Here is a 461373-nt window from a genome sequence, read left to right as displayed (position 1 = left end):
GCGGGCCGTCGGACAGGACCGAGATCGCGTTGACCTGCCCGACGCGCCGGCCGGTCACGTCGATGCGGATCGTCCCGTCCGAGAGCAGCTCGTGCACGTGATCGCGGAAATGGCTCCCGCGGCGCCGCGCCGCCTCGAGCGCCTCGTTGACCTCGGGGCCGTCGACCACCTTGCGGCCGCGGCGCTGGGCCCGGTAGCCGGCCTCGGTCGCGACCTCGGCGATGAGCCCGACCTGGGCGCTCACCTTGGTCTGGCTCTCCGCGAGGCGGCCGCCGTGGAAGAGGAGCGCGGTCACGCCGTCGGCCGTGATCGGCGGGAGGCCGCGATCGTGCGCGAAGCCGGCGAGGAACGCGGGGTACGTGAGGAGCGCCTGATCGAGCGAGATCGTCGTCTCGAAGCGCGCCTGCACCTTGAAGAGCTGCGAGAACTCCGGATCGGCGTCGTGCAGGTCCTGGTAGAGCTGCGGGTTCGTGACGAGGACGACCTTCACGTCGATCGAGATCGGCGGGAAGAGCAGCTCCTCCGCGGTGCCGCGGAAGTACGACGGGTTGTGCTCGGGCACGATGAACTTGCCCGCGAGGAGGCAGGCCTTGAGCTGCTCGTAGAGCGCCTCGTTCTTGAGGAGCGCGCCGGCGGGCAGGATCAGGAAGCCGCCGGCCGCCTCGTGGAGGGCGCCCGCGACCGCGAAGCCGGGCTCCGGCGGGAAGCCGGAGTCGGGCGGCGCGTGGGTGCGGCCGAACAGGGCGGTCAGCGTGGGGTAGGGGACCTCGACGACCGGGGCGCCGGAGTCGGGCGTGTGCTCCGTGAGGAGCGTCGGGACGACCACGCCGCGCGGGAGCGTCGCGCCGCCCTCCTCGCCGCGCGCCTCGTCGACGAGCAGGCGGAACTCCTTCGACACGACCGTCTCGACGTCCGCGAGGAAGGCGCTGATGTCGTCGCGCCCCTCGAAGCGCGCGCGCACCGGCTGGAAGCAACCCTTCACCCCGTCGCTGAGCAGCTGCTTCACGACGCCGCGCAGCTCGACGTCGGCCTCGTCCTGCACGGTGGCGAGCCGCATCTCGAACTCCTCGATGGAGCCGGCGATGGCGAGCAGGGCCTCGCCGTCCGGCGCGTTGGCGGCGTCCTCGATCGAGGTGATCTGCACCTCGTCCTCGCCGCGCACGAGGTCGAGGCCGAGCTCGCGCGCCGCGGACTTGAGCTGCTCCTCGAGCCGCCGCTCCTCCGCGTTCACGCGGCGCTGGATCTTGCCGCGCGCCTGCTTGAAGCGCTCGCCTTCGGTCGCGCCGCGCAGGGCGTCGACGAGCTTCTCGTGGAGCTCCTCCATCGCCTCGACGAAGGGGCGCCCCTCGCCGGGCGGCAGCGACAGGACCGTCGGCTCGCTCGGGCGGTGCGGGTTCGGCAGGAGGAGGATATCGTCGGGCGTGGGACGGCTCGCCGCGATGCGCTTCGCGACAGCGCGAGCGCAGAACGTGCGGCCCGTGCCGGGCGCGCCGACGACGACGACGTGGAAGCGGGGCTGGCGGATGTCGAGGCCGAAGGCGAGCGCGGCGAGGGCGCGCTCCTGCGACCCGATGCCCGCCGACAGCGGCGCGACCTCGTCCGTCGTGGAGAAGCGGAAGCTCTGAGGCTCTACGATCTTGCGGCACTCGCTGGGGGGCAGCTTCCGGGAGACCATGGCGGCGCACCATAGCGCCTTTCGCTGTCCGTTGGCGTGGAGCCCGCCCGGCGGCGCGCCCGCGCGCCGATCGAAGGCCGCGAGGGGGCGCCTCGCCCCCGCTGGGGCGCGTCACGCGGGGCGCGCGCTAGCGCCGCAGGACCAGCACGGGGCACGGCGCCCGGGCGAGCACGTCGCGGATGACGCCGCCATGGTGATCGGCGAGCTGCCCGTGCCAGACCAGCACTACGAGGTCGCTCGCCAGCTGCCAGGCGAGGCGCGCGATCTCCGCCGCCGGCTCGCCCTTGCCGAGGAAGAACCGCGTGGAGACGCCGTGCGGGCAGTGCCCGATAGCGCTCAGGAACCGGGCCAGGAACTCCTCGGTGAACGCGGGCCACTCGTGCTGCGGCTGGTCGACGTAGAGGGGCGCCACCATCGCGCCCGGCTCGGAGGGCAGGGGCGTCGACACGGGCGGCCCGTCGTCCGCGGCCTCCCGCGGCGAGGCGCAGCCGACCATCACGATGTCGAGCTCGGCGCCGAGCTTGCGGGCGACCTCCCCGACGGGCGTGATCGCGCTGGCCGTGCTGGGGGTGCCGTCGAGCGGCAGCAGGATGCGCTGTAGCCGCGGCGGGGAGGGCTCCTCACGGAGGATGACGACGCCGAGCGCGGTGGACTCCAGCGCGCGCGCCGCGAGCCGGCCGACGCCGAAGCGCTCGTCCGTGGGATCGTCCGCGTGCGAGGCCACGATGACGAGCGCGGTCCCGTAGCTCGCCACCGCCGACGCGAGCGCGCCGGCCGGATCGTCGCTCGCCTCGACGTCCAGCACCATGCCCTGCAGCGCCTCCGGGGCGATCCCGAAGTGGGCCGGCACCTCGCTCGCGTCGATCGGCTCCTTGCAGAGGCACAGCCCGCGCAGCGGGGCCTCGAGCCCGTGGGCGATGAGCCGCCCGAGCGCGACGGCGCCGAGGTGGGCGCGGCGGCCGTGGAGCGCGACGACCACGCTTCTGCGCTGCAAGCCGCTCTGCGGCGGGCGCTCGTCGGCCTCCTCGAACGCACCAGGGGGCGGCTCGGCCGCGGGCGCCGGCCCGGGCGGCGCCCCGAGCCCGACCGGGGACCCGCGTACGGCGCTCAGCATGGCGTGACCTCCTCCCATGGCGTGATGCGGCCGCCCAGCCGCCGCGCCGCATAGCGGCGGCCCGGCTCGGCCAGCACGGCGCAGGCGGGCGCGCCCGCGTCGAGCAGGCAGATCGGCAGCGGCGCGCTCCCCTCCAGCGCGACCTCGACCGCCCCGTCCTCCACGTGGATCTCGAGGGCGCGGCCTCGCCAGGCGATCGGGATCTTGAGGTGCCGCCAGCCCGGCAGGAGGTGCGGCTCGATCCCGATCGCCTCGTCCTCGTCGGGGCACGGCGGCGCGTGGGGGAGCGCCTCCGAGAGCGCGCTCCGCGGCACGCGCGTGACGCCGGCGACGCCGAACGCGACGGCTTGCCAGAGGCCGCCCATGGCGGCGATGTGCACGCCGCCCGCGGCGTTGCCCATCGTGTTGCCGAGGTCGATGTCGGCGGTCTGCTCGAAGTAGCGCTCGGCGTGGGCGTGGAGATCGAGCCGGGCGGCGACGAGCGCGTGGGCGCTGGGGCTCAGCGAGCTGCCGTGGGCGGTGCGCGGCTCGTAGTAGAGGAAGTTGTCGCGCCGGGCGCTCGCGGGCACCGCGCTCCAGAGCAGCGCGATGAGCTGCACGACGTCCGCTTGCTTCACGACCTGGCAGGCCTGCGTCCGCTCGCGCCCGAGCAGGACGTCGACCGGCGCGCTGCGCACGGCGTAGTCGGCGATGGAGAACGGCGCGAGGCCGAAGTAGCCCGCGAACTGCTCGATCAGGCCGGTCTGCGGGTCGATCCCGAGGAGCAGGCGGTCCGCGACGTCGCGCCAGTGATCGGGCTCGTCGGGCCGGAGATCGAGCCGCGCGAGCACGTCCGCGCGCGCGACGTCGCGCCGGACGAGCGCGGCGGCGACGCGGAGGTTGTGCCGCGCCATCCAGTTCGTGAACGCGTTGTCGTCCACGGTCTCGTGGTACTCGTCCGGCCCGATCACCCGCCGGATGTGGGCGTGGCCATCCGGCCCGAGCTCGGCGCGGCTCGCCCAGAAGCGCGCCGTCTCGATCAGGATCTCGGCCCCCTCGCCGCGCTGGAAGTCGAGATCACCGGTCGCGCGGACGTACGCGTGCACCGCGTACGCGATGTCGGCGCTGATGTGGTGCTCCTGCTCGCCGGAGAGCACCCGGATCACCTCGCCGAACGGCGTGACGACGAGCGCCGGCGTGGTCTCGTCGCCCGTGTCCGCCGACTCCCACGCGTAGAGCGCGCCCTCGTAGCCGAGCGCCTTCGCCTTGCGGCGCGCGCCGGCGAGGGTGCGGTGCCTGTAGAGGAGCAGCGCGCGGGCGGCCTCGGGGTAGCAGTGCGTGTAGAACGGGACGAGGAAGGTCTCGGTGTCCCAGAAGACGTGGCCGCGGTACGCCTCCCCGCTGAGCCCGCGCGCGCCGATGGAGCAGCGCGCGTCGTCCGGGTTCGCCGCGCCGATGAGGTGGTACAGCGCGAACCGGAGGGCCCGCTCGATCCTGGGGGCGCCGTCGATCTCGACGTCGGCGCGGCGCCAGCGCTCCGCCCACGCCCGCGTGTGCTCGCCGAGCACGTCGGCCATGGCGCGGCTCGACAGCTCGTCCTGGAGCGCCTCGCCCGCCTCGTGCGGCGCGGGCGTGTCGCGCGACGTGTGCAGCGTCGTCGTCCGGAAGAGGCGGCGCCGCTCGGCGACGCGGACGCCGACGTCGCAGCGCTCGGCGATGGATCGCGCGCCTGTGGTGCGCTCGCAGCGCGCGCCCTCGAGGGCCTCGAGCGGGGGCGAGCTCTCCGGGGCCTGCTCCGGGAGCTCCCGCAGGTGCGAGGTCATCGCGGTGACGAGACCGCCGTGCGTGTGCCCGACGAGCAGCAGGCTCTTCGCGCCCGCGTCCGCCGAGAAGCCGGCCCAGTGCGCCGCGCCGCTCGCGCTCTTCACGTCGCCGCTCAGGATCGCGTCGACGCGGATCGTCCCGGTGAAGTTGAGGGGGGCGATGCTGAGCGCTTCCATGAGGACGTGGCGGTTCGCGAGCGACGCCGCGTGGAGCGTGTGCAGGTGCGTGAGGTGGCCTCCCTCGCCGCGCCGCAGGCACTCGCGCAGCAGCACGCCCCGCCTCATGTCGAGGGCGCGGCGGTGGTGCAGCACGCCGCTCGCCTCCGCGGAGAACGAGTCGCCCTCGACGGCGACGCTCAGCCGGCCCCAGTCGGGGGCGATGACGAGCTCCGGCACGCGGCTCACGTCGGCCGAGGGCTCGAACGCGCCCGCGATGAACGTCGCGGGCCGCGACACGCTCGACCCCTCCGGCAGCGACGCGCGCGAGCCGAGGTAGCCGTTGGCGATCGCGAGCAGCGACTCGATCTCGTGCTCGCGCGCGACGTCGAACCCTGGCTCCTCGATGATCCACGCGGCGTCCCGGGGCGCCGCGAGGGAGCCGAGCTCGCCCTCGAGATCCCGCTGGAGCGCGAGGATCTCGTGGAGCCGCTGCGCGCCGGCCGTCGCATGGACGGCGCCCGCGAGCTCCGGCGCGCCGCGGAGGCCGCGCGCCCCTCCGGCCGTCGCGCCGTCGCGTGAGTCGTGTGGTTCGCGTGAGTCTTGTGATTCCGGCGAGATCGCGAGCCGATCGTGCGGCTCGATGCGGAGCGGCGCGATCACGTGAGCGAGCAGCGCGGCGACGGCGGAGCGCCCGTCCGGCTCCGCGCGGGCGGCGAGCGCGACCGCGGCGCCGCGGCGATCGAAGCCGTGGAGCTCCGCGCCCTCGAGCGCGCCGAGGAAGAGCCGCCTGCGGTTCTCGGCGCGCACGCCGCGAGCGAGCCGCCGAGCGAGGTGGGGCATGGCCTCGTCGGTGAAGAGCGCCACGCGCACCCCCATCGCGAGCAGCGCGTCGAGCAGCGCCGCGGCGCCGTCGACCGCCTCCCCGAGGAGGCCTGCGTCGATCGCGATGAAGCGGAAGCGGTGGTGCAGCTCGGCCGGCAGCTTGATCGCGGCTGCCGGCGCGTTCGCGATGGCGGGGTTGCCCGATCCGCCTCGCGCGAGGACGGCTTGCCCGGTGGCGCTGTCTTCTACGAGCAGCGACGACATCCTCGGCTTCTCCTGGGGGCCAGGGGACGCGAGGAGCGTGCCGCCGCGCCTGTGCGAGCCGGGATCGGAGGGCCGTGGCGTCGGTGCGCTAGCGTTGCACGGCGCCGGTCAGGCGATCGAGCACGAGCAGGAGCCGGTCGACGTCGAAGGGCTTCGCCAGCACACCGGCCACGGCGCCGCGGATGCTGGGCTCGTTCACGCCGGAGAGCAGGAGGACGGGCACCTCGACGCCCGCGGCGGCGAGCGCGGCGAGGAACTCGTCGCCGGTCATCTCGGGCATGATGTAGTCGAGCAGGACCGCCCGCGGCCGCGCGCCGCGGGCGAGGCGATCGAGCGCCTCCAGCGGCCGCGTGAAGCCCTGAACGCGGTAGCCCTCGTCGGAGAGCAGGTCGAGAAGCGACTCGACGAGCGCGGGGTCGTCATCGACGACGAAGATCTCCGCGGCCGCGCGCGGCGAGGAGGTGGCGGCCGGGCCGGGAGCGGGGACCGGCGAGCTCATCGTATTTCCCTGGATCGCTGGCCATTCCGGCGCATGAGGCGCGCGAAGGATACCAGAGGGTTGCCGCGACCGCATGCGCAGGCCGCTCTGGACGCATCGTTGCACCTCCCGTCACGTCCTCCGTTGCGCATTCCACGTCGCGCGGATCTCCGTCGAGCTCCGAAACTCGCTCAGGACGGAGTTTTCCTCACCAATTGGGCTTGCCGCCGCGCCGCTCCTTGCAGATCGTTGAGCACCTGATACCCCTGTAAGGTTCCTCCCAGGACGACCCGAGCAGCTTGACTTGAACTGCTCACGGGTATCGAATTGTGGTCCGAAGGACACTCCAATCCCCCTGTGGTCATCATGGCGGAAACCCCTGCTAGCAAGCTGCACATCTATCTGATCGACGATCACCCCGTCGTTCGCGAAGGCTTCGCTCGAGCGCTCTCGGACGAGCCCGACATGGTCGTCGTGGGCCAGGCCGGGACGGCGGCCGATGCCCTGCGCGAGACGGCGAGCTGCAAGCCGGACGTCGTGCTCGTCGATCTCAACATCCCCGACCGGGACGGCATCGAGCTCCTCGGGGCGCTGAGAGCGCAGCTGCCTCAGGCGAAGCTCCTCGTGTTGAGCGGGTATGACGACGAGTTCCGCGTCGCCGAGGCGCTCCGCGCGGGAGCGCAGGGGTATCTCGTGAAGACCTCGAAGCTCGAGGAGGTCATCGAGGGCATCCGCCGGATCGCGACCGGTGGAGCGCCGCTTTCCTCGAGCATCGCGGGGGCTGTGGTGCGCGCGATGCGCAAGCCGGCGAGCGAGGGCTCCGGCGGCCTCGACGCGCTGACGCCGCGCGAGCGCCAGGTCCTGCGGCTGCTCGCGGCCGGCGTGTCAACGCGCGAGACGGCCGCGCGGCTGACGATCAGCCCGAAGACGGTGGAGACCCACCGCGTGCGCATCTACGCGAAGCTCGGGTGCAAGAGCGCGGTCGAGCTGACCCGCATCGCAGTCCGCACCGGGCTCATCGAGGCGTAACCGCCCGCGGTCGCGCGGGGCGCTGCCCGCTCGCTCCGCGGGTGGTACGCTACGGTTTTCGCTCCCTTTTCGGCTTCTTCGGCGGCGCTTCCTTCTCGGTGGCCTTCGGGGCCTGGCTCGCGCGTGATCGATCCTTCGCCTCCTCGAGCAGGCGATCGATCCGCACGCCGTCGATGGTGAGCCCGTCGATCGCGCAGCCGACGATCTCGACCTCGCGGAGGTCCGACCCCTCGAAGCGAGCGCGGCGCAGGCTCGCGTCGGACCAGCGGGTCTCGGCGGCGTCGGCGTCGTCGATGCGCGCGCGGGCGAGCGAGATGTCGTCGAGCGAGGCGCCGGCGAGGGTCGCGTTGTGCAGGCGCGCGTCGCGAAGGTCGACGTCGTCGAGCTCGGCCTCCGCGAGCGAGACGTTGTGCAGGCGCGCGTTGCGAAGGTCGACGTCGTCGAGCTCGGCCTCCGCGAGCGAGACGTTGTGCAGGCGCGCGTTGCGAAGGTCGACGTCGTCGAAGCTGGCCCCGGCGAGCGCCGAGCCGTGAAACTGCTCGGGCTTCTTCGCCGGCTGGATGCCCTCGTCTTCGGTGGCGCCCGCGCTCGGCGGCGCGATGGGGGGCTTCTTGGCCATGGGTCCATGCTAGCGCTAGGCGCAGGCCGCGCGCTCGCGCGGTCCGGAGAGCCATGAACGCACACGCCGGCTTCGTGCCCCACCACGCCCTCGTCTCCGCCCCCTCCGCGGCGCCTGCCCGCTGGATGCTCGTGCTGCACGGCATCTTCGGCTCGGGCGCCAACTGGCGCACCTTCATCCGACGCCTCGCCGAGGCGCAAGCCGCCGAGGGCGCGCCTCCTGCCGCCGCCCGGCCGTGGGGCTTCATCCTTGTCGACCTGCGGGCCCACGGCATGTCGCAGAGCCCGCCTGCGCCGCACACCATCGCGGCGGCCGCGGAGGATCTTCTCCGGCTGGGCGACCGCCTCGGCCTCGATATCCGCGGCGTGATGGGCCATTCGTTCGGCGGGAAGGTGGCGCTCGCCTATCTCGAGCGCCGGCCGATGGGGATCGAGCGCGGCTTCATCCTCGACGCCGATCCGAGCGCGAGGCCCGCCGGCGAGAGCGGATCGGAGAGCCCCGGCGTGCTCGCGATGCTCCGCGCGATCCCGCAGCCGATCCCGTCGCGCGAGGCGTTCCTCGAGGCGGTGCACGCCGCCGGGTTCAGCCGCGGCATCGCGGACTGGCTGGCGATGAACGTCCGCCGCGAGGGCGACGGCTTCCGCATCCGGCTCGACCTCGACATCCTGGACGAGCTGCTCACCGACTATTTCGCCCGCGATCTGTGGCACGTCCTGGAGGACCCGCCGGCGCCGGCCGGCCCGGGCGTGGAGGAGCGGCGCATCCACGTCGTCCTCGGCGGCAGATCCGCGTCGATCTCGCCGGCCTCGCGCGACCGCTTCGAGGCGCTCGCGGCGCGCGCGCCCTGGCTCTCGGTCCACGTGCTCCCGCGCGCCGGCCACTGGCTCCACGTCGACGATCCGGAGGGACTCTTCGACGTGATGCGGGCGGGCTTATGACCATGACCGGGAGCCGTGAACCCCACGCGTGCCCCTGGACCAGGCTTTCCGCCCGCCTCTTCATCCGCTATCGCCCGGAGGACCTATGCGCATCGCGTCCTGGAACGTGAACTCCATCCGCACGCGGCTCGAGCAGCTCACGAGCTGGCTGGTCCGCGCCGCGCCCGACGTCGTTTGCATGCAGGAGACGAAGGTCGAGGACGGCAGCTTCCCCGAGGCCGCGCTCTCCGAGGTGGGCTATCGCTCGGTCGTCTTCGGCCAGAAGTCCTACAACGGGGTCGCGATCGCCACGCGCTTCGGCCTCTCGGTCGACGACGTGAAGAAGGGCCTCGACGGCGACGAGCAGGACGTCGCCCGGCGGATGCTGGCGGCGACGATCGAGGGGATCCGGGTCATCAACGTCTACGTGCCCAACGGCCAGGCGGTGGGCACGCCGGCCTTCGCCTACAAGCTCGCGTGGCTGGAGCGGCTGCGGAGCGAGCTCGAGGCGCGCTACCGTCCGGATCAGGAGATCGTGATCTGCGGCGATTTCAACGTCGCGCCCGAGGCGATCGACGTCGCCGAGCCGAAGAAGTGGGAGGGGCAGGTGCTCTTCCATCCGGACGAGCGGGCCGCGCTGGGGCGCCTGATGGAGTGGGGGCTCGTGGACGCGTTCCGCGCCTGCCACCCCGCCAAGGAGGCGTACAGCTGGTGGGACTACCGGATGGGCGCGTTCAGGCGCAACAAGGGCCTCCGCATCGATCTGGCGCTGGTGACGCGCCCGCTCGCCGCGCGCTGCACCGATGTGTCGATCGACACGCGCCCGCGGGAGCTCCAGCGCCCCTCCGATCACGCGCCGGTCGTGGTGGAGCTCGCGGACGGCGCCGCGCCGCCTGGGGCCACGCCGGCGGCCTGAGCGCGGGCGGACGTCAGCGGGGCGCGGCGATCGGGCGAGCGCCTGGGGCCGCGGCGGGCGGCGCGATCGCGGCCGCCGGTGTCGCGCGCGCTCCGTCGGCACCCGCCGGTGTCGCTGCAGCGCGCGCCCCGTCGGCCACCGCCGGCGCCGCCGTGGAAGGCTCGCCGTAGATGTCCGTGTCCGTCGCCGCGGGCGCCCCGGAGGCGAGCGCCTGCTTCGCTTCATCGGCGCACGCGGGGCGGGCCAGCGACTCCTCGATGCAGGCGCCGCGCATCGACGGAGGGCACATCACGCGGATGTGGAAGTGGTCGTTGTGCAGGTCGGCGTCCCTGGGGCTCATCATCGCGGCCGCGGCCCGGGCCCGGAGGTCTGCCGGGACGCGCTTCTTCGCAGCGTGCGCGAGCAGCCGCGCCCGCAGCGCGTCGGTCACGAACAGGTACTTGACGCCTGCCTGCCGGTCCTCGAGCAGCGCCTGGACGAGCGCCCAGTTGCGCGCGTCGTCGAACCGCGCGCCGGGGAGGCCGATGGCGTTGCCCTCGTCGTCGAACGCCACGAACCGATCCATGCGGAGGGTCTTGCCCTTCGAGTTGACGACGTAGAACCCGACGTCGGCGTCGCGCCCCGTCTGGTGGGAGTTGTGCCCGTCGAGCGCGCCGCCCGTCCTGGCGGAGAGATCGCCGACGAGCAGCGCCGAGTCGCCGTGCTTCTTGGCCACCTGGAAGGCGGCGCGCCGCAGCGTCTTCACGAGCACGGGCAGCCCCCACGTCCTGGCGCCCTCGCGTGCCTTGAGGTGCCTCGACGATCGGAGCCGCACGGCGCCGGTCAGCCGCCCGCGGTTCGGAGCGCCCTTCGACAGCGGCTTCCGCTCGTCGGCGTCGGCGGCGGTGCCATCGCGCTCCGCGCGGGACGCGTCGTCCCGCTTCGCCGCGCGCTTCTTGCTGGCCCGCTCCTGGGCCTTCTCCTTGGATCGGGTGCTGCGCGCCGCCCGCGCCTCGCCTTCGCCGTCGGCCGAGCTCCGCCGCGCGGCGCGGCGCTTGTTCTGCGGGCTCTTGCCCGGCTGCTGCTCGGCCGCGGCCGGCTGCGCGCCCGTGAAGGTCGAGGGAGCGCCCTGGGCCGGCGCAGCGAGCGAGAGGGCGAGCAGGAGGGCGGCGACGGGGCCTCGGGACGCAAGGCAGCGCCGAGAGGGCGGGCGGAGCAGCGGCATGACGGGCAGGACCCTACCCTGCGGCGCCGCGGACAGAGAAATTCTTTCGCAGCCGCGCCGGGCCAGGCGCAGCCGCGTCGGGCCAAACGCCGCCGTGCCGGGCCAGGCGCGCCCACCGAGGGCGCTGTGCTGGCCGCGATCGGCGCCGGCGGACGGGGTGCTGCCGACGGAGGGAGCGACGGGATGCGCCCGTCGAGCGCATCCGTCCGGGCTCGGCGGTGGTGGCGGCCTAAGAATTGCGCATCATGTTGCTACAACGTCTTGACATATCGCCGCCGGTGCGGTTAGAAGCGTTCCGCGAGCCCCGCCGAGGGGCGAGCAGGAGCGCCCGTAGCTCAGCTGGATAGAGCGTCGGACTTCGAATCCGAAAGTCGCCTGTTCGAATCAGGCCGGGCGTGCCGGGCTCAACGGGCGACTCAAGCGTTCCGGCGAGATCCCGGGAGCTGTTTCAGGTTCAGTCGGTTTGACAATTCACTCGGGCCATTAGCTCAATTGGTAGAGCAGTGGACTCTTAATCCATTGGCTGAAGGTTCAAGTCCTTCATGGCCCACCCGAGATGATTGAGGAAGCCAGCCCGAGGGGCTGGCAGGGACAGCCGGGACAACGGCTGGCATAGGTGCTTGAGAGCCCGGGACCCGTGGGTCGCCGGGCTTTCGGCGTTCTGGGGCGCTCCTTCGGCCTGCCCGCCCGCTCCGGCACACGAGCGGCGCAGTGGTGGGGGCGCTGCTCGCTGAGCTGCGAAGGCAGCTCACGAGCCGCTCACAGTCACGAGAGCGTGCTGGAGGGCTCGATCGCGGCGAGAGAGCGGTCGGCGGTGATGGGCATCGGCTGAACATCCGGCGCGGAAGCTGGACGCCTCCGGGGTTCGTACCCCGAGCGTAGACCGCCGTCGGTCTCCCCGCTGAGCCGTGCCCAAGCCTCCTCGCGTTCGGACCATCGTGAACAACACGAGGCGCATCAAGATCCTCGAGGAGACGGCCCGGTCGTTGTAGCGCGAGTGGTTCTTGAATTTAGGTTTCCCGGGCACGAGAAGATGAAAACGGTAGGTTTACGGCTCGGAGCAATTCCGCATGACTGGCGAGTCGCGCCGCTAATCGAGGTCCTTGATATTCGATATGGTAGGACGCTACCGAAGACCGAGACGCAGGATGCGGGGCTATTCCCTGTGTATGGGGCTAGCGGCGTCATCGAGCGGTACAGCGATGCTAACATCGCGAGTGCAACGGCATTGATAACATCGCGCAGGGCGGGCAGCGGAACGGTTTGGCGAGCGCGTGAGCCCGGATTTGTGACGAACAATTCGTCTATCGACCGTCCGGTCGATATGGCGGTATTTGAAGACGCTGCATCTATCCAGTTATTGGTAGATCACGCAAACATCGCTGCCGTCGTCCGCGGCGCGGCGCAGCCACGATTGACGCTCGATCGGTCATCTGAGGTACTGACCGCGATACCTCTCGAGAACCGCGTATCAAGTTGGACGCGCTCGCTGGATCGAACGCTGGCATGGCGGACGCGCAGCATCGCGAACGATGCTCTTCGCGCGACGCGCGACCTCCTGCTCCCCCGCTTATTGTCCGTGAGATCGACGCGGGTCGCCTCCATGCTCCCGGCGCGCGATCGGCTGCTACCATCGGCGCCACGTTCGAACTGCGCACCCGCCGCAGCCGTGTGGCAGAATAACTCTATGGCGCCAAAGGGAGACATTTACGACGGCGGTGCCCCGGAGGAGCTTCCGGCGTACCCGGTCCCGCGTGCCGCGCGGATCGTCCGCCTGTCGCCGTCCACCCTGCGCCTCTGGGCTTCGGGCGACGGTCCGCGCAAGGCGCTCTTCAAGCCGGCCGAGCGCGCGCCCCTCGCCCTCTCGTTCTCGAACCTCATCGAAGCCTTCGTGCTCGCCTCGATGCGGCGGGTGCACGGCATCTCCATGCAGCGCGTCCGCAAGGCGCTGCGATTCGTCGGCGACGAGCTCGGCTATGCCCGACCACTCGTCCACGCGAGCTTCCGGACGGACGGGGCCAACCTTTTCGTCCAGCACGCCGACCGGCTGCTGAACGTCTCCGCCGAGGGCCAAGCCGTGCTCCGGGAGGTCCTCGACGCGAGCCTCGCGCGCATCGACTGGGAAGGGGGCCTCGCAGCGCGGCTCTACCCCTGGGTCCGGAGCACGGCGGTCGGCAGCCAGCCTAAGACGATCGTGGTCGACCCGCGGTGCGGCTTCGGCCAGCCCGTGATCGCCGGCACCGGGATCGAGGCCCGCATCGTCACCGAGCGCTACCGGGCCGGCGAGTCCGTGCGGCTTCTCGCGAAGGACTACGGCGTCGAGATCGAGAAGATCGAGGACGCGATCCGGTGCGAGACGCGTGAAGCTGCGTGAGCCGTTCACCTACTTCGTCGACCGGTCGCTCGGCCGCGGGCTCGTCGTCGAAGCGCTGCGAGCGGCGAAGCTCGCCCACGACGATCACTTCGCGCAGAACACGCCCGATGCCGAGTGGCTCGTCGAGATCGGCCGCCGCGGCTGGGTCGTCCTGACCAAGGACAAGACATCCGTGTGAACGCGCTCGAACGCCTCGCGTTGGTCCGCGCGAACGTCGCGTGCATCATGCTCGGCCGCGGCGACCTGGAGAGCGACACCTGAAGTTCGGCACGAAGGAGCGCGAGATCGTGAAGAGGCTCGCGCCTCAGCTCCCGACGAAGGTCGCGCCGAAGCTCGTGATCGACTGGCGCAAGAGCCAGCGGGCGCATCTGCAGCTCAGATCCGTTGCGCCGGCGTGGGATGTGGCGTCTGCGGCTGCCCAGCACGCCCGCGCGATCGTCGTAGGACATCACGACGCCCGCCGACGCCTCGGCAGGCCGGAGTGAGCGCTGCGCGGTCGTGGATGTCCTCGCTTCGCCGCCACCCGCCGACGCACATCCCACCTCGGCATGATGCTTGCTCAAATTGCGACGATGCAGCCGAGAGGCTGTGGTACCGGCCAGCCCGGACGCGACGCCCGAGGGGGACAGCGGATCTGCCGTGAAGCAGAGAGGCGATCGAGGTGGCGATATGAAACACACGGACATGGGACGACGAACCGGCCGCCGGATAGGGCTCACGCTCGGTCTTCTCGCGAGCATGGCGCTCGCGGGCTGCGGCGGTCCGAGCGAGCAAACCGTTCATGGCACGCGGCTCGCGCCCGGCGCCGATGCGCACATCACCGCCGACATCGACTCCGACGCCGCGACCACACGGCTCGTGGTGGACGTCGTTCACCTCTCGCCGCCCGAGCGGATCGAGGCCGGCAGCGAGCATTTCGTCGTCTGGCAGCGCCCGAGCTCCGAGTCCCCGTGGAAACGGGTCGGAGTGCTCGACTACAATGCTGACAGCCGAAGAGGCAAGCTGGCCCAGATGAGCGTGCCGCATGCCAGCTTCGATCTGCTCATCACCGTCGAGAAGCAGAGCAGTCCTCGATCCCCATCGTCTGCTGCCGTCATCGGGCCGACATCGGTCGGGTAGCCAGGAGCCCGCAGCGCCCTGCCTCGAAGGCCTTTCCCATCCACCCTGCGCGCTCTCCTTTAGCGACGATCGCGTCCGTGCGGCCGCCGTGCGAGCAGGGCTCTCCCCTCACGACTTCACGACTTCACGACAGGAGCGCGCCTGGCGCGGCCTGTACATCGCTGGGAGGATCGGCGGCGCATGAGGGAAGGGTCGAGGATCGCCATCTATGGCGCCGTCGGCGCCAATGTGGCGATCGCGGCGGTCAAGTTCATCGCCGCCGCCGTGACCGGCAGCTCGGCGATGCTCTCCGAGGGTGTGCACTCTCTCGTCGACACCGCCGACGGGCTCCTCCTCCTGCTCGGCAAGCACCGGAGCGCCCGCCCGGCCGACGCCGATCATCCGTTCGGCCACGGCAAGGAGCTCTACTTCTGGACGCTGATCGTCGCCCTCATGATCTTCGCCGCGGGCGGCGGCGTCTCGATCTACGAAGGGATCTTGCACCTCCTGCGCCCGCGCCCGATCGAGGATCCGACGTGGAACTACGTCGTCCTCGGCGCAGCGGCCCTCTTCGAGGGAACGTCGCTCGCCATCTCGGTCCACGAGTTCAAGAAGAAGGACGGACAGGGCTACCTCGCGGCGATGCGATCCAGCAAGGACCCGACGACGTTCACCATCGTCCTGGAGGACTCCGCGGCGCTCGCCGGGCTCGCCATCGCCTTCCTCGGCGTCTGGCTCGGGCACCGCCTGGGAAACCCCTACCTCGACGGCGCGGCGTCGATCGGCATCGGCCTCGTGCTCGCGGCGGTCGCGATCTTCCTCGCGCAGCAAAGCCGCGGGCTCCTCGTGGGGGAGAGCGCGGACAGGGATCTCCTTGCCGCGATCCGCGCGCTCGCCAAGGCGGATCCTGGCGTGTCGGAGGTGGGGCGACCGATGACGATGCACTTCGGTCCGCACGACGTCCTTGTCGTGCTGTGCATCGAGTTCGACCCCGCGCTCACGGCCTCCGAGGTGGCGGAGGCGATCGAGCGGATCGAGGCGCGGATACGGAGCCAGCGACCCGATGTGAAGCACATCTATGTCGAGGCCAGGTCATTCCCAGGGCGCGCAAGGCCATGACGCGCCCGTGGAGAGGCCGCTCGCAGCCTCCTCTGCGAGGCGCGGCGTCACCACCACACGCGCCGGCGTTTGCGGCGTGAGCTCACCGCCACCGCCGCGACACCACCCAGGGCGAGCACGGCCGCCGCAACGACGGCGACGCGCCAGGCCGTGTGCTCTGCCTCGCTCCTGGCGCCGCGGAACCTCGCCCTTGCCGCGACGAGGTCGCCCGCGAGCCGCTGCTTGCTGTGCTCGATCTGCTCGGCTGGGCCCGCGGGCGCCGCGAAGCCTGCGCCGGCGCTTACGTGACCTCGCTCGCTGAGGGGACGGGAGACCCTCTCCTCATCGAATCGGATTGCAGTGGACGGTTCCATGTCTCCCGCGCTGCAACCGCCGTTCCTCGCCAGCGCATCGCACAGCAGCGCTAGGCCGCCCCTGCCTGCTGCGCCTGCTTCCGATGCCGGAGTGCGATCCAGAGCCCGGCGGCGTTGTTGACCACCAGCGCGGCGTTCAGGGCGGTGAACACCCAGTTTCTCACGAGCAGGCTGTAGAGGAGGTTTCCGGCCGTCCCGGCGATCGCGGCGATGAAGAAGACAAGGGTGTACTTCTCCGATTTATCCTTCTCGCCCTTCCACTCCCTGTAGGTCTGTGACCCGAAGGTCACGAGGAGCAGCAGGGAGCTGATCCAGCCCACGACATGCTTCATCGGCGGTTCCCATGATCGGTTGCCAGGTGAGCCGTGATCGGCGACGCCCGCGAGCTCGGAGCGTGAGCTCGACCTAGGCGGCGTGCGACATCCGTGCCGCCTCGCCGCGCTGCGTGCCTCCGGTGCGCGTTCGGGCGGGCCCGGCGCGCGCGGGCGCAGACGATGCATCCCGGGGCGCGCCCGGCGCGTGCTCACGCCGGCAGGGAGAGCCCGCATGCAACATCAGCCGTCCATCGGTCCATCACAAACCGATCGCAGCGCGCAGGACCTCGCCGCCGACGCGGTCCACGAGGCGAAGAAGCTCCTCGGCGCGGAGCTCGCGCTCGCCAGGCGCGATCTCCGCCGGTCGGCCGCTGCCCTCTCGCGCTCGGCGATCGCGTTCGGCGTCGCGGGGGTCGCGGGGCTCGCCGGCGTCGACGCGCTGATGGTGTCGCTGGCCGTGGGGCAGCGCCGCAATCATCCGGCGCGCTCGACCGCCGTGGGGCTCGGGCTGCTCGCGCTCGCGGCCGCCGCGGCGCTCGTGGGGCGGTCGGCGCTGCCCCGCAGCCCGCTGCCGATCGCCGCGCGCATCGCATCGGACATCGAGGACGTCGCCCAGCGCGTGGTGGGGTGAGCCGTCTCGTGAGGGGAGCGTCGCCCCGGCTTAGCGCCGAAGCGCCGCGGCCGCGCGCCCGGAGACGGCCGATCCGCTCGTGACGATCGCCGACCCCAGCGCGAGCAGGGCGACGAGCGTGAGCACCATGGGATAGATGCCGACCAGCGCGAGGATGCCGAGCACGACCGTTCCGGCGCCGACGAGCGACTGCAAGCCGGCGGCGGCCATCGCCGCCTGACGAGCGATGTGGGCGAGGTGCAGGTGCGCGCCGCGCGCGTCGAGCGCGCCGAGGTCCGCCGTCGCGCCGCCGCTGAGCAGCAGCGTGCCGCCAAAGACGATCACCGCGACCGACGTCAGCGTCCCGGGGGCGAGCCCGAGGAGCGCGAGGATGCCGAGCACGATGCCCGCCGCGCCGCCGACGAGCTCCGCGCCCATGCCGCCGCCGAGCTCGGCGCGCGTGTCCCACTCGACGGGCGCCGTGGTCCGCGTCAAGGCGCCGAAGCGCGACGCGATCGCGCCGCCGTGCGCGATCAGCGCGGCGCCGAAGACGATCGTGGCGATCGAGGTGAGCTCTCCCGGCATGACCCCCGTCAGCCCAAGGATGGCGAGGACGATCGCCCCCGCGCCGCACACCACCTCGGCGAGCGAGCCGCCGAGCACGATCCGCGGCGCCTCCCTCTCCTCCTCCGGCCTGCGCCGCGCGCCAGATATCGGCGCGATCGGGCTCTCCTGCTGTGTAAACCGTTCACGCTCCTCGGGTCCTAGCGTCTGCATGATTCCCCCATCCTGTGGTGTGGCCTCGCCGCGGCTACGCGCCTCTGGCTTGCATGTTCTGCGCCCCGCTGCGGGTCGCCGATGCGATTTGGGTCCACGGGCTCATCGGTCTGCGGCCGCGTGTCGAGCGGGCCGAAGCGCTGCTCGCTCGCCGCGGCCGCTGACGGCGAGGCCTCGCGTCACCATGTTCTCCCCCGGAACTCGGGCAGCGCAAACCTCGTGCACTGTCGAAAGGAGCAGCGGTGAACGGCAGGCGAGCGAACAGGCGAGGGGCGCTGGCCGGCGGCCCGAACCAGCCGCGGGAGCGCCCGTGAGCGAACGCTCGCCCGAGGGACATGCCATCGTCAGTCAGGAGGAGATATGAGCAAGCTTCATCTCGAGCTCAGCGAGCGCGAAGCGGATGACACGAGGACAGCCCTTTCGACCCGGCTCGTGGGGATGCGAGACGAGCTGGTCCACACCGACGATCGAGCCTACCGGGCGGATCTGAAGGCGACGATCGAGCGGCTCGAAGTGGTGCTCGGCCGCCTCGAAGCGATCGTGGCGGCACCGACAGCGGCGCCGTAGCTGGTCACACCGGCGGTCGTCGGTCGAGCTGACGAGTCCCGGCGGCACGGTTCGTGGTTCACGGGGGGGCATGGCAGAGCCCGCGGCGCAGCAGGGGCATGGACGCGGCGAGGAGCCCCTATCGACGGTACGGATCGCCCTGATCGCGTCCGTCGCCGCGCTGGGTGGCTTCCTGTTCGGGTTCGACACCGCCGTGATCAACGGCGCTGTCGGCGCGCTGGAGAGGGTATTCACTGCGCACCCGGGAACCGTGGGCCTGTCCGTGTCCTCCGCCTTGCTCGGCGCGGCTGCCGGCGCGGTGCTCGCGGGCAGGCTGGCGGACCGTTACGGCCGGACGCGGACGATGATCGCGACCTCCCTGCTGTTCGTCGTCAGCGCGGCGGGCTCGGGGGCGGCGATCTCGCCCTGGGACTTCAGCGCGTGGAGGGTGCTCGGCGGCATGGCCATCGGCGCGGCCAGCGTCGTCGCTCCGGCCTACATCGCGGAGATCGCGCCGGCCCACCTGCGCGGCCGCCTCGGATCGCTCCAGCAGCTCGCGATCGTGCTCGGCATCTTCGTCGCCCTGCTCGGCGATTACGGCATCGCGACGTCCGCGGGCTCGGCGGCGAGCCCGTTCTGGCTCGGGGCACAGGCCTGGCGATGGATGTTCTGGAGCGCCATCCCACCGGCGCTCCTCTACGGGCTCGGCGCGCTGCTCATCCCGGAGTCTCCGCGCCACCTCGTGGCGAGGGGGCGTGTGGACGAGGCGCTCGCCGTGCTCCGTGACCTCCTCGGCGCGTCCGCCCAGGCGAAGCTCGTCGAGATCCAGAGGACGCTCTCGTCCGAGCGCCGGCCCAGGCTCGCGGATCTGCGGGGGCGCGCTGGACTGCTCCGCATCGTCTGGATCGGCATCGGCCTCTCTGCGTTTCAGCAGCTCGTGGGCATCAACGTCATCTTCTATTACTCGAGCGTCCTCTGGCAGGCGGTCGGCTTCTCCGAGCGAAGCTCGCTTGCCATCACGGTCATCACCGGCGTCACGAACATCGTGACCACCCTCGTCGCCATCGCGACCGTCGACCGCGTCGGGCGCAGGCCGCTGCTCCTCGCGGGATCCATCGGCATGACGCTGACGCTCGGCGCCATGGCGGCCGTGTTCGGCGCCGCGGGCGAGGACGCCGCGGGCAACCCCGTCCTGACGGGCGCTGCCGGCCCTGCCGCGCTGCTCGCCGCCAACCTGTATGTCTTCTGCTTCGGGGCGTCCTGGGGCCCGGTGACCTGGGTGCTGCTCGGCGAGATGTTCGAGAACCGCATCCGCGCCCTCGCCCTCTCGATCGCGGCCGCCGCGCAGTGGCTGGCGAACTTCCTCGTGAGCGCGACCTTCCCCGCGCTCAAGGCGGCCGGCCTGGGCATCGCCTACGGGCTCTACACCGCCGCCGCGGCGGCCTCGCTCGTGTTCGTCGTCGCCTTCATCCCCGAGACGAAAGGCAAGGAGCTCGAGGAGATGTGACGTGCGCTGGCCTGGCGAGAGGCGATATGTGTCGGCGCGGCCATCTCGAGGACATCAGCGGGCGGCGAACTCCCGCTCGTGGATGGATCTCACCTTCTCCAGCACCCTCGGGCCGTGCTCCCGGAACGGGAGATCCTTGGCGCGGTCCTTCTTCAAGTAGACGCCCGAGAGCTCCCGGTTCGCGCCGAACGCCGCCTCGTAGAGCCGCGAAGCCCCCTGGCTCGGGGGCGGGAACAGGAACCTCATCAGCGGCGCCACGTAAAACGGCAGCCCCGACCGCTTTCCCTTCCTCAGCGTGTTGTTGGGCCCGGGATCCACGCTCCGGATCTTGATCCCGTCCCCCGCGAGCAGCGGCGCCACCTCACGCGTCCAGAGGGAGAGCGCGAGCTTGGAGGTCGCGTAGGGGCCGAAGAGCTGCTTGAACGACGCCGGGCGCTCCAGGGCTTCGGGGTCGAAGCGCCTCGTCATCTCGAACGCATTGGAGGAGGTGTTCACGACCGTCTTCAAGTCCCCCTTCCGCAGCAGCCCTCTGAGCTCCATCGCGATGACATACGGCACCACCGTCTGGAGCTCGAAGTGCAGCTCGCGGCCTTGCCTGGAGAAGGTCAGCTCCGGGGCGCTGCCGCCGGCGTTGTTGAACAGCACGTCGATCTTCTCTTCACTCTCCTTGATCGCGCCGAGCGCCCGCCTGAGGCCCTCGAAATCGGACAGATCCGCGTTGTGGACACGGAGCCTCCGGCGCTCGAGGCCCTCCCGGATCAACGGATCCTCCTCGGGGAAGCCCGAGCGGTTCAGCGCGATGACCTGGAAGCCCTCCGACAGCAGACGACGCGTGAGCTCGAGCCCAATACCGTGGTTTGCGCCCGTGATGAGCGCGACCTTGTCGTGTTCCATGGTGTTCCTCGGGAAGCCGCGATGGCGGAAAGAATGTGCCCCTGAGTGGCACTTGTCAAGGAGGGGCACCTGGACGACGCTCGACGACGCGCTCGGCGCGGTCGAGGTCTCGCGGCGGACGTTCGATGGCCACGGGCCCTGGCTCCCAGCAGGCGCCGGCGATCTCCGCCTGGCGCTCCGCCGGGCGCGGCGCCGCCTCACGGCATCCCGAGCAGCCCGCTCCCCTGGTAGACGACGAGCGCCGCGACGTACGCCGCCGCGTAGGTGTAGGCGAGGACGAACGCTGGCCAGCGCCACGACTTCGTCTCGCGCCGGATCGCCGCCACGGTGCTCATGCACTGGCAGGCCAGGACGAAGAACGCGAGCAGCGCGAGCCCGGTGCGCGACGAGTACGCGAGCGCCCCGTCCGGGCGCTTCGCCTCGCGGATCTGCTCGGCGAGCGGCGCGGGCTCGTCGTCGGCGTCCTCGACGCCGAAGATGACGCCCATCGTCCCGACCATGACCTCGCGCGCGCCGAACGAGCCGATGAGGCCGACGTTGATGCGCCAGTCGAACCCGAGCGGCGCGGTCACCGGCTCGAGCGCGCGCCCCACGCTGCCGGCGATGCTCGACTCGAGCGACGTCGCCGCCGCGCTCTCGGCCGCGGCGGCCGGAGGCTCGTGCGGCGCGGCGCCCGGCATGGGGACCTTCAAGAGCACCCACAGCACGGCCGAGACGGCCAGGATCACGGTCCCGACGTCGCGCGTGAACCGCCACGCCGCCTGGCCCGCCTTGCGGACCACGAGCCGCGGCTCGGGGCTGCGGTACGCCGGCATCTCGAGCACCATCGGGAGCGAGCGCCCGCGGGTCGCCGTGCGCCGGAGCAAGAGCGAGGCGACGAGCCCGGAGAAGATGCCGGCGACGTAGAGCGCGACGAAGAGCAGCGCCTGCACCCAGGGGCCGTGGGCCGCGAAGAATGTCGTCAGGAGGAGCGCGTAGGTCGGGATCCGCGCCGAGCAGGCCATGAGCGGCAGGACGAGGATCGCCGTGAGCCGCTCGCGCGGGTCGCGCAGGATGCGCGTGGCGTGCACGGCGGGCACCGCGCACGCGTGCCCCATCAGCAGCGGGAGGAACGCTCGGCCGCTCAGCCCCATCAGCTGGAGCAGGCGGTCGACGAGGAAGGCGCCGCGCGCGAGGTACCCGCTCGCCTCGAGCAGCTCCATGGCGATCGTGAGGATCACGATCTGCGGCATGAACGCGAGCACCGTCCCCGCGCCGCCGAGCAGGCCGTCGACGACGAACGAGGCGGCGAGCCCCCCGCCGAGGGCGCGGGACACCAGGCTGCCGAGCTGACCGATCGCCGCGTCGAGCGCCTCGGTGACCGGGGTGGCCACGAGGAACACGGCGGCGAAGAGGAGCGCCATGAGCCCGAGGAACAGCACCGGGCCGGCCGCCGGGTGGAGCAGCACGGCGTCCGCGCGCGCGGTGAACGTCCTCCGTCGCTCCGCGCCGGCGTCGCGGCGCGGCGGCTCGACGTACGCGGCGCGCGCGACCTCATCCGGATCCCACGCCGCGGCGCCGGGGGGCTTCACGGCGCCCGACGCGATCGCGTCGAGCCGCGCGGCCGCCGCGTCGAGCACCACGCCGCGCGCGGCCGGGTCCCTCGCGCTCACGAGCAGCACCGGCAGGCCGATGGCGCGCTCGAGGGCGCCGATGTCGAGCCCGCGCCCCTCGCCCTCGAGCACGTCGCGCTGCGTGGCGACGACGAGCGGGGCGAGCCCGCGCCGCACGAGCTCACGCGTGAGCCGCAACCCGAGCGCGAGCTGCGTGGCGTCCACCACCTGGACGACGAGGCGCGGCCGCTCTTCCGCGCCGGTGCGATCGAGGAAGCGGCGCGCGACGCCCTCGTCCGTCGCCGGATCGACGACGGCCTCGATCGAGTAGAGCCCGGGGAGATCCGCGATCGTCGCGACGGCCCCGCCCGCGAGGCGGACGTCGGCCGTGAGGATCTCGACCGTGATGCCCGGGAAGTTGCCGACGTGCGCGCTGCCCCCGGTCAGCCGGTTGAACAGCGACGATTTGCCCGAGTTCGGCCGCCCGAGCAGCGCGATGAGCGGCCGCTCGGCCGACGCCGGGAGGCGCTCCGCGCGTGCGCCTGAAAAGTCGAGCGAGGCGGTCATCCGACCCGCCGCTGCGAGGGCAGGGGTGCCACGAGGATCGAGCGCGCGAGCGTCGCGTTGATCGCGAGCTCCCCGCCCGACCCGGTGCGCACGTGGAGCGGGCCGCCGAACGCCGCGCGCCGCATCGACGTGAGCGTCTGGCCGGGACCGAGCCCCATCGCGCCGAGCCACGCGGCGAGCTCGGCGTCGAGGCCGACCTCGACCACGATCACGCGCTCACCGGCGCGCACCTCCGAGAGCGGACCCGCAGGAGCCGCGGCGCTGGCGTCGCGCGCCCGCGCCTCCGTGCCGGCCACGCTGCCGGCCGAGTCCACATCGGCGAAGCTCACGTCAAACTGGGGAGGAACGCTGGAAACCATGGGCCCCGTCAGATTTTGAAAATCAATTTCAAATCTAATGGCATTGTGAACGGTCTCGGCCGGGATGTCGAGCGCCTCTCGACCAGCTGCCGTGGCGGCTGACCGCTCCGGGTGGCGGCGACGCCTTTTCTTCCTGTTCCTGCCCAGGCGGCCAACCATTCCTGGTCCTGGAGATAGCCGCGTCGCTCCGTGCTCTCGGGCCCGGCGCACCCCCGATCGGCTCTCCGGCGAGCGGCCGCCGCGCGTCTGCCGAGACCGCGGAGCGGAGCGCGCGAAGCATTCGGGTCGGGCGAGCCATCCGATTCACCGGGCCGCGGCGGAGCCTCGGCCAGAGCGACGGCGGTCCGCGGATTGTCCTCCAGGGGCCCATTCTACCATGGGTGCGCGACGCGAGCGCCTCACGGCGTCCACCGCAGACCCGCCGCTCCTTGGCGACGCGCGACGCGGGCGACGCGCGCCACGCGCGAAGGGACGCTGCGGCTCCTGCGCGGTGTAATGAGCCCCGATGGCTGCGTCTCCCGGGATGAGCGGCCCGTGGGTCGCCGAAAGGAAGAGCCATGAAAGAGACCATGCTCCAGGTGGACGGGATGAGCTGCCCGTCCTGCGTCCGCCACATCGACAGCGCGCTTCGCGAGCTCGGCGGCGGCGTGACCAGGGTCGACGTGCGCCTGCGCGAGGGCATCGTCGTCGTGCAGCACGATCCGGCGAGCGCGCCCGTGGACGCCCTCGTCGAGGCCGTGCGCGGGGCCGGCTACGGCGTGCGCCCGCGCGCCGCCTGAATGCACGCAGCGCCCGCGGCGCGTGGCCTCGTATCAGCGCACCGCGCCGCGAGATCTCCCTCGCCGCGCTCGACGCTGCAGGGAGAACTTTACCGATTAACCCAAGCGGGAGCCAGCTCACAGATGTGACCGTCTCCACGAGCTCCGGGGCGCGCTCGTCCCGGCAGGCGCCGAGGCCCCGCGCAGCCCTTCGTGGCGCTGGACAATGAACCGATTAAGTGGTTTCCTCTCCGCGCTTCCCGCGTGCCACGGGCCATGTCGTAGGAGTCGTTTGTGAGCCCCGGCCCGCGGTTTCTTGGTTTCTTCATTCTCGTGGGCCCGCGGACTGAATAGGTCCTCTCCTCGCCGTGGGTTCCTCCCAGGTCTGGCCATGCAGTACGTCATTTGCGCCATTCGCGCGCTGCCCGCGGTGCTGCGCGGCGTGCAGGGCCTTGTCGACCTGCAGAACGCGAAGGATTCACCGTGCGGTCACGCAGGTCGAAGCCGGACGTCGCCAGGTGCACTCAGGGGAGAGGCAGAAGGAGATCACGATGCGCGTTCTTCATGGGTCGGTGGCTGGTTGGACCGGAGCAGTCCTCATGGCGCTGGGCCTCTCCGCGGGATGCGGAGGCGACTCGGATGACCAGCAGGGCTCGGGGCAGGAGGCGACCGGAGCGGGCGGCGGCGCATCGGGCGCGGGCGGGGGGGCCACGGGCGCCACGTCCGGCGCCGATGGCACGACGTCGAGCAGCGGCGCCACGTCCGGCGCCGGCGGCGCTACATCGAGCAGCGGGGCCACGTCGGGCGCCGGCGGCGCCACCTCGAGCAGCGGGGCCACGTCGGGCGCCGGCGGCGCCACCTCGAGCGCGGGCGCCGGGGGCGGGGGTGATCAGGAGTCGCCGGGGTTCTCGGTGCGCGGCCGCTTCCTCTACGACCGTTGCGGCGAGAAGGTGCTGCTCCGGGGCATCAACGAGATGGTCGTGTGGCTGTCGTCGGGGCCCGACGGCCTGCCGGAGTTCGCGGAGATCGCGAAGACCGGCGCCAACGCGGTGCGGATCGTCTGGCTCGCCACGGAGTCCTCGGCGGGCCTCGATCAGGCCATCACGAACGCGCTCGCGCAGAAGCTCATTCCGATCGTCGAGCTCCACGACGCCACGGGGAAATGGGATCTCCTGCCGAGCCTCGTCGACTACTGGACGAGGGCGGATGTCGTCGCCGTGATCAAGAAGCACGAGCAGAGCTTGCTCGTCAACATCGGCAACGAGGTCGGGGACCAGGTGGACAACGCGGCGTGGGAGGCGGGCTACAAGCAGGCCATCACCCGGATGCGCGGCGCCGGCATCACGGTCCCGCTCGTGATCGACGCCTCGAAGTGGGGGCAGAACATCGACCAGCTCCAGGCCGTCGGCCCCGCGCTCGTCAAGCACGACCCGAACATCCTGCTCAGCGTCCACATGTGGTGGACGGACGGGAGCGGCGCCACGATCACGAAGGAGCTGCAGGAGTCCGTGGCGCTGAACCTGCCTTTGATGGTCGGCGAGTTCGCGCAGCACGCCGTGTACGAGTGCGGCAAGCACCCGTTCGATTACAAGACGCTCCTGGCCAAGAGCGTCGAGCTCGAGGTGGGGTGGCTCGCCTGGTCGTGGGGCGCTGTCAAGAACAGCGACTGTCAGAGCGACGGGCCGTTCGACATGACGACCAACGGGACCTTCGCGGGGCTCACCGGCTGGGGGCGCGAGGTCGCGATGACCGACCCGAACAGCATCCAGAACACGTCGGTGCGCCCGCGCTCGATCGAGACCGGATCGTGCAGGTAGCGGCGTGACGGCGCCCCCTGGCGCCCCTGGCTCCGCTCGGTGTCAGGCACGGCCTCGTCAGCGGACGGGGTGCAGGAACGACCGCACTACCTCGCGCGCTTCGCCGATGGCGTCGGTGCGCGAGAAGGTGACCCACGGCGCCGTTGCGACGTACTTCTTCCACTTGTGACGGCTGCTGCGGCCGGACCCCCAATCCTCGGCCGTGAAGAAAGCGTCGAGCGCGCTGAGGCTCATCTCGCGGCTGGCGAAGGCGCTCTCGACGCAACGCCTGGTGGCCACGGGATCGAGCGTGCAGTGCCGAGCCAAGAGCACCAGATCGATGAGCGTCTTCGGGTGCCAGCGACCACGCGGACCGAGCTCCACCAGCGAGTGAACCTTCCAGGCGAACATCACCTCGGGTGCGACGGCCGGCAGCGTGAAACCTTCCAGCTCGAAAGGGCGCGGAGCGACGCCGAGCACCTCGCCCCAACCGAAGTCGACCTGTAGCTTTCGTTCGGCGCGTGAAAGCTCGAGCCGCAGGCCAGGCCAGGGCGTCTCGAGCCAGATGCCCCACGCTTTGACGCCGAGGTCGGCGACGACGCCTTCAGCCGGCAGCTCGCTCGACCCCAGGAGCTGATTCACGACGCGCGTGGCGCGGTCGAGGCTCCAGTCGCCCATGAGAACGAAGTCGAGATCCGCCGCGACGCGCCCGGGGACCCAGCTCGCCGTGAGCTGGCTGCCTCGCAGCACGGCGTCGGCACCGAATTCGGTGCGCGGCATGAGCTCGAGCCACGAACGGATCAGGCTCAAGCCATCCACCCCATGTCCACGTCGAGCGCCGAATCATAGACGGTGTACTCACGCGTACGATTGCGCAGAGGCAGACCGAGCCGCGCCGCGAGCGCCAGCACCTGATCGAAGCGCGCGTCGGCTGAAGCCTGCCCCAGGCCCCACGAGCGCAGCGTGACGAAGCGGAGTTCGACGCCGTCCGCGCGCGGCGCGCCGCGCGACAGGTAGGCCCCCAGCTCGGCAAATGCGCGCGAAACCTCGGCCTCGCTATCCGGCGACGGCAGCACGACCTTGGCGTGGTGCTCGAAATAATTGGTACGCGGCGCCCGGGCGGCCACCTCGTCCGTGAGCGGCAGATCGCGATGCGGGCCGACGGCCTCCACCTTGGTGCGGATGACCTCGAAGCCAGCTTGCGCGAGATCGCGAGCCAGCTGATGTACGACCAGCAGGACCTCCTGCAGCGAGCCGCGGTGGTGTGCGCCCGTCATCGGCTGACGCGGCGTTCGGCCGCGCGGCAGGGAGATGAACAGCGCCCTCACGCCGAGCGCGTCGCAGGTCTTGGCGAACGCGGCTTCGTCGCAGGCGACGACGGTCACGTGAGACTCGAACACACCTTCGAAGCCCGTGCCACGCAGCTCGGCGGCGAGCTCGAGAAAAGGCAAAAGCCGCATGTTGACGACATATTTCGAGCTCCGGAGCTCGGCCAACGTGCGCTCGAAGCCGTCCGGGATCCACACAGGGTCCCAACCGTAGCCGTGCTCGCCGCGCGGCCCCTTCGCGACGCTGCCGGAGTTTTCACCTGCGAAGAGCTTCACGCTGCGGCCGTCCGCCGTGTACGCCACCACCACGCGGGTCACGCCGCGCAGCCCGCCGAAGCGAGCGCTGAAAGCGGCGGGCCCGAGCTCTTGCAGCAGCTGCTTCACCTGCGCCCCCGCGAAGGCCTCGCTCGACTCCAGGTACATGCCCGTGTTTTCGATGAAGCAAGGTGTTTCGAGCTGCCTGAAGGCGTCGAGCACGCGCGCCTTGGCGATCTCTTCGAGCTTTTCGGAGTCGCCTTTGGCGAGCGTGATGCGCGCGCGTTCGACGTGCAGCCCCGACAGCAGGCGCCTGGCCTCGTCGTGCCGCCAGCCGTTCCCGGTGACGAAGGTGACCGTCTTCATGGCTTCCAGTTCCAGACCGCTTCATGCCCTGAATTCTCGGGAAGGAGCGCGCCGTCGATCTTGTCGCTGCGCACGTATTTCGCCATGCCGACGACGCGCCCGGCGCGCTCGACCCGCCAAACAGCGCCTTCCGGGGGCTCGATGGCGCCGTGGCCGCCTCTGCCCAACCGTTCGAGCATGGCCGAGATGCCGAGCGCGCCACCTCGATGCAGGAGCGCCGGACGAGGAAATGCGCCTTGCAGCCGAGCGTCGAGCTCGTCGAACGTCCATTGTCGGCCCTCATGAAAGGCGTCGAAGACCACGAATGGCTCGTGGCGGAGCTCGTAACGGGTCGAATGCGCGAGCGCGAGCCATTCGCCGACGAGCCACCCACCGGGGTGGAGCAGCTCGCGGAACGCGGTCGCACGCTGCTCGACCCAGGCCGCGAACATCTGGCGCCCGGGGTTCTCGGAGCGCGCGGCGAGCGTGCCCTCACGGCCCAGCGCCAGCACGGCGTCGCCGAGGCGCGCGACCGCGACGCAGGAGCCGTCGAGCTTCTCTTGCACGAGGACCTCTTCTCCGGGGCGCGACGCGACAAGACAGCGCTCGGCGAGCTCGCGCGGAGCGGTGCGGTCGGACGCGCCAGTGCGAGAGCCGGGCAGGTGCGGGATCTTGAAGTAAGCCTTCCGACCGAGCGGGCGTTCAAGCTCGACCACGGCTCACTCCACGCGTCGTCCCTCCCGCGATGATGTGCGCGAGGCGCAGCGGCTCCGGGATGGCGCCGTGCAACGTGGTCCGTTCGATGAGCTCGCGCCCCTCCTCGAGCGACAAGCCGGCGCGGTGCACCCACAGGCCCGCGCAAGGCTCGATCGGTCCGGCTCGCTCGAGCACGCCCCGCTTCTCACGCGCGCTCTTCACCTGTTCGAGCGCTTCGAGGAATTTCTGCATCTTTGGCCGCCTGCGCATCACGACCATCACCGGCACCCCGAGCTCCTCCGCCAGGGCGTTGATGTCGACGACGTTGAACCCCGCCACCGTGATGCCCTGCATCAGCACGCCGCGCACGTGAACCAACTCGTTCTCTTTCACGAGCTCTGCCATCACCCCGGTGGCGTCGCTGCCATCTTGCTCGACGTGCCCACGCACCACGATGTCGAGCCGCGTCCCCGAGCAAACCGTCCCCACGAGCGCTACCTTCCCACCCTCCCCCCGCTCGAACGGCGCATCGTCGAACCCAATCACATTCGAAATTCGTCGGATGCGCATGACTCGGCGTGGAGCGCTTACTTTAGCCAAAGGGCGTCACGGTCAACAGCCTGCGGAGGATGGCCCGCGCAAAATCGTTCCGACATATCAATAATGTTCCGCCAGCGACCGACAGCTGACACAACGTACAGAAGGAGCGATGACCTGTGGCAGGTGATCGCAACCGGAACCCAGGTTTCGCTCGGCACGCCCCAGGTCAAGGACAACGGCAACGGCACGAACGACGTCTTGGTGGACGTAACCTGGCAGCTCGATCCAAAGCCGGTTCTTGCGGTGCCGAACAAGTACTTTTGGGACTATCGACACGAGCCGCTGAAGGCCGGTGACGTGGACTTCACCAGTCACATGGGAGACAAGACGCGAGGCATCGTGGTAAAAGCGGCGTCGTGAATGGGTCCCGCGTTCTCGTCGGACGGACGGCGCCCGGCGCTCGGCGCTTCGCCACAAGGCCAGGCGCCGACCCCGAGCGGTGATGCCGGCTCGCGGAGCTACTCCTCCGGTACCGGCGCGAAGTAGACCTGCTTGGGACCGATGGCGTGCCCGGCGGGAATGGGGGTCCCGAGCTCGTCGAGGCGGAAGACGTCCGGTGGGAGTCGGAGCGACTCCCGCAGCCGATCCATCGTGGCCGGGACGAAGGGGTAGAGCATGATCATCAGGTTCTTGAGCACGTAGAACGAGGAGAAGAGGGCGTCGCGCCGGCCCTGCTCCGGGTGCCGGTCGTCGTGCGGCTTGAACTGCGCGAAGAGGCTGTTGATGATGCGCGCGTAGTTCTCGATCTCGAAGAGCAGCGTCGGGTAGTCGGCGCGATCCATCGCGCGCACGTAGCGCTGGACGATGCGGACGGTGTCCGAGGCGACCTTGTCGAGCAGCGCCCCCTCGGGAACGCGCCCACCGAATTTCGAGTGCGCCGCCGAGATCGGCCGCTCGAACGCCGCGTTGAGCGGCCCGGCGAGGAACCGGTTGCGCTCGTCGAGCTTGGCGAATTCGAAGTTCGACGGCTTCTCCGCGAGGCCGAGCAGCGCCAGGTAATAACGGATCTGGTCCGCTGAATACCCCTTCTCGTCGAGGAGCTGATCGGCGGTGAAGAAGTTTCCGCGCGACTTGCTCATCTTGTCGCCCCCGACGAGCAGGTGGAAGCACCCGAGGACGTCGGTGAGCTGCAGCTCGCCGGGCGCCGGCAGCCGGCGCGGATCGGCCTGCGCGCCGAGCCACATCGCGCCCTGCATGAGCACGTAGAAGAAGACGTTATCCTGGCCGAGGAACTGGTAGATCCTGGCCTCCGGATCACACCAGAAGTCCACGTACCGGGCCGGATCGACGCCCCTCCGGGCGAGCGCGACCTGCGAGAACGCGATGGGCGCGATCAGCGAGTCGGGCCATACATAGAGCGTCTTGCCGGCCAGCTCGGGATCGAGATCCACCGGCAAGGAGAGCCCCCAGGCGACGTCGCGGGTGATGGCGCGGTGAGCCCAGTCCTCGACGGGCTCGCTGGGGACGCCGTGGCGCGCCAGGGCGGCGCGCGCCTCCTCCATCTCCGGCTTGCTGCCGAGCTGCAGCAGGACCTTGCGATCCTGCGTGAACTTCGCCTTGTGCTTCGGCAGCGACGCCTTGATCTCCTTGTACGTCGGGGCGAGGTCGGCCTCGAAGCGGAGCGAAGGCATCACGGTGTTCAGCACGTCCGCGAGCACCGCCGGGCGCCACGCGCCCTGCTTGCCCTGGATCCAGCCCCGGAGCGTCTCGGACACGGCCCACATGTCGAGCCACCAGTGCGCGGTGTCGCGCATCACCGGCGTGGCGTTGCTGAGCGCGCTCCGCGGACTGCCGAGCTCCGAGGGCGAGTGCTGGTGACCGCAGCGATCGCACTCGTCGCTGTACGCGTCTCCATTGTCGCACTTCGGGTTGGGGCAGCGCCCGCGCACGAAGCGGTCGGGGAGGAAGCACTGGAGCTCCGGATCGAACCACTGGCTGCTCGTGCGCTTCTCCAGCAGGCCGTTCTCGTGCAGGCGCCTCAGGAAGCGGTGCGCGAGCTCCTGCTGAATCGGGAAGCACTCCGGCCGCGAGGTCCCCGAGTAGACGTCGAGATCGATGTCATACCGCCGGAGGCTCGCGCGCTGCTTCTCGTGGATGCCGTCGATGAACTCGCGTATCGGCACCCCGGCCTGCCGCGCCGCGATCTGGCTGGCGGAGCCGTGATCATCGGTGCCGCAGACGAAGAGGACGTTCTCGCGGCCGATGACCAGGCCCAGCCACCGCGCGTGGATGTCCGCAGGGACGTGCGCCCCCGCGAGGTGCCCAAGGTGCAACATCCCGTTGGCGTAGGGCATGCCTGCGGTGACGACCGCCCGCCTGGGCCTGCGAACCTGGCGAAGGACCGAGGCGACGTCGGTCGGGGCGCCGTGATAAGATGCCATCGAAGCTCGCTATACCCCAGCGAGCCCATCGGCACAACGCTCGCGCCTCAAGCTTCCTTCGTCGTCTCATGAGCCGCGAAGCCGCGCCCGCGGAGGACTCGGGCCCTGCCTGAGCTCCGAGGTGGCCTGCTCCTGAAGCCTCTCCACGAATGGTCCGGGAGAATTCACAGGGAGGCGGAGAGGCGGGGAGAAGGGAAATAAATCCCCATGAATCTCCCCGCTTCCCTGTTCAATATTCCTCTAAAAATGCCGACGAAATGAGGGATCTGGCAGGTCCTGCTCGATACCCGTCCTCCGTGTCGCGATTCCCCTCCTTGCCGGCTCGAACGGACGTCGTGGGGTCAGGTGTCCACCGGTGTCGGCGATCCAGGGTGTCCCCAGGAGGACAGGAGGGAGGCCATTGAAGACTTCCGCTTTCACGGCGATCAGGCACGCTCGGATCACGCGCACATCGCGGCCCGTGTCGTGGGGCCACGGGGCTCCGGCGGTCGCTCGCTGGTCTAGGACCACCCGCCCATCGGCGCAGCCAGCGAAGGCGACAGCTCCCCACGGGTGGGCATCGACGCGACGAGGCCGGGCCAGGAGGGCCGTCTCGCCATGCCCGGGTGACACCGGAACGCGCCGCCGATGCCGCCAGGGCGCCGCGCGGCCGCCGGCGGGCCGCTCCGGCGTCGCCCTGCGTCAGCCCCGGCGGGGCCGATCCGTCGCGCCCGGAACCCGCTTCTCGTCTAGACTCGCCGTCGATGGCCGACCTAGCCAGGCAAGCCGCCCCGGACCAGGCACGGCAGCAAGTACCCCCGGAGAGGCCCACCCGACGCTGTCCCGTGTGCGGCGTCCGGTACCCGCTCGACTTCCTCGTCTGCCCCATCGACGCGACGGCCCTGGAGCTCCAGGGCGTGACCGCGACCGACCCGATGGTTGGCGAGCTGCTCGCGGGGAGCTTCTGCATCACCGGCGTGATCGGCGCGGGCGGCATGGGACGCGTCTACGTCGCCGAGCACATCCGCCTGCCGAAGCGCTTCGCCGTCAAGGTGCCGCACGAGCACTTCGCCAGCCACCGGGAGGCGATGGCGCGCTTCGAGCGCGAGGCGCAGACGATCGCGCGCGTCGGCAACGAGCACGTGATCGACGTCGTCGATATCGTCCGCCTCAAGGACGGGCGCCCGTGCATGGTGACCGAGCTGCTCAAGGGCGAGGACCTCGGCGCCTTCCTCGACCAGGTCGGCAAGCTGCCGCTCCCCACCGCCATCACGATCTCGCGCCAGGTCTGCCGCGGCCTGGCCGCGGCCCACGCGACCGGCGTCGTCCACCGCGACCTCAAGCCGTCGAACCTGTTCCTCGTCCGGCGCGAAGGGGGCAGCGTCCACGTGAAGATCCTCGATTTCGGGGTCGCCAAGGTGCTCGACGGCGCCGACCTCACGCGCACCGGCTCGGTGGTCGGCACGCCCCAGTACATGGCGCCGGAGCAGGCGCGCGGCTCGGCCGACGTCGACTCGCGCGCGGACATCTACGCGGTCGGCGCCGTGCTGTACCGCATGCTGACCGGCGAGCGGCCCTTCCCCGAGGAGGAGCCGACGCGGACCATGCTCCGCCTGCTCACCGAGGATCCTCGGCGCCCGCGCGACATCGACAAGACGATCCCCGAGGGGCTCGAGGCGCTGATCCAGCGCGCCATGGCCCGGGCGCGCGAGGACCGTCCGCCGTCCGCCCAGGAGCTCGATCGCCTGCTCGCGGACTTCGATCTGCAGGATCCGCTCGCGCCCTCGCGCGCGCTCGGCGTGGGCGTCGCGGTGACCGAGGGCGCCCCGAACGACGAGCGGGCCACGGTCGTCATCCCGAACGCCCAGGGCCAGAGCGCGGACGACGTGACGCGCAAGGCGCGGCGCGCTCGCCCCCTCGCGTCGCTGCTGTCCATCGCCGTGAGCGTCGCCGCGGGCGCGGCCGTCTTCACCAGCGCGGCGATGGTCCTCCGCAGGGTCTACGGCATCACCGAGCGGCGGGCGCTCAGCCAGAGCGAGATCCTCCTCGCCGCGGGCGCCGCGGGCGCGCTGGCCTTCATCGCCTTCGTCGCCACGCTCCGCGTCCTCGTCGGCCGCTGGCGGAGCGCGCCGGCCATGGAGCGCCTCGGCAACGGCCTCCTCGGCGCGCTCGTGTGGCTGTTCGTCTCGTGCGGCGCCCTCGCGCTCGGCGCCGCCGCCTACAACGCGTTCGCGCTGCCGATCCCCGCCCTGGGCCTCGATCCGGCCGACTGGCTCGGCTGGATCGACGTCGGCGTGATCGCCCTGCCGACCCTGATCGCGCTCGTCGTGCTCACCGTGGCGCTGCGGCGCGTGACCCGCGTGTCGTAGAGCGGCGGTCACCCGCTTCGGAGACGGGCCCACCTCGACGTTTTCGGTGCTCAGCGCACAGGAGTGCGCTTCCGCGCCGAAAATGCCGATCTGGGCCCGTCTCCTGTGCGGGAGACCGCCGCTCTGCGTCGCGTGTGTCAGAGCGGCAAATTCTGCTCATCCCGCGAGCCCGTCAACATTTTCGCATGCATTCGATAGCTTGTAAATAGGTGGCCATGTCGGGCAGATCCGCGTGCTCGCGAAGCACCCCACGAGGAGGCGAGATCATGTCCGCACGATTCAGGCCCGAGGTGTATGCCGTCGATTTCGGTACCTCCAACTCGCTGCTCTCGGCGGCCAGCGCGGAGGCGACCTGCCCGCCCATCCCGCTCGACGCCGCGGCGGCCGATCCGACCGTCCTCCGGAGCCTCTTGTTCTTCGGGCAGGAGCGGTTCTCCTGCGGCGCGGCGGCGATCAGCGACTTCGTCGCGAACGGCATGCAGGGCCGCTTCATCCGCTCGATCAAGAAATACCTCCCCGATCGCAGCTTCTCCGGCACGCAGATCGGGCACCGGGTCGTGACCATCGAGGACCTGATCGGGCGCTTCCTCCGGGAGATGCGCGAGCAGGCGAACCGCCACTTCGACGCCGACGTCGCGCGGGTCGTGCTGGGCAGGCCGGCGAAGTTCTCGGCCGATCCGGCGGACGATCGCCTCGCCGAGGAGCGCCTCGAGCGGGCGGCGCGCGTCGCCGGCTTCCGCGAGGTCTCCTTCTGCCCCGAGCCGGTCGCCGCCGCGCACGACTTCCACCTGGAGCTCGAGCGCGGGGCCGTCGTCCTCGTCGCCGATTTCGGCGGCGGGACGTCCGATTACACGATCGTCCGGATGCGGCCGGAGGGGTTCTCGCCGTCCGACGTGCTGTCGCTCGGCGGCGTCTCGGTCGCGGGGGACGCGCTCGACGGCAGCCTCATGCGCCACAAGATCGCCCGTCACTTCGGCGCGGAGGTCACCTACCGCGTCCCGCTCGGCTCGAACCAGCTGACCATGCCGCGATCGATCGCCGAGAAGCTCTGCTCACCGGCCGACATGACGGTGCTCCAGCACCGCGATGTCCTCGCCTTCCTCCGCGACGTGAAGGCGTGGTCCCTCGGGCCCGAGGATCGGCAGCGCATGGACAACCTGCTCTGCCTCGTGGAGGACTCGCTGGCATTCCGGCTCTTCGAGGAGATCGAGCGCAGCAAGTGCGCGCTGTCCGGAGAGGCGGCCACGGAGTTCCGCTTCGATTACCCGTCGATGCACATCCGCGAGCGCGTCGCCCGGGAGGAGTTCGAGGCCGGGAGCGAGCGGCCGATCGACGCGATCCTCGGCGCGCTCGACAGGACGGTGGCGGACGCGGGCCTGTCGTTCGACGACATCGACGTCGTGTGCTGCACGGGCGGGACCGCCAGGGTGCCGGCGCTCCGGCGCGGCATCGAGCGGCGCTTCGGCGAGGGCAAGGTGAGGCAGCTGCGGAGCTTCCACTCCGTCGTCCAGGGGCTGGCCGAGCGCGCGCGCAGCATCGCCGCCGCGTCCTGCTGAGCGTGCGCCGGCCTTGCCGGTCGGCGCGGCCCCGTCCGTGGTCGGCGCAACCTTGCCGGTCGGCGCGGCCTCGTCCGTGGTCGGCGCGGCCTTGCCGGTCGACGCGGCCCCGTCCGCGGGCGACGCGGCCCCGCCGTCGAGCCAGCGGGGATCACCCTCGACGACCCACGGGTACGCCTCGTGGAGCGCGCGTTCCATCAGGCCGCCGTAGCTGTGGCCGGCCCCCACGGCGTGCACGACGCGCGCCGTGACGCCGCCGCGCTCGAGCACCTCCCGCGTCTTGCGCGCCCGCGCCGCGCAGTCGGCTCGTCCGCACGCGAGGAGCACCCGCGCCCCGCCGCCGCCGTGAAAGCGGCGGGCGGCGCCGGGCGTCCACTCGTCGAAGCTGCCGTAGCCACCCTCGATCAGCGCCGCCCGCGCGAAGCGGGCGGGATGCCCGGGCAAGAGCAGCGCGCCCATGATCGCCCCCTGCGAGTACCCCGCATAGATCGGGGCGCGGAGATCCACCCGATCCCCGAAGCGCGCCGACAGCGCCGAGACCGCCGCGGCGACCTCGCGGCTCAGCGCGTGATGGTCCGGGTAGTAGAAGATCCGCCCGGCGTCCGGCGCCCGGACGTCGATCGGCTTGCCGCGCGGGCAGAGCACGAACCCGGCCCCTCTCACGATCCCGCGCCAGATGTCGCAGTGCCATTCGGGCCGATCGCCCGCGCCGTGCGCGACCACGAGCAGGGGCCGCGGCCCCACGCCTCGCGGCGTCACGACCACCGCGGGGCCGAAGTCCGGGACCTCGAGCTCGATGAGCTCGGGCTCGTCCGCGAGCGGCGGAGGATCCGGCGCAGGCGGAGCCGCGCCCTGCGGAGCGCGCTCCTGCGGGGCGGCGGGCAGATCGCTGCGGCCGACACGGCCGAGAGGAGCGGCGAGCGGCGCTCGCGCGCACCCCTCGGCGCCGATCGCGAGCGCGATCCCGAGGAGGAGCGCCCGCCGGGGGCCCGAGGCCGTCGGCGCGCGCTGACGTGCCGCGCGCATCGCGCGTGGTGCACGCCTCTCAGGCATCGCGCGTGTCGTACGGATCGCACGTGTTGCGCTCATCGCACATCGGAGGGTGAACACCCTCAGCACGGGAATCAAGGATCCGAGAACATGCCTGTCCCGGAGACCATCGGAGTGCCCGGGAGCTCGCGGGGGCCTTCTGCAGATCGACGCCGAGCTCGGCCGTCTGCTCGCCGGCGCCATGCGAGCTCGACGGGGACGGCGTCGGGCGCGACGTCAGGCGGCGACGAGGACGATACGGCTCACCTCGGGCGGCGCTCCGACGCGGGCGGGCGGTCCGGCGGTGCCAAAGCCGCGGTTGATGTAGAGATGCGAACTGCCACGCTGGTAGAGCCCGGCGACGTAGCCGTGGGGGAGCAGCAGCTCGGCGGGCCGCACGAGGAGGTTGATCTGGCCTCCGTGGGTGTGGCCGCTGAGCTGCAGGGCCACCTCGCCGGCCGCCTCCGGGAAGAACACGGGGTTGTGGCAGAGCAGCACGCGCGGCAGATCGCGGGGCACGTCCGCGAGCGCCCTGCCGAGGTCCGGACCGCCGCCGGGGACCCGCCCTCGCGCCCACACATCGTCGACGCCGAGCAGCGCGAAGGCGCCGCCGGGCCCACCCACGACGCACCCGCGGTTGCTGAGCACGCGCGCGCCGCCGCGCTCCAGCGCGCCCAGCGCCGCGTCGATGCCGGCGAAGTGGTCGTGGTTGCCCGGGATCGCCGCGACTCCATGCCGGGCGAGCGGGCCGAGCCTCCGCGTGAGGCGCCCGAGGTGCTCCGCGTACCTCGGATCGAAATCGACGAGATCACCCGTCATCACGACGAGATCGCCGCGGGCCTCGCGCACGAGATCCTCGGCGGCGCGCATCTCCGGCTCGCCGACGAACAGCCCGAGGTGGATGTCGGACAGCTGCACGATGGTGAACCCGTCCAGGCTCCGCGGCAGGCCCGGTATCGGGATGGCGACCTCTTCGATGGTGTAGTCGTGTCGCCCGAGAAGCGCGCCATACACCGCGCTGCCGCCGCCGATGAGGAAGGCGGAGCCAGCGGCCCCGGTCGCGAGGAAGTCGCGGCGGGCGAGCGCCGGCAGCTCCACCGGCGGCGGGAGCGGCAGGGCCGCGGGGCCGCTGTCCTCTCGCGCTGCTCCCTCCTCGAGGCGAGGCGGCGCGCCGGCAGGGCGGCTGGTCCCGCCTTCCGCGGGTGCGGCCGCCGTCGCGCGCCGGAGCGCGGCGCCCCCGAGCCGGGCGATCAGCCGGCCGAGGTCCACGACGGCGAGCAGGACCGCGGAGATCAGGACGCCGAGCGAGAGCGTGCTGCCGGCGAGCCCCATCCCGCGGAGCACCCCGTCGGGCAGCGCGCCGCGCCCGAGCCGCGCGAAGATCATGGCGATGATGCCGGCGGCCAGCAGGCACGCGAGCGCGCGCCGGGCGCGCACACCCAGGCCGAGCAGCCCGGAGGCGCGCCGATGCACATACAGGCCCAGGACGCCGAGGACGAGGGCGAGGATCAGCGAGACGACAGCGATGCGCATGGGGGGGGCTCTGCACGAAGGGGGGACGGAAGCCTAACCGATCGGCGACGACCGGCCAGAAAGCGCTCCGTGACGGCCGGGTGACGCCGACGCGCTGCGACCGATCCAGCGACACGAGCGAGGCGCGGACGTGGCGTGCGATCCCGCTCGCCGTCACGTCATGAGCGCCCGGCTGGGAAGCGGTCCACGCGCAGGCCGCGGGGGCGAGCGGCGCACTCCGCCCCTCGACCTCGGACGCGCCATGGCGCCATGCGTCGCCATCTCGCATGACGCCTGGCGCAGAGCGCCGAGCAGCCCTGGTGTGCATTATCACTCGGAGAGGCAGAGTTCGTCGTCGTTGGCAAGCTTGGAAATAGAACTGAAACCCTTCTATCGGTCTGCCGTGTCACACTGCCGTGTCACATCCGCGCGCAGCCGTGCTCGCAACTGTGGAGTCGCGGTGGTTGCGCGTTGCGTTGAGTGGATGAGTGGAGGGCGCTCGCCCCCGCCGCCGGTGCGTTCTCCCCTTGCAGAACCGCTGCAGCTGCTCGCGGCTAGCCGCGCGGAGGAGGCACGTGTGACGCGCGCCGAGAGGGGTCGGTCGTTTCAGCGTCCGTGGAAAAATACCTACATGGCGCACTGTTAACGCAGCCGCGCTGGCGTGGGATAGCCGTCGTTTGTCCTTGCCCGAGAGATGCCTTTGGTCTAAATTCGGCCCGCTATTTGACGCGTTGAATTGGCCTGGTTTCTTCGTTGAAGTAATGAAAGGCTTAATATGCTGAGAAGGAATGCGCATCAGCTGGGGTTGGCAACGTCGGTTGCGGTGATCCTTGCGCTCACCGCGTGCGGCGGGGACGGCGGGAGCGGCGACACGAACGGGACGGGCGGGGGCGGCAACACCAGCGGCGTGGGCGCGGGCACCCCGACGAGCAGCGGCGTGGGCGCGGGCACCCCGACGAGCACCGGCAACGTCGACCCGACGACGACGAGCACCGGCAACGTCGACCCGACGACGACGAGCACCGGCAACGTCGACCCGACGACGACGAGCACCGGCAACGTCGACCCGACGACCAGCGCGGCTTCGGGCGGCGGCAACTGCTCTCCCGCGGTCGACATCACGGCGCCGAGTGGCAACCCGTTCGCGGACGCGACGCTGTTCGTGGACCCCGGTTACGTGACCAAGGTCGACTCGTCGATCGCGATGGTCACGGATACGGCCCTGAAGGCGAAGATGGAGAAGGTCAAGGAGATCCAGACCGCGTTCTGGCTCGACACGATCTCGGCGGTCAGCAAGCTCCCGGCCTACCTCGACGCGGCGCTCAAGCTCCAGAACGAGCTCTGCAAGCCGGTCACGGCGCTCATCGTCGTCTACGACCTTCCGAACCGCGACTGCCACGCCAAGGCGTCGAACGGCGAGCTCCACCTCAATGAAAACGGCGCCCAGCGGTACAAGGAAGAGTACATCGCCCCGATCAAGCAGATCCTCGCCGCTCACTCGGGTCAGCGCATCGCCGCGGTCATCGAGCCCGACTCGCTCCCCAACATCGCGACGAACCTCGGCACGGAGAACTGCGACGAGGCGACGGCGCAGGGCTACCGGGACAACGTCGCGCACGCGCTCAAGGAGCTCAATATGCCGCACGTGTACCAGTACATCGATGCGGCGCACTCGGGCTGGCTCGGGTGGCCTGACAACCAGAAGAAGGGCGCCAAGATCTTCGCCGAGGTCATCAAGGCCGCCGGCAGCCCGGCCAACGTCCGCGGCTTCGCGACGAACGTCGCGAACTACACGCAGCTCAGCTACAGCACGGAGAAGTACGATCAGCAGAGCAATCCCTGCTACGGCGAGCTCGACTACGTCGATGCCATGGCCTCGGCGCTCTCGGCCGAGGGCCTCGGCGACAAGCACTTCATCATCGACACGAGCCGCAACGGCGTCGGCAACATCCGGGACGACTGGGGCTACTGGTGCAACAACAAGGGCGCCGGCATGGGCCAGCGGCCCAAGGCCAACCCGGGTGGCGCGACGAACCTCGACGCCTACGTGTGGGTCAAGCCGCCGGGTGACTCCGACGGTGTGGGCCAGTCGGGCCAGCCGCGCTACGACTCGTTCTGCGGCATGCCGAACGCGGACACGCGCGCGCCGCAGGCGGGGCAGTGGTTCCACGATTACTTCGTGGAGTGCGTGAAGAACGCCAATCCGCCGCTTTGACGGGCGGGTCGGCCTGCTTCAAGCTGTGACGAGCGCGCTCGGCTGAGCGCGCGGCCGGCGGCCGGGGCAGGCGAGGAGCGTGAGAAAAAGGGGTCTACCTTCCCGCGGACGACGCGGGCCCGCTGGAGGGTAGACCCCTTGGAAAAACGCTCCTCGCCTGTCCTGGCCGCCGCGCCGCTTTCAGGGACATCACCAGCGCAGAGGGCCCGCGGCCTCCGGCGGGCGCACGCACGTTCGCTCGCTCGCTTCCTACGACCGCACCGCGCCGCACCGCGATGGGTCGTGGCATGGTGATGCGCGGTGCACGACTCCATCACGCTCGAACAGCTGCGCACGTTCATCGCGGTCGCCGATGAGGGCAGCTTCTCGGCCGCGGCCAGGAAGCTCCGGCGCGTCCAGTCGGCCGTGAGCCACGCGATGGCCAACCTGGAGAGCCAGCTCGGGGTCGCCCTCTGGGATCGGTCGACGAGGATCCCGGCGCTGACGGAGCACGGCCGCGTCCTGCTCGCGGCCGCGCGGCGGGTGTCCGCCGACGCGGACGCGCTCAGCAGCACGGCGCAGCGGCTCGCCGGCGGCCTCGATCCGCTCGTGTCGCTGTGCGTGGACGCCGTCTTTCCGCTGTCCGCGCTCGTCGATCTCTGCGTCGAGTTCGCGCGCGTCTACCCCACCGTGGAGCTCGTCGTCCACACCGAGACCATGGCCGCCGTCGCCGATCGCGTCCTCGACGGCACATGCCAGCTCGGGGTCGTGGGGCCGGCTGCGACCGCCCAGGGGCTCGATCGCCAGCACCTCACGTCGGTGCGCATGGTCCCTGTCGTCGGCAAGACACACCCGCTCGCCGCCGCAGGGCCGCGGGGCGCGCGCGTCGCGACCGAGCAGCTGCGCGAGCACGTGCAGATCGTGCTGAGCGAGCGCGGCGGAGCGCGCTCGCCGGAGCAGGCCGTCCTGTCCCCCCGCACCTGGCGCGTCGTGGATCTCCAGACCAAGCGAGAGCTCCTGTGCGCGGGGCTCGGCTGGGGGAACCTGCCAGAGCACATGATCCGCGACGACCTCAACGCCGGGCGCCTGGTCCGCCTCTGGCCGGCGGCGTGGGGAGACGACGAGCACGTCCTGCCGCTCGCCGTGGTCCACAGGCCGGGCCTCGTGCAGGGGCCCGCGGGGCAATGGGTGCTGAAGCGCCTCGTCGAGCTCTGCCGCCAGCACGTGGGGGGCCCGGAGGCGCCGCGGTGACCTGAAGTCGAGCGGGGGTCGAGCAGGGAGAGCGGCGAGGGCGTCCATCGACGCTCGCGCTCGCACGGGGCTCCCGGAGCCGGCGCGGGCTTCAGAGCGAGAGCCGCGACAGCAGCTCGTTCACGCGGAGCGCGGCCGCGACGCTCCCGATGTCGTGCGCGTAGTCCATGGCCGCGAACAGGTGGGTCTGCTCCAGGTCGAGCCGCTCCGGAGAGCGCTCGAGGAGCGCCACGTAGTGATCGAAGAAGCGGCGCTGATCCATCTGCGTGCGCTTCAACACGGCGTGGCGCACCGTCGCGTGCAGCGCGAAGCGGCCCGCGAACGGCTCCTGCACCAGCCGGAAGCGGCGCAGCGAGGCCAGCGCGTCGCCGGCGCGCCGTCCGGCCCGCGCGAGCTCGGCGAGGGAGCCTTCGTCGATGTGGTCGCCGTTCGAGTGCGCCAGCACCGCGAGCATCCGCCGCGCCGCCGGCGAGAGCCCGCGGAAAGTCCACGCGACGAGCAGGCCGACCTCGGGGAGGTCGTCCTCGTGATCGATGACCTGCACGCGGTCGACGCCGCCCGCCACGAGCCACCGGTGGAGCTCGGCGACGTCGGCCGCGCCGCTCTCGACGATCGCGTCGGCGAGCTCCAGGGAGACCGGGTTCCAGCGGAGCAGGCGGGTCAGCGAGGCGACCGCAGGGAACGGGCTCCGCCCGGAGGTCACGAGCGGCGCGATGACCGGAAAGATGGAGACGCCGGCCACGAGGCAGCGCCGCGCCGTGATGACCCAGGTCACCGCCTCGTCGCGGAGGCCGTCGAGCAGCTCGGCGACGGCGCGGTCGTGCTCGTGGTTGTCGAGCACGATGAGCATCTCCCCGAGCGCCCGCAGGCGGCTCCGCAGCGCAGGCAGCGATGGCGACGGCCCTGCCCCGAAGCGGAGCGCCAGCATGCCGCGCAGCGTGCGCGCGTCCCATGCGCCGACCCGGAACCAGTGGATCCCGCCGGGGAGCTCGCGCGCGAGCTTGTGCCCGAGCGCGCACGCGAGCGTCGACTTGCCGCTGCCGCCGGTGCCGACGAGCGCGACGCGGGTCGGGCGCGACGCGCGGACCGTCGCCACGAGCGTCGCGAGCTCGCGGCGACGGCCGCGCAGCGAGGAGGGGCGGGGAGGGAACACGAGCGGCGATGCGGTCATCCCCGCGCGAGCGTACCAAAAAGCGCGCGAGGCGCCGGTGCCCGTCGCGGCGGTCGCGGCGGTTTACCCGCGCCATCGCGGCGGTCGCGGCGGTTCACCCGGGCGGTTGCGGCTCGAGCATGATCTCCTCTATCGCGCGGGAGATCGGCTCCGGCGACATCGAGGTGAGGCGGAGCCGGCGGGGCTCCTGCCCCTCCCGGATCAGGAACAGCGCCGGCACGCCCCGGACCTGGAGCGCCACCGCCTCGGCCCGCGCGGCCTCGAGCTGCTTCACGACCTCCGGGCTGTCGCGCTGCGCCATCGCTCGATCGGCGTCCACGCCCGGCACCTCGGAGGCGACGCGCAACAGGAGCTCGTCCGTGATCGCCGGGCGCTCGCGCTCCTGGAGCCGGAAGAAGCGGTCGACGAAATCGAAGAGCCGATCCTGCATCCCGACCGCCGCAGCCATGCGCGCAGCCTGCACGGAGCTCGGACCGAGGAACGCGAGATTCCGGAATACGAGCTTCACCTGCTTCGTCCTCACATGGCGTTCGAGGACCACCGGCAAGATCTCGAGCCCGTAATCCCGGCAATGCGAGCAGCGCAGATCCGAGAACTCCACCAGCGTGATCGGCGCGTCCGGGTCCCCGAGGACGATGCCGTCCTGGGGAATGCCGGAATAGAGGTCAATCCCGCCGGCGACCGCGCCGGTGGGCTCCTGCGCAGGGTCCTCGCTCGCGCCGTGGCACGCCGAGATCCCGAGCAGGAGCGCGGCGAGCAGGGCGCCGCGCCGCGCCACGGAGCCAGCGCGTGAATTGCGTGAATGAGCGAGTGCGTATCGTTCGAACAGCTCAGGATTCATTCTTGAGCATGCGGCACGAACCATACCTCCATGGGCCGCGTGCCAGAGATGCTTTCACGAGGATCTCGGTAAACCGTGCTGGGTGAGGACCTCCGGGCGAGGAAGGACTCCTCTCCAGCGCGCCGCGCGGCTCGAGGAGCGGCACGGGCAAGCGCCGAGATCGCCGGAAGGGGTCGGGACATGGAGGTCTCCTCTCGGCGTTCCTCCCGCCGTGGCGGTCCGCGCGGCGCCGCGGCCGGCCGCGGGCCGCGCGGACCGCCACGGCGGGGCGCGGCGCCGCGCCGGGGCGCTTGCCTGCACCCGGTCTCATCCGCAATGCTGTTGCGGAACCTGCGTGTCCTCGGAATGCCCTCAGCTCAGCGCCGCCCTGGGCCGCGACCGTGAACGGGGCGGCGCCTTCGCCCCGCGCGGCGCCGCGAGGGGAACGGGCGCGTCCCTCGACGGATCCGGGCCGTCCGCCGACGGCGTGGCGCGGCAGCTCCGGGACCAGGCGCAGGGCGCGCTCGGCGAGGTCCTCCGCGGCTTTCAGGCGGCGGATCCGCAGGGCGGCGACGTCGCGTGCGCCGGCTCCGCTGAAGGGCGGCGGCGCCTCCGCGCCGGCCTCGTGTCCGCGTTGATGCGGCTCATCTTCCTCCTCTACGCCGAGGCGCGCGGCCTGCTCGCCGGCGCGGAAGGCGGCGGCGCGCCGCTCGCTCGGCTCTTCGAGGATCTCCAGGAAGAACGGCGACGGCAGGGAGACGACCTCGAGCGCCGCCACGGCGCGTGGGCGAGGATCGCGGCGCTCTTCCGCGCGCTCCGCGATCGCGTTCCCGGGGGCGCGCGCGGCGGCCTCTGCGATCCGGACGCCCATCCCTTCCTGGAGGGGAGACCGTGGCTCAGCGACGGCGCGCTCCACCGGGTGCTCTCGGCGCTCCTCGTGCACGACGGCGTGCCGCTGCGCTACGGCGAGCTCGAGGTCGAGCACCTCGGCACGCTTTACGAGGGCCTGATCGCCTTTGACCTCGAGATCGCCGAGGGCGAGTCGATGGCGCTCTTGCCGTCGCACATCGTCGTCGATCTGGAGGCGCTCCTCGCCCTCCCCGGCCGTGACCGGCTCGCGCGGCTCGAGGAGGCGGCGGACCTGAAGCTCGGCGCGCGGCCGGCAGCGCGCGTCGCCGCGGCCGGAAGCGTGGCCGAGCTGTCGCAGGCGCTCGCGCGACGCGCGTCCCCGCGGCACCCGGATCGGATCGCGCGGGGCGCGCTCTACCTGCAGCCGGGGCAGCTCCGGCGGCGCGCGGGCTCGTACTACACGCCGCGGGAGATCACGTCGCACGTCGTCGAGCGCACGCTGTCGCCGCTGCTCGACAGGGATAGCCGGCCGGCGGCGCCCGCGGATGTCCTCGCGCTCGCCGTGTGCGATCCCGCGATGGGGTCCGGCGCGTTCCTGGTGGAGGCATGCCGCCAGCTCGCCGCGCGCCTCGTCGAGGCGTGGCAGAGCGCCGGCGCGGCGCCGCCGCTCGCGCGCGCCGAGCCGCCGCAGCCGCCGCTCGCTCGCGCGATGGCGCTCGTGGCGGAGCGCTGCCTGCACGGCGTCGACCTCGACCCGCTCGCGGTCGACCTCGCCAGGCTATCGCTGTGGCTCGTCGTGCAGGACGCGCGCCTCCCGCTGAGCTTCCTCGACGGCAAGCTCCGCTGCGGCGATAGCCTCATCGGCGCCGAGCGCGCGGAGGTCGGCGGCTTCCCGGCCGCCGCGAGGCTGCCCGGGCGCAGCGGGGAGCGGCAGACACGGCGGGCCCTGCTGCGGCAGGCCCCGCTGCCCCCGCGGCCGGAGGGCGCGCCGCCGGAGGACGCCGAGGTGGCGCCCCGCGATGGGCCGGAGGGCGCCGAGGTGGCGCCCCGCGGTGGGCCAGAGGGCGCCGAGGTGGCGCCCCGCGGTGGGCCAGAGGGCGCCGAGCGAGCGCTCGGCGATGGGCCCGAGGGGGCGGACCAGGCGGCGCTCGACGCCTGGATGGCCCTGTGGTTCTGGCCGCCGGCGGGCGAGCTCGCGGCCCTGGCGCCGGCGCCTGCCACGTTCGCGCGCTACATGGCCGCCGCGCGCGAGCCGGCCGATCCGCGGGCGGCGCTGTCGCGGCGCATCGCCGAGGAGCGCCGGTTCCTGCACTGGGAGCTCGCGTTCCCCGGCGCCTTCGATCGCCCCGAGCCGGGCTTCGACGCCGTGATCGGCAATCCGCCGTGGGTCGCGTACGTCGGCCGCGCGGCGCAGCCGATCGCGCCCGAGGTCTTCCACCTCCACCTCCGGAGGAACCCGGCGTTCCACGGTTACCGCTCGCTGCACGGCCTGTTCGTGCACCGGGCCGCATCGCTGCTGCGGCCGGGCGGGCGGCTCGGCCTCGTCATCCCCACGTCGGTGTCGGATCTCGATGGATACGGCCCGACGCGGCGCGCGCACGACGCGCTCTGCGCCGTGGACTCCGACCTTCCGAGCTTCGGCAGCGACGCCTTCGACGGCGTGTTCCAGCCGTGCATGGGCCTCCTCTCGACCCGCCTCGCCCCCGCCGCCCCGCGGACGGCCGCGATCGCCTCGTGGCCGCTCGCGCGTTCGGATCTCGACGTCGTGTCCCGCCGGCTCCTCGAGCGGCTCGGCGCGCTGCCCCCGCTGCCGGCGGCCCTGTTCGGCGAGCGCGGGTTCCAGACGACGGCCGAGGACGCCGAGCGCATCCGGCGCGCGGACACCCCGGAGCCGCCTTACTCCTGCCCCATCCGGGAGGGCGCCGACGTGGGCGAGCTCATCGCGCGCGCGCCGCGCCACCACGTCGATCGCGCCGGCGTGAAGGGCCGCTTCCGGAAGGACGAGGACTGGAAGGCGGTGCGGCTGCTCATCCGCCAGACCGCTCGCTATCCGATCGCCGCGCTGAGCGACGGCCTCCCGTTCCGCAACTCGATCCTGGCCGGCTTCTCCGACGCCACCTGGAGCGAGTTCGCGCTGCTCTGTTATCTCAACTCCTCTCCTGTCCGCTGGTGGCATTACACCCGTCACCGGGACGCGCGCGAGGGCATGCCGCAGGTGAAGATCGCGCACCTGCGTGCGATCCCTGCGCCCCCGCCGGCGGGAGCCGCCCTGATCGCGGCGCTCGACGCGCTCGGACGGGAGCTCGGCCCGGCGAACGCGGGCCTGCCAGCCGACGCCCGGCGCCACCTGGACGGCACGGTGGCGAGCATGCTCGAGATGACCGAGGAGGAGCGGGGCTGTGTCGCACGCTGGGCGGCGGCGACCCCGCTCCCGCGGCCGGACGGCTGAGCGGCGGCCCCGGCGCGCGCAGGCGCGCCCCCTCGTCAGTCCTCGTCAGTCCACGTCAGTCCACGTCAGTAACCGCCGTCGAAGCCGGGCGCGTCCTTCAGGTTGAACAGGACGCTGCGGAGGTCGTCCAGATCGAACGGCTTCTCGAAGACGGCCGAGGCGCCCAGGCTGCGTGCGGCCGCGTGGAGGTGCGGGTGGCCGAACGCGGTGATCAGGATGACCGGCGGCCGCCGCCTCACCTCGGCGAGGCCCTCCAGGATCTCCATCCCTGAGAAGCAGGGCATCTGGATATCGCTGACGATCGCGTCGATCGGCTTCGGGGGCTCGTTCCCACCGAGGCAGGGCGCCACCTTGTCGAGCAGCTCGAGGCCGTTTCGCGCCTCGGACACCTCGAACCCGTCGCTGCGGAGCGCCATGGCGATCGTGGACCGGAAGTCATCGTCGTCTTCGGCCAGGACGATATGCTGACCTTTGCCGAACAAGCCGCAAGGCGGGACCAGGGGCTTATCGCCAATCCAGCTTTCCGTCAGGTTCATGGCAACTTCTCCTTCTTCTGGCCCGCCAATGCTGCGTCGTTGGACCGTTTACCGCGGTCCTCGGAGCTCAGCCCCGCAGGATTTGCAGCGCCCGTGCCATGCTGTCCTGCCTTGCGGTGGAGCGGCCTCGACGGGTTCGACCCCGCTCCTTGGCGGGGCGCTGTTCGAGGCGTAGGCGGCGCCGACGGGGGCTCCCTTCGGGGCGGCAGGGGCAATTTGCCGCGGAAGGGGCAGATCACGCCCATAAGGGGGCATAGGGTGTCCACGCGCGTCGAGGAACGTTCCGTCCTGAGTACGAGGTGGCCATCCCCGCCAGGCGCGGCGAGGAGGCGGAGGGCAGAGGAAGGCGGGAAGGGGGGAGGGAGGCGGGGAGGGGGAGGAGGCTGGGCCAGCGTCGGCGGCTCTCCAGGCTGGTCGCTTGGAGCGCGCGCTGGCCCCGGGGCGCTCGCGACGATGTCTCAGCGGCCGCAGCCGCGGTCATGGTCGCGATCGTTGCGGTTGTCCTCGCAGTCAAGGTCGTCGCGGTGGGGGGCGCAGAGAAAGCCGTTGTTGTACTTGTCGAGTCTCTCGGCCAGGGGCTCGCCGGTCGCCCAGGGCGCGTTCCTGCTGCAGTTGTCCTTCACGTTGCTGCCGAGCGGGTACTTCTTGAGCCAGGCGTCGGCCTTGGCGATGGTGTCCTCGATGCAGCTCGACTGGTTGCCGATACCGACGTTGAGCTTGGCGACGATGAGGTGCTTCGCGATGATGTAGGTGACGTCGCCCCGCGTCGGACGGCTGATGATATCGAGCAGCTGGGACTTCGTGTACGTCTTGCCGCCGATGGTCAGCTTCGTGATCTTCCAGGCGTTCGGGTGGTTCTTCCAGTAACCGGGGGAGCCGGTGCCGGGGGAAGAGCACTTGCAGACGCCGCAGTCGGCGGCGCAGCTCGAGCAGTTCTCGACGCCCGCCTTGCAGACTCCATCGCCGCAGACCGGCGGGCAGGCGCCGCAGTCGCCGGCGCAGTTCGAGCAGGTCTCACCGACCGCGCAGATCTTGTCGCCGCAGACCGGCGGGCAGATGCCGCAGTCGCTCGGGCACTCGAGGCAGTTCTCGCCGGCCTCGCACCTGTCGTTGCCGCAGACCGCGGGGCAAGCGCCGCAGTCGCCGGTGCAGTTCGAGCAGTCCTCACCGTTCTCGCAGACGTTGTTGCCGCAGACCGCGGGGCAGGCGCCGCAGTCGTCCGAGCAGCTGCCGCAGTCCTCGCCGGCCTCGCAGGTGCCGTTGCCGCAGACCGGCGGGCAGGTGCCGCAGTCGGCCGCGCAGGTGCTGCAGCTCTCGCTGCCGTTGCAGGTGCCGTCGCCGCAGACCGGCGGGCAGACGTCGCAGTCGGCGCTGCAGCTGCCGCAGTCCTCGCCGATCTCGCAGGTGCCGTTGCCGCACTGGGGCGGGCAGACGCCGCAGTCGACAGCGCAGCTGGAACAGCTCTCGTCGCCGCCGCAGACGCCGTTGCCGCAGGAGAGCCGGTAGCCGAAGTCCGCGTCGAGGAGGTCTTGTGCCCAGCCGAGCGAGACCACGCCCACGTTGTCGAGCCCGCCATCGGGATCGGCCGTCGGCTCCTGCCCGGCGAGCGGACCGCTCGTCATGAAGTTGTCGGGCGTGATGACCACCGAGTAGGTGCCCGCCGGGAGCGTGTCGAAGAGGTAGAAGCCGGGCTGGCCGGTGTAGGGGCTCGTGCCGGTGATGGTGAAGTCGATCAGCTGGGCCCCCTGGAACAGCTCGACACGGACGCCGTTGACGCCGAGCTCGCCGGTCTCCGGCTCGTAGAGCCCGTCGGCGTCGCTGTCGAGCCAGACCGTGTCGCCGATCGACGAGTAGGTCACGTAGCCGAAGTCGGCGTTGGCCACGTTCTCACCCGCGTCGAGGGACACGCCGATCGGCTCGTCGTCGCTTGTCAGGAGGTGGCCGAGCGGGAGCGTCGCGTCGTCGACGTCGACGACGTAACAGCCCGCCTCGAGCTCGGTGAAGCGGTAGACGCCGTTCGCGCCGGTCACGGCCGTCTGGAGCAGGGCGCCGTCGCCGACGCCGTCGCAGTTGGCGTCGCCGAAGAGGTCGACGACGACGCCGGAGATGCCGAGCTCGGAGGCGTCCTCGACGCCGTCCGCGTTCGCGTCGAACCACACCTTGTCGCCGATCGAGCCCTTCGGCGCCGTGTAACAGACCTCGAGGAGAGGGCGGTAGCCCATGTCGGTGTGGGCGCTGCCCTTGTACGATGTCTTTCCGCTGGCGCCCTCCTCGAGGAGGATCCCGTAGCTCGGCGACGTCCCGTTCACCCAGTCCTGCACGATGCCGGTGAGATCGACCGTGCTCCACCCGGTGACGTTGGGCACGAACGAGGTGAACGCGGCGGGGTCCATGCCGCCGAAGTTGTTCCACGTGACGAGCTCCTCGCTCCAGGGGGCTAGTACCTGGTGGACGTACACGGTCTTCGCGGTGCTCGTGTACGTCAGCGCGTAGAAATTGGCCGACGTGACGAGAGAGCCGGCGGGGATGGAGCTCAGATCGAAGCGGAACAGGGCGCGCTTCTCTCCGACCGAGCTGGAGTACCCGGTGTTGACCTCGAACGGGGTCGGGACGTGGTAGCTCGGGGCGAGGCTCCAGATCTCGGCGTTGTAGACGTCGCCCAGGACACCCCGCTTGATCACGGTGCACGTGGGAGACGGAGCGGTGGTGTTGGCGAGGCTGGTGGCGGTGATGAACAGCGTGGCGAGCGCGGCAGAAGATGCGATTGCAAACTGCTTCATGGGTAGCTCCTTGAGGTCCTCACGGGTGAACCATTGCTGGAGCGTCATCCGAATAGCAGGCACCATGACTCACGGGTCAGGCGAGGTCGGTTTCGCGGGCTCCGGTCGGAATGAGCCCCGCGGGCTGATCAGGATCGGATCGAGTACGCGGGTGCTTTTGCTTCGATCGGAGAGCGGATGCGCAAGGTGACAGTGTTCAAGTTAGCAACTCAGAGATGAAAGTGTCCAGATCTTTTTGGCGATAGACGCGAGAAAGTTGTCGAGTTGTACGGTGACAATTTTGGGTCGTGCGGTGACGCTTTTGGTCTTCTCGCGGCTGCTCGCGGTCTGTTCGCCGTCTGTTCACGGTTCGTGGCGACGAGCGCAGTCTGGCCCATCGAGTTCGATCGCCAGAACACTCGCCAGCTCGACGGTCGGTGCGCAGCTCGCGGCTCGCGGAGGGGCGCCGGGCGTTCGGCGGCGTGCGGCGACGCTGAGCAGCCCTCTCCGACCCTTCGCAGGGGTCGAGGGACGAACAGGATCGGATCAGGTACGCGGGAGTGCCTGACGAGATTTGATGCAGAACGCACACAGGACCATTTTTAAAGATAACGAGTCTTTACTTTGCCTGTCTAGATCCTTTTTCGGGGCGTGAGCATTTTGTGTGGCTCTTGGTTTCGGGTACGGGTGGGCCCGGGCGTTGCTTGTCACGCGGCGCTCGTTAGGCGGAGCGAGCAGGCTGCGTCGCGGTTCGCTGCGATCATCTGGCGTCAGTTGCATCCCGCGCATCCCGCGCATCCCGCGCATCCCGCGCCGCGCGGGCGGCGCTCCAAGCCTGCCGGCTGCCGCCCGCGCGCGGGCGCTGCTACGGTTCGGCTGTGCGACGCCCGCTGCTCGCCTCGTCCGCCCTGTTCCACGCGCTTCGCCTCGCGTCGCTCGCGTCCATCGTCCTCGCCGTCGTCATCCCCCGCGCGGGCGCCGCGCAGGACCTGCCGACGCTGAGCGGGTCCTGGACCGCGAGCGCCCTCACGGAACAGTGGTCGGTCGCCGCCTGGGGGCAGGCGTGCGGGCCCAGGCCGCGCCCGCAGGGCGCCCCCGGCGGCGCCGTGCAGATCCAGCAGCACGGCTCGGAGCTCTCGATCTCGGGCGCCGGACGGTCGTGGAGCACCGCCGAGTGCTGGGAGCAGATGCCCGGGCTCGCGCGGAGCAAGCACTCGGCCTCTGGCAACGCGCGCTCCTGGCAGACCCGCTGCACGACGCCGGCCAGCGACCCCCGCCGGGCCGTGGTCACCACCACGACGCAGGCGACCGACGCCAGCATCAACATGGTGGAGACGGGGCAGTACCAGTTCATCATCCAGGACACGACCTGCAGCGCGTCCGTGACGAGGACGCGGGCCTACACGCTCGTCCGGCGCGAGGGCGAGGCGCCCCCCGCGGCGAGCGCCCCGCCGCCGGTGGCGAGCGCTGCGCCGCCGGTGGCATCCGCGGCGCCCACCGCAGCCGAGAAGAAGCCCGCGGCCTCGCGCACCTGCGACGCCCCCGGCGAGCCAGCGCGCCTCGAGGTCACGCCGTCGCGCAAGCTCATGCGGCCGGGCGAACGCTTTCAGTTCCGCGCGCTGGTCATGGATGCGGAGGGGTGCGCGCTCCCGACGAGGCCCACGTGGTCGATCGCGCCGGGGCCGCTCGCGTCCGCCGCGACGGTCGACGCGACAGGCGCCCTCTCGCTCGGCGCCGGCGCGGGCGAGGGGGCGCTCGGCCTCGTCGCGTCCGTCGCCGGAAAGGGGGTGACCGTCGCGATCGAGGTGACGAGCCCCGATCGTTACGACGCGCTCCTCGCGACGAGCGGACTCAACGAGGCGGGCGAGAGCGAGCAGGCCGCCGTCGTGGTGATCGCGGCCGGCACCATCGGCGGGCGCACGACCTCGGGCGAGGACCTGGGACGCCAGCGCAAGAACCTGTTCGTCGCCATCGTGGGTGGGGTCGCGGCCTGCCTCGGATTTGCCGGGTTGATCCTGCTCCGCCGAGGCCGGCGGCGGACAGGAGGCGAGGTGGAAGGCCCGGCCTCCACGGCCGGTGCCGCCGGCGAGCACGACAGCGCAGGCGCCGAGGGAACCCCGGCGCCCTCGGAGGCCTCGCTCGCGGGCGTCGCAGGGCCAGCCGCGGCGCCGGTCCGGCCGACGCTGCGGGCTCGTGGAAAGATCTGCCCAACCTGCGGCGACCGCTATCCGAGCGAGGCGATGTTCTGCGGGAAAGACGGCACGCAGCTGCTCCTGCTCAATTGATCGCGCCACACTGCGCGCTGCGGCTGCGCGGGACGTGGACGCGCGCTGCGTCATCGGGCGGCGCTGCGCCGGCGCGATCATAAAAGAAGTCGCCGCCTTGATCGGCCTCGCGCCGTCCCGCTATTCTGCGTCGACCGACCGGGCCGCGTGAACGTGCGCGTGTGTGGTCGTTGAACCCATGCCCGCATGCCGGAACGGGAAGGGCGACAGTCGCATGAAGATTACGTGTGAGTCGTGCCAGGCCAAGTACACGATTGCCGACGAGAAAGTCGCCGGCAAGACGGTCAAGATCAAATGCAAAAAGTGCAACCACTCCATGGTGGTCCACGGCGCGAATGAGGCTACCCCGGCCGCGCCGCAGGACGCGACCGCGGAGCAGCAGGGCGACCTGTCGGATGACGCCGACGCGAAGCTCGTGGCCGACGCGGGCGGCGCGCCCCCGGCGGCGGCGCCCGACACGTGGACCGTCAACGTCGCCGAGGGCGACGAGCGGACCATGACGACCGCCGAGCTCGTGGCCGAGTACGCGCGCGGAGGCCTGAGCAACGACACGTACGTGTGGAAGGACGGGATGGGCGACTGGCTGCCGATCGCCAGCGTCCCGGAGCTCAAGGAGCGCTTCTCCTCGCGGGAAGACGCGGCTCCCGCGGCCGCAGCAGCCGTCGCCGCGGCGGCGCCAGCTGCCGCGGCGCCCGCGATCGCGACGCCTGTGTCAGCTGCAGCTGCGCCTGCCGCGGCGGCCGTCCCTGCTGGAGCTGCGCCGGCCGCAGCGGCGCCTCCGCCCGCAGCGGTCTCTGCGCCTGCCGCCGCTCCAGCGCCTGCGGCTGCGCCGGTCCCCACGGCTCCGGCGCCTGCTGGGCTCAGGTTCGGGCCCGAGGGGACCGTGGTCATGAAGGACTCGCGGCGCGCCCTGAACCAAGCGGGGGCCGCGACCCCGGCGCCTGCAGCCGTCGCATCGGCGAAGGCCCCGGAAGCTGCGGCGCCGGCGAATCCAGCGGCCGCGGCGCCGGCGAACCCAGCGGCCGCGGCGCCGGCGAATCCGGCGGCCGCGGTGCCGGCGCCAGGCGGCGCACCGGTGCCAGCGGCTGCGCGTCGCGCGGCCCGGGGGGCCGCGGTCGACGTCTTCAGCGCCGCGGAGCGCGCCGAGGACCCCGGCGCGTCCGCCCCGCCGCCGGGCCTCGATCGCCAGGTGGGCGAGCGCAACGAGAACTCGGTCCTCTTCTCGCTCTCGGCGCTCACCGCGACCGAGAACGCTGCGGCCAAGCAGAAGGAAGAAGACGAGCTCCCGTCGGGCCGGCGTCCCTCGAATCGCCCCTCGAAGAACAACGGTCGAGCCGGCTATGACGACCTGCTGAACCTCGGCGGCGGCCCCATCGCCTCCGCGCCGATGCTCGCGCCGCCGCCGCTGCTCGCGCCGGTGACGGACTCGCGGCCACCTCCCTCAATGCCGTTTCCGTCCAAGGCGTCGGTGCCGCCCGCGTCGCTCTCGTCGCTCTCTCCGCTCGCGGCGCCGGAGGCCTCGCCCAAGAAGGGCCGCACCGGTCTCATCGCGGCCGCGGTCGCCGTGGTCGTGCTGATCGGCGGCGTCGCCTTCTTCTTCATGCAATCGCCGAAGCCGGAGACGTCGACGGCCACGCCGGAGCAGGCGAACACCGCCCCCGCCGAGGTGCCGAGCCCTGCGCCGACGCCGACGCCCGCCGAGACCGCTGCGGCCGCAACGCCGTCCACGGCGGAGACGGCGGCGCCGTCCGCGGAGCCCACCGCCAGCGCCGAGGCGCCGAGCGCCGCGACGCCTGCTGCCGCTGCGGCGGAGAAGCCGGCGTCCGCGCCCGCCGCCGCGGCGGAGAAGCCGGCGTCCGCGCCCGCTGCCGCGGCAGAGAAGCCGGCGGCACCGAAGCCGGAGCCGGCGGCGTCCGGAGGCGCCGAGTTCAACCGTGGCGCCGCGAGCTCGGCGCTCGGCGCCGCCGCTGGCTCTGCCAAGAGCTGCAAGAAGGCCGGCGGACCGACCGGGACCGGGAGGGTCAAGGTCACCTTCGCGCCGAGCGGCAGCGTCACGTCGGCTGAAGTCCAGGGGGCGCCGTTCGCCGGGACCAGCGTCGGCGGATGCGTCGCCAGGCTGTTCCGCGGCGCGCGGGTGCCTGCCTTCGGCGGGGGCCCGGTCTCCGTCAGCAAGTCCTTCACCATCAACTGATCGCGGTTCCAGCGCGGGCGCTCCCGCGCTTCGATTGGGTTGCCGCCTCCTCGATGGGTCCGCCGGAGTATCGAGCGAGGTTGGCTGCCATGAAGGAGGGGTCGATAGGACCCTGAGCACTCGCGCGGCTCCGGGCTGCTCGATCCGACGGTTGCATCGCGTCTCCTCTCCGACATCGCGCCGACGCTCCTTGCCGTGAAGATCGTCAAACCCGAGACGGAGCACGGGCTCGCTCAGCTCGGGATGAGCAGCATGGACGTCGCCCTCCGCGAGATCGAGGCCCTCGTGCGGGTGAGGAACCTGCGTCCACCGAGCGAGTTCGTCATCGGCCTTTAAGGCAGCGGCAGCGCGCTCGTTCAGCTCGAGAACGATTCGGCGCTCTCCTTGCCCTGGATCGCACTCGAGCACGTCGAGGGATCGAACGCTGGGACGACGCTGGCCGAGCGGATCGAGCTCGCCGGGGAGGGTGGCGTCGACCCGGTGCGGGTTCACCGGCTGGCGCGCGGGATGATCGAGGGTGTACGCGTGCTGCACCGACTCGGCGTCATCCACCGCGACCTGAAGCCCAACAACGTCTTCGTAGCTGGCCCCGTGGACGTCGAGACCCCGAAGATCGCCGACTGCGGCATCGCGCGGGTCGAGGGGCTGCGGCTCGCCACGGTGCAGGCGATGACGCCAGGTTACGGCGCGCCCGAGCAGAGCCTCTCGAGGAGGGCCATGAGCTTGGAGAGGCGGGAGATGTGGAGGGTCTGCACCGGGGAGGAGGATACGGCAGGTGAGGCGGGCGTGACCAGGGCTGAGCGGAGCGGGCGATCTGGGCCCGAGGCGAACCGCTCCGAGGCGACCCGAACCAGGTTGGGTTGGCAGCACTGGCGTGCGCGAAAGACGATTGAGAGATGAGATGGTTTGCCTCGCCGTAATTGCGCGACACCGTTCGATGTCATCTCATGAATCGCATCCAAAAATAGATTACTTTTTTCATGGTCAATCCATCTGTGGCTTGCTAGCGAATCGGCCGCGGAGACGGCGCGCCGCCGAGCCCGTGTTCGGCGGCGCAAGGCCGACGTTTGTCCTTCCGCGCCGCGGAGGCGCTTGCCCCATCACGACGGCCGGCTGCACACGTCGGCCAGGAGGATCGACCCATGGGCGTGCACGTGATTCTCGACATCGATCCGCGAGGCATCGACGAGGCCGAGTGGGCAGCCACTTACGAGGAGACGCTCGCGCTCGTTTCGGCGTGGCAGCCGCGCCTCCTGGGTTGGGGCTGGCGCGCGATCGAGGGTGTGCGTGTTCGCGTGCCGATGTACATGCGCTCGCTCGGCCGTGATGTCGACGACCCCAAGCGGGCGCGCTGGCATGTGGTCGGCGATCGCGACAGCCTGCAGACGGCCGAGGGCCAGGTGTTCTACCGCGATCTCGGCCGGTATGCGGCGCAACTGGGTGAATGCCCCGACGGCGATATCGTGGTCACCGCCGCCATGCCGGACAGGGGCGACACCAGCGGCCCCGTGCGCGTCTTCAGCGGCAGGACGCGGGGGTACCCGTACCATTTCGCCGTGCTCGCGGCGGCGATGCTCATTGAAGAGCGCTTTCCCCAGCACGCGATGGTGTGGGGCGAGATCGATCGCGGGCAGGTCGAGCAAGCCAGGCGGCTTTCGGCGCCCCTCCTCGGCCGCGAGCTGCCGCTGCCCGTGCGCGTCGATGCGCCGCGGCTGATCGAGCGCTTGCGTGCTCGCTACGCTGCCGGCGCGTTGTTCGGTGCGTTCAAGCGGGTGTTCCTCGGCGAGGCGGGCGAGCGGTACGAGGCCGTGCTGCGCGTGTTCCCGGGCGAGGACGCCGCGAAGGAATGGCAGCGTGCGCTGCGTGCGTTCGCCGAGTCCAGGTCGCAGGCCTCGTCCGATGCCGTCCGTCTGGTGATCGCCTGGCTCAACGCAGGGCGCGGCCTGCGTGAGGCGTGCCGGCTCGCGTGCCTCGCGCCGGAGGGCCCGCGCATCTCACCGGAGGAGTTCATCGGGATCCTCGCGTCGACGTGGGTCGCGGTGCCGCCTCCTGCGCACGGGCCGCTCAGCGCGTTGTGCAAGCCGCTGGAGACGCCGCACCCTACGGCATCGTGGTGCGGCGCCCTTTTCCTTGACGCGACGATGACGGGACGGCGCCTTCGGATCCATATCGAGCCGGCCGCGCTCAGCGCCGACCTCTCGGCGGTCTTCGGCGATCGAGGTCCTGCGCTCGCCGAGCAGCTGCGCGAGGAGAGCGCGAAGCTCGAGGCGCAGCTCCGCGAACTGGCGGACGACACGAACACGATCCTCGCGGAGATCGGCGGCGCTGCCAGCGACACGACGGAAGCGCTTGCGGCGCTCTGCTCCGCGGAGGCGATGGGCCCGCAGCAGCGAACCTGGGTGCGGGCGATGGCGTGGCGCGCGGCGAAGGCGCTCGCGCGCCTCCGTGATGGGGACCCCAAGATGGCGGGGATCCTCGACGACGCGGCGCAGGGGAAGCGCTTGCTCGCAGAGCTGCTGATCGAGCGGCAGTTCCTGCTCACCGAGGACGCGTGGGACGGGGTCCTCGCGGAGCGTGAGCCGGAGGTCGTCGCGTGGTGGATCGCGCTCGTCGGCCTGAGGGCCAGCGAGCTGGACGCGTCGGAGGTCTGCCGTGCGTTCCTCGAGAACGCGGAGCTCCGGGCTTACGCGATGGCCATCGGCCGTGACGAGGCGGCGATGCGCGAGATCGGCGAGCTCGCCGGCACGGAGAGCGCGGGCGGGGAGTGAGTCTCGATGACGCCGACCCCTCACGACGCCCTGTTCAAGTCCACGTTCAGCCAGCCGGAGCACGCGGCCGGGGCGCTGCGCGAGGCGCTGCCGGCGGCGCTTGCGGCCCAGATCGACTTCGGGTCGCTGACGCTGCAACCTGGCAGCTTCATCGACGAAGCGCTCGTGGCGAGCCACAGCGACCTGCTCTTCACCGCGAGGCTGGAGCAAGGGTCGCGGTTCATCTACGTGCTCTTCGAGCACCAGAGCACGATGCACCCGCTGATGGCGTCCCGGCTGCTCGCGTACATGGTGCGGATCTGGCAGGGCTACCTGGAGCGTCACCCCAAGGCGACGCTCCTCCCGGGGATCCTGCCGGTGGTGCTGTATCACGGCGCGATTGCCTGGAACGCGCCGGTTTCGTTCCAGGATCTGCTGGATGTGCCGCCGGAAACGCTGGCGCAGATGGCCGAGCATGTGCCGCAGTTCTGTTTCGTGCTGGACGACATCAGCCACGAGACGGACGAGGCGCTGCGAGCGCGGGCGATGACGGCGCTGGGGCGGGTGGTGCTGTGGTGCTTCCGGCATTCGAGCGACTTCGACGAGCTGGTGAAGCTCCTGCCGGCGTGGCGCGACGTACTCGAGGAGGTGCGTCGGGCGCCCAGCGGAGGGGCTGCGCTCGCGCGCTTGTGGCATTATATGTTCAGCATCGCCGACCTGCGCGACCCCGAGAAAGTGCTGAAGGCGCTGCTCGCGGCAGCGGGACCGGAGGCCAAGGAGGAGATCGTGACCATCGCAGATTACCTTCGCGAAGAGGGGCGCCGGGAGGGCCGGCTGGCGGGCGAGCGAGAGGGCCGGCTCGAAGGGCAGCGGAGCACGTTGCTGAAGCAGCTCCGGCTGCGCTTCGGCGAGCTGCCGGAGCCGATCGAGGCGCGCATCGGCGCCGCGGATGCCGCGCAGATCGAAGGCTGGACCGAGCGCGTGATCACCGCGCCTACGCTCGACGACGCGCTGACCGAGCGCTGATGCGGTGCCCCCGCTCGACGACACGTTGGCCGAGCGCTGACGCGGCTCCCTCGTGCATGTTGGCTCCAGTGTCGCGTGTCGCCGGGACACCGCGGGGACGTTGGCGCTCGAATCGATGCGCGCGCCGTTGGTGGGCCGATGCTGATTGCACCAAGAGACGGCGTCTCCTGCATTGCCGGACGATCGATCAGAGCTACCGACGCTGGGCGGAGACTCGGGCGCCGCAGGTCCTCACGGCGCCCGAGGTGAGTCAGCTGCCGGGAGCTCTCCGGGACCGGCGCTGGTCGGTCGGACGTCGGGCGGGCTCGGGGTCGTCCCTCAGGGATCCGTGAACCCCGAGCTCAGGGCGATTCCCCGTCATCGCCCGCCTCGTCGTCACCCGACTCGCCCTCCTCCGACTCGCCGTCTTCCGGCTCGGCCTCCTCCGACTCGCCGCCATCCTCCCCCTCCTCTTCTCCTCCGCCGTAGGCGCCGCGGGAGGCTGGGAACGGCGCATAGTCCTTCATCTTGTCGGTGCCCGCATACCAGTACTCCGCGGCGGCGCGCAGCCTCCGCTCGGCGTTCACGACGAGGGTATACACGGCGTCGCGGAGCTTGCGCGAGCGCACCGCCTCGAGAGAGAGCGTCTTGTCGGCGAGCATGCGCGCGAGCAGCGGCGAGAGCTCGCGGAGGCGGTCCGCCGCGGCGGCCTCGCCGCGAGGCGCCTTTTGAACGGCCTCCGCGTGCTCGGAGCAGAGCAAGAGGAGATCGGATGTGTCCTGGACCAGATCGGGGTCACCGCTGCCCGCCCGGATCGCCATGAGCCGCTTTTGCCCTTCGGGGCTCTTCTTGAAGCGGAGATCGAAGAAGCGGAGGAGCGATTGCTTGATCTGGACGGCCTCGGCGGCCGGCTTCGCGAAGGCCGCGGCGGCCCGCTCCTGGCGCTGCTGCGCCGCTTGCCAGCGCGATTGCACGACGCGCAGGAGCTCGATCTTCTCACGAAGCCCGCTGATTTCCTCGTTCGTGAGCGGGGGCTCGCCCTCGGCGAACGGGGTGCGTACGAGATCCGCCGCGTCGCGCTCGGCGGCGAGCTGAATGCGGCTCGACCAGATGATGCGTCGAGCCAGCTTGCCTGGGAAGGGCGAGGCGTTATCGCCGAGCGACTCGGCCTCTCGGAGCAGCTCGGCCTCGCGCTCGGCGCTCAGCGTGAACTCGGGCGCGCCGCCCGACGAGCGGTGCGCGCCTCCGGCGGCGCTCGAAGCGCGGGTGTTCTTGGCGTTTTTGGTCCTGGAGGAAGCAGCGGTGGGTGCGTTCGGTGCCATGGCGACGCGATGTCTCCTTGTCGAGGTCAGCGCCCCTCGAGCGGAGGGGCGGTCGCTCAATGGGGAAATCGGCGCCCCGGAGGATTCGGGTCACAGGAGAGCACGATACCGACGCTTTCGTCGCAAGGTCGCAAGGAGACAGAGGCGCCGCGCAAGCGGACGCCGAGGCTGCGCAGCAGCGGCGGCGACGGCCATGCGCGGGCGTCGAGTCATAGTAACGCAGGCCACCAACTGGGCGCGCAGGAGGATGCCGGGGCTGCATAGGAGCCACATGATCGTGAGATAGGACACAAAAATGGGCGCGCAGGAGGGCCTCAGGGGCCGCGCAGGAGGCGTGCGATCGTACGGTAGGACACAAAAATGAGTGCGCAGGAGGGTCGCGGGGGCCGCGCAGGAGTGCGCCGAGGCCGCGCAGGAGGGCTGCCGGGACCGCGCAGCAGGACCGCCGGGGTTGTGCAGGAGGGCGCCGAGGCCGCGTAGGAGGGTCGCGGGGGCTGCGCAGGAGGGTCGCGGGGGCCGCGCAGGAGGGTCGCGGGGGCCGCGCGCTCCGCGGGACGTGGCCCGGCACGGCAGGTAGAACCGCCGGCTGGCCGCCGCCGTGCAATTCGCCGGAGCGAAGCGGCGCAGTGAGGCTGACACCGCAGTGGTAGCCTCGCGCGATGCGGCGTCCGCTGGGTGCGACCATCTGGTTCTTTTTCTTTTGCAGCCTGCTGGTGCTGCTCCTCGCCTGCTCCGGATCTGCACCGCCGCAGCCGGTAGAGCCGTCCGCGGCCGGAACGGCGCAGCGTCCGCCACCACCGATGCCGCCAGATCCATGCCAGTCAGCCGGGGAGCTGCGCAAGCTCGTGCCCACGCTGCTCGGCAAGGGCCGGCTGGATCGGACGGTACGTGTCATCGGAAAGGCGAACCGGCTGTGCCCTGCGGCGGCCGCGGCGACGTGGGCAGCGGAGGTCGAGACGCTGGCGGAGCTGGGACGTTACGCCGAGGCGCGGCGGGTGGCGCAGGAGATCGAGGCGGCGAGGTCGGCGCCGGAGGACGCCAGGAAGGCGGCGACGGCGGCGATGGAGAAGAGCGCGCGGCTGGACAGGAGCTTTGCGGATACGGACGAGGCCAACGCGGCGATGCGCCGGCTGTATGGGGAGGCCGACCGGCTGTACGCGAAGGGCGATGAGGCGTCGCTGCGAGGCGCGATGGAGAAGTTCGTCGCCGCGTGGGAGGCGTGGCGACCCAACGGGCAGGCGCTGGTTGCCGCGGGGGAGTGCGCGAAGAGGGTAGGGGATTGGCCCATGGCGCAGCGGCTGTTCGATCGGGCGATGGTGGACCTGGAGAAGGCGACGGGGGAGGCGCTTTCGCTGGAAGTGCCCGATGGATTCTCGGGACCTGTCGCCTCGGTTGCCTGGTCGCCCGATGGGACGCGTCTGGCCGTTGCTCACGGAGGTGAGATTTCGATCGTCGATACCACGACTCGGAGGGAGCGAGCTCGCCTGCGGGCGCACTCCATGCTGGTGAATGCGGTGGCGTTTTCTCCGGACGGCAAGCAGCTCGCCTCGGGGGCCAGGAGCGGGGTCGTGCAGCTGTGGGAAGGGAGCACGGGAGCGCTGCTCAAGACCCTGGAGGGGCACACCGGCGGGGTGACAGCGGTGGCGTTCTCGCCGGACGGCAAGCGGCTCGCCTCGGCGTCTGACGATGGGACCGTGCGGCTGTGGGAAGGGAGCACGGGAGCGCTGCTCAAGACCCTGCAGGGGCGTGGGGTGACAGCGGTGGCGTTCTCGCCGGACGGCAAGCGGCTCGCGTCGGGGTCCAGCAGCGGGGTCGTGCAGCTGTGGGAAGGGAGCAGTGGAGCGCTGCTCAAGACGCTGGAGGGGCACACCGGTGGGGTGATAGCGGTGGCGTTCTCGCCGGACGGCAAGCGGCTCGCCTCCGGGGCTACGGACAATACCGTGCGGCTGCGGGAAGCGAGCACGGGCGCGCTGCTCGCCACGTTGAGCGGGCACCCCCGCCGGCTGCTCACGGTGGCGTTTTCGCCGGACGGCAAGCGGCTCGCCTCGGGGGCCACGGACAATACCGTGCGGCTGTGGGAAGCGAGCACGGGCGCGCTGCTCAAGACGCTGGAGGGGCACACCGATGGGGTGACAGCGGTGGCGTTCTCGCCGGACGGCAAGCGGCTCGCCTCGGGGTCCGGGGACAAGAGCGTGCGGCTGTGGGAAGGGAGCACGGGAGTTCTGCTCACCACCCTGAGGGGACACACAAGCCCTGTGACGGCGATGATGCTTTCGCCGGATGGCAAGCGGCTCGTCTCGGGATCTCATGATGGGACGGTGCGGCTGTGGGAAGGGAGCACGGGCGCGCTGCTCAAGATGCTGAAGGGGCACACAGATGGAGTGACGGCGGTGACGTTGTCGCCGGATGGCAAGCGGCTCACATCGGGAGCCTTGGACAATACCGTGCGGCTGTGGGACGTGAGCACGGGCGCTCTTCTCAAGGACCTGAAGGGGCACACCAGCCTGGTGAGCACGGTGGCGCTGTCGCCGGATGGCGCGCGGCTCGCCGCGGGGTCCTGGGATGCGACCGTGCAGCTGCGGGAAGCGAGCACGGGCGCGCTGCTCAAGACGCTGGAGGGGCACGCCGGCGGGGTGACAGCGGTGGCGTTCTCGCCGGACGGCAAGCGGCTCGCCGCGGGGTCCTGGGATGCGACCGTGCAGCTGCGGGAAGCGAGCACGGGCGCGCTGCTCAAGACGCTGGAGGGGCACGCCGACGGGGTGACAGCGGTGGCGTTTTCGCCGGACGGCAAGCGGCTCGCCTCGGGAGATCTGGACGCTACCGTGCGGCTGTGGGAAGCGAGCACGGGCGCGCTGCTCAAGACGCTGGAGGGGCACGACCGCGGGGTGACAGCGGTGGCGTTCTCTCCCGACGGCAAGCGGCTCGCCTCGGGAGATCTGGACGCTACCGTGCGGCTGTGGGAAGCGAGCACGGGCGCGCTGCTCGAGATTCTGGAGGGGCACACAAGCCGGGTGACGGCACTGGCGTTCACGCCGGATGGCAACGTGCTCGTGTCCGCTGCAGAAGACGGATCGGCGATGCTCCATCGCGTCGCGGGCGGGAGTCGACTCGCCACGCTCCGCGCCATCGAGGACAAGGACGCCGGCTACGTCTTCACCCGCGAGCACATCGACTTCACGGGGGCCGATCTGTGCGCCGCCCGCGTCTACCCGATCTGCCGCTTCGGTCCGCTGGCCTTCCCCATCGACGTGTGCGAGGAGCGCGTCTACGTCAAGGACCTGCTCGCGAAGGTCCAGGCCGGAGACACCTCCTCTGCCGAGCCGGAGTACGTCGCCGACCCGAGCCCGTGCGCGGCCGCTTCCGTCGCGTCGGAGTGACACACACGGCCGTGCGCCACGCGACGACCCCCTCGCCGCGCGCTACGCCCGCGACGACCCCCTCGCCGCGCGGCTATGCCCTCCGCCGCCGGCAGAGCAGACCCGCCAGCGCGAGCCCGGCGAGCCAGCCGGCGCTCCCATCCCGGCCTCGCGGGCTCGCCGCGCAGGGACCGAGCATGCCGCTGCCGGCCGCATAGAAAGCCTCCGGCACCACGGCCACCTCGGTCGGCGGCGCGCCCGGGGCATCGCCGTTGCCGTCCGTCGGATCGTCGCTGACCGGCGCGCCGAACGCGCCCGCCGCGGAGATCTTCGCCTGGTTCTTGATGAGGTCCGGCGCGTCCGCGTCGACCGTCACCTCGAAGCGCACGGTGACGCTGCCGTCGACAGGGATGCTCCCGCCTCGCGCGCTGTCCGCCCCATCCCCGAGCCAGAACGTGATGGTCCGCGTCGCGGGATCGTACTGCCCGAGGTCGTCGCCAGGCGCGTCCGTCTGGGGACCGGCGTTCGGCCCGTCGACGATCGACAGCGAGCCAGGGACGAACGTCACGCCAGCAGGCAGCGCGTCCGTCAGCACCGCGCCCACCGCCTCGTCATTGCCCGTGTTCGTCGCCGTGATGCGGTACTCGATGGCGTCTCCCCGGTAGGTCGGCAGCCCGCCGAGATCCGTGGCCACCTTGCTCGATTTGCTGAAATCAGGCCCGTAGTTGGAGATCGACGTCACCCACCCCGCGAGGAAATAGAGCTCGTCTTTGCTCGTGGCGACGAGCGTGGCCCGATCGTCCCCCGGCTTGAGCTTCGCGCTGACATCGACGATGTCGATGTCGACCCCCGACATGCTCTGAGGCGTGCCCGGGATCCTCGGGAGATCGCCCTCCATCGACACCGCCTTTCCGAGCGCCGAACGGGTGCTGTTGAAGAAGTTGTCCGCGGGGTTCAGCTCGTCGCTCAGCGCCTCGGCCAGATCGGGCTTCCCCGGGTTCTTGGGGTTGAAGAACACGCTGTCGCCGGTGTTCGAGTTGTCGCCCTCGAACGCGACGATGCCCAGCTTCGCCACGAAGCCGGCGTCGGGCACCTTGAAGCCCGAGAGCTCGACCTGCTGCCATCCCACGTCGGAGACCCGGTCGAGCCCGTCGAACAGCGCGAGGTTGCGCATCGGCGATCTCGGCGCCTCGTAAAACACCACCATCCACCACGCGACGAAGACCACGTCGTCGTCGCTGTCCCTCACGTCGACGACGTCCACGCCGCCTACCCGGTAGGCCCCGGCGCCGCTCTCCTTCACGATCGAGGTGATGTCGGCGACGGACTGGTAGTTGTGCGACTCGTTGGGCTTCCCCTGGTTGATCACCGTCTCGACCGAGTCGATGGCGGTCACCGCGCCGTCGTAGCCGCCCTCGTGGTGGAGCTCCACGTCCGGATCGGCGCCGGCGGTGTTGCGCGCGGCCCAGTACAGGAACGCGTGGGTCACCGTCGCCCCCTCGGGCAGCGTCAGCACAGCGGTCGTGCGCGCCATCTCCGGGGTGATATCGAGGCTCGCCTCCGCCCTGCCGTCAGCAGGCGAGTCGGACCGCCAGAAGAGATCGGGCCCCGACTCGACGGTCGACTGGCCGCATGCGCCCACCGTGCCCTCCGTGGGCCTCGGCGTCGCGGAGCGGCACTCCTGCCCGAGCGAGCTCCCGATGAGGGCGAAGTCGCCCTGCTGATCGACCTGTACGCGCAGCTTGGGCTCGGCCGTCGCGCTGGCGGTCGTGAGCCCGATCAGCGTGAGGGACGCGAGCCCCGTGATGCTCAACTGCCTTCTCATCGATCCTCTCCGGTCTCGGCCTGCGGCTTGTACGCGGCCTGCTTGATGATGTTGAACTGGACTCGTCGGTTCCGCTGCCTCCCGGCCTCCGTCGCGTTGTCGTCGATGGGCTGGTCCCGGCCGTAGCCCTGGGCCGTCAGTCTCGTCGAGTCGATGCCGCGGCGGACCAGCGCCGCCATGACGGAGTTGGCGCGGTTCTGCGACAGGACCCTGTTGTGCTCCACGGTGCCCCGGTTGTCGGTGTGACCCTGGATCTCGATGAGCTCGATCTCCGGGTGCTCCTTCAGCACCTCGGCGACCTCGTCGAGCAGCGGATCGCTCACCGGCTTGATGGTGGCCTTGTTCGTGTCGAACTGCACTTGCTGGAGGATCACGACGTGCTTCTCGGTCACCCGCACCGCCTTCGGGCAGCCGTTCTTCTCGGGGTCCGGATCCGCGAAGCCCTTCTCCCTCGGGCAGGCGTCCTTGTCGTCGCGGAACGTGTCGCCGTCGGTGTCGCGCGGGCAGCCGTTCTTCTCCGGGTTCTTCGAGCGGAACCCCTTGATGTCGGGGCACGCGTCCTCGGCGTCGGCCACGCCGTCGTCGTCCTGGTCCGGCGGGCAGCCGTTCTTCTTCGGGTCGTCGCTGCGCACGCCGGCGACGGCGGGGCAGGCGTCCTCGGCGTCGACGATGCCGTCGGCGTCGCGGTCCGGCGGCGGCGGGCAGCCGTTCTTCTTCGGATCGTCGCTGCGCACGCCGGCGACGGCGGGGCAGGCGTCCTCGGCGTCGACGATGCCGTCGGCGTCGCGGTCCGGCGGCGGCGGGCAGCCGTTCTTCTTCGGGTCGCCGCTGCGCACGCCCGGCACGCTCGGGCACGCGTCTTCGGGGTCGCCGATGCCGTCCCTGTCCTGGTCCGTCGGCTGCTCCGGCGTGAAGGCGGCCATCGCGACGGCGCGCACGTCCGGCGTCCCGATCCCCGAGGTGATCCCCGGACCGACGCCGATGCCCGCCTCCATGAAGGGCAGGAATCGATACCTCGCGTCGAGGAGGAGCTCCGCGTTGGTCGAGCGGCTGCTGAGGTCCTCCAGCACCATCGCGGCGCTGAGCTCCGGCCCCACCTGGAGCCGGCCGTCCGCGGCGAGGAACCCGACGCCGCCGCCCAGCGTGAGCATCGTCCCCTGCGCCACGCCGCCGAACGACTGGGAGCGCCGGACCTCCGTGCCCAGCGCGGTCGACCAGACGAGCCGCTCCATGCGGCCGCCTACAGCGACATACGGCATCGCCCGGACGCTCCCGTCGCTCACGAACGAGTCGTCCGCGCCGGTCGGCAACCAGAGGTACGCGCCGACGGCGAGCTGGAACGGGTCATGGTACGTACCATGGAGCTGCACGCGCGCGCCGAGCCGCACGTCGCCGAGCGCCGCGCCGCTCGGCGACGGGAACTGCTGGCCGCCGCCGCTCGGGCTCTCCCCCGACTGCACCGCGGTGAGCGGCGCATCGAGGTCGAAGCTCACCTTGTTCCAGAGCGGGAGCGACGCGCCCAGGCGGAACGTGAGCTGATCGCTGACGACCGCGCCGATCTCCGCGCCGTCGCGCTCGCGCCGCAGGACCAGCGGGTTGCTCGCGTAATCGGCGAGCAGCATCACATGCGGCGTGAGGTGCCCTGCCGCGAACGGCGACGGCACGCTGAACATGCGGTCCCCGGCCGGCGCCGGCACGAAGCGGCTCAGGGCCATGCCTCCGGGGTTGACCGGCGCGTCCTGCGCGCGCGCGGGCGCAGGGAGGAGGAGGAGGGCGACGACGAGAGCGGCCAGCGCGGCGGCAAGCGAACGGAGAGCCCAAAGTCTCATGAGGTGGCACCCTGCATCGGCGGGTTTCGCATGACGATATAAGACGCTGTCGCGGACGAGTATACAGGTCGGCAAGTGCGGAGTCTTGAGCAACGAGCGACGTCGCCGGCATGTTCGTAGGACTTGCGCGCACCTCACCGGACCATTCCCCGACCATTCCGCGCCACCCCCGGCGCATTCCCCGATCCGCTGAACGAACGAGAGGCTATCGCGCGCGGGCGGCGCGCGCGCCATCGCAGCGACGCCGCGGCGAGCGGGCGGTGCCGCTGCAGCGCGGCCGCGATCGCCGCGGGCCTCTGCCCGCGTGGCACAACAAGACAGGAAATCAGGCCAGTCGACCTCGGCGAAGAGCGGTTATCCCGCGCTGCCCGCCGGACGACTGGAGGAAGAGAGGGACCGTCGAGTCGACGAGAGGGCCGGGAGAGCCCCTCTCGTCGCGGCGGCCCCGGCGCGAGGCGGGCGCCTGGACCGGCAGCCCGGGGTCGTCCGCGGCGCGGCGGCGCGTCGCACACCTCGCCCGGCGCATCCCTCGTGGCGCCTGCCCGCCGCACGCCGAGCGCGCTCGGCGCACGCCGCACACCGAGCTCCTGGTGCGCTGGGCGCGCGAACCGCCGCGGCCTTCGAGGGCGCGCTTCGAACGGCGCAGGGTCGGATCGGGACGGAGGACCTGCCGGACGGGACAGGGGGCGCTCGGGCGCCTGCGCTCCGGACGCCGAGCGGCTATGGTTGGCGGGACATCGCGATGGGCACCCTCCTCAAGCGTGCGCTCGACCAGGCGGCGGTCTGGCATCGAGCCCAGAAGCGCAAGTATCCGAACGCCGACGTCCCCTACATCAGCCACCTCGCCGGCGTGGCGGTCCTGCTCGCGCGCCACGGCTTCGACGACGAGGTCGTCGCGGCCGGCGCGCTGCACGACGCCATGGAGGACCAGGGCGTCACGTTCGACGAGCTGAGCCAGCGCTTCGGCGATCGCGTCGCCACGCTCGTCCGCCACGTGACCGAGCAGGACAGGGCGCTGCCCTGGGAAGACCGCAAGCGCCTCTATCTCGAGGCGTTCCCGAGGAAGCCCTGGGAGGCGCAGGCGATCACGCTGGCCGACAAGATAGACAACTTCCAGTCGATCATCGTCTGCGCGCGCGAGCACGGCGATCCGTGGTCGATGTTCAAGCGCGGTCGCGACATGCAGATCGCGAGGTTCGAAGAGCTGCGCGCGATGTGCCGCGGCCTGCCGCCGCACCCGCTGCTCGACGAGTACGGGGCCGTGCTCGACGAGCTCCTGTCGACGGGCTGAGCGCCGGATCTGCGGGGGCTCGACGACGCGCTCCGGAGCCTCGGCGTCGGCGGCGAGCGGAGCTCCGCCCGCGGGAGATCCCGAGGACCGAGGCCTCGGAGACACGGTGTGTCTCGAACGTGAACGAGGCGAGGGCGGAGCGCGCTGGATTCCGGAGTGGCCCTCTCGGGGATGCGCGATCGGCGAGAGCCAGCGTGAAGGGACCAGAGCTCCCGTGAGCCACGCTGCCCCGCTCCGTGCCGGATCGGGCTCACTCGGGCCCTCCGCTCCCTTCCTGTGAGCACGACGAGCACCCCTCCTGCCCGTCCGGGGCGCGCGACAACCACGCTGATCCCGGGCGGCGCTGCGTTCCGGAGCGGCCGGGGCGCGCGCATCGACAGGCGCTCACCGGCACATGCGATGCACCGGCGCGAGGGGAGCTCCTCCAAGGAGGCACCGATGAAGCTCCTTTCTCCTCGCCACCATGGATACGTCGATTACGCGGTCGTCGTCGTGCTCGCGCTCGCGCCGCTCGCGCTCCGCCTCGATCCGGTGCCCACGGCGGTCTGCTACGTCGCCGCCGTGGCGCACCTCGTCGTGACGCTGCTGTCCGATCAGCCGCTCGGCGCCGCCAGGAAGATCCCGTTTTCGGTGCACGGCGCGCTGGAGACATCCCTCGCCGCCGCTCTCCTCGCGTCGCCCTGGCTGTTCGGGTTCTCCGCCGAGCTCCCGGCGCGGACCTTCTTCGTGGTCACCGGGCTCGCGCTGGTGCTCGTCGCCCTCGGCACGAGGTACGCGACAGGCGCCGCCTCCCGGCAGCAGCCCTACGACCGCTACGATCGCTGAGCCGCGCGGGCGGCGCTCAGCAGGCGGAGACGGCCGCCTGCGCCTCCCGCATCACCTCGGGCCAGGTCGGATCCGCGCGCGACACCTCCACGGCGATCGCCAGCGGATCCTCGCCGGCCGCGATGGCGAGGCGCGCGGCAGCGGAGCCGGTGAGCAGATCGAAGGCCGGGATCGTGTCGACGTACTCGTACCGCTCGGTGCGGAAGCGGAACTGCTCGGGCTGCTGCCTGAAGGCGAACGCGATGAGCGCGACGTACGTCGCGACCGGGCGGAAGGCGCGCGGATCGGTGACGTGGATCTGGACGCCGCCGCAGATCTTGCCCGCGTGCTTCTGGAAGGTGGGCCGGAAGGTGAGCGGCCGCGCGACGAAGCCCGGCAGCGCGGTGGACGCGAGGCGCGCGGCGAGATCGCGGCCGTCGAGCCAGGGGGCGCCCACGATCTCGAACGGGCGCGTCGTGCCGCGGCCCTCCGACAGGTTCGTCCCCTCCAGCAGGCAGCCGCCCGGGTAGACGAGCGCGGTGTCCGCCGTCGGCATGTTGGGCGACGGGAGGACGAACGGGCGATCCCACCCGGACGCGAGCGCCTCCCGGCGATGACCCTCGACCGCCACGACCTGGAGCCCGCAGGCGACGTCGCCGAGCGGGATGCCCTCGCGCCGCGCGAAGAGCGCGACCAGCTCGCCCACCGTGAGCGAGTGGCGGACGGGCACCGGCTCCAGGCCCACGAACGACAGGAACCCCGGCGCCTGCGTCGCGCCCTCGACGCTCTCCGCCGCGCCCCCGAGGGGGTTCGGGCGATCGAGCAGCACGACGTGCACGCCCGCCGCGTGAGCCGCCCGCAGCGCGAGGAGCGCCGTCCAGACGAACGTGTAGTACCGCGCGCCGACGTCGGCGAGATCGATGAGCAGCACGTCGATCTTCGCGAGATCCGCCGCGGAAGGCGAGAGATCCTCGAAGCTTTCGCCGTACAGGCTGACGATGCCCGCGCCGGAGCGCGCGTCGACGCTGCTCATCACCGTCGCCATGTCCTGCGCCTCGCCGCCGTAGCCGTGCTCGGGGCCGAAGAAGAGGCGCGGGCGCAGGCCGAGGCGCTCGAGGACGAAGGCGATATGGGTCAGCTCGCGATCGACGCTCGCCGGGTGCGCAAGGACCCCCAGGCGAGTCGAGCGGAGGCGCTGGAGCTGCGGAAGATCCGGGAGGCGGTCCAGTCCGACGTGCACATCGCTGTGCTACCAAGGCGAGCGCGGGCCGTCCATGCGTCCGCGTTGGATTCTGTGTGACGCGCGTGCGGCGACGGGCGGCGTCACTCCTCGGGGGCGCCCTCCGCGGGCGCGCCGAGGTCCGTCGGCGCGGCGTCGTCCGTCGAGCACCCGTCCGAAGGCCCCGTCGGCCAGGCATCCTGCCCGTCGTCACGCAGGTGGATGCGCTCGAGGTAGAGCCCGTCCGGCGGCGCCGTGATCCCTGCGTCGCGCCGATCCAGCGACGAGAGAGCGCGCGCGATCGCGCCGGGGGCGAGGTGGCCGCGCGCCACGTCCATCAGGGTGCCGACCAGGATGCGCACCATGTTGTGCAGGAACGCGTTGCCCTCGACGTCGATCCGTACGACGCGTGGGTCCGCGGGATCGAGCGACAGCTCGACGCCGTACAGCGTCCGCACCGTGGTCGTCCGCTCGTCCGCGCTCGTCCGGAACGCGGCGAAGTCGTGGGTGCCCTTCGCGGCGAGCGTCTCGGCGCGCGCCCGCTCGATCGCCTCGTCCGTGATGCCCTCGACCCGCCAGGCGCGACGGCTGAGGAACGGGTCGCGGACCAGATCCCGGAGGACCAGGTAGCGGTAGCGCTTGCGGAGGCTCTCGAAGCGCGGCGAGAACCCGAGGCGCACCACGGCCGCGCGCCGGATCACGATCTCTTCCGGGAGGTGGCGCGCGGTCGCGAGGACCCAGCCGCGCGGCGGCAGCGGCGCCGTCGTGTCGAAGGCGACGCGCTGGTCGCGCGCGTGGACGCCCGCGTCGGTGCGGCTCGCGCCGCGGATCTCGCGGATGCCGGGATCGATGGCGCGCAGCGCGCCGAGCAGCTCTCCCGAGACCGTGCGCTGGTCGCGCTGGCGGGCGAAGCCCGCGAACGGGCGCCCGTCGTAGGCGACCGAGAGCAGGATCCCCCGGCTCGAAGCGGTGCTCCTCGCCACGGCGCGATCGAGGCGCGCGGCCTAGCCGCCGCTCCCCCCGCCGCCCGAGCCGCCCGCGCCGCCGGCACCGCCCGCGCCGCCGACACCGCCCGCGCCGCCCGAGCCGCCGCTTCCCCCGTCGCCGCCCGAGCCGCCGTCGCCGCCCGAGCTGGCCGACGAGGTCCGCGACGCATATCCCTTGACGCACTCCGGGTTGACGAGGCCCTCCGCGTTCTTGCAGCACTCCTCAGGGGCCGACAGCTGGCCATTCACCACGCAGGACGGGAGCTGATAGCAACCGGCCGGGTCGTTCTCGATTCCCTGCTCGCCGTCGAGGTTGTTGTTGCAGAGCGCCGTGGTCCCTTCATCGACGTGGCACGCGGCGCTCTGCAGGACGAGCGGCGCGAGCGCGAGGAGGAGCAAGCTGGCCATCCGGGGGGGGAGCGTTCGCATCGGCTGCTTCCTATTGCTTGATGGTGAAGTTGATCGGAACGTTCACCACGACGCATCCGCTCTGCGGCGGAGGCAGTGATTTGCCGCGGAAACGTCCCAAGACGCAAGACGCAATCTCGCCCGAGCCCACCGTGTCGTTGAGGATCGAGGCGCTGCACACCGCGCCGTTGGAGGCGACCTGCACGCTCACCGTCAGCTTGCCGGAGACCTCCGAGGTGCGCAGCGCGCGGTTATAACAACCCTGCGCCGAGCGAGCGAGCCCCAGGACGGCGGAGTCGAGCGCGGGCGAGGTCGCGCCGTCGCCGCACCTGCCGGAGCAAGGCGACTTGCCGGTGGTGGCCGGGCCCTGCCCCGACGCGACCTTGCCGGCGTCCACGCCGGCGTCCTCGACCTCGTCGACGGGCGGCGGCGGCGGGGGCGCGAAGAGCGGCGGAGGCTCCGCGGGCTTCGTCTCGGCGGGGACAGCGGCGGTCGGCGCCACGGGCGGCGCGGCCGGCTCCGGGCGCAGCTTCCAGTAGAGCAGGCCCGCCATGAGCGCAGCAAGGACGACCATTCCTGCGATGTAGGGCCCAGGGCCGCCGGATTTTCCCGGGATCTGCTGGGACGACGGAGGCATCGATGCGGACACGTTGAGAAGTCCTCCCGGAGAGACGCGCGAGGTCCGGCCGCTTCTGCGGGACCCTCGTGCGCCGGAGCCGAGACGCGGGCGCGTCCGGCGGGGGCGAGTCTACAAGGGCGGGCAGGGAAGCGCGCCAGGAAACTGGATGCGCCCCGGATGAACACGACAGCGCCGCGCGGAGGGCTGCTCGGCGCAGCGGCGGGCGGCTCAGCGCGCGCGGCTGCGGGCGGCTCAGCGCGCGCGGCTGCGGGCGGCTCAGCGCGCGCGGCTGGCGCGTGCAGGCGGCTCAGCGCGCGTGGCTGGCGCGTGCAGGCGGCTCAGCGCGTGTAGAACGACACCGCGGTGTCACCGTAGGCGCGGCTCGCAGCGCAGGTGAGCCCGGCGATCTCCGGGGAGGGATCGCGGCGCGCGTGCTCGAGGACGAGGCGCCCTTCCGGGGCGAGCAAGCCGAGCGGCCCGGCGAGGCGCGCGGCCGCGGCGGCGGCCTTGGCCAGGACGGCGTAGGGCGGATCGAGCAGGGCGAGGTCGAAGGGGCCCTCGTCGCGGAGCAGATCGAGCGCGCGCTCGACGGGGAGCGGGACGACCCGCGCCGCCTCGTCGAGGCCGAGCGCGGCGAGGTTCTCGCGGAGCACGGCGAGCGCGGGGCGGCCGCTCTCGACGAAGACGGCGCGCCGCGCGCCGCGCGAGAGCGCCTCGATGCCGAGCGCGCCGGTGCCGGCGTACAGGTCGCAGACGAGCGCGCCGGTGACGTCGCCGAGCGAGGAGAAGAGCGCCTCGCGCACGCGGTCCGCGGTCGGCCGCGTGCCCTCCCCGCGCGGCGCGGCGAGCCTTCGCCCGCCGAGCCGGCCGGCGATCACCCGCACGGTCGTCCCCCCATCGCCGCGGGCAGAGAGGCAGAGCTCACCAGCGGTACGTCACGTCGACGCCGCCTGCGCCGAGGCCGACGCTGGGCTGCACGCTCCAGCCGGTGCGCTCCGCGGTCTGGCTGTTGTTCGTGACGAGCAGGTACGCGCCGACCCCCGCGGACACCACCGCCAGCGGGTAGAAGACGTACTGGAGCGCCATGAACGTGTCGGCCTTCTCGCAGAGCTGGATGCCTTTACGGGCCGTCTTCGCGTCGGCGGTGAAGTCGTCCTGGATGGCCTTGCGGTTCTCGATCGCGCAGACGTCATCGACGTTCTCCGTGAACAGCCCTCGATAGGCCGTGTACCGCGCGTCGCTCTGGATGCTCGCGACCTGGACGGAGCTGATGACGGCGACGGACCCGAACACCGCGCCCGCGCCGAGGCCGATGAACCCGCCCATGCGCTTCCAGTTGGTCTGCGTCGATTCGGCCGGCATCTGGCTGAGCGCGACGTCGGTCGTGGCGACGGGCAGGGCCACGACCGACGCCTGGGAGTCGAGGAAGCCGGCCGACTTGACGCGCACGTCGTGCGGCCCGGCCGTGACCGTGAAGGTCGCCTCGCCGTTGTGCACGTTGCCGACAGGCTTTCCGTCGATGAAGACGCTCGCCTGCGCGGCGCCCGTCCTCACGCGGAGAGCCCCGCTCGGCGGCCCGCCGGTCAGCCTCGCGATCGCCTCCGCGGCGATCTTGCGGAGCGGCTCGTCGTTGGCCTCGGTGAGGTTCGCGCTGTACTTCACCGGCACGCTCGACTCCGGCTTCCCGCGGGTCCAGAGGTGCAGCTCCCCCTCGACCTCGGTGTCGCTCTTGCGGAGCATGCCCCAGATGTAGCGGTCGCTCTTGATCTGGTCGGCGATGCGGGCCTGGCAGGCCGCGTCGGGCCGATCGTCGCACTGGAGGGAGAGCGTCAGGACCTCGAGCGAGAAATCCTCCTCGCTGACCGACCACCCCGGCGCCTCCTTGATGGCGGAGCGGAGCGCCTGGGTCAGCGCGCCGGCCTGGTCATAGGCGTCGTCTGTCCGGAGGACGACGACGGTGATCGGCAAGGCGGTGGGCGACGGCTCCGCCGCCTGGGCGGCGTTGCTGCAGGCGAGGAGGGCCACCACGGCAGCGAGACCGGTCCTCTGTGCGCGCGTCATCATGTGGTCCTGGGCTCCACGCGCCCAAGGTACCTGTCCGGCGGCCAGGAACGCAATCCGTGAGCCGGCGAGGCGGCGCGGCGGCGAGGCGGCGGCGATCGCGATGACGAGCCGGCGAGCCCACGCTGCGCGCGGCGTTTTTCGTTTCGCCCACGATTGCGCCGTGTCAGAGCGTCCTGGGCCCCGGCCCGCCCCTGCAGCGCGGGCGACGCGCGCTCCTCTGCCCGGTCCATGAAGGTCCCCCGACACATCTTCCGCGAGTACGACATCCGCGGCGCCGCAGAGCGCGACCTCACGAGCGGGCTTGCGCGCGAGCTCGGCGCCGCGTTCTCCCTGCTCCTCGGCCGCGAGCTCGCCGCGGGGGCGCCCCCTCGCCGGGCTCGGCCGAAGGTGGCGGTCTGCCGGGACGGCCGCCTCTCGAGCGACCGGCTGTTCTCCGCCCTCACGGACGGCCTGCTCGCGGGCGGCGCCGACGTGATCTCGGCGGGGGTCGGGCCGACGCCGCTGCTCTACTTCGCGGCGCACCACCTCCACGCCGACGGCGCGATCATGATCACGGCGAGCCATAACCCGGCGCCGGACAACGGGTTCAAGCTCATGCGCGGCAAGGCCTCGTTCTTCGGCAAGGACATCCAGGCGCTCGCCGACCTCATCGAGGAGGGCGGCGCGGACGGCCACAGCGCCGCGGCGGCGCGGGGCGATCTCACCGAGGTCGACCTCTCGGGCGACTACATCGCGGCGGTGCGCGCCGCGGCCCGCCTGTCCAACGCCGACGTCCGCTTCGTGATCGACGCCGGCAACGGCGCTGCCGGCCCGCTCGGCGTCCGCACGCTCGCGGCGCTCGGCTTCGCGCCGGACGCGCTCTTCTGCGACATCGACGGCCTCTTCCCGAACCACCACCCGGACCCGACCGTCCCCGAGAACCTCGAGGCGCTCCGCGCCCGCGTGCTCGCGACCGGCGCCGCGCTCGGCGTCGCGTGGGACGGCGACGGCGATCGGATCGGCGTTGTCGACGAGCGCGGCGAGGTGCTCTGGGGGGACAAGCTGCTGCTCCTGTTCGCGCGGTCGCTCCTCGCGGAGCGCCCCGGCTCGGCCGTGCTCGGGGAGGTGAAGTGCTCCGAGACGCTCTACGCCGACATCGCCGCGCGCGGCGGGCGCCCCATCCTCTGGAAGACGGGCCACTCGCTCATCAAGACCAAGATGAAAGAGGAAGGCGCCCTGCTCGCCGGCGAGATGAGCGGGCACATGTTCTTCGCCGATCGGTGGTTCGGGTTCGACGACGCGATCTACGCGACGGTCCGCCTGCTCGAGATCGTCGCCCGGGCGCGGCGGCCCCTCGGCGAGTTGCTCGCCGACGTGCCGGAGACCTTCGCCACCCCCGAGATCCGCGTCGACTGCCCGGACGCCGTGAAGTTCGAGGTCGTCCGCCGCGTGACCGAGCACTTCCGCCGCGTCCGTCCGGTCGTGGACATCGACGGCGCGCGCATCGACTTCGGCGGCGGGGCGTGGGGCCTCTGCCGCGCCTCCAACACCGGCCCGATCCTGGTGCTGCGGTTCGAGGGGCGGTCCGTCGCGGACCGCGACGCGGCCCGCGCCGAGGTCGAGGCCGTCGTCACCGCCGCCGTCCGCGACGCCGTCGCCGCCGCCCCGCTCCCGTGACCATGTCCGAAGGCGAGCAGCAGAGCGAGGCCTGGACGATCCGGCGCGTGATCACCTGGGCCACGGGCGACCTGAAGAAGCGCGGCGCATCCTCGGCGCGCCTCGACGCCGAGCTCCTGCTCGGCAAGGTGCTGCGCCTCGATCGCGTCGGGCTGCTCATCGACGCCGAGCGGCCGCTCGATCGGGCCGAGCTCGCCGCCTACCGCGAGCTGCACCAGCGCCGCCGCGCTGGCGAGCCGGTCGCCTATCTCCTCGGTGTGCGGGAGTTCTACGGCCGCCCGTTCCGCGTCGATCCGCGCGTGCTCATCCCCCGCCCCGACACCGAGATCCTCGTCGAGGTCGGCCTCGCCCGGACGAGGCACCTGGCGCTCTCCGCGCGCGTCCTCGACCTGTGCACCGGGTCCGGCTGCGTCGCCGTCAGCCTCGCGTGCGAGCGGCCGACCAGCCGCGTCCTCGGCGTCGACATCTCGGACGGCGCGCTCGCCGTCGCCCGCGAGAACGCGCTCCGCCTCGGCGCGGTCAACGCGGGGTTCGTGCGCTCGGACCTCTTCGCCGGCGTGCCGTCCGGCCTTCGCTTCGACCTGATCACCGCGAACCCACCGTACATTCCGGACGAGGACGTCGCCGCGCTGCAGATCGACATCCGCGGCTACGAGCCCCACCTCGCGCTCGCGGGGGGCCCGGACGGCCTCGTCTTCACGCGCCGGATCGTCGCGGGCGCGCCGGCCTTGCTCTCCGCCGGCGGCGTGCTGGCGGTGGAGGTCGAGGCTGGCAAGGCGGGCGCGGTGGCCGAGCTCTTCGCCGCGGCGGGGTTCGGCGGCGTCTCGAGGCACCTCGACTACGGCGGGCACGAGCGCGTCGTCTCCGGCGCCCTGCCCTGATCGCCCGCCGCCCGGGAGGGCGGGGGCCGCCGCGGCTGCGCAGCGCGCGCGCCTCCGCGACCGCGAGGATGGGGCTGGCGCGCTGTATGCACAGCGACGCACGGCGAGGGGGGCGTGGCGCAGTCGGTGGCGGGGGCTCGGGGCGACCCGCGCGCCGCCGGCTGCCTGCGCCGCCCCCGAGCGCGTTCACGCCGCGAGGCGGAGAGGTGTCCCATGAGGCAGCTGGATCCCAGGCCGGAGAGCTCGACAGCAGATCTCGTGAAGGAGGCGATCGCCGAGGCCAGGGAGCTGATGCAGGTCGAGGTCGCGCTGGCGCGCGACGAGATGAACCAGGAGATCTCGCGGGCGAAGGCGTCGTGCGTCGCGCTCGGCGCGGCGGCGGCCGCGGCGCTGCTCGGGGTCGCGCTGGTGCTCGTCGCGATCGCGCTGGCCATCGCGCCGGAGCCGCTGCCGGCGCTGCTGATAGGGCTCGCGTTCATCGCGCTGGCGATCGTGGTGGGCGTGGTCGGCTACAAGAGCGCGCCGAGGAGGCCGCTCGAGAGGACCCGGGGCCGCCTCGGGGCGGACGTCCGGCTGGTCCGGGAGCTCGTATGAAGGGGCTGAACGGTCAACGCGCGGACTTCGAGCGGAGGGCGGACGAGCTGCGCGACCGGCTGATGCACACGATCGAGGCGCTCGATCGGCGCCGCCACGTGCTCGTCGACGTGCGGTCGCGGGTGCGCCGGTACGGCCCCGAGGTGCTCGCCGGAGGGCTGCTGCTCGCGATCGCGGGCGGCGCGGCGGCGATCGCGCTGATCAAGGAAGTGCGCGCGCGCAACGAGCGGCCGGGCGGCGAGCGCCTCCGCGCGCTCGTGCGCTTCTGGCGGCACCCGGAGCGGGTGGCGCCGCGCGGCAAGCCGAGCGTGTCCCGCGAGATCGGCCGGAGGATCCTGGTGGGCATGGCGTCCTTCGTGGCGATGCAGCTCATCCGGCGCGGCGTCCGGCTCACGCTGGCGCTGCCGGATCGGGACGCGCAGGCGCGGCGGGGCCCGCTCGAGCTCAGCGCCGCGGCGCCGGGGACCAGGAGGCCGTCCGGTCAGGGCCCGGTGTAGAGGGCGGTGCGCCACCCCAGGTAGAACCCTGGCTGGCGGACGGACGTGCTCCAGGTGTAGTCGGCGTAGAGCCACGGGCCCATCGCCACCTTCCAGAGCCGGATCCCCTCGTAGAACACGCCGCCTCCGATGCGGGCCGGCAGGGCGCCGTCGATGACCTCCGCGCCGTCGGCGTCGGCGGTCGTGTACGCGACGCCCGTGCCGGCGTCGAAGGCGACGCCGACGTCCCTCCACCGATCCGCGAGCGAGAAGAGCGGGAAGACCTCGGTGTGGAGCATGAACCCCCCGGCGAGGGAGGCGTGGTCCGCGGCGCTCAGGCCGTGTCCGCCGACGCCAGCGCCGAACGTGAGCCAGTCCGCGAGCGCGCCGCCGATCCAGACGTAGCCTCCGGCGCCGATCCCCACGCCGGTCTCGGTGTAATGGCGCTGGAATCCGATCTTCTGGACGTCGTTCGGGAAGCCGGCGGCGCTCCCGAGCGCCAGGCCTCCGGCGATGCCCGCGGCGAGCCCGCTGCGCCGCGCGGCCGATCTGGGCGCGAACAGCGGGTCTTCGACCGGCGTCTCTCCGGCCGCCGCCGGCTGCGCCGCGGCGGCCGCGGGGAGCAGGCTGAGGCCAAGGAGCGCCGGCAGCGCGGCCGCGCGCGCGCGTCGGAGGTGGGGACACGTCGCCATGGGCTCCCTTTCCTATACGATGACGCGGGGCTCGGCATCGCAATCCTGCCGCTCGGCGCGGACCGGCGCGGGCCTGACGGCGCGCCGTCGCACGGGAGGGATCGTCCGTGTTCGCGCTATGCTCCCGCCGTGACGCACGAAGCTTCCCTGGAGCGGGCGCCGGCGGGCAGGATCGTCCTCCGGTGGCTCGTCGGACTGCGCTGGGCGGTGTTCGCGCTGCTCGCGGCGACCCTGGCCGTCGACGAGGCGCTGTTCGGCTATCACGTCCGGTACGCCATCGCCGTGCCCATCCTGGCGCTGGCCGCCGGGCTCAACCTCGCCCTCGACCGGCGGGTGCGGTCGGATCGGGGCGCGGAGAGCGCCGTCGTCGCCGGCGTCGTGGCGCTCGATCTCGTCGCGATCGCCGGGGTCCTCGCCGCGTCGGGCGGCGCGGGCAACCCGTTCAGCGCCCTCTTCTTCGTGCACGTCGCCCTCGCCGCGGCGCTCCTGCCGCCGCGGACGACCTTCGCGCTCGCCGCGCTCGCGGCCTGCCTCTTCGCGGCGCTCTTCGCGCTCCCCGCCGGCGCGTGCTGCCCGAGCCACCCGGAGCACGGCGCGTTCTCCACCCACCTCTACGGGATGCTCCTCGCCTTCGTGCTGAGCGCGGCGCTCGTCGCCCACGTCCTCCTGAAGATCCGCCGCGCGCTCGACGAGAGCGCGGCCGAGAACGCGGCGCTGCGCCGGCGCGCGGAGGAGGCGTCCCGCTTCCAGGCGCTCGGCGCGCTCGCGGCCGGCACCGCCCACGAACTCGGCACCCCGCTCGGCACGATCGCGGTGCTCGCCGGGGAGAGCCTCGGCGATCCCGGATCGAGCGACGCCGCGCAGCGCCGCGCCCGGACGATCGCGGAGCAGGTCGAGCGCTGCCGCGTGGTGATCGCGCGCATGCGGGCGGACGTCCGGGCGAGCGACCTGCGCGCCGGGGTCGAGGTCGGCGAGGCGGCACGGCGCGGCGTGCAGGCCTGGCAGGCGGCGCACCCCGGCGTCGCGGTCGAGGTGCGGGGCGATCTCGCGCCGCGCCGCACGGTGCCGCTCGACGCGGCCGACGTCGAGGCGGCGCTGTTCGCGCTGCTCGACAACGCGCTCGAGGCGCTCGGGCCGAGCCCCGCGGTCGCGGAGCCGATCGTGGTCACCGTCGGCGACGAGGGCGGCGCGCCCGTGATCAGCGTCGAGGACGGCGGCGCGGGCGTCGCGCCGGGCCTGGAAGGGCGGCTCGGCGAGCCGTTCGTGACCACCAAGGCGCCCGGCGAGGGCATGGGCCTCGGGCTCTACCTCGTGCGGACGCTCATCGAGCAGGTCGGCGGCTGCCTCACGGTGTCGCCGAGGCAGGGGTCTGGCGAGCGCGGCACGCGCGTCGCCCTGCGCCTCGCGCCGGTGGACTCATGAGCTCCGAGGCCGCCGGCGATCCGACGCTGCTCATCGTCGATGACGACGCGACCTTCCGGACCGCGCTCGGGCAGGCGCTCGGCAAGAGCGGGTTCGCGGTGTCCCTCGCCGAAAGCGCCGAGGAGGCCGCGGCGATGGCGCGAGGGCACGTGTTCGAGTACGCGCTCGTGGACGTCCGGATGCCAGGGCAGAGCGGGATCGATCTCGTGGGGACGCTGCGGAGCATGGATGACGGCATCCGTATCGTGGTGTTCACCGGATACGGCACGATCGCGAACGCGGTGGCGGCGATCCGGGCCGGGGCGGTCGATTACCTGACCAAGCCGGTGGACGCGGCCCGGTGCGCGCGGTCGCTGCTCGGCGTCGACCCTGCCGCGCGGGGCGACGAGGACCTGCCGTCGCTCGAGCGGGTGGAGTGGGAGTACCTCCAGCGCGTGCTCGCGGACTGCGAGGGGAACATCTCGGAGGCAGCGCGCAAGCTCAGGATGCACCGCCGCTCGCTCCAGCGGAAGCTCTCGCGCCTGCCGCCGAGATCGTGAGGGGCGTGAGGGGGTAGAGCGGAGGGTCCACGAGAGGCGGGTTCCGCTCCGCCGAGCGAGCCCTATGGAGAGGCCATGCCCTACAAGCCCATCGAGTCCTACGGCGTCATCGGCGACATGCACTCCGTCGCGCTGGTCGGGATGGATGGATCCATCGACTGGTGTTGCCTCCCGAATTTCGACTCGCCGAGCGTGTTCGCGGCCATCCTGGACGACGAGCGCGGCGGCCGCTTCGCGCTCTCCGCGGCGAACGGCACGTCGCGCAACAAGCAGATGTACATGCCCGACACCAACGTCCTGCTCACGCGGTTCCTCGACGTGGAAGGCGTCAGCGAGGTCTGCGATTTCATGCCGATCCACCGGGACACGTACGGCGCTTACCGCCGCGGGATGCACCAGATCGTCCGCGTCGCGCGGGCCGTCCGCGGCGCGGTGCGCTTCCGGCTCGCCTGCCGCCCCGCGATCGACTTCGCCCGCCGCCCCCACCGCCTGATCCTCGACGACCCGCGCGGCGCCGTCTTCGACTCCGATGGCATCGACCTGGCGCTCATCAGCTCGGTCCCCCTGTCGAGCGACGGCGCCGGCGGCGTCACCGCCGACTTCGTGCTCCAGCCCGGCGAGTCGGCCACGTTCTCGCTGCGCCAGGTCGAGGACTGGACGGCCAGCGCCGATCTGCTCGCCACGCCGATCGACGGCGACGACGCCCTCCGGCGCACGGTCGCCTTCTGGCGGTCGTGGCTCGCCCGCTCGCGCTACAAGGGGCGCTGGCGCGAGATGGTCGATCGCTCGGCGCTCGTCCTCAAGCTGCTCACGTTCGAGCCGACCGGCGCGATCGTCGCCGCGGCGACGACCAGCCTGCCCGAGGCGATCGGCGGGGTCCGCAACTGGGACTATCGCTACGTCTGGGTGCGCGACGCCGCGTTCACGCTCTACGGCTTCCTCCGGCTCGGCTACACGGAGGAGGCCGCGCGCTTCATGGAATGGCTGAGTGCCCGCGTCTCCGAGGAGGACGGCCCCACCGGGCCGCTGCAGCTGATGTACGGTATCGACGGACGCCACGAGCTCCCCGAGGTCGCGCTCACCCACCTCGACGGCTACCGCGGGTCCCGGCCGGTCCGCGTCGGCAACGGGGCGACGACGCAGCTCCAGCTCGACATCTATGGCGAGCTCATCGACTCGGTGTATCTCTTCGACAAATACGGATCTCCCATCTCCTATGATTTCTGGCGTGAGCTCCGGCGCATGGCCTACTGGGTGTGTCAGAGCTGGGAGCAGGAAGACGAGAGCATCTGGGAGGTGCGCGGCGGCAGGCAGCAGTTCGTCTACTCGAAGCTCCAGTGCTGGGTCGCGCTCGACCGGACGCTGCGGCTCAGCAGCAAGCGCTCTCTGCCGCTCGACCGGCAGCGCGTCGCGTGCGCGCGCGACGACATCTACGAGGCGATCATGGCGCGCGGCTGGGACGCGCAGCGGAGGACGTTCGTGCAGGCCTTCGGCGGGGCCGCGCTCGACGCGAGCAACCTGCTCATGCCGCTCATGCGCTTCATCTCCCCCACCGACCCGCGCATCCTCGGCACGCTCGACCGCACCCTCGAGGAGCTCGCGAGCGACACGCTCGTCCACCGCTACGAGCTCGGCAAGGGCGCGGGCGACGGCCTGACCGGCAAGGAGGGCACGTTCAGCATCTGCACCTTCTGGCTCGTCGAGGCCCTCGCGCGCGCTGGCCGCCTCGACGACGCGCGCTTCATCTTCGAGAAGATGCTGACGTACGCCAACCACCTCGGGCTCTACTCCGAGCAGATCGGGCCGAGCGGAGAGCTGCTCGGCAACTTCCCCCAGGCGTTCACCCACCTCGGCCTGGTCAGCGCGGCGTTCTACCTGGATCGCGCGCTCGGTCAGGGCGGCTGAAGGTCGGATCCGGGTCCTCGCGCGCTCCCCGCCGGCGAGCGGCGGGGCGTGGCTCGTGCGCGAGCGGTGGAAGGGAGAGGCGGCTGCCGGCAGCCCGGGATATCCAACCCCAGGCGGCCGGCGCTCACGAGTTCTGTAGGTGTGTCGTGCAGGTGTGTAGGAAGGAGGGGCTGGCGCGGCGCCGAGGGATCCTGCGACGCGGAGTCCCAGGCGCCGGCCAGCACGATGGGGTCAGATCACCACCCGAAGCCGCCGCAGAGGCCGCCGAAGCCGCCCCAGCCGCCGAAGCCGCCGATCGGGACGATGGACGTCGTGCAGTTCGTGAACGAGGAGACGATGGCGCCGCCGCCGAAGCCGCAGGCGCCGCCGAAGCCGAGGCCGCCCCAGCCGAAGCCGCCCCAGCCGAAGCCGCCCCAGCCGCCGCCGAAGCCGCCGATGCAGCGCTCGCCCTCACGCTGCCCGGTCTCCTGCCCGACCACGCCCGTCTGCCCGAGGCCGGCTTGGCCGATCTGCGCCGGGCCCGCCTGCCCGATCTGCGCCGGGCCCGCCTGTCCGATCTGCGCCTGGCCGAGCTGAGCCTGCGAGAGCTCCGACGCCTGGCCGAGCTGCGCCTGGCCGAGCTGCGCCTGGCCGAGCTGCGCCGGGCCTTGCTGCGCGTATCCGCCCTTGGTCGGGTAGCCGCCCTTGCTCGGGAGGCCCTTGGTCGGAAACTCACCCTTGCTGGGAAGGAGCCCGCCCTTGCTGGGCAGCTCGCCCTTGCTGGGCAGCATCGGAACGCCCTTCGAGGGCAGACCCTTGCTGGGGGGCAGACCGAGCTTGCTGGGCCCCATCTGGCCAACCTGAGCCTGAGCCTGCGACTGGGTCGCGTACCCGCCGCGCTCGTCCGCCTCCAGCGCGCTGTTCGCGGAGTCGACGCTCTCGTCATCCGTGTTGAAGTCGTCGTCCGCGCCGACCGCGCACCCCGCACCGAGCGCCAGCATCATCGCAAAGCCCATCGTCTTGTGAATCGAGATCATTGGTCCTCCCCGGTGTCCCTGATGAGCCTTGCGGCCCCCGAACACCTTGGTGCACCACAGAGCAGGCTGTGTGCCTCGCTCTTCTGTGCAGAGGCTGCCGCTTCGAGCAGCATGGATTCGCGGGATGGCGACCGCGAATCAGGCGCTCCTCGCATCTGCGCTCCCCTGGGATTTCTCCGCGATTCAATCGTGGTGGATCCGGGCGAGCGCGGCGCGCGCTGGAGCGGCGTCGCGATTACGATGGATAGGATAGAAGGTGTCCCGCCGCGCGCCGCGGGGCCGCGCGGGAACAAGGAAGACGCGAAGGCGGTTCCCCGCGGCGTGGATCGCGCGGTGGTCGTGGCGAGCGGAGGTGTCCTCGAACAGGTAAAACCTCCCTGCGGATCCAGAAAAGAGCGGGCTCACGAAGCCATCGACATCACGGGACGCAATTGGACGTGATCGAACCCAAACGGACGTGATCGGACGTGATCGGACGCAGATGGATGTGATTGGACACAAAGGGGCGTGATCCGGTGACTTCGATGGCGCCGTCCAGGCGAGACACGCGCCCTGCGCCCTGCCTGCTCAGCGCCTCGCGTTCCGACACGTTTGTGCATCCCTTCGCCCGTGAGAGCGGAATTGTCGCTTCTGGTCGGAATCGGCCGCCGGCGCGCGACGCGATGCGGCGCGCGCCGGCGGCGATGCCGCCCGCGTCGCAACAGGCCCCTCCCGCTGCGCCGCTTTCCTGCTCCGGCGGCGGACGGAGTCGAATCGGCTGTTATTCCCACTTGCGCAGGACGTTCTGGTAATGGTCCAGTGGAGGATGTCGGTGACGGGGAGGGAGCATCCGGTTGTGTAGTTTGCCCCACGGCTCTCGACGACTCGGTGGCGGGTTGTCTCATGTCGTCCGGGACGCTGGCTCTCCAGCGTGCTCGGCGCTGGCCGAACGGCGGTGGTGGAGCGCCGGATCGAGCTGCCCTGGCCAAGGTTCGCAGGAGCGGCGCGCGTCGGTCGCGGCGCCGTAACAGAGCAGAAACATGTTCCAGCGTCGCATCGCGGCTGTCGCCGCCTATCTGCCGGAGCGCGTCGTCACGAACCAGGAGCTCGTCACCAGCTACGGTCTCCCTCACTCGGTGGACTGGCTGCACGAGACGACGGGCGTCGCGGAGCGGCGCTTCGCCGGCGCCGCGGAGACCACGCTTTCCATGGCCGCGGCGGTGCTGCGGGAGCTCATCGAGGTGGGGCGGCTCCGCGATCCCTTCGTCGATGTCCTCATCATGACGACCGACGACGGCGCGGGAGGGGACGCCGGCGAGGCGGCCTTCGCCGCGTGCATGGCCGGCCTCGTGCCCCAGCTGACGATCGATCTCACGCCCGCTCAGGGCGGTTTTTCCGCGGCCGTCGAGCTGGCGAATCGGCACCTCGACAGGGGTTGTCGGCGCGTGCTCATCGTGGCGAGCGACGTGCGGTCGCGGCGCCTGCGCGCGGGGCAGCCGTGGGGCAACCACCAGATCTCGGAGATCCTGGGAGACGGCGCCACGGGCGTGCTGCTCGAGCGGGTCGACGGCCTCGGGGCCGAGGTCCCCCCGCGCTGCGCCGAGGCGCCCCCGCCTCGCAGCTCGCGGCCTTCCCACGCCGCGGCTCACGCGAACCGCGGATAGACCTCTTCCTCGAACAGCGCCTTCACCTGGTCCCCGGGGGCCTCCGCCACGAACTCCTCGTAATCCTCCCGCACCGGCACCCTGTATCCGGCCCTCCACGGCGCGACCGCGTTGAGCCACGCCGTGTGGAGGGTCAGCCCTGGCCGGAACGCCGGGTGCCCCAGCTTGCAGAGCGGACCTCGCGCCAGGTTCGTCGCGTCGAAGATCCAGACCTCCGCGCGGCGCGGCGCCGCGACGATGGCGACGACGTACCCGTCCGTGTCGGCCCCGCTGCCGCCGCGCCGCGGGACGAACTGCAGCGAGCTGAGCCAGCACCCCACGTCGCGCCGCGGGAACTCGTAGCGATCCTCGATCCGCATCGCGCGGTGGTTGAACCGGAACAGGCTGTCGGGGTGGCCGCCCTCCGCGCGCATCCGGCGGAGCGCCGGGAGGGGGAGCGACCTGTGCGGGTGCGCCGCGTAGAGCCGGTCGATGAACTCGGTCGACAGCTCATCCCATATCCCGCCGCCGCGCCAGTAGACGTTCTCGAGGCGATCGGGCGGCATCCACGACGCGCCCGTCTCCCGGTACGCATAGAGGCCGACGCCGAGCGCCCGCGCGGCATCGGCGAACACCGCCTGATCCACGACGCGCTCGGCCGCCGCATCGAGGGTATACCGGCCGATCCGGTTCACGTCCGCCTGCCCGAGCGGGAACAGGCCGCGCAGGCGCGGCGGCGCCGGCGTCTTGTCGGCGGCGTGCCGATCGCAGGGCCGGAGCCACTCCCCGTGATCGGTCGCGCAGTTGTGCGCCGCGTGCACGGTGATGCGGTCCCCCGCGTCCTCGTAGTCGACGAGGAAATGGAGAGTCTCCAGCGGGACGACGACCCGCTTCACCACGACCGGCCCGCCGCCCGGCCGCAGCGCGTCCCGCCGGACCAGGTAGAACGTCGTGCTCGGCTCGTGGGGCATCGTCAGGAGCGACCGCACGAGGCGCTCGACCCCGGGGCTCTCCTTGGAGCCCCGGAACGCCACGCTCTCCAGGCCGATCCTGAAGGCCGTGTCCGCGAGCACGACCCAGCGCCGCGAGAGCCCGATCTGGTGCACGCTCTGCTCGATGCGCACCGGCGCGCCGCTCGGCAGGACCAGCGCGTGCCGCTCGGGCTCGTTGTGGCCGTCCCATCGCAGGAGGTGCACGAAGTCGCCCGCCGGCTCGTCGAGCGCGACGCCGCCGAAACGCGCCGCTTGCCGCGCGAGCAGGTCGCCCGGCCCCGGCGGCGCGCTCGAGCGGAGGCGCGCGGGCAAGAGCTCGAGCGCCCGCTTGGCGAACGCCTCGATCCGATCCGCCCTCGGGCGGACGAGCTGCTGCTCGATCATCGACGCGGCCGCCGCGGCGAGCCGATCCCAGGAGCGCGGGAGCTCGTCGAGCCGCGGCAGCGACGCGACGAACAGGGGGAGGAGCGAGCGGCCGTAGTTGACGGTGAGGAGCTCGCCCCGCTCCGCGTCGAAGCATGGATGCGCGCTCGAGAGCGTCATCGGAAAGGGGTGATCGACGGGCGCGGCCGGGTACCACGTGCTGTTGCGTCCGACCGGCGTGACGAGCTCCAGCGTGGCCGGGTCGATCTCGTAGGGCCTGCCCGTGTCGCTCGTGACGAGCAGGCGCGCCGGGGCGCGCGGCGCGTGCAGGGTCACGAACGCGGTGTTGAGGTGGTTCCGCAGGCCGAGGTGCGGCGAGAAGCGGAGCAGCCCTGCGTCACGGAAGCCCAGCGCCTCGAAGCGCGTGCCGGGGCGCGAGGCGGCGTCCGCGTGATAGCAGGGTGTGCGCGCGATCTTCGAGGTCAGCCGGACCGCCCCGCCGCGGCCGAAGTCGAGCCGGTAGATCATCCCATTGCCATTGAGGATCGGCGCGCCGTCCGATCTGGGCAGGTCGCCGTCCACCGAGCCGACGGGCCCGATCGCGAACACGTGGCCCGTGAGGTCCCTGGGCACGCCGCCCGAGTGCGATGAATCCAGGACCGCGAGCTCGACCTTCGTCAGCTCTTCCGTGCTCGCTGCCATCAATGCATCGGGGACGCGCTGGCGCATGACGACCTCGGTCACACCAAGCTACGCCAATCCGCGAGCGGCGTGGGCGCCGCGCTGCGCCGCGCGTCACCGAACGCGCCCCTCGCCGTGATTCCCGCCTGGGACGGACGCGCGCTGGCGCCCTCGGAGCGCCGCGCGCCTCTCTGCATTGTGTGGCGGCGCTGCGCGGCGCCCTGGTCTTCCGCGCATTGGCGCCGTCTCGGCGGCTTGCGAAGGTGCTTGTCGGCCCCATCTGTACCCGTGGATCAGGAGGCACATGTTCGACCAGGGGCTGACAGTCCTGCGGATCCGTGGAATCCCGATACGGCTGCACATCACATTGCTGATTTTCCTGCCGTACGTGGCGTGGGCGGCGTCGTCGCAGTTCTCGTTGATCGCGTCGTCGCTCGGGATTCCACGCGAGGAGATGCGCCTGCCGCCGCTCGCCTGGGGGGCGATCCTGGCTGTCGGGCTGTTCGTGGCGGTGCTCGTGCACGAGCTGGCCCACTCGTTCGTCGCGCTCAAGAACGGGATCCGGGTGCGCGCGATCACGCTGATGATGCTGGGCGGCGTCTCGCAGATGGAGCGCGACGATCCCGAGCACGAGGCGTGGATGGCGTTCGCCGGGCCGCTCGTGAGCTTCGGTATCGCGCTCGCCAGCTACGCCGCGTATCGGCTGCTCCCGGCCCCGGCGGAGATCGGCGCCGCGCTCGTGGCCTTCGCGATCACGAACGCGCTCCTCGGCGCGTTCAACCTGCTGCCGGCCTTCCCGATGGACGGCGGCCGGGTGCTGCGCGGGCTGCTCCTGCGCCGCCTCGGGCGGGCCCGCGCGACGCGCATCGCGACCGCGACCGGCAAGGCGATGGCGGTGGCCTTCGGGCTCTTCGGCTTGCTGTCGTGGAACATGATCCTGGTGCTCATCGCGATGTTCGTTTACATGGGGGCGTCGGCCGAGCAGGCGCGCTCCAGCACGAACGAGCTCCTCCGCGGCATCCCGGTCGCGCGGTTCATGACCGATCGGCTCGGCGAGGCGTATGCGGACGAGAGCCCTCGCGCGGTGGCCGAGCGGCTCCTGCGCCACAACCTGGTCGGCGCGCGGGTGATCGACGATCCCCGGGGTGGCGAGGGGCGCCGCGAGATCGGCGTCATCACGGTCTGGGATCTCGCGCGCCTGCTGCAGGGCGGCGTCGCGCCGGCGACGGTCGGCGCGCTGATGCCCCTGGATGTGCCGAGAGCGCACGCAGACGACGACGCGTCCCGCTCGTTCGACGCGCTGGCGAGCGGCGAGGCCAGCGTGGTCGCGGTGCTCGACGAGGGCGAGCGCGTGATCGGCCTGGTGACGTCGGCGGAGATCCAGCGCGCGCTCGCGCTCGCCGGCGCGCTCCGCGCGGCGCGCTGAGGGCTGAGCGCCGCGCCGGCGGAGATCCGGAGATCTCGAGTCGCGCCGCGCTGGCACTCGCGTTGCTGAGTTGTGCTCCGAGGAGCAATGACGTGAAGCAGAGCAACAACGTGACTCCGCCCGTGCGAGGGCGGTCCAGATCTCTCTGTGTGACGAGGGCCTCGCTCGCCGCGGCTGCGCTCGCGGTCGGCGCCTCGCTGCTCATGGGGTGTATGGGCACGGTCGGGACCGAGGGTGGGTTCGTCGTGTCCGGCGTTCCGGCGGTGCGCGCCGAGATCGTCCCGGTGGAGATCGCCGCCTATCCGCGCGTCTATTTCCGCGGGACGTATGCGTACCTGGTCGACGGCCGCTGGTATTACCCCACGAACCGGGGCTGGGTCATCTTCGAGGAGGAGCCCACGGAGCTCCAGCACTACAGGCAGACGTACCGGACGTCGCCGCGGTACGTGCCGGAGCGTGAGCTGAGCTATCCGCGCGAGCGGGGGCGCCGTTACTACACACCGCGCTGACGGCGAGATAGCAGCGAAAGGACGGGTACGAGGATGAATCAGGAGAAGAGCGTCTTTCCCCTCTGCGGCCTCGCGCTATCGAGCTTCCTGGCCCTGGGGTGCATCCTGGACGTGGAGCCGAGCGCCCAGCGCCGGCCGCCGCCCACGCAGGCCGTCGGGAGCCTGACGATGGAGTGGACCGTGGCCAACCGGGTGGATTCGCGGGCCTGCTCCCAGCACAGCCGCGGAGGGGCGGATTTCGAGCTGATCATCTACCGGGGCAGCCGCGAGGTGGCGAGAGACTACGCGCGCTGCGACGACTTCAGCATCACCGTGGATCTCCCGCCCGATGACTACACGGCCACGGCGACGCTCGTGGAGCGCGGCGACGACCGCCCCGTCACCACGACGCTGCAGGTGGAGGACATCCATATCGTGCGCGGCGCCACGCTCAACCTCGACGTCGATTTCCCGCCGAGCTCGTTCCTGCGATAGCAGGCGAGATTTCAACGCAAAGACGCAAAGACGCAAAGACGCAAAGACGCAAAGACGCAAAGACGCAAACGAAGGACAGATATCATGCCTTCTTGCGACTTTGCGCTCTTGGCGCCTTTGCGTTGAATCTCTCTCCGCTCGCGAGGCAGAGCCGTGGCAGGATTTCTGCCACGAGGCGCTACCCCGATCGCGGGATCGTGAGCCGCACCCGGGTATCCCCCCGCGGCCCATCCTCGATGGCGATACCGTAGTTCGTATGGGCGGCGATCGCGTGCGCCGCGATGAGCGGCAGCGCCGGCGGGCGGCCCTGCGCGACCGCCTCGAAGTCGCGGCTCAGAACGACGCTCCGCGCCGCGGCCGGGAGCGGCGGCCCGGCGTCGTCGAAGGTGATCTCGACCCCGCTCGGGCCCTCGGTGAGCGAGACGAGCACCTCGCTGCCCGGCGGCGACGCGCTGATGGCGTGATCGAGCAGCGCGTGCAGCAGCACCGTCAGCGCGCCCTGCGGCACCACCTCCTGCGTGGTCTCCGGCGCTTCGACCACCACGCGCACGTCGTGGCGGGCCGCGCGCGCGAGATCGTCCTTCACGACGTCGCGGAGCACGTCGGCGACGTCGCAGTGGCGCGGGAACTCGTGGAGCGGACACGCGCCCAACCTCGCGAGATCACTGACGATTTCTGACGCCGCGGTCACGTGGCGCCCCACCGACGAGGCCGTCTCGCCCGCGTCGCCGCCGTGGGTCCGGAGCGGCGCGATGTCGCGGCCGATCGCCGAGAGGATGCCGCGCAGCTGCGTCCCGAGCACGCGCACCGCGGCGACGAGCACCGCGAGGCTGTCGCCGCTCGGCGGCAGGTGCGACACCGGCTCGCTGCCGCCGAGCCGCGAGATGACGCTGGACAGCGACCCGCGCTCGCGCTCGCCCTCGGCCCGAGAGAAGACCGCGGCGAGCTCGCGCGCGTAGGCCTCGCCCTGCGCCTGCGCCGCGGCGAGCTCCTTCCTGAGGCTCTCGACCTCGAGGCGCTGGAGATCGACCTCGGCGGGCAGCGTCAGCGTCTGCATCTGGCCGTCGAGCTCGAGCCGGCCGCCGTAGCGCAGCGCCATGCGCGACAGCCACACCCGCTCGGTCTCGAAGTTCACGGGCGTCTCCGGGCCGAGGTTGACCCGGACGCTCACCTCGTCGCCGACGCGGTGGATGCTCACCTCGGGCGCCCCGGTCAGGCTCGTGGGGTCGCCGCCCTGCGCGATGAGCACCTGGAGCATCCGCCGGAGCTCGGTCTCGTCGCCGAACACGGTGGTCCCTTCGCCCATCTCGATCTGCACCCGCGCCTCGGGCGCGACCTCCCAGAGGAGCGCGGTCAGGTCGACGCGGCCGCGCCGCCCGCGCGGCATGGGGCGGCCGTGGAGCGAGGCGAGCATGCTCACCGCCTCGTCGAGCCGGTTGAGCGTGCTCTCGACGCCGCCCGAGCCGTCGTCCGGCGACGGCGTCGGCGGCGGCGCGCTCTCGGTCGCGATCATCCCCACGCCCTGGCGGAGCTTCTGGGCGGCGCTCCGCGCCTCCTGCGCCAGCAGCCACGTCAGCTCGGGTCGGGTCAATCTGTCGCTGGTCACCCTGTTTTTCCCTCTATCCGCGACGCTCGGCGGAATCGCGCGCCATGATGCCAGACGTGGCGGTGCCCTGCTACGCTCATTGCCGCTCACCTCGTTCGATGCGGACTCGCACTTCCTCCTTCTTGACGCCTTCCTCCTTGACGCGTCTCGCTCTCCTCTGGGGAGCGATCGCTGCGGCGGCGCTCGCCGGCGCCGCCTGCGCCTCGAGCGCCCCGAGCCCCTTCCCGTCGGCCGCCGGTGGAGCGGGCGGCGAGGGAGGTGAAGGCGGCGCCGGCGGCGAGCAGGCTCCAGCGGACCCGACGCTGGGCGGCCCGTGCGTCGACGACGATCAGTGCGAGGACGGATTTCCCTGCACCTTCGATGCGTGCGACACCGCCCTCGGGCGGTGCCGTTTCACGCCGGACGACAGCGCCTGCCAGAACGACGTCTACTGCGACGGCGTCGAGCGCTGCAACCCGCGGCTCGGCTGCGTGCCCGGCGCGCCGATCGCGTGCGACGATCAGAGCACCTGCACGATCGACGCCTGCGACGAGGCGACCAAGGCGTGCAAGAGCGCGCCGCGCGACGCCGATCTCGACGGCGATCCCGACGAGCACTGCGGCGGGGGCGACTGCGACGACGCCGATCCCACGGTGTCGTCGGCGCAGCCCGAGGTCTGCGGCAACGATCGGGACGACGACTGCGACGGGCGCGCCGACGAGGCCGGCTGCGTGTCTCCGGAGCACGACACGTGCCTGGACGCGCTGGAGATCTCCGCGCCGGGCTCGTACGCGATGACGACGGCGGGCGCGGGCTTCCACTACGCGAGCTCGTGCGGCCTGCCCCGCCCTGCGAGCACGCACGACGTCGTGGCCGCGGTGATCTTGCCGCCGGGGCCGCCGGTCGACGTCGAGGTGACCGCGCGGACGGAGGCCCCCGACGAGGAGACGGAGGCCACGGACGTCGCCGTGACGCTCGCCGGGCAGTGCGGCGACGCCGCGACCGAGATCGCGTGCGGGGGGCCCCACGAGACGGCGGACGGCGGCAAGCTCGCGAAGCTCCGGGCCCGCGGCCTCGGCGATCCCGAGCGGGCCACGGTGCTGCCGCTCTACGTGACGACGAAGGTGGGCGCGCCGGTCGTCGTCGACGTGGCGTTCCTGCCGCCGACGCCGGCGCCGGAGAACGAGACGTGCGGCACGGCGGCGCCCCTCTCGCCGGGCGCGCCGGCGCTGGCGACGATCCTCGACGCCGCCCGGGATCTCGGGAGCGCGTGCGAGACCGGGCTCGGGGAGCTCGTGTACACCTTCGAGCTCGCCGAGCCCCAGGACGTCGACCTCTACGCGATCTCGACCGACGGCGACGGCGATCCATCGCTCTCGCTGCGGAGCGCCGCGTGCGCGCTGCCGGAGGACGAGCTCGCCTGCCAGACGGCGGCGGCGCCGCACCTCTTCCGGCGCGCGCTGCCTGCGGGGGTGTACGCCGTCGCGGTCTCCGCGACGGCGCCGACCTCGGCGCTCGTCACGCTGGAGCTCTCGCCGCCGACCGAGCCGCCGCCGGACGAGCGGTGCGAAGGGGCGGCCGCGCTCGCGCCGAACCGGACGGTCTCCGTGTCGCTGCTCGGCCACCAGGACGACGTGGATCTCGGCTGCGGCCCTGCGGCCGTCGACGCTGTGTACGCGCTCGAGCTGCCGGTCGCGTCCGACGTGCTGCTCGTCGAGAAGCTGTCGGCCGGCGACTCCGGCGCGATCGCCCTGTCCGCGCCGGCGTGCGGCGGCGAGGGCGATCGGCTCGCGTGCGGCGTGGGCGAGGTCACGCCGCTCCGGAGCGCGCGGCGCAACGTCGCGCCGGGGTCGTACCGCGTCGTGGCCGAGGCGCAGCTCGGCCAGCCCGTGAGCGTGACGGCGTTCGTCCGGCCGGCGGTGCCGCCGACGCTCGTGCCGTTCTCCGACGCGTGCGCGGGGGCGCTGGAGATCCCGGAGAGCGGCGGCTTCTTCCAGGGCAACACGGCCAACGCCGCCGCGGACTTCAATGCCGGCTGCGACCGCGCCGGCACGGAGGAGGGCGGCGCCCGGGACCAGCTCCTCCGGCTCACGCTCACCGGGCGAAGGCGGGTCGTGCTCGACATGGCCGGATCGAGCTACGAGACGCTGCTCTCGGTCCGCCGCGGCCCGGGCTGTCCCGGGGTCGAAATGCCGCTTTCCTGCACGATCGGTACGGATCCCCAGCGGAGCTTCCTCGATCTCGTGCTCGATCCCGGCGTCTATTACCTCCAGATCGACGGCCACGCGCTCGCGCAAGGCCTGTGGTTCCTGGACGTGCGGGTCGTCGACCCCGGGGACGACGCCGGCCCCTGACCCGCGGCTCCTGACCCGCGGCCCTTTCAAGCTCCCCCCGTCCCTTGCTAACGTCGCCCCGATGTTCGGCCGCATCTCTGCGATCGCCCTCAACACCTACCGGGAATCGCTTCGGGCGCGCATCCTCATCGGCCTCGCGGGCGTCGCCTTCGCGGTCGCGTTCTACTCGATCATCGTCGGCGCCTACACGCTCCGCAACGGGGCGCGGGTCGTCAGCGACCTCGGCGTCGCGTCGATCTCGGTCTTCAGCATCGCGGTCGCGGTCATCATCGGCGCGACGTCGCTGTACCGAGAGCTCGAGCAGAAGACGATCTTCCCGATCCTGGCCCGCCCGGTGCGCCGCGGCGAGCACCTCGTCGGCAAGTACCTCGGCACGTTGCTCACGCTCGCGGTGTTCATCCTGGCCGACGCCGGGCTCGTGCTGCAGATCAGCGCCGTGCTGGCCGGCCGCTCGCTGGCCCTCGTGGCGGGCGCCGGGGCCGCCTCGCTCGCGGCGCTCGGGGTCGTGGCGTGGCGCTCGCCGCTGGCGCGCACGTACGGGTTCATCCCCTGGGCGGCGGTCTTCCTCGTGCTCGGCGTGCTCTTCTCGGGCGGCGCGCCGACGGAGCGGCGCGTCGTGCTCGCGGGCAGCGCGCTCGCGTTCCTCGAGGTCGGCATCGTCGCCGCTGTGGCGACGCTGTTCTCGTCGTTCTCGACGCCGTTCCTGTCGTCGCTGCTCACGCTGGGCGTCTTCCTCATCGGGCGCAACGCCGACTCGCTCGCCCGGCTGCCGGTGAAGTACTTCGGCCCCCAGATCAGCGCCGCGGCGCACGCCTTCTCCAAGGTCGTCCCGAACCTTCAGATCTACGTGCCGCCGCGCCCGTTGCTCGCGGGTGAGGTCGCGGACGCGAACCTCCTCGTGTACCTGGGCTGGGCGGCGATCACGTGCGCCGGGTGGGCGCTCATTCTCCTTCTGGTGGCGGCGTTCGTCTTCAAGAGACGCGACTTTCTGTGAGGCTCTCTGTCGTGCTCGGCGCGCTGCGCGGCCTCGCGATCGCCGGCTTCCTCGTCGGCGCGGCGTCGCTGCGGGTGGTGGCCGCGGGCGAGCGGGAGATCGCGGAGAGCACGGACGCCCTGCGCGCCGGCGACGCGCACGCGGCGGCGCTCCACGCGCGGCGCGCGGCGGGCTGGTACGCCCCCGGGGCGCCGCACGTCCGCGTCGCGTACGAGCGGCTGATCGCGCTCGCGACGGCCGCGGAGGGCCTCGGTCAGGCCGACACGGCGCTCTTCGCGTGGCGCGCGGTGCGCACGGCCGCCCTGGAGACGCGGTGGCTCACGACGCCGCACGCGGAGGACCTCGATCTGGCCAACGCGGCCATCGCCCGCCTGTCGGCGGCCGCGCCGCGCCCGCCGGGCACCCGGACCGAGCCCGCTGCGGCGGTCGAGCGGCAGCACCTCGCGGCGCTCGCGCGCGACGAGGCGCCGCGGGTCGGCTGGGTCGTCGCGCTCGTCGTGGCGTTCGCGGCGTGGGTCGCGGGCGCCGTCTGGGTGGTGCGGCGCGCGGTCACGGTGACGGGGCAGTGGGTGTGGCCGCGGGCGGTGCCGGGGCTCGCTGTGTGCGCGGCGGGGGTCGCGGTGTGGCTCCTGGCGATCTGGCAGGCCTGATCGCTGGCCTACCCAGCTCGTGGCCACCATCCGTTGGGACAGTCCTCGTCGGCGTCAGCGGCCTTCAATCGAAGGACACACCCGCACGTCGAGCGCCCTTGCTCCCTGTGGACCTCGAGCAGCTTGCCGCACGTGTAGACGTCGTCCCCGCGCAGGACCGCGAGGCCGCCGGGGCACGCGCGGCACACCGCCAGCCGCGCCTCGACCGCTCGGCGCGGCAAGAGGCCCACGCCCAGCGACGTCCTCAACGCCGACAGGGCTCCATGCGCCGCGGCCCGACCGCGCTCGATCGCCCGCGCGAACCGGCTCGCCTCGACGTCCGTGTCCCACGGAATGCCGTGCGGGCACTCGAAGTCGGCGGTGCCCCCCGGCACCTCGAAGTCTTGCAGGACGAGCAGGCGGAATTTGCGCCCCATCTCCGGATCGCGGCAGATGCGGCAGTGCCCTCCAGACTGGCATGCTTCCGTATCGGCGTATCTCATGGAACGTCCTCCGCGCTGGCTTCGAACGGGGGCGGAGGGCGAGGGACCGGGGCGCTGTCGCGCTCTCCGGTCCTCGCCCTCCTCACTCGTGCCGCCCGGTCCCCCGGGCGGAGCGTCAGACGTTGTCCTTGAGGCCGATCGTGATCGAGTCCTGTTTGCCGGGCAAGAAGATCAGATCGACCTTCACCGCCCCGTTCTTGTGGTCACCGCCCTGCTGGAAATGGTCGTGTGGGATCACGATCGTCGTCGTGGACAGCGTGTACCGCGGATCCGGCACGTCGCCTCGCATGACGGTGAAGCTCAGCTCGAAGTACCCCGTGTCGGTGGCGCACAGGTCGCCTCCGGTCGACGTGTTCTTGTCCTCGATGTACCCGCCGTGGCTCTCGCCGTGCGGGAGCCGGACGTTGAAGGCGTCGATGCCCGGCGCGCCGTAGCCGTTGGGGCTCTGCGGGTAGATGCAGTGCTTCCGCACCACCGCCACCTGGATGTCGTAGGGAGAGAAGTTGTTGACCGTCATGTTGGCGCCCTGTCCCATGGTGATCTCCTCGTGGTTGATGATTGAACTGATTTGCCGGCTCACGTTCGTCTCACGTCGATTTGCCGTGAGGGGCGGCGAGTCACGGTGAGTGTCGATTGCGTTGCTCGCCTCGATTGGGTCGACTGCAGCAGCCGTGCCAGCGCCCTCACTGGGGTGGAGCGCTGGTTCTCGGCTGCTCTTCGCGGCCGCCGCGAGCGCCGCTGTCGCGTGCGCCTCGACGATCCCGCCGTGCGCCACAGCCGTCCGCACAGCGTGCGCCACGGCGGCCGCACAGCGTGCGCCACAGCTGTGCGCACGGTCGATCCTCGCGCGCCGGCCCATGAGGTCGGGCGCCCAGAAGAGAACAAGGCGACAGCACGAGGAGCAACGGGCGGCATGGGGATTGCCGTGCGACGGACGATGCACGATGGCGGATGACGATCGCGAAAGCCGGCGCTTCGCTGCACGATGGTCGCGCTGACCCGGGGCGCGGGAGCGCTCCTCGCCCGCGGGCCACGCAACGCATCCAACCCCCATGGAGAACCCCATGATCGAGAACGACACCGCAGTTCACCCCGGCCTTCCGGACGCCGTGAAGCCCGCGCTCGCCGCCGCCAGGGAGGTTGTGTCGAGGCTCCGCGGCGGCGCCCTGCTGGTCGGCGTCGAGGACTACAAGGCGCACGACGCGACGGGCCGCAAGGACCTGCTGGCGGGCCGCAACGACGTGCTCGCCTACTGGAAGGTGTGCCGCCGGCTAGGCTTCACGAACATCCGGGTGCTCACGAGCCCGGTGCTCACGGAGGACGAGCTCGTCCGGGCCGAGCTGGAGCTGGTCCCAGAGCTCTCGCCCGGTGAGACCGAGGATCAGGTCAAAGCCCGTGTCAGGCGGTGGCTGGCGAACGAGGAGGCGACAGCGCGCGCCGAGATCCGGGGCGAAACAGCGGGAGAGGTAGCGGCCGCCGTCGCGCGATGGCTGGCGAGCGTGCGGCAAGAGCCGGACGCGCTCACCGTGGTCCTGCGGGAGGCCACCTCGTCGGAGCTGAAGGAGGGCGCCCGGTGGCTGGCCAGGGGGCTCATGATCCGGTTGAAGCTGTCGTGGGGCGACTTTCAGGTCGACGAGGCGTGGATGACGTTGCCGGGGATCATGACGTATTCCGGGCACGGCGCGCAGGTGGAGGGTGACCTCGCCCTCTGCCCGACCGACACCGGCCCCGGCCTCGAGAGCGCCGTACCTTTCACGGAGCTGCGCGGGATCTTCGAGGAAAACGACGACTCCGCTGTCGGCAAGCGCTCGACCGATAACCTCACCGTGATCCTCGACTGCTGCTTCGCGGCCGCGAGCGACCCGACCGGCAAGGCCGAACGGGCGGCCACCCTCACGCCGGCGGGGTCGGCCTCGCCGAAGGCGCCTCGGGCGAACAAGGAGATCGGGAGCCGGGTGTTCTGCGCGTCGGGCCGCGACGAGCCGTCGTACCAGGCCATGCTGGGCGGGCACTGGCACGGCGCGTTCACGTGGGCGATCACCGTGGCGCTGGAGCAGTGGAAGATCAAAGAAGACGGCCAGTTCAAGCGAAGCACGATGTCGCACACCGAGCTCCTCTTCCGGTCGAGGATGCTGCTCCAGGCGCTGTCGTTCCGGCAGCACCCGATCCTCGTGGACGAGCTGGGGAGCCTGCCGGTGTTTCACCATGGGCCGCCTGACGGCGCAGCGACGAGCGCGCGACCCGACGCGGCGCGGACGGGCGGACAGCTCGACCCTTCGGTCAAGCTCGCCAACAGCTACGTCGAATATGTGATGAAGGACAAGATAACGAAGGCCGTGCTGGCGAAGGTCCTCGTCACGAATACCTCTGTCCAGGACAACTGGACTCCAAACGCCGAGCACTGGAACATCACGGGTGCCAGGTTCGATTCAACGGCGTACACCGGTGGAATCGAGGTGACCAGGACGGAGAAGCTCTGGGCCAATGGGCCTTCCTTCCCGATGACGGCCGTGAGCTTCAAATGCGCCGTGTATATGGAATGGCCGCTGCCGTCTGCTCGAACTGCCGATTATCACGTCTGCTACGACCGAGAGATCTGGGTGTGCGGCTTCAGGATCGATGTGACAAGGCTAAATGGCGCCTGGTCCGGGAGGATCTCGTGGGCCAAGCGGCCGACTCTCACCGACCGTGTGTTCAAGCTGGTCGGTGACACGCGGCTCATGCAATTTCAGAATGAGTCGTTGTCGGTCTGGTCCACGTCTGTATCTGGACCTTGAGGAGCTGCTCTCCGTCTCGTCACGCGCCAGGCGCGCGCCGCACGACCCGCAGCCCCACCACGGGCCGGCGGACATGGGGACGGCCGCCGAAGCGGGCAGCGGCGCGGCTGTACATCATCGTGCTGGCCCACGCGCCGCCCTTGATGACCATGAAATCCGGCTCGTCCGGCGCAGCAGCGTCCGGCCGGAGCCGGTCTCCTTCGACGGCGGGCCCCTCGTGCTTCCAGACGTTGTTGCACCAGTCCCGCGTGTTCCCGGCGAGGCCTCGCACCCCGTACGGGCTCTCGTCGAACGGGTGCCCCTTCACGCCTTCACGCGCCGGTTCTCCCGCGGTCGCGTCGACGACGCACGCGAACGTCGGATCGACGTGATCGCCCCACGGCAAGAAGCGACCATCGACGCCGCGCGCGGCCTTCTCACGCTCGAGCTCGTTGGGCAGCCGCCACGGCAGGCCGGTCCGCTCGCACAGCCAGCGCGCGTAGGCCGCCGACGCATTCCAGTCCACGAGGACCACCGGCCAGTCCAGCCGCCAGGACAACCCCTCGCGATCCGGAGGCAGCCCGAAGAGACCGCGCTCGTCCCGGAGCAATGCCGGCTCATCACCTCCTTCCGCGAGGCCGAGCTGCGCCCTCGGGCAGGCGGCGAGCGCCTCCGCCTCGCGTCCGGTCGCGACCAGGTCGTTCAGAAAGGCGATGTATTCGCCCGTGGTCACCGGGAACCGGCGCATCACGAGCGCGTCGACCCAGATCCGGCGGCGCGGCAAGCTGTCGGGGGTGACCGCATCCCCGCCGATCCAGCACCACCCCGCCGGCACGTACACGTCGTCCGCCCCGAGCTCCCCCTCCCGCGGCATGATGATCGGATACGGCCTCTCCTCCCCCGGAGCCCTGCCGTCCCAGTGCTCGTCCCGCCCGATCAGCACCGGATATCGGACCTCCGCCCGCCCCGCCGCACGGATCCGCAGCAGGTAACTCCCCCGCTTCAACGGCACCTCGAGAAGCGGAGTCGGCCCGAGCACCCCTTCGCGCACCGGCACGAGCCGCCGGTCCTCCAGCACGAACCGCTCGACGATCACCTCCGCGCCCGGCGGATCCGTCACCACCGTCACCGCCCCGTCTCCCCGCAAGAACGCGGCGTTCCGGCCCCGATCGTGGGCGCGCAACATCTCCTCGGCGCGCGCTGCGTCCTCGTCTCGATGCGAGAGCTCCGCCTCGATCAGGCGCGCTCGGTGGTGATCCGCGAGCATCGCGTGTGCCTCGGAGAGGTCGGGATCCTGGCTCAACGCGCCTTGCACGGCCTCCAGCCACCGCGTCTCGAGCAGCGCCGCGGCTCTGCCCGAGCGCCCCGCTTCGTCCTCCAGCTCCCACGCGGGGCGCTTCTTCTCGATGGGATCGAACGGCCTGAGCTCGCTCTGGACCGCCCGCGCCCGCGCCTCCGTCGCCGCTGCCTGCGCGCGCAGCGCCGCGATCTCCGGCTCGAACGCCCGCGCGTGCTCCAGCGCCGCGAGCGCCTGCTCCCGCCGCCGCACGCCGTCCAACCACGCCACGACATCGCGGGCCATCGCCTCCGCGCTCTCGTAGCGTCGCTCGATCTCGGGGCGCATCGCGCGCTCCACGATCGCGGCGAGCTCCGCCGGCACGGCAGGCCCGCCGGCGGCGGCATCGCTCACGGGCACGGGCGGGCCCGCGAGGAGCGCTGCCAGCACCTCCCTGGCGTGGTCGCCCCGATAAGGGGGCCGCCCGGCGAGCAGGCAATAAAGGACAGCGCCGAGCGAATAGACGTCGCTGGCGGGGCCGTGCAATCGAGTGTCCCCGCGGGCCTGCTCCGGCGGCATGTACGCGGGCGTGCCGACGATATCTCCATGACGCGTCAGCCCGGCCGAGCCCGCGTCGTCCGGAGGGCCGCTGATCCCGCCTTCGGCTGCGTCCGCGGCGCCCACCCGCCGCGCCAGGCCCCAGTCCATCACCAGCACCTCGCCGAACTCGCCGGCCATGAGGTTATCCGGCTTGAGGTCGCGGTGCACGACGCCGCGGCTGTGCGCGTAGGCCATCGCCTGAGCGATGCGCGCGAACGCGTCGACAACGCGCCGGAACGTCCAGCCCGAGGGCGCGGCGCGAAAGCCCGCGGGGCTCGCGCTCGCGTGGAGCTCGGTGATGATGTCTTGCAGCGTGCGGCCGCGCACCTCTTTCATCGTGAACCACAGCCGCCCGTCCGGGAGCTCGCCGCGATCGTAGAGAGCGACGATCCCGGGGTGCTGGAGCTGCGCTGTGATCTGCGCCTCGACGAGGAAGCGGCGGCGCAGGTGAGGCTCACCCGCGTGCTCGGCGCGCAAGAGCTTCATCGCGACGACGCGATCCAGCACGGTGTCGCGCGCGCGCCGCACCTCGCCGAACGAGCCGCCCGCGATCGGGCCGAGGTCCTCGTAGCGACCGGGGAGGCCCGCCTGGATCGAGGCCTCCGTCCGCCCGGGCGAGCCGGTCCGGACGACGCCGCTGCCGTCCGCGGCGAGCGTGTCCTCCCGAGGACCGCGCGCGTCCTGGATCGCCTCGTCGTTGCCGGCCTTCATGAGCGGTCCCTGCGGCCCCGGGAGCCTAGCAGCTGCGCCCGACGCCGGACATACGGGCGAGTTCAGGGGGATGTACTTTCCCTCCCGTCGCGTTACCTTGGCGGGCGGACCGGCGCACGGAGCCACGTTGCATGGCCGCTTCAGCCTCCACCCTCGACCTCGGCAGCTCGCAGACGGTCGCGCCCGAGCGATCCCAGGGTGAAACAACAGCGCTGATGATCGCCTGGGCCGCCTCCGAGCCGCACCGGATAGGCGAGCTGGCGTTCTTCGAGGCTGAAGGCGGAGCGCAGATCCTCGGCCGCGGCGGGCCTCGGGACGGCTCCGGAGTCGAACGAACGGTCTTTTATCGCCAGCGGCCCGGCTGCGTCGAGCGCACTGCCGATCTCGCCGGCCCCGGCCTGTCGAGGGAGCAGCTCCGCGTTCGCCCGGAGGGGAGCCGGCTGCGGATCGAGCGCATCGGAAGATGCGCGATGGAGGTCCGCGGCGAACGCGTGGATCGGTGTGTCCTGGAGCCCGGCGACACGCTGCTGCTCAAGGGCCAGCTCCTGCTCTTTTGCACGCGCCGCCCCCGGAAGCTCGCCCCGCTCACCAGCGCGAAGCTCGCCGATGCGCCCGTGTTCGGCGCGCCGGACGGCCACGGGATCGTGGGCGAGTGCCCCGCTGTCTGGCACCTTCGCGATCGCATCGCGTGGATGGCGACGGCCGACGAGCACACGCTGCTGCTCGGCGGGAGCGGCTCGGGCAAGGAGCTCGCCGCGCGCGCGGTGCACGCGCTGTCGGCCAGGGCGAGGGGGCCTTTCATCGCCCGCAACGCGGCGACGATCCCGGCGAGCCTCATCGACGCGGAGCTCTTCGGGAACGTGAAGGGGTACCCGAACCCCGGGATGCCGGAGCGGCCCGGCCTCATCGGCGCGGCGAACGGAGGCACGCTGTTCCTAGACGAGATAGGCGAGCTCCCCGAGGGCCTTCAGGCGAACCTGCTCCGCGTCCTCGACGAGGGCGGCGAATATCACTGTCTCGGCGCGGCGGTCGCGAAGCGCTCCCACTTCCGCCTGATCGGCGCGACCAACCGCGACCCGGCGGCGTTGAAGCACGACGTCGGCGCCCGCCTCGTGCTGCGCCTCGAGGTCCCAGGGCTCGACGAGCGGCGCGACGATATCCCCTTCCTGGCGCGGCACCTGCTCCGCCGCGCGGCCGCGAAGAGCCCCGACGCGGTACGGCGCTTCCTGGCGGCGAGGAGCGACGGGGATCCGGAGCCCGCGGTCGGCGCGACCCTGATCGATCACCTGATGCGGCGCCGGTACACGACGAACCTCCGGGAGCTCGATGCCCTCCTGTGGCGCGCGATGTCGACGAGCCAGGGCAGCGAGATCGAGTGGTCGGAGAGCTCACCTTCCGTCGCTGCCCCCCCGCCGGCGGCGATCGAGGCGTCGGAATCGCCGGCAGGCGCGTCGGAGCCGCCCCCCGAGATCCCGGATCCGTCCGCCGATCGTGTGCGGGCGAGCCTGGAGGAGCATGGGGGGAACATCACGCGCGCCGCGCAGGCGCTCGGGCTGTCGAGCCGCTACGTGCTCTATCGCCTGATGCGAAAATACGGACTCAGCGCGGAATAAGCAGCGATCTGGCGAGCTGAGGCGCGCCCCGAGAGCATCCGCCGGCAGGGGCGAAATGGGTCGCTGGGGCGAAATGGGGCGGGCCAGCCGGGGCCGCGAATCCACACGAGGGAATCCAGCGGACGCGCCGCCTGCTGATCAGAGGGCGCACGGTATTGCAATGCGACGCGCGCGACACATCGATCTCCAGGGAGCGGCTTTTGCAGCGCTCCGCTTCGAGGAGGATACGAAGTTCATGAAGAACCAGATCAAGACGATCCTGTTGCTCGGCGTCATGTCGGCAATCCTGGTGTCGATCGGCGGGGCGCTGGGGCCCGGGTACCTCGTCTTGTTCGGCGTGCTCGCGCTCGCGATGAACCTGGGTGCGTATTTCATGTCCGACCGCATCGTGCTCGCGGTGCACCGGGCCGCCGAGGTCTCGCCCTTGGAGGCCCCGGGGCTGCACCGGATGGTGGAGGAGCTCTCGAGCCGGGCGGAGATCCCGAAGCCCCGCGTCTATGTCATCCCGGACGCGCAGCCGAACGCCTTCGCCACGGGGCGCAACCCGGAGCACGGCGTCGTGGCGGTGACCGAGGGCATCATGCAGCTCCTGAGCGAGCGTGAGCTGCGCGGCGTGCTGGCGCACGAGATCGCGCACATCAAGAACCGCGACATCCTGGTGTCGACGATCGCGGCGGCGTTCGCCTCGGGCATCACGTGGGTGGCCCATGCCGTGAGCTTCGCCGGGATATTCGGCGGATCGTCGGACGACGAGGACGGCGCGAGCCCGCTCGGCGGGCTGGCCCTCGCGATCGTGGCGCCGATCGCGGCGACCCTCGTGCAGCTCGGCATCTCGCGGTCACGCGAGTACATGGCGGACGAGCTCGGCGCGAAGCTGTCCGGCGACCCGGAGGCGCTCGCCAGCGCGCTGTCCAAGCTGGAGCACGGCGTGGCGCTCGTGCCCCCCGAGGCGGCGCGCCCAGCGACGGCCAGCCTCTTCATCGTCAACCCGCTCGCCGGGGCTGGCTCGGTGCTGAAGTGGTTCTCGACGCACCCGACGACCGAGGAGCGCGTGAGCCGGCTGCTCTCGATGGCGTCGAGCGGCCGGGCGGCGCGGGGCTTTTCGAGCGCGATGGCCTGACGGCGGGCGCCGCCCTCGTGGCGCCCATGCGCGGCAGCGCGACTACCTGATCGCTGCGATGCAGGTGTACGTCACGCCATCATCGGATGTGTCGCAGTAAGAGCCGGTCTGGCAACAGTCGTTCACCGGATCGCAGAGTTCATCAACGTCGAGGATCTTCGAGCATACGGGCTCCGTCGGGCTTCCCCCCGCGCCCCCTGCATCCGCGCCGCCTGTGCCGCCGCTCCCGCCCGCGCCGCCGCTGTCCTCGTTGATGTCGAGGGTCCAGTAGGCGCGGTGGTTGTTCTCGTCGAGACCCTGGAACGGCACGCGGAACGCCGGGTAGCTCGGGTCCTGGCCCGCAGCAGCCTTCTGGACGTCGATGGCGGCCACCCAGATCTGCTGGGTCCCCTCGGGGCGCACGACGCCGTACTCCCGCTTCGTGTTGAACGCGATCCAGTTGAGATCGCCTGGCGGCGCCCAGGTAGGCTGGCTGTTCTGATACTGCCCGTCGGTCCTCTGGTTCGATGTGACGCGGTTCGCGTTGAGGAGCTCCACCGGCTGGCCGCCGCTCGCGCTGAGGACCATGAGCTGGGCCGTGTCGTCGCCGTGGCCGCCCTTCCCCCGCGAGAACGCGATCCATGCCGCGTCCGGAGAGAAGCTCGGGAAGAGGTCGCTCTTCTTGGCGGGCGGCGCGAGCAGGACCGATGCTTGCCCCCAGACGCCGTTGCTGTACGGAATACGCGCGAGCGATGAGCCGCCGGGAGCATCGCCGTCGCCCGTGGCGAAGACGACCTCGTCGGGGGCTTGCCCACGATGTAGTCCTCCGGAGTCTGGCGAGAGATCTTCCCCCGCCGCACTCCGGCAGAGGTCGTCGACCAATAGAAGATCGCGCCTTTCACGTCCTGCCTGGAGAAGCCTATCTCGATGGTGGCCGAGCGGCGCACGGTGGCTGGCGTCGTCGAGGTATCGAGCGCGTCGACCGTCCAGGTCGCGGTCCCGCCGGCATTGGAGCCAGCGATGTAGTTCCATGTCGTCTCGTCCACCTCCCAGCACCCGGCGGCGGGGTTGGCCTTCTCGCAGAGGCCGTGCGCGCCGTCCGTGAAGATGGTGACCGTGGAGCTCGCGCCCGTGAATACGAGCCGGAACTCCGTGAACCCCTGGCTCCGCCACTGGAACAGCGTGCGGTAGACGTTCCGCGGAAAGCGCGTTTGATCGCTCGGGTAAACGATGCTTGGCGCAGGAGCGCCCGTGACCGGGGTCCCCGCCCAGGCGCCTTGATCGCTCGGCGTGCCGAGGACCGTGCTCAGGTGGAGCACGACGGTCGTCTCTCCCGTCACGCATCCATCGCTCGCAGTGACTCGCACCGTGCCGCCCGCTGAGGCGAAAGGCTCCAGAACACCGCCCGCGATCGTCCCCGGAGGCGTGTCGTCGCCGCGCGTCGCTGACCAGAGGAGCGCCCCCGGCTCGAGCGCCCTCGTGGTGCCGTCGGAGAGCGCCCCGGTGGCCGTGAACGTGATCGGTGCAGCGGAGTGGCCATCGATCTCCACCGTGGAGTCGTCAGGCGACAGAGCGATGGACTGCAGCCCTGGGACGCACGTTACGTGTCCGCCACCTGCGCTGCCTGTGCTACCTGCGCCACCTCCGCCATCTGCACCGCCTGTGCTGCCTGGAACGACACCTGTGCTGCCCGTGGGCATCCCCTCCGCCTCGGTGTCGCTCCCGCACGAGCAGCCCCCTATACAGAACGTGAGCAAGACCGGAAACAGCGAGAACCGCATCGGCGCCCTCCCACGGGGATCAGCGAGACCCCCATTCCGACAGGCTACATCGGGCATTGCACGCGAGTAAAGCGAGTGCCGAGCGTCAACTCACTGGCTGTGAATCGCATTACTGGTTTGCTCGTTAGCCCGTATTCGCCAATCACCGAGCCGTCCGCGCTGGCCATCACCACCACTCGCTGTGGGTGGCTCGGCGCTGAAGTGGTTCTCCACGCACCGTCATGCTTGCTGCCCGTGACGGAGGAGATTGGATGCGATTCCCCCTCCTGGAAGAGCGACGCTAGCTCGACCGCTCACCCACGCATCGAGGGGACCACCTTCACTCGCCAGACTGCGGGTCTTCGTCGTCGCTATCGCCGTCCTCATCGTCGCTGTCGCCGTCCTCGTCGTCCTCGTCCTGCTCGGGGGGCTTCGGCGCGAGCGCCACGCGCGGGTAGCGCTCGCCAGAGGTGTCACGGCGCCCGGCCTCCCAGGCGTCCTCGAGGTTGACGAGCTCATACCAGCCAAGGCGATTCACGGCCTCGAAGAAGAACTTGCCGTCAGCGCTCGGCTCGAAGCTGAGGGGCTCCGGCTCGAGCTCGGCGAGCGTACGGATGCCGTCGTCGTAGACGCCCCAGACCCGGATGGGCTTGCCTTCGGAGACCTCCAGCACGGCCACACGGCCGCCCGCGGCGCTCTCCACGACGCGTAGATCCAGGTCGCCGCGCGCCTCCAGCCTGGACGCGCCGCCGCTGACCGAGAAGATCCAGGTCTCCGACGAGGTGCCCACGATCACCCGCCCGGAGGCGAGCGCCTCGAGCGTGTAGACCTCGTCCTCGCTGTCCTCCTTGCTGAAGTCGTGCACGAGGACCGGCTTTCCGTGCGGGAGGTCGACCCACCAGAGCTTGGCGTCGCCGTCGGTCGCCACGAGCGCGGCGCTCCGATCCGCGTTCACAAGGCCCGTCGACGAGGGGGAGCTCGCCTTCACCGCGGTCTCGATGAGCTCCCCGTCCTTCAGCACGGCGAAGACGAAGGAGCGCCGGGCTTCCTTCTTCCACCCGATGTACACGTCGGCGGGGCGGTAGCGCTCGATCTCCCGCGCGCCCGCTCCGAAACGCGCGCGCACGTCCTTCGGGATGTCCTCCTCGTCCTCCGGCAGCGGGCGCTGCTTGCCCAGGTAACGCAGGCCGACGCGGCCCGGGGCGGGCTCGATGGCGTACTCCTCGGGCGGCCTCTTCGGGCCCGACTCGGGCGCCTCGTCGTCGTCATCGTCCTCCTCGGACGACGTGTACACGGCGACCTCGGGGAACGCGTCGGGGTTCGTGGCGTGCCGCTCGATCAGCGTGTCGAGGCCGAGCAGCTCGTAGGTGTCGCCGATGTGATCCATGAAGGCCCGGCCCTCGGCGATCCGGACCTCACCCACGGAGGCCTTCACGCGGCCCACGCGGCGCAGCTTGCTCCCGTCGAAGCCGACGATGGTCAGCCCGTCCTCCGAGTCCTCGCCCTCGTAGCTCTTGACGAGGAGCAGCCGGCCGCCGAGGGCGGGGGTCAGGCCGTAACCGCCCACGCCCCAGCGCTGCTCGAGGACGGCGCCCTCTCCCTCGCGGCGGTAGACGTCGAGCGACTCGCCCGTGGAGAGGAGGATGCGGTCCTCCGGGCCGTAGGCGATGTCGGAGATCGACGCCTCGTGCTCGAAGAGGCGGCGCAGCTTGCCGTCCGCGAAGGAGAGCTCGGCGACGAGCTTGTAGTCGAACCCGTACAGCACGGCGCCGCCGTCCTCCCGCGCCGCGATGTAACCATGGGGGCTGGGCAGCGCCTCGCCCTCGGCGCGCTTCAGCTCACCGCCCTCGATCCAGGCGGCCGTCACCGGCTTGCGCCGGAGCTTCGCGATGCCGTAAACGCGGCCGCCGGGCGCGACCGAGACACAGGAGGTCGACCCGAACAGCTCGCGCTGCGCGCGCTCGATCTCGGGCTCCGGGGGCACCTCGCGCGACTTCCGCTGCTCCACGCGGAGCGCGCCCTCCAGCACCTCTGGCCGGGCGCCCTCTTCCTCGTCGCCCTCGCCGGACGAGCTCTCGCCCTCGTCGTCGCCCTCGCCGGACGCGCTCTCGTCTTCGTCCTCGTTGCCGGGTTCGTGCTTCTTCAGCTCGGGGAAGGACTCCGGCTGCGCGGCGAAGCGCGCGGCGAGCTCCTCCAGGCCGAGCAGCACGTAGCCGTCGTCGCCGTCGATCACGACGACGCGGGCGCCGTCGATCACGATCTCGCCGACCGCGATGCGCACGCGCGCCAGCCGGCGCACCGTGGAGCCATCGTAGCCGAGGATGGTGACGCCGTCCGCGCTCTCGTCCTCGTCGTCGAAGCATTTCAAGAGGAGCAGGCGTCCACCGAAGACCGAGCGCATCCCGTAGCTGTCGAGGTCCCAGCGCCCCTCGAGCGCGACGCCCGAGCCCTCCCGGCGGTAGACCTCGATCGTGTCGCTCGCGACCAGCACCCGGTCGTCCGGGCCGTAGGCGACGTCGGAGAAGGGCTCGCCGTGCTCCAGGAGGCGCCGCACGGAGCCCGCCGCAAATACGACCTCCCATACGGCCTCCGAGTCCTCCCCGATCAGCGCCGCGCCGCCGTCGTCGCGCGCGGCGAGGGATATGCCGTGCGTGGTGGTGAGCGGATCGCCCTGAGCGGTGCGGAGCTCGCCGTTCTCGATCCACGCGGCGACGGGCGGCTTTCGCTTCGGCTTGGAGACACCGAAGACGAGGCCGTTCGCGGCGATCAGCCACTCGCTGCTCTGCCCGAAGAGCTTCAGTTGCTCGTCGGAGGGCTCGGGCGCCGTGTAGCTAGGCACGCGCTCCAGCCGGAGCCCGCCGGAGATGACCCTGGGCTTGTCGTCGTCGTCGTCGCTGGTCTCCGCCTCGTCCGCCTCGTCCGTGTCGTGGTCGTCGCCCGCCGCGCGCTCCGACGAGCGCCCCTCCTCGGGGGCCGCGGCGCGCGCCGCCTCGCGCGCGGCTTCGACCTCCGGATCCACCGCGCACGCGGCCTCGAAGCGCTGGCTTCCGCCGAAGCGGGGCAGCTCTACGGGCCACCTCGGGCCCGCCGGGGGCTCGGGTCGTTGCTCGGCGGACCAGGCGTCCCAGTCGCTGTCGGCCTCGATCGCCTCGGCCAGGGAGGCCACCTCGATCGGGTGCGCGCCGTGCACCGCGGTGAGGGCCTGCTGGACCGCGCGCGCCATGTCGGCGATGCAGGCCTTGCTCCACCCGGCCGGCCGCACCCGCACGAGCGCCCAGCGATCGGCCCACTGGAAGGGCTCGCAGTGCTCCACCGCGCGCGCGTCGAGCGCCCGCTCCCACGCCTCGCCGGCGGCGCGCCGCGCGGTCGCGTCCGGGGGCGCCACGAAGCAGAGCTCATAGGAGAACAGGTCCCCTTCGAGATCGAACCAGTCGCTCGGCGCTGCCCCGAAGAACGCGAACGGATAGGGCTGAGATCCCGGCATGGGGGCGAACGGTACAGCAGCTTCTGGCGAGCGTGCAGGTCCAGACGCCCGACGGCCCGGCGAGGCGCCGGAGGCGCTGCGCATCGTCCCCGGTGGGCTTATCGGCCCCGCGAAGCGAAGTGCATGGACGTGGTTTCACGACTCTTTGAGAGTCGCCGTTTCGTGATCCATCGAGGTGGCCCGGATGGAATCCTCTTCAACTCGATAGCAGCGCTGACGAGGCGAAGATGGACGCGAGGCGCGCCCAGCCTGCTCACGTCGAAGCCTTGGGTACCCCTGGCTCGAACCGCGCGCCGAGCTGCAAGAGCCGGCCGAGATCGTCGGCGTTACGCCATGTCTCGACGATCTTGCCATCGACGATGTGGTGAATGAACATCGCGGTGAACGTCTGTTGCCGTCCGTGGCTCGGGATGCCGAGGAAGCTCGCTTGTGCGCACGTGTTCTTCGCGCGCACGACCACCTTGTCCCCTTCGGCGATGACGTCCTCGATCGACCATGTTTGCTCGACCGCGCCGAATGTCCCGAAGAGCGTGCGGATCCCTTCCGGCCCTTCGGGGAGCGCGGGCGGCCCGCCGTGCATCCTCCACGACGGAGAGATCATCTCGCAGAGCTCCTCGATCTTGTGTTCGCTCACGAGATCGAGAAACCGTCGCGCGATCGCTTTGTTCGCCTCGATTGAAGACATCGCTGCTCACCCTCCTCTTGTCATGCTGAGAGCGCATCGCCGCTCGGCTGAGCTGAGATCGGCTCCCGACGCCTGGTCGCCTGGTCGATTGCGCCGCCGGGGGTTGTCGCGGGCGGCGTGGCGCCTGGTGCCGTGCTGGTGCAGGTGCGGTGCCAGGCGCCGCAGCCGGGCGCTCCAGCCGACGAGCTGGCCGCTCCACGTGGCGTCGCGCTCGACGCGCCCCGATCGAGCCACCGTCGATGAGGGCGCCAGCCACCAGCAGACTGAGGGGCGGCGCCTCCATGGCGAGGCCGAGGCGCCGCTCCCGCCCCGCTACGACGCCGCGCGCGGCGCCTCGCCGAGGAGCTCCAGCCTGGCCAGGCTCCCGCAGGTCTCCGACAGGGCGCGCATCAGCCGCAGCCGGTTGTCCCGCACGGCCGCGTCGTCGGTCATCACGAACACGCCGATGAAGTACTGGTGCAAGAGGGGCGCGAAATCCGCCACCGCCCTGAACGCGGCGTCGTACGAGCCGCTCCGGACGTCCGACGCGATCTGCTCGCGCAGCTTGAGGTACCCCGCGAAGAGCGCCGTCTCGCTCGGGTGCACGTCCTGTCCGAACGGCGCCACCGGCTCGCCGGCAGGCGCCTTGTCGGCGATGTTCGTGGCCCGCTTGAAGACCTCGCCCACCCGCGCGCGCACCTCCGGGCTCAGCGCGTCGATCGCGCGCACGCGGGCCCTGAGATCGAGCGGGCGATCCGCGGCGACGCGCAGGCACGCGAGGACCGCGTCCTGCGGGAGCCGGTCGGAGAGCAGGCCCCGCAGCCGCTCGGAGAAGAACTCGCCGAGGCGGGTCGCGAGCTCCTCGCGCGAGACGTTGAGCTCCACCCCGGCGTAGCCGTCGTAGGCGGCGCCGAACGCGGCGCCGAGGCGCAGATCGAGATCGCGATCCAGGAGCGTGCGCAGCACGCCGAGGCACGCGCGGCGCAGCCCGTACGGGTCGGCGGTGCTCGTGGGGACGAGCCCGATCGCGAAGCAGCCGACCAGGGTGTCGAGCCGATCGGCGATCGCGACCAGCGCGCCGGCGTGCGTCGGCGCCGTCGCGTCCGCGGCGCCCTTGGGCAGGTAGTGATCGCGGACGACGTCGGCCACCTCCGGGCTGACCCCCTGGGCGAGCGCGTACGCCCGCCCCATCTCGCCCTGGAGCTCGGGGAACTCGCCCACCATCAGCGCGACGAGATCGCACTTCGCGAGGTGCGCCCCGGAGGCCGCCGCCACCAGCGTCTGCTCGGGCAGCATCAGGAGCAGGCCGAGCTCGCGGGCGAGCCGCTCGACGCGCTCGGCCTTCGCCAGCACGCTGCCGAGCCGCTTCTGGAACACGATCCCGCCGAGCTTCTCGCGGCGGTTCGCGAGCGGGATCTTGACGTCCTCCCGGTAGAAGAACTGCGCGTCCGACAGGCGCGAGCGCATCGTGTTGTCGTTGCCGCGCTTGATCTTCTCGGGCGCCTCCGCGGTGTTCACGACCGCCAGGTACCTCGGGAGCAGCGCCCCCGTCCTGGCGTCGCGGACGCCGAAGTAGCGCTGGTGGCCGCGCGCGACCTCGAGGATCACCCGCTCCGGCAGCTCGAGGAACCGCTCCTCGAAGCTGCCGACGATGACGTGCGGCTCCTCCACGAGGGAGAGGTTCTCGCCGATCAGGAAGTCGTCCTCGATCAGCGCCCCGCCCGCGTCCCGCGCCGCGGCGAGCAGGCGCTCGCGCATGAGCTTCGCGCGCGCCTCGGGGTCGACGAGCACGTGCGCCGCGCGCATCGCCTCCACGTAGTCCTTCGCGGCGCCGATCGCGATCTCGCCCGGCGCGAGGAAGCGGTGGCCGCGGCTCGTGCGCCCGCTGCGGATGCCGGCGATCTCGACGGGGATGACCTCGCCGCCGGAGAGCGCGACCAGCCACTGGATGGGGCGGCCGAACGCGAAATCTCCCTGCCCCCAGCGCATCGACTTGCGGAAGGGGATGGCCGCGACGAGCGACGTCAGGACGTCGGGGAGGAGCTCGGCCGCGGGCTTGCCGGCCTCGCGGCGGGTCCCCGCGAGGTACTCGCCCTTCGGCCCCTCGACGCGGCGCAGCTCCGCGACGGTACAGCCGAGCTTCTGCGCGAACGCCTCGGCCGCCTTCGTGGGCGCGCCGTCCTTGAAGGCCGCCTTGACCGGCGGGCCGGTGACCTCCTCCTCGAGGTCCGGCTGGCGCGCCGCGACCCCGGAGACGAGCAGCGCGAGCCGACGCGGGGTGCCGAGCGCGCGCACGGCGCCGTGGCGGAGCCTGAGCTCCGCGAGGCGCTTCGTTGCGAGATCCGGGAGCGCGCGGAGCGCGGCCTCGACAAACGACGAGGGGAGCTCCTCGACGCCGATTTCGAGCAGGAGATCGCTCGCTTCGTTGGACATGGGACCGCGGACGCTACCCCAGAACCGCTCGTTCGGCGAGGTGGTCGCGCGATCGAGCCGCGCTGTTCAGCCGGCCGCGCCGTCCGCCACGTCACGCCGTGGCGCGGCGCGCACCACCGGCGTGCGCCACGGGCGACGTGACGTTCGCGCGGCTCAGCGCGCCTGTGCCGCGCTCCGGAGCGCGCGCGAGAGCACCTTCTTGAAGGCGCTCGCCTCGCCTCCGTTCGGCTTGTCCTTGCGCCCGTAACGGGTCGCCGCGCCGACCCGGGCGACGCACTGGGCTGCGCGCATGTACCGCCGGGCCGCCTTCGCGACCGTCCGATCGCCCGGAGCAGACGCCGACGCGACGGCCGCGCCGAGCTCGTTCAGCGCCTCGTCGAGCGGGGCGCAGCCCTCGGGCGTGGGGGGCAGCTCGAGGGGGGGCGGGGCGTGGCAGCAGCGGGCGCGCAGGGTGGCCAGGGTCGCCATGTCGTGCCAGCCGAGAACGGCCCATTCCTTCGTGGCGTCCGAGACGCCCTTGGGCCCAGCTGCCTGGGCGAGGTGGCTCTTGAGCGCCGCGACGCCCTTCATCGGGTCGATCTCGGCGCACACGGACAACAGCTGGCCCGCGGTGGCGGCGTCGACGCTCTTGCCGGGAAAGAAGGGCATCGCGCACGCGGCGAAGTCCGCCGTGGCCGCAGGATCCGGCGCTGTGCTCGCGGTGCCTGCGTCCGCTGGCGCCGCCGTACCTGCTTCTTCTGCGCCCGCGTCACCGGGCGCCGGGGCGCTCGGCTCTGCGGGGGCGGCGCATGCGGCGGGCGCAGCCTCCGAGCCGGACGGCGGCGCCGGGAGGGACGGCGGCGCGGCGTCGCGGTGGCGAAGCCAGAACCAGGCTGTCCCCGCGGCGCCCGCGATGGCCACGACCCCCAGGGCCAGCGTCACCCACCGGCGCGCCCCGGACGGCGTCTCGCGGCTCGCCCCGGGCGCCGACGCCGGCGCGCGAAGCGGCGGCGTCGCTCCGCGCGGCGGCGCGCCGAGCCCGGACGCGCCGCCGCGCGCGGCGACGCCGCCGGGCGCCATCGGGAAGGGGTGCGACGGCTCATGCGTGTCGTCTTCGCCGAGCCAGAGCAGATCGACGGCCGGGACGTGGGGCGTCGGTGCGCCGAGCTCGGGCGCGCCGACGCGCGTTGCGGCGCCGCCGGGCGCCATCGGGAAGGGATGCGACGGCTCGTGCCTGTCGTCTTCGCCGAGCCAGGGGAGATCGTCGATCGTTCGCGGGCTCGCCGGGGCATCCGCGTCGAAGAGGGGCACCGCGGTGGGCGAGAAGGGCGGTTGCGCAGTCACAGCGGGGGCGACGGGCGGTTGCGCCGTCACAGCGGGGGCGACGGGCGGTTGCGCCGTCACAGCGGGCGCAAAGGGCAGCTGCGCCGTCACAGCGGGGGCGACGGGCGGTTGCGCCGTCACAGCGGGCGCAAAGGGCAGCTGCGCCGTCGCCCCGGGCGCAAAGGGCAGCTGCGCCGTCCCTGTGGGGGCGACGGGCGGTTGCGCCGTCGCCGCAGGCACGACAGGCGGCTGCACCTGCGCGGTCGGGGCAGCCACTGCGCCCGCACGCGCGCCGTCCTCCGTCCTTGCGCCGGCGAGCCGCGGCGATGCGGCAGGCAGCGCGGTCTGCGCCTTCGAGGGACGGTCTGGCGCTTCCGGAGGCGGGGTGGTGGGCGCGCCGGTCGACGACCGGAGGCCCAGGCTCGCGAGCCCGTGGAGGGGCAACGGCGTCCGGCGGGCCGAGGCGCTCGCGATGGGCGGCGGCTGCGAGCTCGAGTGGCCATGCGGCGGCGCGCTCTTGCGGGGCGGCTGCGAGCCTGTGCCCTCGCGCGGCGGCGCGCTCTTGCGGGGCGGCTGCGAGCCTGTGCCCTCGCGCGGCGGCGCGCTCTTGCGGGGCGGCTGCGAGCTCGACGTCCCCCGCACCCCGCTGCTCGACGGGCGCGGCGCTGGAATGGTCCTCGCCGGCGCCGCGAGCGCGTGCTCATCGAGCGGCGGCAGCTCCTCCAGGCCGTCGTCCGGCCGCGCCGCCTCCAGCGCGCGACGGAGCGCCGCGACCTCGGTGATCCGCTGCTCAGCGCCGCGCGCGAGCGCCTGGTCCAGCACGCGCCACAGCGCGTCGCCCGCAGCGCCTGGCGGCGTGATCCGCGGCGCGGCGCCGGCGCCTTGCTTGCGGCGGAGCTCCTGGTCGCTCTCGGCAGGGAACGGGAGCGCTCCCGAGAGCGCCGTGTACAGGGTGACCGCGAGCGCCCACGTGTCGTCCCGGCGCGACGGCCCCTCGCCCGCGGCCCGCTCCGGCGAGCGATAACCCACGAAGGCGGGCGTGGCGAGCGGGTCCGAGAGCCACCCCGTCGACGTGCACGGCTCGCCCTCCATGACCACGCACGCGGCCGACAGGCGGCCGTGCACCGTCCCGCGCGCGTGCAGGCTCTCGACGCGCTTCGCCAGGCGGACGACCCAGCCGACCGCGTCCCTGTCCGGCAGCGGACCGGCGCGTGCGATCCTCGCAGCGAGCGTCTCCATACGAGCGCCGCAGCGTAGTGCGGCGAACCGCCGCTGACCACATTGTGGCTCTCCCGCGGCGCGCCGGATCGCGGATCGCCCGCGTCCGGCCCTGGAGCGCCGCCGTCAGCCGCCGATCACGTCGGCCATCGTGTATCGGCCGGGCGGCTTCCCGTGCAGGTGCCACGCCGCGCGCAGCGCCCCGCGCGCGAAGAGATCACGGCTGGTCGCGCGGTGCGTGAGCTCGATGCGCTCGCCGGGGCCGAGCAGGTGGACCGTGTGGTCGCCGATGACGTCGCCGCCGCGTACGGCGAAGATCCCGAGCTCGTTCGCCTTTCGCGGGCCGACGTTGCCCTCGCGGCCGTGCACGTCGGCGAGCGTCGCGGTCGGCTCGCGGGCCGCGCGCACGGCGTCGGCGAGCCGCACGGCCGTGCCGCTCGGCGCGTCCACCTTGGCGCGGTGGTGCACCTCCACGATCTCGACGTCGTAGCCGGGCCCGAGCCGCCGCGCCGCGCTCGCCGCGATCTCCGCGAGCACGTGGATGCCGATGCTCGTGTTCGGCGACCAGAGGACCGGGACGTGCTGCGCCGTCTCGTCGAGCAGCCGCTCGCACGTGCCGTCGAGGCGCGTCGTGCCGCTGACCACGGCGACCTTGGCCCGCATCGCGAGGTGCAGGAGACGGGGGAGCGCCTCGGGCCGCGAGAAGTCGATGACCACGTCCGCGCCGAGCAGCCCGGCGCTGGTGTCGTCGCTCATCGCGACGCCGATGTTGCCTGTCCCCGCGAGCTCGCCGACGTCACGGCCGATGCGGGAGGAGCCGCGCGACACGATCGCGCCCACGACCTGGGCTCGCTCGTTCGCCGCGAGCCGGACGATGGCTTGCCCCATCTTGCCGCTCGCGCCGTGGATCGCGACCTTCAGCAGCCGGGCGTCGTCTCCCTGGGCGGCCCCCAGGAGCGCGCTCATCGGAACACCTCGATGATCTCCGTTCGATTTCACGACGCCTCGCGCCTCGCCTCGAGCCGCCTCATCGCCTCGGCGATCTGCTGCCGGGTCGCCTCGCCGGCCGGCACGAGGGGCAGCCGGACGGCGGCGCTCATGCGGCCCAGGGCGGCGAGCGCGGCCTTCGCGGGGGCGGGGTTCGGCTCGACGAACAGGAGCCCGTGCAGCTCGAGGAGCGCGAGGTGGGCTGCGCGCGCGCCCGCCAGGTCGCCGGCCAGGAACCGCCGGGTCACCGCGCTGGTCTCGCGCGGCAGCACGTTCGACGTGACGCTGATGACACCCTGCGCGCCGAGCGCCATCATCGCGAGCGTCAGCGCGTCGTCGCCGCTCAGGATCGTGAGCCGGTCGCCGAGGCGCCGCACGAGCTCCTGGCAGCGGAACACGTTGCCCGAGGCGTCCTTGATGGCGACGACGTTCGGCGCGGCGGTGCAGATGCGCTCGGTCGTCTCGGCGGAGAGGTCGACCACCGTCCGCCCCGGGATGTTGTAGAGCACGATCGGCGCCGGGACGGCCCTGGCCACGGCCAGCGTGTGCTCGCGGAGCCCGTCCTGCGAGGGCTTGCTGTAGTACGGCATCACGATCATCACGCCCGCCGCGCCGGCGGCGAGCGCGGCGCGCGAGGCCTCGATCGTCTTCTTCGTCGAGAACGAGCCCGTCCCCGCGATCACCGGCACGCGGCCGCGCGCGGCCTCGACGACGCGCCGGATGACCGCGGTCGTCTCGGATTCGCTGAGGGTCGGCGACTCCCCCGTGGTCCCGCACGGCACGAGACCGCTGACGCCGCCCGCGATCTGCGCCTCGACGAGCGCGTCCAGCGCGTCGAAGTCGACGGCTTCACCATCGGGCGTGAATGGCGTGACGAGGGCGGTGAATGTTCCCGACAAGGGGAGCTGCGACATCAGACGACCATGATCGCCACCCCGGGTGCGCGTCAACAGGAGAGGACAGGTTCGCCGCGGACTCCCCGCTCTCCGCTGGTTCCTGCGCGGGGCGACGCCGAACGGACGCGGCCTTGGGGGCGAGCTGCCGGGAGCCCGCTGGGCCTGTACGGCGCGGGCTGGCGGGAGCCCCCGGGGCTTGCGGGGAGCGGGCCGGACGCTCCAGGGCAGGTCCGCGTCTGCTATCGTCCGCGGTGTAGCGCCTCGCTCCTTCGGGGGATTTGCCCGAGCGCGTCAGGTCCCTGAGAGGCACCGGCCATGGATCTCGCCCAGTACATCAAGAGCATCTCCAGCGCGGCCAATACCATCCTGGAGGGGATGGCGGTCACGTTCTCCCATCTGTTCCGGGAGCCCATCACCGTCCAGTACCCCGACAAGACGGACCGCCCCGTCAGCGAGATGCTCCCCCCGCGGTACCGCGGCTTCCTCGAGGTGCAGATGGACATCTGCACCGGCTGCAAGCGCTGCGAGCGCGCGTGCCCCATCGAGTGCATCGCCATCGATCTGGAGAAGGACCCGGCGACGAAGAAGCAGGCGATGAGCCGCTTCGACATCGACATGGGCAAGTGCATGTACTGCGGCCTCTGCGTCGAGGCGTGCAAGACGGAGTCGACCGGCGCCATCCGCCACACCCGCGAGTTCGAGGGGGCGGCGCCGACGCTCGACCACCTCACGTTCCGCTTCATCCCGGAGGGCCTCGTGCCGCTGTACAAGGCGCCGAAGGACCTCGGCGAGGTGCCCGTCGGCGAGTACGGGCCGCACGCCCGGGAGGCCCGCGAGCGCGCCATGCGCGACAACCCGGCCGCGCTGGAGGAGCTGCGCGCCATCTGGCGCAAAGAGCGCGGCAAGCAGCAGGGCGCCGAGGGCGCGGAGCCCGCGGGCGGGGGGGCCGAAGGGGGGGTTGGAGCGGGGGCTGGAGCAGGGGCCGGAGCGGGCGCCTGAGAGCCAGGGCGCGGCGCGCAGAAGGGCACAGAAGCGCGCCGCGAGCGACGCCCAGGGGTCGCCCTTGATGGGCGGTGGGCAGCGGTCTAACGTCGCGGCCCTCACCCCATGCCCCCCCTGAGCGCACTCGTCTTCCTCGGGCTTGCCGCGCTGACGCTCGGCTCGGCCGGGCTCGTGGCGTTCTCCAGGAACATCATCCACTCCGCGCTGGCCCTGCTCGGCACGTTCCTGGGCATCGCCGGGCTGTACGTCACGCTCTCGGCCGACTTCATCGCGGCGACGCAGGTGCTCGTCTACGTCGGCGGCACGCTCGTGCTCATCCTCTTCGCCGTGATGCTCACGAGCCGCATCGCGGAGATGAAGATCTCGAACCCGCGCGGCGGGCCGGCCGTGGCGTTCGGCCTGGTCACGGCCGTGCTGCTCCTGCTCGGCAGGGTGGCGGCCCAGACCCCTTGGCCCGCCGAGGCCAAGCCGCCGATGCCGTCCACCGCCAAGCTCGGGCACGCGTTCCTCGGAGAGTACCTGCTCCCGTTCGAGCTCGGCTCGGTCGTGCTGCTCGCCGCGATGATCGGCGCGGTCGTGCTCGCGCGTCGAGCCGTCAGGCGCGCCTGGGAGAGGGAGTAGGCGATGGAGGTCGGTCTCATCCATTACCTCAGCGTCGCCGCGGTGCTCTTCGGACTCGGGCTGTTCACCGTCATGACGCGGAAAAACGCGGTGGGAATCCTCCTCGGCGTCGAGCTCATCCTCAACGCCGCCGCGCTCAACTTCATCGCGTTCGACCACTTCGTCGCCGGCGGCGTGGCTGGCCAGGTGTTCACGGTCTTCATCATCGTCCTCGCGGCGAGCGAGGCGGCGATCGCGCTGGCCATCGTGCTTCAGGTCTACCGCAACCACCGAAGCATCATGGCCGACCAGCTGACATCCCTGAAGAACTGACGGGAGAGCGGTCATCCGTGCGGAAGCGCGCGGTCGACGTGACGCGCGCGATGGGCGCGACGTTCGGACCGGCGGCCGCCGCGTCGTGCGCCCGCGCGCGTCACGCGCGTCACGTCGACCGCGCGCCGATGCGGATCGCCTACGCCGATCGCCGACCAGGCGATGCGCTCGACACGCCCGCGCCCTGCTTCTTCACGTGGAGCTCAATCCCAGCGACAAGCAGGAAAAACCTGACCTTGCTAAGGCCCAGCTGGCGACCCACGTTCGAAGGCATGCAGAACCTATCCAAGTCGGAGCTGGTGGGGTTCGTGGAGCTCGAGGTCGGTTCGCTTGCTGTGCAGGTGCCGATCCGCGCCGCCGCAGCGGCGACAGAGCTACCGCTCGCATCGTTCGAGGCTGAAGGGGACAATTGCGCCATCCTCGTGCGAGGCGACACGTCCTCGAAGGCGGTCGAGGTCGCGCTGCGAAACGCGGCGCAGGAGGCGGTCAAGCACCTCTCGAAGAAGTTGCTCAACTAGAGCGGAGCGATGGTCCCGCTGGCCCGCCGCAGGGCTGCGGGCCATCGTCTCCGGGATGTTCCGCGATGCACGGTGCCCCAGGGCACCGGCGGAGCGGTGTGGACAGGTTTCTGCTGGCCGCCCGGCGCTCAGCGCGAGCGGGGCGGCGTTCCGGCCCGCGCGGGAGCTCGCTGCGCTCCGACGTGAATTTCTCGACGCACGTCGTGCTACGCTGCGCCGCGAAATCGCCCGTGAAGCTCATCATCCAAATCCCTTGCTTGAACGAGCGCGACACGCTCGCGCAGACATTCGCGGACCTGCCGCGGTCGATCGACGGCGTGGACGAGATCGAGGTCCTCGTCATTGACGACGGCAGCACGGACGGGACGAGCTCGCTCGCCGAGCAGCTCGGGATCCACCACATCGTCCGCTTCGCGAGGAATCGAGGCCTCGCCGCCGGGTTCATGGCCGGCATCGACGCGTGCCTGCGGCTCGGCGCCGATATCATCGTGAACACCGACGCAGACAACCAGTATCGCGGCGCGGAGATCCCGAAGCTCATCGCTCCCATCCTCGACGGGCGGGCCGACCTGGTGATCGGCGACCGGCAGACAGACAGGATCGAGGAGTTCTCGCCGCTCAAGAAGGTCTTGCAGCGGTGGGGCTCGCGGCTCATCCGGCGCCTGTCCGCCACGGAGGTGGCCGACTCGCCGAGCGGCTTCCGCGCGGTGAGCCGGAAGGCCGCGCTGCAGCTCTTCGTGCACAACCGCTTTACCTACACGCTGGAGACCGTGATCCAGGCAGGCCGCCGCGGCCTCGCCGTGGAGAACGTGAAGATCACGACCAACCCGAAGACGCGCGAGTCGCGGCTCTTTCGTTCGATCCCCGACTACCTGCGCCGCGCCGGTCCTGTCATGTTCCGGGCTTATGCGATGTACCGCCCCGTGCAGCTCGTGGGCTGGGTCGCGACGGTCCTGCTCGTGTTCGGCGTCGCGCTCGGCGTCCGGTTCCTCTACTTCTACCTGCGGAATCCGGACCACAGCGGCTATATTCAGTCGCTCATCGTCGGCACGGGCGCCGTCGTGATGGCGTGCATCCTGGTGGCCGTGGCGCTGCTCGCGGAGCTCATCGCGACGAACCGCCGCCTCGTCGAGGAGGTGCTGATGCGCGTGCGCCGGATCGAGACCGAGCTCGCGGGGCGGGAGTCGGCCCTCGGGCTGGAGGGCATCCGGACCACGGGCGCGAAGCCTTGGCGCAACCAGCAGGTGCGGCAGGCGCGAGCGATCGCGAGGTGAGGGCCATGCCGGAGAACATCGGATCTCCTGCTCCGGCTCCGGGAAGCATCGATTGGCCAGCTGCCGTGGTCGCGGTCTCGTGGCGCTCGTCGGGGGCGAGCTCGCTGTCCGCGAGGTGAAGAGCCCGGTCCCCTGGACCGGGCTGCTGGCCGAGCGGCGCGGGTAGCCTTCGGCCTGGCGCTCAGCCGTCCGGATCCTCCTGGTCGTCGTCCTCCTGCGAGGGATCCGCCGGGCCGGTTGGCTCCGGTCCGGATGACGTGTCCGCCGCCGGGGGCTCGGGCGGCGGCTCCGGCCGGGCGGCGTCGCGCTGCTGCCGCAGGTAGACCGTGTAGTTCTTGAAGCGCTCCGCTGCGAAGAACGCGCCGTCCAGCTTGACGTTCCGGCCGCTCCGCGCGGCGTTCTTGCCGACCACCACCGCCTGCGCGGCGTCCAGGAGCGCGGCCTGGGCGCTCGTATCGCTGGGCCACGCCGGCGCGGGCTTCGGCTCCTGGCCTCTGGGCGGCCGGAGCTTGGGGATGATGTGGAGCGCCTCGACCGGGTAGAGCCCGTCCGTGTAGCCCGGCGCGCCGAGCGCGAGCACCTGATACGGCAGCTCGTCGGGCGGCGGCGGCGCCTTCGGCATGGTCACGAGCTGGAGATCGCCGAAGCGGCGCTTCTCCGTCGCGTACCGGTGCACGAGCTCGTTGAACAGCACCGCCGCCTGCAGCGTGTCCGGCGGGCGCTGGCCCGGCGGGTACAGGATGTGGGTGATGCCGACGCTCCGGTAATGCTCGTAGAGCTCGCGCGGTCCTCGCAAGGGCTCGTAGAAGATGAGCGATTGCCAGGCCTGGATATCGAAGATGATCTCGCGCTCGATGCCGAGCGTCGTGCGGTAGTTGCGCGCGAGGATGCGCGCGTCCGGCGGGGTCGCCCGGGTGATCGCGCGGTGATTTTCGCGGAACTTGAACCGCTGCGCGTCGCTCCACCGCTTGTCGAAGGTGGAGCGGATCATCGAGAGCGCGCTCTCCAGCCTGCGGGGGCCGGAGTAGAAGGGCACATCGCCGCTCCACACGATCTGGAATGCCACGAGCGGGACGAGGCCGAGCCGCGCGACGGACCCGAGCTGCCATGTGCGGACGAGCAGCGCCGCGGTGACGGCGATCGGCACCGCGAGCAGGCCCTGGAGGTACCGGTCCGCGGTGTACGTGTTGCTCCACATCCAGATGCCAGCGAACGTCGCCCAGGCCGCGAGCGCCGGCCTGCGCCGACCGCGGATGATCAGCAGCATCGGCAGGAGGAGCGTGAAGAGCGAGCCCATCGAGGGGACGTAGCGAGTGAACGAGTAGTGCGGAGCGAACGAGAATGTGAAGAAGTTCCCGACCGCGATGAGCTGCCGCTCCAGCCCCTTCCCCTTGGGCAGGTAAGGCTCGTTGGGATACGCCTTTTCCATGAACTCCGCGGAGCGCGCGTGCTGCGGGTACGACCGCGTGAACACCCGCTGAGCCATCGGGAAAACGGGGTTGTTATGATAAATGGCGTTCTTGATGAAGTGCGGCGCGGCCGTGCCGAGCGCCACGCCCGACACGATGAGCCCCGCCACGAGGACGCGGCGCGCCGAGAGCAGCGGCCGCCGGCGCTTCTTCACGGCGCGGTAGGCGTCGCGCGCGAGCAGGAGCGCGGCGCGCGGCACGACGACCGCCGCCGCCATCGCCAGGTGATAGACCGCCTGGTACTTCACCAGCATCGCGCCCCCGAGCGACGCGCCGAGCAGGACGGCATACCGCCTGTCGAAGCGCTCGGCGAAGCGCATCGACGCGAGCAGGACCGGCGCCGCGAAGAAGCCCAGGAAATGGTCCGCCGAGCCGCCGGGGTTCTGGTCCTGGACGAAGAGCGATGGGAACAGGAAGAAAGCCACCCAGAGGCCAGGGACGCGTTCGCCATGCAGCAGGTACCGCGCCAGGGCTGCGACGCCGACCACCTTCCCCAGGACGAAGACGAGCTCCAGGTGGAGCGCCATCATCCACCGCTGCTCCACGAGCATCCCGGGGACGCTGAAACCCCACGCGTAGAGCATGCTCGCGAGGTGAGGGAACGAGTGGTTCACGTCGCCGTAGAACGGCACGATGCGGCCGGCGCGCGCATAGTCCTGCCCGATCGGCAGGTGATACCAGGTCGCGTCGAAGCTGATGGAATCCGGGGTCAGCGACAGCAGGTAGAGGAGCACGAGGCACACGGCGCCGACGCCCGTGGCCGTGAGCCACAGCCAGCGCATCGTCCCTTTCGGCGTCGTCGAGGCGTCGAGATCGTGCTTCAGACGCGATAGCCAGCGTGGCAGCTCGAGGAGGCCGCCCGCGAAGAGGGCCGCCGGCATCGCGAGCCCGTACCAGGGGCGGATCCAGCCGACCACGCCCGCGAGGTACATGCCGAACACGAAGGCGATGGTGCCGAGCGTCATGCCGAACAGGCCCTCTTCGACCGGCGGCAAGTGCGCGACGCGGAGCCCCCGGCGCAACAGCACGAGGCCGACGCCGAGGCTGGAGAGCAGGAACAGCAGCGAATAGCCCCAGAGCGGCGCGAGCCGCCACAGGAGCCAGTGCTGGATTGGAATGTGCGCGTGGACCACGAGCGCGTAGCCGGCGAGGCCCGTGAGGCATGCGATGGCCGCGAAGACGTTGCGCAGCAGCCTTGGCCGGGGCGAACTCGAGGTCAGGGCGGCACAAAAGCGGGCCAGGGGGGAGTCGGAGTTCAGGGCAACACGCAGGTGAGCCAGCATGAGAGGGGGCGCATCCTAGCGAGGCGGGGGGCGTCGGCAAAGCAGGCGCGCGAGGAGCAAGCCGCCCACGTCCACGGCGAGCGAGGTGGCGCGCGAGATGACCGCAGCGCCCAGCGCTGCGGCGGGTCCAACGGCGGGGGCGAGGCCCACGGAGAGCAGCGCCTCGCGCACGCCGATGCCGCCCGGCGTGGCCATCGCCAGGAAACCGGCCACGGGCGCCAGCACGAAGAGGCCCGAGCCGCCGAGCGCCGCGCCCGGCGTCGCGCCGACAGCGAGCGCGGCGCACGCGCCATGCGCGGCCCAGGTCAGCCAGTACGCCGCGTGTACGAGCGGCAGTCGCACCGGCATGAGCGGCCCGCGCCCCTCGGCCGCGAGGAGCTTGCGCACGCGCTCGGGCGCGCGGGCACGATCCACGGTCATGAGCGCGACGAGCACCGCGCCCAGGGCGACGAGCAGAGGCAGCTTCCATCGACCGATGAGCGCGCTCGCGCCCGCAAACTGCTCGCCGCCCGCCGCGAGCAGGCCGAACCCCACCATGGCGCCGACCGCGACGAAGCTGGCAAACTCGACCGCGAAGGAGGACGCCACCACCGCGCTGGTCGTCCCGATCCGCGGGGCGCCGAGCATGCGGACCAGCGGCACGCCGAGCTTGCCTGGGATGTACCGCGCCGCCTGCGACTCGATGTGCAGCGCGATCGCCGGCCAGCGAGGGATGGGCCGGCCGGTCAGCTCCTCCAGGACAAAGGCCCAGGCGAGCCCCAGCACGACGACGCCGAGAGCGAGGGGCAGCACCGCGAGCGCCACGAACGCGGGACGGACGTCGACGGGCTCGCCGCTCTCCCACTTGCGAGCGAGATCCCGCGCAGCGAGCCCGATGAACAAGGCTACGGCGACGACCATGACCGGGCGCAGCGCCTTGCGCACCCTCGCGAGCGGGCCTCCGATCCCCTGCGGCGGGCCGGGCGGGTCGCGCGCGGGCTCGGGTGGATCCGCCGCGATCATCGGGGGCGCTGGCGGGGCGCTGGCGGGCGGGGTGCTAGTGGGGTCGACGAGCGACGCAGATCGGTCCTTCACGCGGGCCAGCGCTTCGCCACGCAGAAGACCGACGGACCGAAGCCCGGCCGGTCCCCGCGCGCGATGAGGTCGACCTCGGCGCCGAGGCCGAACCCGCGCACCCGATGGACCAGCGACCGGGCCCTCCCCTTCTTCAACCAGTCGCTGGATTCCTCGAAGTCGCGCTGAACTACCGTCGTTCCCATCCGCTCTTCACTCTGCATGCGGGGCCGGATCGCCCTGGGAGGGCGATCCGGCCGGGGGCGGCGACTCCGCTGGTTCCGCCTCGGCCGGCTCCGGGGGGGTCGGGATCTCGATCGTCAGATCGTCCACCTTGCCCGGCTCTTTCCGCGACTTCTTCGGCGGCGGCGGCGGCGGGCGCCGCTTCCGCGGCGGCGTCGTCGCGGCGGCCTTGGCCGACGGCTGCGTGGACGTGGCCGTTTCCACAGGCGGCGCCGTGACGGCCGGCTCGGGCGCTGGCTCTTGCGGCGGCGTGGGCTCTGCCGTGACGGCGGGCGGCGGCGGGGCCTCGCTCTCGGCCGCCGGCGTGCTCTGCGGCAGGCGCTGCGAGCGGACCACCTGCCACGCGACGACGCCGGCCAAGGCCACCAGCGCGAAGGCTACCAGGCGAGCGCGCCGGCGCCGACGTGAGCCGGGGTCGAACTCCGGAGGCTCGCTCTCGCGCGCCTCGTGCGCCACCCCGCTCACGCTGGACCCCTTCATCCACTGGTCCGGCGACTGGCCGGAGGGCAACGCGCGAGCCCGAGGGACGAGCGGTGGATCGAGCGGGTGCGGCGCGCGCACCGACGCGGGGGGCGCGGCGGCTGCGGCCGTCCCGGCGACCGCTCGCCTGACGTTGTCGCGGAGCTGCTCCGACGGCGGGTCCTGGCTCGGCGGCGCCTCGCGCTCCGCGGCGATCGCGTGCGGATCGGCCGCTTGTTGCGAGAGCGCGCGCGGCGTCTGCGAGGAGAGCGGCGGCTCGGCCGTGGCGCCCGGCGCGATGGGCACGCCGCTCTGGGGCGCGGTCATCGGGGGCTCGGCCGGCAGATCGGCCATGGGTTCGGCCGGCGCATGGGCCGCGGGCTCGGCCGATGCGTGGGCCGCGGGCTCGGTCGGCGCATGGGCCGCAGGCTCGGCCGGCACGCCGGCCATGGGCTCGACCGGCGCATGGGCCGCGGGCTCGGTCGGCGCATGGGCTGCGGCTGCGGGCTCGGCCGGCGTCGCGTCTGCGCGCGGAGCGAGCGCTGCAGATGCGGCCGGCGCCGCTCCGGGCTCGTCCACGTCGGTGTCGATCGCGTCCTCTTCGAACTCGTCGATGTCGACGTCGACGAGCGAGGACGCGCTGTCCGCCGCCTTCCGGAACGTGTCGCCGGGCGCCAGCGCCGGTGCGGGCGCGCCTGGCGGGGCGTCGACGCTGTCTGCCGTCGCGGGCGACACGCTGCTCGGCTGCGCGGAGACCGGCGTTCCAGTGGCGATCGGCGTTCCGGCAGCGACCGGCGTTCCGGCAGCGACCGACGTTTCGGCGGCGACCGGCGCTCCGGCAACGACCGGCGTTCCGGCAGCGACCGGCGTTTCGGCAGCGACCGGCGTTTCGGCAGCGACCGGCGGCTTCTGCGACGCGCTGTCGCTGTGCTGCGGCGGCGCCGGAGGTCGATCGCCGGGCCGAGCCGAGGGCGGCGGCCGCTGGCTCAGCGGCGGCCGTTCGCCGAGCTCGGACGAGCCCGGCGGTTGCTCGCTGATCTGAGCCAGCGACGGCGTCTGAGGCCGCGCCGTAGGCCGAGGCGGCGCCGGAGGTCGCTCGGTGGCCCGCGGCGGTGCGAGAGGCCGCTCGCCGAACCGGGACGACAGCGGCGGGCGCTCGCTGAGCGGAGGCCGCTCGGTGAGCCGCGGCGGCGTCTGCGGCCGCTCGCTCGGCACCGCCGGGATCCTCGCGCTCGGCCTGGCCGACGACGGCGCGGCCGCCACGTCCGCCGGCGGCTCGCCCGATCCTCGCTCGGGCGATCGCGTCGCGGCGGCGCCCGTGGGGTCGGCCACCCGGGGGAGCGGCGGCGCCTTGGGGATCACCGAGCCCGTCGCCGGCCGCGGCGGGGCCGCCGGCGGGCGCGTGGGCGCGGCCCGGGGCGGCAGCGGCGGCGGCTGCGGCGACGGCGGCGATCTCATGCTGCTCGGGGCATCGGCCGACAGGTCGGCGGTGCGGGCGAGCGACTCCGCGAGATCGCGCGCGCTGCTGAAGCGCCGCGACGGGTCGCGGTCGCAGGCGCGCGCGAACCACGCGTCGAAGCTCGGCGGCAGCTCCGGGTTCACCCTCGACGGGACCGGGATCTCGCCGAGCGAGATCTTGATCAGCAGGTCGCCGACCCCCTCGCTGTCGAACGGGAGCTCGCCCGTCACGCACTGGTAAGCGATCACGCCGAGCGCCCAGAGATCCGCGCGATAGTCGACCTCCCGGAGCCCCTTCACCTGCTCCGGGCTCATGTAGTGCGGCGTGCCCATGAGCGTGCCGACGCTGGTGCGCTGGGCGACCCGCTTCCCCTGCCCCTTCACCTTCGCGATGCCGAAGTCGAGGATCTTGACGATCTCGTCGTCCTCGTTCGCGCAGAGGAAAAAATTCTCCGGCTTGAGGTCGCGGTGCACGATGCCGGCCCCGTGCGCGCGGGTGAGCGCGCGCGCGACCTGCGTCACGATCTTCGACGTCTCCTGGAGCGAGAGGCGGCGCCGGCGCGCGAGCCGATCGAAGAGGTCCTCGCCCTCGAGCAGCTCCATCACGATGAACGGCTGCTCCCCGTCGATGCCGTGATCGATGATCTGCACGACGTGCGCGCTGCGCAGCTGCGCGGCGGCCGTCGCCTCGCGGCGGAACCGCTCGCGCGCGTCGTCCTGCTTCCCGAGCTCCGGATCGATGAGCTTGACCGCGACATGCGTGCCGAGCGCCAGGTGCTCGGCGACCCACACCGCCGCTTGCGCGCCCTGCCCCACGGGTCGGATGAGGCGGTAGCGCTCGCTCAGCACCTGACCAGCTGCAATAGACACGGCGGCAAAAGCCTACGTCGAGGACAACATCCGTGTCGAGTTCCTGCGTACCACCTCAGATGCCCTGCGGAACGGTTTCCTTCATCAGCTCGCGCCATTCGTCGTGGGTGAGCTCTGGATAAATGTAGTCGCCCTCGAAATTTGTATGGTGCAGGAGCAACCGGGCGACATCGACGATGGCCCGCGCGACGTCGCCGCCCTGCGCAACGCCCGCCAGGGCGTCGGTCGCTTCACGCACAGCGGCGTGCTGCTTCAGCGCCACCTGGACCTCCTCGGCGAGCCCGCGCGCCTGGAAATGCGGGAATATGGCGGTCTCTTCGTAGCGCATGTGTCGCTCCATCGGCCCACGCAGGAACGCGAGCAGGCTCGCGCGCTCGGCGCTCGCCTCGTCCGCGGAGCGCTGCGCCAGCTCGATCAGCTTCTTCGCCGTGTCGCGAGCGAGCTCTTCCTCCTGGAAGAGCTCGCTCACCATCCGGTCCAGTTCCATGAGGTGCGGGCCGTCGTAGTCCAGATCCCGTGGAGGGTCGAGCGGGGCGCTGCGCGATCCAGCGGCGGAGCAGGTCGGCTCCGTCGCGCGCGTCAGTCATGCGCGCGGGCGCGGACGATCGCGGCGAGCCGGCCGACGACGCCGCTCGCGACCATGGCGAGCACCTGCTTCTCCAGCGCCTGTCGCTCGCTCGGCCTGCCGCCGAACGAGATGTGCGAGCGGGCGGTGGGGCCGCCGACGACGCGGCCGACGACGGTGCAGCTCACGCGGTGGACGTCGCCCCGCGTGGTCGAGGTGAACTCGACGACACGCGCGCTCAGCACGACCGATTTCGCCTTGCCGAAGTCCGCCTTCTTCGCGGCGCTGGAGAGCATGCCGCGCAGCGCCCGCGCCCGCTGGGCCTGGCCCTCGCCCGCGGGGACGTCGACGCTCTTCCATTCGACCTTGGTGTCGCGGGCGAAGGTCGATGCTGGCGAGGCCGTGAGCGTGGTCAGGGCCATCACCGCCGAGAGCAGCCATCGTGACGCGCGGCGCATGCGCGGAGGGTAGGGGGCCGCGGGCTCGCCGGCCAAGTTCGCGCACGGCGCGCGGCGCGGCGCGCGCGATCGCCGCGCTCGCGCCGCGATCGGGCCCGCGCTATGCCGTGGCCTGGAAGCGAGGTTCGATGGAGCGCAGCTCGCCGGGGGGAGATCGACGGGATCGACGAGGACGAGATCGACGCGCGCGCGCCCGCGCGCTCCGCGGGGGCGGGTGGCTCGCCGCGCTGCTCGCGATCGCCGCCGCGCCTGCAGCGGGCAACGCCCAGTCGCCGCGTCCGGGAGGCGCGAAGGCGGGCGCGAGCGCGCCTGCAGCCGGCAGCGCGCCGGCGCCGCGAGCGGGGGGCGCGAAGGCAGGCGCTGGCGCGCCCGCAGCCGGCGGCGCGCCGGCGCCGCGCGCGGGGGGCGCGAAGGCAGGCGCTGGCGCGCCTGCAGCCGGCGGCGCGCCGGTGTCCGAGAAGCGCGCGCCCATCGTGCTGGCGCTGCGGTGGACCGCCGCGACGCCCGACGAGATGCTCGGCGCGGCGCTGGCCCGCGCGCGGCGGGGCGGCGACGACGCGTTCGCCGGGCTCGTGATCGCGGCGGCGCTCGCGGACCGCGCCGCGCAGGGCCGCGCACGGGAAGGCCTCGCGCAGATCGGGGCGTCCTCCTCGCCGCTCGCCGACGAGGCGCGCTGGCTCGCCGCCTCGCTCGCCCCGGAGCCGCCGGCGGCGACGTGGCCCGGCGCGCGCGCCGTCTCGTACGACGCGCCCCCGGATCCGTCCGGGCTCGTCAAGGCGTTCGCGGTCCTCGGCCCCTTCCAGGACAACTCGGGCGGCGGGCTCGCGCGCCGCGAGGGGCCCGAGGCGGAAGGCCAGCGCTTCTCGGACATGAGCGCCCGCTACGCCTGGGGGGTGTACGACGTCGCGTGGCGCAGGGTGCTGCCCGCCGCGTCGACCGCGCGCGGCGTGCCGCTCGATCTTTACATCCATCCGCGCACCGAGACCTGCACGTACCTCGCCTCGCGCGTGACCGTCCCGGCCGCGCTCGATCGCAAGCCGATCCTCGCCCACGTCGCCGCGACCGGCGCCGTGCGGCTCGCGTGGGACGGCGCCGACGTCGCCGCGAGCGAGGCGGCGCACGAGCGCCTCGTGCTCGACCGCATCGCCGCGCGCGTCGAGGCGCCCGCCGGCGATCACCTGCTCGCCCTCAAGGTGTGCACCGGGGCCATCGCCGACGAGGGGCGCGTCCGCGTGCGCTTCACCGACGAGGACCGCCGGCCGGTGGCGCTCGCGACCTCGTCGGACCTCACGCCGCTCAAGCTGCCGCCGGCCCCGCCCCCTGGCGCGCGCGCCGCGACCGCCGTCGCGACGGCGCTCGACAGGGCGCTCGACGCGGGCGCGTCGCAGTCGCTCGAGCAGACCCTCACGGCCGTCGTGGCGCGCACGCTCGGGGGCGCCGACGACCAGCGGTCGCCCCGCGCGCCCGGGCTGCTCGACCGTGTCACGCGGTCGCCCGGGATCTCCGCCGACGCGCTCGCCCTGGCGGGGTGGGTGTCCCCGTTCGGCGCGAACCGCAGCGGCTGGCTCGAGGCCGCGCGCGCCCGGGGCCTCGCGGAGAAGGACCGGGCCACCGCGGCGTTCGCGCAGCGCCGGCTGGTCGCTGCCCACCTCGCCTCGGAGCGGGTCGACTGGGCCGCGGCCGCGCTGCGCGACGAGCCGCTGCGCTCGGCGCGCGATCCCGAGGCGCGCGTCCTCAGGGCGCTCGTCAAGAAGAAGCTCGCGACGGCGGGGCTCACGCGGGCCGGGCTCGAGGAGCTGCTCGCGGTCGAGCGCGAGCAGAAGGACCGGACGCCGGTCGTCGTCTGGCAGGAGATCGCGGCCGCGGCCCGGCTCGACCCGGCGCTCGAGCTGCGGGCCGCGCGCAGGCTCGCCGAGATCGCGCCCGAGTCGCGGGGCGCGTCCTACGTGCTCGCGTTCGAGCCCGACGGCGGCGCCGCGCTGGAGGTGGCGGCCGCGGGGGCGCTCGCGCAGCAGACGTCGGCCGACGACGTCATTCGCATCGGCCGCGCGCTCCACGACGCGGGCCGCGTCGCGTGGGCGCGCGAGGTCCTGTCGTACGCGACGCACGTCGCGCCGAACCAGCCCGCCGCGTTCCAGGCGCTCGCCGCGGTGCGAGAGGATGGCGCGGGCGGCGCGGGCGCGCGGCCGACGGCCACGGCCGCCGCGTCGCGCGTGGCCACGGCGGCGCTCGCGCGGGCGCGCGACCTCACGCCTGGTGATCCGTACCTCAAGGCCGAGCTCGCGCTCCGCCTCGGCGAGGGCTCGGCCGGCGCGCCGGGCCGGCAGCGCATGCGCGACGAGCAGCACATCGTCGCGCCCGACGTCTTCCTCGCACGCGCGCGGCAGACCCCGGCGAAGAAGGGGGAGGTGGCCGACCGGCAGCTCCACTGGGTGCGCGTCGTGACGTACCACCCGGACAAGCGCGTCTCGCAGCTCATGCACTACGCGCGCGAGATCGTCATCGAGCCGCGCACCGATCAGGATCTCTACGAGCGCGACATCCCCGCCGAGGGGGAGGACACCGAGCTCCTGTTCGCGCGGGTCCACCGCAAGGACGGCACGGTGGCGCAGCCGGACGAGCAGGGCGCGGGAGGGCAGAAGCCGTTCGTGCGCTGGCCCGAGCTCAAGGCGGGGGACGTGGTGGAGGTCGCGGTGCGCTCGTGGACCCGGGGCCCCGTCGGCCGCCGGGGCGACGCGCCGTTCTACTTCATCGACTACGTCGGCTCGACCGACACGCGGCCGATCCTCTACAACGAGGTCGTCGTCGACTCGCCGGCGAGCGATCCCCTGGCGATCGACGTATTGAACGGCAAGGCCGAGCGGGTGCTCAGGTCCGAGAAGGACGGCCGCCAGGTGACGCGGTACATCTGGGACGACCCGCCCGAGGTGCCCGAGGAGCCGCTCGCCCCGCACCTCGCGGAGGTGCTGCCGGTCGTCGTGGGCTCGACGTTCCACGGTTGGCACGACTTCCGGGAGTGGTACCGGGGCGCGGTCGCCGGCTTCATGGAGCCCGACGATCAGGTCCGCCGGCTCGCCGCGGAGCTCACCAAGGGCAAGGCCACGCGCGAGGACAAGCTGCGGGCGCTCTTCGACTTCGTGTCGGACGACATCCGGTACGTGAACTTCGTGTCGGGCGAGTGGTGGCTGCCGAACCGCCCGCAGGAGCTCCTGGCGCGGCGCCAGGGCGACTGCGACGACAAGGCGATGCTGCTCATCACGCTGCTCAAGTCGATCGGCATCGAGGCGACGGAGGTGCTGGTGCAGACGCGCTACACGGGCCAGCCCTCGCTGCTCCGGAGCGAGGTGGCGGCGATCCCGGTGTTCGATCACGGCATCGCGTACCTCCCGGGCGCGGGCGGCGCGCCGGGCCTGTGGCTCGACGCGACGAGCCCGCAGAGCCGCCTGGGGCCGCTGCCGGCGATGGACGCGCGCACGCTGGCGCTGTTCGTCGACGAGGGGCCGCCGAAGATCGTGGAGACGCCGGCGAGCTCGCCGGCCGATCACGGCGTCGACGCCGAGTGGACGATCGCCCTGCTCCCCTCCGGCGCGGGCGAGCTCGCGGCGAAGGAGCGGCACATCGGCGACGCGGCGTTCGAGCTCCGGTCGAACCTGGCGGAGGCCGACGCGCGCGCGCAGTGGGTCGAGCAGTACCTCGCGTACGGCTGGTTCCCGACGGTCGACGTGAAGCCCAAGGTGGCGTTCCAGGCCGATCTCCCGCACGGGGCGGCGACGCTCGAGTACGAGGCGCGCTCCGAGGGGCTCGCCCGCCGCGAGGGCGCCGAGCTCTCCGTGCCGCTCTCGGGCGCGTCCACGATGACGTCGCAGCTCGCGCCGCTCGTGAAGCGCACGCTGCCGGTGGTCCTGCCGCCGAGCTTCGCGCCGCGGCACCACAACCGGACGATCACGATCACCGCCCCGCCCGGGTACGTGTTCGCCGAGCTCCCGCCGGGCGGCGACGAGAACGGCGGCGCGTTCGGGCGGGCGACGATCTCCTTCGCGAAGGCGCCCGGCAAGAACGCGGTGGTGGTGAAGGAGCGCGTGATCCTCGATCAGTCGACCATCCCGGTGGCGCAGTACGCCGCCTGGCGCGGCTGGCTGCAGCGGGTCGACGGGCTCTTGCACCGGATGGTGCGGCTCTCGCCTGTCGCGCCCGCGACCAAGCAGGCGCGCAGCGCGCTGGACACCGGGGCGGGCGGCGGCGCCGGTGCGGCGCCGCCGCAGGCGCGCGGCGCGATCCACTGACGAGCGGCTTCGCCCTCGCGCCGGCGGCGCGCCGAGGCTCTTGCTCGGCCGCTCGCGGCGGCGATCCCGGGCGCCGCGTCCACCCGCCGGCCACGCGCGCCATCGCGGTTGGTACCGTTCTGGCTAGCCCCGCCCTGGCGTACGCACGCACAACCCCGAACGCGCTGCCCAGGGGAGGGACTCGCCATGTCGCTCGAAGAGTACCGACGCCCGCGAATGATCGTTCTTAGCCCGCGCTCGACCGCTTACGACGCCGTGAGGGCGATGATGGACAACCACGTCGGCGCGGTCCTGGTCCACGACGGCCAGCGCCTCGCCGGCATCGTGACCGACCGCGATATCGCGCTGGAGATCGTGGCAGGCGACCTCGACGCGCGCAGCACGATGCTGCGCGACATCATGTCGGACGAGATCGCGACGCTCGAGCTCGACGCGTCGATCGACGACGCCGTGCGCACCATGCGCGATCATGCGTGTCGGCGCGTGCCGGTGACCGAGCAAGGGCGGCCCGTCGGCCTGGTGACCCTCGACGATCTGCTCGCCGATGGGGTCATCGACGCGGAGGCCGCCGGCTCCGTCGTGAAGGCGCAGCTCGAGGTGGCCGCCCGGTTCAAGCCGGAAGGCGCGATGCACCCCGAGGCGACCGCGCGCCCGGAGCGCTCGCACGGCCGCGTGCGCGCCCTCACCCGGCGCAAGGCGCGCGCCGACAGCGCGTATGGCCGGCTGATCCACGCCGTCGAGCGCCACAGCGGCCTCCAGCAGCGCGACCGCGCGGAGCTCGCGCTGCAGATCGTCCTCGGCTGCCTCTGCCGCAGGGTGACGCCCCAGGAGGCGCGGCACCTCGTCGCGCAGCTGCCCTCGAAGCTCCACCCGTCGCTCGAGCCGTTCCTCGACGGGCCCGACAAGCGCATCACGACCGCGACCATCGAGGCCGACGTCGCGCGCGAGCTGCGCATGGACCGCGAGGCCGCCGGCTTCGTGCTGCAGGCGATCTGCGAGGCCGTCGCCGACAGCGTGTCCGCGGGGGAGATCGAGGGGTTCCGCGGTCAGCTCCCGCTCGACATGAAGGACCTGTTCCCGCCGACCCCGCTGCGCCGGGCCGTCTAGCTACGCTTGCGGCCAGACCACGCCGCGGGCGCGCAGATCGGCGACGGTGTCCGCGAGGGTCTCGAGCGGGTCGCGCGGCGTCCAGCCGAGCTCTCGCCGGGCCTTCGTCGCGTCGAGGTACCAGAAGTGCTGGCCCATCTCGGCCGACACCGGATCGACCGGCAGATCGAACGGCAGCCGCTTCCGCGCCTGCTCGATGAGGTGCGCGCCCGCCTTCGCGAGCGCGATGCTCCGCGGCAGCCGCAGGGCGGGGGCCGGGACGCCGGAGATGCGCGCGAGGCGGCGGAAGAAGACCTCCAGGCTCATGTTGGCGGCGCCGAGCAGGTAGCGCTCGCCCGCGCGGCCCTTGTCCATCGCCAGCGCCATGCCCTGGGCCGCGTCGCGGGCGTCGACGAAGGAGAGGCCGCCCGCGGGGGTGAAGGGGAGCCGGCGCTCGAGGAAGCTCACGATGTCCCCGGTCGAGGCGCCGTGGACGTCGCCCGGGCCGAGCAGGATGCTCGGGTTGACGGCGACGACCTCGAAGCCGGGCCCGCTGCGATCGAACGCCGCGCGCTCGGCGTACAGCTTCGAGCGGTAGTAGGGCCAGCCGGCGATGAGGTCGATCGGCGTCGCCGCCGTCTCGTCGCGGACGTCGCTCGGGTCCTTGCTGACCGCGACGACGCCGCTCGTGCTCGCGATCACCGCGCGCTTCACCCCCGCGTCGCGGCAGGCGTCGAGGGTGATCTTGGTCCCCTCGACGTGCGTCCGGTAGAGCGCCTCGGCGTCCTCGCGGCGCCGCGAGACGCGCCCGGCGCAGTGGAAGACCCCGTCGCAGCCCTCGGCGGCGCCGCGCACCGACCCCGCGTCGAAGATGTCTCCGCGGCGAAGCTCCACGCCCTGCTCGGCGAGCGCGGGCGCCTCCGCCCGGCAGAGCGCCACCACGTCATGGCCACCCCCACGGAGCGCCGTGACGAGGTGCGATCCCAGGAAACCGGTCGCCCCGGTGACGAGATAGCGGCTCATGCGAGATCGAAAACCTTCTGGAAGGTCTGGAGGAGGGAGATGTCGTTCGATTTCACGAGGCCCGTCATGAACTCCATCGGGCTCGGTGTGTAGGCCTCGCGGACGATCTTGGTGAATATCTCGGGCGTCGTCTTGAGGACGCAGTCCGCTTGCTGGCTTGGCTTACCGATCCGCGCCTCGCAGCTGGCCGGGTCGATCCGCAGCGTCCACTTCGCCTCGTCCTCCGTGCCGAGCGTCACGTAGTAGGTGATCGGCTGGGTGACCCGCCCGGCGACGTATTTCGACTCGAGCTCGCGGAACAGGACCGTGAGCGGGTGCTCCTTGGTGGTGGTAGCGGCCTGATCGATGCTCTCGACCCGGCTCAGATCGAGGGCGCCGCCCTCCTTGAGCTTGATGACGGCGAGCTGCGTGAGCTCCGCGACCTTGCGGCAGGCCACCGCGTACTTCATCCCGGCGGTGAGCCGCCGGAGGTCGCCGATCGTGAGCGGCGGCCCGATGCGCGCGACGAGGTCGCGGCGGATCGGGACGGTGCGCCCCTTGGGGAGCGCCTCGAACGTGCCGCCCAGGTAGAGGGGCAGGATGTCGACGTTGTGCGTGAGCGCGAGGTGCCCGATCGCCGGCTTGAACTCGAGGATGCCGCCGTCGGGGCTGCGCGTGCCCTCCGGGAAGAGGAGCACCGTCCGCCCGCGGTCCAGGATCTCGCCGGTCTGGCGCAGCGCCGTGCGGAGGCCGCCCTTGCGGTCGAAGGGCGCCAGGTTCGTGAGGTTCTCGAAGTAGGCGCGCCGCCAGCGGTTGCCCTCGAAGAAGTAGTCCTGGGCGGCCAGCGAGACGAGGCCGTCCCCGTAGCTGCCCAGCGCGAACTTCACGAGGCCCATGTCGAGGTGGCTCGCGTGGTTCGAGACGACGATCGTGTTGCGGTTGTGCGGGATGAACGCGCGCCCGTAGACCTTCGGGCGCATGACGTTCCCGTAGAAGCCGGACTGGACCTTGTTCATCCAGTGCTTGGCGAAGTCGGCCACCGGGCGAGGGATGTGGATCGGCTCCTCGCCCGGGCCCTGCGCCTTCGGCTCTGCGATCGCCGCGCCGGCGTCCTGCGCGACGGCCGCCGCGCCCGCGCCGGCCTCGGCGGCGAGGCGCGTGACGATCGCCTTCACCTCGGAGCGCTTCACCTGACCGGACGCGGTGCGGGGCAGGTCGGCGTCGTGGAGGTGGAGGGCCATGGGGTGGCACGGCTTGGGCAGCGCCTGGATCGCCGTCCGGAGCGCGTCGAGCGCGCGCTCGTGCTGCGCGGCCCGCGCGAGCGCCTCGTCGCCGTCGCCGTCCTTCGCGCCGGGCGCCGTGGGGACGGCGAGGCAGGCGACCTGCTCGCCGCCTCGGCCGTTGTCGATCCCGACGATGGCGAGCTCCTTGACGTGCTCGACCTTGCCGAGCATTCGCTCGATGTCGGCCGGGTACAGGTTCTCGCCCTTCGCCGCGCTGATCACCTCGCTCTGCCGGCCGACGAGGACGAGCCGCCCTTGCTTGTCGAGCTTGCCGAGATCGCCGGTGCGGAGCCACCCGTCCGCGTCGAGGGCCGCCTGGGTCGCGCCCGGGTCGTCGGCGTAGCCCTTCATGACGTTGGCGCCGCGCGCGAGCACCTCGCCGACGCCGTTCGCGTCCGGGTTCGCGATCTTGATCTGCACCCCGGGGATCGGCTTGCCGACGTTCCCCGGGTTCGCCGCCGGCGAGGGCCTGGCGACGGTCAGGAGCGGCGCCGCCTCGGTCAGGCCGTAGCCCTCGGCGAGCGGCAGGCCGAGCCCCTTGAACACGGCGGCCGTGTCCCTGGGGAGCGCCGCGCCGCCCGAGATGAGGAAGCGGACGTTGCCGCCGAGCGCGTCGTGGACGCTGCCGAAGAAGAGGCGCCCCGCGTTCAGGCCCAAGCGCTTGCCGAGCATGCGGTTCAGCTCCATGGCCCAGCTGAACGCGGTGGCCGCGGCGGGCCCCTGCTCCTTCACCCTGGCGACGATCTGGCGCTCCAGCATCTGCCAGAGCGCCGGCACGCCGACCATCGCCGTGACGCGCGCCCTCTTCAGCCCGTCGCTCACCCGATCGGCCGAGACATCGTCGAGGTAGATGATCCGCGCGCCCTGCGACAGCGGCAGGAGCAGGCCGCAGGTCACCTCGAAGGTCTGGTGCAGCGGCAGCACGCTGAGCACGCGGTCGCTCGCCTTGAGCGGGAACAGCGGCGCCAGCGAGGCCAGCAGGGCCGTGAAGTTGCCGTGCGTGAGCAGCACGCCCTTCGGCTCCCCGGTCGTGCCGCTCGTGTAGACGACGCTCGCGACGTCCTGGCTGCCCACGCGCACGTCCGGGGGCGCGAGCCCGTCGCCGGACGCCGGCCCCAGGTCGGGCACCTGGCCCTCGGCGAACCCGCCCATGTCGAAGGCGACCAGGTTCGGCAGCGCCGCGCGCACGTCGGCGCCGAGCTTCTCCGCCACGCCGCTGTCCCAGAGGACGACCTTCGCCGTCGACGAGCGGAGGACGTCCGCGAACGCCTTCGCGTCGAGCGCGGGATCGATCGGGACGGCGACGGCGCCTGCGCGGAGGATGCCGAAGTAGGCGACGGGCCACGCCGGCTGGTTCGCGCCGGAGAGCGCCACGCGATCGCCGCGGCGGACGCCGAGCGCGGCGAGGCGCGCGGCGGTCATGCAGGCGGCGTCCCGGAGCTCGCGGTAGCTCGTGCGCGAGAGCCCGTCCTGCTCGAACCGCTGCACCGACAGCGCGTGATCGAAGCGCTCGGCGACCTCGTCGAGCAGGTCGACCAGGCTGTCGTAGGGCCGGAGCGGCTTGATCTCCCGGCGGAGCATCTCCTCCATGAGCGGGAAGGCCCACTTCTCCAGGCCGGGGAGGTGCACGTTCCAGATGTAGTCGCGCCAGTCGATCTTCTCGGGCGCCCAGACGAAGCGCGCCCGCTCCTCGGGGGGCATGCGGGCCATCGCCGCGCGCGTGTTGGCGCAGGAGTAGACCCAGTCGCCCTCCGCGACGAACGGCATGAAGACCTCGAGGAGCGTGGCCGTCTTCTGCTCGGTCCTGGCGGCGCTCTCGAGCGCGGCCGCCGCCGGCTTGAGGAGGGCCGCGGCGGGGCCGACGCTCGCCGTCTTGAGCAGGCCGCCCAGGCCGCGGAGGGCGCCCTCGATGGCGCGCGCGCCGTGCGCGCCGTACTGCTGCCGGGTCAGCCCGCGCGGCTCGAAGCGGGACGACACGACGTCGAAGAGCGAGGTCTTCTTCCCCTCGAACACCTGCCGCCGCTTGTAGAGCCCGGCGAGCTCCAGGTAGCGCGTCACGCGGCAGCCGTTCGTGTCGGTCGATCCGTACTGGTACACCGCGGGCGCGCGGCCCTCGATGAGCTCGCAGAGCGAGGCGATCATGCCGCTCGCGGTCATGTCGACCGGGATCAGGTCGAGCCGCACGTCGTGGTCGCCCGGGAACTGCACCTGCCCCTTCGAGGCGAGGTAGAGGTACGGCGCCGAGGTGTTGATCCCCTCGTTCCAGCCGCAGAACGGGAACTCGACCGCGGTCTCGACGACGGCGGGGCGGACGATGGTGAAGGGCAGCCCGGAGCTCGCGAGGACCTGCTCGCCGATGCTCTTCGTGTAGGTGTAGATGTTGGTCCACCCCCAGAAGAGCGCGCGCTCCTTGCCGGCCTCGATGAGCCGGTCCTTGATGAACTTGCGCTTCACCCTGGCGAGCTCGTTCTCGAGCGCGCTGCCCCGGCACGGCTCGCTGCGCGCGGCCAGGTTGGCCTTGGCCTCGTCGAGGAAGGCGCTCTGCCGGAAGGCGTCCTCGCACCGCTGGCGCGCCTGCTGCACGAGGTCGAGGCACTCGCTGATCTCGCGCTGCGGATCCCAGTGCGACCGATCGAGGGTCCGCTTCGGGCAGGCGGCGCCGAACCACGTCTCGCCCGCGGCGCGGGGGAAGGGGATCTCGGCCGGGTGGTTCTCCTCGATGAGCCCCGAGCGGTAGCCCGCGACGAAGCAGGTGCTCGTGTGCATCACCTTGGCCCCGAGGGTCCGCGCGAGCTCGACGAGGTTGCTGATGCCGAACGCGTTGACCTCGAGCGCCTCGTCGAGCGGCGGGTTGAAATCGACGACGCCGGCCACGTTCACGACCGCGGCGATCGTGCCCGTGAGCTCCCCCACGCGGTCGCCCAGCCCGAGCAGCGGCAGGCCGACGTTGCCGTTCATGGGGGTGATCTTCTGCCGCAGGTACTCCTCGAAGGCGGGCCCGGGGTACTGCTCGCGGATCGGGTCGAAGACCGGCGAGGTCACGATCTGCGACCAGAAGCGCTCCTCCGGCGACTGGCTCTCCTTGGCCCGGACGAGCAGGTAGATGTGGGCGATCTCCGGGAACCTCGCGAGCAGCATGGCCAGCCAGACCTTGCCGAGGAAGCCGGTCCCTCCGACCACCACGAGCCGCTTGCCCGAGAGCACGTGCGACGGCATCAGCGGCGGGGCCGCCGCGGTTTCCTCGCCCTTGGCCCCACCCGGCGACCCCGGCACTGCCTCTCCGGCGCCGGCCCCGTTCGTAACACCCATATGGCTCATCGAGACTCCAGGAAGGCCGCTCAATTCGCGCCTGGGCAGGAACGCGTCAAGGGTGAGGTGCCGCGAACCGGGGTTCGCGCCCTCCCGGCATGCGGTTTGCTCGATTTGCTCGCGGAATCGGGGTCATCGCAGGGGACGGACGAGGTGGCCCGGGCGTTGCGCTCCTCCGTGGGGACGCGCGGGCGCGCGCGGATGCGGGGGCCGTGGCAGATCCGGTCGGCTCGGGGCAATGCCTTGCCGGCGGCGGGGAAGCGCCCCAAGCAGTGCGGCCCATGATCTTCGGCGCGCACGAGTCCGTGGCCGGCGGCCTTCACCGCGCGATCGCGCTGGCGGGGGAGGACCGCTGCGAGGCGGTGCAGATCTTCACCAAGGTCTCGGGCCAGTGGCGGGAGCCGGCGCTGAGCGCGGAGCAGATCGCCGCGTTTCGCGCCGCGCGCGCGGCCTGGGCCGGCGCGGGCCGGACGCTCGCCCACGCGAGCTACCTCATCAACCTGTGCGCCGACGACGCCGCGATCCTCGAGCGCTCGCGGGAGGCGCTGTTCCAGGAGCTCGCGCGGTGCGACGCGCTCGGGATCGACTTCGTGGTGTTCCATCCGGGCGCGCCGCGCAGCCTCGGCGAGGAGGTCGGCCTCGATCGCATCGGCGAGAGCCTGTCGATCGTGCTCTCTCGCGCGAAGGGCCTCCGCGCGCAGCTGTGCATCGAGAACACGGCCGGGCAGGGGTCGACCCTCGGCGATCGCGTCGATCAGATCTCCGCGATGATCAATCGCGCCGGGCCGGAGGGGTCGCGGCTCGGGGTCTGCGTCGACACGCAGCACGCCTTCGCGGCGGGGCACGACCTCCGGAGCGAGGCCGGCTACGAGCGGTTCTGGAGCGACTTCGGCCGGCTGCTCGGGCTGGAGCGGCTGAGGTGCATGCACATGAACGACTCCAAGGCGGGGCTCGGCCAGCGGCTCGATCGGCACGAGCGCATCGGCGACGGGGAGATGGGGCTCGCGCCGTTCTGGCGCCTCGCGAACGACGCGCGGCTCGCGCGCGTGCCGGCGGTGATCGAGCTGCCGCCGCTCTCGAAGGAGCGGCGCGGCTACATGGAGGAGATCGCGCGGCTGCGCGCCCTCGAGGGCGCGGCGGAGCCGGTCACCCTGCCCGGTGCGGCACCCGGACCCCCTTCTCGTCCGCCACGCGGATCGCCGTCTCGTAGCCCGCGTCGGCGTGCCGGATGATCCCCATCCCCGGATCGATGGTGAGCACCCGCTCGAGCCTCTGCCGCGCGGCCTCGGTGCCGTCGGCGACGATCACCATCCCGGCGTGCAGCGAGTTGCCGATCCCGACGCCGCCGCCGTGGTGGAAGCTCACCCACGACGCGCCGCCCGCCGTGTTCGCGAGCGCGTTGAGGATCGCCCAGTCGGCGATCGCGTCCGAGCCGTCCTTCATCGCCTCCGTCTCCCGGAACGGCGACGCGACCGATCCGCAGTCGAGGTGGTCGCGCCCGATCACGATCGGCGCCTTCACCCGGCCGGCGCGGACGAGCTCGTTGAAGGCGAGCCCGACCTTCGCGCGATCGCCGTAGCCGAGCCAGCAGATCCGCGACGGGAGCCCCTGGAACGCGATCTTCTGCTGTGCGAGCTCGATCCAGCGGCGGAGATCGGCGTCGCCCGGGACCGCCTCGAGCACCGCGCGGTCGGTGGCGAGGATGTCCTCGGGATCGCCCGAGAGCGCGACCCACCGGAACGGGCCCTTGCCCTGGCAGAACAGCTCGCGCACGTACGCCGGAACGAAGCCGGGGATCGCGAACGCGTCCTCCTCGCCCGCCTCCATCGCGCAGGTGCGGATGTTGTTGCCGTAGTCGAAGACCTCGGCCCCGCGCCGCTGCATCGCGAGCATCGCCTCGACCTCCCTCCGCATCCCCGCCTTCGCGCGCGCGACGTACTCCCCGGGATCGCGGGCGCGGAGCTCCGCCGCCTGCTCGAGCGTGAGCCCCGGCGGGACGTAGCCGACGAGCGGATCGTGCGCCGCGGTCTGCTCGGTGACGAGGTCGGGCGTGACGCCGCGGCGCACGAGCTCCGGGTAGACGTCGGCGGCGTTGCCGCAGAGGGCGATCGAGCGCGGCGCCCCGCGCTGGACGCTCTCGAGGACGGCGTCGAGGGCGCGGTCGAGATCGTCGATGCGCTCGTCGACGTAGCGGGTGCGGAGCCGCTTCTCGATGCGCGCCGGGTCGATCTCGACGCCGAGGCAGGCCATGCCCGCCATCGTCGCGGCGAGCGGCTGCGCGCCGCCCATGCCGCCGAGCCCCGCGGTGAGCACCCAGCGCCCGCCGCCCGGGGCGCGCGCCGCGTGCGCCTTCCGCGCGGCGACGAACGTCTCGTAGGTGCCCTGCACGATGCCCTGCGAGCCGATGTAGATCCACGAGCCCGCGGTCATCTGCCCGTACATGGTCAGGCCGAGCGCCTCGAGCCGGCGGAACTCGTCCCACGTCGCCCACCGGCCCACGAGGTTCGAGTTCGCGAGGAGCACGCGGGGCGCGTCCGGGTGCGTGCGGAAGCGGCCCACCGCCTTGCCCGACTGCACGAGGAGCGTCTCGTCATCCGCGAGCTCCCGGAGCTCGCGCACGATCACGTCGAACGCCTCCCACGATCGCGCCGCCTTCCCGGTGCCGCCGTACACCACGAGATCGTCGGGGCGCTCTGCGACCTCCGGATCGAGGTTGTTGTGGAGCATCCGGAGCGCGGCCTCCTGGATCCACCCCTTGCAGCTCCGCTCGCTCCCGCGCGGCGCGCGCACCACCCGGGCCCCCTGCTCTCCGGTCGTCATGCTGTCGTGTACTCCACCCGGTCTGGATCGACCAGAAGGCGCGGCGTCCGCCGCCACGCGTGGCGAGGGGCACGCCGGCGCGCGACGCGAGCCTGCTCGGTCCTCTCCGGAGCAGCCGGCTTCGTCCGAACCGGAGTATGCTCGCTCGGGGCGCGCGCAGCGCCCGTGTGTCCGGGAGAATCCATGATCTCGACGATCCGTTCGGCCCTCGCGCGTTGCCCGGTCCGGGCCCTCCAGCTCGCAGCCCTGGCGCTCACCCTCGCGACGACGGGGTGCGACAAGGTCGGGTGCTTCGAGTGGACCGAGATCGAAGGGGAATGCCCCTCCCAGGACGAGGCGCTCGCCTATTTCGGAAGCGACTCGTGCAGCGGCGAGGTCGAGTCGGTCGACAGCGAGCCCGAGTACGACGGCGATTACTGCTGTTACGACATCACCAAGCGCGACGATTACGGGGGCTTCTGCACCTCGCCCGGCGGGCGCATCTCGCCGCCGCAGCCGGCGCCGCCGCCCGCCCCGTCTCCGCCGAACTGAGCCGGCGCGCCGGACACCCCCAACGCCCGCGCATCGCGGGCCTCGCGTCTGGCGCCGCCTCCGCCCTGGTTCATCGATCTAGAGCTCGTCCAGCGCGTTCCTGTCGAGCTCCTGGAGCGCCGCGAGATCCCGCGCTGCGAGCTCCTCCACGTCGCCGGGAGCCTCGCGCGGGTAGGCCAGCGTGAGCTCGCCGTCGTGGACGTAAAGGTGCTGGCTGTCGATGCACCCGTGCGCGCCTCCGGCCGCGTGGAGCGCCGCGATACCCTCGCCGAGGCGCGCGCGCTGAGCCCTTGTCAGCGCGCGCGCCTCGTCGGCGAGCGCGCGGCCCTGGGGCAGCGCCACCCAGACCTCGCCGTTGGCGAGATCGACCCGGAGGACGGACGCCAAGGCCGCGTGGCCGGCGCGCGCGAAGGCCCGGGCCCGGGCGAGGGTCGCGTCGTCGAGCTGCAGCACGAGGACGTCGCGATCGAGCCAGGCGTCGTGCCAGCGCCCCTCCGTGTCCCGGCCGTCGCCGACCTCCAGGGTCGCCGCGAGCCGCGCCGCCGTGGCGGGCGGCGCGTCGCTCGATCGGGGCCGGCCGCTCGCGCGCGACCGCCGCGGCCGCGGGCGCTCTGACCAGGCGATCGCGGTGATCGCGCGCCGCGCCTCGAACGCGTCGGCCGGCCGCGCGGCGGGATCCTCCGCGAGCAGCGCGGCCACGGCCGCGTCGTGGGCCGCCGTGAGGTCCGGATGGACCTCGCTCGGCGCGGGATCGAGCTGCCCGCGCACGGCGGGGGCGGGCGGCTCTCCGGTGAGCAGCTCGGCGAGCACCGCGCCGACGCCGTACAGATCGCTCGCCAGCGTCGCCGGTCGGCCCATGCGCTGCTCCGGGGACATGTACGCGAACGTCCCGATCGCGCCCGCCGTGGCGGTGGACGAGAGATCCCCGAGGTGCGCCGCGCCGAAATCCGCGAGGTGAGCCGTCCCGATCTCGTCGAAGAGCACGTTGCTCGGCTTCACGTCGCGGTGGAGGATGCCGAGGCGGTGCGCTTCGCCGAGCGCGGACAGGAGCGCGCCCGCGATCTCGACGGCGCGCGCCGGGGTGACCGGCTCCCCCCGCAGCCGCTCGATCAGGGACCCGCCCGTCATCCAGGCGAGCACCATCGCCGGCCCTTCGGGGTGGTACGCGCGGAGCGCGACGACGTTCGGGTGCCGGAGCTGGGCGAGGGCGCGCGCCTCGCGCTCGAACCGGAGGAGCGCGTCGCGGCCCGCTCCGAACGCCGCGCCCGCGAAGATCTTCACGGCGACGCGCTCCGCCGTGATCCGGTCGCGCGCCTCCACCACGCGCGCGTGGGGCGTCGACGTGACCTCGCGCAGCGTCTCGTAGCGCCCGAAGAGGAGCGGCCCGACGGGCGCGGGTCCTGCCGGGGGAGGGCCTGCGACGGGGCTGCCGGGAGCGGCGCCTCGCGAGGAGAGCGCGTCCTGGCCGGGCGGATCGAGCCGGGCGAGCTCGTCGCGGACGGTCCGCGCGGCGTCCTCGAGCCCGAGCTCGCTCAGGCAGCGGCCGAGCAGCGGCAGCGCGCGGGCCCGCTCGGCGGCGGCGGGCGGCAGCTGCTGGAGCGCCCGCACGGCGGCCTCGGTGCGGCCGTGGCGCGCGAGCAGCTCGCCCAGCGCGAGCCACGCCGCCGCGTCGCCCGGGCGGCGGCGGAGCGCGGCCTCGAGCACCCGCGCGCCGTCGGCCGGGCGGCCGGCGAGCTCGAAGCTCTCGGCGGCGCGGCACGCGTCGTGGGCCGCGGTGAACGCCTCCGCGGCCGCCGCGTGAGCGCCGAGCGCCGCGAACAGCGCGCCCGCGTGGCGCGAGAAGCCGCGCGCCGCGAGGTCGGCGGCGGCGCGCAGCGCAGCGTCCCGGGGCGACGTGGCGGCGATCCGATCGAGCGCCTCGCGCGCGAGCGCCTCGTCGCCGCCGAGCGCGGCCATCAGCGCCGCGCGGGCCGGGTCCCCGGCTGCCAGCGCCTCCCGGGCCGCGCCGGCGAAATCGCAGACGCGCTCGAGCAGCTCCGATGCGCCCGCGTGATCTCCGGCAGCCACGAGGAGCGCGGTGCCGCGGTCGCGCTGCCCGATGGCGGCGAGCTCGGCCGCGCGACGTCGCAGATCCTCGTGCGCCACGCCGATGTCGGTCGGAGCGCCGTCAGCGCGCGGCGATGCGCGCTCGGCCGTTCACGGAGAGGTCGAAGCGCACCTCGCCGAGGTCGATCCCCGAGGCGTTGAACGGCACCTGCCGCGTCCGGTGCAGGGCGAGCGTCGCGTTCGCCGGCAGGGGCCCGAGCGTCGAGGGATCCAGCAAGGAACCCGGGATCACGCCCCTCCCGGTGTCCTTGAACGCGCACCGCACGGTCGCGCCGTGCGCCGAGGTCACGTCGACGTAGATGACGTCCCGCGCCCGGCCGCCCTCGTCCGCGCGCCACTGCACGACCGCGCCGACCCCGGCGTCGAGATCGACGCCGTCGGCCAGCTCGGCGTCGCCGATGCGCACCTCCTCGGGACCCGCGGGGGCATCGGCCTCGAACGCGAACCGGTCGAGCTGCCCCGAGCCGGAGCTCTCGAACACGTACCGCGCCGGCGCAGGCAGATCGCTGGTGGCGTCGCGCGACGTGTAGAACACGCCGAAGACCAGGGCGCCCACGTCCGGGAACGCGCGGGCTGCGAGCGGCATCTCGGTGCTCTCGGTCTTCATCGTCACGTCGCCCGCGTCGAGGAGCTCGATGGGGCTGAGCGAGCTGATGCTGCTCGCCGCCTCGTCGTCGGCGGCGGGCGAGAGGACCATGCAGCTGCCGGCGGAGGGGAGGACGAACGGCTTCCCGACGGCGCCCTCGGCGAGCTCGGGATCCATCGCGGACGAGAGGCGCATGAACTTCGCCAGCACGTTCGTGACCGCCCCCGCCCCCTCGACGCCCGCGCTCGGCGGCGCGGCGTCGTCGAGCTCACCGGGGGTGGCGGTCGAGGCGGCGTCCCGGCTCAGGTTGATCGCGCGCTCGACGCGCACGACCCCCTGGGTGACCACCCCGTTGACCTCCGTCGCGTCGCCCGCGACAGGCGCCGAACAGCCGACGAGAGCCGCACCGGCGAGCAGGCATGAGGTGGCGAGGGCGCCGTGGGGACGCATAGATCCGAGTCTAAGACGGGTCCTCCGGCCGGGCAAGCGCCTGCGCTCGTCACCGATCGTCACCGATCGTTACCGATCGTTACCGAAAATGGCAGGGAATCCGTTTCATTACGTTTGGTTGCGCTTTGCTGCGCCTTGTTCCGCCTTGTTCCGCCTTGTTCCATTTGGTTACGTCCGGAAACGCCCCGACGTCGTGCGACGTCGCGCTGCCGACGTTGCAACGTCGTTGCGTTTGTTACGGCCGCGTCAGAAGGTGACCGTGAGGCCGCCGCCCGGGGCGACGGTGCCCTGATCGATCGCGACCGGACTGCCGGCGATCTCGCCCTCGGCGTGGTGGTAGGTCGCGGTGGCCTCGAGCGCGACGTGCACGTGGCGGAATCCCGCGCGGATGCCCAGCACGAACCCGAGCTGGAGATGCTGGCCCGACGCGTCGACGAGCGGTCCTCGGAGCGCCGCTCCGGCGGCGGGCAGCCGCACCTGGCCGCCGAGGAGCTCGAAGCCGAGCCGGGGACCGAACCAGACCGCGTAGAGATCCGCGTCCGACCGGAAGCCGAGCAGCAGAGGGATGTCGAGCCCCGCGCCGTGGACGTCGATCCCTTCTGCGCTGGGGCCCGGCCCGCCCGCGAGGAGCGCCGAGGCGCCGAGGCCGATCGACAGGGCCGCGTCGCCGAGCGGGAACGCGTGGCGCCCGTCGAGCCGGATGGCTCGCCCCGTGTACGTCAGCCCCGCTTCGTTCTCGCCCTCGATCCCGACGCGGGCGCTGGCCCACGGCGCGACACCCGGCGAGACGGTGATCTCGGAGAGCTTTCGTCGCGCGGCGCCCTCCGCCGTTGCGGGATCGGCGGCGCTCGCGCCTGCGTCCGCCGCTCCGGCGATGACCATGTCACCCGACAGGCCGCCGCCGAGGCGCACGGCGCCGGGACGGAGGACGTGGGCCGGGTGGAGCAGCGGACCGCTGCCGTGGCAGCCCGCGCAGGCGCCCGCGAGGACCACTGCGGCCCAGCGCCGGATCACGGTGTGACCCGGGCGCCGCATTGAACCGACGGTGCCGGCGGAGGCATGGGAAGCGCGGCCGGAGAGGCGACGCGATGGTGCGCGAAGATGCGCCTACTTGCGGAAGCGCGAGGGGTAATCGTTGGCAGCGGCCCGCTTCTTCAGCTCCCCATCGTCGGGGTGAAGCCTGACGGCGCGCGCGATGAGGACCTCCTCGGTCTCCACGATCTGCGGGTTGGGCAGGCAGCACTCGACCGGGCATACGGCCTGGCACGCTTCGTGATCATAGAAGCCGACGCACTCGGTGCAGAGCTCCGGATCGATCACATAGATCTCGTCGCCCTCGCTGATGGCTTCGTTCGGGCATTCGGGCTCGCAGGCGCCGCAGTTGATGCAGTCTTCGGTGATGTAAGTCGCCATGGCCTTCGCTTCGTTCTCCGGGGTCACCCCGGTCCGCTCGTTTGTAGAGGCCTGACCGCAGGGTGTCAATTCGGGCGGAAGCGAGCGCCGGTTCCGGCACGGTGTCATGGGCGTCGTGGGCCTGCGCTTGCGCGCGGGCGCCCCTGCCGGTACTAAGCGGCCTCCTCGATGCTCCGCCTCACCGAGCCCGCCCTCCTGCTCGTCGTCCTTGGCGCCTCCTCGCTGCTCGCCGGATGCGGTCCCCAGATCGGCGATCCGTGCACCTCGTCGCTCGATTGCGTGCAGGCAGAGCAGCAGCTCCTCTGCGATGGCACGCAGCCTGGCGGCTACTGCACGGTCTTCAACTGCGAGCCGGACGGCTGCTCCGGGAGCAGCGTCTGTGTCGCGTTCAACCCGGTGATCGATCCGGCGTGCAGCGAGCTCGAGAACGTCCGCTGGCCGCGCTTCGAGCGCACGTTCTGCATGGCCACCTGCGATGAGGACGACGACTGCCGCCGCGGCTACTCGTGCGTCGCGCTGGGCAAGATCCAGGAGGCCGCAGGGATCGCGCCGGGCGAACGCAACGCCGCGATCGTCGACGCCAGGCCGGAAGGCTCGAAGGCCTGCCTGCCGAACCCGCCGTCCGCGTCGAGCGCCGCCAGCGAGCCGCCGGGCGGCGTCGAGAGCGAGCCTGGGGTGTGCAGGGCCGCTCCTGAACAGGACGAGTGGCCCCCCTACACGCCGGATGCCTCGGGCGCTGGAGGCGCCGGCGGCGCTGGAGGGTCGGGTGGCGCGGGAGGCGCCGGCGGCTCGGAGGGCGAAGGCGGCGGCTCGGGTGGCGAAGGGGGCGCTGGTGGCTCGGGCGGCGCTGACGGTTCGGGCGGCGCTGGCGGCTCGGGCGGCGGCTGAGCGTCGCTCGGTGCGGTCCGGCTTTGCGCGTCGACCGTGCTAGCGTTGGCCGCGTGTTCGGATCGGCCCCTGCGAAAAGGACGCTCGAGGCTGCGCTGCGCGACGTCGCTTCGCAGAAGCCGGCCATGCGCGCGGAGGCCGTGAGCGACCTCGTCCCGTATGCCGCAACGGCACGGGAGCAGGTCGTGCGCGCGATCGAAGGCGCGCTGCGCGTCGATGAGCACGCGGCGGTCCGCGCGGCAGCGGCCATCGCCCTCGCCGACACGAAGGCCGTCGAGGCGCTCCCCGCCCTGCTCCTCGCCGTCGAGGACGTGGATCCCTACGTCCGGCAGATGGCGATCACGGCGCTCGGTGAGATCGGGGACATGCGGGCCACGGGCCGGCTCCGGCGCGCCCTCTCGGACGAGCGGCCCGAGGTGCGGTTCCAGGCGGTGATCGCGTTCCCGCGCGTCTGCGCCCAGCAGGCCGACGCGATCGAGGCCGTCATGCAGGCCACCCACGACGACGACCCGCTCGTCTGCCACATCGCGCTGCGGATGTTCGAGGAGCTGGGGGAGTCCGGCGGCGAGCTGCCTCCGCTAGGCATGGAGCGGGCGCGTGCGCTGCTCGGCCACGCGTCCCCGCTCGTGCGGGCAGCGGCGGCGGTCGTCACCGCGCGCTTCGGCGATCCGGTGGGCCACCCCGTGCTCGCGGAGATCGTGCGAGGAAAGCTCCAAGGGGTCGATCACGAAGACGAGGCCGCGGCCATCGAGCTCTGCGGCGAGCTCGGCCTCGCCGCTTCCCGGAGCGCCCTGGAGCGTCGCGCGTTCGGGCTCAAGCTCGGCTTCGGTCGCGATCCGCTGCGCTGGCACGCGCGCGTCGCGCTCGCGCGGATGGGCCACGAGCGGGCCATCCGCGAGATCCTCAGCGAGCTCGGCGCGTGGGACCGCCACAAGCGCACGCTCGCCGTCGCGGCCGCCGGTCGCGCCCGCCTCTCGGCCGCCCGCGCCGCGATCGCGGCGATGCGGGGAGACGAGCGGAAGGCCGATCAGGGGGCCGTCGAGGAGGCGCTCGCCGTCCTCGCTTCCGAGGTGGATGCATGAACGATGAAGCCCAGTTCAGCGAGGCGGACCTCGCCCCGAGTCCCGAAGAGCGCGCCGCGTCGCGCCGCTCCCTCATCGATCGCGTGGCCGCGAGCGTGGCCGCGCTCGCGGCGGGGGCCTGGGTCGGCGGCATCGTGGCGCTGGGCGCCTGCGCTGCCCCGTTCGTCTTCCGGCTCGCCCCGGCCCCCTTCTCCGGTGACGCCATGAGCGCGGCGTTCGCCCGCTTCGATCAATTCGCGCTCGGCGCCGCGGTGATCCTCCTCGGCGCCGAGGTGGCCCGCACCTGGGCCGCGTACCGCCACGGCGCGGGCCGCGCGGCGCGCGTGCGCCGGGTCGTCGCCATGGTGCTGGCCGGGTGCGCCGCGTACGTCGGCCTGGCGCTCACCCCCCGCATCGCGGCGCTCCACCGCGAGGGCGTCCAGCGCGGCGAGGGGGAGCTCGGCATGGAGCTCGAGCGCGTCCATCGCCGCGCCGAGCTCGTGAGCAAGTCGGAGGTGTTCCTCGGCGCGAGCCTGGTCCTGCTGCACGTCTTCACGCTCGGCGCGCGCCGCCCCGAGCAGGACGACGACGAGGAAGCGGCCGCCCCGCTGCCGCCCGGCCCGCGGTGACGACGCCGGGGGCGCCCCACCTGCGCCGTCGCCTCGGGCGTGGGCGCACGCGCGAGCGCGACGATCGAGGCTCCGCGGGGCGCGATGGTCGCGCGTGCGCTGCCGCGCATCGCGCCCACGATACGGAGCGATCGGATGCCGCGTGACAACAAGCTCTATAGCGGCTTCGTCAACCACGATTACATCATCACCTTCTCGATCGCCGACGAGGCGAACCGGGCGCGCCTCGTCGCGCTCTGCGCCGGACCGTGGCAGGGCGACGAGGTCACGCCCGACACCTGGGAAGTGTCGAACACGCTGAGCCCCGATCAGATGGAGCGCGCCATCCTCGATCTGATGGGCGACGCGGACCGCGCCGCCTACTACTACCTCTCGGACAGCAAGCGGATGTTCCGCGTCCTGCTCGGCTGAGCTCGCGCGCGAGGGATGTGAGCCGCTTCGCTCGGGCATGCCGCAGGGCGCGGGCGGGGCGTCGCCGCGGGCCGAAGGGGCCACGAGCGCCGTCATTTCGCGGTATGGTCCGGTCATGAGCGAGCTGGAAGCCACGCCGCCCGGCGCCTCCGCGAGGTCCGCCGCCGACGCCCCTCCACCTCACGCGCCCACGTCGCGACCAGGGGAGGGGGGCGACGAGGGCTTGCTCAGCGTCCTCCGGGACGACGGAACCCTGGATCCCGCGACCGACCCCTGCCTGAGCGAAGCGCTGCTGCTGCGCGCGTACCGCGAGATCAAGCGCCTGAGGCTGCTCGACGCGCGCATGCTCCTGCTCCAGCGGCAGGGGCGGGTCGGCTTCTACGGCGCGTGCACCGGCCAGGAGGCGACGCCGATCGCCACCGCGCTCGCGGTCGAGCCCACGGACTGGATCTTCCCCGCGCTGCGCGAGAGCGTGATGATGCTGGTGCGCGGCTTCCCGCTCCGCACCTATGTGGCCCAGGTGTTCGGCAACGCGGGCGACCTCCTCCAGGGGCGCCAGATGCCGTCGCACATGAGCGGGCGGCAGGTGAACCAGGTGTCCTGGTCGAGCTGCATCGGCCCGCAGCTCCCGCAGGCGGTCGGCGCCGCGTGGGCCGCGAAGCTGCGGCGCGACAGCACCGTGGTGGTGGGGTTCATGGGCGACGGCGCGACGAGCGAGCCCGATTTCCACAGCGCGATGAACTTCGCGGCGGTCTTCAAGGCGCCGTGCGTCATGATCTGCCAGAACAACCACTGGGCCATCAGCGTGCCGACGGACCGGCAGACGGCCTCGAGGACGATCGCCCTCAAGGGGCGCGCCTACGGCGTCCCGTCGGTGCGGGTCGACGGCAACGACGTCATCGCCGTCTACCGCGCCGTCTCCGAGGCGGTCGCGCGGGCTCGTGGCGGCGGCGGCCCCAGCTTCATCGAGGCGCTCACCTACCGCGTCGGCGCGCACTCCTCGAGCGACGACCCGAGCCGCTACCGGTCGCAGGAGGAGGTCGATCGCTGGACGGAGCGCGACCCGCTGCTGCGCCTCGGGCGCCACCTCGCCGGCCGCGGGCTCCTCGACGACGCCGCGGAGTCCTCCCTCGAGGCGGAGCTCAACGCCGAGATCGCCGCCGCCGTCGCCGAGGTCGAGGCGATGGGACCGCCTGCCCGGGAGACGCTGTTCGACGACGTCTACGCGGAGCTGCCCTGGCACCTGCGGGACCAGCGCGCAGAGCTCCTGCGCTCCCCGAAAGCGCCGGCGCACGGCGGCGGGCGCTGACCTCGGGGAGGGATTTCCCCTCGCTGCGAGGTCGTGTAAGCCCCCGGGCACCCAGGGACGGCTCGCGGGTGCGGGCGCGGCCTCAGGGCTGTCGGCGAGGGGCTTGCCTGACGAACCCCGGCGCCCCTAGTTCCAGTCTTCGAAGCGCACAAAAGGACAAGGATGAAGACCTACGACGCAATCGTGATCGGAGCCGGCCCCGGCGGTTACCCCTGCGCCATCCGGCTCGCTCAGCTCAAGCAGAAGGTGCTCTGCATCGAGAAGGAGACCGTCGGCGGCGTCTGCCTCAACTGGGGGTGTATCCCCTCCAAGGCGCTGATCTCCGCCGCGCATCTCTACGAGAAGTCGCAGGCCGGCGCCGCGATGGGCATCAAGGTCAGCGGCGTCGAGCTCGACGCCAACAAGATGCAGGACTGGAAAGAAGGCATCGTCAAGAAGCTCACCGGCGGCGTCGGGTCGCTGCTCAAGGGCAACGGCGCCGACGTGGTGAACGGCACCGCCACGGTCGTGGGGCCGAAGCGCGTGGACGTGACCCGGGCGGACGGCTCGGTGGAGCAGTTCGAGGCGACCAAGGCGATCGTGATCGCGACCGGCTCGACGACCATCGAGATCCCGACGTTCAAGTTCGACGGCGACACGATCATCGGCGCGAAGGAGGCGGTCAGCCTGCGCCGCGTCCCGAAGCGGCTCATGGTGATCGGCGGCGGCGTCATCGGCCTCGAGCTCGGCATGGTCTACCAGGCGTTCGGCGCCGAGCTCATCGTCGTCGAGGCGCTGCCGGAGCTGCTCACGGGTGTCGACCCCGACTGCACAAAGATCGTCGAGCGCAAGATCCTGAAGCGCGGCGGCACGATCCACAAGAACGCCAAGGCGCTCGGGTACGAGAAGCAGAAGGACGGCTCGGTCGGGGTGAAGATCCAGGCCGACGGCAAGGAGCAGACGATCGTCGTCGACACCGTGCTCGTCGCCGTCGGCATGCGGCCGAGCAGCAAGGGGCTCGGCCTCGAGAAGGTCGGCGTCACGGTCGATCAGCGCGGGTTCGTCCCGACGGACAAGTTCTGCCGCACCAACGTGCCCTCGATCTACGCCATCGGCGACGTCAGCGGGCCGCCCCTGCTCGCGCACAAGGCGACGAAGGAGGGCGAGATCGCCGCCGAGGTCATCGCGGGGCACAAGGCCGAGAAGGACTGGGTCGCGATCCCGGGCGCGATCTTCACCGATCCGGAGATCGCCACGGTGGGGCTCACCGAGGCGGAGGCGAAGGCGAAGGGCCTCGAGGTCAGCATCGGCAAGTTCCCGTTCTCGGTGCTCGGCAAGGCCATGGCCATGAACGAGACCGAGGGCTTCGTGAAGATCGTCGCCGACAAGAAGACGAAGCAGGTGCTCGGCGTCCACATCGTCGGGCCGGAGGCCAGCACCATGATCAGCGAGGCGTCCCTCTCGCTCGAGATGGCGGCCTTCCTCGAGGATCTCTCGCTCACGATCCACCCCCACCCGACCCTCGGCGAGTCGCTGATGGAAGCCGCCGCCCACGCCATGGGCGCCGCCATCCACATCGCAAACCGCTAGAGCGACGGTCACCCGCTTCGGATACGGGCCCACCTCGACGTTTTCGGTGCTCAGCGCACCGGAGTGCGCTTGCGCGCCGAAAACGCCGATCTGGGCCCGTCTCCTGTGCGGGAGACCGCCGCTCTGCTCTGCACTTAAGCAGAGGTGGGCGGAAACCGGTTTCGAGCACCGGAGCGCTCGAAACCAGCAGAGAGTTCCGGGAGCCGTGGAGTTCTCAGCCTTCCCGCCGCCCTTCGATTTTCGCGGCTTCTTGACCTGATGGCGGTCTACGTCAGTCGCGCATGAAATGGCACGTATACCCGGCCGGGTACTTCTCCAGGTACTTCTGGTGGTACTCCTCGGCGCGCGTGAACGGGCCGGCCTCCACGATCTCGGTGACGAGCGGAGCGCGCCACTTGCCGCTCTTGTCGACGCGCGCCTTCACCTCCTCGGCGATGCGGCGCTGCTCGGGCGTCGTGACGAAGATCGCTGAGCGGTACTGCGTCCCGACGTCGTTGCCCTGGCGGTTCCGCGTCGTCGGATCGTGCATGCGGAAGAACCACTTCTCGAGCAGCTCGGCATAGGACAGCTTCGCGGGATCGAAGACGATGCGCACCGACTCGGCGTGGCCCGTCGATCCGGTCTTCACGTCTTCATAGGTCGGCGCCTTCGTCCGGCCGCCGGCATAACCGACCTCCGTCTCGAGGACACCGGGGATCTGCCGGAGGAGCTCTTCCATCCCCCAGAAGCAGCCGCCCGCCAGGACGGCCGTCTCCAGCGTCGTCTGGCACCCAGGCGCCTCGCCCGGCGCCGGGACGGCGCAGGCGTTCGCGCTCGCTTGCTCCCTGGGCGCGCCGCCGCGGCCCTCGAACAGCGCCCGATAGGCGCCGTAACCCTCCGCCTCGAGGCGAGCCAGCGGGATGAAACGGAGGGACGCGGAGTTGATGCAGTAGCGCAGCCCTTCGGGCGCGGGCCCGTCCTCGAAGACGTGCCCGAGGTGCGAGTTGCCGGCCTTGGAGCGAACCTCCGTTCGGACCATCCCGTGGCCCCTGTCCGAGCGCTCCACGACCCGCTCCGGCTCGACGGGGCGCGTGAAGCTCGGCCAGCCGGTGCCCGAGTCGAACTTGTCGAGCGACGTGAAGAGCGGCTCGCCGCTCGCGACATCCACGTAGAGGCCCGCCTCGTGGTTGTCCCAGAAGGCGTTGCGGAACGGCGGTTCGGTCGCGTCCCGCTGGGTGACCTCGTATGCGAGCGGCGTGAGCTGCTTGCGCAGCTCCTCATCCGACGGTTTGCGATAGCTTCTGTCCGACATCGTCACAGCCTCCTTGGACCCCGGAATCACCTTGCTCGCCCTCCCTGCATCGCCGGCGCGAAAGCACGCGAACACGGCGGCGCACGCGATGAGGACGAGCGCGAAGAGAAGACCAGCAGCGCGGAGCCGTTTCATCATCCACCTGGCCTGTCGAGGGTAGCGCACCTAACCCTCCTACGCCCCGCGGCGCCGCTGGTTTCGCCCAGCGAGCGCGGCCCGCGCAGCCTCGCGCGGCGCCGGCCTCGGCGCTACGGGCCGCCGCTCTCGAGCGAGGCGTCGCTCTCGCCGGCGCCCCGCTCGAAGCACTCGGCAGGGATCTCGCGCGCGCGGCGGACGAGGCGGGTCGCCCCGATGAAGGCCGACGTGACCGGATCGTAGTAGCCGCTCGCCCCGTGCAGGCCCGGGACCGCGCGCTGGTAGTGGCGCGCGACCCGCTCCATGAGCGCCTCGCGGACGTACTTGCCCACCATCGACGCCATCGCGACGCAAAGATCCGAGGCGTCGCTATCGCGGACGAACGCGATCTCGCCGAGGCCGGGGAAGCGGTAGGCGCTTCGGGCGCGGCTCTCCTCGAGCACGGCGTGCATCCTCCCCGCGAGCGGGCCGAACGCGGAGCCGTACTTGCCGAAGCCGCCGACCTTGCCGCACACCGCGAACACCTCCGCGCCGGCGAGGCCGCGGAGCTCCAGGACGAGGCGCTCCATCGCGTGGAGATCGAGCACGAACCTGTTCTTCCCGGCGCGCGCCCCGTCGTTCATCCGCTTCGCGCAGAGCAGCACCGAGCGCACGGCGACGACCTCGACCCCCTTCCCCGAGAGCTTGTCGAGGTCCTTGCCGACCGCGCCGAGCAGCTCGTCGGGCGCGGTGAACGCCTCGCCCTCCGCCGACCAGCACTGCTCCTCGACGTGGCCAGGGCAGAGCGCGCGGAGCGCGGGGCGATCGTCGAGCGCGACGGCGTGGAGCAGCTCATCCACAGACGACGCGCCGCTGGCCATCTCCGCGCGGCCGCAGCCGCGCGCGACCAGCGCGCGAGCCCAGGCCTCGCCGAGCGAGACATCCCCGTGCGCAACGAGCTGCTTCGAGTCGCCGAGCCGCTGGGCGAGCGCACCGCGAGGGGCGCGGCCGGCGACCTGCCAGCCCGCCTCCGTGACGCGCGTGAGGACCGCCGTCACCACCATCGGACCGAGCCGCGGGCCCAGCCCGTTCTCATCGACGCCGATACGGTAGCGGACGGAGGGCTCGGCGGACGTCATGCACGGCCCCTCTGCCACACCACGGCGCCCGCGTCACCGCGCGGATCTCCGTCAGGCCACCCGCCGTCCCGCTCGGGACCACTTGCCGGTTCGGTCCCAAAATTCTCAAACTTTCTCGAGCTCATGCGCGATCCACCGCGCCGCGCGCACCTTTTCCCCGGCTCCCGCCGGGGGCGCCGCTATAGTCGACGCCTCATGCGCATCCTCCCCGTGCCCTGCCTCAGCGACAACTACGCGTACCTCGTGGCCGCGGACGGGCGGCGCGAGGCGATCGTCATCGATCCCTCGGAGGCCCAGCCGATCATCTCGGCGCTCGAGCGCGAGAAGCTCAGTCTGGTCGCCATCGTCAACACGCACCACCACCACGATCACGTCGGCGGCAACGAGGCGCTCCGCGAGCGCTACGGCGACCTCCCGGTCTATGCGCACTCGAGCGACGTCGGGCGCGTCCCCGCGCAGACGGAGCGGGTCGAGGAGGGCACGCCGGTCCAGGTCGCCGGCCTCACGCTCCAGCCGTTGCACGTCCCCGGCCACACGCTCGGCGCCGTCTCGTATTGCGTCGAGGACGTTGTGTTCACCGGAGACACCCTCTTCATCGCCGGATGTGGCCGCATGTTCGAGGGGACGCCGGAGGTCATGCACGCCTCGCTCTCCAAGCTCGCCGCGCTCCCGGCGCACACGCGCGTCTTCTGCGGTCATGAGTACACAGTGAACAACCTCCGTTTCGCCGAGACGGTCGAGCCCGAGAACGAGGCTGTCCGCAAGAAGCTCGCGGCTGCCCGTGCGGCGCGGGAGCGCGGCGAGCCCACGGTCGGGAGCACGATGGCCGACGAGCTCGCGACGAACCCGTTCCTGCGCTGCGGCGAGCCGCGTTTGCAGGCGCGCTTCCCGGGGGCCACGCCGTCCGACGTGTTCGCCGCCGTGCGTCGCGCGAAGGACGATTACCGCTGACTTTCGACGTCGCGCGCGGCCGTATTCCGCTCGCGCCCGCCGTCCGATTTCTATACGACTAGGCCCATGGACTCCCGCGCTCCCATCTTCGGGTTCAACGACGCGCGCGACGAGATCGTGCGCACCGTGGTCGACCGGGTCGTCGGCTCCACGAGGGATCCGCTGCTCGCCATGAACGAGGCGGCGTATCAGGAGGCGAAGCGGCTCGAGGGGTCCCGGAAGCCGCAGGACATCCGCGAGCTCGCCGAGTGGCAGCGGCTCGCCCGCTCGCTCGGCCGCATGCACGACGGCGAGCGCCGCCGCCGCCTGCGGGAGCTCTCGGAGGAGTACGCGTGGGACATCGCCGGGAACTTCGACCGGCGCGTCTACCAGCTCTCGTCGCGGCTCCTGCCGCCCGTCGTCAGCGCCCTGCTCGCGCCCCGCAAGCTCATGACGGTGGTCCGCGACCCGCTCAAGCTCGTCAGCCTCGAGCTCCTGGCCGACCGGGTGCTCGTGGAGGGCCCGCTCGCGAAGCTCCGCTCGCTCGTGCAGCGCGGCACGGCCGTCTACGTCCCGACCCACCTGTCGAACATGGACTCGATCGTGTTCGGCTACGCCCTCGAGCGCGCCGGCCTGCCGCCCGCCACGTACGGCGCCGGCAAGAACCTGTTCACGAACCCGGTCCTCTCGTTCTTCATGCACAACCTCGGCGCCTACCGCGTCGACCGGCGCATCCGGCACAACCTCTACAAGGACGTGCTGAAGACGTACTCGGGCGTGCTCCTGGAGCGCGGCTACCACTCGCTGTTCTTCCCGGGGGGCACGCGGTCTCGCTCGGGCGGCGTGGAGCGGAAGCTCAAGCTGGGCCTTGTCGGCAGCGCGTTCGAGGCCTACACGCGGACGCTGCAGAGCGGCCGCGAGCGCCGCGTCTTCTTCGTCCCGGCCACGATCAACTACCTCATCACGCTCGAGGCCGAGACGCTGATCGCCGATTTCCTCTCCGAGGCCGGCAAGGGCCGCTTCATCATCGAGGATGACGAGTCGAGTCGCATCGGCCGGATCGCCTCGTTCCTGCGCAAGCTCCTCGCGATGAACGCGGCGGTGGTCATCCGCTTCTCCGAGCCGCTCGATCCGTTCGGCAACCGGGTCGACGAGCTCGGCCGCTCGTTCGACGCCCGTGGTCGCGAGGTCGATCCGGCGAGCTACGTGAAGGATCTGGCCGGCAAGGCGGTCATCGACGCGGCGCGCGACGCCCAGTACGCGCGCGAGCTCGGCGAGGAGATCTGCCGGGCGTACGCGCGCGACACGGTCGTGATGGCGACGCACGTCGTCGCGGCGGCGAGCTTCGCCCGGCTCCGCAGCCAGGCGCCCGCCGCGGATCTCTTCACGGTGCTCCGGCAGCGCGACGTGATCACGGTGCCGCGCGACGACCTCGCGGCCGACGTGGTGGCCCTCTGCGATCGGCTGCGCGCGCTCGAGCAGCGGGGGTGCATCGTGCTGGGGGAGGACGTCCGGCTCGGCTCGGGCGGGGACATCGTCGAGCGCGCGATGCGCGCCTTCGCGGGCTACCACTCGTCGCCGGTGCTCGACTCGCGGCCCGACGGCATCGCGCTCTGCGACACCAACCTGCTCTTCTACTACCAGAACCGCCTCGCCGCCCACGGCGTGGCGTGGGACGTCATCGCGCCGCCCGGCGTCCCTTCCGGCCTGCAGGTCCAGCCGCCGCTCCCGCCGCTCGAGCCCGCCTCGTCGCCGCCGCCCCTGGAGGAGCCGCGGGGCTCGGCCTCGTCGGCCTCGTCTCGCGCGGGCGAGGCGGACGCGCACGTGGGCTCGATGAACGGTGCCGGGGGTGGCCAGTGAGCGCCCCGGGGAGCGCGCTTCCGGCGCCTTCGGTGGGGGTCATCGGCGGCGGTTTCTGGGGCGTGGCGCTCGCGCTCGCCGCGAGCCGCACCGGCGCGGAGGTCCTCCTGTACTCCCGCCGCGAGCAGCCGCAGCTCAGGGGCGGCCCGCGGATCGTGCGCGACCACGCGGAGGTCGCCCGGGCGCGGCTGCTCGTGATCGCGGTGCCGTCGAACGCGGCGCGGACGGCGCTGCGCGCGCTCGGCGATCACATGGACGGCTCGCACCTCGTGATCCACGGCGTGCGCGGCCTCGAGGGCGAGGCGCTGAAGACCGTCTCGGACCTGGTGCGCGAGGAGACGCCGGCGCGCCGGGTGGGCGCGCTGGGCGGCCCTGTGCAGGAGGACGAGCTCCGGGAGGGCCGCCCCTCGGCGATGGTGTGCGGCTCGCGCTTCCCGGAGGTCCACGCCGCGGTGACCGCGGCGTTCCAGTCGGACGCGCTCCACGTCTACACGACGCCGGATCTCCAGGGCCTGGAGTGGGCGTCGGCGCTGGTCGGCTGCCTCGCCATCGGCGTGGGCTTCGCCGAGCAGGCGGGCGCGGGGCCCGGGTTGCTCGCCGCGCTCATCTCGAGGGCGGTCGACAGCGCGGCCCGCATCGCCGCCGCGGCGGGCGCGGAGGAGCGGACGATGCTGGGGCTCGGCGGCTACGGCGACCTGCTCGCCTCGATCCGGCTCGAGGGCCGCCCCGAGGTGGTGCTCGGCAAGGCGCTCGCGCGTGGGAGGACGCTCGACGAGGCAGTCGCGGAGGCCAGGCTGCGGGTGGAGGCGATCCCGCTGATCCCGCGCGTCGTGGCGTTCGCGAAGGCGCGGAGGGTGGATGCGGGGGTGTTCGAGGCGCTCGAGACGACGCTGAAGGGCGGCGCGCCGAGGGCGGTGCTCGATCGGATGTTCGCGGCGTGAGGCGCGGTGACCGGAGATCGCTCACTCGTTCGCGAGCGCGAGGACGGCCTGGGCCACGCCGGTGACGACCTTTGCAGCGCGCGCGTAATCGAGCGTATCCGGCGTGTCCTTGTCGGTGTGATAACGCCGGTTGCGCAGAAACGCCGTGTCCGTGATCATGACCGCTGGGTAGCCTGCTTCCCAGTAGCTCCGGTGGTCGGACCAGTCCACGCCCTGAACGAGCCCCGGAGCGCTCAGGGAATAGGCGGGCAGATCGGTCGCGCCGCGCATCGCCCCCTTGACGGTGCGAACGAGCGAGAGCCCCTCCAGGTTGCCGACCACGGCCACGAAGTTTCCCTTCGTGGGATAGAGCATGGAGAGCGGCGCCAGCGGGAACGCCTGACTGCCCTCCTCGTCGGTGAAATACCCGATCATCTCCAGGCTGATCATCGCCCGGACCTTCACGCCTGCTGCTTGCATCGCATCCGCGTGGTGGGCGCTTCCCATGTGCTCGGACCGAAAATAGGGCGGCTCCTCCAGCGTGAACGCCACGAGCTCGACGTCGCCTCGGAGGGGCGCCCGGCCGAGCATCCGCCCCAGCTCGAGCAGCCCTGCCACGCCGCTCGCGTTGTCGTCGGCGCCGGGCAAGTCGTTCGCCGCGTCGTAGTGGGCGCCGACCACGACGCGCGCCGCCGAGTCCGGGCCGAACCGGGCGAGGACGTTGCGGTACGTCTGTCCCTCGACATCGTAGAGCTGCTCGGTCACGCGTCCTCCGGCGGCGCTGAGCTCGTCGCGCAGGTACGCCGCGGCGCGGTCCAGCTGCTCGATTTGCCGGTAGCCCCGCGGGCGGAACTCCTCCACGAGCATCCGGACGTCGCGCTCCACGCGAGCGGGGTCCGCGGAGAGCGCCGGAGCGGGCGGCGGGAGCGCCGCCACGAGGGGCTGGCTGACGAGGGCTCCGATCGCCGCGCAGCTGGAGAGGAGCAGCGCCGCGGCGGCCGCGGCCCACCGGCCGTAGCGGGGGCGAAGCCCTGTGATCTCGCGAGCGTCTTCCGTGGTCGTGGCTGCGCTCGTGGTCATCGAGAGGGCAGGACATCTGGCGGACGTGCTCTGTTCCTGGCACGGGCAGGAATCGACGGCGATCCTCCGAGACGGCTGCGCGCGATGAGAGACGGCCGCCCGCGATGACCACGCCGAAGCCGTCCCTGGGCGCAGCGTCGCTGAGATCGCGCCGCGGGCGAGGAGATCGCGCCGCGGGCGAGCTCGCCGGTGCCTTCAGGCGCCGATGCCTGCAGGCGCCGGGGACCTCGGCGCCGAGCCGAGCGTCGCGGCGGGCCGCGCTGTCAGCCGTCGTTTCGCTGGCTCGCGTCGGTCGCCCCCGGGGCGGCGGGCGGGTCGACGCTGTCGCAGCAGCGGAATCCGGTGGAGTAGTCGTGATAGGTCGGCTCGTGGGCGATGGTGGTGAAGTAGCAGCCGGGGCCGAGCTCGCTGGTCGTGCTGAAGAAGCCGCCCATGAACACGCCGTTTCCCTCGTGCCATGGCTGGTCGCGGCGCTCGACGCCTTCGGTGCTCATCCGTATCACGAGCTCGCCATCGACCATGTCGCCGACCCACTCGTGCAGGTTCCCGATCATGTCGTGGACGCCGAGCTCGCTGGCGCAGCCGGCGTGCTCGCCGCTCCTCGCCAGGAAACCTGGCTTCTGGTCGAGCTCGGGGCTGTTGAAGTGCCGCTCGTAGCTCCACCCGCCCGCCGGGTGCTCGCCGAAGACCTCCCGCAGGAGGTGGGGTTTGCCTGTATTGCACCGCCCGCGCTCGCCGCGTGGGCCGTAGGGGTAGCGGTGGGCGCCATTGCCGCGGCAGGCGCGCAGCCATTCCCGCCGCGTGCAGAGGCGCTTGCCGGCGGCGACGCAGGCGGCCTTGGCCTCGACGCGGCTGATGTACGCCTGCGGAAAGACGCCGGCCGCGCTGCGCGCGAGGTACCGGACGCCCGGCTCGGGGCGCTTGAAGTGCGGGTGGACGGCGAGCTCCCCGCCGGCGTCGGTGACCAGGTGCGCCTCGTAGCGATCGATGCAGACGCCGTTGACGAGGGCCATGTCGGCGGGGCAGGGGCCGGGGGCCGGCGGGAGCCCGGGCGGCTGTGGGGGGAGGGTGGGAGGACCGGCGCTGGCCGAGCCGAGCGGATGTGGCTCAGCGAGGGCGGCGCCGGCGTCGTCTGCAACGGGCACGGAAGCGGCGATGGACATGGGCGCGGCGCTGGCGATGGCCGGGAGGGCAGCGCCAGCGTCCGCGCTTCCGCCGGGCGCACGCGCGGCGTACGCGGAAGCCGCGGCGGGAGCCCCTGCCTGGGCCGTGTCAGCTGCGCGGACTGCGCCGGTCTCGCCGGGGGCGTCCGACTTGCTCGCTGAGCCACCACCGCTTGGCGCAGAACACGCCGTGAGCCACATCACAGCACCGAGCCAGCCTGGCGCTGTGTGGCCCGACACACGGCGTCGGGAGGGTGTGGGGGTGTTCGATAGGGGAGCCCGGACGGGATCGCGGGGCGGCGCGGTCGGCACGAGGGGGAGTGTACACGCGGCCGGCGTGCTGGCTGGAGGCTATCCGCTGTCTGCCCTTCGATCTGAGGCCAGATCCAGGAGGTGAAGGAAAGCGCTCATGCGCGGGGAGCCGTCGTCCAGCCTCGATGCGGACTGCTCAGTTGCACGGAGCCGCGACCGTGTCGCAGCTCTCATCGCAGTTCGTGCACGCACAGCTATACACGGCGTCAAACTGACGCTCGGCGCCAGGGAACTTCGTGTCGCACGCGTCGAAACACGTGGGTTGCGGGTCGTTCTGGAAGCACCCCTGAGCGCACTCAAGCCAGCTCTGGCATGTGTCGCTGAGCGCGCAGAGGGTCAGACAGCTGTTCGCAATGGCGCAGGACCGGCACGCTGCAGCATCAGCGTTGCCGCCCCCAGCGCCGGCGTCGCAGTCGCTGAAGCAGACCAGCAGGTCGGTGTTCGTGATGTTCAGATCTTCGCACGCTGTGTCGAGGATGCACTGTGAAGCGCACTCGTAGCCCGGCTCGGAGCAGTTGATGGACAGGGATTCGCAGCTGAGATCGCTGCATTCCTCGACCTTCGCGCACGCCTCCTCGCACTCGGTCAGTCCCGCGCCTCCGCCCGAACCGCTCGATGCCGCCGTCGTCGACGCGGCTGTGGTCGAGCTCGTGGCCGAGCCTGTGGTCGTCGTCGTGGTGCTCGACGTCGTGGTGCTCGTCGTCCCCCCGCCGCCGCTCCCGCCGCCCCCGCCGGGGTTCTCCGTCGTTTCCCCGGAGCACGCCGCGAACGCCGCGATACTGAACACGATAACCAAAGAAGAAGTCTTGCTGCGCATCGCCACTCTCCTTGGGCACGCCGCGGCCATTCTCCACGTCATTGCCCCAACGCGGCGCGATCGTTCGCCTGTTTCTCACCCCCGGCAACATTTTTCGCTCGCAAGCGCCCCCGCTCGCGCGGGCGTCGCCACCATTGCAGCGTCCGTTGGCCTCTCAGCGCGCCCGGGCATACTCGTCGTGGCCGTGTCCCAGGGCGTCTGGCAGAGCCGCGGCTTCGCGGCGCTCGCCGACGCCTGCCTCCCACCAGCCTCGAAGCCGTGCGCCGCCAGCCCGCCATCGCCCCGGCTGCCGCGGCCGGCGGCCCCGACGCCTGCGCCGCCGCCTCCCCTCAGCCCGGCCCTGGCGACAGGGCCCCGAGCTCCGCGCCTTTGCGCTCCACGCCGAGCAGATCCCGCGCGGGCACCTCGCGCGCATCGCCCTGCCCGATCAGCATCTTCGACGACCGCTTCGGCCTGAAATCCGGGCGGTTCGGGTTGAGCTTCCACCAGCCCCCGTCGAGGATCACCCACGGCTCCTCGCTCGCGCGCACCACCTCCGTCGCGAACCGCGCGCGCGTGATGCCCGTGATCGCCCTCGTCTCCGGAAGCGCGGCCGCGAGGCGCTTCAGCCCCTCCGGCATGCCGCCGTAGCTCACCTGGGTCACCACGTTGTGGCCGGCGTCGAACCGGTAGATGCTCGTGCTCAGCACCTCGATCGACGGCGAGGCGTCGCTCACGAGGATGTTGTTCCGCAGGCGACAACCCCAGCTCCCGTTGCCGCACTGGAGCGCGGGCCGGGCCCTCGCGCTCAGCACCACGGTGTTGTTGCGGATCAGGTTGTTGCGGCAGCCCCAGAGCGGCAGCGCGTCAGGCCCGGTCACCTGCTCCGGAGCGCGCGGGCCGGGCTCCACATAGGCGCGGTCGAACGGGTTCGCGTTGTCCCACTGCGCGATCCCGCTGGCGAGGTTGCCATAGATGAGGTTGTTCTGGATGACCGAGTCCGACACGCCTGCGAGGTTGATCGCCCCGCCGCCGCTGCGCCCGTTGCCGTTGATGACGTTCTGCTCGATGATGAAGTTCACGCCGCGGCCATCCGGGAACCCGTGCTCGCCGAACCGCTCCGTCGCGCGCTTCATCAGCTCCGCGGCCCAGGCGCGGGTCGGCTCCTTGCGCGGATGATCCCGGAACGACGGGTGCTCCAGCACCGCGTCGAGAGAGGCCTCCGGATCGAGGTTCGCCTGGAGCCCGCTCGCGTTGTTGCCGAAGAACACGTTGCGACGAACCACGTAGTCGTCCGATCCGTCGGATATGTAGGCGCCGTGCTCGCCCGCCGAGAAGGCGAACAGGTTATTCTGCAGGAGCACCGTGTGGCTGTCGGTGGAGTGAACCCCCCACATCCGATGGTGATGGGCGAGGTTGCCGACGATGGCGATGTGGTGCGCGAGCCTGCTGGTCTCGCCGAAGGCGCCGTCGATCATGATCCCCGCCTTCGGCTCAGCCGCGCTCTGCCTGCCAGGCGCGCTGCTGCCAGCGAGGCGGAAGCCCTCGATCACGACGTGGTGCGCTGCCTTCAGGTAAATCATCCAGTTCGGGTCGGCGGCGCACCCCCGGTCGATCACGACCTCGCCCGGGCTCCCCATCGCCTTGAAATGGATGTACCGCTCCTGACCGGCGCTCGGCTTGTCGCCAATCGAGAACCCCGCGTACGTCCCGGGCAACACGGCGATGAGATCGCCGCCGCGCGCCGTGTCCGCCGCCTCCTGGAGCGTGGCGAACGCGCGCGTGACAGGGAGCTCACCTGGCTCGGCCGCAGCGCCCCGCGCGTTCAGATCGAGCGCGGCCACGCGGATCGCGGCGGGCGCCGGCGCGCCGACGACGAGGACGCGCTCGTACCGCGCCTGCACTTTCATCGTCTGACGCACCCACTCGTCGGAGTCCCGCGTGATCACGAACGGCTCGACCGCCGCAGGCGCCGGCTGCTCTGGCGCCTCGGGGGCCTTCGCTGGCGCGGGCGGCCTCTTCGCCTGCGCCGGCGGGGGCGCCGCCTCCTCGGACGGCGGCCCCGCGACCTGGATCGTCCCGCTGCACGCGAGCGCGGCGACCGCGACGAGCCCGCCGCCGATGCGCGCGCAGCCACGGGCCAGCTGGATGACGCTTGTCGATCCTCTCATCTCGACGCTCCGGGGAAGGCTGCCCCTCCGAGGTGCGCCGCGCGTGCGGCGCTCGGCCCTGGCTACCCCGGCTTACCCCAAAGCGCGCGCTTCAGCCAGACGAGGGCGCGCCTCGGCCAGGGCCCGCGCGCGCTCGGCCCGCGCGCGCTCGGCCCGCGCCGCGCGCCGAGCGAGGTGCGACATCGCCTTCCAGCGGCGGCCGTCATGCGGCCGACACGTGCCCGTTTGCTTCCGTCGCTGCCCTTCCTTTGGTACGAAGAGCTCATGAAAGCGCTGCCCTCGCTCGTGAGCGTCGCTCTTGCCGGCGCCACCCTCCTCACGCTCGCGCCCGAAGCGCAGGCGAACATCAAGAATCCGAACGATCACCCCCGCTACTTCGCCGAGCTCGAGCCGCACGGAGACCTCGTCTTCTTGCACCGCGACTACGGCCTGCGGCGGTACGGGCCCGGGCGCTACAACGACTTCGGCGACCCCGAGTTCGGCCTCGGCTTCAGGGCGAGCATCGAGCTCGCCGATCCCGCGTTCATCCCCAAGCTCAACAACACTGTCGCCATCTCGTTCGGGCTGGATTTCACCGACTGCAGGTACTGCCGCCGCGACTTCACCATCTGGAGCCCGGTCACCATGCAGTGGAACTTCTTCTTCAACGATCAGTGGAGCGCGTTCGCCGATCTCGGCGCTACCCTCCGGACCGACGGATTTTACCGCGACGTGTGGTTCGACTTCGTCGGCATGGTCGGCGGCCGCTACCACTTCAACGACAGCATGTCGCTCACGATGCGGATCGGGTATCCCTTCTTCAGCGTCGGCGTCTCGTTCTTCGTCGGCTGAGCCGCACCCCGCTGGCTCGGGCCCTCTGGCGGGCTGAGCCGCCCCGGGCGCTGCCCTGCTGTCGCGCTCTCCCGGCACATCAGGCCGGTGGGAGCGCGCGGCCTCCGCCGCGGGCGGCATCTCGCCGGGGCGGGCGTACGGCGCGGACATCGGGCGCGTGCGGAAGGGGCCCGCCCTGGTTAGACTAGCCGGAGATGGTCGGCTGGTATTTCGTAGGCATCCTCGGTCTCGCCCTGCTGATGGTGGTCCACGAGGGAGGGCACTTCCTCGCCGCGCGCGCTTACGGCATGCGCGTCTTGAAGTTCTCGATCGGCTTCGGCCCCACCTTCTTCAAGGTTGTCCCGAAGGACGGGTACTACTGGTTCACGACCGCCGCGGACAAGGTCCGCGTGCGGCTCTTTCGCCACGACCCGGTGAAGCACGGCCCCACCGTGTTCCAGGTCGCCATGATCCCCTTCCTGGCGTACGTGCAGATCGCGGGGATGAACCCCCTCGAGGAGGTCGATCCCGAGGACAAGGGCAGCTACGCGAACGCGAGCCTGATGGGCCGGATCGCCGCGATCTTCGCCGGTCCGCTCGCCAATTACCTGTTCGCGTCGGTGCTCTTCTTCGCGAGCCTGATGACGGGCGGCAAGCCCTACCGCTTGACCGACATCGGCGTGGTCGCCGGCATGCCGGCCGCGGCGGCCAACCTCAAGGACGGCGACCGCATCGTCGAGATCGATGGAACCCCGGTCCAGGACTGGGAAAAGATGGCCGAGATCATCTCCCGTAGCCCGGGCCGGCCGCTCGACGTCGTCGTGGAGCGCGCCGGCGAGCGCGTCCAGGCCAAGGTCACGCCGGCGAACGAGGGCGGCGCGGGCAAGATCGGCGTGATGGCCATCGGGCCGGTCCAGTCGGCGCCGGTGACCGCCAAGGAGGCGGTGGTCCTCGCCGTGACGAAGCCGCCGAAGGTCGTGCAGAGCCTGGTCGTGGGTCTGGGCCAGTACCTCACGGGCAAGGTCGACGGCGAGCTCGGCGGTCCGAAGCGGATGATCGAGGAGACCGCGCACGCGGCCAAGCGCGGGTGGGCCGAGGGGCTCGAGTTCCTCGGTCTGCTCTCGGCCTACCTCGGCGCCTTCAACCTGATCCCGTTCCCGGCGCTGGACGGCGGCCGGCTGATGTTCCTGTTCTACGAGGCCGCCACGCGGCGCCGGCCGAACGCCCGCATCGAGGCGCATATCCATCTGGTCGGCGTGTTCATGCTGATCGGGCTGATGCTCTACGTCACGGCGAACGACTTCGGCCTCGGGTCGAAGTAGCGTCGAGCCAGCGCACCCCGTGGCATCGAGGCCGCCCGCGCGGGTCCCGGCGTCGCTCAGGCGCCTCGCCCGCGCGGCGGCGTGGCTCGGCCTGCTCTCCGTGGCGAGCGCAGCGGAGGCCGCGTCGCCCGGTCCAGGCGCGTGGTCCGACGAGGAAGACGAGGCCGTCTTCGACGTCCCCGCGCCCCCGACGCTCCCCGGGCTCACGCTGCGCGATCCGACCTTCACCTTCGAGTACACGGCGGCCGTGATCGAGCCGGACGCGGCGAGCCGGGCGGGCGGCAAGCTCGCCTTCGCCTGGTACTCGCACGGCGAGATGGAGGTGCCGCTCGTCCCGCGCAAGTGGTTCGTCGGCGCGGTGCATGACAGCGCCGCGGCGAGCGTCCCGGGGGTCGAGCGGTCGATCCTGCTCGGGAGCCCCGAGCTGTACGGGCGCGGCGTCTGGTCGAGTGTGCGCGGGCTCGCCTCCGGCGGAGGCTTCGGCCTCGTGCTCCCGGTCCCGCGCGACGTCTCGCGCGACCAGGCCGAGGTGCTCCGGACGGCGCGCGTGGTGCGGCCGTGGGACGAGACGCGCTTCCGGGAGCTCACGCTCACGTTCCGCCCCTGGTTCGACATGCGGCACATCACCGGGCCGTTCATCTTCCAGCTCAGGCAGGGCCTCGACTGGTCGCTGGTCGTGCGCGGCCTGCGGTCCGGGGAGCGCCGCACCGACATCTCGGCGCACACGGCGTTCTACTTCGGCTACCGGCTCGCGCGGCCTGTCGGGGTGGGGCTGGAGCTGTGGGAGGTCTACCAGCTGACCCAGGACCTGCCGGACGACCGGCGCGCGACGTTCGCGGTCTCGCCGAGCGTCCGCTTCATCCTGTCGAACGTGCAGCCGGCGCTGAGCGTGCTCTTGCCGGTCACGACCCCGCTGCGCGGCGACGTCGCCTCGTACTACGCCGCGCGGTTCAGCGTCGGGTTCACCTTCCCGACAGGCGCTCGATGGGCGCCCCCGTGAGCGCGGCGGGCGCGCTCGCCGGGCGCGCCTCTGGCCGAAGGCGCCGAAGGCGCGGGCTCGGCTTCGAGTGTGCGTGCATCCAGCGCGGGCGCTCGGTACCCTGGCCGCGTGGTCAACGCAGCATGGCTCCGGCGCGGTCTGGTTCTCGCGGCGCTCCTCGGCTCGGCCGGCTGCTCCACCCAGCTCGTGAGCCTGAACGAGGGGCCCCGCGAGTACGTCGCGACGGACTACGAGAACGTGCTGCGCAGCTGGACGCGCACGGAGCACCTGTTCGCGCTCTCCGAGCTCGACAACTTCCTCACCGCCACCGCGACGTTCGAGTCGTGGGACTTCCGCTGGGCCTACGTGGTCCGCTACGCGCAGGACTACCGGCTCACGATCGAGCAGCGGCAGAAGCTGCTCGAGAAGACGCTCGAGGAGACGCGCCAGCGCCATCAGTTCTTCGTCGCGATCTTCGGGGGCGAGCGCAAATACAACGACCTCTCGACGCCGAACAGCGCGTGGATCGTGCGGCTGATCGACGACACCGGGAACGAGACGGCGCCCGAGGAGATCGTCGCGATCGCCAAGCCGAACGCGCTCGAGCGGACCTACTTCCCGTACAACACGGTGTGGCGCCAGGCGTTCCGCATCCGCTTCCCGCGCGCGACCGCGGACGGCAAGCCGACGATCTCGCCGAGCGCGAGGTGGTTCGGGCTCCGCTTCGCCGGAGCGCAGGGCAACAGCGAGCTCGTCTGGCAGATCAACGAGGAAGCGGAGCCCATCGATCCCGCCGAGCTGGAGCAGGGGGCCGCGCGGCCGCCGCGGCCGAAGGGCGGCCAGCTCTAGCGCCGCGCGCCATCCCGCCAGCGCTCGCCGACGCGCGGAGCCAGCCGAGCCCCGCGCGGCTCTCGCTCCGCGCGCCGCCTCAGCCGCGCTGAGCGTTCATCGAGACGGACTGCGCCAGGATGGAGAGCAGCTCGGGCGTGCTCTCGAACAGCTCGCGCAGCGTGGGGTGGTCGGCGATGAGCACGAGCGCGCCGCCCCCTGCGGCGCGAGCGATCGACGGCGCCGGCTGGCCTCCGAGCAGCTCCGAGGCGAACAGGAGCTCGCCGGGCCTCGCCGTGCCGGCGATCGTCTGCGATCGCTCCGCGACCAGCTCCAGCGCGCCTGCGCCGATGATCACGAGCCCGGGGATGGGGTTGCCGGCATGGATGAAGTGCTCGCCGGGCGCCAGGCCGCGCAGCCGGAGCTGGCCGAGGACGCGGCGCAGCAGCGTGTCCTCGAGCTCGCCCAGCGGCCCCATCGTGGCGCCTGCGAGCGACTGGATCCGGTCTGCGACGGTGCGCAGCTCGTCGAGCACCCACGGGCAGCTGCGGAGCGCGTGATCGATGGTCGCCTGGTCCCAGATCGCCACCCGCGCGCCGTCCGCGCCGGCGACGACGCGCAGCGGGACGCCTTCCTCGAGCGTCCCTCGGGACGGCACGAGCGTCCTCGTCGCGGCGCGCTCGGCGGGGATATCGACGATGTTCGCGCACACGGCGGCGTCCCCGCGCAGGACCAGCGCCGCCCCGTCGACGGCGAGCTCCTCGTCGGACGAGAGGTCTTCCACGCGCGCTGCGAGCGCGAGCTCGTCGTGCATCTCCTCGGGCAGGTCCGCGAACGCCTCGATCTGCTCCAGATCGCGGCCGGTGAGGGCCCCGGCGGCGGCTGGCGCGGCGCTGGCCGCGCCGGGCCGCGGCAGATCCGGCGCGAGCTCCGGGGCGAGGTCGAGGGCCGCGCTCGCCCCCATCTCCGGCGGCGCGCTGGGCGGCGCGCCGAGCGCCATCGCGGCGAGGTCGGCGCTCTCGCCTGCGGCCGACCGCCGCCGCTCGACCGCGGGCACATCGACGAGCGGCGCCTCGGCGAGATCGGGGAGGGCGTCGACCGAGGCCGGCGCGCGGGCGTCGGCGGCGGACGCAGGCCGCGGCGCGGCGGTGGGCGCCTGGGCCGGGGGCTCCTCGTCGAGCGCGAGGTCCGCGTCGTCGAGCAGCTCTTCCACGGGTTCCGGCGCGGGCTCGCCCGAGGCTTCATCGAGCGCGCGCGGGCGCGGCGCCTGGACCTCGGCGCTGCCGGACGCGGGCTCGGTGCGGGGCGGGGTGGCCGTCGTCTGCAGGTCGTCCTCCGGCTCCGCTGCCAGTGGCGGAGGCGGAAGGCTGGCGAGCCGGGATGACATCGGCGCTTCGAGGTCGCTGTCGGAGAGCTCGATGACGACCGTCCCCTCGATCGTCGACTCCGCGGGCGACGCGTCTGTGCTCGCAGGGGGCTCGAGCTTTGCGTCGTCGCTCGCTGAATTTGCGGTGCCCTTTGCTGGAACGCTGTCGGCCGAGGCCCCGAGGTGTCCTGGGGGTTCGTTTCCGGTGGGCGTCGCCGGGCGGATGCGCGCCGCCGCTGGCGTCGGGGGCGCCGGAGGTCGCGCGGAGATCGGCTTCCGCTTGAGCGTCAGATCGAGCGGCGCTGCCGAGGTGATGACCTCGTCTTCCTCTTCGTCGCCCGGCTGTGGCGTCGAGGGATGCCTGCGGGCCACGAGGTACGTGTCGCCGTTCGACGTGATGATCTCCTGGGGAGGCCGCGGCGGCGCGGCTGGCTCCGCGTCCTCGGACCAGGGGTCGAGGATCGGTTCGCGCGGCCTGCGTTTGGAGCTGGTCGCTCCCTGTGCGGGCGCGGCCGTGCCTGTGCGGGCCGGGGTGGGCGTCGGGGCCTGAGCCTCCACGACGATCTCGCCGATGTCGTCGTCGCTGGGCGCGTGCTCGTCGGCGGGGGCTGGCGGGCTCGGGGCCTGGTGCGACGCCGATGTCGTGGGCGAGGCCGCTGCGGCCAGAGGTGCGGCGGATACCGGCGACGATGGCGCAGCGGGCGCCGCGGGCGGCGGGACGGACGCCGGCGACGGCGCGGCGAGCGGCGGCACAGCAGGTGATGGCGGTCGCGTGGCGACCCCCGAGGGCGCATCGGGAGGCGCAGCAGGCGGCGCGACCGGCATCGACGACGCCAGCGGCGGCGCCGCGGGGGGCGGAGGCGTGAGAGGCGGAGGCGCGAGGGGCGCCGGATGCGGCGTGGTGGTGGCCGAGAGCGACGGTGGACGCGTGGCTGGCGCCGGAGGTGCGCCGGGCGGCGGCAGCGCGCCGGACGGCGGCAGCGCGCCGGGCGGCGGCAGCGCGCCGGGCGGCGGCAGCGCGCCGGGCGGCGGCAGCGCGCCGGGCGGCGGCAGCGCGCCGGGCGGCGGTATGGCGGAGGCCAGCGTGGGCGGCGTCGGGGGAGGCAGAGCCTGCGGGTGTGGCGGCGTGCTGATCGGCGGCTGCGACGGCGCGAAGGACGGCGGCGACACCGGCGGGGGGAGCACCTGCGGGGGTGCAAGCACGCCAGCTGACGGCGCAGCGGGCGCCGGCACGGCGGATGGAGGCGGAGGCTGCGGGCGCGGAGGTTGAAAAGACGGCGGATGCGGTGCTGCCGCAGGCTGCGGGCGCGGGGGCGCAAAAGGCGGCGGGTGCGATGCGGGTGGAGACCCGAACGACGGCGGGTGCGATGCGGGTGGAGACCCGAACGACGGCGGGTGCGGCGCTGGTGGAGGCCCGAACGACGGCGGGTGCGACGCGGGTGGAGACCCGAACGACGGCGGGTGCGGCGGTGGCGGAAGTCCGAGGGACGCCGGATGCGGCGCTGGCGGAGGTCTGAACGACGGCGGGCGCGACGCGGGCGCGACGCCTCCCGGCGCTGGCGGCGGTCGCGGCTCCGCGATGAGGCTCGGCAGCGGTGGAGCAGGTGGCGGTACCGCCGGAAGCGCTGACGGAGGTCGCGGTGCCGGGGGCGGTGGCTCGCTCATGGAGCGTACCCCGGCGGGACGCGGGGGCTGCAGGGGGCTCATCGCGGGGTCGGAGCGGCCGCGCTCCGGCGACGGAGGCAGGGCAGACTGCAGCTCCTGCGGCGTGGGCACGGAAGCAGGCCGAGGGGGAATCGAAGACGGCCGCCGCGATGCTCCCCGCGGGATGGCCGGCGGTGGTATCGGGGCGGGCGGTGGCGCGCTCTGTGTCTTCGCCGGCGCTATCACCAGAAGCGGGTCCGTGGTGAGCTGCTGCCGGAACGACGGAACCCCCGGCGCAGGAGGCAGCGGCGGAATGGCGCTCGCCATGGGGGCAGGCAGCGGAGCCGCCGGCGGCGGCTGACTCCTGTACATCGCTCCGGCCTGGACGTTGGGCGCGGCCGTCGGTGGTGCCGAGGGGGCCGTCGGCGGCGCCGCGTGCGGTGGGTCGAGCCGCTGCGGGTACGCGGCGGGGGGCGGCTGCGAGCGCGAGACGGGCGGAGCCGCCGGAGCGAAGGGCGGCGGCTGCGAGCGCGAGACGGGCGGAGCCGCCGGCGCGAAGGGCGGCGGCTGCGAGCGCGACACGCCGGGCGGAGCCGCCGGCGCGAAGGGCGGCGGCTGCGAGCGCGAGACGGGCGGAGCCGCCGGCGCGAAGGGCGGCGGCTGCGAGCGCGACACGCCAGGCGGAGCCGCCGGCGCGAGGGGCGGCGGCTGCTGAGCGGGCGGCGCGGGGGAAAACGGCGCGATCGGTCGTGCTCCGGCGCCAGGTCCGCCCTCTGCATCCGGGCCGAGCGGCGGCGACGGCCGGGAAGATGCCGTCAGTCGCTCTGCTTCGGCCGCCAGCTCCGGCTGCGAGAGCGGTTCGAACATGTCGATCTCGATCGAGGGCATCGAGGCGCGCAGCTCCTGGGTGAGCGACATGCGGCGGCGCCAGGTCTGCTCGTCCGACGGCGGCGCTTCGTCAGAGGACGGGGGCGGCTTGTCGCCTTCGCTGTCGATGGTCTCCAGGAGATCGGGATCGCTCGGCTGCCCGACCTCCGAGGCCATCACCTCCTCGAGCGCCGTCACGCACAGCCCGAGCTCCGAGGCGCGGAACGGCTGCCCGGCCGCCCCGGCGGCGTCGGCCGCGCGTCGCAGCCACACGATAGCGTCACGCCGCTCGCCGCGCGCCCACAGCGCGCTGGCCGTGGAGATCCCCCACACGACATCTTCATCGTCATTCGGGTGCGGTTCGGGGAGGGCGACCACGCGGTTCGCCATGAGCAACACCACCTATCACAGGCCCCACTGCGGCCGTTTACCCCAGGGTACCGAGCGAGCCGACGTCCCGGATCGGGCGTCGCGCGAGCCCCGCGGCGCGGAAAGCCGCGCCACCCAGGAGCTTAGCCGCGCTCGCTACGGCACGTACAAATTACGGTACGGATGTCGCTTTTAGCGCTCGCCTCGCCGTCGCCTCGCCGTCGTTGCCCGTCAGAACCCGGTGCTGGCCCACATTCGCGAGGCGAACGCGGGTCCGGGGCGACGCTCCGACGTGAATTCGACGCAGCCCGACGTATAAGGAGCGAGCGCCGCGTGCGTCCGCGGAGCGCTCGGCCAGGGCACCTGGCCGATCCTGGTTGAGCACGGGGCACGCGCTGGCGCGTCCGCGGCCTGTGCAATGACGCCGGGTCAGGTGGAGCGCCGTCCGCCGATGCGCCGCGGCCGGCAGCCCAGGACCGCCGCGCGACGGCACATCTCCTCGACACCATCCCGCGATGCGGCCTCTCCGGGCATGCGTCTCGCGAGCCAGCCGATGAGCGTCAGCCCCGCTGCGCGGGCGTCTGCGGGCATCGTCCCGTCGTTCAGGAGGCTCGCGATCTGGGCAATCAGACGCGTGCGCGTTTCCTCGGGCGCCATCCTGGGTGCTCCATGAAGCATTCGAACGGGAAAGTCAAAAGAACCGCCATGCTGGCGCGCAGCCCCGTCGGCGGGCACCTCGACGCTGTGTGCTCCTCGACATCCCGTCTGTCCCGCTTGCCCGGGTCGGCCGCGTGCCAATACCCGTTGTGCAGTGGCGTCAAGATAAATTACATGGGGTCAAATCGGCGCGATCAGCACCTCGCGATCCTTGGCGCCGTTCGCGGGCCCGACGAGCCCGCGCTTCTCCATTGCCTCGACCAGCTTGGCCGCGCGGTTGTAGCCGACGCCGAGCTTGCGCTGCAGCCATGAGGTCGAGCAGCGCCGGGTGTCGGCCACGATGCGAACCGCGGCGTCGTACATCGGATCGGTCTCCGCGTCGGACGTGTCGGGCTCCTCGCCCTCGTCGTCTCGGGGCCGGAGGATCGCCTCGTCGTAGACGGGCTCGCCCTGGAGCCGGAGGAAGTCGGTGATCTTCTGGACCTCCTCCTCCGAGCAGAACGGGCACTGGACGCGGCGCGTATCGTTCGAGCCGTTCATCTTGATCAGCATGTCGCCGCGGCCGAGCAGGTGCTCCGCGCCCTGCTCGTCGAGGATCGTCCGGCTATCCACCTTCTGCGCGACGCGGAAGGCGATGCGCGTGGGGAAGTTCGCCTTGATCATGCCGGTGATCACGTCGACGCTCGGCCGCTGCGTCGCGAGGATCACGTGCATGCCGGCGGCGCGCGCCTTCTGCGCGAGCCGGGCCACGCTCGCCTCCACGTCCTTGCCCTGCTGCATCATGAGGTCGGCGAACTCGTCGACCACGATCACGATGAAGGGGATCTTCTCCGGCAGCGCCGCGTCCGATCCGTCCTTCGCCGCGTCGATCTCCACCTCGAGCCCGTCGGCGCCGACGGCGCTCACCTTGGCCGGGGGCTTCGGCGGGCGCGCCTCGCCGCGCTGCACGCGCTCGACCCAGGCGTTGTAGGTCGTGATGTTCTTCGTCCCCGCGTTCGCGAAGAGCTGGTACCGGCGCTCCATCTCGTCGACGGCCCACTTGAGCGCGTTCGCCGCCTGCTTCATGTCCGTCACGACCGGCAGGAGCAGGTGCGGGATGCGATCGAAGGGCGCGAGCTCGACGACCTTGGGATCGATCATCAGGAGCCTGAGCTCCTCCGGCGTCTTCCGGAAGAGCAGGCTCACCAGCATCACGTTGAGGCCCACGCTCTTGCCCGCGCCGGTCGCGCCCGCGACGATGACGTGCGGCATCGACGCGAGGTCGGCGAAGTACGGCGTCCCGATGATGTCGCGGCCGAGCACGCACGGCAGTGGCGCCTTCATCTCGACGAAGCGGCGATCCTCGACGAGCTCGCGCAGGTTGACGGGTAGGCGGTGCTCGTTCGGGATCTCGAAGCCGATGCGGTTCTTGCCGGGGATGGGGGCGACGATGCGGACCTTGCGCGAGAGGCCGAGCGCGAGGTCGTCCGCGAGCCCCGCGACCTTCGACACCTTGGTGCCGGCGGCCGGGGAGACCTCGAACGTCGTCACGGTCGGCCCCGGGTGGATCTCCTCGACCTTCCCGCTGACGCCGTAGTCGGCGAGCGTCTTCTCGAGGAGCTGAGCGGTCGCCTTCAGCTGATCCGCGTCGAGCTGGAGGCGCCCGCCCGCGGCTGCTTCGAGCATGTCCGTCATCGGCAGGCGGAAGCCCGCCCCGGTCGCCGGGACGACCTTCACCACGGCCGGCTTCTCGCTGACGAGCGCGCGGCTCGTATCGACGATCGTCGGATCGCGCGGCGCGACCGCGCGAGCCCGCTCCGGGCCGATGGCGGGCGGAGGCTCGCGGTGGGCCACCGCGGCGTCGTGCTCGCGCGCGGGCAGCTCGCGATGAACCACCGCGGCGTCCTGCTCGCGTGCGGGCAGCTCGCGATGAGCCACCGCGGCGTCCTGCTCGCGTGCGGGCAGCTCACGCACCGGCGGCTCGCGACGAGCCACCGCGGCGTTCTGCTCGCGTACCGGCGGCTCGCGGTGAGCCACCGCGGCGTTCTGCTCTCGCGCGGGCAGCTCGCGCCGGTGACGCACGGGCAGGATGGGCGACGGTGTCGGCACGTCGACCTCCTCCGGTTCTCCGAGAGCCGTCACCATCTCGTCGTCGCCCGGATCGAGCGCCGCGAGCTCGTCCTCGTCGAGGTCACCCTGCTCCTCGTCGAGGTCGCCCTGATTCTCGTCGACCTCGCCCTGCTCCTCGTCGACCTCGCCCTGCTCCTCGTCGACCTCGCCCTGCTCCTCGTCGATGTGCGCCTCGCCTCCGAACGACGGCTCATCGCCGTCCTCCTCGGCGGCGGCGCCGCGCGGCGCCGCGGGAGATGCGGCGCGACGCCGTGCTGCTCGGCGCTGCGTTCCCTCGCGCGGCTCGGCAACGCGCTGCGCCCGGCCGCGGGGCTCGGCGCCGCGCGACGCCGCCTCGCGCGGCTCGTCGTCCCGCGGCGCCGCCTCGCGGGGCTCGGCGCCGTGGGTCACCACCTCGTGCGCCTCACCGCCGTGGATCACCAGCTCGCGGGGCTCGGCGCCGTGGGTCACCACCTCGTGCGCCTCACCGCCGTGGATCGCCACCTCGCGCGGCTCGGCGTCGCGCGGCTCTGCCCCGCGCGGCTCGACGCCCTGCTGCGCCGCTTCGCGCGGCTCCCTGGCCTGCGCCTTCCGCCCGCGCCGCGGCTTCGCCGGGGCGGCCGGCTCCTCGGGGGAGGCGTCGAACGGCGCGCTCTTCCAGAGATCGAGCGCCGGCGCCTCGACGGGCGCCGGCTCGACGGGCGTTGCCCTGGCGGAGGGATCGGACGGCCGCTCGTCGGTGTCGTCGGCCAGCGCGGCGATGATCGCGTCGGGGCTCGAGTTGCGCGCGATGATCGGGGGCGCGCTCTGCGTCTTGGCCTCGGTCTGCCGCTCCAGGTCGCGCGCCGCGGCCCATGCCCCGAAGAGCGCGCGCGCCCAGCCGGCGACGCGCATCGCGACGGCGATCGCGAGCTGCTCGGCCCGGTGCGCGAGCTCGATGAACGAGAACGTCGCGCGGCCCATCAGGATGAGCGCGACGATGGTGAGCCCGATGATGTAGGACCCGATGTTCGAGAAGAGCGCGCGCAGCACCTCCCCGAACAGCTCGCCCACGGCCCCGCCGAGCGGCATCGCGCCGAACGCGACCGCGCGCGGGAACGCGACGTGCGCGAGCGCCGCGAGCACGATGACCACCACGATGTCGCCGCTCAGCCGGAACAGGCTGGCGATCGAGCGCTTCGCCCCGAGGAGCGGCATCGCGAGCAGCGCGAGCTCGAGCGGGACGAACCACGCGATGACGCCGATCGCCTCGATCGACGTCCCCGCGAGCGCGGCGCCCACGGGACCCACCCAGTCGTCGCCGGCGACCTCTGGCCGCATCGGATCCCCGCGGAAGGAGGCGAGCGCCAGCGCGCTGTACAGGGCCGACACAAGAAGAACCAGCGCCGCCGCATCCCGGGCGTAGCCATGGCCCGGCGGCGCAGCAGGACCGGCGATCCCTGCTGGGCTGGTCCGCGCGGCGCCGCGCGCCCCGGACCGCAAGGGCTCGCCAAGGCCGGCGGCGGGCTGGGCACGGCGAGGAGCGAACAAGGGGACGTGCATACCTACCTGTACCTACTTTGCTCACATATGCGCACTTCGCTCCGGGGGCAAGAAGTAGGGAGGGCCGTGCGCCGCGCGCGCCTGAGCTCGCCTGGAGGGCGAAACGCGCCCGCCTCCGGGCGGCGTGGGTCAGGGGAAGCAGGGAAGGGGAGCCGGGAGGGGCAACGAGGCCGCCTGCGCGCTGGAGTTCTGGCCAGATTTCGCGCAGACTTTGGAAAGGCTCCTCTCTATCCCGGCCTTGAAATTCTTTCAAACAGAGCGCTGCGGGCGGTACCATCCCGACCCTCCTGGGACGTGCATGGAAACTGTCGAACGAGCAGGGCGGCGCGTCGGCGCTGCGGGCCTTCTTTTGCTGTGCCTCGCGACCGCGGGCGCAGGGCTCGCGACGAGCGGGTGCCGCGTCAACGAGGACGACATCCACCGGTGGGAGACCACGGCGCACGGCCCGGACAAGCTCAGGGCGGTGCTGTTTCACGATAAGTACGACAGCTCGCTCCGCGTCGAGGCGGCCACCTCGCTCATCCGCATGAAGCCGCGGCAGGGCCGGCGCGTGGGCATCGGCATCATGGTCGAGACCCTCGCGACCATGGCGCCGGAGGCCCGGCAATCCATCGTGGCGGCGCTCGTGCCGTCGATCATCGCCGAGCTCAGGAAGCCGCCGCCCGTCGCGCAGCCAGGTCAGCCGCTCCAGCAGGACACGTCCTTCCCTTACAAGGACACGGCGTACGCGATGCTCACGTCGGATCGGACCGTGATCATCGCGGACGAGGGGCTGAAGGAGGGGCTCAAGGCCGCCCTCATCGACTGGGCGATGGCGGACTTCGAGCACCGGCTCGAGGACCGCTCGCAGGCCTACGGGATGGAGCAGCTCCTGCGCTTCATCGGCCCCGCCGCGGTGGCCGGCCTGCCGAAGCTGATGACCCGCGAGGCGAAGCGGCTCGACCAGCTGGCGTCGCTCGTGGCCGAGTACGGCGACCCGCCGACGAAGGAGGCCGCCTCCGCGAACCTGGTCGCCATCGCCAGGTTCGTCACCTCCGGCGAGTGGACCACCGTCAAGAAGCCCGAGCTCCAGGCGGCGAACGCCGCGTCGAAGCTCGACCCGACCGAGAAGCAGTTCGAGGCGCAGCTCGCGCAGTACCAGGAGGAGGAGCTGTTCCGGGTCTTCGGGTCGATGAAGAAGCTCGGCGGCCGGCCGTCGGTGGACTTCCTCCTCGGGTTCGCGGCGAACAAGGATCAGCCGGAGAAGCGCCGCCAGGCCGCGCTCGCCGCGCTCGAAGGCCGGCTCGATCGCAACAACCCGAGCGACATCCAGCGCATCCTCGAGATCGCGACAGCGGACGCGCCCGACGCGGTGCTCGACCAGGCCTTCCGTCGCGTCGGCGAGATGCCGCGTGAGCTCGTCGTCGAGAAGCTCTACGGCCTCTTCAAGACCGACAAGTGGAAGATCCGCCGCGCCGCCGCCGCGACCATCCTGAAGATGTCGACGGTGAAGCACATCGACGAGTTCATGAGCAGGCTCCCCGACAGCAAGGACAGCAAGGGGTTCGCCATGCCGGAGGCGCTCACGTACGGCGCGGCGCTCGGCGACCTGAAGGAGGGCTCGCCCGTCGAGGCGCTGAAGAAGCACTTCGCCGCGGGCCCCGCGGCGGCGCGGACGAGCGCGATCGCCTACTACTTCACCTTCGGCACGGCGGCCGATCTCCCGGCGGTCAAGCCGCTCGAGGGCGACACGACGCGCGTGCCGGTCTGCGAGGCCGACCCGGACTGCAAGTGGGCGTGCGAGGTGCAGAAAGAGGGATCGACCGAGCGCGAGCTCAGGGACGTGAAGACCGTCGGCGAGTTCGTTCAGTACTGCATCGAGCCGGCCATGCAGGACAGGAAGCCGGAGCTCGAGAAGGGCGAGAAGAAGTGACGCGCTTCTTCGTCCGCCGCGCGCGGCACGCGCGGCCCAGAGCCGTCAGTTGCTTGCAGGGAAGAGGCCGGGAGGAGGCTTCCCAGCGCAATTCATCCTCCATTATCGTTGGGTAGAGATGAGCGCGGATCCGAACAAGAAAAGCGCACGGACGTTCCAGTGTCGCGATGTCCTTTGGGAGACGTTCGAGCAGATGGCGCGCGAGCTCGAGTGCTCCATCGACTACCTCATCAATGAGTCGATGAAGCAGTACGCGCGGCAGCGAAGCTACAGCCCGCGCACGCCTTTCCCGCCGCCCGCCAGGGGCGACGCGGTGCCCCCCTCCGGGCACATGGCGGTCCCGCACGCTCATCAGGCCAGCGCGCCACCTCCCCTCGCGACGCCCCAGCCGCCCGGGCTGGCGACGTCCGGCTCGGCGCCGCCCCTGGGAGGCTTGCAGCAGCAGCCCGCAGCGGGGATGCCCTACGGCGCTTCGGCCGGGGCGCCTGCGTATGGCGCGCCGTCGCCGTACGGCGTGACGCCCGTCGGGCCAGGGCCGACGCCGGTCCCGGCGATCACGCCCCCTCCACCGCCTCCGGGGCAGGTCCGTGCGGGCGCGCCGCCGCCGCCCCCGCCGCCCCCCGGCAGCAGCAACGCGGGCGGCAAGCGGCCCAGCCTGCCCGTGCCGCCGCCCGTCCCGGGCCGCGTCGGCGGCCCGCCGCCTCCGCCGACCAGCGTGACGCGCCTCGGCGCGCCGCCGCCGCTCCCGTCCCAGGTCACGAACCCCGGCGGCCGCCAGAGCCTCCCGGGCGCCGCGGCGAGCCGCTCGGGGCCCCCGCCGCCTCCGCCGATGAGCAACGCCGCCGGCTACGCCTCGCCGATGGGACCGCCGGTGGCGCCGCCCCTCGCGCCCCCGCTGTCGCCGCCGCCGTACATCGCTCCGCCGCAGGCATCCAGCAGCGTGTCGGGGCCGCCGCCGATGGCCATGGGGATGCCGAATCAGGTGCCCGTCGGCCCGACGCTCGCCGCGTTCTACGCGGGGCAGCGGTTCGTTGTGAACAAGGATCGGTTCATCATCGGGCGCGGCAAGCAGTCGAGCGATCTGACGATCAAGGACCCGAACGTGTCGCGCCAGCACGCCATGGTCGAGTTCCTGAACGGCCAGTACTACATGGTCGACATGGGCTCGACGAACGGCGTCGAGTACAACGGCCAGCGCATCGCCCGGAAGGCCATCGTCGAGGGCGATCTCTTCCGGATCTGCGATCACGAAGTGCGCTTCTCCTACCGCTGAGCCCGCCGAACGCAGGCGCGCAGGCGGGAGTTTGGCTGGAGCGCAGGCGAGGGCTTAGGATCCCGCTGCAGGATGACCAAGCGTGGAGGCGCCGAGCTCGGCCCGCAGGAACGGCGCCGGGGCGCGCTGCGACGAGCGCGCCGGGGCGCGCTGCGCGGCGGCGCCGCGGTGGTCGGCCTCGGCGTGGCGATCTGGGGCGGAGCGGTCCTCGCTTCGCAGCTGCCGCCGTGGGTCTCGGCGGGCGACGCCCCGCTGCCGGCGTCGGTCAGGAGCGCGCGGGTGCTCAAGCGCGACCAGCCGCTGTTCGACGCCCCCGGCGAGGGCGCGCGCCGGCGCGGCTCCGTCGATCGCAACGTGCAGCTGCCCATCTTTGCGGCCAGGCGCGCCGGCGGATGCCTCGGGCGCTGGCTCGAGGTGGGCGCCGCGGCCTGGGTCTGTGACGACGCCGTCGAGCTCTCCGCCGCGGCTCCGATCAGCCCGCTGGTGCGGACGTGGCGCGAGATGCCGGATGGGCTCCCGTACCGCTACTACTTCGTCGGCCCCGACGGGACCTTCGGCTATCGGCGGGCCGAGGCGGCCGACATCGACGCGCCGGACGCGCAGCTCGAGCCCGGCTTCGCGGTGGCGATCGTCGAGGAGCGGATCGAGGGAGGCGCCCGGTACGGCCGCACGAACAGCGGCTTCTGGTTGCCGATGCGAGATCTCGGTCCGGTGCGCGCGTTCGCGTTCCACGGGGTGGACGTCGCGCCGGGCGCCGCCGAGATCGCGACCGCGTGGGTCGTGTCGGAGCGGGCTCCGCTCTACACGCGGACGGGGGCGGGCTTCACGCGGACCGAGGAGAGCAAGGTGCGGTTCGAGGTGGTCCCCTATCTGGAGGAGGCGCAGGGCGCCTCGGGGAAGCTCGCGCGGATCGCCGAGGGCGACGTCGCGGCGTGGATCTCGACCCGCGATCTCCGGCGCCCGTCGGTGGCGCCGCCGCCCGAGGTCGACGTCGAGGCGGGTGAGCGCTGGATCGACGTCGAGCGCTCGACGCAGACGCTCGTCGCCTACGAGGGGCGTCGCCCCGTGTTCGCGACGCTGGTCTCGACCGGCAAGGGCGCGCCCGGGTCGCAGCGCGCGACGCCCGCCGGCACCTTCCGGATCTGGGCCAAGCTGCTCACCTCGGACATGGACAACCTCGAGGACGAGGCCGCCGAGCGGTACTACCGGATCGAGGATGTCCCCTACGTCCAGTACTTCTCGAAGGGGATCGGGCTTCACGGCGCGTTCTGGCATCGCTCGTTCGGCCAGGTGCGGAGCCACGGCTGCGTGAACCTGGCTCCGCTCGACGCGCAGCGGCTGTTCTGGTGGACGTCGCCCCGGCTCCCCGCCGGCTGGACGGCCGTCCTCCCCACGGCGCACGAGCCGGGCACCGTCGTGCGCGTGAGGTAGCGGCAGGCGCGAGGCCCGTCGGGGTAGCAGTGAGCGGGGCGGGAAGGAGCAGCGGAGCCGGGCCCGATGGGCGCGGCGAGCGCTGGCTCAGGGGGCGATCTTGCCCTGGAGGAAGAACGCGATGACCCAGGAGAGGAGCACGAGCGACTCGATGAGCGCCAGGCCGAGGATCATCGGGGTCTGGATCCGGGCAGCGGCGCCCGGGTTCCGGGAGATGCCCTCCAGGGCGGCGGCTGCCGCGCGCCCCTGGCCCATGGTGCCGCCGAGGGCAGCGATGCCGATCGCGAATCCGGCAGCGACGGCGAGCCACGAGTTCGCGTCGTACTTGTTCGACGCCGCGCCATCCTGCGCCAGCGCCATAGCGGGAACCAGTACCAGCGCAGTGCCGACAACGGCGGACAGCGACAGCTTGCTCTTCAGCGACATCCGAATCTGCTCCTTTCAAGCCACACAGCCCGCGGGGCTGCATGCGAAACATCTGCGTGGGTCGGGGGCCGCGGGGCGGTCCCCCATCGAGATCCGGGGATCGCTCCAGGGACCTCTGCTGCTGCTCGGTAGGGGCCGCGCTTCCGCGAACCACCACCTTGTGGGGCAACCCATCGACAGCGGGGCCCCTCTAATCCGATTTTCGAGGGCTGGCTAGCCTTCTCTTCACCTCCAGCGCCATTCTCCGCGGCGCCGGTGGGCGGCTGACCAGGCGGTCAGGCGAAGCGGTCAGTGGTGGTCTGCCTTCTCGGTCGCGAGCCCGATGTAGATGCAGCTCAGCAGGCAGAACACCAGCGTCTGCACGACGATGACGATGATCGCCAGGAACATCAGGGGCACCGGGACGAACAGCGCGACGAGCCCCAGGAAGATGCTCGCCACGAGGTGATCGACGCCGATGTTGAGCATGAGCCGGATCGAGAGCGTGACCGGGCGGACGCAGGTGGAGATGACCTCGATGGGGAAGATGAGCGGCGCCAGGTACCACTTCGGCCCGGCGAGGTGAGCGAGGTAGCTCCAGCCGTTCTCCTTCAGCCCGTAGTAATTGAACAGGACGAACACCACGACCGCGCACCCGATCGTGATGTTCAGGTTCGAGGTCGGCGGGTTCACTCCCGGGATGAGCGCCGACGCGTTCGAGAAGAAGATGAACGCGGCCGAGCCCCCGATGAGCGGGAAGTACCGCTTCGCGTTCGCGGGCCCCATCACGTCCCGGGCCATCCCGTAGAAGTAGCCGAAGAACGCCTCGAAGAACGTGCGCAGCGTGAGCTTGTCCTCCGGGATCACCGACTCGTTCAGGCGCCGGTACTGGCCGCGGACCTCGCTGGCGAGGAGCACGAACAGCACCATGATCAGCAGGCTCATGAAGATCGGCTCGGTCCCACGGTAGTCCACCGTGTGGTGACCGATGAACGTCTTGCCGATGTTGCGAGCGTTCTCCCGGAGTCCGGGGAGCTGCGCCAGGAGGTACGTGAGGAACCCTGTGTGCTCAGGCATGGCTTTCGTCGTCGATGCGCCGCGCCGGCTGCCGCGCGGCTGTGCCGGTACGGCCGCGAGCGCTGGCGAGCCTTGTGGGAATTCGCCCTCGGGCGAGGGGCCTCGCCTCTACCACAACTCGTTTACGGTGGGCACCCTGCAGCGCGCCAAGTCTCCTCACGCGGCGCGGGTCGCCCTCGGCGGTGCCGGTTCCGGCGGGAGCTCAGCCGTGAGCGCCCGGCGGGCTTCCGTCCTCCGGGGGCTTCGGTCCGAACAGCGTCCCCAGGCTGATGCCGACGACGAGCGAGGCGTAGCCGACAATCAAGGCGACGCCCGAGACCATGTCGCTCTTCAGGATGAGCCACACGCCGCCCATCAGGCCGGTGAGCTTGATCATCGCGATCAGCGTCCACGACACCGTGTGGCCCCGGCGCGAGAGGAACGCGTCGACGATGCGCGCGAAGACGTACAGGTTCGCCGTCGCGATGGCGCCTCCGATGCACACGCCGAGCGCCGCGCGCACGCCGTACGCGAGCAGCGCGGCCACGGACAAGACCGCGGCCGTGCCGGCGACCCAGCGGAGCACAGACCGCATCGTGGCGTCCCCGACGCCGGGCCGCTCCTCCGCGTCGGGCTCCTCGTGCGGCGGGTCGCCCCCGGGCGTACCGGGCCTTCGCTCAGCGCTCATCGTTCCCCTTCGCGTCCTGCAGCCTGTCGGGATCGCGGACGTCGTCGCTCGAGCCTGTCCGGCGGTCGTCGTCCGGAGCGCGCTCGTCCTGCCGTGTCTTCCGGTCGTCGAACCTCGGCGCAGGGTTCCCCTGCTCGCGCTCCTCGCGCTCGGCCACGGCCTGCATTTCCTTCCACGCCCGGAAGACCGCCTTGCCGGCGGCGCCGATCCCGAAGAAGAACCAGAGCACCGAGAGGTACGGATCGGTCCCGAGCTTCCCGTCGAGCCAGCGGCCGATGAACAGGCCGACCAGCATGCACAGCACCACCTCGAGACCGACGGTCCCGTAGCTTCCGACGGCCTTCCAGTCCTGCTTCATCAGGGGATCCGATCACCGGGCAGTACTTGGGTGCCTCCGGTCGCGATTACAAGCGGTCCCGGACGGGGTCAACCGCCGTCCGGCGTCGCCGCGCCTGTCGTCCTACCGTCGCACCGTCGCACCGTCGCTTACCGTCGCGCGACCAGCGCCTCGAGCGAGGAGCGCATCGCCCGTGCGGCCTTGCCGCGGTGGCTCACGAGGTTTTTCTCGGCCTCGTCGAGCTCGGCCATCGTCCGTCCGTAGTCCTCCACGACGAACAACGGATCGTATCCGAAGCCGCCCGCGCCCCTGGGCTGCCTGCCGATCCGCCCCTCGCAGCGCCCTTCGGTCACGATGGGCTGCGCCTCGGACCGCGGATCGAGCAGCACCATCACGCAGCGGAAGCGCGCCTGGCGCCGGTCGTCCGCGACGTCCGCGAGCGCCGCGAGCAGCGCCTCGTTGTTCTCCGCGTCGGTCGCGCCTTCCCTCGCGAAGCGGGCGGACCGGACGCCCGGCCGGCCGCCGAGCGCGTCCACCTCGAGCCCCGAGTCCTCGGCGAGCGTCACCATCGCCGACCGGTGCGCCCCGGCGCGCACCTTGAGGAGCGCGTTGTCCAGGAACGTCGCGCCGTCCTCGACCACCGGCGGCGCGCCCGGGAGCACCTCCGCGAGCGAGAGCACCTCGATCGGGAGGTCGGAGAGCAGCGAGCGCAGCTCCACGAGCTTTCCTCGGTTCGACGTCGCGGCGAGCAGGCGCAGCGGCTCCCGGCTCACGCGACCCTCCAGCGATCCGTCTGGAACAGGGCGGAGAGTTCGACGCCGGCGCTCGACAGCGCCCGGTGCTGCGCGCTCGCGAGTGACGCCACGCCCGCGAGCGCGAGGTCGGTCATGCGATCGAGCTCCGCCCGGGGGATGGCCTCGTCCTCGGCCGTCGCCTGGACCTCGACGATCGAGCCGACGGCCGTCGCCACGACGTTCATGTCGACGCGCGCCGAGCTGTCCTCGGTGTAGACGAGGTCGAGCGCGAGCCCGCCCGGGAGGTGGCCCACGCTGATCGCCGCCACCTGATCGCGGAGCACCGGCGCCTCGAGCGATCCGGCCGCGCGCATCCGGTCGAGCGCCAGCGCGAGCGCCACGAACCCGGCGGTGATCGACGCGGTCCGCGTGCCCCCGTCCGCCTCGAGGACATCGCAGTCGATCGCGATCGTCTGCTCGCCGAGCTGCTTGAGATCGATCGCCGCCCGGAGCGCGCGGCCGATGAGCCGCTGGATCTCCTGCGTGCGCCCGCTCGGGGCCTTGCCCCGCCCGTCGCGCGGCTCCCTGCGGGCCGGGCTCGATCGCGGGTGCATCTGGTACTCGGCCGTGAGCCAGCCCGCGCCCTTGCCCATCATCCAGGCGGGCACCGTGGGCTCGACCGACGCCGTGCAGAGCACGACCGTCCTCCCGGCGCGGTAGAGGACGGATCCCTCTGCATTGCGGTGGAACCCGAGGATCATCTCCACGGGGCGGTGGACATCGAGGGCGCGGCCGTCAGGGCGATTCACGCGGCCGCCTTAGCACACTTCGCGCGTCGCGCGGGCTCGCCTCGCGGCGGCGGGCGAGGAGCCCTGCGGACCCGCGCCGCTACATCCCGAACCAGGGACCTGGGTCGATCACCTCGGCGCCGCGCCTCAGCTCGAAGTACAGCTTCGCGCCGCCCGGTCCGCTCGCGACCGTGCCCACCCGCGCCCCGCCCGGGAGCTGATCGCCGGCGCGCACGTCCGCGGCGCCGAGGTTCGCGTACACCGAGTAGAGCCGCTCGCCGTGATCGACGATCACGGTGAGCCCGTAATCCGCGTACGTGTCGGCGAAGGCCACCCGCCCCGCCGCCACGCTGCGGACCGGCGCGCCGTCCAGCGCGGTGAGCTCGACGCCGGGGCCGCCGGCGCCGCGGCGCGACACCTTGCGCACCTCCGCGCGGCCGGCGATCGGGAAGGGGAGCCGCCCCATGAGCGAGCGGAAGCCGGCGCGGCGATCGAGCTCGGCGGGCCCGGTGTCCGCGCCGTAGATCGCGAGGTAGTCGGGGCGCACGCTCGTCTCGAACGCGCGCGAGAACGCGGCGCGGCGCTCCTCCTCCTGGGCCAGCGCGACCCGGGCGCGGTTCATCGCCTCGCGGTGCACCTCGAGGGGCGCGCGCTCCGCTCCGAGGTGCGTGAGCCGGTCCGCGAGCTCGGCGCTGCGCCGGGTCAGCTCCGCCTCGCGGGCGAGGTCGCGCTCGAGGGCGAGCCGGGTGCGCTCCACGCGGGCGGCGTGGTCCACCAGCGCGTCGAACCCGCCGCCCACCGGGAGGAAGCCGGCGCGGACGTGGCGGTAGTACGCGCGCCCGCGCGCGATCATCCGGCGGCGGGTGAGCTCCAGCGCGGGGCCGATCGCGTCGAGCTCCGCGCGCAGCGCCTTCTCCTCGACGTCGAGCTTCGCGAGCAGGCGATCGAGATCGTTCTCGGCCAGCGCCGAGCCCGGGCGCGCCGCCGGAGCCGGGGCCCTGGCCGCCAAGGCGGACGTGGGCGCCGGGGCGTCGGCCGCCGGCACCGCGGCGCCGCTCGTCGCGGCGCCGGTGAGGAGCGCCAGCGCGAGCGGCGCGAGCCGGATGCGGCGCCTCACACGGCCACCATCTTGCGCAGCGTGAGCAGCGCGGTCGTGGCGCCGAGCGCGGCGCCGAGGGTGACCATCCCGAACGCGACCTCCCAGGGCAGGAACGACGGCGAGATGCCGAGCAGGTTGGCGAGCTCGTGATCGAAGCGGCCGCGCACCATCATGAACAGGCCGCCCAGCACGAGCAGCGCGCCGGCCGCGCCGGCCGCGCCCTGCGTGGCGCCCTCGACGATGAACGGCCGGCGCACGAAGCCGTCGGTCGCGCCGACCAGCTTCAGCACCTCGACCTCGATCTTCCGGCGATGCAAGAGCAGGCGCATCGTCGAGCCGATGACGCTCACGACGGCGCAGAGGACGATCGCGGCGAGGCACGCGCTCGCGGCGACGCCGCCGCTGAGGAGGGACGACAGCCGCTCCGTCCAGCGCTGGTACGTCTCCACCGTGTCCACGGCCGGCAGGGCGCGCAGCTTCACCGTCATCGAGGCGAGCGCCTCGTCGGAGACCTCCTCGGTGAAGCCGACCTCGAGGGACGCGGGGAACGCGCTCGGCGGAAGCGCGGCGAGGGCCTTGTCGCCGTCGTCGTGCACCACCTCGCGGCGCGCCTCGGCGCTCGTCACGAGCCGCACCTTCTTGACGCCCTCGGTGCCCTCGAGCGCGCGGGTCAGCTCCGCGGTCTGCGCCTCGGTCGCGCTGTCGCGCAGGTAGACCGTGGCGCGGCCGGCGCGCGACCAGCGATCGCGCACCGCCATGAGGTTCGTGACCACGAGGAGGGCCGACGCGAGGCATACGAACGCGACCGCGAGCGAGAAGATCGACAGCGCCTGCAGCCGCCAATCGCTCCTCCCTGCCCGCCAGGTGCGAAGCCATCTCCGCCGATCGTCACGCTCGCTGGTCTGCATCCGGTTCCCTCTATCCGTCTCGTGAGGCGGAGCCCTCGGCGCTACGCTGCGCCGCGCACGCCGCTATCCATCTCGTCCTCGTCGCCGCCGTCCACGAACTCGCCGCCGGACCCGAGGCCGTGCGGCACGTCGGTCGCCTTCCCGTCGTCGAGCACGACCACGCGCCGGGGGCGCACGTCGAGCAGCGTCCGATCGTGCGTCGCGAACAGGACGGTCGTGCCGGTCTCGTGGATGTCCTCGAAGAGCCCGAGCAGATCGATCGCAAGCTGCGGGTCGAGGTTGCCCGTCGGCTCGTCCGCGAGGATCAGCGTCGGCTCCCCGACGATCGCCCGCGCGATCGAGACGCGCTGCTGCTCGCCGCCGCTCAGCACCTGCGCCCGGTCGCCGCCGCGCCCCGCCAGGCCGACGCGCTCGAGCGCCTCGCCGACCCGGGTCCGGAGCAGGCGCGACGGGAGGCCGAGCACCTCCAGCGTGATGGCCACGTTGTCGAACACGGTCCAGCTCGGGACCAGCTTGAAGTCCTGGAAGACGAAGCCGATGTTGCGCCGGAGCGCGGGGATCGACGCGTCGGTCAGGCGCGCGATGTCCCGGCCGAGGAACAGGATCCGGCCATCATCGACGCGCTCGGTGCGGTGCACGAGGCGGAGGAGCGTGCTCTTGCCCGAGCCGCTCGGGCCCGTGATGAACACGAACTCGCCGCGCTCGATCGAGAGCGACATCCCGCGCAGCACCGGCTGATCGGCGCGGTACGATTTGTAGACGTCCTCGAAGACGAGGATCGGCCGGCGCGCGGCGGACGCGTCGTAGCGGTGGCCGGGCCGGAGCGCCGGACGAAATGAGCCTTGCAGAGGGGGCGCCGCCATCGGAGCCTTCACCTATCAGCCTGCTCGCACACGGAAAACTTTTCGGCCGACGCTCGGGCGAGCGCCCTCTGCGGGTCGCCTTTTTTGGCCTCCCGCTGGCGGCGTTGCTGCTCCACGGCGACGGTCACGAGATCGCGATCGCCGCGATCAGCCGCGCCGACGCCGTGGGGCTCCGCCGGGCCCGCCGGATCTTCGGCGCGCGCCTCCTGCTGCGTCCCGACGTCGAGCGCCCGGAGCTCGCGTCGCGCGTCGAGGCGCTCGCGCCCGATCTCCTTGTGAGCTGGTTCTGGACCACGCGCCTGCCGATGTCGCTCGTGAAGGCGGCGCGGCTCGGGGGGATCGGCGTGCACCCCTCGCTGCTCCCCCGTCATCGCGGGCCGGATCCCACCTACTGGGCGATCGCCTCGGGGGACGCCGAGAGCGGCGTCACGGCGCACCGGATCGAGGCGGAGTACGACACCGGCGACATCCTTGAACAGGAGAGGCTCCCCATCGATCCGGGGTGGACCGCGTGGCAGCTCGCCCGGGCACTCGACCGGCCGAGCCTCCGGGTCCTGCGGCGCACGGTCGCCCGGTTTGCGCGCGGCGAGGAGGTGGCGGGGGTCGCCCAGGATCCGGCGCTCGCGACGCAGGCGCCTGCGCCTGACGACGAGGCGTGCGCCATCTGCTGGTCCTGGCCGACGGAGCGCGTCCTCCGGCACGTCCGCGCCCTCGCGCCGGCCCCGGGCGCCTGGACCGAGATCGAGGGCGCCTGCGTCATCGTCCTGCGGGCCGCGCCGGCGGCGAGCTTCCCTGAAGCGCTTGCGCCCGGCGAGGCGGTGGTCGAGGGCGGGGTGGTCCTGGTGCGGACCGGTGACACGGCCGTCGCGCTGCTGGAGGGGGAGATCGACGGAGAGCCGGCGTCGGTGGATGAGCTCGCGGCCCTCGTGGCGTCGGGGGCGTCGCGCGGGTGACCGCCGGCAGGGGGCGTTTGGCGGCCGGCGGGGTCGCCTGGCCGGCTCGCGGCCATCGAATCCTGAGCCTACGCGCGCGCGACCGCGTAGGATGCGCCCCTCGGAGGATTCATGTCGGAACCCGCGCAGCTTGCGAAAAGCGCCCGCGAACTGCTCGCCGCGGCGCTCAATGCGCTCCAGTCGAACGGGGGGGTGTCGCCTGAGATCGAGGCGCTCGCCGAGCCGATAGCGCAGGCGATGGGCATCATGCACCGCATCGAGCGCTCCGGGGGCCAGGCCCTCGACGGCAGCGAGATCGCGCTCGGCCATGTGCGCGACGTCCTGAACCGTCTGCAGAGGATCACCGCGGCCGATCCGGTGGTGGACGTGCTGATGGAGCACGTCGCCTCCTCGCTGAGCAAGGTCAACGCGCTGAGCAGGGCGCAGGCCGCCGGCGCCTCCGCGCAGCCGCGTGCGCCCGTGGCGGCGGCCGCGCCAGCGCCGGTTGCGCCTGCACCTGTGGCGGTGGCCGCGTCAGCGCCGGTTGGCCCAGCGCCGATCGCGCCAGCGCCCGTGGTGGCGGTGGCCGCGCCAGCGCCGGTTGCGCCTGTGGCGGTGGCCGCGCCAGCGCCGGTCGCGCCAGCGCCGATCGCACCTGCGCCCGCGCCAGCGCCGTTCGTGTCTGCACCTGCAGCGGTGGCCTCGCCAGCGCCGTTCGCGGCTGCACCTGCAGCGGTGGCCTCGCCAGCGCCGTTCGCGCCTGTGCCCGCGGTCGCCGTGGCTGCGCCCGCCCAGCACACGCTGCCCTCGCCGCAGCAGCCGCGGCGCGCGCCGGCGCCCGCGTCACCCGCTTACCCGGCCGCATCGCACCCGTCCGCGGAGCCGCGCGTCGCTCCGCCGCCCCAGGCCATGCCGCAGCCCGTCGACCACCGCACGCCTGCCGCGGTCGTCGATGTCGAGCTCGGCGCTCTGACGCCGTCGAACTTTTACAAGGGACTCGCAGGCAACGATGTCATCGAGCACGGGGGCATCTTCGTCGCGACCTACAAGATCCCGCCGACGGGCTCCGTCGTGACCCTGCGTGTCCGCCTGCCGGGCAACTACGAGTTCACCGCGCAGGCCGCGGTCCGGTGGACGCGCGAGGCCGGCGGATCGAGGGATTCGGCCGAGCCAGGCTTCGGCGCCCGGATCACGCAGATCTCGGCGGAGGGCCGGCAGCTCGTGTCCCGGTTCACGCGCAACAGGGAGCCGCTCTTCTACGACGACCTCTGAGGTCGCCACGCCGCATCGATCTTGGTGAACTCCTCTCCCGCGCGCGCCGGCTCGCGAGCGAGCCGGCCGCTCCACCGCGCAGCGTCCGTCCTCTCAGCCGTCGCCCTCGCGGCGCTGCTGCTCCTCGCGCCGCGGCCGGCCCGGGCGACGGGCGACCCCGAGCTCGCCTTCTGGACGTTCGAGACCGCCCACTTCCGCGTGCACCATCCGCAGGGCCTCGAGCCCATCGCGGCGCGCATCGCCTCGCTCGCCGAGACGATCTACGGGCGCGTCGAGGATGCGCTCGGCTACGCCCCGCAGGGCCGCACGGAGATCCTGATCACCGACGACTCCGAGATGGCGAACGGGTCGGCCGGCACGCTCCCCTACAACTCGATCCACCTCCTCGCGTCCGGTCCGGACGACCTGTCGACGCTCGGCGACTACGACGACTGGTACCTCGATCTCCTCACGCACGAGTTCACGCACATCGCGCACATCGACAACACGTCGGGGATCCCGGCGATCCTGAACGCGATCGTTGGCAAGACGTTCTCGCCGAACCAGGTGCAGCCGCGGTGGATCATCGAGGGGCTCGCCGTGGTGAGCGAGAGCCACCACTCGAGCGGCGGCCGGATGCGCTCGAGCATGTTCGACATGTACCTGCGCGCCGACGTGCTCGAGGACAACATCGCGGGGCTCGATCAGATCTCGAGCTCCGCGTTCCGCTGGCCGCAGGGCAACCTCTGGTATCTCTACGGATCGAGGTTCCTGGGCTGGATCATCGACGTCTACGGGCCCAACACGATGCGCGCGGTCTCCGCCGACTACGGGGCGTCGCTCATCCCGTGGGGGATCAACCGCGCCATCCGCCGCGTGACCGGCAGGACCTACGTCGAGCTGTACGAGGGCTGGAAGGACCACCTCCGCCAGCTCTACCGAGCGCAGATGGCGGCCGTCGAGGCGCGCGGGCTCCGCGAGGGCGCGCGGCTCACCTACCACGGGCGCACGGCGCTCTACCCGCGGTTCGTTCCGCCCGCCGCGCGCCGGACCGATGCAGACGAGATCGTCTACTTCCGCGACGACGGCAGGGAGCGCCCCGGTATCTACCGCGTCTCCCTCGCCGCGCCCGCGCCCGGGAGCGAGCGCCGCGAAGCGCTTGTCGCGCGCACCAACGCGCCCTCGCGACCGGCGTTCACGCCGGCGGGTGACCTGGTCTTCACGGCGCTCCTGCCGTGGCGCAACCACTACTACCGGAACGATCTGGTCCTGCTCCCGCGCGGCGAGGCGGCGCCGGACGGCGACGAGCCCTCGCGGCGCCGGTTGACGCAAGGCCTCCGATCCTCGGCCCCGGACGTGAGCCCGACCGGAGATCTCGTCGCCTTCTCCCTCAACAGCAAGGGCACCCGCTACCTGGAGATCGCGCGGCTCTCCAGGGATGGGGCCCTGTCCGAGCGGCGCGATCTCGTCCCGAGCGCCCGCTTCGAGCAGGCCTACTCCCCGTCGTTCTCGCCCGACGGCAAGCGCCTCGCGTACAGCGTCTGGACCGCCGGCGGCTATCGCGACATCCGCGTGGTGGACGTCGCCACCGGCAGCTTCCGACAGGTGACCCGCGATCGCGCGACCGACATGAACCCCGTCTGGTCGCCCGACGGCGAGACGCTCTATTTCACCTCCGATCGCACCGGCATCCACAACGTCTACGCCTACGACGTCTCGTCCGGCGCGCTGCGCCAGGTCACGAACGTGAGACTCGGGGCCTTGCACCCGGCGATCAGCCCCGATGGCAAGACGCTTGTCTATGTTGGATATACCTCTCGCGGCCACGACCTCTTCGCCATGCCGCTCGATCCGGCGCGCTTCCTCCCGGCGCCGCCGCCCCCGGGCGATCGCCCCGATCCCGCCGCCGAGCCCTCGGCGGCGCGGCTCCAGCGCGTTCCTTACAACCCGCTTCCCACGCTCGCGCCGCGCGCGATCACGCTCGACTACGCGCCCGGGAGCTATGGCTCGAACGCGCTCACGGTGAGCGTGACCGGCACCGACATCGTCGGTCGCCACACGATCTTCGGCGAGCTCACCGTGCAGCCGGACGCGCCGGCCCCGAACGTCCTGCTCGGGTACAACTACGGCCGGCTGCCTGTCGACCTCGGCGTCCGCGCGTACCACAACATCTCGCCGCGCGGCGGCTACCGCATCAACGGTCGAAACGTCGTCTACGACGAGCGGACGATCGGGATCTCCTCGGGCGTCAGCTATCCGATCCGCGGCGAGTTCTCGCGGCATACCCTGAGCGCGTCGTTCGGCAGCGCCGCGTTCAAGGGGCAGCTCCCCATCGGCGACAAGCTCGACCCGTATGCGCCCCGCACCATCCTCCCGCCGCGGGGCACGCTGAACCTCGCGCACCTCGGCTACGCATTCTCGAACGCCGAGGGCTCGATCGACGCCGCCGGCGCGCCGCGCGGGGTGTCGCTGAACGCTGGCCTCGATTACGCCGGCCCGGAGACGGGCAGCAGCTATACGTCCTACGCGTTCTCGACGGCCCTCACCGCCTACGTCGCCATGCCCTGGTCAGGCGATCACACCCTCGCGTTTCGCGTCGCCGGGGCGGTGTCTGGCGGCGACTTCCCGCGGGGCGCCAACTATGGCGTGGGCGGGTACGATCTCGAGAACCTCACCCTCGTCGACACATTGCTCACCGGGGTCACGAATAGCTCGTTCACGCTCCGTGGCTACGCGCCGGGCGCGATGTTCGGCCGCTCCTATTTCTCGCAGACGTTCGAGTACCGCGTGCCCGTCCTGCAGCCTGACCGCGGCCTCGTGACGCTGCCGATCTACCTGCGCCGCATCGACGCGAGCCTCTTCCTCGACCACGGCGGCGCATTCAACCGCTTCGAGATGGACGAGCTCGCCCTCTTCACGCAGAAGAGCCCGCTCTACTCGCCCCAGCTGCACGCCTCGGTCGGCGGCGAGCTGTGGCTGAGCTTGAACCTCGGGTACGTCCTCTCCTCGCAGATGCGCTTCGGGTACGCCTATGGCCTGAGCGATCTCGCGATCCCTGGCGGTCAGTTCTACTTCGTCGCGACGAACTCGTTCTGAGCGCCGCGCGACTGCTGGAAATTTTGCCCGCGCCGACCGCTTCGCCGAGGGTGCTCGGCATGCGCCGCGTCCTCCTCGCCCTGAGCCTCTTGCCCCTCGCCAGCTGCGGCATCGCCCCGAGCAACTCCCAGCGCCTGACCGAAGCGGCGCTCGAGATGAACACGGCTGCCCGTTTCGGCCGCATGGATGTCGCGCTCGAGCGCGTCGGCTCGAGCGCGCGCCAGGATTTCATGAATCGTCACGCCGGGTGGGGCACCCGCCTCCGGGTCGTCGACGTGGAGTTCGGCGGCTTCGAGATGACCCAGCGCGATGAAGCCGAGGTCTACCTCGACGTCCTCTGGCTGCGGGACGACGAGGCCACGGTCCGCAGCACCCGGGTGGCGCAGCGCTGGCGCGACGAACGGGGCCATTGGGAGCTTATCGGCGAGGAGCGAAGAGAGGGCGACACTGGGCTCCTCGGCGAGCCCCCGCCCGATGCGCCCCGGCCCACGCAGAACGGGGCTGGCGATTCGGCGAGCGCGACCGACATGGTCCGGCAGCCCGGCCGGAGCCTCCACACGCGTGTGATTCGCGACGAGTGATCGCCGCCGCGGACGAGGTGTACGGCCGCGCGCAGCGGGACGCGCGCGGACGAGCACGACGCCGGCGTGCGCGGCCTCGGTGAGCGCCGGGATCGCAACAGCGCGGGGATGCGACGGGCGGTGCGCGGTGCGCGGCCGATCGACCGCGCCTCGCACTCCATCAAGCAGCCGGCGAAGGGCTCGCAGGAGCGGCGCTCTTCGGAGCGCGGGGCTTCTTGGCCTTGCCAGCGACCTCCGTCGGGGCCTTCGCCAGCTTGCTGCGCTTCGCGCGCTCCTTCTTGGCAGCCTGCGCCTTGCGGCGCCTCATCTTCATCGACTGGCGGCGATCGCGCTTGCCCATCTGCTTCAATCTCCTCACGGTCGGGGGCGCGGCATCATGACGACAGCTCGCCAGGCGAGCCCCATCCTGCACCGGTGGATGGCCTACCGCGGGGCCCCTCAAAGGGAGCGGGACTCTGCCCAAGAGCGAATGGAAGCGCAAGGGGCAATGCGCCCGGAGATGCGGTTCTCGTGCTAGACGAGTGTGCAGTGCATCGCGCCGCCGTCAGGTGTCGACGTCCGCGACCTCCGCCTTCCCGCCTTCGGCCGCGTGGTCACGCGGTCACAGCAGTCACATCCGTCACATCAGAGGCGCGCGCTCGTTCCGAAGGATCCGAAGGATCCGCAACGTTCGCGCAGGATCCGCGCTGCCTGAGCCGCACCCGCCAGGGCTCAGCCGCCGACCGCGCCGTCCAGCGCGACTTCGCGGCCGCGCACCTCGAGGCGGTACCGGGAGTTTACGGTCTCTATGTAGAAGACCTCGCGCCCGGCGAGGCGCAGCACGCGCTTGACCGGCGTCGTGACGTATTCATGCATTCCGTCGGAGAACTCGATGACGATGACCGAGCCTTTCCGTGGTGCACGGACGAGCCGGCCAACGACTGCGCGTGATCCCCGGCCGAGCTTGCGGAGCACAACCTGCACAACAGAGATGCTAGCACGCAGATCTCGGCCGAGCACAAGCTGCACAAGCAGCGCCTCTCGCAACTAGGTCCCACCCTGGCCCAGGGTGTCCGGCTGCATCGGAGCGGCCCGGACCTTCGCGCCGCGGACGGCCAGCCGGAGGGGCCGGGCCCCCCGAGCGGAAAGTTTCCATGAATCGATCGCTGCCGCGGCCCGCGGCGTGGACGATGATCCTGCACACCTGTCGGCCGCCAGACAGGCACAGCGGTCCGTTGCGCACCGTCATCGCCGGATCCTGGTGAGGGCGGAAATCGCGATGAACGATTTCCGCCTTGCGGAGGCCTCGTGCAGGCTGCGCGGTGGTCTGCCTGACGGGCCGACAATGCGCGCGGTCTCGTCGGCCGCGTGGACCTTGCCCGGGGGCACGGCGCGGCGTTCAGGTGCATCTGCGCAGCGCGGCGCACCGCGAGCGGCCTGGCGCGCTGCGGCTCGGCGGCTCGTCAGCTCCGCGTCAGCGGCGCTGGGCTGTCGCGCCGGTCCGGTTGTTCGGATCGCTCACGCCGGGCGCGCCCTTGTCGGCGAAGTAGGTGCGGAGCATATCGCATGCGACGTTCGTCGCCTTCACGCGCCATTTCGCGCTGTTGGCGACCATCACGGAGATGGCGACCTCCGGTTTGCGGCTCGGCGCGAACCCCACGAACCAGGTGTAGAAGGGCCCCTCGGGCGTCGGCTTCGTGAGCGTCCCCGTCTTGCCGGCGACGCGGATATCCGGGAGGTAGGGGCGGCCGTTGCGATCATGGAACGAACGGTAGCTCGTGCCGTTATCCACCGTCGCCTCCATCATCGCGGTCACCGCGTTGGCGGTGCTCTCGTCCATCACCCGCTTGAGCACCTGGCGCTCGCTCGGGCCCTGGTAGATGTCGCCGACCTCGTCCTTGACGCTCGACACGACGTGGAGCCGGATCATCTCGCCGCCGTTGGCGACCGTGGTCGCCAGGTTCGCCCCCTGGAACGGCGACAGCGTCGTGTTCCAGAAGCCCGCCGCGGTCCGCGCGAAGCCGAGCTCGTCTTCCGGGAGCGAGATCGTGCTCGTCGCGACCTTCACGTCGAACGGCGTGTCCTGCCCCCAGCCGAGCTTCTCGGCCACGGCGCCGAGCTTCTCGCGGTCGAGGTTCTTCGCGGCGAGCCGCGCGAACACCGTGTTGATGCTCCGGCCCATCGCCTGCGCGAGCGTCGCGCAGTACTTGTCGCGACGCTTGTTGTCGACAAGGTCCGCCGGCCGGATCGAGTGCTCGCCGCCCGAATAACACTGCTTGGTGTTCGGGCTCAGGCCGGCCTCGACGAGGGCGGTGCCGGTCACGACCTTGAAGACGCTCGCCGACGGCGCGGTGGCCTCCGCGGCGACGTCGTGCATCGCCCCCTCGTTCACGTAGCTCGCCCAGACCAGCACCTTCCCGGTACGGATATCGGTCATGACGACCGCGCCCTCGGGGACCTGGCCTGCCCGCAGGAAGCCGATCGCCGCCCGCTGGTACATCGGATCGATGGTCAGCTCCGCGACGCGGTCGCCGTGCGCCGGCGCCGTGGGCGGCGTCCTCCGGTCGTCGATGCGCGTCAGATCGAGGTCCGTGAGCGGCGGCGGCGTCACGGTCCGCGTGATCGTCGGGCCCCCGGCGGTCGTCTTCTTGGCGAGCAGCCCTCCGAGCTGGACGTCGTGCTCGCGCAGCATGGGGAGGGTCACGGCCACGAGCCCCACGGCTGCACCGACGGCGATCCACTGACGCATGTCGCGCATGGCCCGACGGGTACCCCGCCACGCTGTCCTGGGCCAAAATTGAGGCGCGCGAGCTCGCCGCGGGGCTCCCGCGCCGCCGGCGCGCCGCGCGGAGCGCCCGCGGCGCGGATCGTTGGAGGGCAAAAGGATGAAGGGCGCGGCCGGGACGCCGGCCGCGGTGGGGCGGGGGCGCGTCAGAACGACATGCTGACCCTGGCGCCGAGCTCGTGCAGCGCGTGCGCGTCCGGATTGGCGGGCGTCACCGTATTGCCTGGCACCCGGAGGAGGTTCTCGCTGGAGCCGCTGCCGGGCGTCAGGTAGGCGCTGTAATTCACGCCGAGCCGCACGTTTTTCGTGTACCAGTAGTTCGCGGCGAGGCCGATCTGCATGACGTTGAGGTCGGTGCCCGGCCCCCCCTCGGCGCCCGGCGTCTTCTCGTCGTACCCACCCCCGCGGGACGCGCCGTCGTACGTCGCGTTGATCCCCGCGAGGAGCGCCGCCACCTCGAGCCCCGACTTCGGCTTCTCGAGCTCCTTCGTCAGATCGACCTTCGTCGGGCGCGGGCTGAATCCGGGATCGCCGCTGACGAAGGCGTCGCCGACCGGCCACGCCGAGAGCTGCACGTACCAGCCGAGCCCCTTCACCTGCCCGATCCGTTCGGTGTTGGTGAGCTGAAAGCCCTCCACGCCCTCGCGCGTCTGGTTCGCGACGTAGTACGCCTCGGCCCGGAGCTCGACCATCTTGATGGGCAGCCGGAGCTCGCCGCCGATCGCGGCCTGCGTGGCCGACGGGATGACGTGGATCGGGCGCTTCAGCGAGTCCGTATAGCCGGCGCCCCAGAGCGTGTAGCCCTGCCCCGTCCTGATGGGCGCATAGTCGTAGCCCACGTACTTCTGGTCGCGGTCGCCATAGCGCGCGCTGACGCCGATCTGCGCCTTCGCGAGCAACCCCTTCTTGTCGCTCGCGAACGGGCGCGCGGCCACGCGGCCGATGAAATCGAACTGGCTGTCGACGCCCGGCCGGTTCTGCCCGTCGCCGCCGACCACGCTGACGCCGTAGACGACCATCCTGTCAGCGACGTCGCCCCAGATCGTCAGGCCGATGTCCTTGCCCTCGGGGTAGGCGAAGCTCCGGGTCGCGATGTTGCGCTCCATGAACGTCGTGCTGTTGTCGCTCGTCTGGTTATCCATCGAGAAGAACGCCTGGTGCTGCCCGAACAGGAAGTTGAGCGCGGGCATGACCGAGTAATTGATCCAGGCGTCGGCGAGCACGGCGTTCGCGGTGGTGCTCTCGACAGGCGCGAAGCGCGCGCTATCGGCCGTCGGCGGTTGCCCGGCCGGGCCGGCGGCGTTCTCGGTCCGGCCGTTGGCGTTCCCGAGCCCCTGGCCGCCGAAGTCGACGTCGACATCGAAGGAAAACCTCTTCAGGAACTCGCCGGCCACCTCGAGCCGCGCGCGGCGAATGAAGAAGCGCGGCTTGAGCGCGCTTCCACCGCCCGTCGCCGACACGTCCGACACGCCGGCGCCGAAGCTGCTGGCGAAGTCGAAGTTCAGCCTCCCCTTCGGGTAGAGCCGGAAGTTGTCGTTGGCGTCCCGGAGGAAGAAGCCGCCGTGCCAGCCGGCGAGCGGCTGCTGTTCTTCTTTCACGACGGCGGCCTCGGCGGTCGGCGCGAACACCTGCGCAGGCGGAGGCGGAGGCGGCGCGGCGGTCGGCTCCGCTCCAGGGGGCGGCAGCGGTTCTGCGGGCGGCGCCGCGTCGGGCGGCGGCGCGGGTGCCGGAGCGGCAGCGGCAGCGGGCGGAACCGCGCCGGCAGGAGCCGGGGCAGCGGCCGGAGGCGGCGCCGGGGCAGGTTGCGCTGGGCCCTGGGGTCCAGGCTGTGCTAGCGCCGAAAGGCCCGACAGCGTAACAGTCATGCCCAGCAGCGCCGATGTAGCTAACCTCATGCAGTTCTCCCTGTGTGCGGCTCGCCCGCTCGCCGGATCTCGCACGCACTACAACGCGAAAATATGACCAGGACGTTACGATTCTGTGTAGGCCATACGGCGAGCGACCGCGACATTCGAGCGAGATGTGAGCCGCGTCAAGGTCCTGCTCATGGAATGGCAGCGCGTGCCGGCGGCGGAGCGTCGAGGCAGCGGCGGGGAAGGATCACGGGATGACGACCAGCGTGCGGATCACGGCGGATGTCGAGGTGCTCGACAACAGCACCTTGGTGGCCCTCGCCGGGCCGGGGAACGAGCATCTCAAGCTCATTGCGCGCACTCTTGGCATCGAGTCGGGCGTCCGAGGCAACACGATCCGGCTCGCCGGCGACGCCGACAAGGTCGCGCTCGCCGAGCGGTGCCTGGCAGAGGCCGCGCAGATGTTGAGGAGCGGCGTGGTCCTCGATCCTCAGGACTACGTGCGCGGCGTGCAGGCGCTCCGGGACGACCCGGGGATGACCTTGCGGGAGCTGTTCGAGGACGTCGTCCTCATCTCGGCGCGCCGCCGGCCTATCTCGGCGAAGGGGCTGGCGCAGAAGCGCTACATCCAGGCGATCCGATCGCACGACATGACCTTCGGGATCGGGCCGGCGGGGACGGGCAAGACCTACCTCGCGATGGCGATGGCGGTCCACGCGCTCCTCGAGCGCCGCGTGAAGCGGATCATCCTGACCCGCCCCGCCGTCGAGGCGGGAGAACGGCTCGGCTTCCTCCCCGGCGATCTCGCCGAGAAGGTGAATCCTTACCTGCGCCCGCTCTACGACGCGCTCCATGACATGATGGATGCGGACAAGGCGCAAGGCCTCGTGACGCGCGGTCAGATCGAGGTCGCCCCGCTGGCCTTCATGCGCGGCCGCACGCTCAACGATTGCTTCGTCATCCTGGACGAGGCGCAGAACGCGACGAGCGACCAGATGCGCATGTTCCTCACCCGGCTCGGCTACGCCTCCCGTGCCGTGGTGACGGGCGACGTCACGCAGGTCGATCTCCCGCACGGCGCGCGCAGCGGCCTCGCGGAGGCGCGCGAGCTGCTCGCGGGGATCGAGGGGATTGCGATCTGCTCGTTCACCGAGGTCGACGTCGTGCGCCACCCGCTCGTGCAGCGGATCATCGTGGCGTACGAGCAACGGGACGCCGAGGTGGCTCGCCAGCGCGAGGAGCGGCGGGCGGAGGCGGGTCGCGGCGCGCGCGGCGGCGCGGCGGGAGAGGCCGGGGCTGCACCGCAGGAGCCGCAGGGGCGCGCGCCGGCAGGCGAGCCGGGAGGAGCCGGCGCAGCGAGCTGACGCGCGACGCCGCCGAGCCAGACGCCGGCGCCGACGTCTCGCTCGGCTGCGCTGATCATTTCTTCTTCAGATCGATGGGGGACTCGCGCACCAGGAGGGCATCGGGCCCGGTCACCCGGATCCTGCCGTGGATGGCGTTCTCCTTCAGCTCGCCGACCAGGACGCCGGTCATCGCGTTCGGCGCGCGCGGATCTACGGGGAAGACCGATGCGCGGACCATGCTGTCCTCGACCTTTCCCACGAGCGTCGCGTCGCCGAGCGCTCCCTTCGCTGTGCCTTTCAGCTCACCGCTCGGCTCGATGGTCAGCGTCACCGTCCCGGGGCCGGTGGCCTGCTTCCCGTCGTCCTTCTGGCGCGCGGCGTCCTTGACCTTCGGGGGCATCACGACGCTGCCTTTCTTGGCGTCGTAGCGCCCTTCCCATGTCCCTTGCCATGCGGGCGTGCCCGTCGCGGCGCCCGCGTCTTCTGGCGCGCCCGCGCTCGGGGGCTCTGCTGTCGCCGAGCTGGCCGCGGGCGGCGCGAGCGCCGCGCTCGGCTGAGGCGGCGGGGGCGCGGGCCGCTCCGGCTCGCCCGGGCGAGGCGGGTTCTCCTCGCAGGCCGCGAGGACGATGGCGAAGGACAGGAAGAGCGCGGGGGCAACGCCGCGCGCCCGGCGAGCTCGTGTTCCGGTGGCGTTCACGTGGACGCTTTTATTACGAGCCGGGCTGGCCGTCGCGTCGATTTGACGTGCCCGCGCCGCGCCCCGGATCGGTGCGCGGCGCCTCCGGATCATGACGCCCTGCGGAACGCGAGGGTCCAGTGCCGGTCGCTCGTCACCTGCGCGCATTCGGGGGGAATCCGGAGCGAGCGCAGCATCTCACGCACCTCGTCGAGCGAGAGCGCGGCGCGCAGCGACGCGTCGAAGAGGGCCCGCTGGTACGCCGTGTCGTTCGCTGCGTACGTGTCGACGAGGGCGGTGATCGACGCCTCGTCTTCCGGACGGAGCAGGTCTCGCACGAACAGGAGGTCGCCGGGCCGGAGGACGCGGAGCATCTCGCGCAGCACCTGCGCCGGCTCCGGGATGTGGTGGACGATGCTGTTCGAGAGCACGGCTGAAAACGTCTCATCCGGTTCGGGCAGCGCCTTGGCGTCCACGAGCGCGAGCGCGATGGCCTCGGTGAGCCCGGCTCGCTCGACGTGGCGGCGCCCGAGATCGAGCATCGCCGCGGAGAGATCGATCGCCTTGATACGCGCCGCGGGGACGCGCCTGCAAAGCTCGATGGGCAACAGGCACGTCCCTGTGCCGACGTCGAGGGCGTATGCGAGACCGGGGTTGTGGGGGAGGAGCGCGTCGCAGAACGCCGCGTTCACGACGGCGTGGTCCATGCTGTCGTAGGCCCGCGCGTCCTCGTCGGTATCCATGACCTCCGGCTCGAGCACGCGCACCAGTGACATGCGCGCATCCTTCTCCGCGGCCGACGCGCGTGTCAACCGATTGCCGGCGGCTGGTCAATCTCGGCCGCCGGTCGGACGGAGGTCGAGCGGGGGCGGCGTGGATCCTGGGCGTCGTAGATATGGACAGAAAGGCGTTTGAAGAAGTCGAGGCGGAGCGGGCCGGCTCCCCGCCGGCGTCCTCCTCTCATTGGAGCGGGCGCCAATGTCGTAGAGGACATGCCCCCAGGGTGGACGCGCGGACGCGCGGACTCGCGCTCGAGAGCGCGGGGCCCAAGGCTGAGCTCTCTCGGGAGGGCTCGATCGGAGCGGCCGAAGACGAGGGCGAGCGCGCCTCGGCGCTCTGCTATGTAACGCGGTGTCTCGCGGGATGAGCCTGAGCTGCACGTACACACCGGTCCGCCGGACACGACGGCCTAGAGGCGCCCACCCAGCGGGAGCCGCCGGGAGCCGCCGCGCGTGACGTGGAGAGCAGCACTGCGCCACCCGAGCGCGACTCCGGCGGCGGGGCTGCGGCAGAGTCGTGATTTCGAAGAGCTCGGCGGGTTGGCGCTCGATCGGGAGGCCAGAGTGGGCCCGGGTCCGCGCAATCCCCGGCGTGATGAGCGGATGTCGTGCGGAGAGCTCGACCCGGACTCGCGCCCCCGCCGGCGCTCATAGCGAAGCGTCCGTGCTGCGCCCCACCCGCCGAGCGGGGCATCCTATCACGCCTCCGCATAGGTCAGTCGTGCGCCCGGGGCGTGCAATGTAGCCACGCGCCGGCCGCCTGTGTGTGGTCGCCAGGCGGTCGCACCCTGCGTGAGGCGCTTCAATGATTGGGGGTGAGGAAGCTCGCGCCGGGTCGCTGCACCTCGCGGTTGTGCGCGCGCCCGCATTGCCGCCCGTGACGGGCGCGGCCCGAGGCGCGGGGTTGCTCGGTTCTCGGACGGTGCTTACCTGACCAGACCCGAGCACCCGAGACACGCAATGCCGCAGTGCATCGTCAAGGGGGCCGAGAGAGGATTGGAGCGGCCTCGGGGCCGTCCTGCGCGGGGGAGGGGTCTCGGCCATCAATCGACGCTGGCGAGGGTTTCATCGCTCGGCGCCTGTCGAGCAAAGCAGCCCAGCCGTTCGGGGCCGTCCCGTCCAATGAGCTCTCCGATTGAGCCCGCCCGCAGCGCCTATTGAAAGAAAAGACGGCCCTCTATCCTCAATTCGCTTGACCAGGCAAGTGGCAACGGCATAGTCGTATCCAACCGCCGAGCTGGATTCGGCGACGAGGGAGAGCACATGGCAACGGACGCCTTTTCACAGCAGATTGTAAACCTCGTGCGGAAGATGCCGGACGAGGCGATCCTCGCGCTCGTCAAGAATCAGCTGGGCGCCGTGACAGGGGAAGCGCCGTTGGTTCCTCCTGCGGCGCCGCGCCGCAGCCGCTCGCGCGCCCGCGCTGGAGCGGTCCAGTCCAAAACGTCTTCCGTCGCGGCCAAGCGCGGCGCCGCGCCGAAGCGCCGGCCTGGTCGCCCGCGCAAGTCGCCGGCCGCGTCGGCGGAGCGTCAGGAGACGCTGGATGCCGTCGAGCGCGTCGTCAAAGCGAGCTCTGGCGTCAGCGCGAGCGAGGTGGCGAAGCAGGCGGGTATCCCGCAGACCCGCGCCGCCGCAGCGCTGAAGGAGCTGAAGCTGGAGAAGCGGATTTTCCAAGGTGGCGACCGTCGCTTCGCCCGCTATGCAGGCGACGCGAAGACCGCCGAGCAGGCGAGCGCGAACGCGCGCAAGACCGCGGCGGGGCCTGCGCCTGTGAAGAAGCCGAGCGCCAAGGGACGCAAGCGCGTCGCTCCGGCCGCCGCTCCGCCGAAGTAGGTCTGGGGACCACCGCGCACGTCAGCATCAGATGGGATGCAAGCTGTGCTGACGCGTTGCGTTTGGAATGGTTGTCCCGTTCGAGACGGAGCTCAGGGCGGGCTCCAGGTGAGCCCGCCATCATCGGAGGCCACGACATACCAGCCGCGGCGCGATGTTCCGGTGACGTCCGCTTGGAGGAGCATCAAGAGTCGATTTCCGAACGAGAGGAGGGTGCCGAGCTCGATACGGCCGCGCTCGCCTGTGCCTTCGCCGATTACCCTGGGGACGTCGTAGATCTTCCCCGCTTCCGGCGATAGCGCGATATAGAGCCCCCATCGCGCTGCCGCGCGGGAGGTCAGCACTGCGGTGACCCCTTCGCGTGTGGGCGCCAGGGCGACAGACCGCTCATGCGGCTCCAGCCAGGGGCGAAACGGCGGCTTCTCGGCGATGATGCAGGTGCCTTGGAGGGTACACGTCGCGAGCGTGGGCTCTCGGGTTGTGGGCGTCATGACTTCGACCATGATCCGGTCGGCTGCGCAGCCGACCGACGCTCCAGGCGCGGCTTTCGCCGGGAGCTTCAGCACGGCTGTCTGGGCAGCGGAGACGGCGACCACGGCGGTCTTGTCGGGCGGCTGAGGCACGAGCTGGAACGACCACCCGGCGAAGTCGCATGCTGGTGTCGTGGAGAGCGCGGCAATCGCCGCTGGGTTCATCGCGAGTCCCTCGACGCTCTTCGGTGCGTCGAGCGGCTTCCCCGGCGAGGGGACGGGCCGTACGAGGAGGTTGCGTCCGCGCACCGACAGGAGCACCGGTGGGCGGCCATAAGGCACGGGCAGCGCTTGTTCCTGCGTGGGGAGCGGGACGGGAGGCACCGGCTCGGCGCCCGCCGGCCCCGCATAGACGAGGGTCGCGTGCCGAGGCTTGGGCTCCACGAGCAGCGCGGCGCTCTCGGCGGAGAGCACCGCGGGCACCGCGTTCACCAGCGGCCGCGCTCCGCGGCTCAGCGCGGGAAGCGTGACCGGTGAAGGCGCCGAGAGGTCGGTCGCGTCGAACGAAGCGAAGAAGACGCTCGGCGGGTCCAGCGCGGGCGGCGTCCCTCGATTTCCGCGCGTCTCCGCCGGGAGAGCCGGGCCGCGCGGACCGGCGGTGAGCACCGTGGCGCCGTCTCCGCCGACCGACCAGGTCGACCACCCCTCGCGGACGCGCCGCAGAGATCGCCAGGTCCGCCCTGCGTTCTCGGTCACGAGCGCGATCGCCTCGTTCTCGATCTCTCCTGTCACCACGGCGCGTCTATCATCGAGCACGAACGCCCGTCGCCATCGGGTCGACGACGGCGCGAGCGCCGAATCGATGCCACGCGCCTGGCCAATGGCGGTGGTGAGCTCATCCGAGGATGCTGCGCCCGGGGGTGGTGGGACGGTGATGGGCGCTGCTTTTTCCTTCTTCCCGCAGCCGAGCGCCAGGAGGCTCATCAGGGCGGCAAGGGCGGTCGCAGCGGCACGGCGCCGCGTGGGCGCGCTCACTATGCAGTCGAACATCGGCAATCTCTTCGCTGGTGTCGCCCTGGCTTATCCACGACTCGCACGCTCGCTCGCGCCGCGCCCGAGCCGCCTTGTCGGAGCGCCCGTCGCGTCACGGAGGGATGCGCGCGCAGCGATCGCCCTGTCTCCCCGCTGAATCGCCCCGATCTTCGCGTTCGATCCGCGTCTGCCCTACCGCCGGCCGCACGCCGCGCGGCCTGCACTAGTCGGCCTGCTCCGGATCCATGCAGCACCGGAAGCCCGTCGAGTAGTCGTGGTAGCCGAAGGAGTGGGCGGTCGTGGCGTATTTGCAGCCCTCGCCGTTGCGCGTCGTGTCCATGAAATAGCCGCCACGGAAGGTGCCGCTCGGGTCATCGACCCACTCGTGGAGGTTGCCTACCATGTCGAACACGCCGTAGGCGTTGGTGCATCCCGCGCGCTCGCCCGTGGGGAGCAGCGCCTCGGACAGCTGGTTGATGAGCGGGTTGTTCATCGCCGTCGTCCAGCGCTCCTCGGGCTTGATGTCGAGCAACGCCGCGATCTGGGCGACGGGGTGAACGCGTCGCTCGTCATCGTTGCACACGCCCTGCTGGCGGAGCGCGCCGTAGGGGAAGGTCGTGTCGTCCGGCCCTCGACAGGCGGTCACCCACTCCTCCGAAGTGCACAGGCGCTTGCCCGATGCCGCGCACGCCATCTTGGCCTGCCGCCCGCTGATGTAGCCTTGGGGGATGACCCCCTGCCAGGAGACGGCGCGGACGCGGCGCTCGTTCCCGTCAATCGGATCGTAGGGCGACCAGGGGCGCTCACCGCTCGGCGTCACCTCGACCAGAGCGCCCTCCCAGCGGTCGACGCACACGCGATCGTCGACGAGGGCCATCTCCGCGGGACAGCGCGTGCTGCCCGCCGAGGAGGACATCGGGGTGGCGCCGATCTCGGACTCCATCCCGGACGCGAGCGCCGCGCTGTCCTTGACGGCAGCGAGCGCGCTCTCCTTGGCCTTGATGCGCCGTTCGGTCGGGACGGCAGCGGTCCCCTCGAGCGACGCGCGCACCATCAGGCGCGGTGTGATCTGCTCCGCTGTCGTCGACCCCGGCGCACAGCCGGCCGACGCGACGAGCACGCCGAGCAGCGCTCCACCGCGGAATGGACGCGCCCCCGGCGATCGCGGAACGGAAGCTGCCTGGCGCGGGCGGGAGGAGTCCTTGGCCACGGAGGAGCCGAGGATCCCTTCCCGCGATCTTTTTTGCAACCGAATACCGCGCTCGGGGGCTCCCCGAACGGGCCTACATGAGAGGGTGCGCGCGACGGGGCGCTAAGGTGGGCGTGAGCTGGTGAGAGGCCCAGAGGTCATCTGGTGTGCGTCGACTGCCAGGGGAAAAGAACCGCGAGAGCAGAGCGCGCACGGTAGGCGCGCAGGCCGCGCACCCGGGGCGGCGGCCGGATCACTCGAAGGCCATGATGTCCTCGTAGCATCCGTCGTAAGCCTCCTGGCAGGAGACATTGGGGTTGTCGTTCATGCACGCGACGAGATCGTCCGCTGCATCTCGGTTGAGAGGGTTCATCTGAGCCGCGCACTTGGAGGTGTCGAAGGTGCCGGCGTCGCAGAAGTCGGAGATGGTGTCGCAGATCTCGTCGGCCTGGTGCGGGCACGCGTTGGCGTACGTGCGGTTCATGCACGCCTGAACGGGATCGACATCGCACGCCCGCTCCACACCGATGTCGCTCAGGCAGTCCACGAGGTCCGCGGCGTGACCCGGGGAGAAGACGGCGAAGCCGTGCTTGCAGAGCCCGTAGCCGATCGGGTCCTCGTCGCGGGTCGCGCCGCACTGGCTCGTCGCCCCCTGCGCAGGCGAGATGTTGAGCTCGTCACAGGCCGCGACCGTGAGGTCGCCGTCCGACGCCTCGACGCACGCATCGCCGCCGCCGTCGCCGCCCTGGCCGCCGTCGCCGCCGCTGCCGCCCTGGCCGCCGTCGCCGCCCTGGCCGCCGTCACCGCCCTGGCCGCCGTCGCCGCCGTCGCCTCCGCTGCTCGTGGACCCGTGGGTGACGCCGGGCCCGACCGTCTGGTCCACGTCGTTGTCGGTGTCCTCCGTGGTCACGACGCAGCCGGTGACGATGGCGGGCAAGATGAAGGTAAGCGCGAGGAAAGAATGGCGATGGCGAGCAAGCATGGTCACGGTGCCTCCTACAATGTCAGGGAAGAGTTCCACGGCCTGGTGCGTTCGACTGAACCTGGGGCTCCCCTATTCCCCTCGCAATCCTGCTCTTCGGCCTGGTCCAGCCGTCCGACGCCGACGCTCCGGGGGCGCACCTCCGCCGTCGGCGGCGCAGGCCGCCGTCGACCGCTTGTTTCAGCTGCATTTCGTCAGTGTCAAGAACAGATTTCAGCATCGTGGTCGTCCGTCCGCCTGCCCGGGCACCGGGCTCGGCGTGCCCGGCTCCTCCGGACGTCCGTTCAGGAAGAGCTGAAAAGCTGCTCAGGCCGCGGGGACGCGCGAAACAAACTGAAAGGGGGCGGAAGGATCGCGCTTGCGTACCGCGCCTCCCGCTGGTAATCACCGCGCTCCGTTTTCCCGGGCGATCGGGTGTCCTCCCGGTCTCCCAGTAGAAGAGCCGTAACGGCGCTTCGATCCCAGCTCCGCCCCTTCGGCCGCCGCGGGAACCCCCCCGGTGACGCGAAGGGGGCCCACGTCGATGGACGTCGGGCTGGGACCGGAAGCGTACGACGGTGCAACCGGTTCGCAGCGAACCGAAACCCGGTACGGAGTCACTCCGCCCGCCGGTGTCGCGAGGTATCTCGAATGGTAAGCAAAGCCAGTGCGATGTTTTCGCGGATCGCCCCGCGCAAGGCTCGCATGATCGCTGATCTCGTCCGAGGTCGCGACGCGGACGAGGCGATCCAGTTGCTCTCGTTCACGCAGAAGAGCGGCGCCCCCGTCCTGCGGAAGATCATCGAGAGCGCGGTCGCGAACGCCCAGCAGGCGGGCGCCGACATCGACGCGCTCTTCATCAGCAAGGCCACCGTCGACAAGGGGCCGAACAAGTTCAACCGCCGCTGGCGGCCGCGCGCGATGGGCCGTGCGACCCGGATTACCAAGGGCGTGTCGCACATCGTCATCGAAGTCGACGAGAGAAAGTAAGTAGAGGACCTGCCGATATGGGACAAAAGACCCATCCGTATGGCTTCCGCGTCGGTGTCATCAAGACGTGGAGCAGCAAGTGGTACGAGGACGGCGCTGCGTATCAGAAGTGGCTCCACCAGGACATCCGCATCAAGCGCGCGATCAAGCAGTACCTCTACAACGCCAACATCGCCGGCGTGGAGATCGAGCGCGCCGCCAACCGCGCGAAGGTGATCGTCTTCACCGCCCGCCCGGGCATGGTGATCGGCAAGGGCGGCAAGGGCATCGAGACGCTGAAGAGCGGGAACGTCGGCACCGCGTCCAAGGGTGAGACGCTCTTCCCCGGCGTGTCGTCGTTCACCGACAACGAGGTGTTCATCGACGTGCAGGAGGTCCGGAAGGCCGAGACCAACGCGCAGCTCGTCGCCGAGAACATCGCGACGCAGCTCGAGCGCCGGATCGCGTTCCGCCGGGCGATGAAGAAGGCGGTGGCCACCGCGATGAAGTTCGGCGCGAAGGGCATCCGCGTGCGCTGCGCCGGCAGGCTCGGTGGCAGCGAGATGAGCCGCGTCGAGACCTACCGCGAGGGCCGGGTGCCGCTGCACACGCTCCGCGCCGACATCGAGTTCGGCTTGGCCGAGGCGAAGACGAAGGTCGGCATCATCGGCGTGAAGGTCTGGATGTTCAAGGGCGAGGTCCTGCAGCGTAAGGCGCGCCGGATCCAGTAGAGGGATTGCAGAATGCTGTCTCCGAAGCGAACCAAGTTCCGCAAGATGCAGAAGGGGAACAACCGCGGCCTCGCCATGACGGGCAGCGATGTCTCCTTCGGCGACTTTGCGCTCCAGTGCGTCGAGCCTGCCCGCGTCACCTCGCGGCAGATCGAGGCGGCTCGTATGGCGATCCAGCGGCACGTGAAGCGCGCGGGCAAGCTCTGGATCCGCATCTTCCCGGACCGTCCGGTGACGAAGAAGCCGCTCGAGGTCCGCATGGGTGGGGGCAAGGGCGCGCCCGAGGAGTGGTGCGCGCTCGTGCAGCCGGGCCGCGTGATGTACGAGATCAGCGGCGTGAGCGAGGAGACTGCGAAGGAGGCGTTCCGCCTCGCGTCGCACAAGCTCCCGATGCAGTGCAAGTTCCTCGCCCGCGGGCTGACGTGAGGTAGGCGATGAAGGCGAAGGATTTGCGTGAACGCACCACCGAGCACCTGCGCGAGCTCGAGAAGTCTCTGGCGGCGGGCCTGTTCGAGGCGCGGTTCAAGAATTTCACGAATCGGCTGAACGACACGGCGACGATCCGCAAGTCGAAGCGGGATCTCGCGCGGGTGAAGACGATCCTCACGCAGCGTGCGCGTGCCGAGGAGAAGGCGTAGCCATGGCGAAGAAGAAGGCAGAGACCCAGCAGCCGGTCGCTGCGGCGCCCGAGCTGGCAGCCGCAGCGCCTGCGCAGGCTGAGACCGAGGCGAAGGCGCACGGCTTCCGGCGCAAGCTGGTCGGCAAGGTGACCAGCGACAAGATGAACAAGACGGTCACCGTCGAGGTCATCCGGAACGCGCTCGACCCTGTGTACAAGAAGTACGTCCGTCAGCGGGAGCGCTACAAGGCGCACGACGAGACGAACCAGTACAAGGTGGGCGATCGCGTCGAGATCACGGAGCACAGGCCGATCTCCCGCGACAAGCGGTGGCTCGTGACCAAGCTCGTTGCCCGCCCGGTGGAGGAGTAGCGCCATGATCCAGGTGTCGACGCATCTCGAGGTCGCGGACAACTCCGGCGCCCGAATCGTGAAGTGCATCAAGGTGCTCGGCGGCTCGCGCCGCAAGTACGCCGCCCTCGGCGACGTCATCGTCGTCTCGATCAAGGAGGCGTTGCCGGGCACCAAGGTGAAGAAGGGCGAGACGGCGCGCGCCGTCGTCGTCCGCACCGCCCGGGAGTACCAGCGCTCGGACGGCAGCTACATCAAGTTCGATGGGAACAGCGCGGTCCTCATCAACAAGGAGAAGGAGCCGATCGGCACCCGCATCTTCGGGCCGGTCGCTCGCGAGCTCCGCGCGAAGAAGTTCATGAAGATCATCTCTCTCGCTCCGGAGGTCCTCTGATGAAGCGCCTCAGGGTCGGTGACCTCGTGCAGGTCATCAGCGGCAAGGAGGAGGGGAAGCAGGGCCGCATCACGAAGATCCTCGCTGACGAGGATCGCGTGGTCGTGGAAGGCCTGAACACGGTGACCCGCCACCAGCGGCCCACGCCGCGCAACCAGGAGGGCGGGAAGATCACCAAGGAGGCGCCGATTCACGCCTCGAATGTCATGCCGGTCGATCCGGCGACGGGCAAGCCGACGCGCGTGAAGGTGCGCGTCGGTGAGGACGGCAAGAAGACGCGCGTCGGCAAGAGCGGCAGCGCGATCGGTGTGGGCTAGCCATGGCGGACAAGAAGGACAAGGACAAGGCGGCCAAGGACGCCGGCAAGGGCAAGGACAAGCCCAAGCCGCAGCAGGCCAAGCCTCAGGCGCCCGCCAAGAGCAAGGAAGCCAAGGGCGCGAAGGCCAAGGGCTCCGAGGCCGAGGCCTCCGGGCCGGCCGAGGATCGCCCGCGCGACCCGAACTACGCTCCCCGGCTGCGCACGCACTACAGGAAGAGCGTGACGGCCGCGCTCGCGAAGAAGTTCGGCTACAAGAACCCGATGATGGTGCCCCGCCTGCAGAAGGTGGTCATCAACATGGGTCTCGGCGCCGCGGTGCAGAACCCGAAGATCATCGACTCCGCCGTCGAGGACATGCGGGCGATCTCCGGCCAGAAGCCGGTGGTGACCCGCGCCCGGAAGTCGATCGCGACCTTCAAGCTGCGCGAGAACCTGCCCATCGGGGTGATGGTGACCCTGCGTGCCGAGCGGATGTGGGAGTTCGTGGATCGCCTGATCGCGTTCTCTCTTCCGCGTGTTCGCGACTTCAAGGGCGTTAGCCCGAAGGGGTTCGACGGCAAGGGCAACTTCACGATGGGCCTGCGCGAGCAGATCATCTTCCCCGAGATCGACTACGACAAGATCGATGTCGTGAAGGGGCTCAACATCTCGTTCGTGACCACGGCGAAGACGGACGAAGAAGGACGCGCGCTCCTGACCGAGCTTGGCATCCCGTTCCGGCATTGAGGGATTTTCGATGGCCCGTGCAAAAGAGTTTGCGAAGCTGAACCGTCCGCCGAAGTTTTCTACGCGGCACAAGAACCGTTGCAAGGTGTGCGGGCGCGCGCGCGCTTACTACCGCGACTTCGAGCTCTGCCGCGTCTGCCTTCGGTTGTTCGCGCTCCGTGGTGAGCTCCCTGGTGTGATCAAGGCCAGCTGGTGATTCTATGATGACCGATCCCATCGCCGACATGCTGACCCGCATTCGCAACGCGGCGCTCGCGCGGCACGACAGGACCGAGATCCCCGCGAGCCGCATCAAGGCCGCGGTCGCGGAGATCCTCAAGTCCGAAGGCTTCATCGCCGACGTGCGCGAGACCGAGGGCGAGGGTCCCAAGAAGCTCACGATCGTGCTCAAGTACGGGCGTGATCGTCAGAGCGCGATCGACGGCGTGCGCCGCGTCTCCCGCCCCGGGCGCCGCGTGTACGTGCGTCACGACAGGATCCCGCGCGTGTTCAGCGGGCTCGGGATCTCGATCCTGAGCACGTCCCGCGGGCTCATGAGCGACAGGGATGCGCGTCGCCTCAAGATGGGCGGCGAGCTGATCTGCGAGGTGTGGTGATGGAAGCTCAGGCGAACGCAGCCCAGCCCGCGAACGGTGACAGCCGGCTCGCTCCGAAGACGTCGCGCGTCGGCAAGCGCCCGATCGAGCTGCCGAAGGGGGTCACCGCGACCGTCAACGGCCGGAAGATCGACGTCAAGGGCCCGAAGGGACAGCTCTCCCGCGCGATCACCGACAAGGTGGATATCAAGCTCGACGGCGGCAAGCTGCACGTGAGCTCGGTGGCGCCGGGGCGCGACGGGTCGCGCCTCCAGGGCCTCACCCGGGCGCTCGTGGCCGCGATGGTGAAGGGCGTCGCCGAGGGCTACGAGCGTACGCTCGAGCTCAAGGGGACCGGCTATCGCGTCGAGCTCAAGGGCACGACGCTGAACTTCGCCCTCGGCTTCTCCCACCCGGTGACGTTCCCGGTGCCCACGGGGCTCACGGCGACGATCCCGGCGGACTCGAAGGGCACGATCCTCGTCCTGACGGGCGCGGACAAGGAGCTCATCGGGCAGACGGCCGCGACGATCCGTGGCTTCAGGCCGCCGGAGCCGTACGGCGGCAAGGGCGTCCGTTACCGCGGCGAGCGCGTGCGGGAGAAGGCTGGCAAGGCCGGCAAGGGCGGCAAGAAGTAAAGGCGAGCGGCGGCGTTTACGCCGCTGCACCGAGGGACGAGACGGTCATGGGCATGAAAATCGTCGGTCGGGAGCGCCGGAAGCTCCGCATCCGCAAGAAGGTCGAGGGGACGCCGGAGCGCCCGCGCCTCAGCGTCTTCCGCAGCTCGAAGCACATTTACGCTCAGGTCATCGACGACGTGAGCGGCAAGACCCTCGCCCACGCTTCGACGCTGTCGAAGGACCTCAAGGGCTCCCTCGACGAGGACAACAAGGTCGAGGCGGCGAAGAAGGTCGGGGCGCTGATCGCGAGGATCTGCAAAGAGAGGCAGATCGACAAGGTCGTCTTCGACCGCAACGGCTATCTGTATCATGGGCGCGTCAGCGCCCTCGCCCAGGCGGCGCGCGAGGCAGGTCTCGATTTCTGACTCCCACAGCCGCTGCCCTGATGGTGAGGGCAGCGGGCGCGGTCAACTGCCGCGGCGGAGAACGTGATAGAGGACGGTTATGGCGTTCGATCATGTCGACGAAGAGAAGCTGAAAGAGCGAGTCATCCACATCAACCGCGTCGCCAAGGTCGTCAAGGGCGGCCGGCGCTTCAGCTTCTCGGCGCTGGTCGTGGTGGGCGACGAAGCGGGGCACGTGGGCATCGGTCTGGGCAAGGCGAACGAGGTGCCGGAGGCCATCCGCAAGGGGAACGATCAGGCTCGCAAGAACCTGTTCCGCATCCCGCTGGACGGCGTGACCATCCCGCACGACTCGTTCGGCCACGTCGGGGCGGGCAAGGTCCTGCTGAAGCCGGCCAGCCCTGGGACGGGCGTCATCGCCGGCGGCGCGGTGCGCGCCGTCGTCGAGTCGGCGGGGATCCACGACGTGCTGTCGAAGTCGCTCGGCACGAGCAACCCGCACAACGTCGTGCACGCGACCGTCGCGGCGCTCCGTGGGCTCAAGAGCCCGGAGAGCGTCGCCGGGAAGCGGTCGATGCAGCTCGACTCGCTCGACTACCAGCGCCGCGGTGGCACGAACACCGCGGGTCGACGGCGCGCGAGCGTCGCGCCGCCCCCCGGGAAGCCGGGCGGCGGTGGTGGTGCACCGAGCGGCGGCGGTGAAGGAGGCTCGCAGTGAAGCTCCGGGTACGTCAGAAGGCCAGCAACATCGGCCAGGTCGAGCACACCCGCAAGATCATCAAGGGGCTTGGCCTGCGTGGGCCGGGGTCCGAGGTGGTCGTCGCGAACACGCCGTCGTTCCGTGGCATGGTGAAGAAGATCCTCCACCTCGTCGAGGTCGAGGAGGTCGCCGACGGTGCGACCTCCTCGAAGGCCTGAGAAGCGAGATCGTCATCCAGCGGAGTCGCCGCGTACGGAAGTGTGAAACATGGACATTCTCTCTAAGCTCCAAGCCCCTGAAGGCGCCGTAACCAAGAGGCTCCGCGTTGGCCGTGGCGTGGGCTCGGGCGTCGGCAAGACGTCTGGCCGCGGACAAAAAGGGCAGAAGGCGCGGGCCGGCGGCAACATCAACAAGAAGCACTTCCAGGGCGGGCAGACGCCGATCCAGCGTCGCCTCCCGAAGCGTGGCTTCCGCAACCCGCTCGCGGACATCGTCGTCAACGTCAACGTCGGTGCGCTCGAGGCGTTCGACGATGGCGCCCAGGTCGATCTGATCGCGCTCCACGAGCGCCGCCTCGTGCAGGGGCGGTTCGACGTGCTGAAGATCCTCGGCGACGGTGAGCTCACGAAGAAGCTCACGGTGACGGCGCACCGCTTCTCCAAGGGAGCGGTCGAGAAGATCGAGAAGGCGGGGGGCAAGGCGGTCGTGCTCGCGGCGCCTGCACCCCAGGGCAACTCGACGGACTCCTCGTCCTCGTAGCCAGCGCGCACGCGCACCCACCAAGCCGGAGTCCAGGATCGCCTATGGCCAGCCTCGCGGGAATCACCAACTTTCACAAGATCCCCGAGCTCCGGCGACGCGTGATCTTCACCCTGGTGATGCTCGCGGTCTACCGGGTCGGCGTCTTCGTGACGACGCCCGGCGTCGACCGGAACGCGATGCGGCAGTACGTCGCGAAGCAGTCCGGCGGGCTCCTGAGCTTCTTCAACATGTTCTCGGGCGGCGCGCTGGAGAACCTGTCGATCTTCGCGCTCGGGATCATGCCGTACATCTCGGCCTCGATCATCATGCAGCTCATGGGCATGGTCTACAAGCCCATCGACGAGCTGCGGAAAGAGGGCGAGCAGGGCCGCCGGCGGATCGATCAGTACACGCGGTACGGCACGGTCGCGCTCTCGCTGTTCCAGGCCTTCTCGATCGCGAAGATGCTCGAGGGCCTGTCGAGCAGCGAGACCGGGGCCGGGATCGTGAACCACCCCGGCATCGGCTTTCAGCTGATGACGGTCATCACGCTGACGACCGGGACCGCGTTCCTGATGTGGATCGGCGAGCAGATCACGGAGCGCGGCGTCTCGAACGGCGTCTCGCTCCTGATCTTCGCCAGCATCGTCACGCGCATCCCGGCGGAGCTCGGCAACTACTTCGCCCAGAACGCGGGCGATCTCCAGCCCCTGACGATGGCCGCGGTCGTCGCGTTCATCGTGTTCGTCATCGCCATCATCGCCTTCTTCGAGAACGGCAGGCGTCAGATCCCGATCGTGTACTCGCGGCGCCAGGTCGGTCGCCGCGTCTACGGCGGGCAGACGGCGCACCTGCCGCTGAAGGTGAACACGTCCGGGACCATCCCCCCCATCTTCGCGTCGTCGCTGCTGATGTTCCCGCAGACGCTCGCGAACATGAACGTCCCCGGGGCCGACCACCTCCAGGCGATCATCAACCGGGGGGACTGGGTCTTCAACACCGGCTACGCGCTGCTCATCATCTTCTTCTGCTTCTTCTACACGAACGTCACGTTCCAGCCGGTGGACGTCGCGGAGAACCTGAAGAAGCAACAGGCAAATATCCCCGGGATCAGGCCAGGCAAGCAGACGGCGGACTACATCCACCGCGTGATCCAGCGGATCACCGTGGGCGGCGCGCTCTATGTCGCCGCGGTGTGCGTGGTGCCCTCGATCGTCGGCAACCTCCTGCGTGTCCCCTTCGGCTTCGGAGGCACGTCGCTGATGATCGTCGTCGGCGTCGCGCTCGACACCGTGAACCAGCTGGAGGCGCACCTGATCACGCGGAGCTACGAGGGGCTGACGGGCCCCGGTGCCACCCGCATCCGGGGCCGCAGGCTCCCGGAAGCGTGATGGAGGGCAAATGATCTTGGTTCTGGTGGGGCCTCCTGGAGCTGGGAAGGGTACGCAGGCGAAGCTGCTGTGCGCCCGCTTCGGCATCCCGCAAATCTCGACAGGCGACATGCTGCGCGAGGCAAAGCGGTCGGGGACGCTGGAGAAGCGCTATCTGGACATCATGGACTCTGGCGGACTCCTGCCCGATGAGGCTGTCATCGGCCTCATCGCGCGCAGGACGGTCGAGCCCGACTGCAGCAATGGCTTCCTCCTGGACGGATTTCCCAGGACGGTGCCGCAGGCGGACGCGCTCGACGAGCTGCTCGCCAGCCAGGGCGGTACCCGGATCGACGCGGTGATCCAGCTGGACGTGGCGCGTCCCCTGCTCGAGGAACGGTTGATCCATCGCCGCACTGACAAACGAAGTGGACAGATATATCATCTCGTCTATAATCCGCCGCCCCCCGGTGCGGAGCTAGAGCATCGGGCCGATGATCGGCCCGAGGCTGTTGCAAAGCGTCTCGATGCCTACGAGGCGATGACGGCCGCGCTTCTGCCGTTCTACGAGCAGAAGAAGCTGCTGCATCGCGTCGATGGGGTCGGGAAGCCTGAAGACGTGACGCACAGGGTGCTGTCGGCCATTGGCCGGCCGGGCTCGGGTGGAGAATGAGGCGTAAGAATCAGACCAGACCGCCGAAGGAACCGAAGGGCGACAAGCTCGAGTTCGACGGCGTGGTTCAAGAGGCCCTGCCGAACGCCATGTTTCGCGTGAAGGCGGACAACGGCCTCGGCGTCCTCGCGACCATCAGCGGCCGGATGCGGCAGTACTACATCAAGATCCTGCCGGGCGACCGCGTGACCGTCGAGGTCTCGCCGTATGACCCGAGCCGTGGCCGGATCACGTACCGGCACAAGTAACGTAGTTTTTGAGGAATCTGGAGGCTCCCCGTGAAGGTGCGCCCGAGCGTCAAGAAGATTTGCGACAAGTGCAAGGTGGTCAGGCGGCGTGGTGTCGTTCGGATCATCTGCGAGAATCCCCGCCACAAGCAGCGCCAGGGGAATTAGCTCTTTCGGCGGAAGCCCGCCCTCGTTTCGGTTTGGAGTAACCATGGCTCGTATCGCTGGTGTCGATCTCCCGCGTCGGAAGCATGTCGCCTACGCCCTGCCGTACCTGTTCGGTATCGGGCGGACCCTCGCCTTGCAAATCTGCGAGAAGACCAACATTCCGCAGAACAAGCGGGTCGAGGAGCTCAGCGACGCTGAGGTGAAGGCGATCCGCGACCTCCTGGACGCCGAGTACAAGGTCGAGGGCGACCTGCGGCGCGAGGTGCAGCTCAACATCAAGCGGCTCATGGACCTCGGCTGCTACCGAGGGCTCCGCCACCGGCGCGGGCTCCCGGCGAACGGGCAGAGGACGCATACGAACGCGCGCACCCGAAAGGGACCGCGCAAGGGCATGTTGCAGCGGCGTCCTGCCGCGACCAAGTGACGAGCGGGGATTAGGACGCCATGGCGCAAGCGAAGACGGCTGCCGCTACAACGAAGGCCAAGCAGAAGAAGAAGGTCAAGAAGAATGTCTCCGCGGGCATCGCGCACATTCAGTCGACCTTCAACAACACGGTCGTGACGATCACGGACATCAACGGCAACGCGATCGCGTGGTCGTCCGCTGGCGCTCGCGGCTTCAAGGGATCGCGCAAGTCGACGCCGTTCGCCGCCCAGCTGGCGGCGGAAGAGGCGGCGCGCCGGGCGCAGGAGCACGGGATGCGCTCGGTCGCCGTGTTCGTGAAGGGGCCGGGGGCGGGGCGCGAGAGCGCGCTCCGTGCGCTCCAGACCGCTGGCTTCAAGGTGACGCTGATCCGCGACGTCACGCCGATCCCCCACAACGGTTGCCGGCCGCCCAAGCGGCGCAGGGTTTGAGGTAATTCACGATGGCTCGCTACATTGGTCCGGTCTGCAAGCTCTGCCGCCGCGAGGGGATGAAGCTCTACCTCAAGGGCGAGCGGTGCTACTCCGAGAAGTGCGCGTACACGCGGCGCCCGTATCCCCCGGGCCAGCACGGCCAGGGGCGCATCAAGCTGAGCGAGTACGCGGTGCGCCTGCGCGAGAAGCAAAAGGTGCGTCGCATCTACGGCGTGCTCGAGCGGCAGTTCAGCGGGTATTTCCAGGAGGCCAACCGGCGCAAGGGCCGGACGGGCGAGGAGATGCTCGGGCTGCTGGAGCGGCGGCTCGACAACGTGGTGCATCGGATGGGCTTCGGCTCGTCTCGCGCCGAGGCGCGCCAGCTCGTCCGGCATGGGCACGTGCACGTGAACGGCAAGCGGCTGGACATCCCGAGCTACGTCGTTCGGGCCGGTGACCGGGTCGAGCTCACCGAGGGGGCGCGCAAGTTCAAGAGCGTCCTCGCCTCCGTCGGCGGCGCGGACAAGCGGCCGGTCGCGAGCTGGATCGACGTGGATCGCGCGGCGTTCACCGGCGCGATTAAGGGCGCGCCGATCCGCGAGGATCTCAACGAGCCCGAGATCCGCGAGCAGCTCGTCGTCGAGTACTACTCGCGCTGATCGCGCGAGGGCGGCGCGGAGGAGGGCGGCGTCGCGAGCGCACCTTGCAGGGTGCGCTCGCTCGCTGCGGGCTCCCCTCGGCGTCGCCGTCCCGCGCTCTCGCGCGGGGGCATGGAGCCTAGGATGCGGGCAGGAGGCGGCGCCGATCGGTCGAGTGCGGCCGCGGCGTGAGACCTCCGCGCAAACCTCATGAAGGAAGGAGATCGCCATGACGATGAACAACCCGAACCTCACGATGATCGCCCGTAACTGGCGCGATCTGATCCGGCCCAAGGGCATCTCGATCGACGCGGAGAGCGGGACCCAGTTCTACGCCAAGTTCACGTGTGAGCCCCTGGAGCGCGGCTTCGGGATCACGATCGGCAACTCGCTGCGCCGCGTGCTGCTCTCCTCCCTCCAGGGGGCGGCCGCGACGGCCATCCGCATCGAGGGCGCGCTGCACGAGTTCACGACCGTGCCGGACGTGGTCGAGGACGTCAGCGACATCATCCTCAACGTGAAGGAGGTCGTCTTCAAGGCGGCCACCCCGAAGACGTACTCGGTGCGGATCGATCGCGAGGGGCCCGGGCCCGTGTACGCGCGCGATATCCAGCTGGTCGAGGGTCTGTCGGTGCTCAACCCCGACCACCTCATCGCCGTGCTCGACAAGAAGGGCCCGCTCTCGATGGAGCTCACGGTCAACGTGGGCCGCGGCTACGTGCCCGCCGAGCGCAACAAGACGCCGACCATGCCGATCGGGACGATCCCGATCGACGCGCTGTTCTCGCCGATCCGCAAGGTGAACTACACCGTGCAGAACGCCCGCGTCGGGCAGGTGACCGATTACGACAAGCTCACGCTCGAGGTCTGGACCAACGGGTCCGTCTCGCCCGCGGATGCGGTCGCCTTCGCCGCGAAGATCCTCAAGGAGCAGCTCTCCATCTGGGTCAACTTCGAGGAGAGCGAGGAGACGAGCTACCAGGCGGTGATGAGCGACGACGAGCCGCTCAACGAGAACCTGTTCCGCTCCGTCGAGGAGCTCGAGCTCAGCGTCCGCTCCGCGAACTGCTTGCAGAACGCGAACATCACGCTCATCGGCGAGCTCGTGCAGCGGACCGAGCAGGACATGCTCAAGACCAAGAACTTCGGTCGCAAGTCGCTGAAGGAAATCAAAGAGATCCTCGCGAACATGGGGCTCTCGCTCGGGATGAAGATCGACAACTGGCCGCAGCTCCTCGAGCGCTGGAAGGCGCAGCAGGCGCAGGCGTGAGTCGGTACTGAGGGAACGTCATGCGTCACAAGAAAGCGGGCAGGCAGTTTGGTCGGGACACCTCCAGCCGCAGGGCGATGCTTCGCAACCTGACGGCGAACCTGATCACCCACGAGCGGATCGAGACGACCGACGCCAAGGCGAAGGAGCTGCGGCGGGTGGCCGAGCGGCTCATCACCAAGGCGACGCGGCTCGGCAAGGTCGCGTACACCGCGCACGGAGAGCTCAGCCCCGGCGACAGAGCGCGCCGGCTCCACGCCGAGCGGCTCGTGGGCAGCTACATCCCTCGCTGGGGGGTCGCGACCGATGGCAAGAAGGTCGACATCATCGCGAAGGTGATGATCGATCTCTCGAAGCGCTTCGAGGGGCGGCCGGGTGGCTACACGCGGATCATCAAGCTCGGTCCGCGCCGCGGTGACTCGGCGCAGATGAGCCTCATCGAGTTCATCGACGCGCCGCCGGTCGCGGACGCGCCTTCGCAGGCCGCCGAGCCGGTCGCCGCGGCGGAGCCGGCCACCCCGGCGACGACCGCCGGCTGAGCCGGACGCAGCCGGCGCCGCATCGCGCCGGCGCAGTCGAAGACAGGACGCCGGGAGAGCGCTCAGCTCGCCCGGCGTTTCTGCTTTGTGAGCCCCGCCAGCAATCAGGGACAGACCGCTGCGTGGGGCCGGCGCGCTCGACGGCTCAACGGTCGCGCGCGCCGGCTTCAGGGGCGTCTTCGCTCCGCGATTCCGCCTTCTCGATAGGCTGTGCCGGCAGATCAGGGTCCGCGTTCGAGGCGGCGGGCGGGGCCGGCTCGGGAGGCGTCGGGGGCTGCGGAGGAGCGGCGCTGTCCTGCGTTCGGGGCGGTGCCGAGGCATGAGAGGTGGTCGGCGGCGGAGAGGACGGCGCCGAGGCAGGAGAGGCGGTCGGCGGCGGAGAGGACGGCGCCGAGGCAGGAGAGGCGGCCGGTGGGGGAGGGGACGGCGCCGAGGCAGGAAAGGCGGTCGGCGGCGGCACCGAAGCAGGAGAGGCGGTCGGTGGCGGAGGAACGGTGCCGCCTTGCCCTCTCGCGGGCGATGGAGCGCTCCGACGCCGGGCGATGAAGAACATCGAGAGCACTGCGGCGAGACCTACCGCTCCCGCGGCGATGTGGCGGTTCGTCTGGCTCTTCCGCTCGGCGACCTTGTCCCCGAGGGAGGCGAGCGCCGCCCTCGCGCCGGCGTTGGAAGGGTCGAGCTCGATCGCGCGCTCCAGCACGAACTTGTCCGGCGTGCCGCGCTCGATGAGGAGCGCGCCCTCGAGGTAGGCGATCTCCGCTTCGATCTTCTTCGCGCGCTCGCCTGGCGCGTCGAGGCGCAGCGCCTTGCGCAGCATGGCGAGCGCGTCGTCGCGCCGGTCGGCGGGCAGCGAGCGCGCCCGCTCCACGTAGGCGTCCACCATCTCCTTGCGGCGCTCGAAGAGCGGCGCGCGGGCGAGGACCTTGTCGAACGCCTCGGTGGCCTCGGCGGGCTTGCCCGCGCTCGCCGCGGCGACGCCCTCGTCCATCAGCTTGTACACCTCCGCGAGGCGCGCGCGATCGTACGTCCCGAAGAGCTCGCGCGCGACACGGTCCCACGACCATTCGCGCGGCGGCTTCGCGCCGGTGAGGTCCAGGTAGGCGTCGCGGAGCTGCCAGATGCCGGGCTCGCCGATCGCGGAGATCGCCTCCCGCGCGGCGTCGCGCAGCCGCGCGCGGTCGCTGTTGCAGAAGCTGAGGACCACGCGCATGGCGTCCACGTCCCGGACGCGACCATAGGCGCGGAGGACGTCGGCGAGGATCTGCGTGTCGTTCGACGCGATCGCCTCGCCGGGGATCGCCCGGCCGAGCAGGTCGAGCTGCTTGTTGGCCCACCTCTGGACGATCTTGGCGTCGTGCTGGCGCGCCTCGATCAGCGCGGGGACCGCCTTGTCGCGGAGCTTGGCCACCTGCCGTTGGAGATCGATGCGGAGCAGCTCGCCGAAATAGGCGTGCAGCGCGATGAGCTCGCGGACCGCAGGCGTCGTGCCTGCAGCGACGAGCATCCGCTCCATCGCGAGCAGCTTGACGACATCGCGCCACGCGCTGTCCCGCGGCCGCGCCGCGGCCAGCATGAAGTCCAGCCAGTCCCCCTCGTCCTTCTCGTCGTCAGCGCCCTTCTTGGCGCTCTGGTCGGCCTTGGTGTCCTTCTTTGCGTCCTTCGCGTCGCCGGCGTCCTTCTTCGCGCCCTGGTCGGCCTTCGCGTCCTTCTTCGCATCGCCGGCGCCCTTCTTCGCATCGCCGGCGCCCTTCTTCGCATCGCCGGCGCCCTTCTTCGCGTCGCCGGCGCCCTTCTTCGCGTCGCCAGCGCCCTTCTTCGCGCCCTTGTCGGCCTTCGCGTCCGCGGCCTTCTTCTTGTTGCCGTCGCGCGCGTCCTCCCCCTTCTCGCCCTTCAACGCCTTGCGGCCTTCTCTGCGCGCTTCCGCGAGCACGCGAGGCGCCGCGCCCCGATCGAGCGAGCCGCGGATGTCCTGAACGCGCAGCCGCACCGCATCGACGATGCCAGGGATCGGCTCGTCGAGGGCCGCGCGGGCGTTCTCCCGCGAGCGCGCGTCCTCGGACGTGAGCTGGTCGAGCAACCGGTCGAGCTCGCGGACCGCGGTGATGTCGGGCTCAGGTCGAGCGATCGGGGCGAGGCGCGGGAGCTCCGGGAGCGCGGCGGAGGCCGGCGCGGACGTGCCCGCGTCGCGCTCGCCTGCGGCGCGCGCCGCAGGCGCCGCGAGCGGCACGGCTGCGAGCAGGCCAATCAGGGCGAGCCACGCGCACGCCGGCGTGCGCCGCCGCGCCGGTTGCGCGCCTGCGCCCCTCGGATCCGACGAGCTGCGTGCCAAGCGCATCAATCCGTGATGCGAAAGTCGAAGAAATCGCCGGAGAAGCCCCGCCACCGGACGTCGACGCGCTCGACGCGCGCGGCGCTCGGGCCGCGGTTCGCCCAGGCGATGAGCTCCTTCAGCTCGTCCTCCTCCCCCTCGGCGAGGACCTCGACGGCGCCGTCGGAGCGGTTTTTCACCCAGCCGGTGAGGCCGAGCCGCTTGGCCTCGCGCTGCGTGGAGGCACGAAAGAAGACGCCCTGGACGCGACCGCGGACGAACAGCTGAACCTGTTTGAGCCCCATGGAACCAGCTTGACTTAGCCGCGCGTTCGGGGGGAGGCAACTTCAGGCAGCACCTGGTGGCCACGGACAGTTCGCCCTCGCCGTCCTGCGCAAGGACGGCGCGGACGACCTGTGTCCGTGCCGCGCCCCACGACGCGCGAGCATCGTCCGTGCCTCCCGCCGCGCATTGACAGAGCAGACGCGCTTGATAGAGTCGCCGCCCGATCGGCAAGCACAGCCCGCCGATCGAGCGACATGAACGTGAGGGGCGCCGGTTGCGAGGCGAGCCCTCTTCCCTCTGGCGACCCGCCGACATCGACGACATGCTCGGCCCCGCCTCGGGTCCGACCCGCTGACCCTCCCCAACCAAAAAACCAACGACCGACGGCCTCCACGCCCTTGACAGGGCACGCGCCGTCGCATCCTGGAGCTTTCCGACTCATGCACCTCAGGGAACTGAAGCAGAAACCGATGGCCGAGCTCGTCCAGATGGCGAAGGGGCTCAACATCGAGGGCGCTGCCGGGCTGCGCAAGCAGGAGGTCATCTTCGCTCTCCTGCAGGCCCACGCGGCGCAGGACCAGCCGGTCTACGGCGAGGGCGTGCTCGAATGCCTGCCCGACGGCTTCGGCTTCCTCCGGGCGCCGGACTACAACTACCTGCCGGGTCCGGACGACATCTACGTCTCGCCGTCCCAGATCCGGCGCTTCAACCTCCGCACCGGCGACAGCGTGAGCGGCTCCATCCGGCCGCCCAAGGAGCGCGAGGCGTACTTCGCGCTGCTCAAGGTCGACAAGATCAACGGCGAGCCCCCCGAGGTCGCCCGCGACAAGATCCTGTTCGACAACCTCACGCCCCTCTACCCGCAGCAGAAGTTCAACATCGAGAACGGGACGAAGAGCTTCTCGACCCGCATCATCGACATGCTCTGCCCCATCGGGAAGGGGCAGCGCTGCCTCATCGTCTCGCCGCCCCGCGCGGGCAAGACGGTGCTGCTCCAGCAGATCGCCAACGCGATCTCCGCGAACCACCCGGACACGACGCTGATCGTGCTGCTCATCGACGAGCGCCCGGAGGAGGTGACCGACATGCAGCGCACCGTGAAGGGCGAGGTGATCAGCTCGACCTTCGACGAGCCCCCGACGCGGCACGTGCAGGTGGCCGAGATGGTGATCGAGAAGGCGAAGCGCCTCGTCGAGCACAAGCACGACGTCGTGATCTTGCTCGACTCGATCACCCGCCTGGCGCGCGCGTACAACACGGTCGTCCCGCCGAGCGGCAAGATCCTCTCCGGCGGCGTCGACTCGAACGCGCTGCACAAGCCGAAGCGGTTCTTCGGCGCCGCGCGCAACGTCGAGGAGGGCGGGTCGCTGACGATCGTCGCCACCGCGCTCGTCGACACGGGCTCGCGCATGGACGAGGTCATCTTCGAGGAGTTCAAGGGCACGGGTAACAGCGAGATCCACCTGGATCGCAAGCTGATGGAGAAGCGGATCTTCCCCTGCCTCGACATCAACAAGAGCGCGACCCGCAAGGAAGAGCTGCTGCTGCCCGAGTGGATCCTCCAGCGCGTGTGGCTGCTCCGCCAGCTGCTGCACCCCCTCAACGTCATCGACTCGATGGAATTCCTGCTGGACAAGGTGAGCCGCACCGAGACCAATCAGGAATTCCTCGAGAGCATGAACCAGTAGCCGCACGTCCTCGGGCGCTCCCGGCGGTCGTCGGGAGCGCTCTCGTTCGCGCGAACGGTTCGCGCAGGGGCCCGCGCGCGCGCTCCTCCGGGCGAAGTCGTGTTAGCGTCTTCTGGTGACCGCGAAGGCGGAACAACGCACGAAGGCGCTGCAGGCTCGCAACCAGGAGCTCGAGGCGCGCCTCGCCCACGCCGACAAGACGGTGCAGGCGCTCCGGGACGTCGGGCTCGCCCTTGGCAGCACCCTGGATCTCGACCAGCTCCTCGCGCTGATCCTGAACAAGATCACCGAGCTGCTCGACGCGGACCGAGCCACCCTCTACCTGCTCGACGAGCAGCGGCAGCGGCTCTTGTCGCGCATCATCATCGGCGAGGAGGCGCGCGCGATCGAGCTTCCCGTCGGCGCGGGGATCGCGGGCCACGTCGCCAAGATGGGGCGGACGGTCCGCGTGAAGGACGCCTACCGGGATCGCCGGTTCCAGCGCGACTGGGACGAGGTCACGGGGTACCGCACCCGCTCGATCCTCGCCGCGCCGATGAAGAACCACGTCGGCCGGACGATCGGGGTCATCCAGGTCCTGAACAAACACGGGGAGGGGGAGTTCTCGGTCCATGACGAGGAGCTCCTGAGCGCGCTGGCGACGCAGGCGGCTGTCTCGATCGACAACTCAAGGCTGTTCCTCTCGGTGATCCAGAAGAACACGCAGCTCGTGGAGACGAAGGAGCAGCTCGAGCACCGCGTGAGCGATCTCAAGCTGCTCTTCGACCTCGAGAGCGCGATGGGCCGCGCGACCACGATGGAGGACCTCGCGCGCGCGGTCATCACGGAGGCCGGCAGGGCGTGCGAGGCGCGGGCGGGGGGGATGCTCGTCGACGAGATCGAGGGCGGGCTGTTCCTCTATTTCTTCGATCTCACGGCGTTCGACGGGGGCAGCGCGCCGCCCCGCGCGCCCGCGCTCGGCGATGAGCCGGAGGGCGTCGTGGGCGGGGCCGCCCCGAGGCCGGCGGTGAAGCGCATCGCGATGCGCCGCGGCGAAGGGGTCGTCGGGCGCGCCATGGTGAACAACGAGGCCGTGTGCTTCTCGCGCGAGGGCGGGGGCGAGGAGCCGGACGACACGCTCGTGTCGCCGCGGCTCGCCCAGCTCGTCGGCGCGGAGCTCCGGACGGCGATCGCCGTGCCGCTCGAGGGCGAGGACGCGGTGCCGATCGGATCCATGGCCCTCTACAACTCCAGGCACCCCCACGGCTTCTCGAAGGACGATCGCGCGCTGCTGCGGCTCGTGTCGGCGAACGCGTCGACCGCGCTGCGGCTGTTCCGATCGCGCCTCGAGCGGGAGCAGAGCGAGCGGCTCACCACGATCGGGCGGTTGCTCTCGGGGGTGATGCACGACATGCGCACGCCGCTCACGGTGATCAGCGGCTACGTCCAGCTCATGGCGAGCGCTCCCGACGCGGCGACGAGGGAGGACCACGCGCGGCTGATCCTCAAGCAGTTCGACGTGATCAGCGCGATGCAGCGCGAGGTGCTGGAGTTCGCGCGCGGCGAGCGGAGCATCCTCGTGCGCAAGGTCTACTTGACCAAATTCTTCGGCGACATCGAGAAGCAGCTGGCGCACGAGCTCGCCGGGACCGGCGTCTCGCTCTCCCTGGAGCTCGAGGACCGAGGGACCGCGCGCTTCGACGAGGCGAAGATGACGCGGCTCCTGCACAACCTGGTCCGCAACGCGGTCGAGGCGATGCGGCCAGGCGGGGGCACGGTGACGATCCGCGCCTACCGCGACGAGGGCGACCTCGCGATCTGCGTCGCGGACACCGGGAAGGGGATCCCCAAGGAGATCCAGGGCCGCCTCTTCCAGTCGTTCGTGACCTCCGGAAAGCGCGGCGGCACCGGCCTCGGGCTCGCGATCGTGAAGAAGATCGTCGACGAGCACGCCGGGACGATCACGGTCGCGTCGTCCGACAAGGGCGCGAAGTTCACCATCCGCCTGCCTCAGGAGAGCGCGCCGTCGCGGTCTGCTGGGGCCGCAGGGGGGCAGCCTCAGCTGGCGTCGACGGACGGCGGCTCGGCGACCAAGGCGGGCGCGAGCGTCGCGCCGGTCGTCCACGAGGGCATCTCCCGCCGCAGGCCGGCGGGCTCAGCTCCCTCCGTCCCTCCCGTGAACGAGCGGGGCCGACGCTCGTCCAGCAACGGCTCTGACGCCTGACGCGCCCCCGCCGCTTGCGCGAGGCGCACCCGATGGAGAGACTCGAACGGTGTCCCAGCTCCGCCTGAAGCTCCTCGAGCCGCACCGGACGTCGCTCGAGAAGTGCGTCTACTGCCCCAAGCTCTCCCGCGCCGCCTGCCCCGTGTCGAACGTCGAGGCGAACGAGACGGTGACGCCGTGGGGGAAGATGTCGATGGCGTACTTCGCCGCGCGCGGCGACGTGCCGCTCGACCCAGGCCACGCGGACCCGGCCTGGGCGTGCTCCGCGTGCTTCGGGTGCCGCGAGCGCTGCGATCACAAGAACGAGGTGGCCACCGTGCTGACGGACGCGCGCGCGGAGCTCTTCGCGCGCGATCTCGCGCCGGAGGGGGCCAGGCGCGTGGCGGAGCGCTTCTCGGCCCGCGAGGAGGGCCGCGCCGGTGAGCTCGACGCGCGCTCTCGGTCGGCCGCGGCCGCGCCCGACGCGGTCCTCGTGCTGATCGGCTGCGGCTACGAGCGCCACGCGCCGGACGTCGCGCGCGACGCGCTGGACGCGACCGAAGCGCTGACGGGCGCGCCGACCCGCCCGGTGCGCGCCTGCTGCGGGCTGCCGCTCCTGTACGCCGGCGATCGTCCGGGCTTCGAGGCCGCCGCGCGGCGGCTCGCCGCGGAGGTCGCGCCCGGGGGGCGCTTCGTCGCCGTCGATCCCGGGTGCGCGCGCGCCCTGCGCGTCGAGTACCCGCGCGTGGGCGTGAGCGTGAAGGCCCCGGAGCTGTTCGTCGATCTCGCGCGCTCGTCGCTCGACCGGCTGCAGCGATCGGCGTCGGAGCGGCGGGTGCGCTACCACGATCCCTGCCAGCTCGGGCGCGGCCTCGATCGCTACGACGCGCCCCGGGAGATCCTCGCCCGCATCACGGGGCGCCCGCCGGAGGAGTTCATCCACCGCCGCGAGCACGCCGACTGCAGCGGCGGCGGCGGCCTCCTGCCCGCCACGCGCCCCGCGTCGTCCGCCGCCATCGCCGACGGCAGGATCGCGGAGCACCGCGCGCTCGGCGGCGGGCTGCTCGTGACGCACTGCGCGCAGAGCCTCCGGCGGTTCAGGACGCGGGGCGAGCCGGCGGAGGACCTCGCGAGCCTCGTCGCGCGGGCCGTCGCGCCGCGATGACCGCGCCGCCGCCAGCCGCGGACGAGGCGCGCGGCGGCGCCGCGGGGCCGGAGGAGCGCGCGCCTCAGAAGCGGCGCACGGTCGCGGGGAGGCTCCTCGCGAGCTACCTCGTGGTGCTCGCCGCCTTCGCGCTGACCGTCGGCTGGAGCGTCCAGGCGCTGCGGGCAGCTTCGCGCGACGCCCAGCTGCTGCGCGCCGGGTACGTCCCGCTGCTGCTCCGCATCGGCGAGGTCCTGGCCGAGCAGAACGTCTTCAACGCCCAGCTCAACCACATCACCGCCGCGAAGAACCCGGGGGACGTGCGCGAGTGGATCGAGACCGCGCGGCGGACCCGCCCGCTCGCGTTCTCGATCGTCAAGGACGCCGCCCGGGCGCTCGCCGGCGATGAGAAGGCGACCGGCGGGGACGCTCGCCTCGGGCAGACGGCCGCGTCGTCCGGCGTCCGCCGGTTCAGCGACGAGGTCGCGGCCGAGGTGGCGGCGATCGAGCGGCTCGTCGGCGCCAGCCCGGAGCGGTTCGCTCAGCTCTTCCAGGCGCTCGCCGTCGGCGACCGCGAGCTCGCCGAGCGCACGCGCGACGAGCTCGTCAAGCGGGAGGTCGAGGGCGCGCAGCGGCTCCGGGCGATCAGGAGCCGCGTCGAGGGGCAGATGCAGAGCCTCACCGACGAGGCGGAGCTGCGCGAGGAGCGCTCGATGCACCTGCTCCTCGGGCTGGGCGTGCTGACGCTCCTCGTCGGCGTCATGATGTCGCTGTACGCGCGGCGCGTGCTCGCCCCGCTGACCGCGGTCACCGAGCGGGCCAACGCCGTCGCGCGCGGCGACCTCACCCCGAAGCAGGCGCTCGCCACGAACGACGAGATCGGCGAGCTTGCGACGACGTTCGAGGACATGGTCGCCGCGATCCGCCGCGCGCGCGCCGAGCTCGTGAACGCCGAGCGGCTGGCGGCGATCGGGAAGATGGCGGCGCACGTCACGCACGAGATCAGGAACCCGCTGTCGTCGATCGGGCTGAACCTCGAGCTCCTCGAGGAGGAGGTGGCGCGCGCCTCCGCGGCGGACATGCCTGACGCCGAGCTGAGGCCCGTGATGAAGGAGTCGGCGCAGCTCGTCACGGCCATCCGGGCCGAGGTGGACCGCCTGTCCCGCATCGCCGAGCAGTACCTCAGCGTCGCCCGCCGCCCCCGCCCGCGCCTGGAGCCAGAGCGGGTGGACGACCTGGTGCAGGAGCTGGTGGCGTTCGTGAGGCCCGAGCTCGACCGCGCCGGCGTCGCGGTTCGCGTCGAGGTGGAAGAGGCGGGGCCCGAGATCCTCCTCGACGAGTCGCAGATCCGTCAGGCGCTCCTGAATTTGCTCCGCAACGCGCGCGAGGCGATGCCGAAGGGCGGCGAGATCGTCGTGAGCGTCAGCTTCTCGAGCGGCGCCGCGACCATCGCGGTCGACGACACGGGCCTCGGCGTGCCGGAGGAGCTGCGCGCGTCCATCTTCGACCCCTTCTTCACGACGAAGCAGCGCGGCACGGGGCTCGGGCTCGCGGTCACGCGGGACATCATCGAGGCGCACGGCGGCACGATCTCGTGCGAGCCGCGCGAGGCGGGGGGCACGCGGTTCCGGATCGCGCTGCCCGCCGGGCGCTCACCGGTCCAGGGCCGCGCCGCGGACGCGATGCTGTGAGCCGCTCCGGCCGCGGCTCGCTCGCGCGGCGGAGCGCGGCACGTCCGACGCGGGGCCGCAGCGCGGACTATCTCGGCATGTCCAGGTACTGGAGGGCGAGCCCCATGAGGAAGAAGCCCACCACGGCGAACAGGATCGCCGCGAGCACGTAGACGATGGTTCGAAGCGTCCGCGCCGGCGGCGCCGGAGGCCGCTGCTCGAGCGGCCCTGGCTCACCGACGGTGGCAGGCCCCGGGCTTGCCGAGTCCATGCTTGGCCGCACGGGTTTGTAGACAAGCGTCGGACCCTGGCCGGTCGTCGAGCCGCCCGAGCTGTCCTCGGAGAAATCCGGGAGCGTCCGCGGCGTCACGGGGTGGGATACGAGCGGGGGCACGAGATCTCTGAGCGCGTTGTTGAGCACCATGGTGCCGTTCGGACCGGTCCATTGGGCGGGCGCCACCGCCGTCTGCCCGCCCGGCGCGCGCCCGCCGGGCATGTAAGGCGGGAGCTGGCCCTCGTTCTGCGTGAGCGGCGGCTCCGCGAGGAGGTGGGCCGCCCGCTCAGGCTCGCCGTGCGGGCGCACCATGGTCTCGACCCGCGGTTGCGCCCCCGGGTCGGTCGCCGTGCGGATCAAGATGGGATCGATCGGTGGCACCGGGAGCTTGACCGCGCCGGAGGACGGCGGCTTGTAGCTCTGGTGCGCTGGCGGGATGGGCGAGCTGCGCGCATGGCCGGGGGCGCTGCTCGCCGGCAGCGTGGAGCTGGGTGAGCCGCTGACCGGATGGCTGGAGCTCCTCGCCGGCCGCAGCTCCCGCCAGGCGGTGAGCCCCTCGAGCGCGCTCTGGAAGCGGTCTGCGGGCTCTCGCGCCAGCCCCTTCGCGAGGAACGCCTCGAGCCGCGGGTCGACGGGCCCGTCCATCGCCTCGGCCAGCGTCCGCGCGTTGGTCTTCTGCTTCATCTCGACCATGATGAGCAGGTTGCGCGCCTGGTAAGGCAGCTGGCCGCTCATCGACTGGTAGATCATCGTGGCGCAGGCGTAGATGTCCGCGCGGTGGTCGACCGTCTTCGCCTTGCCGATCTGCTCGGGCGGCATGAACGAGAACGTGCCCAGGCTCTGGCCCATCTCGGTCAGCGTCTCCGCTCCCATCTCCTTCGGCAGCTTGGAGATGCCGAAGTCGAGGATCTTGACCCGCTTCGACCCGTCGGGGCGCGCCTCGATGTACACGTTCGACGGCTTCAGATCGCGGTGGATGATCCCGGCGCGATGCGCATCGGCGAGCCCCATCCAGACCTGCTCGATGATCGGGTGCAGCTCCTCGAAATCGATCGGTCCCGTCCGCTTCAGCCGATCGATCAGCGACTCGCCCTCGAGCAGCTCGAACACGAGGACGATGCCGTGCTCGGGGTCCTCCTCGACGTCGAGGATCTCGGTGACGTGATCGCTGTTGATGGATCCCGCGGCGCGCGCCTCGCGCCGGAACCGCTCGGCCGCGGACGACTTGGCCTTCGACTCGGCGCGCAGGAGCTTGATCGCCACCTGGCGGCCGGTGCGGATGTTCTCCGCGGCGAACACCTCGCCCATGCCGCCGCGGCCGAGCTGGCGGATGATGCGATACCGGTTCGCAACGACGGTTCCAGCTTCGAGCTCCAAGCGCGCCCTCGCCCCAGAGTATCCTCCGCGCCGATGCGGAGGATCAAATTCTCCGGCGCGAACGAGGTGATCCGACCGTAAGTCGCGGGCCGCGGTCGCTCTTCCCAGCGCCCAGCGCGGCGGAAGGGCCGCGGGATCGAGCTCTTCCGTGGGGTCTCCTCCCCTTCGCCGGGGGGCAGGCGCTGACCCGTCGCGCGCGGCGTCCTCGCGTCGGTCGCAGGGGCACGGCCGCGCCCCTGCGCCGCCGCGGGGCTCACTCGTCTTCTTGCTGGCGGAGCTTCGCCATGACGCTCAGGTCCTCGAGCGTCGAGGTATCGCCGGTCAGCTCTCGACCAGCGGCGACGTCCTTCAGGAGCCGGCGCATGATCTTGCCGCTGCGGGTCTTCGGCAGGGCGTCCGCGAAGCGGATCGCGTCGGGGCGGGCGAACTTGCCGATCTCCTTGGCGACGTGCTCGCCGAGCTTCGCCTGGAGCTCCGGCCCGGCCGTCACCCCCGGCCGGAGCGAGACGAACACCACGAGCGCCTGTCCCTTGAGGTCGTCCGGGCGACCCACGGCGGCCGCCTCTGCGACGGAGGGATGAGACACGAGCGCGCTCTCGATCTCGGCCGTCCCGATGCGGTGGCCGGCCACGTTCAGCACGTCGTCGATGCGACCGACGACCCAGAAGTAGCCGTCCTCGTCGCGGCGGGCGCCGTCGCCGGTGAAGTAGCAGCCCTCGACGTCGCTGAAGTACTGCTTCCGGAAGCGCTCGTCGTCGCCCCACACCGTGCGCAGCATCGACGGCCACGCCTGCTTCAGGACGAGCAGCCCTCCCTCGCCCGCGGCGACGGGCTTGCCGTCCTTCGTCACGACCTCGGGCACGACGCCGAACATCGGCAGCCCGGTCGATCCCGGCTTCGAGAACGACGCGCCGGGCAGCGTGGTCATCATGATCGAGCCCGTCTCCGTCTGCCACCAGGTGTCCACGATCGGGCAGCGGCCGCCGCCGATGGTCCGGTGGTACCAGATCCACGCCTCGGGGTTGATCGGCTCGCCGACCGAGCCGAGGAGCCTGAGGCTCGACAGATCGCTCTTCGCGGGCCACTCGTCGCCCTGCCGCATGAAGGCGCGGATGGCCGTGGGGGCGGTGTAGAGGATGGTGACCCCGTGCTTCTCGATCAGCCGCCAGAAGCGGCCCCAGTCGGGGAAGTTCGGGGCGCCTTCGTACATGAGGCACGTCGCGCCGTTCGAGAGCGGGCCGTACACGATGTAGCTGTGGCCCGTCACCCAGCCGACGTCGGCGGTGCACCAGTAGACGTCGTCGTCGCGCAGATCGAAGACGTACTTCGTCGTGACGTGCGCGCCGACCAGGTAGCCGGCGGTCGTGTGGAGCACCCCCTTGGGTTTCCCGGTCGAGCCGCTCGTGTAGAGGATGAAGAGCGGGTGCTCGGCGTCGACGATCGTCGGCTCGCAGGCGGGGGCGGCACCGGCGAGCAGGTCGTGCCAGAAGACGTCCCGGCCCTCCGTCATCTGCACATCGCAGCGCTCCTTGCCGAGGTGCTGGTACACGATGACGCGCGTCGCGCTCTTCGCCTCCGGCTGAGCGAGCGCCTTGTCGACGGTCGCCTTCAGCGGCACGACCTGCCCGCGCCGGTACGCGCCGTCCTGCGTGATGACGAGCTTGGCCTGGCTGTCGTGGATGCGGTCGCGGAGCGCGTCCGCGGCGAAGCCGCCGAACACCACGGTGTGCACCGCGCCGAGGCGCGCACAGGCGAGCATCGCCACGGCCACCTCGGGGACCATGCCCATGTAGATCGCGACCCGGTCACCCTTCTCGATGCCCAGCCGCTTGAGCGCGTTGGCGAGCAGCAGCGTCTCGCGGTGGAGCTGGGCGTAGGTCAGCGTCCGCGTGGCGCCGTGCTCGCCTTCCCAGATGATGGCGGCCTTGTTCTTGGTGGCCGTCGTCAGGTGTCGATCGAGGCAGCTCTCCGTGACGTTGAGGGTGGCGCCGAGGAACCACTTGGCGTGCGGCAGGGACCAGTCGCTGGTCGTGGTCCACGGCGTGCGGAACACGAGGTCGCTCACCTCCCGGCGCCAGAACGCGTCCGGCTGCTCGATGCTCTCGCGGTAGAGCGCCTCGTAGGTCGCCTGCGCGCCGACGCGCGCACGACGCGAGAACTCGGCCGGCGGCTCGAACCGGCGCGTCTCCTTGAGCAACGACGTGATGGCATCCTGCGACATGGCACCCCTTGAGGGGACGGCGGCAGCCGATCCCCGGCTGACGTTGAAGGGGACGGCGGCAGCCGATCCCCGGCTGACGTTGAAGGGGACGGCGGCAGCCGATCCCCGGCCAATGTTGAAGGGGACGGCGCAAGCCGATCCCCGGCCAATGTTGAAGGGGACGGCGCAAGCCGATCCCCGGCCAATGTTGAAGAGGACGGCGGCAGCCGATCCCCGGCCCATGCTCCCCGCTGGAGAGCGCGGCGAACCCTCTACGACTCACCGCGAGGGCGTGCGAGGATACATCCGTCAAGCGGCAGAACAAGGATGGAACGAGCGGCCGAGATCGGCAGAGGCTGATCACCAGAACGCATAGCCGGCGTGCAAGCTGCCCCCCAGCTGCAGCAGCACGGCCGAGTAGAGCGTGGCGTCGTCCTGATCGCTGTTCTTGTAGCTGATGCCGCGCGACGACTGGAAGTAGCTGTCGAGCGAGAACCCGAGGAGCACGCCCCCGAGGTCCAGCTCGACGCCCACCTCGGAGAACACGAACGCGTTCACCCCGGCGGCCTTCTGGCACAGGCCATTGCAGATATCTCCCGCCGGCGTCTTGATGCTGTCGAACTTCACGGAATCGTAGGTGAGACCGCCCCCGATCGAGCCCACGAACCGCCAGGTCTGCCCAGGGGTCATCAGGCGGACGTTCAGCCCGAGGCGCGTCGAGCCGAGCGTGTAACTGGCGTTCGGGTAGGCGGGGTCGTCCGAGCCGGTCGCGATGTTCGCGTACTGGAGCATCACGTCGAACGCCGCGGGGGTGTTCACGCGGTATCCCACCCGGATCGAGCCAGCTCCGCCGCTGTTCGCCTCCGGCGCCGGGAAGGCTCGCGGGTGGCTGAGCGGCCAGAGCAACGACGCGGCACCGATCACATAGTAGCCCTGCGGCGGGAGCGAGAGGGGCACCGGCTTCGGCGGAGGGGGCAGGGGCGGCGTGAACGGCTGCGGCGCCGGGGTCGCGGGGGCTCTGTCCGGGACCAGCGCGAGCTTCACCTTCTTGTCGCGCTCGCCGCTCGCCACGGTGACGCTCTCCTCGGCGCTCGCGTGCCCCTCGGCTCGCGCGCCGATGCGGTGCACCCCCGGCCCGAGCTCCACGACCCGCGTCGCCGAGGACGAGGGGGGCTGTTCCTCGCCGTCGATGATCAGCGTCGCGGTCTGTGGGCTGAGCTCGATCGTGAGATGGGCGAGGAGCGCGCGCATCTCCTCGATGGCGCTGCGCGCCGTCTTCTCGTCGCCCTCATCCATCGTGTCGCGGTGCTCCGCGAGCGCGCGCTCGAGCGCCGCGATGGCCCTCGGGTAGTTGAAGAGGGCCTTCTCCGCGAGCGCGATGTTGAACAGCGGGCTGGCCTTCGGCTTCTCCTTGTAGGCCGCCTCGAACTCGACGACCGCGGCCCGGTAGTTCCTGTCCTGGAACAGCTTGATGCCGTTCTCCATGTGCTGCCGGTACGGTTCGACCTGCGCGAGCGCCGGCGAGAGCTGCATGGTCAGGCCGAGCGTCGCCGCGCAGAGCGCCAGCGTGAGTCGTCCGTGTGATCTGCCCAATCCCGCCTCAGTCGACCTTGAGCTGCAAACCAGCCGCGACCCCCGCCGGCTTCGGCGTCGCGACCGCCGGGGTGGCCTGCGCCGGACCGGCGGCCTTCGCCCCGGCGCCCGCGCCCCTGGGGCGCGCCGCGAAGGGGAGCGTCGTCGCCTTCTTCGTGATCGGCTCGGCCTTGGGCGCCGGGGCGGGCGCGACGGGCGCCGCAGTCGTGGCCTCGGCCGGAGGCGGCGCCGGGGTCACGGCCGCCGGCAGCGGGTGGAGCAGGACATCGATCGGGGCGTTGCCGTCCTGGAGCGTCACCTCTTTGTCCACGGCCGTGTAGCCGGAGGCCTCGATGCGCACACGCTTCGTCTCGCCCGTGCGGCCGCGCAGCGTGCGGTCGGACAGCGCCACGCCGTCGACGGTGAACAGGGCGCCTTCGGCGTTCGTCCGGAGCTCGACGGAGACCTGGGTGGGCAGCGCGGGCGCGATGGCTGCCGTGCCCGCGTCCGGCGAGCGGCGCGCGTGAAGGACCGCGCCGGCGAGCCCGCCAAGGAGCGCGACCAGCGCCCCCGCGGCGAACGCGAGCCGCCGCGGGCCGCGCGCGCCCGTGTGCCCGCTGCTCGACCAGCCCACCTTCGAGCCGCTCCCGTGCACCTCGAGCGTCGGATCCAGCCCGATGCTGGGATCCCCCGGCGTCTGCTGCCTCGCCGGCGTCTGCCCGAGGGCGCCGGGAGCGCTCGTCGTGTGCGCCCCGAGCTCGTCGCTCGAGCTGCGCCGTGACGCGAGGAGCCCGCCGGCGCCGGCGGCCAGGGCGTCCAGGAAATCTCGCGCGGAGGAGAACCTCGCGTCCCTGTCCCGCGTGAGCGCCTTGGCGATCACGCGCGCGATCGGCTCGGGGACGGCCGGGTTGCTCATCCGCACATCCAGCGCGTCCTTCATGCAGATGTTGACGATCACCTGCTCGTACGAGCCGCCGCTGTGCGGCGGGTGCCCCGTGAGACACTCGTAGAGGATCGCGCCGACGGCCCAGAGATCGGTCCTGCCGTCCACGTCGGGCAGCGCCTGCGCCTGCTCCGGCGACATGTAGAACGGCGTTCCGAGCACCGTGCCCTGCCGGGTCAACGTGTGGGCCGGAGCGCCGTCGGCGCGGCGCACCTTCGAGATGCCGAAGTCCAGGATCTTGGCGAAGTTCGGGTCGTCGTCGCGGTCGACAAGGAAGACGTTGTCCGGCTTGAGGTCGCGGTGGACGATGCCCGCCTCGTGGGCGCGGTGGAGGCCGCGGAGGAGCTGCGCGGTCACGTGGAGCGCCTCGCCGAGGTCGAGCCTGCCGCAGCGCCGGATGCGGTGGCCCAGGTCCTCGCCGCGGAGCAGCTCCATGACGAGGAAGGGGATGTCGTCGGCGAAGCCGGCGTCGAAGATCTCGACGATGTGCGCGCTCTCGACGGCGCTCGCCGCCTGCGCCTCGCGGTGGAACCGGGCGACCGCGTCCTTGTTCTGCGCGAGATCGGCGTCGACGAACTTCATCGCGACGCGCTTCCCGATGGCGGTGTTCACCGCCTCGTAGACCACGCCCATCCCGCCACGCCCGATCGTCCGTACGATTTCGTACTTCTGAACCCGCTTTCCGACGAGCGCCCCCTCGACCGGCGGGGTCGCTGCGGCGGTGGTGTCGGTGCTGCTAGGCATGGCGGTTCGACGTGGGGGAAGCGGACGAAGCCCGTGAAGCCCTTTGGACGAACCGCATCAAAGAAAGCTGCGCCCCGTCCCCGCGCGGCAGCTTATCACCTCCTCACGCCCGGGTGCACCTTCGCCGGCGGGGCCCCAGGGGTGCGTCCGACGAGGATTCTCCGCCGTACCTCAGGCACCTTCATCCGCCTCAGCGCGGCATGGGAGGTGCGTCCGCGCTCGGCGCCTCACCGAGGCGCGGATCGAGCCCCCCCTCCTTGTCGAGGGCCGAGAGGTCGCTGAATCCGCCGATGCTGGCTCCATTGATGAAGATCTGAGGGACCGTCCGCTGCCCGGAGGCCTTGACCAACCAGGCGCGGAGGTCATCGCGGTTCTCCACGTTGATCTCCGTGAAGCGCGCCTGCTTCTGCGTCAGCAGGCGCTTCGCCATGGCGCAGTAAGGGCAGTAGTCGGTGACGTAGATGGTGACTTCGGCTGCTTGCATGGGCATCTCGTCCTCTTTCCTTTCCCGGGCAGGCCAAAGATGCAAGCGCACAGGGCTCCACCTTGCGGTAGGCTGCGCGCATGGCCGAGAAAGAGGGCACGATTCACCTCGATCGCTATACTGGCGACGCGAAGCAGGTCGTCGCCGGCGCACAGCAGATCGCGGACGAGCGCCAGCACGCGGAGGTCACGCCGCTGCACCTGCTCATGAGGTTGCTGGAGCGCGACCGGGGCGTGTCCGAGGTCTTTCGGCGGGCCGGCGCCGACCCGAACGAGGTGCTCCAGCTCGCCGAGAACGCCCTGAAGAAGCTGTCCAGGGCGGGCAGCAGCGGCGTTGCGTACGTGAGCCCTCGCCTGCTCGATCTGCTCGGGCGCGCCGAGCGGGAGGCGACCCGGGACAAGTCGCAGAACGTGGGCATCGAGCACCTGTTGCACGCGCTCGCCCAGGAGATCCGCGGGCCTGCCGGGGAGATCCTCTCTTCGTTCGGCATCGGTCCCGGCGCGTTCCGGCCGCACCTCGGGGCGCTGGAGGCGGCCTCGCGGGAGCCCTCGCCCGCGCCGGCCAACGCGGCCGAGCCGGGTCAACCCGCGCCCTACACGCGGGACCTCGTCGCCGACGCGCGCGAAGGGCGGTTCGACCCGGTCATCGGCCGTGACGTCGAGGCGCGCCGCTTGCTGCAGATCCTCGAGCGGCGGTTCAAGAACCACCCGCTCATCGTCGGCGAGCCCGGCGTGGGCAAGACCGCGCTCATCCGGGGCCTGGCCGATCGCATCGCGCACGGCGACGTGCCCACGAACCTCGCGGGCGCCCACCTCTACGAGCTCGACACCGGCGCGCTCGTCGCCGGGGCGAAGCTCCGCGGGGAGATCGAGCAGCGCCTCAAGGTCCTTGTCGATCGGCTGCGGAGCGAGCAGGACGCGGAGAGCATCCTCGTCGTCGAGGATCTCGACGCGCTCTTCGGCCAGGGGGTGCAGGGCGCCGGCGTGGGCGAGCTCCTGAAGCCGCTCCTGTCGCGCGGGGAGATCCGGATCATCGCCACGACGACGCCCGAGGGCGTGCGCAAGATCAACGAGCGCGATCCCGGGATCATCCGGCGGTTCTCGACGATCACGCTGGAGGCGCCGAGCATCGATCAGGCGACGGAGATCCTGCGCGGGATCGCCACGAAGTACGAGGCCCACCACCGCGTCCGGGTAGGGGAGAGCGCCATCACCTCGGCGGTCGCGCTGGCCAAGCGGTACATCTCGGACCGCGCGCTCCCCGACACGGCGGTGGACCTGCTCGACGAGACGTCCGCCCGCAAGCGGGTGGAGGTCGACGGCGTGCCGGCCGAGCTCGACACGCTGACCCGGCGTGTCGACGCGCTCCGCGCCCAGATCGCCGCGCTCGCGGACGACGACGACAAGCTCAGCGTCCAGACCCGCACGCGGCTGGAGGCGGAGCTCGCGGAGATCGAGCCGAAGGCGTCGTCGATGCGCAGCCGCAACGCGTCGCGCCGCGGCGTCATCGCGGCGTGCCAGTCCATCCGCCGGGAGCTCGTCGCCGCGACGGAGGCCTTGAAGGCTGCCCAGCGCGACAAGGCGTTCGCCAAGATCGGCGAGCTCGAGCACGTCACGCTCCCGGAGATCAAGCGGCGGCTGCAGGCCGCGGAGGAGGCCGCGCAGCGGGAGGGGGTCGCGCCGACCTCGAACGTCGTCGCGGAGTCGGACGTGGCGGCGACGCTCAACGACTGGACCGGCATCCCGGTGGCCAAGATGCTCGAGGGCGAGGCCGAGAAGCTCCTCAAGATGGAGGCGCGGCTCGCGCAGCGGGTGGTCGGTCAGGACGAGGCGGTGCGCGCGATCGCGAAGGCGGTGCGCCGCGGGCGCGTCGGCCTGCGCGATCCGGGGAAGCCGATCGGCTCGTTCCTGTTCCTCGGGCCGAGCGGCGTCGGCAAGACGGAGCTCGCGAAGGCGCTCGCCGAGTTCCTGTTCGACGACGAGCAGGCGCTGACGCGCATGGACATGAGCGAGTTCATGGAGCGCCACATGGCGCAGCGCCTGATCGGCGCGCCCCCGGGCTACGCGGACAGCGAGCAGGGCGGCTTCCTCACCGAGGCCGCCCGGCGCCGGCCGTACAGCGTGCTCCTGTTCGACGAGGTCGAGAAGGCCCACGCGGACGTGTTCAACCTGCTGCTCCAGATCCTCGACGACGGCCGGCTCACCGACGGCCGCGGGCGGCTCGCCGACTTCTCGAACACGGTCGTCATCATGACCTCGAACATCGGGTCGAAGCGCGTGCTCGAGACCGACGCCAAGCTCTGGACCACGGAGGACGGGCGCGAGGCGATCCGCGACGTCCTGCTCGAGGAGCTGCGCGGGTTCTTCCGCCCCGAGTTCCTGAACCGGGTCGACGACATCATCGTCTTCAAGGCGCTCAGCAAGGAGGACCTCCGGGGCATCGTCGACATCCAGCTCCGTCGGCTGGAGCAGCTGCTCACGGACAAGGACATCCGCCTGGCCCTCACGGACGCCGCGAAGGCACGGCTCGTCGAGCTCGGTTACGAGCCGAGCCTCGGCGCTCGCCCGCTGAAGCGGGCGATCCTGCGCGAGCTCCAGAACCCGCTCGCCGAGACCATCCTGGCCGGCGGGTACCAGCCCGGCCAGACGATGCAGGTCGACGTGGTCGACGAGAAGTTCGTCTTCACCAAGGCGTGAGGGCGAAAAGGCGGTGGGCGAGCGGCGAGCGCGACCCGCGCCGCGACCGGGCGCGCGGCCCGGGCTGCGCTCTGCCCGGGGCTTTCCAGGGCCCTGCCCACGCCCGGAGGTCGGGGACGTCGCTCCAGGCGAAGAACCAGGGCGACGCCGCTGCGAACCACTTGCCAAGCCGGAGAAGGTCCGTATACTGCCGCTCCCTCGCCCACCGGGCCCTCTGATCGAGGGCTATCTGCGTGGCGTATGGCGAGGGATCGCGGTCCCCAGGTTGAGGAAGACGCACCATGTACGCGGTCATCAAGACGGGCGGCAAGCAGTATCGGGTCGCCGAAGGTCAGAAGCTCCGGGTTGAGAAGCTTGTCGGCAATGCGGGTGACAAGGTCACCTTCAGCGAGGTGCTCCTCGTCGGCGGTGACTCTCCCAAGATTGGCAAGCCCCTCGTGAGCGGCGCCTCTGTCGCTGCCGAGATCACCGGGCAGGACCGCGGCAAGAAGATCGTGGTCTTCAAGTTCAGGCGCCGGAAGAACTACCGCCGCAAGAACGGCCACCGCCAGCCGTACACCGAGCTCAAGATCACCGGCATCACCGCCTAGCAGGAGAAGCAGAGATGGCTCACAAAAAAGGCGGCGGCTCCTCCAGGAACGGCCGCGACTCAAGCGCACAGCGCCGTGGGGTGAAGGTGTATGCCGGGGCGCCCGTGCGCGCTGGCAACATCCTGGTCCGGCAGGTCGGCTCCTCGATCCACGCCGGCCACAACGTCGGCACCGGCCGCGACTTCACGCTCTTCGCCCTCGTCGACGGCGTCGTCACGTACGAGTGGAAGTCCAACACCAAGAAGCAGGTGTCGGTCTACCCGGCTTCCTGAGCCTTCCTCACCGGGAGGGCGTCCTGATCCGTTCCATCCAGTCCCGCCTGCTGCGCTCCACGCGCTGCCGAGCTACTCGAGCGCGGTGACGACCTACAAGCTCCTCGCCCTCGACGTCGACGGGACCCTCGTCCGTCGTGATGGGTCCATCCACGACGAGGACCTCCGCGCCATCCAGCGGCTCCAGGGCGCCGGCGTCCCGGTCTCGATCGCGACCGGGCGTCTGTACTCGGGGACGCGCGAGGTCGCGCGCCGGATCGGCGTGGTCGGCCCCATCGCGTGCGTCGACGGCAGCCACATCGTGCACACCGAGGGCGACGCGCACCTGTACTCGCGCACGATCTCCGGCGCCGAGGCGTCCCTCCTGCGCTCGATCACCGAGCGGCACGCGACGGCGTCGTTCCTGTTCGCGCAGGACAGCATCGTCCACGACGCGACCGGCGCGCCGCACGTCCACTATGTCCGGGGTTGGTCGCCCGCCATCGCCGAGGTCGATCGCGTCTCGTCGCACCCGTACTGGGAGCACGAGCATGGCCTGCTCGCGCTCGTGGCGCTCGGGACCGAGCTCCAGGTCGCGGCGGCCGTCGAGGAGGTCCGGTCCGAGCTCGGTGAAGCGGCCTTCGTCGTCTCGTTCCCCCTCATGCGCGACGACCAGACGAGCCTCTTCGCGATGATGGTCCGGGCCGCTGGGCCGACGAAGGGGACCGCGATCGCGTGGCTCGCGGAGCACCACGGCTGCGAGCTGTCGGACGTGGTCGTCGTCGGCGACTGGCTCAACGACGTGCCGATGTTCGAGGTCGCGGGGCGGTCGTTCGCCATGGCGCAGGCGCCCGAGCCTGTGAAGCAGGCGGCGACGGACCGCCTCAAGGCCGACGGCCTGGTGGGCGGTGGCATCGCCGAAGCCATCCGCCGCGCCTTCGGTCGCTGAACGCGCTGAACGCCGGCCAACGGCGAGCGCCGGAGGCAGCGGAGGAGCGCGCTCAGCGCTCCCCCGCCTCCGTGCGTGTCAGGCCTTGCGCTGCTGCGCCGGCTGGGCCGCCGCGGCGAGCTGCTGCTGCTGCTGCTGCAGGTACTGGGCAACGGCGCGCGACCGCTCGATGGCGAACTGCTTGACCTCCTTGCTCGGAGAGCCCGCGAGGGCATTCAGTAGCTTGGTCACCTTCTCGAGCTGGCGCGACTGGAACAGCGCCTCGAAGTAGTTGTTCGCCAGGCGCACGTCGCGGCTCATCTTCGCCTCGTGCGGCTGGAGCAGGCGGACCACCGCCTCGAGGTCGTTCTTCTGCCCGTAGAGCGCCGACAGGCAGAGCAGCGCCAGCGGGTTGTCCGGGTTCTGCGCGACCGCCTTCTTGGCGTACTCGACCGCCTTGTCGCGCGTCTCCTCGTTGGCCGCGTAGAAGCCCTGGATCGCGATGTACGGCGCGGCCGTCTTCTTGTCGGCCGAGAACTTCTCGATCGCCGCGACCGCGCTCGCCTCGTCGCCGCGCTGCTTCTCGTACTGGAAGAGGTAGGCCCACGCGTCGATACAGTCCACGTCGATCGCGATCGCCTTCTCGATGAACTCGCGCTCCTTCGCGTCGTCCTTGCGCGCCTGGTAGAGCTTCGCGAGGTGCAGCGAGGGGTAGGGGTTGTCCTTGAGCAGGTTCTGCGCGCCCTTGAGCGTCCCCTCGGCCTTGTCGTGCTTGTCCTGCGAGAGCTGCGCGACGCCGAGCGCGAGCCAGTCGTCGCCCGTGCCGCCCTTCGCGACCACCTTCGAGAGCACCTGCTCGGCGCGCGCCAGCCGGTTGTGCTTGAGGAGCTCCTGCGCGAAGATACGCCCGCGGTTCAGGTCATCAGGCTGCTCGGTCCAGTGCTTCTCGAGCCCCGCGAGCAGGTCCTCCAGGCCGATCGCGATCGGGCGCCCCTGATCGTCCTGCACCTGCACCGCCGGCCCGTTGAAGCCGAGGAGCTGCCACATCTGCTCGAGGGTCACCGCCGTGGGACCCTGCTCGAGCAGGCCCTTCAGCTCGTCGGTCGGCTTGTTCATCGGGATGACGATGAGCGCGTTCCCCGGCACGCCGTTCGGAAACGCGCTCACGGGCGCGACGATCGCCGCCCCTCCGGTGATGTTGAGCCCACCCGCCTGCTGCTGTCCGTTCGTCGTCATCGTCGATGCTCCGAGATCTCTCCCCCACGCGCGCCGAGGCGCAGGCATCGCCCAGCCTCGCCCCGGTACCCTGCGCGCCGAAATGATGGGGGCCGTAGTTCGTGTAGAAGGGGCGCGAACGCTAGCAGGGAGGACCCAGCCGGGCAACGGGGGAGCTCGGAGCGCGCGCGGCCTCATCGCGGCCATCGCGTTCTGGCCAGAAGCGCTTCCGCCGCTTCCACCGCTTCCACCGCTTCCACCGCTTCCACCCGTGATTCCGCGCGTCGCAACCGTGAACCTCGGCGCGGTTCCCGCGCTTGAACCCGGCTGCGCCGCTGCGGCTCGCGTCGCCGTCGCCGCCTCGGGGTCGCTCGTGTGATCCGTGTCGTGCTCGCTGTCGCTATCGCCGTCTCGGACGCCCATCTCGCTCGCCCTCTCCCTCGCCGCGCGCCGTCCTAGTCGAGTCGTGGGCCGGCGGCGAGGGGGGCCTCGAGCGTGCGCGCCGATCCGGAGCGCGCCGGCGCGCCGCCGCGCAGCCGCGCCGCGAGGTGCGTGCGGCGCTCCTCACGGCGCGTCTCCGCCAGCGCCAGCGACACGGCCCGCGGATCCGCCACGAGCACCACGAGCCGCTTGCCGCGGGTCACCGCCGTGTAGATGAGGTTGCGCGAGAGCATCACGAAATGCTGGGTGAGGATCGGCACGATCACCGCCGGATACTCGCTCCCCTGGCTCTTGTGGATGCTCGTCGCGTAGGCGAGCGTCAGCTCGTCGAGCTCCGCTTCCTCGTAGCTGACCTCGCGATCGTCGAAGCGCACCTGGAGCTTCCGCTCCTCGGTGTTCACGTCCGTGATGAAGCCGACGTCGCCGTTGTACACCTCGCGGTCGTAGTCGTTGCGGAGCTGCATCACCTTGTCGCCGAGCCGTAACGTCCTCGCGCCGCGCGTGACGCTCGGACCCTCGGGGTTCAGCGCCGCCTGCAGCCGCGCGTTCAGCGTGATCGCCCCCGCCTCGCCCTTGTGCATCGGCGTCAGGACCTGCACGTCGCGCCGCGGATCCAGCCCGAACCCCTTGCCGACGCGCTCCGTCACGAGGTGGAGGATCAGATCCGCCGCCGCCTCGGCCTCGATCCGCTCGATCACGTAGAACTCGCCGCCGGGCCCGCGCGCGCCCTCGGGCGGCTCGCCGTCGTGGATCCGGTGCGCGTTCCGGACGATGAGGCTGCCCTCGGCCTGCCGGAAGATCTGCGTGAGCCGCACCGTGGGCACCTCGCCGGAGGCGATCACGTCCCGCAGCACCGCGCCCGGCCCCACCGACGGGAGCTGATCGACGTCGCCCACCAGCACGAGCCGCGCCGCGTCGGACGTCGCCTGCAGGAGCGCGTCGGCGAGCGCCAGGTCGAGCATCGACGCCTCGTCGACAACGATCGCCCCCGCCTCGATCGGCCGGCCCCGCTGGCGGCCGAACTTGCGCTGCTTGGGATCGAACTCCAGCAGGCGGTGGAGCGTGACGGCCTCGCGCCCCGTCGCCTCGCTCATCCGCTTCGCGGCGCGGCCCGTGGGCGCGGCGAGCCGCACCGGGAGCCGGGCGCGGTCGAAGAGCGCCAGGATGGCCCGGACGATGGTCGTCTTGCCCACGCCCGGGCCGCCCGTGATGACCAGCACCTTGTTCCGCGCCGCCTGCGCCACGGCGTCCCGCTGGGCAGGCGCCAGCGAGACCTGCGTCTTCGCCTCGAACGCGGCGATCGCCGCGTCGACGCCCTCCACGAGGCGCGCCTCGGGCGCCGCGTCGTCCTCGTCGTCGCCCAGCAAGGAGCGCATCCGGCGCGCGAGCCGCACCTCGGCCTCGTGGAGGTCCTTCGGGTAGACGGCGACCTCGCCGGTCTCCAGCGTCTCGACCCGCACATGGCCGCTCGCCACGAGCGCGTCGATCGCTCCGTCGACCTCGGCGGCGTCGCGCTCGAGCATCGCGGCGGCGAGCTCCGCGAGCTCCGGCCGCGCCGCCAGCGTGTGGCCGCGCGTCGACAGATCCACCAGCGTCTGCAGCACGCCCGCCTGCGCCCGCTCCGGCGAGTCGGCCCGGACGCCGATCGAGCGCGCGATCCGGTCGGCGGTCTTGAAGCCGATGCCCCACACGTCGATCGCGAGCCGGTACGGGGAGCGGGAGACGATGTCGATCGCGTGGGGGCCGAACCGCTTGTAGATGCGGCTCGCCAGCGCCGGGGAGGCGCCGTGCGCCTGGAGGAAGATCATGATGGCCCCGATCGCCCGCTGCGCCGCCCACGCCTTCGCGACGGCCTGCGCCCGCCGCTGGCCGAGCCCGGGGACCTCGGCGAGCCGCTCCGGCGACCGGTCGAGGATCTCCAGCGTCTCCGTGCCGAACGCCTCCACGATCCGCTTCGCGTACGCCGGGCCGATGCCCTGCACCATGCCGGACCCGAGGTAGCGCTCGAGCCCATCGAGCGTGGCGGGGGCGATCGGCAGCAGGGTCTCGACCTTGAGCTGCTCGCCGTGCTTCGGATCGCGCTCGTAGCGCCCCGTCGCGCGCACGCGCGTGCCCGGCCCAACCTGCGGGAACACGCCGACCCAGACCTCCGGCGGGGCGCCGGGGGTGACCTCCACCCGCAGCACCCGGAAGCCGCTCGACTCGCTCTCGTACGTGACGCGGACGACCTCCCCCTCGACCGTCGCCGTCCCGTTGCCCGCCACCTCCCGGGCCGAGAAGAGCTTCTGCTGGCCGCCGCCGCCCGGTTGCCGCTCCCCGGTCCCGCCCGTGCGCTCGCCGCGGTCGTCGTGGCGCGGCGCGTTGTTCGGCCCCGGCGTCGGCGCCGGCGCGGCGGCTCCCCGGGCCGCCCGATCGGGGCGGCCGCTCCGCTGGGACGGTTGCACGAGGGCAGCATGTAGCCGCCGGCGCGGCGGCGGCAACGTCCTCGTGCGCGGACGCGAGCGACGCTGCAAAAGATCGCGCAGCGCCGCATGACGCCCCGCAACGCAGGCCCACGCTGAACGCGCGTCGCGTGGAGCGCGCCGCACGCGACGCGCGGGGCCGCGGTTGGCGTCGCTCCCTCGTGTCAGTATAGTGGCCCGCGATGGGGCGCAGCTGCTTGGTTTCCGTCCTCTGCGCCCTCCTCCTCGCGGGCTGCGCCGGGAGGGCGCCGGAGGCGGCGCGGTCCAAGGACGGCCTGCTGCGCGTGGCCTCCGCGGTGTCCTCGGAGCAGCGCGGCGCCTCGCCTCCGCCCGCGCCCGGGACGGCGGAGGAGGCCGCGCTCGCGGACGCCCACGACGTCGACGACGACGACGGTGAGGTCGACGACGGCCTGGAGCTGCCGGCGGATCCGGGCACCGGCGCGCGGGCGCACTCGCCGCTCTCGGCGATGACCGAGGCCCAGATCGAGGAGCTGCTCTCGAAGGACCCCGCGGCGCTCGGGCCGATGTCGCTGGGCGCCACCAACGCGGGCGCGCTGTTCAACGGCGTCCGGATGCCCGAGGGCGATCGGTGGGAGCTCGTCGATCCGGCCCACGCCTGGGGGACGCGCGAGACGATCGACGCGCTCGACAGGGCGATCGCCGAGGTGCACCGGCAGTTCCCGGGGAGCCCGAAGCTCTACATCGGGCACATCAGCGCCCGGGAGGGCGGCCACCTCTCCCCGCACAAGAGCCACCAGGCCGGGCGCGACGTGGACATCAGCTATTTCCTCGACGCGCGGCACCGCTGGTACCAGCGGGCCACGGCGGCGAACCTCGATCGGGAGCGCACCTGGGCCTTCGTCCGGGCGCTCGTCACCGAGACCGACGTGGAGCTCATCCTCATCGACAGCAGCGTGCAGCGGCTGCTCAAGGAGTACGCGCTGAAGATCGGGGAGGACAAGGACTGGCTCGACGAGGTCTTCCAGCTCGGGTCGAGGAAGCCGCGCCCGCTCGTCCGCCACGCCCGGGGGCACGCGAACCACATCCACGTCCGGTTCTACAGCCCGATCGCGCAGGAGTCGGCCGCGCTCGCGTATCCGCTGCTCGTGAAGCGCGGGGCGATCAAGCCCACGTCGCAGTACGTGCGCCACACCGCGAAGAAGGGGCAGACCCTGGGCTCGCTGGCCCGGCAGTACGGCACCACCGTGGAGGCGATCAAGCGGGCGAACGGCCTTCGATCCGCGGCGATCCAGGCGAAGCGCGTCTACAACATCCCGCGGCCGTCGAGCGGCCCCGCGGCGCCGCCGAAGCAGGTCGTCGTGCCGCCGCGGAGGCTGCCCCCGCCCAAGGCGGCCGACGCGCCTCCGCCGCCGGCGCGCCACGGCGAGCCCGGGCCCGCGCTGGACGGCTGAGCGGCGGGCGGCGCTCGCCGCGCCCTGCGGCCCGCTCGCGGCGCGGCGAGCCGGGAGGGGTGCCGTGGACCCGGCCTCAGTGCTTCACGTCGACGACGAGCCGCGCCGGCTTGGTCAGCTCGAGGACGCGGTACCGGTTCGGCGACGAGACCCCGAGCACCCAGGTCACCTCGGCCTCGAAGTCGCACGTCCGCTCGATCTCGCGCGCCACGCCGAGCGCGAGCTTCCGCTCGCGGAACGGGACCGTGGCGTTCCCCGCGTCGTTGTGCGCCGCCGCGGGGGTCATCCGCACCGCGAGCCATGCGTCGCCCGCGATCTCCGTCGCCTCGCCCGAGCCGCACTGGCGCACCGGCTTGTCGATGTAATCGATGTGGTAGCCCGGCACCGCGTCCCCCTCGAACTCGAACACGATGCGGTCGTAGTGCTCGTGCCGGGCTGCCCGCACGTCGCGCAGGACCGCGACCTTCGCGCCGGCGCGCGGCTTGTCGGTGGCGCCCGCGGTGCCCTCGAACGCGTCGGTGCTCGTGGGATCGGCCTCCTTCGGGGGCCGCGGCGTGGGTGGCTCGTCGTCCGCTGCCGGCTCGGCGGAGGCGCGCGTGTCGATCGGCGTGACGTTCGGCATGGGCTGGGCAGGCTCGCTGCCGGCGCCGTTGCGGCAGCCCGCGGCGAGCGACACGGCGGCGGCTGCGAGCAGCAGGGCGGCGGTCCTCATGAGGTCCCATCCATGGTGCCGCGGCCTCCGCGCGTCCACCGAGACGCCGACGCGCACGGCGACGCGGCGGCGCTCGCGCGGGCGGGGCGGCCGGCGCGCCTCGAGGATCACCGCGCCGAGGCCCGCGCTCGGCTCAGGATGGCCGCGAGCCGGGGCACGATCTCGTCCACCGCGCGCTCGCCCTTCACCGACCCCTCGATGCGGAGGGGCGTTCCCCGGCCGTCTTCGCCGGGCACGACGAAGAGCGGGATCATCTCCGACGCGTAGCCGGCCTCGGCGAGCCGATCCCGATCGCGGTCGAGGTCGAACTCCAGCAGGCGCAGCGCAGGCAGGACCGCGTCGAGCTGGCCGGCCTTCACTGCGTCGTGAAACCTCGTGCACGGCTCGCACCAGGGCGCGCCCACGTAGACGACGAGCTCGCGGCCTTCCCGCAGCGCGCGCTCCCGCGCCTGCCGCACAAGCGCGGCGATCTCGCCGCCCTCCGGCGCCGGCTCGAGCTCGGCCCGCAGCGCCGCCGGCCGCGGGGCCTCGCCTCGAGCGGCCGGCTGGGAGGTCTCTTCCCGCGAGCAGCCGAGCGGCGCCGCGAGACAGAGGACCAGCCCGGCGCAAACCGACCCCTTCCAGCCATGAGCGTTCACGTCGTCGTTTGCCTCTCGGCCAGGGTCTTTGCTCAGGGGCGGCCGCGCTGCCAGCGCCTCAGGGCAACACGAGCTTGATCGAGAACACGTAGTCGACGTTGACGGGCCTGCCCTGGTAGGTGGCCGGCTGGTAGCGGCTCGCCGCGAGGGCGGCGAGGACCGCCTCGTTCATGTGGGGCACGCCCCTGACGATCCGGCAGCCGGTGAGGCTGCCGGCCGTGGTCACCACGCACTTCGCGAGGACCGTCCCCTCGACGCGCGCCTGCCGCGCCTCCCGCGTGTAGACCACGGCGGGCGCCGCGAGCGGCACGGGGCGGGTCATCCCTTCCTGGAAACGCAGGATCTCGGGGGCGGCCAGCGCAGGCGCTGCAGGCGGCAGAGCGGCTGCGTTCGGCTCGACGCCGGGCTCGGCCGCGCTGGCCGCGCCAATCGCGGCGCCGGCGAGCTCGGCTGCCGCGGCGGCAGCGTCAGGCTCGACTGCGCTGGCCGTGGCAGCGCCGGACTCGGCCGCCGCCGCGGCGGTGGCGCCGGCCTCGACGGGCGCCGGCTCCGTTGGTGGCGCTGGCTCAGGCAGCGCGCCAGCCGCCAGCCGCGACCCCGGCGGCGGGGCCGCCGCGAGGGCCGCGGCGAACGCCTCGAGCTCCGCCGAGGCGGTCTCGTCCTCCGGGCGCACGACCAGCACGGCCGGCCTGTAGCCGGGCTTGGTCAGCTGGAGCCGGTACTCGGCCCTGCTCCCGGCGCCCTGCAGCACGAGCCGGCACGGCGTCGCCAGGCAGACCTCCGTCCCGCGGTCGGAGACACGGGCGCCGGGCGGGGCGCTCTCGATCCTCACGATCCTGAACTCGGCCACCGCCTCCCTGCCCGCCGACGCCTCGACGGGCACGGCGATCGGCACAGGGGAGGCCTGGACGGCGGCAGGGGCGCGCGCGGCGTCCGGCCCGCGCCAGCCGAGCGCCAGCACCAGGCCCCCGCCGACGATCGCCGCCACGAGCGCGACCAGGTAGAGGGACACGGTCGAGTGGCGGGGCGGCGCGACGGAGCCGCTGAAGGTCGCGGGAGCCTGCGGCGGAGAGAGCGAGTCGAGCGGCGCAGCGCGAAGCGACACGAGCGGCTCGCTGGGAGGGGGCGAGAAGGCCGAGATGCGGAGCTCCGAGATCGACGACGCGGAGGGCAGCGCGCCCCGGGGTTGCGCCAGAGACAGGCGGTCCGGGGCCGAGGCTCGCGAGGTGTCCATCGGCTCGCCCGCCGCGCTCTTCAGCGCGGTGAGACACTCCCTCATCGACTGGAAGCGCCTGTCAGGGCTCTTCTCGAGACACCGCATCACGATGGCCGTCATCGCCGGCGACACGAGCGCGCCCTGCGCGTGATCGGAGAGCGGCGGCGGCGGCTCGCCGACGTGCGCCATGAGCGTCGCCGAGGGCACCTTCCTGTCGAACGGCACCCTGCCGCAGAGCATCTCGTAGAGCAGGACGCCGAGCGCATAGATGTCCGCGCGCGGCGAGAGCTCGTGGCCCATCGCCTGCTCCGGAGCGGTGTACTTGGGAGAGCCGATGAACAGGCCCCTCTGGGTCAGCTCGTCCAGCTGCCGCCCCGAGACGTCCTTGACCAGGCCGAAGTCGAGCACCTTGACGAAGTCCTTCTCGTCCTCCTGGTCGACGAGGAGCACATTGCCCGGCTTGAGATCCCGGTGCACGAGGCCGAGGCCGTGCGCCTCGGCGAGCGCGCGGCAGATCTGTCGCGCGATCCGGCCCGCGCGCGCCTCCGGGAGCGCGCCCTCGTCGTGGAGCACGCGGTGGAGCGTGCGCCCGGCGATATACTCCATGGCGATAAAGTAGATCCCGCGCGGATCGTCCCGGCCGTAATCGAAGACCGTGACGGAGTTCGGGTGGGTGAGCCTCGCCGCGGTCGCAGCCTCGCGCGAAAAGCGCCGAAAGAACTCCGGATCTTGCTCGAGGCGCTCATCGGGGAGGAGCAGCTTGAGGGCGCAGATCCGACCCAGCGCGAACTGCTCTGCCCTGTAGACCCTGCCCATCCCCCCTCGCGCGATGAGCGAGATGATCCGATATCGATCGGCGATCGTCGCGCCGATGAGGGGGTCTTGACCGTTGCTCCTGGCCGCACCCATGGTCTTTACTATATGCGCGATGGCGGGCGCACCGCTACCCCAACTCGTGTGTTCTGGCCGACTGCGCGGCTCTGGAACAACGACGCGGCTTGGATCGTACGGCGGTGGAGCGCGAGTGATGCGGCGAGTTGCCGACGCGTTTTCCTGGCGGCCTCGCCCCGCGGGCACGCCGCGGTTAACCAGCGAGCGCCGAACCATTGCCATCCGGTTTCGCGCGGCCCGCGCCCGCGCGCCGTCCAGCGCCGGGCGCCCCTGCTCCGGCGCGCCCGTCACAGCGCGGCGACATCGATGTCGACCTCGCGCGGCTCCTCGGTGACGCCGCTGCGCGTGACCTCGGCGCCCAGGATCGCGCCCACCGTCAGGGTCAGGGTCACCTCTCCGCTCGTGAGGGGCGTGGCGACGTACTTCCAGCGCAGCCGCACGCTGCCGCCTCTCTCGCCCTCTGCCGAGAGCGCCTCCACGGCGCGCCGCTCGATCTCCGGCGCCGTGAGCGCGGTGCGGAGGCGATGGCCCGTCGAGGCGATCGCGGGCCAGCGGATGAGGGCGCGGTTGAAGGTCCCATCGAGCGTGTGGGTCACGACCGCGCGGTGCCCCTGGACCCGGACGCCGTTCACGGCCCGGAACACGAACGTCTTGTAACGATGGACCTCCGGGGCGGAAGCCGCCGTTCCGTCCTGATCCTCGCGCAGCGTCCTCCGCTGCACCACGGCCCCGATCTCATCGTTCGGTATGCCCCAGCTGTTCAGGCGCGCCAGCGCGTTCCGCCGGAGGAGCGCCTCGTCCGGTGAGGTCCGCGGGCCGCTCGGCGTCTTCCGCAGGACGAGCACCTGGCCGTTCGACGGGTCCTTCTCATAGGTCCAGTCCGCCGACTCGAGCTCCGTCCGGCGCCCCAGCTCGCCGATCGGCGTGAACTGTTGATCGGCCCCGATGAGCGAGCGCTGGATGAGCGCGTCATCGAACGAGCGCAGCGTCAGCCGGGCCGTCGGGAGCCTCGCGGCGGGCGCCGTGGCGAGCTCCCGCGCGTCGAACGTGAACCCCTCGAGCGCCTGCGCGGCCGCGGCGATCTCGCCGTCGTCGCCGCCCCCTTCGGTCGCTACCTCCGGCGCCCCGCAGGCGATGAGGGTCATCGAGAGCGCGGCCCAGAAACCAATCGTTCGCGTCGTCATCGTCATGTCTCCTGTCGTTCGAATCCCTCGGGCAACACGCAGCGTTCGTCGTTCATCCGCCGGGGAGCACGCGCCCGTTCGAGGGGTCGCAGCCGGCGATGTAATAGATGGTCGAGCCGGTCTTCAGGCCGGTGTTCTTCCGGTCGCGCCACCCGCCGTACTCGTACATGAGCTCCCGCGACGCGAACGACGCGCCGAACACGATGGAGACGGGGCAGTCATCGTCGTTGCTGAACTGGCTGTCGTCGTAGGCCTCGTCGATCCAGTTCTCTCCCACCCCGTTCGAGATCGAGCTGATCGAGTAGTCGCCCACATAGTCCTTCACGTGATTGCCGCACGACGAGTCGCCGTGGAACGCGTTCCACATCGTCATGGTGCTGTCCGAGGTCGTGATCTGCTGCCGGTATCCGCCGTTCTTCCACACGTCGTAGTCGCCCGACTGGCACGCTTTGACGACCGCGATCTCCAGATCCCCGCCCGTGCTCGGGTTGCCGAAGAGCATGTTCTCGTTCGTCAGGACGCCGCAGTCGTAGCTGCCGTTGCCCATGACCAGGCCGCTGTAGGCGGGCGTCGACGAGCTCCCGGCGTCGTGCCAGCCGTGCGTGTGGATGAAGACGACATCGGCCTCGTCCGCGCCGGAGCCGGACGCCATGTCGTTCGCCGAGCAGGCGCAGGACGCCGCCTGGCTCGAGTCGGTCCAGTAGCTCCCCCGGGCGCTCGTGTTGTTGCGCGTCGAGACCTCATCCCAGAGGGAGACCATGCTGAGGAGGTTGAACGTGCTCGCGAAGGCGGCGGCGGTGCTCGTGTGCACCGAGTGAGACAGGCTGGTGTCGTCCTCGCACTCCCCCGCGTGTCCGAAGTTCGCGATCCCGTAGACGTGCGCCTCGTGCTGCGCGCGCGCCGACGACGGCATCGCAAGGAGGCACCCGAGCACCGGAACCCCTGCGAGGACATGGAACGATCGCCTGTTGCTCATACGCTCGACTCCTTCGTTGTCTCGATCGGTGGATGTCAGCCGCGGCCCGCCGCCCCGCAGCACGGGCGCGCCGCCGTCGGACCACGGCGTGGACCGGTGCCGGGCAGCGTCGACGGGCGCGGGCGTCAGCGCGCCGCGCTCCGTTCAGCGCGTTCGCGCGCCATTGACGTCGACAACGGCGTCGACCTCGATGACGTCGCCAACGAATCAACGTCAACGTTATTCGCAGCTTCCGTGCCATCGCCTGGCGTCCGCCAGCGGGGGCGTCGCGTCACCCCGGGAACTCGGTGATCTCCCCGGGATACGCCGGGATCGTGCCCGCGCGAACGCCGTCGGCTGCCGTCGGCCGCCGTAGGGTTCCGCCAGAGGTGGCGGCGCGATCCCGCGGGTGATGGCGCGGGCCACCACCACCTCGAGGCGCCGGGCGGCGGTCCAGAAACTAGAACCCCCCGGCGCGGGGATGCGCCGCCGAAAATCGCGGCGCGGCTCCGGAACCTGGGGCGGGCGGCGCTGTCGATCCCTGGCGTGGACGCGGTGAGCCGCGGCGCACGCAGAGAGCGGTGAAGCTCACCGCGCGTGCGCCGGGGCGCGCCGAGAGAGGCGGGCCCTCGAGGGCTCGCTCCATTCAGACCGCTCGCCGCGCGGACATGCGCCCGAGCGCGAGCAGGGAAAGGGCTGTTCTCCGATGGACACGTTCAAGATGGCTCCGGGCATCGCACCCTCGAATCCGTTCCTCAGCAACCTGCCCTTCAGCCCGTATCCGGCCATCGCGGCCGACGTGCCCGCGGACGCGCCGGAGGGCTCCTATACGTACGCGCTCGTCAAGAGCGCGCCGGACGTCCCCGCCGACGAGTGCGAGACCGACGCGCTGTCGCTCGAGGTGATCATCCGGTGGGGGAACACCCCGCTTCACGTCGCGCACCTGACGCCGCCGCGCGCCTTTCATGTCGGCGAGGCGGAGGGCGCCGGGGGCGGGTGCGACTTCTTCATACCTGCGGAGCGGCTGGGCGCGGCGCGGGCGCCGCTCGTGCTCGTCAGCGAGGGCGGTGAGGTGAGCGCCGTCATCCCGCCGGGCGCGTCGGGATCCATCGAGTTCGGCAGCTGCAGGATGACGATCGCGCAGGCGATCGCCGCCGGCCGCGCGGCGCCGTGCGCGGAGCTCGACGGGGCGCGGCGGATCGCGCTGCCGCCCGGCGCTCGCGCGAGGCTCGAGCTCGGCGATTTCGGGTTCGAGGTGGCGGTGGGCAAGGCGGGCCGCCGCGTCGCGGGCAAGGTCGGCATGGACCGCCGCGGCCTGCCGTTCACCGCGCTCTCGACGCTGCTCCACGTCGGCCTGCTCGGGGCCATGGCCGCGTTCATGCCCCCGCTCGCCATGGCGGACGACGGCGGCGTGAGCGCGGAGCAGGCCTACCTCATGGCGCAGGCGATCGGGGCGATCGCCGAGAAGGAGCTGCCCGAGGCGAAGGACGTCACCGACGCGAGCGGTCAGACCGAGCGCGAGGGCGGCTCCGGCGCGGCCGCGATGGGCGAGTCGGGCAAGGCCGGGAGCGAGACGAGCCGGAAGACGGGCGGGCGCTTCGAGATCCAGGGGCCGAAGGACAACCGCGACGTGCGGATCTCGCGGGCCCAGGCGCTCGACGACGCGGCGCGCTTCGGCATGATCGGCGTGCTCCAGGCGGGGTCCGGCGGCGATCCCAACGCGCTCTCGGCGCCCTGGGGCGGCCCCGACACGCTCGGCAACGGCGAAAGGAGCGTGATCGGCAACATGTGGGGCGAGACGATCGACGAGTCGGGCGGCGTGGGCGGGCTCGGGTTGACGGGCGTCGGCGAGGGCGGCGGCGGGCATCTCATGGGCATCGGGATCGGGGCCATCGGCACCATCAACCACGGGAGCGGCGTCGGTGATGGGCAGGGCTTCGGCCCTGGCGGCGGCGCGTCGCGCTTCGCCAACGGCCCTGGCCACAAGGTGAGGGCGCCGCGCATGGGGGTCGGCTCGACCACGGTGTCGGGCCGGATCCCGCCGGAGGTCATCCAGCGCATCGTGCGCCAGAACTTCGGCCGCTTCCGGCTCTGCTACGAGAACGGGCTGCGCAACAGCCCGAACCTCACCGGGCGCGTGTCGGTCGGCTTCGTGATCGGCCGCGACGGGGCGGTGTCGAGCGTCCACAACGGCGGCTCCGATCTGCCGGACGCCGGCGTGGTCTCCTGCGTGGTGCGCTCGTTCTACGGGCTGTCGTTCCCGCCGCCGGACGCCGGTATCGTGACTGTGACGTATCCCCTCATGTTCAGCCCCTCTGGCGGCTGATCCGGCTCTTCAGCCAGGTCCTTATCTCTGCAGCGGCAAGGCGGGCGACGACGTGAACCGCCATGACGCCAAGGGCGCCAAGAAACCAGGGGAGTAGGAGAGACAAATGCCCGGACGGCCCTTCTCCTCTCCTCTTGGCGGCCTTGGCGTCATGGCGGTTTTTCTGCTGAACCGGGGCAACTTCCCGCAGCAGGTAGTGCTACTGCCCGCCGCCCGTGGCGATCTGGCCGACGGCCCGCTCCGCCTCCGCGATCTCCTGCGCTCGCTGCTGGATCATCACCCCCTGGGGCGGGCCCTGGAAGCGGCGGCGCTCCAGCGCGAACCAGACGATGGCCGTCACGGCGAACACGATGAGCATGATGCCCAGGGCCTTGTCGTTCGGCGGCTGGACGCTCACCACGATCAGCATCAGGCACGCAAGGACGCTGATGATCGCGAGCGGCCGGTACAGCGGGCCGAGGTCCCACGGGCCCATCTTCACCCAGGTGCGGCCGTAGGCGCGCACGCCCATCATCGTGGGCATCACGTACGAGATGTAGAGGAAGATCACGCAGACGGCCGTGATCGTCGAGTAGACGGGCGTGTACACCGTGAAGCCGATCGTCAGCGCGCTGACGACCCAGATCGCCGTCGCCGGCGTCCGGAACTTCGGGCTCACCTTGCGCAGCTGCTCCGAGAGCGGCAGCCCCCCGTCGCGGGCGAACGCGAAGGTCATGCGGGAGGCGGACGTCACCGTCGCCAGCCCGCAGAGGTACTGGGCCACCGAGATGCCGGCGTAGAGCGCGATCCGGAGGTTCTCCGGGATGACGCGCTCCATCACCCAGAAGAAGACGCCCCCGCCCTTCGACGCCGCCTCGTCCATGTCCGGGATCGCGAGCACGATCGCGCTCAGCATCAGCGCCCCGAAGACGCCGGAGACGAGCACCGCCCGGACGATGCCCCGCGGTACCGTCTGCGCCGCGCCGATCGTCTCCTCGGACGTGTGCGCCGACGCGTCGTACCCGGTGATCGTGTACGCGGGCAGGAGGAAGCTCAGGAGGAACAGCGTTGTCATGCTGCCCGTCTCCGGCCACACGTCGCCCCCCTTCGGCCCGCTGTAGTTCGTGAACGTGACGAGCCGGCCGACGTCGATCGCGGGCGCGTAAAAGAGCATCGCTGCGGTGAGGATCACCGAGACGACGAGGATGAGGTACCCGCTGAAGTCGGTGAGCAGCGTGGTGACGCGGATCCCGAGGTGGTTGAAGAGCGCCTGCGTCCCCGTGATGAGCGTGACCCCGACGGCCTGCGTCACCAGCGCGCGATCCGGGGGCATCGCGGCGAGATCCACGCCGAACAGCGGGCCGAGCGAGCTCATGATGAACAGGTAGGCGCCGACGTTGATGGCCGCGAGGACGGTGATCAGCCCGATCAGGTTGAACCACGCGGTGGCCCAGCCGAAGCCCCGGCCGCCGAGGATCGAGGCCCAGTGGTACAGGCCGCCCGCGGTCGGGAACGCCGACGCGACCTGGCCCATCGTGAGCGCGATACAGAGCGTGAGCGCGCTGCACACCGGCCACCCGATGCCGATGCCGGCGCCGCCGACGCTGCAAAAGCCCATCTGGAACGACGTGATGCCGCCCGCGATGATGCAGATGATCGAGAACGAGATCGCGAAGTTGGAGAAGCCCCCCATCCTGCGCAGCAGCTCCTGCGCGTAGCCCATGCTGTGGAGCGTCTTCACGTCGTCGGCGATCACGCCCTCCACGCTGCCCGGCGCGGCGCCTGCGCGCGGCCCGACGTCCCCCTTCGTCTCATGGCTCATGAGCGGTCCCCTTTCGTCACGGTCTCTCGCCCGGGGCCGACGGAGCCCTTCGGGCCTCGTCAGGATCGGCGCGTCTCGCCGATGAGCGCTCCCCCTCGGGGCCCTCGCCCGGACCCGACCAGCCTACATGGGGGCACGCGGGCCTGCCCAGGGCTGCGCCCGCGCCCCGCTGCTACCCTCGCCGCCGATGGCCGCCACGACGAACCCCCCGCTCTCGCGCCGGCGCGCGCTGCTCGGCCTCGCCGCGCTCGCCGCGCCCTCGTGCAGGCGAGGCACCTCACCGCCGGCGCCGGAGGAGGCGGCCCCCTCGGCCTGGAAGGATCTCCCGTTCGAGCCCGCCTACGAGGGCGAAGACCCGCAGCGCGCGCTGCTCCTCGCGCCCGAGGCCGCGCCGGCGCCGCCGCTGCTCGTCGCGCTGCACGGGCGCGGCGAGGCGGTGCGGGGCCTCGAGGTCGGCGCGCGCGGGTGGCGCGACGACTACGGCCTCGACGCGGCCCTGAAGCGGCTGCGCTCGCCGCCGCTCACGCCGGACGATCTCGGGCAGATGGTGACGCCCGAGCGGCTCGCGCAGCTCAACGCCTCGCTGAAGGAGCACCCCTACCGCGGGCTGTGCATCGCCACGCCGTTCACGCCCGACCTCCGCGACCGCTCCGTCGAGGGGGCCGCGGGCTTCGGCCGTTTCCTCGTGGAGCGGCTCCTGCCGCGGGCGCGCGCCGAGGGCGGCTGCCAGGCCGCACGCGAGGCCACCGGCATCGACGGCGTGAGCCTCGGCGGACGCCTCGCGCTGCTCGTCGGCCTGTCGTTCCCCGACGTCTTCGGCGCGGTCGGCGCCCTGCAGCCGGCGGTGCGGGCGGGCGAGGCGGAGATGTTCTCCGCGCTCGCGCGCCGGGCCATGGAGCGCCGCGCGGTCGCGCTCCGGCTCGTGTCGAGCGAGGGCGACCCCTTCTTGCCCGCCATCCAGGCGCTCAGCGATCGGCTGCGGCAGGACGGCGTGCGCCACACCCTGCTCGTCGTGCCCGGCCCGCACGACTACGCCTGGAATCGGGGGCCGGGCGGCGTTGAAATGGTGCTCTGGCACGAGCGGATCCAGCGCGGTTTGCCGCCGCCGTGATCGCGGCGGCCCGGCCGTCACAAGCCCCTGACCCAGGCCGCCGAACCGTGTTACTCCCTCGGCATCGACGTGGCCGATCCCACACGCACCGCCCGCGCCGACGGCGCGACCGACCCGCCCACCGTGCGCGAGTGGCTCAAGCCGCTCGAGAGCGCCGGCCTGCGCCGCCACACGAGCGCGAAGCGCGTCGGCGGCAAGGCGGCCTCGCTCGGGCGCCTGCTCCGCGACGGCTTCCCGGTGCCGCGCGGGTGGGTGCTCGACGCGCGGTGCTTCACGGAGCTCGTCGACCGGCAGCTGCCGCCGGGGCACGATCTCGCCACGCTGATCCGGCTCTCGGGCACGAGGGCGGGCGTCGACCGGGCGGCGCGCGCGCGCGACCGCATCCTGAGCGAGCCGCTGCCCGAGGCGCTCTCGACCGCGCTGCAGGCGCTCTGGCAGGCCGTCGAGCAGGAGGCGCCTTGGGGCCTCGCGGTGCGGTCCAGCGCCACGTGCGAGGACAGCGAGGAGACGTCGATGGCGGGGCTCGCGATGACCGTGCTCGGCGTGCGCGGCGAGGCCGGGCTCGACGCCGCGATCCGGCAGGTCTGGGCGAGCGCCTTCCTGCCGCGCGCGCTCGCGTATCTCGCGCACGCCGGCGTCCGCGACGTCGCGATGGGCGTCGTACTGCAGGTGATGGTGCGCGCCGAGGCCGCGGGCGTGCTGTTCACCGCGCCCCCGCCGGGGCTCGAGGGCGAGCACTGGCACGCCGGCGAGCGGCTCGTGAACGCAACGCTCGGGCTCGGCGCGCCGGTCGTCGACGGCGCCGCGGCGGCCGACACGATCCGGCTCGCGCGCGACGGCGGCAGGGTCGTCGCGTCGGCGGTGGCGCAGAAGCGGCGCGCGCTCGTCGTGGGCGCGGCAGGGCTCGAGGAGGTCCCGGTGCCCGAGGCGAGCGCCGAGCAGCCGGCGCTCGATGAGGCCGCGCTGCGGCAGCTCGCCGAGCTCGCCGAGCGGCTCGAGCAGGGCGGCAAGGGCCCGTTCGACGTGGAGTTCGCGGTCGAGGCGGTGCCGCCGGGCGCGGCGCTCGTGGTCGACGGGGAAGGGCCTTCCGGCCAGCCGGAGGGCGCCGCCGCGGAGGGCGCGCCCTCCGCGGTGGCGTCAGAGGCCGGCGAAGGCGCGCCCTCACCAGCGGCGGCGTCGGAGGCCGGCGAAGGCGCGCCCTCCTCGGTGGCGCGGCGCGTGTGGCTGCTCCAGGTGCGCCCGGTGAGCGGCGGCGGCTTCCCCGAGGGCGGCGACGCCGACACGATCTGGTCGCGCGCCAACGTGGGCGAGGCGCTCCCCGGGGCCGCGACGCCGCTCACCTGGTCGGTGGCGCGGGCGTTCTCCGACCGCGGCTTCCGCGAGGCCTTCGCCGCGCTCGGCTGCCGCGTGCCGCGGGGCGCGCGCCTCGTCGCCAACGTGCATGGGCGCTTCTACCTCAACCTCACGGCCTTCATGCGGATCGCGGCGCAGGTCCCGGGGCTCTCGCCGCGCGCGCTGCTCGGCATGAGCGGCGGGGCGAGCGAGGCGCTCATCGCGCGGCTCGCCGAGCAGAGCGAGGGCGTCTCGCGGCGCGGCTTCTATGCGCGGCTGCCGCTCACGGGGCCGCGGCTCCTCCTCCGGCAGGCGCGGCTCGAGCGCGAGGTGGCGGCCTACGAGGGCGAGGCGCTCTGGGCGCAGCGCGCCCTCTCCGAGCTCGACATGACGCTCCTGCCGGACGACGCCATCGGCACCACGCTCCGGAGCGTCTTCCTGCTGCTCGAGCGGACCGGCACGCGGATGCTGCACTGCGCGTCGGCGTCGCTCGCGAGCCACCTCGCGCTGTGCAAGGCGCTCGAGCGCATCGCGGGCCGCCGCGCCTCCGCGCGCTCCGCCTCCGGGGAGGCGCACCTCGACGCGCCGGCCGGGCGCGCGGAGACGAACGTCGAGCACCTGGCGCAGGTGCTCGCGGGCGGCGTGCGCGAGCTCGACAGCGCGGGGCCGGGCATCGAGCTCGCGCGGGTCGCCGAGCTCGTCCTGCAGGATCGGACGGCGCGCGAGCGGCTCCTCTCCGGCGGGGTCCTGTGGCCGCGCGACCTGCCCGAGGGGCCGGCGCGCGACGCGTACGCGCGGTTCCTCGACGCCTACGGCGATCGCGCCGTGCGCGAGGCGGAGCTCGCGACGCCGCGCTGGCGGGAGGACCCGTCGCCGGTCGTCGCGATGCTCACGGCGTCGCTGCGCGGGGCGCCGGGCGATCCGGAGCGCGCGCTGGCGCGCGCCCGGGCGCTCGCCGATCGGGAGATGGCGATGCTCGAGACGCGCGTGCCGCGGCTGGAGCTCGCGCTCCTGCGCGCGCTCGTCGGCCGCGCGCAGCGCTACGTGCGCCTGCGGGAGCGCATGCGCACGTGGGTGACGCGCGTGCTCGGCATGCTGCGCAGGGTCGCGCTCGACATCGACCGGCGCCTCCGGCGCCTCGATCCCTCGCTGGAGCCCGGCAGCGTCTTCTTCTGCACCTACGAGGAGCTCGTGACGGCGCTCTCCAGCGGCCGCGCCGACGTGGGCCACCTCGTCCGGCTGCGGCGCGCCGAGCACCTCCGCGACGCCGCGCGCCCCGATCCGCCGGCCACGTTCATCGGTCGGCCGCCGCCGGTCGTGCTGCCGCCCGCGTCCGGGGAGCGCCTGCTCGGGCTGCCCGCGAGCCCTGGGGTCGTCGAGGGGCGGGCCCGCGTGCTCGAGCCGGGCGCCTCGGCGCTCGACGCGGTGGCGCCGGGGGAGGTGCTGGTCGCGCGCACGACCGACGTCGGCCTCTCGCCGCTGTTCCTGGTGGCCGCCGCGGTCGTGACCGAGCTCGGCGGCCCCATGTCGCACGCCTCGATCGTCGCGCGGGAGTACGGCATCCCCGCGGTGGTGAACGTCCCCGGCGTGACGCTGGCGATCAAGACGGGCGATCGGCTCCGGATCGACGGCGATCGCGGCGTTGTCGAGCGCCTGGACGAGCGCGCCTCGCCGTCGTCGCCGGGCGTCGTCGCCGAGGGAGCTCCTGGCGGCGGCGCTGCGCCGCTCGCGGCGCCGCCCGGATGACGGCCGCGCGCTTCCGCGTCGGGCCCTCGGACGGCCCCACGGTGGCCGACGTCCTCGAGCGCGCGGGCAGCGCGTCGCGGGGCCTCGCGGGCGCTGCGGCGGAGGGGCGCGCGTTCCTGAACGGCCGGCGCGCGCGGCCCGGCGACGCGGTGGCGCTCGGCGACGAGCTCGCCGTGTGGCCAGCGCGGCGCGACGCGCCCGGGGCGCCGCCGGTGGAGGTGCTGGCGCGCTGGGGGGAGCTCCTCGTCGCGTCGAAGCCTGCGGCGCTGCCGACCGAGCCGGAGCGCCGGGGCACGCGGTCGCTGGTCACGGAGGTCGCGGAGCTGCTCGGGCTGCGCGACCTGCCGCACGCGGCCTCGCGGCTCGACGTCGGCGTGAGCGGCGCGGTGCTGTGCGCGACGGGCGCGCGGGGCCGGCGGCACCTGGCGGCGATGCGCGAGGCGGGGCGCATCGCGCGGGTCTACGTGGGCATCGCCGGGGGGCGCGTCGACGGGGCGGGCACGTGGGACGCCCCCATCGGCGCGGCGCGGGCGCGGGGCGGCCGCAGCCTGCCCGCGGTGGGCGGCGCGGACGCGAGGGACGCGGCGACGCGTTACCGCGCGGTCGCCTCGGCGGGCGGCGGCGCGGCGCCGGCCACGCTGCTGCGCCTGGATCCGGTGACGGGCCGCACGCACCAGCTCCGGGTGCACGCGGCGCACGCGGCGGCGCCGCTCCTTGGCGATCGCGACCATGGCGGGGCCCGGTCGGTGACCACGGCGAAGGGCCGGGTGATCGCGCTCTCGCGCGTCGCGCTGCACGCCTTGCGCGTCACGGTGCCGGACGAGTGCGGCGAGCTCTGCGCGGCGCTCTCGCCGGTGCCGGACGAGCTCCGCGAGCTCTGGGGGGCGCTCGACGGCGACGGCTCGGCGTGGGATGAGGTGCTCTCCGCGCTGCTCGAGGCGGCCCTGCCGCTCGATGCTCCTTCCGGTACCAGATGACCTCGCCTCGCCCTTTCACCCGCGCTGCCCTGGGGATCCTCGCTGGCCTTGCGCTCGCCGCCGCTGGCGTGGTCGCCGTGGCCGAGCCGGAGGCCCCGCCGGCGCGCGCCGGGTATGCGCCGGACCCTGCCGCGCGGCCGAGCGCGAAGCAGTGGGTCTTCGACGTGCACTATGCGAAGGGGAGGGGCTCGATCGTGCGGGTGCGACCGGTGGCGCTCGACCGACCTCTGGCGACGGCGCGTGTGATGGGCCGGTTCGCGATCGAGCTGTACGTTGGCCAGGAGCTGCTCGATCGGGTCCGCTTCGACGTGCCGCTGACGGGGGACGCGCCGGACCGGCCGCCGGGCGCCCTGCTCCGCCGTCCGACGTTCGACAGCGGCGTGACGACGCGGCTGCGCGTGCAGATGGCGGACAACCCGCGCGCGAGCTGGGCCAAGCTGGTGGACCGGAAGACGGGCGCGGAGGAGCGCTTCCCCTGGCCGCCGGAGCCGGACGGCCGCCTCGTGTCGCTGAGCGCGCAGGGCGGGGTGGCGGTCGACGGAGGCGCGCCGGGGGATGCGGGCAAGCTGCCGGCGGACGCCGGGGGATCGGGGGACGCGGGCTGGCCGGACGCTGGCCCCGATGGGGGCTTTCCGCCGGTGGACGCGGGGTGGCAAGACGCGGGCAGGCTGCCGGTGGACGCGGGGTGGCCGGATGCGGGCTGGCCGCCGGTGGACGCGGGGTGGCCGGACGCGGGCTGGCCGCCGGTGGATGCGGGGCGGCCTCCGGATGCCGGACCGCCGCCGGATCCGTTCAAGCCGCGGCGGAAGTAGCGCGCCCTGCCTGAGCTGCGGTACCTTGGCGGGCATGCAGGACCGCTCGCTCGCTGTCGTCGCATCGCTCGCTCTCGCTGTCGTCTTCTCCGCGGCGCCGGTCGCCGCCCAGCCGCCTGCGGGCAAGGAGAAGCCGCAGGCAGCCGCGCCTGAGCCGGCGGCGGCCGCGCCCGATGCTTCTCCTTCGCAGCGCAAAGATCCCAACGGGCACACCGGCATCAGCCCCTACACGGAGCAGGTCCTGAAGGGCCAGGCGTCGTTCGTGGCGCGCGACATCCCGGGCGCGATCGCGGGGTTCCAGGAGGCGATCAAGCAGGATTCCTCGAAGATGCTCGGCTTCTATCTGCTCGGCGAGGCGATGCTCGAGTCCGGCAACACGGCGGAGGCCGAGACGGCCTGGACGACGGCGCTCGGCAAGAAGGGGCCGGACGAGCTCCACGCCAAGGTGCTCTTCTGCCTCGCCGATCTGCGCGAGCGGTCGAAGAACTGGCAGGCGGCGAAGGAGGCGTGGGGGGCCTACAGCACGTACCTGACGAGCAACCCCAAGGCGACCGGCTACCCGGCGACCGCGGCGGAGCGGCAGAAGCAGCTCGACCGGCGCATGAAGGACGAGAAGGACTACGCCGCGGTCAAGGAGCGCATCGTCCAGCGCGAGGCCGAGCGCCAGAAGGAAGCCGAAGAGAACGCCAAGAAGGACAAGATGAACCGGTAGCGCGCCCTCGGCTGCGCGCGGCCCCTGCCGCGCTCCCTACCCGCGGCGCCAGCCGTCGCTGGGTTGGGCCCCCGCCTCCGTCCATCGATAGAACCCTTCCCCCGTCTTCTTCCCGAGCTTCCCCGCACGCACCATCTGCCGCAGGATCACCGGCGGCCGGAACTGCTCCCCCACCTCGCGGTGGAGGTGCTCCAGGATGGCGAGCCGCACGTCGAGCCCCACGAGATCCGTCAGCTTGAGCGGCCCCATCGGGTGCCGGTACCCGAGCTCCATCGCCCGATCGATGTCGACGGCCGACGCCACCCCGGCCTCCAGCATCCGCATCGCCTCTGCGCCGAGCGCCACGCCGAGCCGGCTCGTCGCGAAGCCGGGCGTGTCGTTCACCACGATCGGCGTCTTGTCCAGGCGCCTCGCCACCGAGAGCGCCGCCGTCACCGTCGCCTCGTCGGTCTCGAGCCCCCGCACCACCTCGAGCAGCTCCATCACCGGCGGCGGGTTGAAGAAGTGCAGGCCGATCGTGCGCCCGCCCGCGCCGAGCCGGCGCCCGAGCTCCGTGATGCTCAGGCTCGACGTGTTCGTGCCGAACAGCGCCCGCTCCGGCGCCGCCGCCTTCACCCGGCCGAGCACCTCCACCTTGAGATCCATCCGCTCGGGCACCGCCTCGATCACGAGATCGGCGTCCGCCGCAGCGCGCTCGAGATCCGGAGACGCCACGAGCATCCCGATCATCTCGCTGCGCGCCTCGTTGAGCATCTTGCCCTTCTGGACGAGGCGATCGGTCGCGCGCTTGATGTCCTCGATCGCCGCGCCGATCCGCGCGGCGTCGACGTCGTAGAGGCGCGTCACGTAGCCGGCGACCGCCGTGACCTGCGCGATCCCCTGGCCCATCGTGCCCGCGCCGAGCACAAGCACCGTGCGCATCCGCGCTGCGGCGGGGTCCACCACGATCTCGCTCACTTCGGCGGAGCCGGGGCGCCGTCCTTCTGCCGCGCATCCATGCGCTTGCGCACCAGCTCGACCTCCTGGGGCGTCAGCTTGCGCAGGTTCGCCGGCCCCGGCGCGGCGGTGCCCGCCGCGCGCTCGGCCCCCGCAGCGCGCAGGGCCTCCGCGGCCGGCCCCGCCTCGGGCCCCGTCGGCGCCGCCGGGCGCGCGCCAGGCTGAGCCGCCGGGCGAGCCTCGGCGGTCGCGGGGCGGGCGCCAGCCGGGGCCGGGCGAGCGCCGGCGGCAGCCGGGCGAGCCTCGGCGGCAGCCGGGCGTGCGCCCGCCGGCGCGGCCTGCCCCGCGGCGCCGTCGTCGCCGCTGCTCATCGCAAGAAAGGTGACGCCAGCCACCACGAAGACCGCGAGCCCCAGCGCAGGGACCCAGTTCGGGGTGGGCGGCTCGTCCGCCGGCAGCGCGCGGGCGGGCTCCCCGTCGAAGCCATGGTGATCGCTCACGTCGTGCGCCGGGGCCGCGTGAGCCTCGTGATGGGCCGTGCTCATGCGCGGACAGTTGCCGTACTTCGAAAGCGGCGTCGAGGGGGTTCCACGTCGTTCCACGCCCTTCCACGTCCCGCCCCACGCACCGCCGGCCAGAACGGCCGAGCGCGCTCAGCCCGCGAGGCTCCGGTGGCTGTCGAGCGCCGCGCGCTGATCCGCGAGATCGTCGCCGTAGACGGCCTCGATCGCCTCCGCCGCGAGGCGGTGCTGCCGCTCCGCCGTCTCCTTCGGCTGCATCCCGTACGCGGCGTCGCGGATCAGCACCGTGCAGAACTCGAAGCGGTGCTCCCCCATCCGCGACCAGATCCGCTGCGCCTCGCCGAAGCGCAGGTGATCCACGAGCGCCGAGGCGTCCGGGATCATCCGGGCGAGCACGCGCGTGTCGAACTCGCGCCCCAGCACCGCCGCGGAGATCACCGTCTGCCGCGTCCGCGGCTCGAGCCGCTCGAGCCGCGCGACGAGCAGGCTGTTCACGGTCCGCGGCGGCATGAACCGGCTCGATCGCGCGGCGTCGTGGGCCGACCCGTACCGCCCATCCTCCAGCCAGTACGCGAGGATCTCCTGCGCGAAGAACGGGTTCCCCCCCGCGGTCTGGCCGAGCAGCGACCCGAGCATCGTGGGGAGCGGGCCGCCGAAGAACGGCTCCGCGAGCGCGAGCAGCCGCTCCGCCGGGAGCGGCGCGATCTCGATCCCCTGCGACGGGATGCCGGCGTCGAGCGGGATGCGGGCGTCCACCCCCTCCCCCGAGGACACCCCAGGCCGCGCCGAGCAGATCACCGCCAGCGGCAAGTCCCTGCAGGCGGCCGTGATCGCGCGCACCGCGTCGAGCGAGGTCGGATCGGCCCACTGCGCGTCGTCGAGGTGCACCACCACCGGCTGCAGCGAGCTCTCCGCGACGAGCAGCGCGGCGAGCGCCCCGAGGGCCTCGTCGCGCCACCCGGCCTCGGTCGCGGCCTCCTGGCCGCGCAGCCTGAGCAGCCGCGCGAGCGCCTCGCGCGACCTGTCGATCCCGGCCCGCACCTCGGTCCAGCTCTCGGGCAGCCGCTCCAGGAGCAGCTCCAGCGCGAGATCGAGCCCCGCCTCCTTGGCGCGCTGGCCGAGCTCCGACGAGATCCCGAGGTACTCCTTGAGCGCGAACTCGAACGCGTAGAGCGGGGTCCTCAGCGTCTGATCGCAGCGGGCCTCGATCCACAGCAGCGGGCGCATGTCCATGAGCTGCGCGCGCTGGTGGCGGTAGCTGTGCACGAGGTAGCTCTTGCCGATGCCCGCCTCGCCGAGGATGTACACGACGCCCGCGGAGCGCCCGGCGAACAGGGGCTCGAGCGCCTGCGTGAGCCGCCCGAGCTCGACCTCGCGGCCGATGGGGCCGAGATCGTAGAACTCCTCCTGCACCGCGATGCGCCGCCGCTCGAGCGAGTAGACGAGGATCGGCAGGTCGAACCCGTCGAACCGGAAGATGTTCTCGGTCGACCACTGGTGGCTCGCCTCGCCCGCGCGGAACGCCCGCTCGTCCGCCCAGATCGACGACGGCGCCGCCTTCCGCGCGATCTGCGCGGCGAGGTGGATGGCGCGGCCGACGCACGCGAACTCGCGGCGGCCCACGGCGCCGAAGAAGCCGACGAGGCAGCGCGCGCGGGTGACGCCCACCGCGAGCCGGGGCACGCCGAGGCCGTTGCTCTTCAGCTCGAGCGCGAAGTCGAGGGCGCGATCGTGGTCGCTCTCGTGCGCGACGGGCGCGCCGAAGTAGAACTGCGCGCCGAAGCCGCGCTCCGTCACGGTCATGCCGGCGAATGTCGCGCCGTACATCGCCGAGATCTCGTGCAGCTGCTGGAGGAGCTCCGTCGGGCTCTCCACCCGATCGAGCGAGACGGACACCGTCGTCACCTCGCGGATCTCGCCCTCCGGCGCGAGATCGCCCGCGCCCGGCGGCAGGAACGCCTCGACGTCCGCGTCCGTCGGGGCCGACGCGATCGTCAGCGAGGGGGGCCCGCTCAGGAGATCGGCCTCGTCGAGGTCCGCCACGCTCTCCCGCGCGCTGGCCGCGGGGAGCCGCTCGCGGAAGCTGCGATCGAGGTGGAGCTCGCTGTCGTCCACCCCGCGGTCGGTCGCCTGGCAGGCCTCCATCGCGGGGCCGTAGATCAGGAAGTACGCGCGATCCGGGGCGATGCGCACGATCGTCCAGTGGACCGTGCCCCAGGCGAGCCCGATCCTGAACGGCGTCTGCGCGCCCCCGGCGCCCAGCGCGCGCCGCGCCGCGAGCTCCAGCAGGCTGCGCCGCATCGCGAGCGCCGCGCTGCGCGCGTGCCGGGTGACGTTGCGCCCCGGCCGATCGGGGAACAGCGCGGTGAACCCGCCGCCGGGCGACAGCGTCGCGACGAACCCGCCCGACTGGTGCACGGCCTCGAACAGCGGATCGAAGAACGAGCGCAGCGCCTCCGGATCGAGCGCCTGGCGCGCGATCATCTGCTCGGCGAGCTCCACGACCGCCGGCAGCGAGACGTGCAGGACAGCCGCGTCGACCGCGCCCGCGTATTGCCCTTCGGCGTCCTGTTCGAGGATGAAGTCCGGGACGAGCGGATTCATGTCGAAACTCTATCGGGTATCTCCGCCCGACACGAGCGCGGCGGGAGGGACGCTCGAGCCCCGGGCGAGCGCCCCCGGGCGTGCGCGGAAGAGACTGTTACGGAAGTGCGCCGCGAGGGTCGTTCAGGACATGTGAAGGGAGGGGTGCGCAGGAGAGAGCCTCCGCACGTGGGCGGAGGTCGGTCCGGTCGGTTTCGGCAGCTTCGTCGGTTTCGTCCGTTTCGTCGGTTCCGTGAGTTCCGTCAGAACGGCGGAGCCGACAGCCCGTCGACCGGCACCAGGCGGGAGGTGAAGAAGACGCGCACCGTGCCGAGCTCGAGGCGCGCGCCCTCGAGCGTGAAGGGCACCTTGCGGGTCTCTCCCGCGAGGCGCAGGGTCAGCTCGCCGCGCACGGGGCCCGGCGCGCTGGCCCCGGGGATGGGGGCGCCGGCGTCCTCCACGGCCGACGCGCGCGCGATCTCGACGATGTAGCTCCCCTTGGGGAGGCTCCGCAGCGCGAGGGACTCCGACCGCGTGCTCGTCGCGTCGCGCGAGCGCACACCCACCGACGGGAGGGTCGCGCCCATCCACGAGACGCGCCGCCCCTGCGCGTCGATGAGGGAGAGGTCGAGGTCGGCGCCGCCGGTCCACTCGGCGCTGAGCCGCACGTCGCCGGGCAGGTCGGCGGCCGGCGCCGCGTCCGGCTGCGCGAGCCGCCGGTCGATCTCCGCGCGGACGGCGGAGGTCGCGTCGAGGCGCAGCTGGCTCGCGAGCTCGCTCATGCCGCCCTCGCCGGCGCACCGGATCGCGGCGGCGACGAGCTTCGCGTCGGCGGGCGCGAGGTCCGCGAGCGCCACCCGGTGCTGGCACGCGAACGCGGGCCGCCCCGCGGCGTCCCAGAGCTCGGCGAGCCGCGTCTGGGTGGCCCGGTCGCCGGGGCGCACGTCGGCGAGGCCGCCGAGGATGCGCGCGGCGCGGTCGCGCTGGCCCTGCCGCGCCGCGAGGTCGGCGCGGGCGATGAGCGCGTCGGGATCGAGCGCGTCGCGCCCGCTCCAGCGCGCGGTCAGCTCCTGGGCCTCGCCGAGGCGGCCGGTCGTGGCGTAGAGCGCGTAGAGGCCCACCGTCCTGTCGCGGCTGTCCGGGGCCGCCGCGAGCGCCGCCTCGGCGGCCGCGGTCTTCGCGGCGCTCTCGGGCGCGAGCGTGTTCGTCGCGTCGAAGCTCACCTTGCGATCGAACACCCGGCGCATCGGGATCATCCGCCGCGGCCGCGGGCGCGACCACTCCTCGGCGGCGACGAGGTCGTCGCGCGATCTCCGGGCGCGGTCGTCCAGCGGCGGCGCCGGCTTCGGCTCCGCGGGCGCGGCGGCCGTCGGCGCCGGCGGGGGCGCCGGCATCTCGGCGTCGAGCGGGCCCGAGAGCGGATCGAACGACTTGTCGAACCGGCGCTGCGGCTTGGCGGGCGACGCCGGGCGGGCGCCGGCCGACGTGCGCGACTCCGCCTTCGCGGCCGGCGCGGCGTCCGGCCAGCCGGAGCCGCCGCCGCCCCTGCCGCTGCCCGACAGGCCAAGGCCCGCCCCGAGCGCGTCGCCCTTCTCCTCGGCGCCCTCGTCCGCCGCGTCGGGCTCTTCCCCCTCGGCGCTCGCGCTCACGCGCTCGGCCTGCTCCTCGCCCGTGAACGCGGAGGCGATGCCGTCGCGATCGAGGCCGAACGCCTTGAACATCGCCTCGCTCTCCAGGACGAGCAGCGAGGTGAACCGGCTCGCCACGGAGAAGCGCCGCGACAGCTCGATGATGGCGGGCTTCTGCGCGTCGCCGCCGCTCTCCTCGAGCTCCGCGATCTTCGCCGCGGCGTAGAGGCGCGGGACGAAGGCGTTGCCCGCGCTGGTCGTGGCGACGATGTTGACGGGGTAGGTCTGCTCGAAGCGCTCGCCCGAGACGCGGCCGCGGACGCGGATCGCGCCGGTGACGTCGGCCCCGGAGCTCATCCGGGCCACGACGAGCGCCTCGCCGCCGGCGCGGATCGGGTCGAGCCGCGCCGGCGTGACCTGGGTGAGGCCGGGGGGCAGCTCGATCTCGGGATCGCGCAGCGCGAGGCCGTACGCCGCGCCGAGGACCGACTGCGCCGCGCTCGCGACCTTCTGGCCGGGCACGTAGGGGACCATCACCCCGCCGCCGCCCCGCGCGAGCGCCCTGAGCGACGTGGTGTCCGCGTCGCTCCCGAGCGCGACCGCGACCACGGCGGCGGCGCCGTCCGCGGGGATCGCGCCGCGCACCGCGGCCTCGATGTGGGCGGGGCGCGTCGGGCCGACCGAGGGCGTGCCGTCGCCGAGGTAGATGATCCGGAGCTCCTTGCCGTCGAGCGGGCCGGCGGCCGCGCGCGCCGCGATCATCGCCGCGGCGAGATCGCTGCCGCCGTCGGGCTCGATGCCGCCGAGGAAGCGCTCGACCTCGCCCGCCGAGGCGGCGCCGGGGGCCATGGGGCGCGCGGCGCCGCCCTGGCCGGCGTCGCCGAGCGAGCGGCAGAGGGTGTCGCACGCGAGCACGACGACCTCGTCGCGCCGGTCCATCTCGCGGACGAGCGACGAGGCGAGCCGCGTCGCGCGGGCGAACCGCTCGCCGACCATGGATCGGCTCGAGTCGACGACGATCGCGTGGCGCCGCGAGGTCGACGCCTGCCACCGCGGGAGCCGGGGCCGGATCGCGATCGCGACGTACGGCGACGTGTCGCTCGCGATGGCCTGCGCCGCGGCGAGGGAGGCCACGTGCTCCGCGCCGTCGCGCTTCGACGTGCCGGCCGCGCCGCGCCACGGCGGAGATGCCGCGGGTGGCGTGGCCGGCGGCGGGGCGGGGGGCATCCGGTAGGCCCAGGCGGTGACGGGCCGGTCGCGATCGGGGAGCGCGTACTCGACCGTGAGGTCGCCGGCCGGCGTGAAGCCGCGGGCCTCCAGCGTGCGGCGGTCGGCCGCGCCGTCCGCGGGGGCGGCGGCGAGCTCGTAGCCGCGCGTCGCGACGCCGAACTCCCGGTCGTGGCCGAGCACCTGCACGTCGAGCGAGAAGTCGCCGATGTTCGTCGTGCCGCTCTGGTCGTGCGCGAGCGGGTAGGTGAAGCGCCGGACGCCGCCGGCCTGCTCGACGAGCTGCGTGTAGGTGAGCACGACGCGCCGCGAGCCGCGCTTCGGGATGGGGAAGATGCGCAGCTCGAACCGGCCGCCCCGCTGCCACTCGAGCAGCGCGGGGTCGCGCCACGGGCCGGGGACCCAGATGATCTCCTCGCGCGGCTTGGGCGCCTTGGGGGCGGCGTTCTGGATGACGCCGCGCCAGATCGCGGCCCCCCGATCGCGATCGACGAACGCGCCCTCGACCAGCTTGCCGTCCACCTCGAGCGCGAGCCGCTCGATCTGCGCGCCCGGCGGGAGCGGGAACCGGAAGATGCCCTCGAGCTCCTCGTCGGTGTCGTTGGCGAAGGTCTCGTCGATCTCCGTCCTGGCGACGACGTCGACGATCCGCACCTTGACGGCGTGCCTGGCGAGCCGGACGGCCCGCTCTTTTTCCTGCGTCGCGCCCGGCTTGCGCGCCCTGAGCTCGCCGAGGCCGCGGAGCGCCGGGGCGTCGGCCTCCTCGGCGGAGCGGTCGCTCCACTCGAGCGTGTCGGCGAGCGACGTCGCGCTCGCGACCTCCGGCGCGGCGCCCTTCGCGAGCGTCGCCTCCTCGCCAGCGCGCACCTCGACGGGCTCGCCACGCTCGCCGGTGACGCGCACCGCGCCGCGGGCCACCTCGACCGAGGCGCGCGCGGCGCCCGCGGTGATCGCGAGCTTGGTCCCGAGCACCTCGATCTGGCCGTGCGGCACCTCGATGCGCGCGGGCGGCGCGCCGGGGGCCGGGGTGACGTCGAGGACGACGGCGCCCTCGTCGACGCGTGCGCGGCGGCCGTCGCCTGCGATCCACACGCGGGAGCCGCGGTCGATGGCGAGCGCGGAGCCGTCCGCGAGCGACAGGTGGGCGCGCGTCCGCGCGTCGGTGCGCAGGGTCGCGCTCTCCGGGAGCGCGGCGCCCGCGGCGAGCGGCGCGCACGCGCCCGCGGCGTCGCACGCCTCGAGGCCGCCCGACTTGTCGGCCGACGCGCGGGACACCGAGGCGATCTTGCCGGACCATGGCGCCCCGGCCGCCGCGGCGACGGACGGCGCCGTTGTTTCGCCGCCGCGCCGCAGAGCAACCCCGACCGTTACCGCCGCCGCCGCGGCCAGGGCGGCGGCGGCGAAGGCCGAGCGCCGCCCGAAGGCCGTGCGGCGCGCCGCCGGCGCGGTTCGCTCCGGGATCGTGGAGCGCGGTCCGCCGGTGCGCGCCTCGGCCGCGCCGGATCGCGCTCCGGAAGTGTCGGATCGCGGCCTGAGCGTAGGGGAACGCCACTCGGGCGTGTCGGATCGCTGCTCGGCGATGTCCGATCGCCCTTCGGCGATGTCCGATCGCCCCTCGGCGATGTCGGATCGAGCGTCGGCCCTGTCGGAGCGTTGCTCGGCGATGTCCGATCGCCCTTCGGCGATGTCGGATCGCCCCTCGGTCACGCCGGAGCGCGCGCCTGTGGCGCCGTGTTGCTCCTCGGCCGCCACCTTCAGGATCGCGCCGCTCGTCGCGCCCTCCGAGGGGCGCGCCGCTTCGAGCCGCCGGAGCAGCGCCTCGGTGAAGCCGTCCGCCGGCCGGAAGTCCGCGCCGGCCGCCGCGGCCACCTCCGCGGCGCGCGCCGCGTCGTGGCGGAGATCGCGGCACGCGTCGCAGCCGGCGATGTGCTCGTACAGCGCAGGCCGCGCCGTCCCGTCGAGCACCTCCGCGAGCTGCTCCTCGACCGCGCCGCAAAGCCCAACCGAACCTGTCCCTGTCGCGCCCATCGCCCTCACTCCTCGCCCAGATCGGCCCTGAGCCGCGAAAGCGCGCGGCTCACCCGCTTCCGCGCCGCCGCCTCGTCGATCCCGCACGCGATGGCCACCTCCTTGAAGGAGAGGCCCGCCTCGAAGCGCAGCACCACCGCCTCGCGCTCGCTCGGCTTCAGCCGCGAGAGCGCGGCGCGGGCGCGCTCGGCCCGCTCGCGCTCCGCCGCGAGCTCGCTCGCGTCGGGCCGCGGCCGGGTGTCGTGGACGAGGCGCAGCCGCGCCTCGCGCCGCGCCCTGAGCTCCGTGTGCCGCCCGCAGAGGCGCCGCGCGATCCCGAAGAGCCAGGCCCGCACGCTCCCCTCGGCGCGGTACTGCGGGAACGCATCGAACGCCGCGAGCAGCGTCTCCTGCACCAGCTCCTCGCTCTCGGCCTGCGAGCCCGTGAACGCCATGCACAGCCGGCCCAGCGGCATGGCGTAGGCCTTCGCACACCGCGACAGCGCTTCCCGGAAGTCGCCTGTCCCGATCAGCCCCTCGATCGCGCGCGCCTCGTCGGCCCGCGCGTCGCCCTCCGACCCAACGAGCGCTAACCCCGCTGCCATCGCTGCCTCATCGCCAGCCATGTGCCCCCGTCCCCCGAGTTCGTGACCGGATTTTTTTTCGCCCCCGCCCCCGGCGGACTCCGGTGCCCGATCCCACAGTACAGGGCGGTCCGGCCTTTGCCTTTTGCAATGCGATCCGCGCCGCCGCAGAATCGGCCGTCGCCTCAGGAGCCGCGCTTATGAACGAGACAAGCCCGCCTGGTGTCACAAAGGCCGCCGCGCCCCGAGGCGCGGCGCCGAGCGATCCCGTTGACAGGTCGCGTGTGAAGCGATGGAGACGGTCGCTGGCGCTCGCCGCCGCCGTGTCCGCCGCCGCAGCGCTCGCCGCCCCCGCGGCGCTCGCGCAGGGCGCGCCGGGCGAGGCGCAGGTTCAGGGGGAAGGTGAAGCCCCGCCGGCCGGCAAGCGGGCGGTGCTCCCGACCCGGGTCAGCGCGGGCGGGAAGGAGAAGAAGGCGGCCGCCGCCGAGCCGAAGGGGGGCCCGGCCGAGAAGGACAAGGCGGAGCCGTCGGTGGAGGAGCGCGCCGCGCGCGGCGTGGTCGTCATCGAGCGCGGCGGGCAGGTCCTCGGCCTCGGCGCGGCGCTCGCCGGCGACGGGCGCATCCTGACGGCGCTCTCGCCGCTCGGCGCGGGCAACGACCTCACGGCGCGCCTCGCCGACGGGACCACCGTGCGGGTGAAGCTCGGCCACCACGACCGCGTGTGGGATCTCGCGCTGCTCGTGCCGCAGACCGGCAAGTGGGCCGAGGGGCTCACCGCCTCGTCGCGCGATCCGGTGCGGCCGGACGCGCAGATCCGCTCGTTCTCGGCGGCGCGCGGCAAGGTCGCGGCCACCTCGCTCGTGCTGCGATCGCACCGGACGCTGATCGGCGGCGACGACCGGCCGCTCGAGCGCGCGATCGAGCTCGGCTCGCGCGTCTCGCCGCTCGATCTGGGCGCGCCCATCATCGACGAGGACGGCCGCGTGGTCGCGATCCTGGGCCGCGGCTGCGCCCCGAACGAGGGCAAGCCGTGCACGCCCGTCGCGTTCGGCGTGCCGATCAGCGCGGTCAGAGCGTTCCTTCGCGCGGTGCCGCCGACGGCCGTGCCGCCTGCGGCGTGGCTCGGGATCCAGGGCGTCAGCGAGGCGGCGCCGGTCGCCAAGGGGGTCCGGGTCACCGTGGTGCACCCCGAGAGCCCTGCCGACGAGGCCCGCTTGACGGGCGGCGATCGCGCGGAGAGCGACATGATCCTCGCCGTCGACGGCGTGCCCGTCACGAGCCCCGACGCGCTCTCCGACGCGATCAGGACGCACGCGGTCGGCGAGAAGGTCCCGCTCACCTTGCTGAGCCGCGGGAAGTACCGGCAGGTCACGGTCGTGCTCCGCGCTGCCCCCGATCCGTCGGCCGCCGCGGCGAAGCGGCCGGAGGCCGAGCTCCCGCCGCCGAGCTCGGGCGGCAAGGCGACCGAGGAGTACCGCAAGTAGGCAAAAAATGATGCGGGGCCGCGCGCGGATTCTATAAGCTCGGCGCTCGGGCCCGATCCGGTTGACACCCCGTCAACCGAACCTCCAGGATCGGGCTCGAGCGGCTCGGACGGGCGCGCTCGCGGTTCTCATTCAACCCCGCGCCTCGCGCGGGGCCATCGATCGGGTGATCCGTGTCCCAAACGTTTCGAATCGAAGTGGCCGGCGAGACGAACGTCGGGCGCAAGCGCAACCACAACGAGGACAACTTCGGCATCATGGTCGAGTACGGCCTCTTCATGGTCGCCGATGGGATGGGGGGGCATGCGTCGGGCGAGGTCGCGTCGAAGATGGCCGTCGACGCGATGCAGGACTTCTTCGCGCAGACGCAGGACGATCCGGAGCGGACCTGGCCCTACAAGATGGACCGGTCCAAGGGCTACGAAGAGAACCGGCTGATCACGGGGATCAAGCTCGCCAACCTGCGGATCTACGAGACCGCGCAGCGCGAGGCGAAGAAGCGGGGCATGGGGACGACGTTCGTCGGCATCTTCACGGCGAACGACGGCGTGTACGTCGCCCACGTCGGCGACAGCCGGGTCTACCGCTTCCGCGAGGGCCGGCTCGAGATGCTCACCGAGGACCACTCGCTCCTCAACGACTACATCAAGATGAAGCGGCTCACGCCCGAGGAGATCGCGAACTTCCCGCACAAGAACGTGATCGTGCGCGCGCTCGGGATGAAGGACACGGTCAAGGTCGACACCCGCTTCGAGGTGCCGCAGCTGAACGACACGTACATCCTCTGCTCCGACGGGCTCTCCGGGCCGGTGAGCGATCTGGAGATGACCCAGATCCTGACGGAGCATCAGGACATCCAGGTTGCGACGGCCAAGATGATCGAGCGCGCCAACGAGAACGGCGGCCCGGACAACGTGACGTGCGTCCTGGTTCGCTGGACTCAGTGAGCAGCGCCGCGTTCTCCTACATCCCAACGTTTACGTGGTCGTGAACGTGGTCGTGGTCGTTCACGGCCTATCGTTGACGACCACGTGAACGTGAACGTGGTCGTGGTCGTGGTCGTTCACGGCCTATCGTTGACGACCACGTGAACGTGAACGTGAACGTGGTCGTGGTCGTTCACGGCCTATCGTTGACGACCACGTGAACGTGGTCGTGGTCGTGGTCGTGGTCGTTCACGGCCTATCGTTGACGACCACGACCACGACCACGTCCACGTAAACGTCCACGACCACGTTCGCGTCCACGTAAACGTTCACGTTGGTGACCGGTGGTGGGGGGCGGGCGTTGTGCCCTGAGCGTGACCGAACGAGCTTGGTCAACGCCTGTGGGGGAACCTGGGGGCGACGGGCGATCAGGGCAGGGCGCCGCCGCTCCAGGGGATGAGGACGAGGAAGACGAAGGCGATGAGGGCGAGCATGAAGAGGCTCGTCATCAGGTAGGTCGAGCGCGGCGAACGCGCGGTGCTCCAGCCGTCGCCGTAAAACTTCCCCCGCGAGCGCACCCGGATCCGGCGCTGCACGCCGCGGAGAAGGCTCGGCGGCGCCGCGGGCGGCGGACGCATCGCGCCTCGGACCAGCTCGCGCAGATCGAGCTCGTCGACGAGCGGCAACGGGCCTTCCTCGGGGAGGTCGCCTTCCTCGGGGAAGTCATCGTCTTCGGGGAGATCGTCTCGGGGCGCGGCGGCGGCGGGCGGGCGCTCCACGGGGGGAGCCGTGGGACGGCTGCCGCTCTCCGCGCCCGAAGCGGCCGGCTCATCGGATTGCCCCGTGCGCCTCGGGTCGTCCGCTTCGCTCATTTCCCGCCTCTCACCTTCTCGCCCATCATCTTCTCGACAAGCGCGCGGAGCTGCCCGCGCGCGCGATGGATCCGGCTCTTCACGGTCCCGTCCGGCAAACCCGTCACCGAGGCGATTTCTTCGTAGGACATGTCCTCCACGTCGCGAAGGATGAGCGCCTCCCGGAACTCGGGATCGAGCTGGCCGATGGCGCGCTTCACGACCGCCTCGAGCTGCATCCCCTCCACCAGCTCGTCCGGGCGGCTCACGTCGCCGACGCTCACGCCCTTGGCCGCGGACAGCGGCACCCGCTCGGCCATGGCGTCGACGTCGTCCTGGGCGCCGGCGTGCCGCCGCGAGAGGTACTTCGTCCGGTTCTTGCAGAGATTCACGGCGATTCGATAGATCCACGTCGAGAGCTTCGATTCGCCGCGGAACTGATCGATCGCCTTGAAGACCTGCACGAAGACTTCCTGGGATACGTCCTCGGCCTCGTCACGCCGGCCGAGCATGCGGTAGACGAGCGCGAACACGCGGCGCTCGTACATGATCACGAGCTCGTTGAACGCGCTCTCGTCCCGCGCGACGAGCCGCGCGATGAACTGCGCCTCGCCCGCCTCGAGCGGCGCCGCCGACGCGCGCTCGAGCTCCGCGCCCGCATGGGTCGGCGCGCCGCGTCCGCGGGCCGCATCACCATGGGCCGGCGCGCCGCGTCCGCGGTCCGCATCTACATGGGCCGGCGCGCCGCGTCCGCGGTCCGCATCTACATGGGTCGGGGCTCCGCGTCCGCGGGCCCCTTCATCGCTCGCCACGCCGTCCGGTCCTCCAGGAGCCAGGGGCTCGCGCACGCCGCGCGGCAGGCGCGGAGCCCTCGGTGAGACCACGGTAAACAACCCCGGCTCGACCGCGCCAGACAATAGCGAGCGGATGACGGCGCAGGACGCTCCCGTGAGGCGGTGCGACCTCGCCGGAGGCGCTCCCGCCCGCGCGATGACGATCGGCCGCCATGACCCTCCTCAGAGGGCGCGGGTGCTCGATGGTTCCGGCGCGTGGATTCGAACCACGATTAGGGGATTCAAAGTCCCCCGTCCTGCCCTTGAACGACGCCGGAGTGCTGCGGGACGGAGCCGACCGCCGCGCGGCGCGCACCTTAGCGCGAGTCGCGCAGGATGGCACCCGTCCCGATCCAGGAGTCGGCTCTGCGGGCCGGATAGCTGATGCCGCGCGTGGCGTCCGCCTCGGATCGACCTCGCCTCAGGCGGAACTGCCCGCGCTCACGGCGGCCCGCCGGCGCCGGCTTCGCGCCGGACGCCGAGGCCTTCTCCGCCCGGTGGAGCGGCGACGCGGGCGCGTCGGTGTCCTCGACCGAGGCCGCGGCCGCTTCCCGGCGTGCCGGGAGCGCCTCCGGAGCAGCGCTGTCGCGCGCCTGGGTCGCCTCCGTCGCAGCGCCGTCGCGCGGCGAGGGGGCCTCCGTCGCAGCGCCGTCGCGCGCCTGGGTCGCGACGGGCGCCGTCACGGCGAGCGCCGCAGCGCCGGCCGTCTCGAGCTTCGGGGCAGGCAGGGCGATCTGCGCGGCGGCGGCCGCGACGCCCTGGGCCACGCCGGGGTGCGCAGCCGGCGCGGCGGCAGGCCTCGCAGGCGCGGCCGCAGGGGCGACCATGCTCAGCACCGAGAGGCCCAGCACGAGCACGAGCGCCGCGCTGCCCGCGGCCGCTCCGGCGGCGCCGCGAGAGACGCGGGCGCGCCGCGCGAGCCGCGACCAGGCGCCCGACACGCGCCCGCGCGGCGCCTGATCCGCGTCGCGCCCGCCGCGCGCCGGCCCGAGCCCGGGCTTCGCGGCGCCGGGCCTCAGCGCCCCGGCGCTCGGGAGCGTATCGGGCGGGGACGAGGGGGCCGCCGGGAAACCGGACGGAATGTCAAGAGAAATCGGCTGCGAGGGGCTGTCCTGCCGCAGCACGGTCTCGGTCAGCGGGAACCGGCCGAGGGTGAAGGCCTCGGCGCGCTCGCCGCGCGCCTTCGCGGGGGCGCCCTGGTGGAAGCGGGGCGCGACGGAGCTGAGGTCGTCCGGCGTCAGCGCGAAGCTGAGCGGGCCGGTGGACTCAGGCGCCTCACCCACGGCGGAGAGGGCGGACGCCTCGTCGCGCGGGGGCGGCTGGGAAATCGTCCAGCCGAGCGCCTTCACCTCGCCGGCCGGCGTCCAGCACTCGAGGCCTTCGCGCCAGACGCGCGTGCTGTGGGGGAGCTCCCCCAGCTCCAGCGCGCGCCAGAGCGCGACCGTGCTCATCGCCTCGAGAAAGCCGCCGTGGTCGATGCACCAGGGCTTCGACTCCGTCGGGGCCTCCTCCGCGCCGCCGGCGTGCGACGTGAACGGCATCGTGGGGGCGCTGCAGAGGCTGCTCAGCTGCCCCTGCCCGCACCCCTCCGCGCCGCCCGACGCCGGCACGCCGTCGCCAAGCCCCTCCACCTTGTACGCTGCGCTCGGGCCCATCGCTGTCTCCCTAGCGAGCCGCGGCGGCCCACCCGATGCTGCTTCCGGGTGCACCTCCGCTGCTCTCGTGCGTCGGTAGCGGATGCTGGCGCGGTGGGCCAAGAAAGGTGCCGGGCGGGGCAGGCGCCGAGGCGGGGAGCGCTGCGTCCGGCGGCAGGGCCGCGGGGGCGCGTCGCGGCCCGACGTCAGAGGTCGGTGTAGTTGTCGGCGAACATCGCGCGCTGGCCGAGGAAGGCGATCTCGAGCATGCCGCCGACGCTCGTGCCCCCGGTCGAGCTACGGACCACGTTGAGCGCTGGCATCAGCCGGATGAGCCCGCGGTACTCCGTCCCCACCGGCGCGCGCGCCAGCGTCACGTGGACCGGGGCGCGCAGGCTGAGGCGGACATCGGCGGGCGCCTCGTCGTTGAGCGCGACAGCGACCTTCGCGCCGAGCGCCGCCCGGAACGAGGCGTTCGCCACCTTGTCGACGAGCCCGGCGTGCGCCGCGATCGTGAGCTCCTGGCTCTGCACCGGCGCGCCGAGCACCTCCTTCCTGCAGCGCGTGGCAGGGACGAAGGTGGTGGACTGGGTGACCGGATCCACGCCGTGGACGACGTCGCCCGCGGGCTCGCACCACTCGAGCGTGTCCGTCGACGCGGTCCAGCGCGAGTCGAACTTGATCTGCCCTTCGAGGGTGGGTGCGAGCTTCTTTCCGCCCTCTCCGACGTAGACCGCCGCCGCGCCGACGCTCCAGGGCACGGCGGTGAGCTCGCGCGGCGCGTAGGTCGGCGGCAGGCTCTGGTCGCGCCGCTCGGGGCCCGGACCCAGGTAGCTGAACCGGGTGCGGCCGACCGCGCCGCCGACATAGAGGATCAGCGGCGGATACGCCGAGCTGCCCTCCCCCTCGAAGTCGAGGCGCGCGAACGAGGCGGACAGGCGCAGGGTGCCTGTGGGCGTCTGGGCCGAATCGTCGGTGCTGGAAAGGCCGATCAGCGTGGCCAGCCCGTTCTCGGCCGCCACCTCGGCCTCGATCACGGCGCTCACATCCCACGCCGTCGGGTCCGTCACCTCGCCGAACCCGGCCAGCACGCCGAATCCGACCCGCGCGAGCGCCGCGCCATCGGAGCTGCCCGTGACCTTGGCCGGAACGAGGTAGACGAGCTCGCGGCCCGTGGCGGCCGGCGAGATGGCCGCGCCCTGGGCTGGCGCGAGCGGGGCGATGGGGGCGGCCGGGGCGACCGGCGCAATGGCGCGGCCCGGCTGCGCGGGCGCCACGGCCGCGCCAGCGCCCGGCGTCGGCGTGGCAGGCGCCGCGGGTGTGCTCGGCGCGGCGGACGGGACGGGCGCCGTGGGGGCGCTGGCCGCCGTGGTGGCACCGGGCGCGGTGGCGGCCGGCGCGGTGGCGGCCGGCGCGGTGGCGGCCGGCGCGGTGGCGGCCGGCCGGGCGGGCGCCGGGGGCGCTGCGCCCGGCGGCACGGGGGCCGACGGCTGCCCCGCGCCCTGGGCGAGCGCGGGCGCGGCCAGCGTGAGCGAGAGCAGCGCGGCGGCGCGGCGGAGCAGCGGGGCGCCCCTCACGGCGCCACCGTGAACCGGAACGTGAGGCCGTCGTCGCCGCTCGACGTGTCGTATTCGGCGCGGGTGCTCTGGTTCGTCTTGGGATCGAAGGCGAAGATCTGGAACTTGCCGCTTCCGTTCCGGACCCTGAAGCGGAACACGTAGTTACCGGGATCCAGATCGAACTCGGGGAACACCGTGTTGCGGATCGAGAAAGGCTTCACCCCCGCCGGATCCGCGGCGGGCGCCGGGTCCTCGAACAGATAGCCGACGGCGCTGAGGTGATACTCGTCGCTGTGGAGCTTGAGCTTGATCCTCTTCATGGTCGCGCCCGATCCTCTCACACGCGCGCGGCACGGTACAGCGGCTGGAGGGTGCGCGACATGGCAGCGATCGGGCTCGCCCGACCGTCCAGGCGGTCAGCGTCCGGGGCGCGGCGAGAGATGGGTGCGGGCACAGGGCATGGAAGAGGGCGCTCGCCGTTCCGGGGAGGTGAGCGCTTGCAGAATGGGCAAGAGGGCGGCTTGGAGAGCCGATTCCGGTGTGGAGACGAGAGGCTGCGGCGTGGAGACGATGGGCGGCCGCCGCGTGGCCGAAATCCGGCATACCGAAACGATCGATGCACAACACGTCAGGCGGAACCATGTCCCGCGTGGTTGGCTCCTGGGGGCGGGAGCTCGTCAACCACGTTGGTCGATGAACTCCCTGACGGAGGCGCGTTGAGCCCCCCCGGCGGACGCGCCGACGCAATCATTCGCATCGTTGCCCTCGCGTGCTCCAGATCTGCGCTCGCCGTCCACGCAACGATTGATGTTTCACGCTCGGGCCATTTCCGACGAGCGCAGGTGATCATTTCTGATGAGCGCCGAAGAATGCCGGAGCGGTAATGTTTCCGACGGGGCGTATACGTGCAGAGCATAGGGGCGTTCGGGTATCCGTGATAGCTTGTCCTCATGGTGGCATCGGTCGTCGGGCGGGGCGGTAGCGACGGGCGTGGGCTTCAGCATCGGTGGGTGCCGTTCGCGAATTGGTCCCTCGCGGCGGCGCTCGTGACGGCTGCGTGCGAGGGCAGGATCGTGCAAGGGATCGGCGACGGGGAGAGCGGTTCGGCGCCGAGCGCCGGCGCGGACGCGGGCGGCGCGCAAGCGAGCGCTGGCGGCGGTCACGCCGCGGGGACGAGCGGCTCCAGCGAGGCGGTGGGCGGGGCCGGCGCCACGGCGGGCGGGACCGGCGCCAGCAGTACCTCGGGGGGCCCGGGGGCGGGAGGTGAGGACCCCGGCGTCGGTTTTCCCTCGGAGGACGGCCCCGGTTACAGCATCGTGTTCCCCGGAGAGGGCGTCAACGACAGCCTCTATGCGGCGGCGCTCGACGCCCAGGGGCGGCTCGTGGTCGGCGGTGGGGCGGATGGTACCCTCTCGTTGAATGGCGAAGAGCACGCCGGCGCCGTGCTGATGTGGCTCTCGCCGAGCGGCGAGCTCGTGCAGGCCAAGAGCTTCGGCAGCGCCGCTTACGACACGCAGGTGAACGGGATTGCTCCGCTCGCCGACGGGTCGATCATCGCGGTTGGCACGTACCGCACCAGGGTCGTTATCGGCGACGAGATCTGGGTGCCCACGGACGAAAACTGGGGCCCCGACATGTTCGTGATGAAGGTCGCGGCGGACGGCGAGGTGATCTGGGCGCGGCACTTCGGCGGTATGGGGTACGACGTGGCGGAGAGCGCGGCCGTGGCGCCGAACGGCAACGTGTACGTCTCGGGTTACGTCAGCGGTGAGATAGACTTCGGAGGCGGCGTCCACGAGGCCGGTGGGGAGACGGCCTTCTTGCTGACGCTCGATACCGATGGCGGTTATGTCACCAGCCAGGTGCTTCACCCGAGAGGTGACCTCGATACGTGGCCCATGACGAACGCGACCGGAATGGCGCTCGGCAGCGACGGGAACATCTGGCTTACGGGATACGCCACGCACTCGTTCGGCTACGGCTCGTACTTGACGCAGGTCTCACCGACTGGACAGATCTTGACCCGAAAACCTTTCGGCGTTGATGGCTACACGCTGGCAAACGACATGAGCGGCGCGCGGGGCGGCGGCGCGCTGATCGTCGGTTACATGAACGGGACGGCTGATTTCGGCGGAGGCTCACGGAACACCGGCGGCTCCACGAAGCTCTTCGCGGCTCGCTTCGGCCCCGGCGGCGAGCCGCTGTGGAGCTCCCTCTTCGGCGACGAGGCCGACTACTTCACACGAGCCTCCGCCTTCGCGGCAGACGGCAGCGTGTTCATCACGGGTGGCGCTTACGGCGCTGAGGAGAGCCCGATGCTCGTCCGCCTCGCCGCCGACGGCACGCCGGGCGAACCGGAGGTCTTCGACGCTCCCGGACGCTTCTTCGCCGTCTGCACGGGAGGAGAACACTCCGTCTACCTCGCCGGCCAGCTCGACGGTCCGGGCGACTTCGGCTTCGGACCCGTCGGCGGGCAGCGCGAGCTCGTCGTTGTGCGGCTGGTCAGGTAGCCGGCGCCCGCGAATCGAGGGAGGAGCGTGGCGCCTCGAGGCGCTCAGCCGCCGCTGGCGCGCCGCACGGCGACGCCGACGCCGGCGGTGCTGTAGCAGCCGCTCACCGCCCAGGAGATGGTGGTGTTGGAGTTGGCCACGAGATAGCCGGCCAGCGCGACCATGGTCGTCGGATCGGTCAGGCGCCGGTTCATGGTGGAGGTCGCCGCGGTGGGGCTGATGGTGGCGCCGGTGTTGGCGTTGCGCGCCGCCATCACCGTGTACACGAACGAGCCGCTCGCGCTGAAGTTGGTGGTCACCCCTCGGGGCACGGCGCTGGCGCCGCAGTCCGCCGTGTTGGTGTGGATGCCGGTCGTGGTGGCGCTCGCGAACGGGTTCGACTGGTGCACGGCCTTCAGCTCCACCACGTTGGCGAAGTACACGCCCCAGGTGTTCGAGCTCGCCATCTGCACCACCACGGGCTTGTTGCCGGTGGCGGCCGGAAGCTGGCTGTCCAGGAGGTAGTAGATGTGCGCGGCGGAGTTGTTGTCGGCCTGCCGCGTGTTGAAGAGCGTCATCGGCGTGCCGTCGTAGGTGACGCTCACCGGCACGAGCGAGTTCTCGGAGGCGACGATCCCGACAAGGACCATGCGATCGTTGTCCCGCGGTGTCTGCAGGGCGTGGCTCACGTTGATGATGGGCGCCGAATTCCCGATGGTGCTCAGGGTGCCGGTCGTGCCCGAGTTGACGACGACGATGTCCGGCGAGACGACGCAGTTGCCGTTCGAGCAGATGGACCTCGTCCCCGAGCACACGTGGCCGCAGTCGCCGCAGTTGCTGGCGGTGCCGAGCTGGGTCGTGCAGCCCTCGCGGGGGTCGCCGCAAGCCTTCCAGCCCGGGTCGCAGGTGGGCACGCAGGTGCCGGCCGTGCAGGCGGTGGCGCTCGCGTGCGCCTGGAGGCACTGGGTGTTGCAGGCGCCGCAGGCGTTGACGTCGCCGGAGACGTCCTTCTCGCAGCCGTTCATGCCGTTGCCGTCGCAGCTGCGCCACAGGCCGCTGCACACCGGGGTGCAGCCCGACGAGCTGCATTGATTGCTGGTGACGTGGGCGCTGGCCCCGCTCTGGCACACGAGGTTGCAGCCGAGGCAGTTGTTCGCGTCGGTCCACAGGTCGATGTTGCAGCCGTTCTTCGGTACCCCGCAGTCGTCGTACTGCGCGCTCGTGCACACCGGGTTGCAGGAGCCGTCGAGGCACTGGTTGCTGGTCGTGTGGAGGGTGTTGCACTGGGTGCTGCAGGTGCCGCAGTTCCCCTCGTCGGTCTTGATGTTGGCCTCGCAGCCGTCGGTCAGCGAGCTGTTGCAGTTGGCGTAGTCCGCCTTGCAGCCGGCGAAGGTGCAGGTGCCGCCCTGGCAGGTCGCGGTGGCGTTCGCGTAGATGGTGTTGCAGTTGACGCCGCCGGCGGCCGCGCAGGCGCCGCAGTGGGTCTGGTTGACGTTGATGTTCGTCTCGCAGCCGTTGTCCGGATTGCCGTCGCAGTCGCCCATCCCGCTGTTGCAGGTCTTCACCTGGCAGTCGCCGCCATCGCACTTCGGGGTGCCGCCGGCGATGGTGCAGGTCTCGCCGCAGCCGCCGCAGTGGCTGAGGCTCGTCGCCGTGCTGGTCTCGCAGCCGTCGGCGTAGCCGCCGCCGCAGTCGGCGAAGTCCGGCGCGCAGCTGCCGATGGCGCAGCCGGTCGCCGTGCATTTGCCGGTGCCGTTGGCGACCGTGCACAGGCCGCCGCACGTGACGCAGTTCTCCGGATCGGCGGTGAGATCCACCTCGCAGCCGTCTTCGGGGTCGCCGTTGCAGTCGCCCCTGCCGGCCGGGCAAATCGTCTCGCCGCACACGCCGTCGCGGCACCAGGGCCTGCCGCCCGCCGTGGGCTCGCACTCGACGCCGCACCCGCCGCAGTTCAACACGTCGCGGTTGATCGCCCTCTCGCAGCCGTCGGCGATCTGGCCGTTGCAGTTGGTGAAGCCCTTGTCGCACTCGATCTTGCACTCCGACGCCTCGCAATAGGCGTCGCCGTTCACGGCCGGGCACAGCTCCTCGCACCCGCCGCAGTGGCTCGAGTCGGTCGCGGTGTTCACCTCGCAGCCGTTCTCGGGATCGCCGTCGCAGTCGGCGTAAGGCGCTTCGCACGCCTTGATCTTGCAGGCGCCGCCCTGGCACTCGGCCGTCGCGTGCGGCAGCGCGCACTTCTGGCCGCAGCTGCCGCAGTTGTCCGCGTCGATGCGGATGTTGACCTCGCAGTCCCCCTTGGCCAGGCGATCGCAGTTGGCGTGGCCATCCGGGCAGGTGGGGCCGCAGACCCCGTCGATGCAATCGTCGCTGAGGCAGTCCACGCTCGAGCGGCAGATCTTGCCGTCCTGGCAGCCCCCGCAGTCGGCGCCGCAGTCCACGTCGCTCTCGGTGCCGTTGGGCACCCCGTCGGTGCACGTCGGCGCGACGCATTGGCCGTCCTGGCACACGCCGCTCTCGCAGTCGCCGGCCCGGTTGCATTTCTGGCCGGTCGCGCACTTCCTGTCGCAGCTGCCGCCGCAATCGACGTCCGACTCCGAGCCGTCGCGGGCGTCGTTCATGCAGCCCGCTTCCTGGCAGACGCCGTCGATGCACTCGCCCTCGGCGCAGTCGCGGCTCGCGGCGCAGCCGGAGCCGAGCGGGCACGGATCGCACTCGCCGCCGCAGTTCAGGCCCGTCTCGCCGTCGGACTGCGCGTCGTCCGTGCAGTGCGCCGGCGGGCCGGAGACCGACGCGAACTCGAAGTCCGGCACGCTGCACGAAGCGGCGGCGGCGAAGATCCCCGCCGTCAGCGCGGCGGCCGAGAACGCGCGGAGCAGCGCGAAGCGACGCAGAAAGCTAGGGGTCGACATCGAACGACAAAAGTACCATTCGCTGGCGGATTTCGCGGCCATAAAGTGAAAAGACGGCGTCGGGATCCGCGCGCGAAAGCCCCGCCGGCGCGCGCGCACCTGCGGCCACGACGCGGTGCGGCGTCGCGCTCGGCGAAGGCCGCGCCGCCGCGTTGACGCGCGCGGCAAAGGCGCGCCGCCACGTTGACAGGAGAGGAGGCGTCAAGTCACCATGGCAAGCGCCGCATGAGGAATTTCCCGCGAATTTTCCGCGTCGCAGCGGTGCTGCTGCTGCTGCTCGAGGCGCCCGCGCTCGCCCAGGACTCCGACGCGCTCAAGCAAGCCCGCGCGCAGTTCCAGCAGGCGACCGAGCTCGAGCAGGCAGGCAACTGGGCCGCGGCCCTGCAGCGGTTTCGAGAGGTCGGCCAGGTGCGTATGACGCCGCAGGTTCGCTTCCACATTGCCGTGTGCGAGGAGAATCTGGGGCGGCTCGTGGCCGCGCTCGGTGGCTACGAGCTGGCGCTCGCCGAGGCCGACGCCGTCGGGCCCGATTTTCGGGCCGAGGTCGATCAGTCGATCGGCCGGCTGCGCGCCCGGATCCCGAAGCTCGTCATCGTGCGCGGCAAGGGGGCGGCCTCCGCGGCCATTGCGCTCGATGGCATCGCCCTCGGCGGTACGTCCATCGGCGTCGAGGTGCCGCTCGATCCCGGGCCTCACGCGCTCACCGCGAAGGCTCCCAATTACAGGCCGTTCCAACAGACGGTGGAGCTGAAGGAGGAGGGGGTGACGCGCGTCGAGGTGACGCTCGAAGCGCTGCCGCAAGAGCTGCTGATCCAGGCGGGCGCCCTGCGGGAGAGGCCGCCTTCCAAGGTGGTGCCGTACGTCATCGGGGGCGTCGGCGCCGCGAGCCTGATCGGCTCGGGGGTGCTGTTCGGGCTCCGCCAGGGAGCGCTCCAGGATCTGGAAGACGCCTGCGGTCCGGCCGGCAAGTCATGCCCTCCGTCCATGCAGTCGCGTTACGACGACCTCAAATTCTATCATTATGGCGCGCAGGTGGCGCTCGGCGTCGGCGTCGTCGCGGTCGGCACGGCGACCGCGATCTTGCTTCTTCAGAACAGGAAGCCAAAGCAGCCCGAGAAAACCTCGCTCGAGCTCGTGCCCGTCGCGGGCGGATCCGAGATAGGCGCGAGTCTCTCAGGGACATTTTGAGGGAGTCGAGCTCGTCGAGAGCGGGGCGCTAGAACCCCGGATCATGCTTCCACGACTTCGGCGTCGCGGGGGCTGGCGTCGGGCTCGGCGAGCTGGTCTGCTCGGCGGGCTTGGTCGGACGGCGGGGCGCCGGGCGCGCGGGTGACGCCGGGAGCGGCGTCAGCGCCGGGGCCGGCGCAGCGCTGGCCGAGACGGAGGCAGAGGGCTCGACCGGCTCGGTCGCAGGGGGCGCCTCCGCCTTGGGAGGCGCGGGCGCCGGCGCGGCGGACGCCGGGGCGGCGGGCGCGGCGACCGAAGGAAGAGGCGCGGGCTCGTCGCCGCTCCGGAGCAGCACGGCGAGCACGCCGGCGGCGAGGAGACCGAGGATCACGACGGCGGGCAGCGCGCGGCTCCTGGAGCGCGCGAACGGCGGGATCTCGTCGTCGAGCGTGATCTTTCCGGCCACGCCCGGGGCTGCGCCGCGGAGGTTGACGGTCCTGAAGGCGCTCACCGACGAGGGGCTCCGGCCGGTCACGTCGGAGAGGCCGGAGTTGTTGCTCAGCTGATTGCGGTCGGCGCGCTCCAGCGCTTCGGTGAGGGCCGCGCGCGTCTGCTCCTGCTGGTCCTCGAACAGCTCGCGGACGAAATTGGCGACGTCCTCGTCGGTGGCTCGCTGGCTCGGCGGCAGCGCCTTGTCGAGCGCTCGCATCAGCTCGTTGGCCGTGGCGTAGCGCTCGTCGCGCTCCTTTTCGAGCGCGCGCATCAGCACGTCCTCGAGCGACGCCGGGTAGTCGGCCTGGAACTCGTGCGGCGCCTCCACCGGGTCCGTCGACGAGATGGCGAACAGCGTCGCGCCCTCGGATTCCCTGCGGAACGGGTGTTTGCCGGTGGTGAGCGTGTAGAGCACGATGCCCATCGCGAACACGTCGACGCGCCGGTCGATCGCGTCGCCGCGCACCTGCTCCGGCGCCATGTAGCTCACCTTGCCCTTGAGCTGGCCGGCCTGCGTCGTGCTGTCGTTGAGCGCCGTGGCCTTGGCCACGCCGAAGTCCACCACCTTGGCCAGGCCGTTGTACGTGACCAGGATGTTCTGCGGGGAGATGTCGCGGTGCACAAGGCCGACGAGCTTGCCGCTCTTGTCCTTGAGCTCGTGCGCGGCGTGCAGGCCGGCGCAGGCCTGCGCCACGATGCGCACCGCGATCGGGATCGGCATGCCGTTCTGCCGCTTCGCGACCTTCATCACCTGGTTGAGCGGAATGCCGTCGATCCACTCCATCGCCAGGAACAGCACGCCGTCCTGCTCGCCGAGATCGAGGATCTCGACGGCGTTCGGGTGGCGGATCTGCGACGCGAGCGACGCCTCCGAGAGGAACATGCGCTCGAACTGGTCGTCCTCGGACAGCGTCGGCAGCATCGTCTTTACTGCGACGATCTTCTGGAAGCCGCGCGTTCCCTTCAGCCGCGCCGCCCACACCATGGCCATGCCGCCTGCCGCGATCGGCAGCAGCAGCTCGTAACGACCCAACACGGACCCGGGCCCGAGCTCGGCCGGGGTGTTGGGCAGGAGGTTCGGCGCAGGATTCACGCTACTCAGAAGGTTTGTTAAGTGCCCTGACCGTACGAGTGTGCGGCGACACGAGGCGAGTGCCTAGCGATAAGAAACACCGCGGAGACAAATTGCGGCTATCGCACCAATAACCCCACCTCCTTACATTTGCCGACGGCTGGAGGCGGCGCTTCGTGGTTGGGCAGCTGCCGCCAAAACGTCGTTAGGAAGGCCAAACGCCGTCCGGAAGTCAAGCCTCTCGTATCCGACTACCATCGTGCAGCCTCGTTGTACGCACGGGTTGATGTAATGGTCCAGCGCGAGTCGAACGCGCGACAAGGGACCGCGGCGGGGAGACAAGGGGCCGCGGCGGGAAGACAAGGGGCCGCGGCGGGGAGACAAGGGGCCGCGGCGGGGAGACAAGGGGCCGCGGCGGGGAGACAAGGAGCTGCGGCGGGGAGACAAGGGGCCGCGGCGGGGAGACAAGGAGCTGCGGCGGGGAGACAAGGAGCTGCGGCGGGGAGACAGGGGGCTGCGGCGGGGAGACAAGGGGGAGCCCTGGGTTTGAACGACCGGGAGCCCCTCGGCCAGGGGCTCATCGCCTCCAGGTAGAAGCGCCGCGGCCGGCGTCGAGTCGTCTGGCGTCGAGCTCCGGGAGCACCAGCGCCGCACCGCCGGCGTCGAGGTGAGCATGGGGCGCGTCGGGATCGCGCCGGCGTCGACGTCCACCTGGACGAGCGCGGCGCGGCCGCCGTCGAGCACATGGCGCCGGAGCCGATCGGAGCGGTTCCTCGCCACGGCACGGGCGTCGGTTGGAGCGCTGCTCTACGCGCAGCCGGCGTCGAGGTCCCCGGGCACGAGCTCGGGGCCGCCATCGTCGGCCTGGGCACGCGCCGGGCCGTCGCAGATGTCGAGGCGAACGTCGGCCAGCGCAGCGCAGTGGTTCTCCACCTCGCCGAGCGCAGGAGCGACGCAGCCAACGAGCAGCTCGATGGCGAACGTGGCGCCGTCGCCCATCTGGCCGAGTACAGGAGGGGCGCCGGCGGCGAGGCCCGCGGGCACGAGGTCAGCGCGCTTCGTCGCCGCCGCTGCGGTCGCAGAGGTCGAAGCGCATGCCTGGGTGCACAGTGCGGCCGCCACAGTCAAGCGGAATACTCGCGGCGCTACGGCCTTCCGGGCGAGAGCCGTTCGCCAACCACTTGGTTGACGAACACCTCACCCGAGGGACATTCTGCTGTCAGCGGATGTGCAGGCGTGCACGTACGTCGATCCCAGTCCTCACAACCGAGCCAGCCGTCCATCTTCGAGCAGCACCCAGGGGGATGAGGTCGAGTACGCCTCGATCCCAGCCATGGGCAAACTAGGTGCGTCCGCGAGGTGATCGAGACCTTCTCGGAGCTTCATGCCACGTTCGGTGAGCCGATAGACAAACGACTTCATTGGAGTACTAGGCTTCGGGCCAGGCGCGCGCTCCACTGCCGCGCTCGAATCGTGGTCTGCCCACTGCTCTAGACGGTCCACCAGGAACAGGTCGCCTGTGCAGGAAAGAAGCTGCCACAGTTCCATCCCCAATTGCGATTTGTGGACGGCTACGGCAGCAGGAGTTTGCCATTCCGCCGACAGAAGAGTTAGTATGAGCTCGTCGAATCGACTGAGGCGTAAGGCTCTTTTGGTAGTCAGTATTGGAAGGAATGAAGACATCAGAGCCCACAGCGGGGCTAGCTCCGGAAAGCCTTTCACGCCACGGGCGCAGCTTTGGGCGAAAGGTAAGGGGTTCGCATTGGTGTATAAGTCCCAGAGTCGGACGGCGCGATTATAGCGCTCGCGCAGCCAGGGGCGAGCATTGCTGAGGCGCTCGAGAAGAACCTCGTCAGGATGATCGGACACTGACGCGGAGCAGTCGAACGGTGGCATCGGTTTCTCTGGAATCCTTGTGCGTACTGGATTAAAATCGAGGATGAGGACGTCACGGTACGCGAACTCCAGCTGGCGCAGCCAATTACAGGTTCTCCAGAGGTTTACCCGTTCGTGTAGACTTGATGATGCCCACAGTACAACGGGAAGATCCCAGTGGATGTCTGATGAATAGAGCTGGTCCCATTCTTTGCCATAGGGGTCTCTGTTAGATGACTCTTCAGGCGAAGAACGCCACGCCTCGCGCGTTTGGGCATGCTCGATGGCATCCAGGCGACTCGGCCCGATGATAAGGCGATCGGCTGCGCGCACGACGTTGGTTGCGCCGATCTCCAGCAGCCGATCTGTTGTCCGCGTGTCGAAGGCTACATGCGTGGCCCCACGAAGAGTGTTGGATGTCGTCATATTTAGTAAAATCCACACTTGTGGCACTCTGCGGTTGGGTAAGGCTCATCCCGTTGGCAAAAGTCACGACAAACGGCGCAGAGTGTCTTTTTCCATTCGATCTCACGCGTACAAGGCCAGCCCTTGTCGTCGCAAGTATCGTACATGTCGGTGCATCTGGAAACTCGTGAGCATCCTGCCAACAGTTCAGACGATTCTCCCCCGACGTCGTCACCGTTTCGGAACCCGTCCCCCGCAGCTGCTGACCCCGGTGGGTATGGGTCTGCGGCTCCTGCGCCTTCCGTCCCCCTAAGATAGCACTCACCCATGTCGTAGTTGCACGACCACACCACGAGACCGAGAGGAATAAGAACAGCGATCGCCTTCATCTTCAACCTGTGGCGCATGCTCATCCTCCAAGTTTTTCCAGATGCGTGTGCGGGGGGGCGATGTCAACTGTGATTCAGGGGCAAGGATTGCGTCCATGCGGCTACGGCTTGTCAACCTCGCCCCGGTCCGAAGGCGAGCTCGAGCTGAGCGCAGCGGGTTGCACATCGTCGCGGCCGAGTTCGGCGCGGACCATCGGGGGTCGAGGCGCACGTCGGCGCGGCCTCGATCTCTGAGGCTGCTCGGCGCGTTGTGACGCCCGTGGGGGGAAGTCTCGAGCGTGAGCGCGGCGCAGCTCCCACGGCGGGGTGCGGAGGTCGAGGTTGACGGACATCGGCGAGCGCGGCGCCATCTCCGTCCACCTGGTCGAGTTCGGGCGCGGCGCCAGCGACGAGCAGCTCGAGCGCGAGTTCGGTGCAGCCCCCCCCGCGGCAGGGCGCGGCGGTCGAAGCGGATGCCGACGACGGCTGGCGACGAGGAGCGCGGGTGCGAGCGCTACATAGTCCTTCGCCGCGGCGGTGCGGCCGTCCGGGACGCGTCGAGCCCAAAGCATGGGGATCTGCTCGCCGAATTTCTCTTTGACGCCCACGTCATGCCCAGAAAGATCGTGCGCGCTCTCATATCGCCTGTCGCGGCTCGGCCAGGGCTTCCACCATGTCCATACCCTTACTCGGCAAGATCGGCTTGCTCTACGTCGGTGCGCTCGTCGTGGTTCCGGCGCCGGCCCGGGCACTCGAGTTCCACGGCGGGGTGAGCGTGGGCGGGATCCAGATCGGGACCGAACCCAGGCTTGCCGTGAGCCCCTTCGCCGGATGGCTCTGGCGCAGCGAGGGGGACTTACGGATCGAGGTCCACAACATGTTCAGCATCGTTCCAGGGGCAGGTGTCGGGGTCTACGATCGAACGGCAGTCACTCTTGGGTATGCCACGAAGACAACCACCGTCAGCCTCGGGCCGTCCCTGGCGATCTACTCGATGCCGGTGTGTGGTGCCGTGATCTGTGACCGCGTGGTTGGGGTTGCTCCAGGCGGCCGCGCCCAGTCCGACTGGTACTTCGCCGGGCCCTTCGGCTTGTACCCTTCGCGTCGCGCGAACTTCTCGGCGCTCAGCCCGCTGCACTCCCATCGCTCCACCCGCTCGGCCCACTCCGCCCTCGTCGCCATCGCTTCCTCCTTCGTCGCGATGGGGACTGGTAACCGGCCCCGACGGGCTGGTCACGATGGCGTTGGTCGGGTGGTTACGGAGGGCGCTCGCGGCGGCATCGCCCAGGCGCGCGGCGATCGAACGCACGGGTGAGCGACACGTCCCTCAACCCGGGGCTCGGCGCAGGAGCTCTTGTGTTACGGGGAAGCTCCGACGGGGGCCTACTACTGCCCCATGCGGCTCAGGCCGAGCCCGTACAAGTAGAGATCAGCGATCTTTTGCTCGCCGGGTCGGGGCGCGTCGCTCATCAATCCGATGGATTGAAGCCAAACGATTGCCTCCCTTGTGGGAATGCCACGCGGGCGGCCGCAGCGGTCCCATCGTTCCTGAATGGCCTTGTTGGCGATAGGCGATGTCCCGAGCTCGCGCAGGCTGTCGAGGAATGATCGAATTTCTTTGTACTCTTCTTTGAGCTCCTCGACGCGCTCCTTCGATGCCTTCTCCTTCAATCCCTGAAGCAGGGCGTCGACACGGATGAGCCGATCCCTTGGCGCTTGAACGCCTTGCCTGGTCAAGTACTCCAATTCCTTTTCCTTGGCAGCCATGAGGAGGTGCTGCATCGCGCGGGGGAAGAAATTCCCCTGACTGTCCGAGAGACGCTCGTACACCCATCGATGGACGTACTTCGACCTCTTCTTGCCCATCCGTATTCCCCATAGAGGCTCGAGGGCGTTTACGAGCGACTCCTCCGATGCCAGCTCGAGATTGCTCACCGGCTTGAATTTTCGTGCGATGTCGTCGAACCATGGCGAGGCGAGCGCTTGCTTCAGCGCCAATCTCAGCACGTCCGTTCGGCGCCACCGTAGCTCGATGTATCTGCCATTGAAGTGGCTCTTGTTCTGAAAAGTAAGCTCATTCCATAGGTCTTCCCGCAGGAGAACTTTGAATCGGATGGCCTTGTGGTGCTGGTCGTCGCTTGTCTGCAGCAGCTCGAATAGCCCTGATAGCGCCTTGTTCCGCAATGCTGCGTCTGTCTGAAAATCCTCATCCAGATCATCAAAGAAAAGCCAGACCTCGCGTTGAACACGGGCCATGGCATCGTCGAGCGCATCGAGTGCGTATTTGGAGTCGGTGGCGTTCGCGGCGATCTCCTCCACAGCATGCGTGTGCTCTCGGGTCCAGCGCAAAGGGGGACCGACCGTGGGCTTCTTCGCCTTTTTCCAGATCGCGTCAGGCATCTCCCTCGGCCTCCGTTCCAGGAGCGGGACGAGCCGTAGGAGGACAATGGCGCGCCATAAAGCGTGCCACGTGAGCTTCCGCTCGGCCACGAGACGATGCCACGCCACGAACTCGTCGGGGCCAGGCTTCGGACTTGCCTCGCCGTGCCCAGATACGAAATCGTATCGTTTGTCGTCGAGTCGTGGGCTCGCGAGTTCTTTCACCATGTCCTGGTGCTTCACGAAGATTCCGTAAAGCACGCTCTTCCCTGTACCCTTTCGACCGCGAACAAGGCACGTGGGCCCGTCGAGTAATTTGTCGAAGTCTGAAGTGCGGTGAAATAGCTTCTTGAGGCGCTCCTGATTCATCTCTTCGGCTGTCACCACGTCGAATGGAAGGCTCTCTAGGATTTCCCGGCGTGTGCCCTGACCCTGATGATCAAGGATCCGGACAAGGCTCGCCTCCTCCAGCGTCTCATCGATGCGGCTGACGAGCGGAGAGTAGTAGGTCCGAGCCGCGGCGACTGGCACTTCATCGGCGAGCGCGATCGCTTCGAGATACGGTATTCCAAGGAGTTGGTCTTCATCGGATGTCGCGCCAGAATCGTAGCTGTTCTCGACCTCGTCGCGGCCTTGATCTGTCGAGAGCACGCGGCCGAGCTCAGCGAGACACTCCTTCGCCCGAGACTCGCCCTCTTTTCGAGCGGGATACATGGAAGCCCAAAGACGGACGCGATCTCCAAGACCTAGAAGTCGTATGCCGTCGAGCAGCGGTCTGAGTCCATCCACATTTTGGCGACTCGGAAAGAAGACGACAAATGCCTCGTGCGCTGCGTGAAATAGACAGAAGGCGGCCCAGTCGTTGATGCCTGTGCGGGAGTCGATGAGCACATAGTCGGGCTCGAGTTGCTCATTGATTTGCTTTATGAATCGCTCCCATGGTCCTTCCGGTCCCAGGATGTCTTCGACACGCAAGCTTGCGATGCGTGCGATGTATGCCGAGTCCACCTTGCCGGCAGGAACGACGAAGAGCCGACCGCGTACCTCGGATCGAAAGCGTACCTCGCAGAACGTGTCCGTGATGGCCGGCGCCTGCTCTTCCGCCATTCCTGGACGTGATCGATAGAGGAACTCGAGGATGCCGACTGGCGGAAGCTTCGGTAGATCGAAGACGTCGTTGAGCCCGGGCGCCTCCAGGTCGAGGTCCACGAGCACCACCTTCTTCCCGCTACGAGCGAGCTCATAGGCGGTATGCGTGATGGCCGTCGTGCGACCGACGCCGCCTTTGTAAGAGTAGAAGGCGACCACTCGGGGTGAGGTCATCGGTTCGACCTGCGGAGAGCGTGCTTCTGCCTGAGCTAGGGCGGAGGCGAGCTCAAGCCAGGTCCCCGCGGGCTCACTCGGAGCTTCACGCGCCACCTGAGCACGCTCGAGCTCGAGCGCGCCCGCTTCCTCGGGAGTATAGAGCGAGAGGAATCCCGGACGGAGGCCCCTGTTGATCGCACGCAGCGAACGCTCGATGCGAACGCGACGATCGGCGGCGTCGACGTTCTCGAAGGCGCGACTGACAATGGTGCCGTTGACCGCCCCGCCTGGCAGAATGCGAATTCCGGCCAACCATTCGTCATTGTCCGATTTGAGAAGCTCAGCGGCTAGCCTTCGCTCCAGGGATTTTCCAGTAATGCTCATCGTGACCAGGACCCCCTGCTGCCACGAATGTGGCGCTTGAACGTATCATGCAACCGGTTCACTACTTCCCGGTAGGCGTCCCGCCATATCTGAAAGTCCACGTCTGAAGGCTCCGTCGCCGCGTAGCGCAGCTCGGGGTAGCTGCGCCTCAGGCTGGGCGGGCGCTGGATTGCCTCGAGCGCGGTGATGAACGACGTCGAAGAGAGAAGCATGGTCTGAACGGCGGTGGGGAGGAGACGGACCGCCCCCTGGAGTTCATGTCTCGGATTCTGCGGGTTAGCAGGGTACGTCGTGCATGCCCAATGCGTGATGCCCGAGGCGTACACGACGGCTGACTTGATGAGACACTCGACTGTCATCCCTCCAAGATGCTGTGCGATTGTACGTCGATTGTGGCGAATCAGGATTCGCACCGAACGGGCTCTGGGTCCAATCGCACCCATATAATCATCAACGGGATCAAACCTCTTCATGGCCCGGGCGCTCGCTGTACGTCCGTGTCATAGGCGTGCCGCCAGCCTACCCGAAATCGCGCACGGCAGGAAGCCGGTGCAGGCCCGCCGAAGGAGCCGGACCGGTTGCCGCTCAGGCCGGCTCGACGGCTCGCGGATGGGCCAGAGCGCTCAGCGCACTCAGGTAAAGCTGATCGGGAGGTGCCATAGAGCTGTTTCGGCGGCTCGGACACGAGAAGGTTCGGCCCTTCGCGGGCATTGAGAGTGACTTCTGTGTACGAAACCGTCGAGAGGGCCAGGCTCGATCGGTCGGAGCGAGGGCGGCGCTTGGAGCGTCGGTGCCACCGATCGCAAGGTCTGCCCGGCCGTGCTCGCCACGCATCGTCACCGCCGCACGACGAACATCGCGGCGAAATACCCGTCTGTGCCGTGCACGTGCGGCAGCAGCCGGAACGCGTCGCCGCCGCCCGCGAGCTCCCGCGCGAGCTCCGCGTCGAACGGCGCCGGCTCCAGCCGGACGCCGAGGCCGTCGTCCGCCGGGGCCGCGAGCCGCGCCGCCACGGCCTCGCACTCCTCGCGCAGCACGCTGCACACAGCGAACACGAGGCGGCCGCCGTCCCGGGCGCGGGTCGCGGCGCGGCGCGCGATCGCGACCTGGAGGTCGGCCAGGCGCGGGAGATCGTCCGCCTCGCGCCGGAGCGCGATCTCCGGGCGCCGCCGCAGCGTGCCCACCCCGGAGCATGGGGCGTCGACGAGCACCCGGTCGTAGCCCTCGGGGACGTCGCCCGCGCCCACCGTCCAGTCGACGGCGTAGGTCTCGCGCACGGAGGCCGCAGCCCGCCCGAGCCCGCCGCCCTGCGCATCGCCGGCCTCCGCGCCTGCGCCCTCTGCGCTCACGGGAGGCGCGCCCAGCGCCGCGCGGAGCTGCGAGAGCTTCGCAGGGTACAGATCCGCCGCGTCCACCGCGCCGCCGGGCAGCACCGCGCGCGACAGGATCCACGACTTGTTGCCCCGGCCGGAGCAGGCGTCGAGCACGGCCTCGCCGGGCCGCGCGCCGAGCGCGAAGGCGAGCGCCTGCGCCCCCTCTTCCTGGCCGATCCACGCGGCGCCGAAGCCCGGGAGCCGTCGGAGATCGCCCGCTCCCCGCGCGACGATCGCGGCCGGCGAGACGCGCCCCGCCTCGAACGTCGCGGTGGGCGCGGCGGCCCGCAGCGCCTCGAGCCACGCGCCGCGGTCCTCGCCGGGGGCGACGCAGAGGCCGGTCGGCGGCGGCACCGGGCCGGCCGACAGGAACGCCTCGGCCGCGGCCCGGCCGAGCGAGCGGCGCAGGGCGCCCCGCAGCCACCCCGGCGCGGAGGCGACCACCGCGCTCGCGAGCGGCGGGCGACCGCCGGACTCCACGGCCGCCGCGAGCCGGCGCAGCACGGCGTTCGCGAACGCGCCGACCCGCGGCCCGCCGGCCGCCTGGGCGCCGTCCACCGCCTCCGAGACCGCGGCGAACGAGGGGACGCGATCGAGGAAGCAGAGCGAGTACGCCCCCATCAGCACGTGGGCGCGCACCAGCGGGTCGGTCGTCCAGCGGCTCTTCGCGGCGAACTCGGCGATGCGCGCCTCGAGCGCCGCCTGCGCGCGCAGGACGCCGTAGACGAGCTCCGTCGCGAGGCCGACGTCCCGCGGGTCCAGCGCCGGCGCGCGGCGCAGCTCGGCGTCGAGGGCCGCCGAGGCGAAGGCCTCCGAGCCCCACACCCGCGCGAGCACGCGCGCCGCGACCGCGCGCGGCCCGCTCTCGGTCGGGTGCGGCGGGCGCGCCGCGCCGCGGCCCCCGTCGCGCCCGTCACCTTGGTCCCGGTCAGCCAACGAGCTCCTTGAATTGCCCCTGGATCACGTCCCAGCGGCGCTCGACGTCGTTCTTGAAGGCGATGCCCATCAGGCCGATGAGCACCACGAGCCCGACCAGGCTCGCGATCTCGCGGACGCGCAGCGGCAGCGGGCGCCGCAGCACGGCCTCGAACGTGAAGAACAGGAGGTGGCCGCCGTCGAGCACCGGGATGGGCAGCAGGTTGATGAGCCCGAGGTTGATCGAGATGACCGCCATCGCCCAGACGAAGTAGCTGACCCCCTTCGCGCCCTCCTCGCCGATCACGTCGTACACCGTGATCGGGCCGCCCAGCGTGGAGATGCTGACCTTGCCCTCCATGATGCGGACGATCCCGACCACGATGAACCGGATGACGTCGTACGTCTCGTCGACCGCGCTCTCCAGGGCGAACTGGAAGGCCGACGGGCTGTCGACGAACGGCTCGGCCACCATCGGCGACCAGTTCGACGCGCGCAGGTAGAAGCGCGGGCGGTGCTGGCCGTACTCGTCGATCCAGTCCTCGCGGCGGAGCTCGATGGTGCCGCTCTTGCGCTGGCCCGAGCGCTGCCACGTGATGACGTGCGATCTATCCGGGGCCGCGAAGAGCCGCTCGACGAACGTCGACCAGGCGGTGACCTCGACGCCGTCGACCTCCGTGATGCGATCGCCCGGCCGGAGCTCGGCGTCCCACTCGGCCGAGCCCTCGGGGACCTCGGCGACGTAGAGGTCGGCCGGCTCGATGCCGGTCCGCGCGAGCAGATCGCCGTGGCCGCTCTCCGGCGTCAGCGCGGCCACGCCCGACTCATAGACGGCGAGCTCGGCCAGGCCGCCGAGCGCGCGCGGCACCGTGACCGGCCGCAGGTACGTGACCGGCACCGTGGCGCCGCGGCTCTCCTCGAGCGCGATCTCCAGGTCGGCGAACGTCTTCACGGGCGTGCCGCGCACCTCCGTCACGACGTCGAACGTGCGCAGCCCGGCCCGGAACGCGGGCGAGTCGGGCCGCGAGACGCCCACCACGGCGGCGGGGCGGCTCGGCCGGACGCCGATCTCGCCCACCCGGTCCACGATCTCGAGCGGCTTCTGGACGACCTTCTCCTCGGGGACGACCGTGACCTCGACGTGCTCCTTGTTGCGGAACACCTTGAGCCGGAGCTCCTGGTTGGGGCTCTTCGTCACGATCCGGTGCAGCTCGGCGAAGGTGCTGACGCGCTCGCCGTCCACCTCGAGGATGCGATCGCCCGGGATCAGCCGGCCCTCGGCCGGGTGCCCCGGCAGGACCACGCCGACCGTCGGCGGGACGAAGCGGGTCTCCCCGATGAAGACGGCGAAGTAGAGCAGCACCGGGAAGAGCACGTTCATCGCCGGGCCGGCCATGACGATGATCACGCGCTTCCAGAGCGCCTGGGACTCGAAGGTGCGCTTGCGATCCTCGGGGAGCACGGCCTCCTGCCGGTTCTCCTCGAGCATCTTCACGAAGCCGCCGAGGGGCAGGAGCGCGACGCAGTACTCCGTCTCCCGGCCCCGCAGGCGCAGCACCCGGGGGCCGAAGCCGATCGAGAAGGTGAGGACCTTCACGCCGAAGATCTTCGCGCACACGAAGTGGCCGAGCTCGTGCACGAAGATGAGCACGGAGCAGAGCAGCGCGAAATACAGGAGGTCCACGGCGGCGGTTGTCTTTACGCGAGGCCGGGCTCGGTGACCACTGGCCACTGAGGGGGCGCGGGGCCGCGACGCCTCCGCGCGAAGGGCGGCCTCCGGCGCAGGCCTCCGGCGCAGGTACGCCGTCCGGTCCGTGGAAAGGCGCCCTCCGGCGTGAGGTGCCTTCACGGCGATGGCCCGGGTCGGCCGCCCACGAACACCCGCAGTCCCGCCGCGTGGCGAAATGTCACAGAGCGCGGGCGCGCGATGCGCGGTGCTGACGAGCGCCGGAGGGCCGCGTGCCCCGCGCATCCGTGATATCTCACCGATGGAACTCGGCCGGGCGCCGCGCCCGCGAGCGACGCCTCACGGCGGACGGTCCCCTGGCCGATTCTCGCGATGTGCCCTGATACGAACTGCGAGGTCCCATCATGAAGCACACGATTGAGCACGACCTGAGCGACAGCGAGGCAAAGCTGGCCACCGAACGAGCGATCGCGCAGTACCGAGAGCGGTACGCCGAGTACGATCCTTTCCTCGTGTGGCGCGACGCGCGGCGCGCCGAGCTCGGCTTCTCGGTGAAGGGCGTCAAGCTCAAAGGCAGCATGGAGCTCCGCCCCGGCGCCGTGGACGTGGATCTCGACGTGCCTCTCCTGATGCGCCCCTTCAAGGGGGTAGCGATCGCCGCCATCGACAAGGAGGTTCGTCACTTCATCGAAGAGGCGCACCGCGAACGGGCCCAGGGAGGCGGCAAAGCTACCTGAGCGAGCGGGCTGTTCCGCTATGGACATGAGCGCCAGACGGCGCTATGTTGCTCCGACAGTATTTACTTCGCCGGCCGAAGTACGCCCCGCGACACGACTCACTCCAGTGCTCGGCCGGCAGGGGGCTGTCTCCTTGCTGCTCACCCTGCCGGCCTCGTCGTCGCGCTCCCCCGTCGTTGGACTCACGGAGCGAGCGCCTTCACGGCCGTCAGCTTGCGCGAGGCCAGCACGGAGTGGATCACCGTGATGAGGCCGCTCGCGTCGATCTCGCAGCGCATGACGAACCGCGGCGCCAGCTTCTCCACGGTGCTCCTGCGCTCGATGACGACCGCAGGGAGGCCGTTGATGAGGCGCAGCTCGTGGCGGCGCGCTCCGGAGCCGTCGATCCTCAGCAGGCCGATGTAGAACCGCGCGACCCGGTTCGGGCCGACGACGATCCGGCGCGCCGCCTTGAACTCGCCGTTCGCGTCGTTGATGACCCGGACGCCCTCGCTCAGGAGCGCCTCGATCGCGGCGACGTCCTGCGTCGCCAGGGTCTGCAGGAAGCGCACGAGCGCAGCGCCCGACCGCTCGACGAGCTCGGGCGAGGGGCGGCAGCGGTCGCGCTCGTACGGCTCGAGGGCGCGGCGGGCGCGGTGGTGCGTCGTCTTCACGCTGGCCTCCGACAGGTCGAGCGCGGCGGCGGTCTCCTGCACCGAGTAGTCGAAGACGTCGCGGAGCAGGAGCACCGCGCGCTGCTGCGGGGTCAGCGCCTCGAGCGCGATGAGGAAGGCGAAGGACGCGCTCTCGAGGAGGTCGTAGCGGCCCTCGGTGCCGTCCTTGCCGGGGATCTCGAACGACGGGGGCTCGGGCTCCGCCTCGATCGGGGAGGGGAGCCACGGTCCGTCGTAGGCGAGGCGCTTGCGGCGCCGGAGGGCGTCGCGGCCGAGGTTGAGCGCGACGCGCGCGAGCCAGGGGCGGACGGGCTCTCCGGTGCGCGCGGGAGGGCGCTCCAGCGCGCGGACGAACGTCTCCTGCACGATGTCGTCCGCGTCCGCGGCGCTGCCGGTGAGCCGGTAGGAGAGGGCCCAGAGGAAGCGCTCGTGCTCGCGGTAGCTCGCGGCGACGAAGCCGGGGGCGGCGAGCCCCGCGCTCGGGGCAGGAGAGGCCGTGGAGCTGCTCATGGCGCGTCGGGTAACCCCGTCACGCCGCGCGGTCGAGCGCGCGGCGCGAGAGGATGGCCCTCGCGGCGTCCCGCGCGCTGGCGAGGCTCGCGTCGGCGAGCATGCCCGTCGGCCCGACCCAGTCGCCCGCGAGGAAGAGCCCGTCGAGATCCGGGACGCGGACGCCGGGGCGCCCTGCGTGGCCGCCTCCCTCCGTCGTGACCACGGCGTTGGAGACGATGAGCGAGGGCAGGAAGCGGCGCTCGACGATCGCGTCGCGGTAGCCGGGCTGCGCGCGGTCGAGCAGATCCTCGAGCTCGCGCTCGGGCTCGCGGCCGGCGAGCTCGGGGCTGTACTGGGCGGTGTGGATCACGGCGCCGCCCGCGGGAGCGAGGCGCGCGGCGTCGGAGTGGACCGACAGGTAGAGCGGGCGGTCGATGCCGAGCACGAAGCCCGGGCGCTGGCGGGGGAGCCTCGACAGGGCGACGTCGAGGCACGCGGCGCGGACCGGGACGGTGCGCTCGGCGTGCGCGGCGAGCGCCGCGCTCGTAGGCACGAGCGCGGCCACGGCGCGCGGGCTCGCGGCGATGAGCACGGCGCCGGCGCCCAGGCGGTCGCCGTTCGCGAGCTCCACGGCGGAGACGGCGCCGCCCTCGGCCGCGATCTGCGTCGCGCGCACGCCGCTGAGGATCTCCACGCCGGCCGCCACGGCAGCGTCGCGCAGGCCGTCGACGAGGGTCCTCCAGCCGCCGTCGAGGTAGAGCACGCCGTGGCTCAGGGCGAGCTGCACCTGCGCGAGCGCCGCGCCGGCGCTCTGGCGATCGTCGTCGGCGCAGTAGGTCGACAGCCGGACGATCGCGCCGACGAAGCGCCGCACCTCGGGCGTCCGGAAGGCGTCGCGGAGCCAGGCCGAGACCGGGACCGACGCGAGCGGCGCGGGGTTCGCCGCGGCGAGGCTGCCAAGGACGCGCCCCATCTCGACCTTCGCGGCGAGGGGGAAGAGGCCCGTCGTGAGGAGCGACAGGGCGCCGGACGGCAGGGTGTGGAGGGCGCCGCGGTCGAGGGCGAGCGCGCCCGACTGGGAGGGCGGCGCGCCGGTGAACCGGACGCCGAGCTCGCGGAGCACCTCGTGCGCCGCGCCCCCGCGGTAGAGCGCGTGGGCGCCGAGGTTCAGCGAGAATCCGTGGCTCTCCTGCGTGGAGGCGCGGCCGCCCGGCGCGTGCGCCTTCTCGACGAGGGCGACCGACCGACCCGCCCGGCCCAGGTACGCCGCCGCGGCCAGGCCCGCGAGCCCGCCGCCGATCACCACCACGTCTTTTGTAGTACGCATCACATGACCCCTTTCCTGGCGGTACCACGATCGGGGGGCCGGAAAGGTTACGCGCGCCGTGTCGAATTTCCGGAGCGCGCCCGGAGGGCTGGGCGGGGAGGGGGAAGCGGCGTGCCGGCGCTCAGGTGGCGCGGACGAGCGGCGTGTCGACGAGGTGCTCGGACAGGAACCACACCTGCATCTCGTTCGTGCGGAGGACGTCGCTCATGAGCAGGTCGGCGGTGCCGTCGTCGCGGTTGTCGGTGGCGAGCCTCACCGCCTCGCGCGTCTCCGCGAGGATGACCTCGTGCGCGTCGAGCAGGCGCGAGAGCTGGGCGGGCACCTGCTCGCGGCCGCGGGGCGCCCGCTCGATCCTCGTCGTCTCCGCGACGTCGTGCGCCATGGCGATCGAGACGCCGCCCAGCATCTGGACGCGCTCGCCGAGCATGTCGATCAGCGCGGTTTGCTCCTTGAAGTGCTTGTCGAAGAGCAGGTGGAGCTGGAAGAAGGTCGCCCCGGACACCTGCCAGTGGTGCTTCTTGTACATGTCGCGCAGGACGAGCGTGTCCGACAGGATCTGATTCAACGCCCGGATGCTCTCCGCGCGCGACTTCGAGGCGAGCGCCAGGGGATAGTCCACGACCGTCCCGAAAGGCTGGATCTCCTCGCTTCGCTGGCGGAGGAGCGGCTGGGCCTCCAGCGCCCGCGCTCCGCCTTCCTTGCCGCCACGCCCCTGTTTCCTCTGTTGCTTCCGCTGTACTGCCATGGGCCCCTCCCCGTCGATCGGTTCACTACGTATCTAGAGCCCGAGGCTGCTCCGTCCATGGCTGCACGTCCGCTGTCGTGTCCAGGCCGGCTCGCGCGGCGCTCCGCTGGGGGGCGCGCCCGCGCGCCCCCGCGGAGCGCCGCGCGGCTCGCATCCGGCCGGGATTTCGTGCAAAGTCCAGCGCAGCATGAAACGGCTCCTGCTCACCAGCGCGCTGCCCTACGCCAACGGGCACATCCACATCGGCCACCTCGTCGAGTACACCCAGACCGACATCTTTGCCCGTTATTGGCGCATGACCGGGCGGAGGTGCATTTACCTGTGCGCCGACGACACCCACGGCACGGCCATCATGATCCGCGCTCGGCAAGAGGGGCGGAGCGAGGCGGACGTCATCGCGGACATGAGCGCGGCGCACCAGCGCGATTTCGCGGCCTTCCAGATCCGGTTCGACCACTACGGCAGCACGAACTCCCCCGCGAACCGCGCGCTGTGCGAGGAGATCTGGGCGTCGCTGCGCGAGCGCGGCATGGTGACCACGAAGGAGGTCACGCAGCTCTTCGATCCGCAGGAGGGCATGTTCCTGGCGGATCGCTTCGTCAAGGGTACCTGCCCGAAGTGCGCGGCCCCGGACCAGTACGGCGATAGCTGCGACCGGTGCGGCTCGACCTACGCCGCGACCGATCTGGTCGAGCCGAGGAGCGCGCTCACGGGCGCGCGGCCCGAGGTGCGGAGCGCGCAGCACCTCATGGTGGCCATCGAGCCGGAGCGGCCGTTCCTGTCGACCTGGACGCAGGGCGAGGGGCGGATGCCGAAGGAGATCGCGAACTACCTCGCGGGGCACTTCCTGTCGGAGCCGCTCCGCGACTGGGACGTATCGCGCCCCGCGCCGTACTTCGGGTTCGAGATCCCCGACGCTCCAGGGAACTACTGGTATGTCTGGTTCGACGCGCCGATAGGGTACATGGCCGCGAGCAAGGAGTGGTGCGACCGGGAAGGCGAGGCGTTCGACGACTGGTGGCGATCCGAGGAGACGGAGGTAATCCACGTCATCGGGAAGGACATCGTGTATTTCCACACGCTCTTCTGGCCGGCGATGCTGAAGAGCGCGCGCTTCTCGCTGCCGTCGCGCGTGCAGGTGCACGGGTTCCTCACCGTGAACGGAGAGAAGATGTCGAAGAGCAAGGGCACCTTCGTGCTGGCCTCGACGTACCTGAAGCACCTCGACCCGGCGTACCTCCGTTATTACTACGCGAGCAAGCTGAGCTCGAAGGTCGACGACATCGATCTGAACCTGGAAGAGCTCGTGAACAAGGTGAACGCCGAGCTCGTGAACAAGGTCGTGAACCTGGCGAGCCGGTCGTCGCGCTTCGTGGCGCAAGCGGGGCTGTCGGCGGTCTACCCGGAGGACGGGGGCCTGTTCGCGGCGGCGGCGGCGGAGGGCGACGCGATCGGGGCGGCGTACGCGGCGTTCGACTATGCGCGGGCGACGAGGAGCATCGTGGCGCTGGCGGACCGGGCGAACGAGTATGTCGACCGGATGCAGCCGTGGGCGCTGGCGAAGCAGCCCGAGAAGAAGGCGGAGGTGCAGGCCGTTTGCACCGTGGCGCTCAACCTGTTCCGGCAGATCGTGCTCTACCTGGCGCCGGTGCTCCCGAAGCTGGCCGACGACGTCGGGCGGCTGCTCGGGTGCCCCATGGACCGGTGGGAGCTCGCGAAGACGCCGCTTGTGGGGACGCCTGTGGCCGCGTATGAGCACCTCATGAAGCGGGTCGAGCCGGGCGCAGTGGAGAAGATGATCGCGGAGGGCCGCCCTGCCGAGGAGGCGGCGGCGCCGGGCGGCGCGGCGGGGGCGAGCGCCGAGGCGGGCCAGGCGGCGGCCGGCGGCGCGGCCGCGGAGGACGACGGCGCGGCGCTCGCCAAGGAGCCGCTCGCGCCGGAGTGTACGATCGACGATTTCAGCAAGGTCGACCTGCGCGTCGCGCGAATCGTCGCGGCGGAGCACGTGCCCGAGGCGAAGAAGCTGCTCAAGCTGACCGTCTCGCTCGGCGGCGAGGCGCGGAGGACGGTGTTCGCCGGGATCAAGGCGTATTACAAACCGGAAGATCTCATCGGGAGGCTCGTCATCGTGTGCGCCAACCTGGCGCCGCGGAAGATGAAGTTCGGCCTCAGCGAGGGGATGGTGCTCGCGGCGGGGGACGAGACGGTGCATCTCCTGTCGCCGGACTCGGGGGCGAAGCCGGGGATGCGCGTGCACTGAGGGAGCTCACGGAGGTCCTCGCTGGCGTCGCGTGCCGCCCGCGAGGACGGCCCCGCCGATGTGAGAGCTGCCGGATAACGAGCGGGTGTCGATCGTCGCCCGGATATCGGCTCGCCAAAGTATCAAGCCGACTGGAGCCGTGCGTGAGCGCGCCGACTGCGGGTGTTCACCAGCGCATCGACGAGCTGATCGAGATCCGTACGAGCGAGAGCAGCGTTCTCGACGATCTCCACGCGCCGCGCTTTCGTGGACCGGTCAGCACGTCATCGACGCCGAACGCGACGTGCTGCATCGCCTTCGCGCGCTCCAAAGCTCTGTACGAGGGGCAGGAAGAGCTCGTCCACGATGGACTGGATGCGTGCGGGCTTTAGCGGCTTGAGATCCATGAGCAGGTCGTGCCGCACGAGGTCGTACGGCAGGGCGAGCACGGCGGAGGGGATGCGCTCGAGGTTGACCTCGCCGCGGTCGTGGGCGCGCTGGTAGGGGATGCGGACACGCGGCTTCTGGGTGCCCATGACCTTGTCGCGCACCTGCGAGGGGGTCAGGCCGGTGCCGGCCAGCAACCCCGAGAAGGCGGCGGCCGCGGCGATGGCGAAGAAGCCGGCGAGGGCGTCGCTCAGGGCCGTCAGGTGGGCGAGCAGGTCGCTGCGCAGGGCGCCGGTGTCGGGGACCGCGACCGGGCTTTCGTCCCGGCGGTGCTGGATGGCGGCGAACACCAGCTCGTCCTTGTTCGCCCAGCGACGGTACAGGACCGCGATCCCCGTGCGAGCGCGCGCGGCGACCGACTCCATGGTCAGGTTCGCGAAGCCGACCTCGACCAGCTCCTCCCAGGTCGCGTCGAGCAGATCGGCCTCGAGCTGCGCGCCGCGTCGCCTGCGGCGCGTTCGTGTTCCTGTCGTCATGGCCCCGATTGTTTAGAGAGATTTTCATTTCTTATCAACGCCGCGGATGATAAGAGATGGATCACTCTCTTCAACCGGAGGCTGACGATGGCGGATCCCGAGGCGTGCGCAGTGCTGATCGTCGGCGCCGGCCCGACCGGGCTGGCGCTGGCCTGCGGGCTCGCCCGCAGCGGCGTGTCCTTCCGCCTGATCGACGCGGCCCCAGGCCCGCGGCCCGGCTCGCGCGGCAAGGGCATCCAGCCGCGCACGCTCGAGGTCTTCGACGATCTCGGCATCGTCGATCGCGTGATCGCCCACGGCCGGATGGCGATGCCGATCCGCTCCACGGCTCCCGACGGCCGGGTGACGCTGGGCGGCGCCGTCCCCGAGGCGTTGAAGGGTCGCTCCGACATCCCCTATCCGGCGAGCCTGATCACGCCCCAGTGGCGCACCGAGGAAGCGCTGCGGCTGCGGCTCTTGGAGCTCGGCGGCGCGGTCGAATTCGGTGCTGCGCTCGCGAGCTTCGAGCAGTCCGACGAAGGCGTGTCGGCGGTGGTCGTCAAGGGCGGTGAGGTGGAGACGGTCGCCGCGCGCTGGCTGGTCGGCTGCGACGGCGGCCACAGCGTCGTCCGCAAGCAGGCCGGCATCGCGTTCGAGGGGGAGACCCGCGAGGAAGTGCGGATGATCGTCGCCGACGTCGGCGTCGACGGCCTCGACCGCGACGCCTGGCACATCTGGTGGCACGAGGAGGGCGTCGTCGGCCTCTGCCCGCTGCCCTCGACCGACGTCTTCCAAGTTCACGCCGTCGTCGCGCCGCGACAGGACCCCGAGCTCAGCCTCGCGAACATGCTGGCGATCCTCGAGCGGCGGAGCGGCCGCACCGACCTCCGGCTCCACGAGCCGGCGTGGTCGTCGCTGTGGCGCGCGAATGTCCGCCTCGTCGACAGATATCGCGAGGGTCGCGTGTTCCTCGCCGGCGACGCGGCGCACGTCCACTCGCCCGCCGGCGGCCAGGGGATGAACACGGGCGTCCAGGACGCGCACAACCTCGGCTGGAAGCTGGCGGCTGTCGCGAAGGGCGCCTCGCCGGCATTGCTCGACAGCTACGAGACCGAGCGGAGGCCGATCGCAGCCGGCGTGCTCGCGCTCTCGAACTCACGCCTCCAGCAGGTGCTCGAGCGGAAGGACACCGCCCTCCGTCGCGATGCGAGCGTCACCCAGCTCGACATCCACTACCGCGGCTCTTCCCTGGCGCGCGACGACCGCGACGAGGCTGCCCTGCTCCGCGCCGGCGACCGCGCCCCCGACGCGACGAAGCTGACCACGGTGGAAGGTGAACGCCGGCTGTTCGAGCTGACGCGCGGCGGGCGCTTCACGTTGCTGAGCTTCGGGCCTGCGCCTGCGATCGGCGCCTCAGCCTCCGACCTGAGGACGCTCCATGTCGTCGGACAGCCGACGGGCCCCGACGACATCGCCGACACCGCTGGCCATCTCGCCCACGCCTACGGCGCGATGGAGCGCACCCTCGTGCTCATCCGTCCCGACGGCTACGTCGCGCTGATCTCCGACGCCGGCGACGCCTCGGCAGTCTCGGACCATCTCGCTGCGTTCAGCTGAGCGTTGCGATGGCGGGTCTGCGATGGGCGCGACAGAGAAGCGCAAACCCGATGTGAGCGAAGTGCGTTCTGGCAGCGGCGAGGGCCATGAGGGCGTTTGGTGCCAGCCGACCGTTGCTTCGACGATGCGAAGCGTGGTCACGGGACGACCAGCACTGGAGCGCCCTTGCGGACCACGTAAGATATGACGAACTTGAGCGGCTTCGTGGCGCTCGTGTTCTTGAACATCACGTGGGGCACGTTCGGCAAGTCCCGAAAGCTCTGCCCTTCGCGGACCTCGATGGTCTTGCCGCCCTCGAAGGTGGATTCGAAGCTGCCGTTCACTACGTACCCGACGCCAGCCGCCGGGTGGTGGTGCCGCGGCGCCGCGACGCCGGGCGCATACTCGATGAGGTACATCCGCGTCTCCCACCCGGGAAGCTCCTGCAAGTCCGACTGATCGAGCAGCGTACGCGAGATCCCCTGGGCAGTTTTCGGTTCCTGGGCGCGCTCCGCGCTTCCCGCGGAGCCTGGTGCGGTCGTCGCCGGAGCTCGTGCATCCGGGTGCGTTTCCACCGCAGGCGAGGCAAGTTGGTTGGCGTTGGCCGCCGGCGCTGAAGCTGCGCCGGCCTCGTTTTCCTGCGTTCGAGCGACCGACGTCGCCTCCGGCCCGTTCAGCGGGAGCTTCGCGTCAGCGGACACAGGCGCCGGCGACGGTTGCGTCGCACAAGCGCTCACCAGCAGAAGCAACAACGTCGCACCGCCGAACAACGTCGAGGGAAACTTGCAATCGAGCACGCTCTTTCCCATGGCACTCCTCTTCCAAGTCGAACCGTCCGGGGCGAGCTCAGAGATGCGTGGCGATTGCGGCAACTGCCGCTGCCGAGCGCCTCTTCACCGCACACTTCCTGACAGGGCCCGCACGCGTCTCCGCATCAGGAGAGGTTCTTGGAACGCCCCTTCCACATAACTACATTTGTAGTTCACTGCTTGCCGCTTGTCAACGGTCCAAAGCAGGGGGACACGGCCGGGTCAGGGGCAGCGTCTCGGAGAAGGCCAGCCGTCGGGCCGGTTGCAACCAATCACCGGCCGGCTGACGCCTTGGATGCGATCGCGTCGCATGCTGCGGCGTAGCCGCTGCGCGCGGGCGATCAACTACGCAAAATCTGTTCTTTTTTGCGACTTTGCGTTGAAATCTCTCTCCGGATCCCTGGCGGGACCTCTGGCGGGCGAAACTAGCTCTCTTCACCGATAAGGCCCTGCCGCCGGCGCTCCCGGCAGCCGGCAGGAGCCGCTCGCGCAGGACGGGTGGCCGAACCAGCCCGCGAGCCACTTCCTGTTGCCCGACAGCGCGTGGAAGAAGCGCTCCGCCATCTTCGAGAGCGTGTCGCCGCTCAGCCGGTACGACCACTCGCGGTACCCCTCGAGCGCCCAGAGCGCCACGATGAAGGCCGCGGGGCCGGCCCAGACCTCGCCGCGATCGCTGATCACGACGAGCTCCTCGCCGAGCCAGGGCACGGCCCCGTACCGCTCCGCCGCCTCGGGCGAGCCGGCGGGCAGGAACTCCATCTCGACCAGCGCCGCCTGGCGCTCCATCCAGTGGCGGCACCGCGCGCACAGCGCGCATTCGGCGTCATAGAGCACGGTGATTCGCTCGATCATGGCCCGCTCTCCTCGCAGCGCGGAGGCCAGGGCGCCTGGCCGCGCCGCCAGCGCGAGGCGCCACGGCGCCCCGCGCCCGCGTCCGGGTTCGTCACGCCGAGACCTCCGCGACGGCCCGCCGGCGCTGTCGCTGCGCGGCCATCTCCTCTTCCGCGCGCTCCGTGCGCGGATCGATGCGCATCTGCGGCGCGACCGGAGGCGGCAGGACCGCGAGCTTCGCGCGGCGGCGGATGCGGTGGAACACGAGGAGGTTCGTGAAGTGCATCAGCGCGAGCGAGAGCAAGAGCAGGCCCAGCTTCGACGACAGCACCTCGACCGCCTCCGTCAGCGTCGCCGAGCCTTCCGCCTTCAGGATCAGCGACGCATACCCCAGGTTCACCAGGTAGAACCCCACCACGAGCAGGCGGTTCACCGCCTCGGCCATCCTCGGGTTGTCGGCGAACACCTCCTCCAGGAACACCGATCCATTCTTGAACAGCGTGCGGGCGATCCAGATCGTCAGTCCGACGCTGATGACCGCATAGGCCCCGTACACCGCGATGAGATAGCTTTCGACCGGATCTGCCATGGTTCGTCTCCTCGACAGGCCTCTCAGCAGCGCCCGTGCCATCGGCGGGATCCGCGCCGATCGGCCGGATCAAGGCGCGGCGCCGGGCCGCGGTGCCCAGGCCATGGGCAGGCCGCTGCCCACGCCGTGGACACCTCGCGCCCCCGGGGCATTCGGCGTTATCGTCGGGGCTTCCTACCCCGCCGAGGCCGTGTGAGACCCCTGGTCGCTCTCGCGTACTACCCGCTCTGGGCCGCTGCCGTTACCGTCGCTGTCACCGCGCTGCGGCTCGGGCGCAACGTGGGCCGCGGCCTCGTCGCGCTCTGCTTCTTCCTCGCCTTCTGGGTCACAGGGCTCATCCTGCTCGAGACCGACGGCACGCTCGCCCTCGCCGAGCACGTCCTCCCGAGCGGGATCATCGTCGCCGCGGGCCTCGCCCACGCCTACACCGACGTCGCCGGCGCCTCGCGCCGCCCCGTCGCCCTGGCGTACGCCGTGAGCGCCGCGGTCGCGCTGCTCGGGGCCGTGGACCCGCGCCTCTTCTACGGTCCTGCGGCCCGCTCGCCGGGACCGCTGTTCTTCCCGTCCTCGGTCATCATGGCCGTCGCCTGGGTCGTGGTCGCCGTTCACATCGGGCGCGCCGCGCTCGCGGCCCGGGGGCTCCAGCGGCGGCGCATCGCTGCGCTCTTCTTCGGCAGCGTGCTCGCGACGCTCGGGGGCGGGTTCGTCGTGGGGCTGCGCGTGCTCCGGCTGGGCGACGTGCTCCTCGGCGCGCCGCTCCTGCTCCTCGCCATCCTGCTCGTGGCCTACGCCGTGCTCATCGGCGAGCTGGGCCGCTCCCGCCGCGTCTTCGCGCAGGGGCTCGCCTACGCCGGCCTGACGGCGCTCGTCTCGACGCTCGGGCTCGTTGTCTTCTTCAAGGTCCTGCCCGGGCTCGCGCCGGGCGGCGGCGCGTCGCTCGGCTGGCTCGCCTTCGTCGTCTTCCTCGCCGCGCTCCCGTCCGACCCGCTGCGCATGCTCGTCGTGGAGCACCTCGGGCGCCGGCTTTTCTCGAGGCCCATCGGCGTCCGCGACCTCGCCGACGAGATCGAGCGCGTCGAGGTGCGCGCCGACCAGGCCGAGCGGCTCGCCGAGCTCGGCCGCCTCGCGAGCGCGGTCGCGCACGAGATCCGCAATCCGCTCGGGGTCATCGCCGCGCAGGCGAAGCTGCTCGAGCGGCAGGGCGCCAGGCCCGAGACCGTGGCGTCGCTGCGCGCCCAGGTCGACCGGGCGAGGCGCTTCCTCGACGATCTCCTCCGCTACAGCCGCCCGAGGCCGCTCGAGGTGAGCGAGGTCGACGTGCTCTCCACGCTGCGGCTCGCGGCGAGCCAGGTCCGGCAGATCGTCGGCGAGGGCGCGCCGCCCATCGAGGTGGCGTCCGAGGCAGGCGGGTCGATCTTCGTCGAGGCCGACCGCGGGGCGTTCCTCGACGTCGCGACGGCGCTGCTGCAGAACGCGGCCATCGCGCTCGACGGGAGCCCCGAGGGGCGGATCCGGGCGGTGGTCACGCGCGGCGAGGGCGGCTTCGTTGTCGTGCGCGTGGAGGACAACGGCCCTGGGGTGCCGGCCGAGATCGAGGCGATGCTGTTCCAGCCGTTCGTGACGGGGCGGGGGCGAGACGCGAAGCACCCGGGCACGGGCCTCGGCCTGGCCGTCGCGGCGCGCTGGCTGGAGCGGCACGGGGGAGCGCTGCGCCACGAGCGCGCCCCGGGGGGCGGCGCGCGCTTCGAGGCGCGGTGGCCCGAGAGGGCGGCGGAGGCGGCGGGGTGAGGTGGTGTCGGGGCAGCTGAACGGAAGGGAAACGACGTGAAAAGCAGCGATTTCATCAGCTCGTCCGCTGCGCTGGGGGCGGCGGCGTTGATCCTCTCCGGCTGCGGCGCAAACGAAGGCGACGGCCTTGGCAGTGCGCGACTGGCCGTCGGACAGGATCTCGCTTCGGAGGCGGAGCCCAACGGGACGGCGTCGCAGGCGAACGCCATCTCCAGCGACACGGTCGTGCGCGCCAACCTCTCTCCAGACGGCGACGCGGATCTCTTCTCGTTCCAGGCGCCCGCCGGGAGCCGTGTCTACGCGGCCGTGATGTCCGCGTCTTCCACCGCGTCGCAGGACGCCGACCTCGACATCCTCGATCAAGACGGCACGACCGTGCTGGAGACTGACGTCTTCAACGGGTCGTTCGGGGGCTTGTCGCCGAGCATCGCGGGCACGCCCCTCGCGACCGCAGGAACGTACTACGCGCGCGTGCGCGTGCCCTCCGCGACCGTCCAGGTGCGCCCCTACGACCTCCACCTCAAGGTGCAGAGCGGCGTGCCCATAGCGGAGGTCGAGCCGAACGACACGACACCGCAGGCGCTCCCCGCGACCGGCTGGATCGCTGGCACGCACAGCGGCGCGACCGATGTCGACAGCTACTCGCTCTCCCTCAACGCCGGCGATACCCTCTTCGCGAGCCTCGATCAGGACCCGACGCGCGACCTCACGCAGTTCGCCGCCGCGCTCGCGATCGGCCCCTTCGGGTCCGGGTTCGACATCCAGGTGGACAACCAGTCCGGGCCTGTCGAGACACCCTACTCGGACGCCATCTTCGCGACCGTCAAAGCAGCAGGCACCTACAGGGTGACCGTGACGGGCTCGGTGACGGTGGGTGATTACGGGCTCAGCGTGAGCGTGCATCCGGCGGCGCCGAGCGTGGGGTGCACCACGTACGACAGCGCGAACGTGCCCAGGGACATCCTCTTCGGCGCGCCCACGACGTCGTTCATCGACGTCCCGGGCGCGCCCCGTATCGGTGACCTGAACGTGAGCGTCCGGCTCAGCCATCCCATGCCCCCCGACGTGGACGTGTACCTCGTCTCGCCGGCCGGCAACACCAACGGTCTCTTCACCGATATCGGCAGCAGGACCTACCCGAACCTCGAACTCACGATCGACGACGAGGCTGCGTTCCCGGCCGGACACTTCACCCTGCTGAACGGCATGGTGGTGCAGCCGGAGCGCGACTACCGGTTGCACTGGTTCGATGGGGAGAACGCTGGAGGCCGGTGGACGCTCACGCTCCGGGACGATACGGACAACTCGAACAACCTCGGCGTGTTGTCCGCGTGGAGCCTCACGATCTGCGACGCGCCGATCCCCGCGCCCTCGTGCTCGAGCGGCGACGCCCCGTCCACCCGGCTGTCGGCGGACTTCGAGGGCGGCGCGCAGGGCTTCACGCACGCAGGCACAGCGGACGCGTGGGCGCTCGGCGCACCGAGCGCCGCGCCGATCGCGACGTGCAACGGCGGAACGCAATGCTGGAAGACGAACCTCTCGGGCGTGTACAACGCGAGCTCGAATCAGGATCTCGTCTCCCCGCCGATCGACCTGTCCGGGGTGCAGGCGCCCATCCAGCTCCGCTGGGCGATGAAGTACCAGCTCGACAACGCGTCCTCGGATCACGGGTGGGTGGAGATCCGAGAGGTCGGGGGTGCGAACGCCAGGCGTCTCTGGGAGTTCCTCGATGCATCGATGACCACGACCGTCGGTAGCTCCAACCTGGTGCTCCAGGAGAGCGCCGGATGGGGCACGCACTACGCCGACGTCAGCGGATACGCCGGAAAGCGCGTGGAGGTGGTGTTCCACCTCGACAGCGACGCGAGCGTCCAGCTGGCCGGTCTCGCGATCGACGACGTGTCGGTCCTGGGCTGCCCGCGCAGCAGCACGGGCGAAGGCGGCGGTGAAGGCGGCGGTACCGGCGGCGGAAGCACCACGGGTGAGGGCGGCGCGACGGGCAGCGGCGCTGGCGGCGCGGGGACCGGCGGCGCCACGGCGACCGGCGGCGCCGTCACGAGCGGCGCAAGCACCACGGGTGAAAGCGGCGCGACAGGCAGCGGCGCCGGCGGCGCAGGGGTCGGCGGCGCCGCGGCGGGCAGCGGCGGCAGCACCACGGGCGAAGGCGGCGCGACCGGCAGCGGCGCCGGCGGCGCGGCGACCGGCACGGCCACGGCGGTCACCGGCGCCGGCACGAGCGGCGGCAGCAGCACGGGCGAAGGCGGCGCGACCGGCAGCGGCGCCGGCGGCGCGGCGACCGGCACCCCCGCGTCGGGCACCGGCGCGGGCGCCAGCTCGAACGGCGACCCATCCGCCAGCAGCGACAAGACGAGCGGCTGCGGGTGCCGCTTCGTGGGCGGTGACGAGCCCCCGTGGCCATGGCCCGCGGCGCTCGCGCTCATCGCGCTGGCCCGGATACGTTGTAAGCGGTTGCGCTCGCAAAGCTCCTGAGGAGATCCTGCCCCGATGACCCCTGAAACCATCGATATCCTCGATCCGGACCTCTACCTCGCTGGCGCGCCGCACGATCGCTTCGAGATCCTCCGCCGGGAGGCGCCCGTCTACTGGCACCCCGAGCCGGCGGGCAGGGGCTTCTGGGCGATCACGCGGCACGCCGACGTCGCCCGCATCTCGCGCGATCCGGCCGCGTTCTGCTCGGGGCGCGGCCTCTTCATCGAGGATCTCCCGCCGGGGGACATGCGCGACAACCCCGATGTCATGATCATGATGGATCCGCCCCGGCACGCCCGGTTCCGGGCGCTGGTCAGCAAGGGGTTCACGCCCCGTGTCATCCAGCGCCTCGAAAGCCACGTGAGGGAGCTCGTGACGAGGCTCATCGACGACGCCTGCGAGCGCGGCGGGTGCGACTTCGCCAGCGACATCGCGGGCAAGCTGCCTCTCGCCGTGATCCTCGAGGTGCTCGGCGTCCCCCGCGAGGATCAGGAGCAGATGCTCGACTGGACGACGCGCTTCTTCGGGGCCAGCGATCCCGCCTATGGCGTCACGCCCGAGGAGCTGAACGCCGTGCTCCACAACATGAACGCCTATGCGCACGGGCTCGCCGAGCAGCGGCGGAAGGAGCCCAAGGACGACATGTTGAGCCTGCTCATGGCCGCCGAGGTGGACGGCGAGAAGCTCTCCTACACGGAGTTCGGCGGCTTCTTCAACTTGCTGCTCACGGCCGGCCACGACACCACGAAGAACCTCATCTCCAACGGGATGCTCGCGCTCCTCGAGCACCCCGACCAGCGCCGGCGCCTGATCGACGATCCCTCGCTCCTCCCGACCGCCATCGAGGAGATGCTGCGCTTCACGCCGCCGGTCTATTACTTCCGGCGCTCCGCGGTGCGGGACACCGAGATCAGCGGGCAGCGGATCGCCGCCGGGGACAAGGTGGTGCTGTGGTACGTCTCGGCCAACCGCGACGAGGCGGTCTTCACGGACCCGCACAAATTCGATGTCGGCCGGACGCCCAACGAGCACCTCTCCTTCGGCATCGGCCCCCACGTGTGCCTGGGCCTCGTGCTCGCGCGCCTGGAAGCACGGGTCGCCTTCGAGGAGCTCCTGCGCAGGCTCCCCGATCTCGAGCTCGCCGGGCCGGCCGTGCGGCTCCGCTCGAACTGGGTGAGCGGCGTGAAATCGATGCCGGTCCGGTGCGCGCGCCCTGCCCGGTAGCTCGGTGCGCCGAGCCGCATGCGGCGGCGGCGCCCGGGGCCGCGGCGGTCCCGCGCACCCGAGGCGCCGCTCGAGGCGCTTCGGCGCTCGCTCGGCTGACCGATCATGACCAGCTCTTCTCGCTGAAGCGGTACACGACCGTTCCGAAGGCGCGCGCGATCCGGGAGGCGCCGTCGACGACGGCGACGTCGGTCCAGCAGATCCGCGCGTCGCGCGCACGCACGACGGCGCGCGCGACGAGCCCGGCTCTGGGCAACGGCCCGAGGACCTGCGCGCTCAGGGCGATCGTCGCGCCCGACGCCCCCGGCGACGGCGGGACGACCGTCCACGGGCAGGTGGCGCCTGCGGCATCGATGAGCGTCAGGACGGCCCCTTCGTGCGTGGCGCCGTTGCCGTCGAGGTTCGCCGCAGCTGCATCCATCGCCATCTCGACCGCCCCGCGGCGCATGCCCAGGAGGCGCAGCTGCCTTCGCGACAGGAATGGACTGGCCGCCATCGCCGCGCGGATCGCTCCCGCGCCGCCGCCCTCCGCGTCGTCCGACGGAGCGACGCCGGCGCGCTCTCCCTCGGGAAGATCGGTAAGGGGAGGGAATTCCGCCGGTGCGCTGTCCTGCCCGGCCTCGCTCACGGTCGACGAGGCGTGTGCGACCGCATTCCCGTCTACGTCCGTGATGAGCGTCTCGAAGAAGCCCAGCTCACGCACGCGGCGCAACGCGCGCGTCTCGACCGTCACCGCCTTGCGCGCCGCGCGCACGTAGCCCACGTGCATCGAGACGGTGCGGAGTGGCTCCGTGACCGCGCGAGAGGGATCACGCGCGATGGCGTGCGCGGAGATCGACACGAGCGAGGCGAGCGCGCCGCCGTGGACCAGCCCGAACATGGTATTCCGCTCTTCGTAGGGCAGGAAGAGGCGCGATTGCGCGTCGTCGGCGGCCTCGATCTTCACCCCGAGGTCGGCCGGGTAGGAGCCGTCCTCGAACCACGTCTTGACGTTCTCGGTCATGCGGTAGTCTGCTGAGGTCGACCGGAGTCGTCCAGCCTCGCGTACGGACCCTCCGGCCGTTCGTCCTCCAGGCACGAGGTACCGGGCGAAACCGGGTGAAGCAGGGAGAGCGCCTCGCGCCGCCCCGCGCACAAGCCTGGATCCGCGCCCTGGCGACGCGGTACGGTCACCCGTGACCGAGACCGTCCTGCTCATCGACGACGATCCGGGGTTCCGCGACGCCTACCGCGAGCTCCTCGCGCTGGAGGGCTACGCCGTCGCCGAGGCCGGGGCCGCCCCGAAGGCGCTCTCGGAGCTCCGCCGCACGAGCGCGCGCCTCGTCGTGCTCGACCTGATGCTCCCGCCGTCGGGCCGCGCCGAGGAGGGCGCGGCGCTCGCGGACAGGCTCCTCGCCGAGCGGCCCGCGGCCAAGGTGATCGTCGTGTCGGGCGCGGGCGAGACCCCGCTCGCGCTGCGCCTCGTCGAGCGCGGCGCGTACGACTTCCTGGCCAAGCCCGTCGACCCGGACGTGCTGCTCTCCGTGGTCGCTCGCGCCGCCGCGCGCCTCGCGCTCGAAGATCGGGTGGCGGAGCTCGAGCGCTCGCTCGCCGCCCGCGAGGGCGACGCCTCCGCGATGCTCGGCCAGTCGCCGGCCTTCCTCGAGGCGAGGACGCTGTGCGAGCGCGCGGCGCCGACCGACGTGCCGGTGCTCATCACCGGCGCGTCGGGGACGGGCAAGGAGGTGTTCGCCCGCACCCTGCACGCAAGGAGCCGCCGGAAGGACAAGGCCTTCATCGCCGTCAACTGCGGCGCGCTCGCGCCGACCCTCCTGGAATCGACGCTGTTCGGCCACAGGAAAGGCGCCTTCACGAGCGCGATCAAGGACGCTCCCGGCCTGTTCGTCGAGGCGGACGGAGGGACCCTGTTCCTCGACGAGATCGGCGACATGGAGCCGGCGCTGCAAGTGAAGCTCCTGCGCGTGCTCGAGACGGGCGAGATCCTGCCGGTGGGCGCTGCGCGCCCGCTGACCGTGGACGTCCGTGTCGTGTCCGCCACCCACAGGGCGCTCGAGTCGATGGTGGCGGACAGGACCTTTCGCGACGACCTCTACTGGCGCGTGCGCGGGATCGAGATCGCCTTGCCGCGGCTCGCGGATCGCGTGGGCGATCTGCCGCTCCTCGCGCAGCACTTTCTGAACCTGTCGCGGGCCCTCGTGCCGCGCTCGCCGGCGACCGCGATCTCGCCCGGCGCGATGCGCCGGCTCGAGGCCTGCGACTGGCCCGGCAACCTGCGAGAGCTCCGGCACGAGATGCAGCGCGCGCTCGTGATGGCCGGGGGCAGGGGAGAGATCCTCGAGGAGGACCTCTCGCCGGCCCGGCGAGGCAGCGGTCCCGCGGCTCTGGCAGGCGACGACGAGCCGGCTGACGGGGCGACGCTGGAAGAGAAGATCGCGGCGCTGGAGCGGCGCGAGATCGCCGCCGCGCTCCGGGCGACCCAGGGCAACAGGAGCCAGGCAGCGGCGCGGCTCGGGCTGTCGCGGCAGGGGCTGCTCAACAAGATGGATCGTCATGGGCTGAAGTGACCTCGATCACTCGTGCGCTGGTGAAGGAAGAATTTGATCGAGCGAGAATGATACGGGATCTCACGAGCTGAAGTGATCTCGATCGCTCATGTGTTGATGAAGGAAAAATTCAATCGATCAAGAACGACACGTGACCGGAACGCACCCCCAAAAACATGAGCCGCGCCGAGCGCAGGCCGGCACTGAAGGGACCGAGAGCGCGGCTCCTCATGAGCTGCAGCTGGGGCGGGTGGATCGAGAACCTGGTCCCGCCGGAGCGGGGTCGTCTGTGCACCCCGATCCGGCGCGATGCCCGCCGCCTGGCTCGCGCGATGTCGCTCGCTCCTCGCGAGGAGCGCCCATCGCACGACGCGCAACTTCAGGAGGGATCATGATGCTTGGCAGGATGGTGCTCGTGGGGTGTCTGTCGCTGGTGGGCTCCGCTCTCGTCGCCTGTGGGAACGGCGACGCGGATCGCTTCGGCGAGGGGAGAGGCAACGTGGTCGAGACGCCGCCCGCGTCCGACGGCGACGGCTGTACGCTCACCCAGGGCTACTGGAAGAACCACGAGGAGAGCTGGCCGACATCGACGCTCACCATCGGAGGAGAGGTGTACTCCCAGGCGGAGCTGATCGAGCTCTTCCAGACGGCGCCGCGGGGCGACACCAGCCTCATCCTGGGCCACCAGCTGATCGCCGCGCTGCTGAACGTGGGCAGCGGCGCGAGCGACGCGGCCCTGGGCGGGGCGCTCGCGGACGCCGAGGCGTGGATGGCCGACAACAAGGACGCCGATGGCCGGCTCCCGTACGGCATCAAGAAAGGCGGCGCGGCCGAGCGTGCCGTCGCGCTGTCCGGTGCGCTTGCGGACTTCAACGAGGGCGGCATCGGCCCCGGCCATTGCGACGGCGGCCCCGGCAGCGGCTCCGACGACCCCGGGGACAGCAGCTCAGGCGATCCGGGCGGCAGCGACGACGGGCACGATTGCCCCGACGACGGGAGCACGGGCGAGAGCGATGGCGGCGGCGGCTCCGACCCCGGCGGCTCCGATCCCGGCGGCGGCTCCGATAGCGGCGGTTCCGACCCCGGCGGCGGCGAAGGCGGGTCGGCTCCGACGTGCTCGGATCCTTGCAGTGATGGGTGCGCCGACGGCTACATCTGTGTCGCCGGGTGCTGCGCGTTCATCGCCAACTGACCCGACGAAGGGCCCCTGCGCGTCGAACTCCCACGGATCGTTGCCGTGGGAGTCGACGGACGCGCGGTTGCCGTCGCCGCGCACCGGCCGGCATCAAGGACGGCGTCGCGCCGGTCCATTTTGATTGACGCCGACCATGTGAACGCTCACAGTCGACTCGTCGATCCTTCTTCCGCTTTGCCACGGAGAGGCGCGCCATGCGCACCGGGCCTTTCGTCCTTCTGTGCGGCCGCCCTGACGGACTGGCTGGTGCCTCCAGGTGAGGCGTATCATCGCCCGAGATCATCGCGGGATCGGCACGGGGCGAGCGCGGAAAGACGAATCGGGCGTTCAAGAGAGGGTCTAGACGATGCCGAGACCAGGTGCTTATTCCGCTTTCCCCGCAGTCGCCTTGCTGTTCCTCGCTTGCTCGTCCGAGACAGGCTCACCCGGTACGGGAGGTGGCGGAGCCGGTCAGGCCACGGGCGGCGAAGGCGGAGCCCACACGTCTGCGAGCGCCGGGGAGACCACCTCGACAGGGGGAACGAGCGATGACGCCAGCGCCTCCAGCGGTGGCACGACCAGCGGCGGCACGACAGGTGGGTCGACCGGGGGCGGACCGCAGGCCGGGGCCGGCGGGACGGGGACCGGCGGCACGGAACCGCCGGCGGGCAACCCGAGCCCAGGCTGCGGCAAGTCGGGGCGGCCCGCGAGCGGAACGGTGAAGGTCGACAATGATCACATCTACACGTTCCCGGACAGCTACGATGGCAACACCCCTCTCCCCCTCTTGATGGGGTTCCACGCCTGCGGCAACCCGATCGACCAGTTCATCAACCTGACGCGGGGGTCGGATTTCGAGACGGAGTACGTGCGCGCCGTGGGGAGGTCGTCGGACGGAGGTGGATGCTGGAACTACAACAGCGATATCGCCAAGGTCCTGCGGATCTACGACGACCTCATGGACAACTACTGCATCGACATGGACCGCGTGTTCGCCACCGGCCACAGCTCCGGCGCACAGATGATCGTGCAGATCTTGGCGCACAAGTCCGATGCCGAGCACCTGAACTTCAGGGCGGTCGCGCCCGTCGCGGCCTCCGATTACGGCGCGCTGCAGGTGTCCATGCCCGTGATGTACATCCAGGGCAAGAACGACACCGTCCGCGGGGGAGACGGGGCGAGCACGGTCGCGAGGTTCCGCTCCGCCAACATGTGCGAGATGAGCTCGACGCCGTATTCCGAGGTGATGGGCTGCCAGAGCAGCGGCAAGACGGTGAACCCCGGCTGCGTGTCCTACAGCGGCTGTTCGGAGCCGACGATCTGGTGCTCACACGACGACCCCTCGTACAGCAACACGAGCCACGGCGTGCCGTGTTTTGCCATCAAGGCGATGTACGACTTCTTCACGGGCATGCCGTAAGGACGCCCCGAGCCGCGATCGCGAGCGCCGCCTGCGGGCCGTCGCCCTGAGCTCACGGGGTCGGGGCAAACGCGACGCGGACCATCACCGTGGCGGTGACACGGAGCTTGCCGGGCTCGACGGCGAAGGCGCCCGCGCCTCCCATTTCAGCCTTCATCTGCTGCGCATAGGCGAAACGCTCCGGTTGACCGACCGAGATCGACCGCAGCTCGACGATCCTGATGTTCGCCGCCTTGGCCACCGCCTTGGCGTTCGCCTGCGCGTCCTGCACGGCAGCCGCGAGGGCCGCCCGGCGCGCCTCGGTGGGGTCGCTCAGGAAGAAATCGAGCCCGCCGACGTCGTTGGCGCCCGAGGTCAGCGCGGCCTGGAGGATCTTCGAGCCTGCAGCCTGCAGCTCGGCCGGCGACGCGCCCCGCAGCGCGACGGAGAGCTGGTTGGAAGCTGAATAACCGATGATCCTGGGCTCGGTTACTTCCACGGGCGCCAGGCTCGACTCGTGGATCGGCGAGAGCGAGATATCGACCGTGCGGATCTCCAGCCCTGGGATGGCGAGGCCGCGCAGGGCGGCGAGCACGGCCTGCGACCTGGTCGCGGCCTTGTCGCGCGCGGCCTCGAGCGTCTTTTCGCGGGCCTCGACGCCGATGCTCGTGCGCATCGAGTCCGCAGGCCTCGTGACCTCGCCGTTGCCGCCGATCGTGATGGTCCGCTTCTCGGCGTTCTCCGTCGCGGCCTCGGGTTCCTCGGCTGCGAGGCTATCCGCTGCGACGCGCTTGGCGACGGGGCGCCCGGCGAGCGCGGTCGACGAAATGCATGTCATGAGCCCGAGCGCGAGCCCCGCGGTGAGGCTTTGCGTGAGGGTCGGCATAATAGGACGCATCGCGATTCTCCTCCTTCGAGCGGATCGGCTGCGCCCGGCAGCCGAGTTTGCTGTCAGCGCGCCGAATCTAGGGCCGAGGAGGCTCGACCGCGAGGGGCGGACTCAAGGGGCCTTCGCGTCTGTAAAGTACGGCGTCTGCCCGAGAGGCGCCCGCGCCGGTCAGGGCAAGGCGGTGGTGATCACCTCCTTGATGGTCGTGGTGCTCTGGCCGGGGCGGTCGATACAGGCCGGGTAGTACTGGCCGGCCCCGTTGAGAGTCTGGCAGACCTGGCTGCATGGTCCGGCGATGCGGATCACCCCGCACTCCACGATCTGGCTCCCGGAGATCAGGTGGCCTGCGGCGCAGTCGCGCTGGTAGGCGCGGGAGTTGTCGACCGTCGCGCTGTTGTAGCAGGCGTTGATGTAGGGCTGCGCCGCGAACAGGTTGCCCCAGAAGGCCCCCTCGACGTCCGGATAATCGATGAGCTCCTGGCTGGAGGCGAGCGTCTTCAGCGGATCCCGCAGCGAGCGGGCGGAGAGGAGGACCGGTACCTGATAGTAGTTCACGCGCGCCGCCACGCAGCTGGAGACCATGCGCTGCCCGAGATCGTCGAGCGGCCCGCTCGCCCAGGTGGGCGCGACGCCGAGCAGCCCGGGGTAGCGCTCGTTGTGGATTTTGCCTTTGGAGTCCGTCCACGAGAAGGCGAAGGACTCCGTGCTCGTCAGGGCGCAGCTCGTCGCATAACGCACGAACTCGCGCGCCAGCGCGCCGCCCGGGCCGGGATCCCGGATCGCGGCGAGGTTTTGCGCGCTGAGACCGTTGAGGTTCAAGGCGTTGAGGTTCAAGGCGTTGAGGTTCAAGGCGTTGAGGTTCAGGGCGTTGGCGCTGAGCGCGTTGCCGCTCAGGAGGGCCCCCTGGGATTCCCCCACTGGCTCATCCCACGCACCGATGTCCACCACCTCGGCGGCGCAGCCCGACAGCACCCCGGCCCAGCCAAGCACGATGAATGTCTGCTTGAGAGACATGGGTTCCCCCCCATTTCTGGCGTATGACCCGGCGGCTCCCTGCGCGCGGCGCCCGAGCGCGGGCTCACCAACCATTGCCCATAGGTTTGCTATGGGCTCAATATTCTACCTTTCCCGCATTGTCGCGCCCGTGCAAGGTGATTCAGCGGCGGCGGCGAGGGTGGGTGTCCGGGGCGTCCGGTTCTGTCAGCTCTGTCAGCTCTGTCAGCTCCGCGTGCCAGCGACGGAGGCGACTGCCCATGACGGTCGGAATGGTGGAGGCGGCAGCGAGGGCGCGTTCGAGCCGAGACCGGGCATCGACGTGCCGGCCGCGACGGAAGGCGGCGAGGGCCCGCGCCTCGAGCACCTCGATCCGCTCCTGCCCTACAGAGCAGCGCGCGGAGCGGTCCTCGAGCGCGGCCCACGCGGCGTGGTCGTCGTCGCGGGTCGCGAGCTCGATCATCGAGCAGAGCACGTCTTCCGAAGGCTTCAGCGCCTCGCCGCCGGCTTCCTCCTGCGCCGCTCGGAGCCGCAGCGCGATCCCGCGAGCGCCCGCCTCGTCGCCCTGGTAGAGCCGCAGGCGCGCGGTCAGCAGCGCCACGGCGACCGGCGCGTGGCGCTCGCCGCAGCGCGGCGCTATCGCCTGGACGGCATGCGCATGCGGCGCCGCAGCCTCGAGATCATCCATCAGGTACAGGTACTCGGCGAGGTTGAAGTGGCCGATGAGCTCGAGCGCCGGCTGGCCGAGGTCGTGCCCGAGCGCGATGGTGCGCTCGCAATCGGCGATCATCCCGGCGCGGTCGCCCTGGAGGGCTCGCACGAGCCCGCGGTTGTTCAGCGCTGCGCCGAGGTGCATGAGATCGCTGCGCTCCTCGCAGCTGAGGATCACCGCGTCGAGGCCCCGCGCCGCCTCGTCGACCCGGCCGAGGCTGGCCAGGATGAAGCCGAGCATCAGCCGGGCGATGATGTGCGTCTCGTGGCCCTCGTCCCCGAGCCGCGCGGCTTGCGCCGCGGCGCGCGACAGCACCGCGGCGGCGTCGTCCTCGCGGTCGGCGCGGTGGAGCGAGCGGCCCACGCCGAGGAGCAGGCGCGCGCCGAGCAGGGGTGAGGCCACCCAGTCGGCGAGGCGCTCGGCGGCCTCGACCCGCTCGCTTGCCGCCCGGTACTCGCCCATCCAGTCGAGGATCATGGCCTCATCGAGGAGGAGCTCGATCTCCGCCCCCGGCTCCGACACCGCGGCCGCGTCGTCGCGCGCCGCGGCGAGATCGGCGAGGGCCTCCGTGTGGCGCCCGAGCCGGAAGCGAGCGAGGCCCCGCGCGTGGCGCGCCGCAGGGAGCAGCGCGCCGAGCAGCGCCTCGGCGCGCCCGTAGCAGCCCTCGGCGTCGAGGTACGCCCGGCGCGCGGCCGCGAGCTCGGCGCCTCGGACGAGCAGCGACGCCGCCCGGGCGGTCAGGCCGCCGCGCTCGCAGTGCGCCGCGAGCACCAGCGGATCGGCCTCGCCCGCGGTCTCGAGCCACTCGGCGGCGAGGCGGTGGCCGAGCGCTCGATCCTCCTCGGTGAGCTGCGCATAAGCGCCCTCGCGCAGGAGCGCCTGGCGGAAGGCGTACTCCTCCTCGCCCGGGAAGCGGCCCTCGCGGCGGCGGACGCAGAGCTCCCCGGTGACGAGCGCCGCGAGGTGATCCGCGAGCGAAGCGGCGTCGCCGCCGAGCAGGTGCGCGACGGCGCCTCGCCAGAACACCTCGCCGAGCACGCTGGCGGCGCGCAGGATCCGGCGCGCGGGGGGCGGGAGCGCCTCCAGCCGGACCTGCACCATCGCCACCACGGTGTCGGGCAGCGCGTCGCCCCGGCCCTCCGCCGTCGCGCGGATCAGCTCCTCGAGGAAGAAGGGCTGCCCCTCGGACTGCGTGACCAGGCGATCGACGAGCGCCCCGTCGGCCGCGTCGCCCAGCGCCTCCCGCGTGAGCTGCGCGCACGCCCTCGGCGAGAGCTGCCTGAGGCAGAGCTCCTGCCGCCCGCGCTCGGCCCAGAGATCGGGGTAGGCCTGCTTGATCTCGGGGCGCGCCGTGGCGAGCACGACGAGCGGCTGATCCGAGAGCTCGCGCAGCGCCGTGTCGATGGCCGCGACCGAGGCGCGATCGGCCCAGTGCACGTCCTCCAGCACGAGCACCACCGGCTGGGCCGCGCACTCGGCGCGCAGAAAATCGCGCAGCGCGCGCTGCATCTGCTCGCCGAGCAGCTCGGGGTCCTGCCGGGCGGCGCGGAGCGGGAGGCTGTCCTCGTCGGGGAAGCGGACCCCGGCGAGCTCGCCGAGGAACTCCTCGATCCGGCGCCGCTCCGCCTCGGGCACGCGGCGGGCGACGCGGGCCCGGAGGAGCGCGCGCCGCTCCTCGATGGGCTCGCCGCCCTTGATCCCCGCCGCGCCCCGGATCACCTCCGCGAGCAGGCCGCCGATGGAGCCCGCGCGCAGCGGATCCCCGAGCCCCGCCCAGATCTCCGCGGGCGCGCCGGCGCGCCGGAGGGCCGCGAGGTGCTCCTGGAGCAGGCGGGACTTGCCCATGCCCGCGGCGCCGATGACGAGCACCGCCCGGGCGGCGGGCTCGCCGGCGCAGGCGGCGAACGTCTGCTCCAGCAGGCGGAGCTCGTGATCGCGGCCGACGCAGGGCGTGGGCCTGCCGAGGAGCGGGCGCAACGGCTCGGCGGCGTTGCGCTCGCCGCGGAGCTCGACGGCGCCGGACGCGGTGATCGCGGCCTCGAAGCGGGTCTCGAGCAGCCCGGCGGTGGTCTTGTCGAGGAGGATCTGCGGCGCGCCCGCGCCGCCCGCGCTCCGGAGCAGCCCCGCCGCGCGCTGGATGGCGTCGCCGACCGGCAGGCCGCGCCCGAGCTCGCCCCAGCCGACCGTGATCGCGATCGGGCGCTCGGGGACGCGCTCCCGCAGCGCAAGCGCGCAGCGCGCGAGCTGCGCGGCGACGTCGGTGGGCACGTGCGGGCGGCCGACGATGAGCACCGCCGTACCGTCGGCGAGCAGCTCCAGGCGCCCCTCGAAGCGGGCGGCGACCTCCCGGAGCGCGCCGGCGTCCGCGTCCACGTCGCAGACCGAGAGGGTGGCGTCCAGCGCGGACGCTGGCGCCCGGCCGATCACCGCGACGCCGTGGAAGCGGCGCTCGCTGCTCGTGAGGGCGGAGCTCGCCGGTGCCGGGAGCGACCCGGCCTGGACCTCCTGCGCCGCGAGCGCGGCGTGGGCCGCGGCCCCGTCGCGCGGGCGCCGCGCCGGATCCTTCTCGAGCATCTGCGAGAGCAGCGCGTCGAGCCACGGGGGCGCGCCGGGGCAGCGGTCCGACAAGCGCGGCGGCTCGTCGAAGATGATCCTGGCGAGGAGGGCGACGAGGTGATCTGCCTGGAACGGCGGCGCGCCGGTGACGCACTGGAAGAGCACGCAGCCGAGCGAGAAGATGTCCGCTGGGGCGCCGACCTCATCGCCGCTGCGCGCCTGCTCCGGGGCCATGTAGTCGGGCGTGCCGACCAGCACCCCGGCGCCTGTGATCGGCGCCATGTCCGGGAAACGGGCGACCCCGAAATCGAGGAGCTTGGGCTCCTCGATCCGGCCGCCGACGAGGAAGATGTTGGCCGGCTTGAGATCGCGGTGGACGATCCCGAGCGCGTGGGCGGCGCCCAGGGCCGCAGCGACGCGCGCCCCGAGCTCCACGGCCTCGGCGACCGTGAGCCGCCGACGCGAGAGGAGCCGGGAGAGGTCCTCTCCCTCCAGCCACTCCATGACCAGAAAGGGCGTGCTCTCGCGCGCGGCGCTGTAGGCGACGTACCGGACGATCCCGGGGTGTGTGAGACGGGCAAGGAGCTCCGCCTCCCGCGCGAAGCGCGCGAGGTGCTGCGGCGACGGATCGTGCAGCACCTTGGCGGCGACCCGCCTTCCGGTGGTGACGTCAAAGGCGCGGTAGACCGCGCCCATCCCCCCGGTCTCCGCGAGCGCTTCGACCCGGAAGCGCCCCCCCAAGAGCTCCCCCGTGCGCACCGCTCAAGGATAGACGGAGAATGCCGTTCGTCCAGCGATCCTCTGGATTCTGGCCGCGGAGCCTGCGCGCGCGGCGCCCCGGACGCATCGATGGTTGATCACGATGCCGGCCCTGGCCGATGTCGCCACGGGCTCGGTGGGGAGGCGCCGATCGGGAGATCGGCGCTTCTGCCTGGACGTCCCTTACCGAGAGCTCGAGGAGGGGCGCGGCGTCACTTCTCGAGCGTGATCAGACCCAGCTTGTACGGCAATCTTTCGTAAGCCCCTCCGGCGTTCGGATCCCTGCCCTGGTAGAGGAACTGCATGTTGCACGCGTTGATGGTCATTCGCTCGTCGCTCCCGGAGCGGATCATCTCACCGTGGCTGATGTCGTCGCTCCAGTCCCCGCCTTCGAACGTCACGTTGGCAGGGCCGGCGAAGGGCTTCTGCTTGGTGTCCGCCAGGGGAGCCCAGGGGCCGTCGAGGCTCTCGGAGGTCCACGACCTGAAGAAGCGAGGGCTGTTGTCGAACGCCTCCACCAGGAGCAGGTACTTGTTCGTGCCATCCACCTTGTAGACGTTGCTGGCCTCGAACAGGAGCCCGTTGCTGGGAGCCGACATGACGGTCTCGTACCCATCGAAAGCCGGGAATTTATCGATGCTGACCTTGGAGCGGTAGAGCTTCCCGTCGTCCCGCGAGAAGAACAGATGGCAGTTCTTGTCGTCGCAGATGTTCCAGAAATCCAGCGCGCCAAGGGTGTTCCCCATCTGGCCTGGCTCGCCCTTGAGCAGCGGCTGGGGCCGGCTCCAGCCGTTGGGGTTGTTGATGTCGTCGTTGGTCGAGTACCGGCCGTTCCACTGGAAGATGAGGTACCATTTGTTGTGCGGCCGGAAAAAGAAGACCTGGGGCGCGACCGTGCCGCCGGTGGGCCAGTTCGCCATGTGCTGCTGCGGAGCGGCGCTCGCCTGATCGAAGTCGGTGAAGTTCGAATACATGGAGCTCCACCCCCCGTTGCCCGTGGTGTCGTACACGGTGGCAAATACGTGGTACTTGCCGTCGTGGAACACGATCGTCGGGTCCTTGACGGATGCCCAGGTGCGGCCGGCAGGCGGCTTGGGGCTGATCACCGGAGGCCCCGACTTCCACTTGAACGTGGTGGGCAGGTCGCAGGTCACGGGCGGCGAGCCGCCCGCGCCCGCGCCGCCGCCGCCGTCCCCCGGAGCGCCGCCGCTCCCCCCGGTCCCACCCGTCGGGTCGCCGCCCGTACCCGGGTCGCTTCCGCTGCTCGTGCTCGTGCTCGTGCTCGTGCCGGGGCCTGATCCACCCGTGCCGCTTGTGCTCGTGCTCGCGCCCGCGCCTGTCGTGCTGCTGGCGCTCGTCGTCGGGTTCTCCGAGCCACCCGTACCACCACCGGTGGGCTGCTCGTCCCCCGTGTCGCTGGCGCAACCGGCGAGCGCGGCGAGCACACAGCCGAGGGCAGACAAACGAAGGATGGAGCGGGACGGAGTCAAAGATTGGCGAGGCAAATCGAAGGGAGTGATCATGCTGGTCTCCAGAGGGATGCCCGAGCGGGCAGCGAGCTCCTCAGAGCCCGACTGTCAAGGTTGACGCGCACGAGGACGAACGGCCCGGTGCCGCATGGCGGCCTACCCAGGGCAAAGCGGAGCAATCTCCGAGCCAAATTGTGAGCGCTCACATCTGCGGCGTCAATTGAAAACCGGCGCGCGGGACTCGCCAGCCACGATGCCGATCGCCGGAAACTCCTCAGAACGCGCTCCCGGCGTCGCTCTACCAGGCATCGACGATCAGGGCGATGTGCTCGCCCGGTCCGTGCACGCCCTGAATCAGGATGCCCTCCACGTCGGCCGTCTTGGATGGCCCCGTACACCAGACCACGTAGGGGTCGCCGCCGAGCGCGGAGATTGCGGCGCCGAGCGAACGGTGGATGTCGGCGCGGCGAACGAGCGCCACGTGGATCCAGCGGGCGAGCGCGCCGAGGCGCGGGGGGGAACGCGGGGCCGCAGCGTGGCCTCGGAGATGTCGGGCAGCGGCGTCCGCTCCGGCAACGCCGCGAGCGCCCCGCGCCCCCGGTCCATCACACGCTCGCGATCGCGGCCCATGCTCGAGCTCACCTCTCCTGACCGCGGCGCTCGGCGAGCCAGCGGCGGGAGGCTCCCCCGCGCCACGCGGGCCATGCGTGACCTTGGCGCCAGGCGCGAGCCGCCGCGGGCGAGGAGCGGGCCGCGAGCTGCCCGGCGTCGAGCGCGGCGGGGCCGCCGTCATTCACGCTTCCCCTTCGGAGACGACGTGGTTTTCGAGCACGCCGATCTTCTCGATCTCGATCTCGACCCGATCTCCCGGGCGCAGCCAGCGCGGCGGTGTTCGGGCCATGCCGACACCATGCGGCGTCCCCGTGAGGATCACGGTGCCCGGCAGCAGCGTCGTGCTGCCGCTCAAGAACTCGATGAGCTCGGGCACGCCGAAGATCATGTCGCCGGTCGTCCAGTCTTGCACGCGCTCGCCGTTCAGGAGGGTGGCGATGCGGAGCGCTCCTGGATCTCCGACCTCGTCCGCGGTGACGAGGCGGGGGCCGAGCGGGGCGAACGTGTCGAACGTCTTGCCGCGACACCACTGCCCGCCGCCGCGCCGGAGCTGCCAGTCGCGAGCCGACACATCGTTCGCGCACGTGTAACCGAGCACGTGCTCGAGCGCGCGCGCGCGGCTCACGTTCTTGCACGCTTTGCCGATGACCACGGCGAGCTCGCACTCGTAATCGACCTCCTCGCTCGCCAGCTGACGCGGAATCACGATCGGCGCGCCAGGATCCTGGACGGCGTTCAGTCCCTTCATGAAGACGATCGGGTGCTCGGGGAGCTTGGCCTTGGTCTCTTCGGCGTGCCGGCGGTAGTTCAGGCCGATGCCGAGGATCTGCGTGGGAGCGATCGGGGCGAGCCTGCGCGCGACCTCCGCACGTTCTTGTGTGACCGTGTAGTGCTCGAAGAGGTCGCCTTCGATGCGCAGGGCCGTACCATCGCCCTGCTCGCTCGCGTAGCGGGCGCGTCCGTTCGTGTCCAGGTAGCGGATGATTTTCATGAGCGCTCCGAGAGGTCCTGCCAGACCTGCCCGCCGGGGAACGTGTGCGCCGCGAGCGAGTCGGCCTTCATGGTGATCGATGTGCCTGGCGCCGTGGGGGCGAGGTAGCGCCCGCCGCGCACCACACAGGGGTCGACGAAGTGCTCGTGCAGGTGATCGACGAACTCGATGCACCGGCGTTCGAGCGACGCGCTCACGGCGATGTAGTCGAACAGCGACGCATGCGGGACGTACTCGCACAAGCCGACGCCGCCCGCGTGCGGACAGACCGGCACGCCGAAGTGCGCGGCGAGCAACAGCACCGCCACGACCTCGTTCACTCCGGCGAGCCGGCAAAAATCGATCTGGCAGAACGAGATCGCGCCCGCCTGCATGAACTGCTTGAACATCACGCTGTTCGCGCAGTGTTCGCCGCTCGCGACGCCGATGCCGAGCGGCTCGAGCGCTCGAGCGATCGCGGCATGCCCGAGCACGTCGTCCGGGCTCGTCGGCTCCTCGATCCACCACGGCCGGGCCGGGGCGAGCCGCCGCACCCACTCGATGGCTTGCTCGACGCCCCAGCGCTGGTTGGCGTCGATCATCAGCGTGTGCTCCGGCCCGATCATGTCGCGCACGAGCGCCGTACGCCGCAGGTCGTCCGCGAGATCCAGGCCGACCTTGAGCTTGAAGCGCGAAAACCCCTGCTCGATACCTTCGCGGCACGCGCGCCGGATCTTCTCGTCCGGATAGCCGAGCCAGCCCACGGAGGTCGTGTAGGCGGGATACCCTTCGTCCAGCATCGCGGCCGCGCGCGCGTCGCGGGTCGGGACGAGCCGATCCAGAGAGCGGCGTGCCTCTTCGGGCGTGAGCGCGTCGCTCAGATAGCGCCAATCGACGAGCTCGACGATCTGTTCGGGGCTCAGCTCCGAGAGCAGCTTCCACAGCGGCTTCTGCTCGAGCTTGGCCCACAGATCCCAGAGCGCGTTGACGACCGCGGCGGTCGCCAGGTGCATCACGCCTTTGTCCGGACCGAGCCAGCGGATCTGGCTGTCGCCCGTGAGCAGCTTCCAGAATTCACCCGGTGCGCTCGTGAACGCGGCGATCGGTTTGCCCACGACGAGGTGGCGAAGCGCGTGAATGCCCGCGACCACCACCTCGGTGCCCCGGCCGATGGTGAACGCCAGGCCGTGGCCCGTGACACCGTCGCGACGATCGGTCTCGATCACGACGTACGCGGCGGAATAATCCGGATCGCGGTTGGTCGCGTCCGAGCCGTCGAGCGTAAGCGACGTCGGGAAGCGCACGTCCGACACGCGGACATCCGTGATGATACCCGTCCAAACCATGGTCCGTCACGCCTCCGTCATTTGCCTGCGGTCCAGCCGCCGTCGATCGACAGGCAGCTGCCGGTCACCATCTCCGAGGCGTCGCTCGCCAGGTAGAGCGCGGCAGCGGCGACCTCGTCGGGCCGCACCATGCGGCCGGTCAGCTGCGTGGCAGCCATCTCCCGGTACGCGCGCTCGGGATCGGGGTACGCCGCGATGCGCTGCATCACGAACGGCGTCTCGACGCGGCCGGGGCAGATGCAGTTGAAACGCACGCCGGTCCCGGAGTGGTCGAGCGCGAGCGCCTTGGTGAGCCCGACGACGGCGAACTTGGTCGTCGTGTAGGCGAGCCGCTCGCGCACCGCCACGAGCCCGGCCACCGACGCCATGGTGATCACGCTGCCGCGGCCGCGCTCGAGCATCGCCGGTGCCCACGTCTTGGTGCCGTTGAATACTCCGCGCACGTTGACCGCGTACAGGCGATCGAGATCGGCCGCGGCCGTGCCGAGCAAATTCCCGACGTGCCCGGTCCCCGCGTTGTTCACCAGCACGTCGACAGGTCCGGTCCGCTCTCCGAGCGCGGCCATTTCCGACTCGGCGGCGACGTCGGCCCGGGCCGCCTCCGCACGCCCACCGCGCTCGCGGATCGCGCGCACGGCCGTCTCCGCCCCTGTCTCGTCGTGATCGACCACCCAGACGAGAGCCCCTTGCGCCGCGAACAGCTCGGCGATCGCGCGGCCGATACCCGACCCGGCGCCGGTCACGAGCGCAGTCTTTGCGTCGAGACGAAAGGGGGTCATGGGAGGGTGGAATCCAGGTTGCGTCCGCCTGGCGGCCCGAGCGGCCGCCAGGCTTACCGGGGTGGTAAAACCACAACTGGAGGGGAGCGGAGCTACTTCTGGAGCGTCAACATCCCGAGCCTGTAGGGCAATTTGCCGTAATCCCCGCCGACTTTCGGATCTCTGCCCTGGTAGAGGAACCGCAGGTCGCACGGGTCGATGGTCATCTTCTCGTCGTGCCCGGAGCGGATCAGCTCGCCGTGGCTGATGTCGTCGCTCCAGTCCTGGCCTTCGTAGGTCACGTTGGCAGGGCCGGCGAAGGGGTTCTGCTTGGTGTCCGCCAGGGGAGCCCAGGGGCCGTCGAGGCTCTCGGACGTCCACGACCTGAAGAAGCGAGGGCTGTTGTCGTACGCCTCCACCATGAGCAGGTACTTGTTCGACCCATCCACCTTGTAGACGTTGCTGGCTTCGAACAGGAGACTCGCGCTGGGGGCCGACATGACGGTCTCGTAACCGTCGTAATTCGGGAACTTGTCGATGCTGACCTTGGAGCGGTAGAGCTTTCCGTCGTCCCGCGAGAAGAAGAGGTAGCAGTTTTTGTCGTCGCAGATGTTCCAGAAGTCCAGCGCGCCGTTCGGCTCGCCTCGGAGCAGCCCTTGGGGCCGACTCCAGCCGTTCATGTTGTTGATGTCATCGTTGGTCGAGTACCGGCCGTTCCACTGGTAGATGAGGTACCACTTTTTGTGCGGCTGGAAATAGAAGACCTGGGGCGCGACCGTGCTGCCGGTGGGCCAGCTCGCCATGTAGTGCTGCTCAGCGGCGTTCGCCTGAGGGATGTCCGTGAAGTTCGAGTACATGGACTGCCATCCGCCGTTGCCCGACGTGGTGTCGAACACGGTGGCAAACACGTGGTACTTGTTCTCGAAGAACACGATCGTCGGGTCCTTGACGGATGCCCAGCTGCGGCCGGCAGGCGGCTTGGGGCTGATCACCGGAGGCCCCGACTTCCACTTGAACGTGGTGGGCAAGTCGCAGGTCGGCGGGGAGCCGCCTGCGCCTCCACCACCGTCCCCTGGATCGCCGCCGCTGCCGCCGGTCCCCGAGGCCGACGTGCTCCCGCCGGTACCCGTCGTACCGCTTCCCCCGCTCCCGACGGAGCTCGACGTAGCAGTGCTCCCGCCGGTGCCCGTCGTACTGCTGGCGCCCGTCGTACTGCTGGCGCCCGTCACCGGATTCTCCGAGCCACCCGTCCCATCAGGGGAGGGCTGGTCGTCGGTCGTGCCGCCGCCGCAGCCGGCGAGCGCCGCGAGCACACAGCCGAGAGCAGAGAGACGAAGGAGGGAACGGTACGGAGCCAGAGCGTGGCAGGGCAAATCGAGGTGAGTGATCATGCTAGTCTCCAGAGGGATGCCCAATCGGGCCATCGAGCTCCTCAGAGCCCGACCGCCAGGGTGAACGCGCATGAGGACGAGAAGCCGGGGCGCATGACGGCCTACCCAGGGCAAAGCAGAAGGATACCCGGAGACCAAATTGTGAACGTTCACATTGTCGTCGTCAATCAAAAACCGGCGCGCGGTCCATCCTCGATCCCGATGGGGGCGCAGCGGCGGCCGGCGGCGGTGTCACAGGGACGCAGACTGGATTCTTCCCGTCACGCCGCCGCGCCGGCCATGCCGGGGAGCAGCGACGGCCAGCTGCGGGGCGGCTTGAACCGGTAAGTCGGCGCGGGCCCGTCGACGACGTGCTCGACCTCGTCGAGGCGACTGCCAGGGAGCAGCACCCCGCCCAGCGACTCCCGCACGAGCGGTATCCGCGCCGGATCGAAGCCCATCACCTGCGAGGCGATCGCGTCGACGAGGCCCGGATCGAACCCGCCGATCAGGAGCCCTGCGCGCACGGGCGTCGCCCCGAGCGGCCCTTCGCCCTCGCCCGCGACGATGCCGTCCACGATCGTCAGGTACCGCCGCTGCGGCTCCCCGCGCAGCGCGCCGCCGCGGTCCGCGAAGAACAGGATGCGGTTGAGATCCAGGATGGTCCGCCAGAGCGTGTCGTTCCCCTCCCAGCTGCCGTCGATGACCTTCGGCGGCGCCCCGAGCCGCGGCGCGCGCGCGACGAGCGAGTGATCGCCGGGGAGCGGGAATCGGCTGAGCTTGTTCTCCACCGCTTCTCCGAGACCTTGAGGCCGATCGAACTCGTCGCCGCCGACCGACGGATCGCCCTCGGTGAAGTGCGGGAGCCAGTACTTCTCGTTCGTCAAGCCGATCACGCTCTTCAGCGACAGCGTGATACCCGTCTTCTTGTGCGTCTTCAGCTTGGGGAGGTTGATGACGACATCCGCGTCGAGCAGCGTCTGGGGAATGCTGTACTCGTGCCGCTGCCCCGTGTGGTGCGGCACCGGCGTCGCGTAATGGCTGCGGTGGAAGCGGAGCGCAGCGCTGCGCGGGGCGCCCGCGCCGGCGAAGAAGCTGCTCGAGCCCAGATCGACGACCCGGTAGCCCCGCGGATCGCCGGGCAGGCGGCGGCGGAGGAGCAGGCCGAGGTTCCACGAGCGGCCGAAGCGGCGCACGTCGTCGAGCGCGAACACAGGCGCGATCCGGAAATACCGCAGGTCGATGAAATCGACGTCATGCCCCTGGGCCTTCAGGTGATCGATGACGTCGAAGATGCCGAGCGGGCCGGCGACCTTCTCGATCTCGCAGCCCTCGACGGGGGAGTCGACGACGCGCACCCTCCCGCGCGGGCCGGCGGCGCGAAGGGCGTAGTCGAGCACGGGCCGGAGCAGCGAGCCGTGGGTGCTCGAGGCGGCGAGCCGCTCGCCCGTGATCTTCTGGTGAAGGTTCTTCGAGGAGACGAGGTTCGGCTTGACGACGACGCGGTCCCCCGGCGCGATCAGGTCGCCGAGCGGGTTCCACGCGGGCGTGCCGGCGCGGGCCGCGTCGAGGCCGAGCCGGCGGAAGAGCGCCTCGACGGCCTCGTAGACGGCGCCCGGCGGGCCGTAGGGCGCGCTGCCCCCGTAGCTCACGCCCGGCCGGGAGACCGTCACCACGCGGCGGCTCGTCGCTGTCATCGGGGCCCCCGGTCAAGCGCCCGCGCCGTTCGGGCCGGGCGAGAGGATCTCGGTCGGCGCGGCGCGCTGGAAATCGACGTTGAGGCGCGAGACGCTCGCGAGGTGCTTGCCCGTGCGGACGAGCGCGATGTCGTCGGCGAACTCGACGTCGATGCGCATCCGCTCGCCGAGGTGATGGCGGAACGTCGCCAGCACCTCCTCCAGGACCTGCTGCGAGAACCGCCCGCCCTTGACCACGCGGAACGTGATGGCGTCGCGCTCCTCCTGCACCACCTGGAAGCGCTTGATCGCGTAATCGAACTCCTTGAGGTAGTGCGCGAAGAACGTGCCGGGCAGGTAGCGCCCGTCCGTCCCCCGGATGATGGACTGGACGCGCCCCTCGATGCGGCCGACGCGCGGCGCCCCCCGGCCGCAGGGGCACGGCGCGGACGGGGACATCGCCTCGGCGAGATCGCCGATGCGGTAGCGGACGAACGGCATGCAGAAGTTGTTGAGATCGGTGATCACCACCTCTCCGATCTCCCCCGGCTCGGCGGGGCGCCCGTCGCGCAGGACCTCGACGATGTACCCCTCGGCCACCACGTGGTGGCCCTCGTGCGCGTCGCACTCGTACGCGATGCCCGAGAACTCGCGGCTGCCGTACTTGTCGAAGACCTTGCAGCCGAACGCCTCCTCGATGAGCCGGCGGCTCGGCAGCGGCAGCGTCTGCGCGCTCGACATGATGGCGCGCGGCCGGGCCGCGACCTTTCCGGTGCTCTTGACGTAATGGGCCAGGAAATCGAGCGCCTCGGCGTAGCCATCCATGAGCACCGGCCGCGCGCCGGCGATCCTCGCGATCATCTCTCCCAGGTTGTCGTCGGAGAGCTCGAAGATGGGGATGAACGTCCGGTTTGACAGGACGGCGTCCGCGCGCTCGCGGGCAGCCTGCCACTTCGTCATGCCGATCGTCTGGTGCCAGAGCCGCACCGTGGGGTCGCCGAAGCGGTAGCCCGTCCACTCCTGGGCCCGGAGCGTCGCCGCCCAGCGGAACTCGAGCTGAGCCCGGTCCGCGTAGCAGACGAAGGGCTCGCCGGTGGAGCCGCTCGTCGTGATCTTGAGGACCTGCGACTTGTCGTGGTTCTCCGACATGATGTCGAAGTAGAGGTGGCGCCGGATATCCGCCTTGGTGAGGAACGGCAGCTTGTGGAGGTCCTCCTGGCCGCGGATGTCCTCGGGCCGGAGCTTGAGCTCCTGCATGCGAGCGCGGTAGTAGGGCACGTTGCGGTAGCAGTGGCGGAGCAGCCGCCTGAGCTTCTCGTCCTGGAGCTCGCGGGTCTGCGCCGGCGTGAGCCACTGCGTCCTGCGCAGCGTCTCGTAGTAGTGCTCGACGTCGCGCGTGATCATCCAGTGGGTGTGGTTGAACGCGGCCAGGTACGCGCGCCACCTCGCCGTGGAGAGCGGATCGCGCTCCGGCGAGCGGTCGACCACCGGATTGCGGCGGAGATACTGGGTGGCCACGTCCGGCGGGATCCGGTCCACGCGGTACTCCCACGCGGCCTTGCCGAGGTCGTAGAACGACTTGGCCACGGCGCGCGCCGCCGCCTGATCGAGGAAGGAGACGCCCTGCCGCCGCTGCTCGAAGAGCGTCTCGATCTCCTTGTAGGAGTAGCCCTTGGCGTGGGCGGCGACCAGGATGAAGGACTGCCAGTAAAAATAGCTGCCCTTGTACGTCAAGAGATCCTGGAACACCTCCCGGGCGCACATCACGAAGCCGCTCTTGTTGTCGTGGAGCGACATGCCGAAGGTGGTGTTCAAGAGGTGGTTGAGCCCGCGGCTCAGGTGGTACCGGCGGTCCCTGCGGCGCCCGACGGCGCTCCTCCAGCCCTGGACGACATCGACGCTGTGCTCGTAGAGCTCGCGCCGGAGGCGCAGGAGGTCCTCGGGCTGGTACTGGAGATCGGCGTCGATGGTGGCGACGAGCTTGCCGCGCGCGGCGGCGGCGCCGGTGCGCCACGCCGCCGTGATGCCGCGGTTCTGCGGGTGGAAGCACCCCACGACGAGCCCGGGGTGCGCGGCCATGAGCGCGCGGATCGTCGTGGCGGTGCCGTCGGTCGAGCCGTCGTCGACGAGGATGAGCTCGCCCGTGAGCGCCCCCTCGCGGAAGACGCCGAGGATGCGGTCGGTGAGCTCGGGGATGTTCAGCTCCTCGTTGAGGCAGGGCACGAGGACGGAGAGCTCGATCGGCGCGTCCGGAGCGAGCTCGGTTCGGGGGTCGGACATGGTGTGTTCGCCTATCTTGCCTTGAAGGAGACACCGCAGCAGAGCGAGGGGCGGCCCGGGCGCGCCGGAGCGCTCACCGGGGGACGCAGCGGAAGCACGCGCGGATCGGCAGCGCGCCGTGCGGCGCCGCGCGGCGCTCGGTCACGCGGAAATGGCGGTCGAGGAGGCGGCCGAACTCGTCGGGAGTCCACTGGTGCAGGTGGTACGCGTCCCCGCCCCACTGGATGCGATCCCGCAGGAGGTAGCCGACGGGCGTGCGGCGGACGATGCCCTTCAGCCGCGCGATGAGCGGGTCGTTCGGCACCGTGATCGCGGCCACGCCGCCGGGGCGCAAGAGGCGCGCGATGGCCGCGAGGACGGCGGCGGGATCCACGGTGTGCTCCAGGACCTCGGTGCAGACGATGCGATCGAAGCTCGCGGCGGGGAGGTCGAGCTTGTCGACCTCGCCCTTGAGGAAGCGGGCGTCGTAGCCCGCGAGGTTCTTGCGCGCGGTGCCGAGGAAGACATCGGAGACGTCGATCGCCGTGATGCGGGCCCGCGGGAACATCCGGAGCACGTGCCCGCCGCCCGAGCCGACCTCCGCGAGGTCGAGCCCGGCGCAGTCGCCCAGCATGCCGCGGATGATGGCGAGCCGCTCGCGCTCGATGAGCCGGATCGGCAGCGGGGCGCGGTCGTAGTAGTCGTCGATCGGGTGCTCTCGGGCGAGGCGGTCGTTCAGCGCCTCCACGTCGATGTCGCCGGCGGCGTTCGCCATGGCCGGGCCCATAGCACGGGGGCGGCGGAGCCTCACCCCGGCGACCGCTCGGCGCCCGCCGATGTGACCACGCGGTCATCCTCCGACGTGAACGTCGAGGCGGCGATCCGCCTGGTCGCCGCCGTGGCGGCTCCCTGGTCGTGTGAGAGGCCGCTGACGGTGCGGTGCAGCGCGCATCGAGCAGGTCCGCCGGGAGACGCTGTTGAGCACCCCCGGACGCATCGCGTGCTCGCGTGCTCGCGTGCTCGCGTGCTCGCGTGCTCGCGTGCTCGCGCGACCGCGCGACCGCGCGAGCACGCGCTGGTTGCCGCTGCGGGCGGAAAGAAAAAAGATTGCGGAGACACTCCTTGCTGTTGGTGCCCCAAGGGAGTAGCTTGGGCCCCTCACGACGTCACTGGCTCTCGACACGATGCGTTCTCTCTCCCTCCACGCGAGGGAGATCGTTGCTCGCGCGGATGACTGGACGACGCACCGTGTGCCTGCGCGGGTTCGCTGCGCGGCACGCCTCCGTTCGAACCGCGACGGCTTCATCGAATGGCAGGCGAAGAGCGCTCACGAGCGCAGCTGCAAGCCGTGAAAGTAACGTGTCATGGGTAATCGTCTCTATGTCGGCAATCTCTCGTACAGCACCACCCGCGAGTCCCTCGAGGCCGCGTTCGCTGGCAGCGGCGAGGTCCGCGAGGTCTCGATGCCGACCGATCGGGAGACCGGCCAGCCGCGCGGGTTTGCGTTCGTCACGATGGGCTCGGCCCAGGCGGCGAACAGCGCCATCTCGCAGCTCAACGGCATGATGCTCGATGGGCGCTCGCTCAAGGTGAACGAGGCGCAGGAGCGTCCGGCAGGCGGCGGCGGCGGCGGCGGTCGCGGTCGTTACTGATCGCCCCTTCGTCGCGTCGGAACATCGCGGCGGGCCATGAAGGCCCGCCGCGTTTATTTTGTCTTCGAGACGCCCGAGCCGCACGCCGGTGCGCGCGAGCGCCGCGCCAGGCGAGGGGGCCGCTGGACCATGGGGCCGCCGCACGGCGCCATCGTGAGCTGGTGCGGCCACCGCTGCGGCGACCGTGGCTTCAACGACGACGACGGCTCGCGCGACACGCTCGCCCTCGATATCGTCACGCTCGGCGAGCTCTCCCAGGACGACCGCCACGAGTCCTCAATGAGCCCGAGCTTGCCGGTGCGTCGCGGCGCGCTGGCCCGAGGTCGACCCGAGCGATCAGGCCGCTCGCCTGGAGCCCGCGGCCGCGCGTGTCGAGGGGTTCACGGTCGTCTCTGGCCGCTGATACCTGAAGCGTAGGATCGTGAAAAAGCCCCGCATCGACGAGATCGGTCTCTATATTATCGTGGTGCTGCGGCTCGTTTTCTGGTACATGATGACGGTCGCGCGGCGAAGTGGACGAGTTGGATAGAGATGCCGCCTGGACCCGTTGGGTTCGAGCGACAGGCAAGTCCGTAAAGCGCCGCTCGAGGCAGCTCGTGCATGCACACCCGGAAGCACGCGCCCGGCGTGCCTTCCGCGTTCGTGCGGCTGAGCGCAAGGAAAGTGGTCGCCATGAAAGCGTGTTTATCGCGGGTCGTGGATGGCGTGGAACAGAGGCTCTGCTGGCGCTTCCAGGTGCACGGGCGGAGCGAGGCCATGTACGAGCCGGCGGACGGCTCGCACGGTCCGTTCGATCGCGACCGCCAGCGGAACCTCAAGCTGGGCGAGACGTTCCAGCGGCTGGACCGCTCGGGATCTCCCCGGAAGTACGATGGGCTCTTCTGGCAGCCAAAGAGCTCGCCAAAGAGCTCGAGCGACGGGTTCGGTCCGTGAGAGTGAGAGGCTGGACCGTGGCGGCCGGAAGCGAGGACAGCATCCATCTCCGGCATGACGCGGGACCGTGAACTTGTCGCTGAGCTAGCAACCGAGTCGTGCAACACAGCCATGTCTACCTCCCAGAAGCCCGTCACCTCCGCCGCCTTGCTCGCCACCGCTGCCCACCTCAACTTCCGCGCGACGTCCCGCGACCGGAGCGGCTCGACGCTCGGCGTGCTCGTCGACGCGTCCGGCGCTCAGCAGTACCTCGTGATCGCCTCTGGCGGCGCGGAGGGCACCTGGACGCTCGCTCGCGAGCTGCCCGTCGGCATCGCGCCCTTTCTTCTGTACGAGAGCGCCGCCAACGTGCTGCGCGGCGGGAGCTTGAGCGAAGACGGGAGCATCTCCTTCCATGGAGCGCTGTATACGATCGAGTCATCGGTCGACGGCAGCACCCGCGCAGCGAAGGTGAGCGGTAGTGTTTGAGCGCTGTCGCGCTCGGATGCCAATCCGAGGATCCGGCTCAGCGCGGTTGCAGGGCTGAGGCCCGAGCTCGCCTTCCCGTCAAGGCTCGACGCGGCACCTCGCGCTGCACCCGTCGCCACCCGCCGTGTTGCCGTCATCGCACGTCTCGAGCCCCGCGCCGTCGCCGTCGCCGCAGACGATCGCGGGATCGACCAGCGCGCGGCGCAGCTTCAGATCGCTGCGCAGGGCGCCCACGTGCGCCTTGAACGCGCTCAGGTCGTCCCGCGTCGCGGCGCCGGCGACGGCCTTGCCGAGCACCTGCTCCGCCCGATCGATGGCCGCGAGCACGGCGCCCTCGTCCCACGCCGCGCTCACGACGCGGGCGAGCTCGGCGCGATACCGCGCGTCGAGCGCCGGGATCTCGCGGATCCGGCGCGGGAGCACGGCGACGGGCTCCGTCTCGGTGTCGAAATGCGGGTCGTCCAGGATGCGGTCCATCCCGTGGGCGATGAACACGAAGCGCCCGTCGGCCGGGTTCTCGTAGAGATAATAGTTGTTCGCCCGGTAGGCGTAGCCGTCCCAGTGGCCGAGCAGCGCCTCGAGGGCGTAGCTCGTGAGGAACCGATCCAGGTCGAGGCGCTCGCTCACCTCCGCGGCGAGCTGCTCGTCCGGCGCGTCCTGGATGGCGGCGGCGAGAGACCGGAGCTCCGCCCCGCCGCCGTCATCGCCGCTGTCGAGCTCCACGGCGTCGATGTCCTCGGCGAAGTCGCCGCAGCACGGGCCCTCGTAGAGCACGCCCTCGTCGTTCACCTCGCCGAAGTGCCGCCGCAGGAACCGCTTGTCGATGGCCTCGGTGACGACGTAGATCCCCTGGTCCACGCCGTTGAGGCTCACCACCGCGTGCGCGGTGCGCGCCGCGGGCACGCCGGCGCGGTCGTGTAGCTCCTCGCCGATCTGCTCGCGCAGGAACGTCGGGTCCTGCTTGGAGTTGTTCAGCAGGAGCTTCTTGAGCCCGTGCAGGTTCGCTTCCTCGTCGAACTCGTCGAGCTTGACGCTGAAGCTCGGCTTCTCGGACAGATCCACGGCCGAGTTGCCCTTCTGCCGGATGCCAGCGCCGCTGACGACCTCGCCGTCGTAGACGATGGTGCACGGGGCGCGGTCGTCGAGGTTCGTGCGGAGCTGCCCCAGGTGGGCCTCATCGATGGTGATCGCGATCTCGTGCAGCGCCGCCCGATCGAAGACGACGTCGCTGCCCGGGTCGAGGGGCACACAGCCGCCCTGGCTCGCCGCGACGAGCGCGAGGACCGCGGACGCATGAAGGGCTCTCATCGATCCCGGCCTACTGCTCCGCATCGCTCCTGGACTCCGGAGTCCGGCCAGGGTGGCCCGCCTCGGCGGGGAGCCGGCCGCCCACGGCGTGGCGGAGCTCGCCGACGGCGGTCCAGTAGCGGCGCACGAAGCGCATCAGCCGGAGCTCCAGGCGCACGCGGCGCTCGTCGACCTCGAGCGCCCGCCCCACGTCGACGTTGCGGCCCTCGATCGCCCGCTGCGCCTCGGCGCCCGCGCGCTCGGCGGCGGGGGTCATCCGGCGCCGGAGCTCGGTCACGAGGGCCCGGGTGGCCTGCGCCTCGCTCAGGCTCGTCCGCACCTCGCGCGTCACCAGCTCGACCGCGGCGCCGAGCGCGCGCTGCTCCGCCTTGCGCGCCGTGTCCGCCGCGACGGTGGCCGCGCGGTGCGTGTCGAACACCGGCAGCTCGACGCCGAGCCCGAACGTCCACGCGCGGCCGAGCACGCTCTCGGGCCGGAACTCGTAGCCGACCTCGACGAAGGAGAGCCACGGCCACCGCGCGGCGCGCTCGGCGTGGAGCGCCGCGTCCGCCGCGTCGCCCTGCGCCGCCGCGAGCTCGATCTCGGGCCGACGCTTGAGCGCGAGCTCGACGGCCTCCGCCTCCGTGGGGAGCTCCGGGGGAGGCCACGCGCCCTTCGGCGCGCCGATGAGGCGCACGGGCACCGCGGGATCGAGCCCCATGCGCGAGAGGAGCGCCGCGAGCGCCGCGCTCCGCTGCGCGCGCAGATCTACGCCGTCCTGCTCCGCGTCGACGGCGGTGAGCTCCGTCATCGCCTCGTCGACCGCCGTCGTCCGCGCGGCGGCGAGCTGCCCCTTCATCCAGGTGGCGAGCGACCGGCGCGCCTCGGCCACCGCGTCGGCGGCCTCGATCTCGGCGTCGAAGAGGAGCACCTCGTCGAACAGCGACCGGACGTCGGCCTCGAGGGCGATCTCGACCTCGCGCGCCTCGGCGAGCGCCTTGGCCTCGTCCACCCGCGCGGCCGCGACGTTCGCGTCGACCTCGCCCGGGCGGGTCACCGGGAAGCGGAGCGCGGTGCTCACCCTCGGCCGGCGCTCGAGGATGCGCTCGAGATCGACGTTCGTGATGCGGAGCTCCGGGTTATCGAAATGGTCCTCCGCGTCGACCTGCGCCGCGGCCGCCTCGGCGCGGGCGCTCTGCGCGGCGAGCTCGGCGCTGTGGTCCCTCGCCCAGGCGACGGCGTCCTCCACGGTCATCGCGAGCGGCGCCGCGCTGGACGCGCCCGGGCGCGCGCCCGGGGCCGCGCGGCCGGGCGCCGGGGCGCCGGTGGACGCCCGGCCCTCGCGGTAGAGGGCGATCGCGCGGTCGGACGCCGCCGGCCTCGGCGGGGAAGAGCAGCCCGAGAGGGCCGCGCAAATCAACATGACGGGGATCGCCGCGCGGCGGCGGCGCTGGCTCACTGGCCCCACGAGAGCTCCTGGAACGAGGGCGTGGCGGCGTCGAACACGATCGTCAGCGCGCCCGGCGTGAGCGACGGCGTGATCCCCTCGGGCTTGAGCCCCGGGAACCGCTGGACGAGGCGCGGCGAGAGGACGCCGCCCTCGGGGCGATCCACGCGCCACAGCGCGCCGGCGTCGCCGTCCGCCGTCGAGGGCGTGGACGTCATGGCGAGCGCGCCGTCCGGCATGAAGACGAGCTCCGAGATGCCGCCCGGCGTGGCCTTCCCGGCGACCTCCACGTCGACGCGCGCGCGCGCCCACAGCGCGACGCGGGCCGCGTCGAAGCGCGCGGCCTCGGCCGCGGTCCGCTCCTTCTTCTTCGCGCTCGCGGCCTCGACCTCCCCGCCGAACAGCGCGCCCGGGGAGCCGACCCGCCAGATCATCGCGTTGCCCTGCGCGTCGAGCGGCGCCTTCAGCCCGAGGTACAGGGCGCCCTGCCGGAAGGCGAGGCCCTCGATGTCGAGCTCCCGCGTCCCCTCGGGGAGGCCGAGCGCCGCGGCGCGCGCGGGATCCGCGTCGAGGACCTCGGCCAGGTGGATCTCGCCGTCGACGCGGAAGCCCTGGCCGTCCTGGCGGACGCGGAGGAGCGCGGTCCGCTCCGGCTTGCGCTTCCCCTTCTTGCTGTAGCTCTGCGACGACAGGAGGTAGATCTCGCCGGCGTCCCCGGCCGCGATCCCCTCGAGGTCGTTCACCTCGTCGACGCCGCTCACCGGCACCGGCTCCGCGGCGACGGCGCCGCCCGCGGACATCGCGAAGAGCCACGGCACGCCCTCGTTCTGCTCGTGGCCCGTGTCGTCGCTGACGAGGAGGTACCGCGACTCGCCGGGGCGCGCGAGGACGCCGGACGGCTCGAAGCGCGTCCGGCTCGCCAGGGTCGGGGGCACCTTCATGGGGGACTGCGACGCGACCGCGCCGGCCTTCGGCGCGGCCCCGGCCTTCGGCGCGGTGGAGGTGGGCTTCGGCGGCGGCTGGGCGGGGGCCGCGCCGCGGCGCGCGTCGAACGTGATGTCGAAGGCCTGGCCAGGGACGAGCGCCATCGGCGCGTCCAGCGCGATGGTGACGACGCGGCCCCACGCCGGCAACTCCGGCGTCGGCCAGCAGCGCGGGGGGAGCTGCGCGACGAGCGGCCCCACGGCGACGACCGTGCCCGGGATCGCGTCGCCGAGCTGGCCCCGGATGTAGAGCTCGGCCGCGTCCCCGTCGTTGACGCCGAGGGCGAAGCGCTCGGGGACGCAGGCCAGCGCGCGCGCGCCCGTGCGCGCGCTCAGGAGCTGCACCAGGGGCATCCCGGCCGGGACCACGTCGCCGGGCTGCCTGTCGATGGAGATGACGCGCCCCGCGTTCGCGGCGCGCAGCACGTAGCTCGCGCGCCGCTGCTCGAGCATCGCGATGTTCTCGGTCGCGACGCGCACGTCCGCGTCGAGCTTCGCCGCCAGCCCCGACGTCCGATCCCGGAGGCCGTTCCGCCGCCGCTCGGTCGCCTTGAGCTGCTCCGTGAGCATGCTCAGCGTCCGCGGCTTCTCGCTCGCGATCGCCGTGACCGTCGCCTGCTGCAGGTCGAGCTTCGTCAGATCGTCGAGCACCGCCTGCCGGTTCTCGACGAGCGCCTTCACCCGCGATATCTCGCTGTCCAGCACCTTCGCCTCGGCGACCGCCCGGCGCTGCTCCTCGCGGTGGACGGCGAGGTGGCGCTCGACCGTCTCGCGGTTCGTGTCGAGCTCCTGCTCGAGGACGGCGAACTCCATCTGCAGATCGGCCTCGACCTGGGCCTTCTCCGCCTTGGCGACGGCGATCTCGGCGTCGATCACCGAGGTGTCCAGCGTCGCGATGATCTGCCCGGCCTCGACCTCCTCGCCGACGCTCACCTCGACGGAGGCCACCCGGGCGGTCTCGACCGGCGAGAGCACCTCGGGCAGCGCCTCCGCGAAGCCGAAGACCCGCCCGCGCGGGCCGCTGCCCAGGTGGAGCCACAGGGCGGCTCCGAGCGTGAGCACGAAGGTGATCGCGGGGGTGGCGTCCTGGAGCGCCGAGCGGAGTCGCTGGTAGCTGTACATCGATGATCCTTGCGCGGTGATGACGACGGCGGCTGTGTCAACGAAGCGAGAGGGCCCGCGAGGGCGTGACCGACAGGCATCCTCCGCGATGGACCTCGGCCGCTAGAGATCCAGCGTCGGCTCCTGAAGCATGAGAGAGACGTCCTGCACGCCCGGGATGGCCTGGAGCTTCGCGACGAGCGCCGAGCGCAGATCGGGCGCGAGGACGGTGATCTGGTAAGCATGCTCCATCGCGGTCCCCTGCGCAGCCTCCCGGAGGGTCACCAGCGAGAAGGTCCGGCAGTGCGCGCGGAGCACCTTCGCGAGCGCGTCGTCCACCTCGGGCAGGGCGGGCGCGGTGAAGCGGACCAGGCCATCCGGCTGTCGTCGCGAGCCCCAGCCGGAGAAATGGAGGAGCAAGCTTCCGGCGGCGAAGATCGCGGTCCCGCCGAGGGCCGCGCCGACCGCCTGGAGCCCGCAGGCGATGCCGACGCCGAGCGCCGCGAAGACGAACATGATGTCGCGGGGATCGCGCATGGTCGTGCGGAACCGGACCGCGCTCAGGCCCACGGCGACGCCGATGCCGGCGGCGATGCTGCTGCCGACGGCGAGCATCAGCATGCAGGTGATGACGCTGCCCATCGCCATGCTGTGCACGGATGAGCGGGAGTAGGAGAGCCCGCGAAATGTGGCCATGTAGACGAGCGCGACCCCCTGGCCGAGCCCGAACGCGAGCAGGAGCGCCACGACCGCCTTGCGGGAGTCCATGGCGCTCCCCTGGGTGACCCATCCGAGCCAGTCTATCACGGCGAGCCGCTCTTTCCCGGGGCGATCGCGGGGCGCGGCGCGCGCCGAGCCCCATCCACGCGATCCACGCGCGTCCGCGTCATGGCGCCTCGGAGGCGGCCCCGCGGCCAGGGTAGGGGCGCGCTTGCTTGATGTAGAGCGTCGGCGGCTCGTCGGGGTTCGCGTCGTCGTCGAACTTGAACTCCACGTCCATCGCGTACCAGCCGTCGTTGCCGCTCGCGGGCCCGTAAGCGGGGGAGAACCGCTCGTGGATGGCGTCGAGCGCCACGCCGAGCTGATGGACCTGCGCCGTCGAGAGGACGGTCTGGCCCTCCGGCATGAGGCTCGAGTGCGTCAGGTAGGTGACCGGCTGGTTCGGCTGGTTGAAGAAGTAGAGGAACGCGTCGTTCGTCACGCCCGCGGGCGGGGCGACCACCTCCACGTCACCGCCGCTCTGCACGTTGACGTAGAACGCGGGCTGGACCCCTGCCGTGTCGAACGGGTTGTTGGTCACGGCCACGCCGTTCGCCTCCTCGGACGGGAAATTGTGGTGCACGAGCAAGGCCATCCCGATGGTCCGGTGATCGATGCCGTAATAGGTGCGCTCATCGAAGGTGCGGAGCTTCCAGGCGCTCGCGTAGGTCTTGCGGATGGCGTCGAGGACATCCTCCCAGTCCGTCGGATCGCCGGTGTTCGAGTCGTAGCAGCCGGCGCACGGGAACCCGTCGAGATCCTCGCTGTTCGTGCTGGTGCGGAAGCGCATCTTGTGCCCGGGGTAGTCCGCCTCGATCTTCGCCCGGAGGAGCTCCTGGAACTCGGCGTCGATGGGCGCGCTCTTCATGGCGTCGCGGAGCGCCTTCAGCTGCTCGTCGCGGGCCGCGGCGTCGGTGTTGAACTTCGGGTCGGCGAGCAGCGCGTCGATCTGTTCGTAGAACCCGTTCTGCTTCATGAACTGGTCATAGTAGTACACCGGGATCGCGAAGGCCTTCAGGATGGGGACCTCGGGGAGCCTGGCCAGGATGGAGTAGTGGGCCGCCTTGCCGCCGAAGGCGAGCACGGCCTGCTTGATCGCGTCCCGGAGCGGCTCGCCCTCCGGCGGATCGGGGGTCACCTCCTCGATGTCGCGCAGATCGGTGACCGTCAGATCCAGCTCGGGGAGCGTGACGGGCGTGGGTTTGTGCGCCTCCCAGAACGTCTCGGCCTCCGCCTCGGTGACCTCGCGGACGTTCCAGGACGACGGCCCCGCGGTGAGCTCGACGAGCTTGTCCTTCAGCGCGAGCAGCTCGGGGCGGCTCATGGCGTTGCGCAGCCCCATGTTGGGGGTGCGCCGGTTCTGGGAGAGCACGTTGACGTGCGAGAGCGGCGTCTGGAACTCCTCGGTGATGATCCCCTGGACGACCGAGATGTCGTTGGGCGCCTCGTCGAGGACGACGATGTCCTGGTGGGACAGGTACTCCGAGTCGAGATCCGCGGCCTTCGCGAAGTGGAGCCGACCCACCGCCGTGCCCAGCGAGAGCGGCTGGTAGTCGATCCCGGCGTAGAGATCGCCGGTGCTGACCACGGGGATGTCGGAGGGGAGCTTCTTCGCCTCGGCCGCGACGGCCTCCGACGTCGGGTGGAAGGCGAGCTTCGACCCGAAGAAGGAGGCCGCCTTGGCCGCCCTGAACAGGGTGGTGATCATGTCCGCGGACGCGGTGTCGTAGGGGGAGAGCTCGAGGGCCCACACGTCTGGACCCTCGTAGTGCGTCACCGCGCCGAGGACGAAGCGGCGATCCGGCGTGAAGTACTCGGTCGCGTTGAACTCGGCGAGGGGCGGGACGAGGGGCAGCGCGTCGCCCGAGAGGTGCGATGACACGAAGTCGTAGTGGATCAGGTAGAGAACGCTGTTCTGGAAGTACAGCGCGTTCTGGTCGGCTTGATCCAGCACGACCTTGACCGACCGCGCGCCGGGCAAGGTGGCGTCGATGGGCTGCGACGCGAGGGCCTCGAAGTCCGCGGCGCACCCGATGCGCTTCAGGAACTCCGTCGATTCATCGGCGTTCTTGCGTTCGCAGACCTCTCCGGTCACGCCGGGGTCGTCCGTGCCGCTGCCGCCACACGCGCCCGGGAGCGCCGCGGCGAGCAAGGCGAGCGTGACGATCGACGTGATGCGAGTGCCTTTGTACATGATTCCTCCTGAGACAAGTAAGCTGACCGCGCAGCGGCGCGCGCCGGTCATCCCGCGTCAATCCCGCGTCAAGGTGTCAAGGTGTCAGCGCGAAGCAGTAGAACCCGCCGTAGCCGCCGCCGGACCCGACGGTGACCGCGCCGGGCAGCGGTCCCCCCTGCTCCAGGAGGTTGATGCCCGGCGCGCACCCTGACTCGTCGAGCGACGACATCCAGTTGGCCATGTTGATGTTGCCGCCGGGGCCGGCGCCGGTGCTGCCGCCGCCGGTCGGGAAGCCGCCGCCGGCCGGGGAGCTGCCGCCGGTCGGGAAGCCGCCACCTCCGAAGTTCCTGGGCCACGAGTGACCGACGCGCGGCCGCCCCTCGCTCGAGTCGCCCGACTTGGCCGTCCAGTCCTTGCAGGTCGCTGTCGCGCTGTAGAGCTGTCCCTTGTCGTTCGTCCCCGTCAGCATGTCGTGGTTGTCCACCTCGGACTGGCTCGGATCGGGCTGGTGGTTGGGGACGCCGTCCTCGTTCGGAAAGTCGTCGATGATCGCAGGGTCGGCCGCGGAGGGGCGGTCGTTGAGCAGCTCCTCCTTGTTGTTGGCGAGCAGCCGGCCGAGCCGGTCGTACCAGGGACCGTTGCCGATCCGATCGATCGCGTTGACCTGCTTGCCGTCCTCCCCTGCGACGGCGCTCAGGAAGGCGCGCCACTGCTTGCCCCCCGCGCCGGGCATGCTCTTCTCGGCGATGGTCGCGCAGATCTTGTCCGCGCCGCGGAGCCCGGCGCCGGGGCCCGTCTCTCCGAAGCGGAGATCGCCGCCGAAGCCGTCCTGGGAGCCCGACAGCTCCTGTAAGGCGACGAGGCTGGTCACGAAGAAGCTGAATTTCTCGGTCGTCCCGCCGCCGGAGGTGGACGAGGTGGCGTTACCGCCGGAGGTGGACGAGGTGGTGTTACCGCCGGAGGTCGACGAGGTGGTGTTGCCACCGGAGCTGGACGAGGAGGTGTTGCCGCCGGAGCTGGACGAGGAAGTGTTGCCGCCGGAGCTGGACGAGGTGGTGTTGCCGCCGGAGCTGGACGAAGTGCTGGTCGAGCTGTCGCCTCCGATGTCCACCTCCGGGTCCGAACTGGAGCAGCCGACGCCGACCACAGGGGAGAGCAGCGCGAGGGTGAGGGGCAGCAGCAAGGGGCGATAAGTGCGTGTCATGGTCTCTGTGTCCTTTTCCTTGTTAAGCTAGACGGTCGGCCGCGCCGCGGATCGGCGAGGCTCACTTGCAGGTGAGATCGCTCTGGCAGGTCTGGCCCTCGGGGCACTGCGAGTCGTCGTTGCACGACGTGAGCCCGGCGATCGCCACCGCCTGCTCGATCTGGGACGAGACGACCAGATCGACCCGGCCGGGCGGGATCGTCGTGGAGCCCACGGACTTGCGCGTAACGATGATCGTCGGGAAGCCCGCGACGCCGAGGTCGAGGAGCTGCTTGACGAGTGATGCGGGGATATCGAGCGAGCCGGTGTCCTCGACGTTGCACTCGATCATCCCCTTCGTGCCCCCGTGATGGCTGATGTCGAGCTTCACGTGGAGCTTGGCGATGTCGGCCTGCCCCGGCGGGGTCCACGTGAGCTGCAGGGGCTGATCGGGCTCGAGCGCTATCGTCTCGTTCAGGAGATCGAGGGGGCTCACGCCCTTGGCCTCCACCGTGAAGGCGCTGAAGAAATCGCCGCTCGCCTCGAAGCGGACCACCTGGCCCTCGTTGGCGGGCGGGTAGCCGAGCTTCGTGCCGGCGGGAGGCTGGTAGTTGTTCGCCGTGGGGCTCATGACGAGGGACGCGGCGCCCGACTCCAGGTTCAGGCCGGTCACCGTCACGTCTCCGGCGCTGTGCGCGGCCGGGTAGGGCTGGCACGTGTCGTCCTCCACGCAGACGGCGCTGCCTCCGCAGGGCTCGTTGCAGAACGGGACGCGCGGCGTGAGGAGCTGACAGCCCCCCTCCTCGGCCTGCACCTCCCAGATGATCTGCGAGGGCGTGGGGCCGTCGTAGATCTTCCCGATCACCGACGTGCTGCCCGCCGCACCCGGCTCGGCAGCAGGCAGCGAGCGCACCTGGAAGGCGCCGACGAGCTTCGTGGGATCGCCGGTCGGTTCACCCGACCCGGTGGAGCCGCCGGAGCCGCCGGAGCTGCCCGAGCTGCCCGAGCCCCCGGAGCCCGATGTGTCGTTGGTGCCGTCCACGGAGCTCGAGCAGGCGAGCGAGGCGAGGGCCACGACCCCGCCAAGGACGCCGACGCGCCATGCGCTTCGTGAAGGTAATTTTTCAATTCGGCAAAGGTTTTGCGACATCTCGATGGCCAGGTGGCGACGCGGCGGGATCAGGGGTCAATCTTTTTTGAAGAAGCCCCACCGCGCGGACGCCGGCGATCCGGCGTCCCACCGCGTGGACGTCAGCGAGCCGGCGTCAGGCCCCGGCGCTCAGCCGCCGCCGAGCTCGGACAGGCGCGCGCGCAGCCGCGGCGCGTGGACGCTCTCGCCGTGACGCGCGAGGAAATCGGCGATGGCTGCGCGCTCGTCGGCCGCCCGCCCGAGCCGTCGCAGGCACTGCACCCGGCCGACCCGGGCCTCCGCGGCGAGGGGGCCGCCGGCGCCGGCGAGGTAGCGATCGAAATAGCCGAGCGCCTCCGCCGCCTTGCCCTGGTGGAGCGCGATCTGCCCGAGCGACACCAGGGCCGCGCGCGCCTCGGGGCTCCCCGGGTGCTGTGCGAGCAGGGCGCGGTAGGCGGCGTTCGCCTCGGCGCTCTTTCCCTGCCCGAGCTGGGCCTGCGCGCGCACGAGCAGCGCCTGCGGACCCGTCGCGGGCTCCTCTGCGCGCGGCCTGGGCGGCGGCTGCGCGCGATCCCGGGCCCCGACGGCGCTGGCGGCCGCGGGCTCGGCGGTGGGCGCGCCGGCGCCGGGCGAGGGCTCGGCGGCGGGCGCGCCGGCGCCGGGCGGCGGCTCGGCGCCGGGCGGCGGCTCGGCGATGGGCGCGCCGGCGCCTGGTGAGGGCTCGGCGGTGGGCGCGCCGGCGCCTGGCGGAGGCGCTTCCGGCACCGAAAGCGTGGGGAGGCTCAGGACCGTGCGCCGCGCGCCGCTCGGATCGAGCGCCTCGTTCCCGCTCGGCGCCGGCGGAGGCGCGTGCGCAGGCTCATCGAAGAGCTCCGCGGCGAGCGCTGCCAGGAGCGTCGCCGCGACGGCGACGCCCGCGAGCGACCCGGCGATCCCTCGCCGCAGCATCGGCCGAGGCGCTGTGCGCGGCCTCGCGGTGCTCTCGGGCGCGGCCTCGGCGCGGGCGCCTCTGGCGTCGAGGCGAGCGCCTCGGGGCTCGAGGCGGGCGCGCGCGAGCACCTGCTGCAGCATGGCGGCGTCGCTGAGCTCGCGGCCGTCGTCGCGCGCGTCGCCGAGCCTGCCGATGGCGGCCCAGAGCGGCGCCTCGCTGCGGAGCTCGGGGTCGTCCTGCTCGGCGCGGCGGAGGAGCTCCGCGTCCTCGGGGCGGATCGGCTCGCCGCGCGCCTCCGCGGCGAGGATCGCGGGCACGAGGTCCAGATCGATCTCGGACTTCTGCGTCCCTGTCATGATGCTCTCTTCCGGCCGACGGCGAGGTCCTGTCGCACCTGCTTGCGGAGCGCGCCGATCCCGAGGCGCAGCCTGCTCTTGACCGTATCGGGGCTGACCTCGGTCATTCCGGCGATCTCCTCGATGGAGTGATCGAGCGCGTGGTGCAGGAGGATCGCAGTGCGCTGCGCCTCCGGCAGCTCGTCGAGGTACGCGCGCGCCTCGCGCGGGAGGGCCTCGAACGGGGGTTGGTGTGGCGCCAGGGCGATCTCGTCGTCGATCGCGCTCTCCGGGGCGACGGGCGCGCCTTCCCGGCGCTGCTGCCTGGCGTACCGGAGGATGGTCCGGACGGCGACGCGCCTGGCCCAGGCCTCGACGGTGGCTTCGCCGCGGTAGCTCGACGCGCTCTCGAGGATCGCGAGCAGGCCGAGCTGCGCGGCGTCGTCGGCGTCGGCCGCGCTGCGGAGGAACGTCCGCGCGATCCGGCGGACCCGCGAGATCACGTGGGTCATGAGCCAGGCCTGGGCCTCCGGGTCGCCCGCGCCGGCGCGGCGCATCCGTTCGAGATCAGACGGCACGGGCCCAGAGGGTGACGAGGCAGGCGGCGGGGCGGGGACGGGGCGCGTCATGGCGCTGGCCAGGAGCGGCTCGGGCAGTGGGCCGAGGCGCCTGGAGAGAGCTCGCGCGTGCTCAGCGTCCATCGCTTCGACCTGGTGCGATGCACGGCCCGAAGCGGGTCAATTTTCCTTTCGTGTCGGGTCATGCGGCGCGGATGGTCATTTCCTGACCATGCCCGCGGGGGCCGGCGAGGCCGGCAGGGCGAGGCCGAGCTCCAGCCCGACGCCGGCCAGGATCCGCACCGGATCGGCCGAAAGCGCGAGGGCCGGGTGTACGGCGGCGTCTGGCTTCGTCAGGAGCACGTCCACACCCACCGTCGTCTTGAGGCGGAGCCACCCGGTGAGCGGGACTCCGAGCTCCGCGACCGGCGCGACGCTCACGAGCACGTCGGTCCTGGCCTCCGGCGGCGGCAGTTGCTGCGGAAACATCCGTGGCCACCGCCACGGGGGCGGCGGTGGCGGGCCATGACCGGGAGGCGGAGGGAACGGTGGTGGCTCCGTGAGCGCCTGCTGGGTCGTGCCTTCCTCGGGGACGCGCTCGACGATATCGACGGTGGCGCGCGCGCCGAGCTGCAGGTCGAGGCCGAGGGGGAGCCTGAGCCGGACCTGGCCGGTCGTGATCACCGGGTGGCGCGAGAGCTCGAACGTGGACCGCTCGCCGCCGACGGAGGTCGAGGGCATGAGCTCGTATCCCAGGCCGAGGACGGCGTAGTCCACCGGCGCCCAGGAGGCGCGGACAGCGGCGGCGCTCTGCCAGGGCGCGTCGCTGCTGAAGTTCGCGCCGGTGTAGCCGGCGAGGACGGCGAACGTGGGCAGCGGGCTCGCGTCGCGGCGGGCGCGCGTGGATGGTGACGGCGGGCCCGCGGGCGCCTGCAGGTCCGGCGCGGCGTCCGTGGGCGTCGCGTTCGCGGGCGCGGCAAGGGACGCGGCGGGCTCGGGGGCAGCGGCGGGCTCGGGTGGAGCCGCCGGGGCCGGTGGGGCCGGGGCGACCTTCACCTCGGCCAGGCCGGCGACGTGGCCCTCGCGGAGCTCCTCGGCGACCGCGCCGGCGATGTTGGCGAGCGACTCGAGGGCGGTCGCGCTCTGTCCGGGCAAGATCGGGATGCGGCGGCCGTAGATCTGCTCGCCGTCGCGCTCGACCACGTACAGGGCGAGCTCGTCGCTCGACCCGGCGTCGATCCAGAGCACGCCTCGCGCGTCCCATGTGTCGGCGAGCGCGTTGGCCTCGGGGAGGAGCGTTTGCAGCACGGGTCTCGGCGTGCCGGGGCGGACGATCTGAAGGCGGACGCCGACGGGGCGGATATGGGCGACGACGAGGTCGAGGGCGCGCTTGTCGATGCCGCCGGCGCCCGGGAAGGCGGCGAGGACGAGCACCGGCTCGCCTGCGGCGCGAGGCTCAGCCGCTGCGGCGGGCAGGGCGACGGCGGCCAGCAGCGAGCCGGCGACCGCGCTCGCGGCCGTTCGGGCAGCGCGGAGGGCGAGCGCGAGCGACGCGGCCGGCACGGGCACGGAAAATTATCACCCTTCCTCGCGGGGCACCATCCCCCGTCGTGGCGTAGGCGTTCCCACCCATCGGCCACCAACGTGAACGTTTACGTTTACGTGGTCGTGGTCGTGGTCGTGGTCGTCAACGGCAAGCCGTGAACGACCACGACCACGACCACGACCACGACCACGTTCACGACCACGTTCACGACCACGTTCACGACCACGTAAACGTAAACGTTCGGCTGTAGGAGAACGCGGCGCGAGGCTTCGTTAACGCCTTTGCCCCCGGCGGGGACCGGCCGGATGGGGCGCGCCCGCGCCTCAGCGCGCGCCGGTCGACCGCGGGTAGCTCCCGAGCACCTTCACCATCTCGCAGCGCGCGCGGAGCCGCTCGATCGCGTCGGCGACGCGCGGATCGCTCCGGTGGCCCTCCAGATCGACCAGAAAGACGTAGTCCCAGTGCTTCTGCCGGCTGGGCCTCGACTCGATCCGGGTCAGGTTGATGCCCGCGTCGTCGAAGATGGCGAGGACCCGGCGGAGCGCGCCGGGCTCCTCCTGCACGGAGAAGACGATCGAGGTCTTGTCCGCGCCCGTGGCGGGCGCGTCGCCCGCGGCGATGACGATGAAGCGCGTCGCGTTCTCGGCGCGGTCGTGGATGCGCTCCCGCAGGAGCGGCAGCCCGTAGAGCTCGCCCGCCCCGCGGCTGCCGATCGCCGCCGCGGCGGGGTCGCCGAGGGCCTCGTGCGCCGCCGCGGCCGCGGACACGGTCTGGACGATCTGCGCGCCGGGGAGGTGCTTCGCGAGCCAGAGGCGGCACTGCGAGAGCGCGTGCGGGTGCCCGTGGACCCGCGCGACGCCGCTCAGCCCCTCCGCCTTGCTGAACAGGCAATAGGCGACGTCGAGCACGAGCTCCTGCCGGATCTGGAGGTCGCTCTCGATCAGGGCGTCCGCCGTCAGGGTCACCGAGCCGTCGGTCGAGCTCTCGACGGGGACGACGCCGCAGGCCGCCTCGCCCGCGCGCACCGCATCGAAGACGCCCTCGATGGTGCCCGTCTCCCGGTAGAGCGCGGCCAGCCCGAACAGGTGCCGCGCCGCGACCTCCGCGAAGGCGCCCTCCGTCCCCGGAAAGGCCACCTTCATGGGCTCCTCCAGCGACAGGCAGGCGCTCATCACCTCCCGGAAGAGGACCCGGATCGCGTCGCGCGGGAAGCGGCCCGCGCCCTTCGCCTGCAGGCGGGCGAGCACGCGCCGCTCCCGCTCCGGGTCGTGGAACTGCGTGGCGTTCGCGGCGCGCTTCGCGTGAGCGACCTCGAAGGCCACCTCGGCCCGCTCCGCGAGGAGCTCGAGGATCCGGTCGTCGATGCTGTCGATGCGCTCACGAAGCTCGCCAAGGGTCGCCATGAACTGTTTCACCTCGGAAGGGGCAGGGCGGCCATCAAAGCGCAGGGGGCGCCGCAGCGCAAGGCTCGCCTCGGAGCCGGGAATGCGCGCGGAACGCGCGCGACGGCGATGCACGTCAGGGGCGAAGCGGCACCCGTGCGGGCTCGACGCGTGGAGCGGATGGGCGAGAGAGGACCGGTGAGGGAGCAGGGGAGAGGAAGAGAGAGCTCTTGGCGCGGGAGCGAGAGGATCGGCCGGCGGAGTGGGAGGATCGGGCGCGGGAGCGGGAGGATCGGCTGCCGGAGTGGGAGGATCGGGCGCGGGAGCGGGAGGATCGGCTGCCGGAGTGGGAGGATCGGGCGCGGGCGCGGGAGGATGGCGCCCGTGGGGGACATCTGTACGAGCGGAGCCCTGGTAACACTTCTGACCGGGAGCTGCGGTGACACTTCCTTGAGCCACGGGCCCCTGCTCCGGGAGGACTGGAAACAGGGACCGGTTCCTCGTCGGCGCGACACGCTCGCCGCGCTTTCTCGGACCGCCTGGATCTATATACGAACCGCTCCACGTGGTCGCGGTACACACGAGCCTCTTCTCACGATCCGGCGTGAGTTCGCGCAGGTCACCGCGCCCTGGCCAGCTTCAGCTCCTTGTTCTTCAGGGTGACCTGCGCGAGCAGAACCGGGCCGTAGTACAGCTCCCAGACGTCATCGGCGCTCGGAATCAGCCCCACGGGCTCGCCGGCGAGCAGTGAGGAGACGGTGGTCTGCGCGCCCCCGAACAGCATCCGTCCTTGGTCGTCAAGGCGTCGAATGGCCATCGTGTCCGGGTACTCCGGCGACGAGGACTTGCTCGGCATCGAGCGGCGCGAGGGCGTGTAGCGCGAAGCCGGCGTCCTCTGGCCGAGCGCCTCGTGCGGACGCTGATCATTGTACTCGTGCCGAAACCGATCGAAGACGCGCTGCTGCGCTGCCAAGTTGGCTTCTGGCGGCGATGTCGCCTCCGCCTTCAACGTCTTGTGCATTCGCTCGTGGCGGCCGTTCTGCTGCGGCTTACCGGGCTCGATCCGCTCGGGATGAATGCCGAGCTTGATCCAGCTGACCGAGAGCGCCGAGAGCCCACCGATGCCAATCGTGGCGAACGGCGGGCCGTTATCGGAGCGGATGCGGTGCGGCAGCCCGAACTCGCGGAACGCGCGCTCGAAGTGCGGCCGCACCGAGGCCTCGTCCGGCTTCGCCACGCCCTCGCACTTGAGCAGGTACCGCGACGCCTGGTCCGTCAACGTCAGCGGGTGGCAGCGCGTCCTGTCGCCGAGCGCGAAGTGCCCTTTGAAATCGGCGCACCACGTGTCATTCGGCTGCTCGGCTGGAGCCAGCGGCGACGGCATCGCGGTCGTCGGCGTCACCACGCGGCGCCGACGGGGCCGGATCAGCCCGTGCTTCTTGAGCAACTCGCCGATGGTGCTCGTTGCTGGCAGCCCCTCGACGCCCAGGCTCTCCAGCCGCGCACGCAGCTTCTTCGGCCCCCACGTGGGGCGCTCCTTCCGCAGCTCGATCAGCGCGTCGACGAGCCCCGTTGGCGTCGCATGCGGGAACGTGTGAGCCACGGGCCGCCGCTCCTCCAGGCGGCGAGGTCCGGCCTGCTCGTAGCGCTCCACCCACTTGTACCCCGTCTTCCGGCTGATGCCGAACCGCCGGCACAGCTCCGCGAACGTCTCGTCCGACTCGTTTACCTGCGCGATGAACCGAAGCCTCTCGTCCACTGAACATGTCTCTTTCCAAGGCACCAGCGCTCCTCCGTCGCCGGTCCTCTACGACATGTGTCACCGAAGCTCCCGGTCCGTCCAGGTGCGACCCAGGCTGCCGGTCTGAACCGTTACCCAGGCCACCGGTCCGTACCCTCGCCCACGACCGGAATGTCGAGCTGCCGGAGGTAGGGCACGCTGACCGCAGCGCCGCCGTTTAGCGATGAGATGGCTTGCGATGTGGTCTCGAAACTTGCGTCTGCGCAACCTGCAAGCACCATCCCAAACACCAAAAGCATTGGGAAAGCCTTGCGCCATGTGATGACTTGTCGCTGAATCATTGCCGCTTTATTTGAATCACAAACAATCGTCGCGATCAACGGTCATGATCCATCTCCTCGCGCGAAACGCATGGACCATGCCTTCAACCACGTTTCCGAGAAACAGCGTGGAAAATCGCGATACAGAAGCACACGAGCAATCAAGTTGGTGTAGCCAACGGGCTGCCCGACATCTCTCTGTCAGAGCTGTCCGTTGTCTACGACTTTTCCACCTTGGCGTCGCGCCCCTCGTCGCGCGCGGGGAACGCATCATCTCCGTCGGCCCCTCGAACCACCCCGCGGGGTGACGGGGGCGGTCCTCGTGGACGATGGCGCCGCCGGCGTCGAGCGTGCCGGCGCGGAGCGCCGCCCAGACCTCGCGCGAGAACACCACCGGGCCCACGCCAGGAGGCCCCTGTCGGCCCCTGAGCGCCTCGTAGGTGGCCGGGCGCGGGGTGCTCGGCAGCTCCAGGGCCGTCCACCGCGCCTGACCCGGCCCAGGGCCCTCGACGACCGACAGGAGCTGCGCGCGGTCGCAGGGCCGGTGTTCGGGAACCGCTCAGAGGCAGCGCTGCCCGGCGCGGACGTCGCCTCAGCGGCAGCACGTGCGCGCCGCGGAGCTCTCGGGCCGAGCTTGTCGAGACGGCTGCCTGCACCGGCCTACAGCCGCATGGACGCGCTCTGGTCCGAGGCGATCGATGCCGGTCCCCCCTCAGGATCCCATGATGACGCTGCCCGGGAAGCGGTATACTGCGCGGCGACAGTGCAGCACTATCGAAAGGATCAGGCGGGAAAAGACGATCTCGTCAGCCTTGCCGGCTTCACGCCCCCGAGAGGATGACCCACCATGGAAACATCGTTTGCTCCCTCCAAGATCCAAACGAAACAAATCGATCACCCCCGGGCCTGGGATGGAAAGAACCTGACCAAGGACGAAGTCGCCTTCGATCTCGGGCCCAGACACCTGGAGGCCTTCGACCGCGTGATCCAGGAAGCCCGGAGACGCAGCGTCACGCTCGAGAACGCTTCCAACGAGGATTTTCAGCTCGAGGACATCCAGGACGATGTGCAGCTCATCGCCGACAGGATCCTGAATGGCCGCGGCGTGGTCATCGTTCGCGGATGGCCGATGGACCGCTGCACGGAAGCGGAGATCGCTCTCCTTTACTGGGCATTGGGCAAGCAATGGGGAGAGCCCATCGTTCAAAGCTGGAAAGGGGATCGTCTCGGCTATCTGACCGATGTTCCCCAGCTGGTACCGGGGACGCGGGGCAAAGGTTTCACCTCCGAGAACGCGCTGACGCTCCATACCGATTACGGTGGCATCATGGGGCTGATGGCCATCCGGCGGGCCAAATCGGGTGGATTGAGCGGCCTGGCCAGCGGAATAGCGATTCATAACCGCATCGCCGCCACGCGTCCGGAATATCTGGCGCCTCTGTACGAGGGCTATTATATTTATTGGACGGGCAACGAGAAAAAGGGTGAGCGTCCAATCAACCTCGACTACCGCGTGCCCCTGTTCAGCGAGCTCGACGGGCAGGTCAGCGTTTCTTTCATGAACAAAAGGGTCGTCGAGCAGGCGGTCGCGGAGCGGAAAGAACCGCTCACAGAGCTGCAGCGCGAGGCGCTCGACTACTTTCACGCCGTCGGAAATGAACTGAAATTCACCTTCATGCTGGAAGCGGGCGAGGCGTTGTTCGTCAACAACCACGCCATTCTGCACGACCGCGCTCCCTTCGAGGACTGGCCGGAACAGGAACGCCGCCGCTTTCTCCTGCGGCTGTGGCTGAGGACCTCCCAGGAAAAGCAGCCGGTCCATTCGCGCGTACGTCGGTTTTACGACACAATTGCTGGAAATTTCTCCCCGCCGCCGGCGAAAGTGACTTAGTGGTAATTGCCCCCTTGCGCTGCAACCCTTCACGCGGGAAATCGACATGTCCAACAGCCTTGCAAGGTACACTGGCCATCCCGGGGCCTGGAGAGCCTCGGACCTGACGAAAGAAAAACTCTCCTTCGATCTCGGGCGCCGGCACCTGAAGGCGTTCGAAAAGATCATGGATGAGGCGCGGAAGCGCAACCTCACGCTCCGGACCGCTTCCGAGAGCGATTTTCCCCTCGTCGAGATTCACGACGATATCCGCCGGATCGCCGACGAAGTTCTCCACAAGCGCGGCGTCATCGTCATCCGCGGCTGGCCGGTCGAGACCTATACGCCGGAGGAAATGGGGTTGTTGTTCTGGGCCGTGGGCAAGCAGCTCGGAGTGCCGGTTGAGCAGAGCCATCACGGCGACCGGCTGAACCAGGTCATCGATCTCGGGGGCGGGCGGGCCTACAACTCCAATATTCCCCTGGACATGCACAGCGACTTCGGCGCGCTGGTCGGTCTTCTGGCGATCCGCAAGGCCAAGCTGGGCGGCCACAGCGGAATAGCGAGCGCCCTCGCCATTCATGACAAGATCGTCGAGACCCATCCCGAATATCTCGCCCCGCTCTATGCCGGTTACTACGTTCATTGGCAGGGAGAGGAGGCGAAGGGCGAGCGGTCGCTGATAACCGATTATCGCGTTCCGGTCTTCAGCGAAGTCGAGGGCCAGCTCAGCGTCTTCATGGTCAAGCCGTTCGTCGAGCAGGCCGCGAGGAACAAGGAAATGACCCAGCTTCAGCGGGACGCGCTCGACTATTTCCAGCAAGTCGCCGACAGCGACGAGTTCGCCTACAAGTTCATGCTGGAACCAGGAGAAGCCTCGTTGATGAGCAACTACACGGTCCTTCATTCGCGCTCCACCTTCGAGGATTGGCCCGAAGTCGAGCGGCGCCGGCTCTTCCTGCGGCTCTGGCTCAAGCTGCATCCCGGGGACCGCCGTCCCCTCCATCCCAATTTGCAACGCTTGCACACCCACGACGGGTTCTACGTGTCGGCCAAGAACGGCGAAGCGCCGCGGGTATCGGCCGCGTGACGGGACCTCTACCTGGAAGGCGTCGATGATCGACCTGGCAATCGTCGGACTTGGGCGGTGGGGCACCTTCCTCGTGGATGCCGTGCAGGGCGTCAGCCCCAAAGTCCGTTTTACCGCCGCGGTCAGCCGTACTCCCGGACGCATCGAACAGGCGGCCGCCTCGCGGGGAATCAAGGTCCTCGCCTCGCTGGAAGAAGCGCTGGCCCAACCGACGATCGCGGGCATCGTACTCGCCACACCCCATTCCCTCCATGCCGCGCAGATCGAGGCCTGCGTCCGCGCGGGGCGCCCCGTTTTCGTCGAAAAGCCGTTCACGCTCACCTCCTCCAGCGCGGCGCAGGTCTCCGCTGCCGCATCGGCGGCGGGAGTCGTGGTGGCCACGGGGTTCAACCGTCGGTTTCTTCCCGCGATGCGCAAACTAAAGAGCGTCGTCGGGGAGGGCGGCCTGGGCACCCTTCGTCACATCGAATGTAACTTTACCGCGAATCTCATCGGGCGATTTTCCCCAGGGCAATGGCGTTTGACAGCGGAGGAAAATCCGGCGGGCGGCTTCGCCGGGGGTGGCATTCATATGATCGACGCGATTATCCATCTCGGCGGTCCCATCGCCGGCGTGTTCGCGGCGGGCTCCTCGCGCATTCCGGCCCTGGAGCCTCTTGAGGACACCGTCTCCGCCCTCCTCACCCTGGCCTCCGGAGCCACGGCCTCGGTGACGACGATGATGGCCACGGCGCCGACATTTCGCCTTCAGGTATTCGGGACCCAGGGTTCCGCGGAGATCCGTGGCCCGGACACGCTCGAGATCGTCGACCTCGCAGGCAAAGGCGGTCCCCTTTCCTTTGAGGCTGTTTCCACGGAGCGCGCCGAGATCGAGGCTTTTGCCGACGCCATCTCCGGAGAGGCCCCGTATCCCATTCCCATGGACGAGGTGCTCAACGGCGTGGCGGCTTTCGAGGCCATTGGCCGATCCCTCTCCACGGGCGGCCCTGTTTCTATTGCTGATGGTGGATGCCTTGAAATTGGAGTGAAGCGCCGACACGACCACTACATGCTCACGCCGGGGCCCCTTACGGTCCCGACGGAGATCCGTGAGACGATGCTGCTCGACCGGAACCCCTACGCGGGCGACTTCGTCGACATGACCGCTGCGATCCGCCGCTATCTGCTCGAGATCGCCAACGGCGCGGAGACGCATGCCTGCGTTCCCCTGCAAGGCAGCGCCAGCTACGCCATCGAAGCGGCCATGCAGACCCTGGTGCCGCGTACCGGCACGATCCTGATCGTGCAGAATGGCTTCTACGGAAGCCGGCTCAGGGAAATCGCCGAGGGCATTCGCCTCAAGGTCACGACCCTCGACCTTCCGATGCTGCCGCTACCAACGCGCGAGGATCTCGAGAGAGCCCTCGACGCCGACCCCTCCATCACGCACATCGCCATGTGCCACGCGGAGACCGGCACCGGCGTGCTCAATCCGGTCGAGATGGTAGCGGAAGTGGCCCGGTGCAGGGGCAAGCGCCTCATCATCGATGCCGTCGCTTCCTTCGGCGGCTTTCCCATCGACGTGGCCACGCTCGATCTCGAGGCGCTCATCATCTCTCCCAACAAATGCCTGGAAAGCGTCCCGGGCATCGGCCTCGTCCTCGTCGACAAAGGCGCCCTGGCCGCCTCGGCGGGCAGGTCCATGTCGCCTTCGCTCGATCTCCATGCCCAATGGAGCACGATGGAAAAGAGCGGCACCTGGCGCTGGACGCCGCCAACCCACGTCGTCGCGGCCCTGGCCAGGGCCTGCGAACGACACCGGCGGGAAGGCGGCGTGGCCGCCCGCGGGGCACGTTACCGGCGCAATTGGCGCATCCTGATCGACGGCTTCCGCCAGTGGGGATTCCGGACCTTGATCCCCGACGAGGTGGCCATCCCCATCATCGCGACCTTCCATGTTCCCGAGCCGTTCGCGCATGACTTCCGGCCCTTGTACGAAGCGCTGGAGCGGCGCGGGATCACCATCTTCCCGGGACGGCTGACCGCCGCCGGGACGTTCCGCATCGGTGTCATGGGCGATCTGGTCGAATCGGACATCCGCATGATCATGAACGTCATCCGCGAAGTCCTCGGCGAAATCGACTCGCGCTACAAGGACCTGCCGCGGGTCGGCTAGGACGTATCGCAGCCACGATGGCGTCCGCCAGCGCATTTGCCGACGCGGGGACCATGTCGAGATAGAGCGCGGGATCGATGACCTCAATCTCCATCAGGACAAACTGGCCACCGCGCAGGATGCCGTCGATCCGCGCGTAAACGGGACGACCAGGGACATGCCGCAAGACCTCCTCCGCGGCCGCCACATGCTCCTTCTCGGGAACGACGAGCACCGGAGCAAGCGGGCGGTAACGCCCGTTTACCCGAAAATCGTCGGGATTGGGACGCTTCCTCACGCCATGGGCGAAATGTCCGTCGATAAACACGAGCGACAGTTCGCCTTCGCGGATTTCCGGCATGAATTCCTGGAGCAAGAGATCGCTCCGGCCCGTCTCGGCGCGCAGGGCCTCGGCCTGTGCGGCCACCTGGTGGCGCTCAACGAGGGTCACGCCCACGCCGCTCTCCCCGATGCAAGGCTTCAAGACGAGCCGATCTCCAGGAATTTGGGACGCCGTGGTTTCTATCTCTGGATCTTGATCGACGATGCGCGTGACCGGGCAGGGTACTCCGTGGGCGATGAGGTCCAGCAAATACCGCTTGTTCGAGTTCCACAGTAGCACGTCGACTTCATTGATCACGGGAATGGCCTCGTCCCGCAATCCGTGGATCCATCGGAAGAATTTCTCACTCTGTTCCGTGTAGTCCCATACGGAGCGGACCACCACGCCCGCCGCGTGGCCTCTCGCCTCCTCCTGCGGTTCGATCTGGTCCCAGGGACGCAAGACGGTCTCCACGCCCCGATGTTCCAGGGCCTTCTTGAGGGCCAGATCGCAGCCGATCGCCTCGGGAGGGATCTTCGCGCAGGTCGCCAGTAGCAGCTTCACGGCACACCCTGCTTCTGGTCGACGGCGGCAACCACGCCCGCCTCGCTTCCATCGTGTCGCTCGAGAAGCACGGCGTCATAGACCGCGCCGGTATGGCTGAGCGGGGTGACGTGCCAGGACCCGGAGAGCTCCTTCTCGAACGGATAATTGCAGAGCGATTTGATGCCGTTGCCGTAGCGAAGGATGATCTTCGCCTGCCCGTGCATCTGGCTGCCCAGTTGCCGAAGAACGGCGGCCTTCTCCTTGACCAGTGAGGCGATGATGAAATGGCTCGCCTGTCTGACCCAAGGGATCGATTCGAGCGGACGGCAGCTACACCGGATCCGCTCCGCCAGACCCTGATGCATGACAAGCTTTTCCGCGAGACGGGTCGCTTCAGGATCGATATCGTGGCACAGCAACTCCGCCTCACTCTCCCGGGCGAAGAGCAGCGCCGTGACGGGTAGCGCCCCGGCCCCTATGAAAACAATCCTCGATTTCGGGCCTATCCCGGAGGCCGCCAATTCCGCCCGGAACGACCTCCGAAACTCCGTGTAAGTCGCGTCCAGATAGGCTTCCAGAGGCAAGGTTCCCTCTGCCGGTCGCTGGCAAAGGTGGCGGGAATGGTTCTTTTCCAGGTCGCAGAGAGCGCGATCCAGGACATCGCGAAGCATCGTGGCCTCGTGAAGAAGCTCGAGATCGCCTTCCCAGCGCCGCCAGCACGAGGCGTTCTCCGCGTTCATGACGAACTGGCGAACGGAGCCCAGCTTCTTTTCCAAGGGATCGAAATTGCCGCAACGGTCGGCTTCCTGGTGTAGCTCTTCAAGCTCTGAGCTCAGGGCACGTAATTCAGCCAAGAAAAGATGCTTGTTTGATTGCATGAGCCTTCTCGCCTGAAACCGTGCTGGGGAGATGTGTCGGAGGTTGGGCATCAACGATGTGGTCTACGACCGGGGCCGCTTCGGCGCCCATGGGCGTTGACCGTGGGTGTCCGGGTTGGCTTTGGGTGCGGCTCGTCTGGAGCGAGGGCGGTTTGCTCATTTCGCTCGGCGCAGCTTGGGTCGAGGCGGCGGCAGCGGTGAGGGGACATCGCCCCCTGCATAACGTGCACGGTGCGTTCGGTCATGCTCCTGCTGCAGGTGGAACGCCCAGCAGGCTTCGAAGTCGCCGCTCGAGCGCAGCGAGTGGAGGCGCAGCGCCGGCGCGGCGCGCGCCCTCCGGTCCGGGGAGGTGATCACGCTTACGGATGGCTCGGCCGGGGAGCCCAGGTCGCGCCCCCGCCGCTGGACCCCTGTCTCTGTCGAGGAGACACCTGGTCCTCCCGGGGCGACAGCTCGCTCGAGGCGACGGGCTCGCGAGGGGGCCGGAAGAAGCGTTCCTCCCGCTCATGCGCGTCGACGATCCGCGGGGGCGAGCGCCGCCCCGACCCGGCACGTGCGTTGCTGAAGGCTGGAGAGCTGAAGAACGAAGCGTCGCTGACGAGGCCCGCTGAACGCCCTCTGACGACGGAGGGCGAGAGCGCGCGCCAGCGCAAGCGATGCATGTCCCCTTCGCGCGTCACTGCGGCGGGCGAAGCGAAAAGGAGGGTAGCGGAATGAGGATTGAACCGATGACTCAAAAGCATGTTCGCCGACGGCGCTGGCTGTGTCCCTTGCTGGCGCTGCCGCTGGCCGCCTGCGCGGCCGACGCCAGCGAGGCGGGCGACTTCGAGGAGACGGCCCAGGTCGCATCGCCGATCGTCGACCCGACGCCGGCGGGGCCCAGCGATCTGCTCGCGATGGTGAAGGTGTCGACCTCGCACGGGAGCTGCTCGGGCATGGTCATCGCTGCGGACACGGTCCTCACCGCCGCGCACTGCTTCTGCGAGGATGGCTACGTCGGCGACAATGCCTGCTCCACGGACGCGACGGTGACCTTTCGCCCCGATCCGGCGACGCCGGGCGCGCGCCCACGCGTGCTGAGCGGCGTGGCCAGGATCCAGCCGGACTACAACCCGTCCTGGACCGAGAGGCAGATCGAGCATGACGTCGCGGTCATCAAGCTGAATGGCGTCGCGCCGGCGCACGTGAAGCCCTTCGTCGTGGCCAACGATTACCCCGGCGAGGGATCGCGCGTCACGATCGCCGGCTTCGGGCGCACGGGCGCCGACTGCAGCACCCCCTTCGGCACGCTGAACTTCGACGCCGCCGTGGTCGGCGGGTACGAGGATGGCCACGACATCCTGCGCTTCAACGACCAGGTCTTTTGCAGCGGTGACTCGGGCGGGGCCGTCTTGAACGTCGAGGCGAGCCGGCTCTACGCCGTCCACTCGATGCACACGTGGACGGTGACCCACGGCTGGGTCAGCAAAGGGGTCACGACGGGCTCCGAGTTCGACTGGATCAAGTCGCAGTTGTGCCCGTCGTCACGCTCGAACCAGTGCAGCGGCCACGGCGACACGTGCGACTGCTCGGCCAGCACCAACTTGCTGTGGCGGCACACCAATGGCCAGGTCGCCATCTGGTTCATGGACGGCGGCGACATCGTCGGCGAGGCCTACCCCGGCGGGCAGGATCCGAGCCTCTCCTGGAAGATCCAGGGCTCCGGAGACTTCGACGGCGACGGCCAGAGCGACGTGCTCTGGCGGCACACGAACGGCCAGGTCGCCATCTGGTTCATGGATGGCGGAGCCGTCGTCGGTCAGGCCTACCCCGGCGGCCAGGACCCGAGCCTCTTCTGGAAGGTGGCTGGCGTCGGGGATTTCGACGGCGATGGGCGCTCGGACGTCCTGTGGCGCGACGCCAACGGCCAGCTCGCCATCTGGTTCAAGGGCGACGCCGCCCAGGCCGCCTATCCCGGCTACAACAACCAGCCCGCGCCGGTCGACAACGCGTGGAAGGTGCAGGGCGTCGGCGACTTCGACGGCGATGCGCGCTCAGACATCCTGTGGCGAAACACGAACGGTCAGGTCGCCCTCTGGTTCATGTCGGGCGGGACGCGGGTGGGCGAGGCCTACCCCGGCGGCCAGGACCCGAGCCTCTTCTGGAAGGTGCAGGCCATCGGCGACTTCGACGGCAACCTGCGCTCGGACATCCTGTGGCGGGACGAAAGTGGCCAGCTCGCCATCTGGTTCGGCGGCGAGCAGGGCTTCGACTCGCCCTCATACAACAACGCGCACGGGCCCGGCGACCTCGCATGGCAGGTGCAGGGCGTCGGCGACTTCGATCACGATCGCCGCGACGACATCGTATGGCGGCACACGAACGGCCAGGTCGCCATCTGGCTGATGCACGGCGCGCACTTCGTCGGGGACCTGTACCCGCGCCAGGTCGACAGCGGCTGGGCGATCAAGGGCATGCTCCACGACGCCGGGCGGTGAGCTGTCGAGCAGGGGGCCTCGGCCGCCCGGGTCCCCTCTCACAGGTGGGCGCCGCTGACGAGATCGTCGATCTCGCCGGGCGCAAACCCCACCAGATCGGGCTCGGCCGAGAGCGCCACGCCGAACCGATCGAGCACGCCTCGCCGCACGCGCCGCGCGAGGCCGAGCAGCTCCTCCGCCGTCGCGCCGCCGCGGTTCACAAGCGCGAGCGTGTGGCGCGTCGAGATGCTCGCGGCGCCGTGGCGCGTCCCCTTCGTGAAGCCGGCGCGCTCGATCAGCCAGGCCGCGGACAGCTTCACCCGGCCGCCGTCCGCCGGATACCGCGGGATCGCCTCGCCGGGCGCGAGCACGCCCGCCGCCTCGATGCGGGTGAGGACGGCCGCCGCGGCGTCGGGCGCGAGCGTCGGGTTCATGAAGAACGACCCCGCGCTCCGGCCGTTCTCGTCCGCCGGATCGAGCACCATCGACTTGCCGCGGCGGAGCGCGATCACCGTGCGGCGCACCTCGCCGAGCGGCGGCGCGGCGCCCCCCGCGGGCACGGCGAGCGCCCGCTGGAGCTCGGGGTAGCGCACCGTCGCGGCGCCCCCCGGGCGCAGCGCGAACGTGACGGCCGTGATGACGTAGCGCCCGCGCCACGCGCGCTTGAACCGGCTGTCGCGGTAGCCGAAGCCGCAGTCCGCGCCGGAGAGGACCACGGCCGCCCCCGTCGCGCGATCGATCGCCCGGACCTCGACGATCGTCTCCGAGACCTCCTGGCCGTACGCGCCCACGTTCTGGATCGGCGTCGCGCCGACGTCGCCCGGGATGCCCGACAGGCACTCGATACCCGCCCAGCCCTCGGCGACCGAGCGCGCCACGAGGTCGTCCCAGGCCTCGCCCGCCCCCGCGCGCACGAGGGCGCGCTCCGCGTTGCCGCCGGCCTTTGCGCTGCCGCCGGCCTCCGCGCCGCCGTCGGTCTCCGCGCCGCTGGCCACCCCGCGCCCGCGCAGCAGCTCGATCCCGCGGACGCGCACGCGCAGCACCAGCGCGTCGACGCCCCGGTCCGCGACCAGCAGGTTCGAGCCGCCGCCCAGCACGAAGAGCGGCACGCCGCGGGCCTCGGCGAAGCGGAACGCGTCGACCACCGCGGCCTCATCGGCGGCCTCGGCGAAATAGCGCGCAGGCCCGCCCACGCCGAGCGTCGTGAGCGCGGCCAGCGGGACCGACTCGCGGACGTCGAGGCTCACGGCTTCTTCTCCGGCGCCTGCTGCCGCGCTCCGCCGCGGACAGCGCCCGGCCCCTGCGCGCCGTCGGACGTCCGCGCTTGCCGCGTGGGCGCCGCCGGGCGCGCCACCCGGATGCCCGCCATGAAGCCGCTGTCGACCGCCTGCACCCGCTCGACGAACGCCTTGTACTCGTCGATCGACACGGTCCCCGTCGGCAAGCTCAGCGCGAAGTCCTCCTCGATCGCCGCGCCGTAGCTGCCCTTGCGCGACGCCGCGAGGCCCGCGTGCTCGACGCGCACGCCCTCGGGCGCGCGCGCCACCGCGTAGCCCTCGGGCAGCTCGATCCGGCGGCGCACGTGGTACTGGAGCGCGGTCTCGATCGCGAGCGCGCTCTTGCGCGCCCCCCGCGAGGCGTACGAGGCGCCGAGCGTGCTCGTGTACGCGCGCGGGAACACGAGGTGCACCGGCTCGAGCCCCGGCAGCGTCCACGCCGCGGCGTCCTTGCCCGCCGGCTGCGCGAAGCCGTGGATCGTCACGGCGGCGCGGAGCGCGACCTCCCATGAGCCCTCTGTCGACGAGACGACAACGTCCTCGACGTCGGCCCACGGGAGCCAGCCGAGCACGACGCCCCGGAGCATCTCGCGCCGCGCGGTGCCGACCACGGTCTCGAACGCCTCCGAGAGCGCCTGCGCCGCGCGGCCATGCAGCAGAATCGTGAACGTTCCCGTGGCGTTCCCCTGCGCGTCGACCGTCAGGCGCAGGTCGACCTCGTCGCCGGTCTCGCCGCTCGTCCCGGCCACGGTGACGAGCTCGCCGCTCGGCAGCATGGCGGCGCGGCCGCGCAGCTCGGGGCTGATGCGGCCGGGGGGCAGCGGCGGGCCCTCGACGTCGGCGTCGATCCACACGTCGCCGCCCGGAAGGCGGGCGATCACGAGCGGGTGGCGGAAGCGGCCCGCGTGCGGCGGGAAGTCCGCCGACGAGCTGAACGGCTCGGTCTCGGCGATCGCGAGATCGGCGCGCACGCCGAGCTCGCGCAGCGCGCGGTAGACGACCCACGACCGGCTGCCCTGGCCGAGCTCGATCATCGCGCGCGCCGTCGTGCGCTGCGGGCCGCCGCCGAGGAGCGCCGCCATGTCCGAGAGCTCGGCGCCGCCGGCGACCTTCACCGCCTTGCCCGCGGCCGCGACGACGCGCTCGAGCAGCGCGGGCGACGGCGTCCGGTCAGCGCCCGCGGCCTCCCGCGCCCAGCGGGTCATGGTGGGATCGCGGTCCTCGAGCGCGCGGATGTTCTCGTCGAGCGCCGCGGCCACGTGGTCCCAGGTCTGCGTCCCCAGGCTGACGCCGACGCCCATCTCCACGCGAGGCACGCCGTCCTCCATGCGCCGCGGCGGCTGATCCTTGATGCGCCAGACGCTGACCGTGGAGGCGCCCTCGGCGCGCTGCTCCGCGGCGCCGAGCAGCGGGTGCGACCAGAGCGCGAGCGGGAGCGACGTCGGGCGGCTGACCTCGATCGTCGCCTCGCGGACGCTCGTGCGCTCGGGGAGCAGGTCCCACGTGTCGATGACGAGCTGGCCGCCGTCACCCGGCAGCGCGTACCCCTCGGTGACCTGCTCGACGTAGTCGCCCTGCTCGAGCTGGGAGAGGTCGCTCTGGTCCTGCGCGGCGTTCGAGGCCGCGTCGGGCGCGAGGATGCGGCCGTCCCGCTTGTGGATACGGCGGCGCAGGAGGCGCGGCATGGCGCGGCCCTCGATGAGCGGGCCGTAGGTGGCCGTGCCCTGGGCGACGTCCGTGGTGCCGGAGACGCGGCGGAGGTCGTACGTGACGTAGTGGACGAGCCCGTCGGGCGAGATCGTGAACCGCTCGACGTGGCGGAGCACCGCGGTGGCGGCGCCGGGGAGGAACGCCTTCTGCTGGTCCTCCAGCACGAGCTTGCGGCCCTCGGCCTCGAGCGCCGGCGCCGGATCCGGCGCGAGGCCGAGGGCGCGGGTGATGGGGCCGATCCCGGCGGGGGTGTCGCGCGCGGTCGTGCGGTCGCGGGCGAGGCGGCCCCGGACGGCGCGGGCGTCGCCGCGGCCGGCGGCGAGGCCGAGCGCCTCGAGCATCGCCCGCTGCCCCGGCGGGATCGCGTCGTAGACGGCGAGCGCGCCGCGCAGGTCGCCGCGGGCGACGCGCTCGCGGAGCTCGACGTCGCGCAGGGCGTCGGGCGCGCGGCGGAGCCGGCGCAGCCGCTTGATCTCGGCGAGGACCGCGTCGCGATCGCTCGCGCCGAGGAGCGCGCCGAGGCACGCGGCGCTCGAGCGATCGAGCCCGCCCTCGCAGGCGGCCTTCACCGCGTCGACGCCGGCGCGGCCGTGGATGCGGTAGTCGACGACGGCGAGCAGCGTCGAGCCGGGCGCCGCCGCGGCGAGCTTCGCGTAGGCGGCCTCGGCGACGTCGGTGACGTTCGCGCGGTGAGCGACCGCCGCGAGCTCCGCGAGGACCATGCGATCGGCGTCGGCGACGGTGGGCGCGCTCGGGCCGGTCGGCCCGGGGGGCGCGACCCGGACGCCGAGCTCGCGGAGGGCGTCCATGGTGCCCTCGCCACGGCCGCCGCGGCGCTCGGCGAGCTCCGCCTTGTAGAGGCGCGCCTCCCACGACGCGGGCCATGCGGCGAGCACGCGATCGACGGCGGCGCGGATGCGCTCGACGACCTCGGCCTCGGGCAGATCGCCCACGCGGCGGATGGCCCTCGCGTAGAGCAGGTCGAGGCGCGGCGAGCGCGCGTCGCTCTGGTGGAGGCGGCCGTCGCCGTCAGGATCGAGGAGGTGCTCGGCCGTGCGCGCGTCGCCGAGGGCCAGCAGGGCCGCGGCAGCGACCTCGATGCTCGCCGCGCCGGGGCGCTGGCCGGCAGCGCCGCTCGACGACGCGGCCGGCGCAAGGCTCACGGCGGCGGGCCGGGACGCCGACGCGGTCGCGGCGGCGCCGGGGCGCGGCGCGCGGGCGCGGAGCGGCAGGCCGTTCTCGCCCCACGCGGTGAGCTCGATGGCGTCGCCGTCGCCCTTCTGCGCCACGCGCACGACGACGCGCAGCGTCCCCGGCTGGGCCTCGACCGTCGCGAAGCGCGTGACCTGCGCGCCGCCCGCCGCATAGTCGCGTTGGAGGGCGGGAACGCCGCCCACCTCGAGCACGGCGGCGGACGACGAGGCGAGCGCGAGGCTCACCCGCTGGGCGATCGGGTTGTGGAGGTCGACGACCACGGCGCGCGTCCCCTGGAGGGCGCTCACCGCGTCGATGTCGATGGCGCACGCGTCGGCGCGGACGACGATGGGCGAGGCGCTCTGCGCGAACGGCGCGAGCCCCGGGTAGGCCCTCGCGAGCGGCGCGCCCGGCGCGGAGCTCACGGGGGACGGCCGGGCGAGGCCGTGGAGGGGCGCCGCGTCGAGCGGGCCGACGATGGCGGCCTCGCCCGCGCAGCCGCGGCGCGCGCTCCAGGTCGCCGCCGCGGCCTCGTCGCCGATGAAGAGGGCGATGCGGTGGAGGGCGCCCGCGAGCGCGCCGCGCACGAACGGCATCTCCGGCGCGCCGCGGCCGGAGACGTCCGCGAACGCCCAGGCGCGCTGGAGCCGGCGGGCGACCTCGGGGAGCGCCTCGCGCGAGCGGAAGGCGATGGCCGCGGCGTCGGGGTCGGGGCCGCCCGCGGTGCCGGCGCCGAAGACGAGCGCGTCGAGGGACGCGATCACGGTGGCGAGGGCGCCGTCGTCGCTCGGCGCGTCGACGGCGCGGTCGAGGGCGTCGAGGTACGGCGCGGCCGCGGCGGAGCTCGTGATCTCGGCCTCCAGCGCGGCGGAGAACGCGGCGGGGAGCGGCGCGTCGGCGGGGAGCGGCGATGCGGCGCCTCGAGGGGCGCACGCGGCGGGCGCGGCGGCGGCGAGCGCGAGGGTGAGCGCCAGGGCGGCGCGGCGAGCGACGAGGAGGGGGCGGCGGGCGACGAGGGGGCGCTCGGCGGGGCGAGGGCTCCCGGGGCGCTGGCCGGCGCTCGTGGGGCTGCGGGGGTGGGTGGTCACGATCGGCGTCTCCACGGCGCCGCGCGCGCGGTGCCTGTCCGCCGTTCCTTACGGGCCTGGGATTGCCGACGCAAAGGTGAACTTCGGCAGGCCACCGCGATCTCCCCGACCTCGAAGGCCAGCCTCGTGTCCTGGACCTCAGCGCCCGTCGCTGCCCGGGAGCCTCGGCGCTGCGCCCCCGGGGGCGCGCGGCGGCGCTCCGGGCGGCGCCGCGCCGTCCGCTGCCACGCGCCGCATGCAGAGCTTCAGGCCCGCGCGGAGATTTCCGACGGTCGCGATGCCCGACAGATCGAGCCCGAGGGAGACCATCGTCTGCGCCACGTTGGGCCGGATGCCCGTGATGACCCCCTCGGCGCCCAGGAGCCGGATGGCGCGGATGAGCTCGAAGAGATAACTCGCTGTCTTCGTGTCGACGACCTCGACGCCGGTGAGGTCCAGGATCGCGAAGCGGGCCCGCTTGTCCACGATGGCGGCCAGGAGGTCGTCCATCACGTCGGCGGCCCTCCTGCTGTCGACGACGCCCACCATCGGGAGGGTCAGCACGCCGTCCCAGACCTCGATGATGGGCGTCGACAGATCGCGGATCACCTGTTGCTGGCGCTCGATGAGGTCGAGCCGCGCCTTCAGCTCGTCTTCCCTGACCTTCGCCTCGGTGGCGTCGAGCGTGAAGCTGACCGCGCCGTTGCGCTCCCCGCGCTCGTCGGTCAGCGGGACGAGCCACGTCTCCCAGGCCATCCCGAACGCCTCGACCCGGGTGCGGACGAGCTCGCCCCGGACCGCCCTTCGCATCGGCTCCATGTCCATCGGCGCGGGGGGGTCGTCGAACACGTTCAATCCGACGAACTGGCCCGATCGGAGGCCGAGGGACTGGAGCGTCTTGCCCTCGTGAAAGGTGCAGAATCCATCTCGATCCATCCGGGTCACGGCCGCATCCACGGTGCCGAGGATGGCCCGGAGGATCATGTCGCCCTCCTTGAACTTCTCGACGGCCTCGACCTGCTCCGTGACATCCTGCCCGAAGCAGAGCAGCCGAATCGGCTCGCCGCCGTCGTCGAGCACGGGCGCAACCCGCCACTCGCACACGACAACGCGCCCGTCCTTGCAGGCGTGGGTGCAGCGGAGCGGGGCGCTCTCTTTCCCGAGCGCACGCCCGAAGGTCTCGGCGTCCGGCTCGCTCACGATCGTGTCCGCGAGGCGGCGGCCCACCGCTTCGTCAGCGGTATATCCAAAGATGCGTTCTGCCTCGGCGTTCCACTCGGCGACCACGAGCTCGTCGAGGTTCCCCGCGCACTCGATCACCGCGAAGGGCGCGCTGCGGACAGCCCTCATGTAACTCGCGGCGAGGCCCGGAGATCCGGGAGCAGTCCCTGTGCTCATCATCTTTCGTCCAAGGTAAACGGGGCCCGCTATCGGTGTCGAGGACGAGCGACGGGAGGCCGGCAGGGAGGACGATAGGTGAGCCGAGCTTGTGAGGTGAACTTCGTTGGGGCGCAAACGTTCACCTCCGCAGGCGGGCGTGGTCCGACCGGCGGCGCCGGGCGGGTTGCTGTGAGCCGCGCGTGGGCGCGCGCAGGGATAGGGAGCGGACACGCTTCGCCGGCGGGTGTGCAGGCGGCCGCCCCCAACCTGGGGCTGCCCCGTGGGCTCCAGTGTGCGGGGTCGCCCCCCATGTGCCGCCGCCAACCTGGGCCGCCCCGCGGGGTCGAGCCCTTCGAGGCACAAGGCACACATGGAGCGGGGGCCGCCGTCATGTTGCGGCGGACCTTGGTGACGGCACGGACCGGGGCGAGCTGCGCGACGCCTTGGTCTGAAGGTAGCCCAACGCGGGTCGTGAGCGGCCGTGAAGTGGGTGTTCCTCGCGACCCGGACGTATCCGCGCGGCGAGACCGGTCAAGTGCGGCGGCGCCACTCGCACGAGACGGTGCTTCAGCGGGTGGCGCGCGTCGCGGAGCTCGCGAATCCCCTCTGGTGTGCCCATTCGTGAACGGTTACGTTCGACAGGACGAGGAGGCGCGGCGTCTACCATGAACGCGATCGACTACCGCACGGGTGATGCGACAGATCCCGTCGGAGAGGGCGCAAGGATCATCTGCCACGTCTGCAACCGCCCGGCTCACGGAGCACGCGCAGCGTGTCAGCGCATCAATCCATATGCCAAGGATCGGTCGCGACCTGGCGGGCGGGGAGTGGCCAGCGGTCGAGTCCATTGTCCAGAGAACGCTCTGTGCCGCCGGACTGTCCGTGCACATTGATGACCTCTAGCGCAGGGATCGATACCAAGAAGATGAAGCTCATACGCGCAGAAGACAGCCATGTGATGGCGATGAGGAAATGGTTCCCCGATCGGCGAAGCTGCGAGATATGGGGTGGTCCGCAGTTCAGGTTCCCGTTTACGGACAGCACCTTCCTGGAGGACACGCGGAGCCATGTGCTGCCCTCCTATGTGATGCTCGGAGCTGATGACCAGCTTCTCGGTTTTGGCCAGTATTACCTGAGGGCCGGTCGCTGTCATCTCGGACGGCTCGTGATATCGCCCGAGCACCGGGGTGCGGGGCTGGGCCGGTGGCTCGTCGGTGGCCTTGTCGAGCTTGGCGTTCAGGAGCTCGGCGTCGGCGAATGCTCCTTGTTCGTCGTTGCGGACAACACGCCCGCAATGCGGTTATACCGGAGGCTGGGCTTCGTGGAAAGCCCGTACCCGGAAGATGACCCCGGCGTCGCATCCTTCGTGTATATGGTGGTGCTCGCAACCCGACTGGCAGAGCTGCGCCTGGGTGCCCAGCGAGGCGCTGCGAGCGACGCGCGAGATTGAGCGCGGACGCTGGGCCTGCGCCAGCTTCATTGCACCCTATCGAGGCCGTCGACCCTGTGACGAAACAAGAGATCCAAGCCTTATGCGCTGTCGCGCTTGAGTCCTTCAAGGACGTGCTCCCCCCAGAGCGCTTCCGCGATGCGCACGACTGGGTTCACCGGTACGGGGAGTGGGGGCTCGCCATGGAGCACGTCATCGACTGGATCGCCGACCTCGATCTCCCGGTCGACCAAGCCCAGTTTGGCGCCATCGAGCGCGCCATGGCGGCGATGGGATGGGCTGAGAGCTCGAGGATGAAGTGGCTCCGAGGGTATCTCGTGGCGCTCGGATCGCGGAATTCTCAGGAGGGTGAGTCCGCATGAAGCTTCACGAGCGCCATGCTGTGCATGGCGCCCTGCAGGAGGAAAGCCAGTTGCCTGAGCTCCATTTCCGCCGTTCCCATCCCGAGGACGCGGCCCGCCTTCAGGACATCCGGCGCGCGCGGCTCGCGTCGCCCTCCGACAGCGAGGCGCAGCTGAGCAGATCGCCGCCTGGCCAGGCACCTGCTCGGGCGCGGCGGTGGTACGCTGCGGCGCGATGAGCGCTTCCGCGAGCCCCGCACGCCTCCGCCTCCATCACGCTGCCTCGTCGTACTACTCGATGATCGCGCGCCTCGCGCTGGTCGAGCGCGGCGTCCCCTTCGAATCGGTAAGCGTCGACATCCACCGCAGGGCGCAGCAGCTCGCGCCGGACTACGCGCGCCTCAACCCGAACCTGACGGTGCCGACGCTGCAGGTCGACGGCCGCGTGCTCTCGCAGAGCCGCGACATCCTCCTGTTCGCGTTCGGCACGACCGAGGCCGCGCTCGACGACGCGACGCGGGGCTGGCTCGACCGCCACTACGCCTTCCCCATCGAGGAGCTCACGTTCGGGTGGCTGCTCTCGTGGAACCCGCTCGCGCGACCGGCCGTGCGAAGGACGCTCGTGGCGACGGAGAAGCGCCTGCGCCAGCTCGCGACCGAGCACGCGGACCTCGCGGACATCTACGCGCGGCGGGCCGAGGTATTCGCCGGGCGCATCAAGACGTTCGACCCGAAGGGCGTGGTGGCGATGTTCGGCGAGCGCAAGCGCGCGGCGTTCGAGCTCCTGGACGCGCTCGATGATGCGCTCGCGGATGGGCGCGAGCCGCTCGTCCCCGGTGGTTACGGGCCCGCGGACGTGGTGTGGACCGTGTTCCTCGCACGGATGGGCTTCGTGCGCCTCGACGCCGAGATCGCCAGGCGAGCACACCTCGCCCGGTACGCGAAGGCCGTCAAGGCGCGGCCGAGCTTTCGCGAGGCGGACGTGTGGGACCGGTTGAGCCCGCTGAAGTTGCTCAAACAGGTGCTCTGACGCCGCTCGTGCGCTGGTATCCGACGTTGCTGCCCGCGACGTACATGGCACAATGCGCTTTGCCGCCGGGCAGGCCGCGGCCGACCCACCATGCGGGCAGTCAGGGTCCGGCCTGCTCGTCGTGCATCCGTGCGTCGGGTGATCGCATGAAGACCTACAAGAAGGCAGATTTTCCTGTCGCGAACGTCCGGCGCTTCCTGGAGCCGGGTCCTGTGGTGCTGGTGAGCTCTGCGCACAAGGGCCAGCGGAACATCATGACGATGGGCTGGCACATGGTCATGATGCAGGAGCCGTCCCTCGTGGGGTGCTTCATCTGGGACCAGAACGATAGCTATGAGATGGTGCGGCGCAGCAAGGAGTGCGTGATCAACGTGCCCACGGTCGATCTCGTGCGCGCCGTCATCGGGATAGGGAACAGCCACGGATCCGAGGTCGACAAGTTCGAGCAGTTCGGGCTCACCGCCGTCGAGGCGACGAAGGTCGGCGCGCCCCTCATCGCCGAGTGTTATGCGAGCTTCGAGTGCAAGCTCGTCGATATGAGCGCCGTCAAGCGCTTCAGCCTGTTCGTCTTCGAGGTGGTGAAGGCGCACGTCGCGACATCGCCGCGCTATCCGACGACCGTCCACTACCGCGGCGACGGGGTGTTCATGGTGTCCGGTCGCAACGTCAGCTACCGGAGGCTCTTCAAACCGGAGAACCTGTAGGTCGCCCGGCGCAGGACTGCAACGTCGCTTCCCGAGGCCCCGCTGCCGCGATCCGCAGCTCCCGCACCCCGAGGCCGACCGTCCGAAGTGTTATCGCTGCCGCTTCGATTCAATCGCCTGCGCGATCCGGCAATGGCTCCCGCCCGCTCGCCCGCCAGCGCCGTGCGCGCCCGCAGCGACGAAGCGCGGCGGGCGCACCGGAGGCGCCGCTCGCGCGCCGTGCGCGGCTCTTCCGTGAGCATCCTCATCATGACGGCTATGCGACGCGCGGGAGGACACGCTCCCGCCGGATAGAGAGCTGAACAACCTCCTGCGATGTGCCGGCCAACCCGCCGACACGACCGAGAAATCAACGTCCTCGTCGGGAATTCCCCTCAGGACGGCTCGGTAGAAGCCCTGTCGGCGCTTGCAAGAAAGTGGACCGCCCGGCGAAGGTTCTGCTAGGGGGGTCTATCATGATCATCGCGCTCACCGGACAGAAAGGTGGGATCGGCAAGAGCACCACGGCCGTGAGCCTCGCCGTGGCCGCGCTGGCGAACGGCCGGCGTGTGCTGCTCGTCGACGCCGATCCCCAGGGGACCGTCCGCACGTGGGGCGACGTGGCCGCCGAGGCGGGGCACGATACGCCGACCGTCATGGCCATGGGCGCCTCGATGCACAAGCCGGGACAGCTGCCGGAAGTCGCCGCCGCCTACGACCTCACCGTCATCGATTGCCCGCCGCGCCACGGCGAGATCGCGCGATCGGCGCTGATGGTCGCCGACATCGCCATCTACCCCTGCGGCCCCACGGCCGCGGACGCGTGGGCCCTCACCGCAGCGCTCGAGGTGTTCCGCGAGGCCGCCGCGCTGCGGAGCGCGCTCAAGGGCTGCATCCTCATCACACGCAAGCAAGGCCGCACGGCGCTCGGCAAATCGGCGCGCGCGGTGCTCGAGACGTCGGGCTTGCCGGTGCTCTCCACGGAGCTCGGCTATCGCATCGCCTACCAGGAGTCCCTCGCCTGCGGGCAAGGGGTGACGGGCTACGCACCGCGGGACGCCGCGGCCAGAGAGATCACCCACCTTCTCGAAGAACTGGAGAAGCTTCACCATGGCCAAAAAGCAAGTCGCGGTCTCGCTACGAAAGCCGCCGTCGCCTGAAAAGGCCGACGCGTTCGTCGCGGGCGGCGAGGGCGGCAAAGCGGCAGACGACGTCGTGAGGTCGAGGCCCGCCGCAGATCAGCGCGCGCACGACGGCGAGAAGCCCGTCGAGGCGCGCCACGAGCGAGCGCCGGAGGCGCCCGAGGCGCAGCAGGAGCGCTCGCAGGAGGCGCGTCCAGACGCCGAGCCGCCCGCGGCGACGGCGCCGCAGGCGGCGAGCGCCGCCGCCGGGCCCCAGGCGCTCGCCACCACCTCGGAGCCGCACGCCGGCCCACCGGTGCTCCTCGGGAACGACGGCCGCTCCCGGCGCGCGGTCACCGTCTACCTGCCCGATCCGCTCGCGGATCGGCTGCTGCTCCATTGCATCGAGAACGATCGCGACATGAGCAACCTGGTCGGCGAGGCGGTCGAGGTCCACCTCGACAAGCGCCTCGGACCGGCGTCCGTCTCCGCGGCTCCGGCCGAGGCCGCCGCCCCCCGCGAGGCGCCGCCCCCGAGCGCGAGCTACCGCACCGAACCGTTCCGTCCGGCGGACACCGGCCCGAAAGGGCGGGTCGGTCGCGTGGTCCAGGTCGGCCGGGTGCTGATGACGCTCTGGCGGCAGCGGCCCCGGGCGAGCTGACCGACCCGCGCGCATCGACTCCGCCCCTCTCGCACCTGACTGGCGCGGCCGCCTCGACAGGAGTTGACGTTCGCGTCCGTCTCGCCAATGAGAAGCTAGGAGACAATGGACGTCGAAGAAAAACTCTTGAACATCCTCCTCGTCGAAGACGACGACGTCGACGTGATGAACGTCCGCCGGGCGTTCAAGCGGAACAATATCTCGAATCCCCTCTGGGTCGCCGGGAACGGCGTCGAGGCCCTCGAGATGCTGCGCAGCGGCGTCGTCCCGGTGGAGCGGCGCCTCATCCTGCTCGACCTGAACATGCCCAAGATGAACGGGATCGAGTTCCTGCGCGAGCTGCGGGCCGATCCAGAGCTCGGGGCCACGTCGGTTGTCGTGTTGACCACATCGAACGACGATCGCGACAAGGTGGGAGCCTACAACCTCAACGTCGCTGGCTATCTCCTCAAGCCGGTCACATTCCTCAGCTTCGTCGAGCTCATGGCGGCGCTGAACAAGTACTGGAGACTTGTGGAGCTACCGTAGCGAAACACATCGTCTTTCTGGTTCTTGTCGTGACGGCGAGCGCCCCGCGCGGCGCGCGCACACACGCGGTCGGAGCGTCGGCCGAGGAGGCGTCCGCCGAGATCCCGTGCGCGTCGCGCGTTGAGCGGAGGCGGCCCGGGGAAGCGCGGCTACTTGCTGCGCTTGACGACGCCGAGCGCCTTCTGCGCCGCCTTGACGGCCGCCTGCGCTTCCTTGCCGGGGGCGCTCGAGAGCGCCGCGATGAGCGCCGTCGCGACCTCGCGCCGGCTGTGCGCGTGCACGTCCGCGAGCTTCAGGTAGAGCGGCGCCTTGTCGGCGAGATCGGCGTCGCCGCGCCGCGCCTCGATCCGCTCGACGAGGCAGGCGGCCACCGCGGCGTCGTCCATCTTCTTCAGCGCGTCGAGCGCCGCCGCGCGCTTCGCGAGCTCCGGCCGGGCCTCGATGAGGTCCACGAGCGGCGTGAGCGCCACGGGGCCGAACGCGCGGATCGCGTCCGCCACGATGCCGGGCTTGTAGCCGTCGGCGTAGGCCGAGAGGAGCTCGCTCAGCCCGCGGACGTCGCCGAGGAAGCCGAGCGCGTACGCGGCGATCTTCGCCTCCTGCTCGTTCTCGCTCCGGCTCGCCAGCATCCGGACGAAGGTCTCGACCATCTCGACGTCGCCGAGCTGCGCCAGCGCGTAGGCGGCCTCCTCGCGGACGCCGCGGGCGACGTCCCCGTAGAATGCGCGGCGGAGCGCCGGCAGCGCGGCGAGGTCGCCCAGCTCGGAGAGCGCCTTCAGCGCCTCGAGCCGCTCCTCCTTGGTCGGCGCGGCGCCCAGCGTCTTCGCGAGCTCGTGCACGCGCCCGAGCCGCGCGGCGCGCCGCGCGCGCACCCAGTCGCCTCCCGGACCGGCCGGCTGTGTGGCGTGCGTGGCGTGCGCGACGTCGATCACGTCGAGCGCGTCGCGGGCGAGCGCCCGCAGGCCGGCGTCCTTCGCGTGCTCCTCGACCTTGCGGAGCATCGCCGTGGCCTCGGCGCGGGCCGGGCCGCCGTGCAGCACGACCGCCTGCAGCACCCGCACCGCCGTCAGCTTCGCCACGCGGCCCGCCTTCACCGTGAGCGCCTTCTCCGCGGCGGCGATCGCCTCCGCCCCGAGCGGCGCGAACGTCCTCGCGATGGTCGGCGTCGCGGTGCCGTCCGCCCAGAGCGGGAAGATGTTCGCCACGAGCTCGCTCGCCGGCAGCGCCGCGTAGTAGCGCGCGTGGTGGACCGCGGCGACGTAGCGGTTCATCGCGCCCGCCGCGCGCCGACGCGCCACCTCGTCCGGGGAGAGCGCCTCGTCGGGCCGCGCCACGGCGACGCTCTCGTAGGTCGGCACGCGCTCGGTCGAGGCGCGGTCGATCTGCGTCGCGCCGGCCAGGCGGACGAGCGCCATCTCGAGCACCTGGTAGAGCTTGATGAAGTCGTCGAGCCGATCGGCCGGCTCGGGCCGCTGCGGCAGCGCCTGGAGCAGCGCGGCCTGCTTCTCGAGGCGGAGGTCGCGCAGCCGCGCGGCCAGCGGGTCCGTCGCGCGCGCGCTGAGCCCGGTCAGGCCCGTGACGAGCGCCTCGGCGAGCTCCTCGCGGACCTCGCCGAGCGCGATGGCGGCGGGCGAGGCGCCCGCCTCGCGGGCGGCGGCGTTCCACGCGGAGCCCTCGAGCGGCCCGCCCCGCGCCGCGCTCCCCTGCTCGGCGCCCTGATCGAGGACAGCGCGCAGCTCCAGGCCGAGCGGCCCCTCGACGACGGCGGCGAGCGGCCACAGCGTGGGCAGCGCGGCGTCGATGCCGACGTCCCCGAGCAGCGCGCGGAGCCGCGCGTCGCGGAGCGAGCCGGCGAGCCGCTCCTCGAGCGCCGGGTCGTCGGGCAGGTGGAGCGCCTCCCCCTTGTCGTCGACGGCCGAGAGCCGCGCGCCGCGCGCGAAGAGCGTGTCGGTGAGCACCGCCACGGGCACGAGGTCGGGCGCGAAGACGTCCTTGCGGTGCTCCTGGAGCGCCGCGAGCGCCGCGCCGACGTCGGGCAGCGCCCGCGCGAGCACGGACTCGAGGGCGCCGGCGTCGAGCGGGCGCTTGTCGCCGAGATCGCTGAAGTCGACGCGCAGCGGCGGGTAGCCCGGGTAGGTCGTCGCGCGCGCCCCGGCGAGCACCTCGCCGGCGAAGCTCCGCTTCGGCTCGGTCCGCTTCGCCAGGAACACCGGGAGGATCTGCTTCTCGCTGAAGTGGCGGCCGGACTCGAGGTCGATGAAGCGGCTCTCCCGGATGACGAAATCGTCGCTCGTCGTCCGCGTCGAGAAGGCGTACTCGACGAGCGTGAGGTCCCCGGCGGGCTTCCTGTCGGACGCCTTCCACGTCTTGCCGACGAGCTCCTCGACGTGGCGGTCGTCGAGCGGCTCGCCCGCGAGGTGCTTCTCCAGCTTGCGGGCGGTGAGCAGGAGATCGGCCATCACGTTGGCGTAGGCGACCGCCGGCAGCGCGCCGCGGGGAGCGCCTTTGGCCTGCCGGCCCCCCGCGGCCTGCCTGCGGAGCAGCGCGGCGAGGTCGAGCGTCCGCGCCGAGAGGCGCCGGAGACGGTTCTCCCGGAGCGCCTCGGCGAGCTTCTCCATCTGCTCGATGCGGTCGCCCCCGATCGTCGCGACGCCGGACACGCCGAGCTCGCGCACGAGCGTGCCGACCTGCTCGACGCCGGACTTCATCATGGCCTGCGCGTTCGCGCTGCCCTTCTTCACGCTCTTGCGCGCGGTGTCCCCGCCCGGCGCGCCCGGCGGCGCCGCCTCGCTCACGGCGAACGACTCGGGCGCGCGCGCCCACGCGACGAGCAGCGCCGCCGCGTGCTTACAGAACGCGGTGTTGAAGGTCCGCGCCGGGCAGGAGCAGCGCCCCTTGAACGCCGGCGCCGGCGCGTCGCTGTAGACGAGCGACACCTTGTAGGGCGAGGCTCCGGAGCCCTTGGCGTCGCAGAACAGCTTGTTTTCGTAGCGCGCGAGGTTCAGGAGCTGCCCGCCGTCGTAGAGCAGCGTGCCCTTCTTGAGCTCTCCCGCGTCCTGGATGAACGCCCGGAGCTCGCCGGCCCCGATGCGCTTCACGTCGCCCGGGGCCGCGCTCACGGCGCCTCCGCGGGCGAGCGCGCCGGGCGCGGCGACGTGGGGATCTCGTCGTTCGGGAGCAGCGGATGGGCGGCCGGCATCGGCCTGGAAGCCTATCACGGGCGGTAGCGCGGGAGCTCCTCGCTGCCTCCGGCCGCCTCCCCCGGATCGGGCCATCGGCTCATGAGATCAGGCCCTCGGGCCGTCAGGCCGGCTGTGCGGCGGCGCCGGCGCGCTCCGCCGCGGCCTCGCCGAGGCGCGGGTAGTCGATGTAGCCGCGCGGGCCCTCGGAGTAGAAGGTCGCGACGTCGGGCGTGTTGAGCGGCGCGCGGCGCGACAGGCGCTCCGGAAGATCGGGGTTGGCCAGGAACGGCGCGCCGAAGGAGACGAGATCCGCCGCGCCGGTCCGCAGCGCTTCCTCCGCGGTCTCCAGCGTGTAGCCGCCGTTCACGACGAGGGCGCCGCGGAACCGCTCGCGGAGCAGGGGCGTCACCCGCTCCGCGGCGCCGAGCGCCTGCCCCGAGAGCGGCTCCACGACGTGCAGATAGACGACCTTGCGCGCCGAGAGCTCGGCGGCGACGTGGCCGAAGAGCGCCCTCGGATCGGAGTCGCTCATGTCGTTGAAGTCGGCCAGCGGCGAGAGCCGCACGCCGACCCGGTCGGCGCCGAACACCCCGGTCACGGCCTCGGTGATCTCGAGCAGGAACCGCGCCCGGTTCTCGACCGAGCCGCCGTACCGATCCGTCCTCTGGTTCACGCCGTTCCGGAGGAACTGGTCGATGAGGTAGCCGTTCGCCGCGTGGATCTCGACTCCATCGAAGCCGGCGGCCTTGGCCCGGCGCGCGCCGTCCTCGAACCGCGCGACCACGCCGGCGATCTCGCCCGTCTCCAGGGCGCGCGGGGTGGTGTACGGCTGCGGGCCCTCGGGCGTGTACGCGTGGCCCTTGCGGATCGCGACGGCCGAGGACGAGACGGGCGCCTGCCGGTTCGGCTGGAACGAGGGGTGCGACGCCCGCCCGACGTGCCAGAGCTGAAGGAAGCCGCGCCCCCCCGTCCGGTGGATCGCGTCCGTCACGAGCCGCCACCCGGCGACCTGCGCGTCCGTGTGGATGCCAGGTGTGCGGAGATATCCCACGCCCTCCGGGGTGACCTGCGTCGCCTCGGTGATGATGAAGCCCGCAGAGGAGCGCTGCTCGTAGTACCGCGCGTTGAGCTCGGTCGGCACATTGCCCTCGCCCGCGCGGCAGCGCGTCAGCGGCGCCATCACGAGGCGGTTCGGCAGCGAGAGGGGGCCGAGCGCGAAGGGGCTGAAGAGCAGGTCTTTGGCGGTGGTCACGATCGATGCTCCTTGCAAAGAAGATGTAGCTTCCGAAAGGGAAGTGGCATCCGTTCGGCGAGCATCATGAATCTGCACTGCACGATGTCAAGTTACTTCCCTTTTGGAAGTGAACAGGTCATGCTGGTGTCTGGGACGACACATGAAGCACGCGTGCCAGCACCTCTGCGAGAAGTTTCAGGTCGCGATGGACGTGCTCGCGAAGCCCTGGAACGGGCTCATCATTGCGACGCTCGAGGAGGGGGCGCTGCGCTTCGGCGAGATCGGCGAGCGGCTCGACGCGATCAGCGATCGGATGCTCTCCAGCCGGCTGAAGGAGCTCGAGGCGCTGGGCCTCGTGGTGCGGCGCGTCCTGCCGGGGCCCCCTGTGCGCGTGGAGTACGAGCTGACCGACGCCGGGCGGGGATTCGGCGAGGTGGCGCAGGCGATCTCGCGGTGGGGAGAGCGGCTCGCGGTGAGCGCGGCGCGCGGCGGAGGGGCGAAGCGCGGCGCGCGCGCGGCGCGGGCGGCACGGTGACGACCGCGGCGAAGCGCGCGCGGGCGTCATCCACGTCATCCACGTAGCGTCCACGCAGGTCGCGTGACGGATGTCACGAAGGAGTCCGCCCGCTCCTGAGCAGCGCTCAGGCAATACCTGACGCCGAGCGCTCGTGCGGCGAGGTAGCGGCAAGGTAGCGAGATGAGCGCCTCTGTCGATCTCGAGGTTGCGCTTGCCGCTCCGGTGGAATGGTGATGTAATTCGAGGGCTTCGCATCTCGGTGGCTGATAAAATGGGGTGCAGATTCGTGGGATACGAGCTCAGCCGTTAGGCCGGCGAGCGAGGCGTACGAAAGTACGCTGCAGCGCGCCGAACGACGCGGATGAGCTCGCCAAATACGAAGACGCACCCCGCGACAACGCGAAGCGTCAACGCGAGGGCGTCCCCTGGGGGTCGCGGTGGATCGCCGTATGGTACTGCAGCACCAGCGCCGACCGGGGGGGATGAGGCTCGCGCACCAGTTCTGGTTGTCTCTCGTCCTCCCCATCGCGATGGCCATCCTGCTGTATGGCATCTTCGCGTCGGCGCACCGCAAGCAGGTCCTGCGGGAGGAGGCCACGGCGGAGCTCCGCAACTACGCCACCCTGCTCCAGGCGTTCGTCGAGAGCGCGCTGCAGCGCAGGGACGTCGCGCTCGTCCGGCGGAGGGCAGAGGACTTCGCGAGCGCCGAGCGCATCCTCGGCATCGCCGCGTTCACCAGGGAAGGTGAGGCGATCTTCATCACGAAGGGAGTCGAGCACGAGGCGGAGCGCCTCGAGCAGCTCGCGCGCCGGGCGTTCCTCGAAGGCGGCGACATCGAGGAGGCCGGCAGCCTGGCCGAGCAATCCGTGCTGCTCCGCACGGTTTACATCCGGCCGAGCAGCGCCAATCAGCCCCTGGTCGCCGTCCTTGTGCGCGATCGTCACTACGTCGAGGTGCTGGAGAGGACGTTGAACCACGGCCTCGCGGTGACCGGCGTCGTGCTGCTGCTGGTCAGCGCGGTCGTCGCCGGGCTCGTCGGGCGCTTCACGGTCGCGCTCCCCGCGCGCGCCATCCTCGCCGGGGCCGAGCGCGTCGCGAGCGGCGATCTGGACGCGGCCGTGCCCGAGCGGGGCGCCGAGGAGCTCTCTCGCCTGGCGAGCGCCTTCAACACGATGACCTGTTCTCTCCGCGAGGCGCGGGAGCGCGCGGTGCGGGAGGAGGCGGCGCGCGTGAACGGGGAGCGCAAGCTGCAGCAGGCGCAGGCGCTCGCCGCCGCGGGGCAGGTGGCGACCTCGCTCGGCCACGAGATCGGATCGCCGCTGAACGTGATCCATGGCCGCGCGCGCCGCGCGGCCGACCTGCCCGGCTGCCCAGAGCACCTGCGCGCCGAGCTGGAGACCATCGCGCGGCAATCCGAGCGGATCACGCGCGTCGTCTCTCGCCTCGTCTCCCTCGCTCGGCCGCCGAGACCGCAGCAGGCGGACAGCGATCTCCGGCGCGTCATCGACGATGTGGTCGCTTTCCTGGGCCCGGAGTGCAGGAGGCGCGGCATCGAGCCGAGCGTCCTGTGCCCGGTCGAGGGCGCCGCCAGGGTGCGCGTCGCCCTCGACTCCGATCGTCTGTTTCAGGTCGTGTTCAATCTGTGCCTGAACGCCGTCGAGGCCCAATCCCGCGGCGGCGAGCTCGTGGTGAGCGTCCTGCCCGAGTGCGATGGTCCAGCGGGCTCTAGCGTCGTCTGCTTCGAGGTCGCCGACGCGGGGCCGGGGATCCCCGCCGAGGATCTGCACCGGATCTTCGACCCGTTCTTCACGACGAAGGCGGCCGGCGGCGGGAGCGGGCTCGGGCTCGCGATCGTCCGTGGGATCGTCGAGGAAGCCGGCGGCTCGGTGGAGACCGCCGCCTCGGCGACAGGCGGGGCGCGCTTCAGGATCACCTTGCCCGCGATCGCGTCCGATTCACCGGCGAGCGCGGAAGCGAGCTCGGAGTCAAGTAGAGGGGGTAAAGAGGAAGGGCAGAAAGCATGAGTCTGAGCTCACCGAGCGTGTTGGTTGTCGAAGACGACGATGATCTCGGCCGGTTCGTCGTTGACATCGCCAAGGACCACGGCTACCAGGCGACGCACGTGGCCGATGCGATGTCGGGCCTCGGCCTGCTGCCGTCGGGGGACTTCGACCTGCTGATCACCGACATCCGCATGCCGGGGATGGACGGCATCGAGCTGATCGCGCGGGCGAAGAAGCAAGATCCGTCGCTGGCGATCATCGCGATCACCGCGTTCGGCTCCGTCGAGACCGGGATGCGCGCCCTCCGCGTCGGCGCCTCCGACTACCTCTCCAAACCTTTCCGCTCCGATGAGCTAAGCTCTCGCATGCGACGCGCGCTCGAGCGTCGCGCTCGCGATATCGAGCATGCTCGTCTCCAGCGGCAAGTCGCAGAAGTATTGCGCCGCGGCAAGTCGTGAAACGGCGGTACTCCAGGGTCTCATGACGCCGAGCTCCCCGGCATCGACGAGGCCTGAACACCTGAAACGGGAACAAGCACTCCAGGCGCGCTATCGTCGTCAGGAAGGTGGTCATGCAATCGAACAACATCGCGGCGACCTCGAAGGACAAGCACGGGAGCGGGGCGAGCAAGAAGTCGCCGCCCCGCAAGCGCGGCGCCAACGGGAGCCACCTGGATGTGCGGGAGATGCAGCTCCAGGCGGTGCTGGAGGTGCTCAAGGCGGTGAAGGCCGGCAACTTCTCCGCGCGCGTCGGCATCGGCGAGGTGCCGGGGACGATCGGTCAGATCGCCGATGAGGTGAACGACGTCGTCCAGCAGCTGCAGACCGTCGGCTCGGAGATCACGCGCGTGGCGCGCGAGGTAGGCACCGAGGGCAAGCTGGGCGCGCAGGCCGAGGTGCAGGGCGTCAGCGGGACGTGGAAGGACCTCACGGACAACGTGAATGTCCTCGCGGGCAACCTGACGAACCAGGTGCGCAACATCGCGGTCGTGACGACGGCGGTGGCGAACGGCGACCTGTCGAAGCAGATCACGGTCGAGGCGAAGGGGGAGATCCTCGAGCTGAAGAACACCATCAACAAGATGGTGGAGCAGCTGCGCGCGTTCGCGTCGGAGGTGACGCGCGTCGCGCGCGAGGTAGGCACGGAGGGCAAGCTGGGCGCGCAGGCGGAGGTGCGCGGCGTCAGCGGGACGTGGAAGGACCTCACGGACAACGTGAATGTCCTCGCGGGCAACCTGACGAACCAGGTGCGCAACATCGCGGTCGTGACGACGGCGGTGGCGAACGGCGACCTGTCGAAGCAGATCACGGTCGAGGCGAAGGGGGAGATCCTCGAGCTGAAGAACACCATCAACAAGATGGTGGAGCAGCTGCGCGCGTTCGCGTCGGAGGTGACGCGCGTCGCGCGCGAGGTAGGCACGGAGGGCAAGCTGGGCGCGCAGGCGGAGGTGCGCGGCGTCAGCGGGACGTGGAAGGACCTCACGGACAACGTGAATGTCCTCGCGGGCAACCTGACGAACCAGGTCCGCAACATCGCGGTCGTGACGACGGCGGTGGCGAACGGCGACCTGTCGAAGCAGATCACGGTCGAGGCGAAGGGGGAGATCCTCGAGCTGAAGAACACCATCAACAAGATGGTGGAGCAGCTCCGGACGTTCGCCGCGGAGGTGACGCGCGTCGCGCGCGAGGTAGGCACGGACGGCAAGCTCGGCGGCCAGGCGCAGGTGCCGGGCGTCGCCGGCACGTGGAAGGACCTCACCGACAACGTGAACCAGCTCGCCGGCAACCTGACGAACCAGGTGCGCAACATCGCCCTCGTCACGACGGCCGTCGCCAAGGGCGATCTCTCTCAGAAGATCACCGCCGAGGCGAAGGGGGAGATCCTCGAGCTGAAGGACACCATCAACAAGATGGTGGAGCAGCTGCGCGCGTTCGCGTCGGAGGTGACGCGCGTCGCGCGCGAGGTAGGCACGGAGGGCAAGCTGGGCGCGCAGGCGGAGGTGCGCGGCGTCAGCGGGACGTGGAAGGACCTCACGGACAACGTGAATGTCCTCGCGGGCAACCTGACGAACCAGGTGCGCAACATCGCCCTCGTCACGAAGGCGGTCGCGAGCGGCGACCTGTCCCAGAAGATCGCGGTCGAGGCGAAGGGGGAGATCCTCGAGCTGAAGGACACCATCAACAAGATGGTCGATCAGCTGCGCGCGTTCGCCGCGGAGGTGACGCGCGTCGCGCGCGAGGTAGGCACGGACGGCAAGCTCGGCGGCCAGGCGCAGGTGCCGGGCGTCGCCGGCACGTGGAAGGACCTCACCGACAACGTGAACCAGCTCGCGGGCAACCTGACGAACCAGGTGCGCAACATCGCCCTCGTCACGAAGGCGGTCGCGAGCGGCGACCTGTCCCAGAAGATCACGGTCGAGGCGAAGGGGGAGATCCTCGAGCTGAAGGACACCATCAACAAGATGGTCGATCAGCTGCGCGCGTTCGCCGCGGAGGTGACGCGCGTCGCGCGCGAGGTAGGCACCGAGGGCAAGCTCGGCGGCCAGGCGCAGGTGCCCGGGGTCTCCGGCACGTGGAAGGACCTGACGGAGAACGTCAACGTCATGGCCTCGAACCTCACCTCGCAGGTGCGCGGCATCGCCAAGGTCGTGACCGCGGTCGCGAACGGCGACCTCCGCCAGAAGCTCGCCCTGGAGGCCAAGGGCGAGATCGCGTCGCTGGCGGACACCATCAACGACATGACCTACACGCTCCGCGTGTTCGCCGAGCAGGTGACCACGGTCGCGCGCGAGGTCGGCATCGAGGGCAAGCTCGGCGGCCAGGCCAAGGTGCCCGGCGCGGCCGGCACGTGGAGGGACCTCACCGACAACGTGAACCAGCTCGCGGGCAACCTCACCACGCAGGTGCGCGCCATCGCCGAGGTCGCGACCGCCGTGACGAAGGGCGACCTCACGCGGGCCATCTCGGTCGAGGCGCAGGGCGAGGTCCTCCAGCTGAAGGACAACATCAACCAGATGATCTCGAACCTGCGGGACACGACGCGCGCCAACCAGGAGCAGGACTGGCTGAAGACGAACCTGGCGCGCTTCTCCGGGATGATGGCCGGGCAGCGGACGATCGAGGCGCTCTCTCGCCTCATCATGTCCGAGGTGACGCCGCTCGTGTCGGCGCAGCACGGGGCCTTCTATGTGCTCGAGTCGGAGGAGAAGTACCCGGCGCTCAAGCTCACGTCGAGCTACGCGTTCCAGAAGCGCAAGGGCATCTCCAACCGGTTCGCGCTGGGCGAGGGGCTCGTCGGGCAGTGCGGCCTGGAGAAGAAGAGCATCGTCGTCACCGATCTCCCGGACGACTACATCCGGGTGAGCTCGGGCCTCGGCGACGCGCCGCCGCGCAACATCTGCGTCCTGCCGGTGCTCTTCGAGGGCGGCCTCAAGGCGGTCATCGAGCTGGCGAGCTTCCAGAACTTCACGCCCATCCACCTCACGTTCCTCGAGCAGCTCACGCAGTCGATCGGCGTCGTGTTCAACATGATCGGCGCCAGCATGAGGACGGAGGAGCTGCTCCAGGAGCTCCAGAGGTCCAACACCGAGCTCGGCTCGCGGTCGCAGGAGCTGGAGGAGAAGGCGTCGGAGCTCGAGATCAAGAACCGCGAGATCGCGCGCGCCAGCGCCTCTCTGGAGGAGAAGGCGAGGGAGCTGTCGCGCACGTCGAAGTACAAGTCCGAGTTCCTCGCGAACATGTCGCACGAGCTGCGCACCCCGCTGAACAGCCTGCTCATCCTCGCCAGGATCCTCGCGGACAACGAGGAGCACACGCTCACGTCGAAGCAGGTCGAGTACGCAAAGACGATCGCCGCGGCGGGGCAGGACCTCCTGCAGCTCATCAACGAGATCCTCGACCTCTCGAAGATCGAGGCCGGCAAGATCGACGTGAAGACCCAGCGGGTGCTGCTCTCCGAGCTGGCCGAGTACGTCGAGCGGAGCTTCCGGCAGATCGCCGAGCAGAAGGAGCTCGAGTTCTGGGTCCGGGTCGCGACCGGCGTCCCCGCGGGGATCATGACGGATCTGCAGCGGCTCCAGCAGATCCTGAAGAACCTGCTGTCCAACGCGTTCAAGTTCACGTCGTCCGGGCGGATCTCGCTCGAGATCGAGGTGGCCAGCAAGGCGCTCACGTTCAAGCGGGAGACGCTCATCAAGGCGAAGACCGTCGTGGCGTTCGCCGTCACCGACACGGGGATCGGCATCCCGGCGGAGAAGCAGACGCTCATCTTCGACGCGTTCCAGCAGGCCGACGCGTCGACCAGCCGCACCTACGGCGGCACAGGGCTCGGCCTGACGATCAGCCGGGAGCTGGCCAGCCTGCTCGGCGGGGAGATCTCGCTGAACAGCACGCCCGGGCTCGGCAGCAAGTTCACCCTGTACCTGCCTGCGGAGCGGACGGAGCAGAAGGCGACGAGGCCGGCGCGCGCCGAGCTGACCGAGCCGGTCGCGCCGCTCCTCACGAACGGCGCCTCCTCGGTCGCGCTCGCGGGGCGCAGCGTGCTTGTCATCGACGATGACGCGCGCAACGTCTTCGCCATCACGAGCCTGCTCGAGCGGCGCGGGGCGCACGTGGTCCTGGCCGAGAACGCAAGGCACGGTATCGAAATCTTGCGCGACGCCGATTCGCCCATCGATATTGTCCTCATGGACATCATGATGCCCGAGCTCGACGGCTACGAGGCGACGCGGGAGATCCGGAGCGATCCCCGCTTCAACGAGCTGCCGATCATCGCGGTGACGGCCAAGGCGATGCCGGAAGATCGACAGAAGTGCCTGGACGCCGGCCTGAACGATTTCGTGGCCAAGCCGGTGGACGAGGGGCGACTCATGTCGACGATCCTGCACTGGGTGCGGCCGGATTGAGCTACGGAGCCGCACCGTGTCCACCGCGCCTGCGACGACCAGCATTCTCCTTGTCGACGATCAGCCGGAGAACCTGACGGCGCTCAGGGCGATCCTGGCCGACGAGAGTTACCGCCTCGTGACCGCCGCGAGCGGGAAGGACGCGCTCCTCAGGATCCTGTCCGAGGATTTCGCGGTCATCCTGCTCGACGTGCGGCTGCCCGACATCGACGGCTTCGAGGTCGCCTCGCTCGTGAAGCAGCGGGAGCGGTCGCGCCACACGCCGATCATCTTCCTGACGGGGGCGACGGACGATCTCGCGGCCATTTACAGGGCGTACGCCGTGGGCGGCGTCGACTACCTCCTGAAGCCGCTCGAGCCGGAGGTCGTCCAGGCGAAGGTCGCCGTGTTCGTCGAGCTCCACCGGCGCGGCGAGCAGATCAAGGAGCAGGCGGAGCTCCTGCGCCAGGCCGAGCAGCGGCGGCGCGACGCCGAGGTCGAGGACCTCCGGCGCGCCGCGCAGGCGAGGTACCAGAACCTGGCCGACGCCATCCCGCAGTGCGTCTTCACGGCGAAGCTCGACGGCGGCATCGACTACGTGAGCTCGCGCTGGCTGGAGTACACGGGGCTCGCGTTCGAGGCGCTCCGCGGCTGGGGCTGGCAGGCCGCTGTGCACCCGAACGATCTGAACCAGTTCGTCAGCAAGTGGCGGCGCTGCCTGGAGTCGGGCGAGCCCTTTCAGGGCGAGTGTCGCCTCAGGTCGATCCACGGCGCTTACCGGTGGCACCTGTGCCGGGCGGTGCCGGAGCGGGACGTCTGGAAGCGGGTGGTCGCCTGGCTCGGCAGCTTCACGGACATCGACGACGGCAAGCGCCACGAGCAGGAGCGCCTGCACCTCCTGACGCGCGAGCGGGCGGCCCGCGCGGAGGCCGAGGCCGCGGTGCGCCGCTCGGAGATCCTCGCGGAGGCGTCGAGCTCGTTCTCGGCGTCGCTCGACGAGCACAGCGTCGCGACGGCCCTCGTGCGCGTCGCCGCGGAGCGCATCTGCTCCTGGTGCGTGCTCGACCTGCGGGACGACGGCGGCGCGCGCAGGCTCGCGGCCGCTCATCGGGCCCGCGACGGGGCGCGGTTCATGGATCGGTTCGGCCCGAGGGAGCTCGCCTTGACCGCGGAGGGCGTCGGCGCGGTGCTCACGACCGGCCGCCCCGACCTGCGCGTCGAGTGCGCTCCGCGCGACGTCGCCGTGGCGCTCGACATCGACGATCGCGCCGTGATCCAGGAGATCGGCGCCAGCAGCTACCTGTGCGTGCCGCTCGTCACGCGCGGCGAGGTGCTCGGGGCGCTCAGCATGGTGTGGGTCGAGCCGGGCGAGCGCTTCGAGCCGCCCGACTTCGCGGTCGCCCTCGACGTCGCGCAGCGCGCGGCGCTCTGCCTCGAGAACGCCCGGCTGCTGCGGATGACGCGCGAAGCCGTGCAGATCCGCGAGGATTTCGTGGCGGTCGCCTCGCACGAGCTGAGGACGCCGCTCAGCGCGCTGGTGCTCCAGGTCCAGGGCCTCACGCGCGCCCTCCACCGGGCGGACGGCGGGCTGCCGGCGGATCAGGTGCTGGCGAAGCTCACCCAGGCCGGCGGGCAGATCGAGCGGCTCACGCGGCTCATCGACACGCTGCTCGACGTGGCGCGCATCAACAGCGGCCACCTCGAGCTCAGCCTCGATGACGTGGATCTGTGCGACGTGGCGCGCGAGGTGGCGGGCCGCCTCGAAGCCGAGCTGGAGCGGGCCGGCTGCACGCTCGATCTGGACATGCCGTTGACCGCGGTCGGCCGGTGGGACCGCCTGCGGATCGATCAGGTGATCACCAACCTGCTCATGAACGCCATCAAATACGGGCGGGGCAAGCCGATCCAGGTGCGCATCTCGGTGGATGGGCGGTCCGCGGTGCTCCAGGTGGCAGATCAGGGCATCGGGATCGCTCAGGAGTACATCGCCCGCATCTTCGGGCGCTTCGAGCGCGCGGCGCCGACCAGCTCGTATGGCGGGCTGGGTGTCGGCCTGTACATCGTGGACCAGATCCTGAGGGCTCACGGCGGCAGCATCCAGGTGGAGAGCGCCCCGGGCATGGGGGCCAGATTCCAGGTGGCGTTGCCGCTCCCGCCCCGAGCGGCTGGTCCGTCCGGGCCCCTGGGCGAGCGCCCTGGATCGTCGTTGACCGGTCCCGCCGGCTGAGAGGCGCTCTCCTGAGCTCACCTGCCGTCCGTGGGGCAGGGCTGCGGTCGCGCTGCGCCACCGTTGCAACCGGTGGTTTCAACCGTGAAAGGCGGCTCACGGTCCCCCCGTGAAAAGCGGCGACGCCGGCATCCGGCCATCGTTGGCCTGCATCGTGCAACAAGCTCGTGACAGAGCGCCCGGTGCGACACCCGGGGGCAGTCCCTCGCCGATCACCACGGAGACACGGAGGCACGGAGCGAACCCAGACCCGTGCCTTCGTGCCTCCGTGGTGCATGCGTGCATCCGCCGTGAGAGGCGGAAGGCGAGTGGATCTCCCGGGTGGACAAGTTCACGTCCGGACGGGCGCTCAGGGCTCGTGATCTCCGCACTGCGACGCTGCGTAAAAGATCAAAACAGTTTATAGGTGATGAGCCCTCGCCGAGCGACGTGATCAGTCCGCAACATCTATCGGTAGTTCAAGTGAAACTTTCTATCAGCCTAGTTGGCCCCTCGATCAGCGCCGAGAGCAGCGCGGGTCCCCTTCTGGTCAAGACACCCTCTCTGGAAGAGGTGGTTCGCGCGGCCGGGGCCCGTCGGCGGGTCTCTGCGAGCGCTGCCCGGGGCGCCACGTCCCGGAAGCGCGCCGCCGCCCGGCGGACGGACGAGCGCTCGGCGAAGGCGACCCGCCGCGCGCGGTGACAGGAGCGGCGGTCACCCGCTTCGGAGACGGGCCCATCTCGACGTTTTCGGTGCTCAGCGCACTGGAGTGCGCTTCCGCGCCGAAAACGCCGATCTGGGCCCGTCTCCTGTGCGGGTGACCGCCGCTCTGCGGCGCGTGTACCAGAGGCGGGGGGAGCGAGGGGCCACGGAGGCACAGACGACGCAGAGGAAGGAAAAGAACCTCTGTGTCCTCTGTGCCTCCGTGGTTTTGTGCCCTCGCCCAGGCGCTCAGCGCGCCTCGGCGTCGAGCAGCGGGCCGAGGTCCTGACCTCGCATGAGCCGCTCTACCACCTTGACGAGGAGCTTCGGGGTGCAGCCGAAGCAGGGGGTCCCGAGGGCAGCGAGCTTCTGCGCCATGTCGTGGTCGTACGAGGGTTTGCCGCTGTCGGACAGCGCGAGGAGGCAGATCGACTTCACCTTGCTGTCGGCGAGCTGGCGCATGCGGGCGACGAGCTCCTCGGCGTTGCCGCCCTCGAACAGGTCGGTGATCAGGATGAACAGCGTCTTCTCGGGTCGCTCGATGAAGTTCGCCTGAGCGTAGGCCACCGCGCGGTTGATGTCGGTGCCGCCGCCGAGCTGCGCCGTGAACAGCACGTCGACCGGATCGACGAGCATCGGAGTCACGTCGACGACCTCTGTATCGAAGAAGAGGAGCCGAGTGCGGAGGACGTCGAGGGACGCGAAGATCGCGGCCATGATGGAGCTGTAGACGACGCTCTCGCCCATGGAGCCCGACTGGTCGACGAGGATCGCGACGTCCCACTCGTGTCTCCGCGTCTGGTTCGCCCAGAAATAGAGCTTGTCCGGGACGAGGCGGCGCTGCTCCGCGTCCCATCCTCTGAGGTTCTTGCGGATGGTGCGCTTCCAGTCGAGGTTCCTGAGGACGCGGAGCGGGCTCGTCGTGTTCCGCCGCAGGGCGCCGAGGACGGCGGTGCGGATCTCGGACTCCAGCGCGCGCCGCACCTCCTCGACGACCTCACGCACGATCTGCCGGGCGGTCTCCCGGGCGGCGTCGGGGATGAGGCCCTTCGCGCTCATGAGCGTGGCGACGAGCTCGACGTTCTTCTCGAGGAAGGGCAGCGTCTCGGGCTCGAAGAGGAGCTGCGTCAGCCCTCGTTTCTCGATGGCGTCCTTCTGGACGAGCGCGACGATGTCGTGGCTGAAGAACTCGCGCACCGCGGAGAGCCACTCGGGGACGTACGGCCGCGAGCCGCCCAGGTTGCCGGCGCGCTCGTCGTAGATGAACGAGAGGGCCTTATCGAGGTCGCCGAGCCGCCGCGGGTCGACGTGGAGCGCGGATGCCGCGCCGCCGAGGCCGCCCAGGGAGAGGCGGGGATCGACGCGCTCGGCCTCGGGCCCTAGCGCGAGCCGCCAGCGCAGGAGGGCGTCGCGATCGCCGTCGGTGAGGTCGTCCGTCGCACCGGCGGGGGAGGGGGGCGGAGGGGCTTTCTTGGGGGTGCGGGCGCTCATCGCTGTGGGGTGTCGGAGGGGTCGCGAGCTCTCCAGAGAGCCTGTTTGGCGGAAGCCCGATGAGCCGCCCTGTGGCGCGAGCAGCGAGCGGCCGCGAGCGCGGTGCGTGCGTGCCGCACAGCGGCAGGATAGGGGGCGTGGCCGCGGGGCACAAGGAGGACGGCGCGGCGGAGCGCGGCGGCGCCGCCGCGCTCCGCCGGCGTGCCGGCGCTACGCCTTCGGAGCCCCGACGGTGAACTCCCAGACGAACTTCCCCTTTCCTTGCTTCTCGTCCGGCGGGGTGAGGACGAGCCCGTCGATCGACTTCACGACGCAGCTCGCCACGTCGTCCGACGCGGTGGTGCCGGCGGGATCGACGGCGACGTTCGTGATGCGGCCGCTGTCCTCGAGCACCGTGAAAGCGACGGTGACCTTGCCCTGCGCGCGGGGGTTCCGCGCGAGCTCTGCGTCATAACAAGCGCTGATCTCGTCGCGCCTCGTCTCGAGCAGCGCTGCCGTATCGTCGCGGTACATCTCGGCGTTCCGCACGGCGAAGGAGCAGCCCGCGGACGCGCTCGCCAGAACCATCATGGTGAGACCCGAAAACAACTTCTTCATGCTCGCCTCCTTGCGGGGAGCGCCCTTGCGGCTCGGTTTCGGACCAGCGTTCATTTGCCGGCGTCCGCGGTCTTCTGCGCGGTGTCCTGCTCGACGATGTTGAACTCGACGCGACGGTTCTTCTCGCGCCCCTCCGGCGTGTCGTTGTCCGCGATGGGCTTCGACTTGCCGAAGCCCTTGGCGGTGAGCATGCCGGCGGCGATCCCGTGGTCGACGAGGTACTTCATCACGGCTTTCGCGCGGCGATCCGAGAGCTTCAGGTTATGGTCGTCCGATCCCTCGGCGCTCGCGTGACCCTCGATGGCGATCTTCTTGATGTGCGTGTGCTTCTTGATCGTACTGACGACCTCGTCCAGCAAGCTGTGTGACTCCGACCGGATCGTCGCCTGGTCGTATTCGAACTGGATCTTCTCGTTGATGATGATCTTGTCGTCCGTCACGACCACGCGCTCCGGCGGGGGCGCGGGCGGCGGGGGCGGCGCGGGCGGCCGGCCCACGACGGCGAGCGCCTTCCCTCCTTCGAACGTGGTGACGCCGCCGCAGGCGATGGGGCCCAGGCCCACCGCCGTGAGCGCGGCGGCGGCGACCCAGGGCCCGAAGCCCGTGGCCCGCCGCGCGCTGCGCCGCGCGACGAGCCAGCGGGGGCTCGGGCGGCTCGTCACATCTCGTTTATCGTCGAACTCATTCATGATCACGTCTCCATGGCCCGCTGTCACGGGCCCAGGCCACCGGGGCGCTCTCCGTCGCCCCTCGATGAAACCGCGGGAATCGGCGCGCCGGAGCGCGTCGCGCGCAGGAACTCGGCGAGCGACGTGAGCGCGTGGAGATCGCCGGGCGCGAGGGCGCTCGCCGCCGCGTGGAGCCGCCGACGAGCCGAGTCGGCGGCGTGAGATCTCCTCGGCTCAGCGCTTTCGCTGGGCCACGCATGCTCGAACGAAGCCGGTATCAGACCGCGGGTGTGAAACCACGCGACGATGCTTGCACGGATTTGCGCGAGCCGGAAGACGCGCCAGCGTCGTAGCTGCTCTGGCCTGCCAGAGAGCACGGCCTTGAACCGCCGAAACGATCCCCGGCCCTGGAGGGAATGCAGGAGCGTCACCTGGAGCTCGAGGTCGTCGACCGTCGGGATGAACGCCTCCAGCCATCCGTATTGCTCCCGCGCGCCGATGGCCTCGACGCGCACGCAGCGCGGATCCGCCTCGATGCGCGCGCACGTGTCCGGGTCGGCGAGCCCGTCGACCAACCGGATCACGGCGCCTGTCTCGAGGTGAAGGAAATAGCGGATGTGCTCAGCGGTGTTGTCGAAGGCGTTCGCGAGAGCGTTCCAGTCGACAGGGATTCTCCGGTTCGCAGCAGTGGACTCCGGCGTGGTGGTGCACATTGCGAGCCCGGCCTGTAGGCAGCTCCCATGCCAGGCGTGCAGGACGCACGCGCCTGCGCGGGGCGCCCGAGAGCATGTTTTCCGCAGGCAGCTGCGGGTGTCGCGTTGTGCGACAGGTCGATGAGGAGGGGAGTCGCGCGCCTCGCGGCCCCCTGGGAGGTCGCAGCGCGCTCGGCCCGGGCGCGGGAGCTCGGGGCGGGCCCGGGTCGAGCGCGCGCGGCGGCGGGGCCGCCGGGCGTATCACGGCTTCGGGTCGCTCGAGCGTCCTCCGCGCATGCCGTACCGCTCGAGCTTCCGATAGAGGGTCGCCCGGTCGAAGCCCAGGATCTGCGCCGCCTGGCTCTTGTTGCCGCCGACCACCTCCAGGACGCGCAGGATGTAGCGCCGCTCGACCTCCTCCATGGGGACGAGCTCGGTCGGGTCGTCGCTCGAGACAAGGACGTGGGAGCGCCGGTAGGTCCGGATCTTCTCGGGCAGGTCGTCAACGGTGATGTGATCGTACCGAGCGAGCGCGACCGCCCTCTCGATGCAGTTCTGGAGCTCGCGCACGTTGCCGGGCCACGCATAGGCCATGAGCTTCTCCGCGGCGGGCGCCGAGAGTCCCTGGATGGGCCTCGCCTTGACGGTCGCGAAGTGCTCAAGGAAATGCTGCGCGAGCAGCAGCACGTCGGCGCCGCGGGAGCGGAGCGGCGGCAGGTCGACGTGAACCACGTTGATCCGGTAGTAGAGATCCTCGCGGAAACGGCGCTCTTCGATCGCGGTCTCGAGGTCGCGGTTCGTCGCGGCGATGAGCCGGACATCCACCGGGAGCTCCTCGTCGGCGCCGACGGGCCGGACGACGCGCTCCTGGAGGGCGCGCAGGAGCTTCGGCTGGAGCCCGATCGGCAGCTCGCCGATCTCGTCGAGGAACAGGGTCCCGCCGTGGGCCCGCGCGAACAGGCCGCTCCTGGCCCCCTTGGCGTCGGTGAACGCGCCTCGCGCGTGGCCGAAGAGCTCGCTCTCGAGGAGGGCGTCCGGGACCGCAGCGCAATTGACCGCCACGAACGCGCCCTCGCTCCGCCGGCTGCGCTGGTGCACGGCGCGGGCGACGAGCTCCTTGCCGGTCCCGCTCTCTCCCGTGATGAGGATCGACGTGTCCGAGTCGGCGATGCGATCGAGCAGATCGAATACGCTCCTCATCACCGGGCTGCCGCTGAGGATCTGCTCGTACCCGTGGGCGTCGGCGACGGCGCGCCGCAGGCGGCGCACCTCCTCGCGGAGGGCGCGGTGGCGCAGGGCGCGCTCCACGGTGAGCCGGAGCGCCTCGAGCTCGAACGGCTTGGTCACGAAGTCGTACGCGCCGGCGCGGATGGCGGACGTGGCGGTGTCGAGGCTCCCGAACGCGGTGATGACGATGACCGGGAGATCGGGCCTGTTCTCGACGATCCGCTCGCAGAGATCGAGGCCGCTCATGCCGCGCATGGTCATGTCGGTGATCACGACGTCGAAATCCTCCACGCCGAGGAGCTCGAACGCCTCTGCGGCCGACGTCCGCCATGCCGTCCGGAACCCGCGCTTCTTGAGCCCGGCGTCGAGGAGCTCGCAGACGCCGCGCTCGTCGTCGACGATCAGGACGCGCCCTGTCATGAGTTCCCCCGCGGCAGCATCATGGTGAAGCGGCTCCCCGAGCCCGCCCGGCTGTCGACGTGGATCCAGCCGCCGTGCTCCTTGATGATGCCGTAGGCGACGGACAGGCCGAGCCCGGTCCCTTCGCCCACGGGCTTGGTCGTGAAGAACGGCTCGAAGATGTGCTCCAGGACGTCGGCCGGTATGCCCTGCCCCTCGTCACGAACGGACAGCGCGACATAATCCCCCTCGGCCCCTCCCTGGTCGGCCGGGGGACTGGCGCGCTCCGCCCGGAGGCCCACGGCCAACGTGCCGCCGGACGGCATGGCCTGGATCGCGTTGACCACCACGTTGGTGAGCGCCTGCTGGAGCTGCTCGGCGTCTGCGTGGACGACCAGCTCCGGTGTGTCCCCTTCCTGGACCATCGTGACGCCCTGCTTCTCGGCCAGCGGCCTCAGCATGACGAACGTGCTGTGAATGACGCTCCTCAGCGGGGTCTCCTGCTTCTCTGCGCTGCGGCGCCGGGCGAAATCGAGCAGCTGGCGGATGATCTGGGTCATCCGCTGTGACTGCTCGAGGATGATCTGCCCGTTGGCCGGCACCTCCTCTCCTGTGACGTCCCCGTCCACCAGCATGCGCGCGCGCCCCACGATGACCTGGAGGGGCGCTCCCAGCTCATGTGCGATCCCGGACGCGAGCTTGCCGACGGTAGCGAGCCGCTCGGCGTGGCGGAGCTGCTGGAGCGCGGCGAGCCGCGCGACGGCCTCGGACTCGAGCTTTCGGTTCGCCGCGGCGAGGCGGTCACACATCGCATCCATCTCCCGTCCGAGCTCGCCGATCTCGTCCTCCTGGCGCAGCGACAGGCGCCGGGAGAGATCGCCGGCGCCGATCCGCCGCGCCTGTTCGATCAACGTTCGCATGGGACGTCCCACCAGCCCGACTCCGAGGGACGTCGCGAGCAACCCGCATACCAGCGTCAGGGCGGCCGTCGTGACCGCCGTGTTCAGGATCATGCCGTGGGTGGTGCGGCGGGCTCCCGCCAGCGACTCGGAGAGCTCCAGCGCGCCGACGCGGTCGCCGGTCACCGGCACCGGCACCGGCACGCACGTGACGAGCACGTCCGCGTCTTCACGAGGGAGCCTGTGCACGACCGCCTCCCCTCGCGAGACGGGGACGAGCAGCTCCGGCGCGAGCTGGGGCCGATGGGCGTCATCCGCCTGCTCGTCGAGCCAGACCCACCGGAGGTCCACCTGTCTCTCGCGCTCGTTGGCGTCCTCGACAAGGCGCAGCGCCCGCGCGGGCCCTTCCGTACGCCACACCCCCGTGATGGCGGCGGCCAGCGCGCGGCCCATCGCGTGATGGTCCCGCTGGACATCGTTCTCGAAGGTCTTGGCCTCTCTGCGGATCTGCACGTAGGCGCTCAGCGCGAGCACAAGGAAAACGCCGAACACCAGGGCGAGCGTCAGCTTGCGCGCCAGCTTCATGCCCGACGTCGTAGCGCAGGTGGAGCGCGGCGAACCATCGCCGCTCGACGCCGCCGCAAAGTACGACATGCCGCATTTTGCGGCACCGGCGGTGGCCCGCGCGCGGGCCACGCGGGCCGTCGGAGCGCGTTGCCCTGCGGAGCCTGGTGGGCCGCTTCGGTAGGACCTGTTACCGCGGCGCGGCGGGCGCCTTCGCTGGGCAGCAGAACAGGTGATCTGGCACCAGCATGGCGCAGCCGTCTTTCCAGGGGTCGTCAGGCGCGTAGTCCGTCCGGTTCTCCGCAGGATAGAAGTACGCCTTCGGCTTCGCTGGATCCGCGCAGGCGCTGTCGCGCTCCGGCGCTGCCTCGCGGCCCTTCGGCGCGCCGGTGACCCTGGAGCAGGCGGCGAGCGCGGCGCCCGCCGCGAGGAGCATGAGGAGCGCCGCGAGAGGCCAGCGCGCCCGGACCAATGCGATCTTCCGCGTCACCGACGGAGCATCGCACGATGGCCTGCGTGAGACCAGGAGAGCCCGCGTCGTACGCGCGCGCGTTCAGCCGCCAGGGCGGCCCCCCGCGCCGGCGACATCGGTCAAGGCGTAGTGCCTCATCTCCTGGATGTTTTCGAAGAAGGGCTTCACCTTGGCGAAGAATGACGGGAACGAAGCCTCCTTGCGAAACCCCTGGAGGTGGCCTTCCAGCGAGTCCCAGCGGATGCGGACGACGAAGCTCGTCGGCTCCTCGGTGCATCGGGCGATCTCGTAGTCGAGGCAATGCACGGAGCCGCGCAGCTCCGTGGCTGCAGCGCGATAAGCGGACAGGAACGCCTGCTCCTGCTCTGCGGGGATGGTGTAGCGAATGTACTCGATGATCATGGCAGCTTCCTGGTTGGGGGCCTGAGGGGTTGTGCGGCGGCACCTGGGGGCGCCGTGCGGCAGCATGAGCCGTCCGGGGACCAGAGATACGCGCCGGCGGATCGAGCGTCGAATCGACAGTCGGTGAGCCGATTCATAGACGATGTCTATGGGTCGGCGTACTATCCATCGACCATGCGTTTGCAGTCGGTGGACACCCACCTTGTCGTGGCCTTGCACGCTTTGCTCCAGGAGAGGAGCGTCACGCGCGCTGCGCGCCGGGTGGGCGTGACGCAGCCCTCGATGAGCCACGCGCTTTCACGGCTGCGCGCCCATTTCGGGGATCCGTTGCTCGTCCAGGTGGGCAGAAAGATGACGTTGAGCGAGCGAGCGCGGGACCTTTTGCCGAGAGCCGCCGAGGCCGTCGAGCGGCTCGAGCACGTCTTCGGCCAGGCCGAGCGGTTCGACCCGAGGCGCTCGACCCGCACGTTCCGGCTCGTCGCGACCGACAACCTGGAGCTGCTCGTGCTCCCGCCGTTGACAAGGATCCTCGCCGCCGAGGCGCCGCACGTCAACCTGCGGTGCCGCAACATCCCGCCGGATTTCGCCGAGCTCCTGCGCCGTGGCGAGCTCGACGCCAAGCTGGGGCGCGGCGGGCCGGTGCCCGACGGATGCCGGTCCACGCAGCTCGCGGCCGAGCAGCTCGTCTGCCTGATGCGGCGGGGCCACCCGGCCTCCCGGAAGGCGCTCACGGCGGCGCGCTACGCTGCCTGCGAGCACCTGATGATCTCGCCGCACGGAGAGGACCACAACGTCATCGATCAGGAGCTGGCGGCGCGGGGGCTGCGTCGTCGGGTGACCCTGACCGTGTCGCATTTCCTCGTCGCTCCGTTCATCCTCTCCGGCTCTGACCTGCTGCTCACCGTGTCTGCGCGGGTCGCCGTGGCGCTGGCCCGGAAGCTCGATCTCGTGGTGCGGCCGTGTCCGCTCGAGGCCAGGGGTTACACCTTGACGCTCGTCTGGCCGGAACGCTCCGAGGGCGACGAGGGCCACAGCTGGCTTCGCGCCGCCATCGAGCGCGCCGTCGCGTGCGAGCCGGTCGCGGGGCTGGGCGAAGGCGGCTGAGGACCTGCTCCTGAGGTGCAGCGCGAGCTCCTTCGCCAGGCGCTGGTCCAGGCCGATCGTGATGGGGTTGGCCTGCCACGCGGCGTGGGTCCGCGGCGACACCGGCCTTCGGCGCGGTGTGGGTTTTCCGGGCGGCGCTCCGCGGCATGCGCCGTGCTGTTTAGGCCGGCATGCCGTGCTCCCGACTCGCCATGTCGATCGCTTTGCTTGCGCTCATCTCCGGCTGCGCTGCCCGCCCGCAGTCGGCCCTGCCCGTTGCCATCAAGGTTCCGCACCCGCCTGCCCCGCGTTCGTCCGAGTCCAAGGGCGCTGAGGACACTGCGCCCGGCGGGGCGCTCCTGGTCTGGGGCCGCACGGGCGATGGGCCGCCTCGGACATGGCACCTCACCGAGGAAGGCGCGGTGATCCGCGAGGAGCCCGGGATCGTCGTGGCGACCGGTCGAGGGGAGTGGCGCTGGGAGGTGAGCGAGGTGAAGGTGGAGACCTCGGCCTGCGAGTTCGGGCCCGGGGAGACGCGCGAGCCGGGCGAGGGGACCGCGCACCGCGCGGAGCTCGTGCTGCGCGGGACAGGCGCGCGCCAGCAGGTGATCGCGCCGTCGGACGCGGACGGGAGCAACGTGATTCAGCACGAGGCGGAGGCGATCGGGAGCGTCGGGCCGTACCTGTTCATCGAGGAGCGGACGTACAGCGACGCGTGCGGCGCGCACGGCTTCGTGGGCGTGGGGTTCATGGTGTGGGACGCCGACAAGGGCGCGATCGTCGATCTGCTCGCCGAGGTGTCCAGCGTGCCGGCGCTGCAGGGCGAGGCCGAGGCGCTCCTCGACGAGGAAGAGGACGACCCGGAGGCCGCCCGGCAAGAGGAGAATGCGCCGGAGCTCGTGCAGATCGCGCCGGCCTACGACGCGCGGGGAGCGCTCCGGGTGACCGCGAAGCTCGCGCGCTCTGCCTGTTATGCCTGCGGCGACGGCGCGTGGAGCTCCTACACGCGCTCGGCGGTGGTGCCCGCCAAGAAGGCGCCGGAGCGCCTCGCGGCGTGGGCGTCCCCGCCGTCCGGCATGCAGAGCTTCCTGGCGGAGCACCCGGACCTCATCGTCGGCGGCTGGTCGCGGGCCGGCAGGGCCGAGTGAGCCGAGCGAGCCACGCTGGCTCGGCCGGCCGCGCGACGAGGGCGGCGCGCGGTGCGCCGCGGTCACGGCCCCGCGTCAGAGCAGGTCGTCCAGGTCGTCCATGGCCTGCGACAGGTCCTCGCTCATCTCCTTCAGCTTCTCGCGGTCTTTCTCGAGCAGCACCGCCTGCGCCGCGCGGGCCTTGTCCCCGAGCTTCCGCGCGGCGAGCACGTTCTCGAGCAGGTACCGCCGCTCGGTCGCGCCGAGCGCCGCGAAGGCGCGTCGCAGGACCGGGAGCGTGTCCTTGAAGCGCTCGGGAAGGATGCCCCCGAGGAAGGCGTCGAGCGCCTCGACCACGGGGCGGCTCTTCACGAGCACCAGCGCGTTCACCTCGAGGAAGCCGGCCAGGAACGACGCCGCCGCCTCGGGCGGAGCCGCGCTCCCGAGCCGCAGGCCGACGACCCGCGCGACCTCCGCATCATCGATGACCTGCGCCAGGTAGAGCAGCCCGCACGCGAGGCCCGAGGCCGTGGGGTTCACCGCGTCGCTGTCCACGAGCGCCCGCGCCGCCTCGAACCACGCGGCACGGTCGACGATCGGCTGCGACAGCGCCACGTCGTGCAGCGTGCGCAGCGCCTCCTTGGCCGGGGCGACCGCCTCGTCGCTGCCCGTGCAGCCGCCGTGGACGCGCAGGACCGCGCGCGCGAACGTCTTCTCCAGCATCGTCGCGATCACGCCGTCGCCGAGCGACGACAGTGAGCGCGACGACCCGAACGACGCGAGCCCCGCGAAGGCGCGGCACGCCCGGGCGAGCGACGGCAGGTCGCTGTCGCCCGCGGCGAACCGGTCGCACGCGTCGAGCGCCGAGGCCGCCGCGCGGGCGCTCGACGCGAGCACGGCGTTCAGCAGCACGTCGGCGGCCTCGCCCGTCGTGTGGCACGCCGCGAGGTCCTCCTCGAGCAGCCGCGTCGCCACCTGCTCCAGCGTGTCGCCGAGGACGATCTTCTCGACGAGCGCGACGTCGGTCGCCGGCGTCCACTGCGCCTCCCACGTCTCGCTCAGCTGCCGGAGCAGCTCGTCCGGCGGCACCTCGCTCGCCGCCTGCCCGCGCCGCTGCCCGCGAGCGCCCGCGCCGCCCCGCCCGGCCGCTCGGGTGCCGGCGTACGCCGCGTAGGGGATCTTCGCGATGCGGAGCCGGTGCAGGAGCACGCTCGTCCCGACCTCGACCTCGTTCGTGAGCGACAGCCGGAACGACTCGGGCGCGTCGGTGGCGGGGAGCCTGCGCTCGCGCACCTCGCGCCAGAACTCCTCCTGGAGCGAGTTCTTCCCGATGCCGCCCCCGACGCGGCCCACGTTGCGCCCGATGACGGCAGGCCAGAGGAAGCCGTCGACGTGCGTGGCGTCGCCGCGGCACATCGTGGCGATCGTCGCCTCGCGCACCTCGTCGAGGCCGGGCTCCGCCTTGCCGCGGAGCTCGGCGAGCGAGACCGCGAGGCGGAAGGCCTCGATGGTGTCGGCGAGCGAGGCCATGAAGCCGCGGAGGCGGAGGTGCTCGGTGAAGTCGATCAGCACCTCGAGGGTGGCGCGCCGGAAGTCGCCGCCCGCGTCGTGCGCGCGCTGGTAGTACTGCGGCGCCCGGTTGCCCGCGCCGTAGCCGAGCTGCTCGGAGAGCCGCGGAAAGCTGAACGGAATGAGCGTCACGGCGCACGGGATCGGCGCCGGCAGCCGCGCCTCGAGCGCCGGATCGACGTCGCGCGCCGCGAACGCCGCCGCGTGCGCCGCGCCGAGCACGGCCGCGACCTCGTGCGGGGCGAGGTCCGGCCCCATGCGCTCGAGGATGCTCCGCGCCATGTAGGCGTCGCGCGCCCGGTGGATCAGCCGGTCCCCGTCGCTGCGCACCAGGTCCGCGTACGCGAGCAGGGCCTCGCGGAACGGCCCGGGATCGTAGCGGGGCGCCTCGAACGAGGCCTCCCAGAACTCCTCGAACGAGCGGAAGCCCCGGGCGCGCGCGCAGGCCGCATAGATGCTCTCCTGCGGCTCCTCCGCGCTGGCCGGCCCGCCGTCGCCGCCGTCCCCTGCGCCGCCGTCGTCTGTGTGCTCGCCGTGTTCACCGTGGTCACCGTGCTCGCCGCGGTCCTCGTCGATCTCGCGCTCGTGGCCGCCTGGATCGTCGGCGTCGTCGTGGCCGACCGGGGCGCCGTCGAAGGGCGCGAGCGTCGTGCCGACGGGGATGTCGACGAGCTCGACGCGCGCGCCGTGCTCGAAGGCCCATTTCACCGCGACGTACTCGGGCGAGTAGGCGGCGAACGGCCACAGCGACGACGCGGGCTCCCCGTCGGTGCGGTAGCCGAGGATCGCCACGGGCGGGACGGTCTTCGGGTCGACGAGCGCCTCGAGGAGCGGCGTAGCGTCGCTCGGGCCTTCGACGAAGATCGCCTTCGGGCGCACCTCGTCGAGGTAGGCGCGCAGCGTCGCGCTGGAGCGCGGCGAGTGGTGGCGCACCGGGAAGAGGTGCACGGCGGCGAGCCGGTCGAGGTCCATCGGGTCCCTTCAGATCGCGAGGCGCTTCTTGGCGGAGGCGTAGAACTCCTTCCAGAGCCCTGCGCGGCCCTTGGCCACGGTCTCGCAGTACTCGCGGACGGCCTTGAGGTCGTCGCCCCCCTCCTTGCTCACGGCGCCGAGCAGCGACCGGGAGAGGTCGTCGGCGGTGACCTTCCCGGTGCCGAAGTGCTGCGCGAGGATGCCGCTGTTGAAGAGCACGCTGATGGCCTCCGCGGTCGACAGGACGGAGCCCGGGGTCTTCACCTTGGTCTTGCCGTCCTTGGTGACGCCGGCGCGGAGCTCCTGGAAGAGCGTGACGAGCAGCTTGGCGAGCTCGGCGGGCGGCTCGACGCCGACCTGGTAGTCGCCCCGGAGCTCGGCCTCGCGCTTCTGCACGATGCGGATCTCCTGCTCGAGGTCGTCGACGACGGGGACGGTGATGAAGTTGAAGCGGCGCTTGAGCGCGGCGCTCATCTCGTTGACGCCGCGGTCGCGCGTGTTGGCGGTGGCGATGAGGTTGAAGCCGCGCTGCGCGGGGACGACCTGGTCGAGCTCGGGGACGGCGATCTGCTTCTCGGACAGGATGGAGATGAGCGCGTCCTGGATCTCCGACGAGGTGCGGGTGATCTCCTCGAAGCGCGCGAAGCGCCCGTCGCGCATGGCGCGGAGGATGGGCGAGGGCACGAGCGCCTTCTGCGAGGGCCCTTCGGCGAGGAGCAGGGCGTAGTTCCAGCCGTATTTGACGTGCTCCTCGCTGGTGCCGGCGGTGCCCTGGACGACGAGGGCGCTCGTGCCGCTGATGGCGGCCGAGAGGTGCTCGGAGAGCCAGCTCTTGGCGGTGCCCGGCTCGCCGACGAGCATGAGGGCGCGGTCGGAGGCGAGGGTCGCGAGGGCGACCTGCACGAGGGCGCGATCGCCGATGTACTTGGGGGAGATCGCGACGCCGCCGACGGGTTTGTCGCTGCCGAGGATGTACGTCTCGACGGCCCTCGGCGAGAGGCGCCACCCGGGCGGCCTCGGCGCCGTGTCGTTGGCGGCGAGGGCCGCGAGCTCGTTTTCGTACTTGGTCTCGGCGGGCTGGCGGAGGTCGCTCATGGGTGGCGCAGGAGGTTACCGCAGAACGGGGCGGAGAGCGGGAAAGAGAGCGGCGCGAGCGGACTCGATCTCCTCGCCATCACAGCAGGTCCTCGACAAGGTGATCGAGCTCCTCCTGTGGAATGCCGGGATCGGGCACCCGCCGCCCGAGCCGTTCGATCTGCTCGACGGTCGGGTATCTGAGGTTCCTCAGGTCGGTCGCGTTCACCTGGGTGTGCCCGTTGAACTGTCGAACGTGTGTATCCACGAGGGTCGAGTTCAAGAAGGCCACGATGCCCCGCGCCATCACGGCCGGCAGCCCTCCGCCGCTTCGGTGGAGCACGTTGAGGTGGTTCTCGAACCCGATCCTGGCTCCCGGAGCGCTCTCGGGCGTGAAGAGGGCGGCGACGACCCGCCGCCGCTCCTCTTTCGACGAGAAGCGCTTGACGAGCACGTAGTTCCCCCTGGGCATCCAGAGATCGGCCGTCTCAGGCGCGTGCACGAGGGCGTTCGGCTTCTTGCCGCGTTTGGGCCAGCAAACGACGCCCGACGCGAGGTGCGTCGGGTAGATCAGCGGACCGGTGCCCCTGTCGGGCTCCTGACGCAAGAACTCGCGCGCTCGGAAGTCGACGACCTTTCCCGTCGAGACGCCCACATCCAAGTCCGTCAATCGGGATGGCATGCGAGCGAACGTCGCGGCGACCTTCTCCCCGGCGTCATCCGGCACCACGTGGATGAACAGCTCGGGATCTCCAGGCCGGACGACGTGTTCGAATGGCACGGAGCGGACGGACAGCGGCCCGCCCCCGGGACCGCGCGACGACGAGATGGCGACGGACCCGCACTGGCCGCCTCTGACGGCGTGAATGATGACGTTCTCTTGAAGGACCTCGTCCTCCGCGAACGCCGCTTTGCGCGATTCGAAGACGTGCACCCTTCGCAGCGACATCTCTCGGAAGAACAGCTCCCGGAATGGCCGAAAGTAAGGACCATTGCAGAAGCTCCGGGGGGTGATCGCGACGAGCTCCCCGCCCGGCTCCAGGAGAAGGATCGCGAGACCAAGAAAGGCCGTGTACAGGTTGCTGGTCTCGAGGCCCACGCGCCGCAGCGCCGCCCTGGCCTCGGTGTCCGAGTTGAGCTTCTTGTAGGGTGGATTCAGGATCGCGTGGGTGAACGAGCGCGGCATGCCCGGGCGAGGCCGGTCGCCGTCGAGTTGCTCGACGGCCGACCGGATGAAGTCGGCCTCGATGATGCGGGCGGTGAAGTCGATCCCGGCGCCGGCGCATTCGTCGCGACACGCGCGCGCCGTCCGACGCAGGTACGCCGCGAGCCGTGGGTCGATCTCGAAGCCGGTCGCGCGGATCGCGCTCGGGCGTATCCGGCGGGCACATGCGCTGGCCGTGAACGCCGCGAGGAGGCTGCCCACGCCGGCGCCGGCGTCCAGCACGCGGATCTCCTCGCAGGACCGCTCGAACAGCGACGCCATGAACGACGCCACCGGCGGCGGCGTGAGGAACTGACCCAGCTCGGACCGCGTGCGGGGATCGAGCGCCCGCGCGGCTTCGATGCGGTGGAGGTCGACGCGGTCGAGGAGCGGCGGCAGGGCGGCTGCCTCGAGTCTCGCTGCCCGGCTCATCGATGACGTGGTTACCGCAGCTGGGGCATCGAGCCAACCGTGCCTGGTCGGTGAACGCTCCGTGGGCGCCTTGCTGGGGAGGCGGCGCCCGCGGCGCGCCGCTCAGGCGGCCTCTTGCCGCGCCGCCACCGCGGCGAGCGGCGGTATCCCGAAGCGCTCGCGCACCTCGTCGAGCGGCAGGTGGACGACGTCCCAGAAGTTCCAGCGATCGCTCAGATCGACCTTGCAGGCCGCGCCGCGCGCTACCGCGCGCAGCACCTTGCGCGCCTCGAAGAGCCCGACCTGCGGCGCGGCGACGGGCGTGATCTGGATCCCGAGGTGGAACTGCAGCATCACGAAGAGCAGGAAGGCGAAACCGTCGCGCCGGATGAACCCCGCCTGGAAGGAGCCGGCCTGGATCTCGCCCGCAGGATCGGTGTCGTACTCCGCGAGCACATGGCCGAGATCGTGGAACACCATGCGTTCCGGGATCGCGTCCCGGCTCTCGCCGGGGAACAGGAAGCCGCGGGCGGTGCAGTGCTCCCAGAACACCCGGCCGAACGTGCCCTCGGGCAGGAGCCCGAGCTGCTTGTAGCGGAAGGCCCGCGAGCGATCCGCGACGCCCGCGCGGAAGAAGGGCCCGACGAGACTGCGCACGCCGGACAGGCCCTCTCTCCTCAGGACCTCGCCGGCGAACGCGCCGACGAGCCTGCGCCTCACGGCGGCCTTGGCGAGCCCCCTGTGACCGCGCGCCACGAGGCGGAGCACGCCCACGCCCTGCTCGCGCACGCCGAGCGCCCGGGCGAGCGCCTCGACCGCATCCACCTCGGCCGCGGTGACCTCGCCGTCCGCCATCGCGGTCACGAGCGCGAGCTGCACCAGCCGCTTGCGCCGGTGCGGATCCGGGATCGCGCTGGCCACCGCCTCGGGCGCGACGCGCGGCAGCCCGTCGACATCGGCGCAGGCGCCGTGCAGGGCCGCGAGCTCCTCCAGGACGGCGCGCTGCTTCGGGTCGAAGCGTGCGGGCGCGCCGTCGGCCAGGGCCACTTCCCGGAGCGCGCCGAGCGCGGCCGGGATCTCATGAGAAAGAAACACGACGATATCCATGCTGACCTCCTCTTCAGACAAGGGGTTTCACGCGAGGCGCCCCGCGACCGGGCTCACTCTCGCTGGAACGCGCTGATCGCTGACAGGATCGCCGCCGAGATGTCCGTCGGCAGCGACCTGGCCGTCTCCATGATCACCCGGACCCGCTCCACGCTCGCCTGGTCGACGAAGCGGCGGCCGAGCGGCGTGAGCGCGAGCGTCTTCGCGCGGCGGTCCTCCGGATCTTCCTGCCGCGCCAGGAGCCCCCGCTGCACGAGGCCATCGACGAGCCGGCTCCCGGCCGAGGCCGAGAGCCCGAGCGACGTGGCGAGGGCGGTGACGCGCACCGGGCCCTCCTGATCGACGAGGTGCAGCGCGGCCACCTGCGCCACGCTGAAGTCCTCCTCGTGCAGCGCCCGCGCGAGCCCCGCGATGATGCGCGAGAACATCATCCGCGTGAACCGCTCGAGCGGCGAGCCCAGGATCTTTTGCTTGTTCACAATATTGTCTATTACGCATTAGTTGTCATTGCGCAAGTAAATGCCGACGCGATCGCGCGATCACCAGCGCCGGTCCGTCCGCCGCGGAGGGCGGGCAGGCGCGCCGCGCGACCGCCACCGACCGGCGCGGCCGGTCGGCCGCACACGCCGGCCGCTTCGCGGGGTGGTCGCGTCGGGGCGGCGGTCAGTCGCGGGCGGCGGTCACTTGCGGGCGCCGGTCACGTGGACCTCGCGGAGGCGCGCCCGCGCCGCCGCGTAGTACGGCTCGATCTCCTTCGCCGCCGGCGTGCCCCAGAGGTTCTTCCGCTCCTCCGGGTCGCTCGCGAGGTCGTAGAGCTCGAACCGGGCGCCGCCCGAGATCGTCAGCTTCATGTCGCCGCGGAGGAACGACCGCCGCGCGTCGTTGTACGGCCCCGCCGGCATGTCGATCAGCACGTCGCGCGCCTCGGCCTGCTCGCCCGGGGCGAGGAACACGTCGGGCAGGAGCGACGCGCCCGACAGGAAATCGCTCGCGTGCGCGCCCTCGCCAGGCCCGGGCGCCCGCATCAGGTCGAGCAGCGTCGGCGCGAGATCGATCAGGCTGCGCCGCGCCGAGACCCGGGACGGCGCCGCGCCCGGCACGTGGACGAGCAGCGGCACCCGCACGAGCTCCTCCCAGAGCTCGAAGCCGTGGCGGAACATCTTGTGCTCGCCGAACGCCTCGCCGTGATCGCTCGTCACGACGATCGCCGTGCGCCCGGCGAACGGCGCCGCCGCGATCGCGTCGAGCAGCCGGCCGATGTGCCGGTCCGTGAACGCCACCTCGCCGTCGTAGAGATCCCGCTGCGAGGCCGCGCCGAAGCCCGCCACGTCGTCGTGCCGGAGGTAGTCGGCGTGCGGGTCGAGGTAGTGGACCCACAGGAAGAAGCGCTCGCCCGTGTTCTCGGTCGACCCGAGCAGCCGCAGCGCGGCGTCGGTCAGCGCGGCGCTCGTCGCCTTGTTGTCGACGTCCCAGGGCGCGCCCTCCGGCGGCGCCGCGGACATGTCCACCACGTCGAAGCCGCGATCGAGCCCGCCGAAGCTGCCGAAGTAGCGGTGCCCGTGCACGCTCATCGTGCGCACCCCGGCGCGCTTCAGGCGCTCGGCGACGAACGTGTCCTCCTCGCTGAACTTGTTGAAATGCCCCCAGTTCCTGTGGGTCTCGCTCCCGTACTTGCCGATGAGCATCGGGCCGACGCTCTTGCCCGTGTAGGACGCGAGCGAGTACGCGCGCTCGAACACCGTGGAGCGGGCCGCGAGGCCGTCGAGGTTCGGCGACACGGGCCGCTGGTTGCCCGCGTAGCCGAGGTCCGCGCGGAGCGTGTCGACCGTGACGAGGACGACGTTCAGGTCCGCCGGCAGGCGCGCGGCGGACGACCCGGGCGAGTCGGCGCCCGGGGCCGCCTTGGGGGCGGGGGCGAGCGCGGCGAGCGCCGCGGACGTGAGATCGCCGCCGGAGCAGTCGTCGTCGACGCCGTTGTCGAGGATCTCCTGGGCCAGCGGGTGGACGCGCGCGTCGTGGTCGTCGCAGTCCCCGCCGCCGAAGAGGGCGGCCGCGTGGTCGCCGTCGCGATCGGCGAGGCGGCGCAGGACCGCGAGGCTCTTGCCCCCGACGGGCGCGCCGCGCTCGATCGCCTGCGCCACCGCGGGCTCCGCGTTGAGCGCGGAGGCGGCGCGCGTGGTGAGCGCGAGCGGCAGGAGCGCGGCGAGGAGCGCGACCGGGGCGCGCGCCGTCCGGACCGCGGCCGGCGCGAGGAAGGCCGCGAGCGCGACGACGAGCAGGAGCGCCGGGGCGCGCAGGTCGAGCTCGGGGCGCTTGAAGATGCCGTAGATGCCGAGGAAGCCGCCCTCGCCCGAGACCCCGCCCGTAGCGACCCCGAGCGCGAACAGGGCCGCGGCGATCCCGAGCGCGACGCCGCCCGTGACCGCCGGATCGACGCAGGCGGGGCGGCCGTCGCTGGCGTTGGCGAGCGCGCGCCGGAGCGGCGGCGTGAGGGCGAGGACGGCGAGGCCCGCGATGAGGCCGAGGCCGAGCGCGCCCGCGGCGACGGCGGTGCCCACCAGGAGGGGCGCGGCCTCGAGGCCGAGCAGGGCGCGGGCGAGGTGGGCGCACAGGGTCATCCAGAGGAACGCCGCGAGCACCGCGAGCGGCACGAACGCCGCGATGTCGGCGGGCCGGCCGATCGCACGCACCCGCAGCGCGCCCACGAGCGTGGCCGGCGACGGCGGGCTCGACGGGTCGACCACGATCGCGGAGGCGCCCGCGAGCAGGCCGACGACGAGCGCGACGGGCGCGAACACCCCGATGTCGGCGAGGTAGGTGGCGAGCTGGAAGGTGGCGTCGTCGCCGGCGCCCGCCGTGGCCCACCCGGCGTCGAGCGACGCGGCGACGACGCCGAAGACGCTGGCGCCGAGCGCGCTCCTGGCGAGCCGCCCCGCCCACGCGGGGGCCAGCGTCGGGACCGCGGGGCCCGGCGAGCTCGAGGCTCGCTTCACGCCGGGCTCCGCTTCCGCGCCATGGGGTGAGCGGCGTCGTAGACCTTGAGCAGGTGGTCGATCGAGACGTGCGTGTACCGCTGCGTGGTGGCGAGCGAGGCGTGCCCGAGCAGCTTCTGGATGGCCCGGAGGTCGGCGCCGCCGTCGAGCAGGTGGGTCGCGCAGGTGTGCCGGAGCGCGTGCGGGTGCAGGTCGGCCCGGCCGGCGCCGAGCGCGCCGTAGCGCTGCACCAGCGCCTGGACGCGGCGCACCCCGATGCGCGCGCCGCGGCGGGACAGGAAGAGGGCGCGGGGGTCGCGGGCGCCGGTCGTCGGATCGGTGAGCTCGTCGCGCCGCTCGAGGTAGCGCTCGATGGCGGCGAGGGCGTGGGAGCCGAGCGGGACGATCCGCTCCTTGTTGCCCTTGCCGACGACGCGCACGGCGGCCCTGTCGGCCGGGTGCCGGTCGACGTGGGCGAGGTCGAGCCCGCAGAGCTCGGAGACGCGCAGGCCTGCGCCGTAGAGGGTCTCCAGCATGGCGCGGTCGCGGAGCCCCTCGGCCGTCTCGGCGCCGGGGATCTCCATGACCTCGGCGGCGGCGTCGACGTCCAGGAAGGTGGGCAGCGGGCGCCGGACCTTGGGCAGGGCGAGCTGGGCCGCCGCGTTCTTGTCGACCTCGCCGCGCCGCTCCAGGTAGCGGAGCAGGGCGCGGGCGGCGCCCACCTTGCGCGCGATCGAGGCGGGCGCGTGGGTGCGCGCGAGCGAGCCCAGCCAGCCGCGCAGGAGGAGCACGTCGAGGCCATCCACGGCCGGGGCCTCGTCCGGAGCGGGAGCCTCGCCGGTGGCCGGGGCCTTGCCGGCGGCCGAGGCCTTGCCGGCGGCCGAGGCCTTGCCGGCGGCCGAGGCCTTGCTGCGCGCTGGCGCAGGGCGGTGGTCGGCGTTCGCGGCCGCCTTCTCGCGGGCGAAGCGCGCGAGCTGCTCGAGGTCGCGCCGGTACGCGTCCACGGTGTGGCGCGAGGCCCGCCGCTCGGCCGTGAGGTAGGTCAGGAAACGCGCGATCGCCTGCTCCAGCGTGGTCCCGCCGGATCGATCGCCGCTCCGCCGCGCGTGCATCACGGGTTTGCCCTACCACCAGGACGGCGCCGCAGGCAAAGACTCGCCGCTGGCCGAGCTGGAGCGCCGCTCGGCCGGCGCCGCTGCGCGGCGCGGCGAGGGAGCCGGGCGCTGGCCGGAGGGGACCGCGGCCGGCGGTCGCCAGGTCCCGGCGGCAGGTGGAGGTCGCAGGGCGCGTCGCGCCATGCCCTGTTAAAAACGCACTTCACGGATCACGAGCGAACACCCACCCGGTGGGCGACATGGCGTGAGCGCCGTGCTGTCCAGGATGGTCCATGAGCTGCGCTGTCGAACCGTGAATGGGACTGCCGAGCAAGGCGGCGACGATCTGCTGTTTCGACGCGCGTGAGACCGACGCCCGCTCGCTCGCAGCGAAGGAGCCCCTCAATCGTAGTTGCCCCTGACGGACCGCGACGCGATGCGCTTGTGAACCCGATCGTGGAAGGTCCTCGATGTGTAGGGCGCTTGGCCGTGCCGGCGCGGGCGATATCGCTCCGGATCAGCCATTCCGCTGCTGGGCTCGCAGCGCTTCGGCCTACTCGCACGCCTCGCCGAGGACGTACCCGTATTTGCAGATGCAGCGGCACTCGACCTCGAACTCAGGCTCGTTGCACGCCGGCCGGACCTGCCGCACCTGCTTCGCCGTCCGGCCCTCCCTGTCCTTCACCTGCACCACGATCTCGTAGTCGTGATCGAAGATGTCGCTGCTCGACCAGTTGTTCGGGCAGACTCCCACGTTCGCGAAGGTCGAGATGTCGGCGTCGACGCTCGCTCCCCAGCCGTCGCCGGTCGGCTTGAGGTTGACCGTCCTCGACTCGGACATCACACGCCCGGACATGGGATCGCGGAGCGAGCCCGACAGCTGGACACCGCAGGCGCTCAGGTTCGTCGCGCGGACACCCAGGAAGAGCACCCGCCCGCCCTGCGGCGGCATGATGATGTCGATCCCGTCGCCGTCGCTCACCGGGTGCGCCGCGTCGCTCGAGTCGAGCGCGGTGACCTCCATGCGGATGTCGGCGCCCTCCTCGCCCAGGTACCCGAGCTTGCAGGCGTCCTCGACCGGAGGGGGATCCCCGCCGTCGTCGGCGCACGCCGGCGCGGCGAGCAGCAGCGCAGCGAGCCCACGGCTCGCCGCAGCGGGCCAGACCATCAGCGGTCCCGCCCCTCCGGCGCCGGAGGCTCATCCCCGTCGTCCTCCGGCTCCTCCCGCGGGATGGGCGCGCGCGGGCGCCTCGTGGCGCCCAAGGAGCTGGAGCTGGTCGGCGCCATGGTGATCGGCGCCATGGTGATCGGCGCCATCACCCGCGAGTCCGGCGTCGCGCGCTGGGACAGCGCGTCGCCGCGCCACCTGCCGTCGACGTCCGCCTCGGCCCGCCCCGGCGCCTCGCTGGACGTCGCGCTCCACTCATGAAGACCAGCCTGTGGGAAGGGCGTGCGCTCGGCCAGGTACGCCGCGAGCAGCCGATCGCGCTCGAGCTCTTCCGTGCTCGGCGGCGGGGGAGGATCGAGCGTCGGCAGCTCGTCGGTCCACGTCAGGTCCGCTTCGTCCAGGCTCGGGCCGGACCCGGAGCTGGAGAACGCGCGCGGCGCGTTCCGCTCCGTCGGGACAGGCTCCGGGGCGTAGCTCGGGGCACCACCCGGCGCATGGCTCGAGGCACGGGCCGGCGCCGGGCTGGGGATACGGGGCTGCGCGTAGCCGGGGGCACGGTCCGACGCGTGGCTGGAAGCACGGGCCGGCGCCGGGCTGGGGATGCGGGGCTGCGCGTAGCCAGGGGCACGGTCCGACGCGTGGCTGGAAGCACGGGCCGGCGCCGGGCTGGGGATGCGGGGCTGCGCGTAGCCAGGGGCACGGTCCGATGCGTGGCTGGAAGCACGGGCCGGCGCCGGACTGGGGATGCGGGGCTGCGCGTAGCCAGGGGCACGGTCCGACGCGTGGCTGGGAGGACGTGGCGACGCGTAGCCAGGGGCGCGGTCCGACGCGTGGCTGGAAGGATGTGGCTGCGCGTAGCCAGGGGCGCGGTCCGACGCGTGGCTGGGAGGACGTGACGACGCGTATCCAGGGGCGCGGTCCGACGCATGGCTGGAAGGACGGGGCGGCAGGTAGCCAGGGGCGCGGTCCGACGCATGGCTGGAAGGACGGGGCGGGGTGTACGTGGGCGCGTGATCGAGCGCGCTGGCGGGCGGATGCTCGGACGTGAAGGAGGGGCTCCGCGAGGTCGGCGGCGGCCCCGGCGGCGGCGGATCGATGGTCGGGAGCTCGTCGTCCCAGTCCCAATCCTCCGGATCGACTCGGGAATCCGACCGGCGCGCCGACGCGCCGAGCCGGAGATCACCCGACCTCCGCGACGCCGGGAACCCCGCCGGAGGGCCGATCGTCGGCAGCTGGCCCACGCCCTGGTCCCGCGCCGGCGCGTCGTCCCGGCGCTCGGTCTGCCGCGACGGGCGCGTCGGCTCGGGCGCGGGCACGGAGTACCTCGTCGACGCGACCTGCCCGAAGGGCCGCGAGTCCCGCGGCAACCGCGGCGGAGGAGGGACCGCCATCGCCGCGCGCGCCGCCGCCGTCGAGGGGGGCGGCTGCGTCGAGATGAGGTTCTCGTCGCGACCCCGCTCGGCCGGCGCCGGGCGCTCCGCCTGCGCGGGCTGCCGCGGCTGCACGCTGGTCGGCGACGATCCGGCCTGCGCGGCGCTCGTGAGCGGCTTGCCGAGCCACGCGGCCTCCTTGCGCGCCTGCGCGGAGCGCGCGCCGTCCTCCGAGCGGAGCGCGCGCGGCGCGAGCGTGTCGCCCGGCTCCGTCGGCGGGACCTCGTCGCCGAAGAGCACCGGCGCGGCCGCCGTCACGCGCGACTCCACCCCCGCTGCGCCGCCCCTCCCGGGGCGGAAGCCGAACGCGGCGCGGATCGCCCGCTCGTGGTGAGGCTCGACCTCGACGGGCCGGACGATGAAGCACGGCTCCGCGCCCGGCGCCCGCACCGAGAGGTCGACGTCGAGCGGCGCGCCGAGGAGGTGACCCTGCTCGTCGAACAGGACGCGCACCGGCGGCTGCGCGAAGTGCGCGGGCGACAGCGGCGTCGAGAGGACGACCCCGAGCTCGCCGGTGCTCAGCTGCACGAACGTCCCGGTCGGGATGATGCCGAGCGCGCCGACGAGCAGCTTGCCGATCGCCCGGTCGGTCGCGCTCTCGGCGCCCGCGATCATGCGCTGGAGCACGGCGTCGAGCGACGAGGCGCCGCCCGACGCGGTCTCGATCGTCGGGAAAGGCGCCGTCCGGAGCTCCGTGAACTGGCGGGCCGCCGCGAGGATCCGCGCGAGCACCGTGGGGCTGCGCCGGCCGCCGTAGAGCGGGCCCTGCCGGCCGCCTTGCCGGAGCGCGAGCGCCTCGTAGGCGATCACCGTGCGCGTGATCGAGGGCGCGTGCAGCTTGCCGAGCGCCGTCAACATGACGGCCGCGCTCGCGGGCAGCCGCTCCTTCTCATCGTCGCTCAGGCCGCGCTCGAGGAGAGAGCGCGCGACAGGCTCGCCCCCGTCGGCCGAGCCGGCGAGCACCCCCGTGAGCCGCAGCCGGCTCACGTCGTAGAGCAGCGCCGCCGTGACGAGGCTCCCGAGCATCCTCCTGTCGGTCGTGAGCTGCCGGGCGATGCCCAGCGCGACGATCGCCGTGGACACGCTGATGCCCGCCTCGTCCGGGTCGGCGATCTTGCCCGCCGCGACCGAGAGCAGGAGGCGCGCGTCCTCCTCGGCCGCGGCCACGAGCTTCTGCGCGACGCGCTTCACCCGCTGCGGCAGGATCGCCGGGGACGAGCGCAGTGCCGCGTAGAACGACCGCATCACGAGGATCGCCGCCGCGTAGGTGCGGCTGATCCGGCCGATGCGCGTGCCGTCGCCGTCGATGGCCCCGCCAGGGAACGGGTTCGTGAGCTTGCGGACCCGGACGCCCCTCAGGCTCGACTGGAGGAGCCGCGCGGCGATGCTGCGGTCGCGCTGGGCGTCGGCGAGGAGGCGGGCGAAGGCGGCGAGCTCGGCGCGACGGACCGTCTTGTCGAGCACGAGCTCCGAGACGTCGCAGGCCTCGAAGAAGCTGCCGAGCTCCAGGGCGACCTCGTACGTCTCGCGCGAGGCGCGGAGCATCTGGCCGTTGATGAAGAGGGTGTTGCCCGCGAACACGATCGTCGCGGCCTCGCTCCCCGACAGCTCGCAGAACTGGACGATGCTGTCGATCGCGGATGGAACGAGCGACAGCACCGCCTGGTTCGAGTCGCTGTGCAGGAGGCACGCCTTCGCGAGCCGGTAGATCATCTGCACGAGGCCGAGCGCCGCGCGGCGCCGCACGTCGGCCTTCACGCCCGAGATCGCCGTGTCGCCGGTGCTCTCGTGGAGGTTGGCTTTCTCCTCGCTCACGGCTTCCTCCCGCCCCGGGGGGACGGAGACGGCGCCGGCTTCGTCGAGGGGACCGCGCTGCTCGGCGCGGGCTCGACGGCCGTGCGGGACGGCGCGCCGAGCGACAACGAGGCGGGGCCCTGCCGCACGCTGTACGGCGTGGCGCTGGCGCTCGAGGGCGGGGCGGGGGACCTCGGCGGCATGGCCGGGCGCGGCATCGACGCCGGCATCGGCGGCGGCGCGGCCGTCGGGGTGGACGACGCGGCAGAGGAAGGCGGCGGCGGCCCACGCCGGCTGAACGGCACGGAGGTGGGAGGCGCCGAGGCGGCGCTCGTCGAGGCGGGCACCGGCGACACGAGCGGCGCCCTGTAGGCGGGTCGGCCGGCGTCGCCGCCGTTCGGGGCCATGGTTCCGGGGCGCGGGGTGCTCCACGGCTCGAGCTGGTCCGGCAGGCTGAGCGGCCCGCCCGGGCTCACGCGCCGGACCGAGACGGGTGAGTACGAGCGCTTTGCGCGGGAGGGCGGCGCGCTCGCGTCCGGGGGCGCCGGCACCGGCGGGCGCTCGCTCGGGCGGGTCGGCGCGACCAGGCGCGCGGCGATCGCGACCGCGGCGCGCGCGGCGGCGTCGCGCACCGGCGGGGTGTTCCACCAGCGCGGCTTGGTCGCCTCCTTGACCGCGCGGAGCGCCTCGTAGCTCCGCGCCTGGCAGAGGAAGTGCGCGGCCAGCTCGCGGGTCTGCTCGATCGCCTCGGACGGGATGAGCTGGCGCTTCTCGAGCAGCTCGATCGCGAGCTTCTCGGCCCGCGCGGGGTTCAGCTGCGCGACGGTCTCGAGCCACTGCCGCCGCTCTGCCCCCGAGAGGTCGTGGAACGACGGCGCGACGATCCTCCGCACGAGCGTCGGGCCCGCGGCGAGGACGCCGAGCTTGCCGATGAGGCGCAGGGCCTCGCAGCGCACCGGCGGCGCGGGGTCGTCGAGGAGCTTCTGGAGCTCGTCCCGGACGCGCTCGGCGGCGGAGCTCGCGGAGCCGCTCTCGCTCGCCGCGGCGTCGGGGAGCTCGGCGAGCGCGCTGATGCGCACCTCGACGTGCGGGCTCACGAAGCCTGCCTCCAGCGCGGCGAGGGCGCCGGGGGTCTTGAGCTGCGCGAGCAGCTGGAGGAGCGTCAGGGCGAGGGGGACCGGGGCGCGAGAGAGCAGGTCCCCGAGCTCGGCCTCCCGGCCCGGCGCCCACCGCCGCATGTACGCGAACAGGACCTCGCGCAGGCGCTCGGACTGCACCGCGCCGTGGCACTGGCATGCGGCGCTGAAGAGCGAGCCGTCCTCGAGCGCGTCGAGCGCGTGGGCCAGCCCCTCGACGATCGCCGGGTCGAGCGGCGCCACGCTCCGGCTCGCGCCGGTCTGTGCCGCGTTCCGGCTCGCGCCGGCCAGCATGGTGTTCCGGCTTGCGCCGGCCTGCGCCGCGCTGCGCCCTGCGTCGGCCTGCGCCGCGCTCCGGCCTGCGCCGGCCAGCATGGTGTTCCGGCTTGCGCCGGCCTGCGCCGCGCTTCTGCCCGCGCCGGCCTGCGCTGCCACGCCTGCGGACGCCGCGCCGCCGAGGGCAGCGCCTGCGGACGCGGCGCCGGTGGCCGCCGCGCCATGGCTCGCCGCGCCGGGGGCTGACGCACCGGCGGCCGCCGCGCCGGCGGCCGCCGGCTCCTCCGGGTGAGCGGTCGCGAGATCGTTGAGGATCGCCCTGAGCGCCTCGACCGGGAACATCGCCTGCGCGAGCGCCCGGTCGACGGCGCGCGGCGAGAGCTGCGGCAGCGCGGCGCTCTGTCGACTTGCCGCACCTGCCGCACCTGCCGCACCTGCCGCACTCGCCGCGCCGCGCTGCATGCCGTCGAGCCGCGCGAAGAACGCGCGCCGGAGCATCGTCTGCACCTCGAACGCGAGCTCGTAGCTGTGCAGGACGATCTGGTCGGCGGTCCACGCGGTGAGCGCCCCCGTCATGCGGACCTCGTCGCCGTGCCGGACGGCGTCCACATAGCCGTCGACGAACGCGTCCATGTAGCGCTCGTTCCACTGCTCCGACGGCAGCGAGATCTGGGCGCCGAGCGTGCTCCGGGTCAGCGGGTCGATGGCGAGCGCCGAGGCGGCCGCGCCGGTCTCCGCGAGCGCGGCCTCGACGTTCCTCTGCAGCGCCCTGCCCGCGAGCGAGCTCTCGTCCCAGAGGCTCTCGATCTGCGCGAGGGCGCGCGCCCCTACCGCGACCTCCCGGCACTGCTCCTCGAAATCCTCCAGATCCTCGTCGCCCTCGGCGAACTGGTCAATCGCCATGTACGCGATGTGCTCGAAGCGCCGGTCCCAGAGCGCCGTCACGGCGTCGTCGTCCTCGCCCATGCCGAAGCTCTGGTCGCGGAGCAGGATGGCGGCGAAATCGCGGAGCTCGGCCTCGGTGATGCCGGCCTTGATCTGGATCTTCCGGATGCCGTCGGCGAAGAGCTGGTAGGGGATGCGATCGAACGGGGGCCTGTCGGGCTGCCAGATCGGCTGGCCGCCCGAGGTGAACGCGCTCGGGCTGACCTCCCAGCGTACGCCGAGGGGGTTCTGCGAGAGCGTCCGCGTGATCTCGTCGAAAGCGAAGTGGATGCCCTTGTTCACGTGGGGGTGGTTCCACCCGTACTGGCGGATGTTGCTGAGCACGAGCGCGAGCTGCTTCCAGACGCCGACGAGCCGCTGGCAGGTCTGCTCGACGAGCGCGATCGACGGCGGATCCTGGTCCTCGTCGATGGTGTCGTTGCCGCGGACGAGCACGCGCGGCGCCTTCTTCTCGCGCGAGGGCGTCAGCTGGCCGGCGGCGTGCGCGGCCGTCAGCCGGCGGAGCTCGCCGCGCATCGCGGCGGCGCTCTGGAAGCGGCCCCCGCGCTCGAAGGCGAGCGCCTTGTCGACGAACGCCACGATCTCGACAGGCAGGTCGGGGACCTCGGTCGCGATCGACGGCGCGGTCTGCGTCGCCGCGAGGAAATACGACTCGGACTCGCTCCGACCGCGGTTGAGCCGCTTGCCCGAAAGGAGGGTGAACAGGCTCGCGCCGACCGACCAGAGGTCGGACCGGCCGTCGATGCCTGACACGCCCATCGCCTGCTCGGGCGACATGAAGGCCGGCGTGCCGAACGTGAGCCCCGCGCGCGTGGCCTGCCGCTCGGGATCGCGCATCCGGGCGATGCCGAAGTCGAGGACCTTCACGTGGCCGGCGCTCGTGACGAAGATGTTCGCCGGCTTGATGTCGCGGTGGACGATGCCGATCGAGTGGCACTTCTCGAGCAGATCGAGCACGACGTCGAAGACGGGCAGCACCTGGGCGACCGGGAGGGTGCCGCCGGCGCTGCTCGCGAGCCGCTGGAGCGTGGTGCCGGAGAGCAGCTCCATGACGAGGAACGGCTCCCCGCGGTCGCTGAGGTCGTCCTCGACCACGGCGACGCGCGCCGGGTGATCGACCCGGTTCGCGATCTTGCCCTCGCGCAGGAAGCGGTCCCGCAGCTCGGCGTTGCGCGCGAACTCGATGTGGAGGACCTTGACCGCCGCCCGCGTCCCCCTGCGGTGGGTCGCCGCGAACACCGCGCCCATGCCGCCGACGCCGAGCAGATCGTCCAGCCGCCACTTGGCGTTCAGGGCTGTCCCGATCCGCGCAGCGGCGGTGTCCACGAGGTTGGGCTCCTCGGCGTGCAGGTCGAGCGGGGCCATAGACCGGGCAGCGATCAGGGGCCGCGCAGTGCGCGGCAGAGGGCGAGCAAGCCTGGCCGAGCATACATGGTTCCCGCTCAAGCGCGAACCATGACAAGAACGTCCGCCCCCACGGAATAAAGGTGGGAGAGGCATCCTGTGGGGCTGCTGCCAGGGGCCTCGCAGCGCGCAGTTCGCGTTGGTTCACGTCGGTTCACGTCGGTTCACGTCGGTTCACGTCGGTTCACGTTCACGCGTGCACCCGATAGACGAGCACGACCCAGCGCGGAGAGCGCCGACATTCCCGGACAATCACCGACGATTCCCCGCTTCAGCGCACGTCCAGCCGCGGCGCTGCGCCGGCGTCCTGCTCGGGGGCGCCTGGCCACTCGGGGCACGTGGCGCGGTAGTCGATGCCGGGCATGAGCTGCGCCCATTCCTCGCGCGTGAAGTTGCGCCCGGCGTAGGCGCACGCGCGCGCCATCAGGGACTCGGCCGCGATCGAGAAGACGCGCGCCGCGCCGTCGTTCGCGGCGGTCACGACGCGGGTGGCATCCGGGCTCAACACGGCGTCCGTCAGCGTGACGCCCTCGGCGCGGAGGGTGATCGCCTCGCCCTGCCCGTCGACGGGGAGCACCCGCGCGATGCCGTCGCTCGACACCGCGACGAGGCGCGCGCTGTCGCTGCTGAACGCGACGGTCCGGACCGCCGCGCCGAGGCCGCTCAGGAGGAGGGGCTGGCCCTGGCCGTCGATGCGGAGCAGCCGCACGCAGCCGTCGAGCGCGGCGATCGCGACGTGGTTCCCGTCCGGGCTCACCGCGATCGCGGCGATCGCGCGGTCCTCGTACCCCGACGGGAGCACGCGAGGGGCGCCGCGGCCGTCCGCGGGCCACACCTTCACGTTGGGCCCCGACGTCGCCACGATGTGCTGGCCATCCGGGCTGAACGCCGCCCTGAGCAGCCCCGCGCGCTCGTCGCGCAGCACGACGGGCTCGCCCGGGACGCCGTCCTCGAATACGCGCAGGATGCCGTTCCACGAGGTCGTGACGATCCGGGTGCCCTCCGGGCTGAAGGCGACGCCCACCACCCGGTCGTCGTGGACGCCGAGCACGATCGGCTGGCCCCGCCCATCGGCGCGCCAGATCCGCGCCGTCTTGTCGGCCGAGCCGGTGACGACGCGGCTCCCATCGGGGCTGAAGTCGACGCTGAGCAGGTGGTCCTCGTGCCCGCGGAGGACGACGGGCTCGCCCGAGCCGTCGACCCGGAAGACGCGCGCGGTCTTGTCGGTCCCGGCGGTGGCGATCCTGCTGCCGTCGTGGCTGACGGCGATGCCGGTCAGCGGCCCCGCATGGCCGCGCAGGAGCAGCGGCTCGCCCGGCCCGTCGAGCCGCCACACCCGCGCGGTGCCGTCCTCCGACGCGGTGACGACGCTCGCGCCGTCGCGGCTGAAGGCGGCGCTGTTCACGACCCCCTCGTGGCCCTCGAGGACCATCGGCGCGCCCTTGCCGTCCGCGCGGAAGACGCGCGCGGTCCCGTCCGCGGAGGCCGTGACGACCGCGGCGCCATCGGCGCTGAACGCGGCGCTGCGCACCGCGCCCTCGTGCCCGTGGAGGACGACGGGCTCACGCCGGTCCGCGCCGAGGATGCGCGCCGTCCCGTCGCCCGTCGCGAGGACGACGCGGTCGTCCACCGGGCTCGTGTCCGCGCCCTCGACGCCCGGCCCGAGCCCCTTCAGCGCCGCGGGGGCGCCGTGCCCGTCGGCGCGGACGACGTAGACCGTCCCGCTGATGGCCGTGGCGAGGATCCGGGCGCCGTCGTGGCTGAACACCGCGCGCCGGATGAGCCGCTCGCCCAGGGGCACGACGAGCGGCGGCTCGCCCTCCATGTCGGGGCGCCACACGTAGATCGCGCCGCCCGTCGTCCCCGCGACGACGCGGCTGCCATCCGGGCTGAACGCCACGCTGGTCGGCGCGGCGTCCCTCGTGCTGAGCGCGCGGTCCTCGCGGCCGTCGGGGCGCCACAGGCGCACCGCGCCGTCGGTCGACGCGGTCGCCAGGAGGCTCCCGTCGTGGTTGAACGCGACGGCGACGACGCCGCTGGGGGTGCGGGCGCGCAGCACGAGCGGCTCGTCATGCCCGCCGAGGCGGAAGATCCGCGCGGCCCCGTCGGCCGAGGCGGTGGCGACGAGGCGGCCGTCGGGGCTGAAGGCCGCGTGCTGGACCGCGCCGCCGTCCCCGACGAGCACCTCCTGGTCGACGGCGGGGCCCCAGACCGCGTCGCCGAGCGCCTGCACCACGGCGGGGCCCGCGGGGCGGCCGCTCGCCCTGGCGGCGAGGGCCGCCTCCACGGCGAGCAGGCGCGCGCGGGGTAGCAGGCCCTCGGCGCGCTCCTTCGCCGACTGGGCCGCGAGCCGCCGGGCGTCGTTCTCGCGCGACTCCTGCTGCGCGCGGAGCAGCGCCCGCTCCTCCTTCCCCATGTGCCAGAGGAGCACGAGGATCAGGCCGCCGAGCAGCGTGACGGCGACGGCGAGCACGGTGATGAGCCGCCGCGTCGATCGCCTCTGGCCCTCCGCCCGCGCGCAGGCGGAGAGGAACGCCGTCTCCTCCGCCGAGAGGTCTCCCCGCCCGTCGCACCACGACGTGAGCTCCGCGAGCGCCACGCCGCCCACGAGGTAGTCGTCTCTCTGCCCGTGCGACAGCCAGCGCGCGAGCGGCTCCCTGGTGGCCCGGTCCGCCTCGCGCGACAGGACCCACGCCCGGTCGAAGACGTGGCGGAAGACGCGGTTGCGCACGTCGAGGTACGGCGCGCCCGAGGCCGCCGTCCGCTCCACGGAGAGCCCCGAGAGCAGCAGCGTCCGCTGGACCGGGTCCCCGGCGTCGACGCCCACCCGGTGGCCATCGAGCAGCTGCTTGTACAGCCGGAGGAGCGCCGGCGCCCGCCCGCAGCGGGGCCCCTGCGCCTCCAGGCATCGCTCCGCGTGGCGCAGGTTCGGGTCCTCGGTCCGGCCCTGGTCCAGGAACCGCCGCGCCACGGCCTCGTCGACGTCGAGATCGCGCCGCTCTCCGGCGAGATCGGCGCAGAGCCGCTGCGTCATGTAAGGGTGCCCCGAGGTCCACGCGAAGACCGCGTCGAGCAGCGCGTCGGGGTCGGCCGCGAGCCCCTCCAGGCCCGCGCGGAAGCCGCGCACCTCGGCGCGGGTGAAGTCGTCGAGCCGGATCGGGCGGCCGATGTTGAACGGCGCGCGCGCCGGATCCGCGGCGAGCTCCGAGGGCGCCGCCGCCCCGAGCAGGCAGAAGGTCAGCCGGGCGTTGGCGGGGCGCTCCGCGCGCCGGTTCACGAAGGCCCGGAGGATGGCGAAGAAATCGTCCCGCGAGAACGGCAGGTTCAGCGTGGCGTCGACCTCGTCGACGAACAGGACGATCGCGGAGGAGATCTCCACGAGCACGACGTCCTCGAGCCAGCGCAACCAGCAGTGCACCGGCCCGAGGTGCCAGTGCGCGTCCCAGAACTCGTCCGGCGGCTCCAGCCCGAGCTGCTCGGCGATCTCCGAGGCGAGCCCGAGGTACCAGCTCACCGGCGAGGTGGTGTCGGTGCCGAGCGCCCCGAGATCGACGCTCGCACACTCCACCTGCTCGGCGCGGAGCCGCATCGAGACCTGGAGTCGCAGGCTGGACTTCCCGGTGTGTCGGGGCGACAGCACATAGCAGAGCTCTCCGCGCAGGAGCGCCTCGAAGAGCTCTCTGTCCGCGGGGCGCTCGATATAGATCACGCCCTCGCCCACGGTCCCGCCCGCCTGGAACCGGCGCCTGTGATCTCGGGCACTGGCCTTCGCCTGATCGAGGTCGGGAGGCGCCGAGAAGGTCACGAATCTGACGGTGCCATGCGACGCCAGGACCGTCAACGGAACGACAGCCCGTGTCGCTGGCGTCCGCGGTGAAACAAGAGGGCTCGCGACGGGGCGGTGAATGTCACGCGAATGTCGCCTCGACCCGGTGGGCTGGCGCTCACGCGATCGGGACTCGTCCGCGGAGGCGCCGGCGACGCGCGGCCCGGGCTCTACTGTGCGCCTGTGCGCCTGCGCGCCTGCGTTGCGCGCGGCGCGATTGCGTGTGCGCCGATCGTGTCGCGCCGCGAAAGCCCGCTTTTTACGTCCAGAAATCGTGGACCGGTCCACTGCTGCCGGTGTAGCGTCCGCGCCGTGCGAGGTGCGTTGAGGGTGGGGCAGAATCGCGTCGTGGCCGTGCTGGCCGCCGTGCCGCTGCTCGTCTGTGCATTGCGCTCTGCGGCTCGGAGGGCTCCTGCGGATACTACGGCTTTGCCTGACACTCCAGAAGTGCCTGCCGGAGCGCGCGGGCGGCCCGACCCGGACGCGCTCGCGCCGGCCGCGCCGCTGCCCATCGGGCTCATCAGGCGAGATGGGCTCTCGTCCGGCGCGTGTGTCGGCTCGCGTGGATGTGTGATGGCGCGACACGCCGAGCTAAGGTGATCACGATGGACCGGCGGCGATCGAGACTCTCCCTCTGGCGGACCGCGCGGGCGGCCGGGGCCGCCTCGCTCGCGCTTTTCGCGGGGGCGTGCGCCGAGCTCGACCAGGAGCCCGCGCGGTCGGTCTCGCTCTCGCTCGGGACGCACGCGAGCGACTGGCGGGAGGAGATCATCTATCAGGTGCTGATAGACCGCTTCGCCGACGGCGACGCGGGGAACAACACCCGGGTGTCCTCGGGGCCGGGCAGGTGGCACGGCGGCGACTGGAAGGGGCTCGAGGAGCGTCTGCCCTACCTCGAGGAGCTCGGCGTCACCGCGCTCTGGATCTCGCCGATCGTCAAGAACGTCGACACCGACGCGGGTGTCGACGGATACCACGGTTACTGGACGCAGGATTTCACGGAGCTGAGCCCCCATTTCGGCGACCTCGCGTCGCTGCGCCGGCTCGTCGCGTCGGCCCACGACCGCGGCATGAAGGTCATCGTCGACATCGTGACGAACCACGTCGGCCAGCTGTTCTATTACGACATCAACGAGAACGGGCAGCCCGACGCGGACGCCCACGGCAGCGGCGGGGACGGGCGCCTCCAGCTCGAGGCGGTGAACGAGTACGATCCGGAGTTCGACCCTCGCGGCGTCCAGGCGCGGACGCCGCTCGGCAAGTCCGGTCGGGCGCCGATCGTCTTCCGCCGCGAACCCGCGACCAACCACCTCCCGCCGCGGCCCGAGGTCTTCCAGAACCCCGAGGTGTACAACCGCAAGGGGCGCATCCTCGATTTCGAGGATCTCGACCAGCTCGTGCACGGCGATCTCCCGGGCGGCCTCAAGGACATCGACACCTCCCGCTGCGACGTGAAGCGGGCGATGGTCGACGTGTTCGTGCGCTGGGTCGAGCTCACCGACGTCGACGGGTTCCGCATCGACACGCTGAAGCACGTCGAGCACGAGTTCTGGCGCTATTTCACGCAGAACGTCCGGCTGCAGCTGGCCGCGATGGGCAAGACCCGTTTCTTCATGTTCGGCGAGGCCTTCGACGGCGAGGACGACCTCGTCGGCAGCTTCACGAGGCACGAGGTCCCGGCTCACCCGCACGACCAAGCGCTCGGCGGCGATCTCGTGCGCGAGAACGGCGGCGAGGCGGAGGGGGGCTGTCCGGGCGCCGCGCCAATCACGGGGGACTCGGTCGACTCCGTCCTGTATTTCCCCCAGCACTATCAGGTCTTTCGAGATGTTTTCCGGGACGCCCGGGCCACGCGGCGGATCGAGGAGCTCTGGGACGCGCGGGCGCTCAACTACGGCGCTGAGCCGAACGCGAACGGCATCGGTGTTCCGCCGCTGAAGGCGCTGGTCAATTTCATCGACAACCACGACGTCCCGCGCTTCCTCCATGTCGGCCCGGGCGCCTCGCCCTTCAAGGCCGATCCCGAGGCGGCGCTCAGGAATGCGCTCCTGTTCCTCTTCACCGAGGACGGCATCCCTTGCCTGTACTACGGCACGGAGCAGGGCTTCAGCGGCGGCGACGACCCGGCGAACCGCGAAGATCTCTGGGAGAGCGGCTATGACACGCAGCGCCCGCTCTTCCGGTGGGTCCAGCGGCTCGCGGCGCTGCGCAGGGGCTACAAGGCGCTCACCCTCGGCGAGCAGCGGGTGCGCTGGTCCACGGAGCGGACGGACGAGGAGGACGAGGACGCGGGGATCTTCGCGTTCGACCGGGGGGAGCCGGACGGCGACTATGCGCTCGTGGTGCTCAACACGCACCCCTGGAAGCAGAGCGCCACGAGCTTCCAGGGGGCGACGATGGCCACGGGCCTGACGCGGGGGACCGTGCTCGTCGACGTGCTCTCGGCCGAAAAAAAGACATATAGGGTGGGCGCGAACGGCGCTGTCACCGTCACGCTGCCTCCGGTGAGCGGGGCGCTGCTCATCCCGGAAGACCAGGTCATCCATGGTCTCTGATCCTCCCCGGCACTCCTACCTTCCAAGAGAGTCTCCAATATGGCGTCTGTCAAAGTGCGCGGACTCAACAAGCGATTCGGCCAGACCCACGTGCTGCGCGGCGTCTCGGTCGACGTGCCCGACGGATCGTTCGCCGTCCTCGTGGGCCCGAGCGGCTGCGGCAAGTCGACGCTGCTCAGGCTGCTCGCCGGGCTCGAGGAGGCGGACGACGGCACGATCGCGCTCGACGACCGCGACGTCACGCGGCTGGAGCCGCGCGATCGCGACATCGCGATGGTGTTCCAGTCGTACGCCCTCTACCCGCACCTCACGGTGCGCGAGAACCTCGCCTTCGGCCTGAAGCTCCGGAAGACGCCGCCGGCCGAGATCGAGGCGCGCGTGAAGGAGGCGTCGGAGATGCTCGGGCTCGGCCCGCTCCTCGAGCGGCACCCCCGGGCGCTCTCCGGCGGCCAGCGGCAGCGCGTGGCCATGGGCAGGGCCATCGTGCGGCGGGCGCAGCTCTTCCTGTTCGACGAGCCGCTCTCGAACCTCGACGCCGCGCTGCGCGCGCAGGTGCGGGTCGACATCCGCAAGCTCCACGATCGGCTCGGCGCGACGAGCGTCTACGTCACCCACGATCAGGTCGAGGCCATGACGCTCGCCGACGAGATCTTCGTGCTCAACAAGGGCGTCGTCGAGCAGTCGGGTCCGCCTCTCGAGGTCTTCGCCCGGCCTCGCACCCAGTTCGTGGCGAGCTTCCTCGGCAGCCCGGCCATGAACTTCGTCGACGCGCGCCTGGAGAGCCGCGGCGACAGGTGGGTCGCGGCCCAGGGCGACCTCGCCATCGACATCGACGCGGCCGACTTCCCGGGCGCGCTCTCGTCCGGGCGGCGCGTGACGGTCGGCGTGCGCCCGCACGACGTGGACGTCGCCCCGGGCGACGGCGGCACCCCGTTCGAGGTGGCGATCGTCGAGGCCCTCGGGGCCGAGTCGTATGCGCACGGCACCGTCGCGGGGGCGCCGTTCGTGGCGCGCCTCGACCCGGCGGCGCGCGTCGGCAAGGGGGACACCGTGCGCGTCGCGCTCCGCCAGGTGCACCTGTTCGACGCGGACTCCGGGCTGAGCCTGCGTGAAGCGTGAGGCGACCGTGCCGAGCCGTCGCTGTCGTTTCGCGTTCGCGCTCACGCTCGCTGCGCCCGCGCTGATCCTCCTCTTGCCCGCGCTCGCGGCCGCGGCGCCGATCCGGCTGTGGCACGCCTACCGCGACGACGAGGCCAGGGCGCTCGACGCCATCGTCGCGGCCTTCGAGGGCGAGGAGGTCGAGGTCCTCGCCGTCCCGTTCGACGCCTACGCCTCGAAGCTCCAGGCCGCGATCCCGATGGGGGAGGGGCCCGACCTGTTCATCGACGCCCACGAGCGGCTCGGCGACTTCCGCGCGCGCGACCTCGTCGCGCCCGTGGGCGACGCGCTCGAGCCGGGCGGCGAGGCCGTGTTCCAGGGGCCGGCGCTCGCCGCGGTCCGGCAGGGGGGCGAGATCCTCGGCCTGCCGATCAGCCAGAAATGCGTGGCGCTCTACATGAACACCGCGCTCGTGAAGGAGGCCCCGGCGACCCTCGAGGACATCGAGGCGCTGGCCGGCTCGCTCCCGCAGGGCGTCTATCCGCTCGCGTACGAGGCGGCGAACGCCTACGCGCACATGCCGATCCTCGCGGCGTTCGGCGGCGCGATGCTGGGCGAGGACGACGAGTTCGGCTTCGTCGGCCCGGGGCCCGAGCGCTCGCTCGAGCTCGTCCGTTCGCTGATCGCGCGGCGGATCGTCCCGGAGGACGCGAACGGCGCGCTGGTGACCGACCTGTTCAACGCGGGCCGCGCCGCGTTCGTGATCAGCGGGCCGTGGTTCGCGGGCGGCCTCCGGGAAGAGGCGAGGCGGCGCGCCCGCGTCGTCCCGCTCCCGGAGGTGCGCGAGACCGGCCTCCCGATGCGGCCGTTCTTGACCGTCGAGGCGGTGATGCTCTCTCCCCAGGGCGCGCGGCGCGCCGGGGCGCGGGCGCTCGCGCGCCACCTCGCCGGCGCCGCGGCTGCGGCCACGCGGCTCCGGGTGGCGCGGACGCCGCCGGTGCGGAGCGACGTGGCGATCCCGGCCGGCGACGCCTTCATCGCGGCGTTCACCGAGCAGGCCAAGGTGGCCATCCCGATGCCGACCTCGCCGGCGATGCGCTCGACCTGGGAGCCGTCCACGCGCGCGATCCGCAAGGTGCTCCGGGGCGACGCGCCCCCCGACGTCGCGCTCTCCGAGGCCAAGCGCCGCTTCGACGACGTCCGCCGGCCGCTCCCGCCCCCCGCCTCGCCGGCGCCGCTCCTCGCCGCGCTCGGCGCGCTCGCGCTGCTGCTCGCGCTCCGGTGGGTCCGCGCCTCGAGGCGCGCGGCGCCCGGCACCGCGCACTGGCGTTTGTTCCGGCGGTCCCTCAGACGCTCGATCGGACGCTCGATTCCAGCCTACAAGTACGTCGCGCACGCGGTCGTCGCGATCGGCGTGCTCGTCGTCGTCCCGCTCGTCATCGGCGCGGCGACGTCGCTCTTCGCCGGCAGGGGCGAGGGCCTCCGGTACGTCGGCCTCGCGAACTTCATCAGCATCCTCACGGCCCGCGGCGGGCCGCTCTTCGCGAGCGGCTCGTTCTACCTCGTGCTCGCGGTGACCGTGCTCTGGACCGCGGTGAACCTCTGCCTCCACGTCCTCCTCGGCGTCTCGCTCGCGCTGCTCCTGCACCGCCCGACCCTGCGCCTCCGGGCGCTCTACCGGGTGCTCCTCATCGTGCCCTGGGCCGTGCCGAGCTACGTGACCGCGCTGTCCTGGAAGGGCATGTTCCACCGGCAGTTCGGGGCCGTCACCGGCCTCATCGAGGCGGTGAACTCCGCGCTCGGGACGAGCATCGAGCCCATCTCCTGGTTCTCGAGCTTCACGACGGCGTTCACGGCCAACGTGACGACCAACGTCTGGCTCGGGTTCCCGTTCATGATGGTCGTCACGCTGGGCGCGCTCACCGCCGTTCCGGACGATGTGCTCGAGGCCGCCGAGGTCGACGGCGCAACGCGGTGGCAGCGTCTGCGGAAAATTACGCTGCCTCTGATCAGGCCGGTGCTCGCGCCCGCGGTGACGCTGGGCGCGATCTGGACGTTCAACATGTTCAACGTCGTGTTCCTGGTGTCCGGCGGCGACCCGGACGGCACCACCGACATCCTCGTCTCCGAGGCGTACCGGTGGGCGTTCACCCGCGAGGCCCAGTACGGCTACGCGGCGGCGTACTCGGTGCTCATCTTCCTGCTCTTGACGCTCGCGACGCGGGAGTGGCGCTTCCGGCGGCGGACGCCCGTGTCGGCCCTCCCGAAGGGCGGGGCCGAGGCGGGATCGGCGCCCGTTCCGGCGGCGGCGACGGAGGCCGCGTGACGCGGAGGCCCTCCCCGGTCGAGTCGATCGCGGTGCACGCCGCGCTGATCGCGGCGGTCGCTTTCGCGCTGTACCCGGTGCTCTGGGTCGCCTCGATCGCCTTCTCCGGGGCGCGCCCGCCGGTGCCGGAGGTGCTGCCCATCCCGAACCAGCCGACGTTCGAGCACCTCGTGGCGGTGGTCACGACGTCGAAGAAGGTCGGCGGCGAGCCGATCTGGCTCTTCCCCCGCCAGCTCGCCAACTCGATCGTCGTCGCGCTCGCGACGGCGGCGGTCGGCGTCTCCGTCGCGGTCCCGGCGGCGTACGCGCTCGCGCGCTTCCAGTTCCTCGGCAAGGACCGCGGCCTGCGCGCGCTGCTCGCGACGCAGATGTTCCCCACGGTGGCGAGCGCGATCCCGCTGTACCTCCTGCTCGACGCGCTCGGCCTGCTCAACTCGCGGACCGGGCTCGTGCTCTGCTACGCGTCGACGGCGGTGCCGTTCTCGATCTTCCAGCTCCGGGCGGCGTTCGAGGCCATCCCGGTCGACCTGGAGGAGGCGGCGATGGTCGACGGGGCGACGCGATTCCAGGCTTTCCTCCGGGTCGTGCTCCCGGCGGCCCGGCCGGCGATCGCCGTGACGGCGCTGTTCGCGATCATGACGGCGTACAACGAGTTCATCCTCGCGGCGACGCTGCTCGGCAAGGAGGAGATGTTCACGCTGCCGGTGGTGCTGCAGCGGTACATCGGCGAGTACGACGCGCAGTGGGAGCGGTTCGCGGCGGGGGCGCTCCTCGTGTCGCTGCCGGTCATGGCGGCGTTCTATGTGGTGCAGCGTCACCTGATCGCGGGGCTGACGACGGGCGGCGTGAAGGGGTGAGCGCGCCGCGGTGAGCGCGGCGGCGGGCGCCTCGGCCGCCGCGCACCGGCGGCGCGGGCCGTCAGCGCCGGGTCCGCCGGCGGCGCGACCCGCGCTGCCCGGCCTCGTGGTGCTCGGGGTCGAGCGGCGTCCCTCCTACTTGCCCGCTGTGCCCCGGCGTCGCCCGTCCATGGGACCCGACCCTCGCGGCCGTGGACGCCCGATCGCGACCCCGCTATCTCCATGAAGCCATGCCGAAGGCCGAGGATCCCCCGCCAGTCGCCGCGCCGGGGACCGCTCACGCGGACCCCCGCCCGTCGCTGGGCGGCGAGCCCCGCCCATCGCTGGGCGGCGAGCCCCGCCCATCGCTGGGCGGCGAGCCCCGCCCATCGCTGGGCGGCGACGCCGACGGCCGCGGCACGTTCCTGCCGCTCCCCTCCGCGCTGCAGCGGCGCCTCAGCCGGCCCTCCTGGGAGAGGTTCGTGCTCCCGCTGCTCGGCCCCGTGCTCGCGCTGATCGTCATCGGCGCCGTCGCCACGCTCGAGGTCGCGCTCGACTGGACCGTCCCGAACCCGCCCGCGATCCTCTCGATGATCATCGTCTTCGCGGCGTTCAGCGGCGGCCTCTGGAGCGGCATCGTCACCGCGCTCATCTCGTGCGTGTACTTCGCGCTCTACTTCTCCAAGGATGGCGTCCTGTTGTCGTACGAGGACGACAAGCTCCTCCGGGTCGTCGTCTACGCCGTCACCACCCCCGCCATGGCGGTGATGGCGAGCATCGCCAAGCGCCGCGCGGACGCCATGGGCGAGGCCTCGCTCGAGAACGAGCGCGAGCACTCCGCGAGCCTGCGCGCCCTGCTCATGCAGCGCCAGGCGGTCGAGGAGGAGCTCCAGCAGGCCAAGGAGGCCGCCGAGGCGGCGAGCCGCGCGAAGAGCGAGTTCCTCGCCAGCGTGAGCCACGAGATCCGCACCCCGATGAACGGCATCATCGGCATGACGTCGCTCGCGCTCCAGACCGAGCTCACCCAGGAGCAGCGCGAGTACCTCGAGATGGTCAAGATCTCGGCCGACGCGCTGCTCTCCATCATCAACGACGTCCTCGATTTCTCGAAGATCGAGGCCGGCAAGCTCGAGATGGAGCCCGTCGTCTTCGACCCGAGCGAGATCATCGGCGACGCCGTGAAGACGCTCGCGCTCCGCGCCCACGAGAAGCGGCTCGAGCTCGCCTACGACGTCGGCCCCGACGTGCCCGAGGCGCTCGTCGGCGATCCGCTGCGCCTGCGCCAGGTCCTCGTGAACCTCGTGAGCAACGCGGTCAAGTTCACCGACGCCGGCGAGGTCGTCGTCCGCGCCGAGGTCGACTCGCGCGCGCCCCTCACACCGCAGGAGGAGGCCAGCGCCGACAGCCAGGGCACGCCGAGCCTCTACGCGGGCGAGGCGCTCGGCGACGCCGTGGTGCTCCGCGTGAGCGTCATCGACACGGGCATCGGGATCGCCCCGGACAAGCAGCGGCTCGTCTTCGACGCGTTCGCCCAGGCGGACGGCTCGACCACCCGCAAGTACGGCGGCACGGGGCTCGGCCTCACGATCTGCGCCCGCCTCGTCGACATGATGGGCGGCAAGATCTGGATCGAGAGCGAGCTCGGCAAGGGCAGCACGTTCCACTTCACCCTCCAGCTCCGGGCGCTCGAGGGCGCCGCCCGGTCGCGCCGCCTGGAGATCCCGAAGGACCTCCTCGGCACGAAGGTCCTCATCGCGGACGACAACGCGACCGCGCGGCGCATCCTCGCGGACACCATCGAGGGCTGGGGGATGAAGGCGGTCCCCGTCGACTCGGGGGCGGCGGCGATCGCCGCGCTCTCGGAGGACTCGGGCGTGTGGGCGCTGCCCTGGGGCAAGCCGGGGGGCAACGCGGTCGGGCCGAGCAGCTCGTTCGGCCTCGCCATCGTCGACGCCCGCATGCCGAAGGTCGACGGCTTCGCCGTGGTCGAGCACTGCCGGAAGCGCGAGATCTTGAAGGGGCGCGTCCTCATGCTGCTCAGCTCGACGTCCGCGCAGGCGGACGTCGCGCGCTGCCGCGATCTCGGCGTCTTCGGCATGGTCACGAAGCCCGTGAAGACGTCCCACCTCCAGGAGGCCGTGTTCCACGCCTTCGGCATCCCGACGCGGACCTCGCTCCGGTCGGCCGACCCGCGCCGCGCCGCGTCCGGGATGCGCGCGCGCGGCCTGCGCGTGCTCGTCGCCGAGGACAACGCGATCAACCAGAAGCTGATGCGCCGCTGGCTCGAGCGGCAGGGCCACCACGTGCACATCGTCGAGAACGGCCGCCTCGCCGTCGAGAAGATCGCGGGCGGGCAGTACGACGTGGCCCTGCTCGACGTGGAGATGCCCGAGATGGACGGCCTCCAGGTCGCGCGGGTCGTCCGCGCCCGCGAGCGGCGCGAGGGCGGGCACATGCCGCTCATCGTCGTGACCGCCTACGCGATGAAGGGCGATCGCGAGCGCTGCCTCCGGGCCGGCTTCGACGGCTACGTGTCGAAGCCGGTGCAGGTCGAGGAGCTCTACGACATGCTCGACCGGTTCGCCGCCGGGCCCGCCGCCCTGGAGATCGAGGACCCGGCGCGCATGTCGCTCGGCGCCCCGAGCTCGTACGCGTCGGTGCCCTCGTCGACGTTCGACAGCGGGCCGCCGAGCACCCGGGCGGAGGAGCGGCTGCAGCCCTCGCCCTCCTCGATCGCGGCCCGGCCGATGTTCGATCGCACCAAGGCGCTGGAGCGGACGGGCGGCGACGCCGACCTCCTGCGCGAGCTCGCCGAGGTCTTCCTGGAGGAGTGCCCGCGCTGGATGGGCGACATCGACGACGCGGTGGCCGCCGGCGACGCCCGCAAGCTCCAGCGGGCCGCGCACAGCCTGAAGGGCGGGGTCGACAGCTTCGGCGCGCGGGGCGCGTTCGAGGCCTCCTTCGCGCTGGAGAAGATGGCGCGCGCGAACGAGCTCGGCAGCCTGGCCGAGGCGCAGTTCGCGCTGCGGGCGCAGATCGAGCGCCTGCTGCCCGAGCTCGCCGCGTTCGTGCGCGAGGGCGCGCCGGCGGACCCGGCGCCGCCGGTGCAGGGCGAGCGGCGCTCTGATAGCGAGGTGACGCGATGGTGAGGGTGCTCGTGGTGGACGACTCCCCGATGGATCGGCGCCTCTCCGGGAGCTTGCTCAAGAAGCGCGCCGGGATGGAGCCCGTGTACGCCGAGAACGGCGTCGAGGCGCTCGAGACGATCGCCAGGTTGATGCCCGAGATCGTGCTGACCGATCTCCAGATGCCCGAGATGGACGGCCTGGAGCTGGTCGAGGCGATCCGCCGCGAGCACCCGTACCTCCCGGTGATCCTGATGACGGCGCACGGCAGCGAGGAGATCGCGGTGCAGGCGCTGCGGCGCGGCGCCGCGAGCTACGTCGCGAAGCGGAACCTCGCGGCGGAGCTCGTGAACACGGTCGAGAACGTCCTCGCGGTGGCGCGGCTCGATCGGCGGGAACAGCAGCTCCTCTCGTGCCTGACGGCGACCGAGTCCCACTTCGAGCTCGACAACGACGTGGCGAAGGTCCCCGCGCTGGTGGGCCACGTCGAGCAGAGCCTCGGCCGGATGCGGCTGTGCGACGAGACGGGTCGGATCCAGGTCGCGGTGGCGCTGCGCGAGGCGCTCGTGAACGCCATCGTGCACGGCAACCTCGAGGTCAGCTCGAAGCTGCTCGACGAGCAGCCGAGCGCCTTCTCCGCGCTCGTCGAGCGACGCCGGACGGAGAGCCCCTTCCGGGATCGGCGCGTGGTCGTCGTGGCGCGGGAGACGCGCACCGAGGCGACGTACGTGGTGCGCGACGAGGGACCCGGCTTCGACCCGCGCAACCTGCCGGATCCGACCGACCTCGCCAACCTGGACAAGCCGAGCGGCCGCGGCCTGATGCTGATCCGCACGTTCATGGACGAGGTGCGGCACAACGAGAAGGGCAACGAGATCCGCATGGTGATGCGGTGTCGCTCGCCGGGGGCCAGCGGCGAGCCGGGCGAGGACGGCGGCTGACGCCGTCGCGACGCGACCTGCTATCCTCGGCGCTAGCGCGCGCAGCCGTGGGACGGGGGAGCAGGGAGAGCGAGGTGATGGTTCAGGGTAGCCGGGGCAGTGAAGTCGAGTCGCCGGGGCAGCGGGGCGGCGGATCTGACGGCTCGGTCCAGGGAGATGGTGCTGCCGGACAGCGAGCCACGGGAGGAGACGCCGGCGGCTCGACGCGCGTCGCGAATCGCCTCGCGGAGCCGCCCCTCGGCGGAACAGGCGTCGATGAAACACCACGTGGGATGACCGTCGGCGTCATCACCCCCTATCTGGACGGCTCCTTCTGGAACCCGGTCCTGACGGGCATCCACGAGGCAGCGCAGCAGCACGGTTGTCGGACGCTGGTGATGCGCGGCACGCCCGCATCGCTCCAGGCCCCTTCGCTCGCCAGAGAGCAGGTGGATGGATGGATCGTCGTGATCGGGGTGGACGGCATCGAGCAGCTCGCCGGCGAGCGGGTCCCGCGCGTCGTCGTCGGCACCCATGTCCACAAGGGCGACTGCCCGTCGGTGATCCCGGACAACCACAGCGGGATCCGGAGCGCGGTGCGCCACCTGATCGGCCACGGTCACCGGCGCATCGCGTTCGTCGGCTGCTTCCATGAGTCCGATGTACGCGAGCGCTTCGACGCCTACAGAGCGACGCTCGACGAGGCGGGGATACCGTTCGATCCAGAGCTGGTCATCCGGACCGACGACAACTGGTATCCCGGCGGCGAGAAGGCCGCCCCGCAGCTCATCGCGCGGCGGCACGCGTGCACGGCGGCGATCTTCGGGACGGACAAGAACGCGCTCGGGATGATGCCGTTGCTGAAGGCGGCGGGCGTCCGTATCCCCGAAGACATGGCGATCGTCGGTTTCGACGATGTGCCGGAGGCGCAGACGGCCGACCCGCCGCTGACCACCGTGCGCCAGCGGTTCGAGATGCTGGGGAGCGCCGCGTGTGATCTCGTCGTCTCGATGGTCGCCGGCGAGGCCGCCCCGCCCGATCTCGTGCTCACGCCGAACACCTTGATCCAGCGGATCTCGTGCGGATGCGACGTGCTCCAGAGCTACCTCGACGAGGACGCGGCGCCGGCGGAGGGCGCCGGCGGCGACCTGGACCGACGGATGGTCGAGCTGCTCCTCGCGCCCCAGCGCCTCGCGCAGGAGACGTCGGCTGCCGCCGTATGGCCGGGGGTCGGCCTGGTGCTCGAGGCGTATGAAGCGGCGATCCAGGGCGCCGCGCTCCCTCCGGCGAAGGCGCTGGAGCGCGCCTACCACGAGGCCGTCGGCATCTCGTCCGATATGGGCACCTTGATGGCGATCGTCCGCGTGCTCCGTCGGGCCCACGAGCGGCGCCGCGAGCGGCTGGGCGGAGATGCGGCGTCCGCGCAGCGGGTGGAGGCGTTCCTGGACAGCGCGCACCTCTCGATCGCTCGGGCTCGGCTCAGCGTCGAGGCCGAGTTCGTGGCGCAGCTCGGGATGCTCGTGAGGTCGAATCACGACGTGGGCCTCGCGCTGTTCAGCGGCTCGCAGGAAGAATCCCTCTCGCTCTCATGGCTTGCAAAGACCAAAGCGGGCTGGGCGTGCCTTGCGCTCCGGGAGGACGCGTCCACGCTCGTCGTCGCCGGCGCCTACAGCCGTGATGGCGGCGCGACGCCCCCGATCGGCAGCCGCTATCGGCAGGAGGCGTTCCCGCCTGCGGATCTGCTGCCGCCCTCGGTCGCGAGCGGCGCGCTCATGATGATCCTCCTGCCGATCCGCACCGCCCGGCGCGACTGGGGGGTCCTGGCGCTCATGGGGTCGACCCTCCGCGAGCTGACCGGCGACGAGGGCACGCTCGGGGTCTGGGCGTCTCTGCTCGCCGCGGCCCTCGAGCGCAACGAGCTCGTCGAGTCGCTCTCGGCCAAGAACGCGGAGCTGCAGACCGCCTACGCGAGCGAGCGGGCGCTCTCGGACACGGTGCGCGAGCTCGGCTGCCCGCTCATCCCGCTCCTGCCCGGCGTGCTGCTCGTGCCGCTGATCGGCGCCATCGACCGCGACCGCGCCCTCCAGGTGCTGACGGCCGTCGTCGAGGGCGTGGGCCGGCACGACGCGCGCTTCGTGCTGCTCGACATCACCGGCGTGCCGGCGGTGGACGTCCAGGTCGCCCACGCGCTGGGCCAGACGAGCCGCGCGGTCGCCCTGCTCGGTGCGCGCGTCGTCCTTGTCGGCGTGCGCCCCGAGCTCGCCAGGAGCCTCGTGGACGTGGAGCTCGGCGATCTGTCCACGTACTCGTCCCTTGCGGCCGCCCTTCACGAGCTGACGGCGAGGGGCCGCCGCCCTGCCGGCGCGAGGCGCCGCGCGGCGCGCTTCGCCTGATGGCCGTGGCCGGAGGCGGCCTGGGGAGGACCGATGCTGAACATCTCGGACACGGATGGAGGAAACAGGCGATGAGCACCGGTGGACTCTCCAGGGCGCGGCTCGGCCGCATGCGCGACGTCATGAGCGGCCACGTCGAGCGCGGCGACGTGCCGGGGCTCGTCACGCTGATCAGCCGGCGGGGCGAGGTGCACGTCGACGCCATGGGCGTGAAGGCGGTCGGCGGCAGCGACCCGATGCGGCGCGACACGATCTTCCGCATCACGTCGATGACCAAGCCGGTCACCGCCGTGGCCGCGATGATCCTGGTCGAGGAGTGCAAGCTGCGGCTCGACGAGCCGGTGGATCGCCTGCTCCCCGAGCTCTCGGGCCGCAAGGTCCTGAAGCGGATCGACGGGCCGCTCGACGAGACCGTGCCCGCGAACCGGCCGATCACCGTGCGCGATCTGCTGACCTTCCGCATGGGGTTCGGCATGATCATGGGGCCGCCGGACGGCACCCCTATCCAGCGGGCCGTGCGCGAGCTGCAACTCGCGTGTCTCGGGCCGCCGAAGCCGTCGACGGCGCATGCGCCCGATGCGTGGCTCCGCCTTCTCGGGGAGCTGCCGCTGATGCACCAGCCGGGCGAGCGGTGGATGTACAACACCGGGTCCCACGTGCTGGGCGTGCTGATCGCGCGCGCCGCGGGCCAGCCGCTGGAAGCGTTCTTCCGCGAGCGCATCTTCGAGCCGCTCGGCATGAAGGACACCGGCTTCAGCGTACCGGAGGACAAGCTCGATCGGTTCGCGACGAGCTACTGGGCCAACGCCGAGACGGGGGCGCTCGACTTGCACGATGGAGTCGCCGACGGCCAGTGGAGCCGCCCGCCCGTGTTCCCGGACGGCGCCGCGGGGCTCGTCTCGACGGCCGACGACTACCTCGCCTTCGGTCAGATGCTGCTGAACAAGGGCAAACACGGGCGCGAGCGCGTCCTGTCGCGACCCTCGGTCGAGGTGATGACGAGCGACCAGCTGACGCCCGAGCAGAAGGCGGTATCCGGGTTCTTCCCTGGCTACTGGGACAGCCGCGGCTGGGGGTTTGGCGTATCCATCGTCACCCGGCGCGATGACGTGACGGCGAGCCCCGGCCGGTACGGCTGGGATGGGGGTTACGGCACATCCTGGAGCTCGGATCCCAGCGAGGGCCTAATCGGGATCCTGATGACCCAGCGCGCTGGATTTCCCCTCTTCTCGGGGGTCTATCTCGACTTCTGGACCTCGGTCTACCAGGCGATCGACGACTGACGCGCTGTCCTCGCCGGACGCGGCCGCGCGGCGGGGCATCGAGCCTGTCACCGTCGCGGTGATCCGTTGGTGCCGTCAGGGTTCCACCTCAAACAACGAGGTGCGCGCCCCGGCCGCGCGGACCCAGCGCTCATAGACACGAGTACACGGCCTCGATCAGCGCCGGCCACCGCGGGTCGCCGCCCTCGCCGCTCGCGATGGTCTGGTTCGGTGTGTAGCCGAACCCGAGCCCCGCGTCGGGGTCGGCGAAGCCGAGCGCCCCGCCCGCGCCAGGGTGGCCGAAGGTCCGCGGACCGCGCCCGAAGGGGCGCAGCGCGCTCGGCAGCATGAACCCGAGCGAGAACCGGCTCTCCGCGAGGAGGACGGCGTCGAGCCCGGCCGACCGCTCCGCCAGCGCGGCCTCGACCGCCTCCGGCGACAGCACGCGCGCGGTGCCGGCGAGGGCACCGCCGTTCGCGAGCGCGCCGTACATCCGCGCGAGCGCGCGCGCGTTCGCGTGGCCGTTCAGCGCCGGGATCTCCGCGCGCCGGGCGCGGACGGTGTTGACGAGCCCCGGCGACACGAGGTCGCGCGGCCTGGTGAAGGCCATCGAGGTGAGCGACGCCGGGTCGCGGAAGCTCGCGCCGAACGCGCCGCCCAGGCCCTTCGCGCTCGCGATGGTCGGCGGCACCTCGGCGATCCGCCCGTCGTGCTCGGCGCCGGTGCCGATGTGGAGGTCCAGGCCGAGCGGGCCCGCGACGGCCTCGCGGAGGAACGCGCCCACGCGCTGGCCGCTCGCGCGCCGGATCACCTCGCCCACGAGGAAGCCGAACGTCACGGCGTGGTAGCCGTGCCGGGCGCCCGGCTCCCAGAACGGCTCCTCCGCGGCGAGGGCGGCGGTCATGGCCTGCCAGTCGTAGAGCGCGCCCTCCTTCGGCTCGGCGCGCAGCGCCGGCAGGCCGGCGCTGTGATCGAGCAGCTGGGACACGAGGACGCGCCCCTTGCCGGCCGCGCCGAACTCCGGCCAGGAAGCGGCGACCGGCGCATCCACGTCGAGCGCGCGCTTCTCTGCGAGCGCGTGGGCGCACAGCGCCACGGCGCCCTTCGTCGCCGAGAAGACGTTCACGATCGTGTCGCCGCGCCAGGGCGCGGTCCTCGCCGCGTCCCGGAAGCCGGCCCAGAGGTCGACGACCACGCGGCCGCGCACCGCGGCGCACACGGCGGCCCCGAGCTCGGGAAACCGCTCGAAATTCGAGGCGAACGCCGCGCGCACGGGCGCAAACGCCGGATCGCAGGAGCCATGGATCGCGAGGTGCATCGCTCGTCCCTTCGTCCCTTCCTCGGGGCAGCGCGGCCCGGGCGCGCGCTGGCGAGCCGCCCGGCCCTTCGAGCCCGACCCCGATGATACGCAACCTATGTTGCGCAACCTTGGTTGATGAATAGGCTCGCCGCCCGCGGTCGTCAACGTCATTTGCGCAACCTCGGTTGCGGGTTACACGCTCCCGGCGTGAAGCCTCCGCGCCCGGACGAGGACCTGGTGCTGCTGTTCGCCGCCATCGCGGCCGCGAACAGCGACGAGGTGATGCGCCGCGTGGAGCGGGCCGGCCACGGCGATCTCCGGCCGAGCCATGGCTACGTGTTCCAGCACCTCATCCCGGGGCCGGTGAAGGTGAGGGAGCTCGCGGAGCGGCTCGGCATCACGGCGCAGGGCGCCTCGAAGGCGGTGGCGGAGCTGGAGGAGCTCGGCTACGTGCGCCGGCGCGTCGCCGAGGACGACCAGCGCAACCGGCTCGTGGAGCTCACCGACCGCGGGTGGGCGGCGGTCGAGGCGGGGCGCGCCGCGCGCGCCGCGGTGAACAGGCGGCTCCGCGCGCTGCTCGGCGAGGAGCAGGCCGGCGCGCTGCTCGCGTCGCTCCAGCGCGTCGCCGAGCGCACGGGGGGGCTCGAGCTCCTGTCCTCGCGCCGGCTCCGCCACCCGTAGCGCGCCCCGGGTCCGACCCGGCGGCTGCGCGGCCGAAGCGGCGACCGAGGCGTAGAAGCGCAGCGCGCGTCTCAGTCGCCCGGCGCGGCAGGCGCGAGGAGCGAGGTGTCGACGCGCAGCACGCGGGCCGTGAAGGGCCCCACGCGTGACGCCTGCGTGCGCATGGCCACGGTGAGCTCCGTGCCGAACGCGGAGACGTCGACGAGCGGGTGGCGCCGGTACACATCGCTGAAATGGCTCTCGCCTGCGATCGCGGGGAGCGGCAGCGTCACAGCGACCTCGGGCGCCCCTCCGGCGGCAGGCACGCGCACGAGGCGCAGCTCGCCGCGGCTTTCGTCCGCCGCGATGTTGCCGACGCACGTCGGCAGATCGGTGTTTTGCACCTCGTAGGCGATCGTCCAGTCGATGTGGCTTATCAGGAATGCGATCCACACGTCTCCGTCGCTCGTGCGCGCGGCCGAGAAGGCCGACCATTCGAGCCCGGAGGTCACCTCGTGGCAGTCGGCCGGGCAGCCCTCCGACGCGGGGTCGCCGAAGCCGCGCTGGCAGCTGTACGTCGGCGTCGCTGTGCCGGGGATCGCCACCTCGTCGACGCCGTCGTCCTCGCCGGCGCTCTCCAGCCGCAGCCCGTCGGGGTGCTGCACGACCGCCGCGAAGCGCGGAATCGTCGCTTGACCAGGGGGCTGCGGCGGCGGGACGGGTTCGTAACGGAGCGGCGAGCTCGCGGAGACCGGAGCGCCGATGCTGCGCTCCGTGGTGCCGTCGAGCACCTCGAGCTGCCAGCTATCGGAGCGCGCCTGGACCATACCGAACGCCAGCGGCGCGTCGTCGGGCGCGAGGGCGAAGCGGGTCCAGCCGCTGTCGACCGGCCGGCTCGCCGGCGCGACGTCCCAGGCGCCGCCGGAGGTGCGCGTCGCGTGCGCGATGCTCTCCGGCGCGTCCGTGAGGATCCAGATGTGCGGCTCGCCCTGGGAGTCCACCGCGACATCGAGGACTGGCACGTATTTGTCGTCGCGATCGAACACCATCTGCTTCTCGGCCGCGCCGCCTGCGAGCGGCAGGAACACGACACCGCCGGGATAGCCGTCACCGCTGCCCTCCGTCTCGTCCACCGCGGCATACGCCGTCCCGTCCGGCGAGAGCGCCACGCTCACGCTATTGCTCTGCACGTCGAAGTCGCGTTGGGTCGCTCCATCGCCGTCGAGCTCGAACAGCCGCGTCGGGGCGTTGCTGCTCGTCACGAGGTACGTCGCGCCCGTCGCCGGCACGGCCCGCACCCCGCCCGCTGCAAAGTCGAAGTCGGTGCACGTCACCTCCACGTCGAGCGTGATCGCGCAAGGCGCGTCCGCGGAACAGGCATCACCGTGGTCGCCCCGCTGCGAATCACACGTCGCCGGGCCGCCGCCGGCGCCGCCTTGACCGTCGGCGCCGCCCTGACCGCCGGCGCCGCCTTGACCGCCGGCGCCGCCTTCACCCCCGGCGCCGCCGGCCCCTCCCGTGCCAGCTGGCACGCTGGTATCTCCCTGGCACCCGAGCGTCAGCGACAGGCCGGCGAGCATGCCGGCCCCGAGGATTCGAACGGTGAGCAACTGCAATTCTCTGCGCATGAGCGCTCGCCTCCCTGCGATGCGCTCTCATTCAGCACCAAACGTGCCAGTCGAGCTCTCCGGCAAAAGCCGCCCTCACGCTCGATGGCTTGTGCCGATCTGTGTCGGAATGCTCGTGGTGTTCGCTGCTCCCGCTGCAGGCGCTGGCCCGACGACCACGCGCCTGCCGCGGGCTCGGAGCGCCTCAGAGGTTCATCCCGCCTGACGCCTCGATGCGCTGGCCGTTGATCCACTGGCCCTCGGGCGAGAGGAGCGCGGCGACCGCGCCGCCGATGTCATCCGGGAGGCCGACCCGGCCGAGGGCGGTCTGGGCGGCGATCATCTTGTTCAGCTCGGCGTTGTCGCGCACGACGCCGCCCCCGAAGTCGGTCTCGATCGCGCCGGGCGCCAGCGTGTTCACCGCGATCTTCCGCGGCCCGAGCTCCTTCGCCAGGTAGCGGGTCAGCACCTCCACGCCGCCCTTCATCGCGGCGTAGGCGGAGTAGCCGGGGAAGCTGAACCGCGTGAGCCCCGACGAGACGTTGAGGATCCGCCCGCCGTCCGCGATCAGCGGAAGGAGCTTCTGTATGAGGAAGAACGTCCCCTTCAAGTGGACGTTCATGAGGGCGTCGAACTGCTCTTCGGTCGTCTCGGCGAAGCTCGCGTGGCCGCCCATGCCGGCGTTGTTCACCAGGTAATCGAAGCGATCGCGCCCGAAGCGACCGGCGAGCTCCGCCTTCACTGCGGCGGCGAACGCGTCGAACCCGCGGGTGCTCCCCAGATCGAGCGCGATGGCCGCCGCCTTGCTCCCCTTGGCCTCGATCTGCTTCACCACATCTGCCGCCTCGGCCGCGCCGCCGCGGTAGGTGATGATGACGTCCACGCCGCGATCCGCGAGGTGGAGCGCCATGCTCTTTCCCAGCCCGCGGCTTCCGCCGGTGATGAGGGCGACGGGGCTACGCTTGGATGTGCTCATGGTCGGGTCCTTTCGATGGCGACGCGGCTGCTCGCCGCTGTCCGTGGCGGCTGCTCGCCGCCGTCTGTGCGTGTGAATAGCGATCCGATCCCGGTTGCGGAAGGCCCGAGGCTCCGACAGACTGTTTCGTCAATCGAAACAATGACCGTCGACGTCGGATCGCTGAAGATCTTCGTGAAGGTGGCGGAGCTTGGCAGCTTCACGCGCGCTGGCGAGCACCTCGGCATGCCCAAGGCGCGCGTGTCGCTGCGGCTGAAGGCCCTGGAGGCCGAGCTCGGCACCCGGCTCCTCCAGCGGTCGACGCGCGTCGTGCGCCTCACGCCGGACGGAGAGGAGCTCCTTCCGCGGGCGCGGCGCCTCGCGCTCGAGGCCGACGAGCTCGGCGCGATGTTCCAGGCCGCGCGGGGCCTGCGCGGGCGGGTGCGGATCGATCTGCCGGTGAACTTCGCGCGCGACGTCATCATCCCGCGCTTGCCCGAGCTGCTCGCGCGCCACCCCGAGCTCGAGGTGCTCCTCAGCACGACCGATCGGCGCGTCGAGCCGCTCCGCGAGGGCTTCGACTGCGTCCTGCGCATCGGCGCCCCGGGGGGCGACGGGCTCGTCGGCCGCAGGCTCGGCGTCCTGCGCATGATGAACTGCGCGAGCCCGTCCTATCTGCGCCAGTACGGCACGCCTCGCCGGATCGAGGATCTCGATCGGCACCTCCTCGTGCATTACTCGACGACGCTCGGCGCCGAAGCGCCGTCGTTCGAGTACCCCCACGACGGCGGCTACCGCGAGTGGCCGATGCGCAGCGCGGTGACGGTCAACAGCGCTGACGCCTATTTCGCCGCGTGCGTGGCTGGTCTCGGCATCATCCAGGCGCCGCGGGCGGGGAAGCTCGCCAGCATCACCGCGGGCGAGCTCGTCGAGGTCTTGCCCTCCCTCACCTGCGCGCCGATGCCCGTCTCGCTCCTCCACACGCACGGTCGAAGCGTGCCGCGCCGCGTGCGCGCCGTGATGAGCTGGCTCACCGAGGTGCTCTCTCCTCACCTCGAGGCGCTCGACCGCTGATCCACGCGCTTCCCATGTGGTTTTCGGGTGATGGGGTACTCTGGCCGAAGGTAGGGGCTTTTGAGCCGCCAAGACGCCAAGAGACGCCAAGAGAGATATAAAAATCTTGGCGTCTTATGGCGTCTTGGCGGTTCCATCATTCCGGCAGGGTGGGGTAAGTACTCCACCACGGAGGGCTCACGCCGCGCGCCCCGGCGCGATCCGCAGCAGATCGAACTCCGCCACGAAGCCCTCGCCCAGCGGGCTGCAAGCGTAAAGGCCGCACTCCACCTCGCGCGCGCCGTCGTCCTCGTGAAGGTGGGCCATGCGGATCTGCGTCCACGCCGCGCCGTCGCCCGAGCTGTCGACGAGGTAATCCGGCCCCTCCCGCCGGACGCGCAGCCAGATCTCGCGGCGATCCGAGGGAAACGGCTGGGTCGACCAGTCGCTGTAGCCCGCGTTCGTCACCACCGCGCCGAGCCGGCTCGGGCCGTCCGGCTCGAACTCGACCGACGTCTTCAGCCAGCACGACTCCGCGATCCGCACCATGAGCCCTGCCTGATCGTACTGGTGCGCCGGCCGGAACCGCACATGGCAGGTCATCACGAAGTCGCCGCCGGCGCGGGTGAAGAGGAAAGGCCCGTTGTCGTTGCGAAAGCCGTAGTGCGTCCGCTGCCAGTAGTCCGTCTTCGCGGCGGGCTCGACGACGAGCACGCTCCGCTCCGGCTCCACCGCCCAGCGCGCCGGCGGGTTGCGCCACGTGAGCCGTGGATCGATTCCAGGGTTGGTAAAGCCCTCTTCCAGAAGCTGTCCTGTCATGACGCAGACCTCCGAGCGCCGCACGGCGCGCGGTCCGCCCGCGCGCGGGCGAGGGTCGGGAGGCTACCACGGAGCGCGCCGCGGTCGGGTGGGCCCCGCTGCGATCCAGCCGCGCCCCGCTGCGATCGGCGGCGCCGCTCACGCCGAGGGCTCGCGCGGGCCGAGCACCGCGTCGTAGAGCTGGTCGAGATCGAAGGGTTTTGCGAGGAACCGCGCGAGCCCGAGGCCTCGGGCCAGCTCCGAGACGTCCACCGCCGCGCTCACGAGCACCACGCGCACCGCCGGATCGACCCGCGCGCGGATCGCCCTCGCGCAATCGCGGGGAGAGAGCCCTGGCATGAAGTAGTCGCACAGCACCGCCCGCAGCCCGTCGCGCTCGCGCTCGAGGAGCGGGAGCGCCTCGACGCAGTCGGCGACCTGGAGGCACTGGAGCCCCCACCCGTTCAGGCTGATGGCGACGAGCTCCCGGAAATCGGGGTCATCGTCGATGACCAGCACGCGGTTTCGCACCATGTTCCCTCTGCCCGCTAGCGCCTCAGTTCCAGCGAAAAGACCATGAGGTCATCGGGCCTCCGCTCGATCCAGAACCTCGCGCCGTGGAGCCGGGCGATCCCCTGGACGAGGTGGAGGCCGATGCCCGTGTTGCGCGGCTCGTCGCGCTGCCGCTCGAAGCCGACGACGGCGAAGGGCTCCAGCAGCTTTTCGAGGTCCTCCGGGAGATCCTTCCCGCCCCGGACCTCGACCGTGACGAGCACGCGCGCGGCGGAGCCGGCGTCGATCGTGACGAGCACCGGATCGCGCTCCAGCGCGACGGACACGGCCTGGACGAGCAGGCTCCAGAGCGCCTGCTCGACGAGCTCTGGATCGCCCAGGATGTGCGCGTCTCCCCGGGGCACCAGGCGAATGCTGTGATCCCTGGCCACGAGCTCGAACTCTCCGATCACGCGGCGGGCGAGCTCGTCGACGTCGATCGCCTCGGGCTTGAAGGGGAGCTCGCCTCCGGAGATGCGCGCCGACCACAGGAGATCCTGGACCAGGCGGCCGAGGCGCGTCGCCTGGCGATCGATGATCGTGAGGGCGCGCTCGCGGATGGCGGTGTCGTCCCGGTGGGCGAGCGCGACCTGCGAGAACCCCTTCATGGTGGTGAGCGGCGTCTTCAGCTCGTGCGCGGCGACGGCGAGGAACCGGTCGCGATCCTTGTCGCGCTCGGCGATCGCCTTGAAGCTCGTGTTCAGCGTGTGGCCGAGCACGGCGAGCTCGTCGTCCCCGCAGTCCCCGAGCGGCTCGTAGACGCCGAGCTCGCGAAAGCGCTGGACGGCGGTCACCATCCGGTGGATGCGCGGCGCGATCGCGCGGCGCACCGCGAGGCCGAAGAGCGACGCCGCCGTGACGCCCCCGAGGCCGACGGCCATGAAGACGAGGAGGATGCGCCGCCGGATGCGGTCGAAAGCGTCGTAAGCGACCTCCATGTAGCGCAGGTTGATCTTGTGCAGCTTGACGAGGGCGTCGCCGAGGTGCTCCACGTCGGCGCGCCGCAAGTGCGGCGCGGCAGGCGTCGGACCCGCGAGCCCGGTCGTGCGCTCGAGGTGCATCACGACAGCGGCGACGGTATCCGCCGCCTCGCGCTCTTCCTCCAAAAGCATGAGCTCCCCGGCCCGAGCGAGCGCACCGCGGAGGTGGACGGCGTCCGGTAGGGTCGAGGTCGCCGTCAACCAGTCGCGCTGGTACCGATCGATGAAGAAGCGGAGCCGCATCATGGGCTCCCGGACCTCCAGCGAGACGTCCGATGACGGGCGCGCGAGCAGGGCATAGAGAGCGTTCGATGACTCGATGCCGTTGCTGATGACGACGAACGGCTGGAAGACGTAGTGACGCAGGTAGGCTGTCTCGGTGGCCAGCCGCCTGAGCGCGACAATGGACATCGTGACGCCCAGGGCGGCCAGGACCAGCTGACTCAACACGAGCAAGGAAAGACGCCTTCCTATGGACATCTTCCCCGGAAGACCGTTGCCCCCGCCGCTCGGAGGCGAGCCCGCGTGCTGAGCGCGTTGAGACCACCGAGGCATTGGCCACCTCCTCGGTGTCGCCGTGGAAGCAAGGGAGGCACCACGACAACGCCGGACCGACCCTGGCGATCGCCCCCTCCCGCTCGTTCGCTATTGCGGCCGCCCCTGCGCGATCCAGCTCTCGACGAGCTGGATCTCCTCCGGCCCGACCGCGGGCAGCCCGAGCGGCATCCCGCGCACCGCCGGGGCCGCGCGGCCCGCCTCCTCCGCCTGCCGCGCCAGCAGCGCGGCGACGAGGCGCGGGGCGCCGTCCGGCCCGCGCGAGAACACGCTCCGCCGCTCGCCCTGATCGTCGACGTAGCCCGCGGCGATCCCCTCGTACGTGGCGAGGTTCAGCCCGCGCGGCTTGAACCCGAAGCCGCCCGTGTTTCCGGGCCCGCCGTCGCCGAGCGCGTAGTCCGGCTCGGAGTGGCAGTGCCTGCACGTGACGCGGAACACCCGGCGATCCACCTCGGCGTAGGTCACCCGCCGCGACAGCAGCGGCAGCCGCTCGGGCGCGCTCGCCGGCGCCCGCGGCGAGAGCTCCGCGGTCGTGACGAAGGCCGCGATGTCCCGCGCCTCGGCGGGCGACATCGGCACCTGGGGCATCGGCGTTCCCGGCTTGATCGCCGCGGGATCGAGCACCCACGCGACGAGATCGGCGGGCTCCATCCGGTCGCGCGCGTGCCTCAGATCCGGCGCCAGGGCGATCGCGGCGCGCGTCTCCTTCTCCATCCCCTTCACGGGCGCGACCGCCGTCAGCCCGGTCGTCCCGGAGAAGGCGTGGCATGTTCCGCACCCCTTGGCCTCGTAGAGCTCGCGCCCCCGGGCCGCGCTCGCGCCCTCCAGCGGCGCAGTCGGACGTTCGCGCTGCTCGCTCCGATCGCGCCGCTCGCGCGTGAGGTAGGCCGCGATATCGCTCGCCTGCTCGGGCCCGATCGCGAGCCGCGGCATCGTCGCGTGCAGGCGCGGGCGCACGTCATGCGGCGACAGCAAGAACCCGCGGATCCAGTCGCGGCGCAGCCTGTCACCGGCGGCGGCGAGCGACGGCACGTCGCGCAGCTGCACGAGGTTCTCGTTCCACCGCTTCATCGCCGCGGCCGGCGCCTGGAACCGCCCCGCCGCGATGTCCTGGTGGCACTGGACGCAGTGGGCGTCGCGCGCCGCGGGCGCGTACCCCGTCCCGTCGTGGCAGCGGTTGCACTGGAACTCCGCGACGAGCCGCTCCCCGCGCGCCGGATCGCCGGCCAGCGCCGCGGCGGCGGCCGGAGCGCTCGCCTCGGCGCCGCCGTCGCTGGCGGGTGGCGGCGCGGCCAGCGCGGGGCCCCGCGCGTCCTCGGAGGTGCACCCCGCGGCGCCCGAGGCGAGCGCCGCGAGCAGGGCGAGCAGCGGACGGGCGCGCATCGGCGTCAGCTCTGTGAGCCGACCGCGCCGACCGCGCCGGTCGCCCGGCAGAGCGCCTTGTTCTGCGCCATCGCCTCGCACCGGGTGGCCGCGGCGTCGTGCCCCGCGTTGTCCCCCGAGAGCGCGCGCAGCCGCGCCAGCGCCGCGTACGCCTCGGGGCTCGTCAGGAGGTCCTTCTCGGCCAGACCGCCGAGCAGCGTGAGCGCCTCGCCGCGGTGCTCGGGCGCTCTGGCGAGCGCCTCGCCCAGGTCGGTCTGGAGCGCCGGATCGTTCTTCCGCTGCTCGTTCAGCCGGCGCAGCGCGCGGATCGACCAGTCGATGTTCCCCTTGCGCTCCTCGGCCGACGCCCCGCCCCACGTCTCGAGCAGCTCGCGCGGCAGCTGCGGGCCGACCTGGAGCGCCCCGTCCGCGCGCGCCGTGGCCACCGCGAGGACGCGGAAGGCCCTGTTGATCAGCGGGTCCTTGTCATAAGAGATCCGCCGGATCTCGGGGAACATCCGGATCACGCTCCCCGCCGCCGCGGTGAACCGGCCGTCGTGAAGCGCTTGCTCGGCCTGGGCGATCCCCATCACGCGGTGGTCGATCGCGGGCATGATCTCGACTCCACCGCAGGCCGACGCGTCCGCCGAAGGGACGAGGGCGGACGCGATGAGAGCACAAAAAAGCGTGAATCGAACGGCGGGACCATTCATGGAAGGACCTCCTCGGGAAGGCTGCGCCGGCGCGCCCCGTCGCTCATCGGGCGCTGCCGATCGACTGTGACAACGCTCGAGGAAAAAATGTTGCTTCCCCGATCGCGAACTCGAGGGACGGCGCGCCGTGCTCCCGCGCAGTCGACCGTGCTCCCGCCCAGCAGATGAGACCGCTCGTGTGAGCAAAGGTGCGCCGCTGCGATACGGTGGTTGCCTTGGTGCGCGGCCCGGTGTCCAATGCGGGCCTTCCAAGGAGATCCGGCATGTTGAAGAAGCGGCGCGTCGCGATCGCGGTCCTGCTGGCCCTCGCCAGCGCGCTCCCGGGGTGCAACAGCAGCAGCAAGAAGGCCGACTGCGCGAGCCCCGAGGTGTTCTGCGTGGGCCTCGTCACCGACATGGGCAAGATCGACGACAAGTCGTTCAACCAGTCGGCCTGGGAGGCGATCCAGCGGGCGCAGAAGGAGCTCGGCGCCACGACGCAGTACATCGAGACGACGGATCCGAAGGACTACCCCAAGAACATCGCGACGTTCGCCGAGGAGCGCTACGACGTGGTCGTCACGTCGGGATTCGGGCTCACCGAGGCGACGCGCGGCGCGGCGGATCAGTTCAAGGACGTCAAGTTCATCGGCATCGACCAGTTCCAGATGGCGACCAAGCCGAACGTCGTGGGCCTCGTCTTCCCCGAGGACCACGGCGGCTTCCTCGTCGGCGCGCTGGCCGCGATGATGACCAAGACGGGGAAGATCGGCGCCGTGCTCGCCACCGACGCCGTCCCGCCCGTCTTCCGCTTCGGGGAGGGCTTCCGCGCCGGGGCGCGCCACGTCAAGCCCGACATCGAGCTCAGCGTCGTCTATCACAACGACGTCGGCTTCGATAAGACGTTTACCGATCCCGAGTGGGGGAAGACGACCGCCGTCTCGATGATCGACAAGGGGGTCGATATCGTCTTCGGCGGCGGCGGCAAGACGGGCAACGGCGCGCTGCTCGGCGCGGCCACGAAGGGCGTTTACGCCATCGGCGTCGACACCGACCAGTACTTCACGGTGCCCGAGGCCCAGAAGGTCCTCCTCTCCAGCGCCGTCAAGCTCATCTCCGACGGCGCCTTCGAGCTCATCAAGTCGGCCAAGGAGGGGAAGCTGCCGTCGGGGAACTTCCAGGGCAAGTCGGGGTATGCGCCGTATCACGATCTCGACGCCAAGGTCCCGGCCGACGTGAAGGCGAAGATGGAGGAGCTCCGGAAAGGGCTCCTCGACGGGACGCTCAAGACAGCGGTGCCGCCGGCCAAGGGGCCGTGACCGCCCTGGGCTCCCGAGGATGCGAGAGAAGCTGATCCGGCGCTTCGAGCCGCTGCTCCTTCCGGCCCTCTCGGTGTTCACCGCGATGGTCCTGGGCGGCGTCCTCATCGCCGTGGCCGGGGGCAACCCGCTCGAGGCCTACGCCGGCATGCTCGAGGGCGCACTCGGGTCGCCGCGGGCGGTGAGCGAGACGCTCGTCTGGGCGACGCCGTACATCCTGGCTGGCCTGTCGGTCTCGCTGGCGCTCAAGGGCGGCCTCTTCAACATCGGCGCGGAGGGGCAGCTCGCGCTCGGGGCGCTCTCCGCGGCCTGGGCGGGCCACTGGCTGCCGCAGCTCGTGGGCGGCGGCCTGCCCGCGGCGCTGCACGTCCCCGTGACGCTGCTGTTCGGCGCGCTCGCGGGCGGGCTGTGGGCCGCGGTGCCCGGCTGGATCAAGGCGCGCGCCGGGGGACACGAGGTGATCAGCACGATCATGCTCAACTACGTCGCGCTCAACGCGGTCAGCTTCCTCTTGAACGGCCCGATGAAGGACCCCGAGGCGTCCAACGTGCTCTCCCGCACGCCGCTCATCGACGAGAGCGCCTGGGTCCCCGCGCTCGTGGACGGCTACCGGCTGCACTGGGGCTTCCCGCTCGCCCTGCTCGCGGCGGCGCTCGTCGGGTGGGCGCTCCGGCGGACGACGTTCGGCTTCGAGATCCGCACGGCCGGGCAGAGCCCGGACGCCGCGCGCTATGCCGGCGTGCGGGTGAGCCGCACCGTGATCGCGACCATGGCGCTCTCGGGCGCCTTCGCCGGGCTGGCCGGCGCCATCGAGGTGAGCGCGCTGCACCACCGGCACGAGCTCGGGTTCTCGCAGGGATACGGCTTCGACGCGATCGCCATCGCCCTGCTCGGCAAGGCGCACCCCGGCGGGACGGTGCTCGCGGCCCTGCTGTTCAGCGTGATGCGCAGCGGCGCGACCCGGATGCAGTACCTCACGCAGGTGCCGATCGACGTGATCTCCGTCATCCAGGCGCTGATCCTTCTCTTCGTCGCGGCGGACGCCCTGGTCCGGCGCATCTACCGCGTCCGGGGCGAGCGCGAGCGGCTCGTGCTCACGCGCGGGTGGGGCGGTTAGCGCGCCGGCTCGAGCGAGCGGCCGGCGCGGGGAGCAGGGAAGGACGAAGATGGCTTATCGACGCTACGCATTCATCGCGGTGGTCGTGGGCGTGCTGGTCCTCGTCGTGGCGCTCGTCGGCGCGTCGCAGGTGCCGCCGCTGACGATCGTGGCCAGCATGGCGGCCACGACCCTCGCCGTCGCCACCCCGCTCACCCTGGGGGCGCTCTCGGGCGTCTTCTGCGAGCGCTCCGGGGTCGTCAACCTGGGCATCGAGGGCATGATGCTCGCGGCGGCGTTCTCGGGCTGGTTCGGGTCGATCTACGCGAGCTCGATCCTGGGCTTTCCCCCGCTGCCGAGCCTGCTGCTCGGCGTCGTGATCGCGGTCGCCACAGGCGCCGCGCTGGGGCTGTTGCTCGCCGCGCTTGCGGTGACCTTCTCGGTGGACCAGATCCTCGCGGGGACGGTGATCAACTTGCTCGCCGTGGGGCTCACCGGCTTTTTCAACCGCCAGCTCTTCTTCGGGCCGGGAAGCGCGTTCGGCGGGCAGGTGCCTCACGCGCCGGGCGTCCTTCCGCGCCTCGGCGTCCCGCTGCTCGCGGACATCCCGGTCGTGGGCCCGGTGTTCGAGCAGCAGCCGATCGCCGTCGCCGCCGTCGCGCTGGTCGCGCTGACGCACCTCGTGCTCTTCCGCACGCGGTGGGGCCTGCGCGCGCGGGCCGTGGGCGAGCACCCCCGCGCGGCCGCGACGGTCGGGATCGACGTGGCCCGCGTGCGCTACGTGAACGTCGTGATCGGCGGCGCGATCGCGGGGCTCGGCGGGGCGTATTTCACGCTGGAGTCGGTGCCGTCCTTCGAGCCGATGATGACGAACGGGCGCGGCTTCATCTCCCTCGCGGCGATGATCTTCGGCGACTGGACGCCGTTCGGCTCGTGGGCCGCGGCGCTCGTCTTCGGCGCGGCGCAGGCGTTCCAGATCAACCTCCAGCTCTTCCGCGACCAGATCCCGCCGTCGTGGTCGTTCCTGCAGCAATCGTCGGTCGTCGGGCTGGTGCCGTATCTGCTGACGCTGCTGCTCCTGACCGGCGTCATCGGCAAGACCACGTCGCCGGCCGCCGACGGCCTGCCGTACGAGCGGGAGGGGCGGCGGTGACGGCGGTCCTCGAGGCCCGGGGGATCACCAGGCGGTTCTCCGGCGTCCTGGCGAACGACAGGGTCGATCTCGACCTCCGCGAAGGCGAGATCCACGCCCTGCTCGGGGAGAACGGCGCCGGCAAATCGACCTTGATGAACATCCTTTACGGGCTGCTGCGCCCGGACGAGGGGACGCTCCTCCGGAGCGGGCGCCCGGTCGCGCTGCGCTCGCCGAGCGACGCGATCGCGCTCGGGATCGGCATGGTGCACCAGCACTTCATGCTGATCCCTGTGTTCACGGTCGCCGAGAACGTCGTGCTCGGCGCGGAGCCCGTGCGCGGCGCCCTGCTCGACCGCCGGCGCGCGAGCGCCGAGGTCCGCGAGCTCTCGGCGCGCCACGGGCTGGACGTCGATCCCGACGCCCGGGTGGAGGACCTCCCGGTCGGCGTGCAGCAGCGGGTGGAGATCCTCAAGGCTCTTTACCGGAAGGCGGAGATCCTGATCCTCGACGAGCCCACGGCCGTGCTCACGCCCCAGGAGGCGGACGACCTGTTCCGCGTGCTGCGGGGGCTGACGGCGCGGGGGGTCTCGGTCCTGTTCATCACGCACAAGCTCAGGGAGGTGCTCGCGGTCGCGGACCGGGTGACGGTCATGCGCGCCGGGCGCGTGGTGGGCGCCGCGATCCCGGCGGAGACGGACGAGCGCGGCCTGGCGGCGACGATGGTGGGCCGCGACGTGGCGCTCCAGGTGAGCAAGGCCCCGGCGAGCCCGAAGGACGTCGTGCTGGAGGTGCAGCGCCTCGGCGTCGCGGGCCGCCGCGGGTCCGGCGGCGACGTGGTGCGCGAGGTGAGCTTCTCGGTGCGCGCGGGCGAGATCCTCGGGATCGCCGGCGTGCAGGGCAACGGCCAGACCGAGCTCTGCGAGGCGATCACCGGCCTCTCGCCGCCCCGCGCCGGGCGCGTGCTCCTCCGGGGCCGCGACGTCACCGGCGCGCCGCCCCGCGCCCTGATCGAGCGCGGCGTCTCGCACGTGCCCGAGGACCGCCAGCGCCACGGGCTCGTGCTCTCGTACGCGATCGCGGACAACCTCGTCCTGTGCACCTACCACGAGCCCCCGTTCGCCGTGCGCGGCGTGCTCCGCGACGACGCCCGCGAGGAGAACGCGAGGCGGTTGATAAAGACCTTTGACATCCGCGCGCCCGGCCCGGAGACGCCCGTCTCCGCGCTGTCGGGCGGCAACCAGCAGAAGGTGATCCTCGCCCGGGAGATGAGCCGCCCCGTGGAGCTGCTCGTGGCCAGCCAGCCGACCCGGGGCGTGGACGTCGGGTCGATCGAGCACATCCACCGCGAGATCGTGGCGGCCCGCGACGCGGGAGCGGCGGTGCTGCTCGTGTCGGCGGAGCTCGACGAGATCCTGGCGCTGTCGGACAGGATCGCGGTCATGTACCGGGGCGAGATCGTGGCGACGCGGGACGCGGGCGCGGTATCGCGGACGGAGCTCGGGATGCTGATGGCCGGGGTGGTCCCTGGCGAGGAGGCCCCGCCGCCCGCCGCGGGTGAGGTCGACGCATGAGGGGGCGCGCGCTGCGCGCGCTGGCCGTGGCGGCGCCCCTCGCGGCGTCGGCCGCGGCCTCGTTCGCGCCGCCATCCGCCGCCGCCCCGACGCTGGAGCAATACCGGTATTTCCGGGCGCTCTCCCTCGACCTGGAGGGGCGGCTCCCGACGCGTGAGGAGCTCGCCGAGCTCGAGTCGCCGGGCTTCGATCTGGACGCCTGGATAGAGCGCCACCTCGATGGCCCGGGGTATGCCGAGCGGCTCACGCGCATCTACATGGATGTCCTGCGGCTCGAGCTCGGCCCGACGGGGCTGTTCACGCCGCCCGCGACGACGCTCCGCCGGGTGGAGGTGCTCGGCCCGGAGGGCAAGCCGGTCTACGTCTATTACCGCGTCAGCCAGCGCCGCCTGAACCCGGTGATCGACGGGGAGTTCTGCTTCTCCGACGCCGAGAGCGGGCTCCGGGTCGCGGCCTACGCGCCCGTCACGGGGACGCCTGCCCGCATCTCCCAGCGGCTGCTCGATGAGCGGACAACGCTCGTGCGCCCCTACTGGCTTTACCGGGATTACCTCTCCGTCGTCCCGACGCAGCGTTATGGCGACGGGTGGAAGGACCCGGACAGCGCCTATGTCCCGCTGCCGCAGCTCCTTGTCGAGCCTGACGGCAAGACGCCGACGGTCGAGGTCAGGGTCTGCAAGGAAGAGGCGCAGACCGCCGAGGTCGGCCACATCTATGCGAGCGACATCCCTTCGTCGCCGAAGGGCGCTCCGCCGCCGGGCCGCGCGCGCCCGCCGGTGCGCGAGGATCGTTATGCGCAGGCGCACCGGGGCGAGCCCATCTCATGCCGGAGCGCGCTCGCGCCGGCGATGAGCGTCGATTGCGGCTGCGGCATCGGCCTCGAGCACTGCCTTCCCGCCGACAGCGCGGGCAGGGATCCGCGCGGCTTCGTGCTGCCCGCCCATATCCCGCTCGGCATCGAGGATCCCATCGGCTCCGCGCCGCACACGATCACCGGCTGGAACAAGTTCTGGTGGTCGCAGGAGGCGATTCACACCATGAACCACGTCTTCGCGGCGGATCGCGATTTCCGGGAGATCCTCACCGGTCGTTATACGTTCATCAACGGCCCGCTCGCGCAGTTTTACCGGTCGAGCGCGCCCGCGGCGTGCTGCTCTCTGCACCCGTCGTTTGGGATGCGCGAGGACGAGGCGCCCCTGTTCTTGCCGGGCGCGGTGCCGCCGGTCGTCGCACCGCACGACGTCTCGACCTGGACGTTCATCCCGGATCGCGGGCCGCGCGCGGCGGGGATCCTCACGACGCCGGTGTTCCTCACCAAGTATTCCTCGCGGCGCGCGCGGGCGGCGGCGCTCTACAGCGCGTTCCTGTGCAAGAGCTTCACGGCCGAGCACGCGGAGCTCCCGCCGTCGGAGGAGCCCGACCTCATGGTCCGGCCTGGCTGCGCGAGCTGTCATGCGACGCTGGAGCCGCTCGCGGCGTATTTCACGCGGGTCGAGGAGACGACGTGGACCTATCTGCCCGCCGAGAGGTTCCCGATCGAGAACCCGGTGTGCAAGCTGAACGCGGAGGGGAAGACGGGGCAATCGTGCCAGCGCTTCTACGACCCCGTGTTCTCGAGCCGAGAGCGCGGCGTGCTGCGGGGCGCCTATGCCTCGGCGGATCACGCCGAGCGCGGCCCGGCCGGCGCCGCGGCCGATCTCACGCGCATGCCGGAGTTCGCGTCGTGCGCGGTCGAGCGCGTCACCGAGTCGTTCCTGGGGCGGCCGCTGCGCGAGGAGGACGAGGCGCTGCTCAGCGCGCTGCGCGAGCGGTTCGTGTCGCGCGGCTACCGGATGCGGCCGCTGGTCGAGGCGATCGTCCGCTCGCCGGCGTATGCGCGCGCGAGCAACGTGCGGCCTGCGCTGGAGCGGGGCGGGGCGGCGAAGGGCGAGGCGGAGGAGCGAGGCGGGGCGGCGAAGGGCGGGGCGGGGGAGCGGGGCGGCGAGACGCGCGGCGAGGGGGCGCGGTGATGCAGGGCCGGGGGAGGGCGCCCGGTCGGACGGGGGCCTTCGTCCTTGCTGGCGTGGCCGCGGTGGCCGCGCTGGCCGGCGCGTGCGGCCCGTCGGAGGCGATCGCGCCGCGGCCTGCAGCGCCGCTCCGGGAGACGGGGCGCGTCGCGCAGAGCCGGGCTCCGAAGCAGGATCTGCGGCTCATCCCGGCAGAGGCATACCTGAGGACCTATCTCCGGCTCTTCGGCGGCCTCGCGCCCGCCGAGGTCGAGCGCCGCGCGCGGGGGGACGACAAGGCGGCGCTGTTCGACACCTGGGGAGACTACCTCGCGGCGCTCGGGCTCCCCGATTACGGCCTGGATCTCCCGCGCGCCACGCAGACCAACGCGCTCATGCTGGCGGCGTTCGAGCGGCTCGGGATCGCGCTCTGCGACCGCGCCCTGGAGCACGATCTCAAGGCAAAGGAGCGCGTCCCGATCGAGCGGCGGCTCATCTTCGCGTTCGATCTGCCCGCGCAGGACCTGGACGAGGCGGCCTTCGCCCCGCGCTTCGACGTGCTGCACCGGACGTTCCTGAGCTACCCGGCGCGCCTCGCGCCGCCGGACCGGGAGGCGAAGTTCTTCGCGCTGTACGAGGGGACGGTCGCGCGGCACCGCGCCAAGGGCGCGGCGAAGTCGCGGTTCTCGCCGGAAGAGGCGGGGTGGGCGGCCGTCTGTTATGGGCTCGTGCGGCACCCGGAGTTCCACCTGTATTAGGGGTACTCTCAGCGGGCCACGGCGCGGCCGGCGCCGCGTGTGGCTCCGGCCGCGCCGGCCGTGACCTAGTCGTCGCACTCCTTGACGTGAAACAGAGCGGAGACGAGCAGCGCGGGATGGCCGTCGAGGGCTCGCTGCAGCTCGCAGTCGCCCGTCGAGAACTCCACCTCGCGCGGAACGCTGCCGATCGTCGCCACGACGTGGCAAAAGCCATCGTAGAAATCGTCTCCTGTGTACATCGCGACATTCGGTAGAGGCTCGCCGCCGTCATCCTCGCGCTTGACGAGCAATACAATTGAGCTGATCGGCGGGTCGTCGTCGCGCGCGCGGTCCAGGGACATCTCCGGCAAGGAGTCTTTCAGGTAGCACCCCGTCGACCATCTCTCCCCTGTTTTCACGAACCTCCGCCCATCATCGCCGGTATCGTAATTCAGCGTTTTACCGTCGAGGGCGACGACCGCCTTCCCCGCGATGTCCGGATGGTTGGCGCACGCCATCGCTGGCAACGACAGCATGGCCAGGAGCGTGAGCCGCGCGCTCGACATGGACATCGTCATCCACCTCACGGTGTCTTCCACCACATCTCGGAATAGGAACATACGATGTGCGGCTCGCGTCGCTCCAGGGTGCCAAGCACGGCAGCGACGCTGGGGGAGCAGGCGCCTGGCTCTTCCTCCACGAGCGTGGCGCGCATCGCGCTGAGCGGGAGGGGCGAGGTGACGTCCGCGCAGGCCGTCTCCCCGAGGCCGACGGGGAACCCCGCCTCCATGCGGTCGCTGCATGCGCTGTCCGCATACAAGCCGACTTCGGCGACGCACCTGCCGCCCGCTGGGGGACCACACTCGCACGGAGCGCAGGCGCGGTTGTCGATCAGCTGTTCGAAGAACTCGTGTCGTGTCAGGCCACGCCGGCAGGTCCCCTCGCTGCTGGCCTGCATGCAGGGGATGAACCCCGGCGGTTCCTGTGCCGTGTTGCCGGCGCACACCCGGACGAACATTGCCGAAACGGGCGGCGGCTCGGGCGTCGCCGAGGGGATGCATGGCGAGAGCGTCGGCGGCTCGTAGACGACGGACGCGAATTCGTCCGGCTGGACGGGCGACGGGAGCGCAGCGCATGTCCCATCCCATCCCGCTCCGGCGTCGAGCGCGATCGAGGTGCTTCCGCCTGGGCAGGTCATCGCGTTCGCCATGACCGTGGAGGGCAGCTCGCACGCCGCCGGACCACATTCGCACGCATCGCATGTGTCCGGCAGCCCTTCAGGCGCGTCAGCCATCCAGCCTTCCCACTTCGGCGGCTGGCCGTCGATACAGGGAGGCGCATCGTCCTCCGCGCCTACCCACATCCACAGCACTGGAGCCGAATCGGCCGGCGGCGGAAGCAGCGGCACAAACCACTCGTCTTCGCACGCGAGCAGCGTCGTCGCGGAGACGAACAGCAACATCGGACGCCGCATCAGAAAGGCCTCCGTGCCAGCGTCGGCATGCTCACGCGCTGACGGTCCAAAGCGACATCGCCGACGCTCACCATCGAACGCGAACCTCCGCGCCGTGCGCCGCCACTCGAATCTGCGCGTCGTGCGGCAACCAGACGTACACGAGGGTGGCCGCGCCTGCTGCCGCCCCGGCGAGCGACGCGCTGGTACCCAGGAGACGCATCAGCTTCCCGTTTGCGGCAATATCGATTATCTCGTCGTAGTCGGGTTGAAATGCGGGGTCGACCGCGCTCATCACCCGGGCGTGATGTCGAGCCGCCGTCGCCTCCTGCCCGTACCCCCGCGCGCTCTGCAAGGACACGGTGCCTGCCACCAAGAACCCGACCGAGGCCACCGCGCCCGTCGTGACGATCCGGAAGTCCGGCCCGGGCCGGCCTGCGCCCTGCGGCGGCCCTTTTGGCGCCGCAGGCCCGGGCGCACCAGGCCCGGAAGCCCCTTTCGGCGGCTGAGCGTGGTCCTTCGGCGGCTGCGCGCGATCCTCCGGCGCTTGTGCCGGCTTGTCGAACGTGAGCGGCACCGCCTTCGACTCGCCCGCCTCCACCCTCACACCCGCGCGCGCGACCTGCCCCTCCTGCCCGACGGCCATCACCTCGTGCTGGCCAGGCCTCACGTAGACGCGGCTGCCGTCCTTCAGCCCCCGGCCGTTCACGAACATGCCCACGACGCCGGGCGGCGGTATGAGGACCACCTCGCCCACGCGCCGCCTGGCCCGGGCGAGGTCGGCGTGCCGGTGGTCATACAGGCGCCGCTCCACCTCCGTGCGCGGGGCCGGCATGTGCTCGACGCACTGCGAGAGCTCCACCACGGCCTCCTCCCAGCGGCCCATCCGCAGGTCGAGCTGACCCATGTTGCACATCGCGACGTTCGACCGCTCGATATCGTACGCCTCGCCCCAGAACTCCCGGGCCTGCGCGACGTCGAGCCGATCCAGCGCTGCCCCCGCCTCGCGAATGAGCTCCTTGACGGCTTGCGAGCGCTTCAGAGGCGCCTCCGCGCGCGCGGGAGCCGTCGCGAGCAGCACCAGGAGCAACACTGCCCACGACGGGAGCCAGGATGCTGATCGAAGACCTCGCACGCTCCACCTCGGGCGCGCCGGCGCACGTGACCGCGCGCGCCAGCGTCACGCTCGCTCTCTACCATCCTCCGTGTGTGCCTGGCCAGCGCTCCCGGCACGTGAGCGATGCCGCGAGGCATCTGGCGTTGCATTGCATTTCGGCGCCTAAATTTCTCATCCCATCTGCATCGATCGCCGTCTCATCCTTCCGGAATCGCACCCGCGCGGAGAATGGCCCTTGGACGGGACGGTGCGAAGGAGGTCGCAGCGCGCTACCGCTGGGTTGACGAACACCTCCACCGGCGGGCGCTCCGCTGTCCGCGGATGTGAAAGTTGCGCAGCAGCGCCGAGGAGCGTGCCCAGCAGCTCCGGGGAGCGTGCCCAGCGGGGAGCGCGGCCAGCAGCTCCGGGGAGCTCACCCTCCCGGGCTCGCGTCGGGTTTCACCCTCAGCAGGCACGCGGGAGGCTGTCCTGTCCGCACGCTCGGAGCGCCGCTGGAGGTTGACGCCGAGGATGGCGCCGGATGGAGCGTCGACGTATGCTCCACGGAGGGCCATGCACGCACACAAGCTCATTGTCCACGTTCCCAAGTCGCGACACGTCGAGATCGACCTTCCAGAGGATGTGCCGGAGGGAGAAGCCGAGGTCATCGTACTGATTCACGAACAGCGGGACGCGCGCTCCATGGAGGGTGGACGTCATGAAAGGCTCTTGGCAGCTTGCCGTGCCGTCGACGCGTGGCGCGAAGAGAACCCAGAGCGACTCTTGTCGAAGGAGCAGGTTGATGCCGCGCTGAGCGCGGAGCGCGACAGCTGGGGAGAGCCGTGAGCCGAATCTATCTGGACTCTTGCGTTCTCATCTATCGGGTCGAGGGGGCGGAGCCCTACAGGGGTGCATCGGATCGCGCGCTGCTTTCGCTCGGATCGAGCGATGCGTACATATCGCCTCTTGTTCGACTGGAATGCCTCGTGAAACCCGTTCGGTTGAACGATAGCGGCCTGCGAGCGATGTACGAGGGCATGCTCTCCGCCTTCGAACTCTTGCCGCTCTCCGCGGAGGTCTTCGACCTCGCGACCACGCTTCGAGCGCTACACGGGCTGAAGACCCCCGATGCTCTTCATGCAGCGTGCGCCGTCCACCACGGCTGCGATCAGATCTGGACGAACGACGATCGTTTCCGGCAGCTGAGCAGCAGGATCGCTGTCAGGATCATCGGCTGACCCCCGCCGCTGCGCGCACCTCGTCGTCCGGCT

At 71.6% G+C, this 461373-nt stretch carries 356 protein-coding genes, 3 tRNA genes and 1 pseudogene (1 of these 360 running past the window's edge); 173 read left to right on the top strand and 187 right to left on the bottom strand.

Annotated features, from left to right (window positions below; genetic code table 11):
• From WMF14_RS43760 to WMF14_RS43745, 4 genes are all read right to left on the bottom strand, one after another.
• Positions 1-1675: the 5' portion of an AAA family ATPase gene (locus WMF14_RS43760; protein WP_437796363.1), read on the bottom strand. It extends 689 nt beyond the left edge of the window; 1675 of the gene's 2364 nt are visible here — the first part of the coding sequence; its start codon is at positions 1673-1675; its stop codon lies beyond the left edge, outside the window.
• Positions 1676-1802: 127 nt separating this feature from the next.
• Positions 1803-2789, bottom strand: a complete 987-nt coding sequence (locus tag WMF14_RS43755; protein WP_437796362.1) for a universal stress protein — start codon at positions 2787-2789, stop codon at positions 1803-1805.
• Complete coding sequence (locus tag WMF14_RS43750) at positions 2783-5836, bottom strand: glycoside hydrolase family 65 protein (protein WP_437796361.1); 3054 nt, start codon at positions 5834-5836, stop codon at positions 2783-2785. The genes WMF14_RS43755 and WMF14_RS43750 overlap by 7 nt, the downstream gene beginning before the upstream one ends.
• 88 nt (positions 5837-5924) lie before the next feature.
• Entirely contained in the window at positions 5925-6335 is a 411-nt protein-coding gene (locus tag WMF14_RS43745) for a response regulator (protein ID WP_437796360.1), read from the bottom strand.
• A 345-nt stretch (positions 6336-6680) separates the two neighbouring features.
• On the opposite strand from WMF14_RS43745, the gene WMF14_RS43740 reads away from it, so the two are divergent.
• On the top strand, positions 6681-7343 hold the full coding sequence (locus WMF14_RS43740; RefSeq protein ID WP_044970202.1) for a response regulator: 663 nt from the start codon (positions 6681-6683) through the stop codon (positions 7341-7343).
• Positions 7344-7392: 49 nt separating this feature from the next.
• On the opposite strand, the gene WMF14_RS43735 is transcribed toward WMF14_RS43740, so the two are convergent.
• A complete protein-coding gene (locus tag WMF14_RS43735; protein WP_437796359.1) occupies positions 7393-7962 on the bottom strand; it encodes a pentapeptide repeat-containing protein in 570 nt (189 codons plus the stop codon).
• A gap of 53 nt (positions 7963-8015) precedes the next feature.
• Between WMF14_RS43735 and WMF14_RS43730 the strand changes: the two genes are divergently transcribed.
• Together WMF14_RS43730 and xth are read left to right on the top strand one after the other, a co-directional pair.
• Positions 8016-8900, top strand: a complete 885-nt coding sequence (locus WMF14_RS43730; RefSeq protein WP_437796358.1) for an alpha/beta fold hydrolase — start codon at positions 8016-8018, stop codon at positions 8898-8900.
• 85 nt (positions 8901-8985) lie between these two features.
• A complete protein-coding gene (xth, locus tag WMF14_RS43725) occupies positions 8986-9795 on the top strand; it encodes an exodeoxyribonuclease III (protein WP_437796357.1) in 810 nt (269 codons plus the stop codon).
• Positions 9796-9808: 13 nt separating this feature from the next.
• Here xth and WMF14_RS43720 read toward each other — a convergent pair whose 3' ends face one another.
• The gene (locus WMF14_RS43720) at positions 9809-10999 is read right to left on the bottom strand and encodes a penicillin-insensitive murein endopeptidase (protein WP_437796356.1); all 1191 of its coding nucleotides are present in this window, start codon (positions 10997-10999) and stop codon (positions 9809-9811) included.
• Positions 11000-11323: 324 nt separating this feature from the next.
• Here WMF14_RS43720 and WMF14_RS43715 point away from each other — a divergent pair.
• The 7 genes from WMF14_RS43715 (at position 11324) to WMF14_RS43685 (ending at position 15590) form a co-directional block, all read left to right on the top strand.
• Positions 11324-11397: transfer RNA gene (locus WMF14_RS43715), tRNA-Arg, on the top strand.
• Positions 11398-11476: 79 nt separating this feature from the next.
• Positions 11477-11549 (top strand) — tRNA-Lys (locus WMF14_RS43710).
• Between the two features lie 1137 nt (positions 11550-12686).
• On the top strand, positions 12687-13373 hold the full coding sequence (locus WMF14_RS43705; protein WP_437796355.1) for a DUF433 domain-containing protein: 687 nt from the start codon (positions 12687-12689) through the stop codon (positions 13371-13373).
• Positions 13360-13551, top strand: a complete 192-nt coding sequence (locus tag WMF14_RS43700) for a hypothetical protein (RefSeq protein ID WP_437796354.1) — start codon at positions 13360-13362, stop codon at positions 13549-13551. Before WMF14_RS43705 ends, WMF14_RS43700 begins: the two co-directional genes overlap by 14 nt.
• 109 nt (positions 13552-13660) lie before the next feature.
• Entirely contained in the window at positions 13661-13858 is a 198-nt protein-coding gene (locus WMF14_RS43695; RefSeq protein WP_437796353.1) for a hypothetical protein, read from the top strand.
• 199 nt (positions 13859-14057) lie between these two features.
• Positions 14058-14492, top strand: coding sequence for a hypothetical protein (locus tag WMF14_RS43690; protein ID WP_272101966.1), 435 nt, complete (start codon positions 14058-14060; stop codon positions 14490-14492).
• 180 nt (positions 14493-14672) lie between these two features.
• Positions 14673-15590 (top strand): cation diffusion facilitator family transporter, encoded by a 918-nt coding sequence (locus tag WMF14_RS43685; protein WP_437796352.1) that lies wholly within the window; start codon positions 14673-14675, stop codon positions 15588-15590.
• A gap of 403 nt (positions 15591-15993) precedes the next feature.
• On the opposite strand, the gene WMF14_RS43680 is transcribed toward WMF14_RS43685, so the two are convergent.
• Positions 15994-16275: a hypothetical protein gene (locus WMF14_RS43680; RefSeq protein WP_437796351.1), complete on the bottom strand. Its 282-nt coding sequence runs from the start codon at positions 16273-16275 to the stop codon at positions 15994-15996.
• A gap of 214 nt (positions 16276-16489) precedes the next feature.
• Here WMF14_RS43680 and WMF14_RS43675 point away from each other — a divergent pair, with 214 nt between their 5' ends.
• Positions 16490-16888: a phage holin family protein gene (locus tag WMF14_RS43675; protein WP_437796350.1), complete on the top strand. Its 399-nt coding sequence runs from the start codon at positions 16490-16492 to the stop codon at positions 16886-16888.
• 30 nt (positions 16889-16918) lie between these two features.
• Here WMF14_RS43675 and WMF14_RS43670 read toward each other — a convergent pair whose 3' ends face one another.
• Positions 16919-17644, bottom strand: coding sequence for a hypothetical protein (locus WMF14_RS43670; RefSeq protein ID WP_272101970.1), 726 nt, complete (start codon positions 17642-17644; stop codon positions 16919-16921).
• Between the two features lie 360 nt (positions 17645-18004).
• Here WMF14_RS43670 and WMF14_RS43665 point away from each other — a divergent pair, with 360 nt between their 5' ends.
• Both WMF14_RS43665 and WMF14_RS43660 read left to right on the top strand, forming a co-directional pair.
• On the top strand, positions 18005-18211 hold the full coding sequence (locus WMF14_RS43665; RefSeq protein WP_272101971.1) for a hypothetical protein: 207 nt from the start codon (positions 18005-18007) through the stop codon (positions 18209-18211).
• Positions 18212-18281: 70 nt separating this feature from the next.
• The gene (locus WMF14_RS43660) at positions 18282-19697 is read left to right on the top strand and encodes a sugar porter family MFS transporter (protein WP_437796349.1); all 1416 of its coding nucleotides are present in this window, start codon (positions 18282-18284) and stop codon (positions 19695-19697) included.
• 54 nt (positions 19698-19751) lie between these two features.
• Here WMF14_RS43660 and WMF14_RS43655 read toward each other — a convergent pair whose 3' ends face one another.
• From WMF14_RS43655 to WMF14_RS43645, 3 genes are all read right to left on the bottom strand, one after another.
• Positions 19752-20591, bottom strand: coding sequence for an SDR family NAD(P)-dependent oxidoreductase (locus WMF14_RS43655; RefSeq protein WP_437796348.1), 840 nt, complete (start codon positions 20589-20591; stop codon positions 19752-19754).
• Positions 20592-20788: 197 nt separating this feature from the next.
• Positions 20789-22750, bottom strand: coding sequence for a ferrous iron transporter B (gene feoB, locus WMF14_RS43650; protein WP_437796347.1), 1962 nt, complete (start codon positions 22748-22750; stop codon positions 20789-20791).
• Positions 22747-23268, bottom strand: a complete 522-nt coding sequence (locus WMF14_RS43645) for a FeoA family protein (protein ID WP_437796346.1) — start codon at positions 23266-23268, stop codon at positions 22747-22749. The genes feoB and WMF14_RS43645 overlap by 4 nt, the downstream gene beginning before the upstream one ends.
• A gap of 398 nt (positions 23269-23666) precedes the next feature.
• On the opposite strand from WMF14_RS43645, the gene WMF14_RS43640 reads away from it, so the two are divergent.
• Positions 23667-23888 carry a heavy-metal-associated domain-containing protein gene (locus tag WMF14_RS43640; protein ID WP_272101976.1) on the top strand — a complete coding sequence of 74 codons (222 nt, stop codon included), beginning with the start codon at positions 23667-23669 and terminating at the stop codon, positions 23886-23888.
• Between the two features lie 530 nt (positions 23889-24418).
• Positions 24419-25684, top strand: coding sequence for a cellulase family glycosylhydrolase (locus tag WMF14_RS43635; RefSeq protein WP_437796345.1), 1266 nt, complete (start codon positions 24419-24421; stop codon positions 25682-25684).
• A 57-nt stretch (positions 25685-25741) separates the two neighbouring features.
• On the opposite strand, the gene WMF14_RS43630 is transcribed toward WMF14_RS43635, so the two are convergent.
• The 4 genes from WMF14_RS43630 to WMF14_RS43615 are packed head-to-tail and all read right to left on the bottom strand — an operon-like array spanning position 25742 to position 28833.
• On the bottom strand, positions 25742-26443 hold the full coding sequence (locus tag WMF14_RS43630; protein WP_437796344.1) for a nucleotidyl transferase AbiEii/AbiGii toxin family protein: 702 nt from the start codon (positions 26441-26443) through the stop codon (positions 25742-25744).
• Positions 26444-26469: 26 nt separating this feature from the next.
• Positions 26470-27612 carry a non-canonical purine NTP pyrophosphatase gene (locus WMF14_RS43625; protein WP_437796343.1) on the bottom strand — a complete coding sequence of 381 codons (1143 nt, stop codon included), beginning with the start codon at positions 27610-27612 and terminating at the stop codon, positions 26470-26472.
• Entirely contained in the window at positions 27609-28307 is a 699-nt protein-coding gene (locus WMF14_RS43620; RefSeq protein WP_437796342.1) for an RNA ligase family protein, read from the bottom strand. The genes WMF14_RS43625 and WMF14_RS43620 overlap by 4 nt, the downstream gene beginning before the upstream one ends.
• On the bottom strand, positions 28294-28833 hold the full coding sequence (locus tag WMF14_RS43615) for a DUF99 family protein (RefSeq protein ID WP_437325849.1): 540 nt from the start codon (positions 28831-28833) through the stop codon (positions 28294-28296). Before WMF14_RS43615 ends, WMF14_RS43620 begins: the two co-directional genes overlap by 14 nt.
• 177 nt (positions 28834-29010) lie before the next feature.
• Here WMF14_RS43615 and WMF14_RS43610 point away from each other — a divergent pair, with 177 nt between their 5' ends.
• A complete protein-coding gene (locus WMF14_RS43610; RefSeq protein WP_437796341.1) occupies positions 29011-29247 on the top strand; it encodes a hypothetical protein in 237 nt (78 codons plus the stop codon).
• 98 nt (positions 29248-29345) lie between these two features.
• Here WMF14_RS43610 and WMF14_RS43605 read toward each other — a convergent pair whose 3' ends face one another.
• Complete coding sequence (locus WMF14_RS43605) at positions 29346-31268, bottom strand: methionine--tRNA ligase (protein ID WP_437796340.1); 1923 nt, start codon at positions 31266-31268, stop codon at positions 29346-29348.
• 824 nt (positions 31269-32092) lie between these two features.
• Here WMF14_RS43605 and WMF14_RS43600 point away from each other — a divergent pair.
• Positions 32093-33616, top strand: a complete 1524-nt coding sequence (locus WMF14_RS43600) for a serine/threonine-protein kinase (protein ID WP_272101991.1) — start codon at positions 32093-32095, stop codon at positions 33614-33616.
• Between the two features lie 266 nt (positions 33617-33882).
• The gene (locus WMF14_RS43595) at positions 33883-35172 is read left to right on the top strand and encodes an Hsp70 family protein (RefSeq protein WP_272101992.1); all 1290 of its coding nucleotides are present in this window, start codon (positions 33883-33885) and stop codon (positions 35170-35172) included.
• A gap of 1266 nt (positions 35173-36438) precedes the next feature.
• Here the strand turns inward: WMF14_RS43595 and WMF14_RS43590 are convergent.
• Entirely contained in the window at positions 36439-37734 is a 1296-nt protein-coding gene (locus WMF14_RS43590; protein WP_437796339.1) for a metallophosphoesterase, read from the bottom strand.
• Between the two features lie 784 nt (positions 37735-38518).
• On the opposite strand from WMF14_RS43590, the gene WMF14_RS43585 reads away from it, so the two are divergent.
• Together WMF14_RS43585 and WMF14_RS43580 are read left to right on the top strand one after the other, a co-directional pair.
• Positions 38519-39928: a glycoside hydrolase family 6 protein gene (locus tag WMF14_RS43585; protein WP_437796338.1), complete on the top strand. Its 1410-nt coding sequence runs from the start codon at positions 38519-38521 to the stop codon at positions 39926-39928.
• Positions 39929-40228: 300 nt separating this feature from the next.
• Positions 40229-41158 (top strand): LysR family transcriptional regulator, encoded by a 930-nt coding sequence (locus tag WMF14_RS43580; protein WP_437796337.1) that lies wholly within the window; start codon positions 40229-40231, stop codon positions 41156-41158.
• Positions 41159-41249: 91 nt separating this feature from the next.
• On the opposite strand, the gene WMF14_RS43575 is transcribed toward WMF14_RS43580, so the two are convergent.
• A complete protein-coding gene (locus tag WMF14_RS43575; protein ID WP_437796336.1) occupies positions 41250-42329 on the bottom strand; it encodes a hypothetical protein in 1080 nt (359 codons plus the stop codon).
• 94 nt (positions 42330-42423) lie between these two features.
• Positions 42424-43107: a DsbA family protein gene (locus tag WMF14_RS43570; protein ID WP_272101997.1), complete on the bottom strand. Its 684-nt coding sequence runs from the start codon at positions 43105-43107 to the stop codon at positions 42424-42426.
• 397 nt (positions 43108-43504) lie between these two features.
• Here WMF14_RS43570 and WMF14_RS43565 point away from each other — a divergent pair, with 397 nt between their 5' ends.
• The gene (locus WMF14_RS43565; protein WP_437796335.1) at positions 43505-46447 is read left to right on the top strand and encodes an Eco57I restriction-modification methylase domain-containing protein; all 2943 of its coding nucleotides are present in this window, start codon (positions 43505-43507) and stop codon (positions 46445-46447) included.
• A gap of 65 nt (positions 46448-46512) precedes the next feature.
• Here the strand turns inward: WMF14_RS43565 and WMF14_RS43560 are convergent, their stop codons facing one another.
• Together WMF14_RS43560 and WMF14_RS43555 are read right to left on the bottom strand one after the other, a co-directional pair.
• Complete coding sequence (locus WMF14_RS43560; RefSeq protein WP_437325833.1) at positions 46513-46983, bottom strand: response regulator; 471 nt, start codon at positions 46981-46983, stop codon at positions 46513-46515.
• 458 nt (positions 46984-47441) lie between these two features.
• Positions 47442-49763 (bottom strand): SdrD B-like domain-containing protein, encoded by a 2322-nt coding sequence (locus WMF14_RS43555; protein WP_437796334.1) that lies wholly within the window; start codon positions 49761-49763, stop codon positions 47442-47444.
• Positions 49764-50620: 857 nt separating this feature from the next.
• On the opposite strand from WMF14_RS43555, the gene WMF14_RS43550 reads away from it, so the two are divergent.
• The 6 genes from WMF14_RS43550 (at position 50621) to WMF14_RS43525 (ending at position 57991) form a co-directional block, all read left to right on the top strand.
• Positions 50621-52027 (top strand): hypothetical protein, encoded by a 1407-nt coding sequence (locus WMF14_RS43550; protein ID WP_437796333.1) that lies wholly within the window; start codon positions 50621-50623, stop codon positions 52025-52027.
• Positions 52028-52241: 214 nt separating this feature from the next.
• Positions 52242-54218, top strand: a complete 1977-nt coding sequence (locus WMF14_RS43545; RefSeq protein WP_437796332.1) for a zinc-ribbon domain-containing protein — start codon at positions 52242-52244, stop codon at positions 54216-54218.
• A gap of 195 nt (positions 54219-54413) precedes the next feature.
• Positions 54414-54554, top strand: a complete 141-nt coding sequence (locus WMF14_RS43540) for a hypothetical protein (RefSeq protein WP_437796331.1) — start codon at positions 54414-54416, stop codon at positions 54552-54554.
• 48 nt (positions 54555-54602) lie between these two features.
• Complete coding sequence (locus tag WMF14_RS43535; protein ID WP_437796330.1) at positions 54603-55118, top strand: protein kinase domain-containing protein; 516 nt, start codon at positions 54603-54605, stop codon at positions 55116-55118.
• Positions 55119-55360: 242 nt separating this feature from the next.
• Positions 55361-56986, top strand: a complete 1626-nt coding sequence (locus tag WMF14_RS43530) for a hypothetical protein (protein WP_437796329.1) — start codon at positions 55361-55363, stop codon at positions 56984-56986.
• Positions 56987-56992: 6 nt separating this feature from the next.
• A complete protein-coding gene (locus tag WMF14_RS43525) occupies positions 56993-57991 on the top strand; it encodes an Rpn family recombination-promoting nuclease/putative transposase (protein ID WP_437796328.1) in 999 nt (332 codons plus the stop codon).
• A gap of 341 nt (positions 57992-58332) precedes the next feature.
• Here the strand turns inward: WMF14_RS43525 and WMF14_RS43520 are convergent, their stop codons facing one another.
• A complete protein-coding gene (locus WMF14_RS43520; RefSeq protein WP_437796327.1) occupies positions 58333-59292 on the bottom strand; it encodes an ATPase in 960 nt (319 codons plus the stop codon).
• 659 nt (positions 59293-59951) lie between these two features.
• Here WMF14_RS43520 and WMF14_RS43515 point away from each other — a divergent pair.
• Positions 59952-62669, top strand: coding sequence for a hypothetical protein (locus WMF14_RS43515; protein WP_437796326.1), 2718 nt, complete (start codon positions 59952-59954; stop codon positions 62667-62669).
• A 73-nt stretch (positions 62670-62742) separates the two neighbouring features.
• Here WMF14_RS43515 and WMF14_RS43510 read toward each other — a convergent pair whose 3' ends face one another.
• Both WMF14_RS43510 and WMF14_RS43505 read right to left on the bottom strand, forming a co-directional pair.
• Positions 62743-64473 (bottom strand): DUF11 domain-containing protein, encoded by a 1731-nt coding sequence (locus WMF14_RS43510; protein ID WP_437796325.1) that lies wholly within the window; start codon positions 64471-64473, stop codon positions 62743-62745.
• Entirely contained in the window at positions 64470-66302 is a 1833-nt protein-coding gene (locus tag WMF14_RS43505) for an OmpA family protein (protein WP_437796324.1), read from the bottom strand. Before WMF14_RS43505 ends, WMF14_RS43510 begins: the two co-directional genes overlap by 4 nt.
• Before the next feature lie 742 nt (positions 66303-67044).
• On the opposite strand from WMF14_RS43505, the gene WMF14_RS43500 reads away from it, so the two are divergent.
• A complete protein-coding gene (locus tag WMF14_RS43500; protein WP_437796323.1) occupies positions 67045-67593 on the top strand; it encodes an HD domain-containing protein in 549 nt (182 codons plus the stop codon).
• Between the two features lie 438 nt (positions 67594-68031).
• Positions 68032-68418, top strand: a complete 387-nt coding sequence (locus WMF14_RS43495; RefSeq protein ID WP_272102012.1) for an SPW repeat domain-containing protein — start codon at positions 68032-68034, stop codon at positions 68416-68418.
• 16 nt (positions 68419-68434) lie between these two features.
• On the opposite strand, the gene WMF14_RS43490 is transcribed toward WMF14_RS43495, so the two are convergent.
• The 6 genes from WMF14_RS43490 to WMF14_RS43465 form a co-directional block, all read right to left on the bottom strand.
• Positions 68435-69637 carry an exo-beta-N-acetylmuramidase NamZ family protein gene (locus tag WMF14_RS43490; RefSeq protein WP_437796322.1) on the bottom strand — a complete coding sequence of 401 codons (1203 nt, stop codon included), beginning with the start codon at positions 69635-69637 and terminating at the stop codon, positions 68435-68437.
• Between the two features lie 83 nt (positions 69638-69720).
• On the bottom strand, positions 69721-70599 hold the full coding sequence (gene truA, locus WMF14_RS43485; protein WP_437796321.1) for a tRNA pseudouridine(38-40) synthase TruA: 879 nt from the start codon (positions 70597-70599) through the stop codon (positions 69721-69723).
• 21 nt (positions 70600-70620) lie between these two features.
• Positions 70621-71031: a hypothetical protein gene (locus WMF14_RS43480; protein ID WP_437796320.1), complete on the bottom strand. Its 411-nt coding sequence runs from the start codon at positions 71029-71031 to the stop codon at positions 70621-70623.
• A gap of 10 nt (positions 71032-71041) precedes the next feature.
• Positions 71042-71659, bottom strand: a complete 618-nt coding sequence (locus tag WMF14_RS43475; RefSeq protein WP_437796319.1) for an AgmX/PglI C-terminal domain-containing protein — start codon at positions 71657-71659, stop codon at positions 71042-71044.
• Positions 71660-71967: 308 nt separating this feature from the next.
• Entirely contained in the window at positions 71968-72513 is a 546-nt protein-coding gene (rsmD, locus tag WMF14_RS43470) for a 16S rRNA (guanine(966)-N(2))-methyltransferase RsmD (RefSeq protein WP_437546715.1), read from the bottom strand.
• Between the two features lie 37 nt (positions 72514-72550).
• Complete coding sequence (locus WMF14_RS43465) at positions 72551-73693, bottom strand: PEGA domain-containing protein (RefSeq protein WP_437796318.1); 1143 nt, start codon at positions 73691-73693, stop codon at positions 72551-72553.
• A 228-nt stretch (positions 73694-73921) separates the two neighbouring features.
• On the opposite strand from WMF14_RS43465, the gene WMF14_RS43460 reads away from it, so the two are divergent.
• From WMF14_RS43460 to WMF14_RS43445, 4 genes are all read left to right on the top strand, one after another.
• Entirely contained in the window at positions 73922-75349 is a 1428-nt protein-coding gene (locus WMF14_RS43460; RefSeq protein WP_437796317.1) for a phosphomannomutase/phosphoglucomutase, read from the top strand.
• Between the two features lie 2 nt (positions 75350-75351).
• Positions 75352-76230, top strand: a complete 879-nt coding sequence (gene prmC / locus WMF14_RS43455) for a peptide chain release factor N(5)-glutamine methyltransferase (RefSeq protein WP_437325808.1) — start codon at positions 75352-75354, stop codon at positions 76228-76230.
• A 213-nt stretch (positions 76231-76443) separates the two neighbouring features.
• Positions 76444-76824, top strand: a complete 381-nt coding sequence (locus WMF14_RS43450) for a phage holin family protein (protein ID WP_437325807.1) — start codon at positions 76444-76446, stop codon at positions 76822-76824.
• Complete coding sequence (locus WMF14_RS43445) at positions 76821-77321, top strand: hypothetical protein (RefSeq protein ID WP_437796316.1); 501 nt, start codon at positions 76821-76823, stop codon at positions 77319-77321. Before WMF14_RS43450 ends, WMF14_RS43445 begins: the two co-directional genes overlap by 4 nt.
• Here the strand turns inward: WMF14_RS43445 and WMF14_RS43440 are convergent.
• Entirely contained in the window at positions 77306-77992 is a 687-nt protein-coding gene (locus tag WMF14_RS43440; RefSeq protein WP_437796315.1) for a hypothetical protein, read from the bottom strand. The two genes, WMF14_RS43445 and WMF14_RS43440, sit on opposite strands and share 16 nt — an antisense overlap.
• A gap of 129 nt (positions 77993-78121) precedes the next feature.
• Here WMF14_RS43440 and WMF14_RS43435 point away from each other — a divergent pair, with 129 nt between their 5' ends.
• The 3 genes from WMF14_RS43435 to WMF14_RS43425 all read left to right on the top strand — a co-directional run bounded on the left by WMF14_RS43435 (position 78122) and on the right by WMF14_RS43425 (position 81858).
• A complete protein-coding gene (locus tag WMF14_RS43435; RefSeq protein WP_437796314.1) occupies positions 78122-79414 on the top strand; it encodes a sensor histidine kinase in 1293 nt (430 codons plus the stop codon).
• Positions 79411-79953, top strand: a complete 543-nt coding sequence (locus WMF14_RS43430; RefSeq protein WP_272102024.1) for a response regulator transcription factor — start codon at positions 79411-79413, stop codon at positions 79951-79953. Before WMF14_RS43435 ends, WMF14_RS43430 begins: the two co-directional genes overlap by 4 nt.
• Before the next feature lie 75 nt (positions 79954-80028).
• Positions 80029-81858 (top strand): glycoside hydrolase family 15 protein, encoded by a 1830-nt coding sequence (locus WMF14_RS43425; protein WP_437796313.1) that lies wholly within the window; start codon positions 80029-80031, stop codon positions 81856-81858.
• Positions 81859-82094: 236 nt separating this feature from the next.
• On the opposite strand, the gene WMF14_RS43420 is transcribed toward WMF14_RS43425, so the two are convergent.
• Positions 82095-82874, bottom strand: coding sequence for a hypothetical protein (locus tag WMF14_RS43420; RefSeq protein ID WP_437796312.1), 780 nt, complete (start codon positions 82872-82874; stop codon positions 82095-82097).
• 111 nt (positions 82875-82985) lie between these two features.
• Between WMF14_RS43420 and WMF14_RS43415 the strand changes: the two genes are divergently transcribed.
• Positions 82986-83315: a hypothetical protein gene (locus WMF14_RS43415; protein WP_437796311.1), complete on the top strand. Its 330-nt coding sequence runs from the start codon at positions 82986-82988 to the stop codon at positions 83313-83315.
• 578 nt (positions 83316-83893) lie between these two features.
• Positions 83894-84517, top strand: coding sequence for a hypothetical protein (locus WMF14_RS43410; protein ID WP_437796310.1), 624 nt, complete (start codon positions 83894-83896; stop codon positions 84515-84517).
• On the opposite strand, the gene WMF14_RS43405 is transcribed toward WMF14_RS43410, so the two are convergent.
• Positions 84499-86580, bottom strand: a complete 2082-nt coding sequence (locus WMF14_RS43405) for a carotenoid oxygenase family protein (protein ID WP_437796309.1) — start codon at positions 86578-86580, stop codon at positions 84499-84501. The genes WMF14_RS43410 and WMF14_RS43405 overlap by 19 nt on opposite strands.
• Before the next feature lie 256 nt (positions 86581-86836).
• Between WMF14_RS43405 and WMF14_RS43400 the strand changes: the two genes are divergently transcribed.
• The 3 genes from WMF14_RS43400 to WMF14_RS43390 all read left to right on the top strand — a co-directional run bounded on the left by WMF14_RS43400 (position 86837) and on the right by WMF14_RS43390 (position 88941).
• Positions 86837-87958, top strand: a complete 1122-nt coding sequence (locus WMF14_RS43400; RefSeq protein ID WP_437796308.1) for a site-2 protease family protein — start codon at positions 86837-86839, stop codon at positions 87956-87958.
• Positions 87959-88050: 92 nt separating this feature from the next.
• Positions 88051-88467: a hypothetical protein gene (locus WMF14_RS43395; protein WP_437796307.1), complete on the top strand. Its 417-nt coding sequence runs from the start codon at positions 88051-88053 to the stop codon at positions 88465-88467.
• Positions 88468-88500: 33 nt separating this feature from the next.
• Positions 88501-88941 (top strand): hypothetical protein, encoded by a 441-nt coding sequence (locus WMF14_RS43390; protein ID WP_437796306.1) that lies wholly within the window; start codon positions 88501-88503, stop codon positions 88939-88941.
• A gap of 178 nt (positions 88942-89119) precedes the next feature.
• Here WMF14_RS43390 and WMF14_RS43385 read toward each other — a convergent pair whose 3' ends face one another.
• Entirely contained in the window at positions 89120-90547 is a 1428-nt protein-coding gene (locus WMF14_RS43385; protein ID WP_437796305.1) for a sensor histidine kinase, read from the bottom strand.
• Positions 90548-90684: 137 nt separating this feature from the next.
• Between WMF14_RS43385 and WMF14_RS43380 the strand changes: the two genes are divergently transcribed.
• The 3 genes from WMF14_RS43380 to WMF14_RS43370 all read left to right on the top strand — a co-directional run bounded on the left by WMF14_RS43380 (position 90685) and on the right by WMF14_RS43370 (position 94524).
• Positions 90685-92880, top strand: coding sequence for a MopE-related protein (locus WMF14_RS43380; RefSeq protein ID WP_437796304.1), 2196 nt, complete (start codon positions 90685-90687; stop codon positions 92878-92880).
• Between the two features lie 61 nt (positions 92881-92941).
• Positions 92942-93874, top strand: a complete 933-nt coding sequence (locus WMF14_RS43375; protein WP_272102033.1) for an ABC transporter permease — start codon at positions 92942-92944, stop codon at positions 93872-93874.
• On the top strand, positions 93871-94524 hold the full coding sequence (locus WMF14_RS43370; RefSeq protein WP_437796303.1) for a hypothetical protein: 654 nt from the start codon (positions 93871-93873) through the stop codon (positions 94522-94524). Before WMF14_RS43375 ends, WMF14_RS43370 begins: the two co-directional genes overlap by 4 nt.
• An 8-nt stretch (positions 94525-94532) precedes the next feature.
• On the opposite strand, the gene WMF14_RS43365 is transcribed toward WMF14_RS43370, so the two are convergent.
• On the bottom strand, positions 94533-95006 hold the full coding sequence (locus tag WMF14_RS43365) for a hypothetical protein (RefSeq protein WP_437796302.1): 474 nt from the start codon (positions 95004-95006) through the stop codon (positions 94533-94535).
• A gap of 115 nt (positions 95007-95121) precedes the next feature.
• Positions 95122-95586: a hypothetical protein gene (locus tag WMF14_RS43360; RefSeq protein WP_437796301.1), complete on the bottom strand. Its 465-nt coding sequence runs from the start codon at positions 95584-95586 to the stop codon at positions 95122-95124.
• A 484-nt stretch (positions 95587-96070) separates the two neighbouring features.
• On the opposite strand from WMF14_RS43360, the gene WMF14_RS43355 reads away from it, so the two are divergent.
• Positions 96071-97783, top strand: coding sequence for a caspase family protein (locus WMF14_RS43355; protein ID WP_437796300.1), 1713 nt, complete (start codon positions 96071-96073; stop codon positions 97781-97783).
• Positions 97784-97802: 19 nt separating this feature from the next.
• Here the strand turns inward: WMF14_RS43355 and WMF14_RS43350 are convergent, their stop codons facing one another.
• Positions 97803-100349, bottom strand: a complete 2547-nt coding sequence (locus WMF14_RS43350; protein WP_437796299.1) for a bifunctional serine/threonine-protein kinase/formylglycine-generating enzyme family protein — start codon at positions 100347-100349, stop codon at positions 97803-97805.
• A 131-nt stretch (positions 100350-100480) separates the two neighbouring features.
• On the opposite strand from WMF14_RS43350, the gene WMF14_RS43345 reads away from it, so the two are divergent.
• Both WMF14_RS43345 and WMF14_RS43340 read left to right on the top strand, forming a co-directional pair.
• Complete coding sequence (locus WMF14_RS43345) at positions 100481-101962, top strand: sigma 54-interacting transcriptional regulator (protein ID WP_437796298.1); 1482 nt, start codon at positions 100481-100483, stop codon at positions 101960-101962.
• A gap of 235 nt (positions 101963-102197) precedes the next feature.
• Positions 102198-103082: a zinc metalloprotease HtpX gene (locus tag WMF14_RS43340; protein ID WP_437796297.1), complete on the top strand. Its 885-nt coding sequence runs from the start codon at positions 102198-102200 to the stop codon at positions 103080-103082.
• Between the two features lie 42 nt (positions 103083-103124).
• Here the strand turns inward: WMF14_RS43340 and WMF14_RS43335 are convergent, their stop codons facing one another.
• From WMF14_RS43335 to dapA, 7 genes are all read right to left on the bottom strand, one after another.
• A complete protein-coding gene (locus WMF14_RS43335; RefSeq protein ID WP_437796296.1) occupies positions 103125-103943 on the bottom strand; it encodes a hypothetical protein in 819 nt (272 codons plus the stop codon).
• Between the two features lie 1218 nt (positions 103944-105161).
• Positions 105162-108305 (bottom strand): hypothetical protein, encoded by a 3144-nt coding sequence (locus tag WMF14_RS43330; protein ID WP_437796295.1) that lies wholly within the window; start codon positions 108303-108305, stop codon positions 105162-105164.
• A 253-nt stretch (positions 108306-108558) separates the two neighbouring features.
• On the bottom strand, positions 108559-108990 hold the full coding sequence (locus WMF14_RS43325; RefSeq protein ID WP_437796294.1) for an ester cyclase: 432 nt from the start codon (positions 108988-108990) through the stop codon (positions 108559-108561).
• Positions 108991-109302: 312 nt separating this feature from the next.
• Positions 109303-111402, bottom strand: a complete 2100-nt coding sequence (gene glyS, locus WMF14_RS43320) for a glycine--tRNA ligase subunit beta (protein WP_437796293.1) — start codon at positions 111400-111402, stop codon at positions 109303-109305.
• Positions 111403-111555: 153 nt separating this feature from the next.
• Entirely contained in the window at positions 111556-113943 is a 2388-nt protein-coding gene (locus tag WMF14_RS43315) for a hypothetical protein (RefSeq protein WP_437796292.1), read from the bottom strand.
• A 105-nt stretch (positions 113944-114048) separates the two neighbouring features.
• Entirely contained in the window at positions 114049-114846 is a 798-nt protein-coding gene (dapB, locus tag WMF14_RS43310; protein WP_437804402.1) for a 4-hydroxy-tetrahydrodipicolinate reductase, read from the bottom strand.
• A 71-nt stretch (positions 114847-114917) separates the two neighbouring features.
• Entirely contained in the window at positions 114918-115808 is an 891-nt protein-coding gene (gene dapA / locus WMF14_RS43305) for a 4-hydroxy-tetrahydrodipicolinate synthase (protein ID WP_437796291.1), read from the bottom strand.
• A 312-nt stretch (positions 115809-116120) separates the two neighbouring features.
• On the opposite strand from dapA, the gene WMF14_RS43300 reads away from it, so the two are divergent.
• The 5 genes from WMF14_RS43300 (at position 116121) to WMF14_RS43280 (ending at position 119532) form a co-directional block, all read left to right on the top strand.
• Complete coding sequence (locus tag WMF14_RS43300; protein WP_437796290.1) at positions 116121-116804, top strand: NuoI/complex I 23 kDa subunit family protein; 684 nt, start codon at positions 116121-116123, stop codon at positions 116802-116804.
• Between the two features lie 108 nt (positions 116805-116912).
• The gene (locus WMF14_RS43295; RefSeq protein ID WP_437325778.1) at positions 116913-117428 is read left to right on the top strand and encodes an NADH-quinone oxidoreductase subunit J family protein; all 516 of its coding nucleotides are present in this window, start codon (positions 116913-116915) and stop codon (positions 117426-117428) included.
• 3 nt (positions 117429-117431) lie between these two features.
• The gene (gene nuoK / locus WMF14_RS43290; RefSeq protein WP_272102053.1) at positions 117432-117740 is read left to right on the top strand and encodes an NADH-quinone oxidoreductase subunit NuoK; all 309 of its coding nucleotides are present in this window, start codon (positions 117432-117434) and stop codon (positions 117738-117740) included.
• Between the two features lie 50 nt (positions 117741-117790).
• Positions 117791-118258 carry a hypothetical protein gene (locus WMF14_RS43285; protein WP_437796289.1) on the top strand — a complete coding sequence of 156 codons (468 nt, stop codon included), beginning with the start codon at positions 117791-117793 and terminating at the stop codon, positions 118256-118258.
• 230 nt (positions 118259-118488) lie between these two features.
• Positions 118489-119532: a glycosyltransferase family 2 protein gene (locus WMF14_RS43280; RefSeq protein WP_272102055.1), complete on the top strand. Its 1044-nt coding sequence runs from the start codon at positions 118489-118491 to the stop codon at positions 119530-119532.
• 181 nt (positions 119533-119713) lie between these two features.
• Here the strand turns inward: WMF14_RS43280 and WMF14_RS43275 are convergent, their stop codons facing one another.
• From WMF14_RS43275 to WMF14_RS43250, 6 genes are all read right to left on the bottom strand, one after another.
• The gene (locus WMF14_RS43275) at positions 119714-122284 is read right to left on the bottom strand and encodes a hypothetical protein (protein ID WP_437796288.1); all 2571 of its coding nucleotides are present in this window, start codon (positions 122282-122284) and stop codon (positions 119714-119716) included.
• Between the two features lie 15 nt (positions 122285-122299).
• Positions 122300-123358: a lysylphosphatidylglycerol synthase domain-containing protein gene (locus WMF14_RS43270; RefSeq protein ID WP_437796287.1), complete on the bottom strand. Its 1059-nt coding sequence runs from the start codon at positions 123356-123358 to the stop codon at positions 122300-122302.
• Positions 123355-123543 carry a hypothetical protein gene (locus WMF14_RS43265; protein ID WP_437796286.1) on the bottom strand — a complete coding sequence of 63 codons (189 nt, stop codon included), beginning with the start codon at positions 123541-123543 and terminating at the stop codon, positions 123355-123357. Before WMF14_RS43265 ends, WMF14_RS43270 begins: the two co-directional genes overlap by 4 nt.
• A 7-nt stretch (positions 123544-123550) precedes the next feature.
• Entirely contained in the window at positions 123551-126367 is a 2817-nt protein-coding gene (locus WMF14_RS43260) for a protein kinase domain-containing protein (RefSeq protein ID WP_437796285.1), read from the bottom strand.
• Positions 126368-126422: 55 nt separating this feature from the next.
• Positions 126423-126854, bottom strand: a complete 432-nt coding sequence (locus WMF14_RS43255) for a hemerythrin domain-containing protein (protein ID WP_272102060.1) — start codon at positions 126852-126854, stop codon at positions 126423-126425.
• A 92-nt stretch (positions 126855-126946) separates the two neighbouring features.
• Entirely contained in the window at positions 126947-127390 is a 444-nt protein-coding gene (locus WMF14_RS43250; protein ID WP_272102061.1) for a hypothetical protein, read from the bottom strand.
• Between the two features lie 128 nt (positions 127391-127518).
• Between WMF14_RS43250 and WMF14_RS43245 the strand changes: the two genes are divergently transcribed.
• Positions 127519-131673 (top strand): transglutaminase domain-containing protein, encoded by a 4155-nt coding sequence (locus WMF14_RS43245; RefSeq protein ID WP_437796284.1) that lies wholly within the window; start codon positions 127519-127521, stop codon positions 131671-131673.
• A gap of 186 nt (positions 131674-131859) precedes the next feature.
• Positions 131860-132780: a DUF2267 domain-containing protein gene (locus WMF14_RS43240; RefSeq protein WP_437796283.1), complete on the top strand. Its 921-nt coding sequence runs from the start codon at positions 131860-131862 to the stop codon at positions 132778-132780.
• Here the strand turns inward: WMF14_RS43240 and WMF14_RS43235 are convergent, their stop codons facing one another.
• Together WMF14_RS43235 and WMF14_RS43230 are read right to left on the bottom strand one after the other, a co-directional pair.
• Positions 132781-133782 (bottom strand): NAD-dependent epimerase/dehydratase family protein, encoded by a 1002-nt coding sequence (locus WMF14_RS43235; protein WP_437796282.1) that lies wholly within the window; start codon positions 133780-133782, stop codon positions 132781-132783.
• Positions 133779-138353, bottom strand: a complete 4575-nt coding sequence (locus WMF14_RS43230; RefSeq protein ID WP_437796281.1) for an AMP-binding protein — start codon at positions 138351-138353, stop codon at positions 133779-133781. Before WMF14_RS43230 ends, WMF14_RS43235 begins: the two co-directional genes overlap by 4 nt.
• A 281-nt stretch (positions 138354-138634) precedes the next feature.
• Here WMF14_RS43230 and WMF14_RS43225 point away from each other — a divergent pair, with 281 nt between their 5' ends.
• On the top strand, positions 138635-139585 hold the full coding sequence (locus WMF14_RS43225; RefSeq protein ID WP_437796280.1) for a deoxyribonuclease IV: 951 nt from the start codon (positions 138635-138637) through the stop codon (positions 139583-139585).
• On the opposite strand, the gene hutU is transcribed toward WMF14_RS43225, so the two are convergent.
• On the bottom strand, positions 139500-141173 hold the full coding sequence (gene hutU / locus WMF14_RS43220; RefSeq protein WP_437325765.1) for a urocanate hydratase: 1674 nt from the start codon (positions 141171-141173) through the stop codon (positions 139500-139502). The genes WMF14_RS43225 and hutU overlap by 86 nt on opposite strands.
• Before the next feature lie 183 nt (positions 141174-141356).
• Between hutU and WMF14_RS43215 the strand changes: the two genes are divergently transcribed.
• Complete coding sequence (locus tag WMF14_RS43215; RefSeq protein WP_272102068.1) at positions 141357-141704, top strand: hypothetical protein; 348 nt, start codon at positions 141357-141359, stop codon at positions 141702-141704.
• A gap of 78 nt (positions 141705-141782) precedes the next feature.
• On the opposite strand, the gene WMF14_RS43210 is transcribed toward WMF14_RS43215, so the two are convergent.
• The 4 genes from WMF14_RS43210 to WMF14_RS43195 all read right to left on the bottom strand — a co-directional run bounded on the left by WMF14_RS43210 (position 141783) and on the right by WMF14_RS43195 (position 146259).
• On the bottom strand, positions 141783-143849 hold the full coding sequence (locus WMF14_RS43210; RefSeq protein ID WP_437796279.1) for a protein kinase domain-containing protein: 2067 nt from the start codon (positions 143847-143849) through the stop codon (positions 141783-141785).
• Positions 143850-143871: 22 nt separating this feature from the next.
• A complete protein-coding gene (locus WMF14_RS43205) occupies positions 143872-144846 on the bottom strand; it encodes a hypothetical protein (RefSeq protein WP_437796278.1) in 975 nt (324 codons plus the stop codon).
• Positions 144847-145092: 246 nt separating this feature from the next.
• Positions 145093-145860 carry a hypothetical protein gene (locus WMF14_RS43200; protein WP_437796277.1) on the bottom strand — a complete coding sequence of 256 codons (768 nt, stop codon included), beginning with the start codon at positions 145858-145860 and terminating at the stop codon, positions 145093-145095.
• A 93-nt stretch (positions 145861-145953) separates the two neighbouring features.
• Positions 145954-146259: a YfhL family 4Fe-4S dicluster ferredoxin gene (locus WMF14_RS43195; protein ID WP_012240614.1), complete on the bottom strand. Its 306-nt coding sequence runs from the start codon at positions 146257-146259 to the stop codon at positions 145954-145956.
• A 168-nt stretch (positions 146260-146427) separates the two neighbouring features.
• Between WMF14_RS43195 and WMF14_RS43190 the strand changes: the two genes are divergently transcribed.
• The 6 genes from WMF14_RS43190 (at position 146428) to lpdA (ending at position 152126) form a co-directional block, all read left to right on the top strand.
• On the top strand, positions 146428-147147 hold the full coding sequence (locus tag WMF14_RS43190) for a hypothetical protein (protein WP_437796276.1): 720 nt from the start codon (positions 146428-146430) through the stop codon (positions 147145-147147).
• A 125-nt stretch (positions 147148-147272) separates the two neighbouring features.
• Positions 147273-148229 carry a HEAT repeat domain-containing protein gene (locus WMF14_RS43185; protein WP_437796275.1) on the top strand — a complete coding sequence of 319 codons (957 nt, stop codon included), beginning with the start codon at positions 147273-147275 and terminating at the stop codon, positions 148227-148229.
• Positions 148226-148837 (top strand): DUF4149 domain-containing protein, encoded by a 612-nt coding sequence (locus tag WMF14_RS43180; RefSeq protein WP_437796274.1) that lies wholly within the window; start codon positions 148226-148228, stop codon positions 148835-148837. Before WMF14_RS43185 ends, WMF14_RS43180 begins: the two co-directional genes overlap by 4 nt.
• A gap of 135 nt (positions 148838-148972) precedes the next feature.
• Positions 148973-149248, top strand: coding sequence for a hypothetical protein (locus tag WMF14_RS43175; RefSeq protein WP_272102076.1), 276 nt, complete (start codon positions 148973-148975; stop codon positions 149246-149248).
• 115 nt (positions 149249-149363) lie between these two features.
• On the top strand, positions 149364-150557 hold the full coding sequence (locus WMF14_RS43170) for a thiamine pyrophosphate-dependent dehydrogenase E1 component subunit alpha (protein WP_437796273.1): 1194 nt from the start codon (positions 149364-149366) through the stop codon (positions 150555-150557).
• 162 nt (positions 150558-150719) lie between these two features.
• On the top strand, positions 150720-152126 hold the full coding sequence (gene lpdA / locus WMF14_RS43165; protein ID WP_437796272.1) for a dihydrolipoyl dehydrogenase: 1407 nt from the start codon (positions 150720-150722) through the stop codon (positions 152124-152126).
• 271 nt (positions 152127-152397) lie between these two features.
• On the opposite strand, the gene WMF14_RS43160 is transcribed toward lpdA, so the two are convergent.
• The gene (locus WMF14_RS43160; RefSeq protein ID WP_437804400.1) at positions 152398-153552 is read right to left on the bottom strand and encodes a bifunctional methionine sulfoxide reductase B/A protein; all 1155 of its coding nucleotides are present in this window, start codon (positions 153550-153552) and stop codon (positions 152398-152400) included.
• Positions 153553-153665: 113 nt separating this feature from the next.
• A complete protein-coding gene (locus WMF14_RS43155; RefSeq protein WP_437796271.1) occupies positions 153666-154670 on the bottom strand; it encodes a hypothetical protein in 1005 nt (334 codons plus the stop codon).
• Between the two features lie 195 nt (positions 154671-154865).
• Between WMF14_RS43155 and gloB the strand changes: the two genes are divergently transcribed.
• The 3 genes from gloB (at position 154866) to WMF14_RS43140 (ending at position 158401) form a co-directional block, all read left to right on the top strand.
• Positions 154866-155621 carry a hydroxyacylglutathione hydrolase gene (gene gloB / locus WMF14_RS43150; RefSeq protein ID WP_272102080.1) on the top strand — a complete coding sequence of 252 codons (756 nt, stop codon included), beginning with the start codon at positions 154866-154868 and terminating at the stop codon, positions 155619-155621.
• Positions 155622-155687: 66 nt separating this feature from the next.
• Positions 155688-157460: a 1-acyl-sn-glycerol-3-phosphate acyltransferase gene (locus WMF14_RS43145; protein ID WP_437796270.1), complete on the top strand. Its 1773-nt coding sequence runs from the start codon at positions 155688-155690 to the stop codon at positions 157458-157460.
• Positions 157457-158401: an NAD(P)-binding domain-containing protein gene (locus WMF14_RS43140; RefSeq protein ID WP_272102082.1), complete on the top strand. Its 945-nt coding sequence runs from the start codon at positions 157457-157459 to the stop codon at positions 158399-158401. The genes WMF14_RS43145 and WMF14_RS43140 overlap by 4 nt, the downstream gene beginning before the upstream one ends.
• 21 nt (positions 158402-158422) lie before the next feature.
• Here the strand turns inward: WMF14_RS43140 and WMF14_RS43135 are convergent, their stop codons facing one another.
• The 4 genes from WMF14_RS43135 to WMF14_RS43120 form a co-directional block, all read right to left on the bottom strand.
• Entirely contained in the window at positions 158423-159460 is a 1038-nt protein-coding gene (locus WMF14_RS43135) for a M28 family peptidase (protein WP_437796269.1), read from the bottom strand.
• A 263-nt stretch (positions 159461-159723) separates the two neighbouring features.
• On the bottom strand, positions 159724-160473 hold the full coding sequence (locus tag WMF14_RS43130; protein ID WP_437796268.1) for an SUMF1/EgtB/PvdO family nonheme iron enzyme: 750 nt from the start codon (positions 160471-160473) through the stop codon (positions 159724-159726).
• 598 nt (positions 160474-161071) lie between these two features.
• On the bottom strand, positions 161072-161752 hold the full coding sequence (locus WMF14_RS43125; RefSeq protein WP_437796267.1) for a hypothetical protein: 681 nt from the start codon (positions 161750-161752) through the stop codon (positions 161072-161074).
• Between the two features lie 329 nt (positions 161753-162081).
• Positions 162082-163902 (bottom strand): right-handed parallel beta-helix repeat-containing protein, encoded by a 1821-nt coding sequence (locus WMF14_RS43120; RefSeq protein ID WP_437796266.1) that lies wholly within the window; start codon positions 163900-163902, stop codon positions 162082-162084.
• A gap of 264 nt (positions 163903-164166) precedes the next feature.
• Between WMF14_RS43120 and WMF14_RS43115 the strand changes: the two genes are divergently transcribed.
• The 4 genes from WMF14_RS43115 to WMF14_RS43100 all read left to right on the top strand — a co-directional run bounded on the left by WMF14_RS43115 (position 164167) and on the right by WMF14_RS43100 (position 167862).
• Positions 164167-164733 carry a hypothetical protein gene (locus tag WMF14_RS43115; protein WP_272102088.1) on the top strand — a complete coding sequence of 189 codons (567 nt, stop codon included), beginning with the start codon at positions 164167-164169 and terminating at the stop codon, positions 164731-164733.
• A 194-nt stretch (positions 164734-164927) separates the two neighbouring features.
• Positions 164928-166034: a M50 family metallopeptidase gene (locus WMF14_RS43110; RefSeq protein ID WP_272102089.1), complete on the top strand. Its 1107-nt coding sequence runs from the start codon at positions 164928-164930 to the stop codon at positions 166032-166034.
• Between the two features lie 19 nt (positions 166035-166053).
• Positions 166054-167034 carry a hypothetical protein gene (locus WMF14_RS43105; protein ID WP_437796265.1) on the top strand — a complete coding sequence of 327 codons (981 nt, stop codon included), beginning with the start codon at positions 166054-166056 and terminating at the stop codon, positions 167032-167034.
• A 108-nt stretch (positions 167035-167142) separates the two neighbouring features.
• A complete protein-coding gene (locus WMF14_RS43100; RefSeq protein ID WP_272102091.1) occupies positions 167143-167862 on the top strand; it encodes a hypothetical protein in 720 nt (239 codons plus the stop codon).
• Positions 167863-167941: 79 nt separating this feature from the next.
• Here WMF14_RS43100 and WMF14_RS43095 read toward each other — a convergent pair whose 3' ends face one another.
• Complete coding sequence (locus WMF14_RS43095; protein ID WP_437796264.1) at positions 167942-169765, bottom strand: Crp/Fnr family transcriptional regulator; 1824 nt, start codon at positions 169763-169765, stop codon at positions 167942-167944.
• A 13-nt stretch (positions 169766-169778) separates the two neighbouring features.
• Here WMF14_RS43095 and WMF14_RS43090 point away from each other — a divergent pair, with 13 nt between their 5' ends.
• Both WMF14_RS43090 and WMF14_RS43085 read left to right on the top strand, forming a co-directional pair.
• Positions 169779-170477 carry a hypothetical protein gene (locus tag WMF14_RS43090; protein ID WP_437796263.1) on the top strand — a complete coding sequence of 233 codons (699 nt, stop codon included), beginning with the start codon at positions 169779-169781 and terminating at the stop codon, positions 170475-170477.
• A 762-nt stretch (positions 170478-171239) separates the two neighbouring features.
• Positions 171240-171566: a hypothetical protein gene (locus WMF14_RS43085; RefSeq protein ID WP_437796262.1), complete on the top strand. Its 327-nt coding sequence runs from the start codon at positions 171240-171242 to the stop codon at positions 171564-171566.
• Between the two features lie 950 nt (positions 171567-172516).
• Here WMF14_RS43085 and WMF14_RS43080 read toward each other — a convergent pair.
• A complete protein-coding gene (locus WMF14_RS43080; protein WP_162144043.1) occupies positions 172517-172744 on the bottom strand; it encodes a hypothetical protein in 228 nt (75 codons plus the stop codon).
• A gap of 180 nt (positions 172745-172924) precedes the next feature.
• Positions 172925-176374 carry a DNA translocase FtsK 4TM domain-containing protein gene (locus WMF14_RS43075; protein ID WP_437796261.1) on the bottom strand — a complete coding sequence of 1150 codons (3450 nt, stop codon included), beginning with the start codon at positions 176372-176374 and terminating at the stop codon, positions 172925-172927.
• A 298-nt stretch (positions 176375-176672) separates the two neighbouring features.
• Here WMF14_RS43075 and WMF14_RS43070 point away from each other — a divergent pair, with 298 nt between their 5' ends.
• From WMF14_RS43070 to WMF14_RS43060, 3 genes are all read left to right on the top strand, one after another.
• Entirely contained in the window at positions 176673-178286 is a 1614-nt protein-coding gene (locus WMF14_RS43070; protein ID WP_272102096.1) for a hypothetical protein, read from the top strand.
• A gap of 118 nt (positions 178287-178404) precedes the next feature.
• Positions 178405-179559: an FHA domain-containing protein gene (locus tag WMF14_RS43065; protein WP_272102097.1), complete on the top strand. Its 1155-nt coding sequence runs from the start codon at positions 178405-178407 to the stop codon at positions 179557-179559.
• Positions 179560-179631: 72 nt separating this feature from the next.
• Positions 179632-180990, top strand: a complete 1359-nt coding sequence (locus WMF14_RS43060) for a L,D-transpeptidase (RefSeq protein WP_272102098.1) — start codon at positions 179632-179634, stop codon at positions 180988-180990.
• 87 nt (positions 180991-181077) lie between these two features.
• Here WMF14_RS43060 and WMF14_RS43055 read toward each other — a convergent pair whose 3' ends face one another.
• From WMF14_RS43055 to WMF14_RS43015, 9 genes are all read right to left on the bottom strand, one after another.
• Positions 181078-181416, bottom strand: a complete 339-nt coding sequence (locus tag WMF14_RS43055; protein ID WP_012240589.1) for an ATP synthase F0 subunit C — start codon at positions 181414-181416, stop codon at positions 181078-181080.
• Between the two features lie 288 nt (positions 181417-181704).
• Positions 181705-182472, bottom strand: coding sequence for a F0F1 ATP synthase subunit A (atpB, locus tag WMF14_RS43050; RefSeq protein ID WP_272102099.1), 768 nt, complete (start codon positions 182470-182472; stop codon positions 181705-181707).
• A 202-nt stretch (positions 182473-182674) separates the two neighbouring features.
• Entirely contained in the window at positions 182675-183139 is a 465-nt protein-coding gene (locus tag WMF14_RS43045; protein WP_437796260.1) for an ATP synthase subunit I, read from the bottom strand.
• Positions 183129-183497 carry an AtpZ/AtpI family protein gene (locus WMF14_RS43040; protein WP_437796259.1) on the bottom strand — a complete coding sequence of 123 codons (369 nt, stop codon included), beginning with the start codon at positions 183495-183497 and terminating at the stop codon, positions 183129-183131. Before WMF14_RS43040 ends, WMF14_RS43045 begins: the two co-directional genes overlap by 11 nt.
• 128 nt (positions 183498-183625) lie before the next feature.
• Positions 183626-184249 carry an RdgB/HAM1 family non-canonical purine NTP pyrophosphatase gene (gene rdgB / locus WMF14_RS43035; RefSeq protein ID WP_437325735.1) on the bottom strand — a complete coding sequence of 208 codons (624 nt, stop codon included), beginning with the start codon at positions 184247-184249 and terminating at the stop codon, positions 183626-183628.
• Positions 184246-185019 (bottom strand): ribonuclease PH, encoded by a 774-nt coding sequence (rph, locus tag WMF14_RS43030; RefSeq protein ID WP_272102103.1) that lies wholly within the window; start codon positions 185017-185019, stop codon positions 184246-184248. Before rph ends, rdgB begins: the two co-directional genes overlap by 4 nt.
• Before the next feature lie 79 nt (positions 185020-185098).
• Positions 185099-186115, bottom strand: a complete 1017-nt coding sequence (locus WMF14_RS43025; protein WP_437796258.1) for a murein hydrolase activator EnvC family protein — start codon at positions 186113-186115, stop codon at positions 185099-185101.
• The gene (locus WMF14_RS43020) at positions 186112-187005 is read right to left on the bottom strand and encodes a cell division protein FtsX (RefSeq protein ID WP_272102105.1); all 894 of its coding nucleotides are present in this window, start codon (positions 187003-187005) and stop codon (positions 186112-186114) included. Before WMF14_RS43020 ends, WMF14_RS43025 begins: the two co-directional genes overlap by 4 nt.
• A gap of 41 nt (positions 187006-187046) precedes the next feature.
• Entirely contained in the window at positions 187047-187868 is an 822-nt protein-coding gene (locus WMF14_RS43015) for a cell division ATP-binding protein FtsE (protein ID WP_272102106.1), read from the bottom strand.
• Between the two features lie 104 nt (positions 187869-187972).
• On the opposite strand from WMF14_RS43015, the gene WMF14_RS43010 reads away from it, so the two are divergent.
• From WMF14_RS43010 to WMF14_RS42995, 4 genes are all read left to right on the top strand, one after another.
• Positions 187973-188821 carry a methionyl-tRNA formyltransferase gene (locus WMF14_RS43010; protein WP_437796257.1) on the top strand — a complete coding sequence of 283 codons (849 nt, stop codon included), beginning with the start codon at positions 187973-187975 and terminating at the stop codon, positions 188819-188821.
• Positions 188822-188932: 111 nt separating this feature from the next.
• Positions 188933-190072 carry a hypothetical protein gene (locus WMF14_RS43005; protein WP_437796256.1) on the top strand — a complete coding sequence of 380 codons (1140 nt, stop codon included), beginning with the start codon at positions 188933-188935 and terminating at the stop codon, positions 190070-190072.
• Positions 190073-190096: 24 nt separating this feature from the next.
• Entirely contained in the window at positions 190097-193147 is a 3051-nt protein-coding gene (locus WMF14_RS43000) for a BamA/TamA family outer membrane protein (RefSeq protein WP_437796255.1), read from the top strand.
• Positions 193148-193206: 59 nt separating this feature from the next.
• Positions 193207-193728: a hypothetical protein gene (locus WMF14_RS42995; protein WP_437796254.1), complete on the top strand. Its 522-nt coding sequence runs from the start codon at positions 193207-193209 to the stop codon at positions 193726-193728.
• A 160-nt stretch (positions 193729-193888) separates the two neighbouring features.
• On the opposite strand, the gene WMF14_RS42990 is transcribed toward WMF14_RS42995, so the two are convergent.
• The 4 genes from WMF14_RS42990 to WMF14_RS42975 all read right to left on the bottom strand — a co-directional run bounded on the left by WMF14_RS42990 (position 193889) and on the right by WMF14_RS42975 (position 198090).
• Positions 193889-194068 (bottom strand): hypothetical protein, encoded by a 180-nt coding sequence (locus tag WMF14_RS42990; protein ID WP_272102111.1) that lies wholly within the window; start codon positions 194066-194068, stop codon positions 193889-193891.
• Positions 194069-194439: 371 nt separating this feature from the next.
• Positions 194440-194736, bottom strand: coding sequence for a hypothetical protein (locus WMF14_RS42985; protein WP_148314458.1), 297 nt, complete (start codon positions 194734-194736; stop codon positions 194440-194442).
• Between the two features lie 445 nt (positions 194737-195181).
• A complete protein-coding gene (locus tag WMF14_RS42980) occupies positions 195182-196465 on the bottom strand; it encodes a penicillin-binding transpeptidase domain-containing protein (protein ID WP_437796253.1) in 1284 nt (427 codons plus the stop codon).
• Positions 196466-196638: 173 nt separating this feature from the next.
• Positions 196639-198090, bottom strand: coding sequence for a porin (locus tag WMF14_RS42975; RefSeq protein WP_437796252.1), 1452 nt, complete (start codon positions 198088-198090; stop codon positions 196639-196641).
• A gap of 509 nt (positions 198091-198599) precedes the next feature.
• On the opposite strand from WMF14_RS42975, the gene WMF14_RS42970 reads away from it, so the two are divergent.
• Positions 198600-199709, top strand: a complete 1110-nt coding sequence (locus tag WMF14_RS42970) for a PhoH family protein (protein ID WP_437325727.1) — start codon at positions 198600-198602, stop codon at positions 199707-199709.
• Positions 199710-199764: 55 nt separating this feature from the next.
• On the opposite strand, the gene WMF14_RS42965 is transcribed toward WMF14_RS42970, so the two are convergent.
• Both WMF14_RS42965 and WMF14_RS42960 read right to left on the bottom strand, forming a co-directional pair.
• A complete protein-coding gene (locus tag WMF14_RS42965) occupies positions 199765-200388 on the bottom strand; it encodes a hypothetical protein (protein WP_437796251.1) in 624 nt (207 codons plus the stop codon).
• Between the two features lie 89 nt (positions 200389-200477).
• Positions 200478-201143 carry a class I SAM-dependent methyltransferase gene (locus tag WMF14_RS42960; RefSeq protein WP_437796250.1) on the bottom strand — a complete coding sequence of 222 codons (666 nt, stop codon included), beginning with the start codon at positions 201141-201143 and terminating at the stop codon, positions 200478-200480.
• 1266 nt (positions 201144-202409) lie between these two features.
• Between WMF14_RS42960 and WMF14_RS42955 the strand changes: the two genes are divergently transcribed.
• Positions 202410-202979: a hypothetical protein gene (locus WMF14_RS42955; RefSeq protein WP_272102117.1), complete on the top strand. Its 570-nt coding sequence runs from the start codon at positions 202410-202412 to the stop codon at positions 202977-202979.
• A 92-nt stretch (positions 202980-203071) separates the two neighbouring features.
• Here WMF14_RS42955 and WMF14_RS42950 read toward each other — a convergent pair whose 3' ends face one another.
• From WMF14_RS42950 to WMF14_RS42940, 3 genes are all read right to left on the bottom strand, one after another.
• Positions 203072-204499, bottom strand: a complete 1428-nt coding sequence (locus WMF14_RS42950) for a hypothetical protein (RefSeq protein WP_437796249.1) — start codon at positions 204497-204499, stop codon at positions 203072-203074.
• A 205-nt stretch (positions 204500-204704) separates the two neighbouring features.
• The gene (locus WMF14_RS42945; protein ID WP_272102119.1) at positions 204705-205601 is read right to left on the bottom strand and encodes an SUMF1/EgtB/PvdO family nonheme iron enzyme; all 897 of its coding nucleotides are present in this window, start codon (positions 205599-205601) and stop codon (positions 204705-204707) included.
• Between the two features lie 322 nt (positions 205602-205923).
• A complete protein-coding gene (locus WMF14_RS42940; protein WP_437804399.1) occupies positions 205924-206652 on the bottom strand; it encodes a hypothetical protein in 729 nt (242 codons plus the stop codon).
• A gap of 630 nt (positions 206653-207282) precedes the next feature.
• Here WMF14_RS42940 and rplV point away from each other — a divergent pair.
• The 24 genes and pseudogenes from rplV to rplQ all read left to right on the top strand — a co-directional run bounded on the left by rplV (position 207283) and on the right by rplQ (position 219502).
• The gene (gene rplV, locus WMF14_RS42935) at positions 207283-207621 is read left to right on the top strand and encodes a 50S ribosomal protein L22 (protein WP_012240567.1); all 339 of its coding nucleotides are present in this window, start codon (positions 207283-207285) and stop codon (positions 207619-207621) included.
• A gap of 17 nt (positions 207622-207638) precedes the next feature.
• Entirely contained in the window at positions 207639-208331 is a 693-nt protein-coding gene (gene rpsC, locus WMF14_RS42930; RefSeq protein WP_061609597.1) for a 30S ribosomal protein S3, read from the top strand.
• 12 nt (positions 208332-208343) lie between these two features.
• Complete coding sequence (rplP, locus tag WMF14_RS42925) at positions 208344-208757, top strand: 50S ribosomal protein L16 (RefSeq protein ID WP_012240565.1); 414 nt, start codon at positions 208344-208346, stop codon at positions 208755-208757.
• Between the two features lie 8 nt (positions 208758-208765).
• Positions 208766-208969 (top strand): 50S ribosomal protein L29, encoded by a 204-nt coding sequence (rpmC, locus tag WMF14_RS42920; protein WP_272102120.1) that lies wholly within the window; start codon positions 208766-208768, stop codon positions 208967-208969.
• A gap of 53 nt (positions 208970-209022) precedes the next feature.
• A complete protein-coding gene (gene rpsQ / locus WMF14_RS42915; protein ID WP_272102908.1) occupies positions 209023-209322 on the top strand; it encodes a 30S ribosomal protein S17 in 300 nt (99 codons plus the stop codon).
• A gap of 4 nt (positions 209323-209326) precedes the next feature.
• A complete protein-coding gene (gene rplN, locus WMF14_RS42910) occupies positions 209327-209695 on the top strand; it encodes a 50S ribosomal protein L14 (RefSeq protein ID WP_012240562.1) in 369 nt (122 codons plus the stop codon).
• Positions 209695-210012 (top strand): 50S ribosomal protein L24, encoded by a 318-nt coding sequence (gene rplX, locus WMF14_RS42905; RefSeq protein WP_272102121.1) that lies wholly within the window; start codon positions 209695-209697, stop codon positions 210010-210012. Before rplN ends, rplX begins: the two co-directional genes overlap by 1 nt.
• A 2-nt stretch (positions 210013-210014) precedes the next feature.
• The gene (rplE, locus tag WMF14_RS42900; protein WP_373372293.1) at positions 210015-210740 is read left to right on the top strand and encodes a 50S ribosomal protein L5; all 726 of its coding nucleotides are present in this window, start codon (positions 210015-210017) and stop codon (positions 210738-210740) included.
• Between the two features lie 10 nt (positions 210741-210750).
• Positions 210751-210936, top strand: coding sequence for a type Z 30S ribosomal protein S14 (locus WMF14_RS42895; RefSeq protein ID WP_012240559.1), 186 nt, complete (start codon positions 210751-210753; stop codon positions 210934-210936).
• Positions 210937-210940: 4 nt separating this feature from the next.
• On the top strand, positions 210941-211336 hold the full coding sequence (gene rpsH, locus WMF14_RS42890; protein WP_272102122.1) for a 30S ribosomal protein S8: 396 nt from the start codon (positions 210941-210943) through the stop codon (positions 211334-211336).
• Positions 211336-211953 carry a 50S ribosomal protein L6 gene (rplF, locus tag WMF14_RS42885; protein ID WP_272102123.1) on the top strand — a complete coding sequence of 206 codons (618 nt, stop codon included), beginning with the start codon at positions 211336-211338 and terminating at the stop codon, positions 211951-211953. The genes rpsH and rplF overlap by 1 nt, the downstream gene beginning before the upstream one ends.
• A gap of 47 nt (positions 211954-212000) precedes the next feature.
• Entirely contained in the window at positions 212001-212360 is a 360-nt protein-coding gene (gene rplR / locus WMF14_RS42880) for a 50S ribosomal protein L18 (RefSeq protein ID WP_012240556.1), read from the top strand.
• A gap of 79 nt (positions 212361-212439) precedes the next feature.
• Positions 212440-212919: pseudogene (rpsE, locus tag WMF14_RS42875) on the top strand (30S ribosomal protein S5); the annotation flags it as partial.
• Positions 212920-213053: 134 nt separating this feature from the next.
• Positions 213054-213257: a 50S ribosomal protein L30 gene (gene rpmD, locus WMF14_RS42870; protein WP_272102124.1), complete on the top strand. Its 204-nt coding sequence runs from the start codon at positions 213054-213056 to the stop codon at positions 213255-213257.
• Between the two features lie 49 nt (positions 213258-213306).
• On the top strand, positions 213307-213798 hold the full coding sequence (gene rplO, locus WMF14_RS42865) for a 50S ribosomal protein L15 (RefSeq protein WP_272102125.1): 492 nt from the start codon (positions 213307-213309) through the stop codon (positions 213796-213798).
• Positions 213799-213842: 44 nt separating this feature from the next.
• Entirely contained in the window at positions 213843-215171 is a 1329-nt protein-coding gene (secY, locus tag WMF14_RS42860) for a preprotein translocase subunit SecY (protein ID WP_272102126.1), read from the top strand.
• A gap of 10 nt (positions 215172-215181) precedes the next feature.
• On the top strand, positions 215182-215823 hold the full coding sequence (locus WMF14_RS42855; protein WP_272102127.1) for an adenylate kinase: 642 nt from the start codon (positions 215182-215184) through the stop codon (positions 215821-215823).
• Positions 215820-216071: a translation initiation factor IF-1 gene (infA, locus tag WMF14_RS42850; RefSeq protein ID WP_012240550.1), complete on the top strand. Its 252-nt coding sequence runs from the start codon at positions 215820-215822 to the stop codon at positions 216069-216071. Before WMF14_RS42855 ends, infA begins: the two co-directional genes overlap by 4 nt.
• 30 nt (positions 216072-216101) lie before the next feature.
• Entirely contained in the window at positions 216102-216218 is a 117-nt protein-coding gene (gene rpmJ / locus WMF14_RS42845; protein ID WP_012240549.1) for a 50S ribosomal protein L36, read from the top strand.
• Between the two features lie 43 nt (positions 216219-216261).
• A complete protein-coding gene (gene rpsM, locus WMF14_RS42840) occupies positions 216262-216642 on the top strand; it encodes a 30S ribosomal protein S13 (protein ID WP_012240548.1) in 381 nt (126 codons plus the stop codon).
• Between the two features lie 20 nt (positions 216643-216662).
• Positions 216663-217073 carry a 30S ribosomal protein S11 gene (gene rpsK, locus WMF14_RS42835; protein WP_272102128.1) on the top strand — a complete coding sequence of 137 codons (411 nt, stop codon included), beginning with the start codon at positions 216663-216665 and terminating at the stop codon, positions 217071-217073.
• A gap of 11 nt (positions 217074-217084) precedes the next feature.
• Positions 217085-217714, top strand: coding sequence for a 30S ribosomal protein S4 (rpsD, locus tag WMF14_RS42830; RefSeq protein ID WP_272102129.1), 630 nt, complete (start codon positions 217085-217087; stop codon positions 217712-217714).
• A gap of 208 nt (positions 217715-217922) precedes the next feature.
• Positions 217923-218963, top strand: coding sequence for a DNA-directed RNA polymerase subunit alpha (locus WMF14_RS42825; RefSeq protein WP_012240545.1), 1041 nt, complete (start codon positions 217923-217925; stop codon positions 218961-218963).
• Between the two features lie 20 nt (positions 218964-218983).
• Positions 218984-219502 (top strand): 50S ribosomal protein L17, encoded by a 519-nt coding sequence (gene rplQ, locus WMF14_RS42820; protein ID WP_437325719.1) that lies wholly within the window; start codon positions 218984-218986, stop codon positions 219500-219502.
• 145 nt (positions 219503-219647) lie between these two features.
• Here the strand turns inward: rplQ and WMF14_RS42815 are convergent, their stop codons facing one another.
• Positions 219648-221831 carry a hypothetical protein gene (locus WMF14_RS42815; RefSeq protein ID WP_437796248.1) on the bottom strand — a complete coding sequence of 728 codons (2184 nt, stop codon included), beginning with the start codon at positions 221829-221831 and terminating at the stop codon, positions 219648-219650.
• A 5-nt stretch (positions 221832-221836) separates the two neighbouring features.
• Positions 221837-222115, bottom strand: a complete 279-nt coding sequence (gene yccX / locus WMF14_RS42810) for an acylphosphatase (protein WP_272102132.1) — start codon at positions 222113-222115, stop codon at positions 221837-221839.
• A 420-nt stretch (positions 222116-222535) separates the two neighbouring features.
• Here yccX and rho point away from each other — a divergent pair, with 420 nt between their 5' ends.
• The 4 genes from rho (at position 222536) to WMF14_RS42790 (ending at position 228800) form a co-directional block, all read left to right on the top strand.
• The gene (gene rho, locus WMF14_RS42805) at positions 222536-223783 is read left to right on the top strand and encodes a transcription termination factor Rho (RefSeq protein ID WP_012240541.1); all 1248 of its coding nucleotides are present in this window, start codon (positions 222536-222538) and stop codon (positions 223781-223783) included.
• Between the two features lie 115 nt (positions 223784-223898).
• Complete coding sequence (locus WMF14_RS42800) at positions 223899-225986, top strand: GAF domain-containing protein (RefSeq protein ID WP_437796247.1); 2088 nt, start codon at positions 223899-223901, stop codon at positions 225984-225986.
• 49 nt (positions 225987-226035) lie between these two features.
• Complete coding sequence (locus WMF14_RS42795) at positions 226036-227130, top strand: (Fe-S)-binding protein (RefSeq protein WP_437796246.1); 1095 nt, start codon at positions 226036-226038, stop codon at positions 227128-227130.
• Complete coding sequence (locus tag WMF14_RS42790) at positions 227127-228800, top strand: sensor histidine kinase (RefSeq protein ID WP_272102135.1); 1674 nt, start codon at positions 227127-227129, stop codon at positions 228798-228800. Before WMF14_RS42795 ends, WMF14_RS42790 begins: the two co-directional genes overlap by 4 nt.
• A gap of 67 nt (positions 228801-228867) precedes the next feature.
• Here WMF14_RS42790 and WMF14_RS42785 read toward each other — a convergent pair whose 3' ends face one another.
• From WMF14_RS42785 to grxC, 5 genes are all read right to left on the bottom strand, one after another.
• Complete coding sequence (locus WMF14_RS42785) at positions 228868-230430, bottom strand: serine/threonine protein kinase (protein ID WP_437796245.1); 1563 nt, start codon at positions 230428-230430, stop codon at positions 228868-228870.
• A 253-nt stretch (positions 230431-230683) separates the two neighbouring features.
• Positions 230684-232651: an acetate--CoA ligase gene (gene acs, locus WMF14_RS42780; RefSeq protein WP_437796244.1), complete on the bottom strand. Its 1968-nt coding sequence runs from the start codon at positions 232649-232651 to the stop codon at positions 230684-230686.
• A gap of 339 nt (positions 232652-232990) precedes the next feature.
• The gene (locus WMF14_RS42775; RefSeq protein WP_437796243.1) at positions 232991-234223 is read right to left on the bottom strand and encodes a hypothetical protein; all 1233 of its coding nucleotides are present in this window, start codon (positions 234221-234223) and stop codon (positions 232991-232993) included.
• Between the two features lie 7 nt (positions 234224-234230).
• Positions 234231-235889 (bottom strand): serine/threonine-protein kinase, encoded by a 1659-nt coding sequence (locus WMF14_RS42770; protein WP_437796242.1) that lies wholly within the window; start codon positions 235887-235889, stop codon positions 234231-234233.
• A 190-nt stretch (positions 235890-236079) separates the two neighbouring features.
• The gene (gene grxC / locus WMF14_RS42765) at positions 236080-236373 is read right to left on the bottom strand and encodes a glutaredoxin 3 (protein ID WP_044966993.1); all 294 of its coding nucleotides are present in this window, start codon (positions 236371-236373) and stop codon (positions 236080-236082) included.
• 80 nt (positions 236374-236453) lie between these two features.
• Here grxC and WMF14_RS42760 point away from each other — a divergent pair, with 80 nt between their 5' ends.
• The 4 genes from WMF14_RS42760 (at position 236454) to WMF14_RS42745 (ending at position 240859) form a co-directional block, all read left to right on the top strand.
• Positions 236454-239069, top strand: coding sequence for an ATP-dependent Clp protease ATP-binding subunit (locus tag WMF14_RS42760; protein ID WP_437796241.1), 2616 nt, complete (start codon positions 236454-236456; stop codon positions 239067-239069).
• Between the two features lie 281 nt (positions 239070-239350).
• On the top strand, positions 239351-239659 hold the full coding sequence (rplU, locus tag WMF14_RS42755) for a 50S ribosomal protein L21 (protein ID WP_012240531.1): 309 nt from the start codon (positions 239351-239353) through the stop codon (positions 239657-239659).
• Positions 239660-239673: 14 nt separating this feature from the next.
• Positions 239674-239931 (top strand): 50S ribosomal protein L27, encoded by a 258-nt coding sequence (gene rpmA / locus WMF14_RS42750; protein ID WP_272102141.1) that lies wholly within the window; start codon positions 239674-239676, stop codon positions 239929-239931.
• A gap of 85 nt (positions 239932-240016) precedes the next feature.
• Positions 240017-240859, top strand: a complete 843-nt coding sequence (locus WMF14_RS42745; RefSeq protein WP_437796240.1) for an HAD family hydrolase — start codon at positions 240017-240019, stop codon at positions 240857-240859.
• A gap of 78 nt (positions 240860-240937) precedes the next feature.
• On the opposite strand, the gene WMF14_RS42740 is transcribed toward WMF14_RS42745, so the two are convergent.
• Together WMF14_RS42740 and recD2 are read right to left on the bottom strand one after the other, a co-directional pair.
• Complete coding sequence (locus WMF14_RS42740; protein WP_437796239.1) at positions 240938-242074, bottom strand: tetratricopeptide repeat protein; 1137 nt, start codon at positions 242072-242074, stop codon at positions 240938-240940.
• Between the two features lie 434 nt (positions 242075-242508).
• Positions 242509-244938 carry an SF1B family DNA helicase RecD2 gene (gene recD2 / locus WMF14_RS42735; protein WP_437796238.1) on the bottom strand — a complete coding sequence of 810 codons (2430 nt, stop codon included), beginning with the start codon at positions 244936-244938 and terminating at the stop codon, positions 242509-242511.
• Positions 244939-245153: 215 nt separating this feature from the next.
• Here recD2 and WMF14_RS42730 point away from each other — a divergent pair, with 215 nt between their 5' ends.
• Positions 245154-246368: a LysM peptidoglycan-binding domain-containing protein gene (locus tag WMF14_RS42730; protein ID WP_437796237.1), complete on the top strand. Its 1215-nt coding sequence runs from the start codon at positions 245154-245156 to the stop codon at positions 246366-246368.
• 76 nt (positions 246369-246444) lie between these two features.
• Here WMF14_RS42730 and WMF14_RS42725 read toward each other — a convergent pair whose 3' ends face one another.
• From WMF14_RS42725 to WMF14_RS42705, 5 genes are all read right to left on the bottom strand, one after another.
• Entirely contained in the window at positions 246445-247080 is a 636-nt protein-coding gene (locus tag WMF14_RS42725) for an AMIN-like domain-containing (lipo)protein (protein ID WP_437325706.1), read from the bottom strand.
• A gap of 107 nt (positions 247081-247187) precedes the next feature.
• On the bottom strand, positions 247188-247718 hold the full coding sequence (locus WMF14_RS42720; RefSeq protein WP_437796236.1) for a thioredoxin: 531 nt from the start codon (positions 247716-247718) through the stop codon (positions 247188-247190).
• Positions 247719-247776: 58 nt separating this feature from the next.
• On the bottom strand, positions 247777-249843 hold the full coding sequence (locus tag WMF14_RS42715; RefSeq protein ID WP_437796235.1) for a TonB family protein: 2067 nt from the start codon (positions 249841-249843) through the stop codon (positions 247777-247779).
• Positions 249844-250112: 269 nt separating this feature from the next.
• The gene (locus tag WMF14_RS42710) at positions 250113-251009 is read right to left on the bottom strand and encodes a hypothetical protein (RefSeq protein WP_272102150.1); all 897 of its coding nucleotides are present in this window, start codon (positions 251007-251009) and stop codon (positions 250113-250115) included.
• A gap of 52 nt (positions 251010-251061) precedes the next feature.
• Entirely contained in the window at positions 251062-251985 is a 924-nt protein-coding gene (locus WMF14_RS42705; protein WP_437796234.1) for a hypothetical protein, read from the bottom strand.
• A 685-nt stretch (positions 251986-252670) separates the two neighbouring features.
• On the opposite strand from WMF14_RS42705, the gene WMF14_RS42700 reads away from it, so the two are divergent.
• The gene (locus WMF14_RS42700; protein ID WP_437796233.1) at positions 252671-254290 is read left to right on the top strand and encodes an AgmX/PglI C-terminal domain-containing protein; all 1620 of its coding nucleotides are present in this window, start codon (positions 252671-252673) and stop codon (positions 254288-254290) included.
• A 199-nt stretch (positions 254291-254489) separates the two neighbouring features.
• Here the strand turns inward: WMF14_RS42700 and WMF14_RS42695 are convergent, their stop codons facing one another.
• Positions 254490-255992, bottom strand: a complete 1503-nt coding sequence (locus WMF14_RS42695) for an amino acid permease (RefSeq protein ID WP_373372309.1) — start codon at positions 255990-255992, stop codon at positions 254490-254492.
• A gap of 286 nt (positions 255993-256278) precedes the next feature.
• Here WMF14_RS42695 and WMF14_RS42690 point away from each other — a divergent pair, with 286 nt between their 5' ends.
• The 5 genes from WMF14_RS42690 (at position 256279) to WMF14_RS42670 (ending at position 262781) form a co-directional block, all read left to right on the top strand.
• Entirely contained in the window at positions 256279-257202 is a 924-nt protein-coding gene (locus tag WMF14_RS42690; protein WP_437796232.1) for an alpha/beta hydrolase, read from the top strand.
• Between the two features lie 69 nt (positions 257203-257271).
• Positions 257272-260280 (top strand): PEP/pyruvate-binding domain-containing protein, encoded by a 3009-nt coding sequence (locus tag WMF14_RS42685; protein ID WP_437796231.1) that lies wholly within the window; start codon positions 257272-257274, stop codon positions 260278-260280.
• Positions 260277-261257: a pseudouridine synthase gene (locus tag WMF14_RS42680; RefSeq protein ID WP_437796230.1), complete on the top strand. Its 981-nt coding sequence runs from the start codon at positions 260277-260279 to the stop codon at positions 261255-261257. Before WMF14_RS42685 ends, WMF14_RS42680 begins: the two co-directional genes overlap by 4 nt.
• Positions 261254-262069 (top strand): hypothetical protein, encoded by an 816-nt coding sequence (locus WMF14_RS42675; protein WP_437796229.1) that lies wholly within the window; start codon positions 261254-261256, stop codon positions 262067-262069. The genes WMF14_RS42680 and WMF14_RS42675 overlap by 4 nt, the downstream gene beginning before the upstream one ends.
• Positions 262070-262103: 34 nt before the next feature.
• On the top strand, positions 262104-262781 hold the full coding sequence (locus WMF14_RS42670; protein WP_437796228.1) for a tetratricopeptide repeat protein: 678 nt from the start codon (positions 262104-262106) through the stop codon (positions 262779-262781).
• A gap of 36 nt (positions 262782-262817) precedes the next feature.
• Here WMF14_RS42670 and WMF14_RS42665 read toward each other — a convergent pair whose 3' ends face one another.
• The 5 genes from WMF14_RS42665 to WMF14_RS42645 all read right to left on the bottom strand — a co-directional run bounded on the left by WMF14_RS42665 (position 262818) and on the right by WMF14_RS42645 (position 272288).
• Complete coding sequence (locus WMF14_RS42665) at positions 262818-263738, bottom strand: 3-hydroxyacyl-CoA dehydrogenase family protein (RefSeq protein WP_437796227.1); 921 nt, start codon at positions 263736-263738, stop codon at positions 262818-262820.
• The gene (locus WMF14_RS42660; protein ID WP_437796226.1) at positions 263735-264319 is read right to left on the bottom strand and encodes a hypothetical protein; all 585 of its coding nucleotides are present in this window, start codon (positions 264317-264319) and stop codon (positions 263735-263737) included. The genes WMF14_RS42665 and WMF14_RS42660 overlap by 4 nt, the downstream gene beginning before the upstream one ends.
• A gap of 51 nt (positions 264320-264370) precedes the next feature.
• Positions 264371-266842 carry an AAA family ATPase gene (locus tag WMF14_RS42655; protein ID WP_437796225.1) on the bottom strand — a complete coding sequence of 824 codons (2472 nt, stop codon included), beginning with the start codon at positions 266840-266842 and terminating at the stop codon, positions 264371-264373.
• 242 nt (positions 266843-267084) lie between these two features.
• Positions 267085-271704, bottom strand: coding sequence for a VIT domain-containing protein (locus tag WMF14_RS42650; RefSeq protein WP_437796224.1), 4620 nt, complete (start codon positions 271702-271704; stop codon positions 267085-267087).
• Positions 271705-271709: 5 nt separating this feature from the next.
• Positions 271710-272288, bottom strand: a complete 579-nt coding sequence (locus WMF14_RS42645; RefSeq protein WP_272102165.1) for an RNA polymerase sigma factor — start codon at positions 272286-272288, stop codon at positions 271710-271712.
• Positions 272289-272551: 263 nt separating this feature from the next.
• Here WMF14_RS42645 and WMF14_RS42640 point away from each other — a divergent pair, with 263 nt between their 5' ends.
• Both WMF14_RS42640 and WMF14_RS42635 read left to right on the top strand, forming a co-directional pair.
• The gene (locus tag WMF14_RS42640) at positions 272552-273751 is read left to right on the top strand and encodes a S1C family serine protease (protein ID WP_437796223.1); all 1200 of its coding nucleotides are present in this window, start codon (positions 272552-272554) and stop codon (positions 273749-273751) included.
• Between the two features lie 173 nt (positions 273752-273924).
• Complete coding sequence (locus WMF14_RS42635) at positions 273925-274698, top strand: Stp1/IreP family PP2C-type Ser/Thr phosphatase (protein ID WP_272102167.1); 774 nt, start codon at positions 273925-273927, stop codon at positions 274696-274698.
• Between the two features lie 228 nt (positions 274699-274926).
• Here the strand turns inward: WMF14_RS42635 and WMF14_RS42630 are convergent, their stop codons facing one another.
• The 7 genes from WMF14_RS42630 to WMF14_RS42600 form a co-directional block, all read right to left on the bottom strand.
• Positions 274927-275073 carry a hypothetical protein gene (locus tag WMF14_RS42630; RefSeq protein ID WP_437796222.1) on the bottom strand — a complete coding sequence of 49 codons (147 nt, stop codon included), beginning with the start codon at positions 275071-275073 and terminating at the stop codon, positions 274927-274929.
• Between the two features lie 32 nt (positions 275074-275105).
• A complete protein-coding gene (locus tag WMF14_RS42625; RefSeq protein ID WP_437796221.1) occupies positions 275106-275549 on the bottom strand; it encodes a hypothetical protein in 444 nt (147 codons plus the stop codon).
• Entirely contained in the window at positions 275546-276340 is a 795-nt protein-coding gene (locus WMF14_RS42620; RefSeq protein ID WP_437796220.1) for a sigma-70 family RNA polymerase sigma factor, read from the bottom strand. Before WMF14_RS42620 ends, WMF14_RS42625 begins: the two co-directional genes overlap by 4 nt.
• Positions 276341-276565: 225 nt before the next feature.
• Positions 276566-276639 (bottom strand) — tRNA-Gln (locus tag WMF14_RS42615).
• A 39-nt stretch (positions 276640-276678) separates the two neighbouring features.
• Positions 276679-278016, bottom strand: a complete 1338-nt coding sequence (locus WMF14_RS42610; RefSeq protein WP_437796219.1) for a hypothetical protein — start codon at positions 278014-278016, stop codon at positions 276679-276681.
• Between the two features lie 185 nt (positions 278017-278201).
• Positions 278202-279572, bottom strand: coding sequence for a hypothetical protein (locus tag WMF14_RS42605; protein WP_437796218.1), 1371 nt, complete (start codon positions 279570-279572; stop codon positions 278202-278204).
• Positions 279569-279874, bottom strand: a complete 306-nt coding sequence (locus WMF14_RS42600) for a hypothetical protein (RefSeq protein ID WP_437325688.1) — start codon at positions 279872-279874, stop codon at positions 279569-279571. The genes WMF14_RS42605 and WMF14_RS42600 overlap by 4 nt, the downstream gene beginning before the upstream one ends.
• A 690-nt stretch (positions 279875-280564) precedes the next feature.
• Here WMF14_RS42600 and WMF14_RS42595 point away from each other — a divergent pair.
• Entirely contained in the window at positions 280565-282064 is a 1500-nt protein-coding gene (locus tag WMF14_RS42595) for a hypothetical protein (protein ID WP_437796217.1), read from the top strand.
• Between the two features lie 44 nt (positions 282065-282108).
• On the opposite strand, the gene WMF14_RS42590 is transcribed toward WMF14_RS42595, so the two are convergent.
• Entirely contained in the window at positions 282109-284955 is a 2847-nt protein-coding gene (locus tag WMF14_RS42590) for a hypothetical protein (RefSeq protein WP_437796216.1), read from the bottom strand.
• Positions 284956-285180: 225 nt separating this feature from the next.
• Between WMF14_RS42590 and WMF14_RS42585 the strand changes: the two genes are divergently transcribed.
• Positions 285181-286143 carry a PEGA domain-containing protein gene (locus tag WMF14_RS42585; protein WP_437796215.1) on the top strand — a complete coding sequence of 321 codons (963 nt, stop codon included), beginning with the start codon at positions 285181-285183 and terminating at the stop codon, positions 286141-286143.
• Between the two features lie 28 nt (positions 286144-286171).
• Here WMF14_RS42585 and WMF14_RS42580 read toward each other — a convergent pair whose 3' ends face one another.
• The 3 genes from WMF14_RS42580 to WMF14_RS42570 all read right to left on the bottom strand — a co-directional run bounded on the left by WMF14_RS42580 (position 286172) and on the right by WMF14_RS42570 (position 289987).
• On the bottom strand, positions 286172-287707 hold the full coding sequence (locus WMF14_RS42580) for a serine/threonine protein kinase (RefSeq protein ID WP_437796214.1): 1536 nt from the start codon (positions 287705-287707) through the stop codon (positions 286172-286174).
• Between the two features lie 786 nt (positions 287708-288493).
• The gene (locus tag WMF14_RS42575) at positions 288494-288730 is read right to left on the bottom strand and encodes a hypothetical protein (RefSeq protein ID WP_437796213.1); all 237 of its coding nucleotides are present in this window, start codon (positions 288728-288730) and stop codon (positions 288494-288496) included.
• Positions 288731-288946: 216 nt separating this feature from the next.
• Positions 288947-289987, bottom strand: coding sequence for a DUF1835 domain-containing protein (locus WMF14_RS42570; RefSeq protein WP_437796212.1), 1041 nt, complete (start codon positions 289985-289987; stop codon positions 288947-288949).
• Positions 289988-291007: 1020 nt separating this feature from the next.
• Between WMF14_RS42570 and WMF14_RS42565 the strand changes: the two genes are divergently transcribed.
• Positions 291008-291649 (top strand): hypothetical protein, encoded by a 642-nt coding sequence (locus WMF14_RS42565; protein ID WP_437796211.1) that lies wholly within the window; start codon positions 291008-291010, stop codon positions 291647-291649.
• A gap of 71 nt (positions 291650-291720) precedes the next feature.
• Here WMF14_RS42565 and WMF14_RS42560 read toward each other — a convergent pair whose 3' ends face one another.
• The 3 genes from WMF14_RS42560 to rseP form a co-directional block, all read right to left on the bottom strand.
• Complete coding sequence (locus tag WMF14_RS42560; protein WP_437796210.1) at positions 291721-294402, bottom strand: AAA family ATPase; 2682 nt, start codon at positions 294400-294402, stop codon at positions 291721-291723.
• A gap of 836 nt (positions 294403-295238) precedes the next feature.
• Positions 295239-296711 carry an RsmB/NOP family class I SAM-dependent RNA methyltransferase gene (locus WMF14_RS42555; RefSeq protein WP_437796209.1) on the bottom strand — a complete coding sequence of 491 codons (1473 nt, stop codon included), beginning with the start codon at positions 296709-296711 and terminating at the stop codon, positions 295239-295241.
• Complete coding sequence (gene rseP / locus WMF14_RS42550) at positions 296704-298374, bottom strand: RIP metalloprotease RseP (RefSeq protein WP_272102179.1); 1671 nt, start codon at positions 298372-298374, stop codon at positions 296704-296706. Before rseP ends, WMF14_RS42555 begins: the two co-directional genes overlap by 8 nt.
• Before the next feature lie 407 nt (positions 298375-298781).
• Between rseP and WMF14_RS42545 the strand changes: the two genes are divergently transcribed.
• Positions 298782-299114, top strand: coding sequence for a polyhydroxyalkanoic acid system family protein (locus tag WMF14_RS42545; RefSeq protein ID WP_437796208.1), 333 nt, complete (start codon positions 298782-298784; stop codon positions 299112-299114).
• 182 nt (positions 299115-299296) lie between these two features.
• Here WMF14_RS42545 and WMF14_RS42540 read toward each other — a convergent pair whose 3' ends face one another.
• From WMF14_RS42540 to WMF14_RS42530, 3 genes are all read right to left on the bottom strand, one after another.
• The gene (locus tag WMF14_RS42540) at positions 299297-300277 is read right to left on the bottom strand and encodes a sigma-70 family RNA polymerase sigma factor (RefSeq protein WP_437796207.1); all 981 of its coding nucleotides are present in this window, start codon (positions 300275-300277) and stop codon (positions 299297-299299) included.
• Positions 300278-300296: 19 nt separating this feature from the next.
• Complete coding sequence (locus WMF14_RS42535) at positions 300297-301586, bottom strand: phytoene desaturase family protein (RefSeq protein ID WP_437796205.1); 1290 nt, start codon at positions 301584-301586, stop codon at positions 300297-300299.
• A 121-nt stretch (positions 301587-301707) separates the two neighbouring features.
• The gene (locus tag WMF14_RS42530) at positions 301708-302331 is read right to left on the bottom strand and encodes a Dps family protein (RefSeq protein ID WP_437796203.1); all 624 of its coding nucleotides are present in this window, start codon (positions 302329-302331) and stop codon (positions 301708-301710) included.
• 187 nt (positions 302332-302518) lie between these two features.
• On the opposite strand from WMF14_RS42530, the gene metG reads away from it, so the two are divergent.
• Entirely contained in the window at positions 302519-304591 is a 2073-nt protein-coding gene (gene metG / locus WMF14_RS42525; RefSeq protein WP_437796201.1) for a methionine--tRNA ligase, read from the top strand.
• Between the two features lie 263 nt (positions 304592-304854).
• On the opposite strand, the gene WMF14_RS42520 is transcribed toward metG, so the two are convergent.
• The gene (locus WMF14_RS42520; RefSeq protein ID WP_437796199.1) at positions 304855-305493 is read right to left on the bottom strand and encodes a TetR/AcrR family transcriptional regulator; all 639 of its coding nucleotides are present in this window, start codon (positions 305491-305493) and stop codon (positions 304855-304857) included.
• 87 nt (positions 305494-305580) lie between these two features.
• Here WMF14_RS42520 and WMF14_RS42515 point away from each other — a divergent pair, with 87 nt between their 5' ends.
• Positions 305581-307089 (top strand): FAD-dependent oxidoreductase, encoded by a 1509-nt coding sequence (locus tag WMF14_RS42515; protein WP_437796197.1) that lies wholly within the window; start codon positions 305581-305583, stop codon positions 307087-307089.
• A 137-nt stretch (positions 307090-307226) separates the two neighbouring features.
• Here the strand turns inward: WMF14_RS42515 and WMF14_RS42510 are convergent, their stop codons facing one another.
• From WMF14_RS42510 to WMF14_RS42500, 3 genes are all read right to left on the bottom strand, one after another.
• Positions 307227-307877 carry a cupin domain-containing protein gene (locus tag WMF14_RS42510; protein WP_437796196.1) on the bottom strand — a complete coding sequence of 217 codons (651 nt, stop codon included), beginning with the start codon at positions 307875-307877 and terminating at the stop codon, positions 307227-307229.
• 435 nt (positions 307878-308312) lie between these two features.
• Positions 308313-308729: a thiol-disulfide oxidoreductase DCC family protein gene (locus WMF14_RS42505; RefSeq protein WP_437796194.1), complete on the bottom strand. Its 417-nt coding sequence runs from the start codon at positions 308727-308729 to the stop codon at positions 308313-308315.
• 91 nt (positions 308730-308820) lie between these two features.
• Positions 308821-309297, bottom strand: a complete 477-nt coding sequence (locus WMF14_RS42500; protein ID WP_437796192.1) for a hypothetical protein — start codon at positions 309295-309297, stop codon at positions 308821-308823.
• A gap of 192 nt (positions 309298-309489) precedes the next feature.
• Between WMF14_RS42500 and WMF14_RS42495 the strand changes: the two genes are divergently transcribed.
• Genes WMF14_RS42495 through WMF14_RS42485 form a run of 3 tightly spaced genes read left to right on the top strand, consistent with a single transcriptional unit; the run spans position 309490 to position 314799 of the window.
• Complete coding sequence (locus WMF14_RS42495) at positions 309490-311085, top strand: sensor histidine kinase (RefSeq protein WP_437796190.1); 1596 nt, start codon at positions 309490-309492, stop codon at positions 311083-311085.
• Between the two features lie 36 nt (positions 311086-311121).
• Positions 311122-313575, top strand: coding sequence for a proprotein convertase P-domain-containing protein (locus tag WMF14_RS42490; RefSeq protein ID WP_437796188.1), 2454 nt, complete (start codon positions 311122-311124; stop codon positions 313573-313575).
• Positions 313576-313590: 15 nt separating this feature from the next.
• The gene (locus WMF14_RS42485) at positions 313591-314799 is read left to right on the top strand and encodes a cytochrome P450 (protein ID WP_437796186.1); all 1209 of its coding nucleotides are present in this window, start codon (positions 313591-313593) and stop codon (positions 314797-314799) included.
• Between the two features lie 103 nt (positions 314800-314902).
• On the opposite strand, the gene WMF14_RS42480 is transcribed toward WMF14_RS42485, so the two are convergent.
• On the bottom strand, positions 314903-315802 hold the full coding sequence (locus tag WMF14_RS42480) for a PaaI family thioesterase (protein WP_437796184.1): 900 nt from the start codon (positions 315800-315802) through the stop codon (positions 314903-314905).
• A gap of 172 nt (positions 315803-315974) precedes the next feature.
• Between WMF14_RS42480 and WMF14_RS42475 the strand changes: the two genes are divergently transcribed.
• The 3 genes from WMF14_RS42475 (at position 315975) to WMF14_RS42465 (ending at position 319936) form a co-directional block, all read left to right on the top strand.
• On the top strand, positions 315975-317363 hold the full coding sequence (locus WMF14_RS42475; protein ID WP_437796182.1) for a sigma-54-dependent transcriptional regulator: 1389 nt from the start codon (positions 315975-315977) through the stop codon (positions 317361-317363).
• A gap of 370 nt (positions 317364-317733) precedes the next feature.
• Positions 317734-318534, top strand: a complete 801-nt coding sequence (locus WMF14_RS42470; protein ID WP_437796180.1) for a hypothetical protein — start codon at positions 317734-317736, stop codon at positions 318532-318534.
• A 391-nt stretch (positions 318535-318925) separates the two neighbouring features.
• On the top strand, positions 318926-319936 hold the full coding sequence (locus WMF14_RS42465; RefSeq protein ID WP_437796178.1) for an alpha/beta hydrolase family esterase: 1011 nt from the start codon (positions 318926-318928) through the stop codon (positions 319934-319936).
• Between the two features lie 52 nt (positions 319937-319988).
• Here WMF14_RS42465 and WMF14_RS42460 read toward each other — a convergent pair whose 3' ends face one another.
• The 12 genes from WMF14_RS42460 to WMF14_RS42405 form a co-directional block, all read right to left on the bottom strand.
• Entirely contained in the window at positions 319989-320813 is an 825-nt protein-coding gene (locus WMF14_RS42460) for an SIMPL domain-containing protein (RefSeq protein ID WP_437796176.1), read from the bottom strand.
• A 159-nt stretch (positions 320814-320972) separates the two neighbouring features.
• On the bottom strand, positions 320973-321818 hold the full coding sequence (locus WMF14_RS42455; RefSeq protein WP_437796174.1) for a hypothetical protein: 846 nt from the start codon (positions 321816-321818) through the stop codon (positions 320973-320975).
• A gap of 142 nt (positions 321819-321960) precedes the next feature.
• Positions 321961-325824: a serine/threonine-protein kinase gene (locus WMF14_RS42450; protein WP_437796173.1), complete on the bottom strand. Its 3864-nt coding sequence runs from the start codon at positions 325822-325824 to the stop codon at positions 321961-321963.
• A gap of 212 nt (positions 325825-326036) precedes the next feature.
• Positions 326037-327287, bottom strand: a complete 1251-nt coding sequence (locus WMF14_RS42445; RefSeq protein ID WP_437796170.1) for a non-reducing end alpha-L-arabinofuranosidase family hydrolase — start codon at positions 327285-327287, stop codon at positions 326037-326039.
• A 304-nt stretch (positions 327288-327591) separates the two neighbouring features.
• Complete coding sequence (locus WMF14_RS42440; protein WP_437796167.1) at positions 327592-328086, bottom strand: LUD domain-containing protein; 495 nt, start codon at positions 328084-328086, stop codon at positions 327592-327594.
• Entirely contained in the window at positions 328087-328896 is an 810-nt protein-coding gene (locus tag WMF14_RS42435) for a fumarylacetoacetate hydrolase family protein (protein WP_272102205.1), read from the bottom strand.
• Entirely contained in the window at positions 328893-330221 is a 1329-nt protein-coding gene (locus WMF14_RS42430) for an enolase C-terminal domain-like protein (RefSeq protein WP_437796164.1), read from the bottom strand. The genes WMF14_RS42435 and WMF14_RS42430 overlap by 4 nt, the downstream gene beginning before the upstream one ends.
• 17 nt (positions 330222-330238) lie before the next feature.
• Positions 330239-331000: an SDR family NAD(P)-dependent oxidoreductase gene (locus WMF14_RS42425; RefSeq protein WP_272102207.1), complete on the bottom strand. Its 762-nt coding sequence runs from the start codon at positions 330998-331000 to the stop codon at positions 330239-330241.
• Positions 331001-331092: 92 nt separating this feature from the next.
• Positions 331093-332370, bottom strand: coding sequence for a non-reducing end alpha-L-arabinofuranosidase family hydrolase (locus WMF14_RS42420; protein WP_437796161.1), 1278 nt, complete (start codon positions 332368-332370; stop codon positions 331093-331095).
• Between the two features lie 260 nt (positions 332371-332630).
• On the bottom strand, positions 332631-334025 hold the full coding sequence (locus WMF14_RS42415; RefSeq protein WP_437796159.1) for a DUF362 domain-containing protein: 1395 nt from the start codon (positions 334023-334025) through the stop codon (positions 332631-332633).
• A gap of 33 nt (positions 334026-334058) precedes the next feature.
• A complete protein-coding gene (locus WMF14_RS42410; RefSeq protein ID WP_437796156.1) occupies positions 334059-336305 on the bottom strand; it encodes a glycosyltransferase in 2247 nt (748 codons plus the stop codon).
• Positions 336306-336378: 73 nt separating this feature from the next.
• Complete coding sequence (locus tag WMF14_RS42405) at positions 336379-337059, bottom strand: class I SAM-dependent methyltransferase (protein WP_272102211.1); 681 nt, start codon at positions 337057-337059, stop codon at positions 336379-336381.
• A 589-nt stretch (positions 337060-337648) separates the two neighbouring features.
• Here WMF14_RS42405 and WMF14_RS42400 point away from each other — a divergent pair.
• The 3 genes from WMF14_RS42400 to WMF14_RS42390 all read left to right on the top strand — a co-directional run bounded on the left by WMF14_RS42400 (position 337649) and on the right by WMF14_RS42390 (position 339337).
• Positions 337649-337936, top strand: coding sequence for an RNA recognition motif domain-containing protein (locus tag WMF14_RS42400; protein ID WP_272102212.1), 288 nt, complete (start codon positions 337649-337651; stop codon positions 337934-337936).
• 672 nt (positions 337937-338608) lie between these two features.
• The gene (locus WMF14_RS42395; protein ID WP_437796154.1) at positions 338609-338869 is read left to right on the top strand and encodes a hypothetical protein; all 261 of its coding nucleotides are present in this window, start codon (positions 338609-338611) and stop codon (positions 338867-338869) included.
• A 111-nt stretch (positions 338870-338980) separates the two neighbouring features.
• Entirely contained in the window at positions 338981-339337 is a 357-nt protein-coding gene (locus WMF14_RS42390) for a hypothetical protein (RefSeq protein ID WP_437796151.1), read from the top strand.
• Between the two features lie 78 nt (positions 339338-339415).
• Here WMF14_RS42390 and WMF14_RS42385 read toward each other — a convergent pair whose 3' ends face one another.
• From WMF14_RS42385 to WMF14_RS42330, 12 genes are all read right to left on the bottom strand, one after another.
• Positions 339416-340645 carry a CotH kinase family protein gene (locus WMF14_RS42385; protein ID WP_437796149.1) on the bottom strand — a complete coding sequence of 410 codons (1230 nt, stop codon included), beginning with the start codon at positions 340643-340645 and terminating at the stop codon, positions 339416-339418.
• Positions 340646-340655: 10 nt separating this feature from the next.
• Positions 340656-342047: a TolC family protein gene (locus WMF14_RS42380; protein WP_437796148.1), complete on the bottom strand. Its 1392-nt coding sequence runs from the start codon at positions 342045-342047 to the stop codon at positions 340656-340658.
• Positions 342048-342079: 32 nt separating this feature from the next.
• Positions 342080-344176 (bottom strand): HlyD family secretion protein, encoded by a 2097-nt coding sequence (locus tag WMF14_RS42375; protein WP_437796145.1) that lies wholly within the window; start codon positions 344174-344176, stop codon positions 342080-342082.
• Between the two features lie 102 nt (positions 344177-344278).
• The gene (locus tag WMF14_RS42370) at positions 344279-344962 is read right to left on the bottom strand and encodes a DUF4956 domain-containing protein (RefSeq protein ID WP_437796142.1); all 684 of its coding nucleotides are present in this window, start codon (positions 344960-344962) and stop codon (positions 344279-344281) included.
• Between the two features lie 79 nt (positions 344963-345041).
• A complete protein-coding gene (locus tag WMF14_RS42365; RefSeq protein WP_437796139.1) occupies positions 345042-347108 on the bottom strand; it encodes a PEP/pyruvate-binding domain-containing protein in 2067 nt (688 codons plus the stop codon).
• A gap of 76 nt (positions 347109-347184) precedes the next feature.
• Positions 347185-348294, bottom strand: coding sequence for a hypothetical protein (locus tag WMF14_RS42360; protein WP_437796136.1), 1110 nt, complete (start codon positions 348292-348294; stop codon positions 347185-347187).
• 61 nt (positions 348295-348355) lie between these two features.
• A complete protein-coding gene (locus tag WMF14_RS42355) occupies positions 348356-349348 on the bottom strand; it encodes a hypothetical protein (protein ID WP_437796134.1) in 993 nt (330 codons plus the stop codon).
• A 204-nt stretch (positions 349349-349552) separates the two neighbouring features.
• Positions 349553-350689, bottom strand: coding sequence for a tetratricopeptide repeat protein (locus WMF14_RS42350; RefSeq protein WP_437796131.1), 1137 nt, complete (start codon positions 350687-350689; stop codon positions 349553-349555).
• Complete coding sequence (locus tag WMF14_RS42345; RefSeq protein ID WP_437796128.1) at positions 350686-351225, bottom strand: RNA polymerase sigma factor; 540 nt, start codon at positions 351223-351225, stop codon at positions 350686-350688. The genes WMF14_RS42350 and WMF14_RS42345 overlap by 4 nt, the downstream gene beginning before the upstream one ends.
• A 219-nt stretch (positions 351226-351444) precedes the next feature.
• Positions 351445-352794 carry a hypothetical protein gene (locus WMF14_RS42340; protein WP_437796125.1) on the bottom strand — a complete coding sequence of 450 codons (1350 nt, stop codon included), beginning with the start codon at positions 352792-352794 and terminating at the stop codon, positions 351445-351447.
• Between the two features lie 300 nt (positions 352795-353094).
• Entirely contained in the window at positions 353095-354174 is a 1080-nt protein-coding gene (gene pheA / locus WMF14_RS42335) for a prephenate dehydratase (protein ID WP_272102225.1), read from the bottom strand.
• A gap of 598 nt (positions 354175-354772) precedes the next feature.
• A complete protein-coding gene (locus WMF14_RS42330) occupies positions 354773-355936 on the bottom strand; it encodes an integrase core domain-containing protein (RefSeq protein ID WP_437796122.1) in 1164 nt (387 codons plus the stop codon).
• Positions 355937-357061: 1125 nt separating this feature from the next.
• On the opposite strand from WMF14_RS42330, the gene WMF14_RS42325 reads away from it, so the two are divergent.
• From WMF14_RS42325 to WMF14_RS42315, 3 genes are read left to right on the top strand one after another with little or no spacing between them, the layout of a single operon-like run.
• A complete protein-coding gene (locus WMF14_RS42325; protein ID WP_437796120.1) occupies positions 357062-358105 on the top strand; it encodes a TauD/TfdA family dioxygenase in 1044 nt (347 codons plus the stop codon).
• 46 nt (positions 358106-358151) lie between these two features.
• The gene (locus WMF14_RS42320) at positions 358152-359174 is read left to right on the top strand and encodes a TauD/TfdA family dioxygenase (RefSeq protein ID WP_437796117.1); all 1023 of its coding nucleotides are present in this window, start codon (positions 358152-358154) and stop codon (positions 359172-359174) included.
• Between the two features lie 25 nt (positions 359175-359199).
• Positions 359200-361329: a 2-aminoethylphosphonate--pyruvate transaminase gene (locus WMF14_RS42315; RefSeq protein ID WP_437796114.1), complete on the top strand. Its 2130-nt coding sequence runs from the start codon at positions 359200-359202 to the stop codon at positions 361327-361329.
• Here the strand turns inward: WMF14_RS42315 and WMF14_RS42310 are convergent.
• Positions 361268-362194, bottom strand: coding sequence for an ATP-grasp domain-containing protein (locus WMF14_RS42310; protein WP_437796112.1), 927 nt, complete (start codon positions 362192-362194; stop codon positions 361268-361270). The genes WMF14_RS42315 and WMF14_RS42310 overlap by 62 nt on opposite strands.
• Positions 362191-363054, bottom strand: coding sequence for a nicotianamine synthase family protein (locus tag WMF14_RS42305; RefSeq protein WP_437796109.1), 864 nt, complete (start codon positions 363052-363054; stop codon positions 362191-362193). Before WMF14_RS42305 ends, WMF14_RS42310 begins: the two co-directional genes overlap by 4 nt.
• A 728-nt stretch (positions 363055-363782) precedes the next feature.
• On the opposite strand from WMF14_RS42305, the gene WMF14_RS42300 reads away from it, so the two are divergent.
• Positions 363783-365531 carry an FG-GAP-like repeat-containing protein gene (locus WMF14_RS42300; protein ID WP_437796106.1) on the top strand — a complete coding sequence of 583 codons (1749 nt, stop codon included), beginning with the start codon at positions 363783-363785 and terminating at the stop codon, positions 365529-365531.
• 38 nt (positions 365532-365569) lie between these two features.
• Here the strand turns inward: WMF14_RS42300 and WMF14_RS42295 are convergent, their stop codons facing one another.
• The 3 genes from WMF14_RS42295 to WMF14_RS42285 all read right to left on the bottom strand — a co-directional run bounded on the left by WMF14_RS42295 (position 365570) and on the right by WMF14_RS42285 (position 372108).
• The gene (locus tag WMF14_RS42295; protein ID WP_437796104.1) at positions 365570-366757 is read right to left on the bottom strand and encodes a UDP-N-acetylmuramate dehydrogenase; all 1188 of its coding nucleotides are present in this window, start codon (positions 366755-366757) and stop codon (positions 365570-365572) included.
• Positions 366754-370779 (bottom strand): hypothetical protein, encoded by a 4026-nt coding sequence (locus WMF14_RS42290; RefSeq protein ID WP_437796101.1) that lies wholly within the window; start codon positions 370777-370779, stop codon positions 366754-366756. The genes WMF14_RS42295 and WMF14_RS42290 overlap by 4 nt, the downstream gene beginning before the upstream one ends.
• A 138-nt stretch (positions 370780-370917) precedes the next feature.
• Positions 370918-372108, bottom strand: a complete 1191-nt coding sequence (locus WMF14_RS42285) for a PAS domain S-box protein (RefSeq protein WP_437796098.1) — start codon at positions 372106-372108, stop codon at positions 370918-370920.
• A gap of 955 nt (positions 372109-373063) precedes the next feature.
• On the opposite strand from WMF14_RS42285, the gene WMF14_RS42280 reads away from it, so the two are divergent.
• The 7 genes from WMF14_RS42280 (at position 373064) to WMF14_RS42250 (ending at position 377952) form a co-directional block, all read left to right on the top strand.
• Positions 373064-373588 carry a GNAT family N-acetyltransferase gene (locus WMF14_RS42280; RefSeq protein WP_437796096.1) on the top strand — a complete coding sequence of 175 codons (525 nt, stop codon included), beginning with the start codon at positions 373064-373066 and terminating at the stop codon, positions 373586-373588.
• 56 nt (positions 373589-373644) lie between these two features.
• Complete coding sequence (locus WMF14_RS42275; RefSeq protein ID WP_437796093.1) at positions 373645-373950, top strand: MafI family immunity protein; 306 nt, start codon at positions 373645-373647, stop codon at positions 373948-373950.
• Positions 373951-374164: 214 nt separating this feature from the next.
• Positions 374165-374959 (top strand): glutathione S-transferase family protein, encoded by a 795-nt coding sequence (locus WMF14_RS42270; RefSeq protein WP_437796091.1) that lies wholly within the window; start codon positions 374165-374167, stop codon positions 374957-374959.
• Between the two features lie 146 nt (positions 374960-375105).
• Complete coding sequence (locus tag WMF14_RS42265; RefSeq protein WP_437796088.1) at positions 375106-375663, top strand: flavin reductase family protein; 558 nt, start codon at positions 375106-375108, stop codon at positions 375661-375663.
• A 416-nt stretch (positions 375664-376079) separates the two neighbouring features.
• Positions 376080-376802 (top strand): ParA family partition ATPase, encoded by a 723-nt coding sequence (gene parA, locus WMF14_RS42260; protein WP_437796085.1) that lies wholly within the window; start codon positions 376080-376082, stop codon positions 376800-376802.
• Entirely contained in the window at positions 376753-377424 is a 672-nt protein-coding gene (locus tag WMF14_RS42255; protein WP_437796082.1) for a hypothetical protein, read from the top strand. Before parA ends, WMF14_RS42255 begins: the two co-directional genes overlap by 50 nt.
• Positions 377425-377529: 105 nt before the next feature.
• A complete protein-coding gene (locus WMF14_RS42250) occupies positions 377530-377952 on the top strand; it encodes a response regulator (RefSeq protein ID WP_272102242.1) in 423 nt (140 codons plus the stop codon).
• Between the two features lie 149 nt (positions 377953-378101).
• Here WMF14_RS42250 and WMF14_RS42245 read toward each other — a convergent pair whose 3' ends face one another.
• Complete coding sequence (locus WMF14_RS42245; protein ID WP_437796079.1) at positions 378102-381071, bottom strand: HEAT repeat domain-containing protein; 2970 nt, start codon at positions 381069-381071, stop codon at positions 378102-378104.
• A gap of 184 nt (positions 381072-381255) precedes the next feature.
• Complete coding sequence (locus tag WMF14_RS42240; protein WP_437796076.1) at positions 381256-382386, bottom strand: alkene reductase; 1131 nt, start codon at positions 382384-382386, stop codon at positions 381256-381258.
• Positions 382387-382528: 142 nt separating this feature from the next.
• Between WMF14_RS42240 and WMF14_RS42235 the strand changes: the two genes are divergently transcribed.
• From WMF14_RS42235 to WMF14_RS42215, 5 genes are all read left to right on the top strand, one after another.
• Positions 382529-382903 carry a winged helix-turn-helix transcriptional regulator gene (locus tag WMF14_RS42235; protein WP_437325617.1) on the top strand — a complete coding sequence of 125 codons (375 nt, stop codon included), beginning with the start codon at positions 382529-382531 and terminating at the stop codon, positions 382901-382903.
• A 431-nt stretch (positions 382904-383334) separates the two neighbouring features.
• Positions 383335-384909 (top strand): ATP-binding protein, encoded by a 1575-nt coding sequence (locus tag WMF14_RS42230; RefSeq protein WP_437796073.1) that lies wholly within the window; start codon positions 383335-383337, stop codon positions 384907-384909.
• Complete coding sequence (locus tag WMF14_RS42225; RefSeq protein ID WP_272102247.1) at positions 384906-385346, top strand: response regulator; 441 nt, start codon at positions 384906-384908, stop codon at positions 385344-385346. Before WMF14_RS42230 ends, WMF14_RS42225 begins: the two co-directional genes overlap by 4 nt.
• Before the next feature lie 113 nt (positions 385347-385459).
• Positions 385460-389791: a HAMP domain-containing protein gene (locus WMF14_RS42220; RefSeq protein ID WP_437796070.1), complete on the top strand. Its 4332-nt coding sequence runs from the start codon at positions 385460-385462 to the stop codon at positions 389789-389791.
• 16 nt (positions 389792-389807) lie between these two features.
• Positions 389808-391997, top strand: a complete 2190-nt coding sequence (locus WMF14_RS42215) for an ATP-binding protein (protein WP_437796067.1) — start codon at positions 389808-389810, stop codon at positions 391995-391997.
• 930 nt (positions 391998-392927) lie between these two features.
• Here the strand turns inward: WMF14_RS42215 and WMF14_RS42210 are convergent.
• The 8 genes from WMF14_RS42210 to WMF14_RS42175 all read right to left on the bottom strand — a co-directional run bounded on the left by WMF14_RS42210 (position 392928) and on the right by WMF14_RS42175 (position 400089).
• A complete protein-coding gene (locus WMF14_RS42210; protein ID WP_272102248.1) occupies positions 392928-394169 on the bottom strand; it encodes a VWA domain-containing protein in 1242 nt (413 codons plus the stop codon).
• A gap of 210 nt (positions 394170-394379) precedes the next feature.
• Positions 394380-394766: an AgmX/PglI C-terminal domain-containing protein gene (locus WMF14_RS42205; protein ID WP_272102249.1), complete on the bottom strand. Its 387-nt coding sequence runs from the start codon at positions 394764-394766 to the stop codon at positions 394380-394382.
• Positions 394767-394816: 50 nt separating this feature from the next.
• Complete coding sequence (locus tag WMF14_RS42200) at positions 394817-395455, bottom strand: OmpA family protein (protein ID WP_437796062.1); 639 nt, start codon at positions 395453-395455, stop codon at positions 394817-394819.
• Between the two features lie 23 nt (positions 395456-395478).
• Positions 395479-396147, bottom strand: coding sequence for a UPF0158 family protein (locus tag WMF14_RS42195; protein WP_437796059.1), 669 nt, complete (start codon positions 396145-396147; stop codon positions 395479-395481).
• 240 nt (positions 396148-396387) lie between these two features.
• Entirely contained in the window at positions 396388-397773 is a 1386-nt protein-coding gene (locus WMF14_RS42190) for a sigma-54-dependent transcriptional regulator (protein ID WP_272102252.1), read from the bottom strand.
• Positions 397770-399236: a sensor histidine kinase gene (locus WMF14_RS42185; protein ID WP_437796056.1), complete on the bottom strand. Its 1467-nt coding sequence runs from the start codon at positions 399234-399236 to the stop codon at positions 397770-397772. Before WMF14_RS42185 ends, WMF14_RS42190 begins: the two co-directional genes overlap by 4 nt.
• 169 nt (positions 399237-399405) lie before the next feature.
• Positions 399406-399705: a hypothetical protein gene (locus WMF14_RS42180; protein ID WP_437796053.1), complete on the bottom strand. Its 300-nt coding sequence runs from the start codon at positions 399703-399705 to the stop codon at positions 399406-399408.
• A gap of 63 nt (positions 399706-399768) precedes the next feature.
• Positions 399769-400089 (bottom strand): putative quinol monooxygenase, encoded by a 321-nt coding sequence (locus tag WMF14_RS42175; protein WP_437796050.1) that lies wholly within the window; start codon positions 400087-400089, stop codon positions 399769-399771.
• A 123-nt stretch (positions 400090-400212) separates the two neighbouring features.
• Here WMF14_RS42175 and WMF14_RS42170 point away from each other — a divergent pair, with 123 nt between their 5' ends.
• Together WMF14_RS42170 and WMF14_RS42165 are read left to right on the top strand one after the other, a co-directional pair.
• Complete coding sequence (locus tag WMF14_RS42170) at positions 400213-401193, top strand: LysR family transcriptional regulator (protein WP_437796047.1); 981 nt, start codon at positions 400213-400215, stop codon at positions 401191-401193.
• A gap of 170 nt (positions 401194-401363) precedes the next feature.
• Positions 401364-402320 (top strand): hypothetical protein, encoded by a 957-nt coding sequence (locus WMF14_RS42165; protein WP_437796045.1) that lies wholly within the window; start codon positions 401364-401366, stop codon positions 402318-402320.
• A 75-nt stretch (positions 402321-402395) separates the two neighbouring features.
• Here WMF14_RS42165 and WMF14_RS42160 read toward each other — a convergent pair whose 3' ends face one another.
• The 11 genes from WMF14_RS42160 to WMF14_RS42110 all read right to left on the bottom strand — a co-directional run bounded on the left by WMF14_RS42160 (position 402396) and on the right by WMF14_RS42110 (position 424660).
• Positions 402396-404840 carry a DUF5682 family protein gene (locus WMF14_RS42160; protein WP_437796042.1) on the bottom strand — a complete coding sequence of 815 codons (2445 nt, stop codon included), beginning with the start codon at positions 404838-404840 and terminating at the stop codon, positions 402396-402398.
• Between the two features lie 9 nt (positions 404841-404849).
• Positions 404850-405935, bottom strand: a complete 1086-nt coding sequence (locus WMF14_RS42155; protein WP_272102259.1) for an ATP-binding protein — start codon at positions 405933-405935, stop codon at positions 404850-404852.
• A 79-nt stretch (positions 405936-406014) separates the two neighbouring features.
• Positions 406015-407550: an Eco57I restriction-modification methylase domain-containing protein gene (locus WMF14_RS42150; protein WP_437796039.1), complete on the bottom strand. Its 1536-nt coding sequence runs from the start codon at positions 407548-407550 to the stop codon at positions 406015-406017.
• 102 nt (positions 407551-407652) lie between these two features.
• Positions 407653-408636 (bottom strand): hypothetical protein, encoded by a 984-nt coding sequence (locus WMF14_RS42145; protein ID WP_437796036.1) that lies wholly within the window; start codon positions 408634-408636, stop codon positions 407653-407655.
• A 53-nt stretch (positions 408637-408689) separates the two neighbouring features.
• Complete coding sequence (locus WMF14_RS42140; RefSeq protein WP_437796034.1) at positions 408690-409115, bottom strand: MarR family winged helix-turn-helix transcriptional regulator; 426 nt, start codon at positions 409113-409115, stop codon at positions 408690-408692.
• A gap of 201 nt (positions 409116-409316) precedes the next feature.
• Positions 409317-411629 carry a sulfatase-like hydrolase/transferase gene (locus tag WMF14_RS42135; RefSeq protein WP_437796031.1) on the bottom strand — a complete coding sequence of 771 codons (2313 nt, stop codon included), beginning with the start codon at positions 411627-411629 and terminating at the stop codon, positions 409317-409319.
• On the bottom strand, positions 411626-412720 hold the full coding sequence (locus tag WMF14_RS42130; RefSeq protein ID WP_437804397.1) for a tyrosine recombinase XerC: 1095 nt from the start codon (positions 412718-412720) through the stop codon (positions 411626-411628). Before WMF14_RS42130 ends, WMF14_RS42135 begins: the two co-directional genes overlap by 4 nt.
• Positions 412721-413255: 535 nt before the next feature.
• The gene (locus tag WMF14_RS42125; protein WP_272102270.1) at positions 413256-413870 is read right to left on the bottom strand and encodes a hypothetical protein; all 615 of its coding nucleotides are present in this window, start codon (positions 413868-413870) and stop codon (positions 413256-413258) included.
• Complete coding sequence (locus WMF14_RS42120) at positions 413870-417115, bottom strand: hypothetical protein (protein ID WP_437796028.1); 3246 nt, start codon at positions 417113-417115, stop codon at positions 413870-413872. The genes WMF14_RS42125 and WMF14_RS42120 overlap by 1 nt, the downstream gene beginning before the upstream one ends.
• Positions 417112-420816, bottom strand: a complete 3705-nt coding sequence (locus tag WMF14_RS42115; protein ID WP_437796025.1) for a protein kinase domain-containing protein — start codon at positions 420814-420816, stop codon at positions 417112-417114. The genes WMF14_RS42120 and WMF14_RS42115 overlap by 4 nt, the downstream gene beginning before the upstream one ends.
• 310 nt (positions 420817-421126) lie before the next feature.
• Positions 421127-424660 carry an AAA-like domain-containing protein gene (locus WMF14_RS42110; RefSeq protein ID WP_437796022.1) on the bottom strand — a complete coding sequence of 1178 codons (3534 nt, stop codon included), beginning with the start codon at positions 424658-424660 and terminating at the stop codon, positions 421127-421129.
• Positions 424661-425286: 626 nt separating this feature from the next.
• Here WMF14_RS42110 and WMF14_RS42105 point away from each other — a divergent pair.
• The 8 genes from WMF14_RS42105 to WMF14_RS42070 all read left to right on the top strand — a co-directional run bounded on the left by WMF14_RS42105 (position 425287) and on the right by WMF14_RS42070 (position 439217).
• Positions 425287-427236, top strand: a complete 1950-nt coding sequence (locus WMF14_RS42105; RefSeq protein WP_437796020.1) for an alpha-amylase family glycosyl hydrolase — start codon at positions 425287-425289, stop codon at positions 427234-427236.
• A 39-nt stretch (positions 427237-427275) separates the two neighbouring features.
• A complete protein-coding gene (locus tag WMF14_RS42100) occupies positions 427276-428355 on the top strand; it encodes an ABC transporter ATP-binding protein (RefSeq protein ID WP_437796017.1) in 1080 nt (359 codons plus the stop codon).
• On the top strand, positions 428345-430660 hold the full coding sequence (locus tag WMF14_RS42095) for an extracellular solute-binding protein (RefSeq protein ID WP_437796014.1): 2316 nt from the start codon (positions 428345-428347) through the stop codon (positions 430658-430660). The genes WMF14_RS42100 and WMF14_RS42095 overlap by 11 nt, the downstream gene beginning before the upstream one ends.
• Complete coding sequence (locus tag WMF14_RS42090) at positions 430657-431517, top strand: sugar ABC transporter permease (protein ID WP_272102277.1); 861 nt, start codon at positions 430657-430659, stop codon at positions 431515-431517. Before WMF14_RS42095 ends, WMF14_RS42090 begins: the two co-directional genes overlap by 4 nt.
• 230 nt (positions 431518-431747) lie before the next feature.
• The gene (locus tag WMF14_RS42085; RefSeq protein WP_437796011.1) at positions 431748-434645 is read left to right on the top strand and encodes a response regulator; all 2898 of its coding nucleotides are present in this window, start codon (positions 431748-431750) and stop codon (positions 434643-434645) included.
• The gene (locus tag WMF14_RS42080; RefSeq protein WP_437796008.1) at positions 434639-435562 is read left to right on the top strand and encodes a response regulator; all 924 of its coding nucleotides are present in this window, start codon (positions 434639-434641) and stop codon (positions 435560-435562) included. Before WMF14_RS42085 ends, WMF14_RS42080 begins: the two co-directional genes overlap by 7 nt.
• A 77-nt stretch (positions 435563-435639) precedes the next feature.
• A complete protein-coding gene (locus WMF14_RS42075) occupies positions 435640-437934 on the top strand; it encodes a substrate-binding domain-containing protein (RefSeq protein WP_437796005.1) in 2295 nt (764 codons plus the stop codon).
• A gap of 71 nt (positions 437935-438005) precedes the next feature.
• Positions 438006-439217, top strand: coding sequence for a serine hydrolase domain-containing protein (locus WMF14_RS42070; protein ID WP_437796002.1), 1212 nt, complete (start codon positions 438006-438008; stop codon positions 439215-439217).
• A 130-nt stretch (positions 439218-439347) separates the two neighbouring features.
• Here the strand turns inward: WMF14_RS42070 and WMF14_RS42065 are convergent, their stop codons facing one another.
• Positions 439348-440514 (bottom strand): serine hydrolase domain-containing protein, encoded by a 1167-nt coding sequence (locus tag WMF14_RS42065; protein WP_437795999.1) that lies wholly within the window; start codon positions 440512-440514, stop codon positions 439348-439350.
• 189 nt (positions 440515-440703) lie between these two features.
• Between WMF14_RS42065 and WMF14_RS42060 the strand changes: the two genes are divergently transcribed.
• The gene (locus WMF14_RS42060) at positions 440704-441177 is read left to right on the top strand and encodes a MarR family winged helix-turn-helix transcriptional regulator (protein ID WP_437795997.1); all 474 of its coding nucleotides are present in this window, start codon (positions 440704-440706) and stop codon (positions 441175-441177) included.
• 71 nt (positions 441178-441248) lie between these two features.
• Here the strand turns inward: WMF14_RS42060 and WMF14_RS42055 are convergent, their stop codons facing one another.
• Both WMF14_RS42055 and WMF14_RS42050 read right to left on the bottom strand, forming a co-directional pair.
• A complete protein-coding gene (locus WMF14_RS42055; RefSeq protein ID WP_437795994.1) occupies positions 441249-442766 on the bottom strand; it encodes a hypothetical protein in 1518 nt (505 codons plus the stop codon).
• 202 nt (positions 442767-442968) lie between these two features.
• A complete protein-coding gene (locus WMF14_RS42050; RefSeq protein ID WP_437795992.1) occupies positions 442969-443739 on the bottom strand; it encodes an SDR family NAD(P)-dependent oxidoreductase in 771 nt (256 codons plus the stop codon).
• 141 nt (positions 443740-443880) lie between these two features.
• On the opposite strand from WMF14_RS42050, the gene WMF14_RS42045 reads away from it, so the two are divergent.
• Positions 443881-444792 (top strand): LysR family transcriptional regulator, encoded by a 912-nt coding sequence (locus tag WMF14_RS42045; protein ID WP_437795989.1) that lies wholly within the window; start codon positions 443881-443883, stop codon positions 444790-444792.
• Positions 444793-444969: 177 nt separating this feature from the next.
• Here the strand turns inward: WMF14_RS42045 and WMF14_RS42040 are convergent, their stop codons facing one another.
• The 5 genes from WMF14_RS42040 to WMF14_RS42020 form a co-directional block, all read right to left on the bottom strand.
• The gene (locus WMF14_RS42040; protein WP_437795987.1) at positions 444970-445590 is read right to left on the bottom strand and encodes a DUF1349 domain-containing protein; all 621 of its coding nucleotides are present in this window, start codon (positions 445588-445590) and stop codon (positions 444970-444972) included.
• Between the two features lie 138 nt (positions 445591-445728).
• Positions 445729-446103 carry a response regulator gene (locus WMF14_RS42035; protein ID WP_437795984.1) on the bottom strand — a complete coding sequence of 125 codons (375 nt, stop codon included), beginning with the start codon at positions 446101-446103 and terminating at the stop codon, positions 445729-445731.
• 14 nt (positions 446104-446117) lie between these two features.
• A complete protein-coding gene (locus tag WMF14_RS42030; protein WP_437804395.1) occupies positions 446118-447551 on the bottom strand; it encodes a sensor histidine kinase in 1434 nt (477 codons plus the stop codon).
• Positions 447552-447746: 195 nt separating this feature from the next.
• Positions 447747-449039 (bottom strand): c-type cytochrome, encoded by a 1293-nt coding sequence (locus WMF14_RS42025; protein WP_437795981.1) that lies wholly within the window; start codon positions 449037-449039, stop codon positions 447747-447749.
• 5 nt (positions 449040-449044) lie between these two features.
• Complete coding sequence (locus tag WMF14_RS42020) at positions 449045-449632, bottom strand: hypothetical protein (RefSeq protein WP_437795978.1); 588 nt, start codon at positions 449630-449632, stop codon at positions 449045-449047.
• A gap of 362 nt (positions 449633-449994) precedes the next feature.
• Here WMF14_RS42020 and WMF14_RS42015 point away from each other — a divergent pair, with 362 nt between their 5' ends.
• The 6 genes from WMF14_RS42015 to WMF14_RS41990 are packed head-to-tail and all read left to right on the top strand — an operon-like array spanning position 449995 to position 457574.
• Positions 449995-451029, top strand: a complete 1035-nt coding sequence (locus WMF14_RS42015) for a BMP family lipoprotein (protein ID WP_272102290.1) — start codon at positions 449995-449997, stop codon at positions 451027-451029.
• A 19-nt stretch (positions 451030-451048) separates the two neighbouring features.
• Complete coding sequence (locus WMF14_RS42010) at positions 451049-452146, top strand: ABC transporter permease (RefSeq protein WP_437795975.1); 1098 nt, start codon at positions 451049-451051, stop codon at positions 452144-452146.
• A 49-nt stretch (positions 452147-452195) separates the two neighbouring features.
• Positions 452196-453278 (top strand): ABC transporter permease, encoded by a 1083-nt coding sequence (locus WMF14_RS42005; protein WP_272102292.1) that lies wholly within the window; start codon positions 452196-452198, stop codon positions 453276-453278.
• Positions 453275-454831, top strand: a complete 1557-nt coding sequence (locus WMF14_RS42000) for an ABC transporter ATP-binding protein (RefSeq protein WP_437795973.1) — start codon at positions 453275-453277, stop codon at positions 454829-454831. Before WMF14_RS42005 ends, WMF14_RS42000 begins: the two co-directional genes overlap by 4 nt.
• Positions 454828-456840, top strand: coding sequence for a DUF1585 domain-containing protein (locus tag WMF14_RS41995; RefSeq protein ID WP_437795970.1), 2013 nt, complete (start codon positions 454828-454830; stop codon positions 456838-456840). The genes WMF14_RS42000 and WMF14_RS41995 overlap by 4 nt, the downstream gene beginning before the upstream one ends.
• A complete protein-coding gene (locus WMF14_RS41990) occupies positions 456840-457574 on the top strand; it encodes a hypothetical protein (protein WP_437795968.1) in 735 nt (244 codons plus the stop codon). The genes WMF14_RS41995 and WMF14_RS41990 overlap by 1 nt, the downstream gene beginning before the upstream one ends.
• A 65-nt stretch (positions 457575-457639) precedes the next feature.
• Here WMF14_RS41990 and WMF14_RS41985 read toward each other — a convergent pair whose 3' ends face one another.
• From WMF14_RS41985 to WMF14_RS41975, 3 genes are all read right to left on the bottom strand, one after another.
• Positions 457640-458125: a hypothetical protein gene (locus WMF14_RS41985; protein ID WP_437795965.1), complete on the bottom strand. Its 486-nt coding sequence runs from the start codon at positions 458123-458125 to the stop codon at positions 457640-457642.
• A gap of 11 nt (positions 458126-458136) precedes the next feature.
• Positions 458137-459015 carry a hypothetical protein gene (locus WMF14_RS41980; protein WP_437795964.1) on the bottom strand — a complete coding sequence of 293 codons (879 nt, stop codon included), beginning with the start codon at positions 459013-459015 and terminating at the stop codon, positions 458137-458139.
• 79 nt (positions 459016-459094) lie between these two features.
• Positions 459095-460099, bottom strand: coding sequence for a hypothetical protein (locus WMF14_RS41975; RefSeq protein WP_437795961.1), 1005 nt, complete (start codon positions 460097-460099; stop codon positions 459095-459097).
• Positions 460100-460675: 576 nt separating this feature from the next.
• Here WMF14_RS41975 and WMF14_RS41970 point away from each other — a divergent pair.
• Positions 460676-460948, top strand: a complete 273-nt coding sequence (locus WMF14_RS41970; RefSeq protein WP_437795959.1) for a hypothetical protein — start codon at positions 460676-460678, stop codon at positions 460946-460948.
• Positions 460945-461340, top strand: coding sequence for a type II toxin-antitoxin system VapC family toxin (locus WMF14_RS41965; RefSeq protein ID WP_437795956.1), 396 nt, complete (start codon positions 460945-460947; stop codon positions 461338-461340). The genes WMF14_RS41970 and WMF14_RS41965 overlap by 4 nt, the downstream gene beginning before the upstream one ends.
• Positions 461341-461373: the final 33 nt, after the last annotated feature.

It is taken from the genome of Sorangium sp. So ce693 (assembly GCF_051521375.1).
In the GTDB taxonomy this organism is placed as follows: domain Bacteria; phylum Myxococcota_A; class Polyangia; order Polyangiales; family Polyangiaceae; genus Sorangium; species Sorangium atrum.
Note: the sequence above shows the minus strand (reverse complement) of the source record. Positions and strands in the feature narration are given on the sequence as shown.

Bases quoted from the DNA above. Each gene is read 5' to 3' on its own strand.
- WMF14_RS43755 (WP_437796362.1), bottom strand. From the start codon at position 2,789: ATGCTGAGCGCCGTACGCGGGTCCCCGGTCGGGCTCGGGGCGCCGCCC.
- WMF14_RS43750 (WP_437796361.1), bottom strand. From the start codon at position 5,836: ATGTCGTCGCTGCTCGTAGAAGACAGCGCCACCGGGCAAGCCGTCCTC.
- WMF14_RS43745 (WP_437796360.1), bottom strand. From the start codon at position 6,335: ATGAGCTCGCCGGTCCCCGCTCCCGGCCCGGCCGCCACCTCCTCGCCG.
- WMF14_RS43740 (WP_044970202.1), top strand. From the start codon at position 6,681: ATGGCGGAAACCCCTGCTAGCAAGCTGCACATCTATCTGATCGACGAT.
- WMF14_RS43735 (WP_437796359.1), bottom strand. From the start codon at position 7,962: ATGGCCAAGAAGCCCCCCATCGCGCCGCCGAGCGCGGGCGCCACCGAA.
- WMF14_RS43730 (WP_437796358.1), top strand. From the start codon at position 8,016: ATGAACGCACACGCCGGCTTCGTGCCCCACCACGCCCTCGTCTCCGCC.
- xth (WP_437796357.1), top strand. From the start codon at position 8,986: ATGCGCATCGCGTCCTGGAACGTGAACTCCATCCGCACGCGGCTCGAG.
- WMF14_RS43720 (WP_437796356.1), bottom strand. From the start codon at position 10,999: ATGCCGCTGCTCCGCCCGCCCTCTCGGCGCTGCCTTGCGTCCCGAGGC.
- WMF14_RS43705 (WP_437796355.1), top strand. From the start codon at position 12,687: ATGGCGCCAAAGGGAGACATTTACGACGGCGGTGCCCCGGAGGAGCTT.
- WMF14_RS43690 (WP_272101966.1), top strand. From the start codon at position 14,058: ATGGGACGACGAACCGGCCGCCGGATAGGGCTCACGCTCGGTCTTCTC.
- WMF14_RS43685 (WP_437796352.1), top strand. From the start codon at position 14,673: ATGAGGGAAGGGTCGAGGATCGCCATCTATGGCGCCGTCGGCGCCAAT.
- WMF14_RS43680 (WP_437796351.1), bottom strand. From the start codon at position 16,275: ATGAAGCATGTCGTGGGCTGGATCAGCTCCCTGCTGCTCCTCGTGACC.
- WMF14_RS43675 (WP_437796350.1), top strand. From the start codon at position 16,490: ATGCAACATCAGCCGTCCATCGGTCCATCACAAACCGATCGCAGCGCG.
- WMF14_RS43670 (WP_272101970.1), bottom strand. From the start codon at position 17,644: ATGCAGACGCTAGGACCCGAGGAGCGTGAACGGTTTACACAGCAGGAG.
- WMF14_RS43665 (WP_272101971.1), top strand. From the start codon at position 18,005: ATGAGCAAGCTTCATCTCGAGCTCAGCGAGCGCGAAGCGGATGACACG.
- WMF14_RS43660 (WP_437796349.1), top strand. From the start codon at position 18,282: ATGGCAGAGCCCGCGGCGCAGCAGGGGCATGGACGCGGCGAGGAGCCC.
- WMF14_RS43655 (WP_437796348.1), bottom strand. From the start codon at position 20,591: ATGGAACACGACAAGGTCGCGCTCATCACGGGCGCAAACCACGGTATT.
- feoB (WP_437796347.1), bottom strand. From the start codon at position 22,750: ATGACCGCCTCGCTCGACTTTTCAGGCGCACGCGCGGAGCGCCTCCCG.
- WMF14_RS43645 (WP_437796346.1), bottom strand. From the start codon at position 23,268: ATGGTTGGCCGCCTGGGCAGGAACAGGAAGAAAAGGCGTCGCCGCCAC.
- WMF14_RS43640 (WP_272101976.1), top strand. From the start codon at position 23,667: ATGAAAGAGACCATGCTCCAGGTGGACGGGATGAGCTGCCCGTCCTGC.
- WMF14_RS43635 (WP_437796345.1), top strand. From the start codon at position 24,419: ATGCGCGTTCTTCATGGGTCGGTGGCTGGTTGGACCGGAGCAGTCCTC.
- WMF14_RS43630 (WP_437796344.1), bottom strand. From the start codon at position 26,443: ATGCCGCGCACCGAATTCGGTGCCGACGCCGTGCTGCGAGGCAGCCAG.
- WMF14_RS43625 (WP_437796343.1), bottom strand. From the start codon at position 27,612: ATGAAGACGGTCACCTTCGTCACCGGGAACGGCTGGCGGCACGACGAG.
- WMF14_RS43605 (WP_437796340.1), bottom strand. From the start codon at position 31,268: ATGGCATCTTATCACGGCGCCCCGACCGACGTCGCCTCGGTCCTTCGC.
- WMF14_RS43595 (WP_272101992.1), top strand. From the start codon at position 33,883: ATGTCCGCACGATTCAGGCCCGAGGTGTATGCCGTCGATTTCGGTACC.
- WMF14_RS43590 (WP_437796339.1), bottom strand. From the start codon at position 37,734: ATGCGCATCGCTGTCGTCTCGCTGATCCTCGCCCTCGTCCTCGGCGTC.
- WMF14_RS43575 (WP_437796336.1), bottom strand. From the start codon at position 42,329: ATGACCGCATCGCCGCTCGTGTTCCCTCCCCGCCCCTCCTCGCTGCGC.
- WMF14_RS43560 (WP_437325833.1), bottom strand. From the start codon at position 46,983: ATGAACCTGACGGAAAGCTGGATTGGCGATAAGCCCCTGGTCCCGCCT.
- WMF14_RS43555 (WP_437796334.1), bottom strand. From the start codon at position 49,763: ATGAAGCAGTTTGCAATCGCATCTTCTGCCGCGCTCGCCACGCTGTTC.
- WMF14_RS43545 (WP_437796332.1), top strand. From the start codon at position 52,242: ATGAAGATTACGTGTGAGTCGTGCCAGGCCAAGTACACGATTGCCGAC.
- WMF14_RS43530 (WP_437796329.1), top strand. From the start codon at position 55,361: ATGGGCGTGCACGTGATTCTCGACATCGATCCGCGAGGCATCGACGAG.
- WMF14_RS43525 (WP_437796328.1), top strand. From the start codon at position 56,993: ATGACGCCGACCCCTCACGACGCCCTGTTCAAGTCCACGTTCAGCCAG.
- WMF14_RS43520 (WP_437796327.1), bottom strand. From the start codon at position 59,292: ATGGCACCGAACGCACCCACCGCTGCTTCCTCCAGGACCAAAAACGCC.
- WMF14_RS43515 (WP_437796326.1), top strand. From the start codon at position 59,952: ATGCGGCGTCCGCTGGGTGCGACCATCTGGTTCTTTTTCTTTTGCAGC.
- WMF14_RS43510 (WP_437796325.1), bottom strand. From the start codon at position 64,473: ATGAGAAGGCAGTTGAGCATCACGGGGCTCGCGTCCCTCACGCTGATC.
- WMF14_RS43505 (WP_437796324.1), bottom strand. From the start codon at position 66,302: ATGAGACTTTGGGCTCTCCGTTCGCTTGCCGCCGCGCTGGCCGCTCTC.
- WMF14_RS43500 (WP_437796323.1), top strand. From the start codon at position 67,045: ATGGGCACCCTCCTCAAGCGTGCGCTCGACCAGGCGGCGGTCTGGCAT.
- WMF14_RS43495 (WP_272102012.1), top strand. From the start codon at position 68,032: ATGAAGCTCCTTTCTCCTCGCCACCATGGATACGTCGATTACGCGGTC.
- WMF14_RS43480 (WP_437796320.1), bottom strand. From the start codon at position 71,031: ATGCGAACGCTCCCCCCCCGGATGGCCAGCTTGCTCCTCCTCGCGCTC.
- WMF14_RS43465 (WP_437796318.1), bottom strand. From the start codon at position 73,693: ATGATGACGCGCGCACAGAGGACCGGTCTCGCTGCCGTGGTGGCCCTC.
- WMF14_RS43460 (WP_437796317.1), top strand. From the start codon at position 73,922: ATGAAGGTCCCCCGACACATCTTCCGCGAGTACGACATCCGCGGCGCC.
- prmC (WP_437325808.1), top strand. From the start codon at position 75,352: ATGTCCGAAGGCGAGCAGCAGAGCGAGGCCTGGACGATCCGGCGCGTG.
- WMF14_RS43450 (WP_437325807.1), top strand. From the start codon at position 76,444: ATGAGGCAGCTGGATCCCAGGCCGGAGAGCTCGACAGCAGATCTCGTG.
- WMF14_RS43445 (WP_437796316.1), top strand. From the start codon at position 76,821: ATGAAGGGGCTGAACGGTCAACGCGCGGACTTCGAGCGGAGGGCGGAC.
- WMF14_RS43440 (WP_437796315.1), bottom strand. From the start codon at position 77,992: ATGGCGACGTGTCCCCACCTCCGACGCGCGCGCGCGGCCGCGCTGCCG.
- WMF14_RS43430 (WP_272102024.1), top strand. From the start codon at position 79,411: ATGAGCTCCGAGGCCGCCGGCGATCCGACGCTGCTCATCGTCGATGAC.
- WMF14_RS43425 (WP_437796313.1), top strand. From the start codon at position 80,029: ATGCCCTACAAGCCCATCGAGTCCTACGGCGTCATCGGCGACATGCAC.
- WMF14_RS43420 (WP_437796312.1), bottom strand. From the start codon at position 82,874: ATGATCTCGATTCACAAGACGATGGGCTTTGCGATGATGCTGGCGCTC.
- WMF14_RS43415 (WP_437796311.1), top strand. From the start codon at position 82,986: ATGGATTCGCGGGATGGCGACCGCGAATCAGGCGCTCCTCGCATCTGC.
- WMF14_RS43410 (WP_437796310.1), top strand. From the start codon at position 83,894: ATGTTCCAGCGTCGCATCGCGGCTGTCGCCGCCTATCTGCCGGAGCGC.
- WMF14_RS43405 (WP_437796309.1), bottom strand. From the start codon at position 86,580: ATGCGCCAGCGCGTCCCCGATGCATTGATGGCAGCGAGCACGGAAGAG.
- WMF14_RS43400 (WP_437796308.1), top strand. From the start codon at position 86,837: ATGTTCGACCAGGGGCTGACAGTCCTGCGGATCCGTGGAATCCCGATA.
- WMF14_RS43390 (WP_437796306.1), top strand. From the start codon at position 88,501: ATGAATCAGGAGAAGAGCGTCTTTCCCCTCTGCGGCCTCGCGCTATCG.
- WMF14_RS43375 (WP_272102033.1), top strand. From the start codon at position 92,942: ATGTTCGGCCGCATCTCTGCGATCGCCCTCAACACCTACCGGGAATCG.
- WMF14_RS43365 (WP_437796302.1), bottom strand. From the start codon at position 95,006: ATGAGATACGCCGATACGGAAGCATGCCAGTCTGGAGGGCACTGCCGC.
- WMF14_RS43355 (WP_437796300.1), top strand. From the start codon at position 96,071: ATGATCGAGAACGACACCGCAGTTCACCCCGGCCTTCCGGACGCCGTG.
- WMF14_RS43350 (WP_437796299.1), bottom strand. From the start codon at position 100,349: ATGAAGGCCGGCAACGACGAGGCGATCCAGGACGCGCGCGGTCCTCGG.
- WMF14_RS43345 (WP_437796298.1), top strand. From the start codon at position 100,481: ATGGCCGCTTCAGCCTCCACCCTCGACCTCGGCAGCTCGCAGACGGTC.
- WMF14_RS43340 (WP_437796297.1), top strand. From the start codon at position 102,198: ATGAAGAACCAGATCAAGACGATCCTGTTGCTCGGCGTCATGTCGGCA.
- WMF14_RS43330 (WP_437796295.1), bottom strand. From the start codon at position 108,305: ATGCCGGGATCTCAGCCCTATCCGTTCGCGTTCTTCGGGGCAGCGCCG.
- WMF14_RS43325 (WP_437796294.1), bottom strand. From the start codon at position 108,990: ATGTCTTCAATCGAGGCGAACAAAGCGATCGCGCGACGGTTTCTCGAT.
- glyS (WP_437796293.1), bottom strand. From the start codon at position 111,402: ATGTCCAACGAAGCGAGCGATCTCCTGCTCGAAATCGGCGTCGAGGAG.
- WMF14_RS43315 (WP_437796292.1), bottom strand. From the start codon at position 113,943: ATGGAGACGCTCGCTGCGAGGATCGCACGCGCCGGTCCGCTGCCGGAC.
- WMF14_RS43300 (WP_437796290.1), top strand. From the start codon at position 116,121: ATGGATCTCGCCCAGTACATCAAGAGCATCTCCAGCGCGGCCAATACC.
- WMF14_RS43295 (WP_437325778.1), top strand. From the start codon at position 116,913: ATGCCCCCCCTGAGCGCACTCGTCTTCCTCGGGCTTGCCGCGCTGACG.
- nuoK (WP_272102053.1), top strand. From the start codon at position 117,432: ATGGAGGTCGGTCTCATCCATTACCTCAGCGTCGCCGCGGTGCTCTTC.
- WMF14_RS43285 (WP_437796289.1), top strand. From the start codon at position 117,791: ATGGGCGCGACGTTCGGACCGGCGGCCGCCGCGTCGTGCGCCCGCGCG.
- WMF14_RS43275 (WP_437796288.1), bottom strand. From the start codon at position 122,284: ATGCTGGCTCACCTGCGTGTTGCCCTGAACTCCGACTCCCCCCTGGCC.
- WMF14_RS43265 (WP_437796286.1), bottom strand. From the start codon at position 123,543: ATGGGAACGACGGTAGTTCAGCGCGACTTCGAGGAATCCAGCGACTGG.
- WMF14_RS43255 (WP_272102060.1), bottom strand. From the start codon at position 126,854: ATGGAACTGGACCGGATGGTGAGCGAGCTCTTCCAGGAGGAAGAGCTC.
- WMF14_RS43250 (WP_272102061.1), bottom strand. From the start codon at position 127,390: ATGCGCCGCGCGTCACGATGGCTGCTCTCGGCGGTGATGGCCCTGACC.
- WMF14_RS43245 (WP_437796284.1), top strand. From the start codon at position 127,519: ATGGAGCGCAGCTCGCCGGGGGGAGATCGACGGGATCGACGAGGACGA.
- WMF14_RS43240 (WP_437796283.1), top strand. From the start codon at position 131,860: ATGTCGCTCGAAGAGTACCGACGCCCGCGAATGATCGTTCTTAGCCCG.
- WMF14_RS43235 (WP_437796282.1), bottom strand. From the start codon at position 133,782: ATGAGCCGCTATCTCGTCACCGGGGCGACCGGTTTCCTGGGATCGCAC.
- WMF14_RS43230 (WP_437796281.1), bottom strand. From the start codon at position 138,353: ATGGGTGTTACGAACGGGGCCGGCGCCGGAGAGGCAGTGCCGGGGTCG.
- WMF14_RS43225 (WP_437796280.1), top strand. From the start codon at position 138,635: ATGATCTTCGGCGCGCACGAGTCCGTGGCCGGCGGCCTTCACCGCGCG.
- hutU (WP_437325765.1), bottom strand. From the start codon at position 141,173: ATGACGACCGGAGAGCAGGGGGCCCGGGTGGTGCGCGCGCCGCGCGGG.
- WMF14_RS43215 (WP_272102068.1), top strand. From the start codon at position 141,357: ATGATCTCGACGATCCGTTCGGCCCTCGCGCGTTGCCCGGTCCGGGCC.
- WMF14_RS43205 (WP_437796278.1), bottom strand. From the start codon at position 144,846: ATGCGTCCCCACGGCGCCCTCGCCACCTCATGCCTGCTCGCCGGTGCG.
- WMF14_RS43195 (WP_012240614.1), bottom strand. From the start codon at position 146,259: ATGGCGACTTACATCACCGAAGACTGCATCAACTGCGGCGCCTGCGAG.
- WMF14_RS43190 (WP_437796276.1), top strand. From the start codon at position 146,428: ATGCTCCGCCTCACCGAGCCCGCCCTCCTGCTCGTCGTCCTTGGCGCC.
- WMF14_RS43185 (WP_437796275.1), top strand. From the start codon at position 147,273: ATGCGCGCGGAGGCCGTGAGCGACCTCGTCCCGTATGCCGCAACGGCA.
- WMF14_RS43180 (WP_437796274.1), top strand. From the start codon at position 148,226: ATGAACGATGAAGCCCAGTTCAGCGAGGCGGACCTCGCCCCGAGTCCC.
- WMF14_RS43175 (WP_272102076.1), top strand. From the start codon at position 148,973: ATGCCGCGTGACAACAAGCTCTATAGCGGCTTCGTCAACCACGATTAC.
- WMF14_RS43170 (WP_437796273.1), top strand. From the start codon at position 149,364: ATGAGCGAGCTGGAAGCCACGCCGCCCGGCGCCTCCGCGAGGTCCGCC.
- lpdA (WP_437796272.1), top strand. From the start codon at position 150,720: ATGAAGACCTACGACGCAATCGTGATCGGAGCCGGCCCCGGCGGTTAC.
- WMF14_RS43160 (WP_437804400.1), bottom strand. From the start codon at position 153,552: ATGAAACGGCTCCGCGCTGCTGGTCTTCTCTTCGCGCTCGTCCTCATC.
- WMF14_RS43155 (WP_437796271.1), bottom strand. From the start codon at position 154,670: ATGACGTCCGCCGAGCCCTCCGTCCGCTACCGTATCGGCGTCGATGAG.
- gloB (WP_272102080.1), top strand. From the start codon at position 154,866: ATGCGCATCCTCCCCGTGCCCTGCCTCAGCGACAACTACGCGTACCTC.
- WMF14_RS43145 (WP_437796270.1), top strand. From the start codon at position 155,688: ATGGACTCCCGCGCTCCCATCTTCGGGTTCAACGACGCGCGCGACGAG.
- WMF14_RS43135 (WP_437796269.1), bottom strand. From the start codon at position 159,460: ATGACCACGAGCGCAGCCACGACCACGGAAGACGCTCGCGAGATCACA.
- WMF14_RS43130 (WP_437796268.1), bottom strand. From the start codon at position 160,473: ATGGCCCTCGTCAACGGCGTCTGCATCGATCGCTACGAGGCGCACCTG.
- WMF14_RS43125 (WP_437796267.1), bottom strand. From the start codon at position 161,752: ATGCGCAGCAAGACTTCTTCTTTGGTTATCGTGTTCAGTATCGCGGCG.
- WMF14_RS43120 (WP_437796266.1), bottom strand. From the start codon at position 163,902: ATGAGAGGATCGACAAGCGTCATCCAGCTGGCCCGTGGCTGCGCGCGC.
- WMF14_RS43115 (WP_272102088.1), top strand. From the start codon at position 164,167: ATGAAAGCGCTGCCCTCGCTCGTGAGCGTCGCTCTTGCCGGCGCCACC.
- WMF14_RS43110 (WP_272102089.1), top strand. From the start codon at position 164,928: ATGGTCGGCTGGTATTTCGTAGGCATCCTCGGTCTCGCCCTGCTGATG.
- WMF14_RS43090 (WP_437796263.1), top strand. From the start codon at position 169,779: ATGTCGTCGTCGCTGGGCGCGTGCTCGTCGGCGGGGGCTGGCGGGCTC.
- WMF14_RS43080 (WP_162144043.1), bottom strand. From the start codon at position 172,744: ATGGCGCCCGAGGAAACGCGCACGCGTCTGATTGCCCAGATCGCGAGC.
- WMF14_RS43075 (WP_437796261.1), bottom strand. From the start codon at position 176,374: ATGCACGTCCCCTTGTTCGCTCCTCGCCGTGCCCAGCCCGCCGCCGGC.
- WMF14_RS43070 (WP_272102096.1), top strand. From the start codon at position 176,673: ATGGAAACTGTCGAACGAGCAGGGCGGCGCGTCGGCGCTGCGGGCCTT.
- WMF14_RS43065 (WP_272102097.1), top strand. From the start codon at position 178,405: ATGAGCGCGGATCCGAACAAGAAAAGCGCACGGACGTTCCAGTGTCGC.
- WMF14_RS43060 (WP_272102098.1), top strand. From the start codon at position 179,632: ATGACCAAGCGTGGAGGCGCCGAGCTCGGCCCGCAGGAACGGCGCCGG.
- WMF14_RS43055 (WP_012240589.1), bottom strand. From the start codon at position 181,416: ATGTCGCTGAAGAGCAAGCTGTCGCTGTCCGCCGTTGTCGGCACTGCG.
- atpB (WP_272102099.1), bottom strand. From the start codon at position 182,472: ATGCCTGAGCACACAGGGTTCCTCACGTACCTCCTGGCGCAGCTCCCC.
- WMF14_RS43045 (WP_437796260.1), bottom strand. From the start codon at position 183,139: ATGAGCGCTGAGCGAAGGCCCGGTACGCCCGGGGGCGACCCGCCGCAC.
- WMF14_RS43040 (WP_437796259.1), bottom strand. From the start codon at position 183,497: ATGAAGCAGGACTGGAAGGCCGTCGGAAGCTACGGGACCGTCGGTCTC.
- WMF14_RS43020 (WP_272102105.1), bottom strand. From the start codon at position 187,005: ATGCAGACCAGCGAGCGTGACGATCGGCGGAGATGGCTTCGCACCTGG.
- WMF14_RS43015 (WP_272102106.1), bottom strand. From the start codon at position 187,868: ATGGCGGCGCCCCCTCTGCAAGGCTCATTTCGTCCGGCGCTCCGGCCC.
- WMF14_RS43005 (WP_437796256.1), top strand. From the start codon at position 188,933: ATGTCGGAACCCGCGCAGCTTGCGAAAAGCGCCCGCGAACTGCTCGCC.
- WMF14_RS42995 (WP_437796254.1), top strand. From the start codon at position 193,207: ATGCGCCGCGTCCTCCTCGCCCTGAGCCTCTTGCCCCTCGCCAGCTGC.
- WMF14_RS42990 (WP_272102111.1), bottom strand. From the start codon at position 194,068: ATGGGCAAGCGCGATCGCCGCCAGTCGATGAAGATGAGGCGCCGCAAG.
- WMF14_RS42980 (WP_437796253.1), bottom strand. From the start codon at position 196,465: ATGCGCGACATGCGTCAGTGGATCGCCGTCGGTGCAGCCGTGGGGCTC.
- WMF14_RS42970 (WP_437325727.1), top strand. From the start codon at position 198,600: ATGACGACCAGCGTGCGGATCACGGCGGATGTCGAGGTGCTCGACAAC.
- WMF14_RS42960 (WP_437796250.1), bottom strand. From the start codon at position 201,143: ATGTCACTGGTGCGCGTGCTCGAGCCGGAGGTCATGGATACCGACGAG.
- WMF14_RS42955 (WP_272102117.1), top strand. From the start codon at position 202,410: ATGGCAACGGACGCCTTTTCACAGCAGATTGTAAACCTCGTGCGGAAG.
- WMF14_RS42950 (WP_437796249.1), bottom strand. From the start codon at position 204,499: ATGTTCGACTGCATAGTGAGCGCGCCCACGCGGCGCCGTGCCGCTGCG.
- WMF14_RS42940 (WP_437804399.1), bottom strand. From the start codon at position 206,652: ATGCTTGCTCGCCATCGCCATTCTTTCCTCGCGCTTACCTTCATCTTG.
- rplV (WP_012240567.1), top strand. From the start codon at position 207,283: ATGGTAAGCAAAGCCAGTGCGATGTTTTCGCGGATCGCCCCGCGCAAG.
- rpsC (WP_061609597.1), top strand. From the start codon at position 207,639: ATGGGACAAAAGACCCATCCGTATGGCTTCCGCGTCGGTGTCATCAAG.
- rplP (WP_012240565.1), top strand. From the start codon at position 208,344: ATGCTGTCTCCGAAGCGAACCAAGTTCCGCAAGATGCAGAAGGGGAAC.
- rpmC (WP_272102120.1), top strand. From the start codon at position 208,766: ATGAAGGCGAAGGATTTGCGTGAACGCACCACCGAGCACCTGCGCGAG.
- rplN (WP_012240562.1), top strand. From the start codon at position 209,327: ATGATCCAGGTGTCGACGCATCTCGAGGTCGCGGACAACTCCGGCGCC.
- rplX (WP_272102121.1), top strand. From the start codon at position 209,695: ATGAAGCGCCTCAGGGTCGGTGACCTCGTGCAGGTCATCAGCGGCAAG.
- rplE (WP_373372293.1), top strand. From the start codon at position 210,015: ATGGCGGACAAGAAGGACAAGGACAAGGCGGCCAAGGACGCCGGCAAG.
- WMF14_RS42895 (WP_012240559.1), top strand. From the start codon at position 210,751: ATGGCCCGTGCAAAAGAGTTTGCGAAGCTGAACCGTCCGCCGAAGTTT.
- rpsH (WP_272102122.1), top strand. From the start codon at position 210,941: ATGATGACCGATCCCATCGCCGACATGCTGACCCGCATTCGCAACGCG.
- rplF (WP_272102123.1), top strand. From the start codon at position 211,336: ATGGAAGCTCAGGCGAACGCAGCCCAGCCCGCGAACGGTGACAGCCGG.
- rplR (WP_012240556.1), top strand. From the start codon at position 212,001: ATGGGCATGAAAATCGTCGGTCGGGAGCGCCGGAAGCTCCGCATCCGC.
- rplO (WP_272102125.1), top strand. From the start codon at position 213,307: ATGGACATTCTCTCTAAGCTCCAAGCCCCTGAAGGCGCCGTAACCAAG.
- secY (WP_272102126.1), top strand. From the start codon at position 213,843: ATGGCCAGCCTCGCGGGAATCACCAACTTTCACAAGATCCCCGAGCTC.
- WMF14_RS42855 (WP_272102127.1), top strand. From the start codon at position 215,182: ATGATCTTGGTTCTGGTGGGGCCTCCTGGAGCTGGGAAGGGTACGCAG.
- infA (WP_012240550.1), top strand. From the start codon at position 215,820: ATGAGGCGTAAGAATCAGACCAGACCGCCGAAGGAACCGAAGGGCGAC.
- rpsM (WP_012240548.1), top strand. From the start codon at position 216,262: ATGGCTCGTATCGCTGGTGTCGATCTCCCGCGTCGGAAGCATGTCGCC.
- rpsK (WP_272102128.1), top strand. From the start codon at position 216,663: ATGGCGCAAGCGAAGACGGCTGCCGCTACAACGAAGGCCAAGCAGAAG.
- rpsD (WP_272102129.1), top strand. From the start codon at position 217,085: ATGGCTCGCTACATTGGTCCGGTCTGCAAGCTCTGCCGCCGCGAGGGG.
- WMF14_RS42825 (WP_012240545.1), top strand. From the start codon at position 217,923: ATGACGATGAACAACCCGAACCTCACGATGATCGCCCGTAACTGGCGC.
- rplQ (WP_437325719.1), top strand. From the start codon at position 218,984: ATGCGTCACAAGAAAGCGGGCAGGCAGTTTGGTCGGGACACCTCCAGC.
- yccX (WP_272102132.1), bottom strand. From the start codon at position 222,115: ATGGGGCTCAAACAGGTTCAGCTGTTCGTCCGCGGTCGCGTCCAGGGC.
- rho (WP_012240541.1), top strand. From the start codon at position 222,536: ATGCACCTCAGGGAACTGAAGCAGAAACCGATGGCCGAGCTCGTCCAG.
- WMF14_RS42790 (WP_272102135.1), top strand. From the start codon at position 227,127: ATGACCGCGCCGCCGCCAGCCGCGGACGAGGCGCGCGGCGGCGCCGCG.
- acs (WP_437796244.1), bottom strand. From the start codon at position 232,651: ATGTCGCAGGATGCCATCACGTCGTTGCTCAAGGAGACGCGCCGGTTC.
- WMF14_RS42770 (WP_437796242.1), bottom strand. From the start codon at position 235,889: ATGCCTAGCAGCACCGACACCACCGCCGCAGCGACCCCGCCGGTCGAG.
- grxC (WP_044966993.1), bottom strand. From the start codon at position 236,373: ATGCAAGCAGCCGAAGTCACCATCTACGTCACCGACTACTGCCCTTAC.
- WMF14_RS42760 (WP_437796241.1), top strand. From the start codon at position 236,454: ATGGCCGAGAAAGAGGGCACGATTCACCTCGATCGCTATACTGGCGAC.
- rplU (WP_012240531.1), top strand. From the start codon at position 239,351: ATGTACGCGGTCATCAAGACGGGCGGCAAGCAGTATCGGGTCGCCGAA.
- rpmA (WP_272102141.1), top strand. From the start codon at position 239,674: ATGGCTCACAAAAAAGGCGGCGGCTCCTCCAGGAACGGCCGCGACTCA.
- WMF14_RS42740 (WP_437796239.1), bottom strand. From the start codon at position 242,074: ATGACGACGAACGGACAGCAGCAGGCGGGTGGGCTCAACATCACCGGA.
- WMF14_RS42725 (WP_437325706.1), bottom strand. From the start codon at position 247,080: ATGAGGACCGCCGCCCTGCTGCTCGCAGCCGCCGCCGTGTCGCTCGCC.
- WMF14_RS42715 (WP_437796235.1), bottom strand. From the start codon at position 249,843: ATGGGTGCGGCCAGGAGCAACGGTCAAGACCCCCTCATCGGCGCGACG.
- WMF14_RS42710 (WP_272102150.1), bottom strand. From the start codon at position 251,009: ATGACGACGCGAACGATTGGTTTCTGGGCCGCGCTCTCGATGACCCTC.
- WMF14_RS42705 (WP_437796234.1), bottom strand. From the start codon at position 251,985: ATGAGCAACAGGCGATCGTTCCATGTCCTCGCAGGGGTTCCGGTGCTC.
- WMF14_RS42700 (WP_437796233.1), top strand. From the start codon at position 252,671: ATGGACACGTTCAAGATGGCTCCGGGCATCGCACCCTCGAATCCGTTC.
- WMF14_RS42695 (WP_373372309.1), bottom strand. From the start codon at position 255,992: ATGGGCTACGCGCAGGAGCTGCTGCGCAGGATGGGGGGCTTCTCCAAC.
- WMF14_RS42690 (WP_437796232.1), top strand. From the start codon at position 256,279: ATGGCCGCCACGACGAACCCCCCGCTCTCGCGCCGGCGCGCGCTGCTC.
- WMF14_RS42680 (WP_437796230.1), top strand. From the start codon at position 260,277: ATGACGGCCGCGCGCTTCCGCGTCGGGCCCTCGGACGGCCCCACGGTG.
- WMF14_RS42675 (WP_437796229.1), top strand. From the start codon at position 261,254: ATGACCTCGCCTCGCCCTTTCACCCGCGCTGCCCTGGGGATCCTCGCT.
- WMF14_RS42670 (WP_437796228.1), top strand. From the start codon at position 262,104: ATGCAGGACCGCTCGCTCGCTGTCGTCGCATCGCTCGCTCTCGCTGTC.
- WMF14_RS42655 (WP_437796225.1), bottom strand. From the start codon at position 266,842: ATGAATCCGCTCGTCCCGGACTTCATCCTCGAACAGGACGCCGAAGGG.
- WMF14_RS42650 (WP_437796224.1), bottom strand. From the start codon at position 271,704: ATGGGCGCGACAGGGACAGGTTCGGTTGGGCTTTGCGGCGCGGTCGAG.
- WMF14_RS42645 (WP_272102165.1), bottom strand. From the start codon at position 272,288: ATGGCAGCGGGGTTAGCGCTCGTTGGGTCGGAGGGCGACGCGCGGGCC.
- WMF14_RS42625 (WP_437796221.1), bottom strand. From the start codon at position 275,549: ATGAGCGAAGCGGACGACCCGAGGCGCACGGGGCAATCCGATGAGCCG.
- WMF14_RS42610 (WP_437796219.1), bottom strand. From the start codon at position 278,016: ATGGGCCCGAGCGCAGCGTACAAGGTGGAGGGGCTTGGCGACGGCGTG.
- WMF14_RS42600 (WP_437325688.1), bottom strand. From the start codon at position 279,874: ATGAAGAGGATCAAGCTCAAGCTCCACAGCGACGAGTATCACCTCAGC.
- WMF14_RS42590 (WP_437796216.1), bottom strand. From the start codon at position 284,955: ATGTCGACCCCTAGCTTTCTGCGTCGCTTCGCGCTGCTCCGCGCGTTC.
- WMF14_RS42585 (WP_437796215.1), top strand. From the start codon at position 285,181: ATGAGGAATTTCCCGCGAATTTTCCGCGTCGCAGCGGTGCTGCTGCTG.
- WMF14_RS42570 (WP_437796212.1), bottom strand. From the start codon at position 289,987: ATGACGACATCCAACACTCTTCGTGGGGCCACGCATGTAGCCTTCGAC.
- WMF14_RS42565 (WP_437796211.1), top strand. From the start codon at position 291,008: ATGTCCATACCCTTACTCGGCAAGATCGGCTTGCTCTACGTCGGTGCG.
- WMF14_RS42560 (WP_437796210.1), bottom strand. From the start codon at position 294,402: ATGAGCATTACTGGAAAATCCCTGGAGCGAAGGCTAGCCGCTGAGCTT.
- WMF14_RS42545 (WP_437796208.1), top strand. From the start codon at position 298,782: ATGAAGCACACGATTGAGCACGACCTGAGCGACAGCGAGGCAAAGCTG.
- WMF14_RS42540 (WP_437796207.1), bottom strand. From the start codon at position 300,277: ATGAGCAGCTCCACGGCCTCTCCTGCCCCGAGCGCGGGGCTCGCCGCC.
- WMF14_RS42535 (WP_437796205.1), bottom strand. From the start codon at position 301,586: ATGCGTACTACAAAAGACGTGGTGGTGATCGGCGGCGGGCTCGCGGGC.
- WMF14_RS42530 (WP_437796203.1), bottom strand. From the start codon at position 302,331: ATGGCAGTACAGCGGAAGCAACAGAGGAAACAGGGGCGTGGCGGCAAG.
- metG (WP_437796201.1), top strand. From the start codon at position 302,519: ATGAAACGGCTCCTGCTCACCAGCGCGCTGCCCTACGCCAACGGGCAC.
- WMF14_RS42520 (WP_437796199.1), bottom strand. From the start codon at position 305,493: ATGACGACAGGAACACGAACGCGCCGCAGGCGACGCGGCGCGCAGCTC.
- WMF14_RS42515 (WP_437796197.1), top strand. From the start codon at position 305,581: ATGGCGGATCCCGAGGCGTGCGCAGTGCTGATCGTCGGCGCCGGCCCG.
- WMF14_RS42510 (WP_437796196.1), bottom strand. From the start codon at position 307,877: ATGGGAAAGAGCGTGCTCGATTGCAAGTTTCCCTCGACGTTGTTCGGC.
- WMF14_RS42505 (WP_437796194.1), bottom strand. From the start codon at position 308,729: ATGATCGAGCGAATCACCGTGCTCTATGACGCCGAATGCGCGCTGTGC.
- WMF14_RS42500 (WP_437796192.1), bottom strand. From the start codon at position 309,297: ATGGCAGATCCGGTCGAAAGCTATCTCATCGCGGTGTACGGGGCCTAT.
- WMF14_RS42485 (WP_437796186.1), top strand. From the start codon at position 313,591: ATGACCCCTGAAACCATCGATATCCTCGATCCGGACCTCTACCTCGCT.
- WMF14_RS42480 (WP_437796184.1), bottom strand. From the start codon at position 315,802: ATGACCGAGAACGTCAAGACGTGGTTCGAGGACGGCTCCTACCCGGCC.
- WMF14_RS42470 (WP_437796180.1), top strand. From the start codon at position 317,734: ATGATGCTTGGCAGGATGGTGCTCGTGGGGTGTCTGTCGCTGGTGGGC.
- WMF14_RS42460 (WP_437796176.1), bottom strand. From the start codon at position 320,813: ATGCGTCCTATTATGCCGACCCTCACGCAAAGCCTCACCGCGGGGCTC.
- WMF14_RS42455 (WP_437796174.1), bottom strand. From the start codon at position 321,818: ATGTCTCTCAAGCAGACATTCATCGTGCTTGGCTGGGCCGGGGTGCTG.
- WMF14_RS42440 (WP_437796167.1), bottom strand. From the start codon at position 328,086: ATGACGGCGGCCCCGCCGCGCTCGACGCCGGGCAGCTCGCGGCCCGCT.
- WMF14_RS42435 (WP_272102205.1), bottom strand. From the start codon at position 328,896: ATGAAAATCATCCGCTACCTGGACACGAACGGACGCGCCCGCTACGCG.
- WMF14_RS42430 (WP_437796164.1), bottom strand. From the start codon at position 330,221: ATGGTTTGGACGGGTATCATCACGGATGTCCGCGTGTCGGACGTGCGC.
- WMF14_RS42425 (WP_272102207.1), bottom strand. From the start codon at position 331,000: ATGACCCCCTTTCGTCTCGACGCAAAGACTGCGCTCGTGACCGGCGCC.
- WMF14_RS42420 (WP_437796161.1), bottom strand. From the start codon at position 332,370: ATGATCACTCACCTCGATTTGCCCTGCCACGCTCTGGCTCCGTACCGT.
- WMF14_RS42410 (WP_437796156.1), bottom strand. From the start codon at position 336,305: ATGTCCGACCCCCGAACCGAGCTCGCTCCGGACGCGCCGATCGAGCTC.
- WMF14_RS42405 (WP_272102211.1), bottom strand. From the start codon at position 337,059: ATGGCGAACGCCGCCGGCGACATCGACGTGGAGGCGCTGAACGACCGC.
- WMF14_RS42400 (WP_272102212.1), top strand. From the start codon at position 337,649: ATGGGTAATCGTCTCTATGTCGGCAATCTCTCGTACAGCACCACCCGC.
- WMF14_RS42395 (WP_437796154.1), top strand. From the start codon at position 338,609: ATGAAAGCGTGTTTATCGCGGGTCGTGGATGGCGTGGAACAGAGGCTC.
- WMF14_RS42390 (WP_437796151.1), top strand. From the start codon at position 338,981: ATGTCTACCTCCCAGAAGCCCGTCACCTCCGCCGCCTTGCTCGCCACC.
- WMF14_RS42385 (WP_437796149.1), bottom strand. From the start codon at position 340,645: ATGAGAGCCCTTCATGCGTCCGCGGTCCTCGCGCTCGTCGCGGCGAGC.
- WMF14_RS42380 (WP_437796148.1), bottom strand. From the start codon at position 342,047: ATGTTGATTTGCGCGGCCCTCTCGGGCTGCTCTTCCCCGCCGAGGCCG.
- WMF14_RS42375 (WP_437796145.1), bottom strand. From the start codon at position 344,176: ATGTACAGCTACCAGCGACTCCGCTCGGCGCTCCAGGACGCCACCCCC.
- WMF14_RS42365 (WP_437796139.1), bottom strand. From the start codon at position 347,108: ATGTACAAAGGCACTCGCATCACGTCGATCGTCACGCTCGCCTTGCTC.
- WMF14_RS42360 (WP_437796136.1), bottom strand. From the start codon at position 348,294: ATGACACGCACTTATCGCCCCTTGCTGCTGCCCCTCACCCTCGCGCTG.
- WMF14_RS42350 (WP_437796131.1), bottom strand. From the start codon at position 350,689: ATGACAGGGACGCAGAAGTCCGAGATCGATCTGGACCTCGTGCCCGCG.
- WMF14_RS42345 (WP_437796128.1), bottom strand. From the start codon at position 351,225: ATGCGCCGCGCCGGCGCGGGCGACCCGGAGGCCCAGGCCTGGCTCATG.
- pheA (WP_272102225.1), bottom strand. From the start codon at position 354,174: ATGGCGACCCTTGGCGAGCTTCGTGAGCGCATCGACAGCATCGACGAC.
- WMF14_RS42325 (WP_437796120.1), top strand. From the start codon at position 357,062: ATGGAAACATCGTTTGCTCCCTCCAAGATCCAAACGAAACAAATCGAT.
- WMF14_RS42320 (WP_437796117.1), top strand. From the start codon at position 358,152: ATGTCCAACAGCCTTGCAAGGTACACTGGCCATCCCGGGGCCTGGAGA.
- WMF14_RS42315 (WP_437796114.1), top strand. From the start codon at position 359,200: ATGATCGACCTGGCAATCGTCGGACTTGGGCGGTGGGGCACCTTCCTC.
- WMF14_RS42305 (WP_437796109.1), bottom strand. From the start codon at position 363,054: ATGCAATCAAACAAGCATCTTTTCTTGGCTGAATTACGTGCCCTGAGC.
- WMF14_RS42300 (WP_437796106.1), top strand. From the start codon at position 363,783: ATGACTCAAAAGCATGTTCGCCGACGGCGCTGGCTGTGTCCCTTGCTG.
- WMF14_RS42285 (WP_437796098.1), bottom strand. From the start codon at position 372,108: ATGAGGGCTGTCCGCAGCGCGCCCTTCGCGGTGATCGAGTGCGCGGGG.
- WMF14_RS42280 (WP_437796096.1), top strand. From the start codon at position 373,064: ATGAAGCTCATACGCGCAGAAGACAGCCATGTGATGGCGATGAGGAAA.
- WMF14_RS42270 (WP_437796091.1), top strand. From the start codon at position 374,165: ATGAGCGCTTCCGCGAGCCCCGCACGCCTCCGCCTCCATCACGCTGCC.
- WMF14_RS42265 (WP_437796088.1), top strand. From the start codon at position 375,106: ATGAAGACCTACAAGAAGGCAGATTTTCCTGTCGCGAACGTCCGGCGC.
- WMF14_RS42255 (WP_437796082.1), top strand. From the start codon at position 376,753: ATGGCCAAAAAGCAAGTCGCGGTCTCGCTACGAAAGCCGCCGTCGCCT.
- WMF14_RS42250 (WP_272102242.1), top strand. From the start codon at position 377,530: ATGGACGTCGAAGAAAAACTCTTGAACATCCTCCTCGTCGAAGACGAC.
- WMF14_RS42235 (WP_437325617.1), top strand. From the start codon at position 382,529: ATGAAGCACGCGTGCCAGCACCTCTGCGAGAAGTTTCAGGTCGCGATG.
- WMF14_RS42230 (WP_437796073.1), top strand. From the start codon at position 383,335: ATGGTACTGCAGCACCAGCGCCGACCGGGGGGGATGAGGCTCGCGCAC.
- WMF14_RS42225 (WP_272102247.1), top strand. From the start codon at position 384,906: ATGAGTCTGAGCTCACCGAGCGTGTTGGTTGTCGAAGACGACGATGAT.
- WMF14_RS42220 (WP_437796070.1), top strand. From the start codon at position 385,460: ATGCAATCGAACAACATCGCGGCGACCTCGAAGGACAAGCACGGGAGC.
- WMF14_RS42210 (WP_272102248.1), bottom strand. From the start codon at position 394,169: ATGAGCGCCCGCACCCCCAAGAAAGCCCCTCCGCCCCCCTCCCCCGCC.
- WMF14_RS42205 (WP_272102249.1), bottom strand. From the start codon at position 394,766: ATGAAGAAGTTGTTTTCGGGTCTCACCATGATGGTTCTGGCGAGCGCG.
- WMF14_RS42200 (WP_437796062.1), bottom strand. From the start codon at position 395,455: ATGAATGAGTTCGACGATAAACGAGATGTGACGAGCCGCCCGAGCCCC.
- WMF14_RS42195 (WP_437796059.1), bottom strand. From the start codon at position 396,147: ATGTGCACCACCACGCCGGAGTCCACTGCTGCGAACCGGAGAATCCCT.
- WMF14_RS42190 (WP_272102252.1), bottom strand. From the start codon at position 397,773: ATGACAGGGCGCGTCCTGATCGTCGACGACGAGCGCGGCGTCTGCGAG.
- WMF14_RS42185 (WP_437796056.1), bottom strand. From the start codon at position 399,236: ATGAAGCTGGCGCGCAAGCTGACGCTCGCCCTGGTGTTCGGCGTTTTC.
- WMF14_RS42175 (WP_437796050.1), bottom strand. From the start codon at position 400,089: ATGATCATCGAGTACATTCGCTACACCATCCCCGCAGAGCAGGAGCAG.
- WMF14_RS42165 (WP_437796045.1), top strand. From the start codon at position 401,364: ATGCCGTGCTCCCGACTCGCCATGTCGATCGCTTTGCTTGCGCTCATC.
- WMF14_RS42160 (WP_437796042.1), bottom strand. From the start codon at position 404,840: ATGGACCTCGACCGGCTCGCCGCCGTGCACCTCTTCCCGGTGCGCCAC.
- WMF14_RS42155 (WP_272102259.1), bottom strand. From the start codon at position 405,935: ATGAGCGACCTCCGCCAGCCCGCCGAGACCAAGTACGAAAACGAGCTC.
- WMF14_RS42150 (WP_437796039.1), bottom strand. From the start codon at position 407,550: ATGAGCCGGGCAGCGAGACTCGAGGCAGCCGCCCTGCCGCCGCTCCTC.
- WMF14_RS42145 (WP_437796036.1), bottom strand. From the start codon at position 408,636: ATGGATATCGTCGTGTTTCTTTCTCATGAGATCCCGGCCGCGCTCGGC.
- WMF14_RS42130 (WP_437804397.1), bottom strand. From the start codon at position 412,720: ATGCACGCGCGGCGGAGCGGCGATCGATCCGGCGGGACCACGCTGGAG.
- WMF14_RS42125 (WP_272102270.1), bottom strand. From the start codon at position 413,870: ATGGTCTGGCCCGCTGCGGCGAGCCGTGGGCTCGCTGCGCTGCTGCTC.
- WMF14_RS42115 (WP_437796025.1), bottom strand. From the start codon at position 420,816: ATGGCCCCGCTCGACCTGCACGCCGAGGAGCCCAACCTCGTGGACACC.
- WMF14_RS42105 (WP_437796020.1), top strand. From the start codon at position 425,287: ATGGACCGGCGGCGATCGAGACTCTCCCTCTGGCGGACCGCGCGGGCG.
- WMF14_RS42100 (WP_437796017.1), top strand. From the start codon at position 427,276: ATGGCGTCTGTCAAAGTGCGCGGACTCAACAAGCGATTCGGCCAGACC.
- WMF14_RS42085 (WP_437796011.1), top strand. From the start codon at position 431,748: ATGCCGAAGGCCGAGGATCCCCCGCCAGTCGCCGCGCCGGGGACCGCT.
- WMF14_RS42080 (WP_437796008.1), top strand. From the start codon at position 434,639: ATGGTGAGGGTGCTCGTGGTGGACGACTCCCCGATGGATCGGCGCCTC.
- WMF14_RS42075 (WP_437796005.1), top strand. From the start codon at position 435,640: ATGGTTCAGGGTAGCCGGGGCAGTGAAGTCGAGTCGCCGGGGCAGCGG.
- WMF14_RS42070 (WP_437796002.1), top strand. From the start codon at position 438,006: ATGAGCACCGGTGGACTCTCCAGGGCGCGGCTCGGCCGCATGCGCGAC.
- WMF14_RS42065 (WP_437795999.1), bottom strand. From the start codon at position 440,514: ATGCACCTCGCGATCCATGGCTCCTGCGATCCGGCGTTTGCGCCCGTG.
- WMF14_RS42050 (WP_437795992.1), bottom strand. From the start codon at position 443,739: ATGAGCACATCCAAGCGTAGCCCCGTCGCCCTCATCACCGGCGGAAGC.
- WMF14_RS42045 (WP_437795989.1), top strand. From the start codon at position 443,881: ATGACCGTCGACGTCGGATCGCTGAAGATCTTCGTGAAGGTGGCGGAG.
- WMF14_RS42040 (WP_437795987.1), bottom strand. From the start codon at position 445,590: ATGACAGGACAGCTTCTGGAAGAGGGCTTTACCAACCCTGGAATCGAT.
- WMF14_RS42035 (WP_437795984.1), bottom strand. From the start codon at position 446,103: ATGGTGCGAAACCGCGTGCTGGTCATCGACGATGACCCCGATTTCCGG.
- WMF14_RS42025 (WP_437795981.1), bottom strand. From the start codon at position 449,039: ATGCGCGCCCGTCCGCTGCTCGCCCTGCTCGCGGCGCTCGCCTCGGGC.
- WMF14_RS42020 (WP_437795978.1), bottom strand. From the start codon at position 449,632: ATGCCCGCGATCGACCACCGCGTGATGGGGATCGCCCAGGCCGAGCAA.
- WMF14_RS42015 (WP_272102290.1), top strand. From the start codon at position 449,995: ATGTTGAAGAAGCGGCGCGTCGCGATCGCGGTCCTGCTGGCCCTCGCC.
- WMF14_RS42010 (WP_437795975.1), top strand. From the start codon at position 451,049: ATGCGAGAGAAGCTGATCCGGCGCTTCGAGCCGCTGCTCCTTCCGGCC.
- WMF14_RS42005 (WP_272102292.1), top strand. From the start codon at position 452,196: ATGGCTTATCGACGCTACGCATTCATCGCGGTGGTCGTGGGCGTGCTG.
- WMF14_RS41995 (WP_437795970.1), top strand. From the start codon at position 454,828: ATGAGGGGGCGCGCGCTGCGCGCGCTGGCCGTGGCGGCGCCCCTCGCG.
- WMF14_RS41990 (WP_437795968.1), top strand. From the start codon at position 456,840: ATGCAGGGCCGGGGGAGGGCGCCCGGTCGGACGGGGGCCTTCGTCCTT.
- WMF14_RS41985 (WP_437795965.1), bottom strand. From the start codon at position 458,125: ATGTCCATGTCGAGCGCGCGGCTCACGCTCCTGGCCATGCTGTCGTTG.
- WMF14_RS41980 (WP_437795964.1), bottom strand. From the start codon at position 459,015: ATGTTGCTGTTCGTCTCCGCGACGACGCTGCTCGCGTGCGAAGACGAG.
- WMF14_RS41970 (WP_437795959.1), top strand. From the start codon at position 460,676: ATGCACGCACACAAGCTCATTGTCCACGTTCCCAAGTCGCGACACGTC.